Source organism: Nocardia sp. NBC_00511, assembly GCF_045161165.1.
In the GTDB taxonomy this organism is placed as follows: domain Bacteria; phylum Actinomycetota; class Actinomycetes; order Mycobacteriales; family Mycobacteriaceae; genus Nocardia.
This window is the reverse complement of sequence record NZ_CP107849.1, coordinates 2,066,929-2,528,301: the sequence shown is the minus strand read 5'-3', so window position 1 is coordinate 2,528,301 and position 461,373 is coordinate 2,066,929. Positions and strand designations below refer to the sequence as shown.

At 66.7% G+C, this 461,373-nt stretch carries 444 protein-coding genes, 4 pseudogenes and 1 riboswitch (2 of these 449 cut by a window edge); of the genes and pseudogenes, 260 read left to right on the top strand and 188 right to left on the bottom strand.

What is annotated here, in order from left to right; all coding sequences use genetic code 11:
• The 4 genes from OG300_RS12005 to OG300_RS11990 all read left to right on the top strand — a co-directional run.
• Positions 1 to 44: the final stretch of an isocitrate lyase/phosphoenolpyruvate mutase family protein gene (locus tag OG300_RS12005; RefSeq protein WP_405495158.1), read on the top strand. The gene continues 1,231 nt to the left of window position 1, outside the view; only the last 44 of its 1,275 coding nucleotides appear in the window; its start codon lies beyond the left edge, outside the window; its stop codon occupies positions 42 to 44.
• A gap of 106 nt (positions 45 to 150) precedes the next feature.
• Positions 151 to 813, top strand: coding sequence for a hypothetical protein (locus OG300_RS12000; RefSeq protein WP_405495156.1), 663 nt, complete (start codon positions 151 to 153; stop codon positions 811 to 813).
• Between the two features lie 394 nt (positions 814 to 1,207).
• Positions 1,208 to 2,974, top strand: a complete 1,767-nt coding sequence (locus tag OG300_RS11995) for an MFS transporter (RefSeq protein ID WP_405495154.1) — start codon at positions 1,208 to 1,210, stop codon at positions 2,972 to 2,974.
• Positions 2,975 to 3,073: 99 nt separating this feature from the next.
• Positions 3,074 to 3,436 (top strand): MarR family winged helix-turn-helix transcriptional regulator, encoded by a 363-nt coding sequence (locus OG300_RS11990; protein WP_405495152.1) that lies wholly within the window; start codon positions 3,074 to 3,076, stop codon positions 3,434 to 3,436.
• Between the two features lie 5 nt (positions 3,437 to 3,441).
• On the opposite strand, the gene OG300_RS11985 is transcribed toward OG300_RS11990, so the two are convergent.
• Both OG300_RS11985 and OG300_RS11980 read right to left on the bottom strand, forming a co-directional pair.
• Positions 3,442 to 4,014: a TetR/AcrR family transcriptional regulator gene (locus OG300_RS11985; RefSeq protein ID WP_405495150.1), complete on the bottom strand. Its 573-nt coding sequence runs from the start codon at positions 4,012 to 4,014 to the stop codon at positions 3,442 to 3,444.
• A 33-nt stretch (positions 4,015 to 4,047) separates the two neighbouring features.
• On the bottom strand, positions 4,048 to 5,169 hold the full coding sequence (locus OG300_RS11980) for an agmatine/peptidylarginine deiminase (protein WP_405495149.1): 1,122 nt from the start codon (positions 5,167 to 5,169) through the stop codon (positions 4,048 to 4,050).
• Between the two features lie 390 nt (positions 5,170 to 5,559).
• On the opposite strand from OG300_RS11980, the gene OG300_RS11975 reads away from it, so the two are divergent.
• The gene (locus OG300_RS11975) at positions 5,560 to 6,849 is read left to right on the top strand and encodes a dienelactone hydrolase family protein (RefSeq protein ID WP_405495147.1); all 1,290 of its coding nucleotides are present in this window, start codon (positions 5,560 to 5,562) and stop codon (positions 6,847 to 6,849) included.
• A gap of 103 nt (positions 6,850 to 6,952) precedes the next feature.
• Here the strand turns inward: OG300_RS11975 and OG300_RS11970 are convergent, their stop codons facing one another.
• Together OG300_RS11970 and OG300_RS11965 are read right to left on the bottom strand one after the other, a co-directional pair.
• Complete coding sequence (locus OG300_RS11970) at positions 6,953 to 7,294, bottom strand: hypothetical protein (RefSeq protein WP_405495145.1); 342 nt, start codon at positions 7,292 to 7,294, stop codon at positions 6,953 to 6,955.
• Positions 7,295 to 7,547: 253 nt separating this feature from the next.
• Complete coding sequence (locus OG300_RS11965) at positions 7,548 to 8,711, bottom strand: helix-turn-helix domain-containing protein (protein WP_405495143.1); 1,164 nt, start codon at positions 8,709 to 8,711, stop codon at positions 7,548 to 7,550.
• Between the two features lie 588 nt (positions 8,712 to 9,299).
• On the opposite strand from OG300_RS11965, the gene OG300_RS11960 reads away from it, so the two are divergent.
• On the top strand, positions 9,300 to 9,842 hold the full coding sequence (locus tag OG300_RS11960) for a MepB family protein (protein ID WP_405498533.1): 543 nt from the start codon (positions 9,300 to 9,302) through the stop codon (positions 9,840 to 9,842).
• A 31-nt stretch (positions 9,843 to 9,873) separates the two neighbouring features.
• On the opposite strand, the gene OG300_RS11955 is transcribed toward OG300_RS11960, so the two are convergent.
• The gene (locus tag OG300_RS11955) at positions 9,874 to 10,302 is read right to left on the bottom strand and encodes a CBS domain-containing protein (protein WP_405495141.1); all 429 of its coding nucleotides are present in this window, start codon (positions 10,300 to 10,302) and stop codon (positions 9,874 to 9,876) included.
• Positions 10,303 to 10,392: 90 nt separating this feature from the next.
• Positions 10,393 to 11,763, bottom strand: a complete 1,371-nt coding sequence (locus OG300_RS11950) for a dihydrolipoyl dehydrogenase family protein (protein WP_405495139.1) — start codon at positions 11,761 to 11,763, stop codon at positions 10,393 to 10,395.
• Positions 11,764 to 11,970: 207 nt separating this feature from the next.
• Between OG300_RS11950 and OG300_RS11945 the strand changes: the two genes are divergently transcribed.
• The 15 genes and pseudogenes from OG300_RS11945 (at position 11,971) to nuoN (ending at position 28,398) form a co-directional block, all read left to right on the top strand.
• Positions 11,971 to 12,381: a hypothetical protein gene (locus OG300_RS11945; RefSeq protein WP_405495137.1), complete on the top strand. Its 411-nt coding sequence runs from the start codon at positions 11,971 to 11,973 to the stop codon at positions 12,379 to 12,381.
• Between the two features lie 368 nt (positions 12,382 to 12,749).
• A complete protein-coding gene (locus OG300_RS11940; RefSeq protein ID WP_405495135.1) occupies positions 12,750 to 13,130 on the top strand; it encodes an NADH-quinone oxidoreductase subunit A in 381 nt (126 codons plus the stop codon).
• 71 nt (positions 13,131 to 13,201) lie between these two features.
• Positions 13,202 to 13,756, top strand: coding sequence for a NuoB/complex I 20 kDa subunit family protein (locus tag OG300_RS11935; RefSeq protein WP_405495133.1), 555 nt, complete (start codon positions 13,202 to 13,204; stop codon positions 13,754 to 13,756).
• Positions 13,753 to 14,529 carry an NADH-quinone oxidoreductase subunit C gene (locus OG300_RS11930; protein WP_405495131.1) on the top strand — a complete coding sequence of 259 codons (777 nt, stop codon included), beginning with the start codon at positions 13,753 to 13,755 and terminating at the stop codon, positions 14,527 to 14,529. Before OG300_RS11935 ends, OG300_RS11930 begins: the two co-directional genes overlap by 4 nt.
• Complete coding sequence (nuoD, locus tag OG300_RS11925) at positions 14,529 to 15,860, top strand: NADH dehydrogenase (quinone) subunit D (protein ID WP_405495129.1); 1,332 nt, start codon at positions 14,529 to 14,531, stop codon at positions 15,858 to 15,860. The genes OG300_RS11930 and nuoD overlap by 1 nt, the downstream gene beginning before the upstream one ends.
• Positions 15,857 to 16,552 (top strand): NADH-quinone oxidoreductase subunit NuoE, encoded by a 696-nt coding sequence (nuoE, locus tag OG300_RS11920; RefSeq protein WP_405495127.1) that lies wholly within the window; start codon positions 15,857 to 15,859, stop codon positions 16,550 to 16,552. Before nuoD ends, nuoE begins: the two co-directional genes overlap by 4 nt.
• 2 nt (positions 16,553 to 16,554) lie before the next feature.
• The gene (gene nuoF, locus OG300_RS11915) at positions 16,555 to 17,868 is read left to right on the top strand and encodes an NADH-quinone oxidoreductase subunit NuoF (protein WP_405498532.1); all 1,314 of its coding nucleotides are present in this window, start codon (positions 16,555 to 16,557) and stop codon (positions 17,866 to 17,868) included.
• Positions 17,865 to 20,336 (top strand): NADH-quinone oxidoreductase subunit G, encoded by a 2,472-nt coding sequence (locus tag OG300_RS11910; RefSeq protein ID WP_405495125.1) that lies wholly within the window; start codon positions 17,865 to 17,867, stop codon positions 20,334 to 20,336. Before nuoF ends, OG300_RS11910 begins: the two co-directional genes overlap by 4 nt.
• Before the next feature lie 7 nt (positions 20,337 to 20,343).
• Positions 20,344 to 21,534: pseudogene (nuoH, locus tag OG300_RS11905) on the top strand (NADH-quinone oxidoreductase subunit NuoH); the annotation flags it as partial.
• Positions 21,529 to 22,104 (top strand): NADH-quinone oxidoreductase subunit NuoI, encoded by a 576-nt coding sequence (gene nuoI, locus OG300_RS11900; protein WP_405498531.1) that lies wholly within the window; start codon positions 21,529 to 21,531, stop codon positions 22,102 to 22,104. The pseudogene nuoH and the gene nuoI, both read left to right, overlap by 6 nt.
• Positions 22,101 to 22,967 carry an NADH-quinone oxidoreductase subunit J gene (locus tag OG300_RS11895; protein WP_405495123.1) on the top strand — a complete coding sequence of 289 codons (867 nt, stop codon included), beginning with the start codon at positions 22,101 to 22,103 and terminating at the stop codon, positions 22,965 to 22,967. Before nuoI ends, OG300_RS11895 begins: the two co-directional genes overlap by 4 nt.
• On the top strand, positions 22,964 to 23,263 hold the full coding sequence (gene nuoK / locus OG300_RS11890) for an NADH-quinone oxidoreductase subunit NuoK (RefSeq protein ID WP_379352020.1): 300 nt from the start codon (positions 22,964 to 22,966) through the stop codon (positions 23,261 to 23,263). Before OG300_RS11895 ends, nuoK begins: the two co-directional genes overlap by 4 nt.
• A 16-nt stretch (positions 23,264 to 23,279) precedes the next feature.
• Positions 23,280 to 25,154 (top strand): NADH-quinone oxidoreductase subunit L, encoded by a 1,875-nt coding sequence (nuoL, locus tag OG300_RS11885; protein WP_405498530.1) that lies wholly within the window; start codon positions 23,280 to 23,282, stop codon positions 25,152 to 25,154.
• A complete protein-coding gene (locus OG300_RS11880) occupies positions 25,151 to 26,767 on the top strand; it encodes an NADH-quinone oxidoreductase subunit M (RefSeq protein ID WP_405495121.1) in 1,617 nt (538 codons plus the stop codon). The genes nuoL and OG300_RS11880 overlap by 4 nt, the downstream gene beginning before the upstream one ends.
• The gene (nuoN, locus tag OG300_RS11875) at positions 26,764 to 28,398 is read left to right on the top strand and encodes an NADH-quinone oxidoreductase subunit NuoN (protein ID WP_405495119.1); all 1,635 of its coding nucleotides are present in this window, start codon (positions 26,764 to 26,766) and stop codon (positions 28,396 to 28,398) included. The genes OG300_RS11880 and nuoN overlap by 4 nt, the downstream gene beginning before the upstream one ends.
• A 78-nt stretch (positions 28,399 to 28,476) precedes the next feature.
• Here nuoN and OG300_RS11870 read toward each other — a convergent pair whose 3' ends face one another.
• A complete protein-coding gene (locus tag OG300_RS11870; protein WP_405495117.1) occupies positions 28,477 to 28,812 on the bottom strand; it encodes a cupin domain-containing protein in 336 nt (111 codons plus the stop codon).
• A gap of 71 nt (positions 28,813 to 28,883) precedes the next feature.
• Between OG300_RS11870 and OG300_RS11865 the strand changes: the two genes are divergently transcribed.
• Both OG300_RS11865 and OG300_RS11860 read left to right on the top strand, forming a co-directional pair.
• On the top strand, positions 28,884 to 29,819 hold the full coding sequence (locus OG300_RS11865) for a GlxA family transcriptional regulator (RefSeq protein WP_405495115.1): 936 nt from the start codon (positions 28,884 to 28,886) through the stop codon (positions 29,817 to 29,819).
• Positions 29,820 to 29,881: 62 nt separating this feature from the next.
• Positions 29,882 to 30,673: a PIG-L deacetylase family protein gene (locus tag OG300_RS11860; RefSeq protein WP_405495113.1), complete on the top strand. Its 792-nt coding sequence runs from the start codon at positions 29,882 to 29,884 to the stop codon at positions 30,671 to 30,673.
• An 83-nt stretch (positions 30,674 to 30,756) separates the two neighbouring features.
• Here the strand turns inward: OG300_RS11860 and OG300_RS11855 are convergent, their stop codons facing one another.
• The 4 genes from OG300_RS11855 to OG300_RS11840 all read right to left on the bottom strand — a co-directional run bounded on the left by OG300_RS11855 (position 30,757) and on the right by OG300_RS11840 (position 32,110).
• Positions 30,757 to 31,065, bottom strand: coding sequence for a DUF6968 family protein (locus OG300_RS11855; RefSeq protein ID WP_405495111.1), 309 nt, complete (start codon positions 31,063 to 31,065; stop codon positions 30,757 to 30,759).
• 10 nt (positions 31,066 to 31,075) lie between these two features.
• Complete coding sequence (locus tag OG300_RS11850) at positions 31,076 to 31,309, bottom strand: hypothetical protein (protein WP_405495109.1); 234 nt, start codon at positions 31,307 to 31,309, stop codon at positions 31,076 to 31,078.
• A 94-nt stretch (positions 31,310 to 31,403) separates the two neighbouring features.
• On the bottom strand, positions 31,404 to 31,541 hold the full coding sequence (locus OG300_RS11845; protein WP_405495107.1) for a hypothetical protein: 138 nt from the start codon (positions 31,539 to 31,541) through the stop codon (positions 31,404 to 31,406).
• A 116-nt stretch (positions 31,542 to 31,657) separates the two neighbouring features.
• Entirely contained in the window at positions 31,658 to 32,110 is a 453-nt protein-coding gene (locus OG300_RS11840) for a hypothetical protein (RefSeq protein WP_405495106.1), read from the bottom strand.
• A 46-nt stretch (positions 32,111 to 32,156) separates the two neighbouring features.
• On the opposite strand from OG300_RS11840, the gene OG300_RS11835 reads away from it, so the two are divergent.
• The 3 genes from OG300_RS11835 (at position 32,157) to OG300_RS11825 (ending at position 35,640) form a co-directional block, all read left to right on the top strand.
• Positions 32,157 to 33,356, top strand: a complete 1,200-nt coding sequence (locus tag OG300_RS11835) for a helix-turn-helix domain-containing protein (protein WP_405495104.1) — start codon at positions 32,157 to 32,159, stop codon at positions 33,354 to 33,356.
• Between the two features lie 13 nt (positions 33,357 to 33,369).
• Positions 33,370 to 33,933: a flavoprotein gene (locus tag OG300_RS11830; protein ID WP_405495102.1), complete on the top strand. Its 564-nt coding sequence runs from the start codon at positions 33,370 to 33,372 to the stop codon at positions 33,931 to 33,933.
• Positions 33,934 to 34,173: 240 nt separating this feature from the next.
• Positions 34,174 to 35,640, top strand: coding sequence for a DUF222 domain-containing protein (locus OG300_RS11825; RefSeq protein ID WP_405495100.1), 1,467 nt, complete (start codon positions 34,174 to 34,176; stop codon positions 35,638 to 35,640).
• A 722-nt stretch (positions 35,641 to 36,362) separates the two neighbouring features.
• On the opposite strand, the gene OG300_RS11820 is transcribed toward OG300_RS11825, so the two are convergent.
• The 3 genes from OG300_RS11820 to OG300_RS11810 all read right to left on the bottom strand — a co-directional run bounded on the left by OG300_RS11820 (position 36,363) and on the right by OG300_RS11810 (position 38,592).
• Entirely contained in the window at positions 36,363 to 37,643 is a 1,281-nt protein-coding gene (locus OG300_RS11820; protein ID WP_405495099.1) for an RNA polymerase sigma factor, read from the bottom strand.
• Positions 37,644 to 37,655: 12 nt separating this feature from the next.
• A complete protein-coding gene (locus OG300_RS11815; protein ID WP_405495097.1) occupies positions 37,656 to 38,075 on the bottom strand; it encodes a YciI family protein in 420 nt (139 codons plus the stop codon).
• A 115-nt stretch (positions 38,076 to 38,190) separates the two neighbouring features.
• A complete protein-coding gene (locus OG300_RS11810; protein WP_405495095.1) occupies positions 38,191 to 38,592 on the bottom strand; it encodes a VOC family protein in 402 nt (133 codons plus the stop codon).
• A 154-nt stretch (positions 38,593 to 38,746) separates the two neighbouring features.
• Here OG300_RS11810 and rox point away from each other — a divergent pair, with 154 nt between their 5' ends.
• The gene (gene rox, locus OG300_RS11805; protein ID WP_405495093.1) at positions 38,747 to 40,174 is read left to right on the top strand and encodes a rifampin monooxygenase; all 1,428 of its coding nucleotides are present in this window, start codon (positions 38,747 to 38,749) and stop codon (positions 40,172 to 40,174) included.
• 171 nt (positions 40,175 to 40,345) lie between these two features.
• The gene (locus OG300_RS11800) at positions 40,346 to 41,965 is read left to right on the top strand and encodes an alpha-(1->6)-mannopyranosyltransferase A (RefSeq protein WP_405495091.1); all 1,620 of its coding nucleotides are present in this window, start codon (positions 40,346 to 40,348) and stop codon (positions 41,963 to 41,965) included.
• Here the strand turns inward: OG300_RS11800 and OG300_RS11795 are convergent.
• Positions 41,957 to 43,084: an FAD-dependent monooxygenase gene (locus tag OG300_RS11795; protein WP_405495089.1), complete on the bottom strand. Its 1,128-nt coding sequence runs from the start codon at positions 43,082 to 43,084 to the stop codon at positions 41,957 to 41,959. The genes OG300_RS11800 and OG300_RS11795 overlap by 9 nt on opposite strands.
• A 281-nt stretch (positions 43,085 to 43,365) precedes the next feature.
• Between OG300_RS11795 and OG300_RS11790 the strand changes: the two genes are divergently transcribed.
• Entirely contained in the window at positions 43,366 to 44,541 is a 1,176-nt protein-coding gene (locus OG300_RS11790) for a cytochrome P450 (protein ID WP_405498529.1), read from the top strand.
• Between the two features lie 43 nt (positions 44,542 to 44,584).
• Here OG300_RS11790 and infA read toward each other — a convergent pair whose 3' ends face one another.
• From infA to mqo, 3 genes are all read right to left on the bottom strand, one after another.
• Positions 44,585 to 44,818, bottom strand: coding sequence for a translation initiation factor IF-1 (infA, locus tag OG300_RS11785; protein WP_405495087.1), 234 nt, complete (start codon positions 44,816 to 44,818; stop codon positions 44,585 to 44,587).
• On the bottom strand, positions 44,815 to 45,567 hold the full coding sequence (locus OG300_RS11780; protein ID WP_405495085.1) for a GNAT family N-acetyltransferase: 753 nt from the start codon (positions 45,565 to 45,567) through the stop codon (positions 44,815 to 44,817). Before OG300_RS11780 ends, infA begins: the two co-directional genes overlap by 4 nt.
• A 169-nt stretch (positions 45,568 to 45,736) precedes the next feature.
• Positions 45,737 to 47,227 (bottom strand): malate dehydrogenase (quinone), encoded by a 1,491-nt coding sequence (gene mqo, locus OG300_RS11775; RefSeq protein WP_405495083.1) that lies wholly within the window; start codon positions 47,225 to 47,227, stop codon positions 45,737 to 45,739.
• Positions 47,228 to 47,318: 91 nt separating this feature from the next.
• Between mqo and OG300_RS11770 the strand changes: the two genes are divergently transcribed.
• Together OG300_RS11770 and OG300_RS11765 are read left to right on the top strand one after the other, a co-directional pair.
• Positions 47,319 to 48,272, top strand: coding sequence for a LysR family transcriptional regulator (locus OG300_RS11770; RefSeq protein ID WP_405495081.1), 954 nt, complete (start codon positions 47,319 to 47,321; stop codon positions 48,270 to 48,272).
• Positions 48,269 to 48,979, top strand: coding sequence for an SDR family oxidoreductase (locus OG300_RS11765; protein ID WP_405495079.1), 711 nt, complete (start codon positions 48,269 to 48,271; stop codon positions 48,977 to 48,979). Before OG300_RS11770 ends, OG300_RS11765 begins: the two co-directional genes overlap by 4 nt.
• Position 48,980: 1 nt before the next feature.
• Here OG300_RS11765 and OG300_RS11760 read toward each other — a convergent pair whose 3' ends face one another.
• Positions 48,981 to 49,709, bottom strand: a complete 729-nt coding sequence (locus OG300_RS11760) for a VIT family protein (protein ID WP_405495077.1) — start codon at positions 49,707 to 49,709, stop codon at positions 48,981 to 48,983.
• Positions 49,710 to 49,942: 233 nt separating this feature from the next.
• Here OG300_RS11760 and OG300_RS11755 point away from each other — a divergent pair, with 233 nt between their 5' ends.
• Together OG300_RS11755 and OG300_RS11750 are read left to right on the top strand one after the other, a co-directional pair.
• Complete coding sequence (locus tag OG300_RS11755) at positions 49,943 to 50,266, top strand: hypothetical protein (protein ID WP_405495075.1); 324 nt, start codon at positions 49,943 to 49,945, stop codon at positions 50,264 to 50,266.
• Positions 50,267 to 50,423: 157 nt separating this feature from the next.
• Entirely contained in the window at positions 50,424 to 52,157 is a 1,734-nt protein-coding gene (locus tag OG300_RS11750) for a DUF885 domain-containing protein (protein ID WP_405495073.1), read from the top strand.
• A 17-nt stretch (positions 52,158 to 52,174) separates the two neighbouring features.
• Here OG300_RS11750 and OG300_RS11745 read toward each other — a convergent pair whose 3' ends face one another.
• Together OG300_RS11745 and OG300_RS11740 are read right to left on the bottom strand one after the other, a co-directional pair.
• A complete protein-coding gene (locus tag OG300_RS11745) occupies positions 52,175 to 52,513 on the bottom strand; it encodes a hypothetical protein (protein ID WP_405495071.1) in 339 nt (112 codons plus the stop codon).
• 80 nt (positions 52,514 to 52,593) lie between these two features.
• Complete coding sequence (locus tag OG300_RS11740) at positions 52,594 to 53,544, bottom strand: TauD/TfdA dioxygenase family protein (protein ID WP_405495069.1); 951 nt, start codon at positions 53,542 to 53,544, stop codon at positions 52,594 to 52,596.
• A gap of 76 nt (positions 53,545 to 53,620) precedes the next feature.
• Here OG300_RS11740 and OG300_RS11735 point away from each other — a divergent pair, with 76 nt between their 5' ends.
• Positions 53,621 to 54,205: a TetR/AcrR family transcriptional regulator gene (locus tag OG300_RS11735; protein ID WP_405495067.1), complete on the top strand. Its 585-nt coding sequence runs from the start codon at positions 53,621 to 53,623 to the stop codon at positions 54,203 to 54,205.
• A 42-nt stretch (positions 54,206 to 54,247) separates the two neighbouring features.
• On the opposite strand, the gene OG300_RS11730 is transcribed toward OG300_RS11735, so the two are convergent.
• The 3 genes from OG300_RS11730 to OG300_RS11720 all read right to left on the bottom strand — a co-directional run bounded on the left by OG300_RS11730 (position 54,248) and on the right by OG300_RS11720 (position 56,662).
• Positions 54,248 to 55,069 (bottom strand): alpha/beta fold hydrolase, encoded by an 822-nt coding sequence (locus OG300_RS11730; RefSeq protein WP_405495065.1) that lies wholly within the window; start codon positions 55,067 to 55,069, stop codon positions 54,248 to 54,250.
• A gap of 101 nt (positions 55,070 to 55,170) precedes the next feature.
• On the bottom strand, positions 55,171 to 55,722 hold the full coding sequence (locus OG300_RS11725; RefSeq protein ID WP_405495063.1) for a carboxymuconolactone decarboxylase family protein: 552 nt from the start codon (positions 55,720 to 55,722) through the stop codon (positions 55,171 to 55,173).
• A gap of 82 nt (positions 55,723 to 55,804) precedes the next feature.
• Complete coding sequence (locus OG300_RS11720) at positions 55,805 to 56,662, bottom strand: helix-turn-helix domain-containing protein (RefSeq protein ID WP_405495061.1); 858 nt, start codon at positions 56,660 to 56,662, stop codon at positions 55,805 to 55,807.
• A gap of 117 nt (positions 56,663 to 56,779) precedes the next feature.
• Here OG300_RS11720 and OG300_RS11715 point away from each other — a divergent pair, with 117 nt between their 5' ends.
• A complete protein-coding gene (locus OG300_RS11715) occupies positions 56,780 to 57,181 on the top strand; it encodes a heme-binding protein (RefSeq protein WP_405495059.1) in 402 nt (133 codons plus the stop codon).
• A gap of 41 nt (positions 57,182 to 57,222) precedes the next feature.
• Here OG300_RS11715 and OG300_RS11710 read toward each other — a convergent pair whose 3' ends face one another.
• Positions 57,223 to 57,789 carry a TetR/AcrR family transcriptional regulator gene (locus tag OG300_RS11710; protein WP_405495057.1) on the bottom strand — a complete coding sequence of 189 codons (567 nt, stop codon included), beginning with the start codon at positions 57,787 to 57,789 and terminating at the stop codon, positions 57,223 to 57,225.
• Positions 57,790 to 57,898: 109 nt separating this feature from the next.
• On the opposite strand from OG300_RS11710, the gene OG300_RS11705 reads away from it, so the two are divergent.
• Positions 57,899 to 58,849 (top strand): NADP-dependent oxidoreductase, encoded by a 951-nt coding sequence (locus tag OG300_RS11705; RefSeq protein WP_405495055.1) that lies wholly within the window; start codon positions 57,899 to 57,901, stop codon positions 58,847 to 58,849.
• Positions 58,850 to 58,887: 38 nt separating this feature from the next.
• Here the strand turns inward: OG300_RS11705 and OG300_RS11700 are convergent, their stop codons facing one another.
• Positions 58,888 to 60,318: an FAD-dependent monooxygenase gene (locus OG300_RS11700; RefSeq protein ID WP_405495053.1), complete on the bottom strand. Its 1,431-nt coding sequence runs from the start codon at positions 60,316 to 60,318 to the stop codon at positions 58,888 to 58,890.
• Positions 60,319 to 60,383: 65 nt separating this feature from the next.
• Here OG300_RS11700 and OG300_RS11695 point away from each other — a divergent pair, with 65 nt between their 5' ends.
• Complete coding sequence (locus OG300_RS11695; RefSeq protein ID WP_405495051.1) at positions 60,384 to 61,010, top strand: TetR family transcriptional regulator; 627 nt, start codon at positions 60,384 to 60,386, stop codon at positions 61,008 to 61,010.
• A gap of 32 nt (positions 61,011 to 61,042) precedes the next feature.
• On the opposite strand, the gene OG300_RS11690 is transcribed toward OG300_RS11695, so the two are convergent.
• Positions 61,043 to 61,414, bottom strand: coding sequence for a hypothetical protein (locus OG300_RS11690; RefSeq protein ID WP_405495049.1), 372 nt, complete (start codon positions 61,412 to 61,414; stop codon positions 61,043 to 61,045).
• A 59-nt stretch (positions 61,415 to 61,473) separates the two neighbouring features.
• On the opposite strand from OG300_RS11690, the gene OG300_RS11685 reads away from it, so the two are divergent.
• Complete coding sequence (locus OG300_RS11685; protein ID WP_405495047.1) at positions 61,474 to 62,430, top strand: TetR family transcriptional regulator; 957 nt, start codon at positions 61,474 to 61,476, stop codon at positions 62,428 to 62,430.
• Here OG300_RS11685 and OG300_RS11680 read toward each other — a convergent pair.
• Both OG300_RS11680 and OG300_RS11675 read right to left on the bottom strand, forming a co-directional pair.
• Complete coding sequence (locus OG300_RS11680) at positions 62,413 to 63,630, bottom strand: DUF418 domain-containing protein (protein WP_405495045.1); 1,218 nt, start codon at positions 63,628 to 63,630, stop codon at positions 62,413 to 62,415. The genes OG300_RS11685 and OG300_RS11680 overlap by 18 nt on opposite strands.
• Before the next feature lie 152 nt (positions 63,631 to 63,782).
• The gene (locus tag OG300_RS11675) at positions 63,783 to 65,396 is read right to left on the bottom strand and encodes an FAD-dependent monooxygenase (protein WP_405495043.1); all 1,614 of its coding nucleotides are present in this window, start codon (positions 65,394 to 65,396) and stop codon (positions 63,783 to 63,785) included.
• A gap of 95 nt (positions 65,397 to 65,491) precedes the next feature.
• On the opposite strand from OG300_RS11675, the gene OG300_RS11670 reads away from it, so the two are divergent.
• Positions 65,492 to 66,187 (top strand): TetR/AcrR family transcriptional regulator, encoded by a 696-nt coding sequence (locus OG300_RS11670; RefSeq protein ID WP_405495041.1) that lies wholly within the window; start codon positions 65,492 to 65,494, stop codon positions 66,185 to 66,187.
• 48 nt (positions 66,188 to 66,235) lie between these two features.
• On the opposite strand, the gene OG300_RS11665 is transcribed toward OG300_RS11670, so the two are convergent.
• The 4 genes from OG300_RS11665 to OG300_RS11650 all read right to left on the bottom strand — a co-directional run bounded on the left by OG300_RS11665 (position 66,236) and on the right by OG300_RS11650 (position 69,747).
• Positions 66,236 to 67,108 (bottom strand): NAD(P)-dependent oxidoreductase, encoded by an 873-nt coding sequence (locus OG300_RS11665; protein WP_405495039.1) that lies wholly within the window; start codon positions 67,106 to 67,108, stop codon positions 66,236 to 66,238.
• A 114-nt stretch (positions 67,109 to 67,222) separates the two neighbouring features.
• The gene (locus OG300_RS11660) at positions 67,223 to 67,789 is read right to left on the bottom strand and encodes a DUF308 domain-containing protein (RefSeq protein WP_405495037.1); all 567 of its coding nucleotides are present in this window, start codon (positions 67,787 to 67,789) and stop codon (positions 67,223 to 67,225) included.
• A gap of 76 nt (positions 67,790 to 67,865) precedes the next feature.
• Positions 67,866 to 68,516 carry a maltokinase N-terminal cap-like domain-containing protein gene (locus tag OG300_RS11655; protein WP_405495035.1) on the bottom strand — a complete coding sequence of 217 codons (651 nt, stop codon included), beginning with the start codon at positions 68,514 to 68,516 and terminating at the stop codon, positions 67,866 to 67,868.
• A 94-nt stretch (positions 68,517 to 68,610) separates the two neighbouring features.
• Positions 68,611 to 69,747, bottom strand: coding sequence for an epoxide hydrolase family protein (locus tag OG300_RS11650; protein ID WP_405495034.1), 1,137 nt, complete (start codon positions 69,745 to 69,747; stop codon positions 68,611 to 68,613).
• 133 nt (positions 69,748 to 69,880) lie between these two features.
• On the opposite strand from OG300_RS11650, the gene OG300_RS11645 reads away from it, so the two are divergent.
• Positions 69,881 to 71,206: a cytochrome P450 gene (locus OG300_RS11645; RefSeq protein WP_405495032.1), complete on the top strand. Its 1,326-nt coding sequence runs from the start codon at positions 69,881 to 69,883 to the stop codon at positions 71,204 to 71,206.
• On the opposite strand, the gene OG300_RS11640 is transcribed toward OG300_RS11645, so the two are convergent.
• Complete coding sequence (locus tag OG300_RS11640; RefSeq protein ID WP_405495030.1) at positions 71,145 to 71,630, bottom strand: MerR family transcriptional regulator; 486 nt, start codon at positions 71,628 to 71,630, stop codon at positions 71,145 to 71,147. The two genes, OG300_RS11645 and OG300_RS11640, sit on opposite strands and share 62 nt — an antisense overlap.
• Positions 71,631 to 71,677: 47 nt before the next feature.
• Between OG300_RS11640 and OG300_RS11635 the strand changes: the two genes are divergently transcribed.
• The 4 genes from OG300_RS11635 to OG300_RS11620 all read left to right on the top strand — a co-directional run bounded on the left by OG300_RS11635 (position 71,678) and on the right by OG300_RS11620 (position 74,697).
• Entirely contained in the window at positions 71,678 to 72,634 is a 957-nt protein-coding gene (locus OG300_RS11635; RefSeq protein ID WP_405495028.1) for an MBL fold metallo-hydrolase, read from the top strand.
• A gap of 4 nt (positions 72,635 to 72,638) precedes the next feature.
• On the top strand, positions 72,639 to 73,262 hold the full coding sequence (locus OG300_RS11630) for a GNAT family N-acetyltransferase (RefSeq protein WP_405495026.1): 624 nt from the start codon (positions 72,639 to 72,641) through the stop codon (positions 73,260 to 73,262).
• 96 nt (positions 73,263 to 73,358) lie between these two features.
• A complete protein-coding gene (locus OG300_RS11625) occupies positions 73,359 to 73,934 on the top strand; it encodes a TetR family transcriptional regulator C-terminal domain-containing protein (RefSeq protein WP_405495024.1) in 576 nt (191 codons plus the stop codon).
• 10 nt (positions 73,935 to 73,944) lie between these two features.
• Entirely contained in the window at positions 73,945 to 74,697 is a 753-nt protein-coding gene (locus tag OG300_RS11620) for a cupin domain-containing protein (protein WP_405495022.1), read from the top strand.
• Here the strand turns inward: OG300_RS11620 and OG300_RS11615 are convergent.
• The gene (locus OG300_RS11615) at positions 74,694 to 75,335 is read right to left on the bottom strand and encodes a hypothetical protein (RefSeq protein ID WP_405495020.1); all 642 of its coding nucleotides are present in this window, start codon (positions 75,333 to 75,335) and stop codon (positions 74,694 to 74,696) included. The two genes, OG300_RS11620 and OG300_RS11615, sit on opposite strands and share 4 nt — an antisense overlap.
• Before the next feature lie 49 nt (positions 75,336 to 75,384).
• On the opposite strand from OG300_RS11615, the gene OG300_RS11610 reads away from it, so the two are divergent.
• Together OG300_RS11610 and OG300_RS11605 are read left to right on the top strand one after the other, a co-directional pair.
• On the top strand, positions 75,385 to 75,795 hold the full coding sequence (locus OG300_RS11610; RefSeq protein ID WP_405495018.1) for an ester cyclase: 411 nt from the start codon (positions 75,385 to 75,387) through the stop codon (positions 75,793 to 75,795).
• Positions 75,796 to 75,799: 4 nt separating this feature from the next.
• Entirely contained in the window at positions 75,800 to 76,225 is a 426-nt protein-coding gene (locus OG300_RS11605; RefSeq protein ID WP_405495016.1) for a hypothetical protein, read from the top strand.
• 84 nt (positions 76,226 to 76,309) lie between these two features.
• On the opposite strand, the gene OG300_RS11600 is transcribed toward OG300_RS11605, so the two are convergent.
• A complete protein-coding gene (locus OG300_RS11600; protein ID WP_405495014.1) occupies positions 76,310 to 77,098 on the bottom strand; it encodes an SAM-dependent methyltransferase in 789 nt (262 codons plus the stop codon).
• A gap of 221 nt (positions 77,099 to 77,319) precedes the next feature.
• Between OG300_RS11600 and OG300_RS11595 the strand changes: the two genes are divergently transcribed.
• Together OG300_RS11595 and OG300_RS11590 are read left to right on the top strand one after the other, a co-directional pair.
• Positions 77,320 to 77,502, top strand: coding sequence for a hypothetical protein (locus tag OG300_RS11595; RefSeq protein ID WP_405495012.1), 183 nt, complete (start codon positions 77,320 to 77,322; stop codon positions 77,500 to 77,502).
• 585 nt (positions 77,503 to 78,087) lie between these two features.
• Positions 78,088 to 78,426, top strand: coding sequence for an NUDIX domain-containing protein (locus OG300_RS11590; RefSeq protein ID WP_405495010.1), 339 nt, complete (start codon positions 78,088 to 78,090; stop codon positions 78,424 to 78,426).
• A 4-nt stretch (positions 78,427 to 78,430) separates the two neighbouring features.
• On the opposite strand, the gene OG300_RS11585 is transcribed toward OG300_RS11590, so the two are convergent.
• The 6 genes from OG300_RS11585 to mca form a co-directional block, all read right to left on the bottom strand.
• Positions 78,431 to 79,291, bottom strand: coding sequence for a hypothetical protein (locus OG300_RS11585; protein ID WP_405495008.1), 861 nt, complete (start codon positions 79,289 to 79,291; stop codon positions 78,431 to 78,433).
• 538 nt (positions 79,292 to 79,829) lie between these two features.
• Positions 79,830 to 81,557: a polyprenol phosphomannose-dependent alpha 1,6 mannosyltransferase MptB gene (gene mptB / locus OG300_RS11580; protein ID WP_405498528.1), complete on the bottom strand. Its 1,728-nt coding sequence runs from the start codon at positions 81,555 to 81,557 to the stop codon at positions 79,830 to 79,832.
• Positions 81,545 to 82,570, bottom strand: coding sequence for a hypothetical protein (locus tag OG300_RS11575; protein ID WP_405495006.1), 1,026 nt, complete (start codon positions 82,568 to 82,570; stop codon positions 81,545 to 81,547). Before OG300_RS11575 ends, mptB begins: the two co-directional genes overlap by 13 nt.
• A gap of 139 nt (positions 82,571 to 82,709) precedes the next feature.
• Entirely contained in the window at positions 82,710 to 83,174 is a 465-nt protein-coding gene (locus tag OG300_RS11570; RefSeq protein ID WP_405495004.1) for a DUF4279 domain-containing protein, read from the bottom strand.
• Between the two features lie 42 nt (positions 83,175 to 83,216).
• Entirely contained in the window at positions 83,217 to 83,471 is a 255-nt protein-coding gene (locus OG300_RS11565) for a hypothetical protein (protein WP_405495002.1), read from the bottom strand.
• A gap of 156 nt (positions 83,472 to 83,627) precedes the next feature.
• Positions 83,628 to 84,512, bottom strand: coding sequence for a mycothiol conjugate amidase Mca (gene mca / locus OG300_RS11560; RefSeq protein WP_405495000.1), 885 nt, complete (start codon positions 84,510 to 84,512; stop codon positions 83,628 to 83,630).
• A 185-nt stretch (positions 84,513 to 84,697) separates the two neighbouring features.
• Between mca and OG300_RS11555 the strand changes: the two genes are divergently transcribed.
• Positions 84,698 to 85,060, top strand: a complete 363-nt coding sequence (locus OG300_RS11555; RefSeq protein WP_405494998.1) for a hypothetical protein — start codon at positions 84,698 to 84,700, stop codon at positions 85,058 to 85,060.
• A gap of 24 nt (positions 85,061 to 85,084) precedes the next feature.
• On the opposite strand, the gene OG300_RS11550 is transcribed toward OG300_RS11555, so the two are convergent.
• Positions 85,085 to 86,368 (bottom strand): FAD-binding protein, encoded by a 1,284-nt coding sequence (locus OG300_RS11550; RefSeq protein ID WP_405494996.1) that lies wholly within the window; start codon positions 86,366 to 86,368, stop codon positions 85,085 to 85,087.
• Positions 86,369 to 86,879: 511 nt separating this feature from the next.
• Here OG300_RS11550 and OG300_RS11545 point away from each other — a divergent pair.
• Positions 86,880 to 88,130, top strand: coding sequence for an FAD-dependent monooxygenase (locus tag OG300_RS11545; RefSeq protein ID WP_405494992.1), 1,251 nt, complete (start codon positions 86,880 to 86,882; stop codon positions 88,128 to 88,130).
• A gap of 49 nt (positions 88,131 to 88,179) precedes the next feature.
• Here the strand turns inward: OG300_RS11545 and OG300_RS11540 are convergent, their stop codons facing one another.
• Complete coding sequence (locus OG300_RS11540; protein WP_405494990.1) at positions 88,180 to 89,070, bottom strand: ACP S-malonyltransferase; 891 nt, start codon at positions 89,068 to 89,070, stop codon at positions 88,180 to 88,182.
• A gap of 181 nt (positions 89,071 to 89,251) precedes the next feature.
• Between OG300_RS11540 and OG300_RS11535 the strand changes: the two genes are divergently transcribed.
• The 8 genes from OG300_RS11535 to OG300_RS11500 are packed head-to-tail and all read left to right on the top strand — an operon-like array spanning position 89,252 to position 111,857.
• Positions 89,252 to 90,301 (top strand): 3-oxoacyl-ACP synthase III family protein, encoded by a 1,050-nt coding sequence (locus OG300_RS11535; protein ID WP_405494988.1) that lies wholly within the window; start codon positions 89,252 to 89,254, stop codon positions 90,299 to 90,301.
• Positions 90,298 to 92,241 (top strand): HAD-IIIC family phosphatase, encoded by a 1,944-nt coding sequence (locus OG300_RS11530; RefSeq protein ID WP_405494987.1) that lies wholly within the window; start codon positions 90,298 to 90,300, stop codon positions 92,239 to 92,241. The genes OG300_RS11535 and OG300_RS11530 overlap by 4 nt, the downstream gene beginning before the upstream one ends.
• Positions 92,189 to 92,443: an acyl carrier protein gene (locus tag OG300_RS11525; RefSeq protein ID WP_405494985.1), complete on the top strand. Its 255-nt coding sequence runs from the start codon at positions 92,189 to 92,191 to the stop codon at positions 92,441 to 92,443. Before OG300_RS11530 ends, OG300_RS11525 begins: the two co-directional genes overlap by 53 nt.
• Positions 92,444 to 92,469: 26 nt before the next feature.
• A complete protein-coding gene (locus OG300_RS11520; RefSeq protein WP_405494983.1) occupies positions 92,470 to 93,204 on the top strand; it encodes a 2-oxo acid dehydrogenase subunit E2 in 735 nt (244 codons plus the stop codon).
• The gene (locus OG300_RS11515) at positions 93,201 to 94,313 is read left to right on the top strand and encodes a hypothetical protein (RefSeq protein ID WP_405494981.1); all 1,113 of its coding nucleotides are present in this window, start codon (positions 93,201 to 93,203) and stop codon (positions 94,311 to 94,313) included. Before OG300_RS11520 ends, OG300_RS11515 begins: the two co-directional genes overlap by 4 nt.
• Entirely contained in the window at positions 94,310 to 100,510 is a 6,201-nt protein-coding gene (locus OG300_RS11510; RefSeq protein WP_405494979.1) for an SDR family NAD(P)-dependent oxidoreductase, read from the top strand. The genes OG300_RS11515 and OG300_RS11510 overlap by 4 nt, the downstream gene beginning before the upstream one ends.
• A gap of 18 nt (positions 100,511 to 100,528) precedes the next feature.
• Positions 100,529 to 109,474, top strand: a complete 8,946-nt coding sequence (locus tag OG300_RS11505; RefSeq protein WP_405494977.1) for an SDR family NAD(P)-dependent oxidoreductase — start codon at positions 100,529 to 100,531, stop codon at positions 109,472 to 109,474.
• A gap of 7 nt (positions 109,475 to 109,481) precedes the next feature.
• On the top strand, positions 109,482 to 111,857 hold the full coding sequence (locus OG300_RS11500; RefSeq protein WP_405494975.1) for a beta-ketoacyl synthase N-terminal-like domain-containing protein: 2,376 nt from the start codon (positions 109,482 to 109,484) through the stop codon (positions 111,855 to 111,857).
• Here the strand turns inward: OG300_RS11500 and OG300_RS11495 are convergent.
• On the bottom strand, positions 111,839 to 112,723 hold the full coding sequence (locus OG300_RS11495) for a BTAD domain-containing putative transcriptional regulator (RefSeq protein WP_405494972.1): 885 nt from the start codon (positions 112,721 to 112,723) through the stop codon (positions 111,839 to 111,841). The two genes, OG300_RS11500 and OG300_RS11495, sit on opposite strands and share 19 nt — an antisense overlap.
• Before the next feature lie 81 nt (positions 112,724 to 112,804).
• Positions 112,805 to 113,203, bottom strand: a complete 399-nt coding sequence (locus OG300_RS11490) for a nuclear transport factor 2 family protein (RefSeq protein ID WP_405494970.1) — start codon at positions 113,201 to 113,203, stop codon at positions 112,805 to 112,807.
• 560 nt (positions 113,204 to 113,763) lie between these two features.
• Here OG300_RS11490 and OG300_RS11485 point away from each other — a divergent pair.
• From OG300_RS11485 to OG300_RS11475, 3 genes are all read left to right on the top strand, one after another.
• The gene (locus OG300_RS11485) at positions 113,764 to 114,456 is read left to right on the top strand and encodes an alpha/beta hydrolase (protein WP_405494968.1); all 693 of its coding nucleotides are present in this window, start codon (positions 113,764 to 113,766) and stop codon (positions 114,454 to 114,456) included.
• A 405-nt stretch (positions 114,457 to 114,861) separates the two neighbouring features.
• The gene (locus OG300_RS11480) at positions 114,862 to 116,316 is read left to right on the top strand and encodes a DUF1254 domain-containing protein (RefSeq protein ID WP_405494966.1); all 1,455 of its coding nucleotides are present in this window, start codon (positions 114,862 to 114,864) and stop codon (positions 116,314 to 116,316) included.
• Positions 116,317 to 116,364: 48 nt separating this feature from the next.
• The gene (locus OG300_RS11475) at positions 116,365 to 117,018 is read left to right on the top strand and encodes a DUF1214 domain-containing protein (protein ID WP_405494964.1); all 654 of its coding nucleotides are present in this window, start codon (positions 116,365 to 116,367) and stop codon (positions 117,016 to 117,018) included.
• Here the strand turns inward: OG300_RS11475 and OG300_RS11470 are convergent.
• Complete coding sequence (locus OG300_RS11470) at positions 116,975 to 117,271, bottom strand: hypothetical protein (protein WP_405494962.1); 297 nt, start codon at positions 117,269 to 117,271, stop codon at positions 116,975 to 116,977. The two genes, OG300_RS11475 and OG300_RS11470, sit on opposite strands and share 44 nt — an antisense overlap.
• Before the next feature lie 224 nt (positions 117,272 to 117,495).
• Here OG300_RS11470 and OG300_RS11465 point away from each other — a divergent pair, with 224 nt between their 5' ends.
• The 4 genes from OG300_RS11465 (at position 117,496) to OG300_RS11450 (ending at position 121,560) form a co-directional block, all read left to right on the top strand.
• Positions 117,496 to 118,401 (top strand): LysR family transcriptional regulator, encoded by a 906-nt coding sequence (locus tag OG300_RS11465; protein ID WP_405494960.1) that lies wholly within the window; start codon positions 117,496 to 117,498, stop codon positions 118,399 to 118,401.
• Positions 118,402 to 118,443: 42 nt separating this feature from the next.
• On the top strand, positions 118,444 to 119,670 hold the full coding sequence (locus tag OG300_RS11460) for a cation:proton antiporter (RefSeq protein ID WP_405494958.1): 1,227 nt from the start codon (positions 118,444 to 118,446) through the stop codon (positions 119,668 to 119,670).
• Positions 119,671 to 119,705: 35 nt separating this feature from the next.
• Positions 119,706 to 120,647, top strand: coding sequence for a MerR family transcriptional regulator (locus OG300_RS11455; protein WP_405494956.1), 942 nt, complete (start codon positions 119,706 to 119,708; stop codon positions 120,645 to 120,647).
• A 106-nt stretch (positions 120,648 to 120,753) separates the two neighbouring features.
• Entirely contained in the window at positions 120,754 to 121,560 is an 807-nt protein-coding gene (locus tag OG300_RS11450) for an alpha/beta fold hydrolase (RefSeq protein ID WP_405494954.1), read from the top strand.
• Here OG300_RS11450 and OG300_RS11445 read toward each other — a convergent pair.
• Entirely contained in the window at positions 121,514 to 122,284 is a 771-nt protein-coding gene (locus OG300_RS11445; protein ID WP_405494952.1) for a helix-turn-helix domain-containing protein, read from the bottom strand. The genes OG300_RS11450 and OG300_RS11445 overlap by 47 nt on opposite strands.
• A 435-nt stretch (positions 122,285 to 122,719) precedes the next feature.
• Here OG300_RS11445 and OG300_RS11440 point away from each other — a divergent pair, with 435 nt between their 5' ends.
• The 3 genes from OG300_RS11440 (at position 122,720) to OG300_RS11430 (ending at position 125,710) form a co-directional block, all read left to right on the top strand.
• Positions 122,720 to 123,802: a phosphotransferase family protein gene (locus tag OG300_RS11440; protein ID WP_405494951.1), complete on the top strand. Its 1,083-nt coding sequence runs from the start codon at positions 122,720 to 122,722 to the stop codon at positions 123,800 to 123,802.
• Positions 123,803 to 123,823: 21 nt separating this feature from the next.
• Positions 123,824 to 124,618, top strand: coding sequence for a class I SAM-dependent methyltransferase (locus OG300_RS11435; RefSeq protein WP_405494949.1), 795 nt, complete (start codon positions 123,824 to 123,826; stop codon positions 124,616 to 124,618).
• Between the two features lie 63 nt (positions 124,619 to 124,681).
• Positions 124,682 to 125,710: an NAD-dependent epimerase/dehydratase family protein gene (locus OG300_RS11430; RefSeq protein WP_405498527.1), complete on the top strand. Its 1,029-nt coding sequence runs from the start codon at positions 124,682 to 124,684 to the stop codon at positions 125,708 to 125,710.
• Between the two features lie 9 nt (positions 125,711 to 125,719).
• Here OG300_RS11430 and OG300_RS11425 read toward each other — a convergent pair whose 3' ends face one another.
• Positions 125,720 to 126,922: a helix-turn-helix domain-containing protein gene (locus OG300_RS11425; RefSeq protein ID WP_405494947.1), complete on the bottom strand. Its 1,203-nt coding sequence runs from the start codon at positions 126,920 to 126,922 to the stop codon at positions 125,720 to 125,722.
• An 87-nt stretch (positions 126,923 to 127,009) separates the two neighbouring features.
• On the opposite strand from OG300_RS11425, the gene OG300_RS11420 reads away from it, so the two are divergent.
• The 3 genes from OG300_RS11420 (at position 127,010) to OG300_RS11410 (ending at position 128,232) form a co-directional block, all read left to right on the top strand.
• Positions 127,010 to 127,348 (top strand): hypothetical protein, encoded by a 339-nt coding sequence (locus tag OG300_RS11420; protein ID WP_405494945.1) that lies wholly within the window; start codon positions 127,010 to 127,012, stop codon positions 127,346 to 127,348.
• Positions 127,349 to 127,377: 29 nt separating this feature from the next.
• On the top strand, positions 127,378 to 127,914 hold the full coding sequence (locus tag OG300_RS11415; RefSeq protein ID WP_405498526.1) for a flavoprotein: 537 nt from the start codon (positions 127,378 to 127,380) through the stop codon (positions 127,912 to 127,914).
• A gap of 117 nt (positions 127,915 to 128,031) precedes the next feature.
• The gene (locus OG300_RS11410; protein ID WP_405494943.1) at positions 128,032 to 128,232 is read left to right on the top strand and encodes a hypothetical protein; all 201 of its coding nucleotides are present in this window, start codon (positions 128,032 to 128,034) and stop codon (positions 128,230 to 128,232) included.
• Positions 128,233 to 128,235: 3 nt separating this feature from the next.
• Here the strand turns inward: OG300_RS11410 and OG300_RS11405 are convergent, their stop codons facing one another.
• On the bottom strand, positions 128,236 to 129,459 hold the full coding sequence (locus tag OG300_RS11405; protein ID WP_405494941.1) for a serine hydrolase domain-containing protein: 1,224 nt from the start codon (positions 129,457 to 129,459) through the stop codon (positions 128,236 to 128,238).
• An 87-nt stretch (positions 129,460 to 129,546) separates the two neighbouring features.
• Here OG300_RS11405 and OG300_RS11400 point away from each other — a divergent pair, with 87 nt between their 5' ends.
• Complete coding sequence (locus OG300_RS11400) at positions 129,547 to 131,574, top strand: ArnT family glycosyltransferase (RefSeq protein WP_405494939.1); 2,028 nt, start codon at positions 129,547 to 129,549, stop codon at positions 131,572 to 131,574.
• On the opposite strand, the gene OG300_RS11395 is transcribed toward OG300_RS11400, so the two are convergent.
• Positions 131,568 to 133,070 carry an FAD-dependent monooxygenase gene (locus tag OG300_RS11395; protein WP_405494937.1) on the bottom strand — a complete coding sequence of 501 codons (1,503 nt, stop codon included), beginning with the start codon at positions 133,068 to 133,070 and terminating at the stop codon, positions 131,568 to 131,570. The two genes, OG300_RS11400 and OG300_RS11395, sit on opposite strands and share 7 nt — an antisense overlap.
• 147 nt (positions 133,071 to 133,217) lie before the next feature.
• Between OG300_RS11395 and OG300_RS11390 the strand changes: the two genes are divergently transcribed.
• From OG300_RS11390 to OG300_RS11375, 4 genes are all read left to right on the top strand, one after another.
• Positions 133,218 to 133,877 (top strand): TetR/AcrR family transcriptional regulator, encoded by a 660-nt coding sequence (locus OG300_RS11390; RefSeq protein ID WP_405494935.1) that lies wholly within the window; start codon positions 133,218 to 133,220, stop codon positions 133,875 to 133,877.
• Positions 133,878 to 133,990: 113 nt separating this feature from the next.
• Complete coding sequence (locus OG300_RS11385) at positions 133,991 to 135,664, top strand: cation:proton antiporter (RefSeq protein WP_405494933.1); 1,674 nt, start codon at positions 133,991 to 133,993, stop codon at positions 135,662 to 135,664.
• A 43-nt stretch (positions 135,665 to 135,707) separates the two neighbouring features.
• A complete protein-coding gene (gene dinB / locus OG300_RS11380; protein ID WP_405494931.1) occupies positions 135,708 to 136,934 on the top strand; it encodes a DNA polymerase IV in 1,227 nt (408 codons plus the stop codon).
• A gap of 248 nt (positions 136,935 to 137,182) precedes the next feature.
• Positions 137,183 to 137,713 (top strand): hypothetical protein, encoded by a 531-nt coding sequence (locus tag OG300_RS11375; protein ID WP_405494929.1) that lies wholly within the window; start codon positions 137,183 to 137,185, stop codon positions 137,711 to 137,713.
• 11 nt (positions 137,714 to 137,724) lie between these two features.
• Here the strand turns inward: OG300_RS11375 and OG300_RS11370 are convergent, their stop codons facing one another.
• Positions 137,725 to 138,156, bottom strand: a complete 432-nt coding sequence (locus tag OG300_RS11370; RefSeq protein ID WP_405494927.1) for a MerR family transcriptional regulator — start codon at positions 138,154 to 138,156, stop codon at positions 137,725 to 137,727.
• A 54-nt stretch (positions 138,157 to 138,210) separates the two neighbouring features.
• On the opposite strand from OG300_RS11370, the gene OG300_RS11365 reads away from it, so the two are divergent.
• Entirely contained in the window at positions 138,211 to 139,008 is a 798-nt protein-coding gene (locus OG300_RS11365) for a HugZ family protein (protein ID WP_405494925.1), read from the top strand.
• Between the two features lie 5 nt (positions 139,009 to 139,013).
• Here the strand turns inward: OG300_RS11365 and OG300_RS11360 are convergent, their stop codons facing one another.
• Entirely contained in the window at positions 139,014 to 139,880 is an 867-nt protein-coding gene (locus tag OG300_RS11360) for a class II glutamine amidotransferase (RefSeq protein WP_405494923.1), read from the bottom strand.
• A 74-nt stretch (positions 139,881 to 139,954) separates the two neighbouring features.
• Between OG300_RS11360 and OG300_RS11355 the strand changes: the two genes are divergently transcribed.
• The 3 genes from OG300_RS11355 to OG300_RS11345 all read left to right on the top strand — a co-directional run bounded on the left by OG300_RS11355 (position 139,955) and on the right by OG300_RS11345 (position 141,978).
• Entirely contained in the window at positions 139,955 to 140,185 is a 231-nt protein-coding gene (locus tag OG300_RS11355) for a hypothetical protein (protein ID WP_405494921.1), read from the top strand.
• Positions 140,186 to 140,230: 45 nt separating this feature from the next.
• Entirely contained in the window at positions 140,231 to 140,662 is a 432-nt protein-coding gene (locus tag OG300_RS11350; protein WP_405494919.1) for a nitroreductase/quinone reductase family protein, read from the top strand.
• A gap of 122 nt (positions 140,663 to 140,784) precedes the next feature.
• Positions 140,785 to 141,978: a site-specific integrase gene (locus OG300_RS11345; protein WP_405494917.1), complete on the top strand. Its 1,194-nt coding sequence runs from the start codon at positions 140,785 to 140,787 to the stop codon at positions 141,976 to 141,978.
• Between the two features lie 78 nt (positions 141,979 to 142,056).
• On the opposite strand, the gene OG300_RS11340 is transcribed toward OG300_RS11345, so the two are convergent.
• A complete protein-coding gene (locus OG300_RS11340; RefSeq protein WP_405494915.1) occupies positions 142,057 to 142,635 on the bottom strand; it encodes a helix-turn-helix domain-containing protein in 579 nt (192 codons plus the stop codon).
• Positions 142,636 to 142,773: 138 nt separating this feature from the next.
• Here OG300_RS11340 and OG300_RS11335 point away from each other — a divergent pair, with 138 nt between their 5' ends.
• Positions 142,774 to 144,381 carry a DHA2 family efflux MFS transporter permease subunit gene (locus OG300_RS11335; protein ID WP_405494913.1) on the top strand — a complete coding sequence of 536 codons (1,608 nt, stop codon included), beginning with the start codon at positions 142,774 to 142,776 and terminating at the stop codon, positions 144,379 to 144,381.
• Here the strand turns inward: OG300_RS11335 and OG300_RS11330 are convergent.
• The 4 genes from OG300_RS11330 to OG300_RS11315 form a co-directional block, all read right to left on the bottom strand.
• Positions 144,378 to 145,127, bottom strand: a complete 750-nt coding sequence (locus tag OG300_RS11330) for a MerR family transcriptional regulator (protein WP_405494911.1) — start codon at positions 145,125 to 145,127, stop codon at positions 144,378 to 144,380. The two genes, OG300_RS11335 and OG300_RS11330, sit on opposite strands and share 4 nt — an antisense overlap.
• A gap of 14 nt (positions 145,128 to 145,141) precedes the next feature.
• Positions 145,142 to 145,912: an ABC transporter permease gene (locus OG300_RS11325; RefSeq protein WP_405494909.1), complete on the bottom strand. Its 771-nt coding sequence runs from the start codon at positions 145,910 to 145,912 to the stop codon at positions 145,142 to 145,144.
• Positions 145,909 to 146,904 (bottom strand): ATP-binding cassette domain-containing protein, encoded by a 996-nt coding sequence (locus OG300_RS11320; protein ID WP_405494907.1) that lies wholly within the window; start codon positions 146,902 to 146,904, stop codon positions 145,909 to 145,911. Before OG300_RS11320 ends, OG300_RS11325 begins: the two co-directional genes overlap by 4 nt.
• A gap of 201 nt (positions 146,905 to 147,105) precedes the next feature.
• Positions 147,106 to 147,750: an FMN-dependent NADH-azoreductase gene (locus OG300_RS11315; protein WP_405494905.1), complete on the bottom strand. Its 645-nt coding sequence runs from the start codon at positions 147,748 to 147,750 to the stop codon at positions 147,106 to 147,108.
• A 161-nt stretch (positions 147,751 to 147,911) separates the two neighbouring features.
• Between OG300_RS11315 and OG300_RS11310 the strand changes: the two genes are divergently transcribed.
• Positions 147,912 to 148,322 (top strand): winged helix-turn-helix transcriptional regulator, encoded by a 411-nt coding sequence (locus tag OG300_RS11310; RefSeq protein ID WP_405494903.1) that lies wholly within the window; start codon positions 147,912 to 147,914, stop codon positions 148,320 to 148,322.
• An 83-nt stretch (positions 148,323 to 148,405) separates the two neighbouring features.
• Here OG300_RS11310 and helR read toward each other — a convergent pair whose 3' ends face one another.
• Complete coding sequence (gene helR, locus OG300_RS11305) at positions 148,406 to 150,574, bottom strand: RNA polymerase recycling motor ATPase HelR (protein ID WP_405494901.1); 2,169 nt, start codon at positions 150,572 to 150,574, stop codon at positions 148,406 to 148,408.
• Between the two features lie 232 nt (positions 150,575 to 150,806).
• Positions 150,807 to 151,346 (bottom strand): helix-turn-helix domain-containing protein, encoded by a 540-nt coding sequence (locus tag OG300_RS11300; protein ID WP_405494899.1) that lies wholly within the window; start codon positions 151,344 to 151,346, stop codon positions 150,807 to 150,809.
• A gap of 62 nt (positions 151,347 to 151,408) precedes the next feature.
• Here OG300_RS11300 and OG300_RS11295 point away from each other — a divergent pair, with 62 nt between their 5' ends.
• Complete coding sequence (locus tag OG300_RS11295) at positions 151,409 to 152,692, top strand: serine hydrolase (protein ID WP_405494897.1); 1,284 nt, start codon at positions 151,409 to 151,411, stop codon at positions 152,690 to 152,692.
• Positions 152,693 to 152,716: 24 nt separating this feature from the next.
• Here the strand turns inward: OG300_RS11295 and OG300_RS11290 are convergent, their stop codons facing one another.
• Entirely contained in the window at positions 152,717 to 153,214 is a 498-nt protein-coding gene (locus OG300_RS11290; RefSeq protein WP_405494895.1) for a DUF421 domain-containing protein, read from the bottom strand.
• A gap of 208 nt (positions 153,215 to 153,422) precedes the next feature.
• Between OG300_RS11290 and OG300_RS11285 the strand changes: the two genes are divergently transcribed.
• The 4 genes from OG300_RS11285 to OG300_RS11270 all read left to right on the top strand — a co-directional run bounded on the left by OG300_RS11285 (position 153,423) and on the right by OG300_RS11270 (position 156,310).
• Positions 153,423 to 153,635, top strand: a complete 213-nt coding sequence (locus OG300_RS11285) for a hypothetical protein (RefSeq protein WP_405494893.1) — start codon at positions 153,423 to 153,425, stop codon at positions 153,633 to 153,635.
• Between the two features lie 70 nt (positions 153,636 to 153,705).
• Positions 153,706 to 154,233: a nitroreductase gene (locus OG300_RS11280; protein ID WP_405494891.1), complete on the top strand. Its 528-nt coding sequence runs from the start codon at positions 153,706 to 153,708 to the stop codon at positions 154,231 to 154,233.
• A gap of 61 nt (positions 154,234 to 154,294) precedes the next feature.
• Positions 154,295 to 155,365 (top strand): NAD(P)-dependent oxidoreductase, encoded by a 1,071-nt coding sequence (locus OG300_RS11275; protein ID WP_405494889.1) that lies wholly within the window; start codon positions 154,295 to 154,297, stop codon positions 155,363 to 155,365.
• Between the two features lie 252 nt (positions 155,366 to 155,617).
• Positions 155,618 to 156,310: a class I SAM-dependent methyltransferase gene (locus tag OG300_RS11270; RefSeq protein WP_405494888.1), complete on the top strand. Its 693-nt coding sequence runs from the start codon at positions 155,618 to 155,620 to the stop codon at positions 156,308 to 156,310.
• 355 nt (positions 156,311 to 156,665) lie between these two features.
• Here the strand turns inward: OG300_RS11270 and OG300_RS11265 are convergent, their stop codons facing one another.
• The 6 genes from OG300_RS11265 to OG300_RS11240 form a co-directional block, all read right to left on the bottom strand.
• Positions 156,666 to 156,890 carry a RidA family protein gene (locus OG300_RS11265; RefSeq protein WP_405494886.1) on the bottom strand — a complete coding sequence of 75 codons (225 nt, stop codon included), beginning with the start codon at positions 156,888 to 156,890 and terminating at the stop codon, positions 156,666 to 156,668.
• Between the two features lie 11 nt (positions 156,891 to 156,901).
• Positions 156,902 to 157,066 (bottom strand): hypothetical protein, encoded by a 165-nt coding sequence (locus tag OG300_RS11260; RefSeq protein WP_405494884.1) that lies wholly within the window; start codon positions 157,064 to 157,066, stop codon positions 156,902 to 156,904.
• Between the two features lie 82 nt (positions 157,067 to 157,148).
• Complete coding sequence (locus OG300_RS11255) at positions 157,149 to 157,661, bottom strand: nitroreductase/quinone reductase family protein (RefSeq protein ID WP_405494882.1); 513 nt, start codon at positions 157,659 to 157,661, stop codon at positions 157,149 to 157,151.
• Positions 157,662 to 157,715: 54 nt separating this feature from the next.
• Positions 157,716 to 158,771 (bottom strand): dihydrodipicolinate reductase, encoded by a 1,056-nt coding sequence (locus OG300_RS11250; protein WP_405494880.1) that lies wholly within the window; start codon positions 158,769 to 158,771, stop codon positions 157,716 to 157,718.
• Positions 158,772 to 158,804: 33 nt separating this feature from the next.
• Positions 158,805 to 159,692, bottom strand: coding sequence for an LLM class flavin-dependent oxidoreductase (locus OG300_RS11245; protein ID WP_405494878.1), 888 nt, complete (start codon positions 159,690 to 159,692; stop codon positions 158,805 to 158,807).
• 53 nt (positions 159,693 to 159,745) lie between these two features.
• Positions 159,746 to 160,648, bottom strand: coding sequence for a helix-turn-helix transcriptional regulator (locus tag OG300_RS11240; RefSeq protein WP_405494876.1), 903 nt, complete (start codon positions 160,646 to 160,648; stop codon positions 159,746 to 159,748).
• 102 nt (positions 160,649 to 160,750) lie between these two features.
• On the opposite strand from OG300_RS11240, the gene OG300_RS11235 reads away from it, so the two are divergent.
• Positions 160,751 to 161,473: an SDR family oxidoreductase gene (locus OG300_RS11235; RefSeq protein WP_405494874.1), complete on the top strand. Its 723-nt coding sequence runs from the start codon at positions 160,751 to 160,753 to the stop codon at positions 161,471 to 161,473.
• A 45-nt stretch (positions 161,474 to 161,518) separates the two neighbouring features.
• On the opposite strand, the gene OG300_RS11230 is transcribed toward OG300_RS11235, so the two are convergent.
• Positions 161,519 to 162,388: an alpha/beta fold hydrolase gene (locus OG300_RS11230; RefSeq protein WP_405494872.1), complete on the bottom strand. Its 870-nt coding sequence runs from the start codon at positions 162,386 to 162,388 to the stop codon at positions 161,519 to 161,521.
• Between the two features lie 118 nt (positions 162,389 to 162,506).
• On the opposite strand from OG300_RS11230, the gene OG300_RS11225 reads away from it, so the two are divergent.
• Positions 162,507 to 162,902 carry a winged helix-turn-helix transcriptional regulator gene (locus OG300_RS11225; RefSeq protein WP_405498525.1) on the top strand — a complete coding sequence of 132 codons (396 nt, stop codon included), beginning with the start codon at positions 162,507 to 162,509 and terminating at the stop codon, positions 162,900 to 162,902.
• Positions 162,903 to 163,066: 164 nt separating this feature from the next.
• Positions 163,067 to 163,483, top strand: coding sequence for a hypothetical protein (locus OG300_RS11220; RefSeq protein ID WP_405494870.1), 417 nt, complete (start codon positions 163,067 to 163,069; stop codon positions 163,481 to 163,483).
• Positions 163,484 to 163,532: 49 nt separating this feature from the next.
• On the opposite strand, the gene OG300_RS11215 is transcribed toward OG300_RS11220, so the two are convergent.
• A complete protein-coding gene (locus tag OG300_RS11215; protein ID WP_405494868.1) occupies positions 163,533 to 164,144 on the bottom strand; it encodes a TenA family protein in 612 nt (203 codons plus the stop codon).
• A gap of 77 nt (positions 164,145 to 164,221) precedes the next feature.
• Between OG300_RS11215 and cutA the strand changes: the two genes are divergently transcribed.
• On the top strand, positions 164,222 to 164,557 hold the full coding sequence (gene cutA, locus OG300_RS11210; protein ID WP_405494866.1) for a divalent-cation tolerance protein CutA: 336 nt from the start codon (positions 164,222 to 164,224) through the stop codon (positions 164,555 to 164,557).
• Between the two features lie 21 nt (positions 164,558 to 164,578).
• Here cutA and OG300_RS11205 read toward each other — a convergent pair whose 3' ends face one another.
• Positions 164,579 to 165,160, bottom strand: a complete 582-nt coding sequence (locus OG300_RS11205; RefSeq protein WP_405494864.1) for a MarR family winged helix-turn-helix transcriptional regulator — start codon at positions 165,158 to 165,160, stop codon at positions 164,579 to 164,581.
• An 80-nt stretch (positions 165,161 to 165,240) separates the two neighbouring features.
• Between OG300_RS11205 and OG300_RS11200 the strand changes: the two genes are divergently transcribed.
• Genes OG300_RS11200 through OG300_RS11190 form a run of 3 tightly spaced genes read left to right on the top strand, consistent with a single transcriptional unit; the run spans position 165,241 to position 166,974 of the window.
• Complete coding sequence (locus OG300_RS11200; protein ID WP_405494862.1) at positions 165,241 to 165,678, top strand: carboxymuconolactone decarboxylase family protein; 438 nt, start codon at positions 165,241 to 165,243, stop codon at positions 165,676 to 165,678.
• Positions 165,679 to 165,730: 52 nt separating this feature from the next.
• Positions 165,731 to 166,138: a RidA family protein gene (locus OG300_RS11195; RefSeq protein ID WP_405494860.1), complete on the top strand. Its 408-nt coding sequence runs from the start codon at positions 165,731 to 165,733 to the stop codon at positions 166,136 to 166,138.
• Between the two features lie 35 nt (positions 166,139 to 166,173).
• Positions 166,174 to 166,974: a GNAT family N-acetyltransferase gene (locus OG300_RS11190; RefSeq protein WP_405494858.1), complete on the top strand. Its 801-nt coding sequence runs from the start codon at positions 166,174 to 166,176 to the stop codon at positions 166,972 to 166,974.
• Between the two features lie 119 nt (positions 166,975 to 167,093).
• On the opposite strand, the gene OG300_RS11185 is transcribed toward OG300_RS11190, so the two are convergent.
• On the bottom strand, positions 167,094 to 168,287 hold the full coding sequence (locus tag OG300_RS11185) for a helix-turn-helix domain-containing protein (protein WP_405494856.1): 1,194 nt from the start codon (positions 168,285 to 168,287) through the stop codon (positions 167,094 to 167,096).
• A 215-nt stretch (positions 168,288 to 168,502) separates the two neighbouring features.
• Here OG300_RS11185 and OG300_RS11180 point away from each other — a divergent pair, with 215 nt between their 5' ends.
• Positions 168,503 to 168,838 carry a hypothetical protein gene (locus OG300_RS11180; protein ID WP_405494854.1) on the top strand — a complete coding sequence of 112 codons (336 nt, stop codon included), beginning with the start codon at positions 168,503 to 168,505 and terminating at the stop codon, positions 168,836 to 168,838.
• A 185-nt stretch (positions 168,839 to 169,023) separates the two neighbouring features.
• On the opposite strand, the gene OG300_RS11175 is transcribed toward OG300_RS11180, so the two are convergent.
• Positions 169,024 to 170,067: an alpha/beta hydrolase gene (locus OG300_RS11175; RefSeq protein ID WP_405494852.1), complete on the bottom strand. Its 1,044-nt coding sequence runs from the start codon at positions 170,065 to 170,067 to the stop codon at positions 169,024 to 169,026.
• A 65-nt stretch (positions 170,068 to 170,132) separates the two neighbouring features.
• Entirely contained in the window at positions 170,133 to 171,077 is a 945-nt protein-coding gene (locus tag OG300_RS11170) for a LysR family transcriptional regulator (RefSeq protein WP_405494850.1), read from the bottom strand.
• 142 nt (positions 171,078 to 171,219) lie between these two features.
• Between OG300_RS11170 and OG300_RS11165 the strand changes: the two genes are divergently transcribed.
• Positions 171,220 to 171,663, top strand: a complete 444-nt coding sequence (locus tag OG300_RS11165) for a hypothetical protein (RefSeq protein ID WP_405494848.1) — start codon at positions 171,220 to 171,222, stop codon at positions 171,661 to 171,663.
• A gap of 10 nt (positions 171,664 to 171,673) precedes the next feature.
• On the opposite strand, the gene OG300_RS11160 is transcribed toward OG300_RS11165, so the two are convergent.
• The 6 genes from OG300_RS11160 to OG300_RS11135 are packed head-to-tail and all read right to left on the bottom strand — an operon-like array spanning position 171,674 to position 179,382.
• Entirely contained in the window at positions 171,674 to 173,293 is a 1,620-nt protein-coding gene (locus tag OG300_RS11160) for a DHA2 family efflux MFS transporter permease subunit (protein WP_405494846.1), read from the bottom strand.
• 32 nt (positions 173,294 to 173,325) lie between these two features.
• Positions 173,326 to 174,429, bottom strand: coding sequence for a cytochrome P450 (locus OG300_RS11155; RefSeq protein ID WP_405494844.1), 1,104 nt, complete (start codon positions 174,427 to 174,429; stop codon positions 173,326 to 173,328).
• Positions 174,426 to 175,691: a condensation domain-containing protein gene (locus OG300_RS11150; protein WP_405494842.1), complete on the bottom strand. Its 1,266-nt coding sequence runs from the start codon at positions 175,689 to 175,691 to the stop codon at positions 174,426 to 174,428. The genes OG300_RS11155 and OG300_RS11150 overlap by 4 nt, the downstream gene beginning before the upstream one ends.
• Before the next feature lie 28 nt (positions 175,692 to 175,719).
• Positions 175,720 to 176,925, bottom strand: a complete 1,206-nt coding sequence (locus OG300_RS11145) for a GNAT family N-acetyltransferase (RefSeq protein ID WP_405494840.1) — start codon at positions 176,923 to 176,925, stop codon at positions 175,720 to 175,722.
• Positions 176,922 to 178,205 (bottom strand): DegT/DnrJ/EryC1/StrS family aminotransferase, encoded by a 1,284-nt coding sequence (locus OG300_RS11140; protein ID WP_405494838.1) that lies wholly within the window; start codon positions 178,203 to 178,205, stop codon positions 176,922 to 176,924. The genes OG300_RS11145 and OG300_RS11140 overlap by 4 nt, the downstream gene beginning before the upstream one ends.
• 4 nt (positions 178,206 to 178,209) lie before the next feature.
• The gene (locus OG300_RS11135) at positions 178,210 to 179,382 is read right to left on the bottom strand and encodes a 2-deoxy-scyllo-inosose synthase (protein WP_405494836.1); all 1,173 of its coding nucleotides are present in this window, start codon (positions 179,380 to 179,382) and stop codon (positions 178,210 to 178,212) included.
• 297 nt (positions 179,383 to 179,679) lie between these two features.
• On the opposite strand from OG300_RS11135, the gene OG300_RS11130 reads away from it, so the two are divergent.
• Positions 179,680 to 180,459: a helix-turn-helix domain-containing protein gene (locus OG300_RS11130; RefSeq protein ID WP_405494834.1), complete on the top strand. Its 780-nt coding sequence runs from the start codon at positions 179,680 to 179,682 to the stop codon at positions 180,457 to 180,459.
• Here OG300_RS11130 and OG300_RS11125 read toward each other — a convergent pair whose 3' ends face one another.
• The 5 genes from OG300_RS11125 to OG300_RS11105 form a co-directional block, all read right to left on the bottom strand.
• Positions 180,460 to 181,251 (bottom strand): alpha/beta fold hydrolase, encoded by a 792-nt coding sequence (locus OG300_RS11125; protein ID WP_405494832.1) that lies wholly within the window; start codon positions 181,249 to 181,251, stop codon positions 180,460 to 180,462.
• A 94-nt stretch (positions 181,252 to 181,345) separates the two neighbouring features.
• On the bottom strand, positions 181,346 to 181,942 hold the full coding sequence (locus OG300_RS11120; protein WP_405494830.1) for a GTP-binding protein: 597 nt from the start codon (positions 181,940 to 181,942) through the stop codon (positions 181,346 to 181,348).
• A complete protein-coding gene (locus tag OG300_RS11115) occupies positions 181,917 to 182,264 on the bottom strand; it encodes a DUF742 domain-containing protein (RefSeq protein ID WP_405494828.1) in 348 nt (115 codons plus the stop codon). Before OG300_RS11115 ends, OG300_RS11120 begins: the two co-directional genes overlap by 26 nt.
• On the bottom strand, positions 182,264 to 182,698 hold the full coding sequence (locus OG300_RS11110) for a roadblock/LC7 domain-containing protein (protein WP_405494826.1): 435 nt from the start codon (positions 182,696 to 182,698) through the stop codon (positions 182,264 to 182,266). Before OG300_RS11110 ends, OG300_RS11115 begins: the two co-directional genes overlap by 1 nt.
• Entirely contained in the window at positions 182,695 to 184,203 is a 1,509-nt protein-coding gene (locus OG300_RS11105; protein WP_405494824.1) for a sensor histidine kinase, read from the bottom strand. The genes OG300_RS11110 and OG300_RS11105 overlap by 4 nt, the downstream gene beginning before the upstream one ends.
• 399 nt (positions 184,204 to 184,602) lie before the next feature.
• On the opposite strand from OG300_RS11105, the gene OG300_RS11100 reads away from it, so the two are divergent.
• The gene (locus tag OG300_RS11100) at positions 184,603 to 185,361 is read left to right on the top strand and encodes a MerR family transcriptional regulator (protein ID WP_405494822.1); all 759 of its coding nucleotides are present in this window, start codon (positions 184,603 to 184,605) and stop codon (positions 185,359 to 185,361) included.
• Between the two features lie 60 nt (positions 185,362 to 185,421).
• Positions 185,422 to 186,393, top strand: coding sequence for an aldo/keto reductase (locus OG300_RS11095; protein WP_405494820.1), 972 nt, complete (start codon positions 185,422 to 185,424; stop codon positions 186,391 to 186,393).
• Here the strand turns inward: OG300_RS11095 and OG300_RS11090 are convergent.
• From OG300_RS11090 to OG300_RS11080, 3 genes are all read right to left on the bottom strand, one after another.
• Positions 186,390 to 187,136 (bottom strand): aquaporin, encoded by a 747-nt coding sequence (locus OG300_RS11090; RefSeq protein WP_405494818.1) that lies wholly within the window; start codon positions 187,134 to 187,136, stop codon positions 186,390 to 186,392. The two genes, OG300_RS11095 and OG300_RS11090, sit on opposite strands and share 4 nt — an antisense overlap.
• Before the next feature lie 117 nt (positions 187,137 to 187,253).
• Positions 187,254 to 187,667 (bottom strand): helix-turn-helix domain-containing protein, encoded by a 414-nt coding sequence (locus tag OG300_RS11085; protein ID WP_405498524.1) that lies wholly within the window; start codon positions 187,665 to 187,667, stop codon positions 187,254 to 187,256.
• A gap of 137 nt (positions 187,668 to 187,804) precedes the next feature.
• Entirely contained in the window at positions 187,805 to 188,515 is a 711-nt protein-coding gene (locus OG300_RS11080) for a hypothetical protein (protein ID WP_405494816.1), read from the bottom strand.
• 153 nt (positions 188,516 to 188,668) lie between these two features.
• Here OG300_RS11080 and OG300_RS11075 point away from each other — a divergent pair, with 153 nt between their 5' ends.
• From OG300_RS11075 to OG300_RS11065, 3 genes are read left to right on the top strand one after another with little or no spacing between them, the layout of a single operon-like run.
• Positions 188,669 to 189,163 (top strand): hypothetical protein, encoded by a 495-nt coding sequence (locus OG300_RS11075; protein ID WP_405494814.1) that lies wholly within the window; start codon positions 188,669 to 188,671, stop codon positions 189,161 to 189,163.
• 11 nt (positions 189,164 to 189,174) lie between these two features.
• Positions 189,175 to 189,705, top strand: coding sequence for a class I SAM-dependent methyltransferase (locus OG300_RS11070; protein WP_405494812.1), 531 nt, complete (start codon positions 189,175 to 189,177; stop codon positions 189,703 to 189,705).
• A 26-nt stretch (positions 189,706 to 189,731) separates the two neighbouring features.
• A complete protein-coding gene (locus tag OG300_RS11065) occupies positions 189,732 to 191,057 on the top strand; it encodes a family 1 glycosylhydrolase (RefSeq protein WP_405494810.1) in 1,326 nt (441 codons plus the stop codon).
• Positions 191,058 to 191,075: 18 nt separating this feature from the next.
• Here OG300_RS11065 and OG300_RS11060 read toward each other — a convergent pair whose 3' ends face one another.
• A complete protein-coding gene (locus OG300_RS11060) occupies positions 191,076 to 191,507 on the bottom strand; it encodes a group 1 truncated hemoglobin (RefSeq protein WP_405494808.1) in 432 nt (143 codons plus the stop codon).
• A 312-nt stretch (positions 191,508 to 191,819) separates the two neighbouring features.
• On the opposite strand from OG300_RS11060, the gene OG300_RS11055 reads away from it, so the two are divergent.
• A complete protein-coding gene (locus OG300_RS11055; protein ID WP_405494806.1) occupies positions 191,820 to 193,154 on the top strand; it encodes a family 1 glycosylhydrolase in 1,335 nt (444 codons plus the stop codon).
• A 5-nt stretch (positions 193,155 to 193,159) separates the two neighbouring features.
• Here OG300_RS11055 and OG300_RS11050 read toward each other — a convergent pair whose 3' ends face one another.
• Complete coding sequence (locus OG300_RS11050; RefSeq protein WP_405494804.1) at positions 193,160 to 193,834, bottom strand: MerR family transcriptional regulator; 675 nt, start codon at positions 193,832 to 193,834, stop codon at positions 193,160 to 193,162.
• Between the two features lie 100 nt (positions 193,835 to 193,934).
• Here OG300_RS11050 and OG300_RS11045 point away from each other — a divergent pair, with 100 nt between their 5' ends.
• A complete protein-coding gene (locus OG300_RS11045) occupies positions 193,935 to 195,665 on the top strand; it encodes a GMC family oxidoreductase N-terminal domain-containing protein (protein ID WP_405494802.1) in 1,731 nt (576 codons plus the stop codon).
• A 19-nt stretch (positions 195,666 to 195,684) separates the two neighbouring features.
• Here OG300_RS11045 and OG300_RS11040 read toward each other — a convergent pair whose 3' ends face one another.
• A complete protein-coding gene (locus tag OG300_RS11040; protein ID WP_405494800.1) occupies positions 195,685 to 196,149 on the bottom strand; it encodes a hypothetical protein in 465 nt (154 codons plus the stop codon).
• A 277-nt stretch (positions 196,150 to 196,426) separates the two neighbouring features.
• Between OG300_RS11040 and OG300_RS11035 the strand changes: the two genes are divergently transcribed.
• From OG300_RS11035 to OG300_RS11015, 5 genes are all read left to right on the top strand, one after another.
• A complete protein-coding gene (locus tag OG300_RS11035; protein WP_405494798.1) occupies positions 196,427 to 196,966 on the top strand; it encodes a DUF2599 domain-containing protein in 540 nt (179 codons plus the stop codon).
• Positions 196,967 to 197,092: 126 nt separating this feature from the next.
• Positions 197,093 to 198,364 (top strand): aminotransferase class V-fold PLP-dependent enzyme, encoded by a 1,272-nt coding sequence (locus tag OG300_RS11030; RefSeq protein WP_405494796.1) that lies wholly within the window; start codon positions 197,093 to 197,095, stop codon positions 198,362 to 198,364.
• Positions 198,361 to 199,614 (top strand): copper chaperone, encoded by a 1,254-nt coding sequence (locus OG300_RS11025; RefSeq protein WP_405494794.1) that lies wholly within the window; start codon positions 198,361 to 198,363, stop codon positions 199,612 to 199,614. Before OG300_RS11030 ends, OG300_RS11025 begins: the two co-directional genes overlap by 4 nt.
• On the top strand, positions 199,611 to 201,080 hold the full coding sequence (locus OG300_RS11020) for a decarboxylase (protein WP_405494792.1): 1,470 nt from the start codon (positions 199,611 to 199,613) through the stop codon (positions 201,078 to 201,080). Before OG300_RS11025 ends, OG300_RS11020 begins: the two co-directional genes overlap by 4 nt.
• Entirely contained in the window at positions 201,080 to 202,423 is a 1,344-nt protein-coding gene (locus OG300_RS11015; RefSeq protein WP_405494791.1) for a pyridoxal-phosphate dependent enzyme, read from the top strand. The genes OG300_RS11020 and OG300_RS11015 overlap by 1 nt, the downstream gene beginning before the upstream one ends.
• A gap of 74 nt (positions 202,424 to 202,497) precedes the next feature.
• On the opposite strand, the gene OG300_RS11010 is transcribed toward OG300_RS11015, so the two are convergent.
• Complete coding sequence (locus OG300_RS11010) at positions 202,498 to 203,418, bottom strand: hypothetical protein (RefSeq protein WP_405494789.1); 921 nt, start codon at positions 203,416 to 203,418, stop codon at positions 202,498 to 202,500.
• A 173-nt stretch (positions 203,419 to 203,591) separates the two neighbouring features.
• Between OG300_RS11010 and OG300_RS11005 the strand changes: the two genes are divergently transcribed.
• From OG300_RS11005 to OG300_RS10970, 8 genes are all read left to right on the top strand, one after another.
• Entirely contained in the window at positions 203,592 to 205,460 is a 1,869-nt protein-coding gene (locus tag OG300_RS11005; protein ID WP_405494787.1) for a Na+/H+ antiporter, read from the top strand.
• A gap of 201 nt (positions 205,461 to 205,661) precedes the next feature.
• Positions 205,662 to 206,120, top strand: a complete 459-nt coding sequence (locus OG300_RS11000) for a GNAT family N-acetyltransferase (protein WP_405494785.1) — start codon at positions 205,662 to 205,664, stop codon at positions 206,118 to 206,120.
• 409 nt (positions 206,121 to 206,529) lie between these two features.
• Positions 206,530 to 207,243, top strand: coding sequence for an HNH endonuclease family protein (locus OG300_RS10995; protein ID WP_405494783.1), 714 nt, complete (start codon positions 206,530 to 206,532; stop codon positions 207,241 to 207,243).
• A gap of 145 nt (positions 207,244 to 207,388) precedes the next feature.
• A complete protein-coding gene (locus tag OG300_RS10990) occupies positions 207,389 to 209,176 on the top strand; it encodes a hypothetical protein (protein ID WP_405494781.1) in 1,788 nt (595 codons plus the stop codon).
• Entirely contained in the window at positions 209,173 to 210,999 is a 1,827-nt protein-coding gene (locus tag OG300_RS10985) for a hypothetical protein (RefSeq protein WP_405494779.1), read from the top strand. The genes OG300_RS10990 and OG300_RS10985 overlap by 4 nt, the downstream gene beginning before the upstream one ends.
• 131 nt (positions 211,000 to 211,130) lie before the next feature.
• The gene (locus OG300_RS10980) at positions 211,131 to 211,952 is read left to right on the top strand and encodes an SDR family oxidoreductase (protein WP_405494777.1); all 822 of its coding nucleotides are present in this window, start codon (positions 211,131 to 211,133) and stop codon (positions 211,950 to 211,952) included.
• A gap of 12 nt (positions 211,953 to 211,964) precedes the next feature.
• Complete coding sequence (locus tag OG300_RS10975; RefSeq protein WP_405494775.1) at positions 211,965 to 213,029, top strand: AraC family transcriptional regulator ligand-binding domain-containing protein; 1,065 nt, start codon at positions 211,965 to 211,967, stop codon at positions 213,027 to 213,029.
• A gap of 115 nt (positions 213,030 to 213,144) precedes the next feature.
• A complete protein-coding gene (locus OG300_RS10970; RefSeq protein ID WP_405494773.1) occupies positions 213,145 to 214,116 on the top strand; it encodes a patatin-like phospholipase family protein in 972 nt (323 codons plus the stop codon).
• Positions 214,117 to 214,142: 26 nt separating this feature from the next.
• Here the strand turns inward: OG300_RS10970 and OG300_RS10965 are convergent, their stop codons facing one another.
• Complete coding sequence (locus tag OG300_RS10965) at positions 214,143 to 214,610, bottom strand: Fur family transcriptional regulator (RefSeq protein WP_405494771.1); 468 nt, start codon at positions 214,608 to 214,610, stop codon at positions 214,143 to 214,145.
• A 117-nt stretch (positions 214,611 to 214,727) separates the two neighbouring features.
• On the opposite strand from OG300_RS10965, the gene OG300_RS10960 reads away from it, so the two are divergent.
• The 3 genes from OG300_RS10960 (at position 214,728) to OG300_RS10950 (ending at position 218,828) form a co-directional block, all read left to right on the top strand.
• Entirely contained in the window at positions 214,728 to 215,858 is a 1,131-nt protein-coding gene (locus OG300_RS10960) for a HoxN/HupN/NixA family nickel/cobalt transporter (protein ID WP_405494769.1), read from the top strand.
• 96 nt (positions 215,859 to 215,954) lie between these two features.
• Positions 215,955 to 216,761 carry an alpha/beta fold hydrolase gene (locus tag OG300_RS10955; protein WP_405494767.1) on the top strand — a complete coding sequence of 269 codons (807 nt, stop codon included), beginning with the start codon at positions 215,955 to 215,957 and terminating at the stop codon, positions 216,759 to 216,761.
• A 126-nt stretch (positions 216,762 to 216,887) separates the two neighbouring features.
• Positions 216,888 to 218,828, top strand: coding sequence for a potassium transporter Kup (locus tag OG300_RS10950; RefSeq protein WP_405494765.1), 1,941 nt, complete (start codon positions 216,888 to 216,890; stop codon positions 218,826 to 218,828).
• Between the two features lie 15 nt (positions 218,829 to 218,843).
• Here the strand turns inward: OG300_RS10950 and OG300_RS10945 are convergent, their stop codons facing one another.
• The 3 genes from OG300_RS10945 to OG300_RS10935 form a co-directional block, all read right to left on the bottom strand.
• Positions 218,844 to 219,662 (bottom strand): SDR family NAD(P)-dependent oxidoreductase, encoded by an 819-nt coding sequence (locus OG300_RS10945; RefSeq protein WP_405494763.1) that lies wholly within the window; start codon positions 219,660 to 219,662, stop codon positions 218,844 to 218,846.
• Between the two features lie 166 nt (positions 219,663 to 219,828).
• Positions 219,829 to 219,963 (bottom strand): hypothetical protein, encoded by a 135-nt coding sequence (locus OG300_RS10940; RefSeq protein ID WP_405494761.1) that lies wholly within the window; start codon positions 219,961 to 219,963, stop codon positions 219,829 to 219,831.
• A gap of 63 nt (positions 219,964 to 220,026) precedes the next feature.
• Positions 220,027 to 221,934, bottom strand: coding sequence for a M3 family metallopeptidase (locus tag OG300_RS10935; RefSeq protein WP_405494759.1), 1,908 nt, complete (start codon positions 221,932 to 221,934; stop codon positions 220,027 to 220,029).
• A gap of 139 nt (positions 221,935 to 222,073) precedes the next feature.
• Here OG300_RS10935 and OG300_RS10930 point away from each other — a divergent pair, with 139 nt between their 5' ends.
• From OG300_RS10930 to OG300_RS10910, 5 genes are all read left to right on the top strand, one after another.
• The gene (locus OG300_RS10930) at positions 222,074 to 222,475 is read left to right on the top strand and encodes a hypothetical protein (protein WP_405494757.1); all 402 of its coding nucleotides are present in this window, start codon (positions 222,074 to 222,076) and stop codon (positions 222,473 to 222,475) included.
• Between the two features lie 14 nt (positions 222,476 to 222,489).
• Positions 222,490 to 223,221 (top strand): TetR/AcrR family transcriptional regulator, encoded by a 732-nt coding sequence (locus OG300_RS10925; RefSeq protein WP_405494755.1) that lies wholly within the window; start codon positions 222,490 to 222,492, stop codon positions 223,219 to 223,221.
• Positions 223,222 to 223,356: 135 nt separating this feature from the next.
• A riboswitch (M-box (ykoK) riboswitch) is annotated at positions 223,357 to 223,530 on the top strand.
• Between the two features lie 200 nt (positions 223,531 to 223,730).
• Positions 223,731 to 224,444: an MgtC/SapB family protein gene (locus OG300_RS10920; protein ID WP_405494753.1), complete on the top strand. Its 714-nt coding sequence runs from the start codon at positions 223,731 to 223,733 to the stop codon at positions 224,442 to 224,444.
• Positions 224,441 to 226,180, top strand: coding sequence for an ABC transporter permease (locus tag OG300_RS10915; RefSeq protein WP_405494751.1), 1,740 nt, complete (start codon positions 224,441 to 224,443; stop codon positions 226,178 to 226,180). The genes OG300_RS10920 and OG300_RS10915 overlap by 4 nt, the downstream gene beginning before the upstream one ends.
• 12 nt (positions 226,181 to 226,192) lie before the next feature.
• Positions 226,193 to 227,512 carry a nitrate/sulfonate/bicarbonate ABC transporter ATP-binding protein gene (locus tag OG300_RS10910; RefSeq protein ID WP_405494749.1) on the top strand — a complete coding sequence of 440 codons (1,320 nt, stop codon included), beginning with the start codon at positions 226,193 to 226,195 and terminating at the stop codon, positions 227,510 to 227,512.
• A 16-nt stretch (positions 227,513 to 227,528) separates the two neighbouring features.
• Here OG300_RS10910 and OG300_RS10905 read toward each other — a convergent pair whose 3' ends face one another.
• Both OG300_RS10905 and OG300_RS10900 read right to left on the bottom strand, forming a co-directional pair.
• The gene (locus OG300_RS10905; RefSeq protein ID WP_405494747.1) at positions 227,529 to 228,293 is read right to left on the bottom strand and encodes a glucose 1-dehydrogenase; all 765 of its coding nucleotides are present in this window, start codon (positions 228,291 to 228,293) and stop codon (positions 227,529 to 227,531) included.
• 110 nt (positions 228,294 to 228,403) lie between these two features.
• Positions 228,404 to 229,246, bottom strand: a complete 843-nt coding sequence (locus OG300_RS10900) for a helix-turn-helix transcriptional regulator (RefSeq protein ID WP_405494746.1) — start codon at positions 229,244 to 229,246, stop codon at positions 228,404 to 228,406.
• A 115-nt stretch (positions 229,247 to 229,361) separates the two neighbouring features.
• Here OG300_RS10900 and OG300_RS10895 point away from each other — a divergent pair, with 115 nt between their 5' ends.
• Both OG300_RS10895 and mraY read left to right on the top strand, forming a co-directional pair.
• Entirely contained in the window at positions 229,362 to 230,309 is a 948-nt protein-coding gene (locus OG300_RS10895) for a LysR family transcriptional regulator (RefSeq protein WP_405494744.1), read from the top strand.
• Positions 230,310 to 230,711: 402 nt separating this feature from the next.
• Positions 230,712 to 231,785 carry a phospho-N-acetylmuramoyl-pentapeptide-transferase gene (gene mraY / locus OG300_RS10890; protein ID WP_405494742.1) on the top strand — a complete coding sequence of 358 codons (1,074 nt, stop codon included), beginning with the start codon at positions 230,712 to 230,714 and terminating at the stop codon, positions 231,783 to 231,785.
• A gap of 75 nt (positions 231,786 to 231,860) precedes the next feature.
• On the opposite strand, the gene OG300_RS10885 is transcribed toward mraY, so the two are convergent.
• On the bottom strand, positions 231,861 to 233,444 hold the full coding sequence (locus OG300_RS10885; RefSeq protein ID WP_405494740.1) for a DHA2 family efflux MFS transporter permease subunit: 1,584 nt from the start codon (positions 233,442 to 233,444) through the stop codon (positions 231,861 to 231,863).
• A 252-nt stretch (positions 233,445 to 233,696) separates the two neighbouring features.
• Here OG300_RS10885 and OG300_RS10880 point away from each other — a divergent pair, with 252 nt between their 5' ends.
• Genes OG300_RS10880 through OG300_RS10860 form a run of 5 tightly spaced genes read left to right on the top strand, consistent with a single transcriptional unit; the run spans position 233,697 to position 237,719 of the window.
• Positions 233,697 to 233,918 carry a hypothetical protein gene (locus OG300_RS10880; RefSeq protein WP_405494738.1) on the top strand — a complete coding sequence of 74 codons (222 nt, stop codon included), beginning with the start codon at positions 233,697 to 233,699 and terminating at the stop codon, positions 233,916 to 233,918.
• Positions 233,919 to 233,954: 36 nt separating this feature from the next.
• Positions 233,955 to 235,061 (top strand): SPFH domain-containing protein, encoded by a 1,107-nt coding sequence (locus OG300_RS10875; protein ID WP_405494736.1) that lies wholly within the window; start codon positions 233,955 to 233,957, stop codon positions 235,059 to 235,061.
• Between the two features lie 43 nt (positions 235,062 to 235,104).
• Positions 235,105 to 235,509, top strand: coding sequence for a cold-shock protein (locus OG300_RS10870; RefSeq protein ID WP_405494734.1), 405 nt, complete (start codon positions 235,105 to 235,107; stop codon positions 235,507 to 235,509).
• A gap of 51 nt (positions 235,510 to 235,560) precedes the next feature.
• Positions 235,561 to 236,661, top strand: coding sequence for an ATP-dependent DNA ligase (locus OG300_RS10865; protein ID WP_405494732.1), 1,101 nt, complete (start codon positions 235,561 to 235,563; stop codon positions 236,659 to 236,661).
• Positions 236,658 to 237,719: a DNA polymerase domain-containing protein gene (locus OG300_RS10860; protein WP_405494730.1), complete on the top strand. Its 1,062-nt coding sequence runs from the start codon at positions 236,658 to 236,660 to the stop codon at positions 237,717 to 237,719. The genes OG300_RS10865 and OG300_RS10860 overlap by 4 nt, the downstream gene beginning before the upstream one ends.
• A gap of 129 nt (positions 237,720 to 237,848) precedes the next feature.
• Here the strand turns inward: OG300_RS10860 and OG300_RS10855 are convergent, their stop codons facing one another.
• Positions 237,849 to 239,090 (bottom strand): serine hydrolase domain-containing protein, encoded by a 1,242-nt coding sequence (locus OG300_RS10855; protein WP_405494728.1) that lies wholly within the window; start codon positions 239,088 to 239,090, stop codon positions 237,849 to 237,851.
• A gap of 121 nt (positions 239,091 to 239,211) precedes the next feature.
• Here OG300_RS10855 and OG300_RS10850 point away from each other — a divergent pair, with 121 nt between their 5' ends.
• Positions 239,212 to 239,757, top strand: coding sequence for a YdeI family protein (locus OG300_RS10850; protein ID WP_405494726.1), 546 nt, complete (start codon positions 239,212 to 239,214; stop codon positions 239,755 to 239,757).
• 8 nt (positions 239,758 to 239,765) lie between these two features.
• Here the strand turns inward: OG300_RS10850 and OG300_RS10845 are convergent, their stop codons facing one another.
• A complete protein-coding gene (locus OG300_RS10845; RefSeq protein ID WP_405494724.1) occupies positions 239,766 to 240,602 on the bottom strand; it encodes an LLM class F420-dependent oxidoreductase in 837 nt (278 codons plus the stop codon).
• 257 nt (positions 240,603 to 240,859) lie between these two features.
• On the opposite strand from OG300_RS10845, the gene OG300_RS10840 reads away from it, so the two are divergent.
• Positions 240,860 to 242,317: an amidase gene (locus OG300_RS10840; RefSeq protein ID WP_405494722.1), complete on the top strand. Its 1,458-nt coding sequence runs from the start codon at positions 240,860 to 240,862 to the stop codon at positions 242,315 to 242,317.
• A gap of 85 nt (positions 242,318 to 242,402) precedes the next feature.
• On the opposite strand, the gene OG300_RS10835 is transcribed toward OG300_RS10840, so the two are convergent.
• The 3 genes from OG300_RS10835 to OG300_RS10825 all read right to left on the bottom strand — a co-directional run bounded on the left by OG300_RS10835 (position 242,403) and on the right by OG300_RS10825 (position 245,019).
• The gene (locus tag OG300_RS10835) at positions 242,403 to 243,062 is read right to left on the bottom strand and encodes a TetR/AcrR family transcriptional regulator (RefSeq protein ID WP_405498523.1); all 660 of its coding nucleotides are present in this window, start codon (positions 243,060 to 243,062) and stop codon (positions 242,403 to 242,405) included.
• A gap of 16 nt (positions 243,063 to 243,078) precedes the next feature.
• Complete coding sequence (locus tag OG300_RS10830) at positions 243,079 to 244,224, bottom strand: acyl-CoA dehydrogenase family protein (protein ID WP_405494720.1); 1,146 nt, start codon at positions 244,222 to 244,224, stop codon at positions 243,079 to 243,081.
• A 96-nt stretch (positions 244,225 to 244,320) separates the two neighbouring features.
• A complete protein-coding gene (locus OG300_RS10825) occupies positions 244,321 to 245,019 on the bottom strand; it encodes a TetR/AcrR family transcriptional regulator (RefSeq protein WP_405494718.1) in 699 nt (232 codons plus the stop codon).
• A gap of 189 nt (positions 245,020 to 245,208) precedes the next feature.
• On the opposite strand from OG300_RS10825, the gene OG300_RS10820 reads away from it, so the two are divergent.
• The 3 genes from OG300_RS10820 (at position 245,209) to OG300_RS10810 (ending at position 248,260) form a co-directional block, all read left to right on the top strand.
• A complete protein-coding gene (locus tag OG300_RS10820; RefSeq protein ID WP_405494716.1) occupies positions 245,209 to 245,424 on the top strand; it encodes a hypothetical protein in 216 nt (71 codons plus the stop codon).
• On the top strand, positions 245,421 to 246,695 hold the full coding sequence (locus tag OG300_RS10815; RefSeq protein WP_405494714.1) for a hypothetical protein: 1,275 nt from the start codon (positions 245,421 to 245,423) through the stop codon (positions 246,693 to 246,695). Before OG300_RS10820 ends, OG300_RS10815 begins: the two co-directional genes overlap by 4 nt.
• Positions 246,696 to 246,799: 104 nt before the next feature.
• Positions 246,800 to 248,260 (top strand): SDR family NAD(P)-dependent oxidoreductase, encoded by a 1,461-nt coding sequence (locus tag OG300_RS10810; protein ID WP_405494712.1) that lies wholly within the window; start codon positions 246,800 to 246,802, stop codon positions 248,258 to 248,260.
• Positions 248,261 to 248,426: 166 nt separating this feature from the next.
• Here OG300_RS10810 and OG300_RS10805 read toward each other — a convergent pair whose 3' ends face one another.
• Positions 248,427 to 249,128, bottom strand: a complete 702-nt coding sequence (locus tag OG300_RS10805; protein WP_405494710.1) for a TetR/AcrR family transcriptional regulator — start codon at positions 249,126 to 249,128, stop codon at positions 248,427 to 248,429.
• A gap of 100 nt (positions 249,129 to 249,228) precedes the next feature.
• Between OG300_RS10805 and OG300_RS10800 the strand changes: the two genes are divergently transcribed.
• The 12 genes from OG300_RS10800 to OG300_RS10745 all read left to right on the top strand — a co-directional run bounded on the left by OG300_RS10800 (position 249,229) and on the right by OG300_RS10745 (position 261,271).
• Positions 249,229 to 250,356, top strand: coding sequence for an FAD-dependent oxidoreductase (locus tag OG300_RS10800; RefSeq protein ID WP_405494708.1), 1,128 nt, complete (start codon positions 249,229 to 249,231; stop codon positions 250,354 to 250,356).
• A 168-nt stretch (positions 250,357 to 250,524) separates the two neighbouring features.
• Positions 250,525 to 250,905, top strand: coding sequence for a hypothetical protein (locus OG300_RS10795; RefSeq protein WP_405494706.1), 381 nt, complete (start codon positions 250,525 to 250,527; stop codon positions 250,903 to 250,905).
• A gap of 64 nt (positions 250,906 to 250,969) precedes the next feature.
• Positions 250,970 to 251,347, top strand: a complete 378-nt coding sequence (locus tag OG300_RS10790; protein WP_405494704.1) for a DUF2784 domain-containing protein — start codon at positions 250,970 to 250,972, stop codon at positions 251,345 to 251,347.
• Positions 251,348 to 252,031: 684 nt separating this feature from the next.
• Positions 252,032 to 253,176, top strand: a protein-coding gene (locus OG300_RS10785) for an IS3 family transposase (RefSeq protein ID WP_331722933.1) whose coding sequence is annotated in 2 segments (ribosomal slippage) — positions 252,032 to 252,311 and positions 252,311 to 253,176 — 1,146 coding nt in all. Because the reading frame shifts where the segments join, the coding sequence is not laid out codon by codon here.
• Positions 253,177 to 253,815: 639 nt separating this feature from the next.
• Positions 253,816 to 254,424 (top strand): hypothetical protein, encoded by a 609-nt coding sequence (locus tag OG300_RS10780; protein ID WP_405494703.1) that lies wholly within the window; start codon positions 253,816 to 253,818, stop codon positions 254,422 to 254,424.
• Positions 254,425 to 255,313: 889 nt separating this feature from the next.
• Positions 255,314 to 255,940, top strand: a complete 627-nt coding sequence (locus OG300_RS10775; RefSeq protein WP_405494701.1) for an amidoligase family protein — start codon at positions 255,314 to 255,316, stop codon at positions 255,938 to 255,940.
• Positions 255,928 to 256,686 (top strand): class II glutamine amidotransferase, encoded by a 759-nt coding sequence (locus OG300_RS10770; RefSeq protein WP_405494699.1) that lies wholly within the window; start codon positions 255,928 to 255,930, stop codon positions 256,684 to 256,686. Before OG300_RS10775 ends, OG300_RS10770 begins: the two co-directional genes overlap by 13 nt.
• Before the next feature lie 181 nt (positions 256,687 to 256,867).
• A complete protein-coding gene (locus tag OG300_RS10765) occupies positions 256,868 to 258,073 on the top strand; it encodes an amidoligase family protein (protein WP_405494697.1) in 1,206 nt (401 codons plus the stop codon).
• On the top strand, positions 258,061 to 258,837 hold the full coding sequence (locus tag OG300_RS10760; RefSeq protein ID WP_405494695.1) for a hypothetical protein: 777 nt from the start codon (positions 258,061 to 258,063) through the stop codon (positions 258,835 to 258,837). Before OG300_RS10765 ends, OG300_RS10760 begins: the two co-directional genes overlap by 13 nt.
• Before the next feature lie 386 nt (positions 258,838 to 259,223).
• On the top strand, positions 259,224 to 259,718 hold the full coding sequence (locus OG300_RS10755; protein WP_405494693.1) for a hypothetical protein: 495 nt from the start codon (positions 259,224 to 259,226) through the stop codon (positions 259,716 to 259,718).
• 603 nt (positions 259,719 to 260,321) lie between these two features.
• Entirely contained in the window at positions 260,322 to 260,657 is a 336-nt protein-coding gene (locus tag OG300_RS10750; RefSeq protein WP_405494691.1) for a hypothetical protein, read from the top strand.
• 89 nt (positions 260,658 to 260,746) lie between these two features.
• Entirely contained in the window at positions 260,747 to 261,271 is a 525-nt protein-coding gene (locus OG300_RS10745) for a hypothetical protein (RefSeq protein WP_405494689.1), read from the top strand.
• A gap of 100 nt (positions 261,272 to 261,371) precedes the next feature.
• Here the strand turns inward: OG300_RS10745 and OG300_RS10740 are convergent, their stop codons facing one another.
• Positions 261,372 to 261,965, bottom strand: a complete 594-nt coding sequence (locus tag OG300_RS10740; RefSeq protein ID WP_405494687.1) for a hypothetical protein — start codon at positions 261,963 to 261,965, stop codon at positions 261,372 to 261,374.
• A 225-nt stretch (positions 261,966 to 262,190) separates the two neighbouring features.
• On the opposite strand from OG300_RS10740, the gene OG300_RS10735 reads away from it, so the two are divergent.
• The 11 genes from OG300_RS10735 to OG300_RS10685 all read left to right on the top strand — a co-directional run bounded on the left by OG300_RS10735 (position 262,191) and on the right by OG300_RS10685 (position 277,337).
• Complete coding sequence (locus tag OG300_RS10735) at positions 262,191 to 263,318, top strand: DUF4192 domain-containing protein (protein ID WP_405494685.1); 1,128 nt, start codon at positions 262,191 to 262,193, stop codon at positions 263,316 to 263,318.
• Complete coding sequence (dprA, locus tag OG300_RS10730) at positions 263,302 to 264,171, top strand: DNA-processing protein DprA (protein WP_405494683.1); 870 nt, start codon at positions 263,302 to 263,304, stop codon at positions 264,169 to 264,171. The genes OG300_RS10735 and dprA overlap by 17 nt, the downstream gene beginning before the upstream one ends.
• A 112-nt stretch (positions 264,172 to 264,283) precedes the next feature.
• Positions 264,284 to 264,541: a hypothetical protein gene (locus OG300_RS10725; RefSeq protein WP_405494682.1), complete on the top strand. Its 258-nt coding sequence runs from the start codon at positions 264,284 to 264,286 to the stop codon at positions 264,539 to 264,541.
• 90 nt (positions 264,542 to 264,631) lie between these two features.
• The gene (locus OG300_RS10720) at positions 264,632 to 266,362 is read left to right on the top strand and encodes a ParB/RepB/Spo0J family partition protein (protein ID WP_405494680.1); all 1,731 of its coding nucleotides are present in this window, start codon (positions 264,632 to 264,634) and stop codon (positions 266,360 to 266,362) included.
• A gap of 60 nt (positions 266,363 to 266,422) precedes the next feature.
• Entirely contained in the window at positions 266,423 to 266,944 is a 522-nt protein-coding gene (locus tag OG300_RS10715) for a single-stranded DNA-binding protein (protein ID WP_405494678.1), read from the top strand.
• Positions 266,945 to 267,341: 397 nt separating this feature from the next.
• The gene (locus OG300_RS10710; RefSeq protein ID WP_405494676.1) at positions 267,342 to 268,319 is read left to right on the top strand and encodes a hypothetical protein; all 978 of its coding nucleotides are present in this window, start codon (positions 267,342 to 267,344) and stop codon (positions 268,317 to 268,319) included.
• 401 nt (positions 268,320 to 268,720) lie between these two features.
• Positions 268,721 to 270,157 carry a hypothetical protein gene (locus OG300_RS10705; protein ID WP_405494674.1) on the top strand — a complete coding sequence of 479 codons (1,437 nt, stop codon included), beginning with the start codon at positions 268,721 to 268,723 and terminating at the stop codon, positions 270,155 to 270,157.
• Between the two features lie 86 nt (positions 270,158 to 270,243).
• Positions 270,244 to 270,504: a hypothetical protein gene (locus tag OG300_RS10700; RefSeq protein ID WP_405494673.1), complete on the top strand. Its 261-nt coding sequence runs from the start codon at positions 270,244 to 270,246 to the stop codon at positions 270,502 to 270,504.
• A gap of 93 nt (positions 270,505 to 270,597) precedes the next feature.
• Positions 270,598 to 270,771 (top strand): hypothetical protein, encoded by a 174-nt coding sequence (locus OG300_RS10695; protein WP_405494671.1) that lies wholly within the window; start codon positions 270,598 to 270,600, stop codon positions 270,769 to 270,771.
• Between the two features lie 341 nt (positions 270,772 to 271,112).
• Positions 271,113 to 276,746 carry a MobF family relaxase gene (mobF, locus tag OG300_RS10690; protein ID WP_405494669.1) on the top strand — a complete coding sequence of 1,878 codons (5,634 nt, stop codon included), beginning with the start codon at positions 271,113 to 271,115 and terminating at the stop codon, positions 276,744 to 276,746.
• 366 nt (positions 276,747 to 277,112) lie between these two features.
• Positions 277,113 to 277,337 carry a hypothetical protein gene (locus OG300_RS10685; RefSeq protein ID WP_405494667.1) on the top strand — a complete coding sequence of 75 codons (225 nt, stop codon included), beginning with the start codon at positions 277,113 to 277,115 and terminating at the stop codon, positions 277,335 to 277,337.
• A 500-nt stretch (positions 277,338 to 277,837) separates the two neighbouring features.
• On the opposite strand, the gene OG300_RS10680 is transcribed toward OG300_RS10685, so the two are convergent.
• Positions 277,838 to 278,008 carry a hypothetical protein gene (locus tag OG300_RS10680; RefSeq protein WP_405494665.1) on the bottom strand — a complete coding sequence of 57 codons (171 nt, stop codon included), beginning with the start codon at positions 278,006 to 278,008 and terminating at the stop codon, positions 277,838 to 277,840.
• 189 nt (positions 278,009 to 278,197) lie between these two features.
• Here OG300_RS10680 and OG300_RS10675 point away from each other — a divergent pair, with 189 nt between their 5' ends.
• From OG300_RS10675 to OG300_RS10665, 3 genes are read left to right on the top strand one after another with little or no spacing between them, the layout of a single operon-like run.
• Positions 278,198 to 279,883, top strand: a complete 1,686-nt coding sequence (locus tag OG300_RS10675; RefSeq protein WP_405494663.1) for an AMP-binding protein — start codon at positions 278,198 to 278,200, stop codon at positions 279,881 to 279,883.
• Between the two features lie 23 nt (positions 279,884 to 279,906).
• A complete protein-coding gene (locus OG300_RS10670) occupies positions 279,907 to 280,485 on the top strand; it encodes a nuclear transport factor 2 family protein (RefSeq protein ID WP_355131618.1) in 579 nt (192 codons plus the stop codon).
• Between the two features lie 5 nt (positions 280,486 to 280,490).
• Entirely contained in the window at positions 280,491 to 281,738 is a 1,248-nt protein-coding gene (locus tag OG300_RS10665; protein WP_405494660.1) for a zinc-binding dehydrogenase, read from the top strand.
• 18 nt (positions 281,739 to 281,756) lie between these two features.
• On the opposite strand, the gene OG300_RS10660 is transcribed toward OG300_RS10665, so the two are convergent.
• From OG300_RS10660 to OG300_RS10645, 4 genes are all read right to left on the bottom strand, one after another.
• Positions 281,757 to 282,533 carry a tyrosine-protein phosphatase gene (locus OG300_RS10660; protein WP_355131614.1) on the bottom strand — a complete coding sequence of 259 codons (777 nt, stop codon included), beginning with the start codon at positions 282,531 to 282,533 and terminating at the stop codon, positions 281,757 to 281,759.
• Positions 282,534 to 282,782: 249 nt separating this feature from the next.
• A complete protein-coding gene (locus OG300_RS10655) occupies positions 282,783 to 283,238 on the bottom strand; it encodes a VOC family protein (RefSeq protein ID WP_405494658.1) in 456 nt (151 codons plus the stop codon).
• A 255-nt stretch (positions 283,239 to 283,493) separates the two neighbouring features.
• The gene (locus OG300_RS10650) at positions 283,494 to 284,519 is read right to left on the bottom strand and encodes a phosphotransferase family protein (protein ID WP_405494656.1); all 1,026 of its coding nucleotides are present in this window, start codon (positions 284,517 to 284,519) and stop codon (positions 283,494 to 283,496) included.
• Between the two features lie 2 nt (positions 284,520 to 284,521).
• Complete coding sequence (locus OG300_RS10645; protein ID WP_405494654.1) at positions 284,522 to 285,637, bottom strand: hypothetical protein; 1,116 nt, start codon at positions 285,635 to 285,637, stop codon at positions 284,522 to 284,524.
• Between the two features lie 127 nt (positions 285,638 to 285,764).
• Between OG300_RS10645 and OG300_RS10640 the strand changes: the two genes are divergently transcribed.
• Positions 285,765 to 286,376, top strand: coding sequence for a TetR/AcrR family transcriptional regulator (locus OG300_RS10640; protein WP_355118416.1), 612 nt, complete (start codon positions 285,765 to 285,767; stop codon positions 286,374 to 286,376).
• Between the two features lie 20 nt (positions 286,377 to 286,396).
• Here the strand turns inward: OG300_RS10640 and OG300_RS10635 are convergent, their stop codons facing one another.
• Both OG300_RS10635 and OG300_RS10630 read right to left on the bottom strand, forming a co-directional pair.
• A complete protein-coding gene (locus tag OG300_RS10635; RefSeq protein ID WP_355118418.1) occupies positions 286,397 to 287,989 on the bottom strand; it encodes a hypothetical protein in 1,593 nt (530 codons plus the stop codon).
• Positions 287,989 to 288,705: a TetR/AcrR family transcriptional regulator gene (locus OG300_RS10630; protein WP_355118420.1), complete on the bottom strand. Its 717-nt coding sequence runs from the start codon at positions 288,703 to 288,705 to the stop codon at positions 287,989 to 287,991. Before OG300_RS10630 ends, OG300_RS10635 begins: the two co-directional genes overlap by 1 nt.
• A 305-nt stretch (positions 288,706 to 289,010) precedes the next feature.
• Between OG300_RS10630 and OG300_RS10625 the strand changes: the two genes are divergently transcribed.
• The 9 genes from OG300_RS10625 to OG300_RS10585 all read left to right on the top strand — a co-directional run bounded on the left by OG300_RS10625 (position 289,011) and on the right by OG300_RS10585 (position 299,838).
• Positions 289,011 to 290,663 carry an acyl-CoA dehydrogenase gene (locus OG300_RS10625; protein ID WP_405498522.1) on the top strand — a complete coding sequence of 551 codons (1,653 nt, stop codon included), beginning with the start codon at positions 289,011 to 289,013 and terminating at the stop codon, positions 290,661 to 290,663.
• A gap of 29 nt (positions 290,664 to 290,692) precedes the next feature.
• A complete protein-coding gene (locus OG300_RS10620) occupies positions 290,693 to 292,078 on the top strand; it encodes a wax ester/triacylglycerol synthase family O-acyltransferase (protein WP_405494651.1) in 1,386 nt (461 codons plus the stop codon).
• Positions 292,079 to 292,214: 136 nt separating this feature from the next.
• A complete protein-coding gene (locus OG300_RS10615; protein ID WP_405494649.1) occupies positions 292,215 to 294,467 on the top strand; it encodes an Rv1355c family protein in 2,253 nt (750 codons plus the stop codon).
• 11 nt (positions 294,468 to 294,478) lie between these two features.
• Entirely contained in the window at positions 294,479 to 295,558 is a 1,080-nt protein-coding gene (locus OG300_RS10610) for a hypothetical protein (RefSeq protein ID WP_355118428.1), read from the top strand.
• Positions 295,555 to 295,881, top strand: coding sequence for a hypothetical protein (locus tag OG300_RS10605; RefSeq protein ID WP_355118430.1), 327 nt, complete (start codon positions 295,555 to 295,557; stop codon positions 295,879 to 295,881). The genes OG300_RS10610 and OG300_RS10605 overlap by 4 nt, the downstream gene beginning before the upstream one ends.
• A gap of 28 nt (positions 295,882 to 295,909) precedes the next feature.
• Positions 295,910 to 298,063 (top strand): MMPL family transporter, encoded by a 2,154-nt coding sequence (locus OG300_RS10600; RefSeq protein WP_405494647.1) that lies wholly within the window; start codon positions 295,910 to 295,912, stop codon positions 298,061 to 298,063.
• A gap of 96 nt (positions 298,064 to 298,159) precedes the next feature.
• The gene (locus OG300_RS10595; RefSeq protein ID WP_405494645.1) at positions 298,160 to 298,606 is read left to right on the top strand and encodes a MarR family winged helix-turn-helix transcriptional regulator; all 447 of its coding nucleotides are present in this window, start codon (positions 298,160 to 298,162) and stop codon (positions 298,604 to 298,606) included.
• Between the two features lie 63 nt (positions 298,607 to 298,669).
• The gene (locus tag OG300_RS10590) at positions 298,670 to 299,413 is read left to right on the top strand and encodes a VOC family protein (protein ID WP_405494643.1); all 744 of its coding nucleotides are present in this window, start codon (positions 298,670 to 298,672) and stop codon (positions 299,411 to 299,413) included.
• A gap of 8 nt (positions 299,414 to 299,421) precedes the next feature.
• Positions 299,422 to 299,838, top strand: coding sequence for a nuclear transport factor 2 family protein (locus OG300_RS10585; RefSeq protein ID WP_405494641.1), 417 nt, complete (start codon positions 299,422 to 299,424; stop codon positions 299,836 to 299,838).
• A gap of 102 nt (positions 299,839 to 299,940) precedes the next feature.
• On the opposite strand, the gene OG300_RS10580 is transcribed toward OG300_RS10585, so the two are convergent.
• The 5 genes from OG300_RS10580 to OG300_RS10560 form a co-directional block, all read right to left on the bottom strand.
• Positions 299,941 to 302,199, bottom strand: a complete 2,259-nt coding sequence (locus tag OG300_RS10580) for a molybdopterin-dependent oxidoreductase (RefSeq protein WP_405494639.1) — start codon at positions 302,197 to 302,199, stop codon at positions 299,941 to 299,943.
• 213 nt (positions 302,200 to 302,412) lie between these two features.
• Positions 302,413 to 303,429, bottom strand: coding sequence for an alpha/beta hydrolase (locus OG300_RS10575; protein ID WP_405494637.1), 1,017 nt, complete (start codon positions 303,427 to 303,429; stop codon positions 302,413 to 302,415).
• 281 nt (positions 303,430 to 303,710) lie between these two features.
• Positions 303,711 to 304,400, bottom strand: coding sequence for a hypothetical protein (locus OG300_RS10570; RefSeq protein ID WP_405494635.1), 690 nt, complete (start codon positions 304,398 to 304,400; stop codon positions 303,711 to 303,713).
• 245 nt (positions 304,401 to 304,645) lie between these two features.
• A complete protein-coding gene (locus OG300_RS10565; RefSeq protein ID WP_355118446.1) occupies positions 304,646 to 305,686 on the bottom strand; it encodes an MBL fold metallo-hydrolase in 1,041 nt (346 codons plus the stop codon).
• A gap of 40 nt (positions 305,687 to 305,726) precedes the next feature.
• The gene (locus OG300_RS10560) at positions 305,727 to 307,244 is read right to left on the bottom strand and encodes a hypothetical protein (RefSeq protein ID WP_405494633.1); all 1,518 of its coding nucleotides are present in this window, start codon (positions 307,242 to 307,244) and stop codon (positions 305,727 to 305,729) included.
• Positions 307,245 to 307,454: 210 nt separating this feature from the next.
• Here OG300_RS10560 and OG300_RS10555 point away from each other — a divergent pair, with 210 nt between their 5' ends.
• Positions 307,455 to 308,318: a hypothetical protein gene (locus OG300_RS10555; RefSeq protein ID WP_405494631.1), complete on the top strand. Its 864-nt coding sequence runs from the start codon at positions 307,455 to 307,457 to the stop codon at positions 308,316 to 308,318.
• Positions 308,288 to 308,794 (top strand): hypothetical protein, encoded by a 507-nt coding sequence (locus tag OG300_RS10550; RefSeq protein WP_405494629.1) that lies wholly within the window; start codon positions 308,288 to 308,290, stop codon positions 308,792 to 308,794. The genes OG300_RS10555 and OG300_RS10550 overlap by 31 nt, the downstream gene beginning before the upstream one ends.
• Positions 308,795 to 308,905: 111 nt before the next feature.
• Here OG300_RS10550 and OG300_RS10545 read toward each other — a convergent pair whose 3' ends face one another.
• Together OG300_RS10545 and OG300_RS10540 are read right to left on the bottom strand one after the other, a co-directional pair.
• Complete coding sequence (locus OG300_RS10545; protein ID WP_405494627.1) at positions 308,906 to 310,021, bottom strand: hypothetical protein; 1,116 nt, start codon at positions 310,019 to 310,021, stop codon at positions 308,906 to 308,908.
• Between the two features lie 454 nt (positions 310,022 to 310,475).
• Entirely contained in the window at positions 310,476 to 312,275 is a 1,800-nt protein-coding gene (locus OG300_RS10540; RefSeq protein WP_405494625.1) for an AMP-dependent synthetase/ligase, read from the bottom strand.
• 494 nt (positions 312,276 to 312,769) lie between these two features.
• On the opposite strand from OG300_RS10540, the gene OG300_RS10535 reads away from it, so the two are divergent.
• The gene (locus OG300_RS10535; RefSeq protein WP_405494623.1) at positions 312,770 to 313,630 is read left to right on the top strand and encodes an alpha/beta hydrolase; all 861 of its coding nucleotides are present in this window, start codon (positions 312,770 to 312,772) and stop codon (positions 313,628 to 313,630) included.
• Positions 313,631 to 314,091: 461 nt separating this feature from the next.
• Entirely contained in the window at positions 314,092 to 315,369 is a 1,278-nt protein-coding gene (locus OG300_RS10530) for a hypothetical protein (protein ID WP_405494621.1), read from the top strand.
• Positions 315,370 to 315,374: 5 nt separating this feature from the next.
• On the opposite strand, the gene OG300_RS10525 is transcribed toward OG300_RS10530, so the two are convergent.
• The 3 genes and pseudogenes from OG300_RS10525 to OG300_RS10515 form a co-directional block, all read right to left on the bottom strand.
• The gene (locus OG300_RS10525; protein ID WP_405494619.1) at positions 315,375 to 315,836 is read right to left on the bottom strand and encodes an adenylate kinase; all 462 of its coding nucleotides are present in this window, start codon (positions 315,834 to 315,836) and stop codon (positions 315,375 to 315,377) included.
• 49 nt (positions 315,837 to 315,885) lie between these two features.
• The gene (locus tag OG300_RS10520) at positions 315,886 to 316,971 is read right to left on the bottom strand and encodes a PHA/PHB synthase family protein (protein ID WP_405494617.1); all 1,086 of its coding nucleotides are present in this window, start codon (positions 316,969 to 316,971) and stop codon (positions 315,886 to 315,888) included.
• A 91-nt stretch (positions 316,972 to 317,062) separates the two neighbouring features.
• Positions 317,063 to 317,509: pseudogene (locus OG300_RS10515) on the bottom strand (poly(3-hydroxyalkanoate) polymerase); the annotation flags it as partial.
• A 320-nt stretch (positions 317,510 to 317,829) separates the two neighbouring features.
• Between OG300_RS10515 and OG300_RS10510 the strand changes: the two are divergent.
• The 11 genes and pseudogenes from OG300_RS10510 (at position 317,830) to OG300_RS10460 (ending at position 329,783) form a co-directional block, all read left to right on the top strand.
• Entirely contained in the window at positions 317,830 to 319,029 is a 1,200-nt protein-coding gene (locus OG300_RS10510) for a PucR family transcriptional regulator (protein WP_405494615.1), read from the top strand.
• Between the two features lie 287 nt (positions 319,030 to 319,316).
• Positions 319,317 to 319,841, top strand: a pseudogene (locus OG300_RS10505) (acyl-CoA dehydrogenase); the annotation flags it as partial.
• A gap of 69 nt (positions 319,842 to 319,910) precedes the next feature.
• Positions 319,911 to 321,055, top strand: a protein-coding gene (locus OG300_RS10500) for an IS3 family transposase (RefSeq protein ID WP_331722933.1) whose coding sequence is annotated in 2 segments (ribosomal slippage) — positions 319,911 to 320,190 and positions 320,190 to 321,055 — 1,146 coding nt in all. Because the reading frame shifts where the segments join, the coding sequence is not laid out codon by codon here.
• Positions 321,056 to 321,096: 41 nt separating this feature from the next.
• Positions 321,097 to 322,290: pseudogene (locus OG300_RS10495) on the top strand (acyl-CoA dehydrogenase family protein); the annotation flags it as partial.
• A 41-nt stretch (positions 322,291 to 322,331) separates the two neighbouring features.
• Positions 322,332 to 323,870, top strand: a complete 1,539-nt coding sequence (locus OG300_RS10490; protein WP_405494613.1) for a hypothetical protein — start codon at positions 322,332 to 322,334, stop codon at positions 323,868 to 323,870.
• Positions 323,871 to 323,952: 82 nt separating this feature from the next.
• Positions 323,953 to 324,504: a TetR/AcrR family transcriptional regulator gene (locus OG300_RS10485; protein WP_405494611.1), complete on the top strand. Its 552-nt coding sequence runs from the start codon at positions 323,953 to 323,955 to the stop codon at positions 324,502 to 324,504.
• A gap of 159 nt (positions 324,505 to 324,663) precedes the next feature.
• On the top strand, positions 324,664 to 325,119 hold the full coding sequence (locus tag OG300_RS10480) for a VOC family protein (RefSeq protein ID WP_405494609.1): 456 nt from the start codon (positions 324,664 to 324,666) through the stop codon (positions 325,117 to 325,119).
• Positions 325,120 to 325,453: 334 nt separating this feature from the next.
• A complete protein-coding gene (locus tag OG300_RS10475; protein WP_405498521.1) occupies positions 325,454 to 326,794 on the top strand; it encodes a lipase family protein in 1,341 nt (446 codons plus the stop codon).
• 73 nt (positions 326,795 to 326,867) lie between these two features.
• Complete coding sequence (locus OG300_RS10470) at positions 326,868 to 327,920, top strand: hypothetical protein (RefSeq protein WP_405494607.1); 1,053 nt, start codon at positions 326,868 to 326,870, stop codon at positions 327,918 to 327,920.
• Positions 327,921 to 328,026: 106 nt separating this feature from the next.
• Positions 328,027 to 329,130 (top strand): CE1758 family FMN-dependent luciferase-like monooxygenase, encoded by a 1,104-nt coding sequence (locus OG300_RS10465; RefSeq protein WP_405494605.1) that lies wholly within the window; start codon positions 328,027 to 328,029, stop codon positions 329,128 to 329,130.
• Entirely contained in the window at positions 329,127 to 329,783 is a 657-nt protein-coding gene (locus OG300_RS10460; protein ID WP_405494603.1) for an FMN reductase, read from the top strand. The genes OG300_RS10465 and OG300_RS10460 overlap by 4 nt, the downstream gene beginning before the upstream one ends.
• A gap of 33 nt (positions 329,784 to 329,816) precedes the next feature.
• Here OG300_RS10460 and OG300_RS10455 read toward each other — a convergent pair whose 3' ends face one another.
• A complete protein-coding gene (locus tag OG300_RS10455; RefSeq protein WP_405494601.1) occupies positions 329,817 to 330,608 on the bottom strand; it encodes a class I SAM-dependent methyltransferase in 792 nt (263 codons plus the stop codon).
• A gap of 173 nt (positions 330,609 to 330,781) precedes the next feature.
• Here OG300_RS10455 and OG300_RS10450 point away from each other — a divergent pair, with 173 nt between their 5' ends.
• Complete coding sequence (locus OG300_RS10450; protein ID WP_405494599.1) at positions 330,782 to 332,116, top strand: PucR family transcriptional regulator; 1,335 nt, start codon at positions 330,782 to 330,784, stop codon at positions 332,114 to 332,116.
• A 129-nt stretch (positions 332,117 to 332,245) separates the two neighbouring features.
• A complete protein-coding gene (locus tag OG300_RS10445) occupies positions 332,246 to 332,977 on the top strand; it encodes a response regulator transcription factor (protein WP_405494597.1) in 732 nt (243 codons plus the stop codon).
• On the opposite strand, the gene OG300_RS10440 is transcribed toward OG300_RS10445, so the two are convergent.
• From OG300_RS10440 to OG300_RS10415, 6 genes are all read right to left on the bottom strand, one after another.
• Positions 332,959 to 333,309 (bottom strand): nuclear transport factor 2 family protein, encoded by a 351-nt coding sequence (locus OG300_RS10440; protein ID WP_405494595.1) that lies wholly within the window; start codon positions 333,307 to 333,309, stop codon positions 332,959 to 332,961. The genes OG300_RS10445 and OG300_RS10440 overlap by 19 nt on opposite strands.
• 93 nt (positions 333,310 to 333,402) lie before the next feature.
• Positions 333,403 to 334,380, bottom strand: a complete 978-nt coding sequence (locus tag OG300_RS10435) for a LysR family transcriptional regulator (protein ID WP_405494593.1) — start codon at positions 334,378 to 334,380, stop codon at positions 333,403 to 333,405.
• A gap of 113 nt (positions 334,381 to 334,493) precedes the next feature.
• The gene (locus OG300_RS10430) at positions 334,494 to 335,924 is read right to left on the bottom strand and encodes an amidohydrolase family protein (RefSeq protein WP_405494591.1); all 1,431 of its coding nucleotides are present in this window, start codon (positions 335,922 to 335,924) and stop codon (positions 334,494 to 334,496) included.
• A gap of 43 nt (positions 335,925 to 335,967) precedes the next feature.
• A complete protein-coding gene (locus OG300_RS10425; RefSeq protein ID WP_405498520.1) occupies positions 335,968 to 336,591 on the bottom strand; it encodes an NADPH-dependent F420 reductase in 624 nt (207 codons plus the stop codon).
• Between the two features lie 12 nt (positions 336,592 to 336,603).
• A complete protein-coding gene (locus OG300_RS10420) occupies positions 336,604 to 337,695 on the bottom strand; it encodes an FAD-dependent monooxygenase (RefSeq protein WP_405494589.1) in 1,092 nt (363 codons plus the stop codon).
• Entirely contained in the window at positions 337,682 to 338,269 is a 588-nt protein-coding gene (locus OG300_RS10415; protein ID WP_405494587.1) for an NAD(P)H-dependent oxidoreductase, read from the bottom strand. The genes OG300_RS10420 and OG300_RS10415 overlap by 14 nt, the downstream gene beginning before the upstream one ends.
• A 325-nt stretch (positions 338,270 to 338,594) precedes the next feature.
• Here OG300_RS10415 and OG300_RS10410 point away from each other — a divergent pair, with 325 nt between their 5' ends.
• Both OG300_RS10410 and OG300_RS10405 read left to right on the top strand, forming a co-directional pair.
• Complete coding sequence (locus OG300_RS10410) at positions 338,595 to 340,613, top strand: DHA2 family efflux MFS transporter permease subunit (protein WP_405494585.1); 2,019 nt, start codon at positions 338,595 to 338,597, stop codon at positions 340,611 to 340,613.
• A gap of 59 nt (positions 340,614 to 340,672) precedes the next feature.
• Entirely contained in the window at positions 340,673 to 341,614 is a 942-nt protein-coding gene (locus tag OG300_RS10405) for an amidohydrolase family protein (RefSeq protein ID WP_405494583.1), read from the top strand.
• 11 nt (positions 341,615 to 341,625) lie between these two features.
• Here the strand turns inward: OG300_RS10405 and OG300_RS10400 are convergent, their stop codons facing one another.
• Positions 341,626 to 342,231 carry an isochorismatase family protein gene (locus tag OG300_RS10400; protein ID WP_405494581.1) on the bottom strand — a complete coding sequence of 202 codons (606 nt, stop codon included), beginning with the start codon at positions 342,229 to 342,231 and terminating at the stop codon, positions 341,626 to 341,628.
• A gap of 250 nt (positions 342,232 to 342,481) precedes the next feature.
• On the opposite strand from OG300_RS10400, the gene mdlC reads away from it, so the two are divergent.
• From mdlC to OG300_RS10330, 14 genes are all read left to right on the top strand, one after another.
• On the top strand, positions 342,482 to 344,074 hold the full coding sequence (mdlC, locus tag OG300_RS10395; protein WP_405494579.1) for a benzoylformate decarboxylase: 1,593 nt from the start codon (positions 342,482 to 342,484) through the stop codon (positions 344,072 to 344,074).
• Positions 344,075 to 344,112: 38 nt separating this feature from the next.
• The gene (locus OG300_RS10390; RefSeq protein ID WP_405494577.1) at positions 344,113 to 344,631 is read left to right on the top strand and encodes a YbhB/YbcL family Raf kinase inhibitor-like protein; all 519 of its coding nucleotides are present in this window, start codon (positions 344,113 to 344,115) and stop codon (positions 344,629 to 344,631) included.
• A gap of 64 nt (positions 344,632 to 344,695) precedes the next feature.
• A complete protein-coding gene (locus OG300_RS10385; RefSeq protein ID WP_405494575.1) occupies positions 344,696 to 345,544 on the top strand; it encodes an alpha/beta fold hydrolase in 849 nt (282 codons plus the stop codon).
• A 40-nt stretch (positions 345,545 to 345,584) separates the two neighbouring features.
• Positions 345,585 to 346,925 carry a cytochrome ubiquinol oxidase subunit I gene (locus tag OG300_RS10380; RefSeq protein WP_405494573.1) on the top strand — a complete coding sequence of 447 codons (1,341 nt, stop codon included), beginning with the start codon at positions 345,585 to 345,587 and terminating at the stop codon, positions 346,923 to 346,925.
• A complete protein-coding gene (locus OG300_RS10375; protein WP_405494571.1) occupies positions 346,925 to 347,962 on the top strand; it encodes a cytochrome d ubiquinol oxidase subunit II in 1,038 nt (345 codons plus the stop codon). Before OG300_RS10380 ends, OG300_RS10375 begins: the two co-directional genes overlap by 1 nt.
• Positions 347,963 to 348,057: 95 nt before the next feature.
• Positions 348,058 to 348,216: a hypothetical protein gene (locus OG300_RS10370; RefSeq protein ID WP_405494569.1), complete on the top strand. Its 159-nt coding sequence runs from the start codon at positions 348,058 to 348,060 to the stop codon at positions 348,214 to 348,216.
• Positions 348,209 to 349,873 carry an ATP-binding cassette domain-containing protein gene (locus OG300_RS10365; RefSeq protein ID WP_405494567.1) on the top strand — a complete coding sequence of 555 codons (1,665 nt, stop codon included), beginning with the start codon at positions 348,209 to 348,211 and terminating at the stop codon, positions 349,871 to 349,873. The genes OG300_RS10370 and OG300_RS10365 overlap by 8 nt, the downstream gene beginning before the upstream one ends.
• The gene (locus OG300_RS10360) at positions 349,870 to 351,360 is read left to right on the top strand and encodes an ATP-binding cassette domain-containing protein (RefSeq protein WP_405494565.1); all 1,491 of its coding nucleotides are present in this window, start codon (positions 349,870 to 349,872) and stop codon (positions 351,358 to 351,360) included. Before OG300_RS10365 ends, OG300_RS10360 begins: the two co-directional genes overlap by 4 nt.
• 108 nt (positions 351,361 to 351,468) lie before the next feature.
• Positions 351,469 to 351,915, top strand: coding sequence for a MarR family winged helix-turn-helix transcriptional regulator (locus OG300_RS10355; RefSeq protein ID WP_405494563.1), 447 nt, complete (start codon positions 351,469 to 351,471; stop codon positions 351,913 to 351,915).
• Between the two features lie 65 nt (positions 351,916 to 351,980).
• The gene (locus tag OG300_RS10350) at positions 351,981 to 352,724 is read left to right on the top strand and encodes a VOC family protein (RefSeq protein ID WP_405494561.1); all 744 of its coding nucleotides are present in this window, start codon (positions 351,981 to 351,983) and stop codon (positions 352,722 to 352,724) included.
• A 24-nt stretch (positions 352,725 to 352,748) separates the two neighbouring features.
• Complete coding sequence (locus tag OG300_RS10345) at positions 352,749 to 353,150, top strand: nuclear transport factor 2 family protein (protein WP_405494559.1); 402 nt, start codon at positions 352,749 to 352,751, stop codon at positions 353,148 to 353,150.
• Between the two features lie 81 nt (positions 353,151 to 353,231).
• Complete coding sequence (locus tag OG300_RS10340; protein WP_405494557.1) at positions 353,232 to 354,407, top strand: L-dopachrome tautomerase-related protein; 1,176 nt, start codon at positions 353,232 to 353,234, stop codon at positions 354,405 to 354,407.
• A gap of 96 nt (positions 354,408 to 354,503) precedes the next feature.
• The gene (locus OG300_RS10335; RefSeq protein WP_405494555.1) at positions 354,504 to 355,358 is read left to right on the top strand and encodes a pirin family protein; all 855 of its coding nucleotides are present in this window, start codon (positions 354,504 to 354,506) and stop codon (positions 355,356 to 355,358) included.
• 711 nt (positions 355,359 to 356,069) lie between these two features.
• Positions 356,070 to 356,690: a helix-turn-helix domain-containing protein gene (locus OG300_RS10330; protein WP_405494553.1), complete on the top strand. Its 621-nt coding sequence runs from the start codon at positions 356,070 to 356,072 to the stop codon at positions 356,688 to 356,690.
• Between the two features lie 55 nt (positions 356,691 to 356,745).
• Here OG300_RS10330 and OG300_RS10325 read toward each other — a convergent pair whose 3' ends face one another.
• The 10 genes from OG300_RS10325 to OG300_RS10280 form a co-directional block, all read right to left on the bottom strand.
• The gene (locus OG300_RS10325; RefSeq protein ID WP_355118452.1) at positions 356,746 to 357,357 is read right to left on the bottom strand and encodes a hypothetical protein; all 612 of its coding nucleotides are present in this window, start codon (positions 357,355 to 357,357) and stop codon (positions 356,746 to 356,748) included.
• Between the two features lie 42 nt (positions 357,358 to 357,399).
• Positions 357,400 to 358,374 (bottom strand): MlaD family protein, encoded by a 975-nt coding sequence (locus OG300_RS10320; RefSeq protein ID WP_355118454.1) that lies wholly within the window; start codon positions 358,372 to 358,374, stop codon positions 357,400 to 357,402.
• On the bottom strand, positions 358,371 to 359,447 hold the full coding sequence (locus tag OG300_RS10315) for an MlaD family protein (RefSeq protein ID WP_405494551.1): 1,077 nt from the start codon (positions 359,445 to 359,447) through the stop codon (positions 358,371 to 358,373). Before OG300_RS10315 ends, OG300_RS10320 begins: the two co-directional genes overlap by 4 nt.
• Complete coding sequence (locus OG300_RS10310; protein ID WP_405494549.1) at positions 359,444 to 360,544, bottom strand: MlaD family protein; 1,101 nt, start codon at positions 360,542 to 360,544, stop codon at positions 359,444 to 359,446. The genes OG300_RS10315 and OG300_RS10310 overlap by 4 nt, the downstream gene beginning before the upstream one ends.
• Entirely contained in the window at positions 360,544 to 361,596 is a 1,053-nt protein-coding gene (locus OG300_RS10305; RefSeq protein WP_355118459.1) for an MlaD family protein, read from the bottom strand. The genes OG300_RS10310 and OG300_RS10305 overlap by 1 nt, the downstream gene beginning before the upstream one ends.
• Positions 361,581 to 362,600, bottom strand: a complete 1,020-nt coding sequence (locus OG300_RS10300) for an MlaD family protein (protein WP_355118461.1) — start codon at positions 362,598 to 362,600, stop codon at positions 361,581 to 361,583. Before OG300_RS10300 ends, OG300_RS10305 begins: the two co-directional genes overlap by 16 nt.
• Complete coding sequence (locus OG300_RS10295) at positions 362,597 to 363,649, bottom strand: MlaD family protein (protein ID WP_405494546.1); 1,053 nt, start codon at positions 363,647 to 363,649, stop codon at positions 362,597 to 362,599. Before OG300_RS10295 ends, OG300_RS10300 begins: the two co-directional genes overlap by 4 nt.
• Before the next feature lie 4 nt (positions 363,650 to 363,653).
• Positions 363,654 to 364,517: an ABC transporter permease gene (locus tag OG300_RS10290; RefSeq protein ID WP_405494544.1), complete on the bottom strand. Its 864-nt coding sequence runs from the start codon at positions 364,515 to 364,517 to the stop codon at positions 363,654 to 363,656.
• Positions 364,517 to 365,365: an ABC transporter permease gene (locus tag OG300_RS10285; protein WP_355118465.1), complete on the bottom strand. Its 849-nt coding sequence runs from the start codon at positions 365,363 to 365,365 to the stop codon at positions 364,517 to 364,519. The genes OG300_RS10290 and OG300_RS10285 overlap by 1 nt, the downstream gene beginning before the upstream one ends.
• A 228-nt stretch (positions 365,366 to 365,593) precedes the next feature.
• Positions 365,594 to 366,028: a hypothetical protein gene (locus OG300_RS10280; protein ID WP_405494542.1), complete on the bottom strand. Its 435-nt coding sequence runs from the start codon at positions 366,026 to 366,028 to the stop codon at positions 365,594 to 365,596.
• A 1,391-nt stretch (positions 366,029 to 367,419) separates the two neighbouring features.
• On the opposite strand from OG300_RS10280, the gene OG300_RS10275 reads away from it, so the two are divergent.
• Positions 367,420 to 368,634 (top strand): multiprotein-bridging factor 1 family protein, encoded by a 1,215-nt coding sequence (locus OG300_RS10275; RefSeq protein ID WP_405494540.1) that lies wholly within the window; start codon positions 367,420 to 367,422, stop codon positions 368,632 to 368,634.
• On the opposite strand, the gene OG300_RS10270 is transcribed toward OG300_RS10275, so the two are convergent.
• Positions 368,615 to 369,922, bottom strand: coding sequence for a serine hydrolase domain-containing protein (locus OG300_RS10270; RefSeq protein ID WP_405494538.1), 1,308 nt, complete (start codon positions 369,920 to 369,922; stop codon positions 368,615 to 368,617). The genes OG300_RS10275 and OG300_RS10270 overlap by 20 nt on opposite strands.
• A gap of 696 nt (positions 369,923 to 370,618) precedes the next feature.
• Between OG300_RS10270 and OG300_RS10265 the strand changes: the two genes are divergently transcribed.
• Together OG300_RS10265 and folP are read left to right on the top strand one after the other, a co-directional pair.
• Positions 370,619 to 371,164: a hypothetical protein gene (locus tag OG300_RS10265; protein ID WP_405494536.1), complete on the top strand. Its 546-nt coding sequence runs from the start codon at positions 370,619 to 370,621 to the stop codon at positions 371,162 to 371,164.
• Positions 371,165 to 371,203: 39 nt separating this feature from the next.
• Positions 371,204 to 371,890 carry a dihydropteroate synthase gene (gene folP, locus OG300_RS10260; RefSeq protein WP_405494534.1) on the top strand — a complete coding sequence of 229 codons (687 nt, stop codon included), beginning with the start codon at positions 371,204 to 371,206 and terminating at the stop codon, positions 371,888 to 371,890.
• A 12-nt stretch (positions 371,891 to 371,902) separates the two neighbouring features.
• On the opposite strand, the gene OG300_RS10255 is transcribed toward folP, so the two are convergent.
• Positions 371,903 to 373,323 (bottom strand): IS3 family transposase gene (locus OG300_RS10255; RefSeq protein WP_405485256.1). Its coding sequence is split into 2 segments (ribosomal slippage): positions 371,903 to 372,963 and positions 372,963 to 373,323, totalling 1,422 coding nucleotides; the frame shifts between segments, so codons are not numbered across the junction.
• A 323-nt stretch (positions 373,324 to 373,646) separates the two neighbouring features.
• Between OG300_RS10255 and OG300_RS10250 the strand changes: the two genes are divergently transcribed.
• From OG300_RS10250 to OG300_RS10240, 3 genes are all read left to right on the top strand, one after another.
• Entirely contained in the window at positions 373,647 to 373,862 is a 216-nt protein-coding gene (locus OG300_RS10250; RefSeq protein WP_405494532.1) for a hypothetical protein, read from the top strand.
• Between the two features lie 239 nt (positions 373,863 to 374,101).
• On the top strand, positions 374,102 to 374,602 hold the full coding sequence (locus OG300_RS10245) for a hypothetical protein (RefSeq protein ID WP_405494530.1): 501 nt from the start codon (positions 374,102 to 374,104) through the stop codon (positions 374,600 to 374,602).
• Between the two features lie 477 nt (positions 374,603 to 375,079).
• The gene (locus OG300_RS10240) at positions 375,080 to 375,976 is read left to right on the top strand and encodes a YihY/virulence factor BrkB family protein (RefSeq protein ID WP_405494528.1); all 897 of its coding nucleotides are present in this window, start codon (positions 375,080 to 375,082) and stop codon (positions 375,974 to 375,976) included.
• Here OG300_RS10240 and OG300_RS10235 read toward each other — a convergent pair.
• From OG300_RS10235 to OG300_RS10220, 4 genes are all read right to left on the bottom strand, one after another.
• A complete protein-coding gene (locus OG300_RS10235) occupies positions 375,948 to 376,646 on the bottom strand; it encodes a PAS and ANTAR domain-containing protein (RefSeq protein WP_405494526.1) in 699 nt (232 codons plus the stop codon). The genes OG300_RS10240 and OG300_RS10235 overlap by 29 nt on opposite strands.
• Before the next feature lie 71 nt (positions 376,647 to 376,717).
• Positions 376,718 to 377,506 (bottom strand): thioesterase II family protein, encoded by a 789-nt coding sequence (locus OG300_RS10230; RefSeq protein ID WP_405494524.1) that lies wholly within the window; start codon positions 377,504 to 377,506, stop codon positions 376,718 to 376,720.
• Between the two features lie 92 nt (positions 377,507 to 377,598).
• Positions 377,599 to 377,823, bottom strand: coding sequence for a hypothetical protein (locus OG300_RS10225; protein WP_405494522.1), 225 nt, complete (start codon positions 377,821 to 377,823; stop codon positions 377,599 to 377,601).
• A 31-nt stretch (positions 377,824 to 377,854) separates the two neighbouring features.
• Positions 377,855 to 378,100, bottom strand: a complete 246-nt coding sequence (locus tag OG300_RS10220) for a hypothetical protein (RefSeq protein ID WP_405494520.1) — start codon at positions 378,098 to 378,100, stop codon at positions 377,855 to 377,857.
• Between the two features lie 112 nt (positions 378,101 to 378,212).
• Here OG300_RS10220 and OG300_RS10215 point away from each other — a divergent pair, with 112 nt between their 5' ends.
• Both OG300_RS10215 and OG300_RS10210 read left to right on the top strand, forming a co-directional pair.
• The gene (locus tag OG300_RS10215; protein ID WP_405494518.1) at positions 378,213 to 378,941 is read left to right on the top strand and encodes a CoA transferase; all 729 of its coding nucleotides are present in this window, start codon (positions 378,213 to 378,215) and stop codon (positions 378,939 to 378,941) included.
• 163 nt (positions 378,942 to 379,104) lie between these two features.
• A complete protein-coding gene (locus OG300_RS10210) occupies positions 379,105 to 380,649 on the top strand; it encodes an MFS transporter (RefSeq protein WP_405494516.1) in 1,545 nt (514 codons plus the stop codon).
• Position 380,650: 1 nt separating this feature from the next.
• On the opposite strand, the gene OG300_RS10205 is transcribed toward OG300_RS10210, so the two are convergent.
• On the bottom strand, positions 380,651 to 381,232 hold the full coding sequence (locus OG300_RS10205) for a TetR/AcrR family transcriptional regulator (protein WP_405494514.1): 582 nt from the start codon (positions 381,230 to 381,232) through the stop codon (positions 380,651 to 380,653).
• Between the two features lie 104 nt (positions 381,233 to 381,336).
• Between OG300_RS10205 and OG300_RS10200 the strand changes: the two genes are divergently transcribed.
• The 4 genes from OG300_RS10200 to OG300_RS10185 all read left to right on the top strand — a co-directional run bounded on the left by OG300_RS10200 (position 381,337) and on the right by OG300_RS10185 (position 384,900).
• Complete coding sequence (locus OG300_RS10200; RefSeq protein ID WP_405494512.1) at positions 381,337 to 382,548, top strand: FAD-dependent monooxygenase; 1,212 nt, start codon at positions 381,337 to 381,339, stop codon at positions 382,546 to 382,548.
• A gap of 64 nt (positions 382,549 to 382,612) precedes the next feature.
• Positions 382,613 to 383,629 (top strand): nucleoside hydrolase, encoded by a 1,017-nt coding sequence (locus OG300_RS10195; protein WP_405498519.1) that lies wholly within the window; start codon positions 382,613 to 382,615, stop codon positions 383,627 to 383,629.
• Positions 383,626 to 384,519 carry an amidohydrolase family protein gene (locus OG300_RS10190; RefSeq protein WP_405494510.1) on the top strand — a complete coding sequence of 298 codons (894 nt, stop codon included), beginning with the start codon at positions 383,626 to 383,628 and terminating at the stop codon, positions 384,517 to 384,519. Before OG300_RS10195 ends, OG300_RS10190 begins: the two co-directional genes overlap by 4 nt.
• Before the next feature lie 18 nt (positions 384,520 to 384,537).
• Positions 384,538 to 384,900: a DUF1304 domain-containing protein gene (locus OG300_RS10185; protein ID WP_405494508.1), complete on the top strand. Its 363-nt coding sequence runs from the start codon at positions 384,538 to 384,540 to the stop codon at positions 384,898 to 384,900.
• Here the strand turns inward: OG300_RS10185 and OG300_RS10180 are convergent.
• Together OG300_RS10180 and OG300_RS10175 are read right to left on the bottom strand one after the other, a co-directional pair.
• A complete protein-coding gene (locus OG300_RS10180) occupies positions 384,886 to 385,878 on the bottom strand; it encodes a zinc-binding dehydrogenase (protein WP_405494506.1) in 993 nt (330 codons plus the stop codon). The two genes, OG300_RS10185 and OG300_RS10180, sit on opposite strands and share 15 nt — an antisense overlap.
• Positions 385,875 to 386,330, bottom strand: coding sequence for a MarR family winged helix-turn-helix transcriptional regulator (locus OG300_RS10175; RefSeq protein WP_405494504.1), 456 nt, complete (start codon positions 386,328 to 386,330; stop codon positions 385,875 to 385,877). Before OG300_RS10175 ends, OG300_RS10180 begins: the two co-directional genes overlap by 4 nt.
• Positions 386,331 to 386,517: 187 nt before the next feature.
• Here OG300_RS10175 and OG300_RS10170 point away from each other — a divergent pair, with 187 nt between their 5' ends.
• The 10 genes from OG300_RS10170 to OG300_RS10125 all read left to right on the top strand — a co-directional run bounded on the left by OG300_RS10170 (position 386,518) and on the right by OG300_RS10125 (position 399,471).
• Positions 386,518 to 387,702: an acyl-CoA dehydrogenase family protein gene (locus OG300_RS10170; RefSeq protein WP_405494502.1), complete on the top strand. Its 1,185-nt coding sequence runs from the start codon at positions 386,518 to 386,520 to the stop codon at positions 387,700 to 387,702.
• Between the two features lie 189 nt (positions 387,703 to 387,891).
• Positions 387,892 to 388,923, top strand: coding sequence for a fatty acid desaturase family protein (locus OG300_RS10165; protein ID WP_405494500.1), 1,032 nt, complete (start codon positions 387,892 to 387,894; stop codon positions 388,921 to 388,923).
• A 70-nt stretch (positions 388,924 to 388,993) separates the two neighbouring features.
• Positions 388,994 to 392,917, top strand: coding sequence for an amino acid adenylation domain-containing protein (locus OG300_RS10160; protein ID WP_405494498.1), 3,924 nt, complete (start codon positions 388,994 to 388,996; stop codon positions 392,915 to 392,917).
• 20 nt (positions 392,918 to 392,937) lie between these two features.
• Complete coding sequence (locus OG300_RS10155) at positions 392,938 to 393,609, top strand: DUF6875 domain-containing protein (RefSeq protein WP_405494496.1); 672 nt, start codon at positions 392,938 to 392,940, stop codon at positions 393,607 to 393,609.
• A 38-nt stretch (positions 393,610 to 393,647) separates the two neighbouring features.
• On the top strand, positions 393,648 to 394,622 hold the full coding sequence (locus OG300_RS10150) for an alpha/beta hydrolase (RefSeq protein ID WP_405494494.1): 975 nt from the start codon (positions 393,648 to 393,650) through the stop codon (positions 394,620 to 394,622).
• Between the two features lie 133 nt (positions 394,623 to 394,755).
• Complete coding sequence (locus OG300_RS10145) at positions 394,756 to 395,169, top strand: hypothetical protein (RefSeq protein WP_405494492.1); 414 nt, start codon at positions 394,756 to 394,758, stop codon at positions 395,167 to 395,169.
• 152 nt (positions 395,170 to 395,321) lie between these two features.
• Positions 395,322 to 395,660 (top strand): hypothetical protein, encoded by a 339-nt coding sequence (locus OG300_RS10140; RefSeq protein WP_405494490.1) that lies wholly within the window; start codon positions 395,322 to 395,324, stop codon positions 395,658 to 395,660.
• A 99-nt stretch (positions 395,661 to 395,759) separates the two neighbouring features.
• A complete protein-coding gene (locus tag OG300_RS10135; RefSeq protein WP_405494488.1) occupies positions 395,760 to 396,611 on the top strand; it encodes an alpha/beta fold hydrolase in 852 nt (283 codons plus the stop codon).
• Between the two features lie 112 nt (positions 396,612 to 396,723).
• On the top strand, positions 396,724 to 398,193 hold the full coding sequence (locus OG300_RS10130; RefSeq protein ID WP_405494486.1) for a DUF222 domain-containing protein: 1,470 nt from the start codon (positions 396,724 to 396,726) through the stop codon (positions 398,191 to 398,193).
• An 876-nt stretch (positions 398,194 to 399,069) separates the two neighbouring features.
• A complete protein-coding gene (locus OG300_RS10125; protein ID WP_405494484.1) occupies positions 399,070 to 399,471 on the top strand; it encodes a hypothetical protein in 402 nt (133 codons plus the stop codon).
• 4 nt (positions 399,472 to 399,475) lie between these two features.
• Here the strand turns inward: OG300_RS10125 and meaB are convergent, their stop codons facing one another.
• Genes meaB through OG300_RS10110 form a run of 3 tightly spaced genes read right to left on the bottom strand, consistent with a single transcriptional unit; the run spans position 399,476 to position 404,624 of the window.
• Positions 399,476 to 400,549 (bottom strand): methylmalonyl Co-A mutase-associated GTPase MeaB, encoded by a 1,074-nt coding sequence (gene meaB / locus OG300_RS10120; RefSeq protein ID WP_405494482.1) that lies wholly within the window; start codon positions 400,547 to 400,549, stop codon positions 399,476 to 399,478.
• A complete protein-coding gene (scpA, locus tag OG300_RS10115; RefSeq protein ID WP_405494480.1) occupies positions 400,546 to 402,804 on the bottom strand; it encodes a methylmalonyl-CoA mutase in 2,259 nt (752 codons plus the stop codon). Before scpA ends, meaB begins: the two co-directional genes overlap by 4 nt.
• Positions 402,805 to 402,806: 2 nt before the next feature.
• A complete protein-coding gene (locus tag OG300_RS10110; RefSeq protein ID WP_405494478.1) occupies positions 402,807 to 404,624 on the bottom strand; it encodes a methylmalonyl-CoA mutase family protein in 1,818 nt (605 codons plus the stop codon).
• Positions 404,625 to 404,834: 210 nt separating this feature from the next.
• On the opposite strand from OG300_RS10110, the gene OG300_RS10105 reads away from it, so the two are divergent.
• Complete coding sequence (locus OG300_RS10105) at positions 404,835 to 405,506, top strand: TVP38/TMEM64 family protein (protein WP_405498518.1); 672 nt, start codon at positions 404,835 to 404,837, stop codon at positions 405,504 to 405,506.
• On the opposite strand, the gene OG300_RS10100 is transcribed toward OG300_RS10105, so the two are convergent.
• Both OG300_RS10100 and OG300_RS10095 read right to left on the bottom strand, forming a co-directional pair.
• Positions 405,485 to 406,894: an ABC1 kinase family protein gene (locus OG300_RS10100; RefSeq protein ID WP_405494476.1), complete on the bottom strand. Its 1,410-nt coding sequence runs from the start codon at positions 406,892 to 406,894 to the stop codon at positions 405,485 to 405,487. The two genes, OG300_RS10105 and OG300_RS10100, sit on opposite strands and share 22 nt — an antisense overlap.
• 50 nt (positions 406,895 to 406,944) lie before the next feature.
• Positions 406,945 to 407,613 carry a TetR/AcrR family transcriptional regulator gene (locus OG300_RS10095; RefSeq protein WP_405494474.1) on the bottom strand — a complete coding sequence of 223 codons (669 nt, stop codon included), beginning with the start codon at positions 407,611 to 407,613 and terminating at the stop codon, positions 406,945 to 406,947.
• A gap of 282 nt (positions 407,614 to 407,895) precedes the next feature.
• On the opposite strand from OG300_RS10095, the gene OG300_RS10090 reads away from it, so the two are divergent.
• The 8 genes from OG300_RS10090 (at position 407,896) to OG300_RS10055 (ending at position 416,317) form a co-directional block, all read left to right on the top strand.
• Positions 407,896 to 408,753, top strand: a complete 858-nt coding sequence (locus OG300_RS10090) for an SDR family NAD(P)-dependent oxidoreductase (RefSeq protein ID WP_405494472.1) — start codon at positions 407,896 to 407,898, stop codon at positions 408,751 to 408,753.
• Positions 408,750 to 409,610: an SDR family NAD(P)-dependent oxidoreductase gene (locus OG300_RS10085; protein WP_405494470.1), complete on the top strand. Its 861-nt coding sequence runs from the start codon at positions 408,750 to 408,752 to the stop codon at positions 409,608 to 409,610. The genes OG300_RS10090 and OG300_RS10085 overlap by 4 nt, the downstream gene beginning before the upstream one ends.
• Before the next feature lie 96 nt (positions 409,611 to 409,706).
• Positions 409,707 to 411,269, top strand: coding sequence for a flavin-containing monooxygenase (locus OG300_RS10080; RefSeq protein ID WP_405494468.1), 1,563 nt, complete (start codon positions 409,707 to 409,709; stop codon positions 411,267 to 411,269).
• 34 nt (positions 411,270 to 411,303) lie between these two features.
• Complete coding sequence (locus OG300_RS10075) at positions 411,304 to 411,924, top strand: SRPBCC family protein (protein WP_405494466.1); 621 nt, start codon at positions 411,304 to 411,306, stop codon at positions 411,922 to 411,924.
• Positions 411,921 to 413,471 carry a flavin-containing monooxygenase gene (locus tag OG300_RS10070; RefSeq protein WP_405494464.1) on the top strand — a complete coding sequence of 517 codons (1,551 nt, stop codon included), beginning with the start codon at positions 411,921 to 411,923 and terminating at the stop codon, positions 413,469 to 413,471. The genes OG300_RS10075 and OG300_RS10070 overlap by 4 nt, the downstream gene beginning before the upstream one ends.
• A 181-nt stretch (positions 413,472 to 413,652) precedes the next feature.
• Positions 413,653 to 414,468, top strand: a complete 816-nt coding sequence (locus OG300_RS10065) for an ABC transporter permease (protein ID WP_405498517.1) — start codon at positions 413,653 to 413,655, stop codon at positions 414,466 to 414,468.
• Positions 414,465 to 415,523: an ABC transporter substrate-binding protein gene (locus tag OG300_RS10060; RefSeq protein ID WP_405494462.1), complete on the top strand. Its 1,059-nt coding sequence runs from the start codon at positions 414,465 to 414,467 to the stop codon at positions 415,521 to 415,523. Before OG300_RS10065 ends, OG300_RS10060 begins: the two co-directional genes overlap by 4 nt.
• Positions 415,520 to 416,317, top strand: a complete 798-nt coding sequence (locus OG300_RS10055) for an ABC transporter ATP-binding protein (protein WP_405494460.1) — start codon at positions 415,520 to 415,522, stop codon at positions 416,315 to 416,317. The genes OG300_RS10060 and OG300_RS10055 overlap by 4 nt, the downstream gene beginning before the upstream one ends.
• A 103-nt stretch (positions 416,318 to 416,420) precedes the next feature.
• Here OG300_RS10055 and OG300_RS10050 read toward each other — a convergent pair whose 3' ends face one another.
• Positions 416,421 to 416,726, bottom strand: coding sequence for a transglycosylase family protein (locus OG300_RS10050; protein ID WP_405498516.1), 306 nt, complete (start codon positions 416,724 to 416,726; stop codon positions 416,421 to 416,423).
• 490 nt (positions 416,727 to 417,216) lie between these two features.
• Here OG300_RS10050 and OG300_RS10045 point away from each other — a divergent pair, with 490 nt between their 5' ends.
• The 6 genes from OG300_RS10045 to OG300_RS10020 all read left to right on the top strand — a co-directional run bounded on the left by OG300_RS10045 (position 417,217) and on the right by OG300_RS10020 (position 423,477).
• The gene (locus OG300_RS10045) at positions 417,217 to 417,966 is read left to right on the top strand and encodes an IclR family transcriptional regulator (RefSeq protein ID WP_405494458.1); all 750 of its coding nucleotides are present in this window, start codon (positions 417,217 to 417,219) and stop codon (positions 417,964 to 417,966) included.
• A gap of 292 nt (positions 417,967 to 418,258) precedes the next feature.
• Entirely contained in the window at positions 418,259 to 419,341 is a 1,083-nt protein-coding gene (locus tag OG300_RS10040; protein ID WP_405494456.1) for an ABC transporter substrate-binding protein, read from the top strand.
• A complete protein-coding gene (locus tag OG300_RS10035; RefSeq protein WP_405494454.1) occupies positions 419,338 to 420,165 on the top strand; it encodes an ABC transporter ATP-binding protein in 828 nt (275 codons plus the stop codon). Before OG300_RS10040 ends, OG300_RS10035 begins: the two co-directional genes overlap by 4 nt.
• A gap of 2 nt (positions 420,166 to 420,167) precedes the next feature.
• Positions 420,168 to 421,148: an ABC transporter permease gene (locus OG300_RS10030; RefSeq protein ID WP_405494452.1), complete on the top strand. Its 981-nt coding sequence runs from the start codon at positions 420,168 to 420,170 to the stop codon at positions 421,146 to 421,148.
• Between the two features lie 27 nt (positions 421,149 to 421,175).
• On the top strand, positions 421,176 to 422,522 hold the full coding sequence (locus tag OG300_RS10025; protein ID WP_405494450.1) for an LLM class flavin-dependent oxidoreductase: 1,347 nt from the start codon (positions 421,176 to 421,178) through the stop codon (positions 422,520 to 422,522).
• Between the two features lie 16 nt (positions 422,523 to 422,538).
• Complete coding sequence (locus OG300_RS10020) at positions 422,539 to 423,477, top strand: TauD/TfdA dioxygenase family protein (protein ID WP_405494448.1); 939 nt, start codon at positions 422,539 to 422,541, stop codon at positions 423,475 to 423,477.
• 95 nt (positions 423,478 to 423,572) lie between these two features.
• Here the strand turns inward: OG300_RS10020 and OG300_RS10015 are convergent, their stop codons facing one another.
• Positions 423,573 to 424,814 (bottom strand): SPFH domain-containing protein, encoded by a 1,242-nt coding sequence (locus OG300_RS10015; RefSeq protein ID WP_405494446.1) that lies wholly within the window; start codon positions 424,812 to 424,814, stop codon positions 423,573 to 423,575.
• Positions 424,814 to 425,245 (bottom strand): NfeD family protein, encoded by a 432-nt coding sequence (locus OG300_RS10010; protein WP_405494444.1) that lies wholly within the window; start codon positions 425,243 to 425,245, stop codon positions 424,814 to 424,816. Before OG300_RS10010 ends, OG300_RS10015 begins: the two co-directional genes overlap by 1 nt.
• 146 nt (positions 425,246 to 425,391) lie before the next feature.
• On the opposite strand from OG300_RS10010, the gene OG300_RS10005 reads away from it, so the two are divergent.
• Positions 425,392 to 426,216, top strand: coding sequence for a DUF3097 domain-containing protein (locus OG300_RS10005; protein ID WP_405494442.1), 825 nt, complete (start codon positions 425,392 to 425,394; stop codon positions 426,214 to 426,216).
• 91 nt (positions 426,217 to 426,307) lie between these two features.
• On the opposite strand, the gene OG300_RS10000 is transcribed toward OG300_RS10005, so the two are convergent.
• Positions 426,308 to 427,456, bottom strand: coding sequence for an RNA-guided endonuclease InsQ/TnpB family protein (locus OG300_RS10000; protein WP_405494440.1), 1,149 nt, complete (start codon positions 427,454 to 427,456; stop codon positions 426,308 to 426,310).
• 332 nt (positions 427,457 to 427,788) lie between these two features.
• On the opposite strand from OG300_RS10000, the gene OG300_RS09995 reads away from it, so the two are divergent.
• Positions 427,789 to 428,598: a hypothetical protein gene (locus OG300_RS09995; RefSeq protein ID WP_405494438.1), complete on the top strand. Its 810-nt coding sequence runs from the start codon at positions 427,789 to 427,791 to the stop codon at positions 428,596 to 428,598.
• A gap of 54 nt (positions 428,599 to 428,652) precedes the next feature.
• The gene (locus OG300_RS09990) at positions 428,653 to 429,045 is read left to right on the top strand and encodes a VOC family protein (RefSeq protein WP_405494436.1); all 393 of its coding nucleotides are present in this window, start codon (positions 428,653 to 428,655) and stop codon (positions 429,043 to 429,045) included.
• Here OG300_RS09990 and OG300_RS09985 read toward each other — a convergent pair.
• From OG300_RS09985 to OG300_RS09970, 4 genes are all read right to left on the bottom strand, one after another.
• Positions 429,042 to 429,755, bottom strand: a complete 714-nt coding sequence (locus OG300_RS09985; protein WP_405494434.1) for a helix-turn-helix domain-containing protein — start codon at positions 429,753 to 429,755, stop codon at positions 429,042 to 429,044. The genes OG300_RS09990 and OG300_RS09985 overlap by 4 nt on opposite strands.
• A gap of 140 nt (positions 429,756 to 429,895) precedes the next feature.
• Positions 429,896 to 430,390 carry a pyridoxamine 5'-phosphate oxidase family protein gene (locus tag OG300_RS09980; protein ID WP_405494432.1) on the bottom strand — a complete coding sequence of 165 codons (495 nt, stop codon included), beginning with the start codon at positions 430,388 to 430,390 and terminating at the stop codon, positions 429,896 to 429,898.
• Positions 430,391 to 430,434: 44 nt separating this feature from the next.
• On the bottom strand, positions 430,435 to 431,925 hold the full coding sequence (locus OG300_RS09975; RefSeq protein ID WP_405494430.1) for an FAD-binding oxidoreductase: 1,491 nt from the start codon (positions 431,923 to 431,925) through the stop codon (positions 430,435 to 430,437).
• A gap of 73 nt (positions 431,926 to 431,998) precedes the next feature.
• Positions 431,999 to 432,595, bottom strand: coding sequence for a TetR family transcriptional regulator (locus OG300_RS09970; RefSeq protein ID WP_405494428.1), 597 nt, complete (start codon positions 432,593 to 432,595; stop codon positions 431,999 to 432,001).
• Positions 432,596 to 432,670: 75 nt separating this feature from the next.
• Between OG300_RS09970 and OG300_RS09965 the strand changes: the two genes are divergently transcribed.
• Positions 432,671 to 433,813: an acyl-CoA dehydrogenase family protein gene (locus OG300_RS09965; protein WP_405494426.1), complete on the top strand. Its 1,143-nt coding sequence runs from the start codon at positions 432,671 to 432,673 to the stop codon at positions 433,811 to 433,813.
• A gap of 8 nt (positions 433,814 to 433,821) precedes the next feature.
• Here OG300_RS09965 and OG300_RS09960 read toward each other — a convergent pair whose 3' ends face one another.
• Both OG300_RS09960 and OG300_RS09955 read right to left on the bottom strand, forming a co-directional pair.
• Positions 433,822 to 434,565 (bottom strand): GNAT family N-acetyltransferase, encoded by a 744-nt coding sequence (locus tag OG300_RS09960; RefSeq protein ID WP_405494424.1) that lies wholly within the window; start codon positions 434,563 to 434,565, stop codon positions 433,822 to 433,824.
• A gap of 68 nt (positions 434,566 to 434,633) precedes the next feature.
• Entirely contained in the window at positions 434,634 to 434,798 is a 165-nt protein-coding gene (locus OG300_RS09955) for a hypothetical protein (protein ID WP_405494422.1), read from the bottom strand.
• Between the two features lie 18 nt (positions 434,799 to 434,816).
• On the opposite strand from OG300_RS09955, the gene OG300_RS09950 reads away from it, so the two are divergent.
• Positions 434,817 to 435,470 (top strand): hypothetical protein, encoded by a 654-nt coding sequence (locus OG300_RS09950; RefSeq protein WP_405494420.1) that lies wholly within the window; start codon positions 434,817 to 434,819, stop codon positions 435,468 to 435,470.
• A gap of 3 nt (positions 435,471 to 435,473) precedes the next feature.
• Here OG300_RS09950 and OG300_RS09945 read toward each other — a convergent pair whose 3' ends face one another.
• Together OG300_RS09945 and OG300_RS09940 are read right to left on the bottom strand one after the other, a co-directional pair.
• Entirely contained in the window at positions 435,474 to 436,142 is a 669-nt protein-coding gene (locus tag OG300_RS09945) for a permease prefix domain 1-containing protein (RefSeq protein WP_405494418.1), read from the bottom strand.
• Positions 436,127 to 436,480 carry a PadR family transcriptional regulator gene (locus tag OG300_RS09940; RefSeq protein ID WP_405494416.1) on the bottom strand — a complete coding sequence of 118 codons (354 nt, stop codon included), beginning with the start codon at positions 436,478 to 436,480 and terminating at the stop codon, positions 436,127 to 436,129. Before OG300_RS09940 ends, OG300_RS09945 begins: the two co-directional genes overlap by 16 nt.
• Before the next feature lie 74 nt (positions 436,481 to 436,554).
• On the opposite strand from OG300_RS09940, the gene OG300_RS09935 reads away from it, so the two are divergent.
• From OG300_RS09935 to OG300_RS09925, 3 genes are read left to right on the top strand one after another with little or no spacing between them, the layout of a single operon-like run.
• Positions 436,555 to 437,217 (top strand): LppX_LprAFG lipoprotein, encoded by a 663-nt coding sequence (locus OG300_RS09935; RefSeq protein ID WP_405494414.1) that lies wholly within the window; start codon positions 436,555 to 436,557, stop codon positions 437,215 to 437,217.
• A gap of 11 nt (positions 437,218 to 437,228) precedes the next feature.
• Entirely contained in the window at positions 437,229 to 437,972 is a 744-nt protein-coding gene (locus tag OG300_RS09930) for an ABC transporter ATP-binding protein (protein WP_405498515.1), read from the top strand.
• Positions 437,972 to 438,709 carry an ABC transporter permease gene (locus OG300_RS09925; protein ID WP_405494412.1) on the top strand — a complete coding sequence of 246 codons (738 nt, stop codon included), beginning with the start codon at positions 437,972 to 437,974 and terminating at the stop codon, positions 438,707 to 438,709. The genes OG300_RS09930 and OG300_RS09925 overlap by 1 nt, the downstream gene beginning before the upstream one ends.
• On the opposite strand, the gene OG300_RS09920 is transcribed toward OG300_RS09925, so the two are convergent.
• The 5 genes from OG300_RS09920 to msrB form a co-directional block, all read right to left on the bottom strand.
• Entirely contained in the window at positions 438,710 to 439,087 is a 378-nt protein-coding gene (locus tag OG300_RS09920) for a hypothetical protein (protein ID WP_405494410.1), read from the bottom strand.
• Positions 439,088 to 439,167: 80 nt separating this feature from the next.
• Positions 439,168 to 439,791 (bottom strand): class I SAM-dependent methyltransferase, encoded by a 624-nt coding sequence (locus OG300_RS09915; RefSeq protein WP_405494408.1) that lies wholly within the window; start codon positions 439,789 to 439,791, stop codon positions 439,168 to 439,170.
• A gap of 92 nt (positions 439,792 to 439,883) precedes the next feature.
• Complete coding sequence (locus OG300_RS09910) at positions 439,884 to 441,098, bottom strand: FAD-dependent monooxygenase (RefSeq protein WP_405494406.1); 1,215 nt, start codon at positions 441,096 to 441,098, stop codon at positions 439,884 to 439,886.
• A 190-nt stretch (positions 441,099 to 441,288) separates the two neighbouring features.
• A complete protein-coding gene (msrA, locus tag OG300_RS09905; protein ID WP_405494404.1) occupies positions 441,289 to 441,801 on the bottom strand; it encodes a peptide-methionine (S)-S-oxide reductase MsrA in 513 nt (170 codons plus the stop codon).
• Positions 441,798 to 442,253: a peptide-methionine (R)-S-oxide reductase MsrB gene (gene msrB, locus OG300_RS09900; RefSeq protein WP_405494402.1), complete on the bottom strand. Its 456-nt coding sequence runs from the start codon at positions 442,251 to 442,253 to the stop codon at positions 441,798 to 441,800. The genes msrA and msrB overlap by 4 nt, the downstream gene beginning before the upstream one ends.
• A 111-nt stretch (positions 442,254 to 442,364) precedes the next feature.
• Here msrB and OG300_RS09895 point away from each other — a divergent pair, with 111 nt between their 5' ends.
• On the top strand, positions 442,365 to 443,072 hold the full coding sequence (locus OG300_RS09895; protein WP_405494400.1) for a hypothetical protein: 708 nt from the start codon (positions 442,365 to 442,367) through the stop codon (positions 443,070 to 443,072).
• A 3-nt stretch (positions 443,073 to 443,075) separates the two neighbouring features.
• On the opposite strand, the gene OG300_RS09890 is transcribed toward OG300_RS09895, so the two are convergent.
• From OG300_RS09890 to OG300_RS09850, 9 genes are all read right to left on the bottom strand, one after another.
• Positions 443,076 to 443,723, bottom strand: coding sequence for a hypothetical protein (locus tag OG300_RS09890; protein WP_405494398.1), 648 nt, complete (start codon positions 443,721 to 443,723; stop codon positions 443,076 to 443,078).
• Between the two features lie 84 nt (positions 443,724 to 443,807).
• Complete coding sequence (locus tag OG300_RS09885; RefSeq protein WP_405494396.1) at positions 443,808 to 444,041, bottom strand: hypothetical protein; 234 nt, start codon at positions 444,039 to 444,041, stop codon at positions 443,808 to 443,810.
• A 10-nt stretch (positions 444,042 to 444,051) separates the two neighbouring features.
• A complete protein-coding gene (locus OG300_RS09880) occupies positions 444,052 to 445,119 on the bottom strand; it encodes a ferrochelatase (RefSeq protein ID WP_405494394.1) in 1,068 nt (355 codons plus the stop codon).
• A 23-nt stretch (positions 445,120 to 445,142) separates the two neighbouring features.
• Positions 445,143 to 445,979: an NADH-dependent enoyl-ACP reductase InhA gene (inhA, locus tag OG300_RS09875; protein ID WP_405494392.1), complete on the bottom strand. Its 837-nt coding sequence runs from the start codon at positions 445,977 to 445,979 to the stop codon at positions 445,143 to 445,145.
• A gap of 57 nt (positions 445,980 to 446,036) precedes the next feature.
• Positions 446,037 to 446,756, bottom strand: coding sequence for a 3-oxoacyl-ACP reductase FabG1 (gene fabG1, locus OG300_RS09870; RefSeq protein ID WP_405494390.1), 720 nt, complete (start codon positions 446,754 to 446,756; stop codon positions 446,037 to 446,039).
• 49 nt (positions 446,757 to 446,805) lie between these two features.
• Entirely contained in the window at positions 446,806 to 447,810 is a 1,005-nt protein-coding gene (locus tag OG300_RS09865; RefSeq protein ID WP_405498514.1) for a VWA domain-containing protein, read from the bottom strand.
• Positions 447,811 to 447,827: 17 nt separating this feature from the next.
• Entirely contained in the window at positions 447,828 to 448,802 is a 975-nt protein-coding gene (locus OG300_RS09860) for a DUF58 domain-containing protein (protein WP_405494388.1), read from the bottom strand.
• A gap of 26 nt (positions 448,803 to 448,828) precedes the next feature.
• Positions 448,829 to 450,055: an AAA family ATPase gene (locus OG300_RS09855; RefSeq protein ID WP_405494386.1), complete on the bottom strand. Its 1,227-nt coding sequence runs from the start codon at positions 450,053 to 450,055 to the stop codon at positions 448,829 to 448,831.
• A gap of 134 nt (positions 450,056 to 450,189) precedes the next feature.
• Positions 450,190 to 450,852 (bottom strand): NAD(P)H-binding protein, encoded by a 663-nt coding sequence (locus OG300_RS09850; protein ID WP_405494384.1) that lies wholly within the window; start codon positions 450,850 to 450,852, stop codon positions 450,190 to 450,192.
• Positions 450,853 to 451,061: 209 nt separating this feature from the next.
• Here OG300_RS09850 and OG300_RS09845 point away from each other — a divergent pair, with 209 nt between their 5' ends.
• A complete protein-coding gene (locus OG300_RS09845; protein WP_405494382.1) occupies positions 451,062 to 451,517 on the top strand; it encodes an NUDIX hydrolase in 456 nt (151 codons plus the stop codon).
• Here the strand turns inward: OG300_RS09845 and OG300_RS09840 are convergent.
• The gene (locus OG300_RS09840; protein WP_405494380.1) at positions 451,483 to 452,085 is read right to left on the bottom strand and encodes a TetR/AcrR family transcriptional regulator; all 603 of its coding nucleotides are present in this window, start codon (positions 452,083 to 452,085) and stop codon (positions 451,483 to 451,485) included. The two genes, OG300_RS09845 and OG300_RS09840, sit on opposite strands and share 35 nt — an antisense overlap.
• A gap of 94 nt (positions 452,086 to 452,179) precedes the next feature.
• Here OG300_RS09840 and OG300_RS09835 point away from each other — a divergent pair, with 94 nt between their 5' ends.
• The 6 genes from OG300_RS09835 to OG300_RS09810 all read left to right on the top strand — a co-directional run bounded on the left by OG300_RS09835 (position 452,180) and on the right by OG300_RS09810 (position 456,440).
• Positions 452,180 to 453,007, top strand: a complete 828-nt coding sequence (locus OG300_RS09835; protein ID WP_405494378.1) for an SDR family oxidoreductase — start codon at positions 452,180 to 452,182, stop codon at positions 453,005 to 453,007.
• 14 nt (positions 453,008 to 453,021) lie between these two features.
• Positions 453,022 to 454,092 (top strand): dihydrodipicolinate reductase, encoded by a 1,071-nt coding sequence (locus OG300_RS09830; RefSeq protein WP_405494376.1) that lies wholly within the window; start codon positions 453,022 to 453,024, stop codon positions 454,090 to 454,092.
• Between the two features lie 73 nt (positions 454,093 to 454,165).
• Positions 454,166 to 454,930 carry a YoaK family protein gene (locus OG300_RS09825; protein ID WP_405494374.1) on the top strand — a complete coding sequence of 255 codons (765 nt, stop codon included), beginning with the start codon at positions 454,166 to 454,168 and terminating at the stop codon, positions 454,928 to 454,930.
• 134 nt (positions 454,931 to 455,064) lie between these two features.
• Positions 455,065 to 455,748: a respiratory nitrate reductase subunit gamma gene (locus OG300_RS09820; protein ID WP_405494373.1), complete on the top strand. Its 684-nt coding sequence runs from the start codon at positions 455,065 to 455,067 to the stop codon at positions 455,746 to 455,748.
• Between the two features lie 63 nt (positions 455,749 to 455,811).
• On the top strand, positions 455,812 to 455,988 hold the full coding sequence (locus OG300_RS09815) for a DUF6374 family protein (protein ID WP_405494371.1): 177 nt from the start codon (positions 455,812 to 455,814) through the stop codon (positions 455,986 to 455,988).
• Between the two features lie 26 nt (positions 455,989 to 456,014).
• A complete protein-coding gene (locus OG300_RS09810) occupies positions 456,015 to 456,440 on the top strand; it encodes an SRPBCC family protein (RefSeq protein ID WP_405494369.1) in 426 nt (141 codons plus the stop codon).
• A 9-nt stretch (positions 456,441 to 456,449) separates the two neighbouring features.
• Here the strand turns inward: OG300_RS09810 and fdxA are convergent, their stop codons facing one another.
• The gene (fdxA, locus tag OG300_RS09805) at positions 456,450 to 456,785 is read right to left on the bottom strand and encodes a ferredoxin (protein WP_405494367.1); all 336 of its coding nucleotides are present in this window, start codon (positions 456,783 to 456,785) and stop codon (positions 456,450 to 456,452) included.
• Between the two features lie 112 nt (positions 456,786 to 456,897).
• On the opposite strand from fdxA, the gene OG300_RS09800 reads away from it, so the two are divergent.
• Complete coding sequence (locus tag OG300_RS09800) at positions 456,898 to 457,827, top strand: LysR family transcriptional regulator (RefSeq protein ID WP_405494365.1); 930 nt, start codon at positions 456,898 to 456,900, stop codon at positions 457,825 to 457,827.
• Positions 457,828 to 457,856: 29 nt separating this feature from the next.
• Here OG300_RS09800 and OG300_RS09795 read toward each other — a convergent pair whose 3' ends face one another.
• The 6 genes from OG300_RS09795 to OG300_RS09770 all read right to left on the bottom strand — a co-directional run.
• Positions 457,857 to 459,122 (bottom strand): serine hydrolase domain-containing protein, encoded by a 1,266-nt coding sequence (locus OG300_RS09795; RefSeq protein WP_405494363.1) that lies wholly within the window; start codon positions 459,120 to 459,122, stop codon positions 457,857 to 457,859.
• A gap of 98 nt (positions 459,123 to 459,220) precedes the next feature.
• Positions 459,221 to 459,454, bottom strand: coding sequence for a hypothetical protein (locus OG300_RS09790; protein WP_405494361.1), 234 nt, complete (start codon positions 459,452 to 459,454; stop codon positions 459,221 to 459,223).
• 14 nt (positions 459,455 to 459,468) lie between these two features.
• The gene (locus tag OG300_RS09785; protein ID WP_405494359.1) at positions 459,469 to 459,915 is read right to left on the bottom strand and encodes a hypothetical protein; all 447 of its coding nucleotides are present in this window, start codon (positions 459,913 to 459,915) and stop codon (positions 459,469 to 459,471) included.
• 13 nt (positions 459,916 to 459,928) lie between these two features.
• The gene (locus tag OG300_RS09780) at positions 459,929 to 460,051 is read right to left on the bottom strand and encodes a hypothetical protein (protein ID WP_405494357.1); all 123 of its coding nucleotides are present in this window, start codon (positions 460,049 to 460,051) and stop codon (positions 459,929 to 459,931) included.
• Between the two features lie 158 nt (positions 460,052 to 460,209).
• Positions 460,210 to 460,809 (bottom strand): dihydrofolate reductase family protein, encoded by a 600-nt coding sequence (locus OG300_RS09775; protein ID WP_405494355.1) that lies wholly within the window; start codon positions 460,807 to 460,809, stop codon positions 460,210 to 460,212.
• Positions 460,806 to 461,373, bottom strand: the 3' portion of a protein-coding gene (locus OG300_RS09770) for a metalloregulator ArsR/SmtB family transcription factor (RefSeq protein ID WP_405494353.1). 260 nt of this gene lie beyond the right edge of the window; the window shows 568 of its 828 coding nt (coding positions 261-828); its start codon lies beyond the right edge, outside the window — the gene reads right to left on this strand; it ends in the stop codon at positions 460,806 to 460,808. The genes OG300_RS09775 and OG300_RS09770 overlap by 4 nt, the downstream gene beginning before the upstream one ends.

The following is a 461,373-nucleotide window of genomic DNA, read 5'->3' as shown; positions in this document are numbered from 1 at the left end:
CCGTCCAGGATCTACTGAGCCAGACGCAGAAGCCGGTGCGCTGACCGGACTGCGCGAATGCTGTGGGCCCACTCGTCCCACGGGTAGGTACCGTCGGAACCCATGGACGTACAGCTGGGACGACGCGCGCTGTTCACCGCGACCTCCGCGGTGGCGCTGGGAACAACCCTGTCGGCATGCGGCGGTGGAAAGAAACACGACAGGGTCGTCGCTTCGACCGCCCCGATGTCCCCACCCGCGTCGACCGGCACCCCACCGACGACCATCATGATCATCCGTCACGCGGAGAAACCGGACGGCTCGGGAAAGCCCTACGGCATCACCGAAGACGGCGACCGCGACGACGAATCCCTCACGGTCCGAGGCTGGACCCGCGCCGGAGCGCTGGTCGGCCTGTTCAACCCGCGCAACACGGACGGGTCCCCAGCTTCCCTGCGTCCCGGATTGTCCCGTCCCGCAACGATCTTCGCGTCGAACCCGGATAAACATGGCAGCAAACGCCCCGAAGAAACCGTGACACCACTCGCGGCCGCCCTCGGTCTGAAGGTCGACAACCGATTCCCGAAAGGCCAGGAGACCGACCTGGTCGCCGCCCTGAACAACGCCCCAGGCCCGGTACTGATCTCCTGGCAGCACGAGAACATCGACGCGATTATCGGCCATCTCGGCCAACCAACCCCGGCACCGCCCACGTCCTGGCCGGGCGAACGCTACGACGTCATCTACGTCTTCACTCGAAATACCAACGGCTGGAACTTCACCCAGCTGCCTCAGCTTCTACTGTCGGGCGACTCCATCAACCCCATCGCCTGAGCGGCGCGCGACGCGCGACTTCGAACCACGTTCAGCCGCAGGGGTATGCGACCGCGGCGATGTGAACCCTCCGGCCCACCGGGATCCCCTCTCGGCTCGACCTGGCAGCCCTTCCCGAAGGCATGGCCTGCGCGATCCTGGAGTACGAATCTCGCCCCTCGGTCTGCCTGAAACTGGCCCTTCGGTCCCGGGTTGTAAGGCGACGATCCGAGACCTGCGACGATCGCGAACACCGTCCGTCCGCCGTGGATTCGATCGCTGACGTGCCGCTTTCACGCTTCGTCGCACGTCAACACCCGGTCTTGGTCAGTGGAACAAATCACAGCATTTCTTTAGTTAGCCTCATGCAACTATATTTGAAGACTGTTCGTTGTTTCATACCCTGGGAGGCAAGATGGCTGCGGCCCCCACCACCGAGCTCGATGCCGGTGATGTCCAGACCATTCGGAGGCGCCTCCGGATCGAGCACGATCATCCGCACTACAAGTGGGTGGCCCTGTCGAATACAACATTGGGCATGCTCATGGTCACTATCAACTCGTCGATCGTGATCATCTCGCTGCCGGATATCTTCCGCGGCATCGATCTCAACCCGCTCGCGGCGGGGAACGTCAGCTACCTGCTGTGGATGATGATGGGCTTCCTGCTCGCGTCCGCGGTGCTGGTGGTCATGTTCGGGCGGCTCGGCGACATCGTCGGGCGCGTCAAGATCTACAACTACGGGTTCGTGGTGTTCACGATCGCGGCGGTGGCGCTGTCGTTCGATCCGTTCACGCACGGCAGCGGCGCGGTCTGGTTGATCGGGTGGCGCGTGTTCCAGGGCATCGGCGGGGCCATGCTGATGGCGAACGCGGCCGCGATCCTGACCGACGCGTTCCCGGCCGAGCAGCGCGGGTTCGCGCTGGGCATCAATCAGGTTGCGGCCGTTGCCGGTTCGTTCCTGGGTCTGCTGCTGGGCGGTCTGCTCGCGCAGTGGGACTGGAAGGCCGTGTTCTGGGTGAGCGTGCCGTTCGGCATCCTCGGGACGGTGTGGTCCTACCGGTCGCTGCACGACAACGGGCAGCGCAACCCGGGATCACTCGACATTCCTGGCACCATCACCTTCGCGGTCGGGTTGACCGCACTGCTGACCGGCATCACCTATGGCATTCAGCCCTACGGTGATTCGACCACCGGCTGGTCCAACCCGTGGGTGCTGGCCGGAGTGTTCGGCGGTATCGCGGTGCTGGGTCTGTTCTGCTGGATCGAGACCAAGGTCGAGCAGCCGATGTTCCATCTGTCGCTGTTGAAGAATCGGGCGTTCGGGCTGGGCAACCTCGCGGGTCTGATGTCCTCGCTCGGCCGTGGTGGTCTGCAGTTCATGCTGATCATCTGGCTGCAGGGCATCTGGTTGCCGCTGCACGGCTACGACTACGAGTCGACGCCGCTGTGGGCCGGTATCTATCTGCTGCCGCTGACCGTGGGTTTCCTTATCGCAGGACCGGTTTCGGGCAAGCTGTCGGACCTCTACGGTCCGCGATTGTTCGCGACCGTCGGCATGGCGATCACCGGTGTGACCTTCGTGCTGCTGGTGGTGTTGCCGGTGGACTTCTCGTACTGGGCGTTCGCGGCGGTCATCGCGCTCAACGGCCTGGGGTCGGGCATGTTCGCCTCGCCCAATACCGCCGAGGTGATGTCCGCGGTGCCGGCGTCACAGCGCGGTGTCGCCTCCGGTATGCGCGGCACGCTGCTCAACGGCGGTATGGCGTTGTCGATCGGCGTGTTCTTCTCGCTGATGATCGTCGGCCTGTCCAATTCGCTGCCGGGCGTGATGAACTCCGGTCTACAGGCGCAGGGTGTGCCCGCCGACGTGGCGCACAATATCTCCGGACTGCCGCCGGTCGGCAGCTTGTTCGCGGCCTTCCTGGGCGTGAATCCGATCGAAGCGCTACTCGGCCCGACCGGCGTCCTCGACCACGCGGGCGTGCACAAGGACGTGCTCACCGGACAGGAGTTCTTCCCGCACTTGATTTCCGGGCCGTTCCACTCGGGTCTGGTCGTGGTCTTCCTGGGAGCCGCGATTATGATGCTGATCGGCGCGGTGGCCTCGTGGTTCGCGGGCAGTCCGAAGGTGAAAACCGAGGCCGCCGAACTCAGTGAAGCCGCCCGCGAGGGAATCTGACCGGAGGAGATTACGCTGCCCGAGCCCGCGAGTGTCGCCGATCCCGACCAGCTCACCGAGGCCGCCGAGCTCTACCACACCATCGGCCGCCTGCTGCGCTTGCTGCGCCATTCCGGAGATCTGGGTTCGTTGAGCCCCGGAGCGGCGTCCGCGCTGGCCACTTTGGCCAGATCGGGCCCGCTGCGGCTGGGTGATCTCGCGGGTGTCGAGCGGGTCAGCGCGCCCACCATGTCGCGGATGGTGACCGGCCTGGAGAAGGCCGGTTACCTCACCCGCGACGCCGACCCGGAAGATGGTCGCGCGCAATTGCTCACGGCCACCCCGGCCGCGCACGACCTGGTCACGGGTCTCACCTCGGCGCGGATTCAGCGGTTCGCGGCGGCGATGGAACACATCGAGCCGCAGCAGCGTGAGGTGCTGATGGCGTCGCTGGGCACTTTGATCGAGGCACTCGAACAGTAAGTCGTTTACGTGCCGAATTCGAGAGTGATTGCGCGGCGCAGGATTTCACGTGCACGGTCGAGGGTGATGGAGTCGCTGTGCCAGCGCTCGCTGAGACCCTCGACCAGTGCGGTGAGATGTTCACCGGCCGCGGCCGCGTCGACGTCGGGGGCGATGGTGCCGAAGTCCTGCGCCTGCTTGATCAATTCTTCGATATCGCCGTTCCACGAGTGCGTCGTGGTGCGCAGCGGTTCGCGAAGGTCCGTGTTGAATACGGCGCTGGCCCGCAATTCGCCCCACGCCAAGCTGGTTTCGCGGACTTCGTCCTCGTCCTGAAGCTCGAGCAGCAGCAGATGTTCGAGCTGCGCGCGCGGATCCTCGAATCCGGTGTACGCCGCGTCGGTGTAGCCCTGGGCTCGATGATTGATGTGCTCGAGGGCCGCGTGCAGGATTCCGGCACGGTCCTTGAAGTGGTAGTAGATGAGTGCGGTCGAGACGCCCGCCTCGGCGGCGAGCTTCTCGACGCGCAGCCCACGCACCCCGTCCTGCGCGATGACGCGAACGGCGGCTTCCAGAATCTGGGTCTGACGCTCTGACACGAGTCCTCACAGTACGGGTGGGTGTGCGGCCGATTACGCGGGTTCCTGCTGCGTGGTGCAGTGGATGCCACCGCCACCGGCGGCGATACCGTCGATATTGATCTGCACCACCTCGCGGTTCGGGAACAGGCGCTGCATCGTGGATTTCGCGGCGGCATCGGTGTCGGCGTCACCGAATTCGGGGCCGATCACCGCGCCGTTGCAGACGTAGAAGTTGATGTATCCGGCTGCGAAATCATCGTTTTCGAACTTCTCGCGCACGATGCTCGGGCTCTCGAGGGTTTCGACCTCGAGCGGGCGGCCGTTGACGTCGGTGGCCGAGTGCAGGATGTCGAGGTGACGCCGCGTCACGTCGTAGTCGAAGGAATCCGGGTCGGTGTCCAGGCCCGCGACAACCACACCCGGGCTGGTGAAGCGCGCGTAGAAGTCGGTGTGCCCGTCGGTGATGTCCTTGCCCGCGATACCCGGCAGCCAGATGACCCTCTTGATCCCGAGCAGGTAGTCGAGTTCCTCCTCGACATCGCGCTTCTTCCAGCCGCGGTTGCGATTGTTGTTGAGCACGCAGCTCTCGGTGATGATCGCGGTGCCCTCGCCGTCGACCTCGAGCGCGCCGCCCTCCAAAACCAGATCGGTGTGCAGTGTTTCGACGCCCGCGCGCCCGGTGACGAACTGCGCGACCTTCGAATCGTTGCGGTGCTGCTGCTTGTCGCCCCAGCCGTTGAAGTTGAAATCGACTCCGGCCTTGGTGTTTCCGGACTTCACGAACACCGGGCCGGTGTCGCGCATCCAGAGGTCGTCGAGGTCGGTGGCGATCAGTTCCACATTCGCGTTGCCGATGAGCGATTTCGCGGTGCCCATGTCCCCCGCGCGCACCAGCATCGACACCGGCTCGTAGCGGGCGATCGTGGTGGCGATGGTGGCCAGGTTGCGCTGCACCTCCGGCACGAGGTTGGCACCCCAGATGCGTTCGTTGGCCGCGAAGGCCATCCAGGTGCGGGTGTGCGGCTGTCCCTCGTCGGGCATCAGCCATTTCCTTCCGTCATCGCGTGAGTTGTCGCCGCTGCTGCCGAAGGGCAGTGCGCTGTCGTTGCAACCAGTCAGCAACAGGCCGCTCAGCGCGGCCATCGTCGACTGTACGAATGTGCGCCGTCGCATCCTCTGTCTCCTTTTCCTGGGCATTCGATCCGAATCATTCCTGGAATCGGGTCGAAAATCATCAGCCCACGCATGCCGTGGTGGCGTCCATCTGCGAGGTGGCGACCCCGCGGCAAGTAAGGACACTAGTTCCTGACTGAATTTTCAGTCAAGCGAGTTTCAGGGTGATCCGGACCTCATGTGGTAGATGTTGAGGCGGTGTCGCGTGACGCTGCCACGAGGACGGCAAGCGCCATGGAGGCACCGGTATCGAGGAGGCCGCCGTGCACAACTACTTCCGAGTCGTCTGAGCCCTGCTCCCCCGCGCCCTACCGAATCGGTCCGGCGCGTTCCTTTATGCGCGTCGAATCTGGTCGGCGCGCGTCCAGGTCTCGATAGAACGGCTTCCTCGTGCCCGAAACCCCTTCTCGCCCTTCGTCGACCGCGATTCCGGATCGCGCTTCGGCGCTCGGCCGTCAACTGGTCGAAGTTCACGACTGGCTGCGCGGCGAACTGTCACGTGTCGCAAGCGAACTCGACCTCTACATCAGCGGCGGTGCACACCCCCTCGACCTGCGCGCCCACTGCCTCACGTTCTGTGAGGCAGTCACTCGCCACCACATGAGCGAGGACGACACGGCCTTCCCCGAGTTGGCCCGGCATTACCCCGAACTCGCGCCGGTCCTGGCGGAACTGCGCGCCGACCACACGCTGGTGGCGGGCATTCTCGGCAAGCTCACAGCACTACTGGATACGGTGAGCCCTGCCAATGCCACCGAGATCCGCCGCGAACTGGATGGCCTGCGAGCCATCCTCGAATCCCATTTCCGCTGGGAGGAGCGTCGAATCGTGGCGGCGCTCAACGAACTCGGCCCCAGCGACCCCACCCACCTGTTCGGCCTCGGCCGAACACCTACCGGTCAACAGGAGAACTCAACGATGACTGCGGTACACGGCATCTCGCTCGACATCCCGACGCCCGACGGTGTCGCCGACGCCTACCTCGCCCACCCCGACGACGGCGCACCCCACCCCGGCGTCCTGGTGATCCAGGACGGTTTCGGCCTGCGTCCCAGCCTGCGCGAACTCACCGATCGCATTGCGGCCCACGGCTACACGGTCCTGACCCCCAACGCCTTCTACCGCAGCGGCCGCGCCCCCGTCGTGGAGCTGCCGGACTTCATCGACACCGCCGAGCGCCCGGAGATCTTCCAGCAGATCATCCCGATGATCCGCAGCCTCACCCCGGAGTCCTTCCGCTCCGACGCCAACGTCTACCTCGACTGGCTGGCCGCGTCTCCGCTCGTCACCGACGGCAAGGTCGGCGTCACCGGCTACTGCATGGGCGCCCGCCTGGCCGTCCTCACCGCCGCAAACTTCCCCGACCGCGTCGCGGCAGTCGGTGGCTTCCACGGCGGCCCCCTCGTAACCGACGCCCCCGACAGCCCCCACCTCTCCGCCGCAAACATCACCGGCGAGGTCTACATCGCCCAGGCGGGCGAAGACCGCCACATCACCCCCGAACACAACGCCACCTTCGACAAGGCCCTCGAGGCCGCCGGCGTCCCCCACCGCACCGAGGTCTACGAGGGCGCCCACCACGGCTACACCCAATCCGACACCTCCGCCTACGACGCCGATTCCGCCGAACGCCACTACCAAGAACTCCTCGCCCTCTTCGACCGCAACCTCAAGGTCTGACCAAACCCGCCAGCCAGGCGTTCATGATCAAGGAGCTCTCACCGTTGAAATCGGCATGATTCTCACGGTGGGAGCTCCCTGATCTTGCTCAGCCCCAACGGGATCAGTGGCACCCCATATCGGCGGGTGCGTCAGGCGGAATGATCCACCGCGCAAAGGTCTGCTCCGGCGAAACGATGATCACATCGGCCCGCTCCACCAGCTCCGACGGCACCTCCCCACCCTCGAAATGCTCTGCCCCAGGCACGATCACCGCCTCGACCCCAAGATTGCCCACCAAAACCCGCAGTCGATGCAAAGGCCGATCCGTATGCGGACCGAACACCACGGTCTTCCGCAGGTCATACCCCAACCGCGCCGCCAAACTCCGAATCTGAATCTCATCCCACTGCTGCCGCGAACCCGATATATCTTGTCGCAGATACCCGATGGCCCCTGGCTTCATCGTTGACTCCTCTCAAATCCTGGACGTGGCCTGCGCGAAATTGCGGCAATGGCCACAACGGGTTCGGCGAAGGTCCCGGGACATTGCTGTCTCCGAATTCACCTGACGCAAATCAGCGCCGCGTGCACTTCGCCTCTTCGGTGGGCTCGAGCCGTGGAACCAGGTTCGTTCACCAACGGCTCAGCGACAATGGCACTTTCGCCAGGCACCGGACGGAAGTGCCACGCGGCAGACCCGCAACTGACCGTTCGGCTCAGTACTCCAACTGGATCAGGTCTGCGAGCTCTCGCATATCCGAGGTAAGAGTGCGGCGTTTGTCGATCATGCCGGTCAGGAGATCCTTGGCGAGGCGCTGTTCGATGAGCCAGGAACGAGCTTCTCGGGAGAGCTTCATGAGGACGTCGAGCGAGGCGTCGTAGTGGCGAAGTTCGATATGGGCGGCCGCGACATCGAGGAGGTGGCGGTTGCGGTTGTCCGAAGTGGGACGCAGATCGGCCGGAACATCCGCAGCAAGATGGAGAGCAAGGTCAGGCCGTTCGTCTATAACGGCGTTCTCCACTCGCTTCATCGCCACGGTAGCCGCATCGAAGATTGTCCAATAGTCGCGCTGTGCATCAGGTTCGCGCCTGAGCGCGATGGCCCCAGCCTGGGCAAGCCGCATCATGCCGTCCGCCTCGTCGGGGCGGTTGTCGCGGATCGCGGCGGCAGAGCCCCGCAGGAGTAGCCATCCCCACGTGGAGATTTCACGTTCGGTGCCACACGACAGGCGCGGCTCGATGCGGTCGGCCCAGCCCAACGCGAGATCCTCGACCTGTTGGAACTGCCTCTCCACCAACATGAGCCAGCTCAGCGTGACAACCACCGATGCCGCGTCGAGCGGATTGCCAGTGGATTCGGCCTCCACCATGGCCCGCTCCAAAGCGATGCGCCCACTGCGCAATTGCCGAGTCTGCACCATTACCGATCCAGCCAACTGCAGGATCCGAGCCCGCAGCAACGGCGACGCCTCTCCCCCTTCCGCAATGAGCCCCGGCAGCACCCGCGCGAGCTGACCGTACTCGTTGTCGTGATAGAGCCGAACTGCCCCACTGAGCAATTCGCCGATGCCATCCCCTCCTCCTGGCTCACCCCGACCATCACCGGTTGCCATAACGTCGAGCGCCCGCCGAGTCTCAGCCCAGTTCTCACCATTTCGACTATCCGGAGGCCGAGGCGCAGACCCGATCAGCGCCGTGAGCGGACACCCCAACGCCACAGCAAGCTTCCGCAACGTCGCAATTCGCGCATCATCGCGCTCCCCCTGTTCGATCTTCCGAACAAAAGACACCGAAACACCGGACTGCCCCGCGAGCTCACGTTGCGTGAGCCCTCGTCGCTTACGCACCGATTGCAGGCGCTGCCCCAAGTCGCCGCTCATGAATCCAGCGTAGTAGCCCTGCTTCTCCCCAGGGTGGCCATCGCGACAAGCTTCTCCATGATCAACGAGCGCTCACTGTCAAGAATCGGACATATTCTCGCGGTGAGTGCTCCTTGATCATGATTGATTGCGGTCCGCGCGGATTGGTGAGCGGCAGGCGGCGGGCGATGCCAAATTTCAAGCTGTGCGACCGAGTTCCGACGCGGTGTGGTCGAGTTCGGCTGCTGCGCGAGAGAGTTCGGCGGCGATACGAGACAGCTGCGCGACGGGGCTGCCCTGGTTTTCAGTCTGTGCAAGGTTGCGTGGCGGGTTGATCTCGGGCACACCAGCACATCGGCATTCGCGATGGCGTTCCGTGATTGGAAGGGCCACACCGCAGGGCAGTTCGCACGCTTGACCTACGGGGCCCAAAGGCTGCGGCCCCTTGGCAGCGGTTCGCACCCTGACTCCACACGGACTCAGCGCAGTCGCGAGGCGCCGCGGCCGAACGTGATTGCCGCCGGATGACGACGACTCCGGTACATTTCCGTCCATGGCGACCGCGACACGGCAACGGGAAGCCGGACTCGACCTCGGGTTGGCTGGGTGATGGCATCGGACCCGCGACAGGTCGCGGTGGCCGAGGCAGTACATCTTTTCGGCTGTCTGGGTTTGGAGTTTTCCGGCGCGGTTCCCGAGATGGAGAACGCCGAGTACGGGGCGTTCGTTTCTCGCGTCGGTCGCGGGTCGGCCAGGTTCCGAGTCGGCAAGCTGACCCCGAAGAAGGTGGGAATGTTCGTGACGGTGTGGAAACGGGCGGCCGATGGGTCGACGGAGCCATTCGCCGCCGAGGATGGCACCGATCTGTTGGTGATCACCGTCCGGGAGGGACAGCACGTCGGTCAGTTCGCGTTCCCCAAGAACGCGCTGGTCGAGCATGACATCGTTTCCGTGGAGGGCCGAGGTGGGAAGCGCGGGTTTCGCGTGTATCCCCCGTGGTCCGCGACCCGGAACCGGCAAGCGATGCGGACCCAGCAGTGGCAGTGCGACTACTTTCTCGACCTTCACGACGCCCGGCAGATCGACCTTCGGAGAGCACACATCCTCTACGGCATTGCGCAACCGGTGTCCGCGCCACAGCACGGACAGTGAGATGCCGGTGAAGATTCGTGAGTGCAAACGGTCAGCTGTGGAGGTAGCGGACCAAGGCCTCGCGTTCGGTTTGGAGTTCGGAGATCTGGCTTTTGACTACGTCGCCGATGCTGATGATGCCGATCATGCGGCCGTCGGAGAGGACGGGGATGTGGCGGATTCGGTGTTCGGTCATGGTGGCGTTGAGGGTCTCGACGCGGTCTTCGGGGGAACACGTGTGGACTGTGGCCGTCATGATCGAGGAGACCGGGGAATCGAGGAGATCGGCGCCGGTGGTGTGGAGGCGGCGGACCACGTCTCGTTCGGAGACTATGCCTGCCATGGTGGTGCCGTCAGGCGAGACTATTACCGCGCCGACATTGTGTGCCGCAAGGATTCTGAGTAGTTCGCGCACTGATGCATCCGGTGCAATGGTGACTACGTCGGTGCCCTTCCGACGCAGAATTTCCGATATTCGCATGTGTCCACCGCCCAACGCTCGGGACTTTCGATGGTTACCAGAATGCCGCTGGAGCGGGGGCGGTGAACAGCAACGAATACGCGGGGATGTCTAACCGGCAGCGAGGGCTTCGAGGGCGGCTTCGATGGCGCGGTGGAAGGTGGGGTAGGCGAAGATCAGTTCGCGCAGGGTGCTGGTCTGCACCTCTGCATGGACTGCCACCGAGAGCGCGCTGAGTACTTCGCCACCTTGCGGGCCGACCGAAGTTGCCCCGACCAGAACGCCACGATCGGCGTCTTCGATGAGCTTGATGAAGCCCTCGTTGCCCACCTTCTGGATCCAACCACGAACGGACGTAGGCACTTCCGTGCATCCGATGCGAACTCGCAGTCCGGCGGCGCGGGCCTGCTCCTCGGTCATACCGACCGCCCCGATCTCCGGATCGGTGAACGTCACACGCGGCACCGCACGGTACTGCGCGACCTCCGAACCGTCACCGAGGATGTCGTTCGCCGCAATCCGGGCCTGGTACATGGACATATGAGTGAAAGCGCCCTCACCCGTGATGTCACCGATGGCCCACACCCCGTCGGCGGCACGCATCCGGTTGTCCACCGGGATTGACTTCGCGCCCTCGTCGAGCCCGATCGCACCGATTCCCAAGCCCGCCAAATCCGTTCGACGCCCGGTCGCGACCAGAATCTGCGCGGCGCTGACCGACGAGCCATCCGACAGCTCGAGCGTGAACTCGCTCCCGTCATGCTGCACCCCGGCCCCGCGCACCCCGCTGCGCACCGTGATCCCTTCCGCCGCGAACACTTTCGCGAGCAACTCCCCGGCTTCCGGTTCGTCACGTGGCACCAGCCGTCCCACCACGGTGACCCGCGACCCGAACCGCGCGAAGATCTGCGCGAACTCCACGCCCACCGGTCCCCCGCCCAGCACGATCAGCGATTCCGGCACCGAGGTCGTCGTCACCGCCTCCCGGTTGGTCCAGTACGGCGTGCCCTCGAGCCCCGGCAGTGGCGGAACCGCCGGAGCCGTACCCGGATTCAGCACGATCGCCCGCCCGGCCCGGAACACCCGGTCACCGGCGTCCGTCGCCACCGTCACCTCTCCGGCCGCGCTGATCCGCCCCCACCCGCGCACGAATCGTCCGCCCGCCTTCTCGAAGCGCTCGACCGCGACAGTGTCATCCCAGTTATCGGTCGCCTCATCACGAATCCGCGCGGCCACCGGTGCCCAATCCGGTCGCACCGTCGTGCTGCCCGCGAGCTCGTCCACCCGCCGCGCCTCAGCCAGCGCACCGGAGGCCCGCACCATCATCTTGGTGGGAATGCAGGCGTAGTACGGACATTCGCCGCCGACCAGCCGCCCTTCCACGCCGATGACGGTGAGCCCGGCCTGCGCGAGCCGGGTTGCCACGTCCTCGCCTCCCGGACCCATTCCGACGACCACGACATCCACGGATTCCGCAGGCACAGCAGCTCCTTCGTTCGACGACACGCTCTTCGGAAACGCTATCGGGGCCGCAAGGGGCCGGTAAGTCCGGCTCGCCGTCCGCACGATGTGCGTCATGCTTCCGTCATGCGTGGAATATCCGCTTCGTGCCGCGGAATCCCGCGACGCGCCGACCGGTTCGGTCGAAGCTGCTCCGAACTGCGGTGCCCTGGCCGTACCATCCGGAGCGTGGCCGAAGGTAAACGCCCCGCCGCACTGCGGGTTCTCGTGTACAGCAATGATGCCGATACTCGGAGCCAGATCATGATGGCTCTGGGCAGACGGCCGCATCCGGATTTGCCGCCTATCGAATACACCGAGGTGGCTACGGGTCCGGTCGTGATCGAACGCATGGATGCTGCGAAGGTGGATCTGGCGATCCTCGATGGTGAGTCCGCGCCGACCGGCGGTCTGGGCTTGGCCAAGCAGCTCAAGGACGAAATCGCCGACTGCCCACCGATTGTCGTACTCACCGGCCGCCCGGACGATGCCTGGCTGGCCAATTGGTCGCGTGCCGAGGCCGCGGTCTCGCACCCGATCGACCCGATCCGCCTCACCGACGCGGTCCTCGGCGTGCTCGGTAGTAGCTTCGCCGCATAAATAGCCCGATTCGGGTGCCGGTTCGAGGGTTTCGGGCCGAGTGTTTCCGACCGCTGTGCCGGTTGTCGCCCTACCTGGGCAAACCCATGTCACGTGACATTCGCGATTGCGTCCAATCGGTCATAAAAGACCGTTCCGAATTCGATCAAACGCTATCGCGAATCGTCATGTATCTTGACGCCCGAGTTGTAGTCTGTGCCGTAGCTCACACCGAGTGCGGGTGAGGCATCACTGGTGATGCCCCACTGACATCGTCCATACCCCGCACACGCGGGGGCGATCCGGAGACCGGCCGGCGATGTCGGCCCGCGCCTCGGCAGCTGCCGTCCGTAGTGCGTCGTCCAGCTCGCAGGAGGGGTAGTGCTGTTGTGAATATCGAGGTACCGACCCTGGTTCTCGGCGCGGTAGCCGCCGGGTTCGGGGTGTTCTCCCTTTTCCTGGCGGCCCTCATCGGCCCCAAACGCTACAACCGGGCCAAGCAGGAAGCCTACGAATGCGGCATCGAGCCGACCCCGCACGCGGTCGGTGGCGGTCCGGGAGATGCTGGGGGCCAACGCTTTCCGGTGAAGTACTACCTCACCGCGATGCTGTTCATCATCTTCGACATCGAGATCGTGTTCCTGTACCCGTGGGCCGTGCATTTCGATTCGCTCGGAGTGTTCGGGCTGGTCGCGATGGCGTTGTTCGTCTTCAACGTCTCGGTCGCCTACGCCTACGAGTGGCGACGCGGCGGGCTCAGCTGGGATTGATTGCCGCACAGCGGAATTCGAATCGGAATCCCCGCCCGCGGGGATCAGCCACACGGGAGATGTAGTCCGACATGGGTCTCGAAGAAAAACTGCCCAGCGGGTTCCTGCTGAGCACGGTGGAAGATATGGCCGGCTATCTGCGCAAGAGTTCGCTGTGGCCGGCGACGTTCGGCCTGGCGTGCTGCGCGATCGAGATGATGGCCACCGGCGGTGGACGATTCGATATCGCCCGCTTCGGCATGGAGGCCTTCCGCGCCTCCCCGCGCCAGGCCGATTTGATGATCGTCGCGGGCCGGGTGAGCCAGAAGATGGCCCCGGTCCTGCGTCAGGTCTACGACCAGATGACCGAACCGAAATGGGTGCTGGCCATGGGGGTCTGCGCATCCTCGGGCGGCATGTTCAACAACTACGCCGTCGTGCAGGGCGTCGACCACATCGTGCCGGTCGACATCTACCTGCCCGGTTGCCCGCCGCGGCCGGAGATGCTGTTGAACGCGATCCTGAAGCTGCACGAGAAGATTCAGGAGATGCCGCTGGGCGTCAATCGCGAGGAAGCCGTGCGCGCCGCCGAGGCCGCCGCACTCGCCAGCACCCCGACCATTCAGCTGAAGGGGCTGCTCCGATGACATTCGACGCACCGACGGACACCGCGGCACCCACCGGCACCGAACGTCCCCCGGAGGACGCCGTGGACCAGACCGAAAACCCGCCCGAAACAACGGAACCCGAGCCCGAGACGGCCCCCGCCGATGAGGTGATCGGGGTCCGCAAGGGCATGTTCGGCGTCTCCGGCACCGGCGACACCTCCGGCTACGGCCGCCTGGTGCGCACCGTCAGCATGCCCGGCGGCACCCCGCCGCCCTACGGTCCGGTCTTCGACGAGATCATCGCGCACCTGCGCCTGGCGCTGGCGACGAAGTTCGACGAGGCGATCGAGAAGATCATCGTCTTCCGCGGCGAACTCACCCTGCACATCCACCGCGAACACCTGCCGGTGGTAGCGAAGACGTTGCGCGACAACGAAGCCCTGCGCTTCGAACTGTGCCTGGGTGTCAGCGGCGCGCACTACCCGGAGGACACCGGGCGCGAACTGCACGCCGTCTACCACCTGACCTCCATCACCCACAATCGCCGGGTGCGGCTGGAAGTCTCGGTGCCGGACAGCGATCCGCACCTGCCGTCGCTCTACTCGGTGTATCCGACCGTGGACTGGCACGAGCGTGAGACCTACGACTTCTTCGGCATCCTCTTCGACGGGCACCCCTCGCTGACCCGGATCGCCATGCCCGACGACTGGCGTGGCCACCCGCAGCGCAAGGACTATCCGCTCGGCGGAATCCCGGTCGAATACAAGGGCGCGCGCATCCCGCCGCCCGACCAGCGGAGGGCTTACCAGTGATGAACGACATCGACACGCATTCGCTCCCCGAGACGGAGGGCCGCCCCGAACGCGCGGTGACCGTGGTCGGCAACGACTGGGACGAGATCCGCAACCAGCTCGACGGCGTCGCCGAGGAACGCATCGTCGTGAACATGGGTCCGCAGCACCCCTCCACCCACGGGGTGCTGCGCCTGATTCTCGAGATCGAGGGCGAGACCGTCACCGAGGCCCGCTGCGGAATCGGCTACCTGCACACCGGGATCGAGAAGAACCTGGAGTTCCGCAACTGGATCCAGGGCGTCACCTTCGTGACCCGGATGGACTACCTGTCGCCGTTCTTCAACGAGACCGCCTACTGCCTCGGCGTCGAGAAGCTGCTCGACATCACCGATGACATCCCTGAGCGCGCCAGCGTCATTCGGGTGATGCTCATGGAACTCAACCGCATCTCCTCGCACCTGGTGGCCCTCGCGACCGGCGGCATGGAACTGGGCGCACTGACCCCGATGCTGTTCGGCTTCCGCGAACGCGAACTGATCCTCGACGTGTTCGAGAACATCACCGGTCTGCGCATGAACCACGCCTACATCCGACCCGGCGGCGTCTCGCAGGACCTGCCCGAGGACGGCGTGCAGAAGGTGCGCGAACTCCTCGACCTGCTGCCGAAGCGCCTGCGGGACATGGAGTTGCTGCTCAACGAGAACCCGATCTGGAAGGCCCGCACCCGCAATGTCGGCTACCTGGATCTGACCGGCTGCATGGCCCTCGGCATCACCGGCCCGGTGCTGCGCGCCACCGGTCTGCCGCACGACCTGCGCAAGTCCCAGCCCTACTGCGGTTACGAGAACTACGAATTCGATGTCCAGGTCGACACCGGCTGCGACTGCTACGGCCGCTACCTCATCCGCGTCAACGAGATGAAGGAGTCGGTCAAGATCGTCGAGCAGTGCCTCGACAAGCTGCGACCGGGCCCGATCATGGTGGAGGACAAGAAGATTGCATGGCCTGCCGACTTGCAGCTCGGGCCGGACGGCCTCGGCAACTCTCCGCAGCACATCGGCAAGATCATGGGCACCTCGATGGAATCGCTCATCCACCACTTCAAGCTGGTGACCGAGGGCCTGCGGGTCCCGCCCGGCCAGGTGTACGTGGCGGTCGAATCCCCGCGCGGTGAGCTGGGCGTGCACATGATCAGCGACGGCAGCACCCGGCCCTACCGGGTGCACTATCGCGACCCGTCCTTCACGAATCTGCAAGCGGTGGCGGCGATGTGCGAGGGCGGCCTGGTCGCCGACGTGATCGCCTCCGTCGCCTCCATCGACCCGGTGATGGGTGGTGTGGACCGATGACCGAGATCATGCTGAACCTGACCGTGCGGCCGATTCCCTACCCGGAGAAGGTGTACGACCGGCTGGCGCTGGAAGCCAAGGAGATCATCGAGCGCTACCCGCATCCCCGTTCGGCACTGCTTCCCCTTTTGCATCTCGTGCAATCGGTGGAGGGGTACGTGTCGGGGACCGGCATCGAATTCTGCGCCGGGCAGCTCGGATTGACCGATGCCGAGGTCACCGCGGTCGCGACGTTCTATTCGATGTACCGGCGCACACCGACCGGTGACTTCCACGTTGGGGTCTGCACGAACACCCTGTGCGCGGTGATGGGCGGCGACGAGATCTTCTCGGAGCTGAAGCAGCACTTGGGAATCAAGCACGGGGAGACCACCGCCGACGGCGCGGTCACGCTCGAGCACATCGAATGCAATGCGGCCTGCGACTACGCGCCGGTGATGACGGTCAACTGGGAGTTCTTCGACAACCAGACGCCCGACTCCGCCAAGGGCATGGTCGACGCGCTGCGTCGCGGCGACGAGGTCACCGGCACGCGCAGCGGTATTCCGCTGTGCACCTTCCGCGAGACCGCCCGCATTCTCGCCGGTTACGAGGATCAGCGCCCCGGGGCCACGGACGGCGCCCCCGGACCCGCGACCCTCGCCGGACTGGAAGTCGCCGAACAGGATTCGACCGACGGAGGCGTCAAGTGACGATCGCTCTCACCCCCGTCCTGAGCAAGCACTGGGCGGATCCCGAGGGCTGGACACTGCCCGCGTACCGCCGTCAGGGCGGCTACAAAGCACTGCCGAAGGCGCTGCGCATGCAGCCCGACGAGGTGATCGCGAGCATCAAGGACTCCGGTCTGCGCGGTCGCGGCGGCGCGGGCTTCCCCACCGGCATGAAGTGGGGTTTCATCCCGCAGGGCCCCGGCCCGGACGGCGTCACCAAGCCGCACTACCTGGTGGTCAACGCCGACGAGTCGGAACCCGGTACGTGCAAGGACATTCCGCTCATGCTGGCGAGCCCGCACGTCCTCATTGAGGGCGTCATCATCGCCGCCTACGCGATCCGCGCCTCGCACGCGTTCATCTACGTGCGAGGCGAAGTCGTGCCCGTATTACGCCGTTTGCAGGCCGCGGTCCAGCAGGCGTATGCCGCAGGCTATCTCGGCCGCAATATCCAGGGTTCCGGCTTCGACCTGGAGATCGTGGTGCACGCCGGAGCGGGCGCCTACATCTGCGGTGAGGAAACCGCGCTGCTGGATTCCTTGGAGGGCCGTCGCGGTCAGCCGCGGCTGCGTCCCCCGTTCCCGGCCGTCGCGGGCCTGTACGCCTGCCCGACCGTGGTCAACAATGTGGAATCCATTGCGTCCGTGCCGTCGATCATCGCCAACGGTGTCGACTGGTTCCGGTCCTTCGGTTCCGAGAAGTCGCCGGGCTTCACCCTGTACTCGCTCTCCGGTCACGTGACGCGACCGGGCCAGTATGAGGCGGCCCTGGGAATCACCCTGCGGGACTTGCTGAAATACGCCGGCGGCGTCCGCGCGGGCCACACCCTGAAGTTCTGGACCCCGGGCGGCTCCTCGACCCCGATCTTCACCGCCGAACACCTCGACGTCCCCCTCGACTACGAGGGCGTCACCGCCGCGGGCTCCATGCTCGGCACCAAGGCCCTCCAGATCTTCGACGAGACAACCTGTGTCGTGCGCGCGGTCCTGCGCTGGACCGAGTTCTACGCCCACGAATCCTGCGGCAAATGCACCCCCTGCCGCGAGGGCACCTACTGGCTCGTCCAACTCCTGGAACGCCTGGAACGCGGCCAGGGCGACGAGACCGACCTGGACAAGCTCGCCGACATCGCCGACAACATCAACGGCAAGTCCTTCTGTGCCCTCGGTGACGGCGCGGCCAGCCCGATCTTCTCCTCCCTCAAGTACTTCCGCGACGAATACGTCGAGCACATCCACCTCGGTGCCTGCCCGTTCGACCCGGCCCGCACCACGGTGTGGGCCCAAGGAGCGCGATGACCCAGACCGCAACACCCAGTACCGGTGGGGGCGTCGCACCCACCGACATGGTGACCGTAACCATCGACGGCACAACGGTTTCGGTGCCCCCGGGCACTTTGGTGATCCGTGCCGCCGAACTCATCGGCACCCAGATCCCCCGCTTCTGCGACCACCCACTGCTCGACCCGGTCGGCGCGTGCCGCCAGTGCCTGGTCGAAGTGGAGGGTCAGCGCAAGCCGGTCGCGTCGTGCACGCAGACCGTCGCCGAGGGCATGGTGATCCACACCCAGCTCTCCTCCCCCGCCGCCGCGAAGGCCCAGGAGGGAGTGATGGAGCTGCTGCTCATCAATCACCCCCTGGACTGCCCGGTGTGCGACAAGGGCGGTGAGTGCCCGTTGCAGAATCAGGCCATGTCGGCCGGGCGCGCCGAATCCCGTTTCGACGGTGTGAAGCGCACCTACCCCAAGCCGATTCCGCTGTCCTCGGCGATCCTGCTGGATCGGGAACGCTGCGTGCTGTGCGCGCGCTGCACCCGCTTCTCGCAGCAGGTCGCCGGTGACCCGTTCATCGAACTGATGGATCGTGGTGCGCTGCAACAGGTCGGCATCGCGGCCGGGGAGCCGATGGACTCCTACTTCTCCGGCAACACCGTGCAGATCTGCCCGGTGGGCGCGCTCACCGGCAGCACCTACCGGTTCCGGGCCCGGCCCTTCGACCTGGTGTCGAGCCCGGCGGTGTGCGAGCACTGCGCGTCCGGCTGCTCGCAGCGCACCGATCACCGCCGCGGCAAGGTGATGCGCCGTCTCGCCGGTGACGACCCGCAGGTCAACGAGGAATGGAACTGCGACAAGGGCCGTTTCGCGTTCGCCTACAACACCGAACCCGACCGGCTCACCACACCGCTGGTGCGCAGCTGGCAGGACGGCACCCTGCAACCGGCCTCCTGGTCGGAGGCGATCACGGTGGCCGCGCGCGGGCTGGCGTCGGCGCGCGGCAATGCCGGGGTGCTGCTGGGCGGGCGCGTGACCATGGAGGACGCCTACGCGTACTCCAAGTTCGCGCGAGTCGCGTTGAACACCAACGACATCGACTTCCGCTCCCGCGAGCACTCCGCCGAGGAAGCCGATTTCCTGGCCGCCCGCATCGCCGGGCAGGGCATCACGGTCGACTACGCGGCCCTCGAACGGGCGCCGTTCGTGCTGTTCGTCGGCTTCGAGGCCGAGGAAGAATCGCCGATGGTGTACCTGCGGCTGCGCAAGGCGGCCCGCAAGTACGGCACCGCGATCTACTCACTCGCCCCGTACATGACCCGCGGCCTGCAACGACTGTCCGGCACCCTGCTCTCCACCGCGCCCGGCGGCGAGCCGCACATCCTGGAAGCCATTCGCACCGGCGAACCCGACTCCACCGCACTGAGTTCGACGCAACTGCGAGACATCGCCTCGCTGCTGCGCGAGCCCGGCGCGCTGATCCTCGTCGGCGAACGTCTCGGCGGCATCCCCGGTGGCGTCTCCGCCGCCGCGCGCCTGTCCGACGAGACCGGTGCGGCCCTGGCCTGGATCCCCCGGCGGGCCGGAGAACGCGGCGCGCTCGAGGCCGGTGCCCTGCCGGTGCTGCTGCCGGGTGGTCGCCCGGTCGCCGATCTCGCTGCACGCCAGCAGGTTCGGGAGGCCTGGAACGTCGAGGACCTGCCCGTCACGGCAGGCCGGGACCTGTCCGGCATCCTCGCCGCCGCACCGACCCTGGGCGCACTGCTCATCGGTGGCGTCGAGGTCGGCGACATGCCCGACCCGCACGCGGCCCTGGCCGCCATCGACGCCGCCGGCTTCGTGGTGTGTATGGAATTGCGGCGCAGCGATATCAGCGACCGCGCCGACGTGGTGTTCCCGGTGGCCTCGGCCATGGAGAAGACCGGCACCTTCCTCACCTGGGAAGGCCGCCACCGCCAGTTCGACGCCGCGCTGCGCGACTCCACCGTGCGCCGCGAGGCCGCGCCCCTGCCCGAATACCGGGTACTGGACGCGATTTCCGCCGAAATGGGCATCCGCCTCGGTCTTCCCGACGCGGCCGCGGCTCGCGCCGAACTGGCCGACCTCGGAACCTGGGACGGACCGGCCGCCGCAACCCCCGTGCACCGGCCGCATCCGATCGCCCAGCCCAATGCGGGCACCGCGATCCTGTCGTCCTGGCGCATGCTGATCGACCGGGGACGCCTGCAGGACGGCGAACCCAACCTGGCCGGTACCGCCCGCACCCCCGTGGTGCGGCTGTCCGCGACCACCGCCGCCGAAATCGGCGCCACCACAGGCGATCCCGTCACCGTCGGCAACGATCACGGCCACATCACCCTGCCCCTGGTCATCACCGAGATGCCCGACCGCGTGGTGTGGCTGCCCATGAACTCTTCCGGGTCCGACGTGCTGGTGCAGCTCGGCACCACACCCGGACACCTCGTGCGCATCCGTCGGGAGGACCACCGTGAGTGACCTGAGTATGTTCGGCCACGACCCGTGGTGGCTGGTGCTGATCAAATCGGTCGGCATCTTCGTGTTCCTGCTGCTCATCCCGATGCTGGCGGTGTACGCGGAACGAAAAGTGGTGGCGTTCATGCAGATGCGCGTCGGCCCCAACCGGGTCGGCCCGCGCGGTTCGCTGCAGTCCATCGCCGACGGCGTGAAGATGCTCCTCAAGGAGGACATCGTCCCGGCCATCGTGGACAAGCCGATCTTCATTCTCGCGCCGGTGATCGCGTTGATCCCGGCCGTGATGGCGTTCGCGGTCATCCCGTTCGGCCCGCAGGTCACCATGTTCGGGCACAAGACCCAGTTGCAGCTGACCGATATGCCGGTGGGCGTGCTCTACATCCTGGCCATGGCCTCGGTCGGCGTGTACGGAATCGTGCTGGCGGGCTGGGCTTCCGGCTCCACCTACCCGCTGCTGGGCGGGCTGCGCTCCACCGCGCAGGTCATCTCCTACGAGATCGCGATGGCGCTGTGCTTCGCGGCGGTGTTCCTGCTCTCGGGCACCATGGCCACCTCGGGAATCGTGCAGGCGCAGTACGGAACCTGGTACGTCTTCCTGCTGCTGCCCTCGTTCCTGATCTACGCGGTGTCCATGGTCGGTGAGACCAACCGCGCGCCCTTCGACCTCCCCGAGGCCGAGGGCGAGCTGGTCGGCGGCTTCCACACCGAGTACTCGTCGCTGAAGTTCGCCATGTTCATGATGGCCGAGTACATCAACATGGCAACGGTTTCCGCGCTGGCCACCACGCTGTTCTTCGGCGGCTGGCACGCGCCGTTCCCGATCAGCCTGTGGTCGGGCGCGAACTCCGGCTGGTACCCGATGATCTGGTTCGTCGCCAAGGTGTGGACGTTCCTGTTCGTGTTCATCTGGTTGCGCGGCACGCTGCCGCGACTGCGCTACGACCAGTTCATGAACCTGGGCTGGAAGCTGCTGATCCCGGTCTCGCTGGCCTGGGTGATGTTCGTCGCGACGCTGAAGGTGCTGCAGAACAACGGGGTTCACATCCAGACACCGGGCATGGTGATCGGCGGCATCGTCGTCGCACTGGTGCTGCTGGGCATGGTGCTGAAAGCCGGGCACGCGGGCGACGACCGCAGCAAGGCCGCGCCGGACGAGGACGCCACTCGCATGTACTCGGACTTCCCGGTGCCACCCATGCCCGCGACTCCGATGGCAGCCACCCCGAAACCCGGTCTGCTGGAACCGCTCGGCGGCTTCATGGTCACCGCGGCCACCATGTTCAAGAAGCCCAACACCGAGCACTACCCCGAGGTCAAGACGCCGACGCAGCCGCGCTATCACGGCCGCCACCAGCTCAATCGGCATCCCGACGGCCTCGAGAAGTGCATCGGCTGCGAGCTGTGCGCATGGGCATGCCCGGCCGACGCCATCTTCGTCGAAGGCGCGGACAACACCGAGGAGGAGCGCTTCTCCCCGGGTGAGCGCTACGGCCGCGTCTACCAGATCAACTACCTGCGCTGCATCGGCTGCGGCCTGTGCATCGAGGCCTGCCCGACGCGGGCGCTGACCATGACCAACGAGTACGAACTGGCTGACGACAACCGCGCCGACCTCATCCTCGAGAAGCAGAACCTGCTTGCGCCTATGCAGCCCGGCATGGTCGCCGCGCCGCACGCCATGTACCCCGGCGCGGACGAGGGCTCCTACTACCGCGGTGAAGTCCCCGGTGCGCCGAGCGAACTCACCGCCACGGAAGGGGTCAAGCGATGACCGGCCTCCTCGCCCAGTCCGGGCAGCAGATCGTCACCCACACCTCGACCGGTGAGGCCGTGCAGTTCTGGATCCTCGCGGTGATCGCGGTGGCCGGGGCGCTCGGCATGGTGTGCGCGCGCAAGGCCGTGCACTCGGCACTGTGCCTGGCCACCACCATGATCACGTTGTCCGCGTTCTACATCGCCCAGAGCGCACTGTTCCTGGGCATCGTGCAGATCGTCGTCTACACCGGCGCGGTCATGATGCTGTTCCTGTTCGTGCTGATGCTCGTCGGCGTGGATTCCGCTGAATCACTGCGGGAAACGTTGCGTGGACAGCGGCTCGCGGTGATCGTGGTCGGCATCGGATTCGGAATGCTGCTCATCGGCGGCATCGCGCGTGGTGTCGCGAGCAAGAGCGTCGCGGAGACCGGCCCCGGCCTCGGCGGCAACGACACCATCGGGGCGCTGGCCGAACTGATCTTCGTGCGCTACGTGTGGGCGTTCGAACTCACCGGCTCGCTGCTCATCACCGCCACCATCGGCGCGATGGTGCTGGCGCACCGCGAGAAGTTCGGTCCGCCAACCGATCAGCGCACCCTGTCCAAGCAGCGCTTCCGCGACGGCACCCGGGTCACGCCGCTGCCGACGCCCGGCGTGTACGCCCGCCACAACGCCGTCGACGCGCCCGCGCGGCTGCCGGACGGCTCCTTCGAGGAGCTGTCGGTCAGCACGATTCTGCGTCACCGCCGCAACCGCGCCCACACCGAAGCGGTCGTGCTGACCGTCGGCAGCGGCAGCGCCAATGAAAACGGCAGCGGGGACGGCGAAGCCGCGAACGGCAAGAACGGCAACGACTCCCACGAGGAAGGCTTGCGGTGAACCCGGACAACTATCTGTACCTCTCGGCCCTGCTCTTCACGATCGGGGCGGCCGGAGTGCTGGTGCGCCGCAACGCCATCGTGGTGTTCATGTGCATCGAGCTCATGCTCAACGCCGTCAACCTGGCCTTCGTCACCTTCGCGCGCGTGCACGGCAACCTCGACGGACAGGTCTTCGCGTTCTTCACCATGGTCGTGGCGGCCGCCGAAGTCGTTGTCGGCCTGGCCATCATCATGAGCATCTTCCGTGCCCGCCGCTCGACCTCGGTCGATGACGCCAGTCTGCTGAGGTACTGACGTGGACACCGCACAGATGATGCTGTGGCTGCTGCCGGCACTGCCCCTGGGTGGTGCCGTCTTCCTGCTGCTGCTGGGCAAGACCACCGACAAGTGGGGACACCTGCTCGGCACGGCGCTGGCGCTGGCCTCCTTCGGGGTCGCGGTGTGGGCGTTCACCGACATGCTCGACCGCACGAATTCGCTACGGGCCGTGCACTACAGCCTGTTCGAATGGCTGCCGGTGACCGGGCTGAAGGTCGACTTCGCGCTGCAACTCGACCAGCTGTCGATGTGCTTCGCGCTGCTGATCACCGGTGTCGGATCGCTGATCCACATCTATTCGATCGGCTACATGGCCCACGATCCGGGGCGGCGGCGCTTCTTCGCCTACCTCAACCTGTTCCTGGCCGCCATGCTGGTGCTGGTGCTCGCGGGCAACTACCTGGTGCTGTACCTGGGCTGGGAAGGCGTCGGCCTGGCGTCCTACCTGCTGATCGGATTCTGGTACCACAAGCCGTCCGCGGCGACGGCGGCCAAGAAGGCGTTCGTGGTCAACCGGGTCGGTGACATGGGTCTGGCGATCGCGCTGATGGTCATGTTCGCGACGTTCGGCAGCGTCGACTACGGGACGGTATTCGGGTCCGCGCATCTCGCCGGAACCGGAACCCTCACGGCCATCGGCCTTCTGCTGCTGCTCGGTGCGTGCGGCAAGTCCGCGCAGGTGCCGTTGCAGTCCTGGCTCGGTGACGCGATGGAGGGCCCGACCCCGGTGTCGGCGCTCATCCACGCGGCCACCATGGTCACCGCCGGTGTGTACCTGATCGCGCGCTCCAACCCGATCTTCGATCTGGCCCCGGGTGCGCGCGGTGCCGTAATGGCAGTCGGTGCAATCACTCTCATCTTCGGTGCGATCATCGGCTGTGCCAAGGACGACATCAAGAAGGCTCTCGCCGCCTCGACCATGAGCCAGATCGGCTACATGGTCCTCGCGGCCGGACTCGGGCCGATCGGCTACGCCGCCGCGATCATGCACCTGCTCACGCACGGGTTCTTCAAGGCCGGACTGTTCCTCGGCGCGGGCTCGGTCATGCACGCCATGAACGACGAAACCGACATGCGGCGCTACGGCGGGCTGCGCAAACTGCTGCCGGTCACCTACGTCACCTTCGGGCTGGGATACCTTGCGATCCTGGGTGTTCCGCCCTTCGCGGGGTTCTGGTCCAAGGACCGGATCATCGAGGCGGCGTTCACGCAGGGTGGGTTCGGCGGCATCGTCACCGGTATAGCGGCACTGTGCGGCGCGGGCATCACCGCCTTCTACATGACCCGGGTCATGATCTTCACCTTCTTCGGTGAGAAGCGGTGGAACGAGGGTACGCACCCGCACGAGTCCCCGGCGTCGATGACCGGCCCGATGATCCTGCTGGCCTTCGGATCCGTGTTCTCCGGCGCGATCTTCGCCTACGGGTCCTCGCTGCAGAACTGGCTGGCGCCGGTCGTCGGCACGCATCACGGCGAGCCGATCATCCCGGCCTGGTCGATCACGTTCTTCGCGCTCGCGGTCGTCGCGGCCGGTATCTGGGTCGCCTACGACCAGTACGCGTCGCACCCGATTCCCGAATCCGCGCCCGCCGCAACACCGCTCGTGGAGGCCGCTCGCCGCGACCTCTACGGTGACGCCGCCAACGAGGCCGCGTTCATGCGCCCCGGTCAGCATCTGACCCGGTCGCTGGTGTTCGTCGACAACCGCGGCATCGACGGTCTGGTCAACACGACCGCCGCCGTCATCGGCGGACTGTCCGCCCGAATCCGGCGCGTGCAGACCGGATTCGTGCGCTCCTACGCCCTGTCCATGTTCACCGGCGCGGCCCTGGTGGTCGCCGCCCTGCTGGTGGTGAGGTTCCTGTGAGTGAATTTCCTTGGCTCACCACGCTCTGGGTGGTCCCAATGGCCGGGGCGGCGCTCTCGCTGCTGTTCCCGGCCGGGTGGCGTACCGGAGTGCGGACGTTCGCGCTGCTGGTGTCCCTCGGGACCCTCGGGATCGCGATCTGGCTGGCGACCCAGTTCAAGAGTGGCGGCGAGCAGTACCAGTTCGTCGAAAAGCATGAATGGATACCGGCATTCGGTGCCGGGTACACGCTCGGCATCGACGGCATCGCGCTCGTGCTGGTGTTGCTCACCGTCGGACTCGTGCCGCTGCTGCTGCTCGCCGGATGGCAGGACGAACGCGAAGTCGGCTCCGGGCCGCGGGTCACGCACTTCTATGTGGCACTCACGCTGGTCGTCGAATCGATGGTGCTGATCTCGTTCACCTCGCTCGACATCCTGCTGTTCTACGTGTTCTTCGAGGTCATGCTGATCCCGATGTACTTCCTGATCGGCGGCTTCGGGCCGCGCACCGGGGACGTCACGGTGCGGCAGCAGCGGTCTCGGGCCGCGGTGAAGTTCCTGCTGTACAACCTGTTCGGCGGGCTGATCATGCTGGCCGCGGTGATCGGGCTGTACGTGATCACCGCGCGCGACAAGCTCGGGACCGACGGCGCGGGCACCTTCGACTTCCGGGTTGTGATGGAAGCGGCCAACTCCGGGCACCTCGGGGCCACCCCGGCTGTACTCAACGCGCTGTTCCTCGGATTCATGTTCGCCTTCGCGGTGAAGGCGCCGCTGTGGCCGCTGCACACCTGGCTGCCGGACGCCGCGGTCTCCGCGACACCGGCCAGCGCGGTGCTGATGATGGCGGTGGTCGACAAGGTCGGCACGTTCGGCATGCTGCGCTACTGCCTGCTGCTGTTCCCGCACGCCACATCGACTTACGCGCCGGTTATCAGCGTGCTCGCGGTCATCGGCGTCATCTACGGGGCGCTGCTGGCCATCGGTCAGACCGACGTGATGCGGCTGATCGCCTACACCTCGATCTCGCACTTCGGGTTCATCATCCTGGGCATCTTCGCGCTCACCACGCAGGGCGGCACCGGGGCGACGCTGTACATGGTCAACCACGGGATCTCCACGGCCGCACTGTTCTTGATCGCCGGATTCCTGGTGTCGCGTCGCGGCAGCAGGCTCATCGCCGAGTTCGGCGGGGTGCAGAAGGTCGCGCCGGTGCTGGCGGGCACCTTCTTCATCTCCGGTCTGGCCACCCTCTCGCTGCCCGGTCTCGCGCCGTTCATCAGCGAATTCATGGTGCTGATCGGCACATTCACGCGCTATCCGGTCGCCGCGATCCTGGCGTCCACCGCGCTGGTGCTGGCCGCGATCTACATCCTGTGGATGTACCAGCGGATGATGACCGGCCCGGTCAAGCAGGGCAACGATCGGCTCTACGATCTGCTGCCGCGCGAACTCGTCGTGGTGGTGCCGTTGATCGCGGCGCTGCTGTTCCTCGGCGCGTACCCGAAGCCCGTGCTCGATCGCATCGATCCGGCCGTGGCCCGCACCCTCACCACCATCGGACAGCATGATCCGGCACCGGCCGTGAAACCGGAAGCCGCCCAGACGAACACGGGAGGTGCCCACAAATGAGTGGAGGATTGCTCGCCGCGGTATTCGATTCACCGCTCGCCGCGACCGTTCCGGCGCCCAGCATCGAATACCGTGACATCTCGCCGATGCTGATCGTCTTCGGTGTCGCGGTCGCGGGCGTGCTGGTGGAAGCGTTCGCGCCCAGGCGCTTCCGCTATCCCAGCCATATGGTGCTGGCGCTCGGCGGTCTGGCCGTCGCGTTCGGCGCGGTGATCGGACTGCGTGACGTGTCGGAGACGGCGGTCGTCGGCGCGGTCGCCATCGACGGAGTGTCACTGTTCTTGCAAGGCACCATCCTGATCGTCGCCATCCTCGGGATCCTGTTCATCGGTGAACGCCGGGCCGACCGGATGACCGTCCGGCGCGAAGGCCCCGGCACCTGGAGCCTCACCGCATCCCGCGGCGGGGTCGACGCCTTCGCCCCGCAGGCCGCCTCCACCCCCGGCAGCCCCGACGAAATCGCCGCCACCCGAGCCGGAGTCGCCACCACCGAGGTCTTCCCGCTCACCCTGTTCGCGGTCGCCGGGCTCATGCTGTTCCCGGCCTCCAACGACCTGCTCACCATGTTCATCGCGCTCGAGGTGCTGTCGCTGCCGCTGTATCTGCTGTGTGGGTTGGCGCGGCGCAAGCGGCTGCTCTCGCAGGAGGCGGCGCTGAAATACTTCCTGCTGGGGGCGTTCTCGTCGGCGTTCTTCCTCTACGGGGTGGCGCTGCTGTACGGGTACTCGGGCACCATCAAGATGCAGGGCATCGCCGAGGCCGTCGGGCGTGACACCGGAAACTCGCACACCCTGGCCATTCTCGGGGTCGCGATGCTCGCGGTCGGGCTGCTGTTCAAGATCGGCGCGGTGCCGTTCCAGTCCTGGATTCCCGACGTCTACCAGGGCGCGCCCACCTCGATCACCGCGTTCATGGCCGCGGCGACCAAGATTTCGGCAGTCGGTGCACTGTTGCGCGTGCTGTACGTCGCGGTGCCCGCCCTGCGCAACGACTGGCGTCCGGTGCTGGCGGCCATCGCCATCGCCACCATGGTGGTCGGCGCGATCCTCGCCGTCACCCAGACCGACATGAAGCGCATGCTCGCGTATTCCTCTGTCGCACACGCCGGTTTCATCCTCACCGCCTTGGTGGCGGCCAACAAGTCAGGCGTCTCGTCGGTCCTGTTCTACCTCGCCGTCTACGGCCTCGGCACCCTCGGCGCCTTCGCGGTCGTCAGCCTGGTCCGCGACGCCGAAGGCGAAGAAGCCACCGCCCTCCCCGCCTGGGCGGGCATGGGCCGCCGCTCCCCCTGGCTGGCAACCATCTTCTCCCTGTTCCTGCTCTCCTTCGCCGGCATCCCACTCACCAGCGGGTTCATCGCCAAGTTCGGCGTCTTCACCGCCGCCACCTCCGGCGACGCCTCCACCCTGGTCATCGTCGGCGTAATCAGCAGCGCCATCGCGGCTTTCTTCTACATCCGCGTAATCGTGCTGATGTTCTTCACCGACGCCCCCAGCCCGGCTCCCACGGTGGTCTACCCGACTATGACAACCACTCTCATCGCCCTCACCGCCGCGACCACCCTGGTCCTCGGCATCTACCCGCAACCCCTCCTCGACCTGGCAAAGAACGCCTCGACCTTCGCTCACTGACCCCCAACCCCAACAGGCCCGCCGCGAATTCCGCGGCGGGCCTTTGTTTTTCTTGATAGCGCTCGGGCGGGACCGCCGCTAGCCCTCGGGGTAGAAGACGAAAAGTGTGCAGCCGATTGTGGTTGCGGGCACATGCCATGATCCGGCCGGTGCGTGCAGGAATGTTCCGGCGGGGTAATCGCGGGCGCCGTCATTGAAGATGCCCGCGACGACGTAGACCTCTTCCGGGCCGGGCGCGTGGATGTCTCGTCGTGGCCATGATGTGCCCGCGTCCATCTCCAGCACGTTTGCGTGCGCGCCGGATGGGCTCGACCAGAGCGGACGAACCCGGATGCCGGGGAAGAGTTCTCGGGTGGGGGCATCGTCGACAGAGGCATAGGCGTATCCGTCTTGAGTCAGAATCTCGGGGTGCATGCCGACCACGTTGCCGTCCGCAATGCCGTGACGACAGTGGCGAGTTGGACACCATCGGGTACTTTTCTGCCATGCATCGCGTGGTTGCCTTGGTTACGCCGGTGCAGCCGACATTCGAACTCGGCTGCGCCTTCGAGGTATTCGGCACGGTGCGAGCCGAGATACCGCAGCACTACGAGTTTGAGGTGTGCACCGAGACGCCCGGACCGGTACCGACCACGGCTGGGTACGCGATGTCGGTCACGCGAGGTCTCTCCGCGCTCGCGTCCGCGGACACTGTGCTCATTCCGGGTTGGTCGTCCACGGAGACACCGCTTTCGGATCGGGTGCGGCGCGCGTTGCTGCGGGCGCACGGCCGCGGTGCGCGACTCGTCACGATCTGCTCTGGTGTATTCGCACTGGCCCGAACGGGGTTGCTGGATGGTCGATCAGCGACAACACACTGGGCGCGGGCAGCGGAACTCGCCGCGCAGTTCCCGCTGATTCGGGTGGAGCCCGACGTCCTCTACGTGGACCACGGCGATGTCGCCACCAGTGCGGGTGCGGGCGCCGGTATGGATCTGTGCCTGCACCTGGTCCGGCAGGACCACGGTGCCGCGCACGCCGCGCTCATCGCACGGCACATGGTGATGCCGCCGCACCGCGAAGGCGGCCAGGCGCAATACGCCCCGCCCCCACCACCTTCGGACGCACTGGACGGCCTCCTCGAGTGGACGGCCGCACGGCTGGGGACGTCACTGTCGGTTGGCGATATGGCAGCGCACCTCAACGTCTCACCCCGCACCCTGGCCCGCCGCTTCACCGACCAACTAGGCACCAGCCCGGGCGCGTGGCTGCTATCGCGGCGAGTGATCGAGGCCCGCGCCTTACTGGAAGACACCGAACTCCCCGTGGACGCGATCGCAACCCGCGTCGGCCTCACCTCAGCAGTGAATCTGCGCCGCCGCTTCCGCAACCAGGTCGGCACCACGCCGGGCGCCTACCGACGAGCATTCCGAAACTCCTGACTGCGACCGCCATCGCCGGAGTTCGCCGATGAATCACGCAGTAGCACAGCCATACTGGTGCGGTGGCGACGATCGTGGCACTGCATGCGCACCCTGACGACGAGATCACGCTGACCGGTGGCACCCTCGCCAAGCTGGCGCTTGCGGGGCATCGCACGGTGATCGTGGTGGCCTGCGACGGGCATATGGAGCAGTTCGAGGGGGCCATTGCTCCCCGGCTCCTGGAATTGCGTGCGAGCGCGGCGATTCTCGGAGTAGCCAGGGTGGAACACCTCGGCTACGCAGACAGCGGACACGGCCCGATCCTGTATCCCAACCCGCCCGGCCGAACACTTTTCGTACGAGCAACTCCCGACGAGGCCGCCCAACGATTGGCCTCGATCCTCTCCGAAGAACGCGCGGACCTACTGTTGAGCTACGACCGAAACGGCGGCTACGGCCACCGCGACCACATTCGAGTTCACGAAGTCGGCCTACTCGCCGCCAAAATGGCAGGCATCCCACGAGTACTGAACGCGACACTGCCACGAGAACTATTGCAGCGCTTGACCACTCCAGCCCGCCTACTCGGATACGACGCCACAGAAATCCGCGACGGCTACACCCCTCGCGCAGACATCACCCACCGTATCGACGTCGGAGCCTTCGCAGCCCAGCGAATGAGCGCCCTGGCCGAACACCGCACCATCCTCGAAGGCCAAAGCCGCTTCGGCCGCATCGCGCGCACCCTCCGCCGAATCCCCGCACCGATTCAGACACGCATATTCCGGTGGGAATGGTTCGCCGAGGAAGGCCTGCGCCCCGAAACATCCGGACCACTCCCCGACATCTTGATACGACCGAATACGAGCTAGCTGAGTAGCGAAAAGCGCCCCGCCCCTGGGCAACTCCAGAGGCGGGGCGCTTGTCTGTGTGACGGGAGTGCGTCGATAGTCGGCTATTCGTCTTCGGCGTCGCGGCCGGGAGGCTGCACTGGGTATCCCGAGCCCTCCAACGCAGCCAGTGCGATTGTCATGGCGGATTCGAGGGCCTGCCACGAGTCGATACCGCGCCCAGGGTTGCCGGTGGCCCACGTCTCGCCGATGCCGTCGATCCGCCACGGGCACAGCCATATCCCGTCACGGTTCGAGTCTGGGCGTGGTTTGCCGATCGCGACGGTCACTGGCCCGCCGTGCTGCTGGGACTCGAGTTCGCGAGTGGCAACCGGTTCGCCGAACTCGCCGACGCCGTCAAATGTGGAAGGCATGGCAGGCACCTTAGCTGGGTTTGTTTCCGTAGGGGGAGGTCCACACCGGGCAGTTGCCCCTGTAGCACTCCGACAGCCACGAGGTGGCGTTCTTGAGACACAGCGCCTGATCGGGGCTCTGATAGGTGTAGGCGTCGTAGCACTCCTGGGAGTGCCATTTGTCCTGCGAGTCGCACCAATCCTTGTCGCCGTAGGTGCCCCCGGCGGCGGCGATTCCGACGCCGACCGCGAGCGTCGCGGCCATCGAGGATAGGAGCAGTCCGACACGAGAAGTATTGCGTAGCATTAGTTTTCCCTCACTACTCTTATTACCTGCCACCCGTTCGCCGGGTGGAAGTTCACAGCGTGTAACTGCCACCCTTGCTCGCCCACAGAGCACGACCTCGGGCTGTGAGCTGCCAACTGGCGGAGGCATTCTCGGCGATCCCACGCGCCTCGAGGCGGGTCAGCACGCGGCGCACGGAGTCCTCGGTCAACCGCACACCAGGACCTGACGGCGGGGCCGCGACCGCCCTCGCCACGCGGCCGATATCTGCCCCTTCACCAGCGTGCAAGGCCGCGACCACAGCGAAATCGGTGAGGTTGAGAGGAGTCAGGCCGGACATCCGTGCCGCCCTCCTCCGAAATAGCGGCCGTACGTCTCGCGCGCACAAGCTGTTTCGACATCACACGCGTGCATGATCCGATCCAGGGTGAGCGCGTCCATATGAGCCAAGGATGGTGTGATCACGGCGTCTACGTCGATTTCGCGCACCAGATCAATCAGTCCGAGCCGAGAGTCCTCGGGCGGCCACAGCAGCACATAGCCGAGCCGCCGCGCCAACCGTGAACACACCGCCTTGTCCCATTCCGGCGCTGTGGTCACGTCGTCGTTGATATGTCCGAGTGCTGTTGGTTCCCGCCTCACCGGTACCCCTCCGATGCATTTCTCTGCCCTTGTCTCGGTTGAAAGCGCCCGCCGCCGGGAGATGGCCTCGGCCGGAAGCGAATGCGTGGAGGTGAGCGTGCGCGCGAACTCAGGCGTGAGCTTCCACAGGATTGCCACACCAGCGGGTATTGAATGATCAGAGCAGACGGGTCACGCTGGAATGGTGACCGTGGAGCGACATTTCAGCATCGGTGCCCGTATCGCTGAGGTCCGCAGACTGCGCGGGTTGACGCAGCTCGCGCTTGCCCGGCGGGCGAGCGTTTCGAATTCGCTACTCAGCAAAGTGGAGTCCGGGGAACGTCCCGCGACGCACAGCCTGACTGCCGCTGTCGCACGCGCCTTGTCGGTGAGCGTGACCGATTTGACCGAGCAGCCCTACGGATCCCGCAACGCGCTGCCTAGCTCGGAGCAGGCAAGCGTGCCGGCGCTTCGGCAAGCGCTGGTCGAAGGTGACGACCCAGAGGTGGACACCGAGACCCGCACACTGGCCGACCTCGCGACAGCACTTGCCGAGGTAAAGGCATGGGACCGCAAGACCAAGCACGCCCAGGTGGTGGGGGCGCTGCCTGACGTGCTGCGCCACCTGCACCGCGCGTGCAATGAAATGCCCGCCGCGGGCCAACCGTCGGCCCGGGAAATGCTTTCTGCCGCATACTCTTACGCGGTCGTGTCGCTGTACCGCCTCGGTCACCTGGACCTGGCTCATCTCGCCGACGAACGCGCACGTGCGAATGCGGCCCTCGGTGGCGACCCATTGCGTGCCGCGACCGCCGAGTGGAACCATGCGCTGATCCTGCTGTTCGATGGGGCGTACAAGGGTGGCCTGCGAACCATCGGCCGCGCAGCCGATTACGCCGATCTCGCGCCTGTCACCGACGCATCCAAGGCGGTCCGGGGTGCGTTGGACCTGAGAGCCGCCGTGCTTGCTGCCCGCACCGGAAACTCCGACCTGGCCAACGACTATCTGAGTGCCGCCGCCACACGAACCATGGCCCAGCAGGAACAGGCAAATCACTATGGGACAAAGTTCTCCGCCGCCAACGTCGATATTCATCGTGTAGCGGTGCCGGTCGAATTGTCCGATGGCACAACCGCTGTCAGTCGTGCTGCAACCATCAAGCTGCCGCGTGGAGCCGCTCCAAGTCGTACCGGACACTATTTCATCGACCTGTCGCGGGCATGGTTGCTGCACGGCGACCGTACGCGCGCTCTGGAATCACTGAACACTGCCCGCGCCATCGCGCCGCAGCTGACCCGCTATCACCCGCAAGTCCACGAGATGGTTCGCGCTCTGGCAGTGAGCGATTCGCGTTCCACCACGAGCTTGTCGAACTTTGCGGCCTGGTGCGGGGTGCGTAGGTGAAACACTGGGGAGCATGAACGATCACGGGGCACCCGTTCTCTACGCCATCGTCACCGGTTCACCTGCCGCCCGCGATATCGGCAAGCTGGTGGATCTCGCGCAGGCCGACGGGTGGGAGGTGTGCGTGATCGCCTCCCCGGACGGTCGCCGGTTCATCGACACTGACGCCCTGGCGGCCAAGACCGGGCACCCGGTGCGCAGCCAGTACAAGGAACCTGACGCCCCGGACGTCCTGCCTCCGCCGGACGCGATGATCGTCGCGCCGCTCACCTGTAACTCGCTGGCCAAGTGGGCCGCTGGGATCTCGGACACCCTGCCCCTGGGTCTGCTGGTGGAGGCGGTCGGCAAACGGCTGCCCGTTGTCGCCATGCCGTTTTCGAATTGGGCGCAGATCAGCTTCCCCGCACTCCAGAACGCGATCCGCGACCTGTCCGAGTGGGGCGTGACGGTACTGGTCGGTGACGAGGTCTACAAGCAACACGAGCCCGGCACCGGCGCCGACTACATCCATCTATTTCCGTGGGACAAGGCGTGGGCCGCCGCATTGACGCACCCGTGGCATGCAGCCGAGCGGTAGCGATGGTTGCGGTGGCTTGATGGTATAGAGTCCCGCCAGCGTCGCCTGTCGACAATTCAGGCCCAGATGGAGCGGAACACACGCCAAATTGAACGCGCGCTAGCCATGCTCGAAATGCTGTGCGAGCACCACGGCCGACCCGTTTCGCCCCCGAGTTATCAAACGTGGGAAACTCTGAAACTAACTGAATCACAATATAATTCAGTCGATTCGGCGGTTTCTGCGGCGTAGAATTGGTTCATGATTTCGGGAGGGGGAACATTCGTAGCGACTGCCGCAGAACATGTGGCAGCCCTCTCCGATGACGTGGATTTCCTGGCCGAAGACAACCTCGACCCGATGTCGGATTCCGAGGTTGTCGAGTTGTTGCAGGAGATGGAGTCGTGCTCGCGCCGGATGGCCGCGGTGCAGCATCGGGTGCTCAATCAAATCGAAATGCGTGGCATCCCGGCGCAATCCGGGTTGAAGTCGATGCCACGCTTCCTGGAACACACCCTGCACCTCGGTGCTGCCGACGCACGCGCTCGGTGTCGGGCCGCGACCCTGCTCGGCATGCGCGAAGTGTCCGGACAGATGCTGCCACCGTGGCTGCCGTGGACCGCGGCCGCCCAATCGGTAGGGCTGGTGTCGGCTGAGCACGCTCGCGTCATCGGGCGCATCATGGACCGGCTGCCGGTGAAACTCGATGTCGAACAACGCGAAACCGTCGAATTCCAACTCGCCGAATTCGCCACCAACACCACTCCGGATGATCTGCCGAAAATCGGTGATCGGATCCTGGCTTACCTCGACCCGGACGGCAGCCTCACCGAGGACGAAGACCGTCAGCGTGGTCGTGGTGTCACGTTGGGTAAGCGGCGCGTGGATGGAATGTCGCCGCTGAGTGGTGAAATCACCACGACACTGCGTGAACTGCTCGAACCCGTTCTGGCCAAACTCGCCCGCCCCGGCATGTGCAACCCAGCCGACCCCGAAAGCCCGTGGGCTCCCGAGCATGTCGACCGCGATATCCTCGACGCTGCCGCAAACCGTGACCGGCGTTCGACGGCGCAACGCAATCATGATGCGCTGGTGGCATTCCTGCGCCCCGAACGCGGCCCCGCCAACCTCGGCGACCACCGCGGCCTGCCGGTCTCCACGATTCTCACGATGAGCTTGGCCGAGGTCGAAGCGCGGGCTGGTGTGGCGACCACCGCATCCGGCGGCAGCGTCCCGCTGCCGGAAGCGTTGCGCCTGGCCGAGAAGTCGACCCCGTTCCTGGCGATCTTCGACCACAACGGGATGCCCCTGCACCTGGGTAAGGTGCACCGCCTCGCCAACCCGGCACAGCGTCTGGCGTTGATCGCCGCAGAGCGTGGGTGCACGCGTCCTGGTTGCAACGCACCTGCGACGTTGGCTGCGGTGCATCACATCCGCGACTGGTCCAAGGGTGGCCCGACGGATATCGAGAATCTGACTTTGGCCTGCGATGCCTGCCACGCACTGGTCAACGACACCCCGACCGGCTGGAAAACGGTTGTCATGCCACCGGATTCACCATTCGCGGGCCGAACGGGTTGGATAGCGCCACCGCCCCTGGATCCGACTGGTATCCCGAAGGTCAACACCCGACATCACGTGGGCGAGTTGGCCGTGGCCACCCTCACCGACCTGCGCACCCGCGCCATCCGACATTCCCGGCGGCGCGCAGGACCACCCCGCGAATAGCATTTGCGGGCAGCGAAATAGCGATCGGACGGCGCCCGGTCGCAGGCTCGTGATCCAACCCGTATGACCCCGGCATCGAGCTATGCCTGGGCGCAGTCCCTGTGCCGAGGGCAATGCCGAAGTGGCATCCAGACGAGGGTCGGCGAACCGATTCAGCTACAGCTCTGCATGCCACGATGCTCAGGCCTCCTCTACCCAGGGATGTTCTGGCAGGTTCCGGGCGCTGGCGTTTCAGGGATTGGGCGGGGCGCTATTCCTCGTTTTGCGATGCCCTAGACCGCGATTAGGGCAATCGACTGATAGTCCGGCACGAGCGTCGGTCCCTAACATCGAAGCGTTCGGTGGGGAAGTACTCCCTATATCTCCAGCTGAGGGGGTCACTATGTGGTGGAAGCGGTCGGGGATTTTCGCGGATCCGCCAGTGACGCTCACGGGCCCGGAGCAGAGGCGGGGTGAGCATGCCGCGCGGAAAGCTGCGCGGGATGCGCAGCGGTCGGTGGGGCGGACCAGGAAGGGGCAGTATCGGCGCTATCGGGCGGGAGCTGGTGAGAAGTATCTTGATTGGCCGCGGTGGCGGGACGTTTACCTGCAGGAATATCGGCGTCGGGACATCAGCGATCGGGGGCAGGGTGTCGATTTTTCAGGAGGCGGATCCTCGTTCTAGTGCTGACGCGGATCGATACCCGAGCGCCTCGGTGCGTACGTTCAGCGCGGGCCCATTTCTAGGTCAGGTCGGCGAGCTTCTTGGTCAGGAGAGTGCGTTCGGATTCGTTCCCGCACAGGGCGATTGCGCGGTCGAGTTCGGTACGGGCCTCGGCGGTGCGGCCCGAACGGATGAGCAGTTCGGCGCGAACGCTGGGGAGTAGGTGCGAATTGGCCAGGGCGGCGGAGGTTTCGAGGTTGTCGACGAGGTCGAGGGCTGCGGCGGGCCCTTGAGCCATGGAGACTGCGACTGCGCGGTTGAGGTCGACGATCGGGGATGGTGCGAGGCGGCCCAGGGCTTCGTAGAGCAGGACTATGCGGTTCCAGTCGGTGGCGTCGACCGAGGGGGCGACGGCGTGGCATTCGGCGATGGCGGCTTGAATGCCGTAGGCGCCCAAGCCGCGGCCGACCTTGGTTGCCTGGTCCAGTGCGGCGCGGCCGCGGCGGATCGCCGCGTGATCCCAGCGGAGGCGGTTCTGGTGTTCGAGGAGGATCGGGTGGCCGTGGGCGTCGGTGCGGGCCGGGAAGCGTGCGGCCGTGAGTTCCAATAGGGCCAGCAGGCCGTGGACTTCGGGTTCGGCGGGTATCAGGCGGGACAGGACTCGGGCCAGGCGTTGGGCTTCGGCGGCCAGGTCCAGGCGGATCAGGTCGGGGCCGGAGGTGGCCGAGGAGCCTTCGGTGAAGATCACGTAGAGGACGCTGAGGACCGAGCCGAGGCGTTCGTGGCGGTCCTGGGCGGAGGGGACGGCGAACGGAACACGGGCTGCGGCAAGGGTTTTCTTGGCTCGGGTGATGCGGGCCTGGACGGTCGCGGTCGGCGTCAGGAAGGCCTTGGCGATCTCGTCGCTGGACAGACCGCCGACCACGCGCAGGGTGAGAGCGATGCGGGCCTCACGGGTCAGCACGGGATGGCAGGCGATGAAGATCAGCGCGAGGACATCGTCATCGACCTGGTCGGGGTCCCAGAGTGGTTCGGAGTCAACAACTTCCGTGGCCGGACCGCCGGCGGCGACCCCGCCCTCGCCCAGATCGCGGGCGAGGACGGAGTACCGGTCGTCGAGGGCGGAGCGGCGGCGGAACGCGTCGATGGCGCGCCGCCGCCCGACCGTCAGCAACCAACCGGCGGGATTGTGCGGCACCCCGTCCCGCGGCCAGTTCACCAGCGCCTCGGCCAATGCCTCCTGCGCGAGGTCCTCGGCCAGCGCGAAGTCGCCGGTGTAGCGCGCGAGCGCGCCGACGATTCGCGCGGACTCGATCCGCCAGACGGCGGCGACGGCCTCGCGGCCGGTGGTATCGACCATCTGCTCAGCGCCTTACAGCTGTCCGGTGGCTTCGCGCCACGCCCGTTCCTTCTGGACCCACTCGTTGTCCTGCGGGAATTCGTCGATGGTCGTCACCCGACGGATCTCGGTCTTGAAGCCCGCCCCGAACGACGGTGCGCGCCGCGCCCATTCGACGGCCTCCTCCTTGGAGGCGACATTCAGCAGGTAGAACCCGCCGAACAGTTCCTTCGTCTCGCCGTACGGGCCATCGGTGACGACGGGCGGCTCGGACGAATAGTCCACCACCACACCCTCTTCTGGCCCGTCGAGCCCCTCGGCCGCGAGCAGCACCCCGGCGCGGATCATCTCGTCGTTGAACCGGCCGACGGTCTCGATCATCTTCTCGAAGTCGGCGTTCGCCATCGACGCGTTGCCCTCGTCGCTGGCCCGCCAGATCAGCATGTACTTCACGATCGTTCTCCTTTTCCGGGTCGCTGTCCGACCCTCTCACTTCAAGGTCGAACGGCAAACCCGACAGATCGACACGGCCCCGAAGAAACTTTTTCGCGACGTTGTCGCAGAGCCACTACCAGCCGGTGGTCTGGTTGATCGCGATCAGATTGCCGTCAGCCGCACGCAGCACCGCGAGCCTGCTGCCGGGCATATCGACGATTCCGGTCGCCGGGTCGCCGTTGGTGACGACGGCGGTGCCGATCTCGGCGAGGGAACCGTCGGCGACCTCGCCGAGCGCCGTCGCGCCCGCCGCGATCATCTCCTGATGCGCGACGGCGATATCGTCGACGTTCCAGAAGGGCAGCGGGAATTGGACCCACGGCTTCGAGGACAGCGCGATGCCGGTCGCGTACATGGCATAGTCAGCGGTTCGGAAGACCGGATCGTCTCCGAGCAGTGCGGTGAACGCTTTGACGCTGGCATCCAAATCCGTTGCGGGATAGACGGCATTGGCGAAACCGGTGATGCGATTCATGTCTGCTCCTGTGGTGATGGCTCGCCCCGAAGGTTAACAGAGCGAATGCTCTATTACTCGGCCGCTTTCGGTGCGATCCGGGTCGTACCGCAGAATTTCCACCGAAGCCAGAATCGGTCGGCCGATCGGCCGCCTCGCCGAACAAGGGGATTTGATGATCGACGTGATCGTGGCAGGCGGCGGACCGACCGGATTGATGCTGGCGGGCGAGTTGCGGCTGCACGGCGTGCAGGTCCTGGTGCTGGAGAAGGACACCGAACCGACCGGGCAGGTGCGCTCACTGGGCCTGCATGTACGCAGTGTCGAGGTGATGGATCAGCGCGGACTGCTGGAACGGTTTCTCGCGCTGGGCAAGCAGCATCCGATCGGCGGGTTCTTCGCGGGCATCGTCAAACCGCGACCCGAACAGTTGGACACCGCGCACCCCTACACCCTCGGTATCCCGCAGAACCTCACCGAACGGCTGCTGCTCGAGCACGCGGTCCACCTCGGGGCCGAGATCCGTCGTGGGGCCGAACTGATCGGGTTGAGTCAGGACCGGGACGGGGTGACCGTCGAGTTGAGCGACGGCACCCGACTGCGCTCGCGCTATCTCGTCGGCTGCGACGGCGGCCGCAGCACGGTCCGCAAGCTGCTCGGCATCGAATTCCCCGGGGAGCCCGCCCGATCCGAATGGCTGCTGGGCGAGATGGAGTTGACCGCGACACCGGAAGTGGTGCTCGCGGTGATGACCGAGGTCCGCAAGACCGAAAAGGGTTTCGGCGCAGGACCTTCCGGTGACGGGATCTACCGTGTCGTGGTGCCCGCCGAAACGGTCGTCGAGGATCGCTCGGTCCCGCCGACTCTCGAGGAGTTCAAGCAGCGACTGAATGTGGTCGCGGGCACCGACTTCGGCGTGCACTCCCCGCGCTGGCTCTCACGCTTCGGCGACGCCACCCGGCTCGCCGACCGCTATCGGGTGGACCGGGTGCTACTGGCGGGCGACGCCGCGCACGTCCATCCGCCGATGGGTGGCCAGGGTCTCAACCTGGGAGTTCAGGACGCATTCAACCTTGGCTGGAAACTCGCCGCGGAAATCGACGGCTGGGCACCGGAAGAACTGCTGGACAGCTACGAATCCGAGCGCCGCCCGGTAGCCGACGACGCACTGAACAGCACCCGCGTGCAATCCGAGCTCATGTCGGCCACGCCCGGTCCACAGTCCGTGCGCCGACTGCTGTCGGAACTGATGGACCTCGACGAGGTGAACCGCTACCTGACCGAGAAGATCACCGCGATCGGAATCCGCTACGACCTCGGCGCGGGACACGAGCTGCTCGGGCGGCGACTGCGCGACATCGAATTGAAGCGCGGTCGCCTCTACTCGTTCCTGCACGGCGGGCGCGGCCTACTGCTCGATCAGACCGGGCGACTCTCGGTGGCGGGCTGGGCAGATCGCATCGACCACATCGTCGACGTCAGCGACGAACTGGCGGTGCCCGCGGTGCTGCTGCGGCCGGACGGATACATCGCGTGGGTCGGTGACGATCAGCAGGATCTGCTCGGCTCGCTGCCCGACTGGTTCGGCGCTCCCACGAATTGAACGCACTGCCCGACAGCCCCGAAATCCCGAAACGGTTGGTGCAGGACCGGTCTGGACTATTTCCATTGCTTACTATTTCGCGGCCGAGGCGGTAGCGTCGAGCACCTTGACCGGTGGTGAACGACAAGTAGATATTCCCCGCCGCCAGCCATTCAGGGGGATCGAAAACGCATGGCAGACTCCGAAACTCGTGCTGTCGCCACACCAGCGACGGCCGCGTTCGCAGACTTTGCCCGCAGCCCCGAGGGACATCACGCGATCTCCGGTTTCCTCGGCGCGATCATGATCACCGTCGGCGGGTTCGGCGCGGGCGCCACCCGCGTGCACGATCCACTGCTGGAGGCGCTGCACCTGTCGTGGCTGCGGTTCGGCCACGGCTACGGGCTGTCCACCATCGTCATCTGGATCGGCGTGTTGCTGATGATCGCTTCGTGGGTGCGTTTGGGCCGCACCATGATCGGCACCGGCGACAGCCCCGGCACCGAGGTGACGCTGAACGAATTGCGCGCCATCGTCGGTATCTGGAGTGCCCCACTGTTGTTCGCGGTGCCCATGTTCAGCCGCGACGCTTACTCCTACCTGGCACAGGGCGCCCTGCTGCGCGACGGCTTCGACCCGTATGCGGTGGGGCCGGTCGCCAATCCCGGTGTGCTGCTGGACAATGTGAGCCAGGTGTGGACCACGACCACCGCGCCGTACGGTCCGGTCTTCCTGCTGCTGGCCCGCGCGGTCACCAGCATCACCGGTGACAATGTCGTCGCGGGCACCATCGCGATGCGACTGGTGATGCTCCCTGGGCTCGCGCTGATGATGTGGGCGGTGCCGTATCTGACCAGGCACCTCGGCGGAAAGCCCACGATCGCACTGTGGCTCGCGGTGCTCAACCCGCTGGTGCTGATCCACCTCTTCGGTGGCGTGCACAACGAGATGCTGATGGTCGGGCTGATGTGCGCGGCCATCGCGCTCATGCTCGAGCGACACCATGTGGCTGGGATCGTGGTGCTCTCGATAGGCGTGGCCATCAAGGCGACCGCTGGTGTCGCGCTGCCGTTCCTGGTGTGGATCTGGATGCTGCACGAGCGGCAGCGTCGGGCCGCCGAATCGACCGAGGACACCACACATCCCGCGCTGATGTTCGCCAAGATCGGCGGGCTGGGCCTGACGGTGTTCGCCGCGGTCTTCGCGGCCGCGTCGGCGAGCGCGGGTGTCGGCATCGGCTGGCTGACCGCACTGTCGGGGTCGAAGAAGATCATCCAGTGGCTCTCGCTGCCGACGATCATCCGCAATGTCATCACCTGGGTGACGCCGCTCAATCCCGACAAGCTGCTCGACCCGATCCGATCCCTGTGCATGCTGGCGCTGGCCGCCATGCTGGTCTGGACCTGGTGGCGATTCCGGCACAGCGAGCGAGAAGCGGTGCTGGGCATCGTGATCGCCTTCGTCGGCATCGTCATCCTCTCCCCCGCCGCACTGCCCTGGTACTACTCCTGGCCGCTGGCGCTGGCCGCCGGTTTCGCACTGTCCACCAATACTCTGATGGCGCTCGTCGGCCTGTGCACCTGGCTGATGCTGGTGTTCAACCCGGACGGCAACCACGGCCTGGACAACTTCTGGCACGTCGCCGCAGCCACCTTCGTGGCGGTGGTCGCAGCGACGTCACTGCGAATCGTCGACCCGCTGCGCCTGCGCTCGGGACCGACCACCACCCCTGATTCGGCGCTCACCGCGATCCCCGAAATCTCGGTGCCCACCGCCGCGCTGGGAGTCCGCACGGTCGAGCAGTCACGGTAAGACATTGCTGTCTGCCGTCGAGCTCGGCCCCGTCGGCGGCTGCCAGCCGTGAACGGTCCGCTTGTTGTTGGAGCGGAACATCCGGATCGCCACGCCGTTGGGTGTAGCCATCAACGCCGCGTCGCGAACCGCGGCCAGCAGCCCGGATCCCGGTGAGCTGAAACGCATTCCGTGCCGCGACAGCAGGCTCATCCTCGCGACCCGAGGTCGCCGGGCGGCCGAATACGCAGCCAGATCCGGGGCGCAGGCCGCCAGCGTGACGGCGTCCTCGAGCGCCATGCCCGCGCCCTGTCCGAGTGTGGGCCGCATCGCGTGCGCGGCATCACCGACCAGCACGACGCGGTCATTCCACAGTCGGCGTGGCACCGGGATCTCCAGCAGTTCATCGGTGACGATGCGAGACGGATCGGCGGCGGCGATCACCTGTGCCACCGGATCCGGCCAGTCGGCGAAGTGTTCCAGGCTCGAGATCCCGGGCCGGGCCGCCGCGAACACGTAGGTCCGCTCACCCGCCATCGGCACCACCCCGAATTCGGCGTGACTGCCCAGGATTACGCCGACCGGGTCGGGTGCGGGAGTGTCGAGGACCCACCGCCACGCGGTCATCCCCGTCCGTCGAACCGGCCCCGCCTGCGGCCACAGGCGCTGACGGACCACACTGTTCACCCCGTCGGCTCCGACCACGAGATCATATTGAACTGTGTCCGACTCAGTTTCGATCCGACCGTCGGCGTGCACCCCGATCACCCGATTGCCCGAACGCACGCATTCCGCGGGGACAGCAGCGGCCAGGATCGCGATCAGGTCGGCTCGATGCAGGACGGCGATAGGTCCGAAGAAGTCGGTCACCTGGGCGTCGACCAGCACCCTGCCGTGCTGAGCGCGCGACAGTGCGCGACGATCGGCGATGACCGAGGCCCGCACCCTCTCACCCACGCCGAGCAGATCCAGCGCGGTCAAGGCATTGGCGGCCAGGGTGATTCCCGCACCCACCTCACCGAATCGCGCTGCCTGCTCGTAGACCGTCACGTCCCATCCGGCCGCACGCAAGCCGATCGCAGTGGACAATCCACCGATCCCGCCACCGATGATTCCGGCCCGTCCGACGACTCCACCCATTGCCGATCCCCCTGATTCTTCAGTTTCGGTGATCGTAAATCTCTGTCCGCGAGCGTGTCTCGCGGCTGTGCGACTCGACACAGCCGGAGGCGATACCCGAGCGTGATGCTGAGCCGATGTCGAGGCGCCCGACGCTGGGAGTCGGCTGGGCGTGAAACCCGGTGCTGTGGAGAAACATTCAGTGTTGATCATCACTTAACAAGCAAGTGCTTGTTCGGCGGCGCTGGGGTGTTGATGATCATGGGATCGTGTCGGTGATCTGTGGGAGGGGCCCAGTGGGGCTGCAATTCGACCTGTATGACTTTTCGATCAACCAGGACCCGTATCCGGTCTACGCGCGGCTGCGGGAGGAGGCTCCGGTTTTTCGCAACGAGGAGCTGGACTTCTGGGCGGTGTCACGGCACGCCGAAGTCAGTGCGGCACTGCGGGATACGCGCAGGTACTCCAACTCGCACGGGGTGCTGCTCGAAGAAGGGGCGTGGGATCCCGAAGTGGCCCCGAGGTTCCTGTCCTTCCTGGCGATGGACGCGCCGCAGCACACCCGGATGCGAACCCTGGTGTCGCGCGGATTCACCCCGCGCCGGATCGCGGAGTTGGAGGACCGCATCAGGGGCATCGTGCGCGGGTACCTGGACGCGGCTCTGCAATCCGACGAATTCGACCTGGTGAGCGACCTCGTCGGGCGAGTGCCGACAGACGTGATCTGCGAACTGACCGGCATCCCGGAGTCGGACTGGCCCGCCGTCGGTCGGATGATGATCGACGTGATGTACCGGGTGGACGGTGTGCCCGGCATTCCACCCGAAGCGATGGAGGCGGCCATCGGACTGTTCGGCCACTACGCCGAGATCCTCGCCGATCGACGCAAAAGTCCAGGCGAGGACATGATCTCGGCCCTGGTGAACGCCTCAGTCGACGGAGATCGCCTCACCGACGAAGAGATCATCGGTTTCATGTTCCTGATGATCGGGGCGGGCAACCAGACCACCGCTCATCTGCTCGGCAATGCCTGGTACTGGGCGTGGCGAAATCCCTTGCAGCGTAAGGCCGGACTCGGTGGGCGCGTCACCGACTGGATCGAGGAATCGCTGCGCTACGACCATCCGTCCCCCGCGTCGGCCCGGCTGCTCACCGAGGAGGTCACGCTGAACGGCGTGACCATTCCCGCCGGAGAACGGGTCCTGCTGCTGTTGGGTTCGGCCAACCGGGACCCTCGGGTCTTTCCCGATCCCGAGCGCTTCGACCTCGATCGGGACACCAGGTCGATGCTGACTTTCGGTGCCGGCCCGCACTTCTGCCTCGGATCCGCGCTGGCCAGACTGGAAGCCAGGGTGGTCCTCGAGGAACTGGCGGCCCACGTCAGCGACTACGACATCGACGAGCAACGGGCCGTGCGCACCCACGCGGCCAGCGTGCACGGCTTCACCGCACTACCGACCACGCTCACCCTGCGCTGAGGACCGCGGCGGCCGGACGAGTGTCCGGCCGCCGCGAGCACTCTCAGTTCCGATACCGGAACAGGATCCGCCCGCGGGTGAGGTCGTAGGGGCTCAGCTCCACGAGCACCCGGTCCTCGGGCAGGATCTTGATGTAGTTCTTCCGGATCTTCCCGCTGATGTGCGCGAGCACCTTGTGCCCGTTGGGCAGTTCCACCGTGAAGGTGGCATTGCGCAGGCACTCGACGACGGTGCCCTGGATCTCGATACCTTTGCCGTTTTTGGAAGGACTCGTCATCGCAGCACCAACTCCAGATTGCTGCTCATCCGGCGAGCACCGATACCGTCGAACAACGCCAGCGCCGCCGCGTTCGATTCATTGATTTCCGTTGACGCCGTGCGGATTCCACGCTCATGCAGCACACCCAGTGAGTGCGCCAGCAGTGCCCGGGCGATGCCCTGGCGGTGTCGGTCGGATCGGACCGCGAGCAGTCCGATCCGAGGCAGCCGGGTCACCTGAACGACCCTGATCAGCCCGACGTATTCACCGGCCTGCGTGGCCACGGCATACTTCGACGGATCGACCAGCGTGTCCCCGTCTCGGCGCGGTATCACCTCGGCGGGCATCTGCTGCCAGCCGACGGACGCCTCGACTTCGTCGCGGATCGCCCGATCCAACGCCCGCAGCGGACCCTCCTGCACCGTTCCGGCCGCGAGGATCGCCACGTCGTCCGGCAGCGTCGAGCCGAGTCCGGTGACCGCCGGATCGGTGGGAACCAGGTACTCCCACTCCCGTCGCCGAGTGGCGAATCCGACTCTCTCCCAACCGGATCTGATTTGTTCGTCGGTCTCGTCGACCACTGTGTACAGCGGTTGCGCGAGGTCTTCCACCATCGCGGCGGCCAGCTGGTCGAAGACCGAGCCGTGCCAGGAATCGATGCTGACGAAACTGCGTCCGTCGGGCCGATCCGACACGTCCGCACTGCCGACGACCCGCTCGTTTTCGATTGCGTGCCACTGCGAGTCAGCGACCCGCCGGATAGCCACGATGGGTTCTTCCCCACCAGCGGCAGAATTGATTGAATTCATGGGCTTGCCTCTCAGGATGCCTTGTCAGGCGCTCCCGGTGGCGAAACCTAAAACGTTCGCCCAACCGTGTTGAGGGGGAGCACCCAGTTCGATACGACGTACACGGGACTCACCTCCTTACGTTCTTTCACGGCTCGAGCAAGGTAGCACCCTGTACCGGTTGGCCGCCAGTCCTTTTTCCGGCAGCGTCGCCGGACATCGCTGCGGCAGGAATCAAGTTGTGCAGCAACGGCTCCCAGCGCGGATGTTCATCCGGGAAGCAACGTGCCAGCAAGTCGAGCATGATCGCGGGTGCGGTGGACGCGCCCGGAGAAGCGCCGAGCAGGCCCGCGATGGTGCCGTCGGCGGCGGTGACGAGTTCGGTGCCGAAGGTCAGAACACCGATCCGGCGGGGGTCGGGTTTCACCAACTGGGCGCGCTGACCCGCCTGAATCGGGTACCAGTCGGCGGGGTCCGCGTCCGGGTAGAACCGTTGCAGCTGAGCGAAATCGCGGCGGCGGGTCGAGAGCAGTTGGGTGATCAGATAGCGGACGAGAGGTAGGTTCTGCACCCCCACTGCCAGCAGAATCATGATGTTGCGCAGGCGCAGCGTGCTGAACAGGTCGGTGCGGCGGCCGTGCTTCAGCAGCCGGGTGCTGAAGGTGGCGTACGGGCCGAACAGCAGTGACTCCTCGCCGTCGACGACACGCTTGTCCAAGTGCGGCACCGACATCGGCGGTGCGCCCAGCGCCGCCTGGCTGTAGACCTTCGCGTCGTGCTGCTCTGCCACCGCCGGATTGTCGGTGCGCAGGAATCGGGCACCGAACGGGAAGACCGCGTACCCGTGAATCTCGGGAACCCGCGCCCGCTGTAGCAACCTCAGCGCATACCCGCCTGCACCGACGAAGACGAATCTGGTGCGGACGGTGAATCGCTGTCCGGTGGCACGCTCGCGCACCGTGACCGCCCATAGTCCGTCCGGGGTGCGCCGCAATCGAGTCACCTCGTGCCCGACCCGGATCTGCCCGCCGGCCGCGGTCATGACCTCGGCCAAAGCGTGTGTGAGAGCTCCGAAGTCGATGTCGGTGCCCGCCTCGTAGCGGGTGGCCGCCACCGGTTCGGCGGGGTCACGGCCCGTCATCACGAGCGGAGCCCACTCGGCGATGGTGGCGTGATCCTCGCTGTACCGCATCGCCGCGAACGGCGGCAGCGCACGCAGGGTCTCGTATCGGCGGCGCAGATAGGCGACGTCACGCTCGCCGAAGACGACGTCCATATGCGGGACGGGATTGAGGAACTCAGGTTCGGTGAGGTCGCCCTGCTCGGCCAGCATGTTCCAGAAGCGCCGCGAAACCTGGAACATTTCGGCGATCTGCTCGGTCCTCGCCGAATCCTGCGGATCGGGCATGTAGTTCAGCTCGCACCATCCGGAATGCCCGGTGCCCGCGTTGTTCCAGGGGTGCGAACTCTCCCCCGCGATCTCGTCGAGCCGCTCGAACATGACCATCGACCAGTCCGGCTGCAGCTTGGACAGCAGCGTGCCCAGCGTCGCCGACATGATGCCGCCGCCGATCAATACCACGTCGAGAACCTGCTCCGGGACAGTGGAATTCGACTCCGAACCGTGTCCTGCCGTCATGACGATGACTCCCCTCTTCGGTGTTCATCGCATCGTCGGCCAGCCCGGAACCATCCGTCCACGACCAAGATTGGAGAGTTATCATCCGAATATGGATGAGTCCGTATCGGCGCAGCTGGAAGCCCTGGCTCCACTGCTGGCCGCCTTCGACGCCGCCGCCGGTGCGGGCCACATCACACGCGCCGCGCAGCTGCTGGGTGTCCCGCAGTCCTCGTTGAGTCGGCGATTGCGCAGTGTCGAGAAGGTGGTGGGAGTACAGCTCTTCCAGCCACAGGGACGCGGAATCGCGCTCACGCCCGCCGGTCGCGAACTGTTCGAACGGACCCGCGAGCTCATGCGCGCTCTCGACGACGCCGTCGACGTGGTGCGCGACAACGCCGACCCGGACAGCGGACTGGTCCGCTTCGGGTTCCCACTCACCCTCGGACCGATCAGCATTCCCACGCTGCTCGCCGAATTCCATGCCGCCGCGCCGCGAATTCGGCTGCACCTCGTCCAGGCCCACGGCGAGGCGCTCGCCGAGCAGATCCGCGACGGGCGTCTCGACCTCGCCGTCATGATCCCCGCACCTGCCGATCTGCCGGCAACACCGCTGGGGCGGCAGCCCATTCACCTCTACGTCGCCCGCACCCACCGGCTCGCCACCGCGGCCGCGGTCGATCTCACGGACCTCGCGAACGAACGCTTCATCGCCAACCCGCCCACCTACCATCTGCGGCACATGCTCGACTCCTGGTGTGCCGACGCCGGATTCGTCCCGGAGGTCGTCTTCGAGATCACCGAGTTCGAGACCCTGCGCTCGCTGGTCGCGCACGGCCTGGGCATCGCCCTGCTACCGGAACCCGAAACCCCGCACCCCGATCTGCATCGCATCGCGTTGAGCATCCCCCGCGACCGCACCATCGGCCTGGTGTCGGGAAACCATCGCCCGACCCCGGCGGTCGCCAGACTGCACCGGTACGTGGAGCGACACGCGCTCGCGCACATCGGAACCGCCTCGACCCTTGACTTAGAGCGCGCTTCAACTCCTAGGTTCGAAGCATGACGAAAATCCTGATCACCGGAGCGAACAAGGGGCTCGGCTACGAAGCGGCCCGTCAGCTCATCGCGGCGGGGCACACCGTGTGGATCGGCAGCCGCGATGCCGAGCGCGGGCAGCGGGCAGCAGCGGAACTCGGCACGCGGGCGGTACAGCTGGACGTCACCGACGACGCCTCGGTGGCGGCCGCGGTGGAGACCCTCACGGCTGCGGGCGGACTCGACGTCCTGGTCAACAATGCCGGAATCCAAGCCGAGATGGCCGCCGACGGCACCGTCCTCGGCGCGGCCGATCTCACCGCCGACATGATGCGAGAAACGTTCGACACCAATGTCTTCGGAACGGTGCGGGTGCTGCACGCGTTCCTGCCGCTGCTGGAGCGCTCGGCCGCGCCGGTGGTGGTGAATGTCAGCAGCGGGCTGGCGTCACTGGCCTGGGCCACCGACCCGGGCAATCACGCTCACGGCTATCCGGGCGTCGCGTACCCGGCGTCGAAGACGGCCGTCAACATGCTGACGATCCAATATGCCAAGGCGTACCCCGGAATTCGCATCAATTCCGTCGAACCCGGCTACACCAAGACCGCACTCAACGGCCACCACGGGCATCAGACCGTCGAGGAGGGCGCGGAGATCATCGTGCGGATGGCGCAGCTGGGCCCGGACGGCCCGACCGGCGGCTACTTCGACCGGTCCGGCGAATTGCCCTGGTGATTCAGATCGCGATCCCGACCAGATGTCCGATGACGAAGGTGGTGACCATGGCCAGCGCGCCGCCGAGCAGTACCCGCACGGTGGCGCGCGCCACCGGCGCCTGACCCAGGCGCGCACCCACCGCACCGGTCAGGGCGAGCGCGGCCAGCACCGCGATCATGGTCACTGGCACCCGGATCGCGGGCGCGGTGAGGATGGCCAGCAGCGGCAGTAGCGCGCCGAGGGTGAACGACAGCGCCGAGGACAGCGCGGCGTGCAGCGGGTTGGTCAGCTCGTCGGGGTCGATGCCGAGTTCGGCTTCGGCGTGCGCGGTGAACGCGTCGCGGGCGGTGAGTTCCTCGGCGACCGTCTGAGCGGTGGCCGCGGACAAGCCCTTCGCGCGGTAGATCGCCGCCAGCTCGGCCAATTCCGCTTCCGGTTCCTCGGCCAGCTCACGGCGTTCGGTTTCCAGCAGCGCGCGTTCGCTGTCGCGCTGGGTGCTCACCGACACGTATTCGCCCAGCGCCATCGACACCGCACCCGCCGTCAGACCGGCGACGCCCGCGGTCAGGATCGCGGTGCTGTTGCTGGTGGCCGCGGCCACCCCGACCACGATGCCCGCCACCGAGACGATGCCGTCATTGGCTCCCAATACCCCGGCGCGCAACCAGTTCAGCCGTGTCGCCAATCCCGCCACATGCGGTTCGGTCGGGTGCACGAGCGCCACCGACCCATCCAAATCGTCCCTCACGTCCGAAACGGTATAGGTTGCCCGAATTTCCCGCCAGCAATGAAAGGCTCACCAAAATTAGGTAATGCATTGCATAGCAAGCGGTTTCGCGGACCATTCACGACACGGACAGCTCGACACTCCAGTCGCGACACGTTTGCGACAAGCAATTTCTCGGCGGATCGCCGGACATCTCCCACCATCCGGCCGTAGCGTGAAGATGGGATCGCAGAGGATCACAGGAGATCGGCGGAATGCGGCCACAACCGGCAGCCATCGGCTTCCTCCGTCACGACGTGTCGGGGGAACAACAGCAATGGGACGAGGCCCAGATACAACATCTGGCACGCCGCCTCGGCTATGACCTGTGCCGAACCCTGATTTTGGGTCCCGACACCGACCGCCCCCTGGTCCGGGTCCGAACCATGGTCTCCCGCACCGAAGCCGACGCGATCATCATCCCGAACCTCGACCACTTCGGTGGCCGCATCCCCGACGAGATCGTCCGCATCGCCGACGTCATCACCGTCAGCCCCGAAAACACGTACGCGCGCTGGGCAATCCCGCCGGTCGAGTGACGGCTCCCGGGCCGAGACTGTCTGCACACGCCCGCTCATGCCGACCGGAATGCGTCGAGCACGGTCTGCGAGACTGTACGAGCGACTGCACCGCAAACTGCTGGACTTCTCATATAGGCAATCGACCACCGATCGCTGACCATGGAGGAAACCCGCGATGTCCGTGCCGAACAGCCCGAACGCCGTAGTCCGCACGCCCCGCGCTCTTGCCGACGACTACGTGCACGCCTTGGCGGGGCGGGATGCGTACCTCGCGGTGCGCACCGGACTCGACACTTCCGACGGTGAGCTTCCCGATCTGTCGCCAGACGGTCTGACGGCGGTGGCGGGTCTCGCGCGCCGCACCCTCACGGATCTGGACGCCATCGAGAACTCCGGACAGGTCACCGACCCGGGAGAACAGCGCTGCGGCAAGCTCCTTCGGGAGCGCCTGACCGTCGAGCTGGCATTGCGGGCCGCGGGTGAGGACCGGCGCTCGGTGCTGCCGTTCAATGTCCTGACATTGACCGCGCCATCGGCGTCACCGCTGATGGGGTTGCGCGACATCTTCACTTTGATGCCGACCGCCACCCTCGAGCAGTGGCAGGTCATCGGTCGGCGGATGGCGAATATCCCGACCGCACTACGGCAGTATCGCGCGACGCTGGCCGATGCGATCGATCGAAAACTGCTGTGCGGTCCGAGGCAGGTGGCCGAAGTACTCGACGCGCTGGGGCAGCTGGTCTCCGGGAACAATGCCGACGGCTGGTTCGGCGACTTCAGCTCCGGCGCACCGGAATCGGTGCGATCCGAAGTGCAGGCGGCGGCGAAGAGCGCGAATGCCGCGATGACCGAAATGCAGGGCTGGCTCGAAAAGGTTTACGCCCCAGCGGTAGTCACGCAACCGGACACCGTCGGACCGGAGCGATACGCGCGCTGGGTCCGATACTGGTGCGGCGCAGACCTCGACCTCGACGAGGCCTACAACTGGGCCTGGGAGCAGTTCACCCAGGTCGAGGCCGAGATGCGGCAGCTCGCCGCCGCGGTCGTGCCGGGTTCGACACCGTTGCAGGCCATGGCATGGCTGGACGAACACGGCGAAGCCTATGACGGCACCGACGCCATCCGCGGCTACCTGCAACAGCAGATCGATCGCGCGATCAAGGACATGCAGGGCATCTACTTCGACCTGCCCGACCCACTCCTTCAAGTCGAGGCGATGATCGCCCCGGCCGGCGCGTCGGCCGCCGCCCCCTACTACAGCCCACCGGCCGTCGACTTCTCCCGTCCGGGTCGCACCTGGCTGCCGACCGGCGGCAAGACCCGGTTCCCCATCTGGCGTCTGGTCGACCTGTGGTATCACGAGAGCGTCCCCGGCCATCACATTCAGCTGGGCCAATGGACTTATCTGGCAAAGGAATTGACTGTCTATCAGAGCACCATGGGCTTCGTCGCCGCCAACGCCGAAGGCTGGGCCATGTACGCCGAACAGTTCATGGACGAACTCGGCTACTACGCCGACAATCCCGCCGTACGCCTGGGCTATCTCAACGCACAGATGCAGCGCATCCAACGCGTCATCATCGACATCGGCATGCACGCAGGCCTGAACTTCCCCACCTCGGCCCCGATGCTGGCCGGCCAACCGGTGACCGCCCAGCACGCCCGATCATTCTTCGGCGCCTACTGCGGCCTCCCCGGCGATCAACTCGACGCCGAGATCATCCGCTACCTGAGCCTCCCCGGACAGGCCATCACCTACAAACTCGGCCAACGGGTTTGGCTCGCGGGCCGAGCAGCCGCACGCAAAGCCCACGGCGCCGACTTCGACATCAAGGCCTGGCACATGGCAGCCATCTCGCAGGGATCACTAGGGCTGGACGCACTCGCCCGCGAGCTGGCTGCGCTCTGAATCCCTGGTGCACAACATCATTGAGCTGCTGCGCAGTGGGCGGCGACGCCGTTCACCTCTCCGGGGAGCCAGGATTCGCCGGTGGCCATGCCGTTGTTGTCGTTGCAGTGGACGGTGTAGTTGTCACTGCGGCGGGTGATGTCGAACGCTCCGGTGATCAGGCCCATGGCGGGGGCATTGCCGCCTGCCGAGACGCAATTGCCGGTGCCTATGCCGTGGGTGTCGACGATTTGGATCTGGTCGCAGAGGTAGCGCTGGGTGTCCGCTTGCGCGGGTGGTGCGACGGCGAGACCGGCAGCGAATACCGCGGGCCACACCGTCGCCAATACCGCTGTTCGTGCTGTCCGACTCTTCATCACGCCTCCCGTGGATGGCCGGATGAGTGCTAGAAACAGCAGCTTAGTCCTGTTCTGGGGTGGTGGAACCGGTTCGCGGGTCAGCGGGCGGGACGGGTGCCGATGATCGAGGCGCGCTCCATGACGCGCACATGCGGCCAGTAGTCGCTGGTCGCGTAGTGCTGCACGGCCCGGTTGTCCCAGAACGCGATGGTGTCGGGCTCCCAGTGCAGGCGGACCTGATGCTCGGGGTAGTCGGCTGCGCGGCAGAGCTGATCGATCAGGGCGCGGCTCTCCTCGACCTCGAGGCCCTCGATGCGATCGGTGAACACGCGGTTCACGTAGAGGTGCTTGCGGCCGGTGGCGGCGTGCGTGCAGACCATCGGGTGGCGCACCTCGGGATGCTTCAAGCGCATCTCCTCGCGCTGCTCCTCACTGAGCGAGAAACCGAACACCCGCGCGAAATCGTGTACGGCGTCGAGGTTTTCGATGCGGGCCTGCACCTCGTCGTCGAGGATGTCGTAGGCGGCGTACATGTCGCTGAACAGGGTGTCGCCGCCGAGTTCGGGGACGGCGACGGCGTGCAGCACCGCGCCCATCGAGGGCAGTTCACGCCAGGTCACGTCGTGATGCCAGGCGTTCTCGAATCCGGCGACCTGTGCGCTCTTCTCGAAGCGGACCAGTTCCGGCTCGGCGGTGTTGGACGGGATGAACGGGTGCACCTCGAGCTCGCCGAAGCGCTGGGCGAAGGCGACGTGACCGGCCGAGGTGAGCGGCTGATCGCGGAAGAAGATCACCTTGTAGTCGTGCAGGGCCTGGCGGATCTCCGCGATCGCCGCGTCCGGCAACTCCCCGGTCAGGTCGATGCCGGAGATCTCCGCGCCCAGGGTCGAGCCGACCTGCCGGGCCTCGAAGTGTTCCCAGCGCAGGCCCGCCAGCCGGTCCCGCTCGTCGACCAGATGGGTGAAAGGTCCACTGAGCGTGGGATATCCGGGCATGTGCACGGTGAAGGGCCGAGTGGCGGCGGGGTTCGGTTCGGCAGTCACGGTCATGCGTGTGCTCCTTCGAGAGTTCGAAATACACCATGTAGTCAGCTGACTACAGCTGGCGTTCCGCTAGTGTAGTCACGTGACTACAGACTCGGCAACGCGAGAACCGGACTCCACCGGTGGACCCGTCGGACGCGACGCGGTCGTCGCCGCGGTCCTCGAACACGCCGCCGACCTGTTCGCCGAACGCGGACCCGCGGCCACCTCCATCCGCGATATCGCCGACCGCGCGGGCGTCAACCACGGCCTGGTCTTCCGTCACCTCGGCGCGAAGGATCAGCTCGTCGGCGCGGTGCTCAACCACCTCGCCGCCGACACCGCGGTCCAGATCGAGTCCGGACACCGCTTCTCCCCCGGCGATCCGATGCTGCGGCGGCACTGGACGGTGCTGGCCCGCGCGATCCTCGACGGCTACCCGGTAGGTGAACTGCAGCAACAGTTTCCGGCCGTGGAACGCATCGTCGAGGTCGCGCGCACCAAGCAGCCCGACGATCGCAGCGCAGCGCTGGCCGCCGCCAATATCGCGGCGCTGGCCCTGGGCTGGCAGCTGTTCGAACCGTTCCTGCGCGGCGCGACCGGGCTACAGGACGTCAGTGAATCCGAGATCCGATCCGGCATCGATGCCGCGGCCGCACTCATCCTCGGCGCCCCACCGACGTCCTGACATGAGAAAACCCGGCCGCAGTAGCGACCGGGTTGCGCGAATCTACTTCTCCTGCAGCACTTCCCGCAGGCGCACGGCGAACGCCTCGGGCTGCTCCATGAACCCGCCGTGCCCGCCCGGGAACAGCACCGGCTCGATGCCGAGCTCGGCACCCAGCGCGCGGGAGGTGCGGTCGCAGAACTTGTCGGCGGACTCGTCCCCGATCCCGATGATGATCTGCGTGGGAGTCGCACGCAGACCGTCCAGTGACGGCTGCCAGCCGGACGTGGTCCGCAATTCGTGCTTGTAGAAGAAGTCGTCGGAGGCGATGGCGGCCTGGTCGCGCTCGCCGCCGAACATCTGCTGGAGCACTTCCTCCGGCATGAACAGCCCCGTCATGACGAAGAATTTGCGGATCGCGCCCAGGGTGTCGCCCGATTCGTAGACCGCCACGACCTCGTCGGTCTGCGCCTCGAACTCGGCACGGTCGACGAGCAGCTCGCGCAGCGGCGGCTCGTGGGCGATCAGGGTCGGCACCAGATCGGGCCGGGACAGCGCGAGCGCCAGACCGGTGATGGCGCCGCCGCTCGACCCGAGGACCACCGCCGGCCCCTTGCCGATGTGCTCGAGCACGAGCGCGAGGTCGTCGGCCCGCAACTCCGGCGTCGAATCCTTGTCCGGATCGGTGACCGGGCTGTGCCCGTGCCCGCGCGGATCGATGGTCAGCACGGTGAAGTCGGGGGCCAGCAGATCGGCCAGCGGCGCGAACGGACCGGAGTCCATCGGCGCGCCGACGAGGGCGACCAGTGGGCCGCTCCCGCGAATCTCGTAGTAGAGGGTGCCGTCCGGCGAGGCGACGGTTCCGGATGTGGCGGGTGCGGTCATGGGCTGCTCCAAGCGGTATACGACACGGTCACCACTAACGACGGTACGACCGCCCGCAATTCATCGCCACGAGAACCGAAAGTCGCTTCGGCCGTGCGGATCTACTGAGCTCTGCGCGCCTCGGGCAGCGCGCACGCCATGCCTTCGGCCATACCCGTCGGCCGCACGCCGAGACCCTGGTTGAGCCGCGCCCGCTGGTTCTCCCAGGCGATGGCCGCGGCCAGTTCGGTGAGCTGGGCTTTCGAGAGCTGTTGCAGCAGTTGCTCGCGCAACTCCTCGAGGTCCAGGGACGTGGGTGTCACGGTCATCGCCTCGGCGAACCCGATGACCTGCTTCTCCAGTTCGGAGTAGGCATCGCTGTCACGGTAGCGGGGCAGATCGGTGATCTGCTGCTCGCTCATGCCCGCGCGATGGGCCAGTGCGGAACCGATGTCCAAGCAGAATTCACAGTTGACCAGGGCTGCTGTCTTCAGCTCGGCCAGTTCCTTCAGATGCGGATCCAACCGATTCGACAGCAGCAGCATCGTTTCGTAGAACAAGGTGCTCAGCAGGAGTTGCGGGCGGCGGATCAACCACCCGACGAAATCGGTGCGATGGCGGCGTGATTGCCGGAAGGTCTTCAGGTACTGGCTGATTCGAGTAGTCGCTCGCATGTTCTCGCTCCCCTTCGCGATGCGGATTCCCTCATCGTAGAAGGAAAACGACTCAATGTAGTAGTGATTTGACTCTCGTGGATCAGCGCCCGAAATCCACGGAGTTCGGACGCCGCACCGGGTTCTCGGTAGTCCAGGACGCCAGGATGCGCAATGCCTCGCGGGTAGGCGAACCGACAGGCGCGGTGTAGGTGACGAGAGTCTGGTCGGTGGCCGTGAGCACCTGCAGCGCTTGCCAATCCAACTCCAGCTCACCCACTACCGGATGCCGCACCCGCTTACGGCCTCCGGCCAGAGTTCGCACGCCGTGCCCGGCCCACCAGCGGCGGAAGTCGGCGTCGTGCACCGACAACTCCCCCACCAGTTGAGTGAGCCGAGTATCGCCGGGGGCCCGAGCCGCAGCCACACGCAGTCGGTCCACGGCCTCGGCGGCCACCTGCTCCCATTCCGGAAACAGTCCCCGCATGCGCGGTTCCAGGAACAGCATGCGCACCAGACTGCGCTGTGCGACCGGCACTTCCGCGAAATCCATGAACAGCGCGGCGGCCCCCGCGTTCCAGGCGAGGATGTCGGTGCGTAACCCGAGAACCAGTGCCGGGGTCTGCACCGCCTCCAGTAGATCCCGCAGCGGCACTCCGATTTCCGGTGTCTCCGTGCGGGTTCGGCGCGGGCGCGCCTGCATCAGCATCCGCAGGTAGTCGTGCTCCTCGGCGGTGAGTCGCAGGGCGCGCGCGATCCCCTCCAGCAGATTGTCAGACGCCGCCGATACCCGGCCCTGTTCCAGCCGCGTGTAGTGATCGACGCTGACCGATGCCAGCAGCGCGACCTCCTCGCGCCGTAATCCCTTGACGCGCCGCGGATTTCCGATCGCGGGCAATCCGACCTCGGCCGGAGACACGGCTGCCCGCTTGGACTTCAGAAACTCCCCGAGCTCGCTCACGCACTCAGTGTCGCATCGGCGTGCCCGGTGTTCCTGGTGCTGTCATCCCCAGGGACGCCGGCCCCCGGGTACGACAGCGCCTGGTTCCCCGCGCCCACAGCCCCGAGGCTGATTCTCATGACAACGCTCAACCTGGACATCGCCTCCCGCCTCACCGACGCCGGTCGCAAGGCCGCCACCGCACTCGGGGTGCCGGTCAATATCGCCGTCTACGACGCCACCGCCCAGCCGCTGCACTTCGCCCGCATGGACGGCGCACTGCTCGGCTGCATCGACATCGCGCATCGAAAGGCCAAGACAGCCGCCCTGTTCCAGGTCGCCACCGCCACCCTGGGCGGGCTCTCCCGCCCGGACGGGCCGATCTTCGGCATCGAGGCGAGCAACGGCGGACTGATCACCTTCGGTGGCGGACTACCGATCGCCGATGCCGACGGCCACGTCATCGGCTCGGTCGGGGTATCGGGCGGGACTGCCGATCAGGATGTGGAGGTCGCTCGCGCCTGCCTCGCGGCGCTCTGAGCGAATTCGACTCTGCCGCCGGCGCTTTCCGCGAGCCCGGCTCAGGTCGAACGGCCTGCGGGTCGGAGCCCGTCCATCAGAACGTCCAGCAGCCGACCGGCTTTGGCCTCGTGCACGGGCCGCGGAGCCACGGTGAATACGCCGATGAGGAAGGCCGCGATGTCCTCGGCGGTCACGTCGGAACGCAGGTCGCCCGCCTCCCGACCGGCGTCGAGAATCGTGGTGATCGCGGCCAGCAACTCCGCCCGGGTCTGCGCGTGGGCGATCTCGCCGGACTCGATCATCGCGAGCAGCGTGTCGAGCATGCCGTTCTTGGTCGCGATCCAGTCGCCGAACAGGTCCATCCAGCGCCGCATCGCAGCGGCCGGGGGCTGCTGGGTGAGCAGGTCGCGGGCGGCGGTCGTCAGCCGTACCACCTGGTCGCGGTAGACCGCGTCGACCAGCGACTCGCGAGTCGGGAAGTGTCGATAGAGGGTGGCGATGCCGACTCCGGCCTCACGGGCGACCGCACGCATCGACGGTTCGGCGTCGGCCGCGACGAACACGCGGGTGGCCGCCGCGAGCAGCTGGTCACGGTTGCGGGTCGCGTCCGCCCGGGGGGCGCGCATCTTCACCTCAGCCAAAACGGATCACGCTCCGGTTGTGTTACTGTCGTCCATGTAACCGGAGCATAGTCCGTTTCAATGCGTTCCCTCGGACCACAGGAGGTAGGCGTACATGCAGCAGAGTGATCAATCCTCGACGGGCAAGAGCAGGGCGGTCCAACTCGATTCGTTCGGCGGCCCCGAATTCCTGGATGTCCGTGAGGTTTCCACCCCGCAGGCCGGTCCCGGACAGGTCCGGGTGCGAGTCAGTGCGGCCGGTCTGAACCCGATGGACTGGATCATGACCGCCGACGCGGACACCGCCGCCCGATTCGGCCTGACCCTCCCGGTCGGGTTCGGCACCGACTACGCCGGAGTCATCGACCAGGTCGGCGACGGGGTGACCGGATTCGCGCTGGGCGACCGGGTATTCGGCGGCGCGCTGTCCCGCGCGGTCGCCGAATACGTGGTCGTCGATCCGGCCGGTGTCGCGGCGAACGAGGCCCACCACACCCCCGACGGCGTCGACGACCGCACCGCGTCCGCCCTCACGATCGCGGGACGGACGGCCTCCGCCGCCCTCGCCGTGATCGATCCCGGACCGGGCGACACCGTGCTGATCGGCGGTGCGGGCGGCGGGGTCGGCGTGTTCGCGGTGCAGCTGGCCCGGATCGCGGGAGCACGCGTGATCGGCACGGGATCGGCGACGTCGGCCGACTACCTGCGCGAGCTCGGCGCCGAGCCGGTCGCCTACGGCGACGGCCTGGCCGATCGGGTGCGGGCCCTCGCCCCCGATGGCATCACCGCCGCCATCGACCTGCACGGGACCGAAACAGTGCACACCGCAAGGGAACTCGGCGTCCCGGACGCCCGCATCTGCACCATCGCCACGGCGCTCGAGGGCGTACCGGCGGCCAACGGCGCGAACGCCGCACCCGGTGCGCTGGAGGAGATCGCCCGCCTGATCGCGGCGGGCCAACTCCGGGTGCCCATCGCGGCGAGCTTCCCGATCGAGCAGATCCGCCGCGCGGCCGAGGTGCAGGCCGACCGTCACGTGCAGGGCAAGATCGTCATCGATCTCTAGATCGAAAGAGCAAGGGCGGCAGCCGCTTCGGGTGAGGCCTAGTTGCCGAACCAGCGAGTCAGTGCGGATTCGAGCGGCTGCTCGTCGGTGGCGCACCAGGCGATATACCCGTCGGGACGGATCAGGACGGCGGCGAGATCCTCGTCGGACTTGGCCCGCACGTGGTCGACCCGACCGGCCCACTGTTCGATCGAGCGCGGCGTGTCATCGAGGGAGAGCAGCAGGCCTCGACCGGAATTCAGCAATCGGCTGACCCGGGTGGGGCCGTCCGCGGTGAGCAGATCCAGATCGAGCATGCGCGGACCGAGCCCGGCGTACTGGACGTCGAGCCCGGACATCATGCCCGAGATGAGCCGGTTGGCCTCCGGTAGCCGGAGCAGATCGGTGAAAATGTCTCGCACCGCGGCGATATCGGGATCCCGGGCCGGATTGTTGAGCACGCCCTGTGCGCGGGTGTTGTGCAGTACGCGGGCGGCGACCGGATGCCGCTCGGCGTGGTAGCTGTCGAGCAGCCCCTCCGGTGCCCAACCATGAACTGCCCCAGCGAGTTTCCATCCCAGATTGACGGCGTCCTGGACGCCGAGGTTCACGCCCTGACCGCCCATCGGCAGGTGGATGTGCGCCGCGTCCCCGGCGAAGAACACCCGGCCCTCGCGGTACTGCTCGACCTGCCGGGTGGCGTCACTGAACCGTGAGGCCGCACGCAGCTCACCCAGCACGGTCTCGGGTCCGTACACCGCATGCAGCGCTTCGCTCACCTCATCGGCGGAGATCGGCACGTAGCGCGCCGGGCCCTCGGCCGACAGCTTGCCGAACATCAGCCGGTACAGCTCGCCCTCGCCGGGGTGCAGGACGGTGAAGTAGCCGTTCGCGGATTTGAAGTAGCGGCTGAAATGCTCAGAGGCACTGGGGACTTCGGCCGATCGGGAGCTGAGGATGATGTCGGCGACCACCGCGTGCACCTTGCCCGGGGTTCCGGGGAACGGGACACCCAGCAGCTTGCGCACCGTGCTGTGCCCGCCATCGCAGGCGACCAGGTAGCTGCCGCGAATATCGCCGACGGTGACACCGTCGGCATCCTGCTCGATCTCCGTCACCGGGTGCCCGCGCAGCACCGGAACGCCCTGCGCCAGCAGTCGCTCCTCGAGGAATGCCTCCAACCGACCCTGCGGCACCGAGACCGGGTACGGGTGGCGGGTCCGCCAAGGCCGGCAATCCAATTCGACCGGCAGTCCGGCGAAATGCCCGCCGAACTCACCGCGCGGCAGCGCGCGATCGAGCAGCGGATCCAGCATTCCCCGCAGGTCGAGCACCTCGGCGGTGCGTGGCTGCAGCCCACTGGCCCGCGACTGAATGCTGCGCGCGTTCTCCTTCTCGACGACGACCACCGGGATTCCGGCGAGGGTCAGTTCACTGGCGAGCATGAGTCCGGTGGGGCCGGCTCCGGCGATGATCACTTCGGTCCGCACGACAACTCCTAAAGTAGACTGAGTGCAATAATACACTCGATCTACCAAAGCGCTATAGTGCTCGCATGACCGAACCGATGGGCCTGCGGGAACGCAAGAAGGCGCAGCTCCGCGCGGCGATCGCGGACACGGCGATCCGCATGTTTCTCGAATCCGGCTTCGACCAGGTCTCGATCACCGACATCGCGCGGGCCGCGGACGTCTCCCGCCGCACCCTGTTCGCCTACTTCCCGACCAAGGAAGACCTTGTCCTGCAACGCTTCGCCGACCACGAGGACGAGGCCGCCCGCACCGTCCGCGCCCGGCGCGCCGACGAATCGCCACTCGACGCATTACGGGCCGCACTGCTGGATCGGCTCGAGCAGCGAGATCCGAGTGCCGGACTCAACGACAAGCCCGAGATCATGGCCTTCCTCGGCCTGATCTTCGGCACCGAGAGTCTGGCCGCCAGGCTCATTCGCTACACGAATCGCGGCGCGGACCTGCTGACGGAAGCCCTGTGCGACAGCGGTTTCGACGCCCTCACCGCCCGCCTGGTGGCTCGACAGGTCATCGTGGTCCAGCAGGAGCTAGCCTTCCTGAACCACGATTCCCTGGTCAATGGCAAGTCCGCCGACGCGCATTATCCGGAGGCCGTACGGGCAGCCGATCGAGCCTTCGATCTCCTCCGCGATGGCCTCGAATCTCGTTGACGCGCCGCCGAACTCGGTAGTCCCCCGACCGGTCAGCTGACGCGAGCTGTCGTGCGCCGCAGCGCTACGGCGAGGCAGAGCGCGGCAGCCACCGCCAGTAGCGGATGAACGAATCGGTCGCGCATGTCGACCGGGACGATGCCCAGCAGGGTTGCGCCGTCGAAGAATTCGAGGACCGTGGCGGCCAAGTAGATGAGCCCGGTCGCAGCGGTGGCAGGTCGGGCCAGGCGGGTGACGAAGAGCCCCGCCAGCAGGATCGCGACGACCAGCAGCTGCCAGGTCGCGCGCCAGCCGGTGCCGGGGGTGGTGAAGCTCGCGCCTGCGGCGAGGGTGGTGGTGGCGCGGATTCCGAGGAATACCGCGACGATCAGGCAATACCAGCGGGAAGCACTCCAGGTGCGCATCTCTGACATCCTCACTTAATGCCACTGTGGCATTAACGCGGCGAGCATATACTGCCACCGTGGCATTAGCGACCGATGGACGAAGGCGACGACGCACACCCGACGACGCGCGACGCGAGATCCTGGAGGCGGCGGCCCGGCGGCTGGCGCAGGCTCCACCACACGAACTCACCGTGGCGGCGGTGATGGCCGATACGACGCTGACCCGCAAGTCGTTCTATGTGTACTTCCGCGATCGAGCCGAACTCCTCGCGGCGCTGGTGCAGCCGCTGCGCACGGACACCGATGAGGCCGTCGAGAGCTGGCGGGCCGCAACCGATCCCGTTCCGGCGGGCCGGGCGGCACTGGCGAGCGCGGCCCGCACCTATCGCCGCCACGGCGCAATTCTGCGGGCTGTGTTCTGGTCCAGCGTCGATGACCCCGATCTCACCGCCGCGCGGGCGGCACTGGTCGAGCCGGTGATCGTCGCCGCGGAGGCAACGGTGAGAACGCTGGCACCGCACCGGTTTCCCGATGCCCGAGCGGTCGCGACGGCACTGGTGACGATGAACGTGCACCGGCTGCTCGAACTGCGCCCCGAGGCCTCCGACGCGGAACTCGACGAGCTGGTGGATTCGCTGACCGCGGTATGGGAGGCGACCCTGGGTTCGGCGGCCGGTGCGGTCGTGATGCGGCAGCTCGGATTGGGTTGCCCACCTGGCGAACAGGAGTTGTCTCGCGCCTTCTACGGTCGCGCGCTGGGCTTTCCGGAGATACCGAACCTCGACTCCGCCGAGGAGTGCGCCTTCGATATGGGCGGAGTCGAACTGCGCCTCACGGCCGAAGCCGATTTCCGGCCCGCCGAACGCATCTGTGCGAGCCTGTTCGTCGACGACGCGCAGGCGCTGGCCGACCGGCTCACGTCCGCCGGTCACGACGTTGTCGTCGACGAGGCACGAATTCGTCGCTACCGCGTGAAGGATCCACACGGCAACGTGATCGAACTCGGGCAGCAAGAGCTACCCGACACTCGGTGACGCAGCGGACTTCTCGACCGGAACCGCAGTCCGCCAACGGGGAATCGACAGGTAGGTCCCGGCCCGCAGCACCCATTCCAGTGGGCCGTACGGATGCCGCCGCAGCCACCAGGTGCTCAACCAGAGCTGCGCCACATAGGTGACCAGCGCGAGGCACACCACCCCGGCGGGCGGCACCCGATCCGCCAGCGCCAGACCGTAACCGGTGTAGATGAGCATCATCACCACCGACTGGAAAACATAGTTCGTCGCCGCCATCCGCCCGGCGGGAGCCAGCCATCGCACCGGTCCCGCCCATCGATACTTGGTCAGCCACACGATCCCCGCCACGTAACCCATTGTCAGCAGCGGATTCACCAATTCCTGCACCCCGGACCAGAGTCCCGGCAGGGTTCCGGTGGCGGTCCACAACGTCACAGTGACGAGCGAAACCGGGAGCCCCACACCGAATCCCAGCTTCGCCGCTAGTGGCAGCCACCGCGTCAGCCATTCGGAATCCTCGAAGATTCGCTTCTTACCCGCCGCCAACCCGATCAGGAACATCCCGAACGCGGGAATGCCCTGACCGATCCAGATGAACAGCATGAACCACGGCCCGAACGACAGCTGCGCATGGAGCGTGTCCCCGAAACTGCCGGTGTAGCCGGTATGCATCCGCTGCAAATCGAAGATGTCCCCCAGCCCCGACAATCCCGCGGAGTTCGGCAGGAACGCCAGCAAGGCGAACAGGATGTACAGCACCACCCCGGTGGTCACCGCGGTGCGCGGCCGAATCCGCCGCAGCAGCACCAGGATCAGGCACAGTCCGGCGTACAGCGTGAGGATGTCGCCGAGCCACAGGAACAGCACGTGCGCGAGGCCGATCAGGAACAGGACGCCGCAGCGTCGCAACAGTCGCGGTACGGGTGCGACTCCGGCCCGTTCCGCCGCCGCGATCTGCAAGGTGAACGAGTACCCGAACAGGAACGCGAACAGCAGATAGAACTTGCCGAGGAAGAACCCTTCGATGAGTGCGAACACGAACCGATCCGAGGTCGCGTCGAACGTGGGGTGATTCCCGTCGCTGTTCCACAGCATGGTCGCCACCACGGCATTGGTGACGAGAATCCCGAACAGCGCGAACCCTCGAAGGCTGTCGACCTCGCCGATCCGTCGCACCCCGCCCGTCCTGGTTGTTCGCGACTCGACCTGCTCCGACATGCCGTCACGGTATGCCGGAGCCCTGCGTCCGCACATCCGCCGCAACCCCTGATTCGCGTGCGACCTGAGCGGTATTGACGGCCGCCCTCACTCATCCTCACGCCGGACATATCACTGACTGCAACTCCGCATTCAGTGCCATTCAGTGCCATTCACGACCGATTCGAGGCTGCGGCAGCGGGTTCGATGCGCGCGAGCACTGCGCCGAGCACATCGATCAGCAGTCCGCGCGGGTGCGTGGGCAGCATGGTCGATCGCCAGGCGATCATGTGATCGGGGCGCACCAGCAGGGCGCCGTCCTCATCGATACCGACCGCACCGGCCCAGTCACCATCCGCCGCCGGAATGCGATGAACGGTCAAGGCCACCCCGAGTTCGTGGGCGGCCTCGTGGGCGGCCCGAGCCCAGTTCTCGGCCGGAGTCAGCAGCGTGAATCCGTCGATCAGGTCGATCGTCGGCACCCGTCGGCCATGGTGGTGCACCCAGCGATGCGGGAGCAGCGAGCCCGGTGTGCCGTCCAGCGCCAGCGAAACATCCTCGGTGGACGGCAGTTCCGGCTGCGGGTCGATGACCGCGGCGGAGTCGTAGCGGTAGCCGATGTGTACGAGCGGGGCGTGGATGACGCCCGCAGCCTGGCGGGCCGCGACGATCTCGGGTGTGTTGTCCCAGTGCAGGCGCGGATCCCGCAGGCGGCGCACCGCTTGGTCGAGGGTCATGGCGGCAACCGGACGGCGTTCGCTGTCATAGGTTTCCAGCAGCGACTCCCCCGCCTCTCCCCGCAGCACGGCGGCGATCTTCCAGGCCAGGTTGTGCGCGTCGGCGATCCCGGTGTTGAGGCCGAACGCGCCGAGCGGCGGCACCGTGTGCGCGGCGTCCCCGGCGAGGAAGACGCGGTCCACCCGGAATTGCTGTGCGAGTTGCCCTCTGGGCCGCCACGGCAACGCGCTCACCACGTCGACCTCGCAGGTGTCGTCACCGATCGCGGCGCGAATCAGTTCGAGGCAGCGAGCCGGGGTGAATTCATCGGCTGCATCGGTGCATTCGACGTGCAGAATCCATTCGTTCGCACCGTCGATGGTGACCAGCAGTCCCGAGACCGCGGGGTTGTCGACAGTGCAGTTCACGAACCGATGCCCCCGCAGGTAAGGCGTGAGGTCGGCGCGAAACATGATGCTCATCATGGGTTTTCCGAGCGGCCCGGGCCCGCCGACCTCGGTGCCGAGCGCCGTGCGCACTTCACTGCGCACCCCGTCGGCGGCGATCAGGTAGTCGGCGTGCACCACACTCCCGTCCGAGAGCGTCGCCTCCACACCGTCCGCGTCCTGCGTGAAGGACTCGAGCCGGGTCGAATATCGCAGTTCGACACCGCGTTCCCGGATAGCGGGCAACAGCACCGAGTCGAGTCGATGCTGCGGGCAGGTGCCGCGAACCACGGCGGGACTGTCATCGCCGCCGTCACCGAGTCGAGTCTGGTGCGCGGGAACCGGCAGGCTGTCGAAATCGGTGTCGGCCAGCGTCCGGACATAGATCTTCCCGAGCCCGCCGGTCATGTTCACGCACACCGCGTTCACGGCGTCCTGAAGTCCTTCGGCGCGCAGCATTTCCATCGTGCGCCGCCCCATGCCGGTGGCCCGGGGGTGCGGTGACGGACCATCCTGCTGCTCGACGATCAGCGCGTCGACACCTTTGCCCGACAGGAACAGCGCGGCAGCCAGGCCGACGGTTCCGCCACCGGCGATGAGTACGGGGATTCGTGTCTGCATCATGGTCGAGCTCCTTATGGATACACCGTAGCCGTAGTGGTTACACCGTAACCACAGTGCTAGGCTCACCGCAATGCGTTCGACCGGAAAGGAAATCGATGACCGAGGACACTCCGCAGCTGGTGTGGAGCAAGGACCGCCGCACCCCGGCTCGCCGTGCTCCCAGCGTCGAGCGCATCGTGGACACCGCCCTCACCCTCGCCGATACCGAAGGGCTCGAAGCGGTCTCGATGCGCCGGGTCGCCACCGAACTGGGTTCGGGCACGGCCTCCCTTTACCGCTACGTGGCCAACCGCGACGAACTACTGGACCTGATGATCGATGCCACCCAGGGCGATCCGCCCCCACTCTCCGGTGACGGCCTCGCCGATCTCGCCACCGCCGCCCACCTGCTGCGCGACACCCTGCTGCGCCACCGCTGGCTCGGCCCCGAACTCTCCGGTCGCCCGGCACTGGGCCCGAACGCCCTGCGCCGCTACGACTTCGCGATGGCCGCCGCCCTGGCCCTCACCGCCGACGTGACCCGTGCCGCACACAGCGTCGACACCGTCACCGCATTCGTTTTCGGCGCGGTCGCACAGGAGCTCGCCGAACTCCGAGCCCAGCGGCGCACCGGTCTCACCGAAGACCAGTGGCGCGCCGGTGTCGCACCGTACCTCCGCGCCGCCCTCGAAACCGGCGCCTACCCGAACTTCGCCCGCCGCATCCGCGAGGCCGACGACGTCACGGCCGCAGAGTCGTTCGCCTTCGGACTCTCCTGCGTCCTCGAGGGGGTCAGCCGAGCAGTTCGGTGACGGCGGCGATGATGCGATCCAATTGCTCGGGCTGGCAAGCGGTTCGAATCAGGCGCGGAGGTGGTTCAGGAGGATTGCCTCGGACAGCGCACCGTGACCGGAGCCGACGAGGGAGTCGAACAGCTCGAGAGCGGTGTGACCGAGCGCGGCCGGGGCATCGACGGCGTCGGACAGTTCGACGCCGATGCGGGTGTCCTTCAGACGCAGGGCGGCGGTGAAGGCGATGTCGCGATCGTGGACGTCATCGAGCATGAGGTGGGCCATGCGCACCACGGTGGGACTGGCCGCGCCACCGCGGGAGAGGGTATCGACCACGGTGGCGAGGTCGAGTCCGGCCAGTTCAGCGGTGCGCAGGGCCTCGGCCGTCGCCGCGATCTGGACCGAGCCGAGCAGGTTCTGGATGAGCTTGTAGGAGGTGCCCGCGCCGACATCACCGAAGTGAACAATGTTGGAGCACAACGGCTTCAGTAGCGGCCGTGCTGCGTCGAGGTCTTCGGTGGATGCGCCCGCGAAGAGGGTGAGGGTACCGGCGGCCGCCGCGTCGGGCAGGCCGGTGACCGGCAGGTCGAGGTAGCGCAGGCCACGAGTGGCGGCGTGTGCGGACAGTTCGAGCACCCATGGCCGCGACAGGGTGGAGCATTCGATCGCGAACGCGTGCGGTGCGAGCGTCCCGGCCAGTGCACCGTCCTCGCCCAGCCAAACCGCCTGTGATGCCGCATCATCGGCGACCATCGCGATCACGGCCTCGGCGTTCTCGGCCGCCGCACGCGCGGTCGGCGCTGCCACCGCACCGGCCGCGACGAGTTCCGCCGCCCGCTCCGCAGACCTGTTGTACACGCTGACCGTGTGTCCGGCCCGCACCAAACGACCCGCCATGCCGATACCCATTCGGCCCAACCCCAGGAACGCAATCCTCGCCACCCGCCGAACCCTACCCAGGCAACGACTGCCCGACCACACGCAAACGGTCAGCAATCGAAAGTCGGTTCGGGTGGCACGATTCGGACGGGCTGTCTCCGGCGTGAACCGGAATGCTCAGACGGTTTCCACGGTGGTACCGGTGAACCGGGCGGCCATCATGATCTCCGATACGCCGAGGGCCATCGTGCACACCCCGCCGACGATCGAGAGCGCGGTCATCGATTCGAAGAGTCCGAGCGCGACGACCAGACCGGCGATCATGGTCAGCAGGCCGATGATCTCCTGACGGCCCGCCCCGGCGAACCGTTCGGACCAGGCGGCGACGATCGCCTGTAGGATTCCGCGGATCATCCAGCCGAGGCCGGTCCACAAGGCCAGCAACACAACCCACTGTCCACTGCCGAAGCACCATACGGCCAGTAGCAGCGCCAGCGCGCCGCCGAAGAACTCCAGCCACTTCAGGCCGCCGGCGATATGGGCGCCGAACGCGACGACGAACTGGGTCGCCGCGGTGGCGACGAGAACGAGCCCGAACAAGGTGCCGCTGATGGTCTCGGATTTGTCCGGCCAGGCCAGCACGACGGCCCCCAGCACGACAGAACAGGCGCCGCTCACCAGCAGCGCCTGCCAAGCCCAGTCGGCGAATACGTCGGTTCGCCCTTCGATCCGATTGGCGGGCATACCGAAATCATATGTCCGATTCGGCCCTTAACTGGACGTTTGCGTATCTCTGGCGTTCGGCGAGTCCCGGAATCGGTCAGGGAGCACTCAGGAAAACCCCGCGCAGAATCACCTGATCGGGCCCGCACCAGGGCCCTTCGATGTGGGCACGGCCGCTCCCCGCGTGGCCGGGCACCAGGATCCGGTGCACGCGCAAAAGCTCAGCTCCGGCGTTTCGGGAACGCGGCGAGTCGTAGGCGATATCGGTGTGGTCGTCGGTGTCGATCGTGGTGGCCGCGAATCCGGCTGTGGGAGTGCGGATCTCGGCGACCGCGCCGTGAACGGTCGGATCGGGGGTGTCGCTGAGGTTCTGGTCCTGCGGCGCGGTGTGCCCGGACAGCAGCCGGGCGGCCTGCTCGATGAAGACCGGATCGTGGGCCGCGTCGTAGAACCATCGGGTGCCGAGCACGCCGTGTTCCGAGGTGCCGATCAGCGCCTCGGCCAGCTCCTGTTGCGGCGCACCCCGATAGGTCATCGGCACCAGGTAGGTGACGGGCTTGCCGGCGGCGGTATCGGTGACGACCATGACCTCGATCCCGACCGCACCGTCGGGGTCATCCAGGCGGAAACCACCCGACTTCGACAGCGCGGGCGACCCGGCACCGGCGAACCAGTGCCGGGTCGGCAACCACACGGACAGCAGCTCCAGTTTGCCCGGAGTCAGGGTTGTCTCATGGATCTCGGCCATCCGCCCATCCTGCCAGAGGATGGACGCGGCCAGGCGAAAGACGCTGTGCGTGTGGAGAATTCGAAGGAGACTGTCAGCGAGTCCGCCTCGAACCTCAGCGCAGCTTGCCGAAGAACTCCCGCAGATCACCGGTCAGCAGATCGGGCGCCTCCATCGCCGCGAAGTGGCCGCCGCGCTCGAACTCCGACCAGTGCACGATCGTGTTCTGTTTCTCCGCGACGCCGCGCACGGTGCCGCTGCCCGGGAACACCGCCACGCCGGTCGGCACGCCGGAGTCGGCCAGCGTCGCACCCCAATGCTGAGATTCCTTGTACAGCCGCATCGAGGAACCGATCGTCCCGGTGAACCACAGCGTCGAGAGATTCGACAGCAGCAGGTCGCGGTCGATGGCGGCATCGGGAGTCGGCTGCGCCGGATCGACATACGTGTTCACCACATCCAGCACCCAGGCCAGCAGACCCGCCGGGGAGTCCGATACCGCCGGAGCGAGGGTCTGCGGCCGGGTGGACTGCATCCCCGCGTATCCGGAGGTCTGCTTGCTGCTCCAATCCTGCATGCGCGCCAGCTTCTCCTGATCGGCTGCGCTGTAATCGGATCCGTCATCGCCCCAGGCCGGGATGGTGATCGGATCATTGAGGTGCACGCCCACCAGGCGCTCGGTGGCGATGCGGCCGATCTGCGGGGCGATGAACGAACCCGCGTCGCCGCCGTGCACGCCGTAGCGGTCGTAACCCAGCTCGGCCATCAGGGTGGCGAGCAATTCGGCACTGCGCTCGGTGGCCGCGTCGCCGACCCGGCGCGTCGGCCCGGAGTAGCCGAAGCCCGGCAGGGTCGGAATCACCAGGTGGAAGGCGTCGGCCGGATCGCCGCCGTGCGCGGCCGGATCGGTCAGCGGGCCGATCATGGCGGTGAAGTCCTCGAACGGCCAGCCGTGCACCAGCAGCAGCGGCAGCGCGTCGGCTACGGCCGAGCACACATGCGTGAAATGCACACGCTGCCCATCGATTTCGGTCACGAACTGCGGATAGCGGTTGGCGTCGGCCTCGTGCGCACGCCAGTCGTAGCCGGTGCCCCAGTATTCGGCGAGCTCGCGCACATACGAGGTGGGGATGCCGTACTCCCAGCCGACGCCGGGCAGTTCCTCCGGCCAGCGGGTGGCCGCCAGCCGGGTGCGCAGGTCCTCGAGGTCGGAGCCGGGAATGTCGATGCTGAACGGTTCGAAAATCGCCATGCCCCTACAGTAGGAAAGAACTAGGCCACTTTCCGTCCTAGTGGTCGCCGCCCTTCCGAAATATCACGACCGTTCTACTCTGTAGGGCAAGGACTTCAGTCGCAGTGAGGCGGCTCCACGAAGGGACGGCGCAGTGAGCACCACCTATCCATCCGGTCCGCGATTGCCCGCCTCCCTGCAAACCGTGCTCTACGCCAAGTGGCGCGGCACCCTGCTGCGGGCGGCCAAGCGACGCCACGGCGACGTGTTCACCCTGCACCTGGCCGCGCCCTATGCCGAGAACCTGGTGGTGTTCACCCGACCCGAGCACATCCGGGAGATCTTCGCGGGCGACCCCGCGGATTTCCATGCCGGAGAAGGCAATCGGCTGCTCGTGCACATCATGGGCGAACATTCGGTGCTGCTCACCGACGAAGCCGAGCACGCGCGGGCGCGACGGCTGCTGATGCCCGCGTTCGTGGGCTCCTCGCTGCGCGGCTACCGCACGCTGGTCGAATCCATCGCCACCGAACATGTCGATCGCTGGGCGTCCGGGTCGACCGTGCACACCCTGGATCGGATGAACGAACTCACCCTCGACGTCATCATGCAGGTGGTGTTCGGGATGACCGACGAACGCCGTCGCGATCAGCTAGCCCCGCGGCTGCGGCAGATCGTGAACGTCAATCCGATCATCTTCTTCGGCTGGAAGTATCCGGCCCTGCAAACACGGGGACCGTGGAAACGCTTCCGCGACAACCAGAACGCCATCGACGAACTGCTCTACAGCGAGATCGCCGAACGCCGCGCCCACCCCGACCTGACCCGGCGCACCGACGTGCTGTCCCGGCTGCTGGCGGCCGGATCCGGTGAGAACCCCACCGACGCACCACTGTCCGACGCCGAACTGCGCGACCAGCTGATCACCCTGCTGCTCGCCGGGCACGAGACCACGGCCTCGGCGCTGTCGTGGGCCTGCCACGAACTGGCCGCGCACCCGGACGTGCAGGCCACCGCTCGCCGCGCCGCCCTCGACGGCGACGAGAAGTACCTCGAGGCGGTGTTGAAGGAAGCCATGCGACGGCACACCATCATCGCCGGAACCGCGCGCCGCCTCACCCGCGACGCGACCGTCGGCGGCATCGACTTGCCCGGCGGCACCGTGGTGTCCACGTCGATCCTGCTCGCGCACGAACGCCGCGAAGCCTTCCCGGACGCGGAGGTGTTCCGGCCCGAGCGTTTTCTCGAAGGCGAAGTGGCGGCCAATACCTGGCTGCCGTTCGGCGGTGGCGTGCGCCGCTGCATCGGCGCGGGGTTCTCGCTCATGGAGGGCGCGGCGGTGCTGCGCGAAATCCTTACCCGGCAACGCCTTTCGCTGCCCGCAGGCACCGCCGCCGAGACGTCGCGGACGCGCAATATCACCCACGTGCCCGCGCACGGCGCGCCCGTGGTGGTGACGGCCGACCCGGTCCTGGTGTGAGCTGGCGGCGGCCGGGGAACTCCCCCGGCCGATGATCACCCGACAACTGCACGAAACCCAGGCACTCCGGGCATTCGGCGATGATCGGATGACTGCACTCACCCAGATGCTCCAGGAACCGATCCGTGGCCTGCAGCAGAATGATTCGCGCCTGCACATCGGCACGCCGTTCGGCCAGCAGGGCCAGCCGTTCCGGATGGACGCCGAGCCCCAGCTGACGGATCTGATCGAGCGAGAGACCCGTGCGCTGCAGGATCTGAATCACCCGGGCATAGTCGAGGATGTGCTCGTTGTAGCTGCGATGCCCCGACGGGCTGCGCGGCGGCGCGAGCAGGCCCATCGATTCCCAGTGCCGCAGCACGTGTGTCTCCACGCCGAGCGCGGCGGCCGCGTCGCCGATCCTCATGTCCTGAGCAGTGGCCACGATTCACCTCTTTACTTCATGTCGACCTTAAGTATTAGCGTGCCACTATGTCCGATCGAGTGCCAAACCCCAGCTTGTTCGAATGCTGTGCCGCCGCGGCCAGTTCGATCCGCGGTGCTGTCCGACCCCGCCGCGCCGACCAGCGCTTTCTGAAATCCCTGACCGACGCGGGCCTGCCCACCGCCCGGCGAACCGTCACCGTGACGGCGCTGGCGCAGACGCCACGATCGGTGCCGACCGCGGCGGTGGTCGAGGGACGCTTCGCCCCGCGGCGAATCACCAACTCCCTCAACTCCTTCGTGATCACGCACCCCGACGCCACCTTCATCGTCGACCCGAGCTTCTGCCTGGACGCCGAACGCCGCGCCCTCTCGCAGCTGTCCTCGGTGCTGCGCCCGGTGGTGCGCCCGCCCGCCGACACCATCGCGACCATCACCGCCCTGCAAGCCGAGTCCGGGCTGCCCGCACTCGATTTCGCCCTGCCGACCCACGCGCACTGGGACCACGTGTGCGGGCTGCTGGATCTGCCGGGGCTGCCGGTGCACATGCACAGCATCGAACAGCAGTGGATCTCCGCCGGGAAGGTGCCGCCGGTCGGTGGCGTCCGCGATTCGCTGCTCGACCGTCCCCTCGTCACCTACGACCTGGATGGTCCGCCGGTGCTGACCTTCGAACGCAGCCTGGACCTGTTCGGTGACGGCAGCGTGGTGCTCGTCGATCTGGCCGGGCACACACCCGGCAGTGTCGGCGTGCTCGCACATACGCCGCGCGGTTGGATCCTGCTGGCAGGCGATGCGGCCTGGCATTCGCTGCAGGTCGACGACATTCGTCAAAAGGCCAGTTTCCCAGGCAATTTCACCGACAACGACCGGGACCTGACCTTCAAGAGCCTGCACCGCCTGCACCTGGCCCGCGAGTCCGCCAGGGTGATCCCGACCCATGACCACGCGGCGGCGCAGCAGCTCGCCTCATCCCCTGCCGAGGCGGTCCACCCGCTACCGTGAGGGCATGTCGATCACCGTCCGGCCCGCCGGAATGTCCGATATTCCCGAGTTATCGCGCGTCCTCGGCATCGCCTTCGCCGACGACCCGATCATCTCTTGGCTGATCCCCGACGATGCCGCCCGCCCGCAGCGGGCGGCATCGCTGTTCGCGGCCCAGACCCGGCACCACTTCCTGAGCGCCGGTGGCGTGGAGGTGGCCTGCGACGAGTCCGGACGGATCGGTGGCGCGACACTCTGGGCCCCGCCCGGACATTGGCACGCCTCGAACCTCACCACCCTGCGCCAACTCCCCGGCCTGGTGCGCGCCTTCCGCAGCCGCCTCGGCGTGGCCGCGAAGCTGGCCGACATCATGATGTCCAACCACCCCACCGAACCGCACTGGTACCTCGCGGTGATCGGCACCCTGCCCGAAGTCCGCGGCAAGGGTTACGGCCAGGCCCTCCTGAACTCCCGCCTCGACCGCTGTGACGCGGCGGGCATCCCCGCCTACTTGGAGTCGAGCAAACCCGAAAACGTCCCGTACTACGAACGATTCGGCTTCACCGTCACCGGCACCCTCGACGCCACCGCAGGCGGCCCGCCGCTGTGGCCGATGTGGCGGACTCCCGAGGACGCGCACCAGGGGTAGCTCGACCGCGAGTCATCGACCGCCGAAAAGGCTCGAACCTCCACCGCCAACCGCCGTTCGAGTTGCTCTGTACCTATTGGTATGTACAGTGATCGTGTGAGCAGTCGAGAGAGCCTCATCGAAAGCACTCGGTCCCTGCTGTGGGAACGCGGGTACGTCGGGACCAGCCCTAAGGCGATCCAGCAGCGCGCCGGGGCGGGCCAGGGCAGCATGTATCACCATTTCTCGGGCAAGGAAGAGCTCGCTCTCGCCGCCATCGAGCGCAGCGCCGAGGTGCTGCGGGAGGTCGCCGACGCCCAGTTGTCCACCGAGGGAACGGCTTACGCGCGCATCGAGGCGTTCTTGCGACGTGAGCGCGACGTGCTGCGAGGCTGTCCGATCGGACGGCTCACCCAAGATCCGGACGTCATGGCGACGCCCGCGTTGCGCGCTCCGGTCGAAGAGACCTTCGCGTGGCTGCGCGGTCGGCTCACGGCCGTGCTTCAGGACGGCCTCGACCATGGCGAATTCCCCGGCACGCTAGACCCTTCCACCACTGCGCTCGCGATCGTCGCGGTGATGCAGGGCGGCTACGTCCTTGCCCGCGCCGATGATTCCCCGCAGCGATTCGAGGAAGCCGCCACCGGGATCCTCGGGCTGCTCGCCGCATACCGCCGCCCCGAAACGGAGTAGATCCACCGACATGCAGATCTCACACACTGCCGCAACGACGGCGGCCCCGGCCGAATGGGTCACGGGCCAGGTCTGGTTCGACACGCTGGCCGCTCCGAACGGATCATCGCGGACCCAGGTCGACAGCGTCCGATTCGCCCCCGGCGCTCGCACCGTCTGGCATCGACACGCACTGGGCCAAATTCTCACCGTGACCGAGGGCGTCGGGCTCGTGCAGCGGCGTGGCGGACCGGTCGAGACCATTCGGGTCGGCGACACGGTGCGCATCGACCCCGGTGAATGGCACTGGCACGGAGCCACTTCCACCTCCGGCATGACGCACATCGCGATCGAGGAGATACCCGCGGCAGGCACTTCCGCCGAGCTAGGGGCCGCGGTCAGCGAGGCTGAGTACCAGCTCGGTGAACCTGCGGGAACCGATGAACCCGTCACGCCGGTCACCCGATCCGTGGTGCTTGATCACGCGCTGCCGACCGCGCGGGCTGTGCACCGGGTCGAGGTTCGGCGCATCACCATCGCCCCCGGCTACCCGGCCGGGCTGCACGTGCACAACGGGCCGGTCTTCGGATCCATCGAAACCGGTTCGGCCGTCTATCAAATCGACGGTGAGCCGCCCGTGGTGCTGCGTCCCGGCGATGTCTTCCACGAGCCCGAGGGCGCGCGCGTCGCGCGGTTCGACGCGCAGGACGACGGCGTCACCTTCCTCGGCTACTTCCTGCTCGACGTCGCCGAGGTCCCCGAGATCCATTTCCCCGACGCCTAGCTCTCCGCCTCCGCGAGGGCAGCTCGAACGAGTGCCCTTGCGGCCCAGCTCATCACCTCGGTGGCCTCGACACGGTCCAGGCCGCTGGTGTCGCGGGTGGTGATCATGGCTTCGGTTCCGAAGACCATCACCACCGCGTTCACCAGCCTCTCGAAAGCCTGCGGCGCGAGCCGCTCCCGCAGCGGTTCCAGTGCCGTGCGGGCCATGTCCAGCCGGTTGGTGCCCCGGGTCGGCGCGCGCTCTTCCTCGGGGACGTCGCGCTGCGCGAACCAGCGGTCCGCGGACGCGCGCACCACCTCCCGCCAGACCACCTCGTCGTCGAACTGCATGTCCGCGATCCGCCGTACCACCATGTCGATCCGTTGCTCCGGGTCCTCGGGCAGCTGGTCGAAAAACCCCGCGCGCGTGGCGGACCAGGACTGTCGCCAGGCCAGATCGGCCCACAGCGACTGACGATTCGGGAAGTAGCGGTGCGCGGTGGCGAGGGAGACCTTGGCCGCGGCGGCGACCTGCGCGATGGCCGGGGACTGTCCGTCACGAGCCAGGGCGAGGGCGGCGTCCAGCAGGGCCTCCCGGGTGCGAAGTTTCTGATTCTGTCGGCCCGCGGCGAGATATTCGTCTTGACGTGAGGTGCCCATGCTCATCATGATAACCAAGTACTCACGAACACGACAGGAGGGGATGGACATGACTCGCGAGGAAATGGACGCACTGTTCGCCGAACACTGCGCCGCCGAGGCGGCCAGCGACGTGGCCGGAGCATTGGCCACACTGACCGCCGGGGCCGAGCACGATGTGGTCGGGGACCCGCAGGGCGTACTGCGTGAGCCCGGAGCCATCGGAGAGCGCTACCGCGTGCTGTTCGACGCGCTCAGCGAAGACAAGTTCGTCAATGTGCGCCGGTACTACGGGGAGGACTTCTTCGTCGACGAATCCCATTGGTACGGAAAGGCAACGGGGATGTTCGTCGGCATCCCGGGCAACAACCGGCCGCTCGATTTCCGCATCCTGCACGTCTGCGAGGTCCAGGACGGCAAGATCAGCCGCGAGAACGTCTGGCTCGACTTCGCCGCCATCGTGCAGCAGTTGGGAGCCTGACCCGATGAATTCACGACTCCTCACGGTCACGCTGCTGGCCGGGCTGACCGTGGCCGTCGCGGCCGGTTGCAACGACCAGACCACCGCCGCCGCTCCGAGCGGGAACGCGGTCGCCTCGAGTTCCGCACCGGCAGCGGGGACGGCGCAGGGCGACAGCTACTGCACCGTGGCGGCCGACCTGGCCAAGTCGACACGGCAGATCACCTCGAAACCCGCCATCGACCCGAAGGACTACACCGCGACGGCAGCAGGCTACGACAAGCTGAAGACCTATGCGCCGCAGGATATCCAGCCCGATATCGAGACCGTCGCCACCGACTATCGCGCCATCGGCGCGGGCAAGACCACGATGGACCAGGTCGCGACCGAAGTCGGCACCGCGAGCCTGCGCATCGCCGAGGTCACCATGACCCAGTGCGGGCCGCAGTAGCCCACGGACCCCTGAGGAACGCGAATGCGCTGGTGCGGAATGCCTCTCGGCACTCCACGCCAGCGCATTCGCGTTCGCTGTCGATCAGGGCTTGCGCGCCATCCCACCGACGATGAGTTCCTCCCACACCGAAAGCTCCGGTGCGGGACCATCATCGAGGGATTCCGGACGCCACTGGGCACACGGACGCAACCCGTCGTCGTCGATCTGGAGATCGCCGAAGCAGGCCTGGATATCCGCGTCCTCACGGAAGTACCCGCGGCCGAACGCTTCCAGGATCTTGCGCTGGGTGGCGACCGCCTCGCGGGTGGCGCCGGTCCGGAAGTGCGAGATGTAGGTCCGGCTGCCCGACACGATGCGGTCGGTCCAGAACTGCACCACGCTCGACGGGTCCTCATCGTCGGTGACGAAGCTGAGAGTGACCGCGAACAGCAGTCCCACCGGCTCGTCGAAGTCGATCAGGCGCTGGACTTCCGGATGCTTCTCGATCGTGCCCGGATCTCGAATATCCGCCTCCAGCACGGCGATTCGGTCGTCGACGGCCAGCAGTGCCCTGCCGTGCGCCGCCACGAACGGATCGTCGTCGATGTACACGACGCAGGCATCCGGATGCACTTGCCGGATTACCTCGTGCACGTTCTGTTCTGCGGGTAAGCCGCAGCCCATGTCGATCACCTGCCGGATGCCCTCGTCTGCCATGGCGCGAACCGCCCGCAGCACCGCATGCCGGTTGGTGATAGCCAATTGCTCAGAACCGGGTAGATCTTCGGTGAAGTAGTCACCCAGATCCTTGTCGACACCGTAGTTGTCGCGCCCGCCGAGCACGTAGCTGTATACACGTGCCACGCTCGGCCGGGATTGCCGCGCTCGCATGGCGTTGATGTTCAACAGTCACACCCCTTTTACCCTTCCGCGCACCCGAATCCGTGGTCGCGCGGTAGTCCACCGGTACGGCGGCACCTCGATCGGAGATCATTGCAGATCGGGCTCGAGTGGAGCAGTCTTTCCCCACCGACGATACCGCTACACGCCAGAAAATCCTGCTCCATCCACACATTCGACCTCGGGTTGTCCGGGGATGTGAATCCTACTGGTTGGTTGTTGTCGCGGCGGGCGTCGTGGTCGCGGCGGGCGCGCTGGTTACGGTCGCTTGGGTGGTCGTCACCGGCGGAGTGGTCGTGGGAACGGGCGTGGCCGAATCTGTGGTCGTCGGTGCGGCGGAAGTCGCCGTAGTAGTGGCCGAAGCCGGGATCGGGTCGGGGCAATGCCCGGTCTGATCCCCGATGGAGTTGATCTCCGCGTTGGATCGGGGGTCACCCGCGTAGTTGATCTGGTCGGTACATTTCGGCGCGGGTGCGGGCCCACTCTGATCCGTCGCCGGGTCCGGACCGGGGGCCGCCACGTCGCCGGGCGGATTCCCTTGCGGCTGTTGGGCGTTGCCCGGCTGTTGCCCGTGTGGTCGTCCTGGACGGTCGCTACCTGGACTGCCATTTCCCGAAGTCGTCGGCGCGATGGTAGTGGCCGACACCGACGCCGTCGCGCTGACCGACGACTTCGCCTCCGTCGTAGTCGATTTGCCCGAATCACTCGAACAGCCCGCCACCAGCGCGACCAGCGGTGTCACCACCACAACCATTGCGCGCGTACCCATCTGCAGACGTGATCGACCACGCCACCCCGTCATCGCGGACATTCCATACCTCCTGAACAACCGCAGCCCCAGCCCCAACTCATCCGCTGCACGACAAACAACTGAACGGTATGGGATCCCTCTACCCCCGCACTATCGGACAGATGCCCTAATCCGCAGGCCAGCCTGGGCCGCACCCATTCGCCGAGTCGACTGGATACTGTTGTGCCCCATGGACTCCGAACGGGCCGAGTATGTCGCCGCACTCCCCCGCAAGCGGATGGGCGCGGGCGCACTGTTCGTCGACGAGCTCGACCGGGTTCTACTGGTCGAACCGACCTATAAGGACTACTGGGAATTGCCGGGCGGGGTCGTCGAAGCCAACGAATCTCCCCTGGCCGCGGCCGTCCGGGAGATCGACGAGGAGCTTGGCCTGACGGTGACTCTCGGTCGTCTGCTGGCAGTGGATTGGGTTCCACCCGGGATACTGGCTCGCCGCGTGATGGCGGCGCGGCGAGCTCGGAGCGAGAGGGCATCGGTCTATCTGGAGGATGGCTTCGCCGCTGAGTGAACCGCTATTGGCGTGCGGGTTCCGGAGTGCGTTGCGCCAGTAGCGCATCGAGCTGCTGTTCGGCGCGTTCGGCGCGGGTGAGGGTTTGGGCTCGGGCATCGTCGAGGGTGGCGAGGCGTTCCGATGCCTCCTGCCGGGCCTTGTCGAGGGCCGTCGTGGATTCCTGACGGACAGTCGCGATGTCGGCGGCGGCTTGGCGGCGGACGTCGCTTAGTTCCACGCGCGTTCGCTCGAGGTCGGTGCGGATCTGCTTGATCTCGTCGCGGGTTTCGGCGAGGACCTGATTGCGTTCGGATACAGCGGCTTCCGCACGTTCGATGGCACGCTCGGCATCGGCGGCCCGCTGTACCGCGAGGTCGCGCTCCGCGCCGGCGGCGGTAATGCGCTGAGTCGCATCGCGCCGCGCCTGCTCGGTCTCGGTCGCCGCCTTGGACCGTGCAAGTTCGATATCCTCGGTGGCCTGCTGGCGGGCCCGCTCCACGTCCTCTGCCGATTCCCTTCGGATGGTGCGGATCTCGGCCTCCGCGTCGGCACGTGCGCCGAACACGTCATCGGCCGCCTGCTTGGTCACCCGCTCGACTTCCCGCATCGCGTCGTCACGAGCGGCCAGTGCCTCCGCGATCCGCCCCTCCGCTTCCTCGGTGGCGAGAATGGCGTCCTCGGCCGCGGATTCGGCCGCCGCCCGCACCTCGTCGATATCCCGCCGCGCCTGCTCGGCAGCCACAGCCTTCATCTCCGCTTCCGCGATACGCCGTGCCGCATCCGCCTGCACAGCCTGAATCTGCGCCTCCGCCACCGCGGGATCCGCCAACGTCGACAACTCCGAGACCGCAGCCGTCAACGTCGTCCCCAGCTGATCGGCCAACGTCCGAAACTGCGAAAGCAACTCATCCGCCCGTAGCCGCGCCACCGCCGCCGGACCCTGTTGCGTCACAGTGACGTTCGCAACCGGACCCTCACCCTCCGCCTGCTGCTGACGTTGCCGTTCTCTCCAGGCCCGCCACCGCGTGTGGTCGGGGTGCTCACAGTATTCCGACGGCCGTCCCGGTCCCCCGGCGCGCGTGATCGGTTTCGTACAGCCCGGGTAGTTGCAGTTGCTCGACACAACGAAAATCGTAGCGTTGGTTTCGTCATTTCCAACGGAACAACACGAAACGAAAGCCCAAGTGGCCCAAATCAATCGGCGCCGTCCTGACCCCCGATAAGTGAACCTTATCGGGGGTCAGGCTTCCCGCTTCTCCCAATTCAGCACGGTATTTTTACGTTTCCGTTTGCGTCGCACCAACGCAACGTATTTCGACGTAACTCATCCAAAAACTGTGCTCGCTTGTACGGCCGTCCCAATTCCCGCAGAAACGAAACATCCGAGACTCGAACGAGTGGGTTGGAGCGAACCAGCGCCGCTACTCTGCGTCGGCGCGTAGCACCTTCGGGATTGTGGAGCAGGCAGCGCGCCGAATCCCCCACGGCAACGCATTACGGGTCAACGCGATGAACAGAACCGACACGACGACGACAGAGGAGGCAGCCTCGACGATCTGAAAGACCGTGAACTCGGCGCCGCGTGGCATCTCCAATACCCCTACTGCCACAGAGAATGTCACCACCGGTCCTCGAAACGTCGGTTTCGTCGCCCACGCGGCCAGCGGCACGATCGCCCACAGCAGGTACCACGGCTGCACCACCGATGACAGCAGAACGATTGCACCCACCGACAGGCCGAGCGCACCGATCGGGTGCAGGCGCCCGGTCCAGGTGGCCACCAGCATGCGCAGGCTCAGGAACGCGGCTGCCGCCATCGCGAGCGGACGCGTGAGGCTCAGCAACGCGTTGGTGTGATCACCCAGACCCAGGAGTACACCGCCGAATCCGGTGATGATGCTCAGAGCCGTCGGAAGCGACAGCCAGCTGTGTACCGCATTGGCCGTGCCGAGGGTGTAGATCCAGCCGAAACCCAGACCGCTACCCCAGCAGATCAGCAGAGTGGTGAGCGCGGCGATGACGCCGAGCACTATCGCGGCACGAATCACAGACCCGATCCGCCTGCCCCACTGCCGAGCCAGCACCATGCCGACGAAACCCAGGGCAATGATCGCCGGAGCCTTGACCATGGCCGCGAGGGTGATGAGAACTGCACCGAACCCAAGCAGCGCCCAAGCGCGCCTGTCCAACGACGGCGGTGAATCCCTCTCCACGCCAACACCAGTGGGGAGCGCGCGCAGACAGTACTCCAGCCCGACCAACATCAGTCCGAGCATCAGCGTGTCGTTGTGCACCCCCGCGACGAGGTGAAACAGCACCAGCGGATTGGCCGCGCCGAGCCACAATGCACTCACCGGCGCTACCCCGCAGCGGCGTGCCAATCGCGGCAACGCCCACACGATCAACGCCATCCCGCCGAGTTCGAGCAGCCGATGCGCCCAGACCCCGAGCAAGATGTTGTCACCGGTGATCGCGGCGATCCCGCGGCCGATCCAGAGAAACAACGGGCCGTACGGCGCCGGCGTCTCACGCCAAATGTTGGGCACGTTATTGGTGAGCACATTGTCCAAGCCGAGCCCGGTTGCCGGACCCACCACGTACGGGTCCAGGCCGCGGTGCGCGATTTCGCTCTGTGCCAGATACGAATACACGTCGTTGGAGAACATCGGCGGAGCGATGATCAGTGGAGTGATCCACAGCAAAAGGGTGCGAGCTAGCTGAGAGCGGCTGATCCGCTGCGCGGGAGCCCCACTGCTACCGCTGACCACGAACCTGCCCAACAGCAACCAGGCCAGCACCACCGCAACCGTGCCGATCATGCTCGTTGCCAGCATGGATGTCGGCATCCGTGCGAACAATCCGACCACCCGCACACCCGACACCGGATTCTGATGCACCGGCTGGGCGCCCACCCCCAGCGCGCTGATCGCCATCAATACTGTTCCAGTGGCCCCGAGCATCCGGATCCGCCCAAACTGCACGGTCTCCCGCCGATCGAGCCCCGGCACCTCCACCTCGTCGCTGTGCAGATTAGCGATGGAGTCCTCGGCGGGCGGTGTATCTAGGCCAATAACGCGACGACCCAGGTTGATACCCCTGCGCCGCAAGCTGTTTCGCTCCCCCACAGCACCCGAGCCTAGCCGCACCATATCGGCAGATTGCCCGACCTCGGTTCTGGCCAAGTAGCCATCGAACGGTACCCTGCGCGCAGCGAGTCCAGAGATGCCCAGTCCGGCGGACGGATGTAGGCCCCACCACTCAGAAACTCGGAGAGAGTCCGCACCGCGTAGCAGCGGCCCTGATTCGGCTCGAGCCGCCCGACATGCGAAAGATATTGCGCAAGCGCCCGTTCTGCGTGCTTGTAGTCCAGAATCGAGTCGCTCATACCGAAACTCCCTACCAGGATCGCCAGCAACCGGCCGGTGTGGTCGACGAGGTCTGTATCAGCGTCCGGCCGCGCAATCGCTTCATGCATCCGCGCCGTCCGCGCGACCTGGTGCGCAAAGTAGCCGTTGAGATGATGGCCGTCGCACGCCTTTCGAAGCAGCCACGGTTCGGCGGCGGAATCGTGGAGGTCACATATGGCCTCGACGAGATACACGCGGCCCCAACCGGCGGTCCGGTCGGCGAGCCAGATGAGATTGGTCGCCGCATCAGGGAGCCGCGCAAGAGCCCGGGCAGCGAGCGGGCCGAAAGTGCCGGAGAGCAGACCCACCGTCTGAATGAGGGGGACATCCTCCACGCTCCCGACCTCGGCGAGCATTGCCATACCCAGCACGGTCGGGGCCTCTTCGACACTGGTCCGAGTGAGAAGACGGGCAAGCCCACGAACCCGCTCAGGGTCTGCACGCCCGATTGCCTCAACGATGGCGACCTGTCGGTGAATCGGCAGCCGGTGCTCGGCGAGCTCTCGATTCAACTGCGCGACATCGCAGTTCTTCCCCGAAGTGCTGAGAAACGCGTCGAGAATCCGAGCCGTATGGACGCCGTCTCTGTCGCACGGTCTGCCATCCGAATGCGAGGCGCCCAGGCCGTCGGTGTCCGGATACGGCTCGCCGTTCGCGGGCAACGGGATACCTGGATGCCGACGTTCCAGCGCTCGGGCATGCTCGTAGAACGCAATGCGGGGGCCGAGCCGAGCCGAACCTGCGGTGGCCGTCACCGGGCGGAGGGGTGCTCGATTCTTTCGATCATGAGGATCGATGGTTACATGCGCAAACGAGGTATGCAACCGGTTCAAGACGGCACGACGTTCAATATCACTTGCTGACAACCGATTCGGGCCGAGATGTGCAACTCACTTAATTGTCGTAGTCATCGCCCATGTCGTACTCGTCAACGTCGAGCGCTGCTCGGGTCGACACCAGGAACTGGAGTGCGGACGGCGATAGATGCCACCCCAGCGGTCGAGGATATTGCCGCGCTCGATCCCATCCAGTGTCATGCGGAGCGGCCTCGACGCCGCCTGCGTCACGGAAATAGCGAACGACCTGCATTGTGGTGGTGACCTCTTCGTCGGTGCAGAGGGAAGTCAGTTGCGCGCGAACCGGTTCCAACCGATCGATCAGATGCTGGATCTGATCCTCGATGCTCTGATCGCCGCGGCAGACGATCTTCCAGGCATGAACACGTGGAAGGACATATTCGGCTGACCGGCTACCCATCACGAGTACCTCGTCCGGTTCCATCTCGATCCGAGCGGCCATCGCAGCGGCTGACAGCGAGGTGCTCTTCACCGAGAAATAGGAATACTGCCTGATCTTCACGACACAGATCCCACCACGAACGTTGGCGAACCCACGACTCGATTAGTTGTCCGCGGCGGCGATCCACTCGATGAGGGTCTCGAAGTCGTTCCGTTGCAGTCCTATCCGCGGGTCGACGTGGTGCAGGAGAGCTCGTCCACGGTGATGTGCCGATACCCATTCCCGGTCGCGGTCGGTGATCTCGTCGTCGATCCAGATGAACGATCGTCCTGCCGCCCATTCGGTCAGTGGTCGGGTCTTCCAATGCAGCCCGAACCATTCGTCGGTGGGATCGTCTGGACGTTGCGGCCAATCCACTATCGCCTGGGTGGTGGCGTGCTCTCGTGCGTCGGGTTCGTCCCGAACGGGATCAATGGTCCATCGACGTCGAGGAACAGTAGAGGTCGGGGCGGCCTATCCATCATTACCGCAGGCTAGACCCGGGCTGGTCTTGGAAGCGCCTTCCACAAAGGTTCAGGCAGTGGGCAATTCGATGCCTGCGAAGAGGTCGTTCTCGGGGAAGGTGGTTGAGACGTGGGTGTATGCCAGGTGGTAGTCCTCGGTGGGCCAAGCGGTCATTTCGAGGGGTACGGGGCAGGACATGGCGGGGCCGTTTGGGTCCACCTGGGTTTCGTGGGCCAAGAGGGCCCGGTGGCGGGTGGGGAAATGGGCGGCGCACGGGATCTGGGTGGTGATTTCCCAGGTGGGGGTGGAGTCGTCCCATTCGTCGAGGACGTTGCTGTGAGGGGAGGTGAGGCCGGCTGTGGTCATTGCCTGGTAGATGGCTTGGAAGTATGACTTGCTGTGGGTGCAGGTGTAATACAGCTTCAGGGGCTGCCAGGGGGCACCCGTTTCGGGGTGGTGGGTGGCGTCGGCTGCGGCGGTGAAGGCTGCTACTGCGGTTTGGTGGGTTTTGATGTGGTCGGGGTGGGGGTAGCCGCCGTTCTCGTCGTAGGTGACGATCACGTGGGGGCGGAAGTCGCGGATGAGGCGGACCAGGGCTGCGGTGGTTTCTGGGAGGGGGGCCATGGCGAAACTGTCGGCGGGGAGTGGTTCGCCTTCGGCGGGGAGACCGGAGTCGATGAAGCCGACGAAGCGGTGTTGGATGCCGAGAATCGCTGCGGCGCTGGCCATTTCCTGGCGGCGCACATCGATGAGGTTGGCCTGGACTTCGGGGCGGTCGACGGCGGGGTTGAGGATGTCGCCGCGCTCGCCGGCGGTCATGGTGCAGACCATGACTTCGGCGCCCAGTTCGGAATAGAGGGCGATAGTGGCCGCGCCCTTGCTCGATTCGTCGTCCGGGTGGGCGTGTACGGCCATCAGTCGGAATCCGGCGTATGAAGCGGGGCGGGTGTCCATGTCTTCGATCTTCCCGCGCGATTGATCTTGGTGGCAAACGCATTCGCGGCGCTCCGGGTCGAGGCCACTTCGCAGGCGAAAACCGTCACTGTGACGCCGCCCTGCTGGGTCGCGGCAACCGGAGGCGATAGGCTCGGTAGCTGAATCCTCTTCGCCGCCGCGAATCTTCGAAGGACGGAGTCCGAGTGCCCGACGAACCGATCAGCTGGGATCACCTGAAGAAGCGGGAGCCCACCCAGGCCGACCGCGACACGCTGCGGGCCGAACTGGTCGACCGGGCCGTCACTGTCCGCCGCGACGGCTGGGCCGACCACCGCGACACCTGGACGGCCGGAGATGCCGCAGGAGTCGCCTACCTGCTCGGCGACACTGCGGTATTGGAGGAACTCGAAGAGCCCGAGGGCTCGGTCCTGACCCGCTACGCCGGGAGCCTCTATGGCTTCAACGGCGCACGCAAGGACATCACCGCCGGACTGGTCGGCACGCAGGCCTGGTTCGATTCCGCCCGAAAGGAACTCGACTCCCGGAGTCCGCGCACCGCCGAGTGAGCGTGCGCGGACCGAGGTTCGCGATCAGCCGTCGAGGGCGCTGTAGACGCGGTAGGTGGGGTCGACGATGCTGCGGATGGTGTCGAGGCGGGTGTAGTTGTCGCCGAAATAGCGCTGCATCGGGTCGCCCGGCTCGAGGTAGTTGACATAACCGCCCGCCGAGGCGGACTTGATCATCTCGTGGGAGTCGACCACCCAGGCGCGTGCCACATCCGGCGGAATCGGTTCGTAGGCACCCCATTCCACCAGGGCCGCGTGATTGCGCCACGGGAAGGCGGCCGCGTCGAGGTGGGTGTCGCGGACCGCTCCGTCGAGGGTGTTGATCTGGACCCAGCCGGTATTGCCCGCCTGCGAGAACTTGGTGAGCGATGCGATGATCACGCCGATCACCTCGTCGTTCAGGGTGGTGACTACGTCGGACCCGTTGGTGAAGCTGGCGCGTGGCTGGGTGGCGCTGCCGCCCGCGAGCGCCAGGATGGTCTCCATGTGCGACAGGGCCCGGATCTCCACGCTGAGCGGGAGCATGCCGACCGCGGCGGTGAACTCTGCGGCCGCCGCGGCTCCCGTGCCGGGGGCGCACACCAGCTGGGTCCAGCAGTCCAGGCTGCCATTGCCGTCGCAGTCGACGCTGAAATCCGCCCACTGTTCACGAGGCGCCTTGGTCACCCATTGCTGCCAGCCGCGAATGCCGTCGGCGGCGCGGTCACCCGGGAAGGTCAGGCGCACCAGGTCTTTCGGCGTCGCAGGGCAGGTCTTGTAGGTGAAGGAGGTGACGATGCCGAGGAAGTGGCCACCGCCGCGCAGGCCCCACAGCAGGTCGGGGTGCGACGTTTCCGACACTTCGACCTTGGTGCCGTTGGGCAGCACCAGATTCGCGCCGATGAGCCGATCGCATGTCATGCCATAGCGACGGGACTCGAAACCCAGACCGCCGCCCAGGGTCAAGCCCGCGATGCCGACGGATGGGCACATCCCCGTCGGCAGGGTCTGCTCGTACGGGTCGAGGGCCTGATACACGTCGTACAGCACCAGACCGGGTTCGACCGTCACCTGCCCGTCGGCATACGTGATGTTGTTGAGGTTGCGCAGGTCGATGATCATCACGCCGGTCGCCGAGGACACCCCCGCATAGGAGTGCCCGCCGGAGCGGGCGGCGATCCGCAGATCGTTGGCGGCGGCGAAAGCGACTGCCGCGGCGACATCGTCGGCGTTGGCCACCTGGACCACCGCGACCGGCTGCTCTTCGTCGAACTGCGTGTTGAAGATCTGTTTGGCCGACGAGTAATCCTCATCGTCGGAGCGCACCACACGGCCTGCGATCTCCTTGGCCAGCCGCTGCCAGTTGGCCTCGTCGGCCAGCTCGATCCAGGACGGTGACGGGTCGGCGTGCGCTATGGGAAGCCCAGCGGCGGAAGCCAGTCCGGCTGCCGCGATCCCGAGTGCCCCTCGCAGGAACGTGCCACGCGAGAAAGCGCTAGTGGTGGTATCGATCGCTCGGCTCCCTCTCCCTCATCTGGTGAACTGTCACATTACTTGCCGGGTGACCTACCCGGCACACAGTTCCATGTCGCCGATAACGCACTACCACAACAGATCTCGCGGCGGCGGCGAATCCACCACGAAATCCGATCCACACAAACATCCGATCGGCGGCAATCGCCCAGCGTCGACGCACCGATCCCCGCCAATGTAGACGGTCACACTCCCGCCGCACTGTGGCACAGCTGGGAAATCGCTGTGTGATCGACGCCCGGGGAGGCTGACCTGCAACGCATTTCGAGCGCCATCGTAGGATCGGGTGGACGGGGAAGGTTGTCGAATGTCGGGATCACTTCGAATTCTGGTCTGCGGTGGCGGGATTGCGGGCAACGCGGTCGCGTTGCAGTTGCTGCGCGCGGGGATCGACGTCATGGTCGTGGAACGCGCCGCCGTGCCGCGGCCGGGCGGACAGGCCGTCGACCTGCGCGGACCCAGTCGCAAGGTGGCCGAGCGGATGGGGCTGATGCCGGGCATCCGGGAGCGACAACTGCACGAGCGCGGCATGATGTTCGTCGACGAACGCGGCCGCAAGCACGCCGCGCTGCCCGCCGAGGCATTCGGCGGCGAGGGTCCGGTCGCCGATATCGAGATCGCGCGCGGTGACCTCAATCAGGTGCTGCTGGACCAGATCGCCGCGCTGCCCGCCGAATCCGGGACCCTCGAATACCGCTACAGCGAATGGGTCGAGAAGCTGGTCCAGGATCGGGACGCGGCGACCGTGCACTTCGCCTCCGGCGCCACCGCCGAATTCGACATCGTGATCGGCGCCGACGGCCTGCATTCGGATCTGCGCGAACAGGTCTTCGGCCCGCACGAACGCTTCACCGAGTATCTCGGCGCGTACATCACCTTCTTCACCATTCCGGCGCCGGTCGATTCCGGCATCGAAAGCGGTTGGGTCGGTGTGTGTCCCGTCCCCGGCACCGCCGTCGCGGTGCGCCCCGATCCGGATCCGGCGACCGCGATGGCCATCATCTCCACCCAGATTCCGGCCGATCCCGCCCTGCGCCGGGATGTCGCTGCCCAGCAGCGGCTCATCCGGGATCGGCTGGCCGGGCACGGCTGGGTGATCCCCCAAATCCTGTCCGCCATGCCCGATTCCCCCGACTTCTACTTCGATGAGGTCACCCGGGTCCGGATGCCGCTGTGGTCGCAGGGCCGGGTCGTGCTGCTCGGTGACGCCGCCTACTGCGGCTCCCCCATGACCGGCATGGGTACCGCTCTCGCGTTGATCGGCGCGTACCTGCTCGCCGGTGAGATCGCCGCCGCCCCAACCGATCACGTGCACGCCCTCACCCGCTACGAGAACCGGCTGCGGCCGCTGGTCACCGAGGTGCAGAAGGGCACCGAGACCTCGGTGCGGTTGCGCCATCCCGACACTCGCCGCGGCGTCAGGGTAGCGCTGCTGTTCGTAGCGGTGTTGGCGTCCCGGCCCGCCGGTCTGGTCATGGGTCTGCTCACCCGACTGCTCGCCAAGCGCGCCGAGTACCCGCTGCCCGACTATTCGCTCACTGCTGCCGACCGACGGTAGCCAACGGAATCGCTCGCTATGACGTGGCCCGGTGCTCGTCGGTGCGGACTCACACGGCGGACGTACTGGCTGGATCGTCGGCCGGGCTCCGGAAACATACGATTCGTGCGCCGGGCAGGGCGCGCCGGGCGATTCCGGTCAAAACACCTGCGGGCGGCAGTTCGACAATGGTCGTGGCACCGCCTCGGTGCAGGGTCCGCTGACAGAGATCCCAGCGGACAGTGCGGGTGAGCTGTGCGACCAGCAGCGCGAGTGCCTCGCTGCCGGTCCGCACGATTCTGCCGTCGAAATTGGAGATCAGGGCGCAGACGGGATCGCGAGGACGCAGCCGCGCCGCGTGATCGGCCAATTGCCGCACAGCGGGGTTCATGTGGCGGGTGTGGAACGCCCCGGCGACCGTCAGCCTTCTGACTTTCGTTGCGGGCGGCGGAGTTTCGGTGAAGGCCGCTATTCGATCCGACCGCCCGGCAACCACGTGGTGACCTACCCCGTTGACGATGGCGACCTCGAGCCCGCCATCGGCGACGGACTCGCAGACCGTCGCGATATCGCCGCCGAGAACGGCTGCCATGCCGCCGGATTCGAGCGCGCAGGCCGCGGCCATCGCTCGCCCCCGCGTGGCCGCCAGCGCGATGGCCTCGGTGGGGGTGATGACCCCGGCCAGGGCCATCGCCGCCACCTCCCCGACCGAGTGCCCGGTCACCAGTCGCGGCGTTGGCAGCGCGCTCGCGGCCAGCAGAGCCACCGCTGTCAGGAGTGGTTGTGCCACTCCGGTATCGGTGAGGGCATCCGGTCCGGCGGTGGTGCCGAGGGTCAGGAGATCGAGTTGCGCGGAATCCGACCAGCATGCCAGCAATTCACGGGCATTCGGCAAGGCCAGCCACGGAACGAGCATTCCGGGTGTTTGGGATCCCTGCCCGGGAACGATCAATGCGTCCACGAATTCCACGTTATCCGCCCGACCAGCCACCCGGGGGCCGGAAGCCGGTACCGGGATCGGGCCTCCATCGATCCTCCATTGGTCCTCTATGCGCTGGTTGTAACTTTTTCTCGGCAGGCCGAAAGCATTTCGGCGCGCGTCGACGTCGACGAGTTCGTGCAGCGGTAGACGGGAAGCGCGTATGAAACTTCGTGGGCTCGCCGAAGTCCTTCCGGGCTCGCCGGTCGGCAACGGGGAGATGGCCGCGCGATTCGGTTTGCACGAGCGCTGGCTGGATCGGATGACCGGAAATCGGACTCGGTACTTCTGCGACGCGGCGGGCGGACCACGCAATACCGGGGATCTGGCCACCGCAGCCGGGGCAAAGGCCCTGACGGCCGCCGCGGTCGCACCCGAGGACCTCGAATTCCTCATTCTGACCACGGCATCACCGGACGCGTTGATGCCCGCGACGGTCAACTCCGTGGCTGATCGCCTGGGCATCAACGGTATTCCGACGTTTCAGCTCACCTCCGGCTGTGCCGGCGCGATGCAGGGTCTGTACACCGCGCGCGCCCTACTTGCGGCCGGTCTGGGCCGCGGACTGGTGATCGGCGCGGATTCGGTCTCGAGACTGTGGCCCGCGGATGGTTTGTCCCGCAGCATGCCACCCGCCGAACTGGTGAACTTCGCACTGTTCGGTGATGGCGGTGGCGCGGTGATCGTGGAGTCCGATGACGGGGACCCGGGGCTGGTTCTCGACCACATCGTGCTGAAAACGGTTGGCCTGGGCCGCAAACCGGCGCAGGTGGTGCGCTGGTACGGCACCGACGGCGCGCCGAAGATCCAGGCGGCAGACGGATCGATCGTGCGCGAACCGATGGGCGAAGAGGACTACCGGGCCATCGCGCAGCAGGTGCCCGACCTCGCCGATCGCACCTTCGCCGAGGTCCTGGCCGCCGCCGGATGGGAGTGCGGCGAGGTCGATTTCGTACTGGTGCCGCAACTGAACGGAATCATGTCCGAGCTGATTCGCCGCCGCCTGGGAGTTACCGAGCAGCAGGCGATCTCGTGTGTCGCCGACACCGGCAACAACGGAAACGCGCTGCCGTTCATTCAACTCACCCGCGCGCTCGAACGAATCGATCCGCGCGCATCGGGCGAACGCCGCCTCGTCGTGGTCACCATCGAATCCTCCAAGTGGATCGTGGCCGGAGCCGCCCTGCGCTACCGGGGCAGGCCCGCCGCATGACCGGGCCTCCGTTCGAGACGTCCGCCGCGATGCCACGTCCACTGCACCGGTTGCGCGCACTGCGCCGTGCCGGTGTGGCCGAGCACCTCGGTGCGGTACGAAATCTGTTGTGGGGGTTGACCGACCCGTTCGAACTGGAGAGTGCGGGCAAGCTGCTGACCGCCGACAGCACCCTGGCGGCGTGGCGTGGCTCGGGCATCATGCCCGAGACCTCGGTGTTGCTCTACGGGAATTCGACCCTGACGTCTGTGCCGCCGTTGGTGTTCGCACACCTGCTGCGCCAAGGCGTGTTGCCGCAGGTCACCGCCGCGGGTTTCGACGCCTGGCGGCATGACGCGCTGACCGGTCGATGGCCCTGCTCCCCTGCCGTGGTCGTACTGGTCCTCGACGATCACGTCGTGTTCGATATGGCCTGCGCCGACAGCGATGTCGAGGCGATCGCCCGCAGCTGCGCGCAGCTACCCGGTGAGCTCGAGGAATGGATCGCCCGCGCGCGCGAACAACTGCGGGCCCAGGTGATCGTCACGACGGTTCCGATGAGTCCGCGCCGTCGCGATGTCGTCATCGACTATCGCGGCAAGGCCCGGCTGGACGCGGCCTGGTCGCTGATGAATGCCGCGATCCTGCGGCTGGGCGAACAAACCGGGGTGGTGGCGCTGGCCTACGAGGCAGTGAGCGGCCACAGCGGAATCGTGTTCGAATCCCACCGTATTCGGCATATCGCCGGTGTCACCTTCGCGATGCCCTATCTCGCCCGACTGGCCGACGAACTCGCCCGGATATTCGTCGCGCAGCTCGGCCTGGCGCGCAAATGCCTGGTGCTGGATCTGGACGGCACGCTCTGGGACGGCACGATCGCCGAGGACGATATCGACGGGATCCGGGTCGGCGGCGTCTACCCCGGCTCGGGGCATGCCGAATTGCAGCGCGCCGCAGCCGCTTTGGCGGCCCAGGGCGTATTGCTCGCCGTCGCCTCCAAGAACGATCACGACGTGGCGATGGCCGCCTTCGAACGGCACCCGGAGATGCTGCTGCGTCCGCCCGATCTACTCGCCCACCGCATCGATTTCGCACCGAAACACGCGAACCTGCGGGCCATCGCCGCCGAACTCGGGATTCACACCGACGCCCTGGTGTTCTTCGACGACAGTCCGGTGGAGCGCGGGCTGATGCGCGCGGCCGCACCGGAAGTCACGGTCGTCGAGCCGACCGGTGATCCCGCCGATCACGCGGCGGTGCTGCTGGCCGCCGGTCACTTCAACGTGCTCGCGCGCACCACCGAAGACTCCGCTCGCCCCGCGATGATGCGAGCCGACCGGCAGCGCTTTCCCGAACGGCCCGACAACCTGGACGACTACCTGCGCGGCCTGGATCAGCGTCTGGAATTGCACTGCGCGGGACCGATGCACCGGATCAGGGTCGCGCAGCTGTTCGGAAAGACCAACCAGTTCAACCTGACCGGGCAGCGCTACACCGTCGTCGAGATGGCCGAACCGGCCGCGCACGCGGCGAGCTTCTTCGTGTGCGGCCGGCTGAGCGACCGTTTCGGCGACAGCGGCATCGTGATCGCGGTGGCACTGCGCGATCACGGCGACGAGTGGTCCATCGAGAACCTGGTACTGAGTTGCCGGGCATTCGGGCGCGGAGTCGAGAGCGCCCTGCTCGCAGTGCTGGCTCGGGCCGCTGCCCGAACGGACCGGGCCGCCGTCACGGCCAGCTTCGTGCCGACCGGCAGGAACAGCATGTGCGCGGACCTGCTCGGACGCAACGGATTCGAACAGATCGCACCGGACCCGCGACCGGGCGCGACGCGCTGGCGGCGTCCGGCCGACAACGACGCGTCGGGACCGGCTCATCTGACGGTCGCCGGTGCCGAGGAGGTGCTCGATGTTCTCGTACGAGATGCTCGCCGACCTGATCGAGGAATTGCTCGACGTTGATGCCGATCAGCTCACGCCACACACCGTGCTCTCCGATCTGGCGCACTGGGATTCGGTGGACCAGCTTCGTTTCCTGGTGCGCTTGGAGCGCCGCCTGACCGTACCGGTGGACTTCGACGAGTTCATGGCGGCGATGACACCGGCCGAGCTGCTGGTCGTGGTCCGGTCCGCGCTCCCTTCACCACGAGCACAGGCGGGTTGACGATGACGCATACCTCCGGACTTCCGATGGCACGCCGGGGAACCTGGACCTTTCTCGATCAGGGAACCCGCGGCATCAAGCACGTACATCTCGCCACCCAGGTGGACGCCACCCGAATGACGCAGGCACGCACGGACAGCGCCGCAGAGCTCGGCTACGTGGCGATGGTCGTCGCGGCCGTCGCCGGGGTGGTCGCCAAACACCCGGCCGGGCGGACCGTGCTGCGGACCGGGCCGCGCGGACCACGATTCACCGAGATGGCGGATGTCCAGGCCAAAGTGCTGCTCGACCGCACCTGGGATGGCGTCCGGTGTGTGCTGCCGTGCACGATCGAAGCAGCACAGCGTCTTTCGGCCGACCAGATTCAGCAGACCATCGATCGGTACCGCCAGGCTCCACTCGACGGCGCCGGCCCGCTCGCGGATCTCGTTCGACTGCAACACCTTCCGCTGCCGCTGGTACGCCTGGCCTACCGAATCGCCGCGATGCGGCCCGCCTGGCGGGCGCGGGTGCAGGGCACGGTGGCGGTGACCTCCGTCGGACAGGAGGCGGTGACGCTGATTCACCCGCTGATCTCGGGTGCGCTCGGATTCGGCATCGGGCACATCGAAGCGACACCGCTGGTCAAGTCCGGCGCCGTCGTCGTCGCACCCGCGTTCATGCTCACGCTGGCCTTCGACCATCGCGTCATCGACGGAGCGCCCGCGGCCGAGCTGCTCGCCGAGGTCAAGGAACGTCTCGAGAACTGGAGCCCACGATGAACGAGACCGATCAGGCACTGGCCGAAGCGAAGTCGTTCGTGCTGCTGCACGCGAAGTTTCTGGGAATCGACGACATCGAGGCGCTCTTGGCGCGGATCACCTCACTCGACGGAACCGAGACCGGCAGCTGGCTCGGGGTATTCACCGAGCTGGCCGCCGATTCCGCCGCGCCGGTGCGACGCCGAGCCGATCTGTACGGTCTGGCTCGATTCCCGTGTGCCGACACCGCGCCCAAACAGGCGGCCGCGGCCGAGGCGGCCCGCCTGGTGGCGACCGATCTCGTGGACCGGGGCGCGGGTAGTCGCGAAGTCGCGCGGACGCCGCACGGCGAGGTGCCGTTCCTGTTCCGCAGCGCGGGACCTGGCACCCCGTTGGCGATCGTGATCGGCGGCATCGTCTCGCTCAAGGAGCAGTGGGCGGCGTATCTCGATCTCGCCCCCCGGGTGGGGTGCAGTATCGCGCTCGTGGATTTCCCTGGTGTCGGCGAGAATCCGATGCGATACGACCGGGCCGCGACGGCCTTGTTCCCGGCGCTGATCGGCGCGGTCGGGACGGTGTGCGACTCGACGCGGACGGTCCTGATCGCACCGAGCTTCGGCGGACACCTCGCCCTGGCCGCCGCGACCGTCGATCACCGCATCACCCGCATCGTCACCGTCGATGCCCCGCTGCGAGCGTTCTTCATTCGTGCCGATCCGCGCGCACAGCTGCCCGTGATCACCGCACACGCCCTGGCACGCTGCTGCGGTGTGACTTCCGGCGAGCTGGCGCAGTGTCTTCCAGCGCTGGCACTGACCGAGTCCGAGGTCGCCGAGATCGGCTGCCCGGTGGACTTCGTGGTCAGCACCCGCGACGAACTCGCGGCGGCACCGGACTGGCGCTGGGCGCAGGCCCTGGCCCCGCGGCTGAGCTGCTATCCGATCGACGATATTCACGGCGCTCCACACCACCTGCGACGCATCAGATTCCTTGTCGCGGCGGCCCTGCTGACTCAATCCGGGCATCGCCGCGGGGCGCGACTGGCACGGCTGGGCTCCGGGCTGCGACCCGCCCCGGCCATCCAGGATCGACCGCGGTCCGGGCGCCCGTCCGCACGAGTACGGCGATGACCGCCACGGAATCCGAACTCGACGCGGCCGACTCGGTCGCCGTGGTCGGGATGGCGTGCCGGTTTCCCGGCGCGCGCGACGTATCGGCGTTGTGGCAGTTGCTGATCGACGGGCGGTCGGCGATCGTCGACGTGCCGTCCGACCGGTGGGACACCGCCACCCCCTGGGATCCGGTGCATCGCATTCAGCCGGTGGGCGGATTCATCGACTGTGTCGGAGAGTTCGATGCGGGGTTCTTCGGGATCTCGCCGCGCGAGGCTCGGGAGATGGATCCGCAGCAGCGGCTCATGCTCGAAACCTGCTGGCGGGCACTGGAAGACGGTGGTGTCGCGGCGAGCCGGCTGCGTGGCCGACGGGTCGGGGTCTACGTCGGTGCGTCCTGGCACGACTACGAGATCCTGCGCAAGGAACGCGGTCTCGGTGCGGACCGGCACAGCGCGGTCGGCGGTGCACTCGACATCATCTCGAGTCGGGTGTCCTACTTCCTCGGTCTCACCGGCCCGAGCCTGACCGTCGAGACCGGCTGCTCGTCGGCGCTGGTCGCGCTGGACCTCGCGGTGCGCGCGCTGCGCTCCGGCGATATCGACGCCGCGCTGGTCGGGGGCGTCAATCTGATTCTGGCCCCGGATGTTTCGATCGGCCTCACCCATTTCGGCGGGCTGTCCCCTGACGGTCGCTGCGCCGCCTTCGCGGCGACGGCCAACGGTTTCGTCCGGGGTGAGGGCGTGGCGGCGGTCTTCCTCGAGCGCTGGGAGCAGGCGCGACGCGACGGCGACCGGGTGCGGGCCGTAATCGTCGAGACAGCTGTCAACAATGACGGGGGCGGCGAAAGCCTGGTGACTCCGAATCCGCAGGGCCAGCGCGATCTGCTGCGCCGCGCCTACCGGTGCGGCAACGTGCCGCTGGAGCGCCTGGCCTACCTGGAAGCGCACGGCACCGGGACCAGCCGCGGCGATCCGATCGAAGCGGCAGCCATCGGCGAGATCCTCGGGGTGCGGCGACCACCGCAGGCAGGCCCACTGCTGATCGGTTCGGTGAAGACGAACATCGGCCATTTGGAGGCCGCCGCGGGAATCGCCGGCTTGATCAAATGCGTACTGTGCGCCGAGCATCGCAGCGTTCCCGCGAGTCTGCATGCCCACGAACTCAATCCCGGCATACCGTTCGAACTGCTGAACCTGAAGGTGGTGCGCGAACGCACCGATCTCGCCGCGGACGGCACGCTGTACCTCGGCGTCAACTCCTTCGGCTGGGGCGGGACCAATGCTCATGTCGTGCTGCGCACGCCGCCCGCCGAACGGCCGCTCGCGCCGGTGGGCGACCCCGGATTCGTGCCCGTCTCCGCGCATTCCGAGTCCACGCTCCGGCAGCGCTGCCGCGACATCGCCGACTCGCTGACCGTGGCCGAGGCCGACGGCGCGAACATCGTTGCGGCGCTGGCCGATCGAACAGACCATCACACCTGGCGCTGTGCGGTGGTCGGTGCCGATCCCGATGCTCGGGTCGCGGCCTTGCGCCGCTACGCCGATGACCCGACGACCCCCGCTGCCGACCGCGTGTCCGGGCGAATCCGGACGCGCGGTCGGGTGGCTTTCGTTTTTCCCGGCCAGGGTTCGCAGTGGCACGGGATGGCAGCCGGGTTGTACGGCACCGACCCGGCCTTCACCGACGAGGTCGACGCGTGCGCCGAAGCGCTTGCACCGCACGTGGATTGGGAACCGATACCGATCATCACCGGCGGTTCCGGCACGGACTGGCTCGAGCGGGTCGACCAGGTCCAGCCGGTGCTGTGGGCGGTCTCGATGGGCCTGGCGGCGAGCTGGCGCGCGGCGGGCGTCGAGCCGGATGCGGTGATCGGCCACAGCCAGGGCGAGATCACCGCAGCGGCCGTGGCCGGTCATCTGACCCGCACCGACGCGGCCCTGCTGCAGGCGCGCCGCAGCCGGGTCGTGCGTGCGGCGGCCGGGACCGGGAAGATGCTCGCGATCGAGATGCCGGTCGCCGAGATCCCCTCCGCACTCGACGGATTCGCCGACCGCGTGTCGTTGGCGGTGGTGAACGGGCCCACCTCGTGTGTGCTGTCGGGTGAGGCGGACGCCGTCGACCTGCTGCGGCAGGTGCTCGAGGCGGAGGGCGTGTTCTGCCGACCGGTCAACGTGGACTACGCCTCGCACAGCGTCGGCATGACGCCGTTGCGGAAGTCGCTCAGCGCCTTGCTCTCCGGCGTGCGACCGCAGGCGGGCACCGTCGAGATGATGTCGACGACGCTGGTTCGACCGATCGAATCGCACGAGCTCACCGGCGAGTACTGGGTGGAGAATCTTTGCAGGCCGGTGCTTTTCGCCGATGCCATGGCGGCGCTGTTCGACGCCGGGGTCACCCATGCGGTGGAGATCTCACCCCATCCGATCCTGTCGCACGCCGTACAGCAGCTGGCGGCGCTGCGACCGGACCCACCGGTCGTGCTGCCGTCGCTGCATCGCGGTAGCGATCCGGTGGCCGAGCTGACGCGCAGTAGAGCGCTGGCCTTCGTCTCGGGGCTGGCGCCGTTCGGCAATGTGACCTCGGTCAGCACTCCCCTGCCCGGGTACCCGTTGCAACCAGGGACCCACTGGTTGCCCGACAGCCGCAGCCGGGCACCGGGTCCGCGCACCCGGTTGACGGCCTCCCCGGTCGAGCCCGGTACCTGGCAGTGCGCGGTCGACGTCGGCGCTACCGAGCTGCCGTGGCTGGTCGATCATCGGGTGGACCAGGCCGTGGTCGCGCCGGGCGCGCTGCTCGTCACGCTGGCCTTGTCGGCGGCAACCGAGCTGTGGGGCGGCGGCACATCCGTCGAACTGACCGGCGTCGAATTCCGCAGCGCTCTGACGGTGCCGGGTCCCGCGGTCACCGTCCACGTCGTACTGCGCGAAGACCTTCCGGACCGGGTCGAGATCGACATCCGCTCGCAGCCGCCGCACGACAGGTCCTGGACCACCCATGCGCAATGCTCAGCGGAGCGGAACCCCGACGCGGTCGCGGTCGCGTTCCCGACCGGACTGCTCGACGCCGCGGCCCACGACCTCGACGCGTTCTACCATTCGTGCGCAGCTCGAGGTCTGGGCTATGGTCCCGACTTCCGCTGTCTGCGAAGGCTTTTCGTGCAGGATCTCCGGCAGGTGCTCGCTGCGGTGGAACTGGGCGAGCACGGGCGCGCCCAAACCGTGCGCGGCAGTTTGCATCCGGTGCTGTTGGACAACGCTCTGCAGGCCGCGCTGGCCGTGTTCGACGACGCCCGGACGCTGGTACCGGTCCGAGTCGCGAGCCTGCGAACGCACCTGGATCCCGCAGTGGACATCACGGGGATCTGGTCCCACGTGGTGCGGCGGTCGGCCACTTCGGTCGATATCCAGCTTTTCGATCTCACGCGCCGACCCCTCGCGAGCATTGTCGGGCTGGAGTTCGCCGCGATAGAGCGCACGCACGACGACGATCTCCGCGCCGATTACCAGTTCCGGCTCTCGATGGTCGCGGTGCCCGCCGCATCGCCGCCGTCCGCGCCGACAACGGTGGCCGTCGCACCGAACCCCGTTGCGGCCGAGTTGATTCCAGCACTGCGCCGAGCCGGGGCCGAGATCACCGGAATGGCCGAAACCGACGCACCAGCCGCAGTGGTGGTCTTTCTGGCACCGCCGGCCGGCTCGACACCGGCTGCCCAGAGTGCCGCGCTCCTGTCGCTCGCGCGGCTGGTGACCGACTGCGCATCGAGAGCCAACCCGCCTCGGCTCGTCATCGCCACCGACACCGCGCAGGCGGTGGATCGCGGCGAGCGCCCCGATGCGGGCGGTGCGATGTTCTGGGGCTTCGGCCGCGTGCTGCGGCGCGAACATCCGGTACTGCGAACCCGTCTGGTGGACCTCGCGTCGGCCGAATGTCCCGACCGGTGGAACGACTGCGCCGCCGAGGTGTGCGGCGACTCCGAGGAGGATCAGGTCCTCCTACGGGCAGGCGGGCGCTTCGTGGCCCGGCTCGTGCGCGACATACCCGCCGCGGATCCGGTTGTCGCGCAGCGTCCCTGGACCGGACCGGCCCAGCCGTTCCAGCTGCGGCCGCGACCGGATCTGGTGTGGGACGGCCTGCGCTATCGTCCGCTCGACGCCCCGGTCCCGGGGCCGGGCGAGGTGGTCGTTCGGATTCGGGCGGCTGGGCTCAACTTCATCGATGTCCTCACCGCGGCGGGGACCTATCCTGACCGCTCCGCGGATGTGGAGCTGCTCGGCATCGACTGCGCCGGTGTGGTCACCGCGACCGGTCCCGGCGTGGTCGAGCCCGCAGTGGGCGCCGCCGTGATCGCCTACCGGGCCGGGGCCCTCGCGTCCCATATCCGGGTACGCGCCGACCACACGTCGAAAGTTCCTGCCGGACTGCCGTTCCCGCAGGCGGCCGCGCTGCCCCTCGTCACCGCGACCGCCTGGTACGGGCTGGTGACCGTGGCACGGCTGCAACCGGGCGAGACCGTGCTGATCCATTCCGGGACCGGCGGACTGGGGCTCGCCGCTATCGCGGTCGCGCGGCGCTGTTCCGCGACGGTGATCGCGACGGCGGGCAGTCCCGAGCGGCGACAGTACCTGCGCGACAACGGCATCGAGCACGTCTTCGATTCGCGATCGCCGCGGTGGGTGACCGGGGTGCGGGCGGCGACCGCGGGGCGCGGGGTCGATGTGGTGCTGAATTCGCTGACCGGCGCGGGCATTCAGCGGGGATTGGCGGCGCTGGCCGAGGACGGGAGGTTCATCGAGGTCGGCAAACAGGACATCCACCGTGGCAGCAGTCTCCCGCTGGGAAGTTTCGCCAAGGGGATCAGCTTCTCGGCGGTCGACCTTGCCGGTCTGATGCAGCGCCGTCCCGAGCGATTCGCGACCCTGGTCGGTGAGGTCTGGGCCGAGATCACCGCGGGCAGGCTGCCGACGTTGCCGGTGACGGAGTACTCGTTCGCCGAGGCCGCCGAGGCGCTGCGCGAGCTGTCGCGGGGCGCGCACATCGGCAAGTTCGTCCTGACCCGACCCGAGTCGATCACCTCGATCGAGCCGGAACCCATGCCCGGCGGCAGGTTTCGCGCCGCCGGGACCTACCTGGTGACCGGTGGGCACGGCGCGCTGGGCCTGTCTCTCGCGGAATTCCTGGTGGATGCCGGAGCGGGCGCGGTGCTACTCGTCGGCCGATCGGTTCCCGGTGAGCACGTACATCGCCGGATCGCACGTATCACCGCCGACCGTCCCGAGGCCGTGGTCCGCAGCGTACGAGCCGACGTCTGCGATCGAGACGCGCTGGCGGACGTGCTGCGAACGGCGCGGACCGAGCTGCCGCCGCTGCGCGGGGTGTTCCACGCGGCGGGGGTTCTCGATGACGCGACCGTCCTCGGCCTACAAGCCGATCGACTGGCACGGGTACTCGCGCCCAAGGTGGACGGCGTCCGCAATCTCGACGAGCTGACCGCCGAGGATCCACTGGACCTCTTCGTCCTGTTCTCCTCGGCCGCAACGCTGATCGGCAATCCAGGTCAGGCCGCCTATGCGGCGGCGAACGCCTACCTCGATGCCTTCGCGCAGGCCCGGCGCTTCGATGGCAGGCCCGCGCTCAGCATCCAGTGGGGACCGGTGGCGGAGGTCGGCCTGGCGGCCGCGACCGCACAGCGGGGTGCGCGGCTGGCCGCGCACGGTATGGGTAGTCTCCCGGTCGCCGAGGTGTGGGCGGCGCTACGCCGCTTCCTCACGGTGGACGAACCGGTGATGTCCTATGTGCCGCTCGACATCCGGCAGTGGCTGGACACCTATCCCGACACCGCCGCGCAGCCGAGCTGGGAGCGGTTGCGGCACGCCGCAGCCAGCGGCCGGACGCATTCCGACGAAAGCGAATTCATGACCCGGCTGGACACCGTCGACCAGGCCGCCCGGCAATCGCTGGTGGGCGGGAAGATCCGCGAACTGGCCGGGCAGGTGCTGCGATTGGACCCGGCGGGCATCGACGGCCGGGCGCCCTTCAAAACGCTGGGGCTGGATTCGCTGCTGAGCCTCGAATTGCGCAACCGGCTGGAATCGGCTTTCGGACTGCGGCTTTCGCCCACCCTGCTGTGGACCTACGGCAGCTCCGACACGCTCGCCGGTGCGCTGTGCGACCGACTCGGCACCGCTTCGGCCACCGCACCACCGACTCGGTGACCCGGACAGGAGACGGCGATGAATCTGAACGGGGATGCGGGCGATGCTGCACTGCGGCGCGCGACAGCCACCATCGCGCGACTGCGTGCGGCGCTCGCCGCCACCGAGGGGCGCGGTCCGATCGCCGTGATCGGCGTCGGACTGCGACTGCCCGGCGGTATCGACGACCTCGACAGCTATTGGGCCGCTGTGTCTTCGGGCCGCGACCTGGTCGGCGACCTGCCCGCGCGGCGGCGATGGCCCTTCGACTCGGAGTGGTCCGAGCTGCGCGCCCGGGGCAGCTTCCTCGACGATCCGCTCGACTTCGATCCCGCGCTGTTCGGACTGAGTCCCCGGGAAGCCTGCGCGATGGACCCACAGCATCGGCTACTGCTCGAGGTGGTCTGGGATGCACTGGAACACGCGGCGATACCTCCGCGAAGCCTGGCGGGCACCCGGGTGGGCACCTTCCTCGGGCTCACCGGCCGCCAGGATTACGCGGACTGGCCCGGCACCGGCATCGACACCTACTGGGCAACCGGGATGGGCCACAGTTTCGCGGCAGGCCGCGTCGCCTACGCGCTCGACTTCACCGGTCCCGCAATGGTGTTCGACACCGCGTGCTCATCCTCGCTGGCCGCTGTCCATCATGCCGTGCAGGCCCTGCGCCGCCGCGAATGCGATGCGGCGGTCGCCGGTGGCGTGAACCTGGTGCTCGCGCCCGGCTCCACCCGGCGCATCCGAAGCACCGGATCGCTGTCACCGGGCGGCAGCTGTAAGACCTTCGACGCCACCGCCGACGGCTATGTGCGCGGGGAAGGGTGCGCGATCGCCGTTCTGAAGCGATTGGCCGACGCCCAGCGCGACGGCGATCGGATTCTCGCGGTCGTGCGAGGTTCGGCGATGAATCACGACGGGCGGTCCGCCGGATTCTCCGCGCCCAACGAGCGGGCGCAACGCGCGGTCATCGAAGCCGCACTGGCCGATGCCGAATGCGACGCGGCCGACGTCGGCTTGCTCGAGGCGCACGGAACCGGTACGCCCCTGGGTGATCCCATCGAGATGGCGGCCATCGCGGCGACCCTGGGGCACCGGAACGGAGGGCGGGTGCTGCACGTCGGCTCGGTCAAGACGAATGCCGGGCATCTGGAGGCCGCCTCCGGCGTGGTGGGGCTGGTGAAGGCACTGCTGTGCCTGCGGCACCGGGAAGTGCCGCCGCTGGTGCACTTCCGGACCTTGAACCCGCGCATAGATCTGACCGGCACCCGTATCCGGGTGTCGAACGAGCGGCAGGAGTGGTCACTGCGGGAATCCGGACCGCTGGCGGGAGTCAGTTCCTTCGGTATCACCGGAACGAATGTCCATGTCTTGCTGGGACCGGCCCCCGCAGCGGCGCGAGCGGCCGGGATCCCTTCGACGACAGCCGGATTCGAACCCTCCGCGCGCAGCGAAACGGCGCTGCGCCGATACGCCGCCGCGCTGGCCGAACGCGCCGACACGCTCAGCACGAACGAGTTCGTGGCCTTCGCCTACACCATCACTCATGGCCGTCCCCGTCATCCGGTCCGCCTGCGCATCACCGCGGGCGACGGCGCGACGGCGGCCGCGGCGCTGCGGAGTTTCGCTGCGTCCGAAACACATTCCGCGCAATGCACCGGCGATTCCGCGCAGATCGAGGCCGAACGCGAGAATCAGGGCGCGGACATCCGCGCCGAACACCTGATCCTCGATCTACCCCACGTCCCCGCACAGCGGATCCGGTGCGGGCCACCCTTACCCAGCCCCCTCCCGGCCGTGGTGGCCGACCGCCACGATCGATCGACCCAGCCGAGCGAGCCCGAACGCGCGCCGACACTGCACGTATTGAACTGGACGCCAATAGAATTCGGCGAACCAGAGCTGCCGGTCGCGATTGTCGCCGGGGACGATCCGGCGACCGTCGACGCGCTCGTCGCGGCGGCTGCGGCGAGGGCCGCGCACGGGATGGTCCTGGGCGGATCCGCACAGCATCCTCCCCCCGGATGGTCGAGGCATCCACTGCCGGACGACGATGTGGAGTGGCGCACCATCTTTCACGGCACGGATGCCGCGACTCCGGTCTTTCTGCTCGTTCTGCGGGCAGGCGCGCTGCCGGACTCTCCCGACCGCGGCGCGAACCCCGCCGGGGGCGCAGCACTGTTGTGCACGCGGGCGACCTCCGCGCTGCGGCAATTGGCAAACTGCCGACCCGATGCCCGCGGTGTCCTGATCACCTTGGGTGCGCACCGGATTCACGAGAGTGATCCGGCCACCGCGGTCCACTCGGGGGTGCTGTCGGGATTGGCGCCGGTGCTCGGCCTCGAACTGGGGCCGGTCTTCGGCGGAACGATCGACCTGCCGGTGACGCCGACCACGGCGGACTACGCCGCCGCCGTACGCGCCGTCGTCGGGCACGGCAACGACGACCTGCTCGCCGTCCGGGCGGGCGTGGCCCACGCTGCTCGGATCACGCCCGCCGAGCCGACATCCCGTGCCGAGCTCACCGTGCGATCGGATGCGACCTATCTGATCAGCGGCGGCGCGGGCGGTGTCGGCTCCGCCATCGCCGCTGACCTGCTCCGACGCGGTGCGCGTTCACTACTGCTGCTGGGCAGGCGACCCGAAGGCGCGCTGCCGCCGGAGAGTCTCGACCGGATCGGCGCACTTCGCGCGGGCGGCGCGGCGGTGCGATACGCAGCTGTCGATTGCGACGACCCCGACGCGCTGCGCACGGTGTGGCAGGAGAGCGATCCACCCGTTCGCGGCATCGTGCACGCCGCCGGGACCCTGTCCGGAAAACCGATACGGGATGCCGACACAGCCGATTTCGACACGGCACTGCGCGGCAAATACAGCGGAGCCTGGTGGCTGCATCTGCTGAGCAGGGACACCGCTCTGGACTTCTTCATCCTGATCTCCTCGGCCAGCGCGTGGTGGGGCCACGAGGGCCACGCGGCTTACGCCGCCGCGAACGCGGGTCTGGACGCCATCGCCGCGCACCGACACGCCCTCGGAATGCCCGCGCTCGCTCTCGGATACGGTTCATGGAACGTGCCGGGTATGGCCGACAGTGCTGCCCGGCACGAGCTGGCGCGCATGGGACTGCCCGAAGTGTCACCGACACAAGCCTGTTCGCTGCTCGCGGATGCCGGGCCCGGGGGCCGGGCACATGCGCTGGCCTGTGCGGTCGACTGGGTCCGCCTCACCGAGGTGCTCGACACCATCCGGCCGCGGGCGCTGTTCGATCGGGTGCGCGGCGGTGGATCGGCGGCGTCCGGCTGCGTGCCACTCGTGCGATTGCCCGTCGCGGAGCGCGCCGACGCGGCACGGGAGCGGGTGCGAAACCTGTTGGCCGCCACCCTCGGTCATGCCGATCCGGGTCTCGTCGACGAGCAGGTGGGATTCGTCGCCCTCGGCCTGGATTCGATCATGGCGGTCGATCTCGCGCGCAACCTCGGCGCGTCGACCGGCGTGACGCTGAAGGTCTCGGACGTGTTCGACTACCCCACGGTCGCCCGGCTGGCCGACCATCTCACCGAACGCGCAGCCGGACCGGCCGGAGCGCACCCCTCCCGCCGTCCGCCGCCGCGCCGCACCCTGCCACCGGTTCCCGCCGGACGCGGCGCTGCCGAGGATCGAAGCGCCGGGACCTCGGAGCCGATCGCGGTGATCGGCATGGCCGGACGGTTCCCCGGCGCGAATTCTGTCGACGAGTTCTGGGAGCTGCTCGAGGCGGGCACCGACGCGGTCGGACCTGTACCACCCGAGCGCTGGGACAGCGGCGCGCTACGGTCGCGACCGGGCGGCGGCGATCGGGGGACGATCAGCAACGATCAGGGTGGATTCCTATCTGACATAGATATTTTCGATGCCGACTTCTTCGGCATCACCCGGCGCGAGGCCGAGAACATGGATCCGCAACAGCGACTGCTGCTGCAAACCACCTGGCATGCCCTCGAAGACGCCGCCATCGACCCGACCGGCCTACACGGCAGCCGCACCGCGGTCTTCGTCGGGATCAGCAATTCCGACTATGCCCGGCTGCTGGCGCGCGGCGGACCGACCGGGTTGGACGCCTATTTCGCCGGGGGCACCGCACTCAACGCCGCGGCCGGACGGATCTCCTATCACCTCGGGCTCACCGGGCCCGCCATGGCGATCGACACCGCGTGCTCCTCGTCGCTGGTCGCACTGCACCTGGCGGTGCGCTCGCTGCGCGCGGGTGAGTCCGGGCAGGCGATCGTGGGCGGCGTCAATATCGTGTGCGCACCGGAGAGTTCGATCGCCGTGAGCCGGGCGCACATGCTCTCGCCGACCGGGCGATGCCGGAGTTTCTCGGCGCGCGCCGACGGGTTCGTGCGCGCCGAGGCGTGCGGGGTGGTGCTGGTGAAACCCCTGACCGCCGCCCGGCGCGACGGTGATCGGGTACTCGCGGTGATCAGGGGTACGGCGGTCAACCAGGACGGGGCCTCGGCCGGGCTCACCGTGCCCAACGGGGCAGCGCAGACATCCGTCATCACGGAGGCGCTCACGGACGCGGGTCTCACCGGAGACGACATCGACTATCTGGAAGCACACGGAACAGGCACAGCCCTGGGCGACCCGATCGAGATCGGAGCGGCGTGGAACGCGCTGCGCGGAACCCGGACGTCGAGCGAACCGCTCTGGGTGGGTGCCGCGAAATCCGCTGTCGGGCATACCGAGTCGGCTTCGGGCATCGTCGGTGTGATCAAGACCGTGACGATGCTGCGGCACGGCGTGATTCCGCCGAGCCTGCACACCACGGAACCGAACCCGCACATCGGCTGGGCGGAGATGTCGCTGCGGATCCCGCAGACCGCCGTACCGTGGCCGCGGACAGGACGCGCGCGCCGAGCCGGGGTATCGAGTTTCGGGTTCAGCGGCACGAACGCACATGTCGTCCTCGAGGCCGCTTCGGATCCTGGCCCACTGCCCGGTGATCGCGACCGGCAAATGGCCCCGGCGGCCGGAACAGTGGTGGCACTACCTGTTTCCGCGCCGGATATCGCGGCGTTCGAACGGGTGCGGGAGCACTGGCAGCCCTACGTCGACGCGGCGGCGTCGAGTGGGCAGCTGGAGTCGCTGGCGGCGACCGCGGCCCGCGGTCGCGCCCAGCACCGGTATCGCCGAGTACTGCTGGCCGACTCCACCACGCAACTGCGGGAGCGGTGGGCCGCACCGGATCCGGCGCACATCAGCGCGCGGACACCACGTATCGGCTTCGTATTCCCCGGCGCGGGTTGCCAATACCCCGATATGGGGCGCGGACTCTATGAGACCGAACCGGTGTTCCGGGCGGCTCTCGACGAGTGCGCGGAATTGCTCACCGAACATCTCGATGTCGATCTGCGCGACGTGCTCTACGGCGAGGCCGCCGACCTGCTCGATGGGATCCACTACACCCAGCCGGCCATGGTCGCGCACGGCGTGGCGCTGACGCGGCTGTGGCGATCATGGGGCGTGACACCGAATCTGGTGGTCGGGCACAGCACCGGCGAGATCACCGCCGCCATCGTGGCGGGCGTCCTCGACCTCCCCTCGGGCCTCAGCTTGATCGCCCACCGGGCCCGGCTCATGCACGCCACCGCGCCGGGCGCGATGCTCGCCCTCGCGGCACCGCTCGACCAGGTCCGGGACTGGCTGGTGGGCACGGACTGTGATGTCGCGGCCGTCAACGGGCCTGCGGCGGTGGTGATCTCGGGGCCGCCCGACGCCGTCCGCGCTGTCGCGGCAACAGCGCGCGCGGCGGACATCAAGTACCACGAACTAGCCATTTCCATTGCCGCCCACTCTCGATCGATGACCACGATCGCAGCCGAGTTCGCGCGCGTCTGCGCCCGCTTCACCTTCGCCGAGCCCGAGATCGCGATCGTGTCCAACGTCTCCGGCACGGTGGCCGTACCCGGCTCCTATCACCCGGACTACTGGGTCCGGCATCTGTGCGAGCCCGTGCGGTTCCAGGACGGAGTGGCCGCGATGGTGGCGGCCGGGGTGGACACAGTCATCGAGCTCGGGCCCGATCGGACCGCGATCAATATGATCGCCGATGCCGCGCTGACTCCGTCCGGTGGCGCCCTCGCCTCCATGACGCGCGGTACGCCGGACCGCGACGTCATGGTGATCGGAGCCGCGCAGCTCTATGAGCTCGGAGTCGACATCGCCTGGGACCAGGTCTATCCGGCACTGCGCTACCCCGCCTGCGCGGCACCGTCGTATCCCTTCGCTCCGGTGCGGTACTGGACCCCGCACACCGAACCTCCGACAGCCGAAGCATCGTATTCAGCACCGCACCAACCCCATTGGGGTCGAGAACTGCGGTCACCGGCAGTCACCCAGCGGGTGTTCGAGTTCAAGCGAACCGCGGACTTCCCGGCATGCCTGCGCGATCACCGCATCGAAGCGACAGTGTTGGTGCCGGCCTCGTCACATCTGGCGACCATCGCAAGCGCCTTACAAGCCGACACGGGCGGCGGTGCCCCGGTGACCCTGCGCGACGTGGTCTGCACCGACCCGTTGATCGTCGGCGACGAGGACGCCTTCACCCTGCAACTGCTGACCGCGACCGGCCCCGCGCCACAGCGGCTTTCGATCGTCAGCACACCGACCGACGGCCCGCGCCGAGATTGGCGCACCCACCTGACGGCGAACCTCGTCCCCGACGCCGCGCCCCCCGACGCCGCGACCGTGGACGTCGAGGACTTCATCGCCGACGCCGATCACAGCATCGACGGCATCCGCTTCTACGAGTTCCTGCGCGCACTCGGCTATTCGCTCGGACCGGCGTTCCAGTGGGTTTCGCGGATATGGGTCCGCGGCGATGAAGCACTGACCCGATTCCAGCTCCCGGAGCTGCCCGATCGGCTCGAGGACTATGTCCTGCATCCCGGCTTGATCGACTCGTGCCTTCAAACGATCGGAGCCTTCCGCATCGGCGAACCGACATCCCCGAATATCGGACTCGCGGTGCCGTTCTCGATGCGAAGCGTCCATCATACCGGACCGGCCCGCTGGGACACGGCACTGTGGGCACACACCAGGGCTACCCGGACGCGCCCGCTCACCGAGAGCGGACTGCGCGTCGAGACCGCCGACATCACGCTCTGGAACACGGCGGCGCGTCCGCTGCTGGTGGTCGAGGGACTCCGGGTCCGCGAGATCGCCCGCTCCGAGCTCCGCCGCTCCGGTCCGATCCCGACGGCTTTCGAATCCCCCTGGGCCGCGACCACCGTCGCGGACGCCACCGTCTTCGGGGGCTCCGAGACCGGTCTGGTCAGCGTCCTGGGCGTGGATACCGTTGCGACACAACGGGTACGCGTGGCACTGCGGTTCGCCGGGCATATCGTGATCGACTCCGAGCCCGATGCCTACACCGGGCCGCCGACGCTATATGTCGATACCCGCCTGGTGGCCGACGACATCGACACGGCGGCAACCACACCCGATCAGGTGGCCGCCAGCTGTGCCGACCTCGCCGCGGACCTTCGACGGGCCGATCCCGCCACGCCCCGCATCGTCCTGCTCGACGACCGGATCGAACTCGCGCCGCTGACCGCTGCGGTGGAGGGCCTGCTGGCCTGCCTCACCGCCGAACAACCCGCACGGCGAATTCTGAGCATCACCCTCGGAAACGCATTCCACACCGGCGCATTCGCCACTGTCGTCGAGTCGTGGATCGGCGCGCACCAGGACCTGTCCGCGGTCCGGTTGCACGGGTCCGACATCATGGCCCGCCAGCCTGTCGCGCTGCCGCTGCCCGCGACACCGCTGCAACTCGTCGCGACCAGCACCGTGATCACCGGTGCGTTCGGCGGACTGGGCGGCGCGCTCGCGCGAATGCTCGCCGCACACGGCGCGCGGCACCTCGTACTGGTCGGCCACCATGCCCCGAATGCCGCTGCCCAGCAAACGCTCTCGGAGTTGTCCGAGTCGGGCGTCGGAGTCGACATCGTGGTGGGAGACGTGACCGACCCGCAGGTCTGCGAGCAAGCGGTACGGATCGCGAAGACGCGCGCTCCCCTGCGGTATGTGTTCCATCTCGCCGCTGTCGTCGCCGATCGCCGCTTCGACGAGCTGACCCCCGCTGATTTCGATCGCGTCTTCGCTGCCAAGGCCGCCGGAGCCGCCGCACTCTCCAGGGCTTGCACCGGAACAGATCTCGCGGGCTTCGTACTGTTCTCCTCAGCCGCCGCGACCGTCGGATCGCCCGGTCAGGCCAATTATGGTGCCGCGAACGGCTACCTCAACGGATTCGCCTCCACACTGCGGCTTGCCGGAATACCCGCGGTGGCCGTCGCGTGGGGCCCTTGGCTGCCCGATTCCGGACGCGGCTTGGCGGCCGGCCCGCGGATCGCGATGCGGGCCGGGAACCGCGGCGTCGGAACCCTCTCCGACGCACAGGCCTGGAGTCTGCTGCACACGGCGATCACCTGCGAGCGAAACCCGGTGTCCGCCATGGCTATCGATCACCTCCGGCAGCTCGGCGACCGCACCGGGAGGGCGACGCCCGCTCCCATCACGCGGACTGCCGGGACCGTCCCCGCCGATCACGGCCGATTGCTCCGCGCGCTGATCGGGTTGCGACCCGCTTTCCGGTTCGAACGAATCTGCGGGGAGATCCGGGGTGAGATGGCCCGGGCACTCGGTGAAAACGACAGTCGTGCCGCGCTTTTCGACGACCACCGGGGCTTCGAGGACAGCGGACTGGATTCCATCATGATGCTGGACATCGGCGCGAATCTCGCCCACTCGCTCGGCATCGTGTTGCCGTCCACCATCGCGATGGACCACGCCTGCGTGCACGACCTCGCGACGCACCTGCTCGAGGTGTGCGCTTGCGAGCCTGTACCGATCGCCGACCAGTCCGGACAAGACGACGCGTTGATCCGCGGCCTCACCGATGCGGAACTGATCAGCGCCATCGAGCGAGACCTCGACAGCGAGCAGTGAGGCGGCCATGCAGATCACCGAGGCCAGGGAATTGCTGGTACGCCAGCTCGGTCAGCTGCGCAGGCTTCGCGCCCGCGTGGCCGAACTCGAACTCGCCGCGCGCGAACCGCTGGCGATGGTGGGTGCCGCACTGCGCTTCCCCTGCGGTATCAGCGACCTCGAAAGCTATTGGGAATTCCTACTCGGAGAGCGGAACGGCAGTACCGCCATTCCCCCGGACCGCCCCGGGCTGCGTGCGGTCCATCAGCCGGGCAGGGCGGGGCCCGGCCGGTCCTATGTCGGCCGGGCGGCATTCCTCGACGACGTCGCCGCCTTCGATGCCGGCTTCTTCGGCATATCCAGTCGTGAAGCCGCGACCTGCGACCCGCAGCAGCGACTATTGCTGGAGACGACCTGGGAGGCTATGGAACGTGCGGGCATCGCGGTGGAACGACGGCACCGCCTACCCGTCGGCGTTTTCATCGGAATGATGTCCTCGGACTACGCCGAGCGGCCCGTCAGCGGCACCCCGGAGCCGGGGCCGCTCACCCTGGTCGGCGGTGGGCACGCACTCGCCGCCGGGCGGATCAGCTACACCTTCGGCTTCGGCGGACCCGCGCTCAGCGTCGACACCGCGTGCTCGTCGTCGCTCACCGCCCTGCATCTCGCGGCACAGAGCCTGCGGCGCAACGAATGTCGCTATGCGCTGGTGGGCGGTGCGAACCTGATCTTCTCCGGCGGCACCATGGTGGCACTGTGCCAGAGCGGCGCGCTGGCATCCGACGGCAGGTGCAAATCCTTCCTCGACTCCGCCGACGGATACGGGCGCGGCGAGGGCGTCGGCGTCGTCGTACTGATGCGGCTCTCGGATGCCGAACGCGAAGGCCGCCCGATCATGGCTGTCCTGCGCGGCAGCGCCGTCAACCACGACGGTGCGTCCTCCGGGCTCACGGTCCCCAACGGCCGCGCCCAGCAGGAGGTTATCCGGGCCGCGCTCGCGGACAGCGGACTCACCGCTGACCGCGTCGGCTATGTCGAAGCGCACGGAACCGGCACGCGCGTAGGCGATCCGATCGAGATCCGGTCCATCGACACGGTGCTCGGGTCCGGGGCACCGCAGCGTCGGACACCGCTGCAGGTCGGCACGGTCAAGGCGCGACTCGGGCACCTCGAGGGCGCGGCCGGCATCGCCGGCGTGATCAAGGCCGCGCTCATGGTGCGCGAAGGCCAAGTGCCGCAATCGATCAGCGTGGCAGACGGACCCCTGAACGCCCTGGTCGACTGGGAGGGGTTGGACGTCGAGGTCCCCCGTGGCACTCGACCGTGGCTCCCGGGCCCCGCGGCCCGCGTCGCCGCGGTCAGCTCGTTCGGGATGAGCGGTACCAACGCACACGCTCTGCTCGAGGAGTATCGGCCGCCGGCGTCGCAGTCCGGTCACACCCGATGGCCGGAGTTGCTGACCGTCAGCGCCAAATCCCTTCCGGCACTGCGCGATTCCATCGCGGCGATACACGGTTTCCTGGCCGACCTCGACACCGAATCCGTCGCCGCGGCCTGCCACACCCTGCGGGCGGGCCGGGTAGCGCACGCATATCGCCATGCCGTGGTCGCCGACAGCATCGCCGATCTCCGCACCGCGCTCATCGCAGCCACCGATATCGCGCCGCCATCCGGTCATCTCGGCGTGGTGTCGATCGCGTTGTCCGACAACGACAACCGTCTGCGATCCATGATCGAAGCGCTGGCACCCAGGTTCCCGCTGCTGTTCGCCGGGACCACCCCCGACCGAGAGCCCGCGCAGCGGCTGATCGCGGCCTGCGCGGCACTCGGTCTCACCGTCGATCCCACCGGCCGCCCGACCGACCCGGCGGTCGTCGCGCGGGCGAGCTGGGCGGAACACACCGTGGAACTGACGAACCAGGACCCGGTGCGGGAGTTCCTCGCCCTGGTCGCCGAGCTGTTCCGATCCGGCATCGATATTTCCCTGGCAGCACTCGCGGCACCGGGTACCGCGATCCTGCCCACCGTGCCGACCTATCCATTCCAGCGGAAGCCGTACTGGTTGGATGAATCGCCCCGGCCGACAGCCCCCGCGGACCGCGTCGTACCGCCGGACGCCCGCACCCGCTCGTTCGATTCCATCACCGAGTCGATATTCGCCGAACTGGCGGCGGCCCTGCACGCCGACGCACCCGTGGACCGATCGGCCTCGTTCCTCGACGTCGGCGGTGACTCGTTCACCGCGATGCAGCTCACCATCACCCTCGAAAGCCGCTACCGCGTGGAATTCGCCGCGGACGAAATCGATTTGGCGGCACCGCTATCGGTCATGGTCGAGGCATTGGCCGCCACGGTGACGAACGGGTCGCCCGCCAGCGGCGGCAGTCAGCCCAGTACGCCGTGAGCCCCGGGCAGCCGATGGCGCATCGCGAAGGATTGGCGCGAGTAGCCGGCGGCCACACCGATGAGGTCCAGCGACAACCGCGAACAGGCGTGCGGCACGATATCCAGCGCCGGATCGGACACCAGCAGAGCCTGCTGCAGCCTGCGCACGCGGGACGACGGTTCGAGCCCGAGATCCAGCTTCAGCGCACGATGCAGACCCTGATAGACCGCCAGTGCGCTCGCCGGTCGGCCCGAGCGGTAGAGGGCCACCATGAACTGCGCGTGCAGGTTCTCATTCAACGGATGCTGCTGCACCAGAGTGGCCAGCTCGCAAAGCAACTCGTGGTGATGCCCGAGCCGCAGGTCGGCTTCGATGCGCTGTTCGAGGGTGCTCAGGCGCAGTTCCTCGATGCCCGCCAGTCGGGCTCGCAACACCGGACCCGGATGCACGTCGGCCAGGGCAGGGCCGCGCCACAGCGCGAGCGCGTCGCGCAACGCATGCGCGGCGGTGTGCTCGTCGTCATTTTCCAACGCCGATCGACCATTTCGAGAAAGCTCCTCGAACACCCGCAAATCGAGGCTGCCCGGTTCGATGGATAGTAGGTAGCCTTGGTGACCGGTGAGCAACGGGTTCACGGTCGGCGCGAGCGATTTCCCGGAGCCGGCCAGGCATTTGCGCAGACCCATGACATACGTGTGTACGGTGGCCACTGCCGAGGCGGGAGCGTTTCCGTCCCATAGCTCTTCGGCACACTCGGCAACCGATACCGCCCTGTTCGTATTCAACACCAGCAGCGCGAGCAATTGCCGCTGCTTCGGCGCCGTCGGCGTTCGCGGCTCGTCATTTTCCGTCACGACGAGAGAACCGAGGATGCCGAACTTCATCTTTCGAATCCCTTGCCATACCGGACCGGTGGCCCTGGGTAAATTCCCCGAGCCACCAGACCTCCGAAATTCGGGGAGATATCAGGAGAGATAGTCGTCCGTGGCGTTCTGATCGCCGTGGAAGCTCCTGAACTGGGTGATCTTTCCGTTGGACACGGTGAAGACATGAACGTCGCGGGTGTCGATCGTCTTGTTCTTGCCTTTGCGCTGGCCCCGCACCTGGACCAGCGCCATCACCTGGTCGCCCGCCGCGGCGATGGTCTGCGGTTCCAGCGACATCTCGGAGCTGGCACCGCGCATCTTGGTGAAGAATTCGACGGCATTCTTGCTGCCGCGATGGGTTCCGGCGTGCGGATGCTGGCCGGGCACCTGCACCGCGGCCTGATCATGCAGAAGCTCCTGCTGCACATGGGCCATATCGGCCTTGCCGAGGGAAGCGTAAAGATCCTGCACTACTGCAATATTGGACTGTTCGGACATCGAGTCCTCCAGGGGCAGATATTCATTTTCGGGCGGCGCAGCCCGGGACCGTCTACCAGCAGGCACGCCGTAGCAGCTCGGCTCCGCCAGCGGTCACGTAAGCGGTGCGACGATGATCCGCCGGCCGTGAGGCGCATTATCATTCTCGCGCCGAGTCGCGATGAATACAAGGGATGTGTTGCCACCGTATGATGGAATCATGAACAGCCACAGCCGAACTCACTCGGAACGCAATAAATAGCCCCCCGTTGCGGCCGCAAACAAACCGACCGAGACGACTCGGCAAAACGGCCGGAGATCCGGTTGATCTGATTAATTCGCCGAAGTGCCGCGCTGCCCGGGTTCGCCCGCGCGGTCACTACATCAGCGACCCGAGTGTCGCGGGAGCGGACGCGCACGTCATTCTGGAAGGCGACGCCGAGCAGCTCTGCGGACTGACCGGCGCGGTGAGCCGAACAGCGTGAACGTCCCGGTCGGCCGGTAGGCCGGCGCATCGGAGTTCTCTTCTGGTGCCGATCGAAGAGCAGCAGGCAGCGCACGTCACCGAGGAAAGGCAAGTCATGGCCGACAAACCGGCAATCGTTCTGGTCCACGGGTTCTGGGGCGGCGCCGCCCACTGGTCGAAGGTCATCGTGGAACTGCGGCAGCGCGGGTACGGCAACCTGCACGCCGTGGAAAACCCGCTCACCGCACTGGCCGACGACGCCGAACGAACCCGCAAGATGGTGCGCCAGATCGACGGCCCGGTCCTGCTGGTCGGGCACTCCTACGGCGGCGCGGTGATCACCGAGGCCGGTGACCTGCCCAATGTCACCGGACTGGTCTATATCGCGGCGTTCGCGCCCGACGCGGGCGAGAGCCCGGGGCAGATCAGCGAGCAGCTGCCGCCCGCCGCCTTCGCCAATATCGCCCCCGACTCCGACGGCTACCTCTGGATCGCACAGGACAAGTTCCAGGAGAGCTTCTGCCAGGACCTGTCCGACGAGGAAGCCCTCGTCATGGCCGTCACCCAGAAGGCCCCGCTGGGCTCCACCTTCGCCGACACGATCACCGCGCCCGCCTGGAAGGCCAAGCCCAGCTGGTATCAGGTGTCGACCGAGGATCGAATGATCAACCCGGACAACGAACGTCGGATGGCCGAGCGCATTAAGCCGCGCGGACTCATCGAATTGCCCGCGAGTCACGCCTCGCTGGCTTCCCAGCCCAAGGCGGTCGTGGATCTCATCGACGAAGCCGTGCGAGACCTCGGCTGACCTGCCGATCCGGGCCGAGTGTGAACAAATTCATGCCCGAGTTCGCGATGCGGAATTTGCGGTAGCGCCGCAGACGGCGGTTGTGAATTCGCCAAGCTCGGCCTGGTCCGGCGCGAGCAGCTTGCCGATGTCGACTTCGCGCACGGATTCCGATTGACCAGCTGACATCCGCCGGGCAGCGGAGCGAGCGTCCGAGGGGGCGGTTGCGACTGGATCGTCGACGGACGAACGCCGCTCCGCTGCCGTACCCGCCATCTTGCACGCGCGTCCGCGAGCCCGCCAGGACCCGACGTATGCGGTGACGGATAGCCCGGGTGCGACTTCACACGTAGCAGGTGAAGCGCGAGCCCGATCGCGACGGAAAGGTCGGAATGGTCATTCGAATCCGTTCGAAACGAGGCCACCATGAACTTCCCGATCATCAATTTCGGCTCGGCGGCGATCAATTTCGCCGATGTCGTACGGCCGGGTGTCGGTCGGCGGTCGATACTGCTGGGAGCCGGGATGCTGGCGGTCGGCGTGTTCGGGGTGGCGGCCTGCGGTCGCAACTCGGGGTCGCCGCAGACCGTGCCCACGCCGGGCACTCCCGGACCCGACGAGGCCATCGCCACCGACGCCTACGTGTTCGGCTACCCGCTCGTCATCATGGATGTCACCCGCGAGCACAGCGCGCCGGAGAATCGATTCGATCACGCGCGCTCACTGCCCGACGCGGCCAACCGCTCACTGGTGCGGCCCAACGAGGACACCCTCTACTCGAAGGCCTGGCTGGATCTGCGCACCGAACCGGTGGTGTTGCAGGTGCCCGCGATGGACGCGGGCCGGTACTGGCTGATGCAGACCATGGACATGTGGACCAATGTGGCCCAGAACCCGAGCAGTGTTCGGCCGCAGGTGAAATCGGGAGCCACCGGGCCGTTCACCTACGCGTTCACCCCGCCCGGCTGGAACGGGACGCTGCCCGACGGGATCACACAGTTGCCGATGCCGACGCCGCAGGGCTGGATCCTCGGGCGCATCGCGGTGAACGGGGCGGCGGATCTGCCTGCGGTGCATGCCATTCAGGATCAACTGCTGATCGCGCCGTTGAGTGAATGGTCGCGCCGGCCGGGTGCGGGCAATCCGGCCGCGGCCGCGCCGGGACCCGCCGATCCGGTCGCCATCGTCGCGAAGATGGACGGGCGCACCTTCTTCAACCGGCTGTGCGCGGTGATGGCGATCGACGCGCCCGCGTCGGAAGACGCTGCGGCACTGGAACGTTTCGCGCATCTCGGGATCAGACCTGGCGGCAGCGTCGACGATGTTGCGGCCGACGTGCTCGACGCCGCGGTCACCGCTGGGCTCGGGCGGGTCGAGGACTACCGCGACCCGGGCAGCCATGACTTCAACGGGTGGACCTACAGCGCGGACACGGGCCGCTACGGCACCAATTACGACCAGCGGGCCTACGTCGCGCGTGGCGGCCTGGGTGCGAACGTGCCGGAAGACGCGATCTACCCGAATTTCTACGGCACCGCCGATGCCAGCGGCGTACCCCGCACGTTCCGCATCCATTTCGAGCCTGGGCAGTTGCCACCCGTGGATGCCTTCTGGTCGCTGACCGCCTACGCGGCCGACAGTTTCCTCATCCCGAATCCGGCGGGGATCTACGCGGTCGGCCATCAGGTGCCGGTCACGCCGAACGCGGACGGCAGCGTCGATATCGCCGCGCAATACGAACGTCCCGGCCCGGAGATCCCGTCCGCCAATTGGCTGCCCATCCCCGAGACCGGCGCATTCACTCTCACGCTGCGCCTCTACGCCCCGAAATCCCCGGCGGTCGACCGCACCTGGACCCCACCCCCGGTGACGACCCCCTGACCTAGGAGAACCGCTGTGCCGATCTCACTGCAAGGCAAACCATTTCGCGTGAGAGCAGCCACGGTTCGCCTGGCAGCCCTGACGACCGTGGCGCTACTCGCCGTCGCCGCCTGCGACGCCGATACCAAGCCGACCGAAACCAAGGACACCACCATGCCGAGCACGACTCCCGCACCCGACTACCCGCTCAACCAGCCGGTCATGGTCACACCCGACAATTTCGTGGTGGTCCGCCAGGCCCTGCTGACTCTGGCGTCCACCTTGCCGAGCACCGCGGGGGCGTTCGGTCCCCGCGACAAGGTCGACCCGATCAACCATCTCATCGGCAGTGCGTCCGCGTGGGGCGGCAACCCGCCCGAGGATGCCGAGTACCTGACCGTCACACCCGGTCGCAACGACGGCAACACGATCTATCGCCTCCGAGTGAAAGACGTTCCGGTGGAGGGCTTCTGGTCGATCAGCGTCTACAACGCCGCCGGGCAGTTCCAGCCGAATTCCGCCAACGCCTACACCGTCGACAACGTCACCGCGAAAGCAGAACCGGACCGGACCGTCGACATCCAGTTCGGCGGCTGCAACCCCACCGTACTCAATTGCCTGCCCATCGAACCCGGGTGGAACTACATGGTCCGCCTCTACCGTCCGCAGGCCCCGATCCTCAACGGACAGTGGACCTTCCCCGAGGCGACGCCGGTGTCGTAGGGACTCGACGGCGATACCCGACGCTCACCGCATGGGTGATTCGGGTGAGCATCGGGACCAGCACGTACACCACGCACGGTACGACGATGGCGGTGAGAACGAAGGTGCGCACCAGCAGCGGCAGCTGTGCCGTCGCCGGGCCGATCAGGGCCAGCGCGATGGTGATGGTCGGGTAGACCGCGATCCAGGTGATGAGGGCCCGGCGGTGCATCGACGGAACGGCAACTGTGCCGCCGGTATTCAGGTTGCTCACTGTGCCTCCTCGGAGGAATTCGCGTGGGTACGGCGAAATGCTGCGGGTCGGCACCCGTCCCGGCAGGTCCGCGAATGTCCGGACGTGGCGGAGAAGCCGGGACGGGTTGCCGCCATTGGGCCCGTAACGATCATCGGCTGCCCCGCCTGCGCGGGTCAATTCTCGGAATGTCTTGGCACGCCCCAAGATCCGGCTTGGGGCGTTCGGAAACTACGGTGGCAGGGGTGCGAATAACGTTCGACGACCTGCGCGTCTTCGTCGCGGTGTGCGACACGGGGAATCTCAGTGCCGTCGCCCGAGAGCTGTCCTGCACCCAGCCTGCCGTCAGTCAGCATGTGAAACGGCTGGAGCGGGCGACGGGAGTTCGGCTGCTGGAACGGCATTCGGACGGGGTGACGGCGACAGCGGAGGGACTGGTGCTCTACGCGGCCGCCACCGAGGGGATCGCCGGTCTGGACCTGGCACTGCATCGGCTGCGCGAATTCGCCCGGGGCGAAGCCGGTTCGGTGCGGGTGCACACGGGGGCGACGACGATCAGGCACTTCATGGCCGAAGCCATCGTGGAGTTCCGTCGGCGATTTCCGCGCGCGCGACTCGAATTCCGCACGACGGTGTCCAGTCGGCAGAGTTTCGATGCGCTCGCCGAGGGGGCCGTCGACCTGGCGTGGGTGACCATCGGTGCGCCGGTACCGGGTATCGAGTTGCGGCCGATCGTGGAGCTGCCGTGGGTGCTGGCGGTTCGTGATGACGATCCGCTGGCCGGTCGGCTCGCCGTCACCGCCGCGGATCTCGCCGAGCTCGAGCACATCCGGCTGCCCGAGCACGCCGCCTCGCGTCGCCATCTCGACGCCGCGCTGGCTCGGCTCGGGGTCGAAGCGGCCTCGGAAACCGGTGTGACGGACTGGAATACCGCGGTGCTGCTCGCCGGACTCGGGGCCGGGCACGCGATTGTTCCGGCGCTGCCCTATGACTCGGGTGCGGCGGCGGACAGCCGGGTGCGGTATCTGGCCTTGCCGTTCGTGCCGCCATTGGCGGTGGGCTGGGCGGTGCGGCGCTGGGATGCGCTCACTCCGCTGGCCCGGGCCTTCGCCGATGCGGTGGAGCGACGACACCGGGGCACGCCCGAATGAATCGGGCAAATCGGTAGCGATCGGATATGGGAGCATGACGTCGTGACCCTGTCTCTGATCACGATCAGTCTCGTTGTGCTGTGCTGGGCGCTGGTGGCGGCGAAATTCGGGCAATGGCTGGTGTCCGCGCCGATTCTGATGGTGGCGGCCGGGGTGGCCGTCGGGTTCGTCATGCGGGATTCGGTGGGGGCGGCGCTCAATACGCAGACGGCGTTGACGGCGGCGGAGTTGATCCTCGCGGTGCTGTTGTTCGTGGACGCCACCGAAGTGAAGGACGGGCTGTTCGGGAAGTCGCCACGGACGGCGTTCCGGGTGTTGTTCCTGGCCTTGCCCGCGAGTATCGCGCTGGCGATGCTGATGGGCGCATGGCTGCTGCCGGGGCTGTCGTGGGCGGTGCTGCTGGTGATCGCGTGCGTGGTGGTGCCGATCGATTTCGCGCCCGCGTCGTGGATCGTGCGCGACAAGCGGATTCCCGCCCGCGTGCGCGACACGCTCAATGTCGAAGGTGGATACAACGACGGGATCGCGTCGCCGATCTTCGTGTTCGCGCTGGTGATGGCCGGGGATCTCAGTCACGAGAAGACGCCGTGGGAGGCGCTGGGGACGGCGGGGCCCGCCACGGTCAAGGCGTTGATCGTCGGGATCGGGATCGGGGCGGTGCTGGCCTGGGCGGCCAATCAGGCCGAGGGCCGCAACCTCATGAGCGAACAGTCCAAACGCATTGCGCTGATGGCTGTTCCGGTGCTGACGTTCGCGGTCGCGACCGGCATCAGCGGCAATGGATTCGTGGCGGCGTTCGTGGCCGGCATCGTCACCAGCTATCTGCGCAAGTCGCCCACCTACGAGCGGCAGCTCGAACTGCTCGACGACATCAGCTTCGTGCTCGGCATCGTGATGTGGTTCGTGTTCGGGCTGGTGTCGGTGCTGGTGGTGTTCACCGAATTGGGTTGGCGGATGCTGTTGTTCGCGCTCGCGGCGCTGACGGTGGTCCGGGTGGTGCCGGTGGTGCTGTCGCTGATCGGGTCGGATCTGACTCGGCCGCAGCGGCAGATGGTGGGCTGGCTCGGGCCGCGCGGCACCACCTCGATCGTGTTCGGGCTGCTGGCGTTCAACCGGCTGCACGACACCGATGCCGATGCCGCGCTGACCGCCACCTTCTATGTGGTGCTGGGCAGCATCGTGGTGCACGGGATCGCGTGGCCGATCGCCGCGCACGCGCTGCCGCACCGGCGGCCCGCCTCCAAGTCCCGGGTCGGCACTCGGGCTTGACCTTGCCCCCGGGGGCAGGATTTACATTCGGTGGCATGAAGATCGGCGAACTCGCTCGGCTCACGGACATCAGCCCGAAGGCGATCCGGCGATACGAAACCCTCGGGCTGGTGGCTCCGGCGCGCACCGGCAACGGCTACCGCGAATTCGACGACGATGCGGTCCGGCTCGTGCGCGAGATCCGGACGCTCAACCTGCTCGGTATTCCGGTCGAGGAGACGCGGCCGTTCCTGGAGTGCCTGATGGCGGGCAGCAGTTTCGGCGACGACTGCCCTTCCTCGATGGCCGAGTATCGCAAGGCCATCGACGGGCTCGACGCCAAGATCGAGGCGCTCACCGCGCGGCGTGAACTGCTCTCGAAGCGGCTGCACCAGGCGGCCTATCGGCACAGCAGCGTCCCTCCGGCACCGGTCACGGACTTGACGATCCTGCCGTCGAATGTCCCCGAGCCCGCCGATGACGGTGCGGCGCAACACCTTCCGGGCCGCGCGATGCCCGGCCTGACGCTGGCCGCGACCGACGACCGGGAGGTCGACCTCTCGGCGCTGGATCCCGGACGCACGGTCATCTACCTCTACCCGTTGACCGGCCGCCCGGACACCGACCTCCCCACCGGATGGAACGACATTCCGGGTGCGCGCGGATGCACCGTGCAGGCCTGCGACTTCCGCGACCATCACGTCGAGTTGCGGGCCGCGGGTGCCGCCGGGGTGTTCGGCCTGTCGAGCCAGCCGACCCTCTACCAGCGCGAGGTCGCGGCCCGCCTCGCGCTGCCGTTCCCGATGCTGTCCGATCCCGAGTTGTCCTTGGCCGCGGCCTTGTCGCTGCCCACCTTCGAAATCGACGGCTCGCGCCTCTACAAGCGGCTCACGCTGATCGTTCGTGGCGGGATCGTCGAGCACGTCTTCTACCCGGTGTTCCCACCCGATCGGCACGCTGCCCAGGTCCTCGACTGGCTGGCCGATAACCCGGCGTAAATTCGTCCGGGGTGCACATATGCCCGCGAAACTGAAACAGGTTATCGTCGGGCGAGCGCCGAATCTGTCACTGGCGCAATGCACACCAGCCAGGAAGGCGCATGCCATGCCCTATGTGACCACCGAAGACCAGGCCCAGGTGGCCTATCGCGACACCGGCGGCGACGGCCCGGCCGTGCTGATGCTGCACGGGTTCTTCATGGATTCGGTGATGTGGGAGCCGCAGGAGAAGTCCCTCGCCCCCGACTATCGGCTGATCTCCATCGACAGTCGCGGGCATGGCGGCAGCAGCGACGGCGACGAACCGTTCGACTACTGGACCCTCGCGCGCGACGCCTTCGCCGTCGCCGACCACCTCGGGATCGAGAAGTTCGCGATCATCGGCCAGTTCCAGGGCGGATGGATCGGAATGCGGATGGCGTTGCAGCAGCCCTCGCGGGTGCTCGGGCTGGCGTTGATCGGATCGCGTTCGGATGCCTACGACCCCTACGAGTACCCGGCCTACAAGCGAATCATCATGAACCAGTGGATTCTCGGTGATGGTGATCTGCGGGCGCTGGCCGAACCGATCGCCTCGCAGATGGTAGGCGGCACCCGCGAACACCGCGCCTTCTGGCTGGATCGCTGGCTGGCCGACGACCGCCGCCGCCTCGAGCAGGCCGGGTGGGCGCTGATGAACCGCGAAACCATCGACGACGAACTGAAGGTCATCACCTCGCCGGTGCTGGTCATGCACGGGATCAGCGACCCCGTGTATCACCGCAGTCATCAGGAGGCGCTGGCCGCGCGGTTCGGCGGCCGGACCCAGGTCGAGACCATCGACGGGGTCAACGCCAACCACTCACCCAGCTACACCCACTCCGAGGTCACCGATCCGATCCTGCGGACCTGGCTCGACGGCCTGTCTGCCTGACCTTCTTGTCCCCGGCCGGGAAACCGATGACCAGCACACCGGTTTCCCCCGTGGGGTAGATCGCTTCGCGCACCGTCACCGTCGATTCGGTGGCCGGAGACCAGATGCGGCGCAGGCCCGCCGGACGCCCGGCCACCGCGACCACGCCGCTGTCCCACAGGCGCCGGAAATCAGGGACCGTGCTCACCGCGTCGATCACCTCCATCGTGCGACCGTGCCCGCCGTCGACGACCGCGATATGCCGCATCAGACCGACCAGCGTGCGCGCCTCCGCCCACCAGTCCGGCAACACCAGTTTGGCCTTCGGTGAGGTGAACATCCACTGCGGCAACGACTCCGCACCCACCAATCCCGGCAGCAATCGCGTGTAGGCGTCGTTCGCCAGGTCCACCCGCCAGTTCGCGATCCAGGCCGCGGGCGTCGGATCCAGTTGCGTGACCAGAAGATTCACGTCCTCCGCGATGGTCGGCGCGCCGAGTGTCCGCATCTTGCGTCCCGTCAGCGCCCACCAGTGCTCACGCTCGTCGTCGCTGACGCACAGCGTGTTCGCGAGGTTGTCGAGCGTGTGCCCGCGGAAGTCGACCTGAACGTCCTGCTCGAGCTTGCGGAGTGTGCTCAACCCGATCCGGGCCTTGTCGGCGAGCTGTGGCTGCGTCCAATCGTGGCGATCCCGTAGCTGTTTGGTGTACGCGCCCAATGTCGGCATCCGAATTTCCGCAAGCATGTAGCGACCTTCCTAGTACTCGTTCCAGTCAGTATCAGGAGTACAGGCGAAATCGCTACTCACCAAGAGGGTAGCCGGATTGGCCGTCCACGCTTGCGCGGCGGAGCAGGCCGATGTTTTGATGATCAACAAGCAGCTGACCTGCCCGGACGCAACCGAATCGGCATTGCGCCACGGCTCGGGTCACCGTGTGTCCGCGCCTGCGGCAGCGCTCCCCGCGCTGCACGCGACGCAACGTATTCGGATGGTGTCGGCCGTCCCATGATCCTCTCGCGGTGTGCAGCGGTGGGGACCGCACACCGCGAGAGCCCCTCCCGCTCGGCGTGTTCGGCGCGCGTTCCGCCGCCGTCGCGCCGTGTTGAGTGCCGACGAATCCCTGCGCGGCGCTGCCGGATCGGTGCATGGTGGGCAGGACCCCGGAACAAGGAACGCATCATGACAGCTTCACCGAGACCGCCCGGCGCCCGGCCCGACTCGATACCTTCCAGCCCTGCCGAGATCACGGCCGCGTGGCTGAGTTCGGTGATGGACGAGCAGTTCGCCTCGGTGCGGGTCGAGCCCGTCGGCACGGGACAGACGGCGTCGACCTATCGGGTGACCGCCGAGTCCTGCGGATCCACCCGCACTTTCATCGCGAAGCTGCCGTCCCAGCAGCAGGATGTGCGTGAGCGGGTTGCGCTCGGTTACCGCGCGGAGCACGCCTTCTACACCCGTGCCGCCGATACCGTCTCGGTGCCGCTGCCGTCGGTCTACTACTGCGATATCACCACTGATGCTTCGCAATTCGTACTGTTGATGTCGGATTCCGCGCCCGCTACGCAGGGTGATCAGATTCGCGGGTGTTCCGAGGCGGACGCGCTCCTCGCGGTCGAGGCGCTGGCCGGTCTACACGGACCGCGCTGGTGCGATCCGGCGTGGCTGAGTTTCGAAGGCGTCACCATGCCGAAGGCCGACGCCGACTTCGCCCGCGGCATGGGGGAACTCGGCAAGGTCGCCCTGGATGCGGTTCTCTCGGGTCTCGGCGACCGGATCGGCGCAGCAGATCGCGAGACCCTCACCGCCTCAGCCGCACTCTTCGAACCCTGGCTGATCACCGGCCCCGACCGCTTCTGTCTCCTGCACGGCGACTATCGCCTCGACAACCTCCTGTTCGATCCGGCCGAATCCACTGTGACGGTTGTCGATTGGCAGACCATCACCATCGGCCTCCCCGCCCGCGACCTCGCCTACTTCCTCGGCACCAGTCTCTCCCCCGATCTGCGCGCCACCACCGAACACTCCCTGGTCAGCGCCTACCACCACCGGCTCCTCGCCCACGGCGTCACCGACTACACCCGAGCCGACTGCTGGACCGACTACCGCCTGGGCATGCTCCAAATCCCCCTCCTGACCACCTTCGGCTACGCCTTCGCCGCGACCACCGACCGTGGCGACGACGCCATGCTCGCCATGATTCACCGTGGCTGCCAGGCCATCCGCAGCCTCCAAACCCTCGAACTCATCAAGACACTCGACTGACCCGCCACGGAATCGGACACCATGAGCAGTCCCCCGCCGCCAGGCTTGTTCGCAGGAACCGCCTGGCACTACGCGCGCTACCAGCCGGGCTATCCGCAGCAGTTCTTCGACGACATCCTGAACCGACTGCGGCCCGACAAATCCGGCCGACTACTCGATCTCGGTTGCGGCACCGGTCAACTCACCATTCCACTGGCTCCGCACTTCATCGAAGCCGTAGGCCTGGACCCCGAACCCGACATGCTTCTCGAGGCCGCTAATGGTGCCCACTCCGCCGGAATCACCAATGCGACGTGGATCCAAGCCAGTTCGACAGACCTCCCCGCCCAGCTCGGCAAGTTCCAGCTCGTCACCATGGGGCGGTCGTTCCATTGGATGGATCGCGAAAAGGTCCTGACCGCGCTGGGCCGCATGACGGACAAGAACAGCACAGTCGTCCTGGCCAACGACAGCTGCATGATCCGACCTGCCACGGCCTGGCAACAAGCCATCGAAGCCGTCCAGGCCCGCTATCTCCCAAGGGATTCGGCACCTCCATCTCTTCCGGACCACGCCGACACCCGGACCCACGAGCAGGTCCTGACCCACTCCCCATTCCCACGCGTCGAACGAATCGCCTACGAATTCGACCGGGTCTGGACCCGAGAACAGGCCATCGGCTACCTCTACTCGACCTCGCTGCCACTGCGACGACTACTCGGCAACCGTCGTGCCGACTTCGAAGCGGAAGTCGGCCAGGCACTGACCGCCGCAGAACCGAGCGGAATCCTTCTCGAGCCAGTGACTCTGGAAGTTCTGATCGCCGCGAAGCCATAGCGGCGCAGCCGAGTCGAACCGAAGGACTAGTGCGTCGCCGATAGTGTGGTGGTCGTGCCTCGGATGCTTGTGCTCGGCGGGACCGGCGTGATCGGCACTGCGGTCGCCCATCGACTGCTCACGGACGGGTGGACAGTCGACTTGGTCGGGCGAGACAGCACGCGGATGCCCGCCGAACTCACTGCCGCCGGTGCACGATTCATCCCGGCAGATCGCAATGATCGTGCCCAACTGGCCGCTGCCTACGGCGATGGCGCCGACCTACTGGTCGACTGCCTGTGCTTCACCGCCGAACACGCCCGGCAACTACTCCCGTTCGCGCGGGACGCCGATTCAACGGTGATGATCTCGAGCAAGGCCGTCTACGTCGACGACAACGGCCGTCACTCGAATTCCGCCGCCCCGCCCGAATTTCCGGCCCCGATCCGGGAGGACGACAGAACGTTGGCTCCCGGGAACGGTGACTACACCACTCGGGACGGATACGGCGCCAACAAGGTTGCCGCAGAGCGGATCCTGCTCGACAGCGGCGCACCTGTGACAGTGCTGCGGCCGTCCAAGGTGCACGGCGTCGGTGGTCAGCGTCCCCGCGAATGGCACTTCGTCAAACGAGTGCTCGACCGCCGAAAGACGGTCCTGCTAGCCGGCCAAGGCCTCGGCATCGACCACCCAACAGCCGCAGTCAACCTCGCCGCCCTCATCTCTACCGTCGCAGCGAACCCGGGTCGCCGAATCCTGAACAGCGCAGACCCGAACGCACCGACAGGCCGCGAGATCGCCGCGACCATCGCCCGCCACCTCGACCACCACTGGACCGAACTCCTGCTCGACAACGAGGCCGACCCTGAATTGGGCCGCCACCCCTGGGACGCCCGCCCACCGATCATCCTCGACATGACCGAAGCCACGAACCTCGGCTACCGCCCACTCGGCGACTACGCCACAACCGTTGCCCCACAACTCGACTGGCTGGCCGCATCCGCAGTGGCAGACGAAGACGGCACCTGGCGGCTGCCAAGAATCGACCAGGACTTCTTCGCGTCTTCCTTCGATTACGCCGCAGAAGACGAACACGTCGCTTCTCGCACCTGACGACCAGCGTCAGAGGTTTCCCAGCCCGAGCCAAGCCGCGAATCCGCGCACACTGTCCGAGCGGCGGGCGTCGTCGCGGGCCAGTACCCGGACGGTTTCGTGCACCATCGGGTGATACCGGACCATCGACGGTGCCAGGGCGCGAGCGGCGAACAGTGATTCCATAACGCCCTGACGGTTGCCGTGCAGCTGATACGCGCGAGCGAGATCGATCTGGTGATGACCGGATCGAGAGCGAGGCGTTCCGGTTGGGATGTGCAGGTTGGCTGATCGGCGGATCGCTTCGGCACCGTCCATCATCTCGACGGCCAGTGCGACGGACCAGATTCCGGCGTTGGTCGGACCGAACACGAGAATCTCGTCTCGGTCATGGCCGATACGTGCCGCGGTGGTCACGGCCTCCGCGAGGTGTGTGTCGGCCAGATCCCGGGCACCGGCGCGGGCGGCAGCGAGACCGGACTGTAGATGCAGACCGCCCCAAGCGATCAGGGTCGACTCGTCGCCGATGCCGAGACGGTCCTCGATCTGGGACCGGCAGCGTTCCAGGTAGGCCTGGGCCGTCCTCCAATCGCCGCCGTTGGTGAGCAGCGTCGCGCGATGGAACTGCGATGCTGCGATCCACAGGGGATCACCGGATTCGTTTGCGGCCCAGGTCATTCGATCGACCGCCAGTGCGGCGAGGTCCTGGAAGCCGAGCTTGTGCGCCAAAGATCGCGCGTTGTAGTACAGCTCGGCCAGCAATGCGGTCGCCTGCTCGCGGCCGTGGCCGGTGCTGTTGTGAACGAGGGCACGGACTTCCGTCAGCAATGGGGGCAGGACCACTGCGAGCTTGGACGCGGCCGCGTCACGGCGGAACTTCCGGGTGGCGAGCACCGCTTCGGTCAACTCCGGGACCGACCGCGCCTCGATACCTGGCGCATCCATGTCCCAAGCGGCCAGCTCGGTGCGCACCAACGCGATGGCCGCGTGCAGCTCTCGGTCTTCGGAAGTTGTCGGCTTGTACGGCTGCCCGAGCAGTTCGGCCGATGAAGTGTGCAGTGCGGTAGCGCAAGCGGCGACGAATGCACCGGTGGCCGCGCGCCGCCCACCCTCCACCTTGCTGATCAACGAGACGGAAAGATGCGACTCCAGAGCGAGCCGCGCCTGCGACCAGCCTTTCAACTTCCGAGCCTGCGCCACGCGCTCGCCGACACCGGCTGAATCATCGACCATCACGGCCTCAATTCCACTCTTCCCCTGATCCCGAGGATGGCACATGTTGTGCCAGTTCGCAGTCGCGTACCGCCGCACTCTGCAACCATGCGAATCCGACCGACAGCCCTGGGCTATTTGCGAACGGATGTGTCCCGGCAGGCGCAACTTTGGGACGAGACCCAGATTCGTACCCTCGCCGCGCGCCTGGGATACGACTTCGCCGGAATGGTCATCTTCGAACCGAGATCGAACCGTCCACCGCTGGCGGCGCTCAAAGCGCAGGCAACACGGCTGGATGCCGAGGCGGTGATCGTTCCTGCCGCAAGCCACTTCGACGGCGGGCAGGTCCCGGATGATCTCGTGGGACGAGTCGATGTCATCACAGTGAGTCCTGAACAGACGTACGCCCGGTGGGGGCAGCGACACGGCACGATAGAGCGATGAACGATCGAGGAGTGCCGGTCTTGTACGCCATGGTCACCGGTTCGCCTGCGGCGAAGTTCGTGGGACGACTGGTTGGCCTCGCACAGGGTGTCGGGTGGGACGTATGCGTTGTCGCCTCACCCGACGGGATGCGGTTCATCGATGTCGGAGCGTTGGAGGCGCAGACGGGGCATACCGTGCGCAGCGTGTTCAAGGAGCCGGGGACTCCTGATGTGTTGCCGCCTGCCGATGCCATGATCGTTGCTCCGTTGACGGGGAATTCGTTGGCGAAGTGGGCTTGTGGGATCGCCGATACGCTGCCGTTGGCAATGCTGGTCGAGGCTGTGGGGATGGGGTTGCCGGTGGCGGCCGCGCCGATGATGAATGCGGCGCTGATCAAGTTTCCCGCGCATCAGGACTCGATTCGGAAGCTATCCGATTGGGGTGTGAGCATGCTCGTTGATCGGCAGCCGGATCCGGGTATGGGGGCCGAAATCCACGAGCAGTTTCCGTGGGAGCGGGTCTGGCAGGCCGTACTGCGACACCCTCGGATGCCCGATGAGCTCGCGGCGCGAGGGCTGGTGTGAAAATGGCCGGGTCGGCCAGATGTGGGACAGTGCCCTTGCATCCGGTTTACCGATCATCGGGCTGGGCACGACCAGGACATGTTCCTGTTCGGTGGGTTCGGGGGTGGGATTGTCGCGGTGGCGGTGCTGCCGGCGATCGCGTTGAGCGGCTATCAGGATCCGAACTATCCGCAGGTGGGCACCGGGCTACCCGGGGACTCCTGCGTGATCCTGTGCAGCGCACCGCCATCGGCGAATGTGTTGCCGGAGCGAGGGTTACCGGCGGGCTGCATCATGTTCTGCGATGAATCTGGCGGGTGGTCCATCTCGCCGGGATGAGTTCTAGCGGGCTGTCGCCTCGGAGATCTGAGCGACCAACTGCGACGGGCGGTTCATGTCGGCCTGCGCCTTGCCGCTGGTGAGGATCGCGCCGGAGAGCGAGCGCGCCGGATCGGCCCAGCCGTACTGCGTGGTGAGACCGCTGCGGCCGAAATGGGATTCGGTGTGGCGGCCGAACTTGGAGCGGCGGGCACCGAGTTCGTACCCGGCGATCGAGACCAGTCCGGCGGCACCGGGAATCCAGGGCGCGGGGCGGACCGCGGTGTGGATCGTGTCGGGGCGCATGATGCGGACGCCGTCGAGTTCGCCACCGCGCGCGAGGATCTCGTAGAAGCGCGACAGCTCGAAGGCGGTGGTGATCAGGTTGCCGGACGGCAGCTCAGCGGTCATGAACGCCCGGGTATCCGCTTCGGTCGTGCGTCCGGACAGCCCGCCGCCGAGGGCTCGTCCCGCGAGGTGACGCCACACCTTCGACGGTCCGGGCCCGACCCGCACACTCGGGACGACGGCGTCCACGTCCTCGGGAGCGACTCCGAAGTTGGTCCAGCGGAAGCCGAGTGGGTCCAGAACCTGCTCGCGCAGATGGTCGCGCATGCGTTTGCCGGTGGCGCGCTGCACCAGCAGACGCTGGATCAGCCCGCCGGTGAGGGCGTGGTAGACGCGGAAAAGGCCGGGCCGCCAACTCGGTTCCAGATCGGACAGGCCGCGCACCGCGAGCTCCTCGTCGAGCACCAGCTCGGTGCCACGGTAGGGCGCGGAGATGAACGGCACGCCCGCCGAATGCGAGAGCACGTCGCCGATGCGGATGCGGTCCTTGCCGTGCGCGGCGAACTCCGGAACATACCGGGAGACGGGCTCTTCCAGCGCGAACGCACCCTGCTCGACCAGCATCATCATGACCGCGGCCGCGACGCCCTTGGCCGTGGAGAATCCGCAGAACGGCGATTCGGTTGTCACCAGCCGCTTCTCGACGCCCGGTTCATCCGAGGGCGCATTGCCCCAGCCGTAGCCGATGGCGCGGTTGAGCACGATCTTGCCGTCCCGGCGCAGGCACACCTGAATGGCGGGCGTGGTCCCGAGGAGATACCACTGCTGCACCGACTGCCAGATCGCATCCACTGCCGCCGCCGACACACCTGCCGCCGCCGGTTCGTCCTCGGGCCCGACGGTGGTCACCGCGTCCAGGTCGGGATCGATGCGCACCAGGGCTGTCGTCGCAGGGCTCATTCGACCAGCATAGGGAGAACTCCATTCACAGCCAGCTCCCAGGCAGGAGCCAGGCTACTCACCGCCTGGCCCGACACACTCCGCCGAGTGACCGTGACCACTGCCGATGCCGAGCTGGCCCCGTCCGAACCGGACATCCCGTCCGTCGACACCCCGGGAGGTCTGCCACCCGCCCGCCGCTGGGAGCGCGCCGCGCTGGCCCTGCTGCTGATCGCCACCGCCGTCGCCTACCTGTGGAACATCACCGTCAACGGGATGGGCAACAGCTTCTACGCCGCGGCCGCCTGGTCCGGATCGGTGAGCTGGAAGGCGACCCTGTTCGGGTCGCTGGATCCCAACAACTTCATCACCGTCGACAAGCCGCCCGTATCCCAGTGGGTGATGGGCGTTTCCGGGCAGCTGTTCGGCTTCAGCAGTGCGAGCATGCTTGCACCGCAGGCATTCATGGCCGTCGCCGCGGTCGCGCTGATGTACGGCGCGGTCACCCGGGTCACGTCGAGTCGCGGGGCGGGCCTGCTGGCCGGGCTGGTGTTCGCGCTGACTCCGGTGGTGGCCTTGATGTTCCGGTTCAACAACCCGGATGCCGCGATGGTGCTGCTGATGACCGCGGCCGCCTACTTCACGGTGCGCGCGTTGGAGCAGGCCAGTCTGAAGTGGATCATGTGGGCCGGTGTCGCACTGGGATTCGCGTTCCTGGCCAAGATGCTCGAGGGTCTGATGGTGCTGCCCGCGCTCGGGTTGGCGTATCTGATCGTCGCGCCGACTTCGCTGCGCAACCGGGTGCTGCATTCACTGGCCGCGCTGGTGGCGTTGATCGTGTCCTCGGGTTGGTATGTGCTGCTGACCATTCTGTGGCCGGAGTCGTCGCGGCCGTATCTGGCCGGATCCAAGGACAACACGTTCATGGATCTGGTGCTGGGCTACAACGGGTTCGCGCGGTATCTGGGCAAGAACCATATGGGCAAGAACCCTTTCGAACTGCCCGACGGTTACGCGATCCCGAAGGTGGTCGAGCAGAGTTTCGGCGCCGGATTCGGTGGTTTCGGCAACGGGCCGACGCGCATGTTCACCGGTGAGATCGGCTTCGAGATCTCGTGGCTGCTGCCCGCCGCCGGAGTCGCTTTCCTGCTGGTGCTGGTCTCGCGTTGGCGGCGCCCGCGCACCGATCTGGTACGCGGCGGGGCATTGGTGTTCGGGCTGTGGATGATCATCGACACGGTGCTGTTCACGACCATGAAGTCCGGCATGCACGCCTACTACACGCTGACCATCGCGCCCGCGATCGCCGCCTGCTTCGCGATCGGCCTGCACGAACTGTGGCGGCGACGGGCCGACGCGTTCGGCCGGGTCGGGGGCGCGCTGGTGATCCTCACCGCGGGCATCTGGGGTTACGTTGTGCTGCACCGCAACGCCGACTGGCTGCCCTGGCTGCGCTGGACCATCGTGATCGTCGCCGCGGTCGCCGCGCTGGGCCTGATGCTGCTGGCACTGCCGCCCGCCGCGCGCTGGGATCGGACCCGCAGCCGGGCGACCGCCTTGCTGCTGGCCATCGGCGTGCTCGCCGGCCTGGCCGGTTCGTCGGCCTACGCGGTGGCCACGCTGCCGCAGTCGCACACCGGCGGCGGCCCATCCGTCGGTCCCGCGCGCAAACCCAAGCCCGGACCCGCCGACGTGTTCCGCAAGCAGCTCGAGAAGCTCTTCGGCGGCGAAGTCGACCCGCAGATGGTCACCCTGCTGCAGTCCACCGACACCAAGTGGGCCGCAGCCATCGACCGCTCCTCCCCCGCGGCGGGCATGGAATTGGCCAGCCGCAAACCGGTTCTCGCGATCGGCGGCTTCACCTCCGACGACCCCGTACCGACCCTCCCCCAGTTCCAGGACATGGTCGCCAAGCGCGAAATCGGCTACTACCTGGTCCCCGAGGTCCATCTGCCCGACTCGTGGCGCACCGACACCAAACCCGGTGCACCGCAAACCCTCCCCGCCGACCCGAACCGCGGCCTCTTCCGCCCGGCCGGCAACAAGGAGATCCTCGACTGGGTCTCGGCCCACTACACGGTCACCCGCCACATCGGTGACCTGGCCGTCTACGACCTGACGGTCCCGGCTCACTGAGATTCCGGCTCCCTGCCGGGCTGACCGCACCAAGCGTCCAACGCAGCGGCCAGCCCGGCAGTGCCGTTTCCATCACCCGCCCAGGCCATGTGCCCGTCGGGGCGGATGAGTACCGCAGCCGGGGCCGGAATGTCACCGAGCCCCGGAATCGACCACTGTCCCGAGGCGCACCGCGCCTCGACCTGCTCGACCCGGCGCTCCCCTTCGTAGCCCCGGAGTCGATACCCGTTGAGTGACAGCAGAACCGGACGTCCGGCATGCATGAGTTCGAATACCTGGCTCGGCCTGCCCGCGACGGTCAGGTCCATATCGGGCACCCGATATCCGGCCAGTGGATGACCGCATCCGACGTCGTAGCGAATATCCAACGCGAACATCATGTGTCCGATCCGCTCGCGCACCTCGTCGATGTCGAACAACCCGGCCAGCGTGGTGCGCAGTGCATCGGTGTGCGGACCCGGCCGCATCAGCGCGGTCTGCGCCTTGGTGTTTCGCAGCACGCGCGCGGCGACCGGACGCCGCTCGGCCTCGTAGCTGTCGAGCAGCCCGCTCGCGGCGGTACCGCGCAGCACCTGGGCTAGCTTCCAGCCGAGATTGGCCGCGTCCTGGATTCCGGTGTTCAGGCCCTGGCCGCCTGCCGGATAGTGAACATGCGCGGCGTCTCCGGCGAGCAGTATCCGTCCAGATCGATAGGTGTCCGCCAGTCGAGCGGCATCACCGAACTGGGATACCCAGCGCGGCGAGTGCATTCCGAAGTCCGTTCCGGCCACCAGACGGAAGGATTCGCGCAGGTCCTCGACGTCGGGTCGATCGGCATGGTCCAGGACGCGATCGTGGCGCTGGACCATGACCCGGAACACGCCGGGCTGAAGTTCGAAGACCGAGTAGTCACCGGGTCCGCCGCGGGTGGTCAATACGAAACCCGCAGGTGGTCGAGTCAATTCGACGTCGGCGACCATCCCGAGCATGGTCGCCTCGGTTCCGGTGAACTCGATTCCGGCCAGCTTGCGCACCGTACTGCGGCCACCGTCGCAGCCGATGAGGTAGCCCGCTCGAACCCGACGAGGATCGCCGCCTCCGATCTCGACGGTGATACCGTCCGCGTCCTGTTCCGCCGCAACGACCGGTGAATCCCAGTGCACGGGAGCCCCGAGTTCGGCTGCGCAGCAGTCGAGTCGGCTTTCGAGGACCCCCTGGGTGATAGCCAATCCGCGCGGATAGCGGGTGGCGAAGTCGCTGAAATTCATTGGTAGACCGGCAAAATGCCCGAACAGCAGCTGCCGTCCGTGCGGCAAGACCCGGTCGAGCAGCCCGCGCTGGTCGAGCACTTCCATGGTGCGCGGCCCGATCCCACCGGCGCGGGACTGTCCCGAGCGTTCGGAAAGCGCGTCCAGCAGCACCACTTCCACTCCGGCGATCCGTAATTCGCAGGCGAGCCACAGCCCTGTAGGGCCGGCTCCGGCGATCACCACACCCGTCTGGTAAACATTGTTCACCAGACGGAATTTAGAGACACCCTCCGGAACTGTCAATCGCGGCGGGTCGAAGCGGCTGCCACGCAACGACTTGCGTAGAGGCTGTGGATCAGCGCCAGCATCACCGGTTCACGAGGGCCCACGGGTTCGCGGCTAGGCTCTTGCTCAATGGTCAAACGTGGATTGACCCGTGACCGACTGGTGGCCATCGCGCACCGATACGTTGCGGACAACGGATTGGAAGCGCTCACCATGCGGCGGCTGGCGATCGCGGCAGAGGTGACCCCCGGCGCGCTGTACAAGCATGTGCGCGACCGCAGGGATCTGCAGCGGGCCATGTCCGATGCCATCTACGCGACGATCGACTTCTCCGATCTCGAGCTGGATCGGCCCACCGTGGCGCAGGTGATCACCTGTTGCGAGCGGATGCGGGCGGCGATGCTCGGATTCCGCGATGGCGGGCGGATCGTCGCGGGCTCGTATTCACCGTTCGCGGCGACACTGAAGCTGTCGGCTACGTTGATGCGGTTGGTACAGGGCGTCGCATTGCCGGAGTTCGAGCCGGGCGACCTGGTGGCCGTATTGCGTTCTCATACGATCGGATTCGTCATCGACGAGCAGGCCTATCTCGAGCTCGAACGATCCGGTGAGTGGGAATCGTTGCTGGAGAGCCTGGATGACCACGGGACCCGGATCAACGCGGCGGGCGATATCCGGTCGACAGTGACCGGTGATCGCGACCGGCGATTCACGGCAGGGCTGCGGGCGATCCTTGCCGGGACGGTCCGCGCCGACGTCGAGTCGATGACCGGGCCGCCAACGACCTGATCCTCCTCGCTCACCGATCACCCCGGAACCCTCGAACCCTGGAGGCGATACCGTCCCGAAAACCGCTGCGTCGATCGCGGCATTCGGCCGCAGTGGATGCCAGTCTGTTTCCCGTGACCCAACTTCTGGTCGTGATGGTTAGTGCGCTGCTGGTGATCGCTGCTTCGACCGAGTTGGGGCCGCGGTTGGGGATTGCGTCGCCGCTGGTGTTGGTGGCGATCGGGGTGGGGGCGAGTTTCATGCCGATGTTCGGTTCGGTGCATATCGAGCCGGAATGGATTCTCGAAGGGGTGTTGCCACCGCTGTTGTATTCGTCGGCGGTGTCCATGCCTGCCATGAACTTTCGGCGGGAGTTCGGGGCGATCAGTAGTTTGTCGGTGTTGTTGGTGGTGGCCAGTGCGCTGGTGCTCGGTGTGTTCTTCATGGTGGTGTTGCCGGATCTCGGGTTCGCGTGGGGTGTGGCGCTGGGGGCGATCGTGAGTCCGACCGATGCGGTGGCGACTTCGATCATCAAGCAGACGTCGGTGTCGAAGCGTGTGGTGGCGATGCTCGATGGCGAGAGTTTGCTCAATGACGCGACCGCATTGGTGTTGCTGCGCACCGCGATTGTCGCTACGGCGGCATCGTTTTCGTTCTGGGGGTCGGTGGCCACGTTCGTGTATTCGGTGGTGGCGGCGGTGGCTGTCGGGTGGTTCGTGGGCTGGTTGAACCTGGCGGTGCGCAAGCGGGTCACCGATTCGACCGTGAATACCGTGATCTCGTTCGCGGTGCCGTTCGTGGCGTCGGTGCCTGCCGAGGCGCTGGGCGCGTCGGGCCTGGTGGCAGCGGTGGTCGCGGGGATCATGACCGGAATCCGTGCGCCGCGCGATCTTTCGCCCCGCAACCGGCTCTCGGACTCGCAGAACTGGCGCACCATCGAACTCGTGCTCGAGGGCACGGTGTTCCTGACCATGGGGGTGCAGATCCGCTCGATTGTCACGAGCGTCCAGCACGATCACGGCGCGGTCGGGATGTCGGTGCTCATCGCCCTGGGCGCATTGGCGCTGACCCTGCTGGTGCGCGCGGTGTATGTGGGTCCGCTGCTGAGCATTCTGGCCTGGCGCGCCCGCCACGGAGAGGCCATGCAACCGCGAATCCAGGACATGCACGACAAGATGAGCACGCCCGAGGGCAAGCAGGAGATGTTCGAGGAAGCGCAGGCGCGACGTCGGGGTGGGATGTCCGAACGCCAACTCGACCGGTTCGCGACTCGAATCACGCAGGGCCTGGCCAATATCGAGTACTTTCTGCGCGAACCGCTGGGATGGCGGGAGGGGGCGGCCGTGGTGTGGGCGGGCATGCGCGGCGCGGTGACCGTGGCCGCCGCGCAAACCCTGCCCGAGGACACGCCGCTGCGGTCGGTGCTGATACTCATCGCCTTCTCGGTCGCGATGCTTTCCCTGCTGATTCAAGGTGGCACCATCGGGCCGCTGCTGAAGCTCGTGCCGGACCGGGCCGATCAGGACGTCGTCGACGCGCAGATCACCGCCGAGCACACCCGGCTGATGGAACTGCTCAGGTCGACCGCCGAAGCGGTCCCCGAACCACCACATCCCGAGGGCGAGCCCACCCAGCAGACCTTTGCCTTCGCCAAGAAGCACCGACTTGCCGTGATCGATGCTCAGCGAGCGGCCCTGCTCGACGAACGCGACGCCGGCACGTTCGATGCGGAAGTACTCGCGAACGCCCTGATGAACCTGGACGCCGCACAGATATCGATCGAATTGCGCGGCAGGCTCGCGGGCTGAGGTCGGGAGTCCCAAGACAACAGACCGGCGGGTATGCGAACATATGTTCGTGTCCAGTGGTCCGAACAGTTCTCGCGCGCGGCCCGAACGCGCGGCCATTCTGCACGCTGACCTGGACTCCTTCTACGCCTCGGTGGAACAGCGCGACAATCCGCGACTTCGCGGGCGGGCAGTGCTCGTCGGAGGCGGCGTCATCCTCGCGGCCAGTTACGAGGCGAAGGCGTACGGGGTTCGCACCCCCATGAACGTGCGACAGGCAATGGCGTTGTGCCCGAACGCGATCCTGGTGCCGCCGCGAATGGCGGCATACGCGCAGGCGAGCAAGGCGGTGTTCGAGATCTTCCGGGACACCACACCCGAGGTGGAGGGGATCTCCATCGACGAGGCGTTTCTGGATGTCGCCGGACTGTGGCGCATCGCGGGGACCCCGGTCGACATCGCACGGGAACTGCGCGCGCGAGTGCGCGAACAGGTGGGGTTGCCGATCTCGGTGGGCGTGGCACGCACCAAGTTTCTGGCCAAGGTGGCCAGCGCGGTCTCCAAACCCGATGGGCTGCTGGAGGTTCCGCCGGACAAGGAGCTGGAATTCCTGCATCCGTTGCCGGTGGAGCGACTGTGGGGCGTGGGAGCGGTGACCGCGCGGGAACTGCACGAGCGCGGGATCACCAAGGTGGGCCAGCTAGCCGAACTCGGAGAAGGACCGCTCGCGGCGGTGCTCGGACCCGCGACCGGACGGCACCTGCACGCCCTGTCGTGGGCGCGCGATCCACGCCGGGTGGACACCGGGAAACGACGGCGCTCGATCGGCGCACAGCGGGCACTCGGCCGCCGCCACCGCACCGACGACGAGATCGAAGCCTTCCTGCACGGCCTGTCCGACCGCCTCGGCCATCGCCTGCGCCGTGCCGAGCGCGTGTGCCGAACCGTGGTGTTGCGCTTGCGGTTCGACGATTTCGGACGCGCCTCGCGTTCACACACGCTGGCCGAGGCCACCGACAGCAGCGCGGTGATCCTGCGCGCCGCCCGGACTCTGCTGACCGACGCACAGACCCTGATTCACGAGCGCGGCATCACGCTGGTCGGGCTGTCGCTGACCAATTTGGACAACGCCGACACCATGCAGTTGTCGCTGCCGTTCGAACCACGCGCGGACGCCACTCTCGACTCGACCCTGGACGCGCTGCGTGACCGCTTCGGCGCGGGAACCGTCACCCGGGCGGCCCTGCTGCGGCGGGGTGAGGGGCTGTCGGTTCCGATCCTCCCGGACTGAGCCCGGCGCTCCGATCCCTTTGCGGCCGTTGATTTTTGCGTTCCGTTGCGCGGTTCAGGTTTGCCGTGGCAACATGTGCGTGCCGACAGACACGACAACATTTCACAAAACGTCGACTACGCATCGACGCAACGTACCCAACCATTTATCGATTACTTCGGTTGCGGCGCACGCCTGTCCGAGAAACCAGGCCGCAGCGTTGCCTCACGCGTATTGAACCTGTCGGTTCTTCATCGAAAGGGTCCCCCATGTTCCGCAAAGCTCGGTCATTCGTATTCATTTTTTCCACGCTGATGCTGATACTCGGCGTTACCGCAGGTCAGGCCGACTCGCAAGTAAGACCAGCTCATGACACCTATCCGGGCTATATCGGAAGCACGCTCGCAACAAATTCGGTCATGAGCCAGAACCAATACCTCAGCACCGGAACGGGAACCGGCCTGGGCGGTCCCGACTTCGCCATCCTGCAAGGCGACGGCAACCTGTGCCTTTACCGGGGAGCTGATCCGTCCCAGAATCAAGGCGGGATTTGGTGCAGTAATACGAGTGGCCATTCCCAGGTTTTCGCCATTATGCAGGGCGATGGAAATTTCGTGATCTATAAGGGCACGGGACCGGGCAACAATCAGGGCTACCTCTGGGGCACCGGCGCACACTCCGGCGGCTCGCCCACTTTCGGCATCACCGGATGGAATGCCTCGACCGGCGCGGCGGCCCCCAACATCTACGTGGAGACCATCGGCAGCAACAACATGTACCACGTCGTCTGGTCGTCGTAGGAGCTAGCCGGTCACGCACCGGGAGCCCACAGCAGATCGGCGTCACCGGCCTCGAGACGGCCGCGGTAGACGCCGATCTTGCGGTCGATGAGAGCCAGATTGTCTTGCAGCTCAGCCATTTTCGCCAGCACCTCGAGGCGATGCTCCTCCATCAGCGCCAGGCGGTCGCGTTCATTGCCGTGACCGGCGGCGACGAGTTCCGCGTAGCGGCGAATCGTCTTGATGGGCATGCCGGTGGCCCGCAACCGGGTGCACATGCAAATCCAGTCCAGATCAACCTGCCGGTAGCGGCGGCGGCCCGCGTGATTGCGGTCGATGGTGGTGATCACCAATCCGGCACGCTCGTAATATCGCAGCGTGTGGACGCTGACGCCGCTGCGCTCGGCGGCCTCGGCGATGCTGATGCCGGTGACCGGAATGGGGCTGAAATCGAGTTCGACCACACTCGAAATCCTACCGGCGTGGCGCGCGGGAAACCCGCGCGTAGCCTGTCACCCATGGCCCTCGACCACGGCGACCCGGGCGACGCACCGTCGACGCCCCCACCGCTGACCCCGATCGCGATCACCACCCGGCCCAGTGCCGCCGACGAAGCGAGAACCATTGCGGCGGCGACCAATACGGCCACCCTGGCGACGCTGACCGCCGACGGTGGCCCGTGGGCCAGCTTCGTCACCTACGGAGCCCTCGACGGGCAGCCGGTGCTGTGCGTCTCCCGGCTCGCCGAACACGGGCGCAATCTGGCCGCCGATCCACGCGCCAGCGTCTCCATCGTCACCCCGGAGCTGCCGTCGGATCCGCTGGCCGGGGCGCGAATGACCTTGGCGGGCATCGCCGAACGGCCCACCGGCGCGGAGGCCGACGCCGCCCGCGACGCGCATCTGGCGGCCGTACCGGCGGCCAAGCACTACATCGACTTCAGCGATTTCACCGTGTGGGTGTTGCGCGTGGAGCGCATCCGCTGGGTCGGCGGATACGGCCGAATGGACTCCGCGACCGCCGAACAGTACGCGGCAGCCGCGGCCGATCCGGTCATTCCGTCGGCAGCCCGGGCGATCACGCACCTCAACGACGACCATGCCGACGCCCTGCTCGATATGGCGAAGGCACGCGGCGGATACCCGGACGCGACCGCGGCCGTCTGCGAGCGGGCCGACCGCTACGGCCTGGACTTGCGCGTCACCACACCGCGTGGGATCGCGGTAACCCGCATCGGCTATCTCGCGCCGATCGATTCGATCGGCGAACTGCGTTCGGCCACGGTCGAATTGACCCGGGTCTCGCGCGAGGGCTGAAGCGGCTACCGCGCCGACTGCGACGAGGCGGCCTTCACATCGAGGTCGGCGAGCGAAAGCAGGTGGCGCGGTGGCGTTTCCAGTACCCGCGCCGAGCGGACCTGGAGACGACCGTCGACGTGCAGCAGTTCCCCGGAGTCCAGCGGCCGCCATCCCGGGTCGTCGTCCATGCGTTCGCTGGCGATCACGACGGCGGGATGATCGACGAGACTGTCACTGCTCGCGGCGATACCGGTGCGGGCGGCATGCTCGAGCCGCCGATCCCCGTGCGGGCCACCGGCGGCGCGCTCGAGCACATACAGCTCGTGGGTGTCGGGATAGCGCAGTGCCCACAGCTCGTCGGCCGTGGTCAAGATCAGGTTGAGGGCGTAGAGCGGCAGTCGGTCCGCGACCCAGCGCACCGCGTCGGTGATTCCGGCGGTGACATCCCCGTGCTGATGGTCGATGCGCTGGGTGATCAGCGCGAAGAATCGTTCGGAGTCGGTGTCGCCGTGCACGAGTCCGCGATATTCGCCGAGTTCCGACTCGAGTTCGTCGAGGCCCTGCAGCACGCCGTTGTGGGCGAAGATCCGGCCGCGCTGTTCGAAGGGGTGCGTATTGCGCACCGCCAGACCGCCGGTCGAGGCGAAGCGTACGTGCGCGACGAAGGTGCGTGATTCGCGTTCGCGGGCCTCGTGCACGAAGCGCAGGTCCGCATAGGCCGCGATGGGCTGCTTTTCGACGAGGGGTGCGTCATCGGCGGTGAATGTGCCCAAGCCCACACCGTCGGGTTCGCGGTGGCTTTGCTGAATCAGGCTGTCGGGCGCGTCGAGCAGCCAGAACGTGGCTCGCACCCGCTGTGGCGCTGCGGTCGATCCGAACAACCGGCACATGCAGATTCCTTCTTTCGGATGAGAACACCCTGGGACTCCACGACAGACCGCCCACTGTGAGGGATGATTGGGCCATGTCGGACACGCCGTCTGTGCTCAAGCATCATCGTATGCCCGAGCATGACGCCATGCGCCTCTCGGGCACGGTGGAAGCAATGATGTGGAGTCATCGCAACTGTATCGAGGGCGATGGCGAGACCGAGCAATCCTGTGGACGGCGCAAACAGCTCCTGGAAATCCGGTCGGAACGGGGCTGGACCTGGTTGGTTCCCAAGCCCGACGCGGCCTGGCGGCTGCAACCGTAGGCGGGATACCGGAATGGGTTGCGGCACTCCGCAGTTGCAGCGCACATGAGCGAAGACGCGCGGCAACGGATGAATCTGGACGTGATCGAGGAGTTCCGGGCGGGCGGCGGGAAGGTCGGCGGCCAGTTCGCCGGAACCGAACTGCTGCTTTTGACAACAACCGGTGCGCGCAGCGGGGAGTCGCGCACCTGGCCGCTGGCGTACTTCGGCGACGGTGACCGCTGGGTGGTGTTCGCGGCCAACGGCGGACGGCCGAATCGGCCCGGCTGGTACCACAATCTGGTGGCGAATCCGGGCGGAGACGTCGAGGTGGGGACCTCGCGGTGGCAGGTCACCGCGTCGATCGCGAGCGGCGACGAGCGGGATCGGCTGTGGCGTCTCGGGCTCGCGAACGCACCGTTTCTGGCCGATTTCCAATCGAAAGTGGCCTGGGAGATCCCAATTGTCGTCCTCCACAGAGCAAACGGCCTGGTCTGAAACCTCTCAGCGCAGGCACAGCGGGTCAAGTCCCCTGATGAACTTCGGTCACCGTCGCATGTCGGACGGGATCGCTGAAAGCTAGCCGGGTTGCACAGTCTCCTTGCCGTAGGGTCGCAGTCATGCTGGAGCACACCACCATCGCGGTCCCCGACGAGGTGCGCACGGAGTTGCGGCGCGGGGTTCGCAGCGTCCTGGTGGACGCCGCGGCGCTGCAGCTGGTGCGGGATCGCTTCGATGATGTGCAGGCGGTGTCGCTGCGCCGCTATCTGGAGGCGTCGCAGTCGGCGAATACGTTGCGCGCGTACCGAACCGACTGGATCGCGTGGGCGGCCTGGTGTGCGGGCGAATCCCGGCAGGCGCTGCCCGCCGACGCGCTCGACGTGGCGGTGTATCTCGCCGCCGCCGCCGACGCCCGCCGCGACAACGGCGAATGGGCTTTCAGCGCAGCCACTCTGGAACGCAAGGCCGCCGCGCTGGCCGCGGTGCACGCCGCCAACGGCCTGCCCTCCCCTACTCGCTCCGACGTGGTGCGCCTGACCCTGCGCGGCATCCGGCGCACCCGGCGCACTCAGCCGAAGCGTAAACGCCCGGTCCTGCTGCACACCCTCGACCAGCTGCTGGCCGAACTGCCCGCCCCCGGCTGGCCGACCGAACCGGCTCGCCGCCGTGACACCCTGCTACTGCTCGTCGGTTTCGCAGGTGCGTTGCGCCGCAGCGAGATCGCGGGATTGCGGATCACCGACGTCCACGTCCACACCGATCACGCCACCGGCGAACCGGTGCTGCTCATCCAGCTTCCCACCACCAAAACCGACCCCACCGGCGTCAGTGAACAGCGTGTCGCGCTCCCCCGCGGCCAGCGCCCGCACACCTGCCCGGTCTGCGCCTTCGCCGACTGGATCCGCCTGCGCGAAGCCCACGCCACCACTGACCTGCGCACCTGGCTGTCGGCCACCCCACCCGCCGACCCGAACATCCACCGCTGCCACGGTTTCACCGGCACCACCCTCGCCGACCCGAATCTCCCACTCTTCCCGGCGATCTCGCGCCACGGCGGCCTGGCCGACACCGCCGTCTCCGGCCGCGCCGTAGCCGAACTCGTCAAGCGCTACGCGGCCCGCGCGGGCCTCGACCCCGACCTCTTCTCCGGCCACTCCCTGCGTGCCGGTTTCGCCACCCAGGCCGCCCTCGGCGGCGCCAGCGACCGCGAGATCATGCGCCAGGGCCGCTGGTCCAACCCACGCACCGTGCACGGCTACATCCGCACCGCGAACCCCTTGGAAGACAACGCCGTAACCAAACTCGGCCTCTGAGTTCCGCACCGCGGTCGCTGCGACAGGTCAGGTACGAGGGCCGCCTGATGCGCGGTAGGCATCGGTCGCGCTGATCGACTACGCGGGTGCGCCGACGGTGTCGCGCGTGTGGCCGCGTTGGGCGTCGCGGTCGAAGATGCCCAGGATCTCGCACGGGCCACCCTCGGCGCCGATGGCGTGCGGGAGCATGGTCGGGAACTCCGCGGCCTGGTTCGTTTCGACGCGGAAGCGCTTGTGGCCCAGCATGAGGATCGCGGTCCCGGACAGCACCACGAGCCACTCACGGCCGGGGTGCGCGCGCATTCGGGCGGGGTTGTCCGGCGGCGGTTCGGTCATGCGCTGGCGCACGACGCTCATGCCCGGCTCGCCCTTCATCGTCCAGCGCATCTGACCGTGCGCGGCGTCGATCATCGGGCTGGTGACTATGTCGTCGGCAGCGGTCTCCACCAACTGGTCCAGTGATGTGCCCAGGGCGCGCGCGAGGGTGACCAGCTGATCGAGCGCGAGCCGACGTTGGCCGTTCTCGATACGCGAGAGCGTGGACTGACTCAGGTGAGCGCGGATCGCCAGTTCCTCGAGCGACCAGCCCTGCGCCACCCGCAGTGCCCGGATGCGTTTGCGTACGAGGCTGTCCAACTCACCATCATTTTGCGTCATAGGCAAGATCCTATGCCTTTGGTGCAAGACGGGCTTACGGTCGCTGACAGGTGGTGGCCGGCGGGCCTCCGATCCAGCAATTCAGCGACCGACGATGCTTCGGCGCTGGCTTGGCATGCCCATTCCGAGAGGAAAACCATGACTACGAACCAACTTTCGCCGACCCCAGCCACCGAAGGCGGCGGAGATGTGCCCGGTGCGCGCGAACTCCGCGCGATCCTGATCGCCGTATCGGTCGCGCTGATGGCCGTCATCGCCTCGGTGTCCGGGCTGAACGTCGCCCAGACCCACCTGGCCGTGGAGTTCTCCGCTTCTCAGAGCACGGTCCTGTGGATGATCAACACCTACACCCTCGCCCTGGCCGCACTGCTGCTGCCGCTCGGCGCGCTCGGTGACCGTCTGGGCCGCAAGCCCATGCTGATCGCCGGGCTGGTCGTGTTCGGTGTCTCGAATGTTGTTGCGGCGCTGGCCCCGTCGGTGGCGCTCATGCTTTCCGCGCGCGTGGCAGCCGGTGTCGGTGCGGCGATGATCATGCCGATCACCCTCGCCGTCATCACCTCCACCTTCCCCGAAGAGCAGCGTGCGAAGGCAATCGGGGTGTGGACCGGTGTCGCCGGTGGCGGCGGGATCCTGGGCATGTTCCTCTCGGCCCTGCTCGTCGATGTCGCGAACTGGCGCTGGCTGTTCGCACTGCCGGTCGCCCTGGTCGTCGTCGCCCTGGCCATGACGTTGAAGTCGGTTCCCAACTCCCGTGAGCGCTCGGCGCACGCCTTCGACACTGTCGGCGCGCTGCTGTCCGCGGTTGCGGTGGTCGGTCTGATCTTCGTCCTGCAAGAGGGACCCGAGCGCGGTTGGACCGCACCCGTCACCCTGATCAGTCTGGGCGTCGGTGTCGCGGCCACGGTCGCCTTCGTGGTCTGGGAGCTACACCGCCGGGAGGCAGCTCTGCTGGATGTGCGCCTGTTCGGTGAGCGCGGCCTGGCCGGGGGTTCCCTCACGCTGCTGGTGCTTTTCGGTGTGCAAGCCGGGATCGCGGTGGTCCTGTTCCCGTTCTTCCAGTCCGTGCTCGGCTGGTCGGGACTGTTGTCCACCGCGGCGATCATGCCGATGGCCGTGATGATGATGGCGAGTTCCGGACTCGCCCCGCTGCTGGCCGCGCGCATCGGCGCTCGCGCGACCATGGCCACCGGCATCGCGCTGGCCGGTGCCGGGCTGGTGCTGATGGCCGCGATCGTCTCCGTCGACGGCGGTTTCCTGTCCGTGCTGCCCGGCATGGCGGCCATGGGGCTGGGAATGGGCCTGTCGATGACACCCTCCACCGAAGCGATCACCAGCTCCCTGCCGCGCGAAAAGCAGGGCGTCGCTTCGGCACTCAACGATGTCACCCGTGAGTTCGGCACCGCACTCGGTGTTGCCCTGCTGGGTGCGCTCGTGGCGACCGGCTACCGCAATGCCATCGACGACAGGCTCAACGACATCCCGCAGGGCACCGCCGACACCGCACGCCAAGGCGTCGCCAACGCCCTCGAGGCAGCGGGTAGCGCGGGCTCGCACGCCCAAGACCTGGTGCACGCGGCCCAGCAATCCTTCGTCGAAGGGTGGCAGCAGGCCATGTGGGCAGGCACCGCTCTCATGGGCGCGCTGTTCCTCTATATCGTCGTTCGTGGTCCGATGAACCACCGACCCACAGCGCAGGACGACGTCCGAGCAACCGAGAATGCCCGGCTGACTCCTGTTGAGCCCTAAAACAATTCGTCGATGACGCGGGCGCGCAGGTATGCGGTGAAGAGTTCGGCGAGGCGGGCCAGGCCGGGTGCGGTTCGGCTGAATCGGTCGATGATCAGGGCCTGTGTGGACTGGCTTCGGGATTCCAATGAGCTGTAGTCGATCTGGGTCACATCGAACTTCGCCGCGAGCCGGGCCGCGAGTTCGTCGAGGCGGGGGTCGGCCGGGTCCCACATGGCGGCGTCGACCCATTCCCGGTAGTCCGACAGCACCCTCGGATCGGTCAGGTTCTTCCGCTTCATCCGCGCCCAGTCCGCCACCTCGTCCGGTGCGACCGCGGACCACAGGACCCAGCCGTCGCGCTCCAATTCGACTGTCGATTCAGGGATTCCGAGGTCGCGGAGTTGGTCGAGCAGGGCCACCACGTCGGCAGCGAGGTACAGGCTTTCGCCCGCCGTGAGCAGGCGTACCTGCTCTTTGCGGTGGCGCAGGACCTCGATCTGCGCGTCGAGGTCCTGCTGGATCTGCGCGGCAGCCGCGGCGAGCGCCTCGGCGTCCGCCCGGATCAGTTCGGGGATGTCCCGCAGTGGGACGCCCGCATCGCGCAGCACTCGAATCCGGGTCAGTTCCATCACCGCTCGCGCGTCGTAGCGGCGGTAGCCGGAGCTGTCGCGGTCCGGCTCCGGCAGCAGCCCGAGCCGGTGATAGTGGCGGACAGCTTTGACGGTGACCCCGACATGCTTGGCGAGCTGTCCAATGGTCAACATCGTGTGCTCCTCGGCTACTGCGCGGCGCGACGGCCGAACAAGCTACGTGCCCAAAAGTATCCGGCGATGGCGATACCGGCGCACCAGGCCACCGCGAGCCAGGCATGGTCCGCGACCGGGCCGCCGTTCAACAATCCGCGCAGGGCCGAGATGACCTGGGTGAGTGGCTGATTGGCGGCGAACACCCGCAACCAGCCGGGCATGGTATCGGTCGGCACGAACGCTCCACTCAGGAACGGAAACAGCGACACGATCGCCGACAGGCCGCCCGCGCCGGTCGACGTCTTGGATGCCAGGCCGAAGGCGGTGCCGAGCCAGGCGAGCGCGAAGAGCAGCAACGACACCAAGGCGATCGCGGCGACCCAGCGCAGCGGGTTGGCAGTGGGACGGAAACCGATCGCCAACGCAACGACGATGACCAGTGCCAGACCGGCCAGAGTGCGCAGCGTACTGCCCACGACATGGCCGACCAGTACCGCGGAACGAGCGATGGACATCGTGCGGAATCGATCGACGATCCCCTCGCTGACATCGGCATTGACCGCGAGGGCCGTCGCCTGCACGGAATAGACCACGCCCATCATGAGGACGCCGGGCACGACGAAGTCGATGTAGCTCATATCCTCCGAATTCACTGCCCCGCCGAACGCGTAGTTGAACAGCAGCAGCATCACCAAGGGCAGTACGAACGACATGATCACCACGGCCGGATTGCGTGCGGTGTGCCGGAGCACGCGTCGCAGCATGGTGGCCGAGTCGGCGATCGTGTAGGCGAGAGTGGTCATGATCGGCTCACTTTCAGGTCGACGGCCCCGTTGGTGGTCTCGGAGGTGCCGGTCAGGGCGAAGAAGACGTCGTCGAGGTTCGGTGCGTGGATCGAGAGTTCTTCGACGGCAATCGTGGTGTCCGCGAAGCGATCTATCAGATTCCGCAACGACGCGAAGCTGCCATCGCTCGGCACCTGCAGGGTGAGCGCGTCGCCGTCTCGGAGGGATTCCCCGAGCAAAGTCGCCGCGGCGTCGAGCGCTGCGGCATCGGTAAAGCGAAGCGTCACATGTCCATCCGGCACGAGTAGCTTCAGCTCGGCCGGGGTCCCTTCGGCGACCAGCTTGCCGCCGTCAAGGATTGCGACACGGTCGGCCAACGCGTCGGCCTCCTCGAGCGATTGGGTGGTCAGGAAGATGGTGACCCCGCCAGCGGCCAGGCCGCGCACGATCTGCCACATCGTCTGGCGGCTGCGCGGGTCCAGCCCGGTGGTCGGCTCGTCGAGGAAGATGACCCGTGGGTTACCCACCAGACCCATGGCCAGGTCGAGCCGACGTTTCATTCCACCCGAGTAGGTCGACGCGTGCCGGTCGGCAGCTGCCACCAGGTCGAACTGCTCGAGCAGCTCGGCAGCGCGGCGACGGGATTCGTTGCGGGACAGATGATTCAGATCCCCCATGAGAATCAGGTTCTCCGCCCCGGTCAGCAATTTGTCGACCGCGGAGAACTGTCCGGTGACCCCGATGATGCCCCGCACCGCATCCGGATCACCGGTCACGCTGTGCCCGCCCACCCACATGTCACCGGCATCAGCACGAATAAGAGTGGTGAGAATCCGAACGGCCGTCGTCTTACCCGCACCATTCGGCCCGAGCAGGGCGAAGATCGAGCCCGCATCGATATCGAGGTCGATGCCGTCGAGCACGACATGGTCACCATAGGACTTCCGCAGGCCGGCCACTCGAATCGCAGACCCGGATTCCTGGCTTCTTTCACTGTGTTTCGATCGCACGATCCCAGTGTTGGACGTTGACCCAGGGGCAAGGTCAAGGCCGCCGACTGCAATGGGTCAGGGTCTCGGACGCTTCGGCGTGGATCCCGGCGGCCCGCGCGTTGGCCGCCGGGATCCACACGTTCACGCTCGGCGACCCAGTAGTCCGGGGATCACTGGACCCGTTGCGGGGCAATGGGATTGCCGAGACCGTGCCGTTGCTCAAGCCGCGCGGGGCGTACGTAGTGTGGAGGCGAGGTCGCGGGCCTGAGCGTGTGCGGCGGACATCGAGGCCTCGTGCATCGGCAACAGGGCGGAGAGTGCGGGTACGTGGGGTGCCATGGTGAGCTCCGGGATCACCGTGGTGATGTCGAGGCCGAGGAAGCGGTCCTCGCCCAGGATGGCCTCGAGTACGGGCACTACGAAGTCGAAGCCCTCGTTCGGGGCGCCGGGGCCGTAGCCGCCGCCGCGCGCGGAGATCAGTACGGCGGGACGACCGGCGGTCGGGGCGGTGCCGCCCGGGTGGAAGGTGCGCTCGTCGACCACGATCTGGTCGATCCAGGCCTTGAACACCGACGGCATCGTGAGGTTGTACATCGGCACCGTGAACAGATAGGCCTCCGCGCCGAGGAACTCCTCGATCAGCTGATCCTGTAGCGCGGCCGCCTCGGCCTGCTCGGGAGTGTGCACGGCGCGGTCGGTGATGCGGGCGGAGATGCCCGCGCCGCTCAGGTGAGGTACAGGGGTGGCGGCGAGGTCGCGGTGGACGACTTCACCACGCCACTCGTCGAGGAACGACCGGGCGACTCGACGGGAAACGGACGCCTCGCCGAGCGAGGAGGAGTCGATGTGCAGAAGGTACGACACGGTTGTTGCGCCTTTCGACGGGGAGCGAAGAGGAGGCGGGTGAGGCATCTTTCGGGCCTCTACCTCCAATTCATACGATTTGTTCGCAACGACATCCTGCGCCAGTATTGGAGGCGGTACAAAAGGCACACGGGTGTGCGTGACAGCGAGGAATGGGCGCTATGCAGGACAGAGCAGACGTCGAGATGGCGGCCGACTTCGGGCCGTGCGCGAACATCCCCGCCGACCAGATGGCCTTCATCCGCCAGGTACTGGGCCGGGTCGGCGACAAGTGGAGCATGCTGATCGTCACTGTCCTGCACGACGGCCCACTGCGCTACACCGACCTGCAGCGCCGGATACCCGGCATCTCCCAGCGCATGCTCACCCACACGCTGCGGCAACTCCAGCAGGACGGCCTGATCAACCGGACCGCCTACGCGGAGGTGCCGCCGCGCGTCGAATACACCCTCGAGCCGCTCGGGCACGGACTGCACACGATCGTCATGCAGTTGATCGGCTGGGTCGCGGACAATCACGACGAGATCAGCGCCAACCGGTCACGTGCCGACAGCTCGTCGTCCCGGCGGTGAGCAAACGCCTGCGACCGTAGAGGACGATACGAGAATGCCGCTGCCGGAACCGATTACGGTTCCGGCGTACCCCGCTTGCGTCCTCAGTCGGAAGCGAGGATGACCAGTTGGCTCGTGGAGCGGGTCATCGCGACATAGCGGTCGACCGCACCTTCGATGCCATCGCCGAAGCGGTCCGGGTCGACCAGGATCACCAGGTCGAATTCGAGGCCCTTCGCCAGTACCGGCGTCAGCGAACGGACTCGCGCGGTGGCCTGGAAACTGGGATCGCCTATCACACAGGCGATTCCCTCATCATGCTCGGCCAGCCAGGTTTCGAGGACCGAGTCCAGTTCCGTCACCGACCCGTGCCGCACGGGGATGCCGCTGCTGCGGATCGAGGTCGGGACATTGGCATCGGGAAGCGCGGCGCGAATGATCGGTTCGGCCTCGGCCATGACCTCCTCGGGGGTGCGGTAGTTGATGCTCAAGGCCGCCAACCGGATTCGATCGAAACCGACCCGCTCCAAGCGTTCCTGCCAGGTTTCGGTGAACCCGTGCCGGGCCTGCGCACGATCGCCGACGATGGTGAAACTGCGAGAAGGGCAGCGCTGCAACAGCATCTGCCATTCCGCATCGGTCAACTCCTGCGCCTCGTCGACGACGACGTGCGCGAACGGCCCACCCAGCAAATCCGGATCGGTGCCGGGCAGAGCGCTGCCGTCCACCAGATTGTCCTTGAGGTCCTGCTGGCGCAGCATCGTCATCACACCCTCGCCATCGTCGTGCACGGCAGAGGCGATCAGGTCGTCGATGACGTCGGCCATGCGAGCCCGCTCCACCGCGACGGCCGCCTCGTAGCGGTGCTTGTGCTGTGCCGCTTGCGGATCGCCAAGGCGATGCCGGGCCGCGTCCAGCAGCGGCAGATCCGACAGCGTCCAGGCCTTGGCGTCTGCGCGCTGCAAGGCGCGGACCTGCTCGGCGGTGAGCCAGGGCGCGCACTTGCGCAGGTAGGCGGGCACCGACCACAGGTCGGCGACCAGGTCGGCCGCCTCGATCAGCGTCCAGGAGTTGTTGAGCGCGGTGCGCAGTTCCCGGTTCTGCCGCAACGACTCCAGCAGCGGGCCGAGCGGCACGTCGGGATCATGCTTCTCGGCCAGGATGGTGAGCAGCACTTCCCAGATCTGCTCGTGCGCCTCGTTGTGCGGGGTGCCGGGTTCCGGGGCGCGGAACGCCTCGGCCCAATCCTCGGCGCTGAGCCACACATCGGCCCAATCGGATCCGACCATCATGCCCTTGGCGGGCGGGGTTTCGTAGAAGGCGACCGCCGTCTCGATCGCCCGCACCAGGTCCGCGGAGGATTTCAGGCGAGCCACCTCCGGATCGGATTCGGCCACCGCCCCGGCACCTTCGACGACGAGGTCACGCAGCGTGCACGACTGCACGCCTTCCTCACCGAGATTGGGCAGAATGTCGGCGACATACGCCAGGTAGGGCTGATGCGGGCCGACGAACAGGATGCCGCCGCGACGGTGCGCCAGCCGCGGATCCGCGTACAGCAGATACGCAGAACGGTGCAGTGCCACAACGGTTTTACCGGTGCCCGGGCCGCCGTCGACGATCAGCGCGCCCGGCGATCCCGCGCGGATGATCGCGTCCTGGTCGGCCTGGATGGTGCCCAGCACATCCCGCATCCGCGCGGATCGATTGCTGCCCAGGCTGGCGATGAACGCCGACTGGTCGTCGAGCGCGGCATCACTGGCGAGTCCCTCGGCGGTGAAGACCTCGTCCCAGTAGTCGCTGATGCGACCGAGCGTCCAGCGGTAGCGACGCCGCCGCAGCAGACCCATCGGATTGGCATGCGTGGCACCGAAGAACGGCGCGGCCGCGGGCGAGCGCCAGTCGACCAGCAGTCGGTTGCCGACATTGTCGGTGAGTCCGAGCCGCCCGACATACACCGGTTCGGACCGGTCGGCGGGCACGAAATGGCCGAGGCACAGATCCAGCCCGAAGCGGCCCAGCGCCCGCAGCCTGCCGGTCAGCTGACGCACCTCCTGATCCCGTTCGACCGCCTCCTGTCCCAGCGACACCGGCGCTTTGCGCACGGCCTCGAGCCGGTCGGTCAATTCACGTGTGGTCTGCTCGAGACTGAATCCGATGTCCGCGAAATGCTTGCGGTCATCGGCGATGAGCGCCGGGTCGGCCTTGGCGGCCAGCCGCTCCGGCAGGTTGAACACGTCGACGGTCAGCGGATTCACGTCGGCAGCACCCATTCACAACTCCTCATAACCGCAGGTTCCAGCGTCGATGAGCGATTGTGCGGCATCACCCGGGCCTTGCCGCAAGCCCCGGGGTGCGATATAAGTTAGAAGTGGGAAGGAGATTATCTCCTTCCTATTTTTGTTGGCGCATCCCTCGTGATCGCAGATCAGGACGTCGTCCAGCAATTATTGCCCGCCCGGCATCCCGATCTCGCTGAATTGCCATTGCGTGCCGTGGCCGGTACTACCGATCAGAAGTGGCGTCGCCGGGCAACAGGATGCTCGCGTAGATGCGGCGGGTGCGGTCGGGCGTCTGCGTGTTGGCCAGGCTGGGTTTGAGCACCTCGAGTAGCCGACTGCGTAGGTCGGCGAATTCGCTGTCACTGAGCCACATTCCGGCGAGGCGGTAGGCGACCTGGTCGCGGAGCAGGTCGATGTCGCCGCGCGCCAGGTAGCGATCGAAATCGCCGAGCAGTCCGGCTACATAGGCCATGAACGCTTGACGGTGGTCCTCGACGGTCATCGCTTCGACCTCGTCCAGTCCGAGGCTGGCGGCGCTCAGTCGGAGGACGTAGGTGCGTTCGACCGTGCCACGAATGCGTCGTTCGGCGACGACGGTGAGCACCTCACCGTCGACCAGACGGGTCATGTGGCGGTACAGGGTGGTCGGTGCGACGTCGGACAGCTCGTCTCGCAGCTGGCTGGTGGTCAGAGCTCGGTCGTTGAGAAACGCCTGCACGATGCGCAGGCGGATCGGGTGCAGGAGCAGATCCGCGGATGTCACGACAACAAAGCTAGCAGCAAGCATCCGATGTCGGTTATATTTCCATTTATGGAATCAATGGAGTGTCGGCTTTCAATCGAACCGAGGACAGCATGATCGGGCAGACAGGCACGGATATGGCCGTCACGACCGCGGACGAGCAGCTGGGTTGGCTGGTGACCGCATCCGCTCGGATCCCGCTGTCCGAGAATGAGATTCAGCAGCGCGTAGCCCCAGCGCTATTGACTGCCAGCGGAGGTACGGCGGGCTTCAACGCGGCGGCTGGGGCGGTAGGCCCGCTGACCGTCGTTCGTGCGGCCACTGCGGCGCACCGCGCCGACCATGCCCGGAGCGTGGTGCGTGGCGGCGGTCGTGACTACCTGCTCACGGTGCGCGTGGATGGGACAGGCCGGATAAGCCACCTCGAACTCACGCCCGACGAGGTTCTGCCCGCTTCCTGGCCGGAGGTGGACACCCTCCTGACCGCGTTGAGTGGGCGCGTGTCGTTCGCCGCGGCCGCGCTTGAACCCGACGGAACATGCCGGATCGAGCACGGTTTCAATCCCGACACACTGCGTCCGATCGGATCAGGTTTCAAGCTGTATGTCCTTGGGGCACTAGGCCAAGCTGTCACTGAGGGGCGCGCAAGCTGGAGCGAGTCATTGGCGATCCGCGAGGACCACAAGAGTCTGCCATCCGGCATCCTTCAGGACCGCCCCGCCGGTGACGCACTCCCACTGGCCGACCATGCCGACCTCATGATGTCGATCAGCGACAACACCGCCACCGATCACCTGATCCACCGCCTGGGCCGGGACGCGATGGTCCGCCAACTCCGCCTATTCAGCCATCAGCAGCCTCATGTCAACGAGCCATTCTTGACGACAAAGGCGTTCTTCCAGTTCAGGTTTCGCACCACCGAAGAGCGACGGTACTTGTCGATGCCGGTTGCGGAACGACTCGGCGTGCTCGAGCAGCTCGAACAACTCCCTCTGCCCGACACCTCCCAGCCGTGGACAGCACCGCGAAACATCGACGGGATCGAATGGTTCGCCTCCCCCGCCGATATCTGCCGCGCCTACGCTGGCCTGCTCCGCCTCGACCAGCCCGAAATCGGCCATGCCCTTTCCCTCGACACCGGCGGATTGGGTTTGGATCCCGACGAATTCCCCACGGTCTGGTACAAGCCCGGTAGCGAGCCGGGTGTGATGACGCTGAACTACTTGGCCCGCAACGCATCCGGTCGCGCCATGGCGGTCAGCCTCATGGTCTCCGACCTCACTGAGCCACTCGACAGCATGGACACGCTCGCCGAAGGCCGTCACATCATCCGGGGCGCCTTTCATCTACTGGCACAACAACACTGATCCCGAAGAGCGCCCGGGTCCTCGTCAGAGACGCTCATGCAACTCTTGGCGCAGAGCGGCCAGTTCGGCCCGCAGAGCGGCGACATCGTTCTTGTCAGCGGCTTGGTCGCCTTTGCGCAGGGTCACCAGAAGCATTCCGCTGGGCTGTAGAACCACCTCGGCCGCCTCGACACCCGCGTCACCATCCTGATTGCGTACCGCCAACTCCAAATCCGAGCGGCGCAATCGATTGCGACTGATCTCCTTGGGCATCCAGTTGCCGTCACTGACCAACGTGGCTGGAAGCCATTCGACCAGGCGGCTGAAACGAGGCGACATGATCGTGGCCCGCACCATCGCGCCGTTGATCAGGATCAGGACCAGCGCACCGAAAGCGGCTCCGGTGACCGAGTTGTCGGGGCCGATCACGGCGTTCTGGAGTGTGGACGCCAGCAATAGCATCGCGATCAAGTCGAAAGTATTGAGCTGAGCCAGATCCCGCTTGCCCGCCAGTCGCAGTAGGAGCAACACCACGAAATACACGAGGACCGTGCGCACCGCCTTTTCGAGATACGGAACGTCGGCGTCCAAGCGCCTCGATTTCCGAGGCAACCTGGTCTTGTTGATCCGCTCGGAGTCCGACCCAGCAGAAAACGAGTACCTTGAGATAGTTGATCAACAAGTGATCCCATCCGCTACCTATCTCGTGCACATCGGTCATACATCGGCCTCTACGAGAGGGATCGGTTCCATGGGCAACACCATCGAGACAGCGCTGGAGAAACTCATCGAGCACGCGCGCGAGGAACTACATCTGCGGCGGCATCGTGACCAGGAGAAAACCAATCACTCCGAGCACGGTCATGACATGGCGAAGCTGCTGACCAACGCCGAGGAAGTCGACCGCTACGCCAGGCAGATCCTGTCGATGCACGAGAAGGAACTCCCCACCTTGCGCGCCTGACGATCAGTGAACGCGCAGGCAGCACCGATGTTCGAATGTCGCTGACCGGCAATCCAATACGATCGGCCGGATGGATGTCTACGAGGCTGTGCGGAGCAGGCAGTCGATTCGTGCGTTCACCGACGATCGCGTAACCGCCGGAGATTCCGGCGACAAACCAGAATTCGGGTTCTACCCGCTGCAACTGACATCACCATTTCGAGAACGCCTGACGGATATGGGTGCTCGCCGATACGGCGCACTCGGTATCGCCGCCGATGACGCGCAGTCCCGTGCAAGAATCCGCGCCGAGAATTGGAACTGCTTCGGCGCGTCCACAGCATTGTTCTGCTACCTGGACCGCGACATGCCACCACCACAATGGGCGGACGCAGGCATGTTCCTGCAAACGGTGATGCTGCTGCTTCGCGCCGAAAAACTACACAGCTGCACTCAAATCGCATGGGCGGAATACCACCACACCGTCGACGCCGTGATCTCCCCACCGACCGACCGAATCCTCTTCTGCGGCATGTCAATCGGCTACGCCAACCCCGACTCTCCCCACCCCTCGATGCCCCGAGCTCCGCTCGCGGAGGCAGTGACGTTCCTGGAGTGAGAAGGCTCAAGGACCCACCGCCCGTTCGAAATTCGCGCCGTCCGAGTGGTGAGGTGAGCTTGTGATCCAAACCTGTGCACCCTCGACGCCCCGAGTTCTGATCATCGATCCCGCACCCGCAGCGTTCGCAGTACAGGAGCTCGAGCGATTCACGGCACTGGGCCTCGCTCCGACCGTCAACCTGCGGCGAGTCACCGACCCGGCTGTGTGCGCTCAGATCGCCGCACGGTGGGACTGCATCGATATCGACGGGTTCGACACCGAAGAGCTCGTCGCCACGATCGAACGCGGCTGCGGCTACGACGCCCTCAAATGCCGTGCGGGCATCCCCCTCACCTCGGACGTTCTCGAGCGCGCGACCGCCGACACCTTGGACCAACCGCTACGCCTCGTGGGCCGGGCCGCTACGGGCCTCGACACCTTCGACTTGGATGCGGCCCGCGCGCTGAACGTCGCGATCCGGTTCTCGGCGGGCGCCAACGCGGCCGCGGTCGCCGAATTCACGATCGGACTGATGCTCGACGGACTGCGTGGAATCAGCCGCCGCAGCGCAGCGCTGCACGCCGCTGACTGGTCCACCGCGATCGGTGACCTGCCCGCCCGAAGTTTGAGCGAATCCCGGGTCGGGATCATCGGAACCGGCACGATCGCCCGCGAAGTCGCAACGCGCCTAGCGTCGTTCGGCACCGAGGTATGGGTTCACGGCTCTACCCGCTTCACCCCGGAGAGTGCTGCCGGATGGCCGGGACGGCGCACCGAATCGCTGAGCGAACTCCTCTCGAGCTGCGATGTCGTCACCGTCCATGTTCCGGGTACGTCCGAGACCAACGCATTGCTGGGTGCGGCAGAGCTACGTGAGATGAGGCCGAACTCATTGCTGGTCAACACTTCCCGGGCGAGCGTCGTCCCTGAAGAAGCCCTCGACGCCGTACTGCGCGAGACCAACTCGGGTCCGTCCCATGCCTGCATCGATGTCTTCGCGCGCGAAGGTCAGCAATTCGATTCCCCGCTGGCCGGCAACCCCCATGCCACCTTGACACCGCATATGGCGGGAATGACCTCGAGTGCGATGCGCGCGGCTTCCACACAATTGCTCGACGAATTCGCGCGGTTCTACGCATCTGGGAAGTAGGGATCATGCTCGAGCCTGGCCCTGTAGCTCATTCCCCCGGACAGGATAGACCAGTGCCATGAAGTTCCTTGTGCACGTACCTGTTTCGCGTCTCTGATATGGGCTGCAAGCATCGTTGCCGTACCCCTGGCAGTCGCCGTGGTCGCTCTACAGAATGACTCGGCGGAATCTGCACGATCAGCCTCGCTTCGGCTCATGGCTCTCGCTCGTCCCGGAGGTGAGTGTGCCCCTGCTGTGCGGCACGATAGCGATGTGATCGAGTTTTTGGACGACGCTCGCTTGGAGCAGACCGCGGTGGTGGCGAACTCCGAGATGAATCGTGAGCGCCGATTGCCTGCCTATCGTCGCGAGCTCGGGTTCGATCCGGTGGAGTGGCTGACGGATAGGCCCTCGCCGCAGCGGTGGCTGGATATCGGATGTGGGAGCGGGCGGGCGCTTTCGGAGGCGTCCCGATCGCTGTCAGGGCGGTGCGAGATCATCGGCTTGGACCTCGTTGGATACTTCGCCGAACCATCCGACACCGGGGTCGATCTGGTCACCGGGTCGGTATTGGCATGGGCCCCGAACATCGCGGTCGACCTCATCACCGCCGTCCATGTGCTGCACTACGTCGGAGACAAGCTCGCGGCACTGACACGGATGGCGTCCTGGCTCACCCCTGATGGACGACTCGTCGCCAGTTTCGATGCCACCTCGGTGCGCGGAGCGGACGGCGCACCGATCGGTGCGCCATTCATTGCCGCGTTGCGTGACAACGGATTCCAATACGACGCGAAGCGCCATCGCCTCACCCGCACTGGGCCGTCAACTCCGCGCTGGGAGTTTCACTACCTCGGCGCCGATGCCCACGCCGGACCGAACTACACCGGGCAGGACAGTGTCACCTCGCACTACACCGGCACCATGTCACGACCGTCCAGCACCTCGATCCCCGTCACGCGATGAGCTGAACCTGCCGGATCGATATGCAGAAACATGACGGATTCGCCGTCGGATTCCAAAATCACCACCCCGCCACTCGGTGAGCCGGGCGGCGCGGTCAACAAGAGTGGACAGGTGGGCGTGCAGGTACACACACCGTAGAACCTCGAGCTTGCGACGGTTTGAGCGAGACGTTCATCCTCGCAATCCAACAGTTCGATGATCTCGGTGACGAGGTCTGGAAGTACCTCAGCCAAGCGCGGGAACCCATTCGCCGACAGATCCGAACCGGCCGGCGGAGGAAGGCTTCCGGCGGGATCGGCCGCAGCGCACGGACATCCGTCACTCCCGATCGGGTCGTGCGTTGCGTTTGTCAAGGTCACCGCCGTTCGTCGTCCGACCAACCAATGGCATCGATCTCCACGCGAAAAGCCGGAGAAGCCAAGCCGCTCACGTATAGCAGGGTCATGCATGGCGCAGAGGTACCGAAGAAGTTGGCGAAAGCGGTGCGACGGGCTGTGCTGTCGATTTCGCCGACCAGATAGACCGTCACCTTCACCAGGTCTGCGACAGTCATGTTCGCGGCCGACAGGTTGTGGCGCACGTTTTCAAAGGCTACGGCGATCTGCTCGACTGGGCGTCGTCCGGGACCGAGCCGTCGGGGCGCATGCCGATCTGGCCGGACAGCATCAGCCAGCGTCCTCCTGGCCCGATCTCGATCTGGTGGGAGTATGCCGCTACGGGGGCATGAACTTCCTGCGGATTACGTTCGACCTTCACAAGACTCGAGCCTAGAGCCAACTGGCAAGGGCGGCACCGTGCTCGGGACCGCCTGCCCGCCTTGTACTTTGAGGAACCGCGTTCAGCTCTCGCCGTCGAGGGTCAGTACGACCAAGGGAATCGGGCGGTCGATCTTCGACTGGAAATCCGCCAGCAGTGGGTTTTCGGTTAGTACCCAGGCTGCGAATTCGTCGTAGGCCTCGGCTTCGAGGACCTTGCCGGTGGCCTGGTAGGTCTTGTCTCGGAGTTCGATGGTGATCTGCGGATTCGCCTTGATGTTGTGCCACCAGGCCGGGTATCTGTCGTCGACGAACGAGCTCACGTACATGGTGGTGTCTCGGTACAGGGGGCCGAGCGGGGTGGTGTGCCGCTTGCCGCTTTTGGCTCCGGTGGTGGTGAGGAGGATGAGGTCTCCGCCGGCGTAGGCACCGCCGACCTTGCCTGAGTTCTCGCGGAATTCCTTGATCACATCGTCGTTCCAGGTGGCGATGCTGCCCTCGTCGTCGCGTGCCTGGTTCCATGGCGCGTTCGGATCGTTGTACTCGGTGATCTCGGCCCGATCGGGCTGTCCCGCAGTCGATTCGATGTCGTTCATGACCCGAGTATGTCGGGGATACAGGTCAGTTCCGGTCCTAGTTCGACCGGGTGATCAGCGGGCCAGGTCGGGGTGTGCTCGGCCGGTGACCACCGGCATGTCGACGAAGGTCAGCAGGCCCGGTTCGGCGGCGCAGACGTAGGGGATCGAGTTCACGCAGTGGGCTGCGGTGACGACTATGCCGGGGTTGCGTTCCAGGCCGAGCGCCACGCTGGTCGGGTGCCATCCGTGAATCGTCACCTGGCAGTCGGGGTCGCCCTTCACCTCGACCTCGAAGCGGACGCCACCGTCGCCGTATTTCCAAGGCGGGTCGAGGTTTTCGTCGCCCATCAGCCAGTTGACCGCGACCCGGACGACCTTGGTGTCGCCGATGAAGGCCTCCCAGGCGAAGCGCTGGGCGGCGACCTGGCCGGGCTGGATCTTGCCGATCGGCGAATCGATCGGCGCGGTCGCGACCGCGACCTCGCGGCTGCTGCGGATGTCCGCGTCGGCGAAGCCGAGGGTGTCCAGGCACATGCGCACCGACTGGTCGAATCCGTTGTCCAGCAACGCCAGCATCGGACCGTTCATCGCCTGCTCGGGCGACTGACCGAAACCCATGAGGTGGCGCACCACGTCGGGGGCGTTGTAGGTGCGGATGTCGGAGTACTCCTCACCGCGCACGAAGGTGATCGCGCTGGAGAGGCCGGTGAAGAACAGTGGCTGCTGCTCGGTGGCACCGCCCGGATCGATGCCGGTTCCGTGCAGCGTCACACCGCCCTCGATGGCCGGTGCCGCCATCCGCTCCTTCTCCTCCGCGGTCGGCCAGAACCAGCCCAGCGGTGTGACCACGTTCTTGCCCGAACGCAGCAGCGCCGCAACCTCTTTCGGATTCGGCATCAGCGGCGAGTACAGGACGCAGTCGGCGTCGAGCGCGAGGATCTCGTCGATGCTGTTGGTGGCGGTGACGCCGATCGGGCCGATCCCGGCGAGCTCACCGGCGTCCCGACCGGCCTTGGCCTGCGAGTGCACCCAGCACCCGACGAGCTCGAGATCCGGGTGCAGCTGGATCTGGCCGATAGCGGCCTGGCCGAGGCCGCCGGTGGCCCACTGGATCACTCGCAGAGTCATGCAAGGAATAGAACCTGTTTCAATCCTCGAGCGTCAAGACCGGGCGGCCACCACTTCGGCGGCCACCTCGAGGAATTTCAGGTCGGTGACGGCCGGGACCAGGATGAACTCGTCGCAACCGGCCTGCGCGGCGCCGTCGAGAATGTCGGCGAGCACCTCGGGACTCGACGCGCGCGCCGAGGCGGCGACCATCCCGGCCAGCTTCGGCCCGAGGAAACCGAGGTAGTGAGCGGTGAAGGAGCGCAACGCCTCTGACGCGTCGCCGACGCCCAGCGCGGTGAAGCACCCGCTGACCTTGCGCGGGGTCGTCGTACGACCGGCCTCGGCCCAGCATCGGTCGGCGAGCTCGCCCACCTTGGCGATCTCCTCGGCGTTGCCCGCGATGCTGAAGCCGGAAATGCCGCCGGCCCAACGCGCTGCCCGGCGCATCGCCTTCGGCCCCATCGCACCGGCGAGGATGATCGGCCCGCCCGGTTGCACGCACGTCGGCCCGACCGGGTCCGCGCCCTCGAACGGCGGTTCGCCCGCGAGCAGCGACTTCAGTTCGGCGACTTTGTCATCGAGCTGCTGATGCCGTCCCGTGAAGTTCGCACCGAGAGCCCGGTAGTCGTGCTCGCGACCGCCGACACCGACGGCGACCTCGAGGCGCCCGTTCGAGAGCTGGTCGAGGGTGCCGATCTGCTGGGCGACCATCGCCACCGGATGCTGCGGCAGCACCCAGAGGTTCCCCAGCACCTGCACGCGTTCCGTCACCGCCGCACAGGCGCCCAGCGTCGCCACCATCTCCGGATTCGAGAACGTCACCCGCTCCCCCACCGAGACGCTCGAAAACGGGCCCGCGTCGATCCGCCGAGCCCAATCGACCGTCGTACCCGGTCCGTAGCCGGGAGCCATTTGTGGAAGTGCGACACCGATCTTCATATGGCGACCTTCTCAGACCCACCCGGCCCCGGTCAGGCGAATCCGATTCCGGATCACCGCGCGGACCGCTGATCTAGGTCCGGCGGATAACCCTCGGAGTTCGCGGCAATTGTTCGTGGCTCCTCACAGCGGCTTTCGCGAGCGGTAGCGGCCAGCGAACCGAGCAGGGTAAGGGCGTGACTGCTGGGGGTGTCGGGGGCAGCGTGGTAGACGACGAGTGTTTGACCGGGGCTGGAACGGACATCGAAGGTCTGCATCGTCAGGGTGAGCGAACCGACGTCGCGGTGGTGGAATTGCTTGCTCTGCAGGAACTTTCCCCACGCATCGTGAGTGGTCCACAATCGGGCGAATTCTGCACTGCGGCAAAGTAGTTCGTTGAGCACCTGCTGAATCCGCGGGTCGTCGGGGGCTTCGCCGTGGCCGAAACGGAATCCGGCCACCGAGTTGCGGGCGACGTCGGGCCAGTCCGTGTAGAACTGTCGGGCGGCGGGATCGGTGAAGACGATGTGCATCAGGTTGCGCGAATGGGTCCAGTCGTGGAAGAGCGCGTCGGCGATCGCGTTTGAGGCGAGGACATCGCAGGCGCGGTTGTAAACGATTGCCGGGTTGTCGGGCCAGGCCGCCATGAGTTGCGACAGGCTCGGGTCGATGCGGTCGGGTGTGGTGGATGTGCGGGTACGCGGGGCGAGGCCGGCCAGCCGGAACAGATGGTGTCGACCGTCGGCGTCGAGCCGCAACGCGGTGGACAGGGCATCGACCACCTGAGCCGAGGGGCCGCGTTCACGGCCCTGTTCGAGCCGGATGTAGTAGTCGACGCTGACCCCGACCAGCAGCGCGATTTCCTCGCGACGCAGACCCGGAACGCGACGCTGTCCGGCCGACCGGAGACCGACCTGCTCGGGACGTAGTTGCGCGCGGCGGGCACGCAGGTAGTCGCCTAGCTCGGTGGGGGCCATAACGGTCATCGTAGGTCGCGGCGGCACGGTGATCCTGGGTGCGTTACTCCCAGGAGAACGGCGTCCTGCCGCATCGGCTGCGGCACAGCCAGTGTGGTCGGCATGACTACGGAACAGAAGACAGTGCTGGTCACCGGTGCCAGCAGTGGAATCGGCGAGGCCATCGCCACTCGGCTCGCCGGTGCGGGACATCGCGTCGTCGCGGGGGCCCGGCGTACTGACCGACTGCACGCCTTGGCCGAACGTACCAAGGGCGATCTGCACCCGATCCGGCTCGATGTGACCGACCCGGCGGACGTCGCCGCATTCGTGGCGGCCGCTCACCAGCAGACCGGACGCGTCGATGTGCTCATCAGCAATGCCGGGGTGATGCCGCTGTCCCGGCTGGATTCGCTGCTGGTCGACGAATGGAACCGGATGATCGATGTCAACGTGCGCGGCCTCCTGCACGGAATCGCCTCGGCGCTACCGTATTTCACCACGCAGGGCTCGGGCCACTTCGTCACGATCGCGAGCATCGGCGCTCACCAGGTGGTTCCGACCAGCGCGGTGTACAGCGGCACCAAGTACGCCGCCTGGGCGATCACCGAAGGGCTGCGGCAGGAGTGCGATCCCTCGGTTCGGGTCACGACCGTCTCCCCCGGCGTGGTCACCTCCGAGTTGGCGGACTCCATCACCGAATCCGGTGCGGCACAGGCAATGCGCGCCTATCGGGCGCATGCCATCACGCCGGACGCCATTGCTGCGGCCGTCTCCTACGCCATCGACCAGCCTGCCGACGTCGACGTGAACGAGATCATCGTGCGGCCGAGCCGACAGCGGTGACGATCATCCACCTCAGCGGTTGCGTCGCTCCGCACGAGTGCGCTGTCAAACATGTTCTGCCGCGAGGAATGGCACGATGAGGTCGAGCAGTTCCTGCGGACGATCGAGCGGGATGATATGACCGCAATCCGGAATGACCTGTCCCACAAGGTTGTCGGTGATGGGGCGCAGTTGCCGTTCCAGCGCGTCGCCGACCGGGTGGGCGCCTATCGCCAGGGTCGGTGCGGTGAGCCTGGAAGTCGTTGCGGAGTGCTCGAGTTGGCGTGCGCTGGTGGGCAGTGCACGGTAGTAGGAGAAGGCGCAACGTAGGGCGTCATTTTCGGTGAAGGAATCGACGAATGCGTCGTGGATATCCGTTGACACGCCACGACCGCGGGTGCCGGTGGTGAGAAACCATTCGATGTACCGCGCTTCGTGGCCGGCCAGGACTTCTTCGGCGAGACCGGGGACGGCGTGGAAACCGAACCACCAGGGCGGGCCCGCGGCGAGGAAGTTCTCGGCACCGGGGAGAGTGCCCAGCAGGGCTTCCATGACCACCAGCCGTCGCACTCGAGCGGGGTGCCGCAGGGCGAGTAGGACCGCGACCGGGGTGCCTGCGTCGATCGCGACCACGGCCGCGGTGGGTTCGCCGAGGGCGTCGAGTATTCCGGCGATGTCGGTGGCCAGGGTGTCGGCGTCGTAGCCGTCCGAGGCGCGGCTGCTGGCGCCGAATCCGCGCAGGTCCGGGGCGATGACGCGGTAGTCGGCGGACAGCGGGCCGATGATCTCGCTCCACAGTCGCCAGGTGTGCGGAAAGCCGTGCAGCAGAACGACCGCGGGGCCGGAACCGGCGATGGCGACGTTGGCGTGGATGCCGTTGGTCTCGATCTGGCGCAGCTCGATCGACGCGGTGCGGGGTGGTGGCGTGCGGGACATCGACCCTCCAGGTGGTAACTATTGGTTACCATGAAACGGTAGGTAACAGCTGCTACGCTGCCAAGACGGCACGTTGAGTACAGGTGGTGAGGTCCAGGTGACTGCTCGATCAGCTGATGTGGAGGCGCCACGTCGCGGTGATCTGTTCGATAGCCAATGCCCGACACGTCAGTTGCTGGACCGTGTCGGAACGAAATGGACGTCGATGGCGGTCAAGGTGCTCGCGCAGGCCGATCCGGGTGAGGTGCGGTTCGCCGAGCTGCGGCGGCGCATGCCCGGCGTCTCACAGAAGATGCTGTCGGTGACTCTGCAGAGTCTGGTCCGCGACGGTCTGGCCACTCGCCGAGTGGAGCCGACGGTGCCACCGCGCGTGCACTATCGACTCACGGAACTCGGCTTGTCCCTGGAGGTTCCGTTGGCGGCGTTGCGCGTTTGGGCCGAGGATCATATGGCCGAGATCGACCGCGCCAACGCCAGCAACGACGCACAGGCCGAATCAGCCGCCACAGAATAACTTCCCGATACCTGCCGATGTCAGCGTCCCTGCCGGGTGCGAGTGCGGTCCGAGTCGGGAATTTGCGTGCCCATGGGAGTAGGGGCGCAACGGTTTTGGCTCCAGATGCGAATAGAACGGTAGTGCCGGATGGAAGCACCTCCGGCCGAACCAGGGGGAACCACATGACTGCCTTTGCCACCGGCACCCGCAAGGCGGCCGTCGCCATGAGCGCGATCGCCGCAGGACTCTTCGTCTCGCTGACGGGTGCGGGTGCGCCCCACGCCAGCGGGGTCAATGCCGAGATCAAATTCGCGTACGGCGCCGACCACGGCAGCGTGGACGGCTACATCAACCGCGGATACTCCGACGTGTGGCGCTTCGATGCCCGCGGCGGTCAACAGTTGAGCGCCGTACTCGCCTCGCACTACACGTCCGCCTCCGGAACCGGCATCTACACCCTCACCGCACCCACCGGCCAACTGCTCGCCGTCGACACCACCGAATCCGAGCTCTACCTCCCGGTCACCGGCACCTACTACCTGACGATCATGTCGCCCACGAACGATGCGTCGTACACCCTGAACCTCGGAATCGACTGAGCCTCAACGATATACAGGCGGCCGCCGCTCACCGATACGATCTACCGGTTCACCCTCGGCTGAGCGGCACATCCCAGAACGCGAGTTCGTGACGCATACCGGTCAGGAACAGCTCCTCCGCGTTGTCACCGCCCGCTTCGTCGAGCATCTGGGCGCAGCGGGCGGTGAGCGCCGCGAAGCCGGGGTCGGCGTAGGTGTCGATCCAGCGCTGGTAGCGCGGGTCGGCGGGCGGGTTTGAGGCGAGCATGGCGCCGAGCGTCGAATAGCCCCACATGCAGGGGTAGAGGGCGGCTAGGCCATCAGCATAGTTCGCGGCCGAATCCAGCAGGAACGCAGTGTATTTCGTGCACGGTTCACCCTTGATGGCGCCATCGAGGTTGGCGCCGAACTCCGCTGCCAGACTGCGGTGCATCGACAGTTCGTCGTGGAAAGTCGCGTGCGCGAGGTCGACCAGATCGCCGAGATGGGCGGCCGGTGCCTGCCACGCGAGCCTGGAGAAGACGCGCACGTAGTCGAGCAGGAACAGGTAGTCCTGCTCCAGCCAGGACCGAAACACCGGCTCAGCGAGATCACCTTTCGCGATCCCCGCCACGGTCGGATGCGCCAGCTGCTCCTCGACCAGCGGGCGGCCGAGCTGCTCGAGACGCGCTGCAAGACTCATGCGTGAAGTCTCTCCTACTGCCCCGATTGCGTTGGCGGCGGTCTTGGCACTGCTTCCGGCTGAATAGTCTTGGATCCATGGCGGAGGCACGGGTGTGGTCGGTTACTACTACGACGCCGACCGAGGAAGATGCGAGGGAGATTGCTCGCACGGTTGTGGCCGAGCGCCTGGCAGCGGGTGCGGAGGTGACGGGTCCGGCGTGGTCGGTGTTCTGGCACCTCGATCAACTCGGCGAGGGCCAGGAATGGCGGGTCACGCTGAAAACATCGGCGGCGGTGCGGGATCGCCTCGTTGCACGGATTCTGGAGTTGCATCCGTGGGCCGGTGGGCCGGAGATCATCGCGACGCCGGTTGCGTGGTCGACGGAAGGTTACGTCGACTGGGTCGAGAAGTGTACTGCCGCAGCTCAATAGCAACGCGATTGGGCCTTTCCGTCAACGCCCTCGACTAGTGCTGGTGGTGTTCGCGTTGTTCACGGGGCAGTTGCCCTCGCTGCGACCGCATGCGGCGAAGTCACAGAGGCGGCACAACCAAGGTTGTGGACGGTCGGTGGTGCGGGTGGCGCGGTCCTCGGCTCTGGACTGAGTGACCGCGGTCAACATCGCGTCCAACGCGGCTGCGAGATTGTCGATCTCGTCCGGGGGCAGTGCGGACAGTGCGCTCGCCAATGACTGCTCGCGTGCTCGAAGTATCTGTTCGGCCGTGCTGCGGCCATCTTGGGTCAAGACCACGGAGACGGCCCGTCCGTCCTGTGCTCCGACACGCTCGGCGAGGCCTTGGGCGACGAGGCGGTCGACCAGTCGGACCGTGCCCGAGTGGGTCAGGCCGAGCACGGAGCTCAGCTGCGTTACCGATGTGCCGTCGAGGAACTCATGCATGGCGGCGAGGGCGGCCGGGGCCGACGGGCCGAGCGCGGCGATCGCTTCGACGGCGGTGTTCATCCGATCGGCGATTGCGAGACTCAACGCGCCCAGGACGTTGGCGGCGTGCTGGCGGCTTGACGGGGTTCGAGACATGGCTCTAGTTTATATGCATGAGTCATACAAATACCCCAACGGGGCGCGGCGAGTCCACGGTGGAACCGGTGGAAGCACGTATGAAGACCGTGGCGAGCCTCGACTTGATCACCGGGATCGAGCATCTCCAGAAGGCGATTCACGCAGGTGGAGTAGACCCGCTCGTGCTCGAGCTGGTTCATCTGCGGGCCAGTCAGATCAACGGGTGCAGCCCTTGCGTTTTCACCGGCGTCCAGTCGGCGAAGAAGCTTGGGGAGACCGACGAGCGACTGCACAACGTGGTCGCCTGGCGCGAGACCCCGTTCTTCACCGAGGCGGAGCGGGCGGCACTCGCGCTGGCCGAGGCGGCCACCCGGATCCAGGACGGCTCGCCGGGCGTGACCGACGAGATCTGGGCGGCGGCTGCCGCCCACTTCGACGACAAGCAGATCTTTTCGATCGTCCTGAACATCGCGATCACCAATTTCTTCAACCGGATCAACCACACGATCCGGGAGCCGGGCGGCAAGACCTGGTGAAGCCGGGTCTGCGACCCACAGCCCACGGCCCGACGCTCCGACGGAGGCTCCGATGTCAGTGACCACGATCAACCCGCCGGGGCTGCCCACCCCGAAGGGCTACGCCCATGTCTCGGTGGCGACAGGTTCGCGGCTGATCCATATAGCCGGGCAGGCAGCCCACGACCCCGACGGCACTATCGTCGGCCCGGGAGACCTCACCGCTCAAACCGAACGCGCGCTGGGCAACGTGGCGATCGCGCTCGCCGCGGCCGCAGCCACCTTCGACGACGTTGTGAATCTGACGTTCTACGTTCCCAACTGGGACGAATCCAAGTATCCGGCTCTGGCCGAAGGCATGCGAGCCGCAGCAGCCACGCTGGGCATCAACCCGATCAAACCCGGTGCCCTGGTCGGTGTCGCCAGCCTCGGCCGTCCCGATTGGCTGATCGAGATTTCCGCCACCGCCGTGACCACCTGACTGCGATCCTGGACTGCTGCGGAATGATCCAGAGCGTGACCGATGATGCGGCGAGTCCGATGAACTCCGGTATGTCGCCGGTGTCCGGTGACCCGGTATGCACGATCCGCGATGGCGATGGGGTGCCGATTGCCCACTACGAGCACGAGTGGCGCAGTGGTCGACCTTGGGCTGCGGACTTGTCGATGGACGATGAAGTCACGACGGTGAATCCGCGTGTCGTGTCCTTGGTCGCCACGACACTGGCAGGCTGGGGCGCCACCGCCATCGCGGAGGTCGCTGGTCCGTTCATTGCCAACGGAGCACAGTCGGTGCGCGTATTCCACACTTACACAATGAATCTGACGGATTCATCGGCGACTATCGAGCCGGATCTACGCCCGGGCCTGCGCGCGGTCCCGGCTCGGAATATGTCGGCCGCGGCACTGCGCCCCGCATTGTCGGCCGCGTATCCGCCTTCTCATCCCGATTTCGACAGCGAGGCATTCGCGGCACTCGACGGGCTTTACGACGGCACACTGATGGGGCCGTTGTCGCCATGCAGCACAACGGTAGTCGAGGGACACCGGGTCGTGGCGGCGGCATTGGTCAACGACACCGAATCGGACGGGCCATGGCTGTCGGAAATCTTCAGGGTCCCCGAGCCACAATTCGCGGGACTCGGCACGGCCCTGCTTCAGATTGTCATCGCCCAAGCCACCGCTGCGGGCCTGCCTACCCTCGGTTTGTCGGTCACCGACTCCAATCCCGCCCGCACCGTCTACGAGCGAATCGGCTTCCGCCGCACCGGGACCTGGATGGATTTCATTTTTCCAGCCCCAGGTGTCGAGCCGTGAAGCTGGCGCCCAACTCCCGCGATAGCCGTCGCTGACGCATCGAATGTCGGCTTCCCGCTGAGGGATTGAGGCACGAGCGAGTCAGGCAACCTTCTGGGGTACGAGTCGGTCCGAGTGCCCTACGAATTCACGCCCACCCGCTGGGCGAGATCACGTAGGGAGGTCCGCCGGTCGTGGTCGAGCAGCTCGGCAATCACGGTGCGCAACAGGGTCTGATACTTCGCCCACTCCGAACCTCCGACCCGCTCGGCGGTCAGCAGCATGTCCAGTGCCTTTTGGTGCTGGCCGGTTCTGGCGAGTGCCTGCGCTTGATCGACAAGGTGGCGAGCCTGCGCAACGGGTTTCAGACCGGCGCCGTGGTTGGGCATGGTCTTCGCGACTTGGATTGCCTCCGAGTACTTCTCGGCCGATATGTTGATATCCACCGTTTGCATGACGACTTGGCTTGGCCCGAAGTCGGTTTCATAGTCCTTGCGATCCCGGCCGAGACGGGTGGCGGTCTCCCTCGCCTCCCGCGCGAGTGAAATCGCTTCTCCAGTGTGCTGGTTCCTACCGGCTGCCGTTGCACCCTGGAGCAGTAGTGCGCCGTAGACCGACAGGTGTGCGGGTGGGACATCCCCGGCAGGCTCTACGGTGGCCGCGGCCTTGAGGGCGACGCCGCGTGCCTCTTCGAAGCGGCCTTGTACCAGCAGTTGCCAGCCGACCGAGCCTCGGAGCGTCGCGGCGAGGAGCGGATCATTGCCACGTTCGGCCGCCTGCAATGCCTCGCGGATGGCGATGAAAGCCGGGTCGGTCTGCCCGAAATGTACGAGCGTGCACCCGGTCACCCACATCATTCGGGCGAGTTGTTCGTTTACCGGCGCGATGTCCTGGCTCTGGGCGGCGTGCGCGGCGGCGCGCAGTTGGGCGATCCCGGACGGCAGGATGGATGCCAGCACCCCGTATCGCCCGGACCAGTAAGCGCCCCAGGCGTATTCGACTGCGCGGGTAGCCTCCAACAGGCTCACGGGTTCTTGCCCAGCGACGGAGTCGAGCAGGTCATCCACGGTCGTGAGCGCACGCCGGATCGCGACCACACCCGCGTCTGGATCAGGCGACGGCAAGCCGTGCCGTTTACCCAGCAGGTCGGCTATATCCACATCGAGTGCCCGGGCGATCTTGTGGAGGCTTGCGATCGAAGCGCCTGTGCGACTCCCCTGTTCCAACTTTCGGATCAGGTCGACGCTGACTTCGGCCCGCTCAGCCAGGCGTCGCTGCGACAGCGTAGAGCCTCTGAGTTCGCGGATACGTTCGCCGATCGAGGCGTCTTTCATGGGAATAGGGCCCTTCGCGGAAGTCGAGTTCGGCCCCTTCGAGCGTACCGAGTACAGCGCGCGGCAGTAGGACACATTGTCCTACCGATAGCGGACTGAACGGCAATAACGTTCGCTTCGTGGCCAATTGCCACGGGCGACCTCGGCGAGCTGTCCGGTCCACAACCCTGCACGCCGGGGAGTCGTTTCACACGATCGCGTCTACTGGGGAGCTGGTGACATTGGGGCTGCTGCCATCCGCGGTTGGGTTCCTGCGCAGCGACATATCGGGAACTCGCCGGGAACACGACGAGCGGCAGATCGAGCGCACGGCCCGATTGAAGGGCTATGACCTGCGCAAGACAGTCGTGTTCAGCGAGAACACAATTCGAAAGAATTACCGGCTACGTATCGCGCTCTCCCGAGCGGGTGTAGACACCGTAATCGTGCCCAGCCTCGAGCATTTCGACGGTCAGGTACCGGCAGAGGTAGTCGCCGTTGCCGACATTGTCACGATCTCGCCAGAGAATACGTACGCCCGCACCGGTGACCCGAGCGAGGCCGCGCAATGACGGTCGAGGGTCTTCTTGCACTGCTGGGCGGGGAACTGCCGGCCGGGTGGCTGCAATATGCGGATGGGTCGTGGTGTCCGGTCGGGCGGGATGGGCGGGTCGGGATGCCGATCACGGTTGGTGAGTTGCTCGGGATGCGGGCTCTCGACGTCGATGAGTTGGAGGCGGTGGAGGGAGTGAGCGGGCTACTGGGGTAGGCCTAGGCCGGATGCCAGCTGGGGCCAGGAGGCGTAGAAGGCGTCTCGCCAGTAGCCCCAGGAGTGGGTGCCGGAGGGTTGCATGTCGAAGGTGGCGGGGATTTGCAGGTCGTTGAGGCGGTTTTGGAGGTTGTGGGTGCAGTAGTTGACGGCGGCTTCGATGATGCCGCCTACCAGCAGCTGGTTGGCGAGACCGGGCTGGGTGGGGTTCATCATGTACGGGTCGCCGATGTGGTCGTGCGGGCCGGGCATGCCGCTGCCGGTGGAGATGAAAAGGTTGGTGCCACGGAGCTTTTCGGCGTTGACCACCGGGTCGTTGGCGGTCCAGGCGGGGTCGTTGTCGTCGCCGTACATGTTGCGGACGTCGCCGCCGCCGTAGGTTTCCACGACCAGTTTGGTGAAGCGTTTGCCGATCGGGTCGGAGATTTGCGCGCAGCCGCTGTAACCGGCGACGGCGGAGTAGAAGCCGGGGTTGGCTTCGGCCAGTTGCAGGACGGCGGTGGCGGTCATGGAGTTGGCAGCGATCGCGCGAATTCCGTTGGTGCCCAACGCCGGATCGACCAGCGCGGGAAGCTCGTCGAGCAGGAAGGTGCGCCATTTGTTGAGGCCGAGTTCGGGGTCTTCGCGCTGCCAGTCGGTGTAGTAGGCGAACGCGCCGCCGATCGGCATCACCACGTTGACGTCTTGTCCGGCGAGGAAGTCGCCGACGTCGGTGTTGTGCCACCAGGTGGCCATGTCGTTGCCGCCGCCCGCGCCGTTGAGCAGGTAGAGCCCGGGGCGCGGCTGCGAGGCGTCCTTGGGGCGTTGCACGCGAACGGTGATGTCCTTGTCCATCGCCACCGAATGGACCTGCAGGGTGATGTTGCGGCCGTCGATGGTGCCCGAGACCAGTTTCGAACCGTCGGGGGCGACCGGGTCGGCGGTCAGCTTCTTGGAGTCGATGATCGGATCACCGGTCTCGGCCTGACCGTTGCCGGCACCCATCGCGACGGCCGAAACCGCAAGTACGGCACCGGAAACCAGCACCGACATCCCACGCCTGAGAGAATGGCGTCTCAACCCGAACTCCTTGGTCCATCGCAGTAGCGCACCGGACACTACTGCAATCTGGACATTTGATCGATAGGTTGGCCGACCAGTGCGCTCGCGGTGGCGGCCAGGTCCCTGATCAGGTCGGTCTCCGCGGATCGCCGCCAGGTCAGCGCCCATCGGGCGAGCGGGACGTCGGGCATGGGGATGTAGGTGACGTCCGGCCTGGAGTAATAGCGGGCGGCATGGGCGTGCACGGGGGTGATGGCCTTGCCTGCCGCCACGAGCAGGATCAGGTCCTGGAAGTTGGCGGCGTGCGCCGTACGGGAGATAGGGCGACCACTGGGGGCGAAGAACGGGACCGCGGCGGCCGTCCAGTAGTCGGGAGGCAGGTTGGCCGGATCGGACGGGGGCACTCCGAAGACGCCGTAGTCGGCCAAGTCCTCGTAGGAGGCCGACTCACGCTGTGCGAGTGGATGATCCGCACCGACGAGCAGCATGAACGGTTCCGAATAGAGGGTCGGGCCGACCACCAGATCGGGTTCCTCGATGGGCAGCCAGCTCACCAGCACGTCCAGCTCGTCGTCGCGGAGCGCACCGAACGGGTTGCCGAAGTGGACGTGCTCGATATGCACGGTGCAATCGGGATGGCGGACCTGGAAGGCGTTCAGCACGGGGCGGACATCGTCGAGGTTGCTGCTGGTGATTCCCAGCCGCAGCACACCCGCGTCGCCGTAGTGCGCGGCGCGGGCCGCCCGGCCGAAGCTGGCTCGCAGGTCGCGATAGTTGGTTTGCAGATCGTCGCGCAGCCGAAGCCCGATCGGCGTCAATGTCACTGTGCGACTGGAGCGTTCGAACAGCTTCGCGCCGATGCGGCGTTCCAGTTTCCCGATCACCTGACTGACCCGGGCTTGCGACAGGTGCAACCGCTCGGCCGTCCGGCCGAAATGCAATTCGGCGGACAACATCAAAAAGATCTCGATGTCGCGCAGATCCAGATCGCGCAGGTCCATGCGGTTTTCCTATCAATCACGGTGGCTTATCGCATCATACGCAGTTCGCCGTTGATCAATTTTCGCCGTGAACCGAGGCTGAAAAGAACCGACAACTCGAACAGTGGGCAGTCCACCGCCCTCCCTATCGAAAGTGATACCGATGCCGACGATTCCGTGGACAACGGTCGCCCCGCCCACCACCCCCGAGGTCCAGTGCATGGCCTCCCGCCTCGAGGTCAGATCGCTGCTCGATGCCCCCGGCTTCCTCATCGCCTCGCTGACGCTGTGGCGGCAGGCCCGTCGCTCCCCCGGCGCGCTGGGCGTGGCACTGAAAGCCGAGATGCTGAAGGGCACGTTCTGGACCTACTCCGCATGGGAGGACAAGGCGGCGATCTACGCCTATGCGGGTGCGGAGCCGCACCGCTCGACGGTCGCGCGCAAGCGAAAAGTCATGCGGGAGGCCACCTTCGTGTTCTTCACCGCGCCCGCGAACGAGCCGCCACTGTCCTGGACCGAGATCGGCCGCCGAATCGCTGAGCAACGCGATGCGGCGAACTCGCCCGAGAACAACGCGACGCGGCAACCGGTCCCCGGCATCGCCTGAGCCCGCACGCTCACGCGGGCTGGGTGCCGAGGAATCCGCTGGGCTCCTTCTCCTCGACGATGATCGCTTCCGCCTCGTGCACGGCTTCCTTGCGTGCCACCAGACCCGATACCTCCGCGAGCGGGATATGCGGGATCAGCAGGGCGACGACGAACGCGATCGCAAGGCCCGGAAGCAGATACGCGAAGACCGGGACCAGGGCGTCGGCATACGATCCGACGATCGCGTCCCGCAGCGGGCCGGGCAGGTGGCTGACCACGGCGGGCGGCAGGGCGGCGGGGTTGAGCCGGGTGGCCGCGACCTCGCGGGGGTGGGAGGTGAACGCGTCGGTGAGGTTGCCGGTCAGGCGGTGGGTGAAGATCGAGCCGAAGATGGCCACGCCCAGTGCGCCGCCCATTTCCCGGAAGTAGTTGTTGGCACTGGTCGCGGTGCCGACATCGGTTGAGGGGACGGCGTTCTGCACGAGCATCACCAGCAACTGCATGACCAGACCCAAGCCCAGGCCGACCACGAACAGCATGGCCGAGACCACCCAAGCGGGGGTGTGCGCGTCCAGGCGGGTCATCCAGATCATGCCCGCCGCGATGACCGCGACACCCAGTGGCGGATAGAGCCGGTAGCTGCCGGTGCGGGTGACCACGCCCAGTGAGGTCGACACGGTCAGGAACATGCCGATGGTCATCGGTATGGACAGCAGCCCGGAGGTGGAGGCCGATACCCCGGTCGCCATCTGCAGGAAGGTGGGCACGAACGCGACCGAGGCGAACATGATGAGGCCCATGATGAATCCGAGCAGCGTGGTGGTGGTGAAGGTGCGGTTGCGGAACAGCCGCAGCGGCAACATCGGTTCCGCCGCACGGGATTCCACGCGCACGAAGATCACGACCACCGCTACGAAGGCGATCATCATGGCGGCGATCACCGGTGAACTCCAGCCGTAGCGTTTGCCACCCCAGTCGCTGACCAGGATCAGCAGGGTGGTGCCCATCGTCATCAGGGCGGCACCGGAGTAGTCGGGTCGCACCGTGGGGCGTTTGCTGGGCAGCGTCAGGTAGCGGGTGGCAATTGCCAAGGCCACCAGGCCGATCGGGAGATTGATCCAGAAGCACCAGCGCCACCCGATGTGGTCGGCGAACACACCGCCCAGGATCGGGCCGCCTACCGCGGTGAGGCCGTAGATGGCCCCCATCGGTGCACCGTATTTGCCGAGATCCTTGGCGGGCACCACGTCTGCCATGGTGGCCTGGGCCAGGATCAGCAGCCCACCGCCGCCCACGCCCTGCAAGGCGCGGAAGACGATGAACTCCCAGAAGCCGGTCGAGACCGCAGCGCCCAGGGACGCGAGGGTGAAGATCGTGATGGCGAACAGGAAAAGGTGGCGGCGGCCGAACAGGTCACCGAACTTGCCGTACACGGGCATGACGATGGTGGTCGCCAGCAGGTAGGCGGTGGTGGTCCAGGCCATGTGCGGGACGCCGCCGAGCTGGCCGACGATGGTGGGCATGGCCGCGCCGGTGATCATCTGATCGAGGCTGGCCAGAAACAGGCCGGCGCTGAGCGCGGTGAATATCAGCCAGATGCGGCGGCCGGTCATGACGAGCGGCGCGGCGACGGGGGTGGCGAGTGCCATAGCTAGTGAATCCTCTTGTCGTTCGGGGTGTTTCACCACTGCACGGGCAGCGCGGTGAGGCCGCCGGTGAAGATGTCGTCGCGTTCGGTGAGGGCCGAGGAGTCGACGGCGAGGGTCATGGTCGGGAAGCGGGCGACCAGTTGCGCGAAGGCGACCTGCAATTCGATGCGGGCCAGCGGCGCGCCCAGGCAGTAGCGGGGGCCGTAGCCGAACAGGAAGTGCGGGGCTTCCTGGCGGGTGATGTCGAGGCGGCCGGGATCGGTGAACCGGGACGGGTCGTGGTTGGCCGAGGCGATACCCAGCAGCACCAGGTCGCCCTCGGTGATCTCGGCGCCTTCGACGGTGAGGTCGGCGCGGGCGTAGCGCGGCAGGCTGCTGGCGTCGCAGGCGCGCAGCAGTTCCTCGGCGGCATCGGCGACCAGATCCGGATTGCGGTGCAGCAGTTGCCATTGCGACGGGTTCTCGAGCAGCATGCGCACGCCGACGCCGATCTGCACCGCGGAGGTCTCGTGCCCGGCGAACAGCAGCACCATGGCGTGGGTGGCGATCTCGTCGTCGGTGGCGTCGGCGACCGCGCACAGTCGTGACACGACGTCGTCGCCGGGGCTGTTGCGCTTGTCGCGCACCAGTTTCTGGCAGTACTCGAACAGTTCGGCCACGCCCTGTTCGACCTTCGCACGGTCGGTGACATGGCCGACCGCGTCGACCCAGTCACGGAACTGGTCGCGGTCGGCGTAGGGCACGCCGAGCAGTTCGCAGATCACCAGCAGCGGTAGCGGAAGAGCGAGTGCGGCTTGCAGATCCGCGGGTGAACCCTGTTCGGCCATGTCGTCGAGCAGGCGCGCGGTGATGGTCTCGACGCGAGGACGCAACTCCCGCATCCGTTTCGGGGAGAAGTGCGGTTGCAGCAGGGCACGCATGCGCGCGTGGTCCTCGAGTTCGGTGTCGAAGTTGCCGATCGGGCCGCCGGAGAACGCCGACTCCCCCAGCCGCGCCGCGGTGTCGGGAGTGCGGTGCGCGCGGCCCAGGCGCGGGTCGCTGAACAGGTCGCGCACCAGGGTGTAGCCGGTGGCCAGCCAGGCGGGATCGCCGGTCGCGGTGGTGATCCGGGTGACCGGGCAGGTGGTTTCGGTCATGACAGTTCCACGCTTTCCAGGATCGAAAGCCACTGGGTGACAATCTCGTTCACGCGCTTCTCGCCGAGGCCACCGCGCGGGGAATGCACCGAATAGTGCACCTTGCGGACGCCGTCCTCGCGGTAGCCGCCCAGCAGCATGCTCAGGTCGAAGACGGTCATGCGGGCCAGTTCGCGCGACCGCGAGCCGGGGACGTAGCCGCCGATGTCGCCGACGAAGTTGAAGTAGTACTTCGGGTGGTTGAAGGTGAGGAACTGTTCGGCCAGGTCGGCGTTGTACCAGCGCAGCAGGGTGAAATCCTCGGGGCTGGCGGGATATTCGGTGATGGCGTGGTGCAGGCGCTGCGCGTGCGAACCCGGGACGGCCGCCAGCAGCCACGGGTAGTCGTCGGAGAGCCAGCCGACGGTCCGCCCGAGGTCGGTGCCGGGTCGCAGACGGGCGTAGCGGCCGTGCTTCTGCACCTGGATCGGACGCGGCACACCCAGCACGTCTTCGACGGCCAATCCCAAGGCCACCAGCATGATTCGCGTGTGGGTGGCGTCGTAGGCGGCGGGTAGCTCGTCGAAGAGCCGCGCGGAGAGCTCCCCGTCGATCACGCCGTCGAGGTAGACCGGGTCCGGGCTGTCTGGCCGATCCGGTGAATAGGGTTCGCTGTCGCTGGTCGAGAGCCAGTAGTCGGCCTCGCCCGTCCGGGTCTTGGAATGTTCGGTGAGGAAGGTGGCCCACTCCGAGCAGGTGGTGGATTCGGGCAGCAGCTCGATCGGCGCGCCGGACTCCCACTGCTGCACGTAGGTGGCCATATCGCCCCACAGGATCCACAGCGCCACCGCGTCGCAGGCCACGTGATGCACCGTGAGCAGCAAGATGTTTCCACCGGCCACGCGGGTGAACAGGGTCGCGGAGATGATGCGGCCCGACGGCGGGTCGAGGCGGGCATTGGCGGCCACGGTCTCGCGTTCGATGAGCGCGCCGATCTCGGTGGCGGGCACGTCCTCGATGTCGACGGTCCGGAAGTCGATCGCCGGTTCCTCGATGTCGGAGGGCGGCAGGATCTCCCAGCTGGCGTCCATGCCGTAGCCGTAGCGGCCGCGCAGGGTCTCGTGGTTGTCGGCCAGCGCGATCAGCATGTCGCGCACCCGGTCCGGGGGCATGGCGTTCGGGGTCGGGAAGGGCATGGTGACCCCGAGGATCGACGGATTCGGGTCCCACATCAGGAACCGTTTGGCGGCGGCGGGCAGGTGCCCGGCGCGATGGGTGGTCATAGCGGATTCCTCGAACAAGGCGGAGCGGTCAGAAAGGGGTGGTGTTGAACGGTTTTCGGCGCGGGGCGAACGCGAGGTCCAGGGCGGCGGCCGCGCCGGCGGTGAATTCCTCCACCCGCCCGGCACGTTCGAGTTCGCCGATGCCGTGCGCGCCGAAGTAGGCGGTCGTCAGCTCCAGCGGGCCGATGCGGACATCCGGCGACGCGTCCGGCAGCGGCTGCCAGCGACCCTGACCGCCGGAGATCTCGAGGCCGTAGGTGCCGGTGCTCAGACCCCACGGGTCGGCGACCTCCACCACCCCGTGGAAGTCGGCACGGAATTCGCGCACCCCGATCGCCTTGGGCAGATCGAGAATCCACGCCCACACCCCGGCGTCGACACCCGTCACGGTGGCGGTGCGGGCATCCTCGAGCAGCAGCGGGGTCGGATCGTCGAGGGCGGTGTCCATCCGGATCTCGTCGTACTCGCCCTGCCCGAGCAGACAGCGCAGCAATTCGCGGTGCGCGGCGACGGTCAGCGCGCAGAAGTCCTTGACCTGCACCGACTTTCCCGCTAGTTCGAAGACGACGTAACCGTCGGGATGGACGATGATGAACGCGTCCGCGCCGACCGAGCTCGCCCACCAGTGTTCGCTGCGCGCCAGCGCGCCCGGTGTCGCCTGCTGCCAGCGAGCGTAGATGCGCCGCAGCTGCGGCACCGCGTCGCGGAAGCGAGCCTCGCGCACCGAACCCGAATTCGCCTGGAAGCTGCGCAGTGCCGAGCGCGCCCGGTCGATGCGCAGGTGACGGGTGTAGCTGGTCACGCCGACATAGGAGTAGCTGCCGCCGGGGCCGGGCATGGCGGCCAGCACGTCCGCGCCCGTCTCCATGGCGATGGCCATCAACTCGGCCTGCACCTTGGCGTAGATGCCGAGCTTCTGATGGGTGGTCGCGACCATGCCCTGGGCGCAGGCGGCCACCTCGAGTTGCGCGCCGCCGGGCGCGGTGACGCTGGTGCGAATGATGGCCGCCGTGCCGACGATTCGCGGATCGGCGGCGTCCGCGACGTCCTCGACGACGGCGATGTCCTCGAGGCGGAACTGGCGTTTCCACGCCTCGAAGTCGTGGGTGGCGACACCGCCGAAGGCGCGGGCGTAGCGGTCGCGCAGCGACTCCCAGTCCGAGTCGAGGGCGCGGCGGGTGCGGATGCCGTCGATGGTGCGACTTTCCCAGTCCGCCATCAGTTCCGAGGTCATGCGGGGCCTTCCGTGGGCAGGGATCGGGCATGGAAGCGCACCTTGTCCAGGGCGGTGAGGATGTCGTCGACCTCGCGACGCTCGCCGAGCAGGACGCTGTGGTGCATGAGCAGGGTGTGTGCGCGGTAGTGGGCGGCACCCGGGTACGGGCGGTCCGCGGCACGGGTCGCGGCGGCGGCCCATTCGCGCGCGAAACGAGGTTTGGTCTGCGGGCGCAGCAGCACGCTGCGATGCAGTGGGGTCCGGGGTGGATACACCTTCGTGCCGAGTTCTGCCGTCAAGGCGGTGGCGACCTGTTCGACGGGGGCCGCACCGAAAGTCCCCGGGGAGAAACGGATTCCGTACTCGTAGATGCCGCGTCGGTCCACAGGTGCGGGGACGGGAATCGGGGCCAGGCCCGTGATGCCGGGCAGTCCCGCTTCGAGTTCCTTGACGCGGGCCTCGCGGCGCGTGTGCTGGTCATCGAGGCGTGGCAGCTGATCGAGCAGGATCGCGGCGGTCAGTTCGGACATGCAGTAGTTCGCGCCCATCACGGTGCCGTATTCGACGAGCTCATACGCTCCCGGCTCGGGCGCTTGCGGGGTGTAGCCGCGAGAGTCGGCGCGCAGCATCAGCATTCGCTCGTAGAGCTCGCGGTTGCCGGTGATGGCCGCGCCCGCTTCGCCCGCGGCGAGGGCCTTGGCGGCTCCGAGGCTGAACACCCCGATATCCCCGAAGGTTCCGACAGCTCGTCCGGCCCATCGGGTGCCGTGCGCCTGCGAGCAGTCCTCGATCACGGCGAGTCCGGCCGCGTCGGCCACCGCCGTGATCTCGTCGATACGCGCTGCGGTACAGGCCAGATGGACGACGATGACGGCCCTGGTCTGCGGCCCGGTGGCCGCGCGCAGCTGCTCGGCGGTCAGGCAGCCGGTCACGGGATCCACGTCGACCAGCACCGGGCGCGCGCCCACCCGCAGCACCGCCGTGGCCGGCGCCACCCAGGTCATGACGGGCACGATGACCTCGTCACCCGGGCCGATGCCCAGGGCCTCGAGCGCGATCACCAGCGCCGAGGACCCGTGATCGACGCTGACGCCGTAGGCCGCGTCGTGGTAGCGGGCGAAGGCCTCACCGAAGAGTCGTTCGCGTGATTTGCCGCCGCGCGGGCTGTACCAGCTCACCGACCAGCGCGAAGAGCGCAGTGCGGCAAGCAGTTTCGCCTCGGTGCGCTCGTCGTACTGCGGCCAGCCCGGCCACTCGCGCCCGCCGCGTACCGCCGTTCCGCCGTGTATCGCCAGCATGTCGTCACCCGACTTCGGCGGTGGCGGCGATGACGTCGAGCGCCGCGCGAATCTCGGTCAGCGACACCGCCGTCAGCGGCAGGTCCCCCGTCCTCTCCGGTCGGCCCAGGGCGCGCAGCAGCACGAACGGGATGGAGTCGGGCCGCACGGGCAGATAGCCGCGCTTGTTGTCGTCGGCCACCACCGCGAGCACGTCCTCGACGCTCACCGCGGCGGGCAGCGCGGGCTCGACACCCAGGCCGGTGGTCAGCTCGTAGTGGATGCCGACCTCGTCGTCGGAGAGCCAGCCGCGGGCATGCGAGATGTGCGCGGCCACCAGCATTCCCACCGCAATCGCCGCGCCGTGCGAGATCCCCGCCGTCCCGCGCACCCGATGATCGCTGATCTCGATGGCGTGGCCGACGGTGTGCCCGTATTCCAGCACCAATCCGGTACCGCGTTCGAAGGTGTCCTCGCGCGTCACCGAGGATTTCGCCGCGATGCTGGCGTCCAGCAGCCACAGCAGTGAATCCGGCGCGGCAGAAAGACCTTTCGCGACCAGCTCCCGCATTGCTGTCAGGGTGCTCGGATCGATCGCCAGGCAGTTCTTCGCCATTTCGCACAGGCCCGAACGCAATTCACGCTCGGGCAGGGTCGCGAACAACCGGACGTCGGTGAATACCGCGACCGGCGCGTAGTAGGTGCCCAGGTGGTTCTTGCCCACTCCGCTGTTGATCGCCTGCTTGAGTGAGAGCACCGAATCCATGGCGGCGATGGTGGTGGTCGGGATGTGAACCAGCCGTACTCCCCGGAACAGCAGGTTCGCCATCAGCCCCGCCAGGTTTCCGGGCACGCCGCCGCCGAAGGACACCACCACCGAGCGGCGCGTGATGCCCGCGCGCAGTGCGCTTTCCAGATGCGCGGACAGACACGTGAGGGTCTTCATCGATTCACCCGGCGAATGGCTCAGCGTGATCGACGGTATTCCGCCCGCAAGACGGGATATTTCGGGGCTGTACCGATTGCGCACGGTGTCGTCGGTGACGAACACCAGGGTGTCGGGGTCGAGTGCCGCTATCGCGGCGGCGATCTCGGTGAGGCAGTCCTCGCCGAAATGGTAGGGGAAGGATTGTTCACCGATCACGACGGTGCGCGATCGTAGTGCCGTGCTTTCGCGCGACAGTGAATTACTGACCATTTCCGGTGTCGCTCCTCATGGTTCGCCGATATTTCCCCCCGCGATTCCCCCGACCGGCCTCGACGCCGCCCCTCGTATGGCAAATATCGAGGTCGAATCGGACATTGGCAACCGCTGGGATACCCCAGTGAGAACCACGACCGCGACCAGGTACCCCTGGGCGAGTGCGGGTTTCGCGCCGGTACCACCGGCAGGGGTACCGGCGCGGCGGAGCACCCCGGCTCGGCGTTCGGGCGTACGCCGCCGCCAGCGGCGACCTAGGGTGGACGACGACGATCTTGCTCGAGGGGAATGCGGTTGGCTGACTACGACTTCGGTCCGTTCGACGACCTGCGCGCGCCCACGCTGGCCGATTTCGTCCGCGAGCGGCGGGCCCGGGCCACCACCCGCTTCCCGGCCGGCCTGACCCGCAAGCAGCTGGCCGAGGCCACCCACGCCAGCCTCGGCTATATCGCCAAGATCGAACAGGGCGAGGCGCTCACGCCCGGCACGGCCATCCTGGATTCACTGGCCTGCGTGCTGGAACTCGATGTGGCGGAACGCATTCACCTCTACCACCTGGCGCAGCAGCGGACAGCCAGCTCGAACCCGCGCCCGCTGCGCCACGGCGACTCCGCCGCCGACGCCGTGCGCACCACCCTGGACGCACTGTTGCCGAATCTGGCGGCCGCCCTCGACGACGGCTGGCACATCGTGGCCTGCAACAGCGCCTTCGACGAGGCGCTGCCGGGGCTGCTGCGCAAGGGGCACGTGCTGCGCTGGATGTTCACCGATCCGCGAGCGCGCATCGTCGTCGAGGAGTGGGAGATCGAGGCGCGACTGATGGTCGGCCGCTTCCGCGCCTACGCGGCCGGAGCCCACGACCGCGACGAGATCGACGAGCTGCTGCGCGAACTCGGCGAGCAGGCCGACTTCCGGCGACTGTGGGGCGATGGGCATGTGCACATCGGCCGGGCCACTCCCACCTTCACGCTGCGAAATCCCCGTACCGCAGCGGTTTTCGAGGTCGCGGTGCAGCGCTATCGCAGTACCGCGCCCGGGCCCGCGCATCAGCTGTTCATCGGCCTGCTGGGGTGATCACCCCGGTAGGCCGCCCAGGAACGCGTCGAACAGCGCGTTCACCTCGTCGGGGTGAGTCAGGTTCGGGGTCAGGGCGGCTCCGGCGATGGTGTGCACGGTGGTCGGCTGACCGAACGCCGCGGCCAGCTCGGCGACCTCCTCGGCGGTGTTGGTCTGATCGCCCATCCCGCGAATCACCAAGGCGGGACAGCGGATATCGCCGAGCAGCTCGAGCACCGAATCGCGATTCATCAGGCATTCGGTGGCCAGGCGCACGCGGCGGCGTTCATTGACGGCCCATTTGGCGCGCCAGGGCTCCTGATCGGTCTGCGTCGCGCCGATCATCAGCGAGGACACCATCTTGATGGTCGGCGCCAGCGGCGTGTCACCGGTCCAGGCGTCGAACACTTCCCGATAGCCGACCTTGCGCTGCGGGGTCATGGCCGTACCGCTGGAACCGAACACGATCACGCCGGAGACCCGGGGTTGCGCCAGTAGCGCCATGCGCACCGCGGTGAACGCGCCGTGCGCGACCCCGCCCACCACCACCCGCTCCAGGCCGAGTTCGTCGAGCACCGCCCAGGCGTCGCGGGCCAGATCCCAGTAGCTGAACGGTGTTTCGTCGTCCTCGGTGCCGCCGTGCCCGCGCGCGTCGATCGCGATGATGCGATATCTCGGCGCGAAGGCCTCGACCTGTGGTGCGAACATCTCGTGGTCCATGAACAAGCTGTGGCTCAGTACCACCGCCGGTCCCCCGCCGCCCGAATCCGAGTAGTGGATCTTCACAGCCCCCCGGCTGACAAACGGCATTCAGAAACTCTCTCGCTTCACCTGCTGGATCGCCAACCGTACAACAGATCCGAGCAGGCAACGCGCCGTTCATCTTCGCGGACAACGGATTTCGCTACGAACCCGGCTCCAGCAGATACTCCACCAGCGTGATCAACGAGTTCAGGCAGGGCTCCCGATCGCGGGCATCCAACCGCAGCAGCGGGGTCCCGACATCGAGATCGAGGGCGTCGCGCACCTCGTCGAGCGGATGCTGGGGCGCGCCCTCGAAGTCGTTGACGGCCACCGCGTAGCGCACGCCGCGCTCCTCCAGAATCGACAGCGACTCATCGGCGCGTTCCAGCCGCCGGGTATCCACCAGCACCAGCGCACCCAGCGCGCCGACCGCCAGGTCCTCCCAGATCGGCACGAAGCGACGCTGGCCCGGGGTACCGAACAGGTACAGGGCCAGTCGCGGATTGAGGGTGATCCGGCCGAAGTCCATGGCGACCGTGGTGGTGGTCTTGCCCGGCAGCCCGGCCATATCGTCGACGCCGACACTGGCCTCGGTAATCGTCTCCTCGGTGCGCAGCGGCCGGATCTCCGACACACTGCCCACGAACGTGGTCTTTCCAACGCCGAAATTCCCCGCTACCAGCAACTTCACGGTGCGGGTCACGGTCTGCGGCATATAGTCGACGACGCGCTCAGGCGGAGAGAGCGCGGAGTCCATCGAGTACCTCCTCCAAGAGGGATCGTCCCGGCAGGGCTTCCACCGGGGCGGGTATGACCAGATGTCCGCTGTCGAGCAGATCCGACACCAGGATCTTCACCACCGACGGCGGCAGATCCAGATAGGCGGCGAGCTCGGCCAGCGTGAGCACGCCGCGGCGGGTCAACTGCAGGATCCGCCGCGCGTCCGCGGACGCGCCGGGGGCCGGATCAGCCGCGGAGACAACGAGACTCACCAGGTCCAGGGTCCGTGTCGCACGCGATCGGCCACCGGTGCGCACATACGCCCGGACCAGATCGGGGTCGCGCCGCGGCCGGCTCATCAGCGGGGCGAGTCCGCCCGCGTCCTCGACATACTGCCGAGTTCTCGGCCGACGCGGACCGCTAGCTCGTTCATCCGGTGCGCGACCAGGCTGACGTCCACGTCCTGGGTGGTGGAGACGCCCAGCAGCGCGCCCGCACCCGCGGCGGTGATGAAGATCATCCCGTCGGAGTACTCGGTCATGTTCTGGCGCACCGCGTTTCCGGTGGAGCCGCCGCAGAATTCGGCGAGGGCCTTACCCAGCGCGCGCAGGCCGGACGCGGCCGCCGCGAAGCGTTCCGCGTCGTCGATGCTCACGCCGGCGGTGTGGGCGATGCGCAGGCCGTCCTCGGACAGCAGCACCGCGAAACGGACACCGGGGGCTTCGAGATCATCGAGCAGCCAGGCCAGCCGGTTGTTGTCGCTGACTGCCGTCGCGGGTGTCCCGGTCGTCACGATGTCATCCCTTCGGAGTGCTCGAACGCGGCCGCACGACCGCGCTGGGAGCCGCTGTACCAGGCAGCGGCGATATCGGGTCGCGCGGAACCGGAATCCGGTGCGACCGAGCGTACGGCGGCCGATCCGGCCGTCGCGGACCGGCGCCGCCGCTTGGGCAGGCCACCGGCAGTGAGATCGTGCATCGAATCCACCACCGCTACCGGCTCTTTCGGCTCGGGGGCCGCGGCCACCGGCACCGGTACCGGGCGGGCCACGGGCATGGTGAGGGTCGCGGGTGCGACCGGTGCGAGCAGGGTGTCCGGGATGAACACCATGGCGCGCATGCCGCCGTACATGTTCGGCCCGTCGACGTAGACGGCGAACCCGTAGCGACGTGCCAGCGCGGCCACACCCGGGAAACCCACGCGCGGCGAGGGACCCAGCTGATGGATGTCCACCACCTGGTCGCCGGAGAGGATGCGGCGGGTCTCGTCGAGCTGCTCGGCGTTCATGCGGACACCGGCATCGTCGATGATCACGGTGACCCCGTGGTGACCCTCTTGAAAGCCGATGTCCACGAACGACGTCGGCGGCGAGTAGCGCAGCGCGTTGTCCAGCAGCGTCGCCACCGTGTGCACCAGCGGCTCGACCACGCGGCTGACCACGGTGCGATCCAATTCGGTGGCGCGCACCCGGGTGTAATCGCGCACACGACCGGTCGCGCCGCCCACCACATCGGTCAGGGTCTGCTGTGGCCAGCGACGACCCGGCAGACCACCGCAGACGATCACGTAGGACTGCGCCTGACGGATCATCTGCTGCACGGAATGGTCGATGCGGGTGAGGGTTTCGAACATCTCGTCGTTGCGGTGCAGCCGCAGCGCGCCACTGAGCACCTGACTGACGTCGGCGCCCAGGCTGACCACCGACGCGCCGAAGGCGCGCACCGCGGCCGAGGTGGCCTCGCGGGCGGAGTCCTCGACCTGCGCCCGCGCGGCGTCGGCGGCCTCGGCCGCGGTCAGCTGCGCGTCGGCGCGGGTCTGCGCGAGGGTCGCCTCGGCCTGGCTGCGGGCCAGCTGAGTGGCGGATTCGGCGTGCGCGACGGCCTGCTGCGCGGCCACCTCGACCTGCTGCACCGCGAGCTTGGTGGCCTCGTCGGCTTCGCGCTGCACCCGTTCCCGGGTCTGCGCCGCGACCAACTGCAACTCCTCGGCACAGCGGGCGGTCCACTGCCACACCAGTTCCGCGATCCGGGTCTGTTCGAGCACCACCGGCAGATCGACGGTCGGGTTGTCGGGGTCACTGCGGCGCACGGCCGCACCGATCGCGGGGACGATGGTGTCACTCAGGTTGGACACCATCGTCTCGACGGCCGCGTCACGCTCGGTCTGCTCGCGCTCGAGCACCGCGATCCGATCGCGCCCGAGGCGCGCGGATCGCCAGAAATACACCGCGGCTCCGAGAGCGAGCAGGAGCGCGGCAGCGAGAATCCAGGAGAGCAGTACGGCGTTGTCTTGATTCATCAATTCTCTTGTCGTCCGGCCGATCCTGAAATCGGCGTGGCCACCATAGCAGAACCCTCTGTCTCCCCGTACCTTTCGGTATCTCCGAGCAAACTCACTCCGGACCCGGTGCAGCTCAGCGCATTTCGCCCGTGCCTTGCGCGACGAAATCCTCGCTACGACAGGGCCCGGCCGATCCGGGCCGCCCGCACCAGTGCCGCACGACGTCCGCGTCCGCGTGGACGGTCGGCCGGCTTGGACACGTGACCACAACCGGCGGCGACCGCCGCTCGCTACCCCTCCGCGATCGCCCTCGGCAGCTAACTCGCCGCGCGTCGCTTGACCTTGCCGTAGCGGCAACTTCTACCGTCGAAGAGGTGGCAGGACGGACCTGCCCGATCAACAGATGGGACGCACGCCATGAGCTGGTCGATCGCGGATGTCGCTCGCATGTCGGGTGTCACCGCCCGCACCCTGCGGCACTACGACGACATCGGCCTGCTCACGCCCGCCTACGTGGGGGCCAACGGCTACCGGTACTACGAGGACGAACAGCTGCTGCGCCTGCAGCAGATCCTGGTGTTGCGGGAACTGGGCCTCGGCCTGGCCGATATCGCGGCCTCGGTCGACTCCGAACCCGACACCCTCGCTGCCCTCGAACGCCAGCACACCCGCCTGCTCGGCGAGAGCGACCGGCTGGCCCGGATGGCCGAGACGGTGGCGCGCACCATCATCGAACTGAAAGGAAAGACCGACATGGCGATCAAGATCAACCGACCGGAGAACCTCTTCGAGGGCTTCGACCACACCCAGTACGACGACGAGGCCCGCGAGCGCTGGCCCGAACAGTTCGAGGAGTCGCGCCGCCGCACCGCGGGCATGACCGACGAGGACGTCGCCCGCATGCAGCGCGAGGTCACCGCCGCCATGATCCGGATGGCCGAATTCCTCGCCGCCGGAACCCCGGTCGACGATGTCGCCGTCCAGAACGAGATCGACACCCACTACCAGGGCATGGTCCGGTTCTGGACTCCCAACCGCACCGCCTACCGGTGCCTGGGTCAGATGTACGTCGACGACGAGCGATTCAAGGCCAATTACGAGGCGATCGCGCAGGGCCTGGCCGAATACCAGCGCGACGCCATGGCCGTCTACGCCGACGCCCGGCTCACCGACTGAAGCACCGCAACGGTTTTCAGCGGGGTGGTCGCGTCCGCCGAGGACTGACACGATGGGGGGATGCGTGAACAGGAACTCGGAAATGGATTGACCGTTTCGGCTATCGGCCTGGGGTGCATGGGGTTTTCACAGGGGTACGGGGCGACCGACGACGAGGAGTCGGTGCAGGCGATCCGGGCGGCGATCGACGCCGGGATCACACTTTTCGACACCGCGATGAGTTACGGGCGCGGGCACAACGAGCAGCTGGTGGGGCGGGCGCTGCACGGGGCAGAGGTCAAGGTGGCCACCAAGTTCGGGATCGTGCGGACCGACTCCGGAGTCGGGCTCGACGGGCGGCCCGAGCACGTGGCGGGATACTGCGACGCCTCATTGCAGCGGCTGGGGCGGGACGCCGTCGACGTCTACTACCTGCATCGGGTCGATCCCGAGGTGCCGGTGGCGGAAACCATCGGAGCCATGGCCGAATTGGTGACCGCCGGGAAGGTGCGGCACCTCGGGATCTCCGAGGCCACTCCCGCGCAGTTGCGGGAGGCGGTCGCGGTGCATCCGATCGCGGCGGTGCAGTTCGAGTGGTCGATGCTGTGGCGGGAACCGGAAGGCGATATCGTGCCGACCGCTCGCGAGCTCGGGGTGGGGCTGGTGCCCTACAGCCCGCTGGGACGCGGACTGCTCACCGCCACACTGGATTCCACGACCGTGGTCGAGAGCGATTTCCGGCGCAACGATCCCCGATTCCAGGGCGAACACCTCGCGGAGAACCTCGCGCAGGTGGCGGCACTGCGGGAATTGGCTGCGCGACTGGATATTTCAGCCGGACAGCTGGCGCTGGCATGGCTACTGACGCAGGGGCCTGACGTGGTACCGATCCCGGGTAGCCGGCGCGCGGCCCGCATCGTCGAGAACGCGCAGGCCGCGGCCGTCGAGTTGCGGCCCGAGGATCTCGCGGAACTGGCGAAACTGGTTCCGGCCGAGGGCTGGAGCGGGGACCGGCAGTCCTTCGCCGCGCACGGCACCAGCCGGTCGGTCTAACGTGCGGTGGCCGGGCGATACAGCAGGGTCATCACGCTGAGCCCGGCCAACCCGCCGACCAGCTGCGCGGCGATGAACGCGGGCGCGGAGGCCGGGGCGATGCCGGTGAACGAATCGGAGAGCATGCGGCCCAGGGTCAGCGCCGGGTTGGCGAACGAGCCGGAGCTGGTGAACCAGATCGCCGAACCCAGGTAGGTCGCGACCGCGGCCGCGGCGGCCACCCGGCCGTGACGGGTCATGGCGAAACCGATGGCGATCAGACCGGCGGCGGCGACGAACTCGCCGATCAGATGACCGCCGGTGACCCGGTGCTGGGTCGAGAGCTGCCAGGCCGAGCGATCGAACATGGCATTGCTCAGCACGGCCCCGCACATCGCGCCCGCGGTCTGCGCGGCCGCGTACGCGCCCAGCTCACGGGTGCCGAGCCCGGTGCCGCGACGGCGGCCGCCGAGCCAATCCGCCAGGGACACGATCGGATTGAAATGCGCGCCGGAGATCGGGCCGAACATGAGGATGAGCACGGCCAGGCCGAAGGCACTGGCGGTGGAGTTCTCCAGCAGCTGCAGGCCGATATCGCCGGGTGAGAGCTGTGCCGCGGCGATCCCCGAACCGATCACCACCACCGCGAGCAGACCGGTCCCCAGGAATTCGGCCAGCAGTCGGCGGCCGAGCGACGGTGCCGTGGGTAGCGCCGCCTCCGCCCACACGGGCGAGGGCAGTGGGCGGTCGACGGGCGTGATCACCGGAACATCCTGATTCGGCACCTCGCCACAGTGACAGACGATCGGGCCCTCGAGCGCAGCTCAGGGCAACATATATCAAATACATCCGGTCGCTTTCGCCGCACACCGGAAGCGGCCCTACTCCGGGTCGCGGGCGGGCACCTCCGGCAGCCCCTCGGTGATCCGCAGCCGGTCGGCCATGCTGGTCAGCAGGTTCTGCGACTCCTCGCTCAGGTCGAAGGCGTGCGTGGACAGACGGCGCAGGCCGTAGAACTGCAGCCGGGTCAGCAGCTCGAGGTCGTGAACGGACTTGTCGATGAAGTCCTCCTTCAAGAAGTAATCGGGTCGGACCCGAAAGTACCGGGCCAGGGCCGCGACCGTCTCTCCGGACGGGTCGGTGCGCTCCCCGGCCCGCAATTGGCTCAGATACCGCTTCGAGATCGGGTGGCCCCAGGCGGTGAGTTGGGCGGCCACCTCGCCGTTGGTGTGCGCGCGCTGCTCGGGCACCGGATCGAACAGCTCGTTGAGCCGGGCGGCGAAATCGGCGACCAGCACGGTCACGCGCGGGGGCGGTTCGAAGCCCCGGCGGGGCACCCGCGCGTAGAGCCGCTGCAGCGCGGGCTCGTTGAGCGAGGATCGCGTCAGCAGTTCGGCCACCCGGGCCACCGGGTCCGGGCCCTGTTCGGGGCTCATCGCTGCTGCTCCTTGCCGTCGAGGCCATCCATCCAGCCGTTGTCGCGTTTCAGGCGCGCCCAGCGCTGTTCGACCGCCTTGACCGACGGGAAGTCGAACAGGCAGCGAATCTCCTCGCCGCGCAATCCCATTGCCTTGCCCCAGACCAGTCCGCGATCGCGGTCGGCGAGTGCGGCCAGGCGGCTGCGGAAGGCGAGCCGGTCGACCACCGTGCCCGCGACATCGTCCGCGGCGGGCCAGCGAGCCGACAGCTCCGTACCGTCCGGTGCGATCGAGAGCGGGAACACCGCGTGGAACTGATAGAGGTCTCCGGAGCGGCGGCTGCGACGGAACTGTTCGATGAAGGCGAGCGCACAGCCTCCGATGAAATACGTTGCGAGGCTGGTCCCGCCGTCGGCGCTCCAGCCGTCGCCCTCGATCGCCCTGCGCCGGAAGCGTTCCAGTGCGGTGGTGACCGTCTCCTGTAGGAAGTCCTCGGCCAGGCGGGTGGCCACCAGGTCCAGTTCCTGCGGGCTCGGATGTAGTGGTATGCCCTTGTGGGCGGCGACGGCGAATATCCAGCCGCTGCGTATCCACGGCCCCAGTACCGCCAATCCGTGGCGAACCAGATTGTCCGCCAGGAGATCCCACGCCCGCCCCTCGAAGCCGGTCTTGCGGACCAGCTCGAACAGCTCGTGCTCGACCGCGTGTCTATCCGGATCGGTCATTTCGTCGGTGTCCTCACCCGCGCACCTCTTGCTCGCTGACGCACACGTTATAGGGGTGGCAAATTCAGCGCCCCCCTTTCAGTTATTGCCCAGTATCCTCGCGTTGTAAACCGTGTCTTGACAACATCTTTCATGTAAAGGCAACATTTACACATGGCTGATACCTCACCCCGGGACACCGCCGACGAGCGCGCGATCCTGGCAAAACTGTTGTCCACCAATGCCGATTTCGTCGCCGAGGTGCTGCGCCCGGCCGAAGGCAAACCCACTCCATCGGTGATGGCCGCCCTGCGCGCGGCCCGCAGCCTCGACGGCGTCGTCGACGACGTGCTGCGCTCGCTGGTCCGTCAGGCTCGCGACGAGGGCCGCACCTGGGCCGAGATCGGCGAAATCTTCGGCACCTCACGGCAAGCCGCGTTCCAGCGCTTCGGCGGCCCCGGCGGCGAACCGCCCATGCCGCAGATCCCGCCGATGCCGCAGAACCCGCATCTGCCGCCGGTACCACCGATGCCGCAGGTCCCGCCGATGCCGCCGCTGCCCAATCTGCCCCGGATGCCCGAGATGCCGAATATTCCTGGCATGCCGAACATTCCGGGCTGGCCCGGCGGCCCGGGGCGCCAGCACGGCCCCGACCAGACCGGCGAGTGAGAACCGCGACCGTGTCCGACACCCAGCCGCCGCGTGCCCGCCTCGAGCGCGCGCAGCGGCGGCTGCTCACGGTGGCGCGCGACCGTTACGCCGAGGACCGTCTCGCCGACGCCGTCTCCGCCGGGATCCGGCAGGTGGTGTTGTTCGGGGCGGCACTCGACGGGTTCGCGGCACACAATCCCTACGGGGTGCGGATTCTGCGTTACCCCACTGCGGGATTCGAGCCTGCCGCATTGTGCACGGGTGATCCGGTGTTCGCGGTCCATCTCGGCGGATGCACCGCGGGTCCGCGCCTGTCCACGGCGCTGGGTCTCCTCGGGGATTGCGCGCCGGGCAGCGAGATCGTCTTCGACTGCCTACCCGAGTTCCGCGGCGGCACCGTCACGCTGCTGCGCGACACGGGCTGGGAAATGCTGGAGGAACTCGATTCCCGCGCGCTAGCCTCGCGCTATCTCGATCACGCGACACCCACTGCCGTTTCGATCGAACTCCGCGTTGCCCGGGCCCGCGTCCGCCATAATGCTGGACGGCTGCCCAGCTGAAGCCGCCCGCCGGATGAGGAGTCCCCTTGCGCGCCTACCCCCGTCGCCACGCCCTCGCGCTGGCCGCCGCCGCGACCGCCCTGCTGGCGAGCGCCGCCCCGGCCACCGCGACACCGACCCCGGACACCGTGCCCGGACTCGGCGACGACTTCCACTGGGGCGTGGCCGCGGCCGGATTCCAGAACGAGGGCCACGCACTCGACAGCAACTGGCTGCGCTACGTCGACACCCACCCCGACTACGACCGCTACGGCGACAGCGTCGACTTCTACGACCATTACGCCTCCGATATCGCACTGGCGAAGAGCCTGGGCGTCAACACCTATCGGCTCAGCATCGAATGGGCGCGGGTGCAGCCGCAGCCCGGTAGCTGGGACGAGAACGGATTCGCCTTCTACGACAAGGTGATCGCCGCCATCCGCGCCGCGGGCATGCGGCCCATGATCACCCTCGACCACTGGGTCTACCCCGGTTGGGAAGCCGACCGCGGCGGCTGGAACAACCCCGGCATGGTCGGTGACTGGCTGAGCAATATGCGCACGGTGGTGGACCGCTACACCGGCGACGATCCGATGTGGGTCACCATCAACGAGCCCTTCGCCTACATCCTCAACGAGGTGCGCAACGGCGGGCTGCCCGCCACCGAGGTGCCGACCATGCAGGATCGACTCGCGCAGGCGCACAACAGCATCTACGACTACATTCACGCCCGCCAGCCCGGCGCGATGGTCACCAGCAATGTCGCCTACGTTCCGGCCGCCGACCCGATCGTCAACGGCGGCATGCTCGATCTGATCGCGGCCAAGCTCGATTTCGTCGGTATCGACTACTACTACGGGATGTCGCCCGACGTGGTCACCCAGTACTCGGCCTTCGCGTCCTCGGAACTGTGGAAGCTGCCGCTGCAGGCCGACGGCATCTATTACACGCTGCGCCATTTCGCGCACCTGTTCCCCGGCAAGCCGCTCTACATCGTGGAGAACGGCATGCCCACCGAGAACGGCAAGCCGCGCGCCGACGGCTACACCCGCGCCGACGACCTGCGCGACACCATGTACTGGCTGCAACGCGCCAAGGCCGACGGCATGAACGTGATCGGCTACAACTACTGGAGTCTCACCGACAACTACGAATGGGGCTCCTACACACCGCGATTCGGCCTCTACACCGTCGACGCGCTCACCGATCCCACCCTGACCCGGCATCCGACCGACGCGGTCGACGCCTACCGCGCCATCACCCACGCCGACGGTGTCCCCGCCACGTATCTGCCGACGCGTCCACCGGCGACCTGCTCGCTGGTGGACGCGATCGACAGCTGCGCCGACCCGGTGAGCCTGCCGCGCCGGTAGCGCCGTGTTCACACGGGGTCACGCGGTCGAACCGAAGACGCTCGACCACACCCAGATTCGCGAGCCGCTGCCCCGAGGCGTACCGCGGGTGACCCGCCGGTCGACGATGTCGCCGGCCAGCGGGGCCAGCGCGGCCAGGATGACGGCGGTGAGGTCGGCCGGAACACGCGCCGCGGCAAGCGATTCGGTGAGGTGGTACACGACGCGCTCGAAATGGCGGCGGGTGATGCCGAGGCCGCGGTGCACGCGGCGCATCGGGCTGCCGGTGTAGCGGACCGGGCCCCCGAGCACCGCCGCGAAGAATTCGACCTGGCGGCGCTGGACGCGGACCAGGTCCACGTCGGTGAAGAAGTGGGCCAGGGTGGGATCGGCCAGGACGCGCCGATAGTGGTCCTCGACCACCGCCGTGAGCACGCGGGCTCCGCCGATCCGGTCGTAGTTGCTGGGCATGAGCAATCCTTCGGTAGCTGGTTGCACCGGGCTGTGACTCCCCCTCGGACTTTGCTTGGGCCACAGGCCGGTACGACTCGAACGGTAGGTCCGTGATCACCGGACCGGACACCGGAATTGCCGCCGGGCCGGACTGCCGCACTGCTCAGCACCCGTGCGCCGGTTTTCCGGTCCGGAATACGAGGGTTGTCCGGCGCGTCCGGAGCCGGGTGCCGACCCCGCGACACGCCGATTCCTGACCCGAGATTCAGCTATCTGACAGCTACGCTCCGAACGGGACATTCCGACCACCCGTCCCGGAGGAGGAATCCGATGCGCAGCCGGCTGCACCGCCTCGTCCTGGCCGGACTCGCCGCCGCCGCGACCCTGTTGCCCGTCGCCGCGCACGCCACCCCGGCCACCCCCGCGCCCGCGCCAGGCCTGCGCGGCAGCCTCGGCGCCGACTTCCTCTGGGGCGTCGCCGCTTCCGGTTTCCAATCCGAAGGCCATTCCGCCGACAGCAATTGGCTGCGCTACATCGACAACAATCCGAGCTGGGATCGCTTCGAGAACTCCATCGACTTCCGCTCCCGCTACCCCGGCGACATCGCCCTCGCGGCCAGCCTGGGCGTGAAGGTGTTCCGCATCGGCATCGAATGGGCTCGGCTACAACCACAGCCGGGCGTCTGGGACGAGTCCGCGTTCACCTTCTACGACCAACTCGTCGACACCATCGTCGCCAACGGCATGGAACCCATGCTCACCCTGGACCACTGGGTGTACCCGGGCTGGGAGTACGACCGCGGCGGCTGGAAGAACCCCGATATGGTCACCGACTGGCTGGCCAACGCCCGCAAGGTCGTCGACCGCTACACCTCGCGAAACCCGGTGTGGGTCACCGTGAACGAACCGGTCGCCTACATCCAGCACGAGGTCCGCCAGAACGACACCAACGCCGATCAGATGCTCGACCGGGTCGCGCAGGCACACAACGAGATCTACGACTACATCCACCAGGTGCAGCCCGAAGCCCTGGTCACCAGCAATGTCGGCTATGTGGCCGGAGCCGAGGAGCAGGTCAACGGGCCGCTGATGGAACGCATCGGCAGCAAGCTCGACTTCGTCGGCGTCGACTACTACTTCGGCTACGAGCCGCCGCGAACCAACGCGGTCAATATGCCCGACGGCTCGGCCGCGCCGCCGCAGGGCATGTGGGATCTGCCGATCCGCCCCGAGGGCATCTACTATGCGCTGCAGCACTATTCGCGCATGTTCCCCGGCAAACCGCTGTGGGTGGTCGAGAACGGCATGCCCACCGAGGACGGCAAGCCGCGCGCCGACGGCTACACCCGCTCCGATCATCTGCGCGACACCGTCTACTGGTTGCAGCGCGCCAAGGCCGACGGCATGAACCTGGTCGGCTACAACTACTGGAGCCTCACCGACAACTACGAATGGGGCTCCTACACACCGCGATTCGGCCTCTACACCGTCGACGTGCGCAACGACCCCAACCTGACCCGCACGCCCACCGACGCGGTCGACACCTACCGGCAGATCGTCACCCGGGGCGGGGTGCCGCCGCGCTACGAACCGGTGCGCCTGCCCGCGGACTGCAAGCTGGTGGATCCGCCCGCCAGCTGTGACGGACCCGTCACCGTGCCCTGATGGGCTCAGCCGTCGGTTTCCCGTGCGGCACGCTCGATCTCCTCGGCCAGGGTCGCGCCGCCGACCTCGCGGGCCGCGGCGCGCAACCGGTCACCGAAGCGGTCGAGATCCGGGCCGACACCCTCGCCGGTGTACTCCGCGCCCGCCGCGTCGCGGAAGGTGCGCACGATCTCGTCGGCCAGCACGGCCAGGTGGGTGCGAATCAGCTTGCGCAGCACGCCCGAGAGCGAGATGTCGGTGCCGAGGTCGTAGAGCACCAGCGCGCCGGTGAGCATGGCCGGTTCCGGGACCGCCCAGCGCAGGCCCTGCTGCTGAAGGTATCCGGCGGCCATCAGATCCTCGAGGATCTCCGGGCGGCGATCGCCGAGCAGTTCGCTCAGTGCCTCGTCGTCGAGCAGCGTGCCGTCGGCGTTGTCGCCGCTGCGCGGGTCGAAGACCTCACGCCAGTCGCCGTCGTGCGGCATCTCGGCGTCGAAGACCTCGCGGATGGCGTCCAGGCGCAGTCCGCGCGCCTGCATGGCGGTGATGGCCTCGAGCCGTTGCAGGTGCCCGGCGTCGTAGACCGCCTCCTTGCCCGCCCGGCCGGGCTTGGGCAGCACACCGACCGAGTGGTAGTAGCGGATGGTGCGGGCGGCCACCCCACTGAGTTCGGCGAGTTGCAGGCGGCTGTATCGATCCACGCGAACAGCATAGATACCGCAACCCAGCAACGTTGACAGCCACAACTGTCCGCGTTAGCGTAACCGCCGCCACACTGTCGACGACGACACAGGAGTTCTGATGACCCAGCGCGACACCGATTTCGATGTGCTCATCGTCGGGTCCGGCTTCGGCGGCAGCGTCAGTGCGCTGCGCCTGACCGAGAAGGGCTATCGGGTCGGCGTGCTCGAGGCCGGTCAGCGCTATGCCGACGATGAACTCCCCGAGACCAGCTGGGACCTCAAGAAGTTCCTGTGGGCCCCGAAGCTGGGCTGCTACGGCATCCAGCGCATCCACCCGCTGCGCGATGTCCTGATCCTCGCGGGCGCGGGCGTCGGCGGCGGTTCGCTCAATTACGCCAACACCCTCTACGTTCCGCCCGCCCCGTTCTTCCAGGACCCGCAGTGGCGTGAGATCACCGACTGGCACGACGAGCTGATGCCCTACTACGAGCAGGCTCGCAAGATGCTCGGCGTGGTCACCAACCCGCACATGACCCCCGCCGACGAGGTGTTCAAGCAGGTCGCCGATGACATGGGCGTCGGCGACACCTTCGTGCAGACCCCGGTCGGCGTGTTCTTCGGCGAGCCGGGCAAGAAGGTCGCCGACCCGTTCTTCGGCGGCGCGGGCCCCGAGCGCACCGGCTGCATCGAATGCGGCGAATGCATGACCGGCTGCCGCCACAACGCCAAGAACACCCTGGTCAAGAACTACCTGTACCTCGCGGAACAGGGTGGCGCACAGGTCTTCCCGATGACCACGGTGACCACCGTGCGCGAAACCGCCGACGGCACCTGGGATGTCGAGACCGAACGCACCGGCACCTGGGTGCGCAAGCAGCCCAAGACCTACACCGCCAAGCACGTGGTGCTGGCCGCCGGCACGCGCGGCACCCAGCAACTGCTGTTCGCCATGCGCGACCGCAAGGTGCTGCCGAAGCTGTCGGATCGCCTCGGCGTGCTGACCCGCACCAACTCCGAATCCATCGTCGGCGCGGCCACCCGCAAGGTGAACCCGGACGTGGACTTCACCCGCGGTGTCGCCATCACCTCCTCGATCCACCCGACGCCGGATACCCACATCGAGCCGGTGCGCTACGGCAAGGGCTCCAATTCGATGGGCCTGCTGCAGACCCTGATGGTCGACGGCGGCGGCAAGATCCCGCGCTGGCTGCGCTTCCTGGGCATCGTGCTGCGGCATCCGATGATGCTGCTGCAGTTCATGTCCGTGAAGGATTGGTCCGAGCGCACCATCATCTCACTGGTCATGCAGCATCTGGACAACTCGATCACCACCTACACCAAGCGTGGGCTCTTCGGCCGCAAGCTGACCTCCAAACAGGGCCACGGCGAACCGAATCCGACCTGGATCCCGGCGGGCAACGACGTCACCCGCAAGGTCGCCGACAAGATCGGCGGCGTCGCGGGCGGCTCCTGGGGTGAGGTGTTCAATATTCCGCTGACCGCCCACTTCCTGGGTGGCGCGGCGATCGGCGCGGACGCGGGCAGCGGTGTCATCGACGCCTACCACCGCGTCTACGGCTACCCGACACTCAGCGTGGTCGACGGTGCGGCGGTCTCGGCGAACCTGGGCGTGAACCCGTCGCTGACCATCACCGCGCAGGCCGAACGCGCGGCGGCCATGTGGCCCAACAACGGTGAGCTCGACAACCGGCCCGCGCAGGCCGAGGGCTACCGTCGCATTGCACCCGTTGCACCGTTGCATCCGATGGTCCCCGCGAGCGCTCCGGCGGCGCTGGTCCTGCCGATCGTCGAAATCCGGGGCGGCAGCATCGAATCCACCCCCGCCTGAGGCGCGGGTGCGCCGCGGTTCAGCGCGCGTGGATGTGTGAGAAACCCATGGGTGAGGTCGGCGGCGGGACGTCGCCGACCGGGGCCCGGAATTCCTGAAGCGCGGCAAGCACATCCACGTGCCGGGCCGCGTAGCAGCGCACCTGCGGCAGCGCGTGCGCGACCTCGCTGCGCTCGAGCGGTTCCGCGTCGAGGTAGCCGACCTGTTCGAGATTCACACCGAGGGTCTGCGCGATGCGGCCGATGGCGGCGGACTTGCGACCCCAGCCCGCCTCCACCACCGCGAAGCGTTCGGCCAGCCCGTGGCGGCGCAGTTGATCTACAGTCCAACCCCATTCGCCGCGGGAGGCCACGGCGTGCATGACCCCGCGTTCGGCGAGGATGCGCAGGGAACGGGCCGCCTCGGGGCGCAGTGCACCCGCGGTCGAGTCACACACCACCCCGTCCCACAGGGCGTTGTCCACTTCCCACACAAGCAATTTCACAGTCGCGGCGTTCAATCGTGCCCCTACAGTCGATCCAGTCCCCTCGCCACTGTCACACGACAGCGGTTACAGCAACCATCCGGTACCACGGGTGCCGAGCGGATCCCTGCTTCCGGGAACCGCCCCGCGCGTGACATCGTAGGGTCTGTCTGGGCCAATACACCAGCGCTGGCAAATCTGGAACGTTGTTTTTCCGGTCTCGCCGGGTGCGCTGTAACAAGGTGATAGCCGCTGGTAGCGTCGAATTCACCTGGTACGGAAAGTAAGGAGTGGGGCGATGCCCGAGCGGCGACACTGGAAACTCTCAGGTGGCGCAGCGCTGCTCGCATCCGCACTGGTACTGACCGGTTGCGGCGCTGCCGAGGAATCCGCTCCGGTCATCGTCGGTTCGCTGGCGCCGGTGCCGGACACCGCACCGCCACCGCCGGCCACGCCCGCCGCCACCTCGACCACCGCCGCCGCGCTGTCGGCGGTTCCGGCCGTCGACCAGTTCGCCGATCAAGCCCTCATCGACCACACCGAGTGGACCGACGACACCGACGGGCGACGCCTGCGGGTCTACCCGACCCCGGCCGGCCGCAAGGACACCTTCCCCGCCGCACAGGACCGGGCCTGGCAGGAGGTGCTCACCGACGCACCCGACGCCGACACCCCCGGCATGGCCGATCAGTTCCGCTGCCACTGGGAGTGGGCGCGCGTCGTCGCCCCCGACAAGACCAGCTGGAATCTGGAACCGTGGCGTCCCGCCGTCGGCTATCAGGCCACCGTGGCGGCGCTGTGCAACCCCGGCGGACCGGACCCCAGCCCCGACCACTGACCCTCCTTCGCCGCAGTAACGAAGCCGTCCCGGCGAAAGCGCTTGCCGCCGAGAATCTTCGAGCGTGCCGGTAAATGTGCGTATCGTTGGTGGCGTCCAGCGCGACTCCTGGGAGGGAGGGCAGCGGTGCGCTCGTCCGTACCCGTGTCCCCGGCCGGTCCCGCCGCCACCCGGGAACCGGCGCATCACGCCGCGCGCGCACTGTTCCCGGCGCTGCGCGAGAGTGCGCCCGTCTACCTGGATTCGGCGTCCACCACGCAGAAACCACAGGCGGTGATCGACGCCGTCAACGGGTATCACAGCGCGCGCACCGCCAACGCCGGACGCGGCACCTACCCGTGGGCCAGCGGGCTGACCCGGCGCATCGAAGAGGTGCGGGCGCGGATGGCGGCGTTCATCGGGGCCGAACCCGATGAGGTGGTGTTCACCGGCGGGTCGACGGCCGCGCTCAACGCGGTGGCGCTCGCGTGGGGGCTGACCAATCTGCGCGACGGCGACGAAATCCTGTACAGCCCACGCGATCACGCGTCCAACGTGTATCCGTGGCGGCAGCTGGCCGGGCTGCTGCGCGGGTTCGGGCGCACCATCCGGTTGGTGCCGTACCGGGTCACGGCGCTGGGTGAGGCCGACCTCGAGGATGTGGCGGCGCGGGTCGGGCCGCGCACCCGGTTGATCGCCGCCTCGCATCTGCATCACGTGTTCGGGGCGCTCACCACGCTCGAAGAGCTGCGCGGGCAATTGGATCCGGGGATCGCGCTGTGTTTCGACTGCAGTCAGTCCGGCGGGCATCTGCCGGTGCGGGTGGGTGAGCTGGACGCGGATTTCGCGGTGTTCTCCGCGCACAAGATGTTCGGTGCGCCCGGGACCGGGGTGCTGTACTGCCGTCGCCGCCGCCACGCCGAGCTGGTGCCGTTCCTGCCGGGCGGCAATTCGGCCGTGTCACTGGGGGAATCGGGGTTGATCGCCGGGCCGATGCCGCAACTGCTGGAAGGCGGGACGCCCAACATTCCCGGGATTCTCGCGCTGGGCGCGGCGCTCGAGGTGCTCGACGACCTGGGGCTCGACACCATCGCCGAGCACAATCGGGCGTTGACCCAGCGGCTGCTGACCGGGCTTCGTGAAGTTCCGGGGTTGGAGCTGCTGCCCGGTCCCGGTTACGCCCCGTGTGAAACCGGCTATGGCACACTGTCTTTCACTCTCGCGGGAATCAGTGCCACCGATGCGGGCTTCGTACTGAGCGAACTGGGGTACCTGGTTCGCACCGGCGCGCACTGCGTTCCCGGCGAAGGCTCCGGTGACGAGGATTCGGTGCGGGTGAGCACCCACATCTACAACTCCTTCGACGAGATCGACCGGTTCACCGAGTGTGTCGCCACGATTGCCGAGGAGGTCTCATGACCGGCTCCGACCCCCGCTACGACCGCCGCGCCGCATCCCGGGTGCTGGCCGCGCTGGCCCGGCCCGGACTCGGTGGATCGGTTGCCACGCCGCCGGTGCGGCGCATCGAATACACGAGTGCGGCACTGCAACCGGAGACCGGTTCACATCTGACGCTGTCGCAGCGGCTGTATCTGGAACGGTTCATGCGGCCGTGCCGGGCCGATCAGGTCACCAGCGCCACCCATCGGATGGCCTGGACCGACAGCGAAGGGGTGCCCAATACCGGGCACTTCCATTCCGGCGGCCTGGGTCCGATCGTGCCGATCGCCATGCGCGAGGCGGTGCTGACGCTGTGGCACACACTGCGGGCCGATACCGCGCTGGCGCAGCGGGTCTCGGGGCTGAGTGCTCGCGACGCCGCCGTGCTGGAGGGCACCACCACCGACCACGATCCGATCGAGATCTTCCGGGTCGGTATCGAGGCGACGGGGCGGGCGCTGGCCCAGCACGCGCTGCTGGCGCGCTGGACGCCGTACCGGACGCCCACGGAATTCGCGGCCGGGATGCGGGATTCGGGGATCTACGCCGCGGTCGCGACCCGCTGGTACTGGGAATTGCAGGCGTCGAGCTACCGGCGCGGCATGATCGCGGTCACGCTGGCCACCCAACCCGATGGGACCGTGCGGTATTCGCTGGAGACGGTGGCGACGCTGCGGGCGATGAAGGACACCACCATCGAGGACGCGCATCGAATCATGCGGCGCGCCACGCATGCCGAGGGGTTGAGCGTCGCCGACGCCATCACCAAGTATCACGACGAACTGGATCTGATCTCGCGGCAGTACGCGCTGCTGCCGCCGGGCACCCGGCCCGCCTGCCTGGCGGCCATGCCGCATCAGCTCGACGGCGAGCACTACAGCCTGCTGCCGGTGGTGGTCGACAAGTTCACCGAGGTGTTCATCGCGACCGTCGCGCGGCTGACGGTCGTCGAGATCGCCGACGAGGTCGAGACCGGGTCCGGTGAGGATCGGGTGTTCTATGTGCCGGATATGAGCTGTAAACACTGCGTGCGCACCATTACCGGGGTGCTGGAGTCGATGGATATCGGGGTGCAGGAGGTCGACCTGGTCAGCAAGCGGGTGATCGCCGAGTTCCGCAGTCCGCGCAACCGGCAGCGCGCGTTCGAGGCGTTGCGCGACGGCGGTTACAACCCGACCGTGGAGTTGCCCGCGCCCAGCGAGCCGACGCCCACCGAATCCGCGGTATGACCGCTGCCGTTCCGCCGGGGTTGCCGGCGAAGATGCATCCGCTGGTGCGCGCGTTCCTGGCTGCGCCCGGTGTGGTTCGGGACGCGATCGACGGGTTCGGGTCGCCTGCGCATCTGGTGTTTCCGCAGGTGTTCGCCGAGAATTTGGCGCGGTTGCGGGCGCCGTTGGCGGCGCGGGTGCCCGGGTATCGGATCTGCTACGCGCACAAGGTCAATCAGTCGCGGGCGTTCGTGCGGACGGCGGCGGCCGCGGGGGTCGGCATCGATGTGGCATCGGCCGCGGAGTTGCACGGTGCGCTGTCGGACGGATTCGATCCCGCTCTGATCGAGGTGACCGGACCCAAGGGCGAGGAGTTCCTGCGGGCGCTGATCGGGACCAGGGTGACGATCAACGTCGACAACGCCTGGGAATTGGAACGGATTGCGGCGCTGGCCGATGCGCGGGAGCCGGTCCCGGTGTTGCTGCGGGTCTGCGGGTTTCCCGGGACACCGGTGAGCCGGTTCGGAATGCCGTTGCACACGGTGCACGCGGCGCTCGAGGTGTTGGCGGCCTCGCGGGATCGAATCGAGTTCCGCGGGTTCGCTTTCCATCTCGATTCCGGAGAGCCCGCGGAGCGGGTGCGGGCGGTCGACACCTGTCTGGCGTTGACCGAACGCGCCTACGATCACGGGCTGACACCGTCGGTGCTGAATATCGGGGGCGGGTTCCGGCAGGTGTTCACCGATGATGTGGCGGCGTTCGACGCGTATGTGCACGCGCTGCGGGAATCGCTGCTCGGGCGCGGTGAGCCGATGACGTGGGGCGGCAACACTTTCGGGTTCCATCTCGACGACGGCGCGGTGCACGGGACGCCGGTGTTCCACAAGTACGCGAACACGGTTGCCGCCGACACCATGCTCACCGATCTGCTCGATACCGAACTCGAGGCGCACGGCGGGCGCGGCATCGCGCAGTTGGTGGGTGAGAACATGCTGGAGCTGTGGCTCGAACCCGGCAAGGCGCTCGTCGATCATGCCGGGATCACCGTGGCGCGGGTGGAATTCGTGAAGGAGACCTCCGACGGGTCGACGCTGGTGAACCTGGATCTGAGCCGGGACGCCGTGACTCCGGCCGATCAGGAAGTGATGGTCGATCCGATTCTCGTCACCGCCGAGGGCGCGGATCCCGTTGCGGCCGGGGTGTTCCTGGCCGGGCGGCTGTGCCTGGAGCGCGACCTGATCACCAATCACAAGGTGTGGCTGCCACGCCGCCCCGTGCCCGGGGATCTGATCGCGTTCCCCAATACCGGTGCCTACCACATGGATTTGTCGGCAGCGCGTGCGTCCATGCATCCGCTGCCACCGAAAGTCGCGGTGACACACCGGGACGGGACGTTTCAGGTGTGCCGCGACGTTGAATTCGAATCCGGGCCGATCCCGCGGCCCCGGCCGGGGATCGACGGTGCGAGACGGCACGAGGTGCATTGATGCGCTACGACCACATCACCGAACTCATCGGCAATACGCCACTACTGCGGCTGGATCCGGCGGTGCACGGGCTCGAGAACGTCGAGCTGTACGCGAAGCTGGAGTTCTACAACCCGTTCGGCTCGGTCAAGGATCGGGTGGCGTGGGGCATGATCCGCGACGACCTCGACGAGATCGTCAGCGGCAAGAAGACTCTCATCGAAGCCTCCAGCGGCAATACCGCCAAGGCGCTGCGCATACTGGCGGCCATGCACGGCCTCGGATTGCGTGCGGTCACCAACCGCATCAAGGTCGCCGAGGTGCGAGAGTTGCTGCAGCTGTTGGGCACCGAGATCGAGGAACTGCCCGGCCTGTCGGAATGCCCCGACCCGACCGCACCCAACGACGTCTATACGGTCATCGAATCCACCATGGCCCGCAACCCCGGCGCCTGGTATCACCCCTCGCAGTACACCAGTGAGAAGAACATCGAGGCCCACCACGAGGGCACCGGCCGCGAAATCCACGACGACCTGGCCCGCGACGGCATCACCCGCGTCGACTACCTGATCGGCGGCCTCGGCACCACCGGATCGACCCGCGGCACAGCCACATTCCTGCGCAAGCACAACCCGGAACTGAAGACCATCGCCGTGGTCTCCGAACGCGGCGACTTCATCCCCGGCATCCGCTCGGAAACCGAGATGTGGGACGTCGGCCTGTTCCAACCGGAGTTCTACGACCGCATCATCCCCATCGAATCCGGCCGCGCCGTCGACGCCACCCTCGAATTGGCCACCGCCCACGGCGTTCTCGCTGGCCCCACCAGCGGAGCCACCTACGCCGCCGCCCTCGACCACCTCCGCACCCTGACTCCCTCCCCCTCGGATGAGGCCGCAGGCCAACCTTTGACAGCGGTCATCATCGTGTGTGATCGCTTGGAGCCGTACCTCTCCTACATTCGCAAACGCCGCCCCGAACTCTTCGGCAAACCCTCCCGCACTCCACCCCCCACCGCCGAAGAACTGGCCGCCACCCCCACCCTGTCCCCCGACGACCTCGAACACCTCGACGCCACCGCCAACCCCACCATCGTCGACACCCGAGGCGCCATGGCCTACCGCATAGGCCACGTCCCCGGCGCCCTCAACATCCGAGACGACGTCCTCGACGACATGCTCACCCAGGGCATCCCCTTCTCCCGCTCCCGCCCCCTCGTCTTCGTCTGCCCCATAGGCGAAGTCTCCCTCCGCTTCGCCGCCCTCGCCCGCCGCTCCGGCTACAACGCCTCGAGCCTCGCCGGCGGCATCACAGCCTGGCGAGACGCCACCAAACCCCTCGAATCCTCCCCTCGCCCCCAATAACGGCCGCCACCACCGACATCAATGCAAGGCCGGTCCAATCACGGCACCGGCCTTGCATTTCAGTGGGTAAGCGGTCAGTCCTCATCCCCGAAGAGCACATCAGCACTGACGGCAGTTGCTGCTTTGTCCAACCACTTCAACAGGCGATCCGAATCGGTACACGACATGACGCGCTCTCGGACCTGATCGGAAACGGCTACAGCCCTTCCGTCAAGCATGTGCAACACCGCAAGAGCAAGCCCTTCGGCAAGCCCTTCGGCGTGTCCTTCAGTGCGTCCCTCCTCGATTCCCTCGCTGCGGGCCTGTTCTCGCATGCGCTGAGAGGTTTCGGAGCGGAAAAAAGAGAGGTCCACGGTCATCAACTGCCTCCAGAGTTGTCCTGCAGGACTCTTGCCCAATCCGAGTTCGGTGAGTTCGGCGAAGATGAGAGCGTCGTCCTCGTCGATCCTCTGTAGTGCGGTGGCCAGTGATTTCAGTATCGCACCGATCGCTGGATCCTTGGCGTGGGTGATGGCTGACAGTGTCGCCAGTGGGATGTCGTTCGCGGCGTCGTCCGCGACGTTCACCATCGGGACGTTGTGAGGACCGAGGGCCAGAGGGCGCAGGATGAGGCTGGCCCACTGGGCTGGGCCTATGTCGTATGGTTTCGACGCCCACGACGCGGTGGCCTTGTCTTGGCAGATGACGAGCAATACCGGTGGCAGGTCGTATTTCGCATGGACGTGCGCCAGGTAGTAGGCCCAGGCGCTGGGTTTGCCTTTCTCGTTTTTGCCTTGGGCTTCGACGAGTAGGAGGAATGGGCCCTCGTCGGTGTCTATGCGGAGCAGGGTGTCCACTCGGCGTTCGAGGGGTTCGATTTCAGTGAGGTCATTGGGTAGCAGGGAGACCGTGGTGGGTCTGGGGAAGGGGAGGTTCAGGGCGTCGAAGGCGCGGCCGAAGACCTCGGGGTGGTGCTGGAAGAGCCGGCGCATCGCTTCGTGTTTCGAGCCGACCATTCGAACACGCTATCGAGATAGGTTCGAAAGATTGTGCGAGTTGAGGGGAGGTTGTCCGGACTCTCCCGATTGGGTTGGGGGGCGGGTGGGTTGGGGGTGGAAGTGAAAGGAAGCGGTGTCTGTGTGTGCGAGCCGGTGCGCGGGATGGGGGGTGGGGCTGGCACGATGGGCGGGTGGAGTTGGCGTTCGGGCTCGTGGTGCTGGTGTCGGTGGCGGTGGCGTTGGCCGCCGGTGCTCGGCGGCTCGGGGTCGGGGAGCCGTTCGTATTGACGGTGGCCGGGGTGGTCGCCTCGTATCTGCCGTTGGTGCCGGAGTTCGATGTGGAGCCTGAGCTGGTGTTGCTCGGGTTGTTGCCGCCGCTGTTGTATACGACGGCGATTCGGACCTCGCTGATCGATTTCCGGCCCAAGAAGGTGTCGATCACGCTGCTGTCGGTGGGGTTGGTGCTGTTCACGGCGTTCGCGGTGGGCGGGGTGGTGTATTGGCTGCTGCCGGTGCCGTTCTCGGCGGCGGTGGCGATCGGGGCGATCGTCGCGCCGCCGGATGCGGTGGCGGCGACCGCGGTCGCGCGGCGGGTGGGGATGCCGCGGCGGATCGTGACACTGCTCGAGGGTGAGTCGCTGTTCAACGACGCGACCGCGCTGGTGACCCTGCGGACCGCGGTGGCGGCGATGGCGGGCAGCGTCACCATGTGGGAGGCGGGTGCGGACTTCCTGCGGGCGGCCGGTTTCGGTGCGCTCGTCGGATTCGCGGCGGCCCTGGTGCTGTCGTTCCTGCGGCGGCGCATCAACGATCCGGTGCTCGACACCAGTGTGTCGCTGCTCGCGCCGTGGATCGCGTATCTGCCCGCCGAGGCCATTCACGGGTCCGGGGTGATCGCGGTGGTGATCTGCGGTCTGATCCTGGGGCACGGTGCGCCCAAGTGGCAGAGTGCCGCCTCACGCATCGCCGAGCACACCAATTGGCGCACCATCCAATTCCTGTTGGAGAGCGCGGTTTTCCTGCTGATCGGTTTGCAGGTGCGCCATATCGTCGAGGCCGCCTGGCACAGCGGGCTGCCGCACACCACGCTGTTGATCACCTGCGCGGTGGTGCTGGTGACGGTGGTCGTGGTGCGTCCGATCTGGGTGTTCCCGGCCACCTATTTCGCGTGGACGATCGAAGGTAAGCGGCAGGGAAAACCCAAGCCGCCGTGGACCGGTCCGGCCGTGGTGGGCTGGGCGGGCATGCGCGGCGTGGTCACCCTGGCCGCCGCCCTGCTGCTGCCCAGCGACACCCCGGAACTGGCCACCCTGCGCCTGCTGGCGGTGGTCGTGGTGGGTGGAACGCTACTGCTGCAAGGACTTTCGCTCCCGACCCTGGTGCGGCTGCTGCGGCTGCGCGGCCCCAGCCAAGCCGAAGACCTGTTGCAGGAAGCCAACCTGCTGCAGCAGGCCACGACGGCGGGCTTGGCGGCCCTCGAAGCGAACATCGTCCCGGAAACCCCGCCCGACGTGGTCGACGCCCTGCGCAACCGAGTCGTGGTGCGAGCCCAGTCGGCCTGGGAGTTGCTGGGCCGCTCCGAATCCCAGCGCGTCACCCCCAGCGGCGAATACCGGCGACTGCGCCTGGCCATGCTGGCCGCCGAACGCGACGTGGTGCTGCGCATCCGCGACTCCGGCGCGATCGATCAGGAAGTGCTGCAGGCGGTGATGGCGACCCTCGACCTCGAGGAATCCACCATCGACCGCATCGCCGAAGCCGATGACGACGACGGCCTGCCGCTGAGCGCACCGCTCACCGCCGGAGCCTGCGAGCACCTGCGCGACGCCCCCACCGTCCGCAAGCCCGACCATCCGGACGCCTGCGACGAATGCCTCGAGGACGGTCTGGTCTGGGTGCATCTGCGCATGTGCCTGGAGTGCGGCCATGTCGCCTGCTGCGACTCCTCCCCCGGTAACCACGCCACCAAGCATTTCAACGACACCGGCCATCCGGTGATGCGCAGTGTCGAACCGGGGGAATCCTGGCGCTGGTGCTACATCGACGAACTGCTGGGCTGACCCGCGCTTCAGGCGAGGCGCTCGTGCACGAACCGTGCACCACGACTCCCCCGCTGGGACGGACCTGAACAGTCCAGATTTCGGTGATGGCGTCGTCGAGGCGGGCGGCGTTCGCGTCCCGCCGTCTCCGCCACATATTGTCGCCAGGTCGGCACGATGATCGAGACACTGCGCGCCGGCATGACTATTCGAGGAGGCGACATGCTCGAGGTACAGGTCCTCCATCCCGACGACTGGCAGCTATGGCGTCGACTTCGCTTGGAAGCCTTGGCCGAAGCGCCCGCCACCTTCGGTGCGACACTGGCCGATTGGAGCGGCGCGGGCGACACCGAGCCCCGGTGGCGGGCCCGACTGACCAGTGTCCCGTTCAACGCGATCGTCCACTGGAACGGAACTCCCGCAGGCATGGTCGGCGCGTTCCTCCCCGACGACGAACGAGCCGAACTGGTTTCCCTGTGGGTGGCACCGTCGGCACGAGGCCAGGGAGTCGGCGACGCGGCCGTCGGCGCGGTCCTGCACTGGGCCCATGCCCGCGACGTCGGCCTGTCGGTGAAGGCCGACAACCAGGCCGCGATCCGCCTTTATCGGCGCCACGGATTCCAGGACTGTGCAGCGCCTGACGAGACCGGCGAACATCGCATGCTGCGACCGAAGAGCTGAGGTCAGCGGTCCGACCCCTGACTGATGTGGTGGTGACTTTCCTTCGGAAGTCGCTGTGGCCTAGGAGGTTCGGTCTACCCCGAACTGCGGGGATGGTTCGGGGGCGTCGAGGCGGTCGCGAAATCCGATGTCGTGCTCGGTATCCCGGGCATCACCCGGGGTGTCACCATTTGGCGCTGTGATGGGCCGAGGCAGTCGTGGTCGGTTCTGTGGCCGGTGATGCGCAGGCTCTGACATCCCCGACCGTGGGGCGGTGGCCGGGCCGGACACGCCCTGCGACGCGCCTGCGCGCGGACCGGATTCGGACACTGGTACGCCGAATCGGTTCCCATACCGCACAATTGGGGACGTGAGCGTGCTGGGTGGTTGCGGCCCGACGCCGAGTTTGTAGTCTGGCGAAGGATGTTCGATGAGGGCCGTGGTGATGGTGTCGGCTGTGGTGCTGGCCGCCGCAGTGCTGAGTGGATGTAAGTCGACGAGTTCGGCGCCGAACGCGCCCGCGAATGTCGGGGCGGGGCAACAGACCTCGGCCGCCTCGGGGGCGACGCCGCAGTCGCCGTTGACGGGGTCGGCGGCGTTGCAGGTGCTGTCGCAGTTGCCGATCAAGGCGGCGGGCTCGATGAACGGGTACTCGCGGGATCAGTTCGGGTCGGCGTGGACCGATGACAACAATGCCCCCGGCGGACACAACAAGTGCGATACCCGCGACGACATCCTGCGCCGCGACCTCGTCGATGTGAAGCCGGCGACCGGCTGCCAGATCGAGTCCGGCACCCTGCACGACGTGTACACCGGCAAGTCCATCGATTTCGTGCGCGGGCCGAAAAGCTCTGTGGTGCAGATCGATCACATGGTGCCGCTGGGCAATGCCTGGATCACCGGCGCGCAGGGACTCGCGGCGGACAAGCGCAAGGATCTGGCCAATGATCCGCGCAATCTGGAGGCCGTGGACGGGCCGACCAACGAGGCCAAGGGTGACAGTGACGCCGCGGCCTGGCTGCCGCCGCAGCAGTCCTACCGCTGCACCTATGTCGAGCGCCAGGTGAATGTGAAGCAGATCTACGGACTGTGGGTGACGCAGGCCGAGCACGACGCGATGGCCAACCTGCTCAAGTCCTGCTGAGGTCCGGCACGGCCCGTTTCACTTCATCAGAGTGCACAGTGCGGCTATCGCACTGCACAGCCGTGCACGCTTTGACGAAAACTGCGGGCCGTTTCTGTCGATTTGTGAAGTGACGCCGGGCACACGCCGCTGACAGCATCCGTTCATGATGCAAAGCAGGGCAGCGCAACGACGCGCCGTTTCCACGCGGGGACGCCGCAGACGTGGCTTCGCGGTGGCGACCGTGGCCGCGATGGGGGCCGCGTTGACGTGGGGGCCGGGGCTCGCGGGGGCCGAATCCGCGGACGTGGGCGCCGCGAGCGACCGGCAGGAACAGATGATCGACTCCCGCGACGGAATCGTCGTCTCGTACGTGAGTTTCCTGCTGCCGCTTCCGGCTTCGGCGCCCGCGCATCCGGCGGCGTGCGACCGGGTGGGATTCCTGCGCTACCGCAGCGCCGACGGGCCCACCGCCTCCGCGGACGCCGATCATGTGGTGATCCAGGAGCAGGGTCTCGGCGGCGGCGCGATGAACTCCGACAGCGTGGCCTTCAATACCGTGCACTCGGCGCGGAACATGGGCCAGCACATCGAGTTCTGGGCGCTGGCGCGCCGCAGTGCGTGTCTCGATGAGACCGCGGGCTTCGATTTCGCGCTGCGCAGCGGCAACTATCTGGACGCGGTCGACTACTACTTCAACGGCAAGGCCCTCGACGGGCAGGTGTTCCCGGGGTTCAAGACCAACGATCAGCTCGCCGTGCTCGACGACATGGGCATGGAACGCATCGTGACCGACCAGTACGAGGTGATGCGGCACGAGATCCCCGATCGTGGTGTGCGACAGCAGAAGTACGTGTGCACCGGGATCTCGCTGGGTGGTCTGGTGACCGGGTTCTTCTCCGACTGGGATTTCGGCGCCGACGGGTCGGGCTCGGATCAGTGCGCCGCGTTCGCCGCGCAGGACACCATGATCTCCTCGGATCCGGTGGCGTTGCGCAATCTGCCGATCCTGCGCGATATCGCCGACGCGGTACTCACGCCCGCGGATTCCATGCTGCAGAGCGGTTTTCGGGCCGGGGTGCTGCCGCGCACCTTCGGTGAACTGCCGGTGCTGGGCACGAAATCGTTCATGATCCTGCGACTGGCGGGGCTGGCCGCGCACCTGGATCCGGACGGGGAGAGCGCGCTGCTGGCGCATCTGCCGCACGATCCGGTCATCGATTCGACGCTGAACTATCTGTTCGCGCCCACCTGGACCGGGTTCGCGAGCAATGGCGCGGACGGCTCGGGCACCATCCGCGACTACCGGTTCACCAACACCGCGCTGCTGGGTGAGCTCATCGACAACAACTCCAGCAACTTCACGCTGTTCCAGCAGGGTGTGGGCGCGCTCGCCGGGGGCCCGGTGCAGGAGAAGACCTTCCCGACTCCCGGTTCGGTGGCGCAGATTCCGCTGCTGGGCTCGTTCCTGCGGTTGAGCGCGGGCACCCAGACCCGGGTCGCGCCGACCGATCGCAGCGTCCTCTACACCTGGCGCAACTACGACAATGTCAGCGGAATCCCTTACACCGCACCCAATCACGAGGTCGCCGATATCCATGATGTGGCGCGGCAGCTGTCGACCGGGTCACCGGTCGCCTACTGGGAGACCTATTTCCCGTTGCGCACCCTCATCGATATCGGTGCGGGCTACGGCGGTTCGCGCAACGGGGAGATGACGCCGCTGAAGTATCACGCCACCAGCCGCGCCAAACCGAACTTCGTGGCCTTCGCCGGTGACAGCCCGGTGCAGCCGGGGGTCGGCACCTTCTTCCCCGCCCCGGCCACCGCGCAGGTGGTGACGCTGCCCGGTTACAACCATGTCGACACCATCGGCGCGGCCGCGGTGCAGAACGACGGTCGACCCGATTACAGCGGTGAGGAACTCGCCGCGTTCGTCCGGAGTCTGCGATGACGCGGGCGACGACCACCGCGGCGCTGACGCTCGCCGCGGTGTGCGGTCTGGCCGCACTGGTGTCGCCGGTGCGGGGCGCGGCCGAACCGGCGACGCTGGGGGTCCCCGATCGCGAGGTCGTCACGCCGGTCACCGGCGATCCGCTGCTGGGTGACGATGTCGAGGAAACCCTGGTGCGGCTGCACTATCCGAGCCCGTTGTCCACGATGGCGCATCCGGAGGCGTGCGATTGGATCAGCTATCTGCGCTATCGCTCCACGAGCGGTCCGGCCGAGACCGCCGACGCCGACGCGGTGCTCACCGTGCAGCCGGGCACCTTCTCCGGTGCCGCGAATCTGAATATTCAAGCGCCGCAGGTGGTTCGCAAGGCTGCCGCGCAGGGCAAGCACGTCGAGTACATTTCGCTGGAGCGTCGCGCCAACTGCGCGGAGGACCACACCGGCTGGGATGCCGCGCAGGCGGCCGGGGACTATCACCTCGCCGCGAACTACTACTTCCACGGCGCGACCATCGACGGGCACACCTACCACTATCAGACGCCGCAGGACCTGAACTATGTCAGCGAGTACGGGCTGGCGTTGACCCTCGACGACTGGCGTGCGGTGATCGAGCACGTGCTGCCGGATCCGGGTCAGCGCACGAAGATGTTCTGCGGCGGGCATTCCCTGGGTGCGTTCCTGACCGGGCCGATGATGGCGTGGAATTTCTCCGGTGATCCCGCGAACACCGATGCGGCCGGATTCAATCTGTGCGGTGGCGGCATCATCCCCGAGGACGGGTTCGCCATGACCGATCCGGCGGGCCTGTCGGGCACCGGGCTGCTCGACCAGTTCGCTTCGGCGGCAGGCGGAGTGGTCAAGACCGCCGTGAACGCGCTGCTGCAGAACGGGCTCTCGACCGCGCAGTGGCCGGTGCTGTCGGCCTCGGAGGTGATGAACACCTACGAGCTCGCCGCCATGGCCGCCGATCAGCATCCGGACGGCGAAAGTGACCTGGGCGCAATCGTTCCCGCCGATCTGCGCACCGAACCGTGGATGCGACTGTTCTACGGCAAGGACTATCTTGATCTGTTCACCGGCGCGAACCTGCCGCGCGATTTCCATCTGACCAATACCGCCGGGCTGGGCATGCTCTTCGACCAGAACTCTGCGGAGTACGTGTTGCAGGCGGGGCTGGGTTTCTATGACTGCCCGGTCGCGGGCAAGACCTATCCGGTGCCCAATGGTCTTGCCTCGGTGCCGATTCTGGGCCCGACGCTGTTCATCATTCCGCAGCGGGTCGGTTACGGGCAGAACTATGTGCCCGCCGATCACACTCAGCTCTGCGGCTGGCGCAACTACGACCAGGTGTGGCCCTCGAGCATCGACGGCCCGAACCTGGGTGGCGGACCGCCCACCGACCGTGATCACGAGGTCAGCGATATCCGGCAGTTCGCGCACGCGATGAATCCGGGCGGGCAGCCCACGGACTTCTTCGAGGAGTACACGCCGCTGCGGCTGATCACCGACATGGTCTTCGCCATGGGTCTGGGTCGCGACGGCGACCTGTCGCACATGCAGTACCGCACCGGCGGCATCCTGAATTTCCTGCTGCACGGCGACCGCTGGCAGAGCACGCCCGCCGGGCGACGCAATCTCACGCTGCTGGCGGGTGATTCACCGTTGCAGAACGCGGGATTGGGTGGACTGCTGCCGTACAACGCCAAGCTCATCCCCGGCTATCGCCATTACGACATCGTCACCGCCGCGGAGAAGCAGAACAGTGGCATGCCGGAGTCGGCGAGCACCTATATCGCGAATTTCATGACCACACCGCCCAATTGAGCGGTGTCCGATCGGTATCCGTGCCACCTCTCGCACCCGCGAGGGGTGGCACGATCGGATAGAACGTTGTCGTCGGAGGCCACTGCCGGGCCCGGTGCGCGTTCCTAGTGTTGGTGGGGAAAGGAGCCACCATGACACAGACCATTCTCATCACCGGCACTTCGAGCGGACTCGGGCGTGCGACCGCGCAACTCTTCCAGGCTCGGGGGTGGAACGTGGTTGCGACGATGCGCGATCCCGACGCCGAACGCGAGCTCACCGACCTCGACAATGTGCTCGTCACCCGACTCGACGTGCAGGACACGGCATCCATCGACGCGGCCGTCGAGGCCGCGCTGACCCGGTTCGGTCGCATCGACGCGCTGGTCAACAATGCCGGGTACGGCGCGTACGGCCCGCTCGAGGCGACACCGCTCGAGAAGATCCACCGGCAGTTCGACGTGAACGTCTTCGGACTGCTGGCGACCACGAAGGCCGTGCTGCCGCATTTTCGTGCCGCCGGGTCGGGCACCATCGTCAATATCTCCTCGATGGGCGGGCGCATCACCTTCCCGCTGGGCACGCTGTATCACGGCACCAAATTCGCGGTCGAGGGCCTGTCGGAATCGCTGCACTACGAACTCGCCGCGATCGGGGTGCGCGTCAAGATCGTCGAACCCGGCGGTATCCGAACGGATTTCGGTGGCCGCTCCTTCGATTTCACCAACGATGCACGACTGCTGGAATACCAGCCGCTGGTGGCGGCGGTGATGGGCAGCGTGGGTCCGATGATGGAGCACGGTTCGGCACCCGAGGACATCGCCGAGATCGTGCACCGGGCCGTCACCGACGGCACCGACACCCTGCGCTACGTCGCCGGGGACGACGCGCAGCAGCTGATGAAGACCCGCACGAGCTCCGACGACGCCGCGTTCTTCGCGGGCATGCGCGCACAGTTCGGCCTCGAGGTCTGAGCGTGTGATGCAATGACCGGGGAACTCGCCGGCGAGACGGGAGCCCTCCTGATGCGCAACAGCTACGCGCTCGACACCACCTGGCGCACCGTGCTGCCGGATCTCGGTGTCCGCCCCGCCGATGTGCTGCGTCGGGCCGGACTGCCCGAGGATCTGTTCGCGCAACCGTCGGCGCGACTGGAGCCTGCCGACTACTACCGGCTCTGGAACAGCATCGAAGCCGAGGTCGGTGCTGCGGCCCTGCCGATCCGGCTGTGCGAGGTCTTTCGCGCCGAATCCTTCTCCCCGCCACTGTTCGCGGCCCTGTGCAGTCCCGATTTCCTGGTCGGAGTGCAGCGCATCGGCCGGTACAAGGCATTGATCGGCCCGATGCGTCTTACCGTGTCCGACAACGGTTTCCGCGTGGTCATTCAACTGTCGTGGCCGGACATCACGCCACAGCCACCGACCTCACTGGTGATGCTGGAGCTGCTGTTCTTCGTCACGCTGGCCCGCCTGGGCACCCGCCAGCCGGTGCACCCGGTGGAGGTCACCACGACAGACCTGCCGGAGTCGTTGCGCCAGTACGAGGATTTCCTCGCCGCTCCCCTGCGCCGCGGCCCCGCACACCAACTCGTGTTCACCACCGCCGACGCCACCCTGCCGTTCCTCACCTCTAACGACCCCCTCTGGACAGTCTTCGAACCCGAACTGCGCCGCCGCCTCGCCGACCTCGAGGTGGCCGCCAGCACCACCGAACGAGTCCGCGCCGCCCTGCTCGAGGCCCTACCGAGCGGTTCGGCCTCCATCGACGCCATCGCCCGAAAACTGGCGCTGAGCAAACGAACCCTGCAACGCCGCATCGAAGCCGAATCCACCAGTTTCCAACACATCCTCGACACCACCCGCCACCACCTGGCCACCCACTACCTCGAACACACCACCCTCTCGATCGCCGAAATCTCCTTCCTGCTCGGCTTCACCGAACCCAACTCCTTCTACCGAGCCTTCCGCGCCTGGACCGGAACCACCCCCGACCGCCTACGGCGCGCTCCGGCCAGCTGGCAAGGCCATGCGCGGTCCTCTCACCAGGGGTGAGAGTCACTGTTTCAGATCGTTCGGGGATGTCGGGACCCGGGAAATTGCGGGGAGATCGCCGGGGGTCGTACGGTCGAAGGGGTTGCGCGGCGGCAGGCGAGCACAGGGAGCGCGGATGACGACAGGTAAGCAGGTCAAGCTCGCACTCGGCAGCGGGGGTGCGCGCGGATACGCCCATATCGGGGTGATCGCGGAATTGCAGGAGCGTGGCTACGAGATCGTCGGGGTGGCGGGTTCGTCGATGGGTGCGCTGGTGGGTGGGCTGTTCGCGGCCGGTCGCCTCGACGAGTTCACCGCGTGGGCAACGACTCTGGGCCAGTTCGAGGTGGTGCGGCTGCTGGATCCCTCACTGTCCGAACCGGGGGTGATCCGGGCGGGCAAGATCCTCGACCGCATCCGCGAGATGCTCGGCGAACTGCGCATCGAGGAGTTGCCGGTCCCCTATATCGCGGTCGCCACCGATCTGACCATGGGCCGCTCGATCTGGTTTCGCGACGGGCCCCTCGACAGCGCCATCCGCACCTCGATCGCGATTCCCGGTTTCATCACCCCGGTGGTGGCCGACGGGCATGTCCTCGTCGACGGCGGTGTCCTCGATCCGCTGCCGGTGGTGGCGACCATGGCGTTGGGGCCCGCGGATCTGACCATCGGTGTCGATCTGTCCGGACCGGTCGATCCGGCCTTCGATCGCGTGCAGCCGCGCCCGAACTGGTTCACCCAATGGCTGCGCACCCCCGCGCAGCGGCGCGCGCCCGCGGAACCGCACCCGCTCACCAGCATTCGCGCCACCGATGTCGCGCAGCGTGCCATCGATCTGATGCTGGCCGCGCTGACCCGCCACCAACTGGCGGCGCATCCGTCGGATCTGGTCATCTCGGTGCCCCAAAACGCTTGCGGCACCATGGATTTCCACCGGGCCGACTACATGATCGCGCTGGGACGGTCACTGACCGCGACGGCGCTGGACGCGCACAGCGTCGCGGCCGCTTCCCACCGCGCCGCGACCGGCCTCACCGCCGCCGCGAACGCCGCGCGGGAGGCCAACGGCGATGCCGCGAGCGGCCCCGAACCCACCCCGGCGGGCTGACCGACCCCGCATGTTCGGATGTCGCGCTATTCGGCGGAACGCTGACACGCCGGGCACAATCCGTGCAGGGTCAGCCCCGCGCTCTCCGGCAGCGCGAAGTGGCTGCCGGTGCGGGCTTCGGCCAGGGCGGTGGTGAGCCGTTCGGAGGGGACCTCGTCGATCGCGCCGCAGCGGGTGCACACCGCGTGGTGGTGCGGGATGTCGGTGGGGCCGTAGCTGGTGACGCGTTCGTCGATCACCAAGGCGTGCAGCACGTTCGCGTCGACCAGGGTCGAGACGGTGCGGTAGACGGTGGTCAGGTCCACGTCGTGGCCGGTCTCGGTGAGGCGCTGCTGGATCTGGGCGACGGTGAGATGCCCGTGTGCACGGGAATCGTCGAGCACCGACAGCACGGCCAGCCGCGGTGCGGTGCAGCGCAGTCCGTGCGCGCGCAGCAGCTGGCGCGCGTACTGCTCACCGGCCGGGGCGTGGGTGTGGTGTGGAGCGAGCGCCATGCGCCCAGTCTGCCGTCTCGGGTGCTCCCCCACCAACGCCCGTCTTGCCAATGAGTTGCAACAACGCCGTGCGCGCTTTACCTTCGACGAATTCGGTACGGAGGAAGAGGGCAGATCGTGGGGTCGAAAACACCGCAGCGCAGATCGTTTCGCGCGCTCGCCGCCGGCCTGGCCCTGACTCGTGAGGAGTGGTCGCGGCTGGCGGTGATGGCGGCTGTCATCATCGTGTTGCACGTGGTGGGCTGGGTGACGCTGGTGGCGCTGGTGGCTCCGCAGCATTTCAGCCTGGGTGATCGCACGCTGGGCATCGGGGTCGGGCTGACCGCCTACACCCTGGGTATGCGGCACGCGTTCGACGCCGATCACATCGCCGCCATCGACAACACCACCCGCAAGCTCATGCACGACGGCAAACGGCCGCTGTCGGTGGGTTTCTTCTTCTCGCTGGGGCATTCGTCGGTGGTGTTCGGGCTGGCGTTGCTGCTGTCGCTGGGCATCAAGGCGATCGTGGGGCCGGTCGAGGACGATTCCTCGGCGCTGCACCATTACACCGGGCTGATCGGCACCACCGTGTCGGGCACGTTCCTGTATGTGATCGCGGCGTTGAACATCGCTGTGCTGGTGGGGATTGTGCGGGTGTTTCGGCGCATGCGCGGCGGCGAGTTCGACGAGGCGGAGCTGGAAAACCAACTGGCGCAACGTGGTCTGGTCAATCGACTGCTGGCGCCGGTGATGAAGTCGGTCACCGAGTCGTGGCAGATGTATCCGATCGGGTTGTTGTTCGGGCTGGGTTTCGACACCGCCACCGAGGTGGCGTTGCTGGTGCTGGCGGGGACCAGTGCCGCGGCGGGCCTGCCCTGGTATGCGATCTTGTGCCTGCCGATCCTGTTCGCGGCGGGCATGAGCCTGCTCGACACCATCGACGGCACGTTCATGAATTTCGCCTACGGCTGGGCGTTCGCGAAACCGGTGCGCAAGGTCTACTACAACATCACCATCACCGCGCTGTCGGTGGCGGTCGCGTTGATCGTCGGCACGGTGGAACTACTGGGTCTACTGGCCGACCAGTTCGGTTGGCGCGGTGCGTTCTTCGACCGGATCGGCGATCTCGACCTCAACCTGATCGGCTATCTGATCGTCGGACTGTTCGTGATCACCTGGGCTGCCGCGGTGCTGACGTGGCGTTACGGCCGCATCGAGGAGAAGTGGAGCACCGGGCTGCGCACCGGTGCGCGGTTGCCCGACTGAGCGGTCCGAGCTCGCCCGCCCCCGGCAGTCATCGTCCAAGCGGCGATGTCAGGTCGATGTCAGGGCGTTGTCAGGCCTGACGCCGAGGGTATGGGCATGACGAAAAACAGCCTCTCCCCGAACAGTTCGACCTGGACCGGCCTGGTGGCCGTCGATGACACGGCCCTCGCGGTCACCGATACCGGCGGCAGCGGGATGGCGGTGGTGTATCTCAACGGTCAGTTCGCCACCCAGGGCTACTGGCGCAAGGTCATCGCCGATCTCGGTCCCGGCCTGCGCCACATCACGTTCGACGAACGTGCCCGTGGCAAGTCGCGCACCTCGGCCGATTACACCTTCGAGACCTTCGTGCGTGATGTCGACGCCGTGCTGGCTGCCCGGGGTGTGTCGAGGGCGCTGGTGGTGGGCTGGTCCTACGGGGCGTTCGTCGCGGCGCACTGGGCCGCCCGCAATCCCGGCCGCGCGGTGGGAGTGGTGCTCGTCGATGGGGCGCAGCCCTTCGATTGGCTCGACGACGCGATGGAGGCGCGCATTCGCAAGCTCTTCAAGCGCTTGAGCCCGATCACGACGTTGCTGCGACCGACCGGCCTGACTCCGCGTATGCCCGCAAAACAGCAGGCGGAGTGCAACATCGAACTCGGCCGGATCTCACGGCAGGCCGAGCTGGGCCCGGTGATGGACAGCATCACGGTGCCGGGCCGGTATGTGCTCGCCTCGGGGTCGTCGCTGGGCAGCCATGGCGACGAGCAGGAGCGCATCCGCGCCGGCGTCGACGCGGTGGTCGCCCGCAATGCGAATCTCCGCATCAGCGCGAAGGTCGCCAGCAACCATGACCGTATCCTGCGCAAGGACTTTCGCGCGGTCGCCGACGCGGTGCGCGACGTCGCGTCATCGGAGGCGTAGCGGTGCCCGCCCGCTCATCGCCGGTGACATGCCCGCAGGCACCGCCGCGCGATTCGCGTCGCTGCGGCACGATCGGCCGCCACCACGGCACGATAGGGCGCAGATCGACAATCGAGGAGCGCGCAGATGAGCACAGGGTCCGAGGTAGAGGTTCCGGCACCTGCTGGTGGAGGTGGCGCAGGCGTGCGGTCCGCCGTGGTGGTGGGCGCGCTGGGTGTGGTGTTCGGTGATATCGGGACCAGCCCGATCTACACGATTCAAACCGTGTTCAATCCCGATGACCCGCACCCGGTGCCGTTGGGCACCGACCATCTCTACGGCGTCGTGTCGCTGATCTTCTGGTCGGTGATGATCATCGTGACCCTGACCTACGTGACGCTGGTGATGCACGCCGACAACGACGGGGAGGGCGGGATCATGGCCCTGATCACCTTGCTGCGGCGACTGACCGGAGGCGCCGGCGGCCGTACCGCCGCGGTGCTCGCCGGGCTCGGAATCTTCGGCGCCGCACTGTTCTTCGGCGACAGCATGATCACTCCGGCGATCTCGGTGCTGTCGGCGGTGGAGGGTCTCAAGGTGGTGCAGCCGGGGCTCGAGGAGTTGATCGTGCCGATCACGGTGGTGATCATCATCGGGCTGTTCGCGGTGCAGCGCCGGGGTACCGCGGTGGTCGGGCGGATGTTCGGGCCGGTGATGATCGTCTGGTTCGTGGCGATCGGCGCGCTGGGTGTCTCCGGTATCGCGCGGCATCCGCAGATCCTCAAGGCGCTCTCGCCGACGTATGCGCTCTCGTTCATGGTCGGGCACTTCGGTATCGCGTTCTTCGCGCTCGCGGCGATCGTGCTGTCGGTCACCGGCGCCGAGGCGCTGTACGCGGACATGGGCCATTTCGGGCGGAAAGCGATCACCCGGGGTTGGCTGGGTCTGGTGTTGCCGGCGTGCACGCTGAGTTACCTCGGGCAGGGCGCGCTGCTGCTCGGCGACCGGAGCGCGGTGGGCAGCCCGTTCTTTCTGCTGGCACCGGGCTGGGCGCGATTGCCGCTGGTGCTGTTGGCGACCGCCGCGACGGTGATCGCCTCGCAGGCGGTGATCACCGGGGCCTTCTCGGTGGCGGCGCAGGCCGCACAGCTGGGCTACCTGCCCCGGTTGCGGGTCGCGCACACCTCGGAGTCGACGATCGGGCAGATCTATGTGCCCTGGATCAACTGGGTGCTGATGGTCTCGGTGATCACGCTGGTGTTCGCGTTCCGCAGTTCGGCGGCGCTGGCCTTCGCGTTCGGGATGGCCGTGACCGCGACGATCACCATCACCACGCTGCTGTTCTTCTACATCGCCCACACCAAATGGCGAACTCCGTTGTGGCTGGTGCTGATCGGCGCGATCCCGCTGCTGGTGGTCGACGTGCTGTTCCTGGCCGCGAACATGACCAAACTGGTGCACGGTGCGTGGCTGCCGCTGCTGATCGGGATCAGCGCGTTCACCGTGATGACCACCTGGGCGCGCGGACGCGATGTGGTCACCCGCGCCCGCGAACGCGTCGAGGGGCCGCTGCGGGCCTTCGTCGACGAGTTGCCCGACCATCGACCGCCACTGCTGCGGATACCCGGCACCGCGGTATTCCTCAACCGCGGCAAGGAAACCACCCCGTTGGCCATGCGCGCCAACGTTCAGCACAATCGGGTGCTGCGCGAACACGTGGTGATCATGTCGATCGTGACGCTGCCGGTGCCCCGGGTGCCGGCGGCGCAGCGGACCCAGATCGATCCGCTCGGGTACACCGATGACGGAATCATCCAGGTGAACGCCTATTTCGGCTATATGGAAACCCCGAACATCCCGGCCGCGCTGGCCCTGCTGGACCCGGCGCAGACGGAGGGCGTCCTCTCGATCGAGGACGCCTCCTACTTCCTGTCGAAGATCGAGCTCGCGAAGGGCCCGGAGCCGACGATGGCGTCGTGGCGCAAGAGCCTGTTCATCGCGACCTCCTACATCACCGCCGACGCCGCGGAATACTTCGGCCTGCCCGGCGAGCGGACGGTGATCATGGGCGCGCGCATCGAGGTCTAGTATCCGGCGATCGGTCTAGGCGGCCGCCGCCAACTGGATGGTCCAGGCGGCAAGCCGTGCGCGGGCGCGTGAGTTACGCACCAGCGCAGCCGCTTTCGCCGATTCCGTGCCCTCGTAGTAGCCGCCGTTCACGACCGGCACGGCGAGATCGGCGAGGTCGGCCACGACGGCGGCGGCCGCGTCGAGGGGCGCGCCTCGATGGCTGAGCAGCTGCGGCAGATCGATCTCGAAGTCGGCGGGGTGCACACTGACCGCGGTGATCTCCTCGGGGCCGCTCTCGGCCAGCGATCGGCCGAACATGGTGAGCGCGAGTTTGGCCTGCGAGTAGATGGCATGCGCGGTGTAGATGCCGCGGTTGCGGTCGAGGTCGGTGTAGTCGATGTTGCCGGTGCGGTGCAGCTTCGAGGTCACGTTGACCACGCGGCCACGGGCGGCGGCCAGGGCGGGAACCAGTGCCACGGTGAGGCGCTGGGGTGCGAGATAGTCGACTTGGAAGGTCAATTCGTGCCCGTCGCCGGTGATGGTGCGGCCCTCGGGAGCCGGGATGGACGCGGTGTTGATCAGGGCGTCGAGGCGGGTCAGGTCGGTGGCGAGGGTTCGGCCGAGTTCGTCGACCTCGGCCAGGTGGGCGAAGTCGGCGTGGATCATGCGCACCCGCCCCGGTTGCGCACCGGCGGTGAGCAATTGCATCGTCTCGTCGGCGTGGTCCTGCTGTCCGACGTGTGCGATCACGGTGGCGCCGTCGGCGATCAGGCGCCGGGCGGTCGCGAAACCGAGGCGCTGATCGGCGCCGGTGACCAGCACGGTGCGGGCGGCGGACGAGATTGCGGACATAGTTCTCCCATCAGGTGTGCGTCACCGCCGCCCCCGCGACGGCGCACGGGGTGCAGGTGACGCGGAAGGAATCACGCGAGCAGGCGTCGCGGAATGTATTGGAAGGCCGCATGTTTCAGCGGTGACGCCGCGTGGCACGCGGCACTGCTGGATTCGACGACCCGGGCTAGGCCGGACTGGGCGGCTCGTCCTCGCTGCCGAAGCCGAACAGCTCCAGGGCGGACGGCATGGCTTCGTGGCGGTGCCGGGCAGCCTCCAGTGACCCGCACGGGGTGCGGCCGGAGTCGAAAGGTGCTGCCATACCAGGATATAAACCCACGCCCGGCAGACGGGACAAGCCCACCGGGCCCGCTTTCACGCTTTCTTAGCGGTCGAGCCAGGCCGCGAAGGCGTCGAAGGTGAAGGGGCGGCCCAGGAATGCGGTGACCGAGTCGGCGGCGTCGCGGGAGCCGCCGGGGCCGAGGATGCTGTCGCGGTAGCGGTGCGCCACTGCGGAATTCAACAGGTCGGCGGGGTCGAAGGCGGCGAAGAGGTCCTTGGCGATGACCAGACTCCACATGTAGGTGTAGTAGGCCGAGGTGTAGCCCGCCAGATGCCCGAAGGAGGCCTGGAAGTGGGTGTCGGGCACCTCGGCGATGAGGCCGTAGCGATCCATCGCCTCGGAGACGGCGGCGGGGTGGTCGGCGGGGCGATCACGGTGCAGCAGAAACGAGATGGCGGTGTAGACGACCTGGGTGAGCACGTTGATGCCCTTGCCGAAATCCTTGGCCGCCCGCATGCGCCGCACCAGGGCCTCGGGGATGGCGTTGCCGTCCGCGTCGAGGGCGAAGCTGCCGAGAATGGCGGGGTCCCACGCCCATTCCTCGAGCAGCTGCGAGGGGGCTTCGACGAAGTCCCATTCGGTGGCCACCCCGGAGAAGCGTGCCCAGTGTTGATCGCCGCCGAGCACGTGATGGATGAGGTGCCCGAATTCGTGGAAGAGGGTGACCACGTGCTGATGTTCCATGAGCCCGCGCGAGAAGTTGCACACCAGTACGCCTTCGGGCAGCAGCCGGTCGGTGATGCCGCCGACGAGGTCGAATTGTGCTGCGTGCTTGTATTTTCCGTCGCGCGGGTGCAGATCGAGGTAGATGCGCCCGCGGCGGTGCCCGTCGGCGTACACGTCGTAGACGGTGACCTCGTCGTGCCAGGTCGGTGCGTCCACGAGGCGGTATTGCAGTCCGAACAGCCGCCCGGTGACCTCGAGCAGTCCGGCGCGCACGGCCGGGAAGTCGAAGTAGCGGCGTACCTCGCGCGCGTCGACGTCGTAGTTCTCGCGGCGGATCAGTTCGCTGTAGTAGCCGTTGTCGGCGCGGTCGAGGCCGGTGGCGGTGGGGTCGTCGAGGCGGCGCCGCGCCAGCAGGGTGTCGTGGTCGCGGCGGCCCGCGGGCGCGGCGGCGGTCGCGATGCGGTCGATGAACTCGGCGATGGCCGCGCTCGAGCCGATCATCTTCACCTCCGCGTCGTAGTCGGGCCAGCTGTCGTAGCCGAGCAGCCGCGCCTTCTCGTCGCGCAGGTCGAGGATCTCGTGCAGCACAGCGTCATTGGCGGGCCAGCCGCGGGAGTCGAATTCGACGGTGAGTTCACGGCGGGCGGCGGCGTCGCGGGCGAAGGTGCGAAACGGCAGGTAGTCGGGGTAGTCGGTGGTGACGGTGACCAGTCCGTCGGCGGCGGGCGGGTGCGCGGCCAGGAAGTCCTGCGGCAGCCCGTCGAGGCGGTCGGGGGCCAGCTGGATGCTGCGCACGTCGTCGCGGATGGTGCGCCCGAATTCCTGCTCGAGCACGGTGAGCCGTTCGGAGATGTCGCGCAACCGGTTTCGGGTGGCCTCGTCGCGGTCGACGCCGCTGCGACGGAAGTCGCGCAGCACGTGTGCGCGCATGCGTGCGCTGTCGGTGTCCAGCCCCGCCGGGTCGGTGGCGCTGAGCACCTCGAACAGTTCACGGTCGAGGGTGCGGTCGGTGGTGGCGCGTTCGATGTCCTGCAACAGTTTCTCGGCCAGCTCGCGCACCTGCGGGTCGGGGTGGACCTGCACGAACAGTCCGGCCGCGGATTCCGCACCACGCAACGCGATATCGGCGTCGTTCCACACCTCGAGCACCTCGCGGGCGTCACGCACCGCGCCGCCCCGCAGCCGCTGCAATGTCTCACGCGCACTGCGCAATCCGCTCTCCACATGGTCGGTCAGCCACTGCGGCCAGTCGGTCGCGGGCAGGGCAAGCGGGGACAGGCTCATGTCCCGACCCTATCGGCTACCGCAACCGCAATTCGGGCCTACCACTCGGGCCGGTACAAAACCGGCACCCCGGCACTCACGCAGCGATAAAATAAGCCTTTCACCTGGCACTATTTGATCTATCCAGGAGATGATCGACATGTTCGGGTCTCGGAAGTCGGCATTCGCCGCAACCACCCTCTTCGCCGCCGCGGGGGCGGCCGCACTCGTGGTCGCCGCGCCCGGCGCGTCGGCGTACGTCAGCAGCGTGACGGTCTCGAGCGGTTCGAGTATCGGCGGCGGCTACGGCACCAACTGCTCCTACACGGTCACCGTGAACGGCAGCCCCAACGAATACGTCTGGCTCTACGACAGCAATTCGGCCACCTTCAGCCCCCAGCAGTTCTCGCTCGGCACCGGCGGCACCGCCACCTCGAGCTTCACCCCCACCTCGACCGGCACCCACTATGTGCAGGCCTGGTCCTACAACGGTTCGCAGTGGGCGTTGCTGACGGTCAAGACCGGCATCAACCTCGGCAGCGCCTGCATCGTGAGCAGCTGAGCACGATCCGACCGATGCCGGTGCCACCCGCGGGCGACCGGCACCGGCCCAGCGCGGTTCGGTGGCGGTCAACGGCGGGTGCGCGTGGGGTGGTCGGTGCGGGCATTACCCTGGTTCCGGTGCAGACCGAGCAGCCGCCCTCCGAGTCCGAGCCGCGTATCTGGGGTGGGACGACCCTGACCGAGCGTCGCGAGGCGCGGCGTGGGGCGTTGTTGGAGGCGGCGCTGGATCTGATCGGGGAGTCCGGGGCCGGGGCGGTGACGATGCGGGCGGTGTGTCGGCGCGCCAATCTGACGGACCGCTATTTCTACGAATCCTTTTCCAGCCGTGACGAATTGCTCGATGTGCTGTATCGGTTGATCGCCGAGGAGTATCTGGGGCCGATGACGGCGTTCGCGGTGGCCGATGATCCGAGCCGGGATCGGGCGCTCTCGGAGTTGCTGGTGGACAAGGTGCTCGCCGATCCGCGCAAGTCGCGGTTGTTTCTGGTGGAGCCGTATTCCTCGACGGGGTTGGGGCAGACGACGATCGCGGTGATGCCGGTGTTCACCCGGCTCATCCAGGATCATCTGTTCTCCCATATCGAGGATCCGGTGCGGCGGCGGCTGGCGGCGGTGACGATGGCCAGCGGCAACGCGGGCATGTTCTCGGCGTGGCTCAATGGCACGCTGCGTGCCAGTCGCGAGGAGATCATCGATCATCTGGTGGCGATCATCGCCGCCTATCGAGGCATGTACCGCGACTGAGAGTCCGCGGGCGCGGGCCACCGCGAGTCATTATCGGATCGCGGTGGTGGTCGCGCTGAGGCGTTGACGGGTTGCTTACACCCTCGTGCTGTCGAGTTGCTCGATCGCCGCCGGGGGTGTTTACTCGCTGTCGCAAGGTGCCGTCGTTAGCTGAGGCTCCTTCACGGATACAGGCCGGCGATCCCGAACGTCGAGAGACGCCCCGGATCAGGACAGGTTTCCCCGAGCTAAGGGGATACCCCGACCGGCTCCCGCCATTGGACGGGTTTACGCCGTGAAGTGCTGAAGGTCTTACGAGGGGTGGTTACCGTACCCGGCGTTTCCTGCCGGTCCCACTCCCCTGGCGCGTGTGCTCGAGCTGGTCCTGGAGGTGGTTGCCGTGCCCGACGGATCAGACATATGCCCGTTAGCCAATCGTTCACTCGGCGACACTCCCGAATTCCGCTGCACAGCCGTGCTGTGCCTGTAGCGTCCGGTTTCGAGTGCGCCGTCTCTGCTAGGAGACCGTCATGACCACGTGGGAAATGCTGCTCCGACTCGCCACCGGTGTCGGGTTGGGTGCGGTGATCGGATTCGAGCGCCAGTTCCGGGCGCGCATGGCCGGGCTGCGCACCAACGCGCTGGTCGCGGCCGGGGCCACCTTGTTCGTGCTGCTGTCGGCGCACGGCTTCAATGGCGGTAACGCCGACCCGACTCGGGTTGCGGCACAGATCGTTTCCGGTATCGGCTTTCTGGGCGCGGGTGTGATCCTGCGCGACGGATTCAATATTCGCGGCCTCAACACCGCGGCGACCCTGTGGTGTTCGGCGGCGGTGGGTTCGCTGGCCGGATCGGGCATGTGGTCGACGGCGGTCGCGGGCACCGTGGCGGTGGTGGTGGTCAATACCGCGCTGCGCACGGTGGCGCGCACAGTCGACCGGCCGATCGCCGACGGCCCCGAAGCCCACGAGGCGCTCTACGCGTTCACCGCCGAAACCGATGATTCGCACGAGGCGCATGTGCGCGCACTGCTGGTGCAGTCGTTGACGCGCACCGATTTCCGACTGGTGTCGGTCTCGAGCCACGACACCCAGCCCGGCCGCGTACAGGTGCGCGCGGAATTGACCGGTGATCGCCGCGACGACCGGCAGATGGAGGCCGCGGTGAGCCGGCTGAGCCTCGAGCCGTCGGTGACCAGTGTCGGCTGGCGCACCGTGCCGGCGCCGGTGGAGGTCGAGCAGTGAGCACTCCGCTGCACTCGTATCCCTCACGCGGAGCACTGGATCGGCCGCGCTCACGCTGGGCGGATATCGCGGTGTTCGCCGCGGCGGCGGTGCTGATCTGGATCGTGGTGAAGATCTCGGCGGGCATGCATGTGCCCTTCGACGAGAACGCCCCTGCGGCAACGATTTCCACCGACGCCTCCGAGCTGCCGTTCTATGCGGCGCGTTCGCTGCTGCGGATGCTGCTGGCGTTGGGGTTGTCGATCGTGTTCACCTTCGTCTTCGCCACCGCGGCCGCGCGGTTGCCGCGTGCGGAGAAGGTGATGCTGCCGATCCTCGACATTCTGCAGTCGGTGCCGATCCTGGGTTTCCTGTCGGTGACGGTGACCGGGTTCATCGCGTTGTTCCCGGGCTCGTCACTGGGTTTGGAGTGCGCCTCGATCTTCGCGATCTTCACCTCGCAGGCCTGGAACATGACCTTCGCGTTCCATCACAGCCTGGTGTCGCAGCCGCGCGAACTCGATGAGGCCTCCCGCAATCTGCGCTTGTCGCGCTGGCAGCGGTTCTGGCGCGTCGATGTGCCCTCGGGGATGTTCCCGCTGGTGTGGAACGCGATGATGAGTTTCGGTGGCGGCTGGTTCTTCCTGACCGCGGCCGAGGCGATCAGCGTCAACAACCGCCAGTACGTGCTGCCGGGCATCGGGTCGTATGTGGCGACGGCGTCGGCGAATTCCGATACCGGCAAGGTATTTCTCGCGATCGTGGTGATGATCGTGATGATCATCGGTGTGAACGTGCTGTTCTGGCGGCCGATCACGGTGTGGGCGGAGCGCTTCCGGGTCGAGGACACCGCGTCCTCGGACAAGGGCCGCAGCCTGGTGCTGGATCTGTTGCGCCGCAGCCACATTCCGGGCCTGCTGGGGCGGGTCTTCGGGCGGCTGGTGTTTCCGATGGACCGCGCGATGCGGGTGTTCGGGCTGGCCGAGCATCCCCTCTACGTGCCGGTGGCGCGTCGTCGCGCCGGGGATGTGGCGTTCACGGTGATCGTCGGGGCGGGCGTGCTCGCCGGGCTGATCGCGATGGCCCGCTACATCGGCAGCACGGTCGGCTACCACGAGGTGGCCCACGCACTGTTGCTGGGTGTGATCACGCTGGGCCGGGTGATCGTGCTGTTGATCTTCGCGTCGATCGTGTGGGTGCCGATCGGGGTGTGGATCGGGTTGAATCCGCGGGTGCTGCGTTTGGCGCAGCCGGTGGTGCAGGTGCTGGCGTCGTTCCCGGCGAACTTCCTGTTCCCGCTGGTGGCCGCAGTACTGGTGTACACCGGTGCCAGCCTGCAGTGGGCGGCGATCTTACTGATGGCGTTGGGTGCGCAATGGTACATCCTGTTCAACGTGATCGCCGGGGCCTCGGCGGTGCCCAATGATCTGCGCGAGGCGGCGGCGAGTCTGGCGCTGCCGCGCATGCTGTGGTGGCGCAAGCTGATCCTGCCGGCGATCTTTCCCAGTTTCGTGACCGGTGCGATCACGGCGGCGGGTGGGGCGTGGAACGCCTCGATCGTCGCGGAGATCGTCACCTACGGTCACACCACCTTGACCGCGACCGGTCTGGGTTCCTATATCGCGGAGGCCACCCGTGCCGGCGATTCGCCGCGCATCCTGGTCGGCGTGCTGGCGATGAGCGCGTTCGTGGTCGGTATCAATCGAGGGTTCTGGCGGCGGATGTACGCGCTCGCGCAGCGCCGCTACTCGCTCTGAGAGGAGCATGTCGTGACCAATTCTGTTGCCGGCGGCGAGATCCTGATGGAGCTCTGCGCTATCGACATGTCGTTCACCGGTGCGTCCGGGGAACGGCTCAATGTCCTCGACGAGGTGAACCTGCAGCTGCGCGAGGGTGAGATCGTGGCGTTGCTGGGCCGTTCGGGTTCGGGCAAGTCGACGATGCTGCGGTTGATCGCCGGACTGCTGGCCCCGACCAGCGGTGAGGTGCGTTATCGCGGGCAGCCGTTGCGGGCCACCAATCCCGGTGCGGCCCTGGTGTTCCAGTCCTTCGCGCTGATGCCGTGGCTGAGCGTGCAGGACAATGTGGAGTTGGGTCTGGCCGCGCGCGGTATCGCTCCGGCCGAGCGACGCCAGCGCGCGTTGCAGGCGATCGACCGGATCGGTTTGGACGGGTTCGAGAGCGCCTATCCCAAGGAGCTGTCCGGTGGTATGCGTCAACGCGTCGGTTTCGCTCGCGCGCTGGTGCTGGAGCCGGATCTGCTGTTGATGGACGAGCCGTTCTCGGCGCTGGATGTGTTGACCGCGGAGAATCTGCGCACCGAACTGGTGAATCTGTGGGCCACGGAGGACTTTCCGACCAAATGCGTGTGCATCGTGACCCACAACATCGAGGAGGCGGTGCAGTTGGCCGACCGGGTGGTGGTGCTGGGTTCCAATCCGGGCCGCATCATCGCCGAGGTGGTCGTGGAGCAGCCGCGCCCGCGTAACCGGCGTGCGCCCGCGTTCGTGGCGATGGTCGATCAGATCTACGGTCTGCTGACCGGGCGTGACACCGAAACCGTTGCCGCACCGCAGGATACGGCGACCCCGTTCGCGGTGCCGCTGCCGGACGCCTCGGTGGGCGGGATCGCGGGTCTGCTGGAGTTGGTGCAGGGCAACAGTGGGCGCGCCGATCTGCCGGTGATCGCCGATGAGTTGAATTTCGAGCTCGATGATCTGATGCCGCTCGTGGACGCCGCGGCGCTGCTGGGTTTCCTGCTGGTGGATTCCGGTGACGTGATCTTGACCAATGTCGGATCCAATTTCACGCACGCCGATATCCAGGCCAGCAAAAGGATATTCGCGCAGCAGGCCCGGCAGCGCGCGCCGCTGGTGCGCACGGTGTGCAGTGCGTTGATCGGTAGCGGCAATCAGTCGGTGCGCGCGGATTTCATCCTGGATCTGCTGCAGCGCGGCTTCTCCGACGATGACGCGCGCCGACAGTTGGAGTTGGCGATCGAGTGGGGCCGCTACGCCGAACTCTATGACTACGACACCGATTCCGGGCGCATCACCGCCGACCCGGCCGCGGATCTGCAACCGGCGTGAGCTCACACCGCGCGGCTCACACCACGGCGGTGGGGGTGGCGTGGATGAGGCCGCCGTCGACGAGGATGTCCTGGCCGTTGAGGTAGGCGGCCTCGGGTGCGGCCAGGAACGCGACGGTGGCCGCGACATCCTCGGGTCGCCCCAGACGCCCGGCGGGGACCAGGGTCGCCGCGGCAGCCTGTGCCTCGGTGGAGAGTTCGGCCCGGAAGGCAGGGGTGTCGGTGAATCCGGGACTCACGGAGTTGACGCGGATGCCGCGTGGCGCGAGCTCGGCGGCCAGGGCGCGGGTCAGCGCGTGCACGCCGGCTTTGGTGGCGCTGTAGAGCGCGCTGTCGGTAACGCCACGGTAGGGGGTGAAGGAGGCGTTGAGAATGACCGAGGCGTCGCGTGCCAGCAGCGGCAAGGCCTGCTGCACCGTGAAATACACCGACTTCAGGTTGGCGGCCACGACGCGGTCGAATTCGGCTTCGGTGATGGCGTCGAAGGGTCCGAAGGCGCCGATTCCGGCGTTGGCGAACACGACGTCGAGGCGGCCGTGACGTTCGCCGATGACGCGCATCAGCTCTCGCAGGTCGGCGAGGTCGGCGGCGTCGGCGGCGATGGCGGTCACGGCGGGGCCGAGGAGTTCCGCGGCGGCGTCGAGGCGGGTTTTGTCGCGTCCGGTGATGATCACCTGTGCGCCCTCGGCAGCGAGGCGTCGCGCGGTGGCCAAGCCCATGCCGCTGCTGCCGCCGGTGATCAGGGCCACGGTGCCGGGGAATCGGAATGCGGTGTGTGTCATGGTTTTCAGCCTGCCGACTGACAACCCGGATAGGCAGTGCGTGTTTATGGTGGGTGTGCCACCACCACCCTGGCGGGTACCCGGCGGCGGTGATCGACGCCGTCGCGGTCTCAGGCCGGTGGGGCCAGCCGCAGCTGATGGAGGGTTTCGAGACGTTCGGCGGTGCCGGTGGCCGGGCGCGGGTTGTAGAGCACCACATGCCGATCCGGTTGCGCGGCGAAGGTCAGGGTGGTGGTGTCGAAGGCCAGTTCGCCCGCCTCGGGATGGTGCAGCACGTTGATCGCCGGGGTGGGCACCCCGACTTCGTGGCGCTGCCACAGGGCCGCGAATTGCGGACTGCGCTCGGCGAGTTCGGTGATGAGGCGCGCGTATTCCGGATCGTCGGCGCAGCGCGCGTAGTCCGCGCGGTAGGCGGCCACGACCAGGGGCGCTGCCACCGCCCACGCCTCGGGCAGGGCCAGATACCGCGGATTGGTGAAGTAGGTGACCAGGCAGTTGTGCCCGGTTCCGCGGTAGCCGAATACAGCGCGGGCGGTGTCGTTGTAGGCCAGCACATTCCAGTACCGGTCGCGCAGCACCGCGGGTTTGCCCGACCAGCCGTCGAGCAGTCCGCGCACCTCGGCACTGATCTCGCTGCCGCTGTCGAGCGCGGCGCACGGCGGGTTGAGGCCGGCGAGCACATACAGGTGCCCGCGTTCGGTGGCGTCCAAGTGCAGTGCGCCCGCGATCGCGTCGAGCACCTCGGCCGAGACGGTGATGTCGCGCCCCTGTTCGAGCCACGTGTACCACGACACCCCGACCCCGGCGAGTACGGCGACTTCTTCGCGGCGCAGTCCCGGGGTGCGTCGGCGGCCGGCGTCGGGCAGTCCGGCCTGCGCCGGGGTGAGGCGAGCGCGCCTGTCGCGCAGGAATTCCCGCAGCTGTTCGCGTCGCACTTCGGAGGAACCGGTCATAGATCACGGTAACAACGCCGGGCCCGTCCGCGTTCCGCGAGCCGCCCTCGCTGGCCTCTCGCCCGCGAAAGCGCCGCGAGCCACAACCACAGGTTGTGGGGCTAGGGTGTGGCGGGTGGATCTGACCGCTGTACGCACCTTCGTGGCCGTCGCTGACACCGGCCAGTTCCAGCAGGCCGCCGACACGCTGTCGATCACCCAGCAGGCGGTGTCCAAACGTATTGCGGCACTGGAGAAATACCTCGAAGTCCGGCTGTTCGCCCGCACCGCGCGCGGCGCCGAGCTGACCCTCGACGGTCGCGCGTTCCTGCCGCACGCACGCGAGTTGCTGCGCGTCGCCGAGCGCGCCGAGACCGCGATCCGCCCGGGCCGGCGCGCCTTGCGGGTGGATGTGGTGGCGCGCCGCATCACGACCGCGGGCCTGCTGCAGCAGTTCCATCGCGCCCATCCCGGCATCGACCTGGATGTCGTGACTCTCGACGCCGATGTCGAGGGCGCGATCGCCGCGATCGAGTCCGGCACCGTCGATGTCACCTTCCACGCCGTCCCCACCGGTCTGCCGTTGTCGACCGCGATCCGCACCATCCGGGTCATCGACGAACCTCACGAATTGCTCGTCGGCCCCCACCACCCGTTCGCCGACGCCGTCTCGATCACGCCCGCCCAGTTGGCCGGACACCGCGTCTGGATGCCCGGCCTGCCCGCGCACGGCGAAGTAGCCGCCTACTACGCCGAATTCGCCGCCACCTTCGCCTGCGTCCTCGACACCACCGCCCCGCTCTTCTCGAAGGAAACCATCCTGCAGGACATCGCCGATTCCCCTCAGCTGGCCAACCTGATCGGCACCGGCTCGCAATACCTGTGGCCCGACCGCTACGACCTACGCCGCATCCCCCTGCGCGACCCGATCCCCATCTACCCGATGTCGTTGATCTGGCACGCCGACAACCCCCATCCGGCCCTGCCGCTGCTGCGCGCACACCTCACCGCCCACCGCGATGCCGCGCCCCTGCGGGATGTCTGGGTCCCGACCTGGAACTCCCCCGCGCCTTCCGCCCGCTGAGCACCGATCGACCGCACGCCGTCTACTCACCGAAATGACCAGCGCGACAGTCGCTCTCCGGGCGCGGAGGTCAACGCGCGGCGGTCAATCGGTGTACGCGTGCCGGCATTCGATCAGGTTGTGCAGCAGCCTGTTTCGCACCATCACTCGATCCGTGTCACCGGCCGGATGGACCGCGGGAGCGGAGGCGATCCTGATACCTGAAGCGGCCGCCGCAGACTCGGCCCGGATCGGCCGCACCGCGGCGTGCGCCGCTGTCGAACCTGTGGTGAGAGGCGCACGCGCGCAGCGGGTTCGACCGGGTGGGTGGGTCGCATGCGGTGCGGGAGTGGGGCGGGTGTGGTTGCATGTGTCGCAACTCGACGGTGTCGGATGGGCCGGGCCGGGTGGTGAGGGGGGCCGATGCGGCAGATTCTGGTCGCGGCGATGGTGGCGTTGGTGGTGTCGATCGTGGTGACGCCGTTGCTGGTTCGAGTGTTCCGACGCAGCGGGCTGGGGTGGCAGGTGCGCGCGGGTGGGGTGAGTCGGTCGGCGGAGCGCGGGGCGGCGACGATGGGTGGGATCGGGATAGTGGTGGGGATGTGGGCGGGGTATCTGGCGGCGCATCTGCTGGCGGCCGGTCAAGGGGTGGTGGGGTTTTCGGCGTCGGGGGTGCTGGTGCTGGGGTTGGCTACCGCGTTGGGGGTGGTGGGGTTCGCCGATGACTGGATCAAGTTGTCACAGCGGCGCAGTCTCGGGTTGACCGCGGGCGGGAAGTATCTGGGGCAGGCCGCGGCGGCGGTGGTGTTCGGGGTGCTGGCGTTGCGGTTTCGGGGCGGGTCGGGGTTGACGCCGGGCAGTAAGGAGATTTCGATCGTCCGCGATATTCCGACGTTGTCGTTCGGGGTGATCGGATTTCTGCTGGCGGTGGTGGGCCTGGTGGTGCTGTGGTCGAACGCGGTGAGCATCACCGACGGCCTGGATGGTTTGGCGGCCGGGTCGATGGGGTTGGCGGTGGGCACCTATGTGCTGATCACGTTCTGGCAGTACACGCATTCGTGTGCGGTGCGCGCGGTGCCGGGCTGCTACACGGTGCGCGATCCGCTGGATCTGGCGGTGGTGTGCGCGGCCGCGGCGGCGGCGTGCGCGGGATTCCTGTGGTGGAACGCGCCACCGGCGCGCATCGCCATGGGCGACACCGGGTCGCTGGCGCTGGGTGGGTTGCTGGCGGGATTGTCGATCACCTCGCGCACGGAGCTGTTGACCGCGGTGGTGGGGGCGTTGTTCTTCGCCGAGATCCTCTCGGTGTTGTTGCAGGTGGTCATGTTTCGCACCACGCGCACCCGACTGTTCAAGATGGCCCCGTTCCATCACCATTTCGAGTTGGGCGGCTGGGCGGAGACGACGGTGGTGATCCGGTTCTGGCTGCTGGCGGCGATCGCCGCGGCGGTCGGGCTGATCCTGTTCTACGGCGAGCATTTGACCATGTCCGGGTGAACCCCCGCGAAAAAACGCTCGCCCGCACCGGATGACGGTGCGGGCGAGCGCTTTTCGCGGGGTGACGCGGCGGTCTCAGTGCATGGGCACCGCGGCGGGCGCGCCGGTCTCGACGGGCGCGGCGGGCTTGCTGCGCGGCAGGAAGAACGCCGGAATCACGGTGATGACCAGCAGGCACACCGGCACGATGAAGGTGTGCGCGAACGCCTTGCTCGCCAGATCGAAGCCCTCGTTGAGCAGGGCCTGGGGCAGATGCGCGAGCTGGTCGCTGTAGCGCGATCCGATGGCCGCGTTGGCCAGGGTCGGGTCCGGTGCGCCCGGCGGCACCGCCGCCCCCTTGTCGCTGAGGGTGACACCCCGGTTGAGCAGGCTGGTCAGCACCACCGAAATCGTTGCGGTGCCGATGGATCCGGCCGTCTGGTTGACGATGTTCATCAGCGTCGAACCACGCGCGACCTGCGCCTGGGTCAGCGTCTGGATGGCGGCGGTCATGGTCGGCATCATGGTGCAGCCCATGCCCAGACCCATCACGAACAACACCGCGCACAGCATGCCGTAGGAGGTGTGCGCGTCGACCTGGGTCAAAAACGCCATCGCGACGGCCATCACGCTGATACCGGTGAGCACGATCTTGCCGGGGCCGATCTTGTCGACGAGGCGTCCGGCGACCGGCATGGTCAGCATGGCGCCCAAACCCTGCGGGGCGATGAGCAGACCGGCCATGAGTGTGGATTCCCCGCGCACCTGTTGCAGATACGTCGGCAGCAGCAGTCCGGATCCGAAGAAGGCCATGGCGAAGAAGGTCATGGTCAGCACGGCGAAGCGCAGCGATTTGTTCTGGAACAGCCGCAGGTCGATGAGCGGGTGTTCGGTGCGCAGCGCGTGGAACACGAACGCCACCAACAGGATCACGCCGGCGATGGCCGGAATGAGCACCTTTGCCGATTTCACGGTGCCCTCACCGGGAATCGAGGACACACCGTAGAGGAAGGCCGCCAAACCCGGTGAGGCCAGCAGCATTCCGAGCAGGTCGAAACTCTGCGAGGGTTCGGGGTTGTCGCGCGGGAAGACGATGAACGCCAGTGCCAGCGCGATCGCGCCGATGGGCACGTTGATCAGGAAGATCCAGTGCCAGCTGAAGGAGTCGATGAGCCAGCCACCGAGGATGGGTCCCATGATGGGCCCCAGCAGCATCGGCACCCCGAGCACGGCCATCACGCGGCCGATGCGCTGCGGTCCGGCGGCATGGGTCATGATCGTCATGCCCAGCGGCATGAGCATGCCGCCGCCGAGGCCCTGGATCACGCGAAACGCGATGAGCGACTCGATGTTCCAGGCCGTGGAGCACAGGATCGAGCCGAGGACGAAGAAGACCAGCGCCATCATGTAGAGGCGTTTGGTGCCGAATCTGTCTGCGGCCCAGCCGGTCAGGGGGATCACGGTCGCCAGCGCGAGGGTGTAGCCGGTCATGGACCAGGCCGCCACGGCGGTGGTGGTGTCGAAGTCGTGCTGGAAGGTGGGGATCGCGACGGTCACGACGGTCACGTCGAGAATCGACATGATGGCGCCGAGAACGACGACACCGGCGATTTTCAGTACGCCGGCGTCCAGTTTGTCGTCGGCGGGCCCGGCCGCCTTGGTATCCGGAGGGGTGGTCACCGCTTCAGCCTGCCAGCCGGTTGGTGACGAAACCAGCACGATTTAATAGCGACACGCCACGGCACATAGTCAGCACCCTTCACTCGGACGATGGTTACCGGCGCGATCAGCGTGGCTACCGCCGTCCGGCCGGATCAGGCCGATCATACCGAGCGGTAGCAATTCACAAGCAATTTCGCGGCGACCCGCGACACGCCGTGACACGCGCGTACGCTGGCGAAGCAGCGCTGCATCCGAGGAGTTCGAAACGCGATGACCGACCCGGTAGTGGGACTGACCGGTACGCTGACGTCGCCGATCCGTGGCGCGGGAACGCTCGGAGAGGTGCTGGTCGCTATACGAGGGGGAACCGAGCTGTACATCGCGCGCGCCGAAGAGGCCCTGCCCGCCGGTACCGCCGTGCTGGTAGTGGCCGCCCATCCCGGTCGTGTCGTCGATGTTGTTGCGTGGATAGACCTTCCGAGCGATCGATAGTCGGGTATTCCACCACTTTTCAAGGGAGACAAGTCGATGCTGGGTTATCACGTACCCGATCCGGACGAGGCGATGCTGGTCAGCGGTTCGCGCAGCGGCAAGGACACCTCCACACCGTTTCGTGTGGTGATCGGTCACGGCGCCTGGGTGATGCCGTTGTTCCGCAAGGTGCGATTCCTGTCGCTGGCCATGTTCGAGGCCGAGATCGGGGAGCGCTGCGTCACCAAGCAGGCCATCCAGTTGGACGTGCGCGCGGTGATCGCGTTCAAGGTCGCCAACGACACGCAGTCGATCGTCAATGCGGCACAACGGTTCCTCTCCGAGCAGGAACGTGAGATGAGCGTGCTGACCGGGCGCATCTTCTCCGGTCATCTGCGTTCGATCGTGGGCTCGATGACGGTCGAGGAGATCATTCGCGAACGCCAGAAGCTCGCCGATGAGGTGCTGGTGGCCTCCAAGGTGGAGATGAGCAATATCGGACTGTGGGTGGACGCCTTCCAGATCCAGTCCATCGACGACGGCAACCTCGGCTACATCACCGCCCTGGCCGCTCCGCACAACGCGGCGGTCAAGCGTGACGCGCAGATCGCGCAGGCCTCGGCCTCGCAGCTCGCCGCGCAGGCCGAGCAGGAGTCGCAGCGCAAGCAGGCCGAATATCAGCGTGAGACCGCGGTGCTGCGCGCGCAGTACCAGCGCGATATCGACAAGGCCAATGCCGAAGCGGCACAGGCGGGTCCGCTCGCGCAGGCCACCGCGTTGCAGAGCGTGCTGGCCGCGCAGGCCGAGCAGGCGCGCAAGGAAGCCGAGCTGCGTGAGCAGCAGCTGCAGACCGAGGTGGTCAAGCCCGCGCTGGCCGAGGCCGAACGGGTGCGCATCCTCGCGGTCGCCGAGGCCGACCGCACCCGCATCCAGGCCGAGGCCGCCGCCTCCAACAACCGCATCGCGCTCGATCAGCTGCTCATCGAACAGCTTCCGGAGATCGTCAAGCAGGCCGCGACCGGCCTGTCGAATGCCAACCTGACGGTGCTCAACGGCCCCGACGGGGTGGGCGAACTCGTCAACGGCATGGTGGGACAGGGCCTGACAGTGTTCAATTCGTTGCAAAAGGCACTTTCTTCCAACAATGATCAACCTGAGAAGTAGAGTGCTCGCCAGAGGGACGCGGCGACGAGGAGCGGGTGTTTAGGTGTCCATCGGGAAATTGGTGTCGTTCGACAGCTCGCGGGGTTTCGGGTTCATTCGACCGGAAGAGGGTGGTCCGGACGTGTTCGTTCACGTCAACGACATCGGGCTGGACGAGGACGAGTTGCGCCAGGGGCGGGTTTTCGAATTCGATGTGACCGAGGGTGATCGCGGGCCCAAGGCGATCAACCTCGCGTTGGTGGCCGGGCAGCCGCCGCCGGTGCGTGCGCACAAGAGCGGCGGTAAGGATCGGGTGGCCGGATCGGGGCAGATGAGCGCGGCCGAGCATCGCCGCCTGATCACCGAACTGCTGCTGGACGCCTCACCGCAGTTGACGGCCGGGGAGATCATCACCATCCGCGATCGGCTGACCGCGTTCGCGGATCAGCACGGCTGGATCGAAAACTGACCGGTTCGCATTACGATCGTTGTCGGGTCCACCGTGAACCGAGGAGGTCGTGTGCCACTGCCGCTGCAGCCACCGGTGAAACCGATGCTGGCCAAGTCGGTGTCGCAACTGCCCCGTGAACCGGGGTTGTTCTATGAACCGAAATGGGATGGCTTCCGCTGCATCGTGTTTCGAGACGGCGACGAGATCGAACTGGGTTCGCGCAATGATCGGCCCCTGACCCGGTATTTCCCCGAACTGGTGGAGCTACTGGGTCAGGCGCTGCCGGCGCGGGTCGTGCTCGACGGGGAGATCGTCATGGTCACCGACAACGGGCTGGATTTCGACACGCTGCAGCAGCGTCTGCATCCGGCTGCCTCCCGGGTGGCGAAACTCGCGGCGGAGACGCCGGCGAGTTTCGTGGGTTTCGATCTGCTGGCTCTGGGTGACGAGGATCTGACCGATCGGCCTTTCTCCGAACGGCGCCGGATCCTGGAAACCGTTCTCGACGGGGCGTTTTCGCGCACGCACCTGACCCCGATCACCACCGATGCGGAGGTGGCGGCGGACTGGTTCACCCGGTTCGAGGGTGCCGGGTTCGACGGGGTGATGGCCAAGGCGGGTGATCTGCCGTATCTGCAGGACAAGCGGGTGATGCTCAAGATCAAGCATGAGCGCACCGCCGACTGTGTGGTGGCCGGGTTCCGCTGGCACAAGGACGGCAACGGGGTCGGGTCGCTGCTGCTGGGGTTGTTCGATGATGAGGGCAATCTGCATCATGTCGGGGTGGCCAGCAGTTTCACCGCCAAACGGCGTGCGGAATTGGTCGAGGAACTCGCGCCGCTGCGGGTGGACGCGCTCGAGAATCATCCGTGGCGGTCCTGGGCGGACGCGGCGGAGGCGGCCAAGGCCGACGGGAAGATGCCCGGCGGGGTGAGTCGCTGGACCGGCGGCAAGGATCTGTCGTGGGAGCCGTTGCGGCCCGAACTGGTCGCCGAGGTCCGCTACGAGCATGTGATGGCGGGCCGGTTCCGCCACGGCGGCCGACTGGCGCGTTTCCGTGCCGACCGCACGCCGCAGTCGTGTACGTACGCGCAGCTCGACGAGGTCGCCCCCGCCGAGCTGGCCGATATCTTCGCCGAGGCCAGGAACGCGAAAGGGACTGCGCGGTGAGCGATTCGGTGGAGCTCGAGGTCGACGGGCACACGGTGAAGATCAGCAATCCGGGCAAGATCTACTTCAGCAAACGTGAAGAGACCAAACTCGATCTGGTCAACTACTACCTGGCTGTCGCCGAGCCGATCATGAACACCATCCGCGATCGGCCGCTGCTGCTGGAACGCTATCCCGACGGCGCCTCGGGCAAGTCGTGGTTTCAGAAGCGTGTCCCGAAGTCGGTGCCCGACTGGTTGCAGACCACCGAGGTCTCCACCCCCAACGGCACCACCAGCGACGCCCTGGTCGCCAAGGACATGGCCCACATCCTGTGGGCGGTCAACCTGGGCTGCTTGGGATTTCACGTGTGGGCCACCCACGCCGGAGCCGAGGCCGCCAGCACCTTTCCCCCGGTCTTCGACGCCGCGGGCGCGCAGCTGCCCCCGACCGGTGTCACCGATGAACTACGCATCGACCTCGACCCCTCCCCCGGTATCTCCTTCGACGACCTGCGCGCCGCCGCCCTGGCCACCCGCGCCCTGTGTCAGGAATTGGGAATCGATGTGCGCGTGAAGACTTCGGGTTCGCGCGGCCTGCACCTGTATGCCCTGCTGGCCCCACAATGGGACGGCTATCAGGTGCGTGCGGCCGCGGTGGCGCTGGCCCGCGAACTCGAACGCCGTCACCCCGACACCATCACCGCGGCCTGGTGGAAAGAGGAACGCGGCTCCCGCGTCTTCGTCGACTTCAACCAGAACGCCCCGCACAGAACAGTTTTCGGCGCGTGGTGTGTGCGCCCGAAAGTCGGCGCGCAGGTCTCGACCCCGATCTCCTGGGACGAGTTGCCCGCGATCGTGCCCGACGAACTGACCATCGCGACCGTGCCCGCCCGCGTCGTCGCCCACGGTGACCCGTGGGCCGACCGGGTCCCGCAATCGTTGGCCCCGCTGCTCGAGATGTCGGCCAAGGATCTCGCCGACGGCCTGATGGACGCCCCGTGGCCGCCGGTGTATCCGAAGATGCCCGACGAGCCGCCGCGCGTGCAACCCTCCAAGGCCCGCAAGGACGCCGAATAGGGTCGCGTCACAGCGTCTTTCGCCCCGGGGCTCTCGGGTTGGGTGTCCGGTGGACACCGGCGCGGCGACTCCGGTATTCGTCGCCGCGCCGGGCTGGTGTGAACCGCGCTGTCGCACAGCGGGTTCGAGTCAGGCGGCCCCGGCGGTGCGGGTGGCGATGACGGCGGGTTCGGTGCGCCGTGCCGCGGACAGGACCAGGTGCAGCAGCGGGACCATGAAGGTTTGGTCGATCGCGCTCCAGCCCAGCGACATACGGTTGTGCACGAAGCCGACCGAGACGCCCGAGTGCGGGTCGGCCCAGCCCATGGAGCCGAAGGCGCCCATGTGACCGTAGCCGCGGGGGGCACGCGGCGAGGGGAAGCTGTGGTAGCCCAGGTGCCAGAAGGGGACCAGCAGCGCGCGGTCGAGTTGGTAGGTGCGGATGCGTTCGAGTTCTTTGATGGTCGCTGAGGACAGGTAGCGGTGGCCGTCGACGTAGCCGTCGCAGGCCAGTGCGCTGTACATCTTGGCCAGGGCCGGGGCGGTGGCGACGCCGTTGCCGGCGGGCAGGGCGGTGTCGAGGATGGTGGGGTGCTCGCCGCGGAAGATGGATTCCAGGCCGGGGACGTAGATGGAGTTGATGGGGGCGCGCACGCTGCGCGGCAGCCGCGCGGTGAGGGCGGAGACCTGCGAGGGAATGGTGCGCTCGGACAACACCTTCAGGGACCCGACCAGGTCGGCGGCGCGGGTGCGCGATCCGGCGGGCGGGCGGCCCAGGTGGATGCCGTCGACGCCGAGGGGGTCGGCGACCTCGCTGCGGTACAGCTCGGCCATGGAGCGGCCGGTGAGGGCGCGGGCGAGTCCTGCCATCAGCCAGCCGATGGTCAGGGCGTGGTAGATCGGAACACCCAGCAGGTGATCGGGTTTCGCGGCGGCGAGGCGGGCTTGCATGAGTTCGTGATCGAGGACTTCGGCCGGGGTGGCGGCGGGTAGCGCGGAGAGGCCGGCGCGGTGACTGAGCAGCTGTTCGACGGTGATCGCGGCTTTGCCGTTGGCGGCGAATTCGGGCCAGTATTCGGCGACGGGGGCGGCGTAGTCGAGCATGCCGCGATCGGCGAGCCGGTGCAGCACTGTGGCTGAGACACCTTTGGACGCGGAGTAGATCATGGCCCCGGTATCGACGGTCCACGGGGTGCCGGTGGCATCGGCGGATCCGCCCCACACCTCGACGACCGGTTCGCCGTGCTGGTAGACGGCCAGGGCGCCGCCGTTGCCGGTGCGTCCGGCGAAGACGCGGGCGAAAACCTTGACGGCCGTGGCGAATCGGGGATCAGCGCTGCCGCTGACTCCGGCGGGCAGCTCGACGGCGGTGTCGATGCGCGATGCGTTCATCCATTCACGGTAGCGGGGCCGACCCACCCCGACAATAGGTGTCTGAGACACAATTGGTGCCGGGTTTTCCTCCGAATCGTAGAGCGCACGGGTGTCGGTGGCATCTGCCAAGGTAGAAGCCATGGACGACGCGGTGAGCTTTCTCGATGCCGACGCATTCGACACCTGGCTGAGCGAGCATCACGGCCGGGTCTCCGGCGCGTGGATTCGCATGGCCAAGAAGGGGTCCGGGCTGCCGTCGCTGACCGAGGACGAAGCGGTCGACGTGGGCCTGTGCTGGGGCTGGATCTCCGGGCAGCGCAAGGGTTTCGACGCTGAGCACTATCTACAGAAGTATGTGCCGCGCCGGGCGGGCAGTTTCTGGTCGCAGGTCAACGTGGACAAGGTCGCGGCATTGACCGCCGCCGGGCGCATGCGCGCACCGGGTCTGGCCGAAGTGGCGGCCGCGCAGGCCGATGGCCGCTGGGCTGCGGCCTACCCACCGCAGGCCACCTTCACCGTCCCGCCCGATCTGGCGACGGCGTTGACCGAAACCCCCGGTGCGCTGGCAGCTTTCGAGGCCCTGGATCGCACCCGTCAGTACGCGATCGTGCTGGACGTGTGGCGCACCCGTACCCCGAAGACTCGTGCGGCCCGCCTGGCGAAGGCCCTCGAGGCCCTCGCCTGACGAACGCCTCAGCGGGTGCGCTCGGCCAGCAGCGGGGCCAGTGCACGCAGGGTGGGCAACGTGTCGTCGGCGAGTACCTGCACGCAGATGTGGTCGGCGCCCGCGGCGACATGTTCGGTGACACGATCGGCGATCTGCTCGGCGGTCCCGTGCGCGACAACGGCATCGATGTAGGTGTCGCTGCCGGGGGCCACGAGGTCGGCGTCGTCGAATCCGATGCGGCGCAGGTTGTTGGCGTAGTTGGACAGGCCCAGATAGAACCCGGCCCGTCGGCGTCCGGTCTCCCGTGCGCGCTCGAGGTCGGTGTCGAGGGTGACCTTGTGTTCGGCGACGAGCAGTTTGTCCGGGCCGAGGATTTCGCGCAGTTCACGAATGTGGGCGGGCACGGTCAGATACGGCAGCGCCCCGGCGGTGCGGTCGCGTGCCAGCCGCGCCACCCGGGGTCCGAGGGCGGCCAGGGCGCGCCCGTGCTGCGGGACGCCTTCGGCGTCGAGGACGTCGAGGTAGTCGACCAGCGCGTCATAGGGTTTGGTGTAGGTGTCGGTGGCTTCGCGATGCCCGGCACCGACGCCGAGCAGGAACCGTCCCGGATATTTGTCCTCGAGCCGCAGATAGGTCTGCGCGGCCGCTTTGGCCGGGGTGGACCAGATATTGACGATGCTGGTACCCACGACGATCGAGTTCGACGCACTCAGCAGCTTGTCGTAGCCGTCCCAGTCCGCGGCCGGTGAGGAGCCCAGCCAGATCGCCCCGTACCCGAGCTCTTCCATCTCGGCCACCGCTTGCGGTGTGGTGATCGTATGTGACTGCCAGACACCGAATTTTCCAACGTTGTTCAAGGCCATATCTGCCAGCAACCGCACCCACCGCGCACGCATTCCCGGCGCCGGCCGTTCAGGCCGCCGTGGCCGCGCTCCCAGTGCGAAAACGGCCCGGCGAGATGCCGATAGGTCAGCGGGCCGAGGCCCCGGGTGGTGGTGAAGCGTTGGGCGAACACCGAACGTGAGAGTCCGGCGCGGGTGGCCAGGGACCGCGCGGTCCAGGCGGTATCGGGATCGCGGTTGCGGCCGCACGTCAGCGTCCCAGGGGTACTGTCGCCTTGGTGGAGTGGACTTTTCGGGCGGCCACACAGCTTGCCGCCGCATTGCGCACCGGTGATGTGACCTCGACGGAATTGACCGAGGAGGCGATCACTCGAATAGAGCGCGAGGACAAGACGATCAACGCGATCTGTGTCCCGGATTTCGAGCGGGCACGCGCCGCCGCCCGCGAGGCCGACGCGGCCCTCGCCCGCGGTGAGGAGCGCCCGCTGCTGGGCATCCCGGTCACGGTCAAGGAGTCCTACGACATCGCCGGACTACCCACCACGTGGGGTAATCCATTGCAGGCCAACTACATTCCCGATCAGGATGCACTCGCGGTGGCCCGATTGAAGGCCGCGGGCGCGGTGGTGCTGGGCAAGACCAATGTGCCGTTCATGTTGGGGGATGTGCAGAGCTACAACGACATCTACGGCACCACCAACAATCCGTGGGATCTCACCCGCACCCCGGGCGGCTCCTCCGGCGGGTCGGCGGCGGCGCTGGCGGCCGGATTCGGTGCGCTGTCCATCGGTTCCGATATCGCCGGATCGCTGCGCACCCCGGCGCACTTCTGCGGCGTCTACGCCCACAAACCGTCCTTCGGGCTGGTGCCGACCCGCGGTCACGTCCCGCCGCCGGGTCCGGCATTGCCCAGTGAGCGTGACCTGTCGGTGGTCGGCCCGATGGCGCGCACCGCCGCCGATCTCACCCTGCTGCTCGAGGTGATGGCCGGACCCGACCCCCTGACCCAGGGTGTCGCCTACGATCTGCGGCTGCCGCCCGCCCGCCACGACCGGCTCGCTGATTTCCGGGTCCTGGTGCTCGAGGAGCATCCGCTCATCCCCACCGGTGCCGCGGTGCGCGCGGCCGTGCACCGCGTCGCCGACGCCCTGAGCGCCGCCGGTGCCCGCGTCGCGTATGACAGTGCGCTGCTGCCGGATCAGACCGATGCCGCGACCCTCTATCAGCAGTTGCTGCTGGCGACACTGGCGTCCGGATATCCGCCGGAGGCCTACGAGTTCATGCGGACCGCCGCCGAGGCACTCGACCCCGAGGACCGCGGCTTGAACGCGGCCAGGCTGCGCGGTGCGGCCTCCAGCTACCGCGACTGGCTCGAGGCGAACACCCGCCGCGAACGTCACCGCCACGCATGGCGCGCGCTGTTCGACGAATTCGACGTGGTGCTGTGCCCGATCACCCCGACCCCGGCGTTCCCGCACGAGCACAATCCGCAGTGGGGCGAGCGACAACTCGATATCGACGGCACCGACCACCCGTACGCCGATCAACTGGTGTTGGCGGGAATGGCGACGATGCCCGGCCTGCCCGCCACCGCGATTCCGGTCGGCCGCTCACCGGAGGGGCTGCCGGTCGGGGTGCAACTCATCGGCCCCATGCTCGAAGACCGCACCCCGCTGCGGCTGGCCGAACTGCTCGAGGAATCCATCGGCGGCTTCCAGCCACCACAGCTGGGATGAAAACAGCTGGCGCTGTGGAACTTTCGCGCCAGTTCTGAAAGATCCAAGGCCCGGTCGCCGCGATCCTGCGACGACCGGGCCTGTTTCAGCCGGTGATGGTGTCGACCTTCGGGAACGTCTCGGTCACCAGAGTGACCAGCGCGTCGGCCAACAGCACATGCACCTGGGCGCGAGACAGGCTGCCGCGCACGATCCATTCGCGGCCCGCGGTTTTCACCAGCCCGCCGTAGCAGCGGATCAGCGCCCGCAACTCCGCGCTGTGCAGTGATTCCCCGAGACCCATCATCGCCACCATGCGGTCGGCGGCGGCGTAGTCGGCCTCGTCCAGGATGCGCTGCACCTCCGGATCATCGCCCACGCCTTCGTGTCCGGTGACCTTCACCCAGGTGCTGCCGTGCTCGCTGATGGTGTCCAGCAGCCACGCCACGCTCGCGTCCACGCGTTCGCGGGTGCTGCCGTCGGGAATGGTCATCTTCTCCGGCCGCGGCAAGGTCACCATGCGGCGCACCACCGCCAGATACAGGTCGCGCTTGTTGCCGAAGTAGTGGTTGATCAGTCCGCGCGCCACCCCGGCCCGCTGGGCCAGCTCGGCGGTGGACACGGCCGCGTACGGGCGTTCACCGAACATGTCGATCGCGCACGAGAGGATCTGCGCGCGACGTTCGTCGGGTTCCAGGCGGCGACGCCGCGACGGCGCGTCCGAATCCTCGGGCGCGGTCGCGGGATCGGCGGCGGTGGGTGCCACGGCCGCGGGGTCGGTGTCAGAGTGAGCGGGCAATGAGATCCTTCATCACCTCGTTGGCTCCCGCGAGGATCCGCAGGACCCGAGCGCCGGTGTACAGCTGGGAAATCGGGTATTCGGTCATGTATCCGTAGCCGCCGAAGAATTGCAGGCAGCGATCCACCACATTACCGAGTTGGTCGGTCAACCAGTATTTCGACATGGCCGCGGTGGGGATATCCAGTTCCCCGCGCAGGTGTTTGGCGATGCAATCATCCAGGAACACCCGGCCCACGCGCGCGATGGTCGCGCACTCCGCGAGCTCGAAACGCGTGTTCTGCATGGCGAACAACGGTTTGCCGAACGCCTCACGGCCCTTGGTGTAGTCGATGGTCAGCTCGACGGCCTTCTCGGTCATCGCGACCGCCAGAATCGCGGTGACCAGGCGTTCTTGCGCGAGCATCTGCATCATCTGATAGAAGCCCCGGCCCTCGGCCTCCCCCAGCAGGTTGGAGGCGGGCACGCGCAGGCCGTCGAAGAACAGCTCCGCGGTGTCCTGACCCTTGCCACCGATCTTGGACAGGATGCGCCCGCGGGTGAATCCCGGTGTGTCGTCGCCGACTTCGGCGAAGATCAGCGAGACACCGGACGCGCCCTGGGTGGGGTCGGTCTTGCAGGCGATGATGATGCCGTCGCACAGCCAGCCGTTGGAGATGAAGATCTTCGACCCGGTGATGACGTACTCGTCACCCTCACGCACCGCGCGGGTCTTGATGTTCTGCAGATCCGAGCCGGTGCCCGGTTCGGTCATGCCGATCGAGAGCACCATCTCCCCGGACGCCGCCTTGGGCAGCACCCGGGTCTTGAGCTCCTCGGAACCGAACTGGTGCACGTACGGCGCGATGATCGAGGAGTGCACCGACATGCCCAGCGCGCCGTCACCGCAGTGCGCCTGGGCTTCGATGATGGCCGCCTCGTGCGCGAAAGTGCCTCCGCCGCCGCCATATTCGGCCGGGATGGCCGCGCACAGCAGACCCAGTTCACCGGCCCGGTTGTAGAGGGCGCGATCAGGGTGCCCCTGGGCGACGAACTTCTCCTCGTGCGGGAGCACCTCCTTCTCGAAGAAGGTGCTCGCCAGTCCTCGTACCGCTTCGACCTCGTCGTCGCTCCATGCGGGGCGTGCCATCGTCGTTCCTTCGCTTGCCTGCGGGTGCGCGAAAAGCGCCTCGCCCCTCAGCGTGCACGGCTATTGGCACAGTGTCAACAATGCGGGCGGCAGCGATCAATGATCAGCGGACCGGGCCTGATTCACCTCGGCGAACGTGGTGAACATCGGCGTGTCCGCATCCGCGACGATCCCCTGCCGCCGCAGGAACCCATCGATCAACCCCCACGACAACTCCGCGGCCTGCACCACGAACTCCTCGGTCTGCTCGGGCGTCGGGGTATCGGAATCCGACAACCACAGATCCGTGATCGCCACCACCACCCCCACCAATCCGCGCGAGAGGTAATCGATGCCCGAGGTATCCAGGGGCACCGCCTCGGCCACCGAACGCGCCAGCTTCGCCAACCGTCGCGCCGCGTCGCGCCCCAGATCCAACTGCAACACCCCCGCACCGGACTGCTGCAACACCGGCGCCTGCCCCAGATAGCGGAAAACGTTGGGGTGCTCCAGAATTCCCCGCGCGTACTCACCGAACATCCGCCGCAACGCCGCCCGCGGCGGCTGCAGCATCAACGTCATATCCGTGCCCGCCGCCGCGAACGCCTGCCGCGACATCCGCGCCGCGATCTCGGTGAACAGATCCCCCTTGTCGGCGAACTGCCGATACAGCCGCGGCTTGGTGATCTGCGCCTCGCGCGCGATGTCCTCCATGCTCGGGCGCGGACCCGCCCGATCGATCACCCGGATCGCGGCATCCACGATGTCGTCCCGGGTCACCGTCCGCGAAGCCGAATCGGCACTGCTGCGAGCCACACGCGGAGCATACACGTACCGACGGTACGCACCGAAGGCTTCACCCCGACCGACAATTAGCCCCAGGTTACCGGCCGGTCACGTGACGGATACCACAGGCCAGGTCAACCACACTCGATTGATTTCAGACAGAACGTACTGCCAGTATCGGAGACCGTACCGGCAGTACGCACAACCGGAAAGACGACGATGTCCGACGCAGCAGACCAACTCACCACCACCCTGCGGGCACCCCTGCCCGCCGCCTTCGACCAACTCACCGACGCCGACCACACCGAACTCGACCGGCTCCTCAACGCCGCCATGACCCGCCGCGCCGACACCATCGACGCCGCCGTCAACACCTCCCTCGACTTCGTCCCGCGCCTCATGCGCCCCGCCGTCAAGAAAGCACTGGGCCTGTGAGCCAACACCTCGTCGCCGTCGCCGAAACCACCAAACTCGCCCGCCTCCTCGGGCTCACCGACCCCACCGAACTCGACTTCCTCATCGACCTCCCACCCGAGGCCATCCGCCAATACCGCGAACGCGTCACCGACCGCCTCTACGACCGCGACGCCAAACGCCTCAAAGGCGTCGCCGCCGCCGTCAAACTCGTCCCCACCGCCATCAGCGCCAAAGTCGCCGAACGCGCCTTCGGACCCGTCCTGTGCGCCGCCGTCGCCAGCACCGTCGACGCCAACCGCGCCATCGACATCGCCAAAGCCCTCCCCGCCGAATTCCTCGCCGCCTGCGCCGTCCAACTCGACCCCCGCCGCACCGCCGCCATCATCGCCGCCGTGCCGCCAAAAATGGTCACAGACGTTGCGCGCGAACTACTTTCACAACGAGACCACATCACCATGGGCCGATTCGTACACGTCGTCCCCGAACCCTCACTGCGCGCGGCCGCACCCGTCATGAGCGACAGCGACCTACTGCGCATCGCCTTCCTACTCGAAGACAAAACCGCCATCGACAACGTCCTGCACATCGTCGCCGACCGCGTCCCCGGCGTCATCCGCGCCGCCGCCGCACAGGACATGTGGGCCGAAGGCATCGACCTGCTCGACTCCATCGCACCCCACAACCGCGCCTGGATCGGCGACACCACCGCCGGCCTCGGCGACGACACCCTCGACGCCCTCATCACCGCCGTCGCCCGCCTCGACGCCTGGGCCACCCTGCTGCCCATCACCAGCGCCATGAGCAACGACAGCCTCACCACCTTCGCCCAGCGCCCCGCCGTCCACGACGAAACCGTCCTCGCCGCCATCATGGACACCGCCCTCGACCACGGCCACTGGACCAACCTGCTGCCCCTCGCAGCCCACCTCCCCGAACCCCAACTCGCCTTCATCGCCGCCCGCGTCGGCGACCAGACCGACGACCGCCTCGCCGAACTCATCCGCGAAGCCGACACCGCCGGACTCTGGGAAGCCCTCATCCCGCTGGCACTGGCCATGACCGGCGACAACCGCCGCCGCGCCCTCGACATCATCGACGCCATGGACGACGCCGAGAACTTCCTCGCCGCCCTCACCGACGACACCTCCGACGACATCTGGAAACTCCTGCGCGAAGTCCGCACCGAAATACCCACCCGCCTGCTCACCCTCCTCGCCGGGCGCGCCCGCGAACTCGGCCGCGACGACGACGCCGGAGAACTCCAACCCGTAGGCGCCACAGCCGAATAGCGGCACCAAACCCGCTACCGCCCGGCCACCTCGGTGGCCGGGCTTTTCACAATGAGAGAATGGGTCGCCCCCCACCCCCGCACGAAGGACCACCACAGCTTCCGATGGCCGAGCACACCACCGCGGTACCCACGACCGACGCACCGGCCATCGACCCCGACGAGCTGGCCACCTGCCTGCGCGTCCTCGAACAAGCGGGGCAGCTGGACAAGACCCACCCCGACTCCATCCAGGTGCAGCGCGCCGTCGGGCACATGTTCAAGAAGTTCAAGCAGCGCAAGCGAATCGAAGTCCGCGACGCCATCTCCGCCGCCGACCGCGAAATCGTCGCCGCCACCGCCACCGGCTCACCCAACCGGATCGACGACGAAACCGCCGGAATCCCGATCAGCTCGGCCACCGACGACGGCAGCGCCGGAACCCTGCTGCGACCGCGCCCCTGCTACATATGCAAACAGCGCTATACCCGCGTGGACGCGTTCTACCACCAGCTCTGCCCCGAATGCGCCGCCAAGAGCCACGCCAAACGCGACGCCCGCACCGACCTCACCGGCCGCCGCGCCCTGCTCACCGGCGGCCGCGCCAAGATCGGCATGTACATCGCCCTGCGCCTACTGCGCGACGGCGCCCACACCACCATCACCACCCGCTTCCCCAACGACGCCATCCGCCGCTTCGCCGCCCAGCCCGACAGCACCGACTGGCTGCACCGGCTGCGCATCGTCGGCATCGACCTGCGCGACCCCGCCCAGGTCGTCGCCCTCGCCGACGACGTCGCCGCCCAGGGCCCCCTCGACATCATCATCAACAACGCCGCGCAGACCGTGCGCCGCACCACCGGCTCCTACAGCGCCCTCGTCGAAGCCGAGAACAGCCCGCTGCCCGCCGGCGAGCTCCCCGAGATGATCTCCTTCGGCAAGACCATGGCCGCCCACCCGGCCTCCCTGACCGCCTCGCTCACCCCGAGCCTGTCCGGCGCCGACATCACCGACCTCGCCCTCATCGCGGGATCGGCTACGCCGGAACGCATTTCGCAAGGCATCGCCATCGACGCGGGCGGCCTGGTGCCCGACCTCGCGCACACCAACAGCTGGGTGCAGAACGTCGGCGAGGTCGACGCCACCGAGCTGCTCGAGGTGCAGCTGTGCAACTCGGTCGCCCCGTTCATCCTGATCTCACGCCTGCGCCCCGCCCTGGCCGCCGCAGCCGCCAACCGCAAGTACGTCGTCAACGTCTCCGCTATGGAGGGCGTCTTCGCCCGCGGCTACAAGGGCCCCGGCCACCCGCACACCAATATGGCCAAGGCCGCGCTGAACATGCTGACCCGCACCAGCGCCCGCGAAATGTACGAGGCCGACCGCATCCTGATGACCGCCGTCGACACCGGCTGGATCACCGACGAACGCCCGCACTACACCAAGATCCGCCTCGCCGAGGAAGGCTTCCACGCACCCCTCGACCTGGTCGACGGTGCGGCCCGCGTCTACGACCCGATCGTCCGCGGCGAAGCGGGCGACGAACTGTTCGGCGTCTTCATCAAGGACTACGAACCCTCCAACTGGTAACCGCCGCAAGCACTTCCAGCCTCTCCCCTCAATGCTGATCTTTTGAGGTGAGGGGTTGCTTGCGTTATGAGGTGTGAAGGTCGCAATTCATGTTTAGATGCGCATATCCGTGTATACGTATGATTACGGGCACAATCGTGCAGACCAGATGCCTGCGATCGCCTTCCTACCCGTCGATTCCGGTGATGCCCGCGACGATCAGCGCGATGCCGTCGAGGAACTGCGCCCTGTCGTCGTGGTCGCGAAGTTCGTCGGCGATGGCCGTGGCGAAGGGGTACTCCCCCGGGTCCAGGTTCTTCCAGGCGCTCGAGGCGGAGTCCAGGAATCCGATGCGATCGGTGCCGGGCGGGAGGCTACGGGCGCTCAGGCCGTTCTCCGCGTTCTGCCCGGCCGCGCCGAGGATGTAGTGCATGAGCACCGAGGTCGCGACGAACTGCGCCTCCCGCGGCGCCCCCAGCGCGTCCAACTTGCTGCCGATGCTCTCGAAGATCCGGGGCGCGACCGAGCCTCCTGGGCTGCGGGCGAACTGTGAGGCGAGTTGCGCTGCGAGCCAAGGGTGTTCGTCGATCGCCTCGTACAGCCCGACCGCGACCGCGTCGAGCGCCTGCCGCGGGGTGGCCGCGTCCGCGGACGCGTCGGCGGCCAGGGCGTCCGCGATGACGGCGTCGGTGGCGGCGGCGAGCAGTTCACCCTTGTTCGCCACGTGCCAGTAGATCGCGCCGGGACCGGTGGCGAGGTGCTCGGCGAGGGCACGGAAGGTGAGTCCCCCCTCCCCCGCCGCGTCGAGGAGCCCGATGGCGGCTTCGACGATGCGTTCGCGGGAGAGCGGGTTGTCTCGCCGCTCAGGTCGGCGCGTCCTGGTTGCCATGCTCACATCCTGCCACATCCCTGGAACAGCGTTCCATCTTGACAATCCTGGAACGCTGTTCCAGACTGTTGGAACAACGTTCCAGAGAAAGGAAATGGCCATGACCACCAACATCACCATCATCGGCGCCGGACTGGGCGGACTCACCCTGGCCCGCGTTCTGCATGTACACGGCATCCCGGCCACGGTCTACGAAGCCGAGGCATCCCCCACCGCCCGCTCGCAGGGCGGCATGCTCGACATCCACGACGACAGCGGCCAGCCCGCCCTCGAAGCCGCGGGCCTGCTCGACGAATTCCGGAGCCTCATCCTCGAGGGCCGCGAGGTCGTCCGAATCCTCGGCGAGGACGGCAGCGTCCTCTACGACGAGCCCGCCGGCGGTTCGCGCGGCCGCCCCGAGGTCCAGCGCGGCGCACTGCGCCAACTGCTGCTCGATTCGCTGCCCGCCGGAACCGTGCAGTGGAACCACAAGGTCACCAGCGTCAGCTCGCTGACCGACGGCCGCCACGAGGTAACCTTCGCCGACGGCACCACCGTCACCACCGATGTCCTCGTCGGCGCGGACGGCGCCTGGTCCCGCGTACGCCCCCTGTTGTCCACGGCCACACCCGAATACGTGGGCACCTCCTTCGTCGAGACCTTCCTGCTCGACGGCGCGGCCCGCCATCCCGCGACCGGCAAGGCGGTCGGCAGCGGCGCGATGTTCGCCATCGCCCCCGGCAAGGGCCTGCACGTACATCACGAGGGCGGCGGCACCATCCACACCTACACGGCACTCAACCGTTCGCAGGAGTGGTTCGCCGCCATCGATTTCACCGATGCCGAGGCGGCCGCCGCGCGGGTGGCACACGAATTCGACGGCTGGGCACCCGAACTCACCGCGCTGATCTCCGAGACGGACCTCCCGCCCGTCCTGCGCCCCATCAATTCGCTTCCCCTCGACCACCATTGGGACCGGATCCCCGGCGTAACCCTGCTCGGCGATGCCGCACACCTGATGCCGCCCTCCGGCGAAGGCGCGAACCTCGCGATGCTCGACGGTGCGGAGCTCGGCAAGGCACTCGCCGCACACCCCGGCGACGTCGAGGCCGCCCTCGCCGAATACGAGCAGGCCCTGTTCCCCCGCAGCACCGCCGCCGCCGAGGACGCCGTCGACCTCTTCGGCCTGACCTGCCACGACGACAACGCCCCTGCGGGTCTGCTGCACATGTTCGCCGCGCACGACTGACCCAGGGATCCATAGTCAGATGCGCATATCCGCGTGTGCCGATGGATGCGTACTCGTCGTTTTCGCGAAACATGCGCGATCAGCAGAACTCCGAGACAGCATGGGTCCGGTAACCCGGTCTCGATATCGACATTCCAATGGCGCTGTTTTCTCAGTAGGAGACTCATCGTGACGACTGTTCCTCCCGCCTCGCTCACCGAAGAGACCGACCCGGGGGCGATCATCGCCCGCCGGATCCGGCAACTGTTCCCCGAGCACTGGGAGGAAGCCCCCTCCGACGGCCCGGGGCATTGGCTGTTCATCGACCGCCTGGCCGGCGCCGACGAGGAAGGCACACCGCACGGATTCATCGACGTGGAGGCGCGCAGTCTCGACGTTCCGGTGTTCATCGAGGCGGCGGCCGGTGGACCGGTGGGCCCGCGGGTGACCGTCCTCAGCCACGGCAGCCAGATGCGGGTGATTCTGCCCGATGTGGTTGCCCTACCCGATCTCGAAGCGGTCGTCCGAGCGGCCGGGCAGATCTGCCACGTCATTCCCGCCCAGGCCTGAACCAGCCACTCCACGAATCCGACAGGAGCTGCCGGTTCCCACGCACCGCTCCTATTCTGGATTCATGCTCTACCGGCTGCTCGCCGACCTGACCGCCGTCGTCCATTTTCTGTTCGTGGCCTACGTGGTGGTGGGCGGTTTCATCGCCTGGCGGTGGCCACGCACCATCTGGCTGCACATCCTCGCCGTCGCCTGGGGTTTCAGCACGATCCTGTTCAGGTTCGAATGCCCGCTGACCGACCTCGAGAACTGGGCCCGCCACCGGGCGGGCGTGGCCGGCCTCCCGTCCAGCGGGTTCATCGACCACTACATCACCGGCGTCCTGTACCCCCGCAGTGCGCTCGAGCTGGTGCGCGTACTTGTGGCAGTGGCCGTGATCGTGTCGTGGGCCGGACTGGCGTGGCGATCCCGCCGCCGCGCCGATACGGTCGGCATCGAGTAGGCGGCTTCCGTGAACACGTTTACGCAGGTGGAGACATCATTCGGTCCGATGGCGGGCTGAGGGCGCCGACCCCGACGGGCGGTGATCCGGAGTTCGGGATCACCGCCGCAGGCCGCGGATTCGGTATTCGGAGGCGTCGCGGATCGGCGGCGTGCCGGAGGCGTTCCGTCCGTCCTGTGCCGTTCGGTCCGGCCTGTTCGGCGCTGTCTTGGCAACTTCTTGGCAAGATGGGAACACAGTCTGACCTGGTCAAACCTGCCCCCTTGGCAACCCGGCTCGTCCGCCCGAACCAAGCGCCGGAACGACGCCTCTGTTCGCGTGCAGACATAAACAGCACGACAACTCGGCACTCGAGGGAAGAACCTGCAACCACTTGACCCCCAGTGAGCCCGAAACCGTCATTCTGCGTCCAATGAGGGTTTGGCGGGTCCAGGTCAGAGACCCGCTCGCGTCCATCCGGTACCGATCTGTCCAGCCTGTGCGTACCCGCCTTGGCACACTGTCGGCACAATGGATACACGGCCTGAACTGGCGATTCCGTGCCGCGTAGTCACACCAGCCTAAGACATCAGAACCTTCAAAGCGTCAGGCTGATTCAGCGTGAAATCGGCGTAGACGGGACTGCCCCCGGTTTGGTTGACTCCTGACCTGTGAGGACCTCCTCGCAGTGGAAGGATCACCGACATGCCCAAGCCCTATCCCGAGGAGTTCCGCCGCGACGTAGTCGCGGTCGCCCGCAAGGGCGAGATCCCGTTGACCCAGATCGCGAAGGACTTCGGGATCTCGCAAAGCTGCGTGAAGAACTGGGTGAAACAGGCCGACATCGAGGATGGACATCGCCCCGGCGTCACCGGTGATGAGTCGGCCGAGCTTCGCGAGGCCCGCAAACGGATCCGGCAACTCGAACAAGAAGCCGAGGTCATGCGCCGTGCGGTCGCCTACTTCTCGCGCGATGTGAACCCAAAATGATGTACCCGCTGGTCCTGGACCTGGCCGCAGACAAGATTCCTGTCGCGGTGACCTGTCGGGTACTCGGATTCTCCACCCAAGCATTCTTCAAATGGAAGAAGAACCCTGTCTCGCAACGGGATTGGGACGATGCGCATCTGATCAATGCCGCCTACGACATCCATGCCGACGACCCTGCGTTCGGCTACCGGTTCATCGCCGATGAGTTGCCCGCCCGCGGCATCCGCGCGGGTGAGAACCGAGTCGCCAGATTGTGTTCACAGCAACGGATCTGGAGCGTATTCGCCAAGAAACGCGGGGTGAACCGCAAGTCCGGCCCACCGGTCCACGACGACCTCGTCGACCGCAAATTCACCGCCGACGCCCCGGATGCCGTGTGGCTGACCGATATCACCGAGCACGCCACCGGCGAGGGCAAGCTCTATCTGTGCGCGATCAAGGACGTGTTCTCCAACCGGATCGTGGGCTACTCGATCGATTCTCGGATGAAGGCATCGATCGCGGTATCGGCGCTGCATCACGCCGTCGCGTTCCGCTCACCAGACGCGACGGTCGTTCACTCTGACAGGGGCAGTCAGTTTCGTTCCCGAAAGTTCGTGAATGCATTGTCAGTCAACGGTTTACGAGGCTCGATGGGCCGCGTCGGGGCGTGTGGTGACAATGCGGCCATGGAGTCGTTCTTCGCGCTGCTGCAGAAGAATGTCCTCGACCGGCAGCGCTGGGCGACCCGCGCGGAACTGCGGTTGGCGATCGTGGTCTGGATCGAGAAGACCTACCACCGCACTCGTCGGCAACGCCGACTCGGCCGGCTCACCCCGATCGAGTTTGAGACAATAAACCGGCCCGCGCTCGCGGCCTGAACCACTACACCCGCGAGTCAACCAAACTCGGGGCAGTCCCGACGGTCTTCATCGTGATCTACGGCTGTTACCCGGACACCGACGCGGATGTCGACTGCGGAACCGGCGCTCTCCCCCATGAGCACATGGAAGCTGGGCTGTTCCGCGAGGATGAAGTCGCAGCACTCAACATGCCGGACGGCTACGGCTGGCTGAGATCTGCACGGCTGAGGCGACTTCCAGCGACTACCAGAAGTTCGATTTCCCATTTGTCTCCTGGCTGCGCCGGCATCGCAGCATGCCCCCTGCCTCGGCCAGAGCAACCCGGCCGAGGCAGTGCGTACAGACTCAGACTGCTGCCGGGCGACGTCAACCGTCGGCGAGTCACATGGAGTCGACCCGCCCTTGGGATTGCGCACCGCCAGCGAGTGCGGCTGTGTGACACCACGACTCGCTGCACAGCATGGAAATGCAATCACGCCACCTCAGCAGGAAGGCCCGACAATGACTTCCGATCCTTCGACGAGGAATCCCTCTCGACAAGCGGCGTTTCGCGGTGTTCGATGGGTCAAACTATCGCATCACCGGGAACCAGCACAGGCGCTGTTGCGCGGCTACCGTCCACGTCGCGGCGCAGCCGCACCGGGACGGGACGCCACTGTGGGAATCGACATCACCTGCCCGACCTGTGGGCACGACGACCGAGTTCAGCGAGTCCCGGCCGTTCGGGCGACCGGAACGACCACGGTCTACGGGCAGGACTACCACTCCGGCGTCGCCGTCAGTTCCGGGGGACTGATCCCGGTCATCGGTTCAACAGCGACCGACCGCACCTACTCGACCAGCCTCTCCAACTCCCTGGCATTGGCACCCCTCCAACGCGGTTCGGGCAAGCTGGTGCTTTTCGGCTTGATCTTCGCGATTCCTGCTCTCATTTTCCTCTTGATCGCCATCGTCAACTTCTCTGATCCTAAAGCGACAACGCCGTTGGCCGTGTTTCTCGTCGCCAACTTTCTGTTGATCTCCACGATGGCTACTCCCTCGCTGTTCTTGTTCTGGATCGCGTCTCACAGAACTCGCCGGAACAGTCGAATTTCCAAAGGCATATCTGTCAGTAAGAACATTTGGAGCGCAGGCCACTATTGCCATCGGTGCGGCTACTGCTTCTGGCCATATCCGATCGCACCCGGAATTCCGGCACGCCATTCCATCACGCCGGAAAACTATCGCCGGATCGTGTGGAACGCCGGTGGATACGCCAACCTCTGACGAACTCACAGTGGCCGGATAGCCCGGTTTCCACCAACGTTCCCCTTGAGTCTAGGTGGCGAGTGAACGTGCGCTGGACCGTACCCGCCGACCAATGCCACCCCGGCTGACAATTAGTCAAGTCATGTAGCCCGCGCTCTGAACCCGGCAATGCACACCTCGGCAATCGACACCGACCGCTTACGCGTTCACGGCACCTAACATCCGCGAACCATCAATCGTTCGCGTCCATAATCTCCCCACCCAAAGCCGCGATAGGAATTTCCTGTCGCGGCTTTGTCGTTCTCCGAATCGCTGGAAGGCGACCCCGATGCCTGTCCCTGTATCTTCCTCAGCTCATTCATGTGCGGTCTGCCAGCCCACTATTTCTCCACAGCAGGCACGAACGACTGTCGCCGAGCCAGTCGCTCCCTCGTTCGCAAGTGCTGTGGCACGGTGCGATCGCTGCGGCGAGCCCAGCCAGCAGCTGGCCACGACCCTGGAATTCGGTCAGATCTGCCGCACCTGCGTGCCTGGGTGGTCGGAATGCGCGCGCTGCCGATACACCAGCCCGACCACGTGGCGCACCGATACCGGCGACCGCGTCTGCCCGGCGTGTATCAACAGGTTCTTCGATCACTGCGGAGCATGCAGCCTCTACACCGCCGAGAGCCGTTATGTATCGGGCGGCGCACGTGTCTGTTCCGGCTGCGCACAGAATTACAACTCGTGCGGCCACTGCGGCGCTTTGCTACCTGATGGCACCGAGTGCGACAGCTGTGGATCACCTGGCCGTGTCTGGAACTACAACTACAAACCCGATCCTCGATTCTTCGGAAACGGCCCGGTGTTTCTCGGTCTCGAGCTGGAAATCATCGTTCCCCGGCACAGGTACGAGGTGTGCGCGTCGATGGTCGGGGAGTCCGTCGGGGATCTGGCGTATCTGAAGCACGATTCGTCGATCGAACCGTCGGGTTTCGAACTGGTCACCCATCCGATGGAGTACCGGTACGCGGTCGAGCAGTTCCCGTGGGAATTGCTCGAACTGCTCGAAGAGCTCGGCTGCCGCTCCGATCACAGTGTCGGTATCCATGTTCATGTCTCCCGCGACGGCTTCGACTCCGCGGCACATATCTTCCGGTGGGCGAAGCTCATTTACCGCAACGAATCCCAGACCGTCGCGTTGGCGCGGCGGCGATCGAATTATGCGGCGTTCTCCCCCATCGCGCGAGCACGGGTCAAGCACACCGCCAAGGACGATCTGCCGCGGTTCGGGATGGACCGGTATCAGGCGATCAACCCGCACCCACGCAAGAGCCTCGAGGTCCGAGTGTTCGCCGGTTCCCTTGACCGCCAACAGGTTCAAGCGGCACTGGCGTTCGTCGCGGCCACCGTCGAATACACGCGCACCCTGACCTGCACCCAAGTCGTCCGACACGGCGGCTGGGAATGGGAACAATTCACGACCTGGGTCGCCCAGCACGAGGACTACGCGCCACTGCGCGCGGAGATGGAGACCCTCGCATGTGCCTACTGACCTACTTCCCACCCGGCGCCACCCCGGACCTGACGGCGTTGAGGAACGGCGCGCGAGTCAACAAAGATGGTCATGGGTTCGCCGTCGTCACCGACGCCAGCGTGATGGTCGGGCGCGGCATGGACGCCGAGGAAATACTCGACGAGTTCGCCGCCGTCCGTGCCCGGTATCCGGATCGGCCGGCGCTGTTCCACAGCCGCTACGCCACCCACGGTGCGGTGAGCATCGACAACTGCCACCCCTTCCGGCTCGGCCGTGATCGACGCACCGTGCTGGCGCACAATGGGGTTCTACCCCGACGAGTACGGCCCGCCCCGTACGACCCCCGCTCGGACACCCGGATCGCGGCCGGAACCTACCTGCCGCACATGCCTTTCGGGTCGCTCGACACTACGCAGGGCCGCCGCGGACTGGAGTCCTGGTTGGGGGCAAGCAAACTCGTCATCCTCACCATCGACCCCGGCTTCGCCCACAATGCCTACATATTCAACGAATCGGCAGGAATCTGGGACGACGGGATCTGGTACTCCAATCCCGGCTACCGCCCCGAACCGGAACCGGCGCTGCTGCGCGCACGAGCGTGGCTGTATGTCTGTGAAAGCTGCGGAGAGGTCGACTTCGGCCGACGCGGCCGCTACTGCGGTAGCTGCGGTTGGTGTTTCCTGTGCGCCAATCCCTTCCCCCACTGCGACTGCGCACAACGCACCGGCACGGGCGTAACACTGCGTCGCCAGACCGTCCGCTAGACCTCACGCCCCTGCGCATCCGCCGAGCCGGCGTCACCGATACACCCTCGCTGATCGAGCGATTCGCTCCTAGCCCGAACTGACGGTGCGTGCGTCGTTCGCGCACCTCTGCCACCGGGGCACCTGATTCGTTTTCACCGCTTCTCTACCCTCCCTCGATTCTCAGAGAGGTCCCACACCCATGCCCGAAATACTGGACACAATCGCGCTGTGCCGCGCCTGTTCCGCACCGATCCCTGACGATCCGCTTCTGGATGATCCCGCTACCGAATGCCAGGACTGCGATGAGCGTCCCTTCTGCCAGGACTGCGACGAGCGGGTCAACGACATCCACGAGACCGTCGATGACGGTGTTCTCTGCACGAGCTGCGCGCGGCGCTGGTCGCAATGCGAATACTGCGAGCGCTGCACCACCGCTGGTGAGGCGACCGTCAGCGGCGACATCGTCTGCGACAGCTGCCACGACAGCCACTACTGGCGCTGCTCGGATTGCCGTCTGCTGTCGCGATACCTGCGCAGTGTCGACAACGGCGAGGAGGTGTGCCGCGACTGCCAGGCCAACTACCGCGTATGCGACGACTGCGACTACCTCACCACCAGCGACGACTACTGCACCTCGTGCTTCCGCGACCGCCGCAATGACCACATCCACGATTATTCCTACAAGCCCGACCCGTACTTCCACGGCCACGGTCCGGTCTTTCTGGGTTTGGAACTCGAGATCAAAACCCCGAGCCGTTCCCTGCAAGCCTGCGCCGAGATCGCCGCGGACAACCTCGGCGACCTGGGCTATCTCAAGGAAGACGGATCCATCGGCTACCAAGGCGGGTTCGAGATCGTCACCCACCCGATGAGCTACGAGTGGGCCATCGAAGAGTTCCCGTGGAAGATGCTGCGCGAGTTACGGATTCGTGGCGCGTATGTCGACGACCATGTCGGCATCCACGTGCACGTCTCCCGCAAGGGATTCGATTCGCCGGCGCACGTGTACCGGTGGATGAAGTTCTTCTACCGCAACGAATCTCACGCGGTCCAGCTGGCTCGTCGCCGCAGTGACGACTGGGCCAGCTTCACGCCCGAAACCCGCGCCGGGATCGCCAAGTTCGCCAAGGGTGAACGTTTCGGCTACGGCCGCTACCAGGCCATCAACGTCTACCCCGAAGACACGTTCGAAGTCCGGATCTTCGCCAGTTCCCTGCACCGCCAACAGGTTCAAGCGGCGTTGGCGTTCATCGCCGCGTCGGTGGAATACACCCGCACCCTCACCTCCGGCGACGTCGCGCGTCGACGCGGCTGGGAATGGACCGTATTCGTCACTTGGGTGCGAGCCCACCCGATCTATCTGCCCTTGCTGGCGGAAATGGAGGCCCTCGCATGTGCATCCTGAGCTTCTACAAGCCCGGCGTCACACTGGATCTCGCCGCACTACGCGACGGCGCGCTGGCCAACCCACACGGGCACGGTTACGCCGTCGTCGCCGACGACCGCATCCTCGTCGGGCGCGGACTCGACGCCGCCGCAGTGATCGAGGAATTCGGCTCCGTGCGTGCCCGTTTCCCGGACACTCCGGCATTGTTCCACTCCCGTTTCGCCACCCATGGCTACATCAGCGAACAGAACTGCCATCCCTTCGCCGTCGGCGGTGACGCCCGAACTGTGCTGGCGCACAACGGGATTCTCCCTGCAATCGTGCACCCCGTGAAAGGCGATCCCCGCTCGGACACCCGTGTCGCGGCCGAGGATTTCTTTCCCCTGCGCCCGTTCGGGTCGTTGGACTCCTGGGCCGGCCGCGCCGACCTCGAGGAATGGCTCGACGGCGACAAGATGATCCTGCTCACCGTCGACCCCCGCTACAAACACACCGCGTACCTGTTCAACGAACACCACGGGCATTGGAGCCGCGACGGAATCTGGTACTCCAACCACTCCTATGTGTGGCGTGGACCGGCCGCCAGCACCGACGACAAGGCCGAACACCGCTTCTACGACTACTGCGACTACTGCGGGCAGTACGGCCTCGAGAGCACCGGCCCGCACTGCCCGGTGTGCGGCTACTGCGACCAATGCTGGCACGAATTCCCACACTGCGAATGCGAATTCCTCACCGGCACAGAACGATACGCCGACCTGACCTTCGTCGACCACGCCTAGATCGGCAGCGACATCCCTGCGAGCGGGATAGCCGGGCTTGGTGTGGTCGGCAGAAAGACATGAGCTGATGGCGGATTACGAAGCGGGCGTCATTGCCGCCGTCGGTGGGCCCCCGGGCGCGTTTCCTACCGGCCCACTGCTCCTCCGTCCTGCTCCCACCGGCTCCGGCTGTCACTGGCGCTATCCAACCCGCTCCGCGGCTCTCACCGCGCGTCACAGCGCCGATTAGCCCCACCACTCACGCACACCGCAGGCCGTCCGGCCGCCGCGGTTGTCGCGGCGACCCGAGAAATGGAGGTCCCCGATGATTCACACCCGCTCCGTCTCGCCCCCACTCATAGACGTGCGCCCGTCATCCTGTCCACACTCCCACCGGCGGTGTCTCCGTGAATACTGATCCGAGCCGCTACCTCGCCCGCCTGCGCGTCATGCCCGGCTACGAGGCGGCTGTGCCTGCCCCGCCCTCGACCGAAGTGATGGTCGTCGGCTACCGAGCGTGCTTCGCCGCCGCAGCGGCACCTGGCACACCGATCTCGCGTTTCGATGCCCTCACGGCCAGGGCCGTAGATCGGACGGCGACGCCGATGGCGTTGATCTCGGTCGAACACGCCACTCAAAGGCTCCGTATCCACACCGGCGGTGGTACCGAAATCAGCTGGGAAGAGTACTATTTCACCGCTTTCGGTGATTCGGGTACCCGATGGCATCTGCTGCCTGTAGTGGCCTCGTCCGACGGCGGATTCGTCGTCGCGCGCGGCGCCTGGTCGGCCAGTGGATATGAGGCTGTGCTCACCCGCTCCACCCTCACCCAGGCTCCATTCGCGCCGCCGGTGGTGGCGGTGCACAACGCCGATCCGCACACCGGCGCGCAACGGTGGTGATCTCGAGCGCCGCCGCGCTGATGCGGTGGATCGAGGCCGCACTCCCCGACATCGACTCCACCACCTTCGGCCCCTGGCTCGCCCAACCTCCCACACCCGACGCGATCACCGCGGTCATCCACGTGCGAGTCGAGTCTGCCGCTCGGCCAACGCAATCCATCGTCGTCGCCCTCTCCGCATGTCGCACGACCGGCGATCACCCAGCTCGCTAGTGCGCCGTGGCGCGTATCCATCATCGACAGTCAGGAGTGATCCGTGAATTCTCCAGCGCCGTCACCGAATTCGGCCCGGCCACCGATTCTCGCTCGTCTGCACGATGCGCCGACCGCGCAGGGCTTGGCCATCCCGTTTCTCACGCTATGCCACCGCGGCCGGGTCTCCCCGGTCTGGGGTGCGATCGACCCCGAACGACACGTTCTGGTGCTGGGGCTTCGCCTGTGTCAGGTCTGCGGTGAGGAACTCGGCAGGGGGCATGGGCCCGGGCAGCAAGTCGTGGTGTTCGTGCGCCCCCAGGACTGGGTCCGTGGTGTCGGCCCGGAAGCCGGGCTTCACCCCGAGTGCGCCGCCTACTCCACCCGGGGCTGTCCGATGTTGGCTGGGCGCATGCCCACCTACCGATCCAACGCGATCGCCGCACGCATCACCCCCTGCGAGGATCCCGAATGCGACTGCCCCCAATGGATTCAGCCCGGCCCGAGCTCCGAGGAAGCCACTCGGGCGGGCCACCCTGCCGATGCGTGGTACTCGATCCTCATCGACGCCAATGACTACCGGATCGTCCCCGTCCGGGATACCGAATCCGGGCCTGTCACCTACGGAGTCGAATTGCGTGGGCTGCGCATCCGACGACTCCGGAAAGTGCGGGGCACCACGGTTAGCGCACCGACGATCCTGGACCGGCTGGCCGCGATGCTCGATCTCGATCGACTCACACCGTGAACACCGAGCCCCAAGAAGCAGCGGCCACGGTCAAAGGGGTCCCCAAACCTGACCGGGAAAGGAGTTCTCGGGTGGGATCGTCTCTGCGAGTGCTCTCGCTCGGTGCGGGCGTGCAGTCGACGACATTGCTGTTGCTGATCGCGCACGGCGAGTTGCCGATGATCGATGCCGCGATCTTCGCTGACACCGGCTGGGAACCCGAAGCGGTGTACCGGCATCTCGACAGAATCGAACGCGAGATCGCCACGCCCGCAGGGATTCCGCTGCATCGCGTCAGCAACGGCCACCGGGACCCCTGCGGCTCGCTGCTGGACGACGCAGTGATCGGTGACGACTTCGTCGAACGCATAGATCTCACAGCACAATTCAGCCGTGTTACTCGGACGATCGATCTGTTTCACAGGTACGCACAACGCGCTGGTTGGCTTGTCCTCACCGTCACTCCAACGCGAGTGGAGATGTCGTTCGCTCCGGCGAACTCGATCTCGATCTCGCTGCCCGCGCCCCGGGGACCTGTAGCCGTCATTGCGGGAGACCGCAGTACGCCCGACCAAACCCACAATGGGGCGGGCGCTCGAATGCCCGCCCCATGTCGCCTAACTGAACGCGGCTGAGGCTTCCTCGACCACGCGACGATGCCGCGCAAGGCCGGGCCTTCTCCCTCGGCCGCCGATCCGGCACTGCCTTGGTGGCGCAACGGGTACGGGCCACCACTTACAGTTCCCGCACGTCCTTGTCGGCCTGCGAAGCCTCCGGGCCTGGGATCTCGTCGGATGGGGTGACCGGCTCGGCCTCACCGTCGGATTGTTCGTTCACACCCACGTTTCGAGATGCCGAGACTTCTAATGCACGCGGGTTTCGGCGACTTGGCTCGGGCACGGTTGTGGGGGCCGAGAGCGGTCCGGTGTCGGCCGTGCGCCACGCAGCCAGTAGCTGCCGTGCGCGTTTGACGGTGATCTCGAGCAGGTCGGCGAGTTCTTCGTCGCTCTGCACGTGGGCACGCACCACCGCGGCTGCCGCAGCTTGTGCCTGCTCGTGCGTCGTGATCTCGCCCGCAGCCCGCGCCAGCACGGCGTCGATCTGCTCACGCAGTGCGGCCACGTCACCCTCACGCCGGTCTTCAAGTGCGCTGATCGCCTGCCACGCGCTGAGGTAGTCGGCCACTGCGCGGGTGATCGTCTTCTCGCGCTCGGTCGCCGCAGCGCGGCGTTCGAGGCTGCGTTGGTGTGAGCGTTGCAGGCGAGCAACAAGTTCCGGAGAATCCTTGCCGCGTGATCGACGACGTTGCGGGCGCGGAGATTCGGTCATGGTCAACAGCTCCTGACGGGCGTTCCGATAACCCGATCAGTCCCTCGCACCCCCGACGATACCGATCACACCCCGCGCAGCCGCACCCCGCGCTCAATTCGTTGCCTATCGGCGTCGTCGCGGTCGAGGAGATGTCGCCGCCGACCGAACTCACCTGCGTGTATCCGCACCTCGCGTCATGCCGCTTCGCTTTCGTCTACCCATCGACACCGAGGAGTCGTCGTTATGTCCTCACCCGTGTTTCTCGGCAACCCGGCCGACCTCATCGCGTCCGTACCCGCAGTGCTGGGCTTCACTCCCACCCGATCGATCGTGCTGCTGTTCGCGAATCCCCAATCCCCTTCGGGCACAGCGGTATCGCTACCGTTCGCCGCCCGCGCGAACTCTCCTGGAGACAAGGATTCGCTCTCCGACGCCGCACTCGCGCACTACGCGATGGACATGTGCGCCCGCCTCGACGCGGTCGCGGTGCTCGTGGTGTTCGTCGACGACCGCCTGACCCCGCCGCTCACATCCGGCACCGCCGATCCGCGGCACAGATCCGTGCTCGAAGTCCTGGCCCGCCATCTCGAGTCGGTGAACCGAGTACTCGGTGGCACGTGGGCGGCTCGCGCGCTCGCGCCGAAAGCCGAATGGTGGAACGCACTCGACCCCAGCGAGTCTGGACTCCTGCCCGACCCCGATACCTCACCGGTGGCCCTCGCCTATACCGGTGCGGGTCGCACGATCCACCGCAATCGCAGCGCACTCGCCGAGTCGGTGACCACTGACACCGCGATGCGCGATCGCCTCGCCCCTCTGTTGGCGGCGGCCGCCGCCGATGCGCACGAGCGATGGGTCCGCACCGCGCGAATCGGTGACCCCGACGCCGACACGCGCCGGACACTATGGCGAGTGGTGCACGCCATCTCCACATGGTCCCCGACCGGATCACCCGACCTGCGCGTGCTGGCTGAGGTCGCGGTCGCCCTGCGCGACAGCGCTATTCGCGATGCGATGTTCGGAGTCGCCGCTGGCGTGCACGCTGCGCGTGCCGAACAGCTGTGGTCGATCCTAACCCGAGCTCTGCCCGACCCGGACCGCGCCGAAGCCGCCACCCTCCTGGCCTTCCACGCCTACCTGCGCGGCGAGTGCCCGCTGGCCGGGATCGCGCTCGAGGCCGCGTTGTCGTCCGATCCCGAGCATGTCATGGCGCGACTGCTGCATATCGGTCTGTCCCACGGCATGAACCCCACACGCCTGCACAAGTTGTGCCGATCCGCGATCGAGGCCGCCGCCGAACTGCGCATCGATATCGGTGCGCCACAACCCCATTCACACACCAAGGAAGGTGAACGTGACAAGTCCCGATGAACGCCTGCACGCATGGGCACTGCTGGCGCGAGCAGCGCTGGCCTCGCCCATCATTGTGCACGCGTTGCTGATCGAACACGGCCCCCTGGCTGCGGCGGAATATATCGCTGCCGACGCCCGTGATTCGCGCTTCGGGCCGGTGACCCGGGAGATGGCCGCCTACGACCTCGAGCGTGCCGAGCGCGCCGGTGCACGGTTGGTGACCCGCGATGACCCCGGCTGGCCGGCCGTGCTCGCCGACCTCGACACTGTCGGCGCGCACGCGCCGATCGCGTTGTGGTCTCGCGGGCGCGGACAACTGAACCTGTTGACCGAACGCGCTGTCGCGGTGGTCGGTTCGCGGGCCGCGACCAGCTACGGCGAGAAGGTCGCCACCCATCTGGCGACCGGACTGGGCGAGCACGGCTGGACCGTGGTGAGCGGTGGCGCGTTCGGTGTCGACGCTGCTGCGCATCAGGCCGCGCTCGACGCGAGACGCCCGACGGTCGCGGTGCTGCCCGCCGGGCTGCATCGGCTGTTCCCCCACGGCAACGCCTACCAGTTGGCGCGGATCGAAGAGACCGGGCTGCTGCTCAGCGAGTACCCGCCAGGTGTCGAGCCCAGCCGTCCGAATTTCTTGGCGCGCAACAGGATCGTCGCCGCGCTGGCTGTCGGGATGGTCGTGCCCGAGGCCGGGTTGCGCAGCGGCACCGCCAACACGGTGGGCTGGGCCACCAAACTCCAGCGGCCGGTCACCGCGGTCCCGGGCCCGATCGACTCCGCGGCTTCACGTGGCTGCCACGAATTCATCCGTACCGGTCAAGCCACGCTCGCCGTCGATGCCCAGGATGTCCTCGACGCACTCGCCCGCTGACGCCGCCGGCCCTGCGCCCCGCGACATCTGACGCAGCGATGCCGTCTCGGCGCCTCACTCGCGTTCCGCGTTTCTCGCACTGCTCGTTCTCGATTGTTCCCGGAGGTTGTTCATGTCCGTCAAATCTTTCGCCGTCGTGAAATCCGCTGCTGTCGCATCGATCTCGCGCAGTGAGTACGACCAGTTGGTTCATCGCGGCCGCGCCGGGGCCGTGCCGGCGATCGAGTCCACCCCCGTCCTGGATCACTGGCGCGACGCCCATCCGGATTGGCGCGGTCGGCATTGGCGCTTCGTCGCCGACGACCACGACGTCCTTCGGCTACACCCGGTCAATGTCGCTCGCGCCGAACGACGCCCGCTCGCCGCCTGACCCACACCGCCCGCTCACCCGTCTGGGGCCACCACTCAATGCGACCGCGTCGAGTGGTGGCCCCAGTCCCCTGTCAAGGAGGTCTGTCTCGTGGAATCCGTTGCCCTTGCCCCTGATACATCCGTTCTCGAAGAACACGACCGCGCCGCGGAGGTCACCGATTCCGCTGCCTCCGATCCGTCCGGCGAGCCGGATCCGGCTTCCGATGCGCAGCCGCTTCCGCATGTGGAGGCGTTGTGGCTGGATCCAGCGGAGTTGGTAATCGCGGAAAACGTCCGCAAAACCTTCGATCTCACCGAGCATCCCGACGTCGTCGCTTCGATCACAGAGTTCGGTGTCGATGTCCCGATCATCGCCGAACGCCAGCCCGACGGCAGTCTGCACGTCACCGAAGGCCAACTGCGCACGCTGATCGCCCTCGACCTCAAGCTCACGACGGTCCCGGTCTGGGTCCGCGACGCCGACCCCGATCTGCCGGAGAACGAACGCCGCATCCGTACGACGCTGATGCAGATGAACGTCAACGACCGGCGCGTGGCGATGGTCGAAGCCGACCGCGCCGACGGCATCGCATTGATGCTCGATCTCGGTGCGTCGGTCACCCGCGTCGCGAAAGGGCTACAGCGCAAGCGATCCCAGATCAAACACGCTGCGACGATCGCGGGCTCAGCGACCGCGCGCGGTCTGGTCGATGAGGGAACTTACAGTCTCGATCAGCTCGCGGTGATCGCCGACTACGAAACCCTCGGAGACACCGACGCGGTCGAACGACTGCTGCGGGTAGCACGGTCGAGCTTCTCCTACACCGCCAACCAGATCGCCGCGGACCGCGACGAGACCCGCGCCCGGATGGAGGCTGCCGTGTTCTGCGCGGCCCTCGGATTCGGGATACTGACCGGCGAACCCGACACCGGCTCCCCGGACTCGACGCTGTTTCCCCCGGAGTTGCTCAAGACCGCCGACTCCGCGCCGGTCAGCGAAGAGGTGATCCGCGCGCAGGCGCACCGGTGGCTGGTCTACCTCGACGTCGAGGAGAACGGGCAACTCGTCGATGTCCAGAGCGGTGAACTCGTCGACCCCGATCAGGTTGACTGGGACACCCCGGGCCGCAGCGAATCCCAGCCCGCCGACGGCTTGCGTCATGTCGACTCGGTGGACTACCGCGACCGCTGGATTCCCCGCTACTTCCTTCCCGCGGATCAGTTGGCCGACTCCGGTCTGAAGCTGCGCCCACTCGCCGTCGATGCGGAAGTGGGCAGTGATCGCGCCGAGGCGCTGCGTCTCGACGCCCTTCAGGCCGCTGCCGAGCGCGAGACCGCCCGGCTCGAACGACGGCGGGTGCGTGAGCTCAACAAGCGCGGGCTCGCCGCCAAGGAACGACGGACCGAATTCCTGACCCGGTTGTTGTCCCGGCGAACTCCGCCTGCGCAGGCCGGGCAGTTCGTCGCCGAATCGCTGGCGCGGGAATCGGATCTGTTGGGGTCATTCCATGCGCCGAAGGCTGCGCGGGATCTGCTGGGGGTGTCCGGGTTCACCGACGAGTTGGTGTCCTCGATTCAGTCCGCGACCGCGAGCCGGGCGTGGGTGATCGTGTTGGCAATGGTGTTGGGAGCGTTCGAATCCCGTGCGGGCAAGGACTCGTGGCGCTACAACGACCGTGGCTTGCAGCGGTATCTGAAGTTTCTGGCCGTCGTCGGTGAGCAGTTGGAGTTCGAACTCGTCGATGTCGAGCAGGCCGCCGCCGGGCTCATCGACTACCGCGACATCGACATCGACGCCGACCCCGGCTTGACCGTTGCCGTCACAGCTGCGGCCGCCTGATCCACGGCGCACTCCGGCGCGTCTAGATACCGATCTATTCTCGAGGAAAGGAGCCGAGCGATGACTCAGGACCTGCTTACCATCAAGGGGAATCTGACCGGCGACCCCGAAATCCGATTCACACCGGCCGGTGCCGCGGTCACCAATTTCACTGTCGCGGCCACGCCACGCTACTTCGATCCCCAGTCCAAGGAATGGCGCGACGGTGACCCGCTGTTTCTGCGCTGCAATATCTGGCGGCAAGCAGCGGAGAACGTTGCCGAAACGCTCACTCGCGGTGCCCGAGTCATCGTCTCGGGCAAGTTGAAGCAGCGCAGCTTCGTCACCCGCGAAGGTGAGAAGCGCACCGTGGTGGAGCTCGACGTCGACGAGGTCGGCCCCTCGCTCAAATACGCCACCGCGAAGGTGACGAAGAACCAGACCGCCAACAGCACCGGACCCGCACCACGCGCGGCGACCGGGAACGGGTTCGGCCAGCCCAATCACGATCCCGAGTCTTTCGCCCGCGACGAGGATCTATGGCGCACACCGGCACTTGCGGTGGTTGGAGGAACTGGCTTCACTGACGAACCCGCCTTCTGAATCCCTCCCCTCTGGCTGCCTACGTCTACCAGTCAGAGGGTGGGACGAATGTCCTGCTGGTCCGCTCGATCCATCTCGAGAGCAACCGGCACAGACCACGCCCGCCCGAAGCGGCCGCCGAGACCACCAAGATCCCTGTTCGAAGGACACAATCATCTTGTCCCACACCAGCAGTGCGGTTGAAACCTGTCCCCGATGTCATTCCGCTCCCGCTGACACCCCGACGAAGCGTCGTCCTGATCTGCTCTGTCGAGAATGTGCATCTCTGCCGCGCTGCGGCGCGTGCGGTGAGCGCGCCCCCTACGATCGCAACAAAGGTCGTGAATTGATCTGCGGCCCATGCGCACAGATGACGAGGCAGTGCGAGCGATGCCACAGCGAGGGCCCCCACTTCCAGATGACGCGGACGAGCGACGGCGGCTTCGCCTGTGACGAGTGCGCGCGCGACCACTACGAGACTTGTTTCAACTGCTTCCGTGGTGCGCTGTCCCTGCACGACACCGCGGATCTGATTCGTGTGTGCTCGGACTGTCGGCAGCGCTACCACAAGTGCGGCGACTGCTCGCAACTGATCGAGCGCTTCCGGACAGTGTGCCGCGACTGCCGCGACCGCCGACGCGATGACCGCGTCCAGTACTGCTCCTACACACCCCCACCGGCTTTCCACGGCGACGGCGACATGTATCTCGGGTTGGAACTCGCGGTGGAAACCGGCCCGTCGAAGTTGAATCGCTGCGTCGACCTCGCCGTCGAGCATCTCGGCGACCTCGGGTATCTGCGAGAGAACTGGTCGAGCACAGACGAGGACTACGGCTTCCAACTGGTCACCCACCCCATGACCTACTCGTGGGCGATCGCGAACTTCCCCTGGACCGTGCTGGCGGAACTGCGCGAGAACGGGGCGTTCATCAAGCCCGACGCCGGTATCGGAGTGCGCGTGTCCCGCTCCGGATTCACCGACCCGCAACACTTCTATCGGTGGTTGAAGTTCGTCTACCGCAACGAGTTCCGGGCCGCCCAGCGCGCCCGGCGCACCTGCACGTGGACACAATTCGACGCCGATGCCAGCGAGAAGACGGACAACGAGAACCACACGACAAGCGCACGGTTGACACGCCTGTTGTCCGATCCAATCATCAGCTATCCCGCCCACGTCTACGAAATCCGCATCCCCCTCAGTTCCCTTCACCCCCAACAGGTTCAGACCGTGCTCGCGTTCGTGGCCGCGTCGGTCGACTACAACAGCGAGCTGAACACCGCCGAAATGGTTCGACGGTCCGGCAGGACCTGGGCGGGCTTCCTCACCTGGGTACGCTCCCACCGGCTCTACGCACCGCTGCTGGCAGACATACAGACTCTCGGGTTCACATCCTGAGCACCCCAGCACACGCCCGGAGCCGTCATCAGCCCCGCCGGATGAGCCGGGCGCTCCGGACCGCCTGATCGGCCGGTACGGGGATGAGGGTGCGATGTCCGTCTGGTCGGGGCGACCAGCCATCTCGAGGGCTACCGGTTCCGGGTACGCCGCGCCACACAGCCCGCGCCCGGCGTAACCGACTTCCCGTGCGCACCGTCCTCTTCGCCAACACCCGAGACGTTGTTGAGCGCACGGGAAGTCACTTCCGCACGCCCGGCGCGTTCTGCGCCTGCGCGTCGCCCCCGGCCCCGGTCTCACGCCCTCGGCTGGTCGCCCCGACCAGCCGGCCATCACGGCTGCCGAGGTTGCTCACGCGCCGTGGTCGCCACTCGAATCACTGTCCAGACAGGAACCTACTCGTGACCGAATCCAGCGCATTCCTCGACGCCATCGCCGAAATTGACATCACATTCACCACCGACCGCCGCGCCGCCCGTAAAGCCTTCCCCGCTGCCCTGGCACTGGCGACCCCGGAAGATCGTGAATTCCTCGACCGGCTCGCCGACACCTTCACTCTTCATCCGTTCGCCAGCGCCATGAAGCGCCTCGAGGCGCAGTACGCGGCCGAGCCCGACAACCAGCACCGCCTGGTGGCGTTGGTGCCCGACACCGACCCCGCGCTGTTCATTCGCGACCGCGCCGATCGGCTCGCCGAGATGCAGGCCCGCGCCGCCCGCAACAACACCAGCGTCGAAGACGAATACTCCGCCACCCACGCCGGGTTGCCGACCGCCGAGCTTCCGCGCACTCCGATGCGCCAGTGGCGCAACCCGCCCGCACGCACCTACCTGGCACCGAGTCGCACCACAGAGAAGTCGCGCGGCACCGCCGAGCAGATCAAATACCGCATCGCCCGCCGCGCCAAGCGCCGCCCCGTCGACGTCGAGCCCGACGTCGTCACCCGCTACGTCGCCGAGAACCTCTACACCGACACCGTCGATGCCGAACTCGCCGACGCCCGCGCCGCGGAAACCCGCGCCCGCGAACGCGGCCTGCTCGCCGCGCCGCAATCCGGTTCGTGGACACCGCGATTCCCCGGCGAGAAGCCCCCACTGGATTCCGAGGAAGCCCGCGCGCTGTGGAACCACCTCTACGTCGGCTATGTCGCCGAACAGCATCAGCAGGCCGTGGCGCTTTCAGGGAAGTCAGCGGTCAGCGACGACCGCGCTCTCGCGAATGCCGCCACCCGCACCGCCCTGCACGGCTACAGCGACCGGCGCACCGCAATCCCGTTCCAGGGCAACGGCCTCGACTACGACCACGAAGCCATGAACCCGGTGCGCGGGTGGCGGTGCGTGTCCTGCTTCATCGAACGCGCCGACACCGACCAACACCTCACCCACACCCACACCGGCGGACTCCACAGCGACGACGGACTCTGCGACCTGTGCCGCGCCGACGATCGCCCCGGTTTGCCGCCGCTGCCTGCCGGATTCACCGCGCGTGACCTCGCCCGCACCTACATGCGGTTCTTCGCCGACACCTACCCCGCTGCCGCGCGGGGCCTGCTCGCCGAGGTCCGCGGACGCGCACCGCAATGGCTGATCGCGCTGATCGACGAATTCCTCGCTACCGCACACCTTCCCGGCGCGACACCCGAGCCCGATCCGCAACCTCCGCTGGCTCCGGCCCAGCGGCAGCCGCGTCGACGCGGCCCCGTCCTGGGTGCCGGGCAGCGCACCGGACGTTGCGACGCCTGCACCCGGATCACCGCCGTCAACACCGACAACCTGTGCACCCCCTGTCTGGTCTGGATCGGGCTCGACACACCCGCGACCCCTCGCCACGCCGCCTGACCCACGACACCGGCCCGCGCACCCGAACGGAGGTGCGGGCCGGTGTCCTTACTGACCCGACATCCGCGATCGACGAAAGAGTCTGTGTGAGCGAGCACCCCGACCGCAGTGACCATCCCGCCCCCGACCCCCTCTCCATCTACGTGGTCCGCGTGGCCTGCCGCGACTGTGGCGGTATACAGGACTTTCCTGTGGATCTCGCCGCGTTCATCGGCTGGGCCGCCCGCCGGATTCCCGTGCAGGACACGTTCGCTCACCTGTCCGCGCCCGACCGCGAATACATCCGGTCACGGATCTGCCCGGCCTGCTGGACCAAACAGTTCGGCACCCATCCACATCACGCCTGACACGGCATCACATTCCCCGGTCCGCCGCGGCGACCGCTCCTGCGGCGGACCGGCCTCCACCCCGCACCACCCACATCCACGAAGGAGCTGCCCATGCCCCCTGCATCCGAGATGCTGCGGTACACGATCATCTATCTCCTCTACATCCTCCTGTTCGCCGCGTTCTACTGCGCCGTCTACCTGCTCATTCATGTGCTGCCCGTCGACCTGAACCCTCCGATCCAGGTCACCTGTCCGCCTAGCAGTCCTATTCCTCGTGCGACGTAACAGGCTGTCCGCCTCCAGGTTCGGTATCGGCAGGTCAGCAGTCCACTCTGCTTACCTGCCGAACCCCTACCCTCTCTCCTCCCCATCTCACCCACATCCCTCACAGCACCACCCCCACACCATCTCAATCACACTTCCTCACCTAATGTTTACTTCTTCTCCCACACCCCAATCCCCCCTTCTTCCTCCTATTCGCGCCATTCAAACCTCTTGCATAGAGGGAACAATTCAGTAACGACCAGCGGAAACACGGAATCTGATAATTTCCTTATCACTCGAGGCACTAGAAGAGCTCACCGCAACAGGGTTTCGATGGATGTGTGACAGCGACGCTCCATAAAGTGTTGGCCGGCAACGGCTACCTGTATTACCTACGCCACGTCGCGGCCGACGACGCCACCGACCGCGGCCCCGGGTCGCTCGCGGACTACTACTCCGCGCGCGGTGAATCACCGGGCCGCTGGCACGGCAAAGGTTTGGCCGCACTGGGACTGACGCCGGGACAACAGGTCACCGAAGCCCAGATGAAAGCCCTGTTCGGCGAAGGGAGACACCCGGAAGCCGATCTCATTCAAGATCGAATCATCGATGCCGAGATCAGCAAAGGCGCCAAACCCAAAGACGCCCAGCGTGCCGCGGACCGCGCCACCCGGCTCGGCAACCTCTACCGCGTCTACGACCACCACAACGAGTTCCGATCGCACTGCGCCGAGGCGTTCGCCGAACACAATGTGGCACACGGTGTTCACCGCTCCACAGCGATCCCCGACGACATCCGCGCCCGGATCCGCACCCGCGTGGCCACCCGCATGTTCACCGAAGCCATCGGACGCGCACCACTCGATACACGGGAACTGTCCGGGTGGGTGGCCCGCAACTCACGCCCCACATCAGCCGCAGTCGCCGGGTTCGATATCACCTTGAGCCCGGTCAAGAGCGTGTCCGCACTACGCGCGATCGCACCCCTGCCGGTCGCCGAGAAAATCGCCAAGGCCGATGATTCGGCGGTCGATGACGCGATCGGATGGCTCGAAACCCACGGGATATTCACCCGGTTGGGGCGCAACGGGGTCCGGCAGGTGGACGTGGAAGGGATTGTCGCAGCGCGCTTCTCGCACCGTGAATCACGGTGTGGTGACCCCGATTTCCACACACACGTGTTGATCGCCAACCGGGTGCGCACCCTGGATGGGCAGTGGCGCACCCTGGACGCGGCGGTCATCTACCGGTTGATGGTCACCGTCAGTGAAATCTACAACTCGCGTCTGGAACACCATCTGGAAGCCGAGCTGGGGTTGTCGTTCACCGAACGCCCCGGCACCGACCCGGCCAAGCGTCCGATCCGCGAAATCGTCGGCATGCCACTGGCGTTGATCGAGTTCTGGTCACAGCGCGATGCCGCGATCACCGCCCGCATCGGGCAGCTCACGGCCCAGTTTCAGCGCGAGGTCGGACGCGAACCGATCGCCAAGGAGGTGTTCGCCCTCATGCAGCGCGCAACCCTCGAGACCCGCCCTGCCAAGCACCGATCCCGCTCCTGGGCGCAACAACGCGCGGACTGGCGCGCACAGGCGGAATCAGTTCTGGGCGGGCGAGAAGCATTGGCGCGCCGTGTCTCCGCGATCCTGTCGCATCGACCGGCGTCGCGCACTCGATTCACTGTCGACGATGTCGCGCGTACCGCGCGAGAGCTGCTGGCCACGGTGTCGGCCCAGCGACCGACCTGGCAGTGGCACCATGTGCGCGCCGAAGCCGAACGGGCACTGCGCGGGCGGGTCGGTCGTGACGACTGGGCCGACACCGTCGACAAGGTCGTGGCCGAGGCGCTCTCACCGACGCAAGCGGTCGCTCGCGGTGACCCCGATCTGGCGGCCGAACCCGTGCTGCGGGAAACCCCGCCGATGTATCAACGCCTCGGGGGTGCCAGCGTCTACACCAGTGCCGCAGCCACTCCTTTCACGTCCGTCCATCGTTTGGATGTGACCGAGCGCCTGATCGAACTGTCCCTGCAGCTCGGTGCCCGCACACTGCCCGAACATGTTGTCACCGAAGCGATCCGCGCCTACCACACCGACCCCGCCAACCTCGGCCGCCAACTCAACGCCGGACAGATCTCGGTGATCACGGAGTTCGCGCGCTCGCCCTGGCACATCGCCACCACGAACGCACCGGCCGGCGCGGGCAAAACCACCGCGATGCGTGTGCTCGCCGACGCCTGGCGCAGCGGCGGTGGCACCGTCCTGGGATTGGCACCGACCGCCGCTGCGGCCGCGGTACTCGGTGAAGCGACCAGCGCCCGCGTCGAAACCGTCGACAAACTGCTCACCACGGTCGCCAGCCACTCCCCCGCCGCCGTCGCCGCTGCTGACCAGGACCGGCCGTTTCCGGCGTCGCTGCCGCAGTGGGTCCTCGACATCGACTCGCGCACTGTGGTGATCGTCGATGAGCATGTACGCCTCGGCGATAACAAACGCCTGCAGCTGTTCGAATTCCTCCTCGCGCGCGGGGCGAGCGTGCGGTGCGTGGGCGATGATCACCAGCTCTCTCCGATCGAGGCGGGCGGGGCGGCGGCCGATACCGCCGATGCCGCACGCGCCTCGACCCTGACTCATGTCGTCCGGTTCGCCTCGACCGCGGAAGCCTCGGCAAGTCTCCTTGTCCGCGAGGGTGATCCGTGCGCACTCGGCTACTACCTCGATCACCAGCGCGTGCACTCCGGGGCTCCTGCCGCGGTCCGTGAGCAGGGCTACGCCGGGTGGATCGCCGACCACCTGCGCGGCCGCGACACCGTGATGCTCGCCGCCACCCACGAGATCGTCACCCAGCTGAACGATCAAGCTCGCGCCGACCGTCTCGCGCGCGCAGACACACCCGCCTCCCTCGAAACAGCCTTGACTGACGGGCTTTTCGCGTCCGTCTGCGACCTCGTCTGTACCCGCCACAACAACCCCCGCCTGCGCTTGGGCGAGCGGGACTGGGTCCGCAACGGCTACCGCTGGACCGTCACCGACATCCACCCCGACGGCAGCATGACCGTCACCCATCTGCGTCCGGGCGGTCACCAGGGTCACAGCACGGTGTTGCCCGCTTCCTATGTGCGCGAGCATGTACGGCTCGGCTACGCGGTAACCATCGACTCCGCGCAAGGCATCACCGCCGACACCTGCCACGTCGTCCTAGCAGGATTCGAATCCCGCAACCAGCTCTACGTCGCCCTGACCCGCGGCGCCCTGGAAAACCATGTGTATGTCCCGACCGCGATCGACGGCAGTGAAGCCTCGTTCTGGACCGAACCGGGCATGTTTCCCCGCACCGCCACCGAAGTGCTGCAACGCATCCTGGCCCGCGACGGCACCGGCAAATCCGCGCACACCGAACTCCGCGACGCCCTGAACCCGCACAACCGCCTCGGCCGGGCCATCGACACCTACCTCGACGCACTCGGCGTCGCCAGCGAACACACCCTCGGCGCCGAAGGCCTCGCTAGCCTCGACACGCTCGCCGAACAGCTACACCCCGGGCTCCCCGACGCACCCGCCTACCCGGTTCTGCGCCAGCACCTGGCGATCCTCGCACTGTCCGGCGACGACCCACGCCAAGCATTGACCGCGGCGATCGCAGCCCGCGAACTCGACACCGCCGATGATCCCGCCGCAGTGCTGGACTGGCGCTTGAACGCCGGGCAATCGCGCTTCTCTGATCCCGGTCCGCTGCCGTGGTTGCGGGGACTGCCGCGCCAGCTTCCCGACACACTCGCCAGCGAACACTTGCGCGCTCGTGCCCGCCTGATCACCGCTCTCGCCGACCAGATCCGCACCGACACGCAGGCGTGGACAACCTCGACGGCGCCGATCTGGGCGCGACCGGTCCTGGGCAGTCCCGGATTGGTCTCCGATTTGGCCGTGTGGCGGGCCGGGCACCACACACCCGACACCGATATACGCCCTACCGGCCCAGCAGGTCTCACCGCCGGTGAACGTGACCATCAACAGCTCTTGAACGCCCGCGTCACCGACACCCTCGGCGACCTGCACACCGCCCTGAATACGTGGTCGCCACTGATCAAACAACTCGAGGCCCGAGTCCTCGACGATCCGTGGTGGCCTGTGCTGGCCGACAAACTCGACACCGCCGCCCGCGCCGGACTCGACGTCGAAACCCTCCTCACCGCCGCCGCGACCCAACGTCCTCTGCCCGACGACATGCCCGCCGCCGCCCTCTGGTTCCGGCTCGGACTCGACCCCTCGGCACTCTCGCCCCAAGCCGGCGGCCCCAATCTTCAGCCCGAGTGGACTCCTCACCTGCACCAGTTGCTCGGCGACCACACCGCACAACAGGTCCTCACCGACCCGGCATGGCCTCGCATCGTGGCCGCCGTCGACCACGGCACCGCGACCGGCTGGACACCCGCGAACCTGCTCGACACCGCACACGAGCTCCTCATCGCAGCCCACACCGACAACGCCAGCCAGCCTCGGCCCGACCAATTCGCCACCGCGCTCGCCTGGCGCATCGAAGCGCTCTTACACCCCAACATCCCCGAACACCGACCCGACCCCACCCGCACCGAAACCGAAAGCCCGTATTCCGCAGCAACTCTGGACACAACCATGACCGAACCAGCCCACGATCGGACCGCCGCAACAACACCGCACAACACCAACCGGCCATCGCGAACCGACCCCGAATCCTCGACCGACACCAGCACCGATACCGATGAACCCCTGCCGGAATCGCTGCGCACCATCGCAGAGTTAGTGCGCACCGGACGCCTCCAGGACGCAAGGACAGCCATCAGAGCCGTGACACGCGAGGTATCCGACGAACAGATCCAAACCCTCGATCTCATCGCGACCACCCTCTACCGCAACAGCTTCCCTGTCGCCGCCGCCCGACTACGGTGGGCGGCCCACCAATTCCCGCAGCATCGCGCGCTCATCGACGCCGCCACACCCCTCAGCGACCCGCACGTCTACCAGCCTGAGACGTCCCCTCCAACACCGAGCCGGGACGAACTCCGAAACCGTGCCGCACGCGACAACGACACTCGCCTCGACCCTCAACCCCGACGCCCCGCAGCAAGCCCTGCGGCGGCACACGCTGCGCGCGCAGCACAGGAGTACCTCGATTCCCGCGCTGATGTCGACGACGCACCCCGTCACATGCCGGTGCCCGAGGGAGCACCGCATCCCTATTACCAAGGCCGTCCTCAAAGGACGAATGCTGACGGCTATCCACTCGACTACGACCTCGCCGCTATCCCCGACAGCCGCGGCTTCTGCTGCGCGCACTGCAGCATCGAACGCGCCGTCGCCGACGCCCTCCCGAGAAGACCCCGCCGCAGCGACGACGGACTCTGTGCAGACTGCCGCGACAACAACATCGACGGCATCCCCGACCACGACCCCATCGACCACATTCGCGCACGGTGCGCGCACATCACCGACACCTACCCGGTCCCCGCTGCGTTGACGATGCTGCGCCGGGATTGGCGCAACGCACGCTCCCCGCACGCCCGCGACGCGATCGCGGCTTGGGTCACCGAGCACCCTGTCCTCGACACAAGCACGCACTCAACCAATGACGACCAGGTGCCGCGCCCTGCGGACGTGGATACCTGGGGTCCGTTGAGAGCGCTGACCGAGGACCAGATCGCGCAGCAGATCCTGGATATCGAGCGGCGTCTCGCGCTCGCCGACAACGAAGCCATCCTGTACGGGCCGGCACCGAATACATTCGACGCCACCGGTATCTCCGATACCGCTGACGCCGCCGACACCACCTGGCTACGCGAGGAACTGACAGAACTGCACAACGAACAACTCCGGCGCACACACCTCACACCCGCTCAAGCCGCTGCCGAAGACACCTCTCGCGCCAACTACCTCGACGCGCTCGAACCAGAACCAGTCGACTTCGACGCCGCCACCCAGAACCGCCTGCCTCTGCAGAGCGACATGTCCCCCGAGTTGTGAACTCAGATCACCACCTGTCCACGCCGGTAACGCATGCATGTTTTTCCTGTCACCCTGACCTGTGCATTCGGCGCCGTAGGTCAAATCTGCCGCCTCCCGAATAACCAGCGCAGCAGTAGGATCGGTCCGCGAACACCGAACTACCGCAACCGGAAGGGCACGCGGGTCGTGAACGACGCCGACCGAAGGGCCGATGCCGTCGCTCGGCGTGGGCGGCCCTCGGAGAAGATCATCCTGGAATGGATCCGAGCAGCGGATCAGACCCTAGAGCTCTGCGCGCCGCCGACACCGCGTTGGTGGAGGCCCACCACTTCCCCTGTCGTACGCCCGGCCAGACGGCATGGCACGTTCGTCACCGTACGCGTGGTGTCCGAAGTTCTGGCCGCGTGCCAAATCCCCACTGCCGCAGCTGTATCGGCGTCCGATGCCGCGATCACTGCGCTCGCCGACGCACTCGGGTCGCACACCATCGCCCGGCACAGCAGCCCTCCACCAGATACCCACGCCATCGATCCTCGGACACTCGGGCACATCGCGTGCGCCACCATCACCGATCACACCAGAATTCTGGTCGGGTCGATGTGGGGTTAGCGGCCTTGCTGGATGCGTTCCCCCCGACCCCGGCTTCCCTGCGGCCAGCGCTCGTCACAGCGACCGCCGCCGCGCATGCGCTGGAAGAGATCTACACCGACCTGCGACAACAGGTGCGCGGCAACCACCCCTTCGGTTAACTCGCTTTCAACGACCACACCCGGTGACTGACTTCCCGGGATGAACCACCGGTGACGGCCGGCGAACTCATGCGCGGACAGCTCTTTCCGCGGGCTCGCGGTTTTCGGGCATTTCTGGGGGATGGCGTTAGAGCTCCTCGTGGGAGATCGCGGCCACCTCGACACTCGAATGGTCTTCCTCGGTGCCGCAGTGCCCTCATTTGCTGACGACGCATCGCACGAGCACGACATTGATGACGTCAACGACAACTTCCCGAACTGGTAGTGCCCGCCGAGTCTTCGCGTCGCCGACGAGTGACGACACTCTCATCGGCCCGCACCAACGGAGACCGCCGACAAGTACGAACGACATCAACTCATTCAACCAGCAACTGATGAGACCGTCTTGGACGCGATACGCGCCACCGGCCGCCGCAAACTCGTATCCGCCGCACCTTCGAGGCGATTCGCCGCCGACTGCCCGAGGCGGCCGTCATCGCGGCCGTTCACGACCGCCACCACGCCCATCTGCCGAATTACGGCGTCCAGCACCTGCGCCTCGACCAGGCGGGCGCAACCGGAAATCCCGCAGTCTCGCAAGGGCCGCGCACGGAGGCAATGGGTTCGAGCACAGAGTTTCGCTGACCGGGATCGCAGTGCTCGTCGCGCTGGTCGCTGTCTATGGTTCTGAATATCGCTGCACGGCGTAGCGATATTCAGAACTCCAGGCGGAGGGACTCGATGACGAGGGCCGTGAATGCCGATTCGACGGCGACGCAATACGCGGATATCGCGCACCTGCTGATCGACCGGCTCGGGGATCAGCACCCCGGACTCCGCACCCGCCAACAGGATTGGACCTGGGACGGCGTAGTGCGGGAGTCGGCGGCACGAGCCGCCCTGGCGCTCGCGATGCGGCGTCCGGGGCCGTTCCATATCGGCGTCCTGCTCGACAATGTCCCCGATTTCATTTTCTGGCTGGGCGGCGCCGCGCTCTCGGGTGCGACCATCGCCGGAATCAACCCGACCCGGAGCGCGGACGAGCTCGCGGCGGAGATCCACTATGTGGACTGCCAGCTCATCGTCACCGATACCGCAGGGATGACCCGGCTGCGGGCGCTGGATCTGGGGCTCGACGCCGATCGGTTCCTCCTTGTCGATGATCCCGGCTACGCGGCCCTGCTCGATGCGCACCGCGCCGAGCCCGCCATCGCCCCCGGCGTCGGCGAAGACGATCTGTTCCTGCTGCTGTTCACCTCCGGGACGACCGGCGCCTCCAAGGCCGTCAAATGCAGTCAGGGCCGGCTGGCCTGGACGGCCTATGCCGCGAGCGCCAAATTCGGTCACCATCGCGGCGATGTCGACTACTGCTGTATGCCGCTTTTCCACGGCAATGCCATCATGGCGCTCTGGGCCCCGGCTCTTGTGAACGGTGCGACCGTCTGCCTGACGCCGAAGTTCTCGGCGAGCGGATTCCTGCCGGACGTACGGTATTTCGGCGCGACCTTCTTCACCTATGTCGGCAAGGCCCTCGGCTACCTGATGGCCACACCGGAGTTGACCGGCGACGGTGACAACACCCTCGAGCGCGCCTTCGGCACCGAGGCCTCGCCGGAGGATCAGGTGGAATTCGTGCGCCGATTCGGTGCGCAGCTGTTCGAGGGCTATGGGTCCAGCGAGGGCGCCGGTGCGGTGGAATTGGCGCCGGACACCCCCGCCGGCGCGCTCGGGCGTCCCGCGCACGCGGGCATCGCGATCATCGATCCGGAGACGCTGCGCGAATGCGAGCGGGCCCGGCTCGATGAGTACGGCCGGGTGCGCAATCCCGACGAGGCCATCGGCGAGGTCGTCAACAAGGCCGGCGTGCGCGCCTTCGAGGGCTACTACAAGAACGACCACGCCGATGCCGATCGCATTCGCCACGGTTGGTACTGGACCGGGGATCTCGGATACGTCGACACCGCCGGATTCATCTACTTCGCAGGGCGCCAGGGTGATTGGATTCGCGTCGACGGCGAGAACACCTCTGCGCTGGTCATCGAGCGCGTGCTGCGCCGCCACCCCGAAGTGATCGCCGCGGGCGTGTACGCGGTACCGGACCCGCGCTCCGGCGATCAGGTCATGGCCGCCCTCGAGGTGGCCGATCCGGCGACCTTCGATATCGCGGCCTTCACCGCCTTCCTGAGCGCGCGGCCCGATCTCGGCAGCAAGGCCACGCCGCGCTTTCTGCGCGTATCCCCGCACCTGCCCATGACCGGCTCCAACAAGGTGCTCAAACGCGAACTCCAGCAGGAACTCTGGCGCACCACCGACACGGTCTACCGCTGGTCCACACGCGGCGAACCCGAATACCACCCCATGAACGCAGCCGAAAAGGCCGCCCTGGAAGCCGAATTCGAGCGATTCGGCCGCAGGCGGCTGCTGTGATCCACCACAGAAGAGAGACAGTCATGCCCGTCATCAACCAGAGCAGCACCTGGGAACTCGTCGAGAAGCGACTCGCGGAGACCACGAACCAGCGCCACCGCACAGTACTGAGCGTCGTACTCGAGCATATGAAGGCCGAGGCCGCCCCCGATATGGATCGCCTCATGGCCACCCTCTCGCCGAACCCGGACTACCACTTCTGGTTCGACGGCCAGGATGTCGGCTCCAAGGGCACCGAGGCCGTGCACGCCTACTACACCGCATTCCTGGAGAGCCGCACCAATATCCTTGCCTTCGAGCTGGATCGGCTCGTCGTGGACGACCACTGCGTGGTGACCGAAGGCTTCCTGAAGCAGATCTACCCCGGTGCGGTCGCGGCCCGGATGGGAATGCCCGTGGACGATGAGAGCGCCGACTACCTCATCGTCTTCCGGCAGCTGCTGCTGTGGCCGGTCGACGAGAACGGCAAACTCCAGGGCGAGGACTCCTACCACTCCGGCCCGGCGAGCATCACCAAACTGGCCTTCGAGGAACTGCCCCAGGCCTATATCGACCTGGTGCACACGGGCGCCGCACCCGAATCCGCGACCAGGGAGGGGTGAGCCGCATGCGCGCCGTCGTGTGCGCCAATGGTGAGCTCAGTGTGCAGACGCTGCCCGCGCTCCAGCCGGGCAGCGGGCAGGTGCTGTTGAACGTCCTGCGATGCGGTATCTGCGGTTCGGACCTGCACGCCCGATCGCACTGCGATGAACTGGCGGATCTGTTCGCCGCCGGCGGCTTCGACGCCATGATGCGCTCGCACCAGAGTGTGGTGATGGGGCACGAATTCTGCGGTGAGATAGTGGAATACGGGCCCGGCACCCGCCGGCGGTGGAAGCCCGGAACGCCGGTCGTGGCAATGCCGATACTGCGGCACGGCCGCGACCCGCACCCCACCGGATTGTCGGCCCACGCCTCCGGCGGTTACGCCGAGCAGGTGCTGGCTCAGGAGTGCATGACCTTCGCGGTGCCGAACGGGCTCTCCGCCGACCACGCGGCGCTGACCGAGCCCATGGCTGTGGCCTGGCACGCCGTGCGCAAGGGCCGGGTCAGCTCGAAGCGTACCGCCTTCGTGATCGGTTGCGGCCCAGTGGGTCTCGCGGTCATTGCTTTGCTGAAAGCGTCCGGGGTGCGCACCGTGATCGCCAGCGATTTCTCCCCGCGCCGCAGAGAACTCGCCACCCGGTGCGGAGCCGATATCGTCGTGGACCCCGCCGTCGAAGGCCCGTGGGACCACGCCCCCGAAAAGGACCGTGCCGCCGACGCGGTCGAAACCCTCAATCTCGGCTTCGACATCATGGAGCGGCTGCGCCGAATCCCCCACCTGCCCTGGTGGTACGCTTTTCGCGCCCTGCACACCTTCGACCTCGGCCCCACCGGTCCGGACGTCTTCGAATGTGTCGGCGCGCCGGGCATTATCGAGCAGATCATCGCCGCCGCCCCGCCCCGGTCTCGGGTGGTGGTCGTCGGCGTCTGCATGGAAACCGATCGGTTCCAGCCGGTCATGGCCATCAACAAGGAAGTCGAGCTGCGCTTCGCTCTCGGCTACGATCCGGGCGAATTCCGCGACGCCCTGCATATGATCGCCGACGGCAAGGTCGATCCCACCCCGCTGATCACCGGAACAGTAGGCCTCGACGGTGTCGGCGGCGCCTTCACAGCACTCGCCTCCCCCGACTACCACGCGAAGATTCTCATCGATCCCACCATCAAGGCTCCGACCCCCGAGGTCACCGGATCGACCAGACGCTGCCCTGATCGGAATCGGTCGACCGTATCGTTCCGCCCGGATCAATGCCCGGGCGGAACGATATGAGCCTCAGGACGGCTCTTATCAGTCAAGCATTTTCGCCTTCAGCGCGGTGAGGTCACCGTCGGTCAGACCGAGCCCGCTGTGCACATAGTTGTCGAAGGTGCCGTAGCTCTTGTCCACCTGGTCGAAGGCCGCATCCAGAGCCGGGGCAGACACACCGTTCAGCGCGTCGCCGTCCTTGGCGTTGCGGTAGTAGTTCGACAGCAGATAGTCGTAGTACACCGTGTCTTTGTCCACGCCCAGGATGGTCAGCAGCACAGCCGAAGTCCAGCCGGTGCGATCTTTACCGCCGGTGCAGTGGAAGAGCACGCCCCCGGGGTTGTCGGCGATATCGCGCAACACATCCGCAAACCCCGCATCGGCGCCCGGTGTGGTGATGAACGCGCGGTACAGGTCGGTGCCGGCGCTGAGGGTGGACATCAGCACCTGCGGCGGAGCCTGCCCGATCACATCGTCATGATGTTCGACAGCAGTAGCGGGGATGCGGTCCGCTCCCGCGAGGGTCTGCTCGTACCCCGTGCGCAGATCATGGACGGCAACAACATTGTCACCGGCCAGTGTGGTCAGATCGGCGTCGGTGGCCTTGCTCAGATCACCGGTGCGGAACACCAGTCCGGTCCGCACCGTATGGCCGTCAGCGGTGCGATAGCCGCCGACATCGCGGGCATTGAGCACGCCGGCGAGCCCGAGGGAACGACCGTCGGTGTTCACCAGCACCGCGCTGGTGGTGGCAGGCGGGTCGGCGGCGATCGCCGTGGCTGCCGTACCGAAGCCCGCCGACAGCCCAACGGTCACCACGAGTGCAGCTCGAAAAGCGCGATTGCGCATTACTGACCTTCCTGCTCCAGGGCCGGGGTCCAGGGCCCCTCCGCGCAGGCTTTTGATCTGATCATCTCCGATGGTCGGCATCCGGCGATCCTTTCGAAATTCTGGGGCACCCGGCCGATGCGTACCGAACAGGCCGATGAACCACCACCTTTCTAATACGCTATGTATCGTATTGTAAATGCGAGCAACAACACAGCGCGCGACCCGCCGTCGTTGCGCCTAGGACTCACCACTGGGCAGATCGGCGAGGATGCCGCGCAGTATGCCGGTCGCCTGCCCTACTTCGATGAGATAACCATCGGGATCGACCAGGTAGCACCGGAGTTCGGCCTTGCGGTCGAGGGGCTCGGTCAGGAACCGCGCCCCCTTGACCTGCGCCGCTGCGTAGAAGGCTGCGATGTCAGCGACCCGAACATTCAGAAATGACGAGACCGGATCACCCGGCCGCGGCGGAGTCAGCGTCACCTCCGGCTTATCCGGGGTCGGGCCACCGCCGGGATTCATGATGATCCAGCTGTTGGCGACCTTGACGATCGCCGGGTTTTCCTCCGATACCACTCGCCCACTGAGGATTTCGGCGTAGAAGTCGCGTGAACGCGCGACGTCACGAACCGTCAGGAAGTGAGTCAACAGCAGTCCGTCCGCAGGAAACGGTAAGTCTTCCTGGTTGCTCACGCAGCCCTCCTGGTTTCCTCGAGTGGTGATGCCGCCATCCTCCCAGTACCCACTCCGAAATAGGCGGCAAGCCAGAGCAGCGAGTCGGGGCGGCAACCTTCGCGACGAAGCGACAGCGCGATCGGCCGCCGCGGGAGCCTGCCATCGAAACCATATACAGAAAGTGGTTCAGAAAGAACTCCGCTCCCGGCGCCAGTTCCGGGAACGGAGTTCTTTTCCGATGCAGCTACTGCTGTGCCATTCACAGGGAACAGGTCAGGGCAGCAACTGCTCGATTCGGGCGGTGCAGAAGCCGGTGATATTCATTTCCGGCGGCAACTGCACGCGATTGGCCATGCGCAGCAGGGGAACCGACAGCAGCACGGCCGCCAGGATCTCGTTGAACACCAGGTTGCGGACCGGCATTCCGGTGCGCTTCTCGTAGTACGCGATGGTCTCCTCGCGGGTCGGCGTACCGGGCAGCGGCGCATGACCCTCGAATTCGCTGCTGGCCCAGTCCAGGAACAGCAGCCAGCCCAGATCGGCCTCGTGATCACCGAGATACGCGATCTCCCAATCCAATACGCCACTGACTTGGAAGTCCTTGTCGTACAGAATGTTCGACATACGCGCGTCGCCCCAGCAGAGCGTGACATGCTCGGGCTCGTAGAGATTGTCCCGGAGGAAGGCGATGGCCTTGCGGTAGGTATCGGGTTGATCGCCCTCGGTGGCCCAGGTCAGCGCGGCATCCAGATAGTTGACGATCTGCTCCACGGGCGCCGCGCCGTGCTGCGGAAGTGCCAGAAAGTCCAGTCGCAGTGCCCGCCAATCCAATCGGTGGATATCGGCGATGGTATCGATGCAGCCCCACCACATGCGTTCGCGCTGCTGCGGCGTCGCATGGAAGTAATTACCCGCTACGTGATAGGAGGGGTAGTCGCTGGGCGCCTCACCCGGCAGCCGTGTCATCACCAAGTATGAGCTGCCGAGGTCGCCACCGTCGCGGTCCAGCCATACCGGTGTGGCGACCGGGATATCGGTGCCGGCCAGCCGCTGCATGACCAGTACCTGCCGCAGCAGGTCGTAGTCGGGAAACAGCGACATCTCCGGTGGCCGGCGGAAAACCAGTGGCAGTGCGCCGTTTTCGTCTTCGACCTCGAAAAGGAAGGTCTCGGTGGCGAATCCGCGATCGGTGCGGTTGAAATTGCGAACGCGGGCCGTGCCGGACACCGGGAAGTTCTGGTGCACAGCCGGTTCCAGTGCCGCTGCCAGCCGCTCTGCTGACAGTCGCTCAGTGCTCAAGGTCAGTACCCCTCGTACCCGTAGCGCTCGTTGCGGCCCATGAAGACCATTTCGACGAGCCCGTAGCCGACCTTGCCCTCGGTTTCGATCTTGCAGAAGGTCTCGCTGAGCATGCTGGCCTGCTTCAGGTCGGCGGTGTCGGTGAGGTCGGCGACAAAGCTGTCGCTCCAGTCCTCGCCCTTCCACAGGCCGGAGGCGTACCCGCGGTAGAAGTCGTAACCGGCGATGCCGGGCCAGAAGTCGCCGACCGGGGTGATGGTGAATTCCCGGGTCTTGCCGAGGGCGTCGACGATAGTGAAGGTGCCGCCGCTGACAATGCGGAAATCGTCGCGGAAGGTCAGATCGTGGCCGGCGTCGCGGACCGGCTGCGGCTCGGTATCGGCGCCGAGCGGCGAGAGAATATTGCCCTCGAAGTGCCAGCGGGCGCCCTCGGGCGTCTCGCGCTGCGCGAAATGCACCAGCTCATCCTCGAATTGGAAGATGCCCATGTAGTAGAGGACGCCGTCCGGGATCTCGTTCGGCTGCAGTGTTCCGGCGCCCTCGTTGATGGCGCCGCCGCCACCGCCGTGCCGGGTGCCCCAGGAGTGATCGCGGCCGAACCACCAGTCCGCGGGATCGATATCGATGCGCTCGCCGTCGTACTCCAGCCAGCCGGAGACGCGGCCGTTCTGGTAGTACCGCCGGGCATCCTCGCGGACGCGGCCGCGGGTGCGGAAGAAGGCTGGCTCCTGCTCGTAAGCCGGGAACTGCGCATCGAATTCGAGCTGCAGCTTGATGCCGTGCTCATTGTCGGCGAGGGTGGCGCGCACCTTGCGCAGCGGTTCGATGATCTCGTAGGTGAACGGCCCGACCTGCCAGGAGCCGATCCCGTCGTAGCGGGCGTCGATCTGCCGGGACATGCGGATGGTGTGCGCCTTGTCGCCGATGGTGATCATGGCGTAGGCGTCGATCAGGTTCCGGTTGGGGTAGCGCGCCATGCCGGTCATCACGCTCACCCGGCGGGTTTTGTCGAAGCCGTACATGACCACCCGCTCGGTCCAGCGCAGATCGCTCTGCTGGACGTGGTCGAAGGTGGTGGGCAGCTGGTGGCAGAGCAGTTCGTCCTGGGGCGTCAACATCGACGAGTACCTCTCGAGTGAGCTGTGGCCATAGCCACATAATTCGAATACGGGTCGTAGCGTATTTGAAACAGGTTCTAGATGTAACCTCAATCGAGAATTTTTTTCAACCAGTTGGGAGAACTCCGTGAGCGCACCCCCGGGCACCCGCTCCGGACCCGGCCGGCCCCGTGACCCGCAGCTGGACGCCCAGCTTCTCGCCGCGACGCAGGAATTGCTGGTCAGTGAGGGCTATCAGGCCACCACCATCGCAGCGGTGGCACGCCGGGCAGGCGTCGTCACCACCTCGATCTATCGACGCTGGCCGAGTAAGCGGGCCCTGGTCGAGGACGCCATTTTCGCGTTGGAAGCCTTCGACCACCCCCATCCGAGCGGTGATCTGCGTGCGGACCTGCTGGCGTGGACGCACTTGTTCCTGGCCGCGTCGGCACATCCGGCCGCGCGCTCGGCCATTCCGGGCCTGCTCTCGGAGTACCACAACGATCACGACAGCTATCGTCGGCTGCTCGACCACGGCGAGCAGCCGACGCGGGGTGCGCTGCGCGAATTATTGACCGGCGCAGTGGCTTCCGGACAGGCTGCCCCGGACTGCGATATCGACGCGATCTTCGAACTACTGCGCGGGGCGACTCTGTTCCGGGCACTCACACACGGCACCGACGATGCCGAAGAATTCTGTCGGCAAATCGCCGATGCCCTCCTCGCCGTCGCGGGATCGCCTGTGCCACAGGCTGAATAGACATCGCCCGGTGCCCGGCCCTACTGTGTGGTTCCCAGCAGACCCGCAAAAGGTAGTGCGGTGCGGGCGATGTCCCAACCAGCACCGACGACTTCGGGCAGGATCTGCCCGCCGCCGTTGAGCAGGGTGCCACCCAGCGCGAGATCGAGCCGCGGTGTGGCGTCGAGGTTGCGCAGGATGGAATCGCAGGTCTGCACCTGCCGATAGAGAATGTCGCGGTCGAGTTTGTCGATATGACCGTCGGCGGCCCAGGAGGCCAGATACGCCGGGGTCCCGGCGAGAGCGACGGTGGGTACGCCGATCAGGTTCAAAAAGACTCCGACCCCGGCGAACCCGTTGTTGGCGACGGCCGGCAGGATGCCTGCGCGTTCGAGATTGTTCGCCTGGATCGCGGTGCGTGCGGCCTCCCACAGTGCGGGGTTCTGGGAAGTGAGGATCGGGGTGAGGTCGGGCTTGCCGGTCGCGTGGTAGCCCAGTACCGGGTCGTCCACCCATTCGGTGGCGCCGAGATGTTCGATCGTGAGCGCGGAGGCGGTGCGGCGAATCAGATCCGGGTGATTGCCGATGAAACGCTCCGTATCGCCGACCGCGACGGCCATATGCCCGGTGGCGAACAGGAAGACGTAGGTGCGGCGCCGCTGCGATTGGGGTATGGCAGCGAGCTTGCGGGCCAGGGCCAGCACCGCGACCGGGCCGTTCTCCTCGATGGCATTGGGTCCGTCGGTGTGGGTGTTGATCAGGCTGATGTCCGAGCTGGCGCCGGGCAGGATGCCGATGACGTCGTCGGTGGTGGCCCCGTGTTCGATGGTGGCCTCGAGGGTGACCCGGGCACGGCCGCCGGCCCGCGCACGCTCACGCAGTTCGGCGCCGGTTTTGCGGTCGACGATGAGTCCCGGGATGCCTGCCATCGGGAACAGGAACGGCACGTACTGACCGGCGGCATTGTCCGGTGCCGCATCCAGCACCACGATCACGGCCTTGGCCCCGGCGAGGCGGAACACGGTCAGCGGCACCGTCATACTCAGCGCCATGACGCTGACGACATCGTCATCGGTAACGGTCCCGCTGGGGTCTTGCAGGTAGTTCAGCAGGGGCCGGGCAAGCCGCATCGGGATGATCGGGGAAAGGGCGTCGGTGACGACGATCTTGTCCTGCAAGCTCTGGGCCGGGAAGCCGTCCGGGTGGGCGATACCGACGTACTCCAGTTCACCTTCGATGCCCTCCGCCCCGGTCGACCCGGAGTAGGGGACGTAGGCGGCGACCGGCTGTGCGATGTCGTCGACGGACAGTGCCATCCGCCCGGCCTCCCACCGGGTGAAGCTGACCCGGTCTCGCAGCACCTGAATGTTCAAGTCCCGCAACGAGGTATCGATCGAATCGACGAACTGCCGGTGCGCGGCATTGCCGGTGTGCCGTGGCCCGAGATCGTTCATCGCTACCACCGAGTTCCACAGTTCATCCACGGTGGGCAGGCCGGAAGGATCCTCGGCACGGGCGCGGGGCAGCCAGGCACCGCGCCCGGAGACGGTAGCGCCGAACGTCAGCGCTGCTGCCCCTCCAGCCCCCCGGAGCAGGGCGCGGCGCGACAGTGAGGGCTTGGCGGGGTCGATCATCAGTCCTCCGGTGTGGTGGGAATCGGTGTGGCGGCGGGTCGCCGGAAGCCGGCGCTGAGCCAGCCGGTCACCCTCGACACGAGCCCGACCAGGTCGGGCGCGGGTTCACGGTCCAGGGCGTCGGACACCAGCTGGCGCACGGCGTAGACGGCGGCGAGGTATGCCTGTATGGGCAAGTCGGTGTTGATGGTCGGGTCGGTATCCGCGAGCCGCATCTGCTCGTAGCGAATCAGTTCGGCGAAACGCAGCAGCGCACCGCGGCGCCGCGCCCGCGCGATCGGGCCGGCAGCATCCATTTCCAGCTGAAATGCCTTGGCCACCACCAGATCCTGTTGCAGTGTCGCGAAATAGGCGTGCAGTACGGCCGTGACCTCCCGGTCGAGTTCGCTGCCGTCGAGCCGACGGCCCAGTTCGGCGAGCAGATGAGTGATGAAGCGTTCGTAGGCCGCGTCGGCGCACGCTTCCTTGGAGTCGAAGCAGTCGTAGAACGCGGTGCGCGAGACGCCGGAGCGAGTGGCGATATCACCGACGCTGACCGCCGGGTAACCGCGCGCGGCTACCAGTTCGGTGAAGGCGATGATCAACCGCTCCCGCTGTGCCTGGAGCACCTGCTCGCGGCCGAGTGTGTGCGGGCCGCGGGGCAACCGCTCGGGCGTGGTGAAGAAGACGCCTTCGGTGATCCGCGGCAGCTCCTCGAGCGTGGCCGGTTCGCGCATGTCCTGGGTTACCCCCGTGTTAAGTAACGTTGCGTACGTCACTATGGACCACGCTGAGTGACCCGGTCAACATTCACCCGCGCTCACTGTGACATTTGTGCGGCAACACACCGGGATTCGAGGCGGGCTGTGCCCATGCCCATTGCCGCGCGGAGCCTGGGAACACACGATGGGCTGGCCCGCAGTGCGCACTGGTGCCCACGTGCCCGAAAGTCATTCCGCCGAGGAGATCACCCCCGATGGCAGCTGTCCTGTTCAACCCGCGAACCTACGACCCGACCTATTTCGATGCCGAAACCCGCTGACTGCTGCGCGCGACCGTCGACTGGTTCGAGGCAAGAGGCAAGCGCGAGTTGCTCGAGCAGTATCGCGAACGCACTTGGTACGCAGACTTTTTGGAGTTTCAGGCGCGCGAGGGTCTGTTCGCGACATTCCTGACTCCGGCCCGGGACGCGGCGGGCGATCCGCAGGCACGCTGGGACACCGCCCGGATCTCGGAACTGTTCGAGATCCTCGCCTTCTACGGCCTCGGCTACTGGTACACCGGCCAGGTCTCGATCCTCGGCGTCGGACCGGTGTGGCAGAGCGAGAACGCAGCGGCCCGCACGGCGGCCGCACAGTGGCTGCGGGACGGATCGGTGGCGGCGTTCGGACTCTCCGAGCGGGCGCACGGTGCGGATATCTACTCCACCGACATGATCCTCACCCCGGACGGAAACGGCGGTTTCACCGCCGAGGGCGGCAAGTACTACATCGGCAATGGCAATGTGGCACGGGTGGTTTCGGTTTTCGGCCGCCGTTCGGATGTGGACGGGCCGGAGGGGTATGTCTTCTTCACCGCGGACTCTCAGCACCCGAACTATGACCTGGTGAAGAACACCGTGAACTCGCACATGTTCGTCGCCGAGTTCACACTGAACAGCTATCCCGTGCCGGCGGAGCATGTCTTGCACACCGGCCAGGCGGCCTTCGACGCCGCACTCAATACCGTCAATGTGGGCAAATTCAATATCGGTTTCGCCTCCATCGGGATGGCCGAGCACTGCCTGTACGAGGCGATCACGCATGCGCACAATCGGGTGCTCTACGGCAAACGGGTCACCGAGTTCCCGCATGCCCGTAGATCTTTCGTGGACGCCTACGCCCGGCTGTTCGGCATGAAGCTCTACAGCGACCGGGCCGTCGACTACTTCCGCACCGCCGGCCCGCAGGACCGGCGCTATCTGCTGTTCAATCCGATCAACAAGATGAAGGTGACGCAGGAGGCGGAGAAGGCCGTCGCCGCCATGTGGGATGTCATCGCCGCCAAGGGTTTCGAGGCCGATACCTACTTCGACGGCGCCTCGCGGGACATCTTCGCGCCGACCAAGCTCGAGGGCACCGTGCATGTCAATCTGGCACTGGTACTGAAGTTCATGCCGAGCTACTTGTTCAGCCCCGCTGAGCATGCGGCGGTACCCGCCCGAAAGGACGCCGGTGACGATGAGTTTTTGTTCCGGCAGGGCCCGGCCCGCGGACTCGGCAAGGTCACATTCGCCGATTGGCGGCAGGCCTACGACGCCTTCGCGGATCTGCCCAATGTGGCGCTGCTACGGGAACAGGCCGAAGGCCTCACCACCCTGTTGGAGACCGCCGCACCGGACGCCGCCCAGCAGCGCGATCTGGACTTCCTACTCACCTTGGGCCAGATGTTCACGCTGCTCGTCTACGGCCAGTTGATCCTCGAGCAGGCCGCCATCACCGATTTCGACCACGCGATCCTCGACACCCTCTTCGAGGTGTTCGTCCGGGACTTCTCCGAACTGGCGGTTGCACTGCACGGCAAATCCTCCTCCACCCCCGCACAGCAGCAGTGGGCGCTGACGCGTGTACGCAAGCCCGCGATTGACCCCGGCCGTTTCGACTCGGTGTGGAAGCAGATCAAAAACCTCTCCGGCGCATACGAAATGAATCCGTGAGCCGATTTCGGTCACGAGGGGGAAACCGAATGACGATCGCACAGCTGACCATGGTGGACCGCGCCTTCCTGGCCATCGATTCCGCCGAGGTGGCAGCCCACGTGGCGGTGCTCGCACTGTTCTCGCCGCCACCGGATGCGCCGCCGGATTTCCTGCGGCAGTTGATGATCGAACTGCGCGCTTCGGATTCCTTCGCGCCGCCCTTCAATTTTCTGCTCGGCCGCTCCGGACCGGTCTCACTCGCACCGGCGTGGCAGGTGCTGCCGGACGATCGGATCGACCTGGACTATCACCTGCGGCATTCGGCGCTACCCGCGCCGGGCGGCGAGCGGGAGCTGGGCGCGCTGATCTCCCGGCTGCACGCGCGGCCGCTGGATCCGACCAAACCGCTGTGGGAGTGCCATCTCGTCGAAGGGCTCGAAAACGGCCGGTTCGCACTGTATTTCAAGGTGCACCATTCGATGATGGACGGCGTCAAAGGCGCGCGGCGGCTCACCGCGATCCTCAGCAGCGACCGCGCCGACCGGACCGTGCGACCGCCGTGGTCCGAGATGCGGCCCGAGCGCAGGCTCCCGCCCGCGCGGGCCGCCCCGGGGCCACTCGCCGCGGTGCGCACCGGACTGGGTGCGGTGCGCGCGCTCGCCTCGGTGACGGCGGAGCTGATCGGTGAGGCGCTCACGCCCACACCGCAGGAGGTCGGGGTGCCGTTCGCCATGCCGCCGGCCCGGCTGCTCAACGGGCGGGTCGGACGCCATCGCCGTTTCAGCACGCAGTCTTACGAGTTCGAGCGTATTCGCGCGGTGGCGACCGCAGCGCGCGTCACCGTGAACGATGTCTTCTTGGCGATCTGCGCGGGCGGACTGCGCCGCTACCTCGATGAGCTCGGTGAGCTGCCTGCACACGGATTACTCAGCGGTGCACCGGTTTCGGTGCGAATGGCGGGGGACGATCGCAGCAATGCGATCGCATTCCTGACCATCAAACTCGGCACCGATATCGCCGACCCGCTCGAGCGCATCACCTTCATCAACCGCTCGAGCACAGCGGCCAAGGAGCAACTCGCGAGGTTGCCGCACGCGGCCTCCGACAACTTCGGGTTGCTCACCCAGGGCCCCTATGTCGGACAGTTGCTGCTGGGGCTCGCCGGGCGGGTTCGTCCGCCGTATCACCTGGTGATCTCCAATGTGCCGGGCCCGGGCGATCCGCGGTACCTCCGCGGCGCCCGGCTCGATGAGCTGTATCCCGTCTCGGTGGTGCTGCACGGACAGGCGCTCAATATCACGGCCATGTCGACGGCGAGCCGATTCAATATCGGCTTCATCGGCGACCGGGATCGACTCCCCCACCTGCAACGGCTCGCGCTCTTCACCGGCGAGGCGCTCACCGAGCTCGAGACCGCACTCGGGGTCGGCTGAACGGCCGCACGCACCACCGTTTTCTCCCGAATTTCTTGTGGCACAAAGAGGTGCTGGATGAATGCTGCCTGCATACACCACAAATGCAGTGCGGTGAAGCGCCCCTGAAGTGGGCTCCGAACGCCAGAGGAAAAGCATGCAATTCACCGATCTCATCTTGTCGGACTACGTCGACAATTATGTTCCGCCAACACTATTCCGCCTCTCTCAGCCCGCGGACGTCACCGCACTGGCCGAGTTGGAGCATTCCGGCGTCGTCGCCGCGCGGCACGACATGCTCACGCTGCAGCTGGAGAATCTCGCCAAGATCCGCACACCCGAACGCGGACGCATGGGAGAGCGTGCGGATGTCTTCGAGGACCTGATCGCCGGCCGGCCCCGCCACGAGATCGGCGCGTGGGTGTTCTACCCGTGGTCGGGAAAACTCGTGCACATCCTCGACGAGCCCGAATTCGTCGAGGTCCGCACTGCGGCCAATCGCAACAAGCTGACCAGCGACGAGCAGCGCGCACTCGCCGGGAAGACGGTCGACATCCTCGGCCTGTCGGTCGGTAATGCGGTGGCACTCACCATCGCCGCCGAACGCAGCGCCGGCGGCATCAAGCTCGCCGACTTCGACGAACTGGATCTGTCCAATCTGAACCGTTTGCGCGCCGACGTCTGCGACCTCGGCGTCAACAAGGCGGTCCTCGCTGCCCGCCAGATCGCCGAACTCGACCCCTATCTGCAGGTCGAGGTCTTCAACGACGGCATCGACGATCTCAATATCGACGCCTTCTTCGATGGAGGGCGCAAGGTCGATCTCCTGGTCGAAGAGTGCGATATGCCGTGGATCAAAGTCCTCTCGCGCGAACACGCCCGCAGGCGCGGCATTCCGGTGCTCATGGAGGCCAGTGACCGCGGCATGCTCGATATCGAGCGCTTCGACCTGGAGCCGGCGCGCCCGCTGCTACACGGCCTGATCGGTGATCTGACCACCGCGGAACTCGAAAACATGGACCGCGACGGGCAATTGGCGGCAATGGCCACCATTGTCGGCGTCGACGATATCTCCGACCGCACGGCGGTGTCGGTGGTCGAGATGGACGCCACGCTCACCACGTGGCCGCAGTTGGCCTCCGAGGTCAATCACGGCGGCGCGGTGGTGGCCACCGTGGCACGCGCGATTCTGCTCGGTCATGATGTTCCCTCGGTGCGCCGGCACGTCGAACTGCCCTACGGGATCGGCCGGACGCCGCGTGAGACCAGCACCGCCGCAAAGGATCCCGAGCCGGAGGCGGCGGTCGAGCAGCTGCCCGCCGATGTGCGCGACATCCTCGAACTGGCCATGCGCTCACCCTCTGGCGGCAATACCCAGCAGTGGCGATTCGCGGTGCGCGGTCGCGTGATCGACGTCGTGCACATGCCCGAACGCTCGCACACCCACCGGCTCTTCGAAGGCCGGGAGACGGTGCGCCGGGTGGTGCTGGGCGCGGTCACCGAATCCATCGTGGTCGCCGCGCGCGCCCGCGGACTCTCCGCCGAGGTCGAATACGACCCGCAGGGCGCCGATTCGCTGGTCTACACCCGAGTCACGGTCGGCGAGAACGGGTCTGCTGCCACTGCGGCGGAAATCGCGCTCGGTGCGGCATTGATCGGCCGCTACAGCGAGCGCACCCGAGAAGCCGGACGCCTGCTCACCGACGCGGAGATCAACGCGCTGCACCAAGCCGTCGAGCCGTACTCGGCGCGGCTGTGGCTCAGCGGAGAGGAGAAGGTCAAGCATGTCTACGGGGAGGGGACGGCGATCGGCAATCGGTTGCGCACCCTCGTGGCGGAAATGCATACCGAAACCTTCGACGAGTTCTACTTCCGCTCGGACGAGCCCGGCCGCGAAGACGGTGTGCCGCTGGAGAATCTGGGTATTCTGCTGCCCGAACGGATCGCGCTGCGCATCCTGAGCCGCCCCACGGTCGCCGAGTTCCTGCACGAGCGCGGCGAGGGCGCCGGACTGCTCGAGTACACCCGCACCTGGGCGGCGGGCGCCTCCGCGGTGGGCGCGATCACCGCCGCCGGTACCACCCGCCGCGATTTCGTGGAGGCCGGGCGCGCCCTGCAGCGAATGTGGCTCGCGGCCACCGTGCTCGGCGTCGGCGTGCATCCCACCACCTCGCTGATGTTCGAGGCCGAAATGCTCAGCGGGCCCGAGGGCGAGGTGTTCACCACCGGGGAACGCGCCGAAATCGAGACTCAGATGGCGGATTTCCGCAGGGTGCTGATCACCGATGCCGACGCGCCACTGGCCATCGTGTTCCGCGCGGTCGCCGGACCGGTGACCGCCGACCTGGTACTCACACCGCGCCGGCCGCTCGCCCTGCACCTCGATATCTACCCGGCGACAACGGAATAGGAGCCCAGGCCATGTCTGTTCAGCCCAATTCCGCCGATACCTCGACGGCACCACTGCAATTCCGCCGCGCCGCCCCCGCCGATGCCGAGGGCATCGCCGACCTGTACGACCGCGTGTACGGGGGCAATTATCCCATCCTCGAATGCACCGACCCAGCACTGATCCGCACCGTCCTGTCCGAGCGCGACTACTCCTGGTTCCTGGCGACAGCGGACGACGCCGTGGTGGGATCCAGTGTCGCCGTGCCTGATTCGGTCAATGGCACCTGCGAGCTCGGGCGCGCGGCGGTCCGGCTGGAGTACGCCGGTCGCGGCAATTTCGCCGTACTCTTCGAAGCCACCGTGGCGGACGCCGCGGCGCGTCCGGAGAACGAGCTGATCTACGGCTACGCCCGCAGCGAGCGGTCACGCTACCTGTTCGAGCGGATCGACCACACCATTCACTGGACCGGCACCGACGGCGGTATGCACCGCGTCGGCGAGGACCGGGAAGAGCACCTGATCGGCGTCTCTTTCAACCCTGAGTATCCGCCGCTTCGGATGCTGCCGCCGCACCCGCTGGTGGTCGCGGACAGTCTCGTCGATGCCGAATTGCGGGCGATGGTCGGCCGGACGGAGGACGGTCCCTATCCGGAGCGAATCGCGGCCGTGCACTCGGCTGAGTACCTGCACGAATCCGAGCACGGCCGCATCGCCTTCTCGCTGTTCGAACCCAGTCACGCGGCGGTCATCGCCGGGATAGAGGCCCGAAGCCCGGCCGACGTGCGGCGACTGCTGCACGAAGTCCTCGACCACGCATCGTCCCGCGTGGATCACCTCACCGTGTACGTGCTCGCGGACAAGCGGGCGGTCATCGCCGAACTCTGCACGCCGGACGCGACCGGCAGGAGCTTCACCGCCAGCGCCTACCTGCCCGGCTGGCACCGCGAGAACGGGGCCCGCTACGACTGCCTCACCCTCACCCTGCGCCTGGATGACCGCACGCCGCGCCGCCTGGGCTTCGGCGAACACATCGAGTCGCTGCACGAGAGCCTGAACATTCCCACCGCGAAACCCCCACTTCCCTTGCGCCGAAAGGATATTCGAGCATGACACTCGACGGAACCTGGACCTTGACCATCGACTCGCAGATCGGCCGTCAGACCGCGATCGTCGAATTCACCACTGCCTCCGACGGTTCGGTCACCGGCAACGCCCGGCATCCGAAATCCGGTGAGCTGGCGCCACTGTCGAAGGTCGAGGTCTGCGGCGATTCACTCATCTGGCATCAGTCGATCCGAAATCCTATGCGGCTCAATCTCATCTTCACCACCACCATCGAGGGCGACGAATTGTCCGGGACCGTGCGGGCACGCATCGTCCCGGGCACCGGCACCGTCACCGGGCGGCGCGCACCCACCGCGACATCGTCCTGATCCCCCGCACCGAGAAGGGCCCACCACCGTGCAGAAAATCGCCCAGGCGGCGCTGAAATACCGCTGGCGGGTCATCGCCGTCTGGCTGCTGGTGTTGATCGCCGGCGGTGCGCTGGCGACCTTCACCACCGGTCGCCTCACCGTCGACTTCTCGCTGCCGGGGCAACCCGGCGACACCGCCTCCCATGCGGTGATCTCGACCTTCGGCACCGCGGGTCAGAACAGTTCCCCGCTGATCGTGAGCGTCACCCTGCCCGGAGGCCAGCGCGTGGGAGACCATGCCGCAGAACTGAAGTCGGCGTTCGGATCGCTGTCCGCAGTGCGCATGTACGACCAGCCGGTGCAGGTGTTCGACGCCTACAACACCGTCGACAGCGCGGATCGGACGGCATTCGGCACCGCCGATGAGCGCACCGCCCTGGCGTATGTGTTCTATCCGATCACCCGCACCCCCACCCCGGCCACACCGGCCGCTACGGTCGGCGCGGCGATCACCCCGCTGCTGCCGGTCGGCGCCACACTGGGCATGACCGGCACCGACGTGCTGGCCGCGAGCCAGGGCAGCGGCATCGGACTGGGGGTGATCCTGGAGCTGCTCGTCGCCGGCGGCGGCGCACTGCTGGTGCTGGCCTTCGTCTTCGGCTCGCGACTGGCGGTGCTGCCCATGATCATCGCCTCGGTGTCGATCCCCGGGGCTCTCCTGTTGCTCTTGCCGTTGACCTACCTCAGCGATTATTCGTTCATCGTGCAGTATCTGATCTCCCTGGTGGGGCTCGGTATCGGCATCGACTACTCACTACTGGTGGTGACACGCTGGCGAGAGGAGCGTGGGCGCGGACTCGACAATGACGCCGCCATCGTGACCGCACTGCGCACCGCCGGCACCGCGGTGGTGCACAGCGGCATCACAGTCGCCATCGGATTGTTGTCGCTGGTGATTCTGCCGGTGCCGTTCCTGCGCGGCATCGGTATCGCGGGCGCGCTCATTCCGCTGGTGACGGTGCTGGCGACCATCACTCTCATCCCGGCGATTCTCAGTGTGGCCGGGCCGTGGCTGGACAACCGGGGTCTGCACCGTCCCGCCGGGGTCCGCTGGGCGCGCTGGACCGCGTTCGTGGTGCGACGGCGGTGGATCTCGGCGGCGACAGCACTCATGGTGCTCGGTCTGCTGATGGTTCCGTTCGCCCATGCGAATATCGGTTTCTCGTCGGCGGATTCGCTGGCGCAGAACGGACCTGCGTACGAGACCTACGCCGCCTTGCAGCACAGTGGCGTTCCCGCCGGCACCCTGTCTCCGATCGAGATCCTCGCCCGTACCGATCGGGCGCCCGCGGTCGCCGCCGCACTGACGGGGATCGACGGGCTCACGCACGTGGTGGTCGCCGAGGCCGGCGACGTGCATCTCAACCGGCCGCTGTCGGGAGACGGGCCGCCGGTGACGATGCTGCTGGCCATACCGCGCGAACAGACCGTGAATCAGCGCACGGTCGCGGTGGTCGAGCAGGTACAGGACCGAGCCGCAGCAGTGGACGGGGTCATCGGCGTGACCGGCGTCGGCACCGCGCAGACCGACTTCCAGCACGCCGTGTACGACAACTTCCCACTGGTGCTGCTGGTGCTGTCGCTGCTGACCTATCTGCTGCTGGTGCGAGCCTTCCGCTCACTGCTGCTGCCGCTCAAAGCCGTGGTGATGAACCTGCTTTCACTCGCGGCAGCGATCGGCGCGATGGTGCTGTTCTGGCAGGACGGCGTCGGCTCCGAACTGATCTACGGCATTTCCGCCACCCATGCGGTCGCGGTGTGGATCCCGCCGATGGTCTTCGCGTTCCTGTTCGGTCTCTCGATGGATTACGAGGTTTTCCTCCTCGCCCGCATACAGGAGGAGTACCGCCGCTCCGGATCCACCGATCAAGCCGTGATCGCGGGGCTGAGCCGGGTCGGGCGCCTGGTGACCAGCGCCGCGCTGATCCTGTTCCTGTCCTTCGCGGCGCTGTCCACCGGCCCCGGCACCGATCAGAAGGTCATGGCTGTCGGGCTGGGTTTGGGAATTCTGCTGGACGCCACAGTGATTCGCTCACTACTGCTACCGGCGACGGTGTCGCTGATGGGCCGCTGGAACTGGTATCTGCCGCGAGCTCTCGAAAGACTGCTGATGCTGCGGCCCGCGCCGGAGGATCTGTGAGGCAGCTCTCGTTCCCTTTCGCTGCGCTATGAGTATGCTCTGAATAGGGAACTTCCCGAAACGGGATAGTCCTGAATCGGAGAGATTGAGGTGGGAATGTCGAAGCGCACCGATGCCACGGCTCGAATCCAGATCAGCATCCGGCAGCTCATTGCCCGTGCGGTCTTCGTCAACGATTCGATCGCGCGGCAGTTGGGCCTGCGCCTGGTCGACCTGCAAGTTCTCAACCTCATGTCCCTCCCGGACGGCCCGGCCACACCCGGTGACATCACCGAGATGACCGGACTGCCCTCCAGCACCACAACCCGGGTGCTGGATCGGCTCGAGGCGGCGGGTTTCCTGCGCCGGGTCTCCGACCCGGCCGACCGGCGCAAGGTCAGCCTCGAGCTCGATACGGACCGGCTCGCCGATTTCGAGAGCCGGTATCGGGAATTGCGCTCGGCCAACGCGGCCCGCCAGACCCTGTACACGGAGGCAGAACTCGAATTGGTCGCGGGCTATCTGGAACAGCACGTTGCCGACCCGGCCGGCCAACCGCGCTAGCGGTCCGGCGCACCACCGCCAAACCCCTTACACCCAGGAGAGATTCACCCGAGGAGAATTGCCATGTTCGGATTACCCGCTTGGTTCGACGTCACCACTGCCGAGCCCGCCAAGACGATCGAGTTCTATATGCAGCTCTTCGACTGGTCCGCGGAACCGATCGGTCCCACGGACTTCGGGCAATACATCCTCTTCCGCAAGGAGGGACTGCCGGTCGCCGGAGTGCTCGAGCGCAGCGCGGACACCACGCAGCAGAACGGCTGGCTGACCTATCTGTCCACCGAGGACGCCCCCGCGACAATTGCAGCGGCGCAGGGCAATCAGGGTTCGGTGCTACGCTCGGTCCTGCCGATCCCGGAAATCGGAGAGATCGCCGTTATCACCGATCCGGTCGACTCAGCGATCGGCATCGTGCAGGCCGGGGATGACGCCAAGACCGCGCCCGCCGGCCTCGGTACCCCGGTGTGGACGGAGATCGAGACCGTCGATTGGCCTGTCACCCTGCAGTTCCTGACGACGACCTTCGACCTGCACACCGAAAACCAGTCCGCTACCCCGGGATCCAGGTTCACCACAATCCACGACGAAGACCACCCCCGCGGCGGCGTCTTCGAACTGCCCGCCGAGGTGACCCACTCCCGCTGGGAGGTCGCCTTCCTGGTGGCCGACGCGCAGCAGGCCCTCGACCGCGCGGTGGCGCTGGGCGCGACGGTAGTCCGCCCCGTCTACAACGTCCCGGTCGGCACCGGGTTCGGCGCCCGCCTGGCCGACCCCGCCGGCGCGCACTTCAATGTCATCGCCTTCTGATTCATTCGATGAGAGGTGAGAGAATGTCCGCCGCCGAGGAGAACCGCCGCATCGCACAGCATTTCACCGAATTGTTCTATGCGGAGAAGAATCCGTATCGCGCCGTCGAGCTCTATGTCGACCCCGATTACATCGAACACAACCAGCATGCGGCTCCGGATAGCACCGGCAGCGGTTCCGAACGGCTGCTGAATTACGGCAGGGGCCTCCATCAGACCAAGCCCCACGTGCAATTCGACGTGCGGCGAATCATCGCCGATGAGCACACCGTCGTTGTACACGGCACCTATCTGATCGATGGGCCCACTGGCGAGGCGGTGGCGGTCGCGAGCCTGTACCGGCTGGCCGACGGCAAACTGGCCGAGCACTGGGAAGTCCACGAAACCATCGATCCGCTCAGCCGCAACCCGCTGCCGATGGTCTGACCCTGCCCGCCGTGCACGCCATTCCACCGCTACCGCCCAAGATCGACACGACCCTCGGAGGAGCATTTTCGCCCTGCGTTCTGCGACCCCTCAGACCGGATGTCAACTGCGGGTGACGGTGACGGGGATGCCGTTGACTGCCGCATTGCCTGAGGGGTCGTCGATGAACAAAGGCGGCGAGAGGGCGTTGGTATTTGCTCCGGGGTGCTGGTTGGCGATCGTCAGGCGGCTGCCCTCGCGGCCGTGACCCCACCCGTGCGGCATGGAGACAACTCCGGATTTGATGTCGTCGGTCACCTCGACCGGTACGTCGATACATCCGGCCTCCGACCGCACCACCGCCACGTCGCCGGTGCTCAGCCCGCGCGCACCCGCGTCATCAGTGTGGATGAGCAGAGTGCAGCGATTGTTTCCCGTCATGCCGCGCATCAGGTTGGGCGCGTTGTGCATCCACGAATTGTTCGAGCGCAGATCCCGACGACTGACCAGCAGCAATTCCGCGGCCGGTCGCCGCAGTCGCCGCGCCAGCCGAGGAATGTCGTCGAGCAGGTATCGGGGTGCCAGCCGGATCTTGTGGTCGGCGGTGCCGAGTATGCCTGGGATCTGCGCCACCGTCGGGCCGAAGTCCACGCCGTTGGGTTCGCGCTCGAGCATCTCCAGGCTCACCCCGTCCGACCGCTCACCGTAGCGATCGCCGAAAGGCCCGCCGCGCAGCGTGAGATCGACCATGCGCTCGGGTCCGCCCCGCTCGTAATGGGAACGGACGAAGGCCCCGTCCAACCCGAGTGTGTAGGCGACATAATCGGTGAAGCCGTCGTCGATGGCGGCGATATCCACGCTCTCGGCGGGCGTGCCCTGGCACAGCCCGGTGAGCCGGAGCAGGATCTCCCACTCGTCGGGGCGCTCCGGATCGGGCGGATCGAACACGGGCGCAGAGTAATTGGCGATGCTGCGCAGCGCGAAGGACAGTTGCAGGTCGTCGAGGTGGGCGCGTTCCAGCGGAGACAACCCCGGCAGGATCACATCCGCGTGCCGGGTGGTCTCGTTTATCGCATTGTCGACACAGATCATCGCCTCCAGCGTCGGCAACAGCCGATCCAGCTGTTCACCGGAGGGCGCGGACAGCACCGGGTTGCCGGCGACCGTGATGAGCGCCCTGATCTGCCCTTCCCCCGGCGTCTCGATCTCCTCGGCCAGGCAGGCGACCGGTACCTGTCCGAGTACTTCGGGAGCATCGCGTACGCGGGTGCGCCATCGCCCGAACAGCGCCTTGCCGTCTTCGAGACCGGGCTGCGGACTGTGCAGCAGCGAGCGCAGCACCGGCCTGCCGAACATGGCGCCGCCGGGGCGGTCCAGGTGCCCGGTGAGGATATTGACCACGTCCACCAGCCAACTGCACAGACTCCCGAACTCCTGATTGCACAGCCCGATCCGCCCGTAGACGACGGCGCGATCGGTCCCGGCGAGCTGCCGTGCCAGCGCGCGAATGCGTTCGGCGGGCACACCGGTGGTCTCTGCGACGCGCTCGGGATGCCAGTCCACCGCCACCTCGCGTAAGACTTCCAGGCCCTCGACATGACCGGCCAGTGCGCCTAGTTCGACGAGATCCTCGGCGAACAGCGTGTGCACCACCGCCAGCAGCAGGGCGGCGTCGGTGCCGGGCACGATCGGAATCCACTCGCTCGCTCGTGCGGCGGTCTTGGTGCGCACCGGATCGATCACGATAACGGTTCCCCGGCCGGCGATTTCACCGATCGTGCTCATGATGTCCGGCGCCGCCAGCAATGACCCCTGGGACGCGGCCGGATTGGCGCCCATGATGATCAGCAGATCGGTGCGCTCGATATCGGGCACCGGAATCGTCCACCAGCCGCCGTACATCAGATGCGAGGACAGGTTCTTGGGCCACTGATCCACGGTGCCGGAGGAGTACGACGTCGGCATACCCGACATGCCCAGCAGCACGTGGATATAGCGCGACAGACCCAGGGTGTGCGCCGTCGGCTGACCCGTGAACGAGGTCACCGCAGCGATTCCATGGCGTTCGATCACCGGTGCGAGCAATTGCGTGCAGCGGCGAAACGCGGTGTCCCAGTCGACCTCTCGCCACCGACCCTCGACCTTCACCAGCGGACGGCGCACCCGGTCCGGATCGTGGTGCAGATCGCCCAGCGAAGCCCCCTTGGGGCACATGTACCCCTTGCTCCACACGTCGTCCGGATTGCCGCGAACGCGAGCGACGCGGCCACCTTCGACGTGAATCTCCAAGCCGCACATCGCCTCACACAGCGGACACTGATGCAGATGGCGTCCGTCCGCGCCCACAGGCACGAGGGGCAGGGGTTTCGGCGGGATCGTCATACGCCGCGCTCCAGTGTTCGAGTAATGAGCAGTGACGACGCGGCCCCCGCCGAGATCTGCCCGGCGGGCCCGCGCCTTCCCTCACACAGGCACAGGGGTGCGAGGGAAGGCGAACGTAGCATATTTACAATACGCAGTGCGCTGTATTCGAAATATCACCAGTTCCAGGGCCTACTCCGGCCTGAGAATCTCCGCGAAGTCGATCCGGCCGCTTTACCGCAGCTGGTCGGCGAGCGCATTGCGCTCCACGCTGTAGAAGGTCTTGTCGGCCGGCAGCAGCCAGTCCGGTCCGACGAAGAACTGCTTCGCCCTCTCGTCACCGAAGCCCAGATACTCCAGCCATGCCATCGCCGTTCCCTCCCCGAGGTAGTTGTCGAGACCGTCGACCGGCGAGAAGTGGCTCACGCCACGAGCATTGGCGATCCATGCCGGAGCGCCGACCGTCTGGTCGTACTGCCACCAGCGCACCCAGGCGAAGTCCGGAACGACGAAATCGTTGTAGCCGGTGAGATACAGGGTGGGCACCGTAATCAGGGCACCTACGGCCAACGGGCCCGGTGCGATGGCGAGTACACCGGCGAGCTGCAGCGCGGGGTCGATCTGCGCGGCGACCGCAGGCAGTACGGCGGCGAGCTGCTGAGAGGCCTGACCGCCCGCGGAGTGTCCGGCCAGAATCGTGCGTCCGAGGTCGATCCTGTTGTACAGCACGGAATTCGGATCGTGATCGGCCGAGAGCGCGACCGCCAATCCCAGCGCCGGCACATAGGCGAGCGAGTTGAAGAAGTCGTGCGGCACCACGACGACGAAACCGTGGCTGACCCACTGCCGCGCCATGGCGTCGTACATCCCGGCATCCACGATGACGCCCGGGGTCAGCACGATCAGCGGTGCGGCGCCGAGATCAGCGATATCGGCCGGGTAGTAGGTGTTCACCCCGATCGGCGAATCCAGCCCGTAGGGAAAGGCCTGCGTGCAGGTCAAATCGTCCCGATTGCCGAGCGCGTGCACCACAATGTGCTGCAGCATGCCGTAGACCGAGTCCTGACACGGATTGGTGCGCACCGCGGTGGCCACCGGATGCGGGCCCGTGGTCTCGAACACGCTCTGCGCTGTCACACCCGGTGCAATTCCATCATCGGCCGCAGCCGATCCCACCCCGCCGACGGCCAGCAGAGCAGCGCTCGCGGCCAATGCCGCGACAGCACGCGCCCGCTTCGAGTTCATTCTCATCGATCCCTCCGAATGCGTGTCTCGCGACACATATCTCCCCGGAGAAGGGTGCCATCACAGGGGCCGGGAATTCGGCATCTGCCGCGATTCACCGAAACCGTATTCGGATGCACAGTCATGACCGCGCACCGGTGTGTACACGACCATTGACATTGCGGGATCACTATTGCGCCGCGCTATTTAGCTCGATTGCCCCATAAGACAATGGGTGGCGGCAGAGCATTGCCCTGCCGCCACCCGTCGAGTGGATATGCCGCGCTCATCCGTGCGGGCCGGAGCCGTTATTCGGTGCGGTTGAGTACCACCAGGCCCTTGGGATTCCATGGCATCGGTCCGGTGGGGAAGGAGAAGCGCAGCATGCGGTGGCCCGGGGCGGTGTCGAAGTGCATGACGAACGGCGGCAGCACGCCGCTCATCACCTTGTCCAGTAGGCCGTTGATATGCGAGAAGCTGGGGCGGACGCGCACCTGCCAGGCATCGAATCGGCCCGCGGCAATATCGAGGGTGACCTTTTTGTCGACCTTCACCTCGATCGGCCAGTGCACCGAGAAGCCCAGCCAGAGATCGGCATTCAGCTTCGATCCCTTCGCGAACTCCAGGCCGCGGAAGGCGGTGACACCGCCCAGCAGCGGCACCATTCGCCCGGGAAAGGGTTCGACGACACCGCCGAACTGCAGATGCGCGGTATCGGCGAAGTTTCCGTGCTCGCTGCTGACCAACATCGCGCCGACCCGGCTCTCGGCACGGTAGTCGCGGCAGGAGAGCGCACCCTCGACACGATCGAAGGTCTGCTCGACATTCATCCGGAAGTCCCCCGGCATGGTGAGTTCGAGCAGTGACCGGTAGCGATCGTCAGCATCGACGGTCACGATGCTGACGATTTCGCTCACAGCGGGCTGATCACCGATGGCGACGGAGTAGGTCGACTTCTCGCCGTCGGCGATATCGGGATCACGAAACGATACGGGCACGAAGAGACTCCTCGATCGGGCGCGGCTGCGATCAGGCGCGAACGTCCCCGGCCGCCACGGCGTTGATGCGCTTGGGTTCAGAAATGCGTGGCGTAGCGGCGCGCGCGACCTGAAAGCCGCTGTGCCCACGCCGATCTCCCCTGCACTCCACATTCTGCGCGCCGCGCATACGCTGAACAATGGGCCGCCCCACCGCCCGGCGTCGGACGCATTGTGCTGCTGCACAGCACTTTCCAGCACATCGATCAGAGTTCGAAGGTCAGCCGATCGGGCCTGATGTAATCCACCGGATCACCCAGGAATCGCAGCTCCGGCCGCCGAGCCGGGTCGATGCGCGCCAGCTCAGCCCGCAGCGGCGCCTCGTAACTGGCTGCGCGGCTGGTGAAGAGCGGACCCCAGTTGTCGTGGTGGCCCGGCACGAACACGCGCGGGCGCAGGGCCTCGATGTAGTGCCGAGGGTCGCGCAACCCATTGGTGGCCTGGTTGAAACCCTGAATCGCGCCCAGATGCAGATCCGTGCCGGGGAGTTCACGCAGCGCCCTCAGCACCTGCGGCCCATCCTCGGCCAACGGTCCGGACGAATCGTGCCAGGTGAGTGTGAATCCCCGTGTGCGGAACTGGTAAAGCAGCACACCGCCGTGCGCATCGAAGAGACGGCGTCCCGAGTCGGTGAAATCACGCAGGGTCGGCGGATGGTCCAGAATGTCGCGCGGATACGGACGAGGTATCAGCCGCGGCGACGATCCATCCGAACGTTTACGCGCCGAATGCAGATGATGGATCGCACTCACCTCGACGCCTTCGGTGAGCCGGAAGTCGTGCCGGGTCCCGGGCGCGGCCGTGTCATCACCCAATACCGTGAATTCACACCGGATCCGGTGACCGCGCAGCTGCTTGCGAATGCCCTCGCAATGCCCGGCGGTGCCGAAGATCCGCGCCCCGGCCGCCTGCGCGATCGGCCCCGCATCACCGGCGTGGTCGAAGTGACCGTGCCCGATGAAGATCGCGGCGGGCCGCAACCACCCGATCTCGGCGACCTCGGTGGGCACATATCCGCTGTGCATACCGCGCGGAATCCACGCGTCCAGCAGCAGCACCGTTCCGGTGAAGGCGACCGCGTAACTGGTGCAGCCGAACCAGGACACAATCACCCGATCTGCCCGCACCTGCCCGCTGCCGGGATCGACATTGGCTGCGCCGAAGAACCGCTGCCGTGTCCGGACCATTCGATCGTGCTGCTCGGCGACGCCATCGGTGATCGGCGCACGTTCCGGCCTACTGCTCATATGCTCCCGTTTCTCGCTGACTCCGGGCTGACCGCAGGGGTCAGGCCGTTTGCCGCGCAATCTCTTGCGCGGCAATGAATTCCACTATGCGGTCGACCACCACGTCGGGTTGTCGCGCACAGAGCATGTCCTGGTGGGAATACCCGGCCGCGTCGACTTCGTTCACGGCAGCAGTCCGTCGGGTACGGATCGGCGCCCAGACGTCGCTGGCGAAGACCAAGCTGGGAATGTGCTGCTCCCAGTCCCGATGGACCAGTCGCTCGCATCCGGCCGGTACGCCGCCGATCATGGCGACCATCGCCTCACTGCGCAATCGCCGTGATTCGTAGCTGTTGAGATAGCTGAAATCACCGTTGGACCAAGCCAATACGGTGTCCTGGAAACTGCTGATCGAATCGGGCGACTCCGCCCAGCCCGCCACGACCGTACGCGGATCGGCCGGCATGTACCTGGGGTTCGGGCTCAGCAGCGCCGCGAACGGTTCGCCGATGATCGGCTGGTTGGCCAGCCGGGTGACCATGCGGTGCTTGGTCCGCAGAGGACCGGTGTAGCAGCCGATATCGCCCGAGAGGGTGGTGCCCTGCGCGGAGCGGCCGAACAGACTGCCGAAGACCGCCGCATTGCTCAATCGCCAGGAGCGCAGACCGCCGCGCGGAAACAGCAGGCGCAGCATCGGGTCCAAGGTCATGGAGTGCGGAATCTGCTGCGGAAGAACACTTTCGGCGTCCGGCTCGAATCGTGCACCGATGGCGGCGATGGTGGTCAGCAGGGCGATATCGGTCAGCCGCAGCAGTCCCGAACTCGCCGACGCCGGCAGCATGCGCGCACGCATGGACGCCGCCGCGAAGGGCATCGCACGGGCGGCGGCGGAGGCCATGGGCCGCCTGCCCGGCAGTCGATGCACGCGCAGCGCGTCGACGGCGATCGGTCCGTCCAATCCGAGCACACCGGCCACTTCGTCATACCCGGGGCCTGCGGGAAAATCCCACTGGCAGTAGTAGTTCGCCAGCGGGCCACCCAGCGAGTGTCCGCCGATGAACAACCGCCGCGCCCGTTCGGATCGGTCGGGCATCTCCTGGGTGTGAATGAAATGCCAATCCTCGATCACCTGCGGAATGCCGATTCTGGACAGGAACCGAACGGTACGGCCTGACGGCCATCCGGTGAAGCGGGCGCCGTCCACGGCCCCGCCCCGGTAGTAATAGTCGATCGCCACCCGGTAGTCCTCCGCGGCGACGGCTGCCCATACGCCGCGGTCGTCTACGAGACGCTGCCCGCAGCGCTCCATCGCCCAGACTTCGCAGCCGACGCCGCGGCGTTCCAGTTCGGTGATCAGATTGCGGGCGACCGGATCGAAACTGGACGGGCCGCCGGTATTTCCCGGTTGCAGCGACAGCACCAGATTCGATCGCATCGGGCGAGTGGAACGGAAGCGCAGATATCCGATCGTGTCGCACGAGTCCGGGGCGCCGAGTACTGGGCGTGGACGCCGCCAGCCGACCCGGCTCACCGAGATCGATCCGGACGAATACAGGAACTGCTCTGTTCGGGTGTTCATTGATGCCCCTCGACGATGAAGACGGCGCTCCCGGTGCTCCGCAAGCTCTTTCGACTGCGTGATCCCCAGACACAACGTCCTTGGATTGTCCTGCCGCCGTCGCGGCGATCGCATAGGCGTGTGCACAGGCTCACCGCTGCCGCACTGTGCGTCGGCATGCCGCGCACCAGACCGTCTCAGCCAGCGCATTTGCAGCGTTAACATCGCGTCATGACTGACCGCCCCGAGCCCTTCATCGCCCGTGCCAGCCGCACCCTGCTGGCCGGAATCGACGAGTTGGTGAGTGAGGTCGCCGAGGTCATCGAAACCACCGAACCCGCCTACGGGACCTTCGATCTGATCACCCACCAGGAACTGTGGCAGTCCAACCGCGCGAATCTGGCGTCGGTGCTCGAATACCTGTCGGGCAATCCGCATATCGGCCTGACCACCGCTCGCACCACCGGGCGCCGCCGCGCCGAACTCGGCGTTCCCTTGGCGGCGGTGCTGCGCGCGTACCGCATCGGCACCCGGGTCGCCTGGGATCGGCTGCTGCTGCTCGCGGGCGACGATCCGGAGGCCAAACAGGAGCTGCTGGAATCGGCTACCGAGATCTGGCGACTGGTCGACGATTATTCGCAGGCGCTGACGGTCGGCTATCAGGAATGGGGAACGGAGCAGGCGCAGCACGACGCCCGACTACGCGACGCCGCGGTGGACGCCCTGCTGACCGGAACCGGTGACGTGACACGCCTGCGGGAACAAGCCGAGACGCTCCGGCTCCCGCTCTACGGCGACTTCATGACCGACAAAGCCTATCCCATCGTTGACCTGCGCAACCTTGGGGTATCCCCCGACCGTCTACGAAATCTCTACGATTTTGCATACCTTTTTCGCAACCCACCGGCCGCCGTCTGGTATTCCCCGGGCCGGTTCGCGCACGGATTCGGCACGGCCGGGTGGATGCCGGGGCCGGACTCCCGAGCCGTCAATCTCCCCCCTCGGCCGCAGCCCCGAACAACGCTCGGCGTGCGTGGGCACTATGCGGGAGCCACACAGAAGCGGTGTCGTTGGTCATCGATCCTGCCGCGATAGCCAGTATCCAAACCGTCGAGCTGCCGATTCCCACGCTGACACCAAGCTCCGACCCCACTCACGTCCAGATCATGTGTGGGTACGACCGGGCCGAGAACGAAGTGCAGGCCGCCGCGGCGATCGACATCGACGACGCCTTCCGGCAGCTCCTCGGTGAGCACTACGACACGCTCGCCCGACCAACTTCGAAACCAGCGAAATACCAACCGAGCCCAGACAGCATCGCCCTGTTGGAGCAGGCTTTCCTGGCAGGGGTGGGACAGCCCGTACGAGATGACTTCAGCCACGCACTCCAGCGATGGCACCCCACCGAAGACTCAGACGCCGAGGCGTTTTACAAGCATTTCCGGGCTCTTTCCGTCCTGCTCACGCAGCCGGAATCGGTAGCCGAGGCCATGCGTGTACAGCCAGTGCGGGCAGGCGAATCCATCAAGGTCGTCCGTGATCGCCAGTCAATGCGCGACAGTCGGGCGTAACGCCCGGGCTGGTACCCGACTTACCATCAGCAGCGAGCGAGGCGGTGGAAATCCGTTCGCGCACAAGGATGTCGATCCCGCTCGCTCGGGCTTCTTGGATGCTGTGCGGTTTCAGTCCGCTTGTAGCGCTACCTGAAAATATCGGCGCCTGCGTGCTCGGAGTTCGTCGTTGTCGAACACGTCATTGCCGGGAGGTTCGGGCAGGACACGATCGAGCCATGCTTCATCGGAACCGAGCGCGGCGAAGTCGCGGCGATCGTGGCCATCGTAGTACCGCAGCAGATGTGCGAACCGCAGCTTCAATACTCCGCGTTGTCCCCCGGTATGTACGAGGTCGTAGTTGCACTCCCGGTCCCACAGAGCGTCGACTTCGCACATGCAGAGTTGGTGATCAACTCGAACTGGCAGCCCCCAGACAGGGTCTAGGAGCCGCGCCAGCAATCCGTTGTGATCGACGGGGACGTCTCGCCGCGTACACAGCTCGAAGATCCATTCACCCCCCGTACGGTGATCAGGGTTGGACCAGTACCTCGTGCGGTAGGCGTTGCTCGAAGTCTGGAGCACAGCCACTCGCCGGAAAAGACCACTACCGATCCAGGAAAGGTCCCGTGTGCTGGCAGTGACGCCCACGAACTCCTCCTCGAATTCCCTTTCCTCCGAGGTCAACTCGGGTGCGGTCCAGATCGGCACAAGCCCTGTCGTGGCGTTCTCGATTCGGAACTGCTCAATGTCATTCTTCCAGCGCGTGCCGGGCGCACCTCGAAGTGTCACCTGCGTATTGGTGCCAATCAGCGAGACCGTGAGGTCGGCACCACGAACGGAGGTGACCCGCAGGCGAGGAATACCTGTCAGCTCGTCTCCGGGATGTGCATGGGGAAGCAACATCGGAACCAACGTTTGACTGAAGTGAAAGATCTTGCCGGGCTTGCGATCCCCCAGCTCGCGCCGAATTGGATGCAACTCCGCGTGACTATCGATCCATGCCGTGAGCCCACCGTCCACTCCGAGTCGAACTCGCGCGATTCCGACCGGGTGCGCCAACCACTCGCCGTAGTCACCGAAGATCCTGAATACCTTCGACTCCAGCAGAGCCTGGTCCGAGGTGTGCGCGGCGGGGATGGGGACCGCGTTATCGAATACTGTGCGACCCTTCAGGTCACTGTGAGGTTCGCCTGTGTATAGGCGGCGAGTGCGAATCAGGTCAGCGACGCGTCCACCAGCAGCCATCGAAGCACCATTCCCGGCCATCGCCGCCCCGAAATGCCCGAAACTGTGATCTGCTGCAGCGCAGGTGAGCTGACAAGGGTCGATGGTGAGGCTACGGCTTCTCTATCCCAGATAGCACCGCTTTAAGGGGCGGCGCGGTGCCGGGAGTGGCCGCCATCCGGCCGACCGCAATACTGCCCTCTTGAGGGCCGGTGGACAAGAACCACTACTCGGCGAGTCGCAGGTACACCTTAACCACGGGGAAGCACCGCTTCGTAGCTCGGACCCAAGCTCAGTCGGTCAGTCAAGGGAGATTAAGCCAGGTCGCGCAGAATTTGGTGCTGGCAAACCAACCGCACCGAGATGCAGGGCAGCTCCAGGCAATCCCGGCTGCCGTGCTGCGTCGAGTTTCGCGGCCATACCGCAGTCCCTCGAGTAGGCAGCCGAAGTGATCGCATGATCGTTCGGGCGGTCGTCAAGAGTAGATGGCTTCGATGTCGGCGGCATACTCGGCGAGTACGACGGCGCGTTTGAGGGACATTTTCGGGGTCAGTTCGCCGGTTTCCTGGGTCCAGTCCGCTGCCAGGATACGAACCTTCTTGATGGCTTCGGCCTTCGAGACCGTCGTGTTCGTCGCCGCGACCGCTGCGTCGACCTCCTCGATCAGCGCGGGGTGGCGTGCCAAATCCGCAACATCCGCAACGTCGAGGCCGTGGCGCTGTGCCCAACCCGGTAGCGCCTCACGATCGAGTGTGATCAACGCTCCCACAAAGGGTTTGCCGTCACCGACCACCATGCACTGGCCGATGAGCGGGTGTGCGCGCAGGGCATCCTCGAGGGGTGCCGGTGAAACGTTCTTGCCTGCGGCGGTGACGATGATTTCCTTCTTACGGCCGGTGATAGTGACAAACCCGTCCGCATCGATCGCACCCAGGTCGCCCGTGCGGAACCAGCCTTCTTCGAAGGCTTCCGCGGTGGCGGACTCGTTGTTCCAATAGCCATCGCAGACCAGGTTTCCCGAAAGCAGCAGCTCACCGTCCTCGGCCACTCGAACCGCATTGCCCTGTAGCGGACGGCCGACCGTGCCGACTCGCATGTGTGTGACCGTATTCAGGGTCAGGGCGGCACTGGTCTCGGTGAGACCGTAGCCCTCGTAGACCGGCATACCGATGCCGCGGAAGAAGTGGCCGAGTCGCTCGCCCAGGGGTCCGCCGCCGGAGATCGCACCCTCGCACCGGCCGCCCAGGGCCGCACGCAGTTTCGCGTAGACCAGGCGATCGAATGCGGCGTGCGAGAGCCGCAGACCGAGTCCGGGCCCGGCTGCCTGCTGGGCCTTGCTCCAGGCAATGGCAGCATCGGCGGCCATATCGAAGACGCGCCCCTGGCCGTTGTCGTGTGCGCGCTGCTTGGCGCCGTTGTAGATCTTCTCGAACACCCGCGGCACCGCGAGGATGAAATCCGGCTGGTACGAAGCGAATTGACTGGTGAGAGTGGACCAGTCGGAGGTATGCGCCACCGTCACCCGGGCATTGAGCGCTCCTACCGAGATCGCGCGTGCGAAGACGTGGGCGAGCGGCAAGAACATCAGGGTGCGCTGGCCTTCGACGAGCAGATTACTGAGCGCGAGTTTGCCGGAGATGGCCTCGCACAGCAGGTTTCCATGGGTGAGCACCACGCCCTTGGGCCTGCCGGTGGTACCGGAGGTGTAAATGAGAGTGGCGGGCGAGTCGGCCCGCACCCGCAGGCGGCGTTCGGCGATAACGCTGTCACCCAAGGTTTTTCCGCGTTCGATGAGCAGTTCCACTGCACCGGCGTCGATGCGCAGCGCCCCGTGCAGGTCGGGAAGGACGATCTCACCGACAGTACGCACGTGCCGGTCGTTCTCCACGATCAGCAGCGATGCCCCGGAGTCTTCCAGGATCCAGCGCGCCTGCTCGGTCGCTGAGGATTCATAGATGGCGACCGTGCACGCGCCGGCGGTCCATATTGCGTAGTCCAACAGCGTCCACTCGTAACGAGTCGACGACATCAGTGCGACCCGGTCCCCCACCTCGACTCCCGAGGCGATGAGTCCCTTGGCCACCGCACGCACCTGCGTGGCGAACCGCGCAGCTGTCACGTCGGACCAACCTCCGGATCCGGGTATTTGGAATGCAACGAATTCTGGTGCGGTACGGGACAATTCATCGAGGATATCGGTCAGTGCCGCATTCTCGGCCATGTCGTAGGACGCCGGAATCTCGAACTTTCCCGGGGTGACCCCTGCTGTTGTCATTCGTTCATGCTCGAATGTCGGACCGCGCGTGACAATGGACGCACGCACCGCGGCTCGCCCGTTGAGGTGTGCGCGCAGTTCTGCGCTACGCGTCGGAGGCGTCAGCGGATTCCCGGGAGCTATGGTGACCCACTCGGAGTGGCTCGTCCGAATAGCGCAATAGTCGCGTGGACAATCAAACTCGATATGGGCCGTGCACCGGACCTCGATGCCAGGTCACAGTCGAGGGCTCGTTGTGGCCTCCGCCACTTCTTCGCTAGCCTGCCCTGAGCCCGACCGGCTCACGACTTACACGGCGGGCTCAAGAGACGAGGGGGCCTCATAGATGAGGAGTTCGGGAGCACGCCGGGCAGCAGCCGCAGCGCTGACAGCGGCCGCAATATTCACAGGACCAGGATTGGGGGGCCGCCCGGGCCGACGACGCAACGACCGGGCCGATCGTCACGGCCGCCGCGACAGCGCAGACCCTTTTCGGCGGTCGGGGGCCCCATCCGATGGCTACCACCGTGCGGGTGAATCCATGTCAGGACTCGGCTTACGGCATGTTCCAGCACATCGTCGTGCACATGCTCGGCAACCGTGAGGATCTGACCTGTACCCAGGCCTTCCCGTATGGCCTGGATTCGCCTATTGGCGTGAGTACCTACTACCCCGCTGATATCGCTGATCTCGACGATGCCCCACTGATCGTGCTGACCCCCGGCATCGCCGTCGACTCCGGTATGTATGACGAAATGGCACGGCAGTTCGTCAGCCGGGGATTCGTCGTCACCATCCCGCACGACTTCACGAATTCGCTGATCCATGTGCCGGCCTTGGGGCTCGCGGTGGCATTGATAGCCGACCGAGATCCGAATTCACCGCTGCACAACAAGATCGATCTGGGCCGCACCATCCTGGCTGGACACTCCGCGGGCGGACAGGCATCCCAGCAATTGGCCGCAGTGCTGCCCGCCATCGCCTCGCAGATCGATCCCACACTGAAACTGGCCGGCGTACTCGCCATCGCACCCGGACCGCTGGCCGTGGGCTCGCTGATCAACGTGCCGACGCTGTATCTCACCGGCTACAACGACTGGGTGGTTCCGGACTTCGGCTGGGTGCGCTGGTGGCAGTACAACCTGACCGCGAACGCACCGGCGTGGATTGCCAACGCCCGCGGCGTGAGCCACTTCTCGCCCGTCGACGGACTCGACAACTACCGCGCCGACGGCACCGCCGTTGCCTGGCTCGAGTATCTGGCCTTCGGCAACGAGACAGCGAAGCAGTTCTTCGTCGGTCCGGATTGGCAGCTGCGCAATGACCCGACCTTTTACAGCGTGGAGCGCAATGCGCTTGCGAACAATGTGCAGTAGTCCCGACAAAATCGACCCTGCGCCCTCGCCCAACTCCGCCTTTACCATCGCGACCGCGGTCGGCACACTCTCTTTGCTCGAGTCGTTCGGTTCGCCCGCAACGAACGCACCTGAGTCAGCAGGTCGCTGACCCGGCCGCTTTCGCTCCCGCTTCCCAGTTTCAGGCGGCACAATGGACAGATCGGCATTGTGCCCGCACTGCAAGAACCGGAGGCGACGATGCCCCTGCGGCACGAACAGTTTCGTTATCGCTTCGGTGATGTCGGCGTCAGCACGGTCAGCTGGCACCAGCCCGCGCACACGCGCTCGGCACCCCGGAGTGCGATGTCCTGAGCTATTTGCGCTATTTCTGCGGTGATGGCGGTGCCAGAGCACGGCCCGCAGATGTGGTCCTCTCACTACAGCCGGGCAACACCGGCGGACCATCGAGCTTCGACCCACTGGCGCGCAACATCATTCAGGTGCTGTCTCGACACGGCGTTCATGCGGAAGTCTGGGCGATGGAGCGGCGCAGCCAGCATCTGGCCGATCGCACCGGTATGCGGGCGGCGGTGGCCGCCGCCGATTATCGGGTGGCCGTGGACTACTACTACCGCGGCCGCTCGATCGGCGGCCGCACTTTTCAGGGGTGGCTGCCCGCGCGAAAACAACGCTTTCTCACCGATTTCGGGGTGCGCGACGCGGTGCGGGACTGGCAGCTTTTGCATACGCTGGAAATACCGGAGCCGGCCGAGCGAGCACGCCGGCTGTTCGTGGGCGGACACTCACTCGGCGGTCCGCTGGCGAACTTCTACTGCCAGTGGGATTTCGCGGACGGGCCCGGCTATCAGGAAATTGCGGGTGTGCTGGGGGTAGACGGGCCGATCACGGTCGATCCATTGGAGATCGCCCGACTGCGGCCGGTATCGGCGGCGGCAGGTGCGGCCCACCGGGCGCTCACCGCGGCCACACGGACCGGCGCTCTGCCCGCATCGAGCAACTGGGGGCCGCTGCGGCTCGGTGATCTCGCGGTGCTGACCGGAATCGCGGCAATCGCAGCACGCTTCGAACCGGACTCGGAAACCGATATCCTGCAGCATGTTCCGCGCGGAATGTTGCTTGACGGTTTGTTCCTGCTGTTATATCCGCGAGGTGGTCCGCGCCGCTGGCGCCTGACCAACGCGGCGTTGTTCGGAACCCTCTTCGGACGTGTCGCGCAAGCGACCACACTGGCCAACGATATGGGCACCTATGCCGGAGCCGTCAGGCACAAGCGCGCCCTGCTTACCGACCTCCCCCGGATTCCGCTCGCCGGTGAGCTGCTCGGCGCGGTGCTGACGCAGCGGCCGCTGCTGATGCCTGCCGATCCGCACGGAACGCTGACCGGCTGGCGCACCTCTTCGGATGCGATTTCCAGCTTCGACGACACCGTATTCGCTTGGGGAAACGGTGAATTCAGCTATCTCAATACCTACGAGTCGCGTCGACTGCCCGTAGAGATGGTGCTCGCCCTGATCGGCGCCCGCACCGGTGCTCTACGGGGGCTACAGCACCGAGACTGGACCGATCATCGACCCCACCTGACCATCGCCGGGGACGTATTCGCCCCGATTCGAACCCGACGCGGGCCACGGCCCAACGAGATCGACGCCCCCGGATACTCGCATCAGGACATGCTCAGCGCCACCCAACCCGATGTCGTCGTCGAGTCGATCGCAGCCTTCCTTACCGCCAACGCCGCCATCGCACGCACCGCATGATCGAATCAGGTAGCACCCTGGACGCGCAGACCAGCGATAAAGCTTTCGACATCACGAGAACTCCGGAGCAGGTGCACAGCTGCCCCGGGCGCGTAATCCGAGATGGTGGCCATGATCAAAGGAAGGCTGTGGCGGCGGTAGCCCACCACCCAGTGCCAAAAGGCGAGGTTCTCCCGCGAACGGCGTACCGCCCGCCACGCACACAGCCAGAGCGGGAAGTCCAGCACCACAATGGTGTCCGCTACCGCCAGCCGAACCTCGGCGATGTCGAAACGACCCAGGTCTCCATCGAGAATCCAGCGATCCCCGTTGGCGAGCTGCTGCTGTACCACCCGCCATCGGTTCGGCGGCAGTGCCGTAGTGCCGGATTGCCAGAAGTGGGCATCCAACTCGACAACGGGTAGTCCAGCAGCCACGCCGAGGCTGCGACTCAAGACCGATTTGCCCGCGCCACCGCGGCCCAGCACCGCGATTCGTCGCGGCCGAACTTCCGTTTCGGCGGACTTTCGGCCGGGGTCAGGTGGCGTGTACATAGCGCCCCGGGGCCGGCTCGAGCGGCTCGAGACCACCGCCACCGAGGGTTTGCGGTGCTGGAATATGGTCACCGGCACGTGCGGCCAGCCAATCCCGCCAGTCCGGCCACCAACTGCCGGCGCTGGTGACCGCGCCCGCCAGCCATTCGACCGGGTCGGCTGGATTCGTCTCGTTGACTTGATATTCCGCTTTCGGGTTGGTCGGCGGATTCACCAGCGCGGCAATGTGACCGCTGCGGGACAGCACGAAACGGGTGTCGCCGCCGAGCATGCCAACGCTGCGATAACAGTTCTCCCACGGGGTGATGTGATCCGAAATACCTGCCAGCACATAAGAATCCGTCGTAACGGAAACCATATCGACGCGAACACCGTCGATTAGCACGCCACCCGGGCGAGCCAGGGCGTTGTGCAGTGCGACGTCGATGAAGTCGGCGTGCAGGTGGGCGGGCATGCGGGTGACATCGGCATTCCAATACAGCAGGTCGAACTTGGGCGGCTTGTTACCGCAAAGGTAGTTGTTCACCCAGTACGACCAGATGAGGTCATTCGGGCGCAGCCAAGCGAAACCCTCCGCAAGATGCTTGCCATCGAGATATCCGGCCTGCCGCGACATCTGCTTCGCGGCCTCGGCCAGCGGTCGATTGGCGAAGGCCGCGGGTTCACCGGCTCGAGTGTTGTCCAGCACCGTCACCATCAGAGTGAAGGCCGCCAGCCGATCCAGGCGCCCGGTCTGGGCCAGCAGCGCCGCCGCGCAGCTCGCCAACATCCCCCCGGAGCAGGCGCCCCCCAACAGCACCTGCTCCGAGCCGGTAATCCGTTCGATCGCGTCCATGGCGTCGAAGACCGCCCGCACATAGGTGGCGAGGCCCCAATCCGCATGTGCGCGTTCCGGATTGCGCCATGACATCACGAACGGCTGATGACCGGAAGCCACCATGTACTCGACCATGCTGCGCCCGGGAGCCAGATCGGTGATGTAAAACTTGTTGATCGTCGGTGGCACCATCAACAGCGGTATCGCATGCACGGTCTCGGTGACCGGACGGTACTGGATGAGTTCGAACACCTCGCTGCGGTAGACGACCGCACCGGGGGGTAGTTGCCAGGTCGACGCCCAATTCGAACTCCGAGGCGTCGACCATGCGCGGAATCCGCGGCGCGGACTTCATATCGTTGACGAAGTTGGCCACGCCCTGCACCAGGCTCAGGCCACCGTACTCGAGCGCCACCCGCGCCGAAATCGGGTTCACCAGTGGGAAATTGCTGGGGGCGAGTGCATCGAGCAAGTTTTGCGCCAGGAAGCGAACACGCTTGTCGGCCCGCCAGTCCATATCCGCGATCTTGATGAAATCCATTGTCGCGCTGTATGTCGCGAGATACGACTGCAACGTGCGACGGAGAATCGGATTATGCCGCCAAGCCTTGTCGGCGAACCGGCGGTCCTTCGGGTGTGGCGCCAGTTCGGAATCGCCAGCGACGATATCGCCCAGCTCCTGTAGATATTCACCGACCCGACCCGCTGTGACATCCGGCTTGGCGGCGAGCTTGGCCAGATACTTCAGGGTCGATCCGTCCGGCAAGAAGCGTGTGGCCAGGCCCGGCATGGGATCGATGAGCAGTGTGTCCAGCCGCGAGGTCGACCGAACCGAGTTCTCCATGTGTGCGGACCTTCCGATTGCGGTGATCGGACAGCACTCCGCCTCGTCGAAGAGCACCCCCGATGTTGTCCCGGCTCACATCCTGCGGGCGGTCCGTATCAGTCAGCAATGGACCGCAGCACATTGCAGAATCAGATCTAGATGTGCCCACGCACAATGCACCAAGAAGGACCTCCCCGATACCGCAGAACCAATAGTGAGCGTGACCGCCTGACACTGATAAGTATTGTGCGCAAGAACAATCTATGCCCCTAGTATCAGAACCCGTGAACGACCAGCCTCTGTGGGCCGACGGATTCGTCGCATGCGCGTGCCGCATCCTGCTCGACCGAATCGACGACCTGACCGCCCGAGTATCCGCCGAGATCCAGCGCACCGAACCGGTGTACGGGGAGTTGCATCTGGTGGATCCGGACGACCTGCGAAAAACCAACCGCGACAACCTCTCCGCCGTCCTCGGCTACCTCGCCGGGGACCCCGGCGCAGGCTTCGACACCCCGCAAGCCACCGGCCGCAGCCGGGCTGAGGACGGAGTGCCGCTACCGGCCGTGTTGCGCGCCTATCGGATCGGGTCGAGCGTGGTCTGGGACGAACTGGTGGCACTGGCCGATGATGACCTCGCGGCCAAGCACGCGTTGCTGACCATGGCGTCCGAGGTCTGGAAACTGGTCGACGACTACTCACAAGCACTCACCCGCGGCTACCAGGAGACAGTCACCGCACATGCCCGCCGCGACGAGCGCGCGCAGTATGCGGCGCTCGATGCCCTGCTCACCGGACAAACCGACGGCGCTGGATTGTGGGACTGCGCTCGAACCCTGCAATTGCCCGTGCAGGGCACCTACGTCGCGGTCGCCGCCACCACCGGCTCCCCCACGGGGGAGGCCATTCCCGGTATTGCCGACGCGCTATCGATCCTCGGTATCCGATCGGCCTGGCAGATCCGCCTCGACCATCACGTCGGCCTGGTGGCGTTGACCGAACGGTTCACGGTGGAAAGACTCGAGACGATGATCGCCGAACGTACCGCCGGGCGCGTCGGCATAGCGACGCCGTTCCATTCACTGGCTGACACCCCAGTCGCGCTACGACAAGCTGAATCAACTTGCGCTGCAGCGGATCCCGCGATCAACGAGGTACTGTGCTACCACTCGGCACTCATCCCGGTGTTACTCGCGACCGCACCCGATATCGCGGCCGCCCTCGCCGAGAACGTCCTCGGGCCGGTCCTCGCGCTACCCGAGCACGACCGGACCAGCTTGATCGAAACCGCGCGCGCGTGGTTCGACCACGGGGGCGAAGTGACGACGGTCGCGGAACACCTCTATTGCCACCGCAATACAGTGCGCTTCCGGCTCAACCGCATTGCCGATCTCACCGGCCGACACCTGTCCACCCCCGCTCATGCCGTCGAGCTGTATCTCGCACTCCGCGCCTGTCGAATGCCAGGACCGGCACAGGCGTAGACCAAGGCTGATCCGGCGCCGCACATCAGCCACAGTAATGCGCGGCACGTCGCTGGCCCGATACCTGGAAGAGCACGTCTCCGATAAAACCGCCGGGTCGTTGCGACTTTCACGAGGACTCACGAACACAGCGGGGCCGAAATGCCGCTGTGCGACGAAACATCGGTACTCGATATCGCCCGTGCGTACAGACATTGCCGCGCGGACCCCCCGATAACACGATGGGCTGGCCCGGTCGCCAGATTCCGGTGTGGCCGTAAACCATCCCATCGAGGAGTTCACATCTGATGGCAGCGGTCCTGTTCAACCCGCACACCTACGACCCGAGGTACTTCGATCCCGAAACTCGCAGACTGCTGCGTGCGACCGTCGACTGGTTCGAGGCCAGAGGGAAGCGTGAGTTGCTCGAGCAGTATCGCGAACGCTCTTGGTACGCGGACTTCCTGGAGTTCCAGGCACGCGAGGGTCTGTTCGCCACGTTCATGACTCCCGCCCGCGACGCGGCAGAGGATCCGGACAAGCGCTGGGACACCGCGCGGATCTCCGAACTCTTCGAGATCCTCGCCTTCTACGGGCTCGGCTACTGGTACACCGGCCAGGTCTCCATCCTCGGCGTCGGACCTATCTGGCAGAGCGACAACGCTGCCGCCCGCGCGGCGGCCACGCAGTGGCTATCGGATGGATCCGTAGCCGCGTTCGCCCTGTCCGAGCGGGCGCACGGGGCCGACATCTACTCCACCGACATGATCCTCACCCCGGACGGCAACGGCGGCTTCACCGCAAACGGCGAGAAGTACTACATCGGCAATGGCAAGGGACTGCCCCCGGTTTGGTTGACTCCTGACCTGTGAGGACCTCCTCGCAGTGGAAGGATCACCGACATGCCCAAGCCCTATCCCGAGGAGTTCCGCCGCGACGTAGTCGCGGTCGCCCGCAAGGGCGAGATCCCGTTGACCCAGATCGCGAAGGACTTCGGGATCTCGCAAAGCTGCGTGAAGAACTGGGTGAAACAGGCCGACATCGAGGATGGACATCGCCCCGGCGTCACCGGTGATGAGTCGGCCGAGCTTCGCGAGGCCCGCAAACGGATCCGGCAACTCGAACAAGAAGCCGAGGTCATGCGCCGTGCGGTCGCCTACTTCTCGCGCGATGTGAACCCAAAATGATGTACCCGCTGGTCCTGGACCTGGCCGCAGACAAGATTCCTGTCGCGGTGACCTGTCGGGTACTCGGATTCTCCACCCAAGCATTCTTCAAATGGAAGAAGAACCCTGTCTCGCAACGGGATTGGGACGATGCGCATCTGATCAATGCCGCCTACGACATCCATGCCGACGACCCTGCGTTCGGCTACCGGTTCATCGCCGATGAGTTGCCCGCCCGCGGCATCCGCGCGGGTGAGAACCGAGTCGCCAGATTGTGTTCACAGCAACGGATCTGGAGCGTATTCGCCAAGAAACGCGGGGTGAACCGCAAGTCCGGCCCACCGGTCCACGACGACCTCGTCGACCGCAAATTCACCGCCGACGCCCCGGATGCCGTGTGGCTGACCGATATCACCGAGCACGCCACCGGCGAGGGCAAGCTCTATCTGTGCGCGATCAAGGACGTGTTCTCCAACCGGATCGTGGGCTACTCGATCGATTCTCGGATGAAGGCATCGATCGCGGTATCGGCGCTGCATCACGCCGTCGCGTTCCGCTCACCAGACGCGACGGTCGTTCACTCTGACAGGGGCAGTCAGTTTCGTTCCCGAAAGTTCGTGAATGCATTGTCAGTCAACGGTTTACGAGGCTCGATGGGCCGCGTCGGGGCGTGTGGTGACAATGCGGCCATGGAGTCGTTCTTCGCGCTGCTGCAGAAGAATGTCCTCGACCGGCAGCGCTGGGCGACCCGCGCGGAACTGCGGTTGGCGATCGTGGTCTGGATCGAGAAGACCTACCACCGCACTCGTCGGCAACGCCGACTCGGCCGGCTCACCCCGATCGAGTTTGAGACAATAAACCGGCCCGCGCTCGCGGCCTGAACCACTACACCCGCGAGTCAACCAAACTCGGGGCAGTCCCCAATGTGGCCCGGGTGGTTTCGGTCTTCGGCCGCCGATCGGACATCGACGGTCCGGAGGGATATGTCTTCTTCACCGCCGACTCACAGCACCCGAACTATCACCTGGTCAAGAACACCGTGAACTCGCAGATGTTCGTCGCAGAGTTCACGCTGACCGACTACCCGGTGCCGGTCGAGAACGTGCTGCACACCGGTCAAGCAGCCTTCGACGCCGCGCTCAACACGGTCAATGTGGGCAAGTTCAATATCGGTTTCGCCTCCATCGGGATGGCCGAGCACTGCCTGTACGAAGCGATCACCCACGCCCACAATCGGGTGCTGTACGGCACGCGCGTCACCGAATTCCCGCACGCGCGAAGGTCTTTCGTAGACGCCTACGCTCGCCTGTTCGGTATGAAGCTCTACAGCGACCGCGCCGTGGACTACTTCCGCACCGCCGGTCCCGATGACCGCCGCTACCTGCTGTTCAACCCGATCAACAAGATGAAGGTGACGCAGGAGTCGGAGAAGTCCGTCGCGGCCATGTGGGATGTCATCGCGGCCAAGGGTTTCGAGGCCGACACCTACTTCGACGGTGCGTCCCGCGACATCTTCGCGCCCACCAAACTCGAAGGCACCGTGCACGTCAACCTGGCATTGGTGCTCAAGTTCATGCCGAACTACCTTTTCGCTCCCACCGAGCACAGCGCCGTGCCCGCATTCAAGCAGGCCGGTGACGACGAGTTCCTGTTCCATCAGGGCCCGGCGCGCGGACTGAGCAAGGTCACCTTCGCCGATTGGCGGCGCGCCTACGAAGCCTTCGCCGATCTGCCCAATGTGGCGCTCTTCCTGGAACAGGCCGGGGGCCTGGTTCATCTATTGGAGACCGCAGCGCCCGACGCCGAGCAGCAGCGCGATCTGGATTTCCTGCTCACCCTCGGCCAGATGTTCACACTGCTCGTCTACGGCCAGTTGATTCTGGAACAGGCCGAGATCGTCGATTTCGACCGCGCTGTGCTCGACACCGTATTCGAGGTGTTCGTCAGGGATTTCGCCGAACTGGCGGTGCAGCTGCACGGAAAGTCCTCCTCGACACCGGCGCAACAGGAGTGGGCGCTCACGCGCGTACGCAAACCGGTGGCCGATGCCGAACGCTTCGACACGGTCTGGAAGCAGATCGAAAACCTCTCGGGCGCATACGAAATGAACCCATGAGCGGCGGCCCGGGACAATCCATTCTGCACACTGGGGGAAACATGAATCTCGATCCCGCTCGAAATACCGCCGTAGCCGATAAGGGGCAAGCGCTCACGAGTTCCCCTGCGGAGAACGGTGTCGTCTTCCAGGAAAGGCACGACGGTCGCAGCTCGCTGACCAGTGGGCGCGCCATCCTGGCCGCTGCCGCTTCGGCCACGGATCCGCGACTGGCGCAGGAAATCACCGCCACCGAGAACTGGCGCGGCCGCTATATCGAGCACTTCGCCGCGATCACCGCTCGGGGAGTCGAAGCCGACGCGGCGGTGAACATCGCCCGCCACGGGCTCGACGCTGTCCACGCTCATCTGAACTATCGACAAGGTGACACCGAAGTACCGCTCGAAGCCATGGTGTGGGGCGGCGGCGGTGCCATCGAGGCGCGCACGGTCAACGGGGAACGGTCTCCGGTGACGGAGCTGAGGGTTCCGTACCGCGGCAAGACCCTGTCCGGAACCGAACTACGGGACCAATTGGCCCACTGGAGCGACACCGGAACAGTCGAACCGGGATTCGTCACGGCGATCAACCGGGTGATCGACGAACCAGAGCTCCTGAGGTTGCCGGGCCGGCAGTTCGCCCTCCTGGGTGCCGGTGCGGAAATGGGTCCCCTGGAACCGTTTTGCGAGTGGGGTACGGACCTGCTGGCCATCGACATCCCCAACCCCCGGGTGTCCGATCGCATCGAGGCCACCGCACGCGCGGGAGCCGGACGGGTCACTGTTCCCGTTCTGAAAGGCAATGTCGGCTTGGATGTCCTGCGAGACCTACGTGAGTCGGCGGCGTGGATTCTCAGCAACGCCACGCCCGGTGCCGCACTCGGACTGGGCATGTACGGGTACGCCGACAGCGGTCTGCACGTGCGGCTTTCGGCTGCCGCCGACGCCCTCGCAGCACACCTGCTATCCGTGCGACCCGATACCGCGCTGGCCTACCTCGGCACACCCACCGATGCCTACCTGGTGCCGGCCGCGGTGATGAACGACGCACATCGCCGCTGGAACGCACGCCCCCGTGCCACCGCTCACGTGCAGGACGCGATCCGTATGATGTCCGCCCAGCAGTGGTTCCGGCGCGCATATCGCGAAACCCTCACCGACAGTGCGGGAATCGACTGGGCCGTCGCCGACATCATGCTTCCCGCACAGGGCCCCAATTACGCCCTGGCAAAACGCATTCAACGCTGGCGCACCATCGCCGCCACGGCGCAGGGCCATCGAGTCTCGTTCAATGTCGCCCCCGCCTCCTGGACACGATCGGTCACCAGCAACCGTATGTTCCGCATCGCGTACTCCGGCGTCGAGCATTTCGGCGTCGAAGTCTTCGCCGCCGACACCTCCCGATACCTCATGGCCGCCAAACTCGCCGCCGACCTCGCCGAACCCGCCCACTCCGGACACCGCCATCCCGAGGCACTGATATCCGCGGATGCCAATCACGGCGGACTTTGGCGCCAGCCCTTCGAACCCAAGTCCGGACTCACCGTCGCCGCCGCCGTCGGCGCACTCTCCTTGCTCAATCCGTTCCGTGCCCCGGCCTGAATATCACGGCTCGCGAATGTGAATCCGGACGGTGACATACCACCAGCACCGAAATCCTCTGAGCTCACGGAATGGCATCGCTTTGGCAACCACTCCCGCAGCAACCACGGTGGGCCGCGCCTATCGCGGGGTATCGCTGTTCTCACGTAAGGCCGCACGCCGACAGCGCTTCATCGACGAGGCGGTCGTAGCCTTCGGCGAGCGTGGCTACACGAACTGTTCGCTCGCCGACCTCTGCGCTGCGACGGGGCTGTCCAAACGGCAATTCTACGAGACGTTCCACTCCAAGGAGGACGTCCTGCTCGCCGCCTACGACTCGATCCAAGACGATGCGACAGACGCAGTCGGGGCGGCAATCGTCTTCGTCGAGGTCGTCGGCATCAGCGAACGGGTGGAACGACACCGGCGCGCACGCCGCCAATCATGGTCGACCGTAATGGATTCGGTCGTGACCGCCGTCGGCGGGCCGAATGCGCGCGCCCGCGGAGGCATCACCCGAACGGCGACGGCATTGATCGGGGCGGTCAACGGAATAGGCCACGAATGGGCGCTGTCGAGCTCGCGACCGCCGATCGAGAGCCTTGTCGAACTGCTCGCCCCTATCGCGACCGCCCTCATCACGGTCGAGTCCTAGCAAATCGTTGACATAATCGATCGTTGCTCTGGTACTCCGAGGTTCGCGCCCGACTCGTCGTTGCGGCTGAGCACCTTTTCCAGCCAGGCATTGGGAGGATGTAGCCAATCCACGCTTGACAACTCTGCTATCAGCGCAAGCGGACGAACGGGAGTTCTCTTGAGCGATCAGGAAGATTTACCCTTTCCTGCGGCCGGACTGCTGCTAACCCACTTCCTGACGGTGCGTGACGTCGCCCGCTCACGCGACTTCTATGCCGAGATCCTCGGCGGGCGAGTGGTATTGGCGGAGAACCCTGCGATCGTCAAGATCGCCAACGGCTGGATCATCATGAATCCCGGTGGCGGCCCAACTCCGGACAAGCCCGAGGTAACGCTGACCCCACCACAGCCGGGCGATCCGGTCTCGTCGTTTCTGAACGTGCGAGTCGCTGACATCGCGTCCTTTTATGCTCACGCGAAGGCCAAAGGGGCACAGTTCCTTACCGAGCCCCTCGACCGCAAGGCCGAGCTGCGGTGCTACCTCGTCGACCCCGACGGATATCTCATCGAGGTCGGACAGGCGACCGGCATATTGAGCGGTATCTTCGCCGATCAGCAGAACGACGAGTCGTAGCGAACCCACGTTCGCTATCCTTCCGAACCGCATCAGCCCGCGTGATGCTCATCACTCAGATATGGTACGCACGGCCCAGGAATACGCCCAGAGGGGCGCTAGCCACTCGATTGACCTGCGCGGCAACGCACTCCTCCCCCACTACTGCAGCCCGCGGAAAACATGTGATTCCGGTCCTAGTTCGATGCTTGTTGCAATCTGCATCACTTCCATTTGACAGTCGAAGCAATGTGTGAGACCAGGCGGTGTCACATCGCCGGAGGGGACAGACATGCGTTACAGAGGACGACGAAGTCGACGGCTGATCATCAGTGGCGTGGGCTTCGCGGCGGCGATGATGGTTGCAGGCGGCGTGGCGGTGGCCGCCCCGGAAACCAGCGGACCCGAAACGGTACTGATACAACCGGCGGCGACGATTCCTCTTCCACCGGAACTCGATCCGGCGTTCTACCACCCCTCCACCGATGCAGTCGCAGCCAAGGCACCAGGGGAAATCATCGCGGCCCGCTTGGTAAACCTCGCGAATTTCGGATTGATCCCGCTCAATGTGGATGCGTGGCAAGTCTCGTACCGGTCCAACAACAGCCGTGACGAGCCGATCGCAGCGGTGGCCACCGTGCTCAAACCGCGCGGATCGGCACCGGACAAGCTGGTGTCGATGCAGGTCGCCGAGGACTCGCTCGGGGCGTACTGCGCCCCCTCCTATGCCGTTCAACAGTCGTCGGTCGCGACGCTTGCCGGCCAGATCGTCGCGCCACTGGAATTCATGATCGCCCAGGGTGCGGTCCAGCAGGGGTGGGCGGTGGTGATCCCCGATCACCAGGGCCCGAATGAGGCGTACGCGGCGGGCCCGCTCGCCGGAAGGATCACCCTCGACGGTATTCGCGCGACCCGCGCATTCGAACCGATGCAGCTTGCCACCGATGCCCGTATCGCGATGTACGGCTACTCGGGCGGCGCGATCGCAACCGGTCATGCGGCCGAACTCCACCAGTCCTACGCACCGGAACTCAATATTGTCGGCGTCGCCGAAGGTGGCGTACCAGCCGATCTCGGACCCGTGCTCGACAACAGCATCAACGGTATCTGGTCCGGCATGGCGATGGCGGCCGTCATCGGCCTCAGTCGCGAATACCCCGAGTTCTCAGCACTTCTCGACCAAACCATGGATCCGCTCGGCAAAGCGCTCTCCGTGATCAAGGGCGGATTGTGCGTGCAGTGGAACACCGCTTTGGCCCCTTTCATGAATGTGAAGGGATTCCTCCGGACTCAAGGTGACCCGCTCGACCACCCGGTAGTGCGTGAGGTGCTCGATTCGACGCGGATGGGTAAATCGGTGCCAACCATGCCGATGTACATCTGGCAGGGCAATCCCGATGAACTGATCCCGGTCGGCCAGGTCAACACCCTGATCAACACCTATTGCCAGGATCCAGCGGCCAGCGTGCAGTACACCCGTGAACACCTGTCGGAACACATCACCACCGAGCTTTTCGGTACCGGCCCGGCTCTGCTGTGGCTGCGTGACCGACTCAACGGCGTTCCCGCATCACAGGGTTGCTCGACCAGCGACGTGGGCTGGCTCGCAATGAATCCCGACGGACTGCAGCTGGTCGGCCAGACCTTCGGCGAGACCCTGGCCTCGTTCCTCGGCAAACCGATCGGAGTCAAATAGGTGCCGCCACCTTTCGGTACCCAGTGGAAAACCGATCCAGTAACAAGATCACTGCCACGCAGTACGCAGAAAAATGAAGAACAAGGTCAACACGCAAACTTCTGACGAAGACGGGCAAGCCGGGTACATAGCATCGGATTCATCGCCCAGGTTCGACAACGTGCTGCCGACGAGAGGTATCTCCGTGGACGACCGTAAACCCGCGCCCAGCACTGAGTGGCGAGAGATCATTGCTCCGGACGAGCAGGAGCGGTTCGCGAAGGAAGCCGAGCGGTTCACCCGGATCCAGAACGACCGAGCCCAACGGTACGGAGAGCCCGGCCGCGGATTTCATCGCAAGCCGCTGCTCGCGTTGCGCGCAGAGTTCGATGTCCTGGCAGATCTGCCTGATTACGCGCGATTCGGTCTGTTCGCCACGCCAGGCCCGCACGAGGCGTGGGTGCGCCTGTCGAATGGGATCTTCGACATCAATCCCGACCCGGTGCCCGATATCCGGGGTTTCGCGATCAAGGTCTTCGGTGTAGACGGTCCCGATGCGCGCGACGGCGCACCGGCGTTGAGTCAGGACTTCCTGATGATCCAGGTCGATCCCTTCGGGCTGACCAGTCAGCAGTTCACCGACGCGGCGTGGTCGCTCGCGTTCGACAAACCTTCCCCGCCATCCACGGAAGCGATTCGCCGCCTGCACATCTCAGGATTCGCCGGTACGGTGTTCAATACCACGACGCCCTTTCAGGTGGGGCCCTACGCGGCTCGTGCGCGAGTGGTGCCCGCCGCCGATCACGTGCCCGATCCGAATGCCGAGAACGACTGGGGCGCAGACTTTTACCGCCGGCTTCCACTCACTTACGCATTCCAACTCCAGTTCTTCGTCAGCGAAGACGACACACCGATCGAGGACGCGAAAAAGGTCTGGCCCGAGGCCATCGCACCCTGGATCACCGTTGCGCACCTGACCCTTCCGACCCAGCCCCTCGACCCCGATTTAGCAGCGCAGGCCGAACGAATCTCCTTCGCACCTTGGAATGCCCTGGCTGAACACCGTCCACTCGGCGAGGTCAACCGCGCCCGACGCGTTGTCATGGACCGCAGTGTGGCGAATAGGCGCGGCAGCTACGACCGATGACCGAAGGCCCCGCTTCGGGACTGTTCTCGGCAGCGTAAGGTCCAGCAGGCGTTGATCTTGTTCTGATCCGGTTCGTTACCTGTCTTCAGAGCTCAGGAGGGTCCGCATGCAGTTCGGTCTTTATACCGTCGGTGACGTCACCATGGATCCCACCACCGGCCACGCCCCCAGCGAAGGCGAGCGCATTGCGGCGTTGATGCGGATCGCGGAGAAGGCCGAGGAGATCGGGCTGGACGTATTCGCGATGGGCGAGCACCATAATCGGCCATTCGTCCCGTCCTCCCCGACGACGATGCTGGGATATGTCGCGGGACGAACCGAGCGGATCATGCTCTCCACCTCGACCACGCTCATCACCACCAATGATCCGGTGAAGATCGCCGAGGACTACGCGATGCTGCAACATCTGGCCGGCGGGCGGGTCGACATGATGCTGGGTCGCGGCAACACCGGAGCGGTGTACCCGTGGTTCGGCAAAGACATCCGTGATCAGCAAGAGTTGCAGTTCGAGAACTACAATCTGCTGCACCGATTGTGGCGCGAAGACGTCCTGGACTGGCACGGGAAATTCCGCACTCCCCTGCAGGGTTTCACCTCGACGCCACGCCCCCTGGACGGTGTGCCACCTTTCGTGTGGCACGGCTCGATCAGCAGTACCGAAACCGTCGAACAGGCCGCTTTCTACGGTGACGGCTTCTTCGCCAATCACATCTTCTTCCCGACTTCGCACTTTCAGCGGCTGGTCGACCTGTATCGGCGGCGGTACGAGCATTACGAACATGGCAGCGCGGAACAGGCGATCGTCGGTTTGGGCGGGCATATCTTCATGCGGATGAAGTCGCAGGACGCGATCGAGGAATTCCGGCCCTACTTCGACAATGCCCCGGTCTACGGGCACGGGCCGACGCTGGAAGAATTCCTGGCCGGCACCCCCTTGGCCGTCGGCAGCCCCGAACAGATCATCGATAAGACCATGACCTTCCGCGAAAGCTTCGGCGATTACCAGCGGCTGCTATTCCTGATGGATCACGCCGGACTTCCCCTGAAGATCGTGCTCGAACAGCTCGACCTGCTGGGCGAACACGTCTTGCCGACACTGCACAAGGAGTACGACCGGCTCAAGCCCGCACATGTCCCGGACGCACCGACACACGCGTCGCTGGTCGCCGCGCGCGATGAGGCCGCGCGCAAGGCCGGAGCCGCAGCATGACGAACATTCGCATCAGCGTCATCTCGGCCGGACTGTCGCAGCCGTCCACGACCCGGCTCTTGGCCGACCGCCTCGTCACCGCCGCTGACACCGAGTTGACAAGTGCCGGGCGCACCACGTCCTTCGAGATATTCGAATTGCGGGACTACGCACACGATTTGGTCAACAAACTACTGACCGGATTTCCCTCCGGCCAGATCGGGCCGATGCTGGACCAGGTCACCACCGCCGACGGGCTGATCGTCGTCACGCCCGTCTTCAACGCCTCCTACAGCGGGCTTTTCAAAATGTTCTTCGACGTACTCCCACCGGATTCACTGAACCACAAGCCCATTCTGATCGGCGCGACCGCCGGTACCGAACGCCATTCCCTCGCACTCGATTACGTAATCCGCCCCATGTTCTGCTACCTGCGCGCCGCCGCCGCACCGACCTCGGTCTTCGCGGCCTCGGAAGACTGGGGACCATCGCGGGAACAACAACAAGGTGAGCTGAGCGACCGAATCACTCGGGCCGCGGTCGAATTCTCTGACCTGATCGTGTACCGCCGAGCATCGGAAACCCGAGACCCCTACACCGACCCGATCCCCTTCTCCCAACTACTCCCCGACGTCGTTGCCACCCAGGCATCGGCGATGGAACCCGAATGGTGAAGCAGACAGACTGACGCTCACAGGACTGCGCCGTCACACCTGTCGGCGAATTCCGGTTGTGGTGTACAGGTGGGGTGACCACAGGCGAAGGCCGGAGTCGTTCAGGGCTCGCTGCACGGCGGCCAGGGCACTCGGCGGCAATCCGCAAGCCTCGAGCCCGGATTCGAAGCATGTGTAGTGCGCGAGCAGCCGAATACCCGGGTCGCCATTTCCCCACGCGGTCCCGGTCATCACGGACCGCACCTCGCTGAGCCCAGCCGCCAGGAAAGCGGCCGGAGTTCGCCGGGACCAATCGAAATCTATACCGGACCGGGCGCAGACCTCGACCAACGCGGTGCTGTATCTGTCTACGGCCGAATGCAGCTCACGATCAGGCGCGGATATCACCCAGTCGCGGGGCGGCCGATCGAAGTCCGACACGACCAGCACGCCACCCGGTTTCAACGCGCCCGCAAGCATTTTCAAGACCTTCGAACTGTCCGGCAGCTGCATGAGCAGCAAGCGCGCGTGGATGAGATCGAATGTGCCCGGAGGCCAATCGCTGTTCGCATCGTGCACCCGGACTTCGACGGTGTCGGGCACCTGGATGTGCTCCGGGTGCGGATCGGTGGCGATCACCGATGCGCCGGTCCCAGCGAGCCAGTTCGCGACTGAACCGTTCCCCGAACCGAGATCCAGGCATTTCCATTCAGGCCGAACCCCCAGTTTTCCCAGGATCCCGGTCGTGTGCGGGTTCAGGATTTCAGCGAGCAATCGCAATCGTTCGGCCGCGTCGGTTCCCACACTGCCGAACAACTCCTCCGCACCGACTGCCTCCGGTATCACTCGACCTCCTCGGGATGACCGCAGGTCGAGCGCGGTCGGGTTCGGATGGTTACGTGCTGCGAGGATCACCATTGCGGACCACAACGACCTTATCGCGCAGTGCGCAGAATTTTCCGTTACCCCATTCCGGGGTGCCCGCGGCGCGGAAAGCCGCCACTCGCAGATTGTCCCGAATGACGGATTCCACCTCTGGTGCCGCCCGCATGGCTTGCGGCAACACGCTGATTCCCTGCACGCCCACCGCGAGAGTCGAAGATCGCCGATTCGATGCCGATGCCGGATCACCCGCCGATGATCGATATATGGACCCCGGCGACTTCGTTGTGCAGACCTGTCATGCACTGCTCGAAAACATCGACACACTCGTGGACGAGGTCGCGCGGGAGATCATGCGGGAGGAACCCACGTACGGAGCCGCCGGAGCCGTGGCGGCAGCCGATCTGCGGAACAACAATCGAGAAAACCTTCGCGGGGTGCTCGCGCACCTGGCCGGAAAACCGAGTACCGGGACCGCATTCGCGGTGGCGACCGGACGGCTGCGCGCAGAGCAGGGGGTGCCATTGCCGATTGTGTTGCGGGCCTATCGAATCGGCACCAGGGTGGTTTGGGATCGCATGGTGGTCATGACCGGGGGCGATTCGGTCGCCGCGCAGAGTTTGCTGTCCAGGGCTTCGGATATCTGGCGGTTGGTGGATGACTATTCCCAAGCACTGACCTCGGGATACCAAGAGTCGATCGCCGAGCAGCACCGCCGGGACGCGAGCGCCCGCGCCGCTGCACTGGAAGCGCTGCTTCGCGGCGAGGTAGAGGGAGCGGAGCGACTGCGCGCGTGTGCGGACACCATTCGCATCCCGATACCGGGTAGCTACACGGTGGTCTGCGCCGCAGCGGAATCCACTGCGGTGGAACCGATTCCGGGCACCGCCGAGACCCTGTCCACACTGGGCATACGGTCGGCGTGGCAGACCCGACTGCACAGCGGTGTCGGAATCGTCGCGTTGACGGAAAGTTTCACGATCGAACGACTCGGCGGATTGCTGCGCGAACGCGCTCGTGACGCGGTCGGCATCAGCCCCGTATTCGGCGACCTCGCGCACGCGCACACCGCGCTGAGAAAGGCCGAGCTGGCGTGCGCCGCGGCCGATTCCGGCGAACGTGAGGTACTCCGGTACGAACAGGGGTTGCTCGGTGTGCTGATCGCTAGTTCGCCTGAGGTCGCACATTCCTTGGTCGAGGAGGTCCTGGGCCCGATAATGGCGCTGCACGAGCACGACCGCACGACCCTGCTCACCACTCTGTCGGCCTGGTTCCGCTGGGGCGGCAATATCACCGACCTGTCCGAAAGACTGTTCGTGCATCGAAACACGGTGCGGTTCCGGCTCAACCGGATCACCGAACTGACCGGTAAAAACCTCTCGGTCCCGGGCGAGGCAACCGAACTGCACTTTGCCCTGCGCGCGGCGAATATTGTCAGACAACTGACCAGCTGGACGGCCACGCACAATTGAGGCCGCCCGAGCATTGTGCACACGCATATCGACCCGTCGGATCGGGCGACCGTACGCTCGCAAATACCAACAGAGGCAGGAGATTCGGCGGCCGTGCGGGCCGCACACCGGCGTGGGACTAGGACGGTCATGCGTGTCTTGGTAGCGGAGAACAACGGCAGTGCCCGCCATGCGCTCGTGGTCGCACTGCGCGGGGCGGGGCTGGCGGTAGATGTCGCCGATGATCTACTGGCGGTGGACGAGGCATTGATGACACACCACTATCAGTGCGTGGTGTTGGATCGCATCCTGTCCGGTGCGGATTCAATCGAGTATCTGCGGAACCAGGCAGCCGATGGTTCGGTTCCGATACTGGTGCTCTCCAGCCTGCGCGACCTCGACGATCGCGTCGTCTGCCTCGAACACGGCGAGGACTACTTACAGAAGCCGTTCGCCATGCCCGAACTCGTTCTGCGCGTGCGGAACCTGTGTCGGCGTGCGGCGTGTCTGGGTCCGCGGGTCCTGCGCTGCGGTGATATCGAGTTGGACCGTTGCCGCCACGAGGTGCAGCGAAGTGGCCGGTTGGTTCCCCTGTCGCGCAAGGAATTCTGCGTGCTCGAACAACTGATGATCGACAGCGGCCGGACCGTTTCGCGCACCAGCCTCTTCGAACAGTGCTGGGATGAAATGGCCGATGTGAAATCCAATGCCCTCGATGTCACGATGACGTTCCTGCGTCGCAAACTGGGCCAGCCCTCGGTGATTCGGACGGTCCGGGGGTTCGGATACCGCGTGGAACCGATCTCACCTCACCCGACCGTGCCGGACCCCGACACGATGGCGACCCGGCCGGCGGGCAGCTGTCAGGCGCCGGTCGCGTAGACCGCGGCGAAAGTTTCACACCACTTCAGGTTGTCCCGGACCACCATTGTGTCGGCGGCGTAGACGATTCCCGGCCCCGACCACTCGCTGAAGACCGCGTCGCCTTCGTACTGCTGCTTGTCGAAAACCAACCCGGCGCGCACGTCGGCGGGCAACACCTTCTCGAAGACGTAGGCGTAGAAGTCCCGAATGTTGTCCAGACCCTTGATCACCCCGGTGCCGCTGATCATGAACGCGTCGGGATGGAAATCCTTCATCAAACCGTCCAGATCGCCGACTTTCCAGTATTCGAGATGTTGCTGGAACAGTTCCCGTGTGCGTGTGGCTCCCATGCGACGCTCCTTGCTCCTGGCCGACCGCTAGTCAGCGGATCGGGGCGAAACTCCGGACGCGAACAACGTTACGAACTCAACCTACGTTGAGGTCTATTGAAAGTGGCGTAGATCGCGCCGAAGAATATCGACGCGACCATCGCGAACTCCTGACACAGCTGAGACAAGGCTCTCGAGATCCCACGCTTTCGCGGCCATGAGCAATTGGTCACGCGTGCCCGCTATATGAGCGGGCATATGCTCACCCCGATCGACCAGGAATATGGGGTTCGACGGCAGCTTCACCGTCGAACACAACACCGCCAGCTCACCACGGCCGACCGCCTCCGCCACCATGTAGTGCGGCAGAATTCCCACCGATCCACCGCGGCGCAGCGCCTCGACCGCACTCCGGGTGTCCGGGACCACCATCATGAGATCCTCGTCAAGCGCCCGCCCGAAAACGGCGGTCCAGTAACGGCGCACCATCGACAGATCCGCCTCGCATGCCACGGCCGGAAGTGTGTTCCTGGCCAAGAGGTTCGCGTCGTCCGCTACCTCGGCCGACATCGAGTCGAGCTTGCCGACCAGGATAAATTCCTCCTCCAGCAGTGCTACCGCGCGCAGCCCGGGCACCGACGGGCGCCGCATGGTGATCGCCAGATCCACACAGCCATCGGTCAGGAGATCGATCAGTTGCTCGTCGGTACCGAATACCGCGCGGATCGCCGTACCGGATTCTCTGCACCCGGCCAGCGTCGGCAGCACGAGGGTCGTTGTCAGGTCGGCGGGTCCCCCGACGGTCAGCAACATTCCGGGCGCACCGGTGAAAGCGATGCTCCCCCGAATGAACTGCTCGAGTGCTTCCAGTCGCGGCCCTGCGCCCTCGGCTAGGTGGCAGGCGGCCGGCAGGGCCTTCAATCCTCGCGGGCCGCGCACGAAAAGCGCTCGGCCCACCCCTTTTTCGAGCGCGGTCAGCTGGGCGTTCACGGTCGGTTGGGACAGCCCGAGGCGATCAGCCGCGCGGCTGATCGACCCGAGCTGATATACCGCCAGAAACGTCCTGATCTGTTCGATCCCCACCCGGCTCATGCCGCCACCACACCTGGTCCGATCGTCACGCCGGACATCATGGCAAAGACAACCTTTGGTAAACCTTTGCCCGGTGCGCGACGTCCGGGACTCCCCGGACTCCGGGAGCTTCGTCAGTCCAAGAAGGTGCGCATGGGGTGCCCGTCCCTGTTTGCGGGTGTACGGATGGCTTCCCTGACCTCTTTTTCGCCGATCGCCGCGATGAGGCGTTCCTGACTGGCGTTGACCAACTTCCGCACCTGTTCGTGGCTGACACCGGTGCCGTCGACGACCGCACCGCGCCGGCGTTTCACCACACCGCTGACCATGACGAGATCGATGAGCTCGGGTCGGCCCTGATTGACCACGTGGCCGATCGGGTCCAGGCGGGAGGGCATCGCGAATGGATCGGGGGTCAGGACGATGAGGTCCGCGTACTTGCCGACGGTCAACGAGCCGATTCGATCCTGCAGGCCGAGTGCGGTCGCGCCGCCCACGGTGGCCCACTCGAGCAGGTCGGGCGAACGCACCGGGCTCGCGGTATTGAGATATCCACGTTGCTCGGCGTCGAGGTGAGCGTAGAGGTCGCAGAGGTCGGTCTCGGTGCGCATGACATCGAACATGCTTGTCGCATGGCAGGTCTCGCTATTGGTGGCCAGCGCGATATTGCCGCCGAATCGATGCGGGGTCAGCACATGCGGAAAGCCCTGCCCTTGACGAAGATTGCCGATCGGGGCGTTGACGATGGTGCCGCCACTGTCGGCGACGCGTTTGATGAATTCGTCGGGTACCGAGACCATGTGCATGTACATATTCGTGGGCAGTAGCAGTCCGTGATCGACCAGGCGCGGAATCCACATGGACTGGTCCCAACCGAACAGCCCGCCGTGTGTGGCCACCCGAATTCCATTGTCCCGCGCGAACTTCCACACCACCTGCTCTGGGAACGCGGGGTCCATCCCCGAGTCGATCGCGATCTGCATGCTGACCAGCCGATCGAAATCGTTGTGCGCGTCCCACATCTGCTTCACATGCGCGCCGGTCCCCCACTTCTCCACGGGCACACCCGCATTGGCATAGGTGAAGCGCCCGCGAATACCCGCATCGACCAGCGCCTGCGCGGCGGCCTCCGCCATGTCCGGGGTGGCCGCGCCGTCGGACCAGTCGGACATCGTCGTGGATCCATGGGTCAACGCCTCGGTCGCTCCCAGCAGCGTGCCGGCGTAGATGTCCTCGGGGGTGAAGTGCGGTTTCCAGGTGAAGATCAAATACTGGAAGTAGTCATTGAGCGACCAGTCCACGCCGATACCGCGCAGATGGTTCTGCCAGGTGTGCTGATGCGAGTCGACCAGGCCGGGCATGACGATCTTGCCGGTGGCATCGAAAACCTGCGTCGCGTCGGGCCGCGGCAGGTTCTGGCCGACGCCGGCGATCTTGCCGTCCACGATCAGCACGTCGGACGATTCCAAGACCTGAGTCGGCGGGTCGAGAGTGATGAGGGTGGCCCCGGTGATCAGCAAAGGCCGGGTGGAATCGAAGTCTGGCACCGGTACGGCGGTGGTCATCTCACTCCTCGAATTCGCGTATCGGACAGGGAAATCGGCTGAACTATGCATCACCGGCGTTCTTGGACTCGGCGAGTCCGCCGCCGTCGACCGGGATGAAACCGGCATCGCGAATGAGTGGGATCACCAATGCTGCGGCCTCGGGATCGTCGCTCCAGTAACGCATGTCGGTGCGCTGCCCGTCGCGTTGACCGCGCTGCCCATCGGTGAGCAGCGCGTCCGCGACCCGGTCGCCGAAGGTGCGGACCGACCGCACCGAACCGAGTCGGCGCAGCTGGTACTGCGGACTGGTCAGGCCATCGGGGATAGTCAGGGCGACGACCTCGCCGTTCTGTTCGGTGATCGGATTACTCGGATCGATGATGATCCGGCCTTGCAAGGCTGTGCCGTATTGCTGAGCAATCTCTCCGAACGCCTCCCACCACACCGCGATCACCATCACTTCTGCGGCCGCTATCGCATCGAGGGTCGGCATCGCCCGCGCCGACCCGCCCAGTTCGTCCGCGAGTTGCTGCGGCCCTGCGGGATTGGTCGCGCTGAGCAGTACCTCATGCCCGCCCGCTGCGAGCAATCGCGCCAGGTTGCCGCCGATACGGCCTGTGCCGATGAATCCGACCTTCATGCGCTGTCTCCTTGTTTCGGGTGAAACCGGGTCGCGATCGGACAGAGAGTTGCCAGCTCAGTGCGCAGCGGCCGCGAACCGGCGACTCCACGATTTGCTCGCCGACACCAATTCCTGCGACGGGCGCAGGCGTGCGCGTTCGAATCGGGCCAGCACGGCCGGACCTGCCGCACCTCGGAGACCGTGTATCACGCTGTCGCGCAGTGCGATCGAATCCAGGACGCTGGAGTTGTAGCCCTGCCCGGTGGCCGGGGCCATCGCGTGGGCGGCGTCACCGATTACCGCGATTCGCCCGCGCACCATTCGCTCGGGGTAGTACTCACCGATCGGAGTACCGAACGCGATGCCTTGTTCCAGACATGTGACGACAGCTTGGCACCACGGTTCCGGCCACAGCCTGCGGGCGGTGCCGATCAGCTCGTCGGTGAGACCTGCGGGGAACATCGACATTTCGAGTCCCCGCAGCACTTTGCCGTCCTGGACACAGCCCGTCTGCTCGAGCAGAGCGGTGCGGGTGGGGTCGAACCACGCGAAACCGATCGTGCGATGTCCTTTCGCACGATCGACATTGTTCAGTCCGGGCAGCGGGAAAGCGACCAAAGACTGTGGGGGCGAGTCGAATCCCACCAGATCGTCGGCCGGTAACGGCGTCCCCTGGGGGAGATCGGATTCGGCGATCCATCCACGCCAGGCGAGATATCCGGCGTAATCGGTGAGGGAGTCGACCGGATTCACGACGCCGCGCACCAGACTACGAAAACCGTCCGCGCCCACCAATATCTCGGCCGCGACGAGCTCGGACCCGATATCGGCATAGACCTGCTCGGCGTCCTGGCTCACCGCCAGGACCGGGGTGTCCAGCCGCAACCGCAGCCCGTCGGTCCGGGTGGCGACGTCCGCGAGCCATTCGTACAGTGCGTTGAAGCTGGTCGAGCGCCGGTAGCCGAAAATGTAGGCCAGTGAGGTATCCGGATCCTCCCCGGTGGCCTCGCACAGCATGCGGTAGTCCACGCCGACTCCGCCGCGTCCGGCGAACGTGTCCCGCTTCTCGAATACTGTCGTCTCGATTCCCTTGCGTGCCAGTGCGATCGCGACTGTCAGGCCGCCGATCGATCCGCCCACGACGATGGCCCGATCAGAGGTGGGCATTGCGGGCCTTTCGGTCGGCATGTGGACCCGCCGCATCGGCCAACGCTTGCAGTGAGTGCGCTATCTTCCCTTCCACCTCGTCATCCATCGCGGTTCGCCGGGCACCGAACAGATGCCCGGCGCGGCCGACCGACAGGCACGCCCCCTCCACCACCACTCCACCGGCGATGCCGACGATCACCCGCAGCTCTTCGAGCGCCCGCGCTCCCCCGCGCCCGCCGGTCGACAATCCGATGATCGCGGTTCCCTTGCCGGACAACGCACCTCGGCCGTGCGGACGTGATGCCCAGTCGATGGCGTTCTTCAGCACGCCGGGCAGTGAACCGTTGTACTCGGGCGTGATCATCAGGGCCGCGTCCGCTGCGATAATGGCCGAGCGCAGTGCGATCACCTCGACCGGAACCGGATGTGGGGTGTCGAGATCCTCGTTGTAGTACGGCACCGCACCGAGGGAGTCGAAGACATCGACCTCGATCCCGGACGGGGCCACCCGTGCTGCGGCTTCAGCGAGCCCGCGGCTGATCGAGGCCTCTCGCAGACTGCCCGCGAGCGCGATAACCCGGAACGCTGCCATGGCTGGCTCCTTCGAAGTCTATGACCGCCGAATACACGCCGTGCTCGTCAGCAAATATATGGCATCCCATCGACGTCGTCACACTCGAATGGCCGAGCGGTCTACCGCGACCAAAATCGAACGTTCTTCTCACCCGCTCCTTCCGATCAGTTCAGCGGGCAAATAGATCACGAGCTGTTACGAGAATATTTTCTATCGAATTCCGAGGGCAGATCACCCGCAAGAGGCGACATTTTCGGAATACACCGAAATACGAGATCAATATGTGTCGCCACACAGCACGTGTCGAACCCGCACCCCCGTCGCAAGGTCCGATACTTGCCCGATGACCGCTGCCGACACCCGCGCCCCGGCCACCACGCTCGTAGGCCGCGCCCAGGCCAATGTCGTCTTCGGTACGGTCGCCCTGGCCGTGCTCATGTCGGCGCTGGACCAGACGATCGTCTCGACCGCGCTGCCGACGATCATCGCCGATCTCGGCGGTGCCGGGCATATGTCCTGGGTCGTGACGTCCTATCTGCTGTCCGCGGCGGTCGCCACCGCACTCGCGGGCAAGTTCGGTGATCTGTTCGGCCGCAAACTGATCTTCCAGCTCAGCACGGCGATATTCATCGCGGGGTCACTCGTCGCGGGTATGGCACATGGAATGTCGCTGCTCATCGTGGGCAGGGCGATTCAGGGCGTCGGCGCCGGTGGCCTGCTGGTGACTTCGATGGCATTGATCGCCGATGTCATTCCGCTGCGTGAGCGCGGTAAGTATCAGGGCGGGCTGGGCGCGGTGTTCGGTGTCGCCACCGTCGTCGGCCCGACACTGGGTGGATTGTTCACCGATCACGCCAGTTGGCGCTGGTGCTTCTACGTCAACATCCCGCTCGCGCTCATCATGATCATCGTTGCGGCGCGGGCGATTCCGACGATGCGCGCGCCCGCCAAACCGACCATCGACTATGCGGGCATCGGGCTCATCGCGGTCGGGGTCAGTTGCCTGATCCTGGGTCTGGAATGGGGCGGGCAGGAGTACGCGTGGGGCTCGGCGACCATCGTTGGGCTGTTCGTGGCCGCCGCGGTGCTGGTAGCGGCGTTCGTCCTGGTCGAACAGCGCGCGGCCGAACCGATGCTGCCGATGCGGTTGTTCCGCGGCAACGTATTCGCCGTGTGCTCGATCCTGAGTTTCGTCGTCGGTTTCGCGATGCTCGGCGTGCTCACCTATCTGCCCGCGTATCTGCAATTCGTGGACGGAATATCGGCGACCGCGTCGGGGGTACGGACCTTGCCCCTGGTGGCGGGTTTGCTGGTGACCTCGGTGATTTCGGGCCAGGTGGCGGGAAAGACCGGACGCTACAAGATCTTTCCCATCGCGGGCACCGCGGTGATGGCGGTGGGCCTGTTGCTGATGTCGACCATGGGCCGAGGCACCAGCACCCTGCGCGAATCGCTGTACATGCTGGTGCTGGGGCTGGGACTCGGGCTGGCCATGCAGGTGCTGACCATCGTCGTACAGAACACCGTGCCCTACACCGACCTGGGTACCGCGACAGCCGGAGTGACGTTCTTCCGCACGATCGGCGGCGCCTTCGGCACGGCGATCTTCGGCAGCCTCTATGCCAGCCAACTCGGCCCGAACCTGAATGCGGCGCTGGCGCAGGTCCCCGAGGTGCCGGCGGCGGTCGCCGAGAACCCGCAGCTTTTGCGGAGTCTGCCACTGGAGCAGGCGTATCCGATCATCGACGCGTACGCGGACTCCCTCGACTATGTGTTCCGCTGGGTTGTGCCTGTCGCGGTGATCGGTTTCCTGGTGGCCTGGACCCTGAAGCAGGTACCGCTGCGCCAGAGCATCCGCGCCGACGTGGCCGACGTGGGCTCCGGTTTCGCCATGCCGGACTCCGCCGATCGTGCTGTGCGACTGGAGCATTCGGTGGCCAGCCTCTGGCAGAAGCTGCGCCGGGACGAAGTGCCGGACCCGCTGATCCTGGCCGCGGCGGGCAGCTCGCTCACCCGCGACCAAGCCTGGGCGATCGGACAGGTCCGCATGCTCGAGCAGGCACACGGCCAAGCCACTCTGTCCGCTATCGCGCGGGCGCACTGGATGCCGCCCGAGGCCCTGGAACCGGTGTACGACAAGGCACTTCGCAGTGGCAATGTTCGAATCGACGGTGACCGATACAGCCTCACACCCGCCGGGCAAGCCGAATTCGACCGCATCCACGCCGCCTGGCGAGACTGGCTCGGCGGGCAGCTGGACGACTGGAACTGCACCGACCCCGCCGATCGAGAACTTCTGGATCAGGCCCTGGACAAGATCGCCGCCAAGCTTCTCGACGAATCCGAAAAGACACCGTCCTGAGCTCCGAAACGAACTGACGCCGACGCAATCCACCACCCAACGATGCGATGGAGGCTCACATGGCACGAATCGACGTTCACGCGCACATCTTCCCCGCTGATTACCTCGACGCCCTCGATGAATTCCGGGGATCGAGCGACGGAACCGCCGCGGTGCGCGGACCCGGTCCCGGCACCACCGCGGACGATATCGCGACCCGACTCGCAGTCATGGACAATGCTGATGTCGAATTGCAACTGCTCTCGGTCGCGCCGCAATTCCCGGCATTCGAGGACCCCGAGCACGGATCTACGGCCGCCCGGCTCGCCAATGACGGTGTGGCAGAGGTGGTTCGAAGCAACCGTGCCCGCTTCCGCGGACTCGCGGTGGTGCCCATGCCGCACACCCACAATGCGCTGGACGAAGCCCACCGCGCACTGGAAGAACTGGGTTTGGACGGCATCGCCACGGGAGCCACCGTGCTGGGCCGATCACTCGCCGATGACTACTTCGACCCGCTACTGCGGTACCTGAACGAGCGCGAAGCCATCCTGTTCGTTCACCCGGTCGGCGACGGGCTCGGCTCCCCACTGCTGGCCGCACTCGGATGGGTCACCGGACACGCCACGGAGCTGACCCTGGCCGCCGTCGAGCTCATTCAAAAGGATCTCCTGCGCACCTACCCGAAAATCCGCTACCTGTTCCCCCACATGTGCGGATACGCGCCCTTCATCGCCCAGCGATTGGATCTGCACGCGGACTGGTACCTCCCCGCCGGACGCCCCCCGGTCGCCGAGCAACTGAAGTCGCTGCACTACGACACCGCGAACCCGACCCCCGGTGCGTTGGAGCAAACCATCGGCGTCGTCGGCGCCTCACAACTCATGATCGGCACCGACTTCCCCTTCGAAACCGGCGAATCGCTGATGAACCACCTGACCTACATCGGCAAGTCCGGAATCCCGGCCGATCAGGTCACCGCCATCGAGTCGGAGAACGCGCGCCGCTTCCTCCGACTCTGAACCGGATCAGACTACATGCCCATGGTGACGTTGAATTCGCCGTAGACCTTGTCGATGAGTTCGCCGGACTTCGGGTGGGCCCAGTTGTTCATCCACTCCGAGGTCACCTGCATCCAGGTCACCGGTACGACGCCGGCCTGGGTCATGCGTGTGATCGCACTGTTGTGCGCTTCGGCGGACATGTCGCCCGCGGCGTCGATGATGCCGTAGACCTCGAACCCTTCCCGCAGGCCGTGCAGGGCACTGAAGGTCATGCACATCGACGTCCACAGGCCGGTCAGCACGAGTTTGCGGCGGCCGGTGGAGCGGACGGCGGTCAGCACGGTCTCATCGGCGAGGGCATCGAAGCCCGGCACCGTGCGGACGATGACGTCGTTGCCTGGCGATGCCGCGACGATATCGGCGCGGAACTCACCGTTACCAGGAGGATTGAGGGCGGTCAGCACCGTCGGAATATCGAGTATCCGTGCGGCGGTGGCGATTGCGAGGGCGGCACGGTGGACTCCGTCGCGATCGCGGTCGCCCATTCCGAGGTACATGTGCGGCTGATAGTCGATCAGCAGCAATACGCTCTCGTCGGCATTCAGCGCATCGATCGGAGCCGCTGTTTCGGACATGGTTCCCTCGCTTCCACTCGATCATCGTCATTCACGAATTCCCAGCACACCGCAATTCGTTGCACTGATGCGAATTTCTTTGCGCACTGAATCGATCTCCATAACGGCCGCGAATCAGAACATAGCAAATCCACAGCAATCTTCCCGATCGTGAGTAGGGTAACCGATGCCTCGCCACACATCCTCACAGTTCAGCGGGTCCGATGACCCGTTCGAACAGTCCGCGCGCCCACTACCGCCAGGAGACTCGATGGTGACTGTCCGAGAAGCGTCGTACGAGGTGCTGCGTTCGTTCGGCGCGACCACGGTGGTCGCCAATCCCGGGTCGAACGAGCTGCCGTTCCTGGATCGGCTGCCGGCGGATTTCCAGTTCGTGCTGGCCTTGCAGGAGGGGTCGGTGATCTCGATCGCCGACGGATGCGCACAAGCTTCGGGCAAGCCGGTGGTGGTGTCGGTGCATTCGGCGGCCGGGTTGGCTACCGGCATGGGTGCGCTGACCAACGCCTTCGAGAACGGCGCGCCGTTGATCATCATTGCGGGACAGCAGTTTCGGTCGTTGATGACGCTCGAGGCGATCGTCACCAACCGTGATGCGACCATGCTGCCGCGGCCGCTGGTGAAGTGGAGTTTCGAAGCGCCGAGCCCGGAATCGGTGCCCGCCGTGCTGGCCCGCGCCGCGGCGTGTGCGCTGACCGCGCCCACTGGGCCGGTGTGCGTATCGATTCCGCTCGACGACTGGCGTCGCGACGCGGATGCCGACATCTCGAAATTCGCGGTGGGGCGGAGCATTTCGGGCAATCCGCAGGTACCGCAGGTGGAGATCGAGCACATCGCGCAACGGTTGGAATCGGCGAAGAATCCGCTGCTCGTGCTCGGCCCCGACGTCGACAAGTACGGCGGCTGGGACGCGGGGATCGCGCTCGCCGAAAAACGAAGCCTGGAAGTATTTCTGGGCAGTGGCGAATATTCGCGCATGCCGTTCCCCACCGATCACCGCTGCTTTCGCGGCGCACTGGGGGCGACCATCGAGCAGGTGCGCAACCAGCTCGAACCCTACGATTTCATCGCCTGGGTCGGTGGCGCGCTGCTGCCCTATCACGGATGGGACGCCGGGCCGTACCTGCTGGGCGATACCGAGCTCGTTCACGTCACCGCCGATCCCGCACAGGCCGCCCGTGCACCGCTGGGCCGATCGGTCGTGGGCGATCCAGCCGCCGCGCTGGCGGCCCTCGTCGCTGCGGTCGGACCATCGAATCTGCCACTGCCACAACCGCGCCCGACCCCCGAGCCGGTGGCCCGCACCGGCACCCTGACCGAGCACCAGGTGTGGGATGTACTGGCCGAAGCGCTCCCGTCCGGTGCGCAGTTCGTATGGGACGCACCGTCCATGATCGGCTGGTGGAATCGAGTCCCGATCACCCAGCCGGGCAGCTATTTCGCGCCGGGCGCGGGCACCGTGGGCTTCGGCCTACCCGCCGCGGTCGGAGTGAGCCTGGCCCGCCCGGACCGGCACACCATCGCCATCCTCGGTGACGGAGCCAGCAATTACACCATCGCCGGACTCTGGACCGCGGCACAGCATCACTGCGATGTCACCTTCTTCGTCCTGCGCAACGGCACCTATCAGGTGCTCGAGGACTATGCGACCCTGCTGCACGCACAGCTGCCCGACATCAAACTCCGGGACATCGACTTCGTCGCACTCGCCACCGGTTACGGCGTTGCCGCCGAACGGGTTTCCACAGCGGAGGCCACCGTCGCCGCATTGGGCAAAGCCTTCGCCGAGCCCGGACCGCACCTGATCGAGTGCAATGTGATGGCCGAGTCCAGCGGCATGTTCTGAGGGTCCCGCTCCGAAATCGCTCGACGAGAGGAGTCGCTGTGCGCCAGGATCCGTACGCCTACCTTCCCGAACTCCCCGGATTCACTGTCACCTCGGAGAACTTCGCGCAGGGTGCACCGTTACCGCGAGTACACGCCGCCGCAGCAGTCGGCGGTTCCGACATCTCCCCACAGCTGTCCTGGTCCGGATTCCCTTCGGACACCAAGAGTTTCGCCGTGACCGTCTACGACGCGGACGCGCCGACCGTCTCCGGATTCTGGCACTGGTGCGTGGCGGACATTCCCGGCACGGTCACCTCACTGCCCAGTGGGGCCGGAGACGGGACCGCGCTCCCCTCCGGGGCGCTGGTGCTGCGTGCGGATGCGGGCACGGCCCGCTACACGGGTGCGGCTCCACCTCCGGGCACCGGTGTGCATCGCTACTACTTTGCCGTGCACGCGATCCCGTTGGATCGACTCGAGGTCGACGAGTTCACCAGTGGCGCGGTGCTCGGGTTCAACCTCTTCGCCACCGCGACCGCCCGCGCGATTCTCATCGGCACCTACGACGCCACCTGATTTCGGCTCCACAGTCCGAGACCCATTCGCATCCAGAAGGAGAGTCCCCGCAGTGGATACACCCATGAACCGGCGAAATATTCTGGTAGGCAGCATTGTTGGTGCCGCCGCACTAGCAGCGGGGGCGGCCTGCTCGAAGTCCGACGATGCCAAGAGCTCCACCTCGTCATCGAGTGCTGCTGCTGCGGCGCTCTCGCAGCAGGCCAAGGACACCACGGTGGTCCTGGTGCACGGGGCGGGCTTGGACGGCAGCAGCTGGGCCAAGGTCAGTGAGCAACTGCGAGCCGATGGTTATCAGGTGACCGTGCCCGCGAATCCTTTGCGCAGCATCGGCATCGACTCCGATTACATCGGCAAGGTCGTCGGCGCGATCAACGGCCCAGTGGTGCTGGTCGCCCACTCCTACGGCGGCGCGATCATCACCGAGATCGGCGCGAAGTTCCCGAACGTCAAGGGACTGGTCTACTCCGCGGCCTTCGCCCCCGACGCCGGCGAGTCCTGCCTGTCGATCGTCAGCGCCTACCCGCCCAACAAACTGGCGGCCGCCACCGTGCCCTCCACGTACACCGTCGACATCGCCGGCGCTCAGGTCCCCGAACTCCTGGTGGACCCGGCGAAGTTTCCCGGCGCGTTCGCCGAGGGCCTGCCCGAGGCACTCGCCAAGGAACTCGCCGCCTCCGGCCGCCCCGCCACCCCCCTGGCACTGGACGGCAAGGTAACCGAGGCGGCGTGGAAGACGGTGCCGTCCTGGTTCGTCGTCACCACCGAAGACCAGGCCATCCCGCCGGACGCACAGAAGATGATGTCTGCCCGCGCCAACCCCAAGAAGGTGGTCGAGGTCGCCTCCCCGCACCTGGTCGCACTCGCACACCCCGACAAGGTCGTGGCAGTGATTCGCGAAGCCGTGGGCTAGCCGACCCCGTTCCCCGCTGATTACCGAAAGCTGGTTATTCGTGCCGTCGCCGACGTTGCTCGATGTTTCGCGCTGGCAGTTCGCGATCACCGTCGCGTTCCATATGACCTTCCCGGCCATCACCGTCGGGTTGTCGGTCTTCCTCGCGGTGGTCTACGGGCTGTACATGCGCACCGGAAACACGACCTATCTTCAGATGTTTCGATTCTGGAAGCGAATATTCGCCGTCGGGTTCGGCCTCGGCGTGGTCGCGGGAACGGTGCTGACCTTCGAATTCGGCTTGAACTGGGGCGAATTCGCGGCCCGCACGGGTCCGATTCTGGGGCCCATCATCGGCATGGAGGTCGTGACGGCCTTCTTCGTGGAGGCCGGATTCATCGGCGTCATGCTCTACGGGGAGGGCAGGGTCGCACCGCGAGTGATGCTGCTGAGCTGCTGCATGGTGGCGCTGGGGACACTGCTGTCCACCACGTGGATTCTGATGGCGAACTCGTGGATGCAGACACCGGCGGGATACCGGGAGGAGAACGGCCGGTTCGTGCCGGTGGATTGGACGCAGATCATGTTCAATCCATCGTTCGGCTGGCGGTTCCCCCATATGCTGCTCGCCGTCCTGATCTCGGCCGCGATACTGGTCGCGGCGGTCGGCGCGTACCACCTGCGCCGAGGCTCGCACGAGGAATTCGCGCGTCGCACGCTGTCCATCGGATTGGGCATCGTGGCGCTGCTGCTACCGATTCAGATGTACGTCGGTGACGGCGTCGGCGATATGGTCGGCAAGTATCAACTCTCGAAACTCACTGCGATGGAAGGCAATTGGGATTCCACCAATACCGGGTGGAATGCGTTCGTCATCCCGGATCAGAACGCGCAGCGCAATCGGGCCCAACTCACCGTCCCGGAGATGGGGAGTTGGATCGGCAAGGACCTGTCCGGTCATACTCCGGTACCGGGGCAGGATCTGATACCCCGTGACCAACAGCCGAATTCGTGGCCGACCTTCTGGGGCTTCCGGATCATGTACTACACCGCGCAGCTGCTGCTGGCCGCGGCGTTGGCGGGCGTGGTGCTACGCCTGCGCGGAAAGCTGTACACCGCACCGCGATTTCACCGCTTCGTGACCTGGCTCGCACCTGCGGGCATCATCGCGATCATCGGCGGCTGGGTGCTCGCAGAGACCGGTCGCCAGCCCTATGTGGTGTACGGGAAACTTCTGACCGCCGAAGGTGTTTCGGAGCTGGCATCGGGTGCGGTGGTGGCCTCGCTGGCGGTGTTCGCGGCGCTGTACGGCGCGATGCTCGCGCTCTGGATCGGCTATGTCGTGCGCTGTGTTCGGCGCGGACCCGACGCCGTCGCACCGGCGATCGCACAGGAGGTCTGATGGCGAACGGTTGTTTGGCGCTGGCGCTGTTCTGCCTGCTGATGTACGTCACCCTGGACGGATACGACCTGGGGATCGGCATTCTCATGCCGAGCGTGCGCGACGGCGCGCACCGCCGGGAGATGGTCGAGATCGTCGCGACCGCCTGGGACGCCAACGAGTCCTGGATCGTGCTGCTGGGAATCGTGCTGTTCGGGGCGTTCCCGCTGGCCTACGGGGTGCTGCTGCCCGCGATGTACATCCCGTTCCTGGTGATTCTGTTCGGGTTGTTCCTGCGCGCGGCGGCCATCGAGTTCGTGTCCGCTTCCACGGGTGTGCCCAGGCTGCCGTGCGGGGTGTTCGGCTGGTCGTCGGTGGTGACCGCGTTCGGGCAGGGCATGCTCGTCGGTGGACTGCTGACGGGTGTCTCGCACTCCGGAATCCGGTTCACCGGTGGCACTTTCGACTTCTTCGGCTGGTTCCCGGTGCTGACCGGGACCGCGACGGTGGCGCTCTACGCGGCGGCCGGAGCCGCGTATCTGCAACACAAGTCCGAGGGAGCCCTGCGGGCACGGGCGGCGACACGGGGCCGTATCGCGGCGGTGGTCGCGTTCGGGCTCCTGACGGCTACGGCGGCAACACTGACCGCGGCCACCCCGCTGCACTGGGTGTCCGGGACGGGGATGGGAACGGTACTTCTCTACACCGGTACCGGCGCGGGAATCGCCGGTCTGATGGCGGCCGCGATCCTGTTCGGCCGCCAAGGTGATGCCTTACCGCTCGTCGCTGTGGTGCTGACACAGGCAGGGGTGATCGTCGCGGTCGGCGCACTGCTGTATCCGCTGCTGGTGCCGCCCGACATCACCGTGGCAGCGGCCGAATCACCTTATAGTTCACTGCGTTTCGTGCTTATCGGCGTGGGCGTGAACCTCCCGCTGCTGCTGTTCTACAACTGGTTCGCGCATCGGGTGTTCCGCGGCAGATACCGACCCGACCTCCCGGCGCAATCTCCCAGCGGCCACGCACTGGGCCCGGCCTCCACGGCGGTGGCGCGGTGAACGCGCACCGCAGTGGCCCTGCCAGGGGGCCGTCGACTGCACGACGTGTCGGACGGGTCGTCTCCGCGATCACATGGGTCGCGTTCGGGATTCTGTTGTCGTTCACCTTCACCGGCATCTTCGGCGGAACGCCACTGCATCGCGCACTCAATATCGCCGCTATCGCGGTCTGCGTCCTGTTGGGCCTGCTGGTGTGGATCGCCGACGAACGACGGGAAGCGGTTCGACGAGCCGATGATGATCGCGATGCCTGATGCGGTCCACGGTCGCGGAAGTGACCGCACCACAGCTCTACTCGGTGCCCTGGCCGCACCGGGGCAGGCCGCGCTACGGCGTTCGGCCATCGCCCGGGTATTCGGTCTGCTCGGCACGGTGTCGATGTGGGGCGCGGTTGTCACAGCACTCACCTCCGATGACTCGGCACAGTGGTTGCCGGTGCTGGCGGGTGGTGCGCTGTTGCGGCTGTGCGGATACCACTACGCCGATCGAGCCGCACGACTCGGCGGAGCGGCGATTGCCGCACACGTCGCCGAATCCGTCACTCCGGTCGCGAATCCGGCGACCGCGGCCGCCGATCCCGCCGGAACCGCCTGGCGGATGCTCGATCTCGGACGCCGGATCGGGGAATTCCAGCGGCACCATGTTCCGGCTCGCCTGGCGGCGGCGCCGAGCGCGGCGGCTGTCCTGCTGGTAGTGGCCGTGACACATTGGCCCGCAGCGGTTCTGCTGCTCCTAGCGACCCCGATCATCCCCGCCAATCTATGGGTACTGGGCCTGTCGACGCGGGCCGCCGCCGCGGCGGAACTCGAGGCCTCGCGCCTGCTCTCGGCCCGGCTGCACGATCGGTTCCGCGGCCTGCACACCCTCACCGCATTGCATGCCATCGCGAGCGAGCGTGAGCGAATCCGCAGTGCCGCAGCGGGTTTGCAGCGTTCGGCCATGATGGTGCTGCGCCGGGCGATTCTCGCGGGAACGGTGCTCGACGCCGTGGTCACCATCGCCGTGGCGGTGATCGCGACCTACTGCGGGCTGACCTTGCTCGGCTATCTGGCACTCACTGCGACGCCCGTGCTGTCGTTCGGCGCCGCGCTTTTCGTACTGGTGCTCGCACCGGTCTACTTCGCACCGTGGCGCGATCTCGCGACGGGTTACCACCTGCGTGACTCCGCACTCGCGGCCACGGCCGAATTGGCCTGTGCGATAGCTGGTTCCGCGACCAGCGCCGATACGCCGATCAGTCGGTCCACCCATCCGCCCGCCCTCTCCGCCCACGATGTGGCGGTGCGCGCGCTACGCGGGCTGGATATCGAGGTACGGCCCGGCACGATCCTCGCGCTGACCGGCCCCTCGGGCAGCGGCAAGACGACGATCCTGAGCCTGTTCGCGGGGTTGATGACACCGGACCGCGGACACGTCACGATCGACGACCGGCCGCCCCTGCCCGGAAGTTGCTCATGGCTGGGGCATCAAACCGCGATCCTGGCGGGCTCGCTCGCCGACAATGTCCGGCTCGGCTCGCCGGAGGCTTCCACACCCCAGGTTCGGGACGCACTCGAACGTGCGGGACTGTCCGCACTGTTGAACAGCCTGCCGCACGGCATCGACACAGCGGTCGGGGCCGACGGAGCGGGGCTGTCCACCGGTGAGGCGCAACGACTTTCGCTGGCCCGCGCACTGTTGCGCGACGCTCCGCTGTGGCTCGTGGACGAACCCACCGCGCATCTGGACGCGGCCACCGAAGCCGCGCTGTTGCCCACCCTGGCGGCAGCCTGGTCCGGCCGCACCGTCGTGGTGGCGACACATTCACCCGCCGTGGCTGCGCTGGCCGATCTAACCCTCGACCTCGCCGACCGTCTCGCGGCGATATCGCCTCCAACTGCGAGACCGCTTCCCGCCGAGGCGAGCCGATGACATCCCGCGCACTGCACCGCTTCCTCGGGCTGCTCGATCGCCGGGCCGTGCTGCGCCTGTGCGCGGTCTCGCTCTGCGCCTGCGTCGCGGCGCTGGCAGGTGTGGGCCTGCTCGGGCTCTCCGGTTGGTTCCTGGCCGCCTGCGCCTTGTCCGGGGCCGGAGTGCTGCCCGGATTCAACTACTACCTGCCCAGCGGCGGAGTTCGTGCGCTGGCGCTCACCCGGATCGGCGCGCGTTACGGCGAACGCCTCGGAGCCCACGCCTGCGCGTTGGACTGGCTGGCACGAATCCGATTGCGACTCTTCGACGATCTGGCCGAGGCGCCCGCCTCGGTACAGCGCGAGGCTACCCATTCCGATGCGCTGGACCGGGTCATGAACGACGCGGAGTCCCTCGACAACGCACTCGTCGGCGTGGTCATCCCGCTGTGCGCGATCGGGGCCACCTTCCTCGCCGGAGTCAGTGTGCTGGCCTGGATGTTCGTCCCGGCCGCGATCGGCTGCGCGATCGGCGCGAGTGCGGCCGCACTCGCGATGGTCGTTCGCATGCGGACACGGCGGACATTGTCGACCGAGCTGGCCGACGCACGCGGCGCCGCCCGCGTCAGAATCACGATGGTCGCAAGCGCCGCACCGGAACTGGTATGCCTCGGCGCGGCCCCTCAGTTGCAACGCGAACTTCGATCGCAGCTGACTCGGATCGAGCGCATCGAAGCGCGCGCCGCTGTCCGTGACGCCCGGGCGCTGCTCGCGATGCGCGTACTGGGCATGGGAGTCGTTGCGTTGGTGTTGTTCTCACTGCACACCGGTACGTCGACGCTGGTCCTGCCCACGGCGACGATGGTGACACTGTTGACAGTTCTGCTCATGGAACAGCTTGAAGCCGTCGTCGGCATTACCCGGCAATGTGCCGAATCCTGCTCGGCAGCAGAACGTCTGACGATGTTGCGCACCTCGGCCCGATACCAGCCGACGCCGCGGCTACTGGATCTGCCGTTCGAGCCCGGAACCACGACCATCGTTTCGGGGCCTTCGGGAATCGGCAAGACCACCGCCCTGCGCGCACTCGCCACCACTCCCCTGCCGCCACGTGCCCTGGTGCCCGTGTGGCATGACGATCCGCTGTTCACCGGCTCGGTTGCCGAGAACCTGCGGATGGCCGCACCCGAGCTGACAGACACCGAATTACGACAACTACTCGACGATTTCGGGCTGAGCGCCCTCACGGCGGAGACAATGCTCGGCGCGGGCGCGCATACCCTCTCCCATGGTGAGACCCGCCGCTTCACCATCGCGCGCGCGGTCGCCGGCAATCCCCGAGTTCTCATCCTCGACGAACCCACCGAGGGCCTGGATCCCGCGCAGATCCGCGACACCTTCGAAGCCATTCGTCGCAGGCTCCCGCACGCCACGCTCGTCGCCGCTGTCCACGACCGCCATCACCGGCATTTGCCGACCTCGGATATTCGGCATGTGCGCCTCGATTGACCCCGGTGTGAGCCAGCTCTCTGGCCCACGCAGCTAACTATCAGTAGTCTCCAGTACGGGAACATCCCATAACGGAATAGTCCCACTACGGAGAGAGTTGAGGTCGATATGTCCAGCCGCACCGACGCCGACGCCCGGATTCAGACCGGTATCAGGCGACTCATCGCGCGAGCGGTCTTCGTCAACGACGCGATCGCCCGGGAGTTGGGGTTGCGATTGGTGGACATGCAGGTCCTCAACCTGATGTCGCTGCCGGGCGGTCCGGTCACGCCTGGCGACATCAGCGCGGTGACCGGACTGCCGTCGAGCACCACCACGCGGGTGGTGGACCGACTCGAGGCCGCCGGGTTCGTCCATCGGGTCGCCGATCCGACCGATCGGCGCAAGGTGACCTTGACCCTGGACACCGCACGGCTCGCCGATCGCGAGCGCAACTACCAGGCGCTGCGGGCGGCCAATACGGCCCGCAACGACCGGTACTCCACGGCCGAGCTCGAACTGGTGGCGCGCTACCTCGAAGAGCACGTCGCCGATCCGGTCGGACAACCGCATTAGCGGCCCGGCGTACCACCGCCACCACCGATTTCACTCAGGAGACAATTCACCACCGGGAGTTCATCATGTTCGGTTTGCCCACTTGGTTCGATGTCACCACCAGCGCACCCACCACATCCATTCCGTTCTACCTCGAGCTGTTCGGGTGGACCGTGAAACCCCTCAGTGACACCGAATACGGCAAGTACCTGCTGTTCCACAAGGACGGGCTGCCAGTGGCCGGACTGGTGGAACGCGGCCCCGGGACCACGCAGCCCGATGGCTGGCTGACCTATCTCTCCACCTCCGATATCCAGGCCACCCTCACCACGGCCGCAGCCAACAAAGGCGAAACACAGCGGCCCGCGCTCGAGGTCGTGGGCATCGGCGAGCTCGCGGTACTCACCGACCCGGTGCGGTCCTCGATCGGTGTCGCACAGCTCGGTGCCGACACCCAGACCGCGCCGGCAGGCCCGGGCACCCCGGTGTGGACCGAGATCGAGACCGTGGACTGGCCGGTCACCGTCGACTTCCTGACCGCCACCTTCGGTGTGCACACCGAAAACCAGTCCACCACACCGGGTTCGCGGTTCGCGACCGTGCACGATGAGAATCAGCCGCGCGGCGGCATCTTCGAACTGCCCGCCGATGTGCCGCATTCGCGCTGGGAGGTCGCCTTCCTGGTGGACGACGCGCAGCAAGCGGTCGACCGGGCCGTCGCCCTGGGCGCGCAGATCGTCCGGCCCGTCTACCCGGTTCCGGTCGGCACCGGATTCGGCGCTCGCCTGGCCGATCCGGCCGGTGCGCATTTCAATGTCATCGCCTTCTGACCCGAACGGACGAAAGGTACGAAAATGACCGACGCAGTCGAAAACCGTCGTATTGCCAAGCATTTCGTCGAATTGTTCTACGCGGAGAAGAATCCGAGTCGGGCAGTCGAACTGTACGTCGCCCCGGACTACACCGAGCACAACCAGTACGCGGCGCCGGGCGGGGCAGGTACCGGATCCGAGCGCCTGTTGAACTACGGCAAGGGTCTGCATCAGACCAAACCGCATGTGCTGTTCGAGGTGCGGCGGATCATCGCCGACGAGCACAACGCCGTGGTGCACGGCACCTACATGATGGATGGCCCCCAAGGCGAGGCAATCGCGGTCGCGAGCGTGTATCGACTCGAGGACGGCAAGCTGGCCGAACACTGGGAAGTCCACGAAACGGTCGACCCGCTCAGTCGCAACCCGTTGCCGATGGTCTGAATCGGTCGCGGCACCGTCCAATTCGGGAACACACCAGCACGGCCCATTCGCGCCAGTCCAGGCATACCGAAGGGATCGACGATGAACTCGAAGAAGTCTTCCGCAGCCACCGCACTGGCCGTGATTTCGATCGCGGCACTTGTCGGCTGTAGCTCCACACCCGAGCGGGCCGCCGAGAACACCGACGGTGGAACCCAGAGCGCCCCACCGCGAATCGGCGCTTTCGAGAAGGTCGCCGAGAATACCGGCATGTGGTCCGGCATCGCGGTGTCAGCGCAGGGCCGCAAGTTCGTCAGCTTCCCGAAATGGGGTGACGACGGCACTCCCTACACCGTCGCCGAAATCGTCGACGGCAAGACTGTCGCCTACCCCGATGCCGCACACAACGCCGCCGAGGGCGACGCCGCCACCCGATTCATCAGCCCCCTGGCGGTGGTGATCGACGCCCAGGATCGGCTCTGGGTGCTCGATACCGGCAGCGTCGAGTGGGGCCCCGTCGTGCCGGGCGGACCGAAACTCGTGCAGATCGATCTGAAGTCGAACAAGGTCGAGCGCACCATTGTGATCGGCCCGGACGCCGCCCCATCCAACAGCTACCTCAACGATGTGCGCTTCGATCTGAACCGTGGCCCCGACGGCACCGCGTACATCACCGACTCCGGCTCCAGTGCCCTGATCGTGGTGGACCTGGCCACCGGGGCGGCCACCCGACGTCTGGCCGGGACCGAATCAGTGAGCGCCGTCCCGGAATTCACGCCCATGATCAACGACAAGCCGATGATGACCCGCTACCCCGGATCCGCACCCGGATATGTGAACACCGCCGCGGATGGCATCGCGCTCAGCCATGACGGCAAGACCCTGTACTACAGCCCCATGACCTCCCGGCACCTCTACAGCATCGACGCCGCACTGCTCGCCGACCCCGCACAGAACGACGCGACACTGGCAAAAGCCGTTGTGGATCAAGGTGTCAAAGGTGTCAGCGACGGGATGACCGCCGACGACAAGGGCAATCTCTACACCACCGACCAGGAACGCAATCAGATCCTGCGACGGCTGCCCGACGGCCGCTACGAAACCCAGGTGCAGGATCCTGGATTCGACTGGATCGACTCGGTGACAGTCGCCGAGGACGGCTACCTCTACTTCACCGTCAATCAGCTCAACGCGCTGCCGCCGTTCAACGACGGTAAAGACATGCGGCAGAAGCCTCTTCACCTGTACCGCACCAAAGTCGACGCCGGCCCGGCCTAAGTCCCGGACCGACTCGGTAATCGACTCATCGAATACGCCGACAACCGCGCCACGAACCGAGGGCCCCGTATCGCACGCCAACCAGAAAGGTCGCTCATGACTACCCAAGAACTGCCTGTACGCGGAGTGGAAAGTGTCACCGATCGCGCCGAGTACGGCGGTGACTCGCAGGTCGACCGTAAAGCCATCGTGCTGCCTCCCGGAGAGCCCGCCGAGACGGACCCGTTCCTGGCCTTGATGGAGGATTGGTTCAGCACCGTGGGCTTCGACTGGCATCCGCATCGGGGTATCGAGACGATCACCTACGTGGTCGACGGCGAACTCCAGCACCGCGATAATCGCGGCGGCAACGGCATTCTCGGACAGGGCGATGTGCAGTGGATGACAGCCGGTCGGGGCCTATTGCACGCCGAGACCGCGTTCGAGGGCCGACAGGTCCACACATTGCAGTTGTGGCTGAACCTGCCCGCCACCGACAAACTGACCGAGCCCACCTATCAGGATCTGCGCGCCGCCGACATGCCCACCCGTGTGGAACCCGGTGCGGTGGTGAAGGTCTTCTCCGGCCGGTCCGGCGAGGTGAGCGGGCCCGCGCGAAATCATGTGCCGGTCACCATGATCGACGCGGTGCTCGAACCCGATGCCACCCTCGATCACGAAATCCCCGCGATGCAGGAGGGTTTCGCCTACGTGCTGCGCGGCAGCGGCGAGTTCGCGCGCGACACCGCTCACGCCGGGCAGGTAGTGCGGCTCGAGCCCAGCACCGGACAGCCGAATGTGCTGCAGGTTCGCAATACCGGTTCCCAGCCACTGCAATTCCTGCTCTGGACGGGCGTACCGCTGCACGAACCAGTCGCCATGGGTGGCCCATTCGTCATGAACACCCGCGCTGAGCTGCAGCAAGCCGTCCGCGACTACCAGGCGGGCGAGTTCGGCCCCTTCCCGGAGTAGAATCTCCCCGACGTCCCTGAATCCGGCTTACCCGGCCGGATTCAAGGGCCGTACTCGTGTCAGCTCGACGGGTTCCAACTGGTACATCGGTCACCCCGCGCGGCGTGCCTCAAATGCTCCCAGACGGTCGAAAACCTTCAGCTTGATCGGTAGTGCCCACCGGTCACCGGAATAGTAGGGGCACGGGCAGCCTCCCACCGTTACGGCACCAGCTTCCAACCAAGAATCTGATCTTGATCAACGTCCGAGGGCAATCATGGCGACCGCGCCGGCATCCTTAACTCGACACGAGCTCGCACTCGAGTCCACCGAAGCCAGCAACTACGGTGACCGCCGATGAACCCGACGAACGATCGGCATCTCGGCGTTAATCTGTTCGCCTCGGGTGTGATTTGGTGTCGATGCTGTACGTGCCACCCAAGGGGCTCGAACCTGCGTCACCGAACTGCATGGGCATCGATCTTGGAGGCCGATCGGCGCCGCCACCCTGGTGCCGGGGGTTGCTAGTAACTCGCTGCAATCGAATGAAAACGTTTCAAGATCACCGGTTTCTACGAATTTTCTACGAATCTGCACGCAGTTTTGTTGGGCATCAACGGGGCCACGCCGGAAAGCGTTGGGAACAGATTGTAACGCCTACCTGCGCCGATGCCGGATTGATGGGTCACGACGGGATACGTTGGGAACCAGCGGTTTTGCTGTCCTTAATTCGTGATCGCGTGCGCACGCTCGACTACCACTGCGGCCGAGACGATTCCGGGGATCGGCGCGGCGATCACAGCACTCGGTGTGCGCTCGGCGTGGCGAGTGCGCCTCGACAGCCATGTGGGTATCGTCGCCCTCACCGCGACCTTCACCATCGATCGCCTGCACGCCGCGCTGACCGAACGCACCCTCGGCCGCACCGGGGTCAGCCCGGTCTTCGCCGGGCTGACGGCCGCGCCGGAGGCATTGCGTCAGGCCGAACTGGCAGCCATCGCCGCGGAATCCCTGTCGGATCTCATCGTCCACTACGACCAGGCGCTACTGCCCATACTGCTGGCCGGCTCCCCGGATCTCGCGGCACGGATCAGCGCCGCGCGCCTGGGCCCGATCCTGGAGTTGCCGGCCGGTGATCGTGACGTGCTGCTGCACACGCTGCATATCTGGTACGAGTACGGCGGTGAGGTGGCAGCGGTGGCGAAATCGCTGTTCTGCCACCGCAATACCGTCCGCTTCCGGATCAACCGGATCACCGAGCTCACCGGACAGGATCCCTCGACGCCGCTGGGAGCGGCCGAGCTCTATCTGGCCCTGCGAGCATATGGTCTCAGCGCCGCGGCCCCGGCATAACCCGACCCGAAAGCCCGATGGGCGGGCCGGGGATCGAATTACCCCTGTGCGCGGGTCATTTCGCCGGAAGCGCGGCGGAGGCCCCGCCGACATCGGTGATCTTCCAATCCTGGCTCCGGTCGACTGTCACGGTATAGGTGACCGTGGTCTGGCTGCCGTCCGGGGTTTGCGCGCTGGTGGAACTCACATTGACGAACACGTCCACGGTGTACACGCTGCCTGCGGTGGAGCGGGTCTTGGCGGCGATCGGGGTGGCGCTCGAGGTCCATTTCAGCGGGGCCAGCACCTGTTCCAGCTTCGGCGCAGTGGCGTCGAAGGTAGTGGCCAGCTGTGGTGTCGTACCCGCCTTGAGCTTGCCGATCCACGCCGCGAAATCCTGATAGTTGACCGTCGCGGCGCCGACGGCGTAGTCGGTCGCCGCCTGCTCGGCACGGTGGGTGTCGGCCGCAGCGCGGTCCCGCCCGGAGACATCGGAATGCGACTGCCACAGCAGCAACCCCAATATCGCTGAGCCCGTGCACGATACGACGACCACGGCGGCCGTGGCGAGGGTGGACAGTCGCAGCGACACTCGCTTCGAGGCGGTGGCACGCGACGGTGCGGTGGCCTTGTCGGCCTTCGAACTATCTGCGGTCTCCTGTTCGGAGCTCTGGCTGGTGGTGGTCATATCGGTCCTCCGAATGGCAAAGATGGTGTGATGAACGGATATTCAGTGCGCGGGTGCGCTGAGATCGATCTGCAGCCGCACCGCACCGTCCGGGCTGACGCCGCGCAGCGCCTGCGCGATCAGGGCCGACAGATCCACGCCGGGCAACGCCGCGGCCCCATGCGCCATGAGTGGCTGCACCAGCGGGAACAGGGTGCGCAGATCGGGTCCGATCTTGTCGACATAGTCGGTCAGGGATCCGAGAAAGGGCAGCAGTCCGGTGCCGGTGTCGTAGGCATCGGGCACCGGCCGCGCATCGAGCAGATGCTGCAGCGACTCCACGACACCGCGCACCTTGGCGCCGAACTCACCCCACTGCGGCCCGGCTGCGGCCATATCGGCCCCGGCCCCGGCGACGTCAGGTCCCGGCACCTGGGCATTGGTGAGCAGGTTCCGGATCTGCGGAGCGCGGCTGAGTAGCGTGGCCGCCAGCAGATCCGAGGCGTGCGCCAGTTGCGGGACAAGCTCCTGGGTCCCGGCCAGCGCCTGCGCGTAGGTGTCGATCAACCGGCCCAGGATCTGCGGGTCGAACTGCTCGAGCATGCGGGTGACGGTGTCGGCCATCTCGGGAATCGAGACCGGCAATTGCACGGCCGTCGCCCGGACCTGCTGGCCGTCTTCGAGATACGGGCCGCCCGACCCGGACCTGAACTCCAAGTAGGACTCCCCCAGCGCGGACAATTGCTCGATGGTGACGCCGCTGTCGACCGGGATGCGATATTCGTCCCGGACGCGGAACTGGACACGAACGCCCTTGGGCGCGTTGGAGATCGACTCCACCTCACCGACCTTGATGCCGGAGAGCAATACCGGCGAATGCGCCACCAGCCCGACAGCGTCGGACAGTTCCATCGAGGCGGTGCGGTAGCCGGTGAACCAGTCCACCTTCACCACGGCGAAGGTCAGGTAGGCGCTGCCGAGCACGAACACGGCGGCAATCGCGGTCAGCGACAGTACCGAACTCGCCCGGACCCTCATCGGACCATGCCGATCATTCGCAGTACGCCGATCATATTGTCGACCTGTTCGTCGGTCGGCACCGCGACGGGCCCCGCCTGGTTCTCGGCGTGCAACCCGGTGACGGTGAGCTCCGGGCCTCGTTCGAAGAAGGGGATCAGCTTGTCCCGCAACAGACTCACCACTCGATTCAGATTGGACGGGGCGCTCAGGTTGAGCGGTCTGCCCGCGGCGAGCACCAGCGGGACGAACGCCTTCGCGGCGGCATCGCCCGCCCGCACCAGCGGAGTGATCCAGACCAGGGCGTGTGCGATGCCCCCGATCGCACCGACGATGCCGACGGTGTGGATGAGCGACTGCGCGATGGCGGTGATCGTGGCCGCGCCCTCGGGAGTCAGCAGGGTATCGAGCGCGTCCCGATTGTCCTGCACCGTCTTCACGTTCGTGGAGACGGCGGCGAGAAACGCATCGGAGGCGTCCAGGTTCGCGGCGACATCGATGAGGTCGTTCTTCAGCACCGACGCCATCCGCGCCGTGTCGGCCGGATCGGGCGGCAGGGCGGCATTGATCTGCTCCACCACATGCTGGGCCGACTGCAGCGCGCCGCCGGAGACGAAGGTCGCCAATCCGGTGATCACGTCCTCGATCTGCAGTGCGGGCTCGGTCTGTGTGACAGGAACCGTGCCACCGGGCGGCAGCGGCGCACCCTGGTCCGGCCCACCGGAGTCCAAGGCGATATAGATATCACCGAGCACGGTGTCCTGCCGCAATTGCACGCGAACGGAACTCGGCAGCGTGACCGACTTCTGAATGTCGACCTCGATCGTCGCGTAACCGGGCGCGGTCGCCGACGGGTCCACGATGGTGACGCCGGCCAAGGTGCCGACCCGCGCGCCGTTCGATACGACCTTCGCTCCGGCGGGCAGGTTCAGCGCGTTGGCCAGCTGAATGTGCACCGGATAGGTTGGCCCCCGCACCCCGGCGCCCGGCAGCGTCAATTGCGACGGCTCGATCGAGCAGCCGAGCAAGGCGACCAGCAGCACCGGAGCCCACGCCACACCCGTTGCGCGGCGGCCGATCACAGACAACCTCATCGCACAACCGCCATTCCGAGCAGCATCGGCACCAGAGAAGCGGTCGCCGTGCCGCCGCCGGTCCCCGCACAGCCACCGGGCGCGAGTACGTTCAGCGCCTGGCACACCTGATCCGCATCCGGCTGCGCCAGTGCGACTTTCGGCGGTGCGTACGCGACCGACAGTCGACCCGTATCTGGATCCGATACCTTTTGGAAAAGCCCGTTCACCACCGGGATCATGTCGATGAGCTGCGACAGGCTGCCCACATTGGCGCCGATCAGATGTAGCAGCGGCACCGAACTGTCGAGAGCTCGCAGGATCGGCTTCCCGTACTTGGTGGTGATGTCATTGAGCAGGGGCAGCAGGGTCACAATCGAATTCACCATCTCGACGACCTGGTCCCATACGTCATTGACGGTCTGCAGGATCGGTGCGAAACCGTTGAGCATCTCGCGCAGCTTTCCCCAGCCGCCGGCCACGCTCATCGACAGTTCGTCGACCGTGTCGATCAGCGAACCTATATGCCCGATCGCGGCGTCGGGCGAACGGACCGCGGATGCCAGATCGCGAATCAGTCCGTTCAGCTTGGGTCCACTGCCCGCAGTGGCTTGATCGAACGCGGTCACCGCATGCTGGACCTGGTCCCGTTTGACCGGATCGTCGCCGCCCTGCAACTCGTCGGCGACCTTGGACAGCGCAGTGAAGGTCTGGGTGAGGCTCTTGGGCGTGGCGGTCTGGGTGATGCAGGTCCCCTGGTTCCAGACCGGGCCGCCGGCGTCGCCCACCACCGCGAGGGTCCGGTCCGCGAGCAGCGTGTCCGAGACGGTCGTCGCGCGCACGGTCCCCTGCGGCGGATGCGCGGCATCGATATCGAAATCCACCCGCACCCCCGCGGCATCGGGGCGAATGCCATGCACGGTACCGACTTTCATCCCCCGGATGGTGACCGCGTTACCGTCGTACAGGCCGATGGAATCGGGCATGATCGCGCAATATCCGACTGTCTTCTTCATCGGATCCAGCAGGACGAACGCACCTGCCGTCGTCATCACAGCGACCAGCAGGCCGCCGAGAACAGTAACGAACCCACGCGTGAGCAGAATGCGCCGCAGCATCAGCAACCCCTCCCCGGCAATGGAATACACAGATCCGGGACCGTCAGTGTGGTACCGGACTGATCGATGGTCAGTGGCCCCGGCTCGGCCGCCAGGCCCTTCAGCCGGGTGCCGAGCCCGCCGATCGCACCGGCCACGTCCCCCAGTCGCGCACCCAGTCGCTCCAATTCGGGATAGGTCTCGACAAGCTTGTCCGCCAGCGGTTCCAGATTCACGCGCCAGGCCGGTTCGACCGCGGCCAGCCGGGAGAGCAGTTCGCTGACCACCCGCAGCGCCTCGATGACCTCGCCCTGACGGCCCAGCACAGTCGTCTCCATGGCGCCGATCTTGGTGAGCATGGCCCCGATCACCCCTCGAGAACGGCCCAGCATGCTCAGATATTCATCGGCGACATCGAGTGCCTGATTCACATCGGCGTTCTGCCGATTCATCACATCGACCACCGAGACCAGCGCGTCGGTCATCGCCTGCAACGAGCCTGGACTGCGGTCCAGGGCGGCACTCACCGCGGAGATATTGCGGCGCAGGGTCTCTCCGTCGACGGCGGTGAGCGGCCGCTGGGCATCGCGTAGCGCATCGGCCAGGTTGTAGGGCAGCCGTACATGATCGGCCGAGATGGTCGCCGCACCCAGCGCATGCTCGCCCGCCGGAACGACGGCGACATAGTGCCCGCCGATGGCGGTGAGCATGCGGATATCGAGTGTGGTGTGCTCGCCCAGGAAGACTGCGTCCTCGACCGTGAAGCGCATGAACACCGAATCCGAACGCAGATCCAGGGATACGACCTTGCCCACGGTGATACCCGCGATGCGCACGTCCTCGCCCACCCGCACCGAACGGGCGTCCTCGAGCGCCGCCGAATACGTGTGCTTACCCAGCGGCAGCACATAGGTGACAGCACAGACGGCCAGCAGCAACGCCGCGCCCGCCAGGCCGATCAGGCCGAACACCAACTGCCGTTGACGCTGCGCCGTCTCGTGCCGATCGATGCCGCGCAGCAGGCGCACCAGTGCCCGTAGCAGGCGCGGTGCCGCGCTCAGCCGTTCTTGCATACCGAAATCCTCTGTCCGTGAATCAGCACATCGGCCAGGACCGGAACCTGCGCGTGCCCGTGCGTGCAGGTCAGATCGACGCTCTGCCCGGGAGCCGGGATCAGAGCGGTCAGGCCCTGCACCACCGCGGGCAGTTTTCCGAGTGCGTCCAGCGCTGCCTTCGGATCCGGAAACAACTGCCGCAGATCGGCATTCAGATCGGGGTTGCCCGGATGGGTGAATCCGAGGGTGGCGAGCAGATCATTGAACGCCCCGAGCACCGGAGGCGCGATATCTACGGCATCCATCAGGCCGTCGAACTGCTGCTGAAGATTGACGAAGACATCCGAGATCCCCCGCAGCAGGGTCTGCGCCTCCGTCGAGTGCCCGCCGATCTGATCGGAGACCTGCTGAAAGTTGTGCAGCAGCAGGGAAATAACCGCTTGCCGGTCACTGACGTAGGAGCTGAGCGTGCCGATCGCATTGAGCGTGGCGCCGATCCGGCTGCCGTCGCCCTCGAAGACCGCCAGCGCATTGACAGCCAACTCGTTGACCGCCTCGGGCGAGAACTCCTTCAGCACCGGCTCCATACCGTTGAACAGCGCGGTGATATCGATCGATCCGGTGCTGTGATCGGCGCCGACCGTGACGCCGGTGGCGATCGGCCTGCCGGGCTGGGCCGGCTGCTGGATATCGACATAGCGCTGACCGGCCAGGTTCTGGTATCGGATCGAGTACCGAGTGCTGTCGTAGAGCGGCCGGTCATCGCGCACCCCGATCCGCACCCGGGCCATTGTGCCGTCCAGCGAGATTCGCTCGACCTTGCCGACCGCCACGCCGAACATGCGCACATCGTCACCGGTCTTGAGACCGTTGGCATCGGTGAACACCACATCGATTGCCCGGCTCGCACCGCCGACCGGGCGTTGGATGGCAAGCAGGATGCCTGCCAGCAGAACCCCGATCAATGCGACGAAAAACACCAGACGCCACACTGTTCCGAAGATCGAACGGCTTGTGCTCATCGTCCTCCCTCCGAAGTCGTTCCGGGCAGCGGCCGCCCGCCGAGTAGCGGCACCGCGACGCCGGGTACGCCGCGCAGCGTGACGTCCAGGGCGAGCGCGGGTCCGTTCGGGCCGTCGCGGAAGCTCCGGTCCAGCCGGTCCAGCAGTTCGGTGAAATCGGCAGTGACGAGCGCCGGGTCGGGCACCATCCGCGCCAGTTGATCCACCAGCACCGCGGCGCTGTCGGTGTAGCCCTGCAGCGACTGCTTCGCCGACAACCCCAGCGCCGCGATCCCGGGGAACAGCCGGTCCACCACCAGGCTCACGCCGATATCGAAACGTGCACGGTCGGTGCGGAATACCTGCATGTTGTAGGTCTCGTGCACCAGTCGCACCGTGCCGTCGGCGAACTTGCCGACCCCGTCGATGAACGAGGCGTACTGGTCGATGAGGAAGGCGGACGGATAGTGCTGGGTGTCCGCGACAGCCTCGGCGACCGTCACCATCGCACGCAGCAGCGGCGTGAACGCCGCCATATCGGCCCCCGCATGAGTCAGCAATTCGGTCAACTCCGGGGTGAGCACCCTGGTCGTACCGGCCGATACCGACCGCAGCAGATTGCCCATGGTCACGTCGGTCACCCGGCCCGCCCCCGTGAGTTCCACGATCGAACCGTCACGCAGCGGGGCGCCGCCGCCACGCCCCTTCAGCGCAACCTCGCTGATGCCGAACAGGTTCGCCGGCGCGTAATCGATATCGAAACTATCTGTGAGGCCGAACAATTCGGCGGGATCGAGTGCGAGGGACACCAACTGGCGCCCCGTAGCGAGACTGGTGATTCCGGTGACGCTGCCCACCCGCACACCGTGCAGGCTGACCGGCGCTCCGGCTTTGATGCCGTCGCCGATTCGACTGGTGCGCAAGTCGATTCGCAACAAGTGCGGCTGCCGCGCCGCCTCCGTGCCGCGCCAGGCCACGAGCGAGGCCAACACCAGCAGCACCATGACGACGCCGGTGATCCGGGCACGGCGTGGGCTGGTGGCGACTCCGGGCATTGCGTATGCAGGCATTCGTCTACCCCGTGAACGTGATGGTCGAGTCGATGCCCCAGAGCATGATGGTGAGCACCATGTCGAGGGTGATGATGGCAATGAAGCTGGCGCGCACGGCGCGTCCGGAGGCAATGCCCACGCCCTCGGGTCCGCCGGTGGCGAAAAAGCCCTGATAGCAATGGATCAGTATGACGGCGATGCTGAACACCAGCATTTTGATGACTGCGGCGATCACATCCCAGCCGCTCACGAACTGGGAGAAGTAGTGGTCGTAGACCCCGGTGGATTGCCCGTGCACCACCAGCACGACCGCCGAACAGGACACATAGCTCAGCAGCAGGGCCACCAGGAAGGTCGGCACCACGGCGAGCGCACCGGCGATCAGCCGCGTCGTCACCACGAACGGAACAGATTTGAGGCCCAGCGCCTCGAGCGCGTCGATCTCCTCGGAGATGCGCATCGAACCGATCTCGGCAGTCATGCGGCAGCCCGCCTGCGCGGCGAAACCGATCGCCCCGGCAATCGGCGCGAGCTCCCGGGTGTTCGCGAACGCCGATACCACTCCCGTCATCGGTCCCATACCGAGCAGGTCCAGTGCGGCGAAGGATTGAATACCCACACCCGCACCCATGGCGACGCCGAGCACGATCAGCACCGGCACCGTACCGCCGCCGACAATGAAAGAGCCTCGGCCCCAAGTCATATCGGTGATCGTGCGCATGGTCTGCGGGCGGTAGCGGCGCAGCGTCAGCGGCACCGACGCGAAGACCTGCCAGACGAAGGCCAGCGCGAAACCCGCCGAATCCAGCGGTCCCAGCAGCCGCTCGCGCCCGCGCACCATGCGGAACAGCCGACCCAGCCCGCGCGGGGCGTACGGTGCGGCCATCAGGCGAACTTCGTCGGCAGGAACATCGTCACGAACTGGGTGACAATCACATTCGTCACCGAGATCCCGACGATGGACAAGACCACCGCGGCATTCACACCGTCGGCCACGCCACGTGGTCCGCCCGCCGCCTCCAGCCCGCGCTGACACGCCACCACCACCACGATCAACCCGAACAGGGCTGCTTTGACCAGCGAGATCACCAGGTCAGTAGGCGAGGTGAAAGAACCGAAGGCAGACCAGTAGCTGCCCGGCGTGACGCCCTGAATACCGGTCGCCACCGCGTAACCCGACAGCACACCGGTGAAGATGATCAGCACATTGAGCAGCGGCGCGATGAACAGCATCGCCGCCATACGCGGAATCACCAACCGGTGCAGCGGGCTGATACCCATGGTGTCGAGTGCGTCGATCTCCTCCCGAATGCGTCGCGCGCCGAGGTCCGCGGCAATGGTCGCGGTGCCCGCGCCGCCGAGCAGCAGCCCGGTCGCCATCGGCGCACCCTGCTGAATGACGCCGAGCCCACCCGCAGCTCCCAGCAATGAATCCGCACCGACCTGATGAATGAGATTGCCGACCTGCACCGAGACGACCACCCCGAACGGCACCGCCATGAGCACGGCCGGGATCGCCGTCACCGTCACCAAATACCAAGCCTGGTGCAGAGTTTCGCGCCAGTGAAACCTGCCGGTGACCAAATCGACGCACCCACCGGCGACCGCGCCGCATGCCAAGGCGATGGCCCGCCCGAACGTCCGCAGGCTCGACAGCACGACGTCGGCGACATTGCCACGGATCTCCCGCCCCAGCGATTTCGAACCGGTCCGGTTCGGCATGGTCGACGACATCACGACCTCCCCTTCCTGATTGCTTCGAGCGGGCAGCCACCCTCGAATAAGGAGCGTGAAGCGTCGGCACCTGCCGGTCGCACGCCTACCCGTGTCGGGGAATTGCCTTGTCCCGCATCACATCGTGGGCGAGAGTGTGACGTGGAGCAATGTGCCCGTGACCGCCGAATAACCGTGCAGATCGGGCGAATGCACCCGGCAGTGAAATGGCCGCGGATCGTAGCGCTACTAACTCTCACCCAGCTCAGGCACTTCGGGGTTGCGGTAGAAGTCGTAGGTGTCGATCCGGCTGGTCTCGGTGGCCCGAAGGCCCCAGCCATAGATGGTCTTGAACACCGTGGCGTCACGGTAAGCAGCGAGAGCACCCTTGCGGCCGTGGCGAACAGCCCGGTCGACCTGGTCGTCAGCGTAGTCGAGAAGAGTTTGAATCTCGTTGCGAGTCATCGGCCTTCGCTCCGGAAGACCTTCGTAATCCTCAAGGTGGACCGCGGTGTTCCATTCGTGGCAGATCTGCACCGGGTGCGTGCCGAACCGTTCCTCGCACTCAGCGGCCCAGCGATAATGCGGCGAGGTGATGAAGTCGCAGAACAGCCGAATCGCCGTCTGGTAACCGCGGATCGTGGACGGCGCCAAGCGCCGTCGGACATCAAATGCATCGTCCACTCGTCCATATGACCGGCGGTCCAGCGCCACGGGTACTCGCTGGTGAAATTGGCGAACCGCCGCACATGTCGGTCGCGATCGACGACAGTGCTCCGGTCCAGTCGTCTACCGCCGCGCTGCTGCATCTCCCAGCCATGCAACATCGCTTCGAACACAGCATCTTCCGGCCGCAGCAAGACCACGCCCCCGACCAATTCGAGCCGGGCCGATCCCAAGGGGTCGTCTGCCACGTCACCTCCCACCTGACGCTCGAATCATGCATCAGATAGGACACGGCTGTAAACCTGCTGATAGAGGCCACAGAGACAGCAGGAGGACGATGCTACTGTCGACGCAGCTCAACCGTGGGATCAGCCGAACGATCTTGCATCAGAAGCAATTCCGCGCGGTCCCCACACTTCGGGGTCATCGGGTTCAAGGTCGGCGTCGATAAGGGCTTGCCGATCGATGGAGTTGTCCGTGCCCGGTTCGACGCGGCAAGTCGCCGCGGCGGCGCCGGAGGCGATGTGACCGACCGGTGGTTGTCCTCGGCGCGGTAGCGACCAGTTGGGTGTTCGGGCTTCACTGGGGTGCCTGCGCGACGAGATAGTCTTTGTATCCCCCGTTGCTGCTTACGGTGATCGGACCGCGTTCGGTAGCACCCCAGGCGGACGGGCTGTGAAGAGTACTCAGCGCGAGGCCGATATCCGCGAGTCGGCGCAGAGCGGCACAGGCAGATCCAGAAGTCAGCCCGGTTTCCGCACACAGTTGCCGAACCGTTAGTACCCAGTCGGTTTCAACTGCCCTGCGCACGGTCACATCCGAACCGGGCGACCGAGGCCGTGGGCTCCGCCTGCCGATCGTCCGGCGGTGAAGCTTCGACGCTCGCCGAGTCTGCGGCCCTGTGGCCGCCGCCGACACGCGAATCGCACTGCGCGCCTGCGCAATCAGCCTCGCCGGCCGCGATGACTAGCCGCGGCAGCTGCTGCGTCAGTCTCGGATGGACGACGTGCCGACTTGTGTGGCGGGTGGGTCGCTGATCAGAGCGAGGTAGGTCGCGAAGGCGCCGGTGAGGGAATCCAGTGCTGCACAACGGTGCCGTCTGCTCTCAGTGGGACTTGGTTCGTGACCAGCGCCTCAACCACAGGCCCGAAGTGGTGTCCGAAGTACTCACCGCCGAGACTGACACCCTCATCACGGACTACCGAAAACCGAACACTCCCTCGCTGAGCAACGGCGCGTTGACATGAAGCTCGGGCTCTAATCGCAAACGATGCCGCAGCGGACTTCGCTGCAGCCACGCCTGATGCACGTCAGCTCACGACCGCGTCAGTACGTCACGTCAGCTGGCAACGGACACTGGCTCAAACAGCCTACGTAAGACGGGCTTCCGATGCGTTCCGTTGGTGAAAGTGGACTGGCACGCGCATAATCCCCACGTGGGGCAGGTCCTACGTCAACTCAGCCCATGCGCGTCCGCTGCTGCGGCCTTCGGCGCTGAACTACGTGATCGCAGGGTGCGCGCCCGCTGGTCACTGTCCGAGCTGGGCAGACAGGTGTTCGTCAGCGGTGCCCTACTCGGCCGGATCGAAAAAGCGGAGCGACGGCCGCACCCGGACCTGGTGCGGCAGCTGGATGAAGTATTCGACGCCAGCGGTGAACTGGTACGTCTCGCGTCGGCATTCCTCGAGCCGGAACGAGGTTTCGAATCTGAGGACCTCACCCCCGATACCGCTGAGGAGACGTTGCGGACGCTGATCATCGATGTCCGCTGCCACGACCACACGATGGCCGCAGGCCAGCTCCAGCAGGTCGCACACTGCATCAAAGCCGTCGAAGCGCTTGCGGCGAAAGCCTCGGTGGCCCAACATGCAGGGCTGTGGCGAGCAGTCGCGGAAGCTCAGCAACTGACAGCCTGGATCAGCTTCGACCACGGGTACCGGCGGCAAGCGGAGACCACTCTCGCACGTGCCCGCAGCAATGCCGAGAAGGCGAATGCCCTGGACTTGGTCGCCTATATCGGCGGGCCGAACTCGGCGTTCATTCACACCTGGAACGGGGATCCGGCTCGCGGGGTGGAGCTCGCCTACGGCGCTCTGGGGTGGGCTCGGCGCAGCGGGAACCGGCGGCTGATCGCGTTCGTCGCCGCCATGGCTGCCCGGGCGCACGCCAAACTCAACGAAGCCAGCCTCTGCCGGGAGATGCTCTCCCTCGCCGAGACCCACCTGGACCAGCACCAGGATGAGGCTAACGATCCGGATTGGCTCACCGTTTTCGACCACACAGCCTTGGCCGGTCATCGCGGATCGTGCCTGCTCGACCTCGGCAATCCCCATGACGCCGTCGAGGCCCTGACCGAGCAGCAGAGCACCGGTCCTGCGACTTTCGTCAGGAACAACCTCATCTGGCAGCTCGAGCGCTCGATCGCCGACCTGCAGACCGGACAAGTCGATGCCGCAATGTCCGCCATCGAACGAACACTTACCTATGCCGCTGGCACACCGGTAACCCCTCGGGTATTGCAGGTCTTCCGCAGCACCGATCGCGCATTGTCGGTCACCGCCGATGAGTCGACAACAGCGGTGACCCGCGGGCGGCTGCGGGGATTTATCGCGGCGAACGGGTGAGCGGGTAAGTCGCCCAACGCAATTCGACCCCCGTTGGTGTGCGTGTCACCACCAGGAGTTCTCCCTGTAGCCGTCCGGCGACCGCGCGGAATCGTCCGGGTGCCTCCATGGCGAAGGAGGTGCCGGTGGTGGCCGGACTCGCCACGAGATGCGCGTGCAGGCCGCCGCGGCGCCACTGGATGGCGATCTCATCGGACTCCGACCACCAGTTGCCGACCAGATCCGTGACATCCTGCGGGCACGCCGGCGCCGGTTCCCACACCGGCGGAGTGGGCGCGGGCCGGGCGGCGATGGCCTCGAGAGCGATGTCGCCGGCGAGGTCGCTCAGGGCGATGCCGCGGGTCGCATTGCACAGTGCGACAACGACTGTGGTGCTCTTGCGGTCGATCGACAGTGCCGCCCCGAATCCGGGCATCGCACCGGTGTGGCCTGCAAGAATGTGATCGCCGCGCCGTTCGAGTATCAGGCCCATCCCCCAGCCCTTCGTCCAGGACTCGGTGTCCACCATGACCTGCATCCGGTGCATGGCATCGACGACTGTAAGCGGCAGAGCATCGGGCTGACCTGCGCATAAGGCATGTCCCCACCGCAGCAGGTCCCCAGTGGTCGACCACAGCTGTCCGCCCACGCCGACGGCGGCCTGGTCCATGCCCGGTTCACGGTGGACACGGTCGATATAGGGATCGAGGCGGTAGCCGATCGCGGCGCCGGCCGGGGTGGTCCAGCTGGTGTGTGTCAGCTCGAGAGGGTCGATGAGCAACTCGTCGATCAGCGTTTGGCACCGGCGGCCGGTGACGTGCTCGATCGCCGATCCGATCACCGCGTAGCCGAGATTGGAGTAATGCCATCGCTGCCCGGGCTCGGCGATCAATTCGACCTGGCCCAGGGCCTCGAGCAGTTCCGCGGCCGAAGGTCCCTGCATGCTTTCCCACATATCGCCGGGTACCTCGCGCTGCAGACCACTGCTGTGTGACAGCAGCATCCGCAAGGTGAGGTGACCGATGTCAGGCACCTCAGGCAGGTATCGACTGATCGGTGCGTCGAGCGCGAGGTCACCTCGTTCGCACAGCCGCAAAGTCAGCGCCGCGGTGAACGTCTTGGTGATCGAGCCGATACGGAAGGCTTGACCGCCGGCCAGGATGCGGCCTTCGACATCGGCGAATCCCGCCGATGCTTCGGCGCGCAGCACGTCGTCGACACCGACCGCAACGCTCAGACTCGGCAGCCGCCCGGCGCTCTGTTCACGCACCACGCGAGCGGCCAGCGCCGACTGGAAATCGGTGTCCATGCTGAGCAGCATCTCACGATCTCACGTTCGGCGGCACCGACCATATGAAGCGCGACCGCTGCGTGGCGATGTGAGTTATTGCCAGCAGATCGGGGCTGAATTGTCAGCTCTTACCTGGCTTCCGCTCGGTCGCCGCTGGATCCTGAAGTCCTACCTCGACCCCAGTCCGCAAAAACGGGCTCTCACGTGAAGCTCACAGCAAGGGTTCTCTGAAACCGCTGGCCTACAGCATGATTCGCCTCGCCATTACCCCGGGTGATCCGGGTCGCGATCACTGCGCCGACCATGCGGACAAAGACCTCTTGTCCGCATGCTCCACCTTCCCGATCGCCCACGAGTGGACGACCCTGAGATCACACCGAGTTGCGGAATGCATTGGGAAACAACACTTATCAGGCGCTCCGCGCGCACACGAACCTCCGCTCTGCGGTGGATCGGACAGCTGACGGACAAGGCGAGCAGCAGATGACACAACGACCATCGGGTGCGGTGGCCCCCGGGGTGAGCACACCCCGACACCACCCTTCCCCCTCGTGCCCGGCACCGTTGCCCTCGCGTGCGCTTCGCCCGTCGGTACCACTGGCTCCGCCGGGGCGACCACGACGCAGGCCCACCGCGCTGGGCTTCATCCGCGAGGACCTCTCGGGGCCCCGCCTGGAGCGGCACACCGCGCTAATCATCTCTGCGGCACACGCTTTGGGTTACGACATGCTTCATGTCGTGCGCATGTGGCCAGAGATGGCACCGAATCTGCTGCAGCTGATCGTCGACTTCGCCCGAGGCCTGCAGGTGTCAGCACTGATCGTTCCTGACCTCGCGCACGTCGATCACCGGCCGGGCCCGGTCTGCGACCACGTCGATCTGATCACGATCAACCCGCCGGAAACCTGGGCGAGGGCCTACGAGCCCGCCGACGACACCTGCCAGCCCGCGCCCGATCTCGCGCCGCTGCCGGAGTCGTTCCTGCAGCCCTTTCTGGTGCCACTCCCGGGCGGACACACCAATCCCGGCGGGTCGATGGGCCGAACGGAGGCTCATCGAATCATGCAGGAGCACAAGGGATGCCGGGCAGTGCGCTGTCCGCGTAAAGCCGCCGCGCTGACCGAACTGGTCGACTGCGGCGCGATGGTGCCGGCCACGGTCAGTCCCGCGCAGCGGGCCGCGCGACGCGGCCTAACGGTGGATCGGGCCGTGGACCTGCCGACCCTGCACGCGACGCTGACCGCGTTGCGGCAGCTGTGAACCTGCACCTCGACAGCTCGACCGACGAAAGGTATCGCCATGCAACCGGACGCTGACCTGCGCCGACTCGCCACGACGTGGCCACCACGACTGGACTGGGCCGTCGATCTCGTCGCGGTGGTGAACACCTCGCCGGACAGCTACTTCTCCGGCTCGGTGACCACCGACGTCGATGCCGCGGTGGCCGCCGCACGTCAACATATCCAGCAGGGCGCCCATTTCATCGAGATCGGCGGCCTCTCAGGAGGATCCGCGGCGCACCGGGTCGGCGAGGACACCGAGCTCGAACGCACACTGCCGTTCGTCGAGGCGGTCGTCGCGGAGTTCCCGCAGGTGGTTGTCACCATCGACACGTTCCGCCCGAAGGTGGCCGAAGCGGCACTGGCGGCCGGGGCGCGGGCCATCAACGACGTCACCGCAATGCATTTCGCGCCGGAGATGATCGCGCTGGCCGCCGAGCACCAGGTGCCGGTCTTCCTCATGCATCTGGAAGGGCCCGGCGGGCACGCGGGCCGCAAGCTCAATCGCCCCCGGTACCAGGATGTCGTCGGACAGGTCACGGACTTCTTCACCGAGCGCATCGACACGCTGACCAGCGCGGGGATCGCGAAGGACAACATCGTGATCGACGTCGGTCTCGGCGCGGGCAAACGGCCGTTCCACGACTACGAACTGCTGGCACGTTTGGACGAGTTCAGCAAACTCGGAATTTTTCAAGCCGTATGAGACCAGTCGGTGTTAAGCGGCGGTGGTTGCGGGCTCCTGGCTGGTGGTGGGTTTTTCGGTCGGTGGGTTGATCCAGACAGTGTCGGGCAGGTCGAGGATCTTCGGGGCTGTGGTGGTGGCGAATCGGTGCGGGTGTCGTGCGCGTGCGGCGGCCAGGACGTCGCGGCGGTCGGCGGCTTTGGCGGCGGCCAAACCGAAGTGGACGTCGGCGGGGGTGTGCAGTCCGAGGCCGGTGTGTCGGTGTTCGTGGTTGTACCATTGCTCGAACTCGGACATGAATTGCCTTGCTTCCCAGAGTGATCCGAAGCGTTCGGGGAATTCGGGCCCGTACTTCAGGGTCTTGAACAGGCTTTCGCTGAACGGGTTGTCGTTCGATACCCGGGGCCGTGAGTGTGAGCGAGTTACTTCGAGGTCGGCGAGCAGCGCGGCGACGGTTTTACTGGTCATCGAGGTGCCGCGGTCGGCGTGCACGACCTGCGGGATGCCGTGGACGGCGAAGATCTGCAGCATCAATTCCTTTGCCAGCAAACCGGATTCGTGAGTATGGACGTGGATTCCGACGATGTAGCGGGAGTAGATGTCGATCATCATGTAGGCGTCGTAATAGGTGCCCTTCACCGGTCCCGCGAGCTTGGTGATGTCCCACGAGTACACCTGCCGGGGTGCGGTCGCGACCAGTTCGGGGCAGGCTTTCGCCGGGTGGCGTGCCAGCCGCCGCCGTTCTTTGACTTGCCGGTTTTCGGCCAGGACCCGATACATTGTGGACACCGAACACAGGTAGGTGCCCTCGTCCAGTAGTCGGGCGTAGACCTGCAGCGGTGCGGAATCGACGAACTCGTCGCTGTTGAGTACCTCGAGGATTCGGCGGCGTTCGAGATCGGTGAGCTTGTTGCTCGGCTCGGCCGGCGCTACCGTGACGGCCACGGCCGGCCCCGCCGCGGCGGTGGCGCGGCGGAACACGGTTCCGCGCACGAGTCCGGTCAAATCGCTTGCTCGCCTGGTGGTTACACCGGAATCGGCGAGGGTGGTGTAGGTGTAGCTCAACGTTTGTTCGGTCGCTGCTCGTGCTCCGCGCTCTCGGAGATCGTCTGCAAGAGCGCGTGTGCTTTTCCCATGATGTCGAGCGCGGCCTCTGTGGTCGTGAGGCGCTTGTTCAACCGGTCGTTCTCCCGCTTCAAGCGGGCGATCTCGGCCTGTTCGGGGGTGAGTTTGCCGACCTTCTCGCCGGGGGATTTGCCTTGCAGCACACCGGCGTCGCGTTGTTTTCGCCATTCTACGATCGATGACGAATACAGGCCCACGCTGCGCAGGTACGCCCCGCCGCCGGTCCCGTCCTCACACGCGCGGTCGTAGGCGACCAGGTGCGCGAGTTTCTGGGCCGGGGTGAAACTGCGGCGCTTGCCGCCGCCCGAGCGCGGCTGGGTCGAATCCATCCGACCATTGTCGGTCATCGGCACGGTGGTGGAAGTTCTCAAGGGGAATCGGTCCGTCTCTCGCCCCGCGTCAGGTCGAGTTGCTGTGAAGTGGCGGTCTCAACTCAGCCTGACACGCAGGGAAGGGCCCCGACGAGAAAAGACCCGAGGGCCAGGCCGACGGTCATGACCGCGGCATGAATGCCAACGTACTTGAGCCATCGGGAAGGCAGCCTCGTCGACACCGGCGGCTTCGAGGACTGTTCCCAGATCGTCGTCATTGACCGAATCCTGCTGTACGGGTGCGGGATATCCGCACCTCACCGCTGATCGACGGTGTGAGCGTGGAACTATCCGACCGCGGTGTCCCGAACGATGCCGTCCACGGCATGGACAATTTCGGCAGCATGACCAAACAGGTTGTCGCTGCGGGCATTAACACTGCCCGCACTCACAACGACGCGATCATCGCCCCCTTCGCACGCTACCTCGGACTACTCGACCTCACAGGCATTGAATTGATGGCCCGGCTCACCCCACCCACCGACGAACTCCCGTAGGAAGCACCGAGTCGTCCATGAGTCGCGAGGTAGCGTCCGCCGTCGTCCAACTCCGCCCGCCGGTCGAGACACTCGACCAAATGGCTACTGGAAAGCAATCTTTCGACTGGCAGCCAAAGCCAGGACACTCCGAAATAGCCGGAGCCGTCGAGAGTGCCACGTATCTGCGCACATATGCTGTTCGTCGTCGTTTTGACAGGTTGCCAAGAACGCGCCTGGTGCCGTGCAATGATCATCCGATGTCCAAGATTGCCGCTCTATCCGCAATTGCTGCCGTGATGCTATTCGGCGCAGCATGTTCCAACGACTCGGCCAAGACCACGGTGACAACCACGCCCGTCGCCGCGTCGACCACGACCGCGCCGAAGAGCTCCACCACCACACCCGCTCCCACGCCGCCCGCGCAGTCGCCCGCCCCCCGTACCACCGCGGTCGCTCCCGCCCCTGCCACGAAGCCCCAGAACCCGGCCCCCGCCCCGTGTGAAGGCACGGTCTGCACCAACCCCAATCACGGCGCCGGCACGAACCCGCAGGAGAACGGCGGCTCGGTCATGCCCAACCCGAACGGGGACGGCAGCACGGTTCCATGTGAAGGCACCATCTGCACCAACCCGAACAACGGCGCGGGACCTGATCCGCAGGGCGATGGCAACGTCATGCCCAACCCGAACGGGGACGGCAGCACGGTCCCGTGCGAAGGCACCATCTGCACCAACCCGAACAACGGCGCGAACAACTAGCCGAAGTCGTCCTGGCGACCCGCTCCATCCGATGACGCCGAGGCGCCGGCTGCCGCCTCGGCGTCACTCCGCGGGGGTGCACGCCGGTCACCGGTTCGGCCAGATGAATTCGCCAGGGCTACATCGCGCTCGCGGTGAATTGTCCAGGGCCGGTGGTGACGCCCGGGCCCATGCACGCCGATCATTTCCGGGGCCATCATTTCGTATTCGGCGACCACGCGAACCCAGCTGCCCCGCCATCACTCCATCACCGGCGTCCTCTACCCGCGCGACGCCCTCGACCTGGTGCGAATCCTGTTGGCGCTGTGTGTAATCGGGTCGTGGACCGGGTTCTGGCTGCGAGCCACGCATCGCGGACACGGTCGGGCCATCACGTAGGCGGTCGACACGCGTCGTTGGGGCTGCTCCCGGTTACGCATCTCACGGCCGTGTTTGAAGACGGACATCGCTGTCAATGAACTTCGGGGAGGTGTGAGGGTGACCTGGAATTCGCCGTGGGCGCGACGCTACTCGATCATGCGCGTGCCCTCGATCCGCGTGGGTATCCACACCATCAGGGCAGCATGGTCGGACGAATTGTCCGACAGAGCCGCGACACTCACCTACCACAGCATGCTGTCGCTGTTCCCCGCGCTGCTGATAGCCACGGCGGTCCTGGGATTGCTCGAACCACGCTCCGCGGATTCACTCGCCGACGCGGCGGGCCAGCTGGGCCCCGGCGACAGTCGCGCGGCTCTCGTCGACTCCATCCAGCACCTGCAACCCTCCGCCACCTGGTCGGGCCCGGTCGCGATCATCGGCTTCGTCTCGGCGATCTGGACGGTCTCGAGCTACCTGGGGGCCTTCATACGGGCGGCCAACTCGCTGTACGGAGTTTCCGAAAACCGTTCGACAGCAAGAACAATCGGGCTTCGACTGCTGCTGAGCGTCCTGCTGGTCGTCTCGATCGTCGTCACCGTCGTGGGGCTCGCCGTCACTGCCGGTGTGGCGACCAGGGTCGGCGGCTCCCTGCACACCACGACGACGGTGCTGACCGTCTGGCGCATCCTGCGATGGCCGGTGCTGGCGCTCATCGCCAGCGTCGCCCTGGCACTGCTGTACTGGGTCGCTCCGAATGTCACGAACCAGCGGATCCGGTGGGTGACTCCCGGCAGCCTCCTGGCGGTGGCGACCTGGATCGTGACCTCGGCAGGCCTGGCCTTCTACGCCGACCGCTTCGATTCGTTCAACCGGCTCTACGGATCGCTCGCGGCCGCCGTCACCGTGCTGGTGTGGATGTGGCTGTCGAATTTCGCGCTCCTACTGGGAGCGGTAATCGATGCGCAGATCTCTCGCCAACGCCTGCTCACTGAGGCAGGTGCCGGTGAACCGTGAGCAGCAGATGATCGAACGCGGTGCGGGCCCGGACGTCCATCGGGGTGAGGGGTTTGGACTCGGTCACCAAGGTGGCGCAGAGGTCGCGCAGTTTGGTGTTGGTTTCCTGCGAACGCCACCGCAGCACGCCGAACGCTTGATCGGCCGAAAGCCCGTAGACCGTCATCAGGATTCCCTTGGCCTGCTCGATCACCGCCCGCTGCGCCACGATATCGGTGAGCGCCTCCCCTATCCGTTCGGACTCGAGTTCGGGCAGCATATCGGTGATGTCGAGGTAGTAGCCGCTGGTCCCGATCACCGTCCCGTCGTCCTGCGTGATCGGCTCTGAAACCACCACCACCTGATGCTCGACACCGGCGGCATCGACGATGCGATGCTGGCTCGAGAACGGCGCGTGATCACGTACCGAGGTCACCAGCTCGGCCTCGACCCGGTCACGATCGTCGGGGTGCTTGTGTGACAACAGCAATTCCGTGGTGGGCTCCACCAAACCCGGCTCGTAACCGTGCAAGCGCGCCAGTTCGTCGGACCACTCCCAGCGTCGCTCGTCGAACCAGAACCTGAACGAGCCGACCGGCACCGGATCTCCCGCACCGACGATCTTCTCGACCGCGTTCAGCTCTCCGGAGGCAAGATCGCCGATATCACCGTCGCTGGCTATGTTCGTCACCCAGCAAGTATGACCGAGCACGCCCTGGGCAACGGCCGGGTCCGCGAGTCGCAGTACCCGGGCTGACCGACCTAACCGTTGCGGCCGGACAACGCCTGGTTCACCCGGCGCTCGACCACATCGACCAGGGCTGCGTGGTTTTCGGGCAGATCCAGGTAGAAGTGGCCGCCGGGGAAGCTCGCGAGCTCGAAGTCGCCGCCGGTGTAGTCGCGCCACTCCCCCGCTTCGGCGGCGCTGGTGGTCACGTCGGCGGTGCTGACCAGCGCGGTGATCGGCGTGCGTAGTTTCGCTCCGGGCACGTGCCGGTAGGTCTCGACGGCGCGGTAGTCGTTGCGCACCGCGGGCAGCACCAACTCGGCCAGGCTGGGTTCGTCGCGCAGGATCCGCACCGACTCCGGATCGTTGGACAGCCGCTCCAGATCACCGATGAGCACGTCGTCGGAACCCGCGTGGACGCGCCCGGTCTCCTCGAATCCCGGTGCGGGACGGCAGGATACGAACAGCTGTGTCACCGCGCGCCCATCGTCCTCGAGTCGCCGCGCGGTCTCGTAGGCCACGGTCGCGCCCATGCTGTGCCCGAACAGGCCGATCGGCACCTCCCGCGGCCACGCCAGCAGATCTGCCGCGATCGCCTCGGCCAATTCGACCAGCACGGGCACCAGCGGTTCCCCGAGCCGGTCCTGGCGTCCGGGGTACTGCACGCCGAATACGGCCGTGCCGCTGCCGAATCGCTGGGCGAGCGCCCGGTACGCGGTCACCGAGCCGCCGCCGGGCGGGAAGCACACCAGCACCTGTCGCGGGGCGGGGTCGGACTTCATCTCGCGCAGCCAGGCGGTACCGGTGGGTTTGGTGAAGGTCACCCGATCGAGTATGCCCCGCGTCCGGTCGACGCCGGAATCGCACCTGCCCGTTAGGGTCGGTCCGTGCGGAACCTCGAAAAGCTGGTGCGCGACTACGAATCCGGTGTCGGAGTCACCGGATCGGTGGTGCCGGAGGTCGATCCGGGTGCGAATCTGGCGGCGGCGCTGCCGGTCTGGTCGCTCGCGGGGGGCGCGGTCGCGGTCTTCGCCGCGGCCGCCGACCGCTGGCGCGAGGCCATCGGCCTGCCCGCGCAGCCCACGGTCCTGGATCCCGGCCGGGTGGCGGCGGCCTTCGCGAGCGAAAAGCTGTTCCGCATCAAGGATCAGCAACCGCACGCCTTCGCAGAATTATCGGGCTTCTTCACGAGTGCGGACTCCCGAGTGCGGACGCACGCGAACTATCCGCATCATCGCGACCGGCTGCTGCGGGCCCTCGACCTGCCCACCGACACCACCCGGGACGAATTCGCCCGGCGGGTAGCCGAACTCACCGGCGACGACATCGAACGGCGCGCACGCGCACGACGCGATCGCGGTGCGGGTGCGCTCCGAGCGCGAGTGGGCCGAGAGCGCCCCGGGCCGGGCCGCGGCCACCGGTCCGCTGGTGGCTGTCGAATCACGCGACGATCGTGGCGAATTCGAATTGCCCGCGACCGCGACCCGGTCGCTGCCGTTGCGCGGGATCCGGGTGCTGGATCTGACGCGGGTGATCGCCGGGCCGGTGGCGACGCGCGCATTGGCCCTGCTGGGAGCCGATGTGTTGCGGATCGACGCGCCGGGACTGCCGGAGATCGACTGGCAGTTTCTGGACACCTGTCAGGGGAAGCGTTCCACTGTAGTCGATTTGCGAACCGATCTTCCTGTTTTTCATGAATTGATCAGCAATACGGACATAATCATCACGGGGTACCGACCGGGCGCCCTGGAACGCCTCGGTACGCACGCTCGAGAAATTCGTCCGGGAATTGTGTACGGCCGTGTTTCCGCATGGGGTGAACACGGTCCGTGGGGCGATCGACGGGGTTTCGACAGCATCGTACAGGCGGCATCGGGAATTTCGCTCATCGAAGTCGCACATGATAATTCGCAGCGCGAACCATTCGTGGGCGCACTGCCCGCCCAGGCTCTCGATCACGCCAGCGGCTACCTGCTCGCGGCGGGCGTGCTCGACGCCCTGAGCGCCCGCAGCCTCGACGGTTTCGGCCGCGATGTGCGAGTCGCCTTGGCCCGGACGGCATCCTGGCTGCTCACGGCGCCGGGTCGGCGGACAGATCACCCGCAGCCCGCAATCCCCGATGTGCGCTATGCCATTTCGCACGGCTCGGTGCGGACCGCCGTACCCGTGCTGGCGGAGTATCCGGACCATCCGTGGCCCGCTCCCGGCTATGGTTCGAGCACTCCCGCCTGGAAAGTCCGACCGGACGGTTCGTCGTAGTCGCGAATGTATACAAGGCGCTGCACGCACACTCGCAAGTACATCAGCGAACAATGCGAATTCCTTTCGTGGACACCGTATTTCTTTCGTTAATAGATGAGATCCTGAAACCGACATCATTAATGCCGACATCTGTGCGGCATATCGGATGGAGGACGTCATCGTGGACATACCAGCCCCAGCGCTCGCAGCCGGAGATCCCGGCACTGTCTCCGTGGGGAAGCGGGAATGGGCAGGCTTGGCGGTGCTGGCGCTAGCCTGTCTGGTGTACTCGATGGACCTGACCGTCCTGCACCTGGCCGTGCCTCAGATCAGTGAGGTACTTCGGCCCACCAGCTCCCAATTGCTCTGGATCATAGACGTTTACGGCTTCATGGTGGCCGGGCTGTTGCTCACCATGGGGACCATCGGCGACCGCATCGGCCGCCGCCGACTATTGATGGTGGGCGCTGCCGCCTTCGCCGCGGTCTCGGTGATCGCCGCGTTCGCGCCCACCGCGCCCGTGCTGATCGGTTGCCGCGCCCTGCTCGGCATAGCCGGGGCCACCCTCGCCCCGTCGACACTCTCGTTGATCTTCACCATGTTTCGCGACGCCACCCAGCGTTCGGTCGCGGTCGGAGTCTGGGTCGGCTCCTACTCGGTGGGCGGTTCCATCGGCCCGCTCGCAGGCGGCATCATGCTCGAACACTTCTGGTGGGGTTCGGTCTTCCTGCTCGCGGTCCCGGTGATGGTGCTGCTGCTCGTACTGGCCCCGCGCGTCCTCCCCGAGTTCCGCGACCCCGACGCGGGCCGCCTGGACCTGATCAGCGCGGCCCTGTGCACGATCGCGGTCCTGCTGGTCGTCTTCGGAATGAAGAAGACCGCACAGGACGGCCCCGGTGTCGCCGCACTCGGCGCGCTGGCCGCGGGAATCATCCTGGGCGGCATCTTCGTCCGCCGTCAGCTCACCACCGCCGAACCCATGCTGGATCTGCGCCTGTTCCGGCTCGGCAGCTTCCGCACCGCGCTCACCATCAATATGGTCGCCATCTTCGTGGCCTTCGGCTACGCCCTGTTCGTGGGCCAATACTTCCAGCTGGTGCTGGGCATGTCGCCGCTGCGCGCCGGAATCGCCACCATCCCGGCCGGACTCGGTTTCATGATCGGTTCGCAGATCGGCCCGCGCATCATGAAGGTGGTCCGCCCGGCGTACATGATCGGCTTCGGCATGGCCATGGCGGCACTGGGCCTGCTGCTGCTCACCCGCATCACCACCACCGGCGGAGTCGAGCTCACCATCATCGCCTCGCTGCTGGTGTCCTTCGGCCTGGCACCGGTTTTCGGCATCACCACCGAGCTGATCGTCGGCACCGCACCACCCGAACAGGCGGGCGCGGCCTCCGGACTCTCGGAGACCGGAGCGGAATTCGGTGGCGCGCTGGGCATCTCGATTCTCGGCAGTATCAGCGTGGCGATCTACCGCACCCAGTTGCACGAGAATCTCCCCGCCGGACTCTCGGACTCCGACGTCCGCGACAGCCGAGACACCCTCGGCGAGGCCATGGAGGTCGCCCGGACGCTGCCCGACAAGCTCGGCACCGCCGTCGCCGACGCGGCCAAGCACGCGTTCCTCACCGGCATGCACCTCACCGCCGCGGTGGCCGCGGTGGCCGCGCTATTGCTGGCCGTGATCGCGGTGACCCGGCTGCGGCACGTGCCGCCGGGCTAGATCACCCGCCGGATCGACTGCCCCGCAACGCCTCCAACGCATCCACCAGCGCCGCGCCGTCCAGGGGCGGCGCGTCCGGAACGATGAGCTGCTGTACGCCCATGCCCTGGAACAGCAGGAACAGCAACTGCCCGACCACAGCCGCCTGATCCGCGGTGAGGTCCGGATGCGCCGTCCGCACGGTCGCGCCCATGTCCTGCAACGCGCCCTCCGTCGCCTGCGCCATGAATGCCTGCTGCGCCGGATCGCGCGCGATCTGCATCCCGTTCTCGAAGCTGAGCAGTAGCGAATCCCGGTGCCGCCGCGCCACTTCGGTCAGTGCGCTCAACAGCTCGGGCAGCCAGTCCCCCAGTGACCGCCCCGCAGTGGCGTTGATGGCGATGTCCAGGTCGTCACCGATATCGCTGCCCATCCCGAGCGCGATGGCCTCGGTGACCAACTGGTCCTTGGATCCGAAGTGATAGCCGATCGCGGCCAGGCTCACCCCGGCAGCGCTGGCGATGTCGCGGGCGGTCACCTTCGCGAGCCCGCGTTCCAATACTGCCTGCCGAGCCCCCGCCAGTAGGTCTTCTCGATTTCCCATAACCCCACCCTACCAGCGTCTTAGACATTTGTTCTAGACAGCCGTGTCAATCTCTGTTAGACATATGTCTTAGACGGACGTACCTCACCACACCGGGAGTTCCAATGACCACCACCTCCACCCCCCGCATCCTCGTTTCCGGCGGCGGCATCGGCGGCAACACCGTTGCCCTGCAACTGATTCGGGCCGGTATCCACACCACCGTCGTGGAGCGGGCCACCGCTCCCCGCCCCGGCGGCCAGGCCGTCGATCTCCGCACCGCCAGCAAGGACGTCGCCGAGCGCCTCGGCCTCATGCCCGAGATCCGCGACGTCAAGCTCGACGAGCGCGGCTGGGCCTACGTCGACCGCAACGGCAAGGTCTACGCCCGCATGACCGTCGAGATGTTCGACGGCGAGGGCCCGGCCGCCGATATCGAGATCACCCGCGGCGACCTCAACCAGGTCTTCCTCGACGAACTCGCCAAGACCGACGGCCCGCTGGACTACCGCTACGGCGACTGGATCCAGCACCTGGCCCAGGACGAGACCGGCGTCGAGGTCACCTTCGCCTCCGGCCGCACCGAACGCTACGACCTGGTCATCGCCGCCGACGGCGTGCACTCGGCCACCCGCCGAATGGTTTTCGGCCCCGAGGAACAGTTCGCCACCCACCTCGACGGCTACATGGCCTTCTTCACCATCCCCACCCCCGCCGATCTGGAGCCCGACTGGATGATGATGTCCAACATCCCCAGCGTCATGTTCGCCATCCGCCCCGATCGCGATCCGGCGACCGCCAAGGCCATCATCACCCTGCGCCAGGACTTCGATCCGGCCCTGCAGCGTGATCCGGTGGCGCAGCGCAACCGGATTCGCGAGGCGCTCACCGGTGCGGGCTGGAAGGCCGAGACGATCCTCGCCTCGATGGACTCCACCCCCGACTTCTACTTCGATCAGCTCGCCCGCATCGACGTCCCCGACCTGTCCAGCGGCCGCGTCACCCTGCTCGGCGACGCCGGCTACTGCGGTTCCCCGCTGACCGGAATGGGCACCGCCATGGCCGTGGTCGGCGCGTACCTGCTGGCGGGTGAAATCGCCGCCACCCCAACCGATCTCGCCGGTGCGCAGGCCCGCTACCAGGAGAAGCTACTGCCTTTCCTGGACAAGGCCAAGGAGCTGCCCGGCGGCGGCATCAAGGTCATGCTGCCCACCAGCCGGTTCGTCACGGCCGCCGCACGTTTCAATATGCGGGTGCTGATGTCGCGTCCGCTGCGCCCGGTGGCCAAGAAGCTGTTCGCCCCCAAGACCGCCGACTACGTGCTGCCCAGCTACTGACCCACCGCCCCCGGCCCGCAGCACCGCCCCCGCTACCCTCGATCCCGTGCGGCAGAAGATCCTCATGGACAACGACACCGGCATCGACGACTCGTTGGGTCTGCTCTACCTCCTGGCCTCGCCCGAGGCGGAGATCGTCGGAATCGCCTCCAGCGCGGGCAATGTGCCCGCGCCCCAGGTGGCCTCCAACAATCTCGCGCTGCTGGAGCTGGTGCGGGCCCCCGACATCGAGGTCACGCAGGGCGCGCTGACTCCCCTCGCGATTCCGCTACGCACGACCGAGGACACCCACGGCCCGCAGGGCGTGGGCTACGCCGAGCTGCCGCCGACCACCCGGACCCTGTCCGACCGGTCGGCGGCGCAGCTGTGGGTGGACCTGGCCCGCGCGCACCCCGGCGAGATCGTCGGCCTGTGCACCGGCCCGCTCACCAACCTGGCCCTCGCCCTGCGCCTGGAACCCCAACTCCCCCAGCTACTTCAGCGCCTGGTGATCATGGGCGGGGCGTTCAACCACCCCGGCAACACCACCCCCACCAACGAATGGAACGTGCACGTCGACCCGGAAGCCGCCAAGGAGGTCTTCGACGCCTTCTCCGCCGCCCCCGCCGACCGCCGCCCCATCGTGTGCGCCCTCGACATCACCGAAACCATCGAGATGAAGCCCGAACACCTGGTGCGCCTGGCCGAACGCGCGGGCAGCACCCCGATCGAACTGGTGACGGAAAACGATCCCCCCGAAGCCCGTTCGGCCGCCAGCAATCCGCTGGTCCGCTATCTGACCGACGCCATCCGCTTCTACTTCGACTTCCACCAGCTCTACGACCAGGGCTATCTCGCGCACATGCACGACCCGTTCGCCGCCGCGGTCGCCCTGGACCCGAACCTGGCCGTCACCAAACCCGCGACCGTCGACGTCGAACTGGCGGGGACCATCACCCGCGCCACCACGGTCGCCGACTGGGCGGGCATGTGGGGCCGGGAACCCAACGCGGACATCGTGGTCGGCACCAACCCGGAAGTCTTCTTCGACCGGCTGATCAGCCGCGTCGGCGACTACGCGCGCACGGCGTTCCCGCAGTGACCTCGCTACCGGTCACCGACACCGACTACCTCCCCGAATTCCGTGCGCGCCTGGGGCTTTCCGGGCTGATCGACGTCCACACCCACTTCATGCCCGAGCCGGTCCTGCGCAAGGTGTGGGGCTACTTCGACACCGCCGGACCGCTGCTGGGCCACCGCGAATGGCCGATCACCTACCGCGACGAGGAGCAGGTGCGGCTGAAGACGTTGCGCGGCTTCGGCGTTCACGCCTTCACCTCGATGGTCTACCCGCACAAGCCCGGCATGGCCGCCTGGCTCAACGACTGGTCCGCCGATTTCGCCCGCCGCACCCCCGACTGCCTGCACACCTCGACGTTCTACCCCGAACCCGGAGCCCTCGACTACGTCCGCACCGCCCTGGACGCGGGCACCCGGATCTTCAAGCTGCACATCCAGGTCGGCGACTACGACCCCAACGACCCCCTGCTCACCGAGGTGTGGGGCCTGGTGCAGGACGCGGGCGTCCCGATCGTCATGCACTGCGGATCCGGCCCCGCCGCCGGACGATTCACCGGCCCCGGCCCCATGGCCGCACTGCTGCAACGCTTTCCACGCCTGCGGCCGATCATCGCGCACATGGGCGCACCCGAATACACCGAATTCCTCGACCTGGCCGCCGCGCACGACAGCGTCCTGCTCGACACCACCATGAACTTCACCGACTTCTTCGAGGCCGCCGACCCGTTCCCGCCCGCGGACCGCCCCCGTCTCGCCGACCTGGGCGATCGCATCCTGTTCGGCAGTGACTTCCCCAACATCCCGTATTCCTACGCCCACGCGCTCTACGCTCTGGAACGTCTGGAACTCGGCGACGACTGGCTGCGCGGAGTCTGCCACGACAACGCGGCCCGGGTCTTCGGACTCGGCTGAACGGGAAGGCGGTTGATCATGCGATTGCTGGCAGAGATCCTGGTCGGGCTGCTCGCGGCCCTGCACGTCTACATCCTGATCATGGAAATGTTCCTGTGGACCACCCCGCGGGTACGCGCGAGCTTCGGCCTGACCGCCGAATTCGCCGAACAGACCAAGTCCCTGGCCGCCAATCAGGGCCTCTACAACGGCTTCCTGGCCGCGGGCCTGATCTGGGGTCTGATCGCGTCCGATCCGACCGGACAGGCCGCGAAGATCTTCTTCGCGGCCTGTGTCGTGGTGGCGGGCCTCTACGGTGCGGCCACCGCCAGCCGTCGAATCCTGTTCGCGCAGGCGCTGCCCGGCGCGATCACCCTGATCGCGGTACTACTGGCCGGATAGCGCCAGCGCCACCTTGGCATTGCGGCCGGGAGCCTCGGTCGCGATCGCGGCCTGCGCGGCGTCCTGGATCGGGTAGGTGGATTCCACCGCCAGGTCCAGCACGCCCCGCGCGGCCAGCCCGACCAGCTCGCCGATCAGCCGGCGCCGCTCGTCGCCACCGATCTCCTCGGCCCGCTTGGAACCCCAGAAACCCTTCACCACAGCCTGTTTGAAGATCATCGGTCCCGGGTTGATCACCATCGGCTTGCCCGAGAGCGCACCGAAGGAGATCAGCTCGCCGCGCTCGCCCAGCAGCGACAGCAGATCATTGGACGCCGGGCCGCCGACCTGGTCGACCGCCCGCACGATCGGGTCCCCGCCGGTGAGCTGAGCGGCCCGCTGCTGCCAATCCGGGGTTTCGGTATCGAGCACCGCGTCGAAACCCAACTCCTCCAACGCCTTCACCGCCGCAGGACTACGCACCAGGTTCAGCACACGCACCCCACGCTCGCGCGCGAAGAGGTTCAGCAGCCGCCCGACCGCACCGTTGGCGGCATTGACGGTGATCCACTGCCCCGCCGAGACCTGCAGATCCTCGAGCAGCATCAGCGCGCTCAACGGCATCGCCAGCAGCTGGCTCGCGGTGGCGTCGGACACCGAATCCGGTACCGGCACCAGCCCGCCCGCCTTGGCCACGAAGTACTCGGCCCAGGCGCCCTGTACACCGGAGACCGCGACCCGCTGCCCGACCTCGAACCCGGTCACGCCCTCACCGAGCGCATCGATCCGCCCGACCGCCTCGGTGCCCGGAATCGCGGGCAGCGCGGGTCGGTAGCCGTACACGCCGCGAATGATCGCCAGGTCGTGATTGTGAATCGGCGCCAGGTCCGCCGCGATCCGCACCTCACCCGCACCGGGCTCCGGCACCGGCCGATCACCAACGCCCAGAACGTTCTTCGGCTCGCCGAACTGCTCGATTACTACGGCACGCATGGTCATCGGTGTTTCTCCTCGGATCGGGTGTGGTCGGTCAGCGCCACGGTGAGGCGGCGCAGGGTGTCGCGCAGTGCGTCGAGTTCGATCGGCGTGAGGCCGGACCGCTCGGCGGACTGCGAGGGGATCGGGCAGGCCTGCCCGCGCAGCTCACGCCCCTGTTCGGTGAGCGTGATATCGACGCGGCGTTCATCGGAGGCCGAACGCCGCCGCTGCACGAATCCGGCGGCCTCGAGCCGCTTGAGCAGCGGCGAGAGGGTCCCGGAGTCCAGTTCCAGCGCCGCGCACAGCTCGCCGACGCTGCGGCCGTCGCGCTGCCACAGCGCCAGCAGCACCAGGTACTGCGGGTAGGTCAGCCCCAGGGCGTCGAGCTTGGGCCGGTACATGGCCGTCATCGCCCGTGACGCCGCGTAGAGCGCGAAGCACAGCTGATTTTCCAGCGCGAGCTCATCGGTCACGAACAACAAACTAGTCCGCAATTAGATTGTGCACAATCTAATCCGGTGTCGCCTCGATCACACCCCCGGCCGCGGCGAAAGGGCCGGTACCGAACAGCGGGAAAGTCGGTCGCGGACAAGAAGATTGCCGATACCTTCGATGTGAAGCCCGTCACAGGGCGGTTCGGCATGAGCAGTTGGAGGTGCGATGACGCACGAAGTAGTCGACCGGGTCCATGAGCTCGGAGGTCGTCTGGCGGCCACCGCCGAGGAGACCGAGCGGCAGGGCAAACTCTCGAAGGAGAGCGTCGAGCTCATCCGCGAGGCCGGGGTGATGCGCCTGCTACAACCCACCGATTTCGGCGGTTACGCCGCGCACCCCCGCGATTTCGCCGAGGCCGTGATGGCCGTCGCCCAGCACTGCGGATCCACCGGCTGGGTATGCGGCGTCGGCGGCGTGCACCCGTGGGAAATGGCCCTGATGGACCGCCGACTACAGCAGGAGGTGTGGGGCGAGAACCCCGACACCTGGATCGCGTCCCCCTACGCCGCCCAGGGCGTCGCGGTCCCCACCGACGGCGGCTACCTCCTGAAGGGCCACTGGAACTTCTCCTCCGGCACCGACCACTGCGACTGGATCTTCTTGGGCGCCATAGTCGGTGACGCGACCGGCAAACCGGTCATGCCACCCAAGATCCTGCACGTGGTGCTGCCCCGCAGCGACTACACCATCGTCGACGACTCCTGGGATGTCATCGGCCTGTCCGGCACCGGCAGCAAGGACGTGCTCGTCGACAACGCGTTCATCCCCGCGTACCGAACCATCGAGGCCGACGCGGTCGCGCAGGGCGAGATCGCCGCCGAGCGAGCCGGACGCACCGACACCGTCTACCGACTGCCGTTCTGGGCGATGTTCCCGCTGGGCATCACCGCCGCGGTCGTCGGCATCTCCGAGGGCGCACTGGCCGCACACCTGAACTATCAGCGCGATCGAGTCACCGCCATGGGCACCAAGATCAAGGACGACCCCTACGTACTGTCCGCGATCGCGGAGGCGGCCGCCGAGATCGCCGCCTCCCGCACCCAACTGCTCGACGGTGTCAGCCGCCTCTACGATCTCGCCGACGCGGGTAAGGAGATCACGTTCGCTGATCGTTCGCTGGTGCGCCGCAATCAAGTTCGCTGCGCCTGGCGCGCGGTCGCGGCCGTGGATCAGATCTTCGCGCGCTCCGGTGGCAACGCGGTGCGGCGCAAGAACGTCATGCAGCGGTTCTGGCGCGATGCGCACGTCGGGTTGCAGCACGCCATCCACACCCCCGGCTCGCTGTACCACTCCACCGCCCTGACCTCGATGGGACTGGAACCGGAAGGTGCGCTACGAGCGATGATCTGACGCCGAAAGCCGCAGACAGTACAAACCAGTCGGGCTCTTACCTGAATGGTTACGCGGATGTGTTGCCCTGCGGCACAGGCGTTCACCTCGCGGTGGCAGCGGCATGCCATGCTGGTGGCGCAGCGGACCGAGTCGAGTCATGCTGAAACTACAGCGAAAGCAGGGTGTGCGAACCCCGTGGTAGTAGAGATGACGCGGCTTCGACCCGCGTCCGAAGCCGAAACGCGTGGCAGTGACTACGCGGGTTTGCTGCGCCGGGCCAGGCAGGCCGGACTGCTGAATCGGAGACTGCGCTACTACGCCTGGAAGACCGGTTTCACGGCCGCCGCCTTCTTCGGCGGCTGGGCAGTGCTCATCCTGGGCGGCGATTCCTGGTGGCAACTGCTCACCGCGGTGTTCCTGGCGGCGGTGTTCGCGCAGTTCGCCTTCCTCGGCCACGACGCCGGGCATCGGCAGATCTTCCGCTCGCGCCGCGCGAACTACGTGTACGGCACGATCGCGGGCAATCTGGCCACCGGGCTGAGCATCGGCTGGTGGACCAGCAACCACAATCGCCATCACGCGCACCCCAACACCGAGGACGGCGATCCGGACATCGCCGGCATCCTCGCCCACTCCGGTGGCCGGGCCGCGGCCGGAAAAGGCTGGCGGCGCTTCATCTTCCGCTACCAGGCGTGGCTGTTCTTCCCGCTGCTGACCCTGGAGGCCGCGAGCCTGCACTTCGCCAGCGGACGCGCCGTGCTGCGCTGGCCGATTCCGAACCGGGTGCAGGAGGGCGCGCTGCTGGTCGCACACGCGATCCTGTATCTCTCGACGGTGTTCCTGGTCCTGTCTCCGGGCAAGGCGCTGGTGTTCATCGCGGTGCAGCAGGGCCTGTTCGGCTTCTACATGGGCTGCACGTTCGCACCCAATCACAAGGGGATGGCCGTGTTCGAGGCCGGTGACAGCCCCGATTTCCTGCGCCGCCAGGTGCTCACCTCCCGCAATGTGCGCGGCGGCCCGATCACCGACCTCGCGCTCGGCGGGCTGAACTACCAGATCGAGCACCACCTGTTCCCGTACATGCCCCGCCCGAATCTGCCGCTGGCCCAGGCGATGGTGATGGAGTACTGCGCCGAACTCGATATCCCCTACGCGGAAACCGGCCTGCTCGACTCCTACAGCCAGGCGCTACGCCATCTCGACGCGGTCGGCCGCCACGCGGAAGGTTCGCACCCGTAACTCCCGAGTGATGCCGTAGGTTTGCCAGGGTACGGTCGGCGACTGCGGGACTGGACTCGAGGAGGCGCGATTGGCGCGGGCCGAGGGCTGTGAGAGCGGTGCGCACTGTCCCGATCTCCCGCTGTCGGCAGCCCAATTGCGCTGGTGGGTAGCCCAGCAGCTACACCCCGAACTCCCCAGCACCGTCGCCCTCTACCTGGATCTCACCGGACGCCTGGACCGCGCCACCCTCCAGGCGTGCGGCACCCGAGCCGCCCGCGAACTGCAATCGCCCCTGCTGCGATTCCGGTTGGTGGACGGCCTCCCCCGGCAATACCTCGATCCGGAGGCGTTCGGCGAGGTGCCTTTCCACGACCTAGCCGACCGCCCGGACCCGATCGCCGATGCCGAGGCCGCCATGGCCCGCGATCACCGCAGGCCGCTGAACCTGCTGACCGACCCGCTCACCGTCGGCACGGTCTACCGCATCGCCCCGCAGCGCCACCTGCTCTACCTGCGCAGCCACCACATCGTCCTCGACGGACTGGGCGCGGCCGCCCTGCTGCGCCGCACCACCGAGTTGTACAGCGCCACACTGGAATCCAGCGAACCTCTACCGGACCCGGGATTCCTCACCATCGCCGAACTCCTCGACGACGAACGCGCCTACCTGACCTCGGCTCGCGCCCGCACCGACCGCGAATACTGGTCCGGCCAACTCACCGGAATGCCGGACCCCACCCGCCTGGCCGGAGCCATCGCCCCACCCGCACCCGAACCACACCGAGTCGAGGCGGCCGTACCCGAAGCCGTCGCCGCCCGCCTGCGCGAACTTCGAGAGCACGAGGGAATACCGTTCCCGGAACTCACCATCGCCGCCTTCGCCTGCTACCTCGCGGCCACGACCGGCAGCGACGACATCGTGCTGTCCCTCCCGGTCCCCGCCCGCCCCTCCGCAGCCCTGCGACGCTCCGGCGGCACGGTCTCCAACGTGGTCCCGCTGCGTCTCAACGGCATTCACACCGCCACCGTCGCGGACCTGATCGAGCAGGTACGGGCCACAGTGGTCGGCGCGCTACGCCACCAGCGCTACCGCTACGAGGACATGCAGCGCGACCGTGGCGAAAACCTCGCAGTGCGCGGCAGTTTCGGCCCCGCGGTCAACATGCTGCGCTTCACCGAACCACCACACGTGGGCCCACTGGCCGCCCAGGTGCGCCTGCTCTCCCTCGGCCCCGTGGAAGACCTGCTGCTCAATGGATATCAACTCGGCCCCGACGAGCGCACCGTCACCATCGACCTTCAGGGCAATCCGAACCTCTACAGCGCCGAAACCCTGGGCTGGCACCATCGCCGATTCCTCGACTACCTCGAGCGCTTCCTCCTCGACCTCCGACAGCCGGTGCCACCCATCGATTCGGCCTACCCGCTACCGGTGCTCGACACCGCCCGCACCGACCGTCTCCTACCGGACCTGTTGCGTACCAGCGTTATCGGTGATCGCGGAACACCGGAAACAACGCAGGTGGCCGACGCTGTGGCAGTCCGAGACGGACAGCGGAACCTGACCTACCGCGAGCTCGACGAGACGTCCTCGAGATGGGCAAGAGCGCTGATCGAACACGGTGCCGCACCCGGCGAATTCGTGCTCGTCGCCGTTCCCCGATCAGCCGAATCGGTGCTCGCGCTCTGGGCTGTCGCCAAAACCGGCGCGGGTTTCGCGCCCGTCCACCCCGGCGATCCGGCCGCCCGACTAGCGGCGGTAACAATGGATTCCGGCGCACGACTGGGAATCACGGTCAGATCGGTCCGCGCGAACCTGCCCGAAGCACTCACCTGGCTCGTCCTGGACGAGCCGGAAGTCTCGGCACAGGCAGCACGCCATTCACCCGCGCCACTGCGCGACAGCGACCGAACCCGGTCCCTGCACCCCGACCATCCCGCCTACCTGATCTACACCTCCGGCACCACCGGCACCCCGAAGGGCGTCGCCGTCACCCATCGCGGCCTGGGCCCCCTCACCGACTACATCGTCGACCACTATGCAGTGACCCCCGATTCGCGTGTCCTGCACGCCCACGCCCCCTCCTTCGACGCGCACCTGCTGGAATTGCTAGCCGCGTTCGCAACCGGCGCCCGACTCGTGATCGAACCACCCGAGGTGGTCGCCGGACCGGAACTCGCCGCCCTGTTGGCCGACCAGTCCATCACCCACTTCCTCACCACCCCAGCCGTCCTGGCCACCCTCGCTCCCGCCGACGTACCCGCCCTGCGCGTGGCAGTGGTCGGCGGCGAAGCCTGCCCACCCGACCTGGTACGCCGCTGGGCAACCGCGGTACGCCTGTTCAACGGCTACGGCCCCACCGAAACCACCGTCATGGCAACCCAATCCGACGCCCTGCCCGCCGACGGCCGAGTATCGATCGGCCCGCCCCTGCCCGGCGTCCGCGCGGTGGTCCTCGATTCCCGCCTGCGACGACTACCGCCCGGCACACCGGGCGAGCTGTATCTCGGCGGCCCGGGAGTCGCCGCAGGTTACCTGCACCAACCCGCCGCCACCGCCGCCCGCTTCCTGCCCGACCCGTTCGGCAAGGGCGAACGCCTCTACCGCACCGGCGATCTCGTCACCGCCCATGTCGACGGCACCCTCGACTTCATCGGCCGCGCCGACGACCAGCTCGCGCTGCGCGGCCGCCGTGTGGAACCCGGCGAGGTGGCAGCGGCCCTCATGGCCCTCCCCGAGATCGCCCACGCCGCGGTCACCACCCACGACGGCCCCACCGGCCCCCGCCTGATCGGCTACGTCGTTGCCGCACCGCAGGTCCGCCTCGACACCACCACCCTGATCCGCCGCCTCCGCACCCAACTCCCCGCCGCCCTGGTCCCGGCCCAGCTGGTCGAACTCGACCAGCTCCCGATCACCGCCCACGGCAAACTCGATCGCGCGGCCCTACCCCGGCCCACCATCGAACACCGCCCCTTCCGCTCCCCCGAATCCGAGCTGGAACGCCTCGTAGCAATCACTTTCACCACCGCGACCGGCACCGACCACGTCGGCCTCGACGACGACTTCTTCGAACTGGGCGGCAATTCACTACTCGGCGTGGCGGTCTGCGCCGAACTGGCCGCCGCCACCGGCCAGCCGGTCACCGTCCGCTGGCTCTACACCACCCCCACCGTCGCCGAACTCGCCGACCGCCTCGCCGACCGCGACGACACCTCCGACGACGCACTGGGAGCCGTTCTCACCCTGCGCCGCAACGGTTCCCGCCCACCCCTGTTCTGCGTGCACTCGGCGGTCCCACTGTCCTGGTGCTACGCCGAACTCGCCAGGTACCTGACCGATCGCCCCGTCTACGGCCTGCAAGCCCTCTCCCCGACCGGTGATCCCCTGGCCGCCACCATCGACGACCTGGCCGACGGATATGTAGCCGAAATTCGACGCGTCCACCCGGACGGCCCCTACCATCTGCTCGGCTGGTCACTGGGCGGACAGCTGGCCCATGCCGTCGCGGTCCGCCTGACCGAACAGGGCGCAGCGGTAACGACATTGGCGATGCTGGACAGCGTCGTCTTCCCCGAAGACATGCCACCCCCGCCCGCGCCCCGCATGCGCGACCTGCTCACCCACCTCCTCGGTGACGAGCCCGACGACGCCGACCAGCTGCCCGAGGTCACCGCCGAGCAGGCCGCCACCCACTTGTCCACGGCCGGAGCCTCTTTCGGCACCGGCCTCACCGCCGAGCAACTGACGCGCCTGCATCGCGGCTACGTCGACGGTGTCCGCCTCTCACACGGCTACCGCCCCGGCGTGTACGACGGTGGCCTGCTGTACTTTTCGGCAACCCACGGCGTCACCGCCGATTTCGGCGCAGAAATGTGGCGGCCGTACGTCACCGGCTCGCTAGTCCAGCACCCGGTCCCCGCCACCCACGCCCAACTCACGAATTCGGATGTCGTCGCGCTCATCGGACCGATTCTCGACGTCCACCTGCGGCAGGAAGACGATCGGTGAGGCCGGGCCCGCGTACCGGCGTGCGATGGCACAACGTGTACGACGACCCCGAGCAGTGGCAGCGCCAAGGCCCCGTCGCCACCGGGCTGACCCGCTGGGTGAGTGAGCATTTGATGCATCCGCACCCCGACCTCGGCCGCCCGGGACCGGTATGCCCGTTCGTGCGCCACACCGCCCACCACCGGCTGCTGTGGGCGGGCCTCGCGACCGAGTCGGACCCCTCGGCCACCCGGATGAACGCGATCGTCGACGACGCCCTGGACCTGTATCGCCGCATCCGCCAGGAACATCCGGCCGATGCCCGCGGCACCACCGTCGTCACCGTGTTCCCCGCCCTGTCCAGCTACGGGATCGTCGACGCCGTGCACGCCGCCCGCAAAACCGAGGTGGTGTCGGAAGGTTCGATGCTGGGCCAGTTCTACCCCGGCTGCACCGTTCCGGGCCTGTGGCATGCGGACTTCCATCCCCTCGACGCCCCCTACCCGATGCTGGTGCTGCGCCCGATGATGAGCACCGACTTCCCGTTCCTGGTGGCCCGCTCCGAGTGGCTGTACGCCTATTTCACCCACCTGGCCCCCGATCTCCCCCGCCCGCTGCGCTGGAAGATTGCCGAGCGGATGCGGATCGACGGTCCCGCCGCCGAGCTGATCACCGCGCTGCGCGCACATTCCGCGGACGAACACGCGCGCTGATCGACTGACTTGGACGCTTGTCGCGGGATACTGCTGTGATGCATCGGCTATCGCGCTGCCTCGTCGCCCTGGTCGCCACATTTGCTGCCCTCGTGCCGATAGCCTCCGCGGCCGATCCGGGCGGTTCCTCGATCCAGTCGGTACGCCCACTGGGCGGCCGCCAGTACGAGGTGGACGTCTATTCGGCGGCCATGAACCGCACTGTCCCCGTCTGGGTTTCGCACCCCGACTTCGCCGCGCCCGCGCTGTACCTGCTCAACGCGGTCGACGGCGGCGAGGACGGCGGCCCGTGGAGCGCCCGCACCGATGTGGCCCAGTTCTTCGCCGACAAGCCGGTCAACGTGATCACCCCGATCGGCGGTCGTGCCAGCTTCTACACCGACTGGATCGCCGACGACCCCACCCTGGGCCGAAACAGGTGGTCCACCTTCCTCACCCAGGAACTGCCGCCGCTGCTGGAGAACCAGTTCCAGATGACCGGCCGCAACGCCGTCGCCGGCGTCTCGATGTCGGCCACCTCCGCCCTGGACCTGGCCATCGACGCCCCCGGCCTCTACCAGGCCGCCGCCTCCTACAGTGGCTGCCCCCGCACCAGTGACCCGTTCGCCCGCTTCCTCGTCAATTCCGAGGTCGGGCTCTTCGGCGGCAACAGCGGCAATATGTGGGGCGGACTCGACGGCCCCGGCTGGACCTCACACGATCCGGTCCTGAATGCGGAACGGCTGCGCGGCGTCGCCCTCTACATCTCGGCGGGCAGCGGTATCCCCGGCATCCACGACACCCTCACCGACGCCTCGCTCGGCGGCAATGCGGGCGGCCTGTTCGACCGCGTAACGGTCGGCGGCGCAATGGAATCCGTCGTCCGCAACTGCACCCAATCCCTGACCGACCGCCTCGGCGCGCTGGGCATTCCCGCCACCGTCGCCTTCCGCAACGGCACGCACGCCTGGCCGTACTGGCAGGACGATCTGCACGATTCGTGGCAGGTGTTCGCCGGAGCGCTCGGCGTCTGATCGCTTCGTACGAGCGGAAGTTCGGACAGGTCCGGACAGCCGAACGACGAAATCCCCGGATCCAGCTCCTTACCATCGAGTGGCGGAAGTGTCTCCGCCACAATCGATTCGCTCTACGAGGGGCTGATTTTCCATGTCCAAACGACACAAATACGCGGGTTCCCATCTGGCGATCAGCACCGGGCTACCCGCCTCTCGCATCGCCGAATTGAGCAAGTACGTGGGCGAGGAGATCAAGTCCGGGGTCACCGCCATCCGGTTCGAGGGCGCCGGCGTCGGACGCACCGACTTCTCGGTGCGCGGCTGGGGCAATCACGTCGAATACCTGACCTTCCACGTGGTGATCAGCGATGCCGCCCACGGGGCCACCGGCCGCACCGTGATCGACAGCTACAAGACCACGCAGCAGACGTACATGATGATCCCGATCTCCCCGAAGACGATGAACGGCTACGGGCTCTACAAGCGCTTCATGACGAAACTCGCGGACGCGATCCGCGCCGAGGACCCGCGCGCCGACGTGGCCATCACCGAACGCACCGGGTAGCCCGCCATGTCCGATCTCATCACGATAGGCATTGTGGCGCTGATCTTCTGGTCATCGTGGCGATTCTGGTCCAAAGGCACCTACCGCGCGGACCGACCCGAACCTGACCTGTCGGAATTCCGGCCCCGCCCGATCGAGCACCCGGAGGATCAGTGAGCACCAACGGTCAAGTGCCCACCGGCCCGGTGGTATTCGAGCTCCAGCCCGTGCACGTCGCCCGAGCGATATTCGTGCTCTGCGTGATCCCGGTGCTGTACAAGTTCTCGGTCGAGGGAGTCACCACGACCATCGACTACCGCTTCTCCGATGGGAAAGTGACAACCACCGACAACTTGTTCTCCCAACTGGTGAGCGTGCTGCCGTGGATCGTCTGCGGGGTCATCGCGGCGGTCAGCGAGCGAATCCTGGTGGTGCGGTCGGCGCAGTGGCCCGAACCGATTCACGAGGTGCTGGTCCGGTACCGAATGGCTTCTCCCCGAACGGATTCCTGAGTATTCCCGGTTCGCAGCAGACGCGGTGGCGTCTATTGCCCCGTCTCTGGCGCGTAGAGCCACCGGTGGCGGTCACCGGTGGCATCTAGCGTCGGAGAGGTGACTGAGTTCTTGGAAGTTGACGGTGGACGTATCGCATACGAGGTGGCCGGATCGGGGCCGCTGATCGTGCTCTCGCATGGGATGGGAGACCATCGGCACGCCTTCCGATTCCTTGCCCCGAGGCTGGTCGAATGCGGATATCGAGTGGCCGCCTTGGATATTCGCGGGCACGGGGAATCCAGCATGAACTGGACATCCCACGACGGCAGCACCGCGATCTCGCGCACCGATGTGGCGAACGATATTCTCGCGGTGATTCACGAACTGGGTGAGCCCGCCGTGGTCGTCGGGCATTCCATCTCCGGTGGCGGGGCGACGATCGCCGCAGCGCAGGATCCCGAAATGGTGCGCGCCGTGGTCGAATTGAATCCTTTCACCCGTGTGCAATCGTTCTCACTGGGGTCGCTGTTCACGATTCGCCGGTATCGCCGGGGTCAGTTGGCGGTGATCGGGACGTTCGTTCTGCGCAGTCTCCGGGTGTGGATGCGGTATCTGGATATCGCGTACCCGATCAAGCCCGCCGACTACGACGCCTATATGGCCGACCTGTCGGCGAAGCTCAGCGAGCCGGGGCGGTTCGAGGAATTCATGAAGACCGGCAAGTCGACTCCCGCGGACGCCGAGGCGCAACTGCCGTACATCAAGTGCCCGACGCTGGTCGTGATGGGCACCGCCGATCCCGATTTCGCGGACCCGGAGGCCGAGGGTGAGGCGATCGTCGCTGAGATGACGGGCGGTTTGGGATCCGTTGCGCTGGCACCGGGTTCAGGACACTACCCGCATGCCGACCAGCCGGATCTGGTCGCGGATCTCATCTCGAAGTTCCTGTTGGATCGCGTTCATCCTTGATTCGCACAGGGTCGAGATCGCATCGATAGATAAACGGTCGAGATTCTGAATATTCTTATATCACAACGCTATTCGTATTTCGCAGGGTGGGGATATTCGATATAATTGAGGTATGAATTCGGGGGAGGGATTGAGCAGCTGCGGTATCACGGAACTGGAGGCCGCCATGGACTCTCTCGCCTCCGCGGATCTCACCCGCTTCTCCGATAGCGCCGTCGTGGAATTGATGCAGCGACTCGAGGTTTGCAAGCGTCGCTCGGCGGCCCTGGATTCGCGCCTGCTCATCGAAGCCTCGGACCGGTCCATTCCCGAGCACTGTGGCGCGGGCGGGTGCGTGCGGTTCCTGCGCGAAACGCTGAACCTGTCCCGCTTCGATGCCTCGTGCCGGGTGCGGGTCGCCGGGCAGGTCGGTGAATTCCGTGACCCGACCGGCCATTTGCGCGCGCCCGCCCTGCCGGTTGCCGCCCAGGCCTTCGAAGCCGGTGAGATCTCCCGCGACCATGTCCGCGGCATCACCGAGGTCATCAACCACCTGCCCGACTCCGTCGACGCCGACGTCCGCGCCGACACCGAGCAGATCTTGGTCACCTACTGCCGCACCGGCTGGCCCGATGACCTGCCCCGCATCGGCCGCACCATCCTCGCCCGCCTCGACCCCGACGGTTCACTCACCACCGAACGCGACCAGAAGCGCCTGTGCGGCATCGAGATCGGCCGTCAGCGCCTCGACGGAATGTCCCGCATCTCCGGCTGGCTGACCCCGCAGGCCCGCGCGGTGTGGGAGCCCGTCCTCGCCAAGTTCGCGCGACCCGGCATGTGCAACGGCAGCGACCCCCACAGCCCGGGAATCGCGATCGGCGACAGCGTCGACTCTCACGTTCTGGAAGTAGCCGCACGCCGCGATACCCGCAGTGCAGCCCAGCGCAACCACGACGCCTTCGCCGCTCTGCTCGGCGCGGATATCGATGCGGGCAAGCTGGGTTCACACCGCAGGCTGCCGGTCGAACTGATCCTCACCATGAGCGTCACCGACCTGGAGCAGGGTGCCGGAGTGGCCACCACCGCCACCGGCGGCGACCTGTCCATCGCACAAGCGCTGAAGCTGGCCGGAAACACCCGTCCTTTGCTCGCGGTGCTCGATCCGGCGGGAATGCCGTTGTACCTCGGCCGTTCTCCCCGCCTCGCGAGCCCCGCACAGCGCCTGGCCCTGATCGCCTCCGAGCGCGGCTGCACCCGCCCCGGCTGCGACTCCCCCGCCTCGATGTGCGCGGTCCACCACGTAACCGACTGGGCAAAGCGCGGCCCCACCGACCTGAACAACCTCACCCTCGCCTGCGACCACTGCCACGCACTGGTCAACGACAGCCCCAACGGCTGGAAGACGGTCAAGCTCGACAAGAACTCCCCCTACCCGGGCCGAACCGGCTGGATCGCACCACGACACATGGACCCGACCGGGACACCCCGAGTCAACCACCGCCATCACGCGGCCGAGCAGATCGCACAATCATTGGCGCGCAGCCGAACCCGCCGCGCTCAACTGGCCTACCAGGCTCGCATCTCCCACCGCGCGCCCGAGTAGGGAGCTGTCCCCAGCTCGGCCTTCCCACATCCAAACGCCGCACCGACCGTGCCGAGGGCTGCCCTCAGCACGGCATCGTGCGTTTGGTGCAGGCCAATGGGCCATGGAGCCGTTGCAGGCCTTGTCGGACAATCCGCATCAGCGATAGAGCCAGTCCGTACCCTTGGATAAACCCGACTCTCGTTCACAATGCAGGCACAAAGAATAGGGAAGCGTGGTCGCGTTGGGTGCCCTGCCGGACTTGGGCTGACGCCACCCCGGGAGCCGTCTCCTCTCGTACCAGCCCAGGGACTGCACGCATTACGTTCTCCTGATCCCTCCCCTTGGTGACCCATCCGAGGAGAGCCCGTCCATCGCCGGGATTGTCCGATCCGCGCACCCTCCCAACGTTCGCGTACCGCGGTATCAAGGTCAGGGAGCTCTCACCATGAAATTTTGTCCGGTTCACCACGGTGAGAGCTCCCTGATCATGATCGAGGGCGTTCGGGACTCGGGCCAGGGGTATGAGGGCGATTGTCGCGCCCGTTTTGTCTCTGCACGGATTGTTTTGGAGGCGTGCGTCTTTCGGGTCTTGTTTTGCTTGTTCTTGTCCGGGCGGTCTTGGTCTTGAAAGGTGATGCGTGCAGTCCGTGGGCTGGGACTGAGGGTCACGGCTCCCAAGTCGCGTCAGCCAAAGTCCGGTAGGGCAGGCGAGGTAACCACGCTAACTAAGTCTCTGAGCCTGCATTGTGAACCGGTGATGGGCACCTCTTCGCCACCACCCGCTCAATTCCCACCACGTGGGTATTGCCCACCCACACCTGGGGTACGTAGTGCCAGCCTCCCGCCGGCCGCACACTCGAATCACCATCGAACCGACTGAAGGCGAAGTAGGTCATGACCGGGATATTCATCCTCGCAACAACTGTCGCTCCCTGCGTCTGGGCCCTCGGGGTGTGGGTCCACCGCAATCTGACCGGCGAGTACGCGCGGCTTTGGAAGCCTTTCGAGCGGGCATTGCGCACCGGGGACAGCAGCGCACCGGCTGGGGTGGATGCCGCCGAGTGGTCGAAGTTCTTGTCGGACAGGCGGACCGGGCATCGGTGGGCGGTGGCCGTGCAGAGTCTCGGGTTGGCCGGGTACGCGGTTTCCGTGGTCGGGTTCGCACCTCATGCGACCGTGTTCCAGGTGGCCAGCTTGGTGCTCGGGGTGTATTCGATCGCGGCTGTGAGTACTCGGTTGCGGCGGATCGATCGGTTGACGGGGGCGACCGGGAAGCGGTCGGTCGCCGCCGTTTAGACCGTCAGGGGCGGTCGTCGAAGGCTTTCAGGATTTCCTCGGCGGCCAGGGCCGGGGTGAGGGAGCCGTCTCGGATCCGGGATTCGACGTCGGGGCGAAGGGATTTCACCCTCGGGTTGTCGGTCAGGCGGCGCAGGAGGCTGTCGTGGACCATAGTCCAGGTCCAGTCGACCTGCTGGCGGCGGCGCTTCTCGGCGAACTCGCCCGCTTCGGTGAGGACGCGGCGGTGAGTGAGGACCGTATCCCAGAAGGTGTCGAGGCCTACCGAGTTGAGGCCGGACATGGTGAGAACCGGTGGGTGCCACAGGGAGTCGCGGGGGTGGATGAGACGCATCGCGCCCTGGAGTTCGCGGGCGGCGGCCTTGGCTTCGAGTTCGTGGCGGCCGTCGGCCTTGTTGACCGCGACCAGGTCGGCCAGTTCCAGGACGCCCTTCTTGATGCCCTGGAGTTGGTCACCGGTGCGGGCGAGAGTCAGGAAGCAGAAGACGTCGACCATGTTGGCGACAGTCACTTCCGACTGACCGACGCCGACCGTCTCCACCAGGATGGTGTCGTAGCCTGCCGCTTCCAGCAGCACGATGGTCTCGCGGGTGGCTTTCGCGACGCCGCCGAGGGTGCCCGCGGTCGGGGACGGGCGGATGAACGCGTCGCGTTCCACCGACAGCCGGGCCATGCGGGTCTTGTCGCCGAGGATCGAGCCGCCGGTGCGAGTGGAGGACGGGTCGACCGCCAGGACGGCGACCTTGTGCCCCTCACCGATCAGCGACATGCCGAGCGCGTCGATGAACGTCGACTTGCCGACACCCGGAACACCGGTGATGCCAACCCGATTCGACACCATCTTGTCGGCGTCCGGCGTCACGCGCAGCAGCAGCTGCTGTGCGAGTTCGCGGTGATCGGTGCGGGTCGATTCGACCAGGGTGATGGCGCGGGCGAGCCCGGCGCGCTGACCGGCACGCACATCGTCGGCCAGCTTGTCGACGTCGATCACCCGTCTGGCCGCGGGGGCGGCGGTCCGGGACCGAGTGCCCGAACCGCCGACTCCGGCGGTCGTACCCAAACGTGGGTGATCGCTCATTCGCTGGTGCCGCTGCCGATCTCGTGGCCCAGAGCGACGGCCAGCTTCTTGATGAGATCGATCGCCGCGTCCGCGATGATGGTGCCCGGGCCGAAAATGCCCGCGGCACCGGCCGCGTACAGCTCGTCGTAGTCACCGGGCGGGATAACGCCGCCGACGGTGACCATGATGTCGGGGCGACCGACATCGGCCAGCGCCTGCCGCAGGGCGGGCACCAGCGTGAGATGGCCTGCCGCCAGCGAGGACACACCGACGACGTGCACGTCGTTGTCGGCCGCCTGCTGCGCCACCTCTTCGGGAGTCTGGAACAGCGGGCCCACATCGACGTCCATGCCGAGGTCGGCGAACGCGGTCGCGATCACCTTCTGGCCGCGGTCGTGGCCGTCCTGACCCATCTTGGCGATCAGGATGCGGGGGCGACGGCCCTCGGCTTCGGCGAACGCCTCGACCAGTTCGATGGCGTTGCTGATGTTGCTCACCTTTCCGGCCTCCTCACGGTAAACGCCGGAGAGGGTGCGGATTTCGGCCTGGTGGCGGCCGTACACCTTCTCCAGAGCGTCGGAGATCTCACCGACGGTCGCCTTGGCGCGGGCGGCGTCGATGGCCAGGGCCAGCAGGTTGTTGCCCATGCCGCCCTCGGTGGCGGTGGCGGCGCGGGTGAGTTCCCCGAGCGCACGTTCCACTTCGGCCGAATCACGTTCGGCGCGCAGCTTTTCCAGCTTCGCGTTCTGTTCGGCGCGGACCCGCGAGTTCTCGACCTTGAGGACCTCGATCGGGGTGTCTTCCTCGACCTGGTACTTGTTGACGCCGATCACCGGCTGCTGGCCGGTGTCGATGCGGGCCTGGGTGCGGGCTGCGGCCTCTTCGATGCGCAGCTTCGGGATACCCTCCGAAATCGCCTGTGCCATACCGCCGTGCGCCTTGATCTCGGCGATGTGGGCGCGGGCGCGCTCGGCCAGCTGATGCGTCAGCCATTCCACGTAGTACGAGCCGCCCCACGGGTCGGCCGGACGAGTGGTGTTGGACTCCTGCTGGATCAGCAGCTGGGTGTTGCGGGCGATGCGGGCGGAGAAGTCCGTCGGCAGGGCCAGCGCCTCGTCGAGGGCGTTGGTGTGCAGCGATTGGGTGTGGCCCTGGGTGGCGGCCATCGCCTCGACACAGGTGCGCGCGACGTTGTTGAACACGTCCTGCGCGGTCAGCGACCAGCCGGAGGTCTGCGAGTGTGTGCGCAGGGCAAGCGATTTCGCGGACTTGGGCTCGAATTCGGCGACCAGTTCGCTCCACAGCAGGCGCCCGGCGCGCAGCTTGGCGACCTCCATGAAGAAGTTCATGCCGATGGCCCAGAAGAACGACAGGCGCGGCGCGAACTTGTCGACCTCCATGCCCGCGGCCATACCGGCCTTGATGTACTCGACGCCGTCGGCGAGGGTGTACGCCAACTCCAGGTCGGCGGTCGCTCCGGCTTCCTGAATGTGGTAGCCGGAGATGGAGATCGAGTTGAACTTGGGCATCTTGGCCGAGGTGAAGGCGAAGATGTCGGAGATGATCCGCATCGACGGCGTCGGCGGATAGATGTAGGTGTTGCGGACCATGAACTCTTTCAGAATGTCGTTCTGAATGGTTCCGGCCAGCTGTTCGGGCTTGACGCCCTGCTCTTCGGCGGCGACGACGTAGAGCGCCAGGATCGGCAGCACCGCGCCGTTCATGGTCATCGACACCGAAACCTGATCGAGGGGAATCTGATCGAACAGTTCCCGCATGTCGAGGATGGAGTCGATGGCGACACCGGCCATGCCCACATCGCCGGTGACGCGCGGGTGATCGGAGTCGTAGCCACGGTGGGTGGCCAGGTCGAAGGCGACCGAGAGGCCCTTCTGACCCGACTGCAGGTTGCGGCGGTAGAAGGCGTTGGAGTCCGCGGCGGTGGAGAAGCCCGCGTACTGGCGAATCGTCCACGGCTGGTTGACGTACATGGTCGGGTAGGGACCGCGCACGAACGGCTTGAGACCCGGCACACTGTCGAGGGGGTAGCCCTCGGCGACGATGGCGTCACGGTCGGCCTTGGTGAAGACCGGCGGCACGTCGATGCCCTCGGGGGTCGACCAGGTGAGCTGTTCGGGCGCATAGTGATTGGCGGTCGCGGCCTCGGCGACGAACGCCTCGACCTGCTCGGCGTTCACCTCGGCAGCAGGCGAATCGCCCTCGGCCAGTGGGACTTCGGCGAAATTGCCGATCCGATGCTTGATAACGCTCATCTCTACGCTCCCAGCTGTTCGAGCAGGCCGGACAGGGCCGCCACCGCGTCGATCCGCGCCGCCACGAAACCGTCCGGGCGCTGCGCGCCGGTCAGGTCCTTGACCGCTTTCTCGGGTCCGGCCAGCAGCACGGTGGTGATACCGGCCGCCCGCAGTTCGTCCACGGCCGCACCGGCATCGGAGCCATAGCGGGTGTCGGAACCACACAGCACCGCGATCGACGGACCGGCCTCGGTGACCGCTTCGATACCGCCGGAGGCCAGCAGGTTGTTGGTGAAGGTGACACGCACATTGTTCTCCGACACCGGCCCCAGCGGAACCAGGCGGATGCGCGGGCGCACGCCGTTGGCGGCCAGGTAGGCGTCGGAGCGGTTGCGCAGCGCCTCGAACGCGGCACCGTAGGCGGTGTCCTTGCTCAGTGCGCGCGCCGCCTCCGACAGCGGCTTCTCCCCCAGGTTCGGGAACTCGTTGACGCCGGTGACGGCCGTCTTACGGTGCGCCACATCCGAATCGCGCTTGGTCTTGGTCTCGGCGATGCGCTCGGCGAGCAGACCCGCCTGCAATGCGGCCAGGTAGCCGCCCGCGGCCTCGATCTCCTGCATGAACGCCCACGCGGCGGCGGCGAGTTCATCGGTGAGCGAATCCACGAACCAGGAACCGGCACTCGGATCCTGCACGTGCCCGAGGTGGGATTCCTCGAGCAGCAGCAGCTGGGTGTTGCGCGCCATGCGCTGCGAGAACGCCTGCGAGACATCCAGTTCCCCGGCGGGCAGGGCATCGTCGAAGGGCAGCACGGTCACGATGTCCGCGCCGCCGACGCCCGCGCCGAACGCGGCGAGGGTGGTGCGCAGCATGTTCACCCACGGGTCGCGCTGCGTCATCATGGCAGGCGAGGTGACGGCCTGCTGCGGGGCGTTGCCGAAGGCGGGGGCACCGCAGACCTGCGCCACGCGAGCCCAGAGCCGCCGGGCGGCACGGAACTTCGCGATGGTCTCGAACTGGTCGGCGGTGGCCGCGAAGCGGAACTCCAGCTGACCCAGCGCGTCGGCGATATCGGCACCGGCGTCGGTGAGAGCCCGCAGGTACTCGAGACCGGCCGCCACGGCCGCGCCCAACTCCTGGGCATCGGAGGCGCCGGAGTTGTGGAAGGCGATACCGCACACCGTGATGGCGCGCACCGTCTCCGACCGCGCGACCGCCAACTGAGCCAGCTCGATCGCACCGTCCAGGTCGATCGCGGTGGTGCCCGCGAACAGGCTCGTCAGCGGGGTCGCGCCCAGGGACACGCGAATGTCCTTGCGGTCCTTCGCCTCATAGCCGTCGAGCACCGAGAACACCGCGGCGGCAGCCTCATTGGCGGCGGGACCGGCGTCGAGGGTGAGGGGCGCGAGGTCGAACAGCAGCCCCTTCAGCGCGGTGGCGATGCCGTCGATCGGCACACCCCGCTCGTCGACGCCCAGCCACAGCGCGCTCACGCCGTTGTCGAGCGCGAACAGGATGTCGGTGTTGACGGCCTTGGCGTCGGAGCCGCCGAAGCGCTGACCGACGAACCAGCCGCGGTGCACGTCGCGGGTGGCGTCGCCACCGCGCACGTAGGGGAACTGCCCGGGCAAGGGCTGCTCGGGCAGTTCGTCGCGGCGCGTGTAGAGCGGGTTGACGGTCAGGCCGTCGTAGGTCGTGACCGCGAGCAGCTTCTCCGGCTCGGCCGGCAGTTCGCTCGCATCCACCCTGCGGGCCTTGGCCAGCACCCCGGCGACACCCTGGCGCCAGGCGGCATACTCGGGCACCGGTTCGGTGCCCGAGTCGGAAGCAATCGGCATAGCTGCTGTTCTCTCTTCCACTCCCTGACCGGATGACCGTTTTCGTGTCATTCGCACAGCTCAACGGCCACTTTGGTTAACGAGCATTCATGGTCTTTATCCTGATGCTAGCGGCACCTGTCCGATTACCGACTACGGAGTCCCACTACCAGCGGGTAACCTGGCGCGGTGCCAACAACCGTCCGTGAGCCGCTACGACGAGTATCGGGGCTGCTCAGCCGACTTCGTCAGCCGCGAAACCTGGCTCTGCTGATCGCTTGCGGGGTCTTGTTCGGGCTAGCGGCGTTCGCGCCGCATCCCGCGCCGCAGCAGATCCGGCAGTGGGCCGATTCGGTGGGACCGTGGCTGCCACTGGTGTTCTTCGTGGTGCACACGCTGGTCTGCATAGTTCCGTTCCCGCGCACCATTTTCACGCTCAGTGCCGGGATGCTGTTCGGGTCGACGGAGGGGCTCACCCTGGCCATCGCGGCCACGACTTTGAGTGCGGTGCTGGCACTGTGGCTCGTTCGCGCCCTCGGGCACGAACGCGTCCGCGCGCACCTCACGCATCCGACGGTGCAAGCCGTCGATGCCCGGCTGGCACGACGCGGCTGGCTGGCGATCGGGTCGCTGCGGCTCATCGCGTTCGCGCCGTTCTCGATCGTGAACTATTGCGCGGCATTGTCTTCGGTGCGGTTCACGCCGTATCTGGCGGCGACGTTCCTCGGGATCATTCCCGGGACGATCGGCACCGTGCTGCTGGGTGACGCGCTGACCAATCGCACGTCGCCCGCGCAGATCATCGTCACCGTCGCGTGTTTGGCGGTGGGTGTGATCGGTCTGGTGATCGACTCCCGGATGGCGGTTCCGGGCGAACGGGTTCAGGAGCCGGTGTCGGTCTGAGCGCGGGCCAGCCAGTCGCGTTCGAGCACACCGAGTTCGGTGGCGGGGTCGTCGCCGTGCACCCATTCGCGGCCGATGCGATGCCAGTTGCCGCCCGCGCCCAGTTTGCTCAGTAGCGCCAGGGTTCCGTATTCGACGCGGCGCGCGAAGGCGTGTTCGGCGGGCGCGTACTGGTCGCGCCAGCGATCGAAATTGCCTCGGCGCGGGTCGATCAGCGCGTAGAGGGCGGTGGAGACGGCGTCGGCGGGGATGCGGATGTCGGCGTCGGCGAGCAGCCAGCCCGAGAGTTCGTGGAACAGGCGCAGGCATTCGTCGGCGGTGGCCGGTGAATCCTGGTCCAGGACGCCGTAACCCACGAGCAGGGCCCGCAGGTCCGCGGCACGGAAGTCGGCAGCGGCTCGCACGCAATCCATTTCGAAGTCGACGGCGGCGCTGTCCATGTGTTTGACGAGGCCGAAGTCGAGGAAGACGACCGCGCCGTCGGGGGCGAGCAGGACATTGCCCGGGTGCGGGTCGCCGGTGAAGTGGCGGAAGCGCAGCATGGATCCGACGAAGAAGCGGAACACGATCTCGCCCACCCGGTCACGCACGGGGCCGGGCATCGCCACGATCTCCTCGAATCGCACGCCCTCGGCGAACTCGCTGACCAGGACATGAGCGGTGCTGAGTTCCGGGACCACGGCGGGGACGCGGATGAAGGGGTGCTCGCGGTAGAGCTCGCTCATCGCCAGGTGGTTCTCGGCTTCGACGCGGTAGTCGATCTCGTCCACGAAATGGCTGGAGATCTCACGGAACAGCGCATTGTCGTCGAGTACCGGGGTGACCACCCGCATCATGCGCATGAGCAGGGCCAGGTTCTTGGCGTCGGCGCGAACCGCGACATCGATGCCGGGGTACTGCACCTTGACCGCCACCTCGCGGCCGTCGTGCAAACGGGCGCGGTAGACCTGGCCGATCGAGGCGGCTCCGACGGGGTCGGCGTCGAAGCGGGCGAACACCTCGGCGAGCGGACGGCCGTAGTCGGCCTCCAGCACCGCGCGCATCTTGGCGAAGGGCACCGCGGGTGCGCGGTCACAGAGTTCGGAGAGCTTGCGCTGGAAGCGTTCCCGCTGCTGGGGCGGAATATTGGTCTGGCCGAGCGCCTCGAGCGGATCGAACATCGACAGCAGCTGTCCGGCCTTCATGGCCAGACCCTTCATGCTGCCGAGCACGGTGACGATGTCCTCGGCTGCGGCGACCAGGGCACGTTCGGTGCGCGCCGCCCGCTCCTCGTCACCGGCACGCACCACCGCGAGGCTGACACCCGCACCGCGAACCGCCTGGCCCGCAACGAGTTTGCCCAGTTTGGCACCACGGCGGACCCGGGCATTGGTGACGTCGTCCGGCATCCGGACACCCCCGTTCTGCTGCCGCCGAGATTAACAGACGCGCGCGTCGGCTAATCGGGGTTCTGGGCCCGCAGACCCGGTGAGAGCACCGCGACCACGGTTTCCGCGTAGCGCCCGCGCTCGGATTCCCCCTCGCCCCGCAGGGTGCGCATGACCGGCGGAATGGTCAGGGCCATCAGCATCCACGCCACATTGCCGGTGTCGAGGTCCGCACGCAGCACCCCGTTGTCGACGGCACGGGCGAGCATGCGGTCGAGGGTCGCGGCCAGCACGCCGCCCAATCCGGCGAGCCGAGCGTTGAGGTCGTCGTCGATACCGGTCAGGTCGAACAGCAGGGTGCGCATGAGCGCCGGATCGGACTCGGCGATGTGGCACATGCGCTCCACCGCCGAAACCCAGTTGCGCACCAGCGATTCCAGGGTGATGTCGAGATCGGCGGCGTCGGGTTCGAACAGGTCGCCGACGATCTCGGTGAGGATCCGGTCGAGTCCGTAGTCCACGACGGGGTCGAGAATCGCACGCTTGCTGTCGAAGTAGCGGTAGAAGGTGCCGTAGCCGACGCCCACCTCGGCGGCGATATCCGCGGCGGTGGCCGCGGCATAGCCCTTGGTGGTGAAGACCCGGTAGGCGGCGGCGATCAATTCGCGGCGGCGGCGTTCGGTGTTGCGCTCGTCGCGTGGCCGTCCCGGACCGCGACCTCGCTTGGCTGGCTCGGTCATTCAGCACATCGTATGCGGCTCGGCATTGTGCGGGTGACAGGTGGATTCCAAGAGACTCTTGATCGACCGTCCCAGACGGGTATAGTTTCATGACATACTCGTCATTTAATTGCGATACCGCCTTCCAGGCCCCTATTTTCAGAGGGCCGTCATCTGCACGGGCATCTCCGGCAGCGCTGACGAGGCGCGTAGCAGCAATCGTCTGAGACGCCCGTCTCGTGTCCGACAAGGGAGTCGCCACATGACCCAGCAAGCAGTCGCCGCCGCGCCGGGGGTGCGGTCATGACAGTCACGGTGGTGACGGGAGCGGGCAGCGGCATCGGCCGGGCGACGGCGCTGCGGTTCGCGCGGCGCGGGTCGACGGTGCTGGTCGCCGATATCGACGAGCGGTCCGGGGTGGACACCGTCGGGGATATCAGGGCGGTCGGCGGGCGCGCGGAGTTCCATCAACTCGATGTCTCCGACGCCGACGCGTGGGAGCGGTTCGCCGAGCGGGTGTGCCGCGATCACGGGCTGCCGCGGGTGGTGGTCAACAACGCGGGAATCCTCATATCCGGCGGGTTCCTGGAGCAGTCCGGCGCGGACTGGCGGCGGATGATCGGCGTCAACATGATGGGGCCACTGCTGGGCTCGCGAGTCTTCGTGCAGCGCATGGTCGATGCGGGAGTGCGCGGCAACATCGTGAACATCTGCTCGGTGGGGGCGTTCCTGCCGACGCCGCTGGGGCCGTCGTATGCGACGGCCAAGGCCGGGGCGTGGATGGGGACGCAGGCGCTGCGGGCCGAATTCGCCGGCAAGGGAATCGGAATCAGCGCGGTGTGCCCGGGATTGATCGCCACCTCGCTGTCGGCCAACGGGACCCGGGCCGGAGCGGACGCGGATGCCGAGGCCGACTGGGCGGCGAAACTCGATCGCGGGCAACGACAGCTGGGCCGCTCCCCCGAACGGGTCGCCGACGCGGTCGAACGCGCGGTGCGCTGGAACCTGGCCACGGTGCCGGTCGGGATCGAAGCCTGGGCGGGCTGGTACGCGTGGCGACTCTCACCGGCCCTGATGCGGGCGGCGTGCGGGCTGGCCACCATACCGCTCGCGGAACAGGTTGTCGGACTGTCTGATCGGGTGCTGGGGGGACGGCGATGAGAACAGTCGTCATCACCGGGGCCGCGGCGGGTATCGGCCGCGCCACCGCCGAGCGGTTCGCCAAGCACGGCGATCGGGTGGTCATCGCCGATATCGATCACCTCGGCGCGGAGCGCGCGGTCGCGGAGATCACCGCGGCGGGCGGGACCGCGCACGGTTATCGGCTGGATGTCTCCTCCGAGGAACAGTGGGAGCAGTTCGCGGACTGGGCCGCACAGCAATTCGGTGCGGTGGACGTGCTGGTCAACAATGCCGGGATCCTCGACACCGGCGGCTTCGTGGAGACGAGCGCGGCGCAGTGGCAGCGCACCGTCGACATCGACGTGATGAGCGTGATCTACGGGTCGCGGGTCTTCGCGCGGCAGATGATCGACGGCGGAATACGCGGGCACATCGTGAATCTGTCCTCGGCCGGGGCGTTCTTTCCGGCGCGGGTGATTCCCGCGTACGCCACGGCCAAGTTCGCGGTGCTGATGGCCAGCCAGGCGCTGCGAGTCGAGTTGCGGCGGTACGGGATCGGGGTCACCGCGATCTGTCCGGGGGCGATTCGGACCGATCTGCTCGCGCACGGTGAACGGGCGGGGCTCGAGGGAGTCGAGCAGGCTTCGTGGCGCGAAGGCACCGGCAGTGTGCAGCAGCTCGCGTTCGCGGGACCGGACAAGGTGGCGCGCGCCATCGAACGCGCGGTGCGCCGGGACAGCGCGATCGTGCCGGTGAACCCCGAAGCCTGGCTGGCATACGCGGTGTTCCGCCTCTCCCCCAGCGCCATGCGGTTGGCCGGGCGGCTGGGCACATTCGCCATGGCGGATGCCCTACTGCCGTTCGCTCAGCCGCTGTTGAGCCGAATCACGAAGTGAGGCAGGGATGAACGACTCCGCGAGACGGAAAACAGACACAGCCATCAGCGACATCGGCGAATTCCTGCGCCGCACAGTGGAAATGGAGAAATCTTCATGAGTTCTGACGACTCGCGGACACCCGAATACGAAGTACTGGTGGTCGGAGCCGGGTTCGGTGGTCTGGGCGCGGGCACGGCCCTGCGCAAGGCCGGTGTCGAAAATTTCCTGATCATCGACAAGTGGGATCGGGTGGGTGGCACCTGGAACGCCAACACGTATCCGGGTGTGGCGGTGGATGTGCCCTCGCCGATCTACAACTTCTCGTTTCAGCAGCGGTCGCGGTGGTCGCGATTCTTCGCGCCCGGCAGGGAGATTCAGCGGTATGCGGAGGAGGTAGCCGATCAGCAGGGTTTGCGCGGCAAGTTGCGGCTCGGTTGTGCTGCCGACGACGCGGTCTTCGACGAGGCCGCCGATCTGTGGCGGGTGCGCACCGACGCCGGTGACGAGATCACCGCACGGTTCCTGATCAGTGCGGTCGGGGCGCTCGAACAGCCCAAGCCACCCGATATCGAGGGTTTCGGTGACTACACCGGGGCGGTCGTGCATACCGCACGCTGGGATCACTCCTACGATCCGCGGGGCAAGCGGATCGCGGTGATCGGCACGGGAGCCACTGCGCTGCAGGTCATTCCGGAGTTGGCGCGCACGGCAGCCGAGTTGACGGTGTTCCAGCGCACCGCCATCTGGGTGGCGCCCAAGCCCGACTTCGCGATGGGTGAGGGACTCAATCGGGCGCTGGATTTCGCACCCGCGCAGCAGGCGGTGCGGTTTATCGGGAATGTCGCGGTCAACGCGTTTCTCGGGTTGGGGCTGGCGCTGTCGGACTATCCGCGCGTCACCTCGGGCGTGCTCGGGATCGGCGAGACCGCCTTGAAGGGCTACCTTTTCACCCAGATTCGGGATCGGGACCTGCGCGCCCGGCTGACGCCGAATTATCGGCTGGGTTGCAAGCGGCCATCGATCTCGAATGTCTACTTCAAGACGTTCACGCGACCGAATGTCGAGTTGGTGACCACTCCGATCGAGCGGTTCACCAGCGGCGGCATCGTCACCTCGGACGGGCAGGCGCGGGAGTTCGACCTGGTCATCACCGCGACCGGATTCCAGGTGATGGCCAAGGGAGCGACACCGCCCTACCCCGTATACGGCTGCGACGGCGTCGAATTGGGTGGGTTCTGGGACGCGCAGAAGTACCAGGCGTACGAGGGCGTCTCGGTGCCGGGCTTCCCGAATATGTTCCATATCTTCGGCCCCTACGGGTACGCGCCCGGATCGGTGATCCCGCTCATCGAGGCGACCGCCGCGCACAGTGCGCGGGTCATCGCCGAATCCGTCCGGCGCGGCGCGACCCGGGCCGAGATCCGGCAGGCGCCGCACGACGACTACTTCGCGCGCATGTACGCCCGCAATCGCAACACCTACCTGTTCCAGCAGGGCTGCGCCGAATCCCGCACCTACTACATCAACTATCAGGGCGACGGGCCCGCGTTCCGGGCCACCACCCAGGCCGGAATGTACTGGAGCAACCGGCATTTCCCGCTCGACCACTACCGGTACACGAGCACCGCGCGCGCCGAGGACACCGGCGCGATCTCGGGCGCACTCGCCGCCCGCTGACCTTCCCAAGCACACACCCGAACGGAGCACCATCGTGGCACTCTTGCCCTTCCTGCACACGCAGCATCCCGCGGTACCACTCGGCGACGACGCCATCTTCGACAATGCCGCACTGGTTTTCACCATCGAACAGCAATTCGCCGCGCCGGTGAGCGCGGTGTGGGACGCCTTCGACAACGATCACGCCTGGAAATGGCTGCCGTTTCCCGGCGTCGGCGTCCACTACGACTCCGCGGCTCGCGGGGTGGGCGTTGTGCGTGAGATGGGATCGGTGTTCGCGCCCTGGCGGTTCGGCTGGGTCGAGCGGGAACGCTTCTGGCGCTACGAACCCGACAAGCGCATCACCTTCGGTGTGGTCAGCGGCAATTGGAGTCAGTACCTGGCGGTGCGGCACTACGCCGAGGACATGACCTTCGACGAACTACCCGACGGTGGCACCAAGGTGCGGTGGACCGTCGCGGTGACACCGCGACTGCCGTTGCGCTTCGCCACCTGGTTCCCACCGGTGTGGAAGGTGGCCTACCACGTCGGGCTCGGCAACAGCTTCCGCAGGCATATGCGGAAATTCGAGCCCACCGCCGCACCGGTCACGCGCATCGTGCGAGCCAATGGCAAGGCCGCTCCCACCGAGACCGTTCCCGGAGACGCCCGATGACCACGAAGCGCACAGCGAAACCAGCGGTGGCCGAGCGGCTCGAGACCCCGCAGCACGAGGTGGTGGTGATCGGGGCGGGGATCGGCGGCATCTGCGCCGGGGTCAAGCTGCAGGAGATCGGGATCGACGACTTCCTGATCATCGATCGGGTCGGCGGGCTCGGCGGCACCTGGTACAGCCACAGCTATCCGGACGCGGGCTGCGATATCCCGAGCACCACATATCAGTTCTCGTTCGCACGGAAACCGGACTGGGATCGGCTCTTCGCCAAACGCGACCAGATTCTCGAGTACTTGCAGGAGGTGGCCGCCGACTACGACCTGCCGCGCCACATGCGGTTCAACGTGAACGTGCTGCAGGAGGTGTGGGACGACACCCACAACCTGTGGCGGCTGCACCTGGAATCCGGGGAGGTGCTCACGGCACGGTTCGTGATCAGCGCGGTCGGGGCCTACATCAATCCCAAACTCGCGCCGAACATTCCGGGGCTGGGCGACTTCACCGGTGTGTCCATGCATCCGTCGGAGTGGAATCACGACTACGACTTCACCGGTAAGAAGGTCGCGATCATCGGGGTGGGGGCGAGCACCATGCAGATCGCGCCCAAGCTCGCACCGCAGGCGGCGACGCTGGACATCTATCAGCGGACGCCGCAGGTGTATCTGCCCAAACCGGACTTCGTGCTGCGGCCCTGGATGCAGGGGTTGCTGGGATTGCCCGGCGGGTCCGCGGTCGCGAACGGGGTGGCGCAGACCATCGTCGATGCGGCGCTGCGGGTCGCGGTCTACACCCCGCATCCGGTGTGGCGGCTGGCCACGCGCGGCGTCGACGCGGCCGGGCGGCGGCTCTACGGCGGCTGGCTGCGAATCAAGGTGCGCGACAAGGAGACCCGCGAACAGTTGCGGCCCGGATTCGGCATCGTGTGCATTCGCGGCGGGGCGGGCGGCGACTACCTGCCGACCCTGAACCGGGACAACGTGGAGCTGATCGCCAGCGGTATCGCGCAGGTCGGGGCGGACCACATCCGCACCGTCGACGGCGTGGAGCGGCCGATCGACGCGCTGGTGCTGGCCACCGGGTACGAGGTGTTCTCCGATCCGGAGAGCTACAAGCCGGGAACGGTGCTGGGGCGCAACGGATTCGACCTCGGGCACTTCTACAACACCGAGGAGCTCAAGGCGTATTACAGCACCTCGGTCTCGCAAGTTCCCAACCGGTTCATCATGATCGGGCCGTACTCGTGGACGGGCACGGCGTTCCACTACTTCGTGGAGAACGCCATGCGACACATCGCCACCGTCATCGACGAGACGCGGCGGCGCGGGGCCACCACCGTGGAGGTGCGGGCGCAGGCGCAGGAGCGATTCCATCAGGAGATGCTGCGCAGTGGGCGAAATCTGGCCTACTACCTGGAGACTCGGTGCCAGGGGTCCAACAGTTACTTCGTGAACTCGCAGGGCAAGTCGCCCTATATCCGGCCGTGGTCGCTGTGGAAGACCTACCGCAAGGCGACGCGATTCGACCGGGAGGACTACCAGTACGTGTAGGGGGTTGCGATCACGGTGATCGTGAACCTCGTCGTGGCGGGGTGCGGCGGTAAGGATCTGACCGGATGGTCCCGGCCCGGGATCGCCGCATCCCAGCCCGAGAGGACGAGCCCCCGTGACGCCCCCTTCGACCGTCGCCATTCCCGGTGACGGGCTCACCCGATCGCGGGTCGCCACGAGCATCCGATTCGGTTCGCGGGCACGCGGACTCGCCGTCCGAGCGGGGTCACTGCTCGTGCTGCTGGTGCTGTGGTGGGCGGTCACGGCCACGAAAGTCGTCGACGCGCAATTCCTTCCGGGACCGCACGCGGTGTGGGAGGCGTTCACACGGGCCAACAGCTGGCATCAGCTCGCGCCCGGGGTGCCGCGTGAGGTGCGCGGCGAACAGAACTACTTCCTGTGGGAGCACCTGATCGCGAGCCTGCAGCGCATCGGGATCGGGGCGGGCGCGGCGGTACTGCTCGGGCCGCCGGTCGGGTTCGCGCTCGGCACCTCCCGGGTGGTCAGCGCGATCGTCGAGCCGTATCTGAACTTCCTGCGCATGCTGCCGCCGCTGGGCTACATCGGCCTGCTCATCGTGTGGTTCGGGATCGGCGACACCTCCAAGGACTGGCTGCTGTTCCTGGCCGCGTTCCCGCCGGTGGTGATCGCGACCGTGGCCGGGGTGCAGGGGGTTTCGCGCGATCGGATCAACGCGGCCCGATCACTGGGCGCCAACCGGTTGCAGGTGATCACGCGGGTGCTGTTCCCGTCCACGCTGCCGGAGATCATCGGCGGGGTGCGGGTGGCGGTCGGGTTCGCCTGGACCACCGTGGTCGCGGCCGAGCTCAACAACGGCATCCCCGGCATCGGCGGGCTCGCGTATCTGGCCGGGCAGCAGCTGAATACACCGCTCACCATGGCCTGCATCATCGTCATCGGTCTCACCGCGCTCGCACTGGACGCGGCAATCAAAGGGGTCGGCGCTCTCGTCGTGCCTTGGAAAGGTAAGGCGTGAAGCGCAGTATCGCGGCACTGGCGGCAGCCGGTGTCCTCACCCTGGTCATGTCTGGATGCGTGCAGTCGGGGCGTTCCGACCAGTCGCGGGGCAGTGACGCCAAGCCCGCCTGCCCGGTCGCGGTGGATGACAGCTACACCGGCACGGTGCGCATCGGGTATCAGCAGATCCCCAACGGCGACCTGGTCGTCAAGGACGCGGGACTGCTCGAGACCTGCCTGCCCAAGGCCACCATCACCTGGTCCAAGTTCGATTCGGGCGCGACGGTGATCCAGGCGTTCGGAGCGAACTCCCTGGATCTCGGGCTGCTCGGCAGCGCGGCGGTCGCGCGGGCCCTCTCGGCTCCGCTGAACCTCGACGTCAAGGCCGTGTGGATCCACGACGTGATCGGTCCCGCCGAATCCCTCGTGGTGAAGGATCCGGCCATCACCTCGGTGGCGGCGTTGCGTGGCAAGAAGATCGCCGTGCCCTTCGCCAGCACCTCGCACTACAGCCTCCTGGCCGCACTCAGCGCGGCGGGGATCGAACACGATGTGACCCTGGTGAACCTGCAGCCCGACGCCATCGCGGCCGGGTGGAAGGACTCCGGTATCGACGCGGCCTTCGTGTGGGATCCGACGCTGTCACAGTTGAAGAAGACCGGGCATGTGGTGACCACCGCATCCGACACCGCCAAGGCCGGCAAGCCCACCTTCGATCTCGAAGGCGCGCGCGGCGGCTTCGTCAGCGGCAACGCCAAGTTCCTGGAAGTCTGGACGGCAGCACAGAATTGGGCGGTCCAGCAGTTGAGCACCGATCAGCAGGGTGCCTCCACGCGGCTGGCCGCGCAGCTCGGCATCCCGGTCGACGACGTGCGCGCACAGCTCGCCGGATACACCTACCTCGATGCCGCGACCCAGGCGGGCGCACCGTATCTGGGCAAGCAGCTCGGCGTCGATCTGCAGAGCACCGCGCAGTTCCTGTTGAGCCAGGGCGAGATTCAGGGCCTGGCCACGCCGGAGAAGTACAGCGGCGCGGTGTACCCGCAGGCCGCCGCCGCGGTGAGCGCCAAATGAGCACGGCGCTCGCACAGCGGGATCGGGTCGTGCTGAGCGAAGTCTCGAAAACCTATGCGAGCGCCTCCGGTCCGACGGTGGCGCTGTCGCCCACCGACCTGGTCATCGAGCCCGGCGAGTTCGTCAGCGTCGTCGGGCCCTCCGGATGCGGTAAGACGACGCTGCTGCAACTGCTCGGCGGGTTCCTCGAACCCAGCACCGGCGCACTGCTCGTGGGCGAGGACCCCATCGCGGGGCCGAGTCCCGAGCGCGGTGTGGTGTTCCAGGCTCCGACGCTCTACCCGTGGCTGTCGGTGCGCGGCAATGTCGAGTTCGGGCCGAAATGCCGTGGCGTGGGCAAGAAGACGCGCCGGGCGGACGCGCAGCGGCTGCTGGACCTCGTCGGGCTCGGCGATGCCGGGGACAAGCGGCCCTACGAGCTGTCGGGCGGGATGCAGCAGCGCGCGCAGATCGCACGGGTGCTGACCAATGATCCGCGCATCATCCTCATGGACGAACCGTTCGGGGCGCTCGATCAGCTCACCCGGGAGCGGTTGCAGGTGGAGTTGCTGCGGCTGTGGCGCGAAGCTCGCAAAACGGTTGTGTTCGTGACGCATTCGGTGGAGGAGGCGGTGTTGCTGTCCACCCGCGTGCTGGTGATGAGCGCCCGGCCGGGGCGGGTCGTTCTCGATCGCCGCATCGAATTGCCCGGTGACAGCGCTGATTCCGCTCGCGAACTCGCAGTGACCGCTACGCCCGAATTCCAGTCGTACAAGCTGGAATTGGCGGAAGCGATCTATACGGCACACAATTAGCTTGATCGATTACGACGATGGTCCCGTATCGCGACACTGCGATACGGGACCATCGTTTTTCGCTCTCGAAAGCGAAAAGCCTTTGCAGGCGGGTGCGTAACCCTTACAGGTACGCGCCGCAGTGCGGCCACGCGCCCGCGCCCTGACCGGCGAGCACGTTCTCCGCGACGCGGATCTGCTCCTCGCGGCTGGCGTTCGCGGCACTGCCGGCGCCGCCGTAGGCGTTCCAGGTGCTCTGGGTGAACTGCAGGCCGCCGTAGAAACCGTTGCCGGTGTTGGCGCCCCAGTTGCCGCTGCTCTCGCAGGAGGCAACGGCGTCCCAGTCGTGTCCGGCGGCCGAGGCGGTCGCCGACGACAGCGCGAACGGGACGGACACGATCGCGCCGATGGCCGCGGTGGCGGCGAGCATGCGGGTGGTGAGCTTCCGGTTGCGATGCATAAGTTTGATTCCTGGCCTGCGCCCGCCGGCCCGCGCACTGCGGGTCCCCGTCCCCAGGGATTTTCGGTTTCTCTCGAATCGCGGGACGAGGTCTCCGGTGTTCGGCGATTCGAGTACGGGTTCGGGTGAATCCGAGCCGAGAGCGACGGTAACGGAACCATCACGGCAAATCACGTTGCGATCACAGCCGGTTGACAAATCGGGATCCATTGCACTTATTCCGTATTCGCAGTTCACGTCGGAGTGTCGCGGAATGACATTTCTGGTATTTACGGTCGAATTTGTGACGAGCGTCACCAGAAAATCGTGACGCCGATCGCGTAATCAAAAGTCGCAACAAAACGATGATCGCCGGAGAACCGCCTCCGACCGGCTCGAATCGTGGTGCACACAATCATTGCCCCAGGTCAGAAGCACGGACATAGTTCCTGGAACGTCGTCCCGCTCCCCAGGAGGAATCATGGCCGCCCCCGAGGAACCCCGTTCCGGCGCCCGCGCCGTCGACCGTGCCATCGTGGTGCTGAACTGCTTCGCGGGCGACGATCCGGAGCTCTCGGTGAGCGAACTGGCCCAGCTGGCCGGGCTGCCCGTCAGCACCTCGCATCGGCTGGCACAGGCGCTGGTGCGCGGCGGGCTGCTCGAGCAGGACTCGGCGACCGATCGTTACCGCATCGGTCACGGACTGGCGTCGCTCGCGCGGCCCGCCCTGACCCGGCTGGGCCTCGACTCCGCCGCACCCCATCTGTACGCGCTGGCCGCGGGCATCCAGATCACCGTCAGCGTGAGCGTGCTCGAGGACCAGGACGCCGTCACCGTCTTCCAAGCCCGCCCGCCGGTGAAGTTCTGCCACCACCAGGTGCCACGCGCCCGCCAGTCGCTGCAGGCCAGCGCCGCGGGACACGCGCTACTGGCCTACTCCCCCGCCCGGGCCACCGGCGATCTGGATCTGGATCGGGTGCGGCACGTCGGCTACGCCTCGGAGCTCATCGAGACCGAGGACCCGATCCGCTCGATCGCGGTACCGATCGTCGGCGGGCCGGGACGGCAGGTGCGCGGCGCGCTCGCGGTGCAGGCCCGCTCGGCCCGACTGGACGACGAACTGATCCGTGCCGTGGTGCCCGCCATGCGCAGTGCGGCGGGCCGGATCGCGCCCTTCTTCCAAACCGCCACCGGCACAGTGCTTTCGCACGTCGAATTCGGATCACGGTGATTTCCACATCGTGAAATCCCGGTTGTTGTGGCCGGTCGGCCCCCGCACCATGGTGGGCAGCCCAGATCATTGCCACTTCCGCACTCCCGCAAAGGACCTGGAATGATCCCCCTCATTTCCCTCACGCGCCGACGCACCGTCGATCTGATGCGCGTCGCCGCCGGCCGCTGTCGCGCCTGATTCCGTAGCGAGCACCCGGCCTGTCGCCCCGGCCGCACCCGCACCGCTCGCCCAGTGTCGTCGTCATGCCCGAAACACGGTGTGTCACAACCGTGTCCACGAGAGATTCCGAATGATCAACCGCACCTCCGCACCCCGGAAGCGGCGCGTCCTCGCCGTCGCCTTCGCCCTGTCCGCCGTCCTGCTCAGCACGGTGGCCTGCGGCAAATCCGATCCCGGCACCACCGCCGACGGCAAGACCGTGCTGCGCTACCAGGGCGCCACCGGCACCGTGGCCGCCTACGAACTCGCCGCCGACCTCGGCTACTTCACCAAGATCGACCTGCACTGGGAGGGCGACACCACCAGCGGCCCGGCCAATATCCAGGCCGCGGCCACCAAGCAGGTCGAGTTCGGCAGCGCCTTCAACGGCGCGGTCATCAAGCTCGTCGCGGGCGGCGCACCGGTCACCTCGGTGCTCAGCTCCTACGGCGCGGACGCCCAGAACTACACCGGCTACTACGTGCGCGACGACTCCGGCATCAAGACCGCCAAGGATCTCATCGGCAAGAAGGTCGGCGTCAACACCCTGGGCGCACACCACGAGTTCATCACCCGCCAGTGGCTGCACGACCAGGGCCTCAGCGACGGTGAGATCAAACAGGTGCAGCTGGTGGTCATTCCGCCCGCCAACACCGAGGAAGCACTGCGCAAGGGGCAGATCGACGTGGCGGCCCTCGGCAATGTCTTCCAGGACACCGCGCTGGCTCACGGCGGCATCCACACGCTCTACACCGACAAGGACCTGTTCGGTCAATTCGACTACGGCACCTACGTTTTCCGCAACGACTACATCAAGGCGCACGGCGACGCGGTGGCCGACTTCGTGCAGGGCACCGCGCGTGCCACCCGCTGGCTGCAAGTTACGCCGCGCGATCAGGTGGTGGCGCGCTTCACCGACATCATCCACAAGCGCGGACGCAACGAGAACACCAACCTGCTGCAGTACTACAAGTCCTCCGGCATCCCGGTGCCCGGCGCGGTGGTGGAAGAGAAGGAACTGCAGATCTGGATCGACTGGCTGGTGCGCAACGGGGAGCTGCCCGACGGCAAGTTGAAGGCCAAGGACCTGTTCACCAACCAGTACAACCCCTACTCCAACGGCACGTATCCGCCCGCAAGCGGACCGACCGGTGAGGCGGTATCAGCGAAATGACCTCCACCGCAGTCAAACTCGCGCTCACGGACGTCCGCAAGGAATTCCCGGCGCGGGGCAACGGCGAACCGTTCACCGCCATCGAGAACATCAGCGTCGACGTGCGCGACGGCGAGTTCCTGGTGCTGGTCGGGCCCAGCGGCTCGGGCAAGTCCACACTGCTGGACCTGCTCGGCGGGCTCACCCGGCCCACCCGCGGGCAGATCCTGCTCGACGGGCGGCCCGTCACCGGACCCGGCCTCGATCGCGGCATCGTGTTCCAGCAGTACGCGCTGCTGCCGTGGCGCACCGCCCGCGCCAATATCGAATTCGGCCTGGAAGCCAAGAAGATTCGCCGCAAGGAACGCCGTGCGCTGGCCGAGCACTACCTGGAACTGGTGGGGCTGGCCGGATTCGGCGACCGGTACCCGCACGAGCTCTCCGGCGGCATGAAGCAGCGTGTCGCCATCGCCCGCAGCCTCGCCTTCGACCCGGAGGTGCTGCTGATGGACGAGCCGTTCGCGGCACTGGACGCGCAGACCCGGGAATCGTTGCAGGACGAGCTGTTGCGGATTTGGCGCACCACCGGCAAGACCATCCTGTTCATCACCCACGGCATCGACGAGGCGGTCTACCTGGGGCAGCGCGTGGCCGTGCTGACCTCGCGGCCGGGGCGCGTCAAGGCGACGGTCGACATCGACCTGGACCGCGACGCCGAGGCGGACGTGCGCTCGAGCGAACGCTTCCGCGAGATCCGCCACCACATCTGGACCCTGCTGCACGACGAGGTGGCGCGCGCTCAGGACCTCGAAACGGCCGACCTCACCGCCACCGACAGGAGATGACCATGACCACCACACTTCCGGTCGGGACCGAAACGGTACGGGCCCTGCCGAATTCCATCGAGACGACCGCTGGGCCGCAGACCCCAGCGATCGCAGTCGGAGCGGCGAACCCGGTCGGGGCTTCGGTGCCCGCCACCCTCGAGTCGACCACCGAATCGACCGCCACCACCGAGACCCGGCGCACCGTCGGGCTCGCCGGACGCGTCGGACTCTGGCTGCGTTCGGCGAGCTGGACGCTGTTCAAGCGGTCCCTGGTGATCGCGCTGTTCCTCGCGGTCTGGGAGTTCGCGCCCCGGCTCGGGCTCGTCGACGACATCTTCCTGCCGCCGTTCAGCACGGTGGTGAGCAGCGGCTGGGAGCTGATCGGCAACGGGCAGCTGTGGGACAACGTGTCCACCAGCCTGGTTCGCTCGCTGGTCGGGTTTGCGATCGCGCTGGTGACCGCGGTGCCGGTCGGCATCGCCATCGCCTGGTACCGGCAGGTCGCCGACTTCCTCAATCCGCTGCTGGAGCTGTTCCGCAATACCGCGGCGCTGGCGCTGCTGCCGGTGTTCATCCTGATCCTCGGCATCGGCGAGACCTCCAAGATCGCGCTGGTGGTGTACGCCGGGTTCTTCCCGATCCTGCTCAACACCATCACCGGCGTGCGCACAGTGGATCCGCTGCTGGTGAAATCGGCTGTGTCCCTCGGCTTCTCGCCGCTGCGCCTGTTCCAGAAGGTGATCCTGCCCGCCGCGGTGCCGCAGATCTTCACCGGCATCCGGATGGCGGCCTCGGCCTCGATCCTGGTGCTCATCGCGGCCGAGATGTTCGGCGCGCGTGCCGGATTGGGCTATCTGATCACCGCCGCCCAGCAGAACTTCCAGATCCCCGACATGTACGTCGGCATCATCGCCATCTCCGTGGTGGGTCTGGCCTACAACGCGGTGCTGGTCGCCATCGAAAAGCGGCTCTCCCGCTGGCGCAATCAGCCCCAGAACTGATCGACCGCTCGAAAGGAGCACCACCGAATGTCCGAGGGACACAGGACCTTCCACATCAATGCCTTCCTGATGGGTGTCGGCCACCACGAGGCCGCCTGGCGGCATCCGCGCACCGAGGCACACCGGGTGCTGGACGTGAAGCACTTCCAGGAGCTGGGACGCATCGCCGAACGCGGGCGGCTGGACTCGGTGTTCTTCGCCGACGGGCTGGCGGTCGGACCGCGCATCGAGCGCAATACCCTCGCGGTGTTCGAGCCGGTCACGCTGCTGGCCGCGATCGCCGCCGCCACCGAGCACGTCGGTCTCATCGCGACCGCCTCGACCAGCTACAACGAGCCGTTCAACCTGGCGCGCAAGTTCGCCTCGCTCGACCACATCAGCGGCGGGCGCGCGGGGTGGAACATCGTCACCTCCGGTAACGCGGAGGAGGCGTACAACTTCGGCTACGACGCCATCCCCGAGCACGCCCGCCGCTACGAGCGCGCCCAGGAGTTCGTGGACCTGGCCGTGAAGCTCTGGGACAGCTGGGAATCCGACGCCATCGTGCTCGACACCGAGACCGGGCGCTTCGCCGACCCGGCCAAGGTGCACACCCTCGACCACAGCGGTGAGCGCTTCACCGTGCGCGGACCGTTGAACTCGCCGCGCAGCCCGCAGGGGCGGCCGCTGCTGGTGCAGGCCGGATCTTCCGAGAGCGGAAAGGAATTCGCGGCACAGTACGCGGAGGCCGTGTTCACCGCGCAGCGCACCCTGGAAGAGGGACAGCGTTTCTACCAGGACCTCAAGTCGCGACTGCCCAAGTACGGTCGCTCGGCCGACGACCTCAAGGTGCTGCCCGGACTGGTGCCGTTCATCGCCGACACCGAGGAGGAGGCGCGCGCGCTCGAGCAGTCGTTCACCGACCTCATCTCCCCGGATTACGCACTGCGGCAGCTGTCTTCGATGCTCGGCATCGACCTCACCGAACACGCGCTGGACGCACCGCTGCCGCCGCTGCCCGCCGAAAGCGAGATCGAGGGCGGCAAGAGCCGGTTCACGCTGGTCAAGGAGCTCGCCGAGAACGAGGAGCTGACCGTGCGCCAGCTCATCGGCAAACTCGGCGGCGGCCGCGGCCACCGCACCTTCGCCGGCACCCCCGAGCAGATCGCCGACGAACTGCAGAGCTGGTTCGACAACGGCGCGGCCGACGGCTTCAACATCATGCCGCCCTACCTGCCCGGCGGCCTCGACGACTTCGTCGACCGGGTGGTGCCGATCCTGCAGCAGCGCGGCCTGTTCCGCACCGAGTACACCGCCGACACCCTGCGCGGCCACTACGGTCTCGCACCGGTGGAAAGCCAGTTCGCCCCCGTCCAGATCCAGGCCACCGCCTGAGCCGAGAGGAACGACCATGACCACAGTCGCCGAAAACCCGGTCGACACTTTCCGTATCGCACCGGTCGCCGGACACATCGGGGCCGAGATCAGCGGGATCGATCTGCGCCACGACTTCAACGACGAGCAGATCGCGGTATTGGCCGCGGCACTGCACGAATACAAGGTGTTGTTCTTCCGCGATCAGCAGATCGGGCACGCCGAGCAGATCGCGTTCTCGCGCCGCTTCGGCGCGGTCACGCCGTCGCATCCCTACGACAGCGACGCACCCACCGAATATCCGGAGATCCTGGCCGTCGACAGCCGCCTCTACGAAAAGCGTTTCGGGCGGCGGAAATTCAGCTACACCAACCATTGGCACACCGACGTCTCGCCGCTGATCAACCCGCCCGCGGCCTCGCTGCTGCGCGCGGACATCGCACCCGAACGCGGTGGGGACACGCAGTGGACCAACCTGGCCGCCGTGTATCAGGGACTGCCGGAATCGCTGCGGACGTTCCTCGACGGGCTGCGTGCCGAACACCGCTTCGGTGGCAAGCAGCCGCAGTGGGCGGCCGAGAGCGACTACGCCAAGAAGGTGGCGGCCGCGCCGCTGATCACCGAGCACCCGGTGGTGCGCGTGCATCCGGTGACCGGGGAACGCGTGCTGTTCGTGAATCCCGGATTCACCACGCGCATCGTGGGATTGAGCCCGCGGCAGAGCGACGCGCTGCTCGAGCTGCTGTACGCCGAGCTGGCGGATCCGGCCTACACGGTCCGATTCCGTTGGGAGAAGGGCAGTCTCGCGTTCTGGGACAACCGGGCCACCGCGCACCTCGCGCCGAGTGACCTCGACCATCTCGACGTGACGCGGGTGCTGTATCGGACCACCCTGGAAGGCGAGGTGCCGGTCGGTGTCGACGGGCATCCGTCGGTGTCCATCTCCGGCGCACAGTTCGTCGGTTCACCGCAGTAGTGAACTGAACACAGACGGCCGGGCGTGCAGGGCTCGGCGCACACGAATGAGGGCTTCCCGATCATCAGCCGGGAAGCCCTCATTCGTTGTCTCGGTTACTGGCCCAGCGGGCGCGGCGGTTCCTGCCAGTGCGTCGGCTGCTGCGGCGGCGGTTCCTGCCGGTACTGCTGCTGGGCGGGCGGGCGGTTCTGCGGCGGCTGGTATTCGATGCGCGGACGACTAGGCGCCGAACCCACCGCCGGTTCCACGGGCTGACGGGCGTCGGCCTCGGCGGCCTTCACCGCGCGCTGGGTGGCCGGATCGGTCGCGGTGTCGAACCAGTCGGCGACCTCGTCGGAATCGTCCTCGGCCGGCTCGTGGGGGCTGTCGTCCGGGGCGGGTTCGTAGCGGAAGACCCCGTCCTCGCCCTTGTTGCCGAAGCCGCGCGCGAAACCCTCGAGGGCCTTGCCGAAATCGCTGGGCACCAGCCACACCTTGTTGGCGTCGCCCTTGGCGACCTGCGGCAGGGTCTGCATGTACTGGTAGGCCAGCAGCTCGGGGGTCGGTTTGCCGTTCTTGATGGCCGCGAACACCTTCTCGATGGCCTTGGCCTGGCCCTGCGCCTGCAGATAGGCGGCGGCACGCTCACCCTGCGCGCGCAGGATGCGGGACTGCCGCTCACCCTCGGCCGAGAGGATGTTGGCCTGCTTGGCGCCCTCGGCGGAGAGGATCTGCGCCTGCTTCTGGCCCTCGGCGGTCTTGATCGACGCCTCGCGCTGGCCCTCGGCGGTCAGGATGATGGCACGCTTCTCACGATCGGCCTTCATCTGCTTCTCCATCGACTCCTGAATCGACGGGGGCGGATCGATGGCCTTGAGCTCGACTCGCGAGACCCGCAGGCCCCAGCGGCCGGTGGCCTCGTCGAGTACGCCGCGCAGCTGGCTGTTGATCGCGTCGCGGGAGGTCAGCGTCTCCTCGAGGGTCATGCCGCCGACCACGTTGCGCAGCGTGGTGATCGTCAACTGCTCTACGGCCGCAATGTAATTGGAGATCTCGTAGACCGCGGCCTGCGGGCTGGTCACCTGGAAGTAGACCACCGAGTCGATCTGGACGGTCAGGTTGTCCTGGGTGATCACCGGCTGCGGCGGGAAGGAGACCACCCGCTCACGCAGATCCACCTTGGCGCGCACCCGATCCGCGAACGGCACCAGGAACGTCAACTGCCCCGACACCGTGCGGGAATACCGGCCCAGCCGTTCGATGACAGCGGCCTCCGCCTGCGGCACCAGGGCCACCGACTTGAAAACCACCACCACAACCAGCAGTACGAGCACGGCGGCGACTATGAGTACAGCCATCACGGCCCTTTCATGACGACAGCATGCGCACCGTCGATCCGCATGATGTAAACGGTCGAACCGGCGGGGTAGGACTCGGTCGCGTCATAGGGACGCGCACTCCACACCTCGCCTCCGATCTTCACGCGACCTCCATGCTCGTCGACGAGTTCGAGCACCTTCGCGGTCTTTCCGGGCAAAGCGTCCACGCCCGTCTGATGCGGCGGTGGAATCGCGTAGCGCCGCAACAGGAATGGGCGCACCCCCAGCAGCAGCGCGATGGACGTGCCACCGAAGACCACCGCGTCCACCAGAATCGAGGAGCCGGTCACCGCGGCCACGCCTGCGGTCACCAGCGCGGCGGCACCCAGCATGATCAGCACGAGACTGCCCGTGAGCATCTCGGCCGCCGCGAGGAGTATCCCCGCGACCAGCCAAACTATTGCGGCCACGCCACCAACAGTAGACGTTGTCCCGGCTCGAGGCCGTCATTCGTGATCACTCCGCGCTGCGACCGGGGCGTCACACACCCGCGCACGGGCCGGAATGGGCGCGGCGCGAGCGGCTTTGCCCGCGCCCGCCCGGTACCCTCGACGCCGTGAGCGGGCAACAAGGGTACGGCGACATCTTCTCCGGACACACGCGCAAGCAGCCGCGCGAGATACCGAAGGTGGTCGCCGAACGCGACCTCGTCGCCGAGGACGCCGCGACCGGATTCTGCGGCGCCGTAGTCGGTTTCGACCGCAGCTACGACGGCGATTTCGTGAAACTCGAGGACCGCGCGGGCCGGGTACGACTGTTCGCCATGCGTGAGGCGGCCTTCCTCATCGACGGACGCCCCGTGACACTGATCCGCCCGACCGCAGCGGCACCGGTGAAGTCCACCCGCACGGCATCCGGATCCACCCGGGTCGAGAACCACAAGGCCCGCGTCGCGCGCACCAGCCGCATCTGGGTCGAAGGCGTCCACGATGCCGCACTCGTGGAACGGGTATGGGGACACGACCTGCGAGTCGAGGGCGTGGTCGTCGAACAACTCGAAGGCCTCGACCACCTCGCCCAGCGCCTCGCCGAATTCGAACCCGGCCCCGGCCGCCGCGTCGGCGTCCTCGTCGACCACCTGGTCACCGGCTCCAAGGAAACCGGCCTGACCACCGGCCTCGGCGAGCACGTCCTCGTCACCGGCCACCCGTATATCGATGTGTGGCAGGCGGTTCGGCCGTCCGTACTCGGCATCCCCGCCTGGCCGACCGTCCCCCGCGGCGAAGACTGGAAAACCGGAATCTGCACCCGCCTGCGCTGGGGCACCCCCCAGGACGGCTGGCGCCGCGTCTACTCCTCGGTCAACTCCTACCGCGACCTGGAAACCCCACTCATCGGCGCCGTAGAACGACTGATCGACTTCGTGACCGAGCCCGATTGACATCCTCCCTGGTCTGAAGGCCAGGGATTCCTACCAGCGCCCTGTCGGGCGCTCTTGGTGGGTTCCTGTTTCACCGGGACTTGCTTTCCGCCTAGACGGAAAGACTCACAGTCCCTCCGCAGGCGTTTAGCCACTCCGCCCGTCCGGCGGCGTGAATATTGATCGCGGCGTTCAGGTCTCGGTCGTGAGTGACGCCGCAGACGCAAGTCCACTTCCGTACACGCAACGGCTTCCTCTCGCCGACCACTCCACAATGCGAGCACATTCGAGTCGACGGGAACCAACGGTTAACCTTGCCGAACACCCGTCCATACCGGGCGGCCTTCTCCTCCAACATACGGATGAACATGCTCCACCCGGCGTCGTGAACGGACTTCGCCAAGCGGGTGCGAGCCAAACCCTTCACACACAAGTCCTCAACGAACACCGCTTGGTTGTCGCGGATGATCCTTGCGGACTGCTTATGCACCCAATCACGGCGAGTGTCGGCCACCTTCGCATGTGCCCTCGCGAGCCGCACCCGGGCTTTGGCCCGGTTTCCCGAGCCTTTGTCCTTGCGGGACAACGATTTCTGAGACTTGCGGAGCTTGCGTTCAGCGTTCCGCAGGAACCGTGGCGAGGTGATAGTCCTCCCGTCCGATCCGACCGCGAACGTCGACAAGCCCAGATCGAGCCCGACCTCGGCATCGACTCGGGGCAACGGCATCGGTTCCACTTCGACAACGAAAGACGCGAAATATCGGCCCGCCGCGTCCTTGACGACCGTCACCGAAGACGGATCCGACGGCAGCTCCCGCGACCAGCGAACCGGCACATCGCCGATCTTCGGCAACCGAAGTCTCCCACCCGATGTCACCATGAACCGGGCGTTGCGGGTGAACCGGATCGACTGCCGACTGTCCTTACGGGACCGAAACCTCGGCGGCCCGACCTTCGCACCCCTACGTTTGTTGGTCGCGGACTCAATGAAGTTGCGATAGGCGGAGTTCAGATCGGCCAGCGCCTGCTGCAACACCACCGCTGACACTTCGGTGAGCCAGCGCCGCTCAGGAGTCCGCTTCGCCGCCGTCAACAACTTCGACAACTCGCCATCGGAGATATAGGGCGACTTGCTCTCGAACGCAGCCCGCCGGGCAGTCAGTGCGTCGTTGAACGCAACGCGTGCGCACCCGAACGCCTTCGCCAATGCCACTCGCTGCCCCGGAGTGGGGGTGAGTCGGAACTGGTATCGGAGCTGCACCCAGGCAGTTTCGCATTCATCTATCGCGAAATACAGCGATATAAACGGGCGGCATTGCGGGTGTGATCGCCGACCCACCCAGTCGGGGGCGTAGAACCGAACACCGTTACGCCACAAACGAATCCAGGCCGTGATTCACGAACGCTCCGATCCGGTCGTCAACGGCAACCGCTGTGGCCGTACCGGTTGACCGTGCACCGAGCTACGACGAGGGCGACAAACGTCGCAACCTACCGTGCCGGTTTCATCCTGGGCCTGATCATCGAAGGGCTCGAGCCATTGGATACAGGACCTAGCGAACACCCGGTAGCCCGGCAGTTATCCTCGAATCTATGAGTTCCCCGAGTGCCACGCTGACGGTCTGGGCTGCCGCCTGGGTGTCCGGTCGCAGCGCCCCCGATGACCTGCTGGACGCGCTGCGTGTGTGGGCGACGCGTCAGTCCGTCGCGGCCGGGGATCCGGTCACCGGCGGGCACACCGGACTGCCGTGGGCGTCCGAAGAGTTGGCCGACGAGGTGGCCGGGACCGGGATCATGGTGCTGCTCAAGCTGATTCGGGAGGCGATGGGCGGGCCGGACGCGCAGCTGCGGCTGGTGCTGCCGATACCCGGGGACGTGCGCGGACTACCCGTGGGCACCGAATTCGGCGCCGCCGCAATCGAAGCCGAGGAAGGGCTGCTGGCGGGGACGCCCGGCAGTCTCGGCACCGGGATCGTGCCGGTGTGGACCGATGACGACGCGCTGCTGTGGCAGGTCTACTCGACGCCGATTCCGCTGGCGCCGGTGCCCGATATGCCGTTGGGCGAGGCCGAGTTCTCGATGCGGGAGGCGGTGCGCGACGCCGCCGACGCGCTGCAGCAGTTGCAGACCACGCGGGTCGGGTCCGGCGGGGTCGGGCCGCGGGAGCTCATCGAGGCCGAACTGGCCGGGCACACTCGGCATCGGTACCCGGATTCGATGCCGCTGCGCGCCCGGCGGATTCTCGACACCGCCGATCAGGTGGCGGCGATCCTGACCGTCGCCGAACGCGAACCCGACTCGGCTCCGGCGTCGTCGACCGCGCTCGCGGCACAGGAGGCGCTGCTGCGGCCACTGTGGACCGCCATTCGCGACGCCCGGCTGGCGGCGGTCCACGCGCGCTGACGGTGTCCGATTCGTTCAAGACCCGGTACCGGCCGACTGCCTAGGGTTGCGGGCATGAGTATTCGACTGAACGTGATCGAGATCGTGGTGGCGGATATGGCGGCCGCGCTGGCCTTCTATCGACGGCTCGGGCTCGAATTCCCCGAGGGCTCGGAGAACGAGCCCCACCTGGATATCGAACTGGCGGGCGGTATTCGACTGGCTTTCGATACCGAGGACACAATCCGCTCGTTCAAGCCCGAGTGGAAGGCGGTCGCGGGAGCCGGGCGGATGGCCATTGCCTTCCAATGCGATTCCCCGGGCGGCGTCGACGCGAAGTTCCAGGAAATGATGGATGCCGGATATCACGGGGAGATGAAGCCGTTCGACGCCTTCTGGGGGCAGCGGTACGCGGTGGTGCACGATCCCGACGGGAATGGCATCGATCTGTACGCCACGATGAACTAGGCCGGGCGCGACATCAATTCGCTCGGGGACAAGCCACTCAATTCCCGGACCTCCCGGCTCAAGTGCGCCTGATCGGCGTAGCCGGCGCGGGCGGCGATCTCGGCCAGCGCGACACCGTCGCGGCCCAGGGCCAGGGCGCGCTGCATGCGCAGGATGCGAACCAGGGTCTTGGGTCCGTAGCCGAAGGCGTTGAGCGAGAGGCGGTGCAGACGGCGCGGATTGAGGCCGAGGGCGTCGGCGGTGGCGGCGACGGACGCACCGGCACCGAGAGCCGTGGCGATCGGGCGCAGTAGCGGGTCGGCTGGATCGCGTTCGGCGCTTCGCCAGCAGGCGATCCGCTCGAGGCCCAGGGCCGGTGTCGGCGCGCGCTCCAGCAGTTCGATCGCGTGGCGCAGGTCGGCGGGTGACCAGAGGTCGGCGAGATCGGCTCGGCCGTCGCGTAGTTCGTGCGCCGGGACACCGAGCAGGGTCGGGGCGACGCCGGGATGGAAGCGGATGCCCGCGATCTGCGTGCTGAGTCCGGGCGGTGGACGATAGGCGCGCGTGTCGGGACCCGCGACCGAGAGTCGGCCCTCGATCACGAGCAGATCCATGCAACCGTCGGGCAGGACCGGGAGGTCGGTGCCCGTGGGGACACCACGGGTCCAGACGACCGCGTCGGGGACAGCGGCGGGTCGTTCCCGATAGCCTTCCGGTGCATGCACTTCCACGATTCCGGTGTCACCTCCCTGACCTGGGCATCTGAAAGACGTTGAAAACCCGCCTTGTTCGGCACTTCGTGCGCGAAAGCAGTTCATGCATAGTTGCATTCACTGCAACTATGCATACACTGCCGTCGCTGCACCATTTTTCAATGCTTGCGCACCACTCGTTCCGGTTCGCCTGGCTTCCACACCGTGATGTCCAGGTGGTCACCGTCGACGACCTCGACGGCCGAGGCTCCGGTGAGGTCGGCGGCGAAGAACGGTTCGAACTTGCTGCCGCGCAGGTCGAAACCGGTTTCCTCGAAGAGGGCGGCGGCGAACCGCTCGTGCAGACCCTCGTCCTGCACATCGTGCACGGTCCCGAACAGTTTGGCGTCACCGTCACCGACATGGGTGTCGACGGTGGCGGTGTGCAGGCAGAAGCGCGGATCACGCCGCAGGTCGGCGAACTTGAAGGTGCCCGGCATACCGGGTAGCCACAGTTCGCCCTCGAAGACACGGGGTTCCAGGGGGCTGATGCGCGGGAAGCCGTCGCCGCGCAGCGTGGCCAGCATGCACAGGTTGCCGGTGGCCCGCAGGCGGCGGGTGAAGATGGCCGAGACCCGGGGCGCGGCAGCGACGAACTCTGTCCAGGACGTCATGAATGTGACGGTACGCCCCGACTCCGACAGGTCCCGGGCCGCGCTCACACCTTCGCGGCGCACTGGTCGAAGCTGAACACTCCGTTCGGGTCGTAGTGCCGCGCGATGCCGCGCAGGCGGGCCGCGTTGCCCGCGTAGTAGGCGTTCGCCCAGTCCTTCAGGCCGGGATCGATGTAGTTGACGAAGGCCGTGTTGCCGGTCAGCTCACCGAGTCCGTCGCGGACCTCGTCGACGGCGGTGCGGGCCTGCGCGGTGGTCGCGCCGACGTAGATCTGCGCGGTCGCCAAGGCGCCGCGATAGGGGAAGGCGGTGTCGGCCGCGCCGATTCGCGAGGGCGCGCCCGCGAGGCTGTCGAGCAGCACGTCCATTCCGCTGCGACCGGTGAGCAATGCGGTGAATCGACTCGGATCCGAGAGCGGGCGGGTCAGCACCCGCGAGGACGCGGTGAAGGATTCGCGGTCGAGAACTCCGCCGCCATTCCAGCTCGGATGGCACTGCTCCACCGAGTAATTCGCGCATCCGCCGAAATACTGCATGGCGGGGAGATAGTCCTTGGTCAGCGAATAGCGGTCGTCGGGGCGGGTATTCGTGGCGGCCACCAATTTGTCGACGAGGGCGTTCATATCGCTTTCGGTGCCCACATAGCAGCCATTGATCTTGCAGGTCGGCGGGCTGCCCGCGGAAGCGCAAAGGGTGGACCAGAATTCGTCCGGGGCGGACGCGGTGAACGATTGCCAGGCCCCGAGTACCGCGGTCAGCGAACCGGCGGGGAAGCGCAGTTGGAACACCGCCAATTGCGGGGCGGGCACCGTGCGGAACGTGAGGGAGCCGACGATGCCGAAATTGCCGCCGCCTCCGCCGCGTAGCGCCCAGTACAGGTCGGGTTCGGACTGCGCGTCGGCGGTCCGCAGCACCCCGTCGGCGGTGACGACCTGGGCGGAAACCAGGCTGTCGCAGGTCAATCCGTATTTGCCCGCGAGGACTCCGAGACCGCCGCCCAGGGTGAGGCCGGTGATGCCGACCGTAGGGCAGGATCCGCCGGGCAGCGCACGACCGGCCTGCGCGAGTCCGGAGTACACGTCGATGAGGCGCGCGCCCGCGCCGATCACGGCGGTGCCGTCGGAGCGCACCTCGACGGTCTTCATCGCGCCGGTGTCGACGACGAGGCCGTGATCGGGTGTCGAGTAGCCCGCGTAGCTGTGGCCGCCGCCGCGCGCGGCGATCGGCATGCGGGCCTGCGCGGCGGCGGTCACACAGGCCTGGATGTCGGAGACATCGGCGCACTGGGCGATCGCGGCCGGGGTGCGCACGTCGAAGACCGGGTTGTAGGCGAGTTTGGCGGTCGCATAGCCCGAATCCGAGGGCAGGTTCAGGGTTCCCGCCAGGCGGCCGCGCAGCGCACCCCAATCCACCTGTCCCCCGGGCGGTTCCGCGCCCGGCCTGCTCATCGCGCAACCCGTGTCCAGAGCGCTCAGCGCGGCCAGTGTCGCGCCGATTCCACTCGCGCGCAGCAGTGTTCGTCGATCGATTGCCATGACGGCGTTCCTCCCCCGAGGTCGAACCTTCTCCGGTTCGACTATCGCGGGCGGGGAGCGCCGCGTTTCGCTGTCAGGTCAGCAGATCGTCGGCAATCCGGATCCAGTCGGCGAGAACCTGCTTGCGCCGCAACCGATCCCGGCCCACCATCTCGTCGAGGGTGGTGCCGCGCACCAGGTTGATGGTCATCCAGAAAGCGGACTCCAGGCGGGCGCGGGGGATGTCGATGCGCTGCCCGCAGGCGTCGAGGATCTCGGCGGTCAGATCGTGCTGCACGCGCAGCATGTCGCGGCGCAGCTCCCGATCGTTGGCGAGGCCGACATACAGTTCGACCGCGGCCTTGCCCATCTTCCCGGAGAACGGCGCGGTCACGTATTCGACCAGCACCTCCCCCGCCGACGCGCTCGCCGCCAGCGTGCGGGTGCGGCGGTGCAGGGCTTCGCGCTGCCGCTGGGTCAGATGTTCGATGGTCTGCGCGAACAGTTCCTGGCGGGTGTGGAAGTGGTGCAGTTGCGCGCCGCGGGTGACGCCCGCGCGGGCGGTGATGTCGGCGATGGAGGCGCTGGCGTATCCGGCCTCGGCCAGGCTGTCGATGGCGGCGTCCAGGAGCAGGGCGCGGGTGCGCAGGCTCTTCTCCTGATGCTTGTTCGGGGGCAGCTCGGATACCACCCGGTCAGCATAGCCAACGACCGAAATTGCGTGCTGCCTTGCACGCAATTGGGTGCCGGTCGTACTGTGATCGACATGCCTGTCGATCGCCTGCTGCCCACCACCGAAGCCCGCGACCTCATCGAGCTGACCCGCGATATCGCCGACAAGGTGCTCGAACCGCAGGTCGTCGAATTCGAGAAGCAGCAGCGCTATCCGGAGGAGGCGTTCCGTGCGCTCGGCGCGGCCGGGCTGTTGAGCCTGCCTTATCCGGAGGAGTTCGGTGGTGGCGGGCAACCGTACGAGGTGTACCTCCAGGTCCTCGAGGAACTGGGTGCGCGCTGGGCGGCGGTCGCGGTCGCGGTGAGCGTGCACTCGCTGTCCTGCCATCCCCTGTTCGTCTACGGCTCCGACGAGCAGCAGCAGCGCTGGCTGCCGGACATGCTGTCCGGCAATCTGATCGGCGCCTACAGCCTCTCGGAGGCGCACGCGGGTTCCGACGCCGCCGCCCTGCGCTGCCGTGCGGTGGCCACCGATGACGGCTACCGCATCACCGGCACCAAGGCGTGGATCACCAACGGCGGCAAGGCCGACTACTACACTCTCTTCGCCCGCACCGGCGCAGGCTCCCGCGGCATCTCCTGCTTCCTGGTCCCCGCCGACACCCCCGGGCTCAGCTTCGGCAAGCCCGAGGAGAAGATGGGCCTGCGCGCCGTCCCCACCACCTCCGCCGCCTACGACGACGCCCTCATCCCCGCCGACCGCCTCCTCGGCGACCCCGGCCAGGGCCTCTCGATCGCGTTCAGCGCCTTGGATTCCGGCCGTCTCGGCATCGCCGCCGTCGCCACCGGCATCGCCCAGCGCGCCCTCGACGACGCCGTCGCCTACGCCAAGGATCGAGAAGCCTTCGGCAGCCCCATCATCGACCATCAGGGCCTGGGTTTCCTGCTCGCCGACATGGCCGCCGCCGTCGACTCGGCCCGCGCCACCTACCTCGACGCCGCCCGCCGCCGAGACGCCGGCCTCCCCTACTCCCGCCAGGCCAGCGTCGCCAAACTCATCGCCACCGACGCCGCCATGAAGGTCACCACCGACGCCGTGCAGGTCTTCGGCGGCTACGGCTACACCCAGGACTTCCCCGTCGAGCGCTACATGCGAGAAGCCAAGATCACCCAGATCTTCGAGGGCACCAACCAGATTCAACGCCTGGTCATCGCCCGGAGTCTGGCCAGCAGCTGACCTACGAGTCAGCGGTTCGAGCGGCCGGACGTGGTGTTCGCCAGCGCCTCTCGCAGTTCGATCAGCGAATGCCGCTGGCGGCCGGTCTCATCGAAGTTCGCCGGGGCCAGCCAGGCCTGGAAGGCCTCGCGGATCAGCGGCCATTCGTGGTCGATGATCGAGTACCAGGCGGTGTCGCGGTTGCGCTGGCGGTAGACCACGGCCTGACGGAAGACGCCCTCGGCGGTGAAGCCGAGGCGGGCGGCGGCCCGCTGCGACGGGGCGTTGAGGGCGTCGCACTTCCACTCGTAGCGGCGGTAGCCGAGCTTGTCGAAGGCGTAGGCCATCAGCAGCGATTGCGCCTCGGTCGAGACCGGGGTGCGTTGCAGCAGAGGCGAGAACACCACGAAGCCGACCTCGATGACGCCGTTGGCCGGATCGTGCCGCATGAGCGCGAGCGTTCCGACCGCCTTGCCCGTGCCGTGGTCCATCACCGCGAAATGCAGGGGATCCGAACTGGCAGCGGCGGTTTCGGCCCACGCGCGGTAGTCGGCGGCATCCGCGAAAGGACCGACGGGCAGGTAGGTCCAATTCCGATCGTCGGGTGCGCTCGCATAGGCCGCGTAGAGATCGGCCGCATGACGCGCGGGATCGAGTGGTTCGAGCCGACAGTGGATGCCGTCGAGTTCGACCCGCGCGGGTGCGGGACGAGAAGTCCACTCCGGCAGCGCTTCACCGACGGGCTGACCGTAGCCGTTCAGACCTGATGTCACCGAACCTCCTGAATGCCGGGTTTGTCCCTGGCCAGGCTACGGTCGACGACCGGTCCAACCGCCGAAGGTCAGTGAGTGTCGTCGGCGGCGGGTTCGGTGAGGCGGGCGTGTAGGCGGTCGCGGACCTGATCGGGGGTGTAGGCGCGACGTTTGCGTTCCGAGCGGACGACCACAACTCCGGTTGCCGCGACACCTGCGGCACCGGCCAAACCGAGTACCTTCCACCAGCGCATGCGCTTAGGGTAGTCCCTGTGTCACGCGAAGCGCTGTCGAGTGTCGGGTTGGACAAGGCGATCGAGCTCACTCGGACGGGCGATCTATGGCTGTTCCGTGGGCATTCCGGTGCGGACCGGGCCATTCGGGGACTGACCAACAGTCCGGTGAATCATGTCGGGATGGCGGTGGTCATCGATGATCTGCCGGCCTTGATCTGGCATGCCGAACTGGGCAAGGCGCTGCCGGATATCTGGTCGGGCAATCATCATCGCGGCGCCCAGCTGCACGATCTGCGGGCGGCCGCATTGCGGTGGGCCAATGAATACGAGCAGCAGGCGTGGGTTCGGCAGTTGGATCGGCCGGTCACCCGCGAGATGGAGGACGCCGCGCTGCGGACGGTGGCACGGTTGGACGGGACTCCGTTTCCCGCGACCAGCGCGCTGGCGGGTCGGTGGTTGCGGGGGCGGGTGCCGGTGCCGAAACGGCCGAAGGACCAGGATGCCGACGCGAACCTGGAGAACGCGTACTGCGCGGAGATCGTCGCCATGACCTATCAGGCGATGGGGCTGCTGCCGCAGAAGCGGCCGAATTGGTATGACCCGGGCCGGTTCTGGAGTGGCGACAACCTGCAACTGGCCGAGGGGTATCACCTCGGCGGCGAGATCGCGGTGGATATTCCGGCGCGGTGACCGTTACGCGGTCGCGCCCATGGTGCGGGCGGGCCGCAGGCGCGGCACGCTGGTCACCGCGATGCTGATGCGCGCGACGCTCACCAGGGCACCCAGCGCCAGCGGCAGCACCACGAGATCTCGGGGCGCTTCGGCGACCAAGGTCAGCAACGTGGTCAGCAGGGTGCCGTCGATGAACATGGCCACGATGGCGGTGACCAGCAGGGCGCGGGCCGCCAATCTCGTTGGGATGCGCACGAATCGGCTGGCGCGGCCGGTGGAGGCGATGGCGGCGACCGTGAACGGGGCACCGATCAGCACGGCCAGCGCCATCGCTACCAGCCCGAGGATGGTCAGCGGCCGAGGTACCGCGCTGAAGGAGCCGAGCAGGGCCGCCGTTCCCCAGAGCAGGCCGATCACCGGGCCCATGGTGGTGAAGGTGCAGCCGTAGCGGTGAATCCGCTTGCCCGACAACACCGGCAGGAATTCCTCGGCCAGCACACCGGGACCACCGAACTCCGCGACGGCGGTGGCGATCGCACGTTCGACCGAAAGCCCCTGTGCGCGATGGTAGTCCGCGGAATCGTGCAGGCCGTCGCCGATCTCGGCCAGGATCGCCTGGCGTTCCCACCAGGTTCCGGTCAGCCGGGTGCTCAGGTCGTCGAGATAATCGTCGATCACACTGCGGGCCATGGTTGTTCCCCCAATCCGGTGTTCCCCTCCATCAATCCACCGACCGCCGCCACGAAGTCCCGCCAGGAGGCCCGCTCCACGCCCAGGCGCCGGTGACCGGCGGCGCTGAGCGTGTAGGTGCGCCGCTCGCGGCCACCTTCGCGAGACCAGGCGCCGTCGATCAGTCCGGCCTGTTCGAGCCGGTGCAGCGCCGGGTAGATGGTGCCCTTGGGGAGGTCGAAGCGACCGCCGGTACGAGTGCGCAGCGCGTCGATGACGCCGTAGCCGTGGCGCGGGCCGTCGGCGAGCACGGCCAGAATCATGCCGTCCAGGTGCCCTTTCAGCACTTCTGCACTCATAGGTAGTGAGCCTACCCTTCAGCGGAAAAGTGGCCTAGCCTATGGGTAGCGTCCCTACCCATAGGAGGTTGCCGGTGCGCTTCAGGATCGTGAGCGCGGTGTGCGCGCTGATCGCGGCGGGGGTCCTCACCGGCTGCGGGGACGGCTCGGGCGGACTGCCCGATGCCGGGTTGATGATGCGCGACGCGGCGATCTCCGCCGGCGCGATAGGTTCCGCGCATGTCGCCCTGCGCGCCGACGGCAGCGTGCCGGGATTCCCACTGCGCGCGCTCGAGGCCGATGTGTCGAAGAGTGACGGCGGCAGCGCCACCGGCGCGGCGACCCTGCCCACCGGATCGGTGACGCGGTTCGTCGCCTCCCAGGGCAAGGTGTTCAGCAAGTCCGACAATGGAACCCTGGTGCCGATGCCCGCCGGATTCCCGAGCCCCAGCGGGCTGATCGGGCGCGATGGCGGACTGGCGCAACTGCTGCGTTCGCTGCGCGACCCGAAAACCGTTGCGCGCGCACAGTTCACCGGCGTCGACGCGTTCGAGATCGAGGCGGTGGTGCCCGCCCGAGCGCTGGCCGCCATCCTGCCGGGCACCACCTCGGACTCGACGCTGACGGTATGGGTGCCGGTGCGCGGCGCGCATCTCCCGTTGCAGACCACGCTCGGGTTTCCGCAGCATCCGGACGCTCACCTGAATGTCACGGTGTCCAAGCCACAGTCGGCCTCGGTGCCGGGGATCAAGTCGTGAAGGAATTCGAAATGCCGGACAGCGCGGTCGAAGTCGTCGATCTGAGTGTCAGTCGAGGAAAGCAGCAGGTGCTGCACGGAGTGGGGTTCGCGCTGCCGCCGGGCAGCGTGACCGGACTGCTCGGCCCCAGCGGATCGGGTAAGACCACGCTGCTGCGGGCCATTGTCGGCGTGCAGCGCATCCGGTCGGGCAGTGTCACCGTGCTGGGTCTGCCCGCCGGGACGGCCGCGCTGCGCGAGCGGGTGGGCTATGTGACACAGCAGCCGTCGGTGTACGGAGATCTCACCATTCGCCAGAACGCCCGCTATTTCGCCAAGATCCAGGGGGTGTCCGCCGCGGCCGCCGAAGCCGCGATTCGCGATGTGGGACTGGCCGATATCGCGGACCGGCTGGTGGACGCGCTCTCGGGTGGGCAGCGGGCCCGGGTGTCGCTGGCATGCGCGCTGCTCGCGCAACCCGCGGTGCTGGTCCTCGACGAGCCGACCGTCGGCCTGGATCCGGTACTGCGCCGCGACATCTGGGCTCGCTTCCACGCTCTCGCCGAGGCGGGCACCACGCTGCTGGTGTCGAGCCACGTCATGGACGAGGCCGACCGTTGCGAACGGCTGCTACTGCTGCGAGAAGGCCGACTACTCGCCGACGGGACACCCGCCGAATTGCGCGGTGCCACCGGCGCACCGGACCTCGAAGAAGCGTTCCTGCGCCTGATCCTGCGTCAGACCGACGCCTCCGACGATCGAAAGGTGCTGGCGTGATGTCTGTTTCGCTGACCTTCGCCACCACGCTGCGCGTGCTCACTCAGGTTCGCCACGACCGCCGCACCATCGCGCTGGTCATCACCGTGCCGAGTCTGCTGCTGGCGCTGCTGCGCTTCATCTTCGTGGATCGCCTCGACATCTTCGATCAGATCGGCCTGATGCTGCTGGGCATCTTCCCCTTCACCTCGATGTTCCTGATCACCAGCGTCGCCATGCTGCGCGAGCGGGTCAGCGGCACCCTCGAACGCCTGCTCAGCACTCCCCTGCACAAACTGGATCTGCTGTTCGGCTACGCGCTGGCCTTCGCGGCGCTGGCCGCCGTGCAGGCCGGAGTGGCGTGCGCGGTCGCCTACGGACTGCTGGGTCTGCGCACCCAGGGCGCGGTCGTGACGGTGCTGCTCATCGCTATCAGCACCGCGATTCTCGGCTGCTGCACCGGCCTGCTGACCAGCGCCTTCGCTCGCACCGAGTTCCAGGCCCTGCAGTTCATGCCCGCCATCGTGTTTCCGCAGATCCTGCTGTGCGGCCTGATCTGGCCACGCGATCAGATGTCGTCGGTACTGCGCATCGCCAGCGACGTCATGCCGCTGCGCTACGCCGCCGAGGCCATGAGCGAGGTCGGCACCTTCCCGCTGCCGACCACCCGCCTCTGGGTGGATCTCGTGGTGCTGGCCGCGTTTGCCGTGGCGACGCTGTTCGGCGGCGCGGCCACCCTGCGGCGGCAGAGCAACTGATCACGTTTTGCTGGGCAACCGGCTCAAAGGCCACCAGGTCGCCGGGGCAGGGCGCGGCGGACGCGTGGCATGGCTGACGAATCTGACCTCGTTGCCCTGCACCATCAGCACACCCGCATCGTCGCGGTGAACCGCCAAGGCGTGCATCAGGTCCCGAGCGAGCAGATTCGCGGCCTGCCGAGTCGGCAGCTCGTGCGCCACCTCTTCCTCGCTGATCGGTGTCTCCGCCAGATGCTGAACGAAGACCGAGAACTCGCTCTCGGGAGTTTGCCAGCCACCCGGGTGCATGGCCTTCACGGCGACCCCGGTGACCCGATCCGCCCGCAACCATGATTCGTACGGACTGAATCCCGTGCAGACCCACAGTGTGCTCATCATGACTGCCCCCCAACGCTTTTCAACGGGTACACCATCACTCTAGCGGGCAGTACCGACAGGTCAGAGGCCTCGAGAAGGGGTCAGGCGGAGCGCTGGGCGGCCAGGAAGAGGTCGGGTTCGGTGGTCGCGCCGGGATGGTCGGGGAGGAACTCGACCACGCGATTTCGCAGCACTGTCAACCCCGCGACAGTGAGCCGCTCGACGAAGATCTCGGGCGGATAGCTGCTGACCGTGACCGGCTGACCCATGAATTCGGTGTCGACGTTCTCGATGTCCACGGGAACCGTCGCGAAGAGGAGATAACCGCCCGGGGCCACCCACTCCGCGAAACCCGCCAGCGCCGAATCGATTTCGGGGCGGGTCAGCTGCAACAGCGGGAAGAAGGCGATCACCGCGTCCCAGCTGCCGGACGGGTAGGACAGGGTGCGCAGGTCGGCCACCTCGAACCGCGCGGCGGGAACCTGCGCGCGGGCGATCTCCACCATGCCCGGGGATACGTCGATCCCGGTCACCCGGTGCCCGGCCGCCGAGAGCACCTCCGCGGTGGGTTTACCGGTGCCACAGCCGATATCGAGCACCCGCGCCCCATCCGGCAGCCGGTCGAGCAGCCACTCGAGCTCCTCGCGCTGCGCCCCGAGGCCCGCGAACGCACTCTCGTAGTCCTTACCCAGCTTGTCGAACACCTCAGCCGCAGAAAGCCCCATCCCTCCAACCTAATTCACCACAAGAGCAAGGAGCTCTCACCGTGCAAATCTGTCCGATTCTCGACGGTGAGAGCTCCTTGATCTCGGTGGGATCACGCAGCGCAGGCATCCCAGTCGATCACGTGGCGGTGGACGGGGCCGAACATCTTCTCCGGCTGCAGGAAGGTGCGGGTGGCGATGGGCATCATCAGGGCGAAGAGCGCCTTGGCCACGGGGCCCGAGGTTTTGCCGTTGTTTGTTTTGGCGGCGTTGTCGGAGATGGATTCGACCCGGGGGCGGCGCAGGGCCTCGTAGGCGACGAAAGCGTCTGCGGGAGTAGGGAGGTCGCGCAGGCAGCGGGCCAGTTCGACGGCGGATTCGATGGCGAGCGACGCACCCTGGCCGGAGCTCGAGGACGGGGCGTGCACGGCGTCGCCGACGAGGACGACACGGCCGCGATGCCAGGTCGGGACGTGCGGCATGCGTTCCATCGGGCCGGTGACGAGCATGTCGGCGGAACTCGTTTCGGCGAACAGCTTTTCGCCGGGGCTGTCACCGACGTGGGCGGCACGCAGTTTGGCCAGCCAGTCCTCGGCGGGGACGGCCTTGGCCTCGGCGAGGGTCATGGGTTCGGCCTGCGGATAGTTGCTGAAGAAGACGTGCTTGCCGTCGGGCTGCCGCCAGTAGCCGTAGAAGGCGCGCTTGCCGAAGGCGAAGTGCATGGCGTCGATCGCGCCGTCGCCACCGTCGGAAAGCCTTCCGTCCGGGGTGAATTCGCCGAAGCCGAAGCTCATCAGGCCAGTGTATTCGGGGCCGGGAGCGTCCGAATCGATGAGGGTGCGGACGGTGGAGTGGATGCCGTCCGCGCCGATGAGGATGTCACCGGTCGCGGTGGTGCCGTCGGCGAAGCGCGCGGTGACGCCGGTGTCGGACTGTTCGATGCCGACCAGGCGCTTGCCGTGCTCGATGGTGATGCCGTTGGCGACGACATGATCGTGCAGCACCCGGAACAGGTCCGCACGCAGCATGGTGCAGCTGGGCGGTAGACCCGGCAGGGTGTCGACCCGCATGAGGGTGCGGCCGGTCCCGGTCTCCATGACCATGCTGTGCAGCGGATGCCCGGCGGCCTGCACCAGCTTGTCCGCGCCGATGATCTCCAGTGCCGCAAGGCCGTTGGGGGCGACGGTGAGCATCGCGCCCGCCTCGGTCGCGGCACTGTCGTAGGCCTCGTACACGGTGGCGGTGATGCCCGCCTTCCGAAGTGCCAGTGCCGCAACCGGTCCCGCGATGCCGCCGCCGATCACCAGTGCCGTCTCGATGCCACTCATTGCTGCCGCCCTCCGGGAAGTTCGATCGTCTGCGCGACCGATGCAGCAATAGTATCCACACAACTAGTTTCTTGGCAACTAGTTTCTTCGCGACTTATCTCCAGCTGCGGAGACGACAGCGGCGGGCTTTCCCCGGAGATCTCCCGGGAAAGCCCGCCGTCGGATTCGGTACTACGCCACTACCTGCCCGCTACGCGGTGGTCTGCCGCTTGGGCAGCTTCCAGCCCGGTCGCGGGAAGTGGCAGGTGTAGCCGTTCGGGTAGCGCTCCAGATAGTCCTGGTGCTCCGGCTCGGCATCCCAGAACGCGCTCGCCGGGGTCACCTCGGTGACCACCTTGCCGGGCCACAGACCCGAGGCGTCCACATCGGCGATGGTGTCGAGCGCGACCGCCTTCTGGTCGTCATCGAGGTAGAAGATGGCGGAGCGGTAGCTCGAGCCGATGTCGTTGCCCTGCCGGTCCTTCGTGGACGGATCGTGGATCTGGAAGAAGAACTCCAGCAGCGCACGGTAATCCGTCTGCGCCGGGTCGTAGACGATCTCCACGGCCTCCGCATGACCGGGATGGTTGCGGTAGGTGGGATTGTCGTTGCTGCCGCCGCTGTAGCCCACCCGCGTCGACACCACTCCGGGCTGCCTGCGGATCAAATCCTGCATGCCCCAGAAACATCCGCCGGCCAGAATCGCCTTCCGCGTATCGGTCACGCTTCCTCCTCCTTGAACAAAGTCCGGTACTGCCCATAGCCTTCCGCCTCGAGGTCGTCGAGGTGGATGAACCGCAGCGCCGCCGAATTGATGCAGTAGCGCAGCCCGCCCGCGTCGCGCGGCCCGTCGGGGAAGACGTGCCCGAGATGGCTGTCCCCGAATGCGGACCGTACCTCGGTGCGGACCATGAAGTGACTGCGGTCCCGCTTCTCCACCACATTGTCCGTGTTCAGCGGCCGGGTGAAACTCGGCCACCCCGAACCGCTCTCGAACTTGTCGGTCGAGGCGAACAACGGCTCGCCCGACACCACATCCACATAGATCCCGGGCTCGTGGTTGTCCCAGTATTCTCCGGTGAACGCCCGCTCGGTCCCGTTCTTCTGGGTGACCTGGTACTGCTCGGGCGAGAGCGCGGCAACGGCCGCGGGATTCCGGTGGTATTCCTGCGCCACATGACCTCCTCGGTTGGCCTCTTCTACAACCGCCGCTCCGGTGCGGATAGTTCCCCGGCAACCCCGCGTCATACTTCTGTCACAGATCGCCCGGCGGGCATACTCACTCGCGTGAGCGCGACCGAGAACAACACCGCCGGCGACGACACCACCGACAACCCGGTCCCGGCGTGGGCGCGGCGGACCGCCGGTGAATCCCGGTGGGCGGCGACCGCCGCCATCGTCGGCATCCTGGCCCTGCAATTCTTTCTACCCGAACAGTTCGTCCCCGGGCCACGCTGGCTGGTGCCGAGCATCGGCCTCGTGCTGCTGATCGTGCTGATCATCGGCAATCCCGTGCGCGTCGACCGCGAGGAGATGCGGCTGCGGCGCCTGGGCCTGTGCCTGATGGCGCTGCTCGGCTTCGCCATGGTGTGGTCGGTGGCGCACCTGGTGCGCGGCCTGATCAACGGTTCGGTGAGCGACAACGCGGCCGGACTGCTCACCTCCGGCGGCGCGGTGTGGCTGACCAATGTGCTCGTATTCGCGCTCTGGTATTGGGAATTGGATCGTGGCGGTCCGGCCGCGCGCGCCCACGCCCGCAAGCCGTACCCGGATTTCCTGTGGGTGCAGATGCAGAACCCGGATCTCGCCGACCCCGAGTGGGAACCCGAGTTCCCCGACTACCTGTACCTGTCGTTCACCAATGCCACCGCGTTCAGCCCGACCGACGTGATGCCCATGTCGCGCTGGGCCAAGAGCCTGATGATGGCGCAGTCGCTGATCTCCCTGATCACCGTCAGCCTGGTCATCGCCCGCGCGATCAATGTCCTGAAATGACCGTCACGTCGTCGCCGAGGACATGCTGCTGACCAGCCACCGGCCGTCGGGCTGCTCCTCGACCGATACCGACATGGTCGCGACGCGGATGACAGGTTCGGGATTGTTCGCGTTCGACGTGGCCTGCTTGACCACCGCGACCACCGTCGCGTGCTGGCCGTTGAGCACTTCCAGACCGCAGTGCGTCTCGAGGGCCTTGCTGGTGCCCTGGATCGATTTGATGAGATCCAGCACCGCCGGGCTCGCGAACTCCTTGCCGAACTGCGTGGTCGTCACGTTGAGGATCGCCGGAACGAACTGATCCAGCTTCGCCGCCTCGTAATTGGTCGCCAGGCCCAGGAAATCACAGGCGGCCTTCTGCGCGGCCACGCGCCGGGTATCCGACACGGCTTGCTGCCGGAGTTGGTCACCGGCCATCCGCTCCGCGCGCAAATCCCTTTGCGCACCGGTGTATTCGACGAATCCGGCGGCCGACCCGGCGATACCGACAAGTGCGAGAACTCCGGCCGCACCGGCGATCACCATCGGGATGCGGGAGCGGCGCGGCGGGGCGAGCGGCGGACCGAACGGCGGCGGCTGATACGTGCGCGGGGCGTAGGCGGGCGGTCGCACCCGATCATATTGGCGCCGTTCGGGTGTGGGCTCGGGCATCGCTTGTTTTCCTCCATCGACAGTGCCCCGCGATGGTATCCGCAACCCGAAACCCGCACCGAACGCAACCGCCCCCGGGATTGCTCAGCGGTTGATGAACATGTCCAGGACGACCATGACGACCGCGACCACCACGAAGATCGCGGCGATGGTGACCGACTGGCCGATGGTGCCGACGATTCCGGCCGCCATGAAAAGCGCCAGGACAGGGGCCCAGACGAAGTAGTCGGGCGGGCCGAAGGTGCGCCGGCGGGCGGCGGGCGCGCTGCTGGCGGGCTGGCGACGTTGCGGGGTTGCTCCGCGTCCGGGTGTACTCACCTGGGCGAGACTACAATTCGGCGGCCGCGGGCGCGACCCGGGGTCGGCGTGGCGGCAGGGCACAGCAGCCGACGGCGCACGGCACACCGTTGACGGTGCAACCCAGGGCGGTCAGATCGCTCAGGCGCGCGGGTTCGGCACCGGCGAGATGCTCGTCGACGAGCTCGGCCACCATGCGGGCGAAACGCGGGTCGGGGCCGGGAGTCGCGGCGCGCGCGAACGCCATATCCAGTTCCGCCGCACGCTCTTTCGCCTCGTTGTCGAGGTCCCAGATCACCTCGAGGTGGTCGGAGACGAACCCGACCGGGCACACCACGACCGCGTCCACGCCGCGCTCACCCAGGGTGTCGAGGTGGTCGACGATATCGGGGTCCAGCCACGGCACCTGCGGCGGGCCGGAACGCGACTGCCACACCAGGTCGTAGTCGTCGAATCCGGTTGCGGCGGCGCACAATCGGGCCGCCTCGGCGACCTGTCGACTGTAGAGGTCGTGCTCCCCCGCCGGACCGGAGGCGTGATCGGCGACGACCGGCACCGAGTGCGCGGTGAACACCAGCCGGGCGCGCGTGCGACGGCCCTCGGGTAGCTCGGCCACGGCGGCGTGGATCGCGTCGGAGAAGGCCGCGATGAACAGCGGATGGTCGAAATACTGGCGCAGCTTCACCAATTCGGGTGCGCCGTCGACCGCGGCGCGGGCGCGCACGATGTCCTCGTGGTACTGCAGGCAGCCGGAATAGCCGCCCCACGCCGAGGTGGGGAACACCAGCGCCGAGCCGATGCCGTCGGCGCGCATGCGCTCCACGGTGTCCTCGACCATCGGATGCCAGTTGCGGTTACCGAAGTACACCGGCAGATCGATTCCGCGCGTGGCGAATTCGGCCTCCACGGCCTTGATGATGTCGAGGTTGAGCCCGTTGATCGGAGACACCCCGCCGAAGTGCAGATAGTGCTGCGCGACTTCGGCGAGACGTTCCGGCGGGATGCCCCGGCCGCGAGTGACGTTCTCCAGGAACGGCATCACGTCCTCGGGGCGTTCCGGGCCGCCGAAGGACAGGAACAGCAGCGCTTCGGCGGCCACGGAATACTCCCTTCGCGTTTCGACTAGTTCGCGCCGAAACCGTCGGCCGGGAACCAGGTGTTGTGGCTGGCGCCGCCGTCGACGTAGATGATGGAACCGGTGGTGCCCGGCAGCCAATCCGACAGCAACGTCACCACGGACTTGGCGACCACCGTCGGGTCGTCGACATCCCAGCCGATCGGGCTCGCGCCGTCCCAGTAGGTGTTGAGCATGGTGAGCTGCTTGGCGTCATCGGTGGCGGTGCCCGCGATGGCCTTGGCGGCCAGGGTCTTGATCGGGCCCGCGGCGATCAGGTTGGAGCGAACCCGCTTGGCCTCGCCCACCTCTCGCGCCACGTACCGGTTCACCGACTCGAGCGCGGCCTTGGCCACGCCCATCCAGTTGTAGTAAGGCATCGCGGTGCGCGGATCGAAGTCCATGCCCACGATGGAGCCGCCCTCGTTCATGACCGGCAGCACGGCCCGCGCCAGCGAGGCGTAGGACCAGGCGGAGATCTCGAAGGCCTTGGCGGCGTCGGGGCCCGGGCCGTCCAGGAACGGCTTGGCCTCGGGGCCCATCAGGGTGCGCGGCGCGAACGCGATCGAGTGCAGCACGCCGTCGACGCCCTCGGGGGCCAGCTCACGAACCTTGTCGGCCAGCTCGGCCAGGTTCTCCTCGTTGGTCACGTCCAGGCCGATGGCCGGGGGGACCTCCTGCGGCAGCCGCTTGGCGATGCGGTCGATCAGCCGCAGCCGCTCCGGAATACCGGTGATGATCACCTTCGCGCCCTGCTCCTGCGCGACCGCGGCCGCGTGGAAGGCGATCGACGAATCGGTGATGATGCCGGTGATGAGTACGGTTTTGCCGTCGAGCAATCCCATGGGTAGGCCAGTTCTCCTCGTTGAAAAATGCTTGGGCAGGGTCGATTTCGGGCGAGCCTAGTGGCCCATGCCCATACCGCCGTCGACGGGGATGATCGCGCCGGAGATGTAGGAGGCGTCCTCGGAGGCGAGGAAGCTGATCACGCCCGCCACGTCCTCGGCCTGGCCGATGCGGCCCGCGGGGATGAAGTCGAGCGCGGTCTTGCGCATCTCCTCGGTCATCTCGTCGCGGGTCATGTCGGTGTCGATCAGGCCGGGCGCAACGACATTCGCGGTGATGTTGCGCTTGCCGACCTCGCGGGTGATGGCACGCGCCATACCGACCAGACCCGACTTGGCGGCCGCGTAGCTGACCTGCGCCGGGGCGCCGATCTGACCGACCACCGAACCCAGGAAGATGACCCGGCCGAAACGGTGCTTGAGCATATTGCGGTTGGCGCGCTGGGCAACTCGCCACGCACCGGTCAGGTTGGCGTCGATGACCTTGGAGAACGATTCCTCGCTCATCCGCATGAACAGGACGTTGTCCACGATGCCCGCGTTGGCCACGACGACCTCGACCGGACCCTGGTGCGCTTCGACCTCGGTGAACGCGCGATCGACCGATTCCGCATCGGTCACATCGCATTTCACGCCGAAGAGACCTTCCGGCACACCCGAGCCGCGATGCGTGACGGCGACCTTGTGTCCGTCGGCGAGCAGACGCTGGGCCACCGCGAGGCCGATGCCGCGGTTACCGCCGGTCACCAGTACCGACCGGGATGTGATGTTCGACATAGACGCAAACCTATCTGTTCGTATTCGGGAGTCGGCGCGCGGTACCGAGTTACGGCAGACGCTGACGATAGAGCAATGCGGTGATGACCCCGGCGGCGGTCATCAGCAAGCCCAGCAGCAGCCACGGCCGGCTGGCGTCGCCCATCGTCGTCTCATAGCCGATCTGCTCTTCGAGGGTGTCGTAGACGGCCTTCAACTCCTCGAGCGTGGAGGCCGTATAGAAATCGCCACCGGAGAGTTTCGCTATCTCGCGCAGCGAATCGTCGTCCACCGGCACCCGCACCCGCTGGGAGCCCTTACCGTCCTGATCGGGGATCTCGACGGTGCCCCAGGTGGTGCCGAACGAAATCGTCGACACCGGAATGCCTTTCTCCTTCGCCAGGCGCGCGGCGGTGAAGCCGTGGCGTGGGTTCTCGACATCCTTGTCGTCCGGCACGGTCTGCTTGCCGTCGGACATCATCACGATGCGCGCGGGGGGTGGTTTCTCCGCGCCGCCCAGCACCGAGGCCAGGGTGTCGATGGATTGCAGGGCGGTCAGAATGCCCTCACCGGTCGCGGTGCGCTCGGCCAGCTTCATATTGTCGATGGCCGCCTTCACCGCCTCCCGGTTGGTGGTCGGCGACACCTGCACCGACGCGGTTCCGGCGAAGGTGACCAGACCCAGGTTGATGCCCGGGGTGAGGCCGTCGGCGAAATCGCGGGCGGCCTTCTTGGCCACCTGGATTCGGCTCGGCGGCACGTCGGTCGCCTCCATCGACAGCGATACGTCGATCACCAGGATCACGGTGGCGCGGTTGCGGGGCACCTTCTTGGCCGCGGTCGGACCGGCCGCGGCGAAGGTCAGGAAGACCAGCCCCACCAGCGTCAGCGCGACGGGGATGTGCCGCCACGGCTTCGGCTGCGCGGGCGCGACCTTCTCCAGCAGTTCCATATTGCTGAAGCGCAGCAGGTGCTTTCGGCGCCGCCGCTGCATCAGGATGTACATCAACGCGATCGCGGCGAGCACGGCCAGGAACGCCAGCCAGTACTCGGTCGTGAAATGCGAGAGGCTCAAGGAGACATTGCCAATGCTCACTGTCGCGGCACCCGCCCGGCATTCGGGGCGCCGAAGGTGTGGCGCCGAGTCGACACGAATCTGACCACGTCCGCGATCCAGTCGCGATCGGTGCGCAGGGTCATCACCGGCGCACCGCAGCTGCGCAGCGCCTGCTCGACCTGGTCACGATGACCTTGCGCGGCACGCGCGAAATCGGCGCGGAGCGTGGGAGTCACAGTGAATTCCCGGGTCCGGCCCGTCTCCGGATCGTGCAGGACCACGTCCCCCACGTCGGGCAGGTCCAGATCACGGGGATCGAGCACCTCGACGCCGAGCAGGTCGTGGCGGCCGGAAATGGCGCGCAGCGACCGCTGCCAGTCGATGTCCCCGAGGAAGTCCGAAATCACCACGGCCAGACCGCGTTTGCGCTGCGGCCGGCGCAGCGCCTCGATGGCCCCGCTCAGATCCCCGCGCACACCGTCGGGCGCGTGCGGGGTGGTGGCGATGGTGCGCAGCATGGACTGGGCGTGCACCCGGCCGCTGCGCGCCGGAATCCGGATCAGCCGTTCGCCATTGGCGACGACCGCGCCGATCCGGTTGCCGCCGCCGCTGGTGAGATGCGTGATCGAGGCCGCCGCGGCGACCACCAGATCCCGCTTCTCACACAGCGCGGTACCGAAGTCCATACTCGCCGACAGGTCGACCACCAGCCAGGTCTCCAGCTCGCGGTCGGCGATCATCTGCCGCACGTGCGGATGGGTGGTGCGGGCGGTGACCGACCAATCCATCTGGCGCACATCATCACCCGGCTGATACATGCGCGCATCGCCGGGATCGGAACCCGGGCCCGGAATCAGGCCCATGTGGTCACCGTGCAGCACGCCGTCCAGGCGGCGGCGCACGGTGAGTTCGAGCGTCTTGAGCGCCGCCGACAGTTTCGGGTCGGTGAGGCTCCCCTGCCGGAAGGAAGGCGGGGCGTGGGTGGAGCCGCTGGGAGATGAGATCGTCACGGGCGCAATCGATTCCGGAATCGGCCTCACTTCGGCTGGGGCTGACCGGGAACTCCGGGCACCAGACCGTTGGGGGGCTGCGGAATACCCTGCGGCGCAATACCGGGCTGGCCGCCGTGCGGGCCCATCACCGGCGGGGCGGCCGGGGCGGGCATCGGTGCGGCGGGCGCGGCGCCACCGGGGGCGACGGCCTGCGCGGCGACCTGCGGCAGACCGACGGTCTGCAGCACGCGCTTGATCACATCGTCGGGGCTGACCTCGTCGGCCAGGGCGTCGTAGGACAGCACCAGGCGATGACGCAGCACATCCGGGATCACCTCGACGACGTCCTGCGGGACGACGTAGTCGCGACCGCGGATCAGTGCGACCGCGCGAGCGGCGGCGATGATGCCCAGCGAGGCACGCGGCGAAGCACCGTAGGAGATCCAGCCGGCCACATCGTGCAGGCCGAAGTCGGCGGGCTTGCGGGTCGCGGCGATCACGCGCACCACGTAGTCGACCAGCGCGTGGTGGACGAAGGTGTTGGCGGCGACCTGCTGCAGGCGCACCAGCTCGACGGGGTCGAGGATCGCCTTGGCCTCGGGGGCCTTCACGCCCATGCGGTAGATGATCTCCCGCTCCTCCTCGACGGAGGGGTAGTCCACCACGACCTTGAACAGGAAGCGGTCGCGCTGCGCCTCGGGCAGCGGGTAGACGCCTTCGCTCTCGATCGGGTTCTGGGTGGCCATGACCAGGAACGGGTCGGGCATCGGGTAGGTCTTGCCGCCGATGGACACGTGCCGTTCGGCCATCACCTCGAGCAGCGCCGACTGCACCTTCGCCGGTGCGCGGTTGATCTCGTCGGCGAGCACGAAGTTCGCGACCACCGGGCCCAGCTCGGTGTCGAACTGTTCGCGGCCCTGGCGGTAGATGCGGGTACCGACGAGGTCGGTGGGCACCAGGTCGGGGGTGAACTGCACCCGGGAGAAGCTGCCGCCCACCACCTTTGCGAAGGTTTCGACCGCGAGGGTCTTGGCGATACCGGGGACGCCCTCGAGCAGTACGTGCCCCTTGGCGAGCACACCCACCAGCAGGCGTTCGACCAGGCGATCCTGGCCGACGATCACCCGCTTGACCTCGTAGATCGCCTTCTCCAGGGTCTGGACATCGCGCTCGAGGGTGCTCGGTGCCGGCGACGGCTCCTTCACCGTGCTTACCGTTCCCACACCATCAGTCGAAGTCACCAAACTCCCCGCTTTCGCCTCGGTCTCCATGCGTGCCGCACCAACTATTCCAGGTATCTCGCGCAATTGCCGCACCCGCCCGTGATCAACGCGCGAATTTCGGCCCTGAAATGTGGGTTTCGTCGTTTCCCGGCCCGGTCGGGCGGCGCCGCGGACCGTCGTTCTCAGCTTCGCGGCGGTGCCAGCAACTCCGCGACAGCGGCCTCGACCGGGGTGGATCCGTCGGTGAGTTCGATGATGGTGTGCCGCAATTCCGGGCGGGCGAGGGCGGCGGCGAGGAAGGCGGCCACGTTCTCGCGGCGCACATCGCCGTACTCGATCGCCAATCCCGCTGTCACCAGCCCGTTTCCGGGTTCGTCGCGCAGCGTGCCGGGGCGCACGATCAACCAGTCCAGACCGGTGTGGGTGAGAAAGACATCGGCGGTCTTCTTCACCCGCATGTAGTGCTCGAATCCGGGGTTGGGTTCGCGATCGCGGCCCGCGTCCGGAAAAACAGAAACCAGGACAAAGCGGTAAATTCCGGCGCGTGCGGCGGCTTCGGCGGCCTTCTCCACGCCCTGCCCGTCGATCAGCGTCGTCTTGTCCGTGCCGGTGCCGTGCGCGCCCGCGGAGAACACGATCGCGTCGTGGCCCGCGAATTTCGCGGCGAGATCACCCACGGAATCCTCGATCAGATCACCGATCACCGGCGTCGCACCGGTCGCGGCGATGACGGCGGCCTGCTCTGGATTGCGATGCATCCCGCTCACCTCGTCACCGCGGGCACTCAGCAGCGCAGCCAGCGGACGGCCCACTCCCCCGGCGGCACCGATCTGGAACACCTTCACGGGCAACTCCTTCCTGTTGGTCGAACCAGCTTCCCACCTGCACACACGCATACCGTGGAGGCCGCCTGCCCGGAAAAGTTTCCGGCTTGTCCAACAGTTCGATGAAGATGCACCGATTCTTGTGAATGTCTCTGTCCTGGGCCGATTCTCGGCCGGTAGCGTTGACGGTATCGGTCGAAGGCGTCCGGTAGTACGGGATGTGGTGTGCAGTGTGGGATTTCGAGGTTTCGCCCCGGCAATCGCTCGGGGACGCGGTGCTGGCCGATCTGATGCGGCGAGCCGACGCGGACAAGGTGGCGCTACGGGTCGGGGTGGTGCTGCGGCACAACGGCGCAGTGCTGCTCCTGGAGCACGGTGGGCACGTGGAGGGGCGCAGTCCGCTGAGCCTGCCCGGCACCATCGTGCGGCCGGGAGAGAGCCTGGCCCGGGCCGTGACCCGGGCGCTACACGAAGAGACCGGGCTGACCGTCGTGGACATCGTGCGCCACCTCGGCAGCTTCGACTACCTCTCCAACGCGGGCAAACACGTCCGCAGAGAACACTTCTCGGTCGAAGTGGCCGGGGTGGAACCGATCCAGCTGAGCAACTACGCGCGCTACCGCTGGCTGCCGCTGGACGGCGACCTGCCGGTCACGCCGTCGATCCGGCGGATCCTCTCGGCGTAGGCCGCGCGCCCACGATGCCGTAGAGCAGCAGGTCCTCGAGCGAGGTCGCGAACCCGTCCATGTCGTCGATATCGCGAATGCACATGGCGAACAGCGCCGCGCCCGCGATCGCGTCGAGCACGGTGTCCGGGTCCAGACCCGGACGGCCGGGCGCGGCTGCCAGGTAATCGGCCAGCTCGGCGCGCGTCGGCGCGTCCAGCCGGGCGGACAGCTTGTCGTAGAGACCCGCGTCGCCACGCATCTCGGTCATCAGGCCGGGCATGGCCACGCGGGTCTCCGGCGACCCGAAAAGCTGAATGGTGCCGCGGATGACCTTGCGGATCTCCGCGAGCAGATCCGGCGCGACCTGATCGGAGCCGACGTCCGGGAACACCGCCTTGGCGATGAGGTGCGCCTTCGAGGGCCAGCGCCGGTAGATCGACGGGCGGCTCACCCCCGCGCGCGCCGCGATGGCGTCGATCGACGTTGCGGCATAACCACGTTCGACGAGTAGCTCGCGGGCCGCGTCGAGGACGGCGGTGTCCACCGCGGGGTCGCGGTGCGGGCCCAGGCGGTGGCGTTCGGTCACGGAAATCCATCCTTGTCGGCGGCCTACGAAGTCGTTACAGTCTGTCACATCAAAGCCGTTACAGTCCGTAACTGCTGAGGCTCGAGGAGTAGTCGTGTCTGCTGCCCCGCACATCAGCGCACCCGCCGAGACGTATCGTCCGGTGCCGCTACTGCAGGACAAGGTCATCGTGGTGTCGGGCATCGGACCCGGCCTGGGCCATTCGCTGAGCATCGAGGCCGCCCGGATGGGCGCGAACCTGGTGCTGGTCAGCCGCACCGAGAAGAAGCTCGAGAAGCTGGCCGAGGAGGTGCGCGGGCTCGGGCAGCGCGCGCTGGTCGCCCCCGCCGACATCACCGACGAACAGCAGCGCCGCAGCCTGGTCGAGCGCACCCTCGCCGAATACGGCCGGGTCGACTGCCTGATCAACAATGCCTTCGCCATCCCGCCGATGAACCCGATCACCGAGATCGAACTCGACGCGCTGCGCAACGCCAACGAGACCAATGTGTTCGCGCCCCTGCGGCTTTCGACGTTGTTCGCCGACGCCCTCGCCGCCTCGCACGGCTCGATCATCATGCTCAACTCGTGCGTGTCCTACAGCTCGCAGCCCGAGTACTCCGGCTACAAGCTCTCCAAAGGCACACTGCAGCACCTGGCTTCGTCGCTGGCCACCGAACTGGGGCCGCGCGGCATCCGGGTCAACAGCGTCGCGCCGTCCTACGTGTACGAGGACATCAACAAGGCCTACTTCGACTGGCTGGCCAGTCAGGCCGGTGTCACCCACGCCGACATCTACAAGCAGAAAGCCGATCCCACCGACCTGCAGCGGCTGGCCGGGCCCGAGGAGGTCGCGCGCGCGGCGCTGTTCCTGGCCAGTGATCTCGCCTCCGCGGTGACCGGTCAGATGCTGACCGTCGACTGCGGCGAATTCCACCGATGAGCACGGGAGAAGTCATGAAGAAGCGAATCGTCCTGTGGGGCACCGGGGTTGTCGGTTCCATGGTGCTGGCCGAGATCCTGCGCCACCCCAATTTCGAGCTGGTCGGCGTCGGCGTCAGCAATCCCGACAAGGTCGGCAAGGACGCCGGTGAGTTCTGCGGAGCGCCGGAAACCGGTGTGCTGGCCACGAATTCGGTGGAGGAACTGATCGCGCTGCGGCCCGACGCCGTCGTGCACTACGGGCCCACCGCCCAGTTCGCCGACGAGAACATGCGGGTGATGGGCGCGTTCCTGCGCGCGGGCATCGACGTCTGCTCCACCGCCATGACCCCGTGGGTGTACCCGGCCATGACGCAGCTGCCCGGCGTCTGGCGCGATCCCATCACCGAGGCCTGCGAGGCGGGGGGCGCGTCCTGCTTCACCACCGGCATCGATCCCGGCTTCGCCAACGACCTGTTCCCCATGACGCTCATGGGCCTGTGCGGTGAGGTCCAGTCGGTGCGCGCCTCCGAACTCCTCGACTACACCGACTACGAGGGCGACTACGAATTCGAGATGGGCATCGGGCATCCGCCGGAATTCAAAGCGATGCTGGAATATCCGGAGGTGCTGATCATGGCGTGGGGACCCACCGTGCCGATGATCGCCCACGCCGCGGGCATCGAACTCGACGCCATCACCACCACCTGGGACAAGTGGGTGACCCCCGAGGACCGCCCGACCGCCAAGGGCACCGTGAAGGCGGGCACCGTCGCGGCCATCCGCTTCACCATCAACGGCGTGTACCAGGGCCGGGAGGTGATCGTGCTCGAGCACGTCAACCGCATCGGCCTCGACGCCGCGCCGGAGTGGCCCGCGGGCACCCGCGACGACGTGTACCGGGTCGACATCCTCGGCTCGCCGTCCATCGCGCAGGAGACCTCCTTCCGATTCACCGACGGCTCCGGGCGCACCCCCGCGGTCGCGGGCTGCCTGGCCACCGGCATGCGGGCGCTCAACGCGGTGCCCGCGGTCAACGCACTGCCGCCGGGCTGGGTCACGGCGCTGGATCTGCCGCTGATTCCGGGCGCGGGCACCATCCGCTGAAATCGGCGGTCCGCGAGCCGGTTTCGCCGTGTCGGGGGCGACAGTCCCCGACACGCCGCGCTATCGTCCGCGCATGTCGGCCACTCAGCAGCCGGGTCACGGCGTGCGTCAGCATCTCGACGCGGCGATGCGGGTGCTCGCGCCGCGGCCCGGCGACCCGCACGGACCGCTGCCGCCGCTGCTGCTCGGGCTGACCGTCGCCACCGGTCTGGTGGACGCGTTCAGCTACCTGTTGCTCGGGCACGTGCTGGTCGCGAACATGACCGGCAATGTGGTCTTCCTCGGGTTCGCGATCGGCGATGCCCCCGGATTCGTCTGGTGGGCACTGCTTCTCGCCCTCGCGGCCTTCCTCGCCGGTGCCGTACTGGGCGGGCGGATCCGGGCGCGCTGCGCGGCGCACCGGGGGCGGCATCTCTACGGCGCGGTACGGGTCGAGGTGACGCTGATCGCGGCGGCCTGGGTGACCGCACTGGTGCTACGCGGGCCGTACCACGACTGGTCGCTGGCACTGCTCATCGTGCTGCTCGGGCTCGGGCTGGGCGTGCAGAACGCGACCGCGCGAGCTCTCGCGGTCCCCGACCTCACCACCACGGTGCTGACCCTGACGCTGGCCGGAATCGCTTCCGACAGTGCGGCGGCGGGCGGCTCCGGCAGCAAGCTGGGGCGGCGCGTGATGCCGGTGCTCGCGATGCTGGCCGGAGGCGCGATCGGCGCGGCGCTGGTCGTGCACGGACACGGCGCGATCGCGCTCGGTCTCGCGGCCGGTCTGCTCGCCGTCATCACCCTTGTGGCGCGGCCGGTTTCGCGGTCGAGCGAACCCTGGGCGGTCACCTCCTGATCGGTCGGTTCGCGTGGCGGCTGCGATCGCCGAAATCTTCGCGGGTTCGCAGCCTTTCGGCCCTATCCTCACGGCGTGTTCCATGCGAAAGTGGTCCGCACACAAGCGAGACCACAACGGTGAGGGAACGACCAATGATGATCGCGTTGTGGGTGTTGCTGCCCTGCGCCGCCGTCCCCTCCTGCATCGCCGGGCACATCTGGCGCTATCGCCACGACGGATTCCGGGCCTTCCCCTACGGTGTGCACGGCGATCGCGCGCACAGCTTCGGCACCTGGGCCTTCCGGGTCGGCGTGCCTTTGCTTTTCGCGGCCCGCATCACCGAAGTGCTTGCCGCCGGGCCGCATTCACGCCCCGAGGGTGCGATCCGGATCATCCTCATCGCCTTGCAGCTGGTGGCGATCCCACTCGCGGTCATCGGCGCGAGCCTGATCATGGTGCCGACGCTGATCACCGCGGACAACCGCGCACTGGTCAGCCCGCTGGATCGGATCACCCTGCCGGTCATCGTCGCGGCGCTGGTCACCTCGATGCTGGTCACCTTCGACCCCGCCTCCACCAATGACCGCTACCGCAGCGCGGAAACGCTGTTCACCTGGGTCCGATCCCTGGTCGCACTGCACCCCGACACCTCGGCCATGGCGCACGCGCCGCTGATCTATCAGGCACGCGGCATCATCGTGATGGTCCTCATCGCGATCTGGCCCTACACGCGACTGGCCGGAATCTTCGCCACCCCGCTGCTGCACACGATTCCCCGCCTCACCCTCGCCGTTCGGCGCACCTTCGGCATGCCGGTCGCCCGCCCCCAACGCTGACGCGGCGCAACGACTCCCGAACAGACTCGAACAAACGTTCTACTCGAGGTATCGTGCCAGTTCATGCCGGAACTCTCCCGCCGCGACTGGGCGACGATGAACCTCAAGGACGTGCAACGCCAGCTGTTGAAAGCGGCGGCCTTCGGCAAGTACCTGCCGCCCGAGCAACTCGAGAACGCCGCCGCCAAAATCGGTGAGGGCCTTCGTATTTTCCTCGAGGAGATCGACCGCCGCGAGTAGGTCATGCGTCCGGCTAGAGTGCGGGCATGCCAGACAAGATCCTCAGCAATACGTTCACCGTCGCCGCCACCGTGGAAGCGGTCTACGAGCATCTGATCCGGCCCGAGAACTACATCGGCCTCTCGCCGCTGGTCGTCGCAGTCGAGGATGTCCAGGACGGTTCCTACCTCGCGGTCGAGCGCTTCCGCTTCCTGGGTTTGAAGTACGACAACCGAATTCGGGTCTCGCTGCTGGGCACGCCCGGCAAGGCGGTCTGGGGTGAGGTGCACAGCCCCGGCGGCGTGCACATGGCCTACCGCTTCGACCTCACCACCACCCCGGACGGCACCCGCGTCGATGACGAACTGCGCCTGCGCACCCCGTTCGGCCTGATGGCCTTCGCCTCCGGCCAGGCCCGCAAGGTACAGCTCGCCCGCGCCACCATCCTGGCCGACCGCCTCACCAAGGCCTGACCTGTCGAGTCAGCGCCCGTACTGCTGGACGTAGGGCGTGTCCACCCCGACCGGGCCGAGAGTCGTTGCGCTGGAAGGATCTCCGAGCGCTTCGGTCCGGCCCGGTAGCGGCTCGGCGAAGAAGCGGGCGTTCTCGGTGATGAACCGCTCCTGCCCGTCGGGCATATCGTCCTCGTAGTAGATCGCCTCGACCGGGCAGGCCGGTTCGCACGCGCCGCAGTCGGTGCACTGATCGGGGTGGATGTAGGCCATGCGGTCGCCGATGAAGATGCAGTCGATCGGGCACTCCTCGACGCAGGCTCGATCCAGGACATCCACGCAGGCCGCGCCGATCACGTACGTCATGAGGAACTCCTTCTGCCGCGCCCGGTTTCCGCTGCCGGGCCGGTTTCGATCCTGTCGGCCGGGTGCGGGCGCGGGTAGCGGGCGAATGCCGACCACGTCATAAGCTGTCCTTATGACCCTGCCGCCCGGAACACCGGATCTGGAGGCCCTGGACCTACTCGCCTCGGTGGCCGAGCTGGGCAGCCTCGGGGCGGCGGCGCGCCGTCACGGCATCAGTCAGCCCGCCGCGGGCATGCGGATCAGCGCACTGGAACGGCGACTGAACCTGCGACTACTCGATCGCGGACGCACCGGGTCGATGCTGACCGATGCCGGGCAGAGCGTGGTCGACCTCGGGCGGCCGGTGCTCGACGCCGCCGCGGCGCTCACCGAGGGAATCGCGCGACTGCACCAGGCGGCGCGTCCGGACTTGCGGGTCATGGCCTCGACAACCATTGCCGACCAACGCATTCCGCACTGGCTGACCGCCCTTCGCAAGCTCCACCCCGACCTGTCGATGGTCCTCGAGGTGGCCAATTCCCGTCAGGTGACCGCCGCCGTGCACGACCGGGAGGCCGCGCTCGGATTCGTCGAAGGACCGCATCCGCCAACGGGATTGGGCAGCCGCGTACTCGTCAGCGATGAGCTCGTGGCTGTCGTCGGCCCCACCCATCCGTGGGCCACCCGCCGTCGCGCCGTGAGCCCGCGTGAACTCTCCGACACCCCGCTGCTGTGGCGGGAGAAGGGGTCCGGCACCCGCGACACGGTCTGGGAGGCCCTCGAAATCCACGCCACCCCCGCCCGGCCCGCCGCCGAACTGGGTTCCGCCGCAGCGATTCTCGCCACCGCCCGTGGTGGCACCGCCCCCGCCGTGGTCAGCCGCCTCATCGTGGCCCACGAACTGCGCGCGGGCACCCTGCACGAGGTCCGCCTCACCGACCCCATCGCCCTCACCCGCAAGTTCCGCGCCATCTGGCACCGCCGCACCCCACCGGTCGGCCCCGCCGCCGACCTGGTCGAACTCGCCGCCCGCATCGAAGACGCCCGCACCCGCCGCCACTGACCGCGCGCCGGGCTGGTCTTGGAAGCGGGCTAACCGGTCGGGGTGGGGGCGGGAGTGCTCGAGCCGGGCTGTGGCTGGGCGGGGTCCGCGCCGGGGACGGCGTTCGCGCCGTAGAAGGTGGGGAGCATGCCCTTGACCAGGACCAGGGCCGAGCCCTCTCCGGCGGGGACGGTGGCCAGGTTGGTGGCGACCACGATGGTGAGACCCGAATCCGGGTCGTGACCCATGAAGGTCATGAAGCCCGGCATCTGGCCGTCATGGCCCAGCAGGTGCGCACCGAAGCGGACGATGCCGAGGCCGTAGCCCGCCATGGCGGGATTCGCGGGATCGATCGGCCGGATGCTGTCTATGCGGGTCTGCTGCATGTCCTTGTTCAGCAGGTCGCCATCGGCCAACGCGCGGACGAAGGTGGCCATATCGTCGACCGTGGAGATCGCCGCGCCCGCGGTCCAGGTCCACGATGGGCTGGAGGTGGTCTGGTTACTGGGTTTCAAGGTCCCGGCCAGGGCGGCGGCCTGCTGATCCGGCGGCAGCTCATAGGTCTGCAGGGTGGAGACATTGGTGCCGAAGGCGTAGCCCTGCGGGTGGGGATCCGGGATCGAGGAGTCGGTGGCGGCGGGAAAACTGGTGTGCCGCAAGCCGAGTGGCGTGAAGATGCGCTGCTGGAAATTGTCGGCCACCGACATATTGCTGACCTTCTCGATGACCAGGCCCAGCAGAATCGTATTGGTGTTGCTGTATTCGAATTTCTCCCCCGGCGCGAAGTTCACCGGGTGCGAGAAGGCGATGTTCAGCAGTTCGTCGGGCGTCCACACCTGCTGCGGCTCGTTGTCGAGGGAGGCGTTGAACGCGGGATCGAAGGTGTAGCTGAACAGTCCGCTGCGCATCTCGGCGAGTTGCGCGAGGGTGATTCGATCGCCGTTGGGCACGCCCTGCCGATATTTGCCGATCGGATCGTCGAGGGAGAGTTTGCCCTCCTGGGCGAGCTGCATGAGGACGGTGACCGTCATGGTCTTGGTATTGCTGCCGATCCGGAAATAGTCGTCCGCGGTCAGCGGATCGTCCTTGCCGATGGTGCCGGTCCCGAATTCCGCCGTCCAGTCCCCGTCCTTGGGCGACTTCACCACGACCACCGCACCCGGAATGACATTGTCCTTCATCAATTTCTCGATGATGGGCCGCAATGTCGCCGCGTACCCGGGTTCTTTGGTCCCGCTGTCCGAGGAGCCGCACGCCGTCGCGAATGCCAGCCCGGCGGCCAAGACGACCGCCCCGATTCTTCGCCGGTTTCCCATAACGCTCCGTCCGGGTCCGCTGGAACGAGGGCACCAAGCCTAACTCCGTACCGACCGGTCTCGAATGAAAATGGGCCGAGCACTTGCCTCGGTACCGCTCAGCGGCGGGAGCGGCGGGTGAGCAGACCGGTGAGCCAGCCGACGACGAAGGTGGCCAGCAGCACCAGCCACATCGGGGAACTGATGGTGAGCAGGAGGAATTGGATGTCGACGCGATGGCGGTTGGTCGCGACGAACACGACGGCCAGTACCGTCAGGACGATCGCGATCCACTGATTGCGCGAAATGCGCGACAGCAGTGACGGTTTGGCGGGACGGGTGGAGTCGGTCACCGATGGCCTCCGGGTCAGTGGGTCGCGCCGAAGCGGTAGACCGCCGTGTTGTCGGAACTCGCGATCGCCGCGCCGGGTGCGGTGTAGGTGTAGTCGCCGGTGTCGTTGGTGCGGCAGCGCAGGGTCAGTTCGTAGCGGAAGCCGTCCCGACCCTGGACGCTGTCGAGCACGGCGACTCCGGGTTCCGGCGAACTGTAGGTGTAGGTGACGTCGTGCCAGTCACCGCTGCCGACCACCATGTACTGCAATGTGTTCGCCGCCGGGAAGCGAACGACGGTCATCGAATCCCCGATCGGGGCGGCGGGCACCGCGGGGGTGCTGCCGTAGAGGATCAGGAAGTGCCCGGCCGGATCCGCGGGCACCGTGCACACCCGGGGCGGATCATCGGCCCGCGCGTCGCCGATGCCCGGCAGCACCGCCGTCAATGCCGCCGTCGCGACCAGTACCACCCGTGCCTTCATAGCGATTCCTCCCTCACAGCAGGCCGAACACACTGAGCACGAACGCGATGTTGGCCGCGATACTGGTGACGGTGTCCGCCAAAGTCAGTGCGGCGGAACCCAATGCGACCAACCCGGACGACAACGTTGCCGACATGGCGTCTCTCCCAATCCATTGGCAGGAGATCTGTACCGAACATGTTGCGGGCGAAGCGGTTGCGCGAAGAACAGGAACAACTACCAGACCGATGGGTCTGCATCTGTGGCTCGACCTTAACACCCGGCGGCACGGGAGCCGGGAATTTGCCAATCCGCTCAGCGAATCCGGTCGTAGGTCAGGGAGATCTCACCCGACTCGCCGACCTCCTGATGCGCCAGCGACCACGCGCTCGACGGCAGACCGTCCTCGAAGAGCAGGTCACCGCCACCGGCGATCTCCGGGCAGATGATCAGGTAGAGCCGATCGACCAGGTCCGCGGCCAGCAGCGGCTTCAGAATGCTCGGTGCGGTGTTGACCAGGATGTCGCCACCCGAGGTCTCCCGCAGCTGCGTGAGCACCTCGGCGGCCGGGGCGTTCACCACCCGCGTCCGATCCCAGGGCAGTTCGGTGATCGTGGTCGAGAAGACCACCTTCTCGGCGTCCACGAGCCACTTGGCGTAGCCGCGATCGCGCGGGTCGGCATTGTCGTCGGCGGCGACCGTGGACCAGTAACCCACGAAGCCTTCGGCATTGCCGCGACCGAACACGGCCGTGGTGGCGTTCTCCCAGATCCGGCCGAGGTGAGCGCGGGCCACGTCGGAGGTCGCGTAGCGGACGATCGGGCCGAGATCGCCGGGCCCGGCCGGACCGTTGTAGCGGCCGTCGAGGGTGATGCTGATGTTGGCGGTGACCTTGCGGGGAGTCGAATCGGTCATGACTGCACTTCCTTCGAATTGCTGGATCGCGCGCCGCTCAGAACGGCGGCGAGGTTGTCGAGCACCTGACCCCAGCCGGTTTCCACACCGGCGATGTAGGGGAGGGCCTCGACGGTCGTTTCGGTGATGGACAGGTCCAGCCGCAGGCGGGTGCCACCCGGATCCGCGGCCAGCGTCAGGTCGTAGTGACCGGTGAACGAGACTTCGCCCGCGGCATCGAGCACCGAGAGATCGAAGACGAGGTGTGCGGGCGCGTCCGCGGTGCGCACCCGGCCCGCCGAGCGGTACCGGTTGCCTTCCGGATCGCGGTATTCGAGCACGACGCGACCATCGGGCCGCGGTTCCAGAACGGCATCCGCGACGGCCATGGGAGCGGGAGCCCACCACGTCGCCAGCAGCTCCGGTTCGGTCCAGTGCCGCCAGACGGCATCCGGCGCGACCGGCAGCACACGGTCGAACGCGAAACTACGTCCGTCCGCCCACCGATCCCGCTGAGCGACAACCGAATCCGAAGCGATCGCGGAGCGGTAGCGGGCAATGACATCCCGCTCCCCCGCCTGCGCG

Coding starts and splice junctions, on each gene's coding strand:
- OG300_RS11995 (WP_405495154.1), top strand. CDS start 1,208: ATGGCTGCGGCCCCCACCACCGAGCTCGATGCCGGTGATGTCCAGACC.
- OG300_RS11980 (WP_405495149.1), bottom strand. CDS start 5,169: ATGCGACGGCGCACATTCGTACAGTCGACGATGGCCGCGCTGAGCGGC.
- OG300_RS11970 (WP_405495145.1), bottom strand. CDS start 7,294: ATGAAGCCAGGGGCCATCGGGTATCTGCGACAAGATATATCGGGTTCG.
- OG300_RS11965 (WP_405495143.1), bottom strand. CDS start 8,711: ATGAGCGGCGACTTGGGGCAGCGCCTGCAATCGGTGCGTAAGCGACGA.
- OG300_RS11960 (WP_405498533.1), top strand. CDS start 9,300: ATGGCATCGGACCCGCGACAGGTCGCGGTGGCCGAGGCAGTACATCTT.
- OG300_RS11955 (WP_405495141.1), bottom strand. CDS start 10,302: ATGCGAATATCGGAAATTCTGCGTCGGAAGGGCACCGACGTAGTCACC.
- OG300_RS11935 (WP_405495133.1), top strand. CDS start 13,202: ATGGGTCTCGAAGAAAAACTGCCCAGCGGGTTCCTGCTGAGCACGGTG.
- OG300_RS11930 (WP_405495131.1), top strand. CDS start 13,753: ATGACATTCGACGCACCGACGGACACCGCGGCACCCACCGGCACCGAA.
- nuoD (WP_405495129.1), top strand. CDS start 14,529: ATGAACGACATCGACACGCATTCGCTCCCCGAGACGGAGGGCCGCCCC.
- nuoE (WP_405495127.1), top strand. CDS start 15,857: ATGACCGAGATCATGCTGAACCTGACCGTGCGGCCGATTCCCTACCCG.
- OG300_RS11910 (WP_405495125.1), top strand. CDS start 17,865: ATGACCCAGACCGCAACACCCAGTACCGGTGGGGGCGTCGCACCCACC.
- nuoI (WP_405498531.1), top strand. CDS start 21,529: ATGCCCGCGACTCCGATGGCAGCCACCCCGAAACCCGGTCTGCTGGAA.
- OG300_RS11895 (WP_405495123.1), top strand. CDS start 22,101: ATGACCGGCCTCCTCGCCCAGTCCGGGCAGCAGATCGTCACCCACACC.
- nuoL (WP_405498530.1), top strand. CDS start 23,280: ATGATGCTGTGGCTGCTGCCGGCACTGCCCCTGGGTGGTGCCGTCTTC.
- nuoN (WP_405495119.1), top strand. CDS start 26,764: ATGAGTGGAGGATTGCTCGCCGCGGTATTCGATTCACCGCTCGCCGCG.
- OG300_RS11870 (WP_405495117.1), bottom strand. CDS start 28,812: ATGCACCCCGAGATTCTGACTCAAGACGGATACGCCTATGCCTCTGTC.
- OG300_RS11865 (WP_405495115.1), top strand. CDS start 28,884: ATGCATCGCGTGGTTGCCTTGGTTACGCCGGTGCAGCCGACATTCGAA.
- OG300_RS11855 (WP_405495111.1), bottom strand. CDS start 31,065: ATGCCTTCCACATTTGACGGCGTCGGCGAGTTCGGCGAACCGGTTGCC.
- OG300_RS11850 (WP_405495109.1), bottom strand. CDS start 31,309: ATGGCCGCGACGCTCGCGGTCGGCGTCGGAATCGCCGCCGCCGGGGGC.
- OG300_RS11830 (WP_405495102.1), top strand. CDS start 33,370: ATGAACGATCACGGGGCACCCGTTCTCTACGCCATCGTCACCGGTTCA.
- OG300_RS11825 (WP_405495100.1), top strand. CDS start 34,174: ATGATTTCGGGAGGGGGAACATTCGTAGCGACTGCCGCAGAACATGTG.
- OG300_RS11820 (WP_405495099.1), bottom strand. CDS start 37,643: ATGGTCGATACCACCGGCCGCGAGGCCGTCGCCGCCGTCTGGCGGATC.
- OG300_RS11810 (WP_405495095.1), bottom strand. CDS start 38,592: ATGAATCGCATCACCGGTTTCGCCAATGCCGTCTATCCCGCAACGGAT.
- rox (WP_405495093.1), top strand. CDS start 38,747: ATGATCGACGTGATCGTGGCAGGCGGCGGACCGACCGGATTGATGCTG.
- OG300_RS11800 (WP_405495091.1), top strand. CDS start 40,346: ATGGCAGACTCCGAAACTCGTGCTGTCGCCACACCAGCGACGGCCGCG.
- OG300_RS11795 (WP_405495089.1), bottom strand. CDS start 43,084: ATGGGTGGAGTCGTCGGACGGGCCGGAATCATCGGTGGCGGGATCGGT.
- infA (WP_405495087.1), bottom strand. CDS start 44,818: ATGACGAGTCCTTCCAAAAACGGCAAAGGTATCGAGATCCAGGGCACC.
- mqo (WP_405495083.1), bottom strand. CDS start 47,227: ATGACGGCAGGACACGGTTCGGAGTCGAATTCCACTGTCCCGGAGCAG.
- OG300_RS11770 (WP_405495081.1), top strand. CDS start 47,319: ATGGATGAGTCCGTATCGGCGCAGCTGGAAGCCCTGGCTCCACTGCTG.
- OG300_RS11765 (WP_405495079.1), top strand. CDS start 48,269: ATGACGAAAATCCTGATCACCGGAGCGAACAAGGGGCTCGGCTACGAA.
- OG300_RS11755 (WP_405495075.1), top strand. CDS start 49,943: ATGCGGCCACAACCGGCAGCCATCGGCTTCCTCCGTCACGACGTGTCG.
- OG300_RS11750 (WP_405495073.1), top strand. CDS start 50,424: ATGTCCGTGCCGAACAGCCCGAACGCCGTAGTCCGCACGCCCCGCGCT.
- OG300_RS11745 (WP_405495071.1), bottom strand. CDS start 52,513: ATGAAGAGTCGGACAGCACGAACAGCGGTATTGGCGACGGTGTGGCCC.
- OG300_RS11740 (WP_405495069.1), bottom strand. CDS start 53,544: ATGACCGTGACTGCCGAACCGAACCCCGCCGCCACTCGGCCCTTCACC.
- OG300_RS11730 (WP_405495065.1), bottom strand. CDS start 55,069: ATGACCGCACCCGCCACATCCGGAACCGTCGCCTCGCCGGACGGCACC.
- OG300_RS11725 (WP_405495063.1), bottom strand. CDS start 55,722: ATGCGAGCGACTACTCGAATCAGCCAGTACCTGAAGACCTTCCGGCAA.
- OG300_RS11715 (WP_405495059.1), top strand. CDS start 56,780: ATGACAACGCTCAACCTGGACATCGCCTCCCGCCTCACCGACGCCGGT.
- OG300_RS11710 (WP_405495057.1), bottom strand. CDS start 57,789: ATGCGCGCCCCCCGGGCGGACGCGACCCGCAACCGTGACCAGCTGCTC.
- OG300_RS11705 (WP_405495055.1), top strand. CDS start 57,899: ATGCAGCAGAGTGATCAATCCTCGACGGGCAAGAGCAGGGCGGTCCAA.
- OG300_RS11695 (WP_405495051.1), top strand. CDS start 60,384: ATGACCGAACCGATGGGCCTGCGGGAACGCAAGAAGGCGCAGCTCCGC.
- OG300_RS11690 (WP_405495049.1), bottom strand. CDS start 61,414: ATGCGCACCTGGAGTGCTTCCCGCTGGTATTGCCTGATCGTCGCGGTA.
- OG300_RS11680 (WP_405495045.1), bottom strand. CDS start 63,630: ATGTCGGAGCAGGTCGAGTCGCGAACAACCAGGACGGGCGGGGTGCGA.
- OG300_RS11675 (WP_405495043.1), bottom strand. CDS start 65,396: ATGATGCAGACACGAATCCCCGTACTCATCGCCGGTGGCGGAACCGTC.
- OG300_RS11670 (WP_405495041.1), top strand. CDS start 65,492: ATGACCGAGGACACTCCGCAGCTGGTGTGGAGCAAGGACCGCCGCACC.
- OG300_RS11660 (WP_405495037.1), bottom strand. CDS start 67,789: ATGCCCGCCAATCGGATCGAAGGGCGAACCGACGTATTCGCCGACTGG.
- OG300_RS11655 (WP_405495035.1), bottom strand. CDS start 68,516: ATGGCCGAGATCCATGAGACAACCCTGACTCCGGGCAAACTGGAGCTG.
- OG300_RS11650 (WP_405495034.1), bottom strand. CDS start 69,747: ATGGCGATTTTCGAACCGTTCAGCATCGACATTCCCGGCTCCGACCTC.
- OG300_RS11635 (WP_405495028.1), top strand. CDS start 71,678: ATGTCCGATCGAGTGCCAAACCCCAGCTTGTTCGAATGCTGTGCCGCC.
- OG300_RS11630 (WP_405495026.1), top strand. CDS start 72,639: ATGTCGATCACCGTCCGGCCCGCCGGAATGTCCGATATTCCCGAGTTA.
- OG300_RS11620 (WP_405495022.1), top strand. CDS start 73,945: ATGCAGATCTCACACACTGCCGCAACGACGGCGGCCCCGGCCGAATGG.
- OG300_RS11615 (WP_405495020.1), bottom strand. CDS start 75,335: ATGGGCACCTCACGTCAAGACGAATATCTCGCCGCGGGCCGACAGAAT.
- OG300_RS11610 (WP_405495018.1), top strand. CDS start 75,385: ATGACTCGCGAGGAAATGGACGCACTGTTCGCCGAACACTGCGCCGCC.
- OG300_RS11605 (WP_405495016.1), top strand. CDS start 75,800: ATGAATTCACGACTCCTCACGGTCACGCTGCTGGCCGGGCTGACCGTG.
- OG300_RS11600 (WP_405495014.1), bottom strand. CDS start 77,098: ATGCGAGCGCGGCAATCCCGGCCGAGCGTGGCACGTGTATACAGCTAC.
- OG300_RS11590 (WP_405495010.1), top strand. CDS start 78,088: ATGGACTCCGAACGGGCCGAGTATGTCGCCGCACTCCCCCGCAAGCGG.
- mptB (WP_405498528.1), bottom strand. CDS start 81,557: ATGGTGCGGCTAGGCTCGGGTGCTGTGGGGGAGCGAAACAGCTTGCGG.
- mca (WP_405495000.1), bottom strand. CDS start 84,512: ATGGACACCCGCCCCGCTTCATACGCCGGATTCCGACTGATGGCCGTA.
- OG300_RS11545 (WP_405494992.1), top strand. CDS start 86,880: ATGTCGGGATCACTTCGAATTCTGGTCTGCGGTGGCGGGATTGCGGGC.
- OG300_RS11535 (WP_405494988.1), top strand. CDS start 89,252: ATGAAACTTCGTGGGCTCGCCGAAGTCCTTCCGGGCTCGCCGGTCGGC.
- OG300_RS11530 (WP_405494987.1), top strand. CDS start 90,298: ATGACCGGGCCTCCGTTCGAGACGTCCGCCGCGATGCCACGTCCACTG.
- OG300_RS11525 (WP_405494985.1), top strand. CDS start 92,189: ATGTTCTCGTACGAGATGCTCGCCGACCTGATCGAGGAATTGCTCGAC.
- OG300_RS11520 (WP_405494983.1), top strand. CDS start 92,470: ATGGCACGCCGGGGAACCTGGACCTTTCTCGATCAGGGAACCCGCGGC.
- OG300_RS11515 (WP_405494981.1), top strand. CDS start 93,201: ATGAACGAGACCGATCAGGCACTGGCCGAAGCGAAGTCGTTCGTGCTG.
- OG300_RS11510 (WP_405494979.1), top strand. CDS start 94,310: ATGACCGCCACGGAATCCGAACTCGACGCGGCCGACTCGGTCGCCGTG.
- OG300_RS11505 (WP_405494977.1), top strand. CDS start 100,529: ATGAATCTGAACGGGGATGCGGGCGATGCTGCACTGCGGCGCGCGACA.
- OG300_RS11500 (WP_405494975.1), top strand. CDS start 109,482: ATGCAGATCACCGAGGCCAGGGAATTGCTGGTACGCCAGCTCGGTCAG.
- OG300_RS11495 (WP_405494972.1), bottom strand. CDS start 112,723: ATGAAGTTCGGCATCCTCGGTTCTCTCGTCGTGACGGAAAATGACGAG.
- OG300_RS11490 (WP_405494970.1), bottom strand. CDS start 113,203: ATGTCCGAACAGTCCAATATTGCAGTAGTGCAGGATCTTTACGCTTCC.
- OG300_RS11485 (WP_405494968.1), top strand. CDS start 113,764: ATGGCCGACAAACCGGCAATCGTTCTGGTCCACGGGTTCTGGGGCGGC.
- OG300_RS11480 (WP_405494966.1), top strand. CDS start 114,862: ATGAACTTCCCGATCATCAATTTCGGCTCGGCGGCGATCAATTTCGCC.
- OG300_RS11455 (WP_405494956.1), top strand. CDS start 119,706: ATGAAGATCGGCGAACTCGCTCGGCTCACGGACATCAGCCCGAAGGCG.
- OG300_RS11450 (WP_405494954.1), top strand. CDS start 120,754: ATGCCCTATGTGACCACCGAAGACCAGGCCCAGGTGGCCTATCGCGAC.
- OG300_RS11445 (WP_405494952.1), bottom strand. CDS start 122,284: ATGCTTGCGGAAATTCGGATGCCGACATTGGGCGCGTACACCAAACAG.
- OG300_RS11440 (WP_405494951.1), top strand. CDS start 122,720: ATGACAGCTTCACCGAGACCGCCCGGCGCCCGGCCCGACTCGATACCT.
- OG300_RS11435 (WP_405494949.1), top strand. CDS start 123,824: ATGAGCAGTCCCCCGCCGCCAGGCTTGTTCGCAGGAACCGCCTGGCAC.
- OG300_RS11430 (WP_405498527.1), top strand. CDS start 124,682: ATGCTTGTGCTCGGCGGGACCGGCGTGATCGGCACTGCGGTCGCCCAT.
- OG300_RS11425 (WP_405494947.1), bottom strand. CDS start 126,922: ATGGTCGATGATTCAGCCGGTGTCGGCGAGCGCGTGGCGCAGGCTCGG.
- OG300_RS11420 (WP_405494945.1), top strand. CDS start 127,010: ATGCGAATCCGACCGACAGCCCTGGGCTATTTGCGAACGGATGTGTCC.
- OG300_RS11415 (WP_405498526.1), top strand. CDS start 127,378: ATGGTCACCGGTTCGCCTGCGGCGAAGTTCGTGGGACGACTGGTTGGC.
- OG300_RS11405 (WP_405494941.1), bottom strand. CDS start 129,459: ATGAGCCCTGCGACGACAGCCCTGGTGCGCATCGATCCCGACCTGGAC.
- OG300_RS11390 (WP_405494935.1), top strand. CDS start 133,218: ATGGTCAAACGTGGATTGACCCGTGACCGACTGGTGGCCATCGCGCAC.
- dinB (WP_405494931.1), top strand. CDS start 135,708: ATGTTCGTGTCCAGTGGTCCGAACAGTTCTCGCGCGCGGCCCGAACGC.
- OG300_RS11375 (WP_405494929.1), top strand. CDS start 137,183: ATGTTCCGCAAAGCTCGGTCATTCGTATTCATTTTTTCCACGCTGATG.
- OG300_RS11365 (WP_405494925.1), top strand. CDS start 138,211: ATGGCCCTCGACCACGGCGACCCGGGCGACGCACCGTCGACGCCCCCA.
- OG300_RS11360 (WP_405494923.1), bottom strand. CDS start 139,880: ATGTGCCGGTTGTTCGGATCGACCGCAGCGCCACAGCGGGTGCGAGCC.
- OG300_RS11355 (WP_405494921.1), top strand. CDS start 139,955: ATGTCGGACACGCCGTCTGTGCTCAAGCATCATCGTATGCCCGAGCAT.
- OG300_RS11350 (WP_405494919.1), top strand. CDS start 140,231: ATGAGCGAAGACGCGCGGCAACGGATGAATCTGGACGTGATCGAGGAG.
- OG300_RS11345 (WP_405494917.1), top strand. CDS start 140,785: ATGCTGGAGCACACCACCATCGCGGTCCCCGACGAGGTGCGCACGGAG.
- OG300_RS11340 (WP_405494915.1), bottom strand. CDS start 142,635: ATGACGCAAAATGATGGTGAGTTGGACAGCCTCGTACGCAAACGCATC.
- OG300_RS11335 (WP_405494913.1), top strand. CDS start 142,774: ATGACTACGAACCAACTTTCGCCGACCCCAGCCACCGAAGGCGGCGGA.
- OG300_RS11330 (WP_405494911.1), bottom strand. CDS start 145,127: ATGTTGACCATTGGACAGCTCGCCAAGCATGTCGGGGTCACCGTCAAA.
- OG300_RS11325 (WP_405494909.1), bottom strand. CDS start 145,912: ATGACCACTCTCGCCTACACGATCGCCGACTCGGCCACCATGCTGCGA.
- OG300_RS11310 (WP_405494903.1), top strand. CDS start 147,912: ATGCAGGACAGAGCAGACGTCGAGATGGCGGCCGACTTCGGGCCGTGC.
- helR (WP_405494901.1), bottom strand. CDS start 150,574: ATGGGTGCTGCCGACGTGAATCCGCTGACCGTCGACGTGTTCAACCTG.
- OG300_RS11285 (WP_405494893.1), top strand. CDS start 153,423: ATGGGCAACACCATCGAGACAGCGCTGGAGAAACTCATCGAGCACGCG.
- OG300_RS11280 (WP_405494891.1), top strand. CDS start 153,706: ATGGATGTCTACGAGGCTGTGCGGAGCAGGCAGTCGATTCGTGCGTTC.
- OG300_RS11255 (WP_405494882.1), bottom strand. CDS start 157,661: ATGAACGACATCGAATCGACTGCGGGACAGCCCGATCGGGCCGAGATC.
- OG300_RS11250 (WP_405494880.1), bottom strand. CDS start 158,771: ATGACTCTGCGAGTGATCCAGTGGGCCACCGGCGGCCTCGGCCAGGCC.
- OG300_RS11245 (WP_405494878.1), bottom strand. CDS start 159,692: ATGAAGATCGGTGTCGCACTTCCACAAATGGCTCCCGGCTACGGACCG.
- OG300_RS11240 (WP_405494876.1), bottom strand. CDS start 160,648: ATGGCCCCCACCGAGCTAGGCGACTACCTGCGTGCCCGCCGCGCGCAA.
- OG300_RS11235 (WP_405494874.1), top strand. CDS start 160,751: ATGACTACGGAACAGAAGACAGTGCTGGTCACCGGTGCCAGCAGTGGA.
- OG300_RS11230 (WP_405494872.1), bottom strand. CDS start 162,388: ATGTCCCGCACGCCACCACCCCGCACCGCGTCGATCGAGCTGCGCCAG.
- OG300_RS11220 (WP_405494870.1), top strand. CDS start 163,067: ATGACTGCCTTTGCCACCGGCACCCGCAAGGCGGCCGTCGCCATGAGC.
- OG300_RS11215 (WP_405494868.1), bottom strand. CDS start 164,144: ATGAGTCTTGCAGCGCGTCTCGAGCAGCTCGGCCGCCCGCTGGTCGAG.
- cutA (WP_405494866.1), top strand. CDS start 164,222: ATGGCGGAGGCACGGGTGTGGTCGGTTACTACTACGACGCCGACCGAG.
- OG300_RS11205 (WP_405494864.1), bottom strand. CDS start 165,160: ATGTCTCGAACCCCGTCAAGCCGCCAGCACGCCGCCAACGTCCTGGGC.
- OG300_RS11200 (WP_405494862.1), top strand. CDS start 165,241: ATGAAGACCGTGGCGAGCCTCGACTTGATCACCGGGATCGAGCATCTC.
- OG300_RS11195 (WP_405494860.1), top strand. CDS start 165,731: ATGTCAGTGACCACGATCAACCCGCCGGGGCTGCCCACCCCGAAGGGC.
- OG300_RS11185 (WP_405494856.1), bottom strand. CDS start 168,287: ATGAAAGACGCCTCGATCGGCGAACGTATCCGCGAACTCAGAGGCTCT.
- OG300_RS11175 (WP_405494852.1), bottom strand. CDS start 170,067: ATGTCGGTGCTGGTTTCCGGTGCCGTACTTGCGGTTTCGGCCGTCGCG.
- OG300_RS11170 (WP_405494850.1), bottom strand. CDS start 171,077: ATGGACCTGCGCGATCTGGATCTGCGCGACATCGAGATCTTTTTGATG.
- OG300_RS11165 (WP_405494848.1), top strand. CDS start 171,220: ATGCCGACGATTCCGTGGACAACGGTCGCCCCGCCCACCACCCCCGAG.
- OG300_RS11160 (WP_405494846.1), bottom strand. CDS start 173,293: ATGGCACTCGCCACCCCCGTCGCCGCGCCGCTCGTCATGACCGGCCGC.
- OG300_RS11155 (WP_405494844.1), bottom strand. CDS start 174,429: ATGACCGAAACCACCTGCCCGGTCACCCGGATCACCACCGCGACCGGC.
- OG300_RS11150 (WP_405494842.1), bottom strand. CDS start 175,691: ATGACCACCCATCGCGCCGGGCACCTGCCCGCCGCCGCCAAACGGTTC.
- OG300_RS11145 (WP_405494840.1), bottom strand. CDS start 176,925: ATGACCTCGGAACTGATGGCGGACTGGGAAAGTCGCACCATCGACGGC.
- OG300_RS11140 (WP_405494838.1), bottom strand. CDS start 178,205: ATGCTGGCGATACACGGCGGAACGGCGGTACGCGGCGGGCGCGAGTGG.
- OG300_RS11135 (WP_405494836.1), bottom strand. CDS start 179,382: ATGGTCAGTAATTCACTGTCGCGCGAAAGCACGGCACTACGATCGCGC.
- OG300_RS11125 (WP_405494832.1), bottom strand. CDS start 181,251: ATGCCGTTTGTCAGCCGGGGGGCTGTGAAGATCCACTACTCGGATTCG.
- OG300_RS11120 (WP_405494830.1), bottom strand. CDS start 181,942: ATGGACTCCGCGCTCTCTCCGCCTGAGCGCGTCGTCGACTATATGCCG.
- OG300_RS11115 (WP_405494828.1), bottom strand. CDS start 182,264: ATGAGCCGGCCGCGGCGCGACCCCGATCTGGTCCGGGCGTATGTGCGC.
- OG300_RS11105 (WP_405494824.1), bottom strand. CDS start 184,203: ATGAATCAAGACAACGCCGTACTGCTCTCCTGGATTCTCGCTGCCGCG.
- OG300_RS11100 (WP_405494822.1), top strand. CDS start 184,603: ATGAGCTGGTCGATCGCGGATGTCGCTCGCATGTCGGGTGTCACCGCC.
- OG300_RS11095 (WP_405494820.1), top strand. CDS start 185,422: ATGCGTGAACAGGAACTCGGAAATGGATTGACCGTTTCGGCTATCGGC.
- OG300_RS11080 (WP_405494816.1), bottom strand. CDS start 188,515: ATGACCGATCCGGATAGACACGCGGTCGAGCACGAGCTGTTCGAGCTG.
- OG300_RS11075 (WP_405494814.1), top strand. CDS start 188,669: ATGGCTGATACCTCACCCCGGGACACCGCCGACGAGCGCGCGATCCTG.
- OG300_RS11060 (WP_405494808.1), bottom strand. CDS start 191,507: ATGCCCAGCAACTACGACCGGATCGGCGGAGCCCGCGTGCTCACGGCG.
- OG300_RS11055 (WP_405494806.1), top strand. CDS start 191,820: ATGCGCAGCCGGCTGCACCGCCTCGTCCTGGCCGGACTCGCCGCCGCC.
- OG300_RS11045 (WP_405494802.1), top strand. CDS start 193,935: ATGACCCAGCGCGACACCGATTTCGATGTGCTCATCGTCGGGTCCGGC.
- OG300_RS11035 (WP_405494798.1), top strand. CDS start 196,427: ATGCCCGAGCGGCGACACTGGAAACTCTCAGGTGGCGCAGCGCTGCTC.
- OG300_RS11025 (WP_405494794.1), top strand. CDS start 198,361: ATGACCGGCTCCGACCCCCGCTACGACCGCCGCGCCGCATCCCGGGTG.
- OG300_RS11020 (WP_405494792.1), top strand. CDS start 199,611: ATGACCGCTGCCGTTCCGCCGGGGTTGCCGGCGAAGATGCATCCGCTG.
- OG300_RS11015 (WP_405494791.1), top strand. CDS start 201,080: ATGCGCTACGACCACATCACCGAACTCATCGGCAATACGCCACTACTG.
- OG300_RS11010 (WP_405494789.1), bottom strand. CDS start 203,418: ATGGTCGGCTCGAAACACGAAGCGATGCGCCGGCTCTTCCAGCACCAC.
- OG300_RS11000 (WP_405494785.1), top strand. CDS start 205,662: ATGCTCGAGGTACAGGTCCTCCATCCCGACGACTGGCAGCTATGGCGT.
- OG300_RS10995 (WP_405494783.1), top strand. CDS start 206,530: ATGAGGGCCGTGGTGATGGTGTCGGCTGTGGTGCTGGCCGCCGCAGTG.
- OG300_RS10990 (WP_405494781.1), top strand. CDS start 207,389: ATGATGCAAAGCAGGGCAGCGCAACGACGCGCCGTTTCCACGCGGGGA.
- OG300_RS10985 (WP_405494779.1), top strand. CDS start 209,173: ATGACGCGGGCGACGACCACCGCGGCGCTGACGCTCGCCGCGGTGTGC.
- OG300_RS10980 (WP_405494777.1), top strand. CDS start 211,131: ATGACACAGACCATTCTCATCACCGGCACTTCGAGCGGACTCGGGCGT.
- OG300_RS10975 (WP_405494775.1), top strand. CDS start 211,965: ATGACCGGGGAACTCGCCGGCGAGACGGGAGCCCTCCTGATGCGCAAC.
- OG300_RS10970 (WP_405494773.1), top strand. CDS start 213,145: ATGACGACAGGTAAGCAGGTCAAGCTCGCACTCGGCAGCGGGGGTGCG.
- OG300_RS10965 (WP_405494771.1), bottom strand. CDS start 214,610: ATGGCGCTCGCTCCACACCACACCCACGCCCCGGCCGGTGAGCAGTAC.
- OG300_RS10955 (WP_405494767.1), top strand. CDS start 215,955: ATGACGAAAAACAGCCTCTCCCCGAACAGTTCGACCTGGACCGGCCTG.
- OG300_RS10950 (WP_405494765.1), top strand. CDS start 216,888: ATGAGCACAGGGTCCGAGGTAGAGGTTCCGGCACCTGCTGGTGGAGGT.
- OG300_RS10945 (WP_405494763.1), bottom strand. CDS start 219,662: ATGTCCGCAATCTCGTCCGCCGCCCGCACCGTGCTGGTCACCGGCGCC.
- OG300_RS10940 (WP_405494761.1), bottom strand. CDS start 219,963: ATGGCAGCACCTTTCGACTCCGGCCGCACCCCGTGCGGGTCACTGGAG.
- OG300_RS10935 (WP_405494759.1), bottom strand. CDS start 221,934: ATGAGCCTGTCCCCGCTTGCCCTGCCCGCGACCGACTGGCCGCAGTGG.
- OG300_RS10930 (WP_405494757.1), top strand. CDS start 222,074: ATGTTCGGGTCTCGGAAGTCGGCATTCGCCGCAACCACCCTCTTCGCC.
- OG300_RS10925 (WP_405494755.1), top strand. CDS start 222,490: ATGCCGGTGCCACCCGCGGGCGACCGGCACCGGCCCAGCGCGGTTCGG.
- OG300_RS10920 (WP_405494753.1), top strand. CDS start 223,731: ATGACCACGTGGGAAATGCTGCTCCGACTCGCCACCGGTGTCGGGTTG.
- OG300_RS10905 (WP_405494747.1), bottom strand. CDS start 228,293: ATGACACACACCGCATTCCGATTCCCCGGCACCGTGGCCCTGATCACC.
- OG300_RS10900 (WP_405494746.1), bottom strand. CDS start 229,246: ATGACCGGTTCCTCCGAAGTGCGACGCGAACAGCTGCGGGAATTCCTG.
- mraY (WP_405494742.1), top strand. CDS start 230,712: ATGCGGCAGATTCTGGTCGCGGCGATGGTGGCGTTGGTGGTGTCGATC.
- OG300_RS10880 (WP_405494738.1), top strand. CDS start 233,697: ATGACCGACCCGGTAGTGGGACTGACCGGTACGCTGACGTCGCCGATC.
- OG300_RS10875 (WP_405494736.1), top strand. CDS start 233,955: ATGCTGGGTTATCACGTACCCGATCCGGACGAGGCGATGCTGGTCAGC.
- OG300_RS10855 (WP_405494728.1), bottom strand. CDS start 239,090: ATGAACGCATCGCGCATCGACACCGCCGTCGAGCTGCCCGCCGGAGTC.
- OG300_RS10850 (WP_405494726.1), top strand. CDS start 239,212: ATGGACGACGCGGTGAGCTTTCTCGATGCCGACGCATTCGACACCTGG.
- OG300_RS10845 (WP_405494724.1), bottom strand. CDS start 240,602: ATGGCCTTGAACAACGTTGGAAAATTCGGTGTCTGGCAGTCACATACG.
- OG300_RS10830 (WP_405494720.1), bottom strand. CDS start 244,224: ATGGCACGCCCCGCATGGAGCGACGACGAGGTCGAAGCGGTACGAGGA.
- OG300_RS10820 (WP_405494716.1), top strand. CDS start 245,209: ATGTCCGACGCAGCAGACCAACTCACCACCACCCTGCGGGCACCCCTG.
- OG300_RS10810 (WP_405494712.1), top strand. CDS start 246,800: ATGGCCGAGCACACCACCGCGGTACCCACGACCGACGCACCGGCCATC.
- OG300_RS10805 (WP_405494710.1), bottom strand. CDS start 249,128: ATGGCAACCAGGACGCGCCGACCTGAGCGGCGAGACAACCCGCTCTCC.
- OG300_RS10800 (WP_405494708.1), top strand. CDS start 249,229: ATGACCACCAACATCACCATCATCGGCGCCGGACTGGGCGGACTCACC.
- OG300_RS10790 (WP_405494704.1), top strand. CDS start 250,970: ATGCTCTACCGGCTGCTCGCCGACCTGACCGCCGTCGTCCATTTTCTG.
- OG300_RS10775 (WP_405494701.1), top strand. CDS start 255,314: ATGGTCGGGGAGTCCGTCGGGGATCTGGCGTATCTGAAGCACGATTCG.
- OG300_RS10770 (WP_405494699.1), top strand. CDS start 255,928: ATGTGCCTACTGACCTACTTCCCACCCGGCGCCACCCCGGACCTGACG.
- OG300_RS10765 (WP_405494697.1), top strand. CDS start 256,868: ATGCCCGAAATACTGGACACAATCGCGCTGTGCCGCGCCTGTTCCGCA.
- OG300_RS10760 (WP_405494695.1), top strand. CDS start 258,061: ATGTGCATCCTGAGCTTCTACAAGCCCGGCGTCACACTGGATCTCGCC.
- OG300_RS10750 (WP_405494691.1), top strand. CDS start 260,322: ATGCCCACCTACCGATCCAACGCGATCGCCGCACGCATCACCCCCTGC.
- OG300_RS10740 (WP_405494687.1), bottom strand. CDS start 261,965: ATGACCGAATCTCCGCGCCCGCAACGTCGTCGATCACGCGGCAAGGAT.
- OG300_RS10735 (WP_405494685.1), top strand. CDS start 262,191: ATGTCCTCACCCGTGTTTCTCGGCAACCCGGCCGACCTCATCGCGTCC.
- OG300_RS10725 (WP_405494682.1), top strand. CDS start 264,284: ATGTCCGTCAAATCTTTCGCCGTCGTGAAATCCGCTGCTGTCGCATCG.
- OG300_RS10715 (WP_405494678.1), top strand. CDS start 266,423: ATGACTCAGGACCTGCTTACCATCAAGGGGAATCTGACCGGCGACCCC.
- OG300_RS10710 (WP_405494676.1), top strand. CDS start 267,342: ATGACGCGGACGAGCGACGGCGGCTTCGCCTGTGACGAGTGCGCGCGC.
- OG300_RS10695 (WP_405494671.1), top strand. CDS start 270,598: ATGCCCCCTGCATCCGAGATGCTGCGGTACACGATCATCTATCTCCTC.
- OG300_RS10675 (WP_405494663.1), top strand. CDS start 278,198: ATGACGAGGGCCGTGAATGCCGATTCGACGGCGACGCAATACGCGGAT.
- OG300_RS10670 (WP_355131618.1), top strand. CDS start 279,907: ATGCCCGTCATCAACCAGAGCAGCACCTGGGAACTCGTCGAGAAGCGA.
- OG300_RS10665 (WP_405494660.1), top strand. CDS start 280,491: ATGCGCGCCGTCGTGTGCGCCAATGGTGAGCTCAGTGTGCAGACGCTG.
- OG300_RS10645 (WP_405494654.1), bottom strand. CDS start 285,637: ATGTTGACGCCCCAGGACGAACTGCTCTGCCACCAGCTGCCCACCACC.
- OG300_RS10635 (WP_355118418.1), bottom strand. CDS start 287,989: ATGATCGACCCCGCCAAGCCCTCACTGTCGCGCCGCGCCCTGCTCCGG.
- OG300_RS10630 (WP_355118420.1), bottom strand. CDS start 288,705: ATGCGCGAACCGGCCACGCTCGAGGAGCTGCCGCGGATCACCGAAGGC.
- OG300_RS10620 (WP_405494651.1), top strand. CDS start 290,693: ATGACGATCGCACAGCTGACCATGGTGGACCGCGCCTTCCTGGCCATC.
- OG300_RS10615 (WP_405494649.1), top strand. CDS start 292,215: ATGCAATTCACCGATCTCATCTTGTCGGACTACGTCGACAATTATGTT.
- OG300_RS10610 (WP_355118428.1), top strand. CDS start 294,479: ATGTCTGTTCAGCCCAATTCCGCCGATACCTCGACGGCACCACTGCAA.
- OG300_RS10605 (WP_355118430.1), top strand. CDS start 295,555: ATGACACTCGACGGAACCTGGACCTTGACCATCGACTCGCAGATCGGC.
- OG300_RS10595 (WP_405494645.1), top strand. CDS start 298,160: ATGTCGAAGCGCACCGATGCCACGGCTCGAATCCAGATCAGCATCCGG.
- OG300_RS10590 (WP_405494643.1), top strand. CDS start 298,670: ATGTTCGGATTACCCGCTTGGTTCGACGTCACCACTGCCGAGCCCGCC.
- OG300_RS10585 (WP_405494641.1), top strand. CDS start 299,422: ATGAGAGGTGAGAGAATGTCCGCCGCCGAGGAGAACCGCCGCATCGCA.
- OG300_RS10580 (WP_405494639.1), bottom strand. CDS start 302,199: ATGACGATCCCGCCGAAACCCCTGCCCCTCGTGCCTGTGGGCGCGGAC.
- OG300_RS10575 (WP_405494637.1), bottom strand. CDS start 303,429: ATGAGAATGAACTCGAAGCGGGCGCGTGCTGTCGCGGCATTGGCCGCG.
- OG300_RS10565 (WP_355118446.1), bottom strand. CDS start 305,686: ATGAGCAGTAGGCCGGAACGTGCGCCGATCACCGATGGCGTCGCCGAG.
- OG300_RS10560 (WP_405494633.1), bottom strand. CDS start 307,244: ATGAACACCCGAACAGAGCAGTTCCTGTATTCGTCCGGATCGATCTCG.
- OG300_RS10555 (WP_405494631.1), top strand. CDS start 307,455: ATGACTGACCGCCCCGAGCCCTTCATCGCCCGTGCCAGCCGCACCCTG.
- OG300_RS10545 (WP_405494627.1), bottom strand. CDS start 310,021: ATGGCTGCTGGTGGACGCGTCGCTGACCTGATTCGCACTCGCCGCCTA.
- OG300_RS10540 (WP_405494625.1), bottom strand. CDS start 312,275: ATGACAACAGCAGGGGTCACCCCGGGAAAGTTCGAGATTCCGGCGTCC.
- OG300_RS10535 (WP_405494623.1), top strand. CDS start 312,770: ATGGCTACCACCGTGCGGGTGAATCCATGTCAGGACTCGGCTTACGGC.
- OG300_RS10490 (WP_405494613.1), top strand. CDS start 322,332: ATGAATCTCGATCCCGCTCGAAATACCGCCGTAGCCGATAAGGGGCAA.
- OG300_RS10475 (WP_405498521.1), top strand. CDS start 325,454: ATGATGGTTGCAGGCGGCGTGGCGGTGGCCGCCCCGGAAACCAGCGGA.
- OG300_RS10470 (WP_405494607.1), top strand. CDS start 326,868: ATGAAGAACAAGGTCAACACGCAAACTTCTGACGAAGACGGGCAAGCC.
- OG300_RS10465 (WP_405494605.1), top strand. CDS start 328,027: ATGCAGTTCGGTCTTTATACCGTCGGTGACGTCACCATGGATCCCACC.
- OG300_RS10460 (WP_405494603.1), top strand. CDS start 329,127: ATGACGAACATTCGCATCAGCGTCATCTCGGCCGGACTGTCGCAGCCG.
- OG300_RS10450 (WP_405494599.1), top strand. CDS start 330,782: ATGACGGATTCCACCTCTGGTGCCGCCCGCATGGCTTGCGGCAACACG.
- OG300_RS10445 (WP_405494597.1), top strand. CDS start 332,246: ATGCGTGTCTTGGTAGCGGAGAACAACGGCAGTGCCCGCCATGCGCTC.
- OG300_RS10440 (WP_405494595.1), bottom strand. CDS start 333,309: ATGGGAGCCACACGCACACGGGAACTGTTCCAGCAACATCTCGAATAC.
- OG300_RS10435 (WP_405494593.1), bottom strand. CDS start 334,380: ATGAGCCGGGTGGGGATCGAACAGATCAGGACGTTTCTGGCGGTATAT.
- OG300_RS10430 (WP_405494591.1), bottom strand. CDS start 335,924: ATGACCACCGCCGTACCGGTGCCAGACTTCGATTCCACCCGGCCTTTG.
- OG300_RS10420 (WP_405494589.1), bottom strand. CDS start 337,695: ATGCCCACCTCTGATCGGGCCATCGTCGTGGGCGGATCGATCGGCGGC.
- OG300_RS10415 (WP_405494587.1), bottom strand. CDS start 338,269: ATGGCAGCGTTCCGGGTTATCGCGCTCGCGGGCAGTCTGCGAGAGGCC.
- OG300_RS10410 (WP_405494585.1), top strand. CDS start 338,595: ATGACCGCTGCCGACACCCGCGCCCCGGCCACCACGCTCGTAGGCCGC.
- OG300_RS10405 (WP_405494583.1), top strand. CDS start 340,673: ATGGCACGAATCGACGTTCACGCGCACATCTTCCCCGCTGATTACCTC.
- OG300_RS10400 (WP_405494581.1), bottom strand. CDS start 342,231: ATGTCCGAAACAGCGGCTCCGATCGATGCGCTGAATGCCGACGAGAGC.
- mdlC (WP_405494579.1), top strand. CDS start 342,482: ATGGTGACTGTCCGAGAAGCGTCGTACGAGGTGCTGCGTTCGTTCGGC.
- OG300_RS10385 (WP_405494575.1), top strand. CDS start 344,696: ATGAACCGGCGAAATATTCTGGTAGGCAGCATTGTTGGTGCCGCCGCA.
- OG300_RS10375 (WP_405494571.1), top strand. CDS start 346,925: ATGGCGAACGGTTGTTTGGCGCTGGCGCTGTTCTGCCTGCTGATGTAC.
- OG300_RS10365 (WP_405494567.1), top strand. CDS start 348,209: ATGCCTGATGCGGTCCACGGTCGCGGAAGTGACCGCACCACAGCTCTA.
- OG300_RS10360 (WP_405494565.1), top strand. CDS start 349,870: ATGACATCCCGCGCACTGCACCGCTTCCTCGGGCTGCTCGATCGCCGG.
- OG300_RS10355 (WP_405494563.1), top strand. CDS start 351,469: ATGTCCAGCCGCACCGACGCCGACGCCCGGATTCAGACCGGTATCAGG.
- OG300_RS10350 (WP_405494561.1), top strand. CDS start 351,981: ATGTTCGGTTTGCCCACTTGGTTCGATGTCACCACCAGCGCACCCACC.
- OG300_RS10345 (WP_405494559.1), top strand. CDS start 352,749: ATGACCGACGCAGTCGAAAACCGTCGTATTGCCAAGCATTTCGTCGAA.
- OG300_RS10340 (WP_405494557.1), top strand. CDS start 353,232: ATGAACTCGAAGAAGTCTTCCGCAGCCACCGCACTGGCCGTGATTTCG.
- OG300_RS10335 (WP_405494555.1), top strand. CDS start 354,504: ATGACTACCCAAGAACTGCCTGTACGCGGAGTGGAAAGTGTCACCGAT.
- OG300_RS10325 (WP_355118452.1), bottom strand. CDS start 357,357: ATGACCACCACCAGCCAGAGCTCCGAACAGGAGACCGCAGATAGTTCG.
- OG300_RS10320 (WP_355118454.1), bottom strand. CDS start 358,374: ATGAGGGTCCGGGCGAGTTCGGTACTGTCGCTGACCGCGATTGCCGCC.
- OG300_RS10315 (WP_405494551.1), bottom strand. CDS start 359,447: ATGAGGTTGTCTGTGATCGGCCGCCGCGCAACGGGTGTGGCGTGGGCT.
- OG300_RS10310 (WP_405494549.1), bottom strand. CDS start 360,544: ATGCTGCGGCGCATTCTGCTCACGCGTGGGTTCGTTACTGTTCTCGGC.
- OG300_RS10305 (WP_355118459.1), bottom strand. CDS start 361,596: ATGCAAGAACGGCTGAGCGCGGCACCGCGCCTGCTACGGGCACTGGTG.
- OG300_RS10300 (WP_355118461.1), bottom strand. CDS start 362,600: ATGAGCACAAGCCGTTCGATCTTCGGAACAGTGTGGCGTCTGGTGTTT.
- OG300_RS10295 (WP_405494546.1), bottom strand. CDS start 363,649: ATGCCTGCATACGCAATGCCCGGAGTCGCCACCAGCCCACGCCGTGCC.
- OG300_RS10290 (WP_405494544.1), bottom strand. CDS start 364,517: ATGGCCGCACCGTACGCCCCGCGCGGGCTGGGTCGGCTGTTCCGCATG.
- OG300_RS10285 (WP_355118465.1), bottom strand. CDS start 365,365: ATGTCGTCGACCATGCCGAACCGGACCGGTTCGAAATCGCTGGGGCGG.
- OG300_RS10270 (WP_405494538.1), bottom strand. CDS start 369,922: ATGGACACCGATTTCCAGTCGGCGCTGGCCGCTCGCGTGGTGCGTGAA.
- folP (WP_405494534.1), top strand. CDS start 371,204: ATGCAACCGGACGCTGACCTGCGCCGACTCGCCACGACGTGGCCACCA.
- OG300_RS10245 (WP_405494530.1), top strand. CDS start 374,102: ATGTCCAAGATTGCCGCTCTATCCGCAATTGCTGCCGTGATGCTATTC.
- OG300_RS10225 (WP_405494522.1), bottom strand. CDS start 377,823: ATGCGGAACAGCTTTTCGCTCGCGAAGGCCGCCGCCACCCGGCCGGGA.
- OG300_RS10205 (WP_405494514.1), bottom strand. CDS start 381,232: ATGGGAAATCGAGAAGACCTACTGGCGGGGGCTCGGCAGGCAGTATTG.
- OG300_RS10200 (WP_405494512.1), top strand. CDS start 381,337: ATGACCACCACCTCCACCCCCCGCATCCTCGTTTCCGGCGGCGGCATC.
- OG300_RS10195 (WP_405498519.1), top strand. CDS start 382,613: ATGGACAACGACACCGGCATCGACGACTCGTTGGGTCTGCTCTACCTC.
- OG300_RS10185 (WP_405494508.1), top strand. CDS start 384,538: ATGCGATTGCTGGCAGAGATCCTGGTCGGGCTGCTCGCGGCCCTGCAC.
- OG300_RS10180 (WP_405494506.1), bottom strand. CDS start 385,878: ATGACCATGCGTGCCGTAGTAATCGAGCAGTTCGGCGAGCCGAAGAAC.
- OG300_RS10170 (WP_405494502.1), top strand. CDS start 386,518: ATGACGCACGAAGTAGTCGACCGGGTCCATGAGCTCGGAGGTCGTCTG.
- OG300_RS10165 (WP_405494500.1), top strand. CDS start 387,892: ATGACGCGGCTTCGACCCGCGTCCGAAGCCGAAACGCGTGGCAGTGAC.
- OG300_RS10150 (WP_405494494.1), top strand. CDS start 393,648: ATGCATCGGCTATCGCGCTGCCTCGTCGCCCTGGTCGCCACATTTGCT.
- OG300_RS10145 (WP_405494492.1), top strand. CDS start 394,756: ATGTCCAAACGACACAAATACGCGGGTTCCCATCTGGCGATCAGCACC.
- OG300_RS10130 (WP_405494486.1), top strand. CDS start 396,724: ATGAATTCGGGGGAGGGATTGAGCAGCTGCGGTATCACGGAACTGGAG.
- OG300_RS10125 (WP_405494484.1), top strand. CDS start 399,070: ATGACCGGGATATTCATCCTCGCAACAACTGTCGCTCCCTGCGTCTGG.
- meaB (WP_405494482.1), bottom strand. CDS start 400,549: ATGAGCGATCACCCACGTTTGGGTACGACCGCCGGAGTCGGCGGTTCG.
- scpA (WP_405494480.1), bottom strand. CDS start 402,804: ATGAGCGTTATCAAGCATCGGATCGGCAATTTCGCCGAAGTCCCACTG.
- OG300_RS10110 (WP_405494478.1), bottom strand. CDS start 404,624: ATGCCGATTGCTTCCGACTCGGGCACCGAACCGGTGCCCGAGTATGCC.
- OG300_RS10100 (WP_405494476.1), bottom strand. CDS start 406,894: ATGCCGGACGACGTCACCAATGCCCGGGTCCGCCGTGGTGCCAAACTG.
- OG300_RS10095 (WP_405494474.1), bottom strand. CDS start 407,613: ATGACCGAGCCAGCCAAGCGAGGTCGCGGTCCGGGACGGCCACGCGAC.
- OG300_RS10090 (WP_405494472.1), top strand. CDS start 407,896: ATGACAGTCACGGTGGTGACGGGAGCGGGCAGCGGCATCGGCCGGGCG.
- OG300_RS10085 (WP_405494470.1), top strand. CDS start 408,750: ATGAGAACAGTCGTCATCACCGGGGCCGCGGCGGGTATCGGCCGCGCC.
- OG300_RS10080 (WP_405494468.1), top strand. CDS start 409,707: ATGAGTTCTGACGACTCGCGGACACCCGAATACGAAGTACTGGTGGTC.
- OG300_RS10070 (WP_405494464.1), top strand. CDS start 411,921: ATGACCACGAAGCGCACAGCGAAACCAGCGGTGGCCGAGCGGCTCGAG.
- OG300_RS10055 (WP_405494460.1), top strand. CDS start 415,520: ATGAGCACGGCGCTCGCACAGCGGGATCGGGTCGTGCTGAGCGAAGTC.
- OG300_RS10050 (WP_405498516.1), bottom strand. CDS start 416,726: ATGCTCGCCGCCACCGCGGCCATCGGCGCGATCGTGTCCGTCCCGTTC.
- OG300_RS10045 (WP_405494458.1), top strand. CDS start 417,217: ATGGCCGCCCCCGAGGAACCCCGTTCCGGCGCCCGCGCCGTCGACCGT.
- OG300_RS10040 (WP_405494456.1), top strand. CDS start 418,259: ATGATCAACCGCACCTCCGCACCCCGGAAGCGGCGCGTCCTCGCCGTC.
- OG300_RS10035 (WP_405494454.1), top strand. CDS start 419,338: ATGACCTCCACCGCAGTCAAACTCGCGCTCACGGACGTCCGCAAGGAA.
- OG300_RS10030 (WP_405494452.1), top strand. CDS start 420,168: ATGACCACCACACTTCCGGTCGGGACCGAAACGGTACGGGCCCTGCCG.
- OG300_RS10025 (WP_405494450.1), top strand. CDS start 421,176: ATGTCCGAGGGACACAGGACCTTCCACATCAATGCCTTCCTGATGGGT.
- OG300_RS10020 (WP_405494448.1), top strand. CDS start 422,539: ATGACCACAGTCGCCGAAAACCCGGTCGACACTTTCCGTATCGCACCG.
- OG300_RS10015 (WP_405494446.1), bottom strand. CDS start 424,814: ATGGCTGTACTCATAGTCGCCGCCGTGCTCGTACTGCTGGTTGTGGTG.
- OG300_RS09995 (WP_405494438.1), top strand. CDS start 427,789: ATGAGTTCCCCGAGTGCCACGCTGACGGTCTGGGCTGCCGCCTGGGTG.
- OG300_RS09990 (WP_405494436.1), top strand. CDS start 428,653: ATGAGTATTCGACTGAACGTGATCGAGATCGTGGTGGCGGATATGGCG.
- OG300_RS09980 (WP_405494432.1), bottom strand. CDS start 430,390: ATGACGTCCTGGACAGAGTTCGTCGCTGCCGCGCCCCGGGTCTCGGCC.
- OG300_RS09975 (WP_405494430.1), bottom strand. CDS start 431,925: ATGGCAATCGATCGACGAACACTGCTGCGCGCGAGTGGAATCGGCGCG.
- OG300_RS09965 (WP_405494426.1), top strand. CDS start 432,671: ATGCCTGTCGATCGCCTGCTGCCCACCACCGAAGCCCGCGACCTCATC.
- OG300_RS09955 (WP_405494422.1), bottom strand. CDS start 434,798: ATGCGCTGGTGGAAGGTACTCGGTTTGGCCGGTGCCGCAGGTGTCGCG.
- OG300_RS09945 (WP_405494418.1), bottom strand. CDS start 436,142: ATGGCCCGCAGTGTGATCGACGATTATCTCGACGACCTGAGCACCCGG.
- OG300_RS09940 (WP_405494416.1), bottom strand. CDS start 436,480: ATGAGTGCAGAAGTGCTGAAAGGGCACCTGGACGGCATGATTCTGGCC.
- OG300_RS09930 (WP_405498515.1), top strand. CDS start 437,229: ATGCCGGACAGCGCGGTCGAAGTCGTCGATCTGAGTGTCAGTCGAGGA.
- OG300_RS09925 (WP_405494412.1), top strand. CDS start 437,972: ATGTCTGTTTCGCTGACCTTCGCCACCACGCTGCGCGTGCTCACTCAG.
- OG300_RS09920 (WP_405494410.1), bottom strand. CDS start 439,087: ATGATGAGCACACTGTGGGTCTGCACGGGATTCAGTCCGTACGAATCA.
- OG300_RS09915 (WP_405494408.1), bottom strand. CDS start 439,791: ATGGGGCTTTCTGCGGCTGAGGTGTTCGACAAGCTGGGTAAGGACTAC.
- OG300_RS09910 (WP_405494406.1), bottom strand. CDS start 441,098: ATGAGTGGCATCGAGACGGCACTGGTGATCGGCGGCGGCATCGCGGGA.
- OG300_RS09890 (WP_405494398.1), bottom strand. CDS start 443,723: ATGCCCGAGCCCACACCCGAACGGCGCCAATATGATCGGGTGCGACCG.
- inhA (WP_405494392.1), bottom strand. CDS start 445,979: ATGGGATTGCTCGACGGCAAAACCGTACTCATCACCGGCATCATCACC.
- fabG1 (WP_405494390.1), bottom strand. CDS start 446,756: ATGTCGAACATCACATCCCGGTCGGTACTGGTGACCGGCGGTAACCGC.
- OG300_RS09855 (WP_405494386.1), bottom strand. CDS start 450,055: ATGGAGACCGAGGCGAAAGCGGGGAGTTTGGTGACTTCGACTGATGGT.
- OG300_RS09830 (WP_405494376.1), top strand. CDS start 453,022: ATGAAGAAGCGAATCGTCCTGTGGGGCACCGGGGTTGTCGGTTCCATG.
- OG300_RS09825 (WP_405494374.1), top strand. CDS start 454,166: ATGTCGGCCACTCAGCAGCCGGGTCACGGCGTGCGTCAGCATCTCGAC.
- OG300_RS09820 (WP_405494373.1), top strand. CDS start 455,065: ATGATGATCGCGTTGTGGGTGTTGCTGCCCTGCGCCGCCGTCCCCTCC.
- OG300_RS09815 (WP_405494371.1), top strand. CDS start 455,812: ATGCCGGAACTCTCCCGCCGCGACTGGGCGACGATGAACCTCAAGGAC.
- OG300_RS09810 (WP_405494369.1), top strand. CDS start 456,015: ATGCCAGACAAGATCCTCAGCAATACGTTCACCGTCGCCGCCACCGTG.
- fdxA (WP_405494367.1), bottom strand. CDS start 456,785: ATGACGTACGTGATCGGCGCGGCCTGCGTGGATGTCCTGGATCGAGCC.
- OG300_RS09800 (WP_405494365.1), top strand. CDS start 456,898: ATGACCCTGCCGCCCGGAACACCGGATCTGGAGGCCCTGGACCTACTC.
- OG300_RS09795 (WP_405494363.1), bottom strand. CDS start 459,122: ATGGGAAACCGGCGAAGAATCGGGGCGGTCGTCTTGGCCGCCGGGCTG.
- OG300_RS09785 (WP_405494359.1), bottom strand. CDS start 459,915: ATGAAGGCACGGGTGGTACTGGTCGCGACGGCGGCATTGACGGCGGTG.
- OG300_RS09780 (WP_405494357.1), bottom strand. CDS start 460,051: ATGTCGGCAACGTTGTCGTCCGGGTTGGTCGCATTGGGTTCCGCCGCA.
- OG300_RS09775 (WP_405494355.1), bottom strand. CDS start 460,809: ATGACCGATTCGACTCCCCGCAAGGTCACCGCCAACATCAGCATCACC.